Source organism: Sorangiineae bacterium MSr11367 (assembly GCA_037157805.1).
GTDB lineage: Bacteria > Myxococcota_A > Polyangia > Polyangiales > Polyangiaceae > Pendulispora > Pendulispora rubella.
Genome location: CP089983.1, coordinates 4,554,006 through 5,015,378, shown reverse-complemented (window position 1 = coordinate 5,015,378; position 461,373 = coordinate 4,554,006). Strand labels below are relative to the sequence as shown.

Here is a 461,373-nt window from a genome sequence, read left to right as displayed (position 1 = left end):
CCTGCAGCTCCTCGCTCGTGGCCATTCACCTCGCCGCCCAAGCGTTGCGCAACGGCGAGTGCTCGCTGACCCTCGCCGGCGGTGTCGCGGTCATGGCGACGCCCTCACCGTTCATCGTGTTCAGCCCGCAGCGGGGCATGGCGCCCGATGGGCGTTGCAAGGCGTTTTCCGCGGATGCGAACGGCGCAGGCTGGGCGGAGGGCGCCGGGATGCTCCTGCTCGAGCGGCTCGAAGACGCCACGCGAAATGGCCACCCCGTCCTCGCCGTCCTTCGCGGGTCGGCCATCAACCAAGATGGCAGGAGCCAGGGCATCACCGCACCGAGCGGCCCCGCCCAGGAGCGCGTCATCCGCGAGGCACTCCAAAACGCGCATCTCGCTCCCCGCGATGTCGATGCCGTCGAGGCTCACGGTACAGGCACCACACTCGGCGATCCCATCGAAGCTCACGCCATCCTCGCCACCTACGGCCAGGACCATTCTTCCGAGCAGCCCCTCTGGCTCGGCAGCCTCAAGTCCAATATCGGGCATGCCCAGGCGGCCGCCGGTGTCGGCGGCGTCATCAAGATGGTCCTCGCCCTCCAGCATGGCCTCTTGCCCAAGACGCTCCACGTCAAAGAGCCTTCTCCCCACATCGATTGGTCTCCTGGTACCGTCCGCCTTTTGACCGAGGCCCTCCCTTGGCCTTCCCATGGGCGTCCTCGACGCGCCGCCGTCTCCTCGTTCGGCATCTCGGGCACCAACGCCCACGTCATCCTCGAGCAAGCTCCTGCTTCGGCTGGGGAGTCCCGTGCCGCAGCCGCGAGTCCTTCCGCCCTGCCGCTGCTCCTGTCGGCCAAATCCGACACCGCACTTCGCGCCCAGGCCACCCGACTGCGCGAGCACCTCGCCGCACACCCCGAGACCGAGATCCTCGATCTGGCCTTTTCTCTTGCGACTTCCCGCGCCCATTTCGATCACCGCGCCGCCATCGTTTCGACAGAGCGCCATGAGCTCCTCGATACCCTCGATGCGCTCGCTCGCGATGAGGGCGCGGCCAACGCCGTCTCGGGGACACGCGCCATCGACGGCAAGGTCGTCTTCGTCTTTCCAGGTCAGGGCTCGCAGTGGGTCGGCATGGCCCTGCCCCTGCTCGAGACCTCCCACGTCTTCCGCGACCAGATCGACGCGTGCGAGCGCGCCTTCGCTCCCTACGTCGATTGGTCGCTCCTCGCGGTTCTTCGTGGCGAGGGGCCGTCCCTCGACCGCATCGACGTCGTCCAGCCCACGCTCTTCGCGGTCATGGTCTCCCTTGCGGCGCTCTGGCGTTCCCTCGGCGTCGTGCCCAGCGCCGTCGTCGGGCATAGTCAGGGCGAGATTGCCGCCGCCCATGTCGCCGGTGCGCTGTCGCTCGACGATGCGGCCAAGATTGTCACCTTGAGGAGCCGCGCGTTCGCGCGACTCGCCGGCCTCGGCGCCATGGCCGCCATCGAGCTCGGGGAGAGCCACGTCCAACGTTACCTCGAACCCTTTGGGGACAGGCTCGCCATCGCCGCGGTCAACAGCCCGCACGCGACCACCGTGGCGGGTGAGCCCGAGGCCATCGACGCCCTCCTTCGTCAGCTCGAACACGAGCAGGTCTTCGCCCTCAAGCTGCGCGTCGATGTGGCCTCCCACTGCAAAGAGGTGGCCCAGATGCGCGATGAGCTTCTGGCCGATCTCGCTGGGATCCAGCCCAGAGCCGAACGCGTCGCCTTCTACTCCACCGTGATGGGGAAGAAGATCGACGGGACCGCGCTCACGCCCGATTACTGGTTCGACAATCTTCGCAAGACCGTTCACTTCGCCGACGCGACCCGGGCACTTCTCGCGGATTCGCACCGCTTCTTCGTCGAGATCAGTCCCCATCCGGTGCTGACGTTGCCTTTGACGGAGACGCTCGAAGCCGAGGAGCAACCTTCGGCCGTCGTCGGCTCGCTCTGGCAGGACGAAGGCGGGATCGATCGCATCCTGCTTTCTCTCGGCGAACTTTACACGCACGGGCTCCCGCTCGACTGGAAAGCCTTCTTCGAGCCGTTCGGGGCTCGCCGGGTCGAGCTTCCTACGTACGCGTTTCAAGGCCAGCGGTTCTGGCTGGACGAGTCCACCTCCGCGAGGGCGGATGTCGCCTCCGCGGGGCTCGCCTCGGCCAACCATCCGCTGCTCGGTGCGACCGTTGCGTTGGCCGATCAGGACGGCTTCCTTTTCACGGGGCGCTTGTCGCTCGGCGAGCACCCGTGGCTCGCGGGCCACGCCGTTTTCGACACCGTCCTTTTGCCTGGCACGGCGTTCGTCGAACTTGCCTTTGCCGCGGCCCATCGCGTGGGCCTCGATCGCGTCGACGAGCTCACGCTCGAGAGCGCGCTCACGCTGCCTGCCCAAGGGGCCGTCCTTCTGCAGCTCTCCGTCGGTACGCCCGACGAGACCGGCCGGCGACCGATCACGTTCTACAGCCGCCCCGAAGACGCTCCGAGCGACGCAGCCTGGGCCACCCACGCCACGGGCGTTCTCGGCCCCGCAGGCCCGGGTACGGCGGCTGTCGACATGCGCACCTGGCCACCGCCGGGCGCCACGCCGCTCGCGCTCGACGGTTTCTACGAGCGCCTCGCGGACGCAAGACTCGCCTATGGCCCGGATTTCCGTGGGCTCGCCGCAGCGTGGAAGCGCGGCGACGCGGTCTTCGCGGAGGTTCGGCTGCCCGAGGGTGCGGCGAGCGATGCGGCCCGGTTCGGCCTCCATCCGGCGCTGTTCGATGCCGCGCTCCATACGATGGGCCTCGACGACGCGCACCGGGCAACCGAGATCAGGCTGCCGTTCTCGTGGACCGGCATCGCACTGCGGGCCGTCGGCGCCTCGAACCTGAGGGTGCGTCTGGAACGCAAGGACGAGAGCACCGTTTCGTTGGTGGTCGCCGACGTCACGGGCGAGCCCGTGGCTTCGGTGGAAGCGCTCGTCACGCGCTCCGTGTCCCCGGAGCAGCTGCGCGGCGCAGGGGCTCACCAAGACGATGCGCTCCTGCGCGTCGATTGGACGGAGCTGCCCCTCGATGCATCGCCGAGCGCGCCATCACGCTGGGTCCAGGTCGAAGCCGTCGCCGATCTCGCGAACCTCGGAGACGGCGCGCCGGACGTCGTCGTCTTCGCGCAGACGACACGCCCGAACGGCGCCCGAACGACCGAGCAGCGCATCGCCGACGCCCACGAAGCCACGGCCAACGCGCTCGCCTTCCTGCAAGCCTGGCTCGCCGAGGAGCGCTTGGGCGCCTGCCGCCTCGTCGTCCTCACCAAGCGCGCCATGGCCACGCACGTCGATGAAGACGTCCTCGATCTCTCCCACGCTCCGATCTGGGGGCTCGTGCGCTCCGCGCAGGCTGAAAATTCCGACCGCAGCATCACTCTGGTCGACATCGACGACACCACCGCCTCGCACGATGCGATCCGTTCGGCACTCGCGATCGACGAGCCTCAACTTGCACTTCGCGAGGGCCGTCGGTTCGTTCCGAGGCTCGCACGCTCCCTTCCGGACGGAGCGCGCATCGTCCCGGCCGAGACGGCCTGGCGCCTCCACATTGCGAACAAGGGGGACCTCGAAAGCCTCACGTTCGCTCCGCATCCCGACGCCACGGCCCCTCTCCCTCCGGGCCACGTGCGCATCGCCATTCACGCCGCCGGTCTCAACTTCCGCGACGTCCTCGACGCGCTCGGGATGCTCCCGCGGGACGTGGGGCCGCTCGGTACCGAGGGCGCCGGCGTCATCACGGAAGTCGGGCCGGGCGTGAACGATCTCGCCCCCGGCGACCGGGTGATGGGCGGCTTCGCCGCTTCGTTTGGACCGCTCGCCGTGGCGGACCAACGGTGGGTCATTCGGATCCCCGCGGGCTGGTCGTTCCTCCAAGCCGCCTCCGTTCCCGTCGCCTACCTGACGGCCTACTACGGCCTCGTCGAGCAGGCGAAGCTCCAGCCCGGAGAGCGGGTGCTCGTGCATGCCGCCGCCGGTGGCGTGGGAACGGCGGCCGTCCAACTTGCGCGGTGCCTCGGCGCCGAGATCTTTGCGACGGCCAGTCCGGCCAAGTGGGCAAGCCTGCGCGAGGTTGGCATCGAGGCGGACCACATCGCGTCTTCGCGCTCACTCGACTTCGAAGAGCACTTCCTCCGTGGGACCCAGGGCCGCGGCGTCGATGTGGTCCTCAATTGCCTCAAAGACGATTTCATCGATGCGTCGCTGCGCCTCCTGCCGCGCGGTGGTCGCTTCGTCGAGATGGGCAAGATCGATATCCGCGATCCCAAGGCGGTCGCTGCGGCGCATCCGGGTGTCGTCTACGAGGCCTTCGATCTCGTTTATATGGATCCCGACCAGATCCAGCGAATGCTCCGGGAGCTCGTCGCCCTGTTCGAGCGTGGCGTCCTCCGTCTACCGCCGGTGACCGCGTGGGACATTCGCCGTGCGCCGCAGGCCTTCCGCGCCTTCGGGCAGCCTCGTCAAATCGGCAAATTCGTTCTTACAATGCCGAGGCCTCTCGGTGGCGAAGGGACGGTGCTCATCACCGGCGGCACCGGCACCCTGGGCAAACGCCTCGCGCATCATTTGGTCGATACGCATCGCGTCTCCCACCTGCTTCTCACCTCGCGCCAAGGCGCTCTCGCTCCGGGCGCCCTCGACCTGAAACGCGATCTCGAGGCCAAGGGCGCACGCGTCACCCTCACCGCCTGCGACGTCGCCGACCGGGTTGCGCTCGAAGCACTCTTCGCGTCCATCCCCGCCGAGCACCCCCTCACGGCCGTGGTGCATGCCGCGGGTGCCCTCGACGATGGTCTGCTCACCGCACTGACCCCCGAGCGCTTGCACTCGGTCTTGCGCTCCAAGCTCGACGCCGCGCTCCACCTGCACGAGCTCACCCAGCACCTCGATCTCTCCGCCTTCGTCCTCTTCTCCTCCATCTCCGGCGTCCTCGGCGGCGCGGGCCAGGCCAACTACGCCGCCGCCAACGCCTTCCTCGACGCACTCGCTCACCATCGCCGTGCGCGTGGCCTCCCCGCCATCGCGCTCGATTGGGGGTATTGGGCCGAGAAGAGCAGTCTGACCGCTCATCTTTCGGCCGCCGACCTTTCCCGCATCGCGCGCACCGGCTTCCGCGCCATGTCCACGGAGGACGGCCTCGCACGCTTCGATGCCGCCCTCGCTCGCCCCGACGCCGCGCTCGTCGCCGCCCGTTTCGACGCCGCCGCACTCCGCGCTCGTCCCGATGTACCGGCGTTGCTTCGAGGCCTCGTCCGAGCTCGCGCCGCCAAGCCTCTCGCCACCAACACGGTCTCTTCCTCGCTCGCGCAGCGGCTTCGCGCACTCCCGGCCGACGATCGCGCTCGCATCCTGCTCGACCTCGTCCGGGCAGAAGTCGCCACCGTCCTCGGAGTTGCGTCCCCCAGCAGCATCGAGCCTCAGCGCCCCCTCAAGGAGCTCGGCCTCGACTCGCTCATGGCCGTCGAGCTTCGCAACCGCCTCGCGGTCATGGCGGGATTGCGGCTTCAGGCGACGCTGCTCTTCAATCATCCGACGCTCGATGCGCTCGTGCGCTTTCTCTCCGCCCAGCTCCTTGGCACGGATGCCGAGGCGCCCACCACGCGGGCCATCGTGCCGGCCGCCGCGTCGGAGGATGCCTCCATTGCCATCGTCGCGTTGGGTTGCCGCTTTCCGGGTGGCGTACGTTCCCCCGACGAGTTCTGGCAGCTTCTGGTCCACGGCCGCGATGTCGTCGTCTCGTTCCCCGACAACCGGGGATGGAACATCGATGCGCTCTACGATCCCGATCCCGAGGCCGTCGGTAAGAGCTACGCCCGCGAAGGAGGCTTCCTCGACGACGCCGACCGGTTCGATCACGACTTCTTCGGCATCAGTCCTCGCGAAGCTCTCGCCACCGATCCGCAGCAGCGCGTTCTCCTCGAGGTCGCATGGGAGACCCTCGAACGCGCCGGCATCGATCCCACCACGTTGCATGGCTCGCCCACGGGCGTCTTCGTAGGCATCGTCGACAACGACTACGGCATTCGCAACGTGCCGGACGATCTCGAGGCCTACGTCGGCATCGACAACCTCGCCAGCCTCGCCTCCGGCCGCATCGCCTACACCCTTGGCCTCGAAGGCCCCGCGATCAGCATCGACACCGCCTGCAGCTCCTCGCTCGTGGCCATTCACCTCGCCGCCCAAGCGCTGCGCCATGGGGAGTGCTCGCTCGCGCTCGCGGGCGGAGCCACCATCATGGCGACGCCCATGCCGTTCGTCGTGTTCAGCCGGCAGCGCGGCATGGCGACCAATGGCCGTTGCAAGTCCTTCTCGTCCGACGCCGATGGAGCCGGTTGGGCGGAGGGCGTCGGGCTGCTCCTGCTCGAACGGCTCGACGATGCCACGCGAAATGGCCACCCCGTCCTCGCCGTACTCCGCGGCTCGGCCATCAACCAGGACGGCAGGAGCCAGGGCATCACCGCGCCGAGCGGCCCCGCCCAGGAGCGCGTCATCCGGCAGGCCCTCCAAAGCGCGCATCTCGCTCCCCGCGATGTCGATGCCGTCGAGGCCCACGGTACTGGCACCACACTCGGCGATCCCATCGAAGCTCACGCCATCCTCGCCACCTACGGCCAGGACCATTCTCCCGAGCAGCCCCTCTGGCTCGGCAGCCTCAAGTCCAATATCGGGCATGCCCAGGCGGCCGCCGGTGTCGGCGGCGTCATCAAGATGGTCCTCGCCCTCCAGCACGGCCTCTTGCCCAAGACGCTCCATGTCAAGGAGCCTTCTCCCCACATCGATTGGTCTCCGGGCACCGTCCGCCTTTTGACCGAGGCCCTCCCTTGGCCTTCCAATGGGCGACCTCGCCGCGCCGCCGTCTCTTCGTTCGGCATCTCCGGCACCAACGCCCACGTCATCCTCGAGCAAGCCCCTTCGCCGGCCGGCGAGTCCCGTTCCGCAGAGGCGAGCCCTTCCGCCCTGCCGCTGCTCCTGTCGGCCAAGTCCGACTTCGCACTTCGCGCCCAGGCCACCCGACTGCGCGAGCACCTCGCCGCGCACCCCGAGACCGAGATCCTCGATCTGGCGTTTTCTCTTGCGACTTCCCGCGCCCATTTCGATCACCGCGCCGCCATCGTTTCCACGGACCGCGAGCAGCTCCTCGATGCCCTCGACGCGCTCGCTCGGGATGAAAGCGCGGCCAACGCCGTCTCGGGGACACGCGCCATCGACGGCAAGGTCGTCTTCGTCTTTCCAGGTCAGGGCTCGCAGTGGGTCGGCATGGCCCTGCCCCTGCTCGAGACCTCCCACGTCTTCCGCGACCAGATCGACGCGTGCGAGCGCGCCTTCGCTCCCTACGTCGATTGGTCGCTCCGCGCGGTTCTCCGCGGCGAGGGTCCCGCCCTCGACCGCGTCGACGTCGTCCAGCCCACGCTCTTTGCGGTCATGGTCGCCCTCGCGGCGCTCTGGCGTTCCCTCGGCGTCGTGCCCAGCGCCGTCGTCGGGCATAGTCAGGGCGAGATTGCCGCCGCCCATGTCGCCGGTGCGCTGTCGCTCGACGATGCGGCCAAGATCGTCACCTTGAGGAGCCGCGCGCTCACGCGCCTTGCCGGCAAGGGCGCCATGGCGGCCGTCGAACTCGGCGAAAACGACCTGCGGAAGTACCTCGAACCCTTCGGGCCAAGGCTGGCCGTCGCCGTCGCGAACAGCCCCAGGTCCACCGTCGTTGCCGGAGATCCCGACGCCATCGATCAGGTGTTGCGCGATCTCGAGGCCGCCAAGGTCTTCGCGCGAAAGGTGCGGGTCGATTACGCCTCGCATTGCGACGCCATCGACGCCGTCCACGATGAGCTCTTGGCCCAGCTCGAGGGCCTCACTCCGCGCGCGGCGAACCTCGCACTGTTCTCCACCGTAACGGCTTCACGGCTCGAGGGCACCGAGCTCGATGCCGCGTATTGGTACCGGAATCTCCGTCAGCCCGTCCGCTTTCATGACACGACCCTTGCCCTCCTCGATGGCGATCATCGCTTCTTCGTCGAGGTCAGCCCGCATCCCGTTCTCGCGGTCCCGCTGAACGAGACGCTCGAACAGCATGAACGAGGCGGCGCCGTCGTAGGCTCCCTTCGACGCGACGAAGGCGGGTTCGCACGCCTCCTTCTCTCGCTCGCCGAGCTGCATACCCGAGGGCACCAACTCGACTGGAACGCGTTCTTTCAGCCCTTCGAACCTCGTCGCACGGATCTCCCCACGTATCCCTTCCAGGGCGAGCGCCTCTGGCTCGACGCATCGGAGGCCAACGACGCCGTCGGTTCTCCCGTCGATGCCGAGGACGCGGAGTTCTGGAGCGCCGTCGAGCGAGGCGATCTCGACGCGCTCACGGACACGCTCGACGTCGAGGGCGATCGCCAGGCCCTCGCCTCCCTTTTGCCCGCGCTCTCGGCGTGGCGCACGCGACGTCAGGAACGGAGTACCGTCGACGGCTGGCGGTACCGCGTCGTCTTCAAGCCCCTCCCGCCGCTGGCGATTGGCAGCTCCAAACCGGATCTCACGGGCAGGTGGCTCTTCATCGTCCCCGAGGCGTCGCAAGACGCCTTGCCCGACGTCCTGGCCCGGGGCTTCGCCGAGCATGGGGCCGGCGTGCAGTGGCTGCGCACCACGTCCGGCGACATGGACCGCAACGTCCTCGCACAACGGGTGCGCGAAGTCTGCCCGGAAGGCACGTCCCTGCGCGGTGTCCTCTCGCTTTCGGCCCTCGACGAAGGGCTCCTGCCGGAGCATCCCGGCGTGCCCGCGGGACTCGCGCTCACGCTCGCCGTGGTGCAGGCCCTCGGCGACGCGGGCGTCGATGCGCCGCTATGGCTCCTGACCCGCGGTGCCGTCTCGATCGGGCGCTCCGATCCGCTCACGAGTCCCGTCCAGGCCATGACGTGGGGCATGGGACGCATCGTCGGCCTCGAGCATCCGGAGCGCTGGGGTGGTCTCGTCGATCTTCCCAGCGACGCGCTCGAGTCCAGTGGGCTGGCTCGCTTGTTCGCGGCGGTCGCCGAGCGCAAGGGTGAAGATCAGCTCGCGCTGCGCCCCGCGGGCCTCTATGCCCGGCGCCTCGTGCGCGCTCCGAGGAGCGCGGCATCGGCGAAGCCCGGGTACGCGCCGCAAGGTACGGTCCTCGTCACCGGTGGCACCGGCACGCTCGGCGGACATGCTGCGCGCTGGCTCGCGCAAAACGGCGCCGAGCACGTCGTGCTCGCGAGCCGCCGAGGCCCAGACGCGCCAGGCGCATCCGCCCTTTCTGCCGAGCTCACGGCGCTGGGCGCTCGGGTCACCCTCGCAGCCTGCGATGTGACCGATCGGGACGCGCTCGAGGCGCTGCTTGTGCAGCTCGAAGCGCAAGGCTCGGCGGTGAATGCCGTTGTGCACGCGAGCGGCATCAGCCAACAGACGCCGCTCGACGGGATGACGGTCACCGAGGTCGCCGAGGTCCTCTCGGCCAAGGTGCTCGGTGCGCAGAACCTGCATGCACTGCTCGGGGACAGGCCCCTCGACGCGTTCGTCCTCTTCTCCTCGATCGCGGCCGTCTGGGGCAGCGGTCAGCAAGGCGCGTACGGCGCAGCGGATACGTTCCTCGCTGCGCTCGCCGAACAGCGACGGCATCACGGCCTTTGCGCGACGTCCATCGCATGGGGCGCATGGGCCGACGGGCGAGACGGTGACGCCGGGCTGCGCAAGCGAGGTGTCCTGCCGATCCGTCCGGAACTCGCCCTCGCCGCACTCGGGCAGACGCTCGCGGACGACGAGACGAACCTCGCCGTGGCCCAAATGGATTGGGCTCGTTTCGCTCCGACTTTTGCGGCGGCCCGGCCGCGTCCTCTGTTCCACGAGCTACCGGAGGTGCAGCGCGCGCTCGAAGCCTCGACGGAGACCTCGGGCCGGCAAGGGACCGAGCTTACCGAGAAGCTTCGGCATCTGTCCGAAGGCGATCGCCTGCGGCATCTGGTTTCCCTCGTGCTCACCGAAACGGCGGCGGTCCTCGGCCACACCGATCCGTCTCGAATCGAGAACCACAAAGGGTTCTTCGACCTGGGCCTCGATTCGTTGATGGCCGTCGACCTTCGCAATCGACTGCAGAAGGTCACGGGGCTCAAGGTGCCGTCGACGGTGACGTTCGACTACCCCTCGCCGCAGCGGATCGCGAGCTTCTTGCGTGAGTCTCTCGCGCCCATGCTGGGCACGGCTGAAGGCGCCGCCGCCAAGGGAATATCGCTCGAGCACGTCGCCAGCGACGAACCCGTCGCGATCGTCGGCCTGTCGCTCCGCCTTCCGAAAGATGCGAGCGACGCGGACCACTTCTGGGAATTTCTGCTGCGAGGTGGTGATGCCGTCGGCCCGGTGCCCGACAGCCGGTGGAACACCAACGCGCTCTACGATCCCGATCCGAGCGCCACGGGCAAGACGTACGTCCGGGACGCGGCGTTGCTCCCGGAGATCGATCTCTTCGACGCGGCGTTCTTCGCCATCAGCCCCCGTGAGGCCAAGCACGTCGACCCGCAGCATCGCCTGTTGCTCGAGACGAGCTGGCAAGCCCTCGAGAACGCGGGGATCGTCCCTGCGTCGCTCAAGGATTCGTCCACGGGCATCTTCGTCGGCGTCGGGGCGAGCGACTACACGTCGCGACGCGACAGCGCGGAAGAAACCGAGACCTACGCGCTCCAGGGGACGCACTCGTCCTTCGCGGCGGGGCGACTCGCCTTCACGCTCGGCGTGCAGGGCCCCGCGCTCTCGGTGGATACCGCTTGCTCCTCGTCCCTCGTTGCGCTGCACCTGGCTTGCCAAGCGTTGCGCCGTGGCGAATGCGATCTGGCCCTGGCTGCAAGTGCCAATGTCCTGATTTCGGCCGAGGCGTTCATCGTGATGTCGCGCTCGCGCGCGCTCTCGCCGGATGGGCGCTGCAAGGCCTTCTCGGACAATGCCGACGGCTACGGGCGCGGAGAAGGTGTCGTCGTGCTCGCGCTCGAGCGGCTCCAGGATGCGAGGGCGCGCGAGCATGAGGTGCTCGCCCTCATCCGCGGAAGTGCCATCAACCACGACGGTGCGTCGAGCGGGATCACCGCGCCGAACGGAAGCTCGCAGCAGAAGGTTCTTCGTGCGGCGCTTCACGACGCAGGTCTCGCAGCATCCGACGTCGACTTCGTCGAGTGCCACGGGACGGGGACGTCGCTGGGCGATCCCATCGAGGTTCAAGCGCTGGCCGCCGTGTATGGCGAGGGAAGAAGCCCCGAGCAGCCGCTGCTCATCGGGACGGTGAAGACCAACATCGGGCACCTCGAGCCGGCCGCCGGGCTCGCCGGCGTTGCCAAAATGGTTCTTTCGCTGCAGCACGAGACGTTGACCGCGTCGCTTCATACGACGCCGCGCAACGCGTTCATCGAATGGGACGCGCTGCCGCTGCATGTCGTCGACACGATGCGGCCCTGGCCGCGGCACGAAGACGGAAGTCCGCGGCGCGCGGGTGTGTCGTCGTTCGGGTTCTCGGGCACCAACGCGCACGTCATCCTCGAGGAGGCGCCGGCGACGGCGCCCGACGATGCCGAGGAAAGGGCGGCGCTTCCGTTTGAGGCGCTGCCGGTGCTCCTTTCGGCCAAGACCGAGGCTGCGCTGCGCGATCAGGCGGCGCGATTGCGTGAGCACCTCGAGAGCCATCTCGACCTGGAGCTTCTCGATGTCGCCTCGTCGCTCGCCACCACGCGCTCGCATTTCGAGCACCGCGCTGCGCTCGTCGCCCACGATCGCGACCAACTGGCGGCGGCGCTCGACGCGCTGGCTCGAGGAAACCCGACCTCGGAAACGGTCGTTGGACACTATGCCGGCGGGGGCAAGCTCGCGGTCCTCTTCACTGGACAGGGTAGCCAGCGGCTCGCGATGGGAAGGCCGCTCTATGACGCCTTCCCGGTATTCCGAACGGCCCTCGATGCTGTAGCGGCGCATTTCGATGCGCTCCTCGAGCGCCCTTTGCTCGCCGTCCTCTTTGCCTCCCAAGGCTCCGACGACGCCGCACTCCTCGATCAGACGGCCTTTGCACAGCCCGCCCTCTTCGCCCTCGAGGTCGCGCTTTATCGGCTCCTCGAGTCGTGGGGTGTCCACGCTCAGCTCCTGCTCGGGCACTCCATCGGTGAGCTCGTCGCGGCCCATGTCGCAGGCGTCCTCTCGCTTGCCGATGCGTGCGCCCTCGTCGCAGCCCGCGCGCGGCTCATGCAAGCGTTGCCCCAGGGTGGCGCCATGCTCACCGTCCAGGCTTCCGAGGATGACGTGCTCCCCTTGCTCGCGTCTCGGCAAGGACTCTCCATCGCCGCCGTCAATGGCCCAGCGTCCACCGTCATCAGTGGCGACCTCGACGCCGTCCTCGACGTCGAGTCCCACTTCCAGGCCCTCGGCCGCAAGACCTCGCGCCTACGCGTCAGCCACGCCTTCCACTCCCACCACATGGACGGCATGCTCGACGCCTTCGAGAAGACGGCCAAGAGCATCTCGTTCCATCCGCCCACCATCCCCATCGTCTCCAACGTCACCGGCCGCATCGCCGAATACTCCGAGCTTGCCTCGCCCGACTATTGGGTACGCCACGTCCGGCAGGCCGTCCGCTTCCTCGATGGCCTGCAGACCCTTCACGCCGAGGGCGCACGCACCTTCCTCGAGCTTGGACCCCATGGTGTCCTCACCGCCCTCGCACACGACACCCTCTCGACCGATCCCGGCGCCACCTTCGTCGCCGCTCTCCGAAAAGACCGACCCGACGTCGACGCCTTCATCTCCGCCCTCGGCGCTCTGCACACCGCGTCGGAGTCCCTCGATTGGAAGGCGTTCTTCGCGCCCCTTCGGCCTCGACGCGTCCAGCTGCCCACGTATGCCTTCCAGCGTGAGCGGTTCTGGATCGATGCCGCCGAGACGTCGAGCGGGGATGCGTCGGTCCTCACGACGCAGGAGAACGTCTTCTGGCAGGCCATCGAGCGCGCCGATGTGGATTCGCTCGGTCATACGCTGGGGGTCGCGGGCGACGAGGACCGGGCCGTTCTGGCGAAGTTGCTTCCCGTGCTCTCGGGCTTCCGGCGAACGCAGAAGGAGCAAAGCGCGCTCGAGCGCGTCCGCTACCGCGTCCTCTGGAAGCCCGTCGCCAGCGGTGCTCCGCTCGCCGACCTGTCGGGCACCTGGCTGCTCGTCCTCCCCGAAAGCCACGCCGAAGACGCGTACGTCGACCCCCTGATCCGAGCGCTCCACGCACATGGAGCCAACGTCGTCACGCTCGGCGTGACCACGGCCGATGCCGAGCGAGCGCACCTCGAGGGCCGGCTTCGGGACCTGGCTCAGGGATCGTTGCGAGGCGTGCTCTCGCTCGTCGCGCTCGACGAGGCCAAGCTCGCGGCGCATCCGAGCGTGCCGTCCGGGCTCGCGCTTTTGCTCTCGCTCGTGCAGGCCTTGGGTGACGCACGCATCGACGCGCCCCTGTGGCTGCTGACCCGCGGCGCCGTCTCGATCGGACGCTCTGATCGGCTCACGAGTCCCGTCCAGGCCATGACATGGGGCATGGGGCGCATCGTCGGCCTCGAGCATCCGGAGCGCTGGGGTGGTCTCGTCGATCTTCCCAGCGACGCGCTCGAATCGCATGCGTTGGGCCGCTTGTTCGCGGCGCTCGCGACGCGAAAGGGCGAAGACCAGCTCGCGATCCGTGCCTCGGGCCTTTACGTCCGACGCCTGGTCCGCGCTTCGCGGGGCCAAGCTCCGGCGAAGCCTGCGTACACGCCGCGAGGTACGGTCCTCGTCACGGGCGGCACCGGCGCCCTCGGGGGGCACGTCGCTCGGTGGCTCGCGCAGAACGGCGCCGAACACGTGGTGCTCACGAGCCGCCGAGGCCCTGATGCGCCAGGGGCTTCCGCCCTGTCCGCAGAGCTCACGACGCTGGGCGCTCGGGTCACCGTGGCCGCCTGCGACGTGGCCGACCGCAACGCGCTCCAGCAGCTACTGCAGCGACTCGAAGCGCAAGGTTCGGCGGTGAATGCCGTCGTGCATGCCAGCGGCCAGAACCAGCACACACCCCTCGCCGTGATGACGCTCGCCGAGGTCGCCGAGGTCCTCTCCGTCAAGGCGGACAGCGCAGAGAACCTGCATGCGCTCCTCGGAAACCAGGACCTTGATGCCTTCGTGCTCTTTTCGTCGAACTCCGGCGTCTGGGGCAGCGGAGGACAGGGTGGCTACGGCGCCGCCAATGCTTTCCTGGATGCCCTCGCCGAGCAGCGGCGGGACGGCAGACTTCACGCGACGTCCATCGCATGGGGCGGATGGGCGGGCGGCGGCATGCTCACCGCCGAGGGCGACATCGAGCTGCGAAAACGCGGCGTGTTGCCGCTGGCTCCGACGCTTGGCATCGCCGCCCTCGCGCAAGCGCTCGAGGACGACGAGACGAATCTCACCGTCGCCGAGGTCGATTGGGCTCGCTTCGCGCCCACCTTTGCCGCCGCTCGCCCCCGGCCCTTGCTCGATGAGCTCGTGGAGGCAAAGGCTGCTCTCGAAGCCATCCCGGAGGCCGCCCGCACCCAAGGGGGCGCGCTCGCGGAGACGCTCCGGCATCTCTCCGAGGCCGACCGCTTGCGGCAGCTGACCTCCCTCGTGCTCACCGAGACGGCGGCGGTTCTGGGCCACGCCCACGCTTCTCGGATCGAGGCCCACAAGGGGTTCTTCGACCTGGGCCTCGACTCCCTCATGGCGGTCGATCTTCGCAATCGACTCCAGAAGGTCACGGGCGTCCGTGTGCCGTCGACGGTGGCCTTCGATTATCCGTCGCCCGAACACGTTGGCATCTTCCTGCGCGAATCCCTCTCCGCCGCCCTCGGCAAACCCGGCGCCGAGGCGGGCGGCGCATCGCACGCTCCCGTGCGCGTCGCCAACGACGAGCCGATCGCGATCGTGGGCCTTTCGCTGCGCCTGCCCGCGGCGGGCGAGGACGCGGAACGCTTCTGGGAATTCCTCGCGCAAGGCGGCGACGCCGTCCGCCCGGTGCCGGAGAACCGATGGAGCGTCGACGCGTTCTACGATCCCGATCCCGATGCCACGGGCAAGACCTACGTCCGGGAAGCGGCCATGCTCCCCGAGGTCGACCGTTTCGACGCGGCCTTCTTCGGCATCAGCCCGCGTGAAGCCAAGCACGTCGACCCTCTGCACCGCCTCTTGCTCGAGACGAGCTGGCACGCCCTGGAGAATGCCGGGATCGTCCCGGCGGCGCTCAAAGATTCGCTGACGGGGGTCTTCGTCGGCGTCGGCGCGAGCGATTATCTGTCGCAACACAGCAGCGCCAAAGAGGCCGACGCCTACACGGTTCAGGGGACGCTCTCCGCGTTCGCCGCCGGACGACTCGCCTTCACGCTCGGGGTGCAGGGGCCTGCGCTCTCGCTCGATACGGCCTGCTCCTCGTCGCTCGTGGCGCTGCACCTCGCTTGCCAGTCGCTGCGCCGTGGCGAGTGCGATCTGGCCCTGGCCGGAAGTGCCAACGTCCTGGTTTCGCCCGAGGCCTTCGTCGTCATGTCGCGCACGCACGCGCTCTCCGCCGACGGCCGTTGCAAGGTTTTTTCGGCCAAGGCCGACGGCTATGGACGCGGCGAAGGCGTCGTCGTCGTCGCGCTCGAGCGCCTCGCCGACGCACGCGCCCGCAAGCACCGGGTCCTCGCCATCGTGCGCGGAAGTGCCATCAACCACGATGGCGCATCGAGCGGCATCACGGCACCGAATGGGACGTCGCAACAGAAGGTCCTTCGTGCGGCGCTTCACGATGCAAACCTCGAGGCATCCGACGTCGACGTCGTCGAGTGCCACGGAACGGGGACCTCACTGGGCGATCCCATCGAGGTCCAGGCCCTCGCGGCGGTGTACGGCGAAGGACGGCATCCCGAGTGTCCTCTGCTCATCGGGGCCGTGAAGACCAACATCGGCCATCTCGAGGCGGCCGCGGGACTCGCCGGCGTTGCCAAGATGGTCCTTGCGCTGCAGCACGAGACCCTGCCGCCGACGCTTCACACGACACCGCGCAACCCGTTCGTCGAGTGGGAGTCGCTTCCTCTGCGCGTCGTCGACACGGTGCGGCCTTGGCCGCGGCACGATGACGGAAGTCCGCGGCGGGCGGGCGTGTCGGCCTTCGGTTTCTCGGGCACGAATGCCCACGTCATCCTGGAGGAAGCGCCGCAACCGGCCCTCGACGCGTTCGAGGAGAACGCGGTGAGCATGCCTCGGCCCGTGGCGCTGCCGCTGCTCCTCTCGGGCAAGACCGAGGCAGCCCTCTTCGCGCAAGCGGGACGGCTCCGCGAGAACCTGGCCTCCCATCCGGAGCTCGATCTCGTCGACGTGGCCTCTTCGCTCGCCACGACGCGCTCTCATTTCGACCACCGCGCCGCACTCGTGGTCCGCGACCGCGCCGAGCTTCTGGACGGCCTCGAAGCGCTTGCCCAAGGCCAGGGTTCGGATGGTGCCAGCGTGGGACTTCGTCACGGTGGCGGCAAGCTCGCCTTCGTCTTTCCGGGGCAAGGCTCGCAGTGGACCGAAATGGCTCGCTCGCTCCTCGAGAGCTCCGACGTCTTCCGAGACTCCATCGAGGCCTGCGAGCGCGCCTTCGCGCCCTATGTCGACTGGTCTCTCCGCGACGTCCTCGATGGCGCGCTCGATCAGGTCGATGTGGTGCAGCCCGCGCTCTTTGCCGTCATGGTGTCGCTCGCCGCGCTCTGGCGCTCCCTCGGCGTCGAGCCCGATGCCGTCGTCGGCCATAGCCAAGGCGAGATTGCCGCCGCCTACGTCGCCGGCGCGCTCTCCCTCGACGATGCCGCCAAGGTCGTCACACTCCGAAGCCGCGCCCTCAAGCTCCTCGCCGGCAAGGGCGCCATGGCCGCCGTCGAGCTCGGACAAGGCGATCTCGCTCCCTATCTCGACCCCTTCGGACAACGCCTCTCCATCGCCGCCACCAACAGCCCTCGCTCCACGCTCGTTTCCGGCGATCCCGAGGCCATCGACTTGCTCGTCGACTCCCTCGCCAACGCGAAGCTCTTCGCTCGAAAGGTCCGCGTCGACTACGCCTCCCATGGCCCTCAGGTCGAGGCCATCGAGCGAGCCCTGTTGACCGATCTTGGCTCCATCTCACCCCAGCCTTCCCGCATCCCCCTCTACTCCACCGTCTCCACCGTGACCATGAGCCCCCTCGTGGGCACGGAGCTCGACGCCGCCTATTGGTACGAAAACCTTCGTCACACCGTCCGCTTCGCCGAGACCACCCAGGCCCTCTTCGACGCCGGCCATCGCTTCTTCGTCGAGGTCAGTCCTCACCCCGTCCTCGGCCTCGCCCTTCGCGAAACACTCCACGGCTCCGACGATGCCACCGTCGTCGGCACCCTCCGCCGCAACGAGGGCGACGTCTCGCGCTTCCTTCGCTCCTTCGCCGAGCTGTACTCCGGCGGATTCAATCCCGACTTCGCGACCTTCTTCGCCCCCTTGCAACCGCGTCGCGTCGACCTGCCCACCTACGCCTTTCAGCGCGAGCGCTTCTGGCTCGATGTCCCCAAGTCCCATCGCGCCGACGTCGCCACCGCCGGCCTCACCGCTGCCGACCATCCCCTGCTCGGTGCCGCCGTTTCCCTCTCCGACCAAGGGGGCTTTCTCTTCACCACCCGCCTGTCGCTCGCCGACCAGCCCTGGCTCGCCGGCCATGAAGTCTTCGGCTCCGTCTTCTTGCCCGGTACCGCCTTCGTCGAATGCGCGCTCTTCGCCGCCCACCACGCCGGCCTCGATCGCATCGAGGAGCTCACCTTGGAGGCGCCTCTCGTCCTGCCTTCCCATGGCGCCATCGTCGCCCAGATGTGGGTCTCGGCCGCCGACGACACCGGGCAACGGTCCCTCTCCCTCTACGCCCGCCACGAGAATGCTTCCGACGATGCTCCGTGGACACGGCACGTCACCGGGGTTCTTGCACGGAACGCGGAGATCCCGTCGTTCGAGCTCCACGCGTGGCCGCCGCCCGGGGCCACCGCGCTCTCTCTGGATGGACTCTACGAGCGCCTCGCGACCGCGGGGGTCCGTTATGGAGACGATTTCCGCGGTGTCCTCGCCGTGTACGAGCGCGACAACGTCCTCTTCGCCGAGGTGAAGTTGCCCGAAAGCGCCATCGACGATGCCGGCCGATTTGCTCTGCATCCGGCGCTTTTCGATGCTGCCCTGCATGCGCTTGCCGTCAAGAGCACCGGCGAGGCGTCCGGCGTCGTGATGCCGTTCTCGTGGACCGGCGTCTCGCTGCAGAGTGTGGCCGCTTCCACATTGCGCGTACGGCTGGAGGCCAGCGAGGAAGGTAGCGTCTCGCTGTTCATCGCCGATGCCGTCGGAGATCCCGTCGGCTTCGTCGAGGCGCTCACCACAGTCTCCGCGTCCATGGAGCAACTCGGCACGGCGGCCGAGAAGGCCGTCCTCGTCCGAAATCCCGCCCGCACGAGACCGTCGCTGCCGCTTGCCAAGAGAGCCGCCGAGACGACGGCGCTCAAGGAGCGACTCCTCGCACTCGGCGCTGCGGACCTTCCGCAAGCCCTGTCCGACCTCGTCGGCCGGGAGATCTCGTCCGTGCTCGGTATCTCCTCCCCGAGCGCCCTCGCACCGAATCGTGCGCTGCAGGAGCTGGGGCTCGATTCCCTCATGGCCCTCGAGCTCCGCAACCGGCTTGCCGTCGCCACCGGCCTGCGGCTCCAGCCCACGTTGCTCTTCAACCATCCGACGCCTTCCGCGCTCACGAGCTTCCTCGCGACCGAGCTCTCCGGAAACATCGAGGGGCGCGTCGCCCCGAAACTCCCGGCTTCGACCAGCACGCCCGGCAAGCACGATCCCATTGCGATCGTGGCCATCGGTTGTCGTCTGCCCGGCGGTGTGCAGTCGCCCGATGACCTCTGGCGATTGCTGGAAAGCGGCCAGGACGCCATCACGAGCTTCCCCGTGAACCGTGGGTGGGACAACGAAGGACTCTACGATCCCGACCCCGAAGCACCGGGCAAGACGTACGTGCGTGGCGGCGGCTTCCTCCACGATGCCGACCACTTCGACCCTGCGTTCTTCGGCATCAGCCCCAGCGAAGCCCTCGCGATGGATCCGCAGCAGCGCCTTCTGCTCGAGACGTCGTGGGAAGCCATCGAACGGGCCGGCATGGATCCCACCACGCTCCATGGATCGCCGACCGGCGTCTTCGTCGGCGTGATTTACAACAACTACGGCGGCGGCGGAGAGCAGACGGCCGAGGGCCTCGAGACCTATGCCGCGTTGGGCACCTTGCCCAGCGTCGCGTCGGGACGCATCGCTTACCTGTTTGGCCTGGAGGGACCTGCGTTGACCGTGGACACGGCGTGCAGCTCCTCGCTCGTAGCCATCCACCTTGCCTGCCAGGCACTGCGTGGCGGCGAATGCTCACTGGCGCTCGCCGGCGGCGTCGCGGTCATGGCGACCGCGGTCCACTTCCCCTGGTTGAGCCGCCAGCGTGGGCTTTCGGCCGATGGTCGATGCCGCTCCTTCGCCACGGAGGCCGATGGCACGAGCTGGGGCGAAGGCGCCGGGATGCTCCTTCTCGAGCGCCTCTCGGATGCGAAGCGAAACGGCCATCCTGTCCTCGCCGTGATCCGCGGCTCGGCGCTCAATCAGGACGGCAAGAGCCAAGGACTCACAGCCCCCAACGGGTTGGCCCAGGAGCGCGTCATTCGGCAGGCGCTCGAGGATGCGCAGCTCGAGGCGGCGGGCATCGATGCCGTCGAGGGTCATGGCACGGGGACCAAGCTCGGTGATCCCATCGAAGCCCAGGCCCTTCTTGCCACCTATGGGAAGGCCCACACGGGTGCGACGCCCCTGTGGCTCGGAAGCCTCAAGTCGAACCTCGGTCATACCCAGGCCGCGGCCGGCGTGAGTGGTGTCATCAAGATGGTCCTTGCCATGCAGCACGGGGTTTTGCCCAAGACGCTGCACGCCGAGAACCCATCGCCTCACGTGGACTGGTCCTCGGGCACCGTTCGTCTCTTGAACGAGCCAGTCGCGTGGCCCCGCAACGGGCGTCCGCGCCGCGCCGGCGTCTCCTCGTTCGGCGTCAGCGGGACCAATGCGCACGTCATCCTGGAAGAAGCGCCGCCCCTAGATGCCGCTGTTGCGGCCGAGATCGCGGGCAGCCCCTCCGCGGGGCTGCCGCTGCAGGCCCTGCCGGTGCTGCTCTCCGCGAAGAGCGAGATGGCGCTCCGCGGGCAGGCCGAGCGGCTCCGCGAGCACCTCGAGGGACACCCCGAGCTCGCTCTCGTCGACGTGGCCTCGTCGCTCGCCACGACGCGCGCCCACTTCGAACAGCGCGCCGCACTCGTGGTCCGCGACCGCACCGAGCTTCTGGATGGCCTCGAAGCGCTTGCCCAAGGCCAGGGTTCGGACTGCGCCTGCGTGGGACTTCGCCACGGTGGCGGCAAGGTCGCCTTCGTCTTTCCGGGGCAAGGTTCACAGTGGACCGAAATGGCTCGCCCGCTTCTCGAGAGCTCGAGCGTCTTCCGAGACTCCATCGAGGCCTGCGAGCGCGCCTTCGCGCCCTATGTCGACTGGTCTCTCCGCGATGTCCTCAACGGCGCGCTCGATCAGGTCGATGTGGTGCAGCCCGCGCTCTTTGCCGTCATGGTGTCGCTCGCCGCGCTCTGGCGCTCCCTCGGCGTCGAGCCCGATGCCGTCGTCGGCCATAGCCAAGGCGAGATTGCCGCCGCCTACGTCGCCGGCGCGCTCTCCCTCGACGATGCCGCCAAGGTCGTCACACTCCGAAGCCGCGCCCTCAAGCTTCTCGCCGGCAAGGGCGCCATGGCCGCCGTCGAGCTCGGGCAAAGCGACCTTGTCCCTTACCTCGAGCCCTTCGGACAGCGCCTCTCCATTGCCGCCACCAACAGCCCTCGCTCCACGCTCGTTTCCGGCGACCCCGAGGCCATCGACTTGCTCGTCGACTCCCTCGCCAACGCGCAGCTCTTCGCTCGAAAGGTCCGCGTCGACTACGCCTCCCATGGCCCTCAGGTCGAGGCCATCGAGCGAGCCCTGTTGACCGATCTTGGCTCCATCTCACCCCAGCCTTCCCGCATCCCCCTCTACTCCACCGTCTCCACCGTGACCAAGAGCCCCCTCGTGGGCACGGAGCTCGACGCCGCCTATTGGTACGAAAACCTTCGTCACACCGTCCGCTTCGCCGAGACCACCCAGGCCCTCTTCGACGCCGGCCATCGCTTCTTCGTCGAGGTCAGTCCTCACCCCGTCCTCGGCCTCGCCCTTCGCGAAACACTCCACGGCTCCGACGATGCCACCGTCGTCGGCACCCTCCGCCGCAACGAGGGCGACGTCTCGCGCTTCCTTCGCTCCTTCGCCGAGCTGTACTCCGGCGGATTCAATCCCGACTTCGCGACCTTCTTCGCCCCCTTGCAACCGCGTCGCGTCGACCTGCCCACCTACGCCTTTCAGCGCGAGCGCTTCTGGCTCGATGTCCCCAAGTCCCATCGCGCCGACGTCGCCACCGCCGGCCTCACCGCCGCCGACCATCCCCTGCTCGGTGCCGCCGTTTCCCTCTCCGACCAAGGGGGCTTTCTCTTCACCACCCGCCTGTCGCTCGCCGACCAGCCCTGGCTCGCCGGCCATGAAGTCTTCGGCTCCGTCTTCTTGCCCGGTACCGCCTTCGTCGAATGCGCGCTCTTCGCCGCCCACCACGCCGGCCTCGATCGCATCGAGGAGCTCACCTTGGAGGCGCCTCTCGTCCTGCCTTCCCATGGCGCCATCGTCGCCCAGATGTGGGTCTCGGCCGCCGACGACACCGGGCAACGGTCCCTCTCCCTCTACGCCCGCCACGAGAATGCTTCCGATGACGCGCCGTGGACACGGCACATCAGCGGCACGCTCGGCATGGCGACGTCCCGTGATGCCGAAGCCCACGCCTTCACGCGTTCCGCTTGGCCGCCGCCGGGGGCTACGCGGGTCGACGTGAGTGGTCTGTACGAGCGCCTGGCGCAGGCGGGGCTCGGCTATGGTGACGCGTTTCAGGGCGCGCGTGCCCTGTACGTGCGGGGCGACGAGCTTTTCGTCGAGGTGGAGCTGCCCGAGGCGGTCGCCAAGGATGCGCCTCTCTTCGGCCTTCATCCGGCGTTGTTCGACGCGACGATGCACGCCATCCCTGCAGAGACGGCGGAGGTCGCGCTGCCCTTCTCGTACCGCGGCATCTCGCTGTATGCGGCAGGAGCTTCCAGCTTGCGCGTCCGCATCAAGGTCGATGCGGCGGAAAACCTCATCTCGCTCGCGCTCGCCGACGGCGCTGGGGAGCCGGTGGGGCTCGTCGAAAGCCTGATGAGCCGCCCGGTATCCCGAGGGCAGATCCGCTCTGCCCAGCGTCAGGATGCGCTCCTCCGGATCGATTGGGTCGAAGCCCCCAAGGCGACGCCCCGTCACCTGCCGCCCTCCGAGCGGTGGGCGCTTCTCGGCGAGGCGGACGGAGCGCTCGCGTCGGCACTCGAATCGAGCACGCCGCGTCTCGACCGGCACACGGATCTCGACGCGCTCGACCAGGACGCCGCGCCCCCGAACACCATCGTTCTGTCGTTCCTTCCTCGCACGGGCTCGACGGGCGTCCTCGCGGCGGCCCACGAATCCACGGGGAAGGCGCTCACGCTCCTTCAACGCTTGCTCGCCGACCAGCGTTTCGCCGGCAGCCGGATCGTGGTGCTCACGCAGGGTGCCATAGCCACGGGTGACGAGCATCGCGTCGGCGATCTCGCCCACGCGCCGCTTTGGGGCTTGGTTCGCTCTGCGCAAGCGGAGAATCCGCTTCACCCCATTGTCCTCGTGGACATCGACGACACCGAAGCCTCGCGGCGCGGACTCGCCTCGGCGCTCGACACGCCGGAGAATCAGCTCGCACTCCGTGATGGGCGGATCCTCGTTCCGCGTCTCGCCCGGGTCGCGCCGATGCCCGCGGATTCACGGAACCGCGCGCGCGCACTCGACCCCGACGGCACGGTCCTCATCACGGGCGGCACCGGTGTCCTGGGGGCGCTGCTGGCCCGCCATCTGGTGCATGCCCACGGCGCAAAGCACCTCCTTCTCGTGTCGCGACGGGGACCTGACGCGGAGGGCGCCGAAGGCCTGAAACGCGATCTCGAAGTGGCGGGAGCCTCGGTCACCCTCACCGCGTGCGACGTCGCCGATCGGCCCGCGCTCGAGGCGCTGCTGAAGACCGTTCCGAGCGAACGCCCACTCACTGCCGTCCTTCACATGGCCGGATTCCTCGACGATGGCGTCCTCGCGTCGCTCACCCCGGAGCGGATCTCGTCCATCTTGCGCGCCAAGCTCGACGCCGCTCACCACCTCGACGAGCTCACGCGGCCGCTCGATCTCGCAGCGTTCGTCCTCTTTTCGTCGACCTCGGGCCTGATTGGAAGCCCGGGCCAGGCGAACTACGCAGCCGCCAGCGTCTCGCTCGATGCGCTCGCCCATCGGCGAAGGTCGGACGGGCTCCCCGCGCTCTCCATCGATTGGGGCTTCTGGGCCGACAAGAGCGGCATGACCGAACAGCTCACGGACGCCGATGTGTCGCGCATGACGCGCGCGGGCATCTACCCCATGTCGTCCGACGAGGGCCTCGCGCTGTTCGACGCGGTCCTCGCACGGCCCGAGCCCGTGCTCGTCGCCGCCCGCTTCGACGGGGCGGCGCTCGGGAAGCGGGTCGCATCCACCGACGAGATTTTGCCCATCCTGCGCGGGCTCGTTCGAGCCCCGCGCCCCGCGGCCAAGAGCCCCGTGGGGGGCTCGTCGCTCAAACAGCGGTTGCTCGCGCTATCTCCCTCGGATCGAGAGCGCGCCGTTTTCGATCTCGTCCGGGGCGAGGCGGGTGTCGTTCTGGGCGTCGCATCCTCGACCCTCAAGGCCCAAGTCCCGCTGCAGGAGCTGGGACTCGATTCCCTCATGGCCGTCGAGTTGAAGAATCGGCTCTCGGCCGCCACCGGGCTCCGGCTTCACGCTACCCTGCTCTTCGACCACCCGACGCCCGCGGCCCTCGCGAGCTGGCTCGGCCCGCAGGTGATCCCCGAGGCGGCGAACGGCGAAGGCGCCGTGCCCAAGACGAACGGCCACGCCCTCGCGGAGCTCGACAAGCTCGACGCCATCGTCTCCGAGATGGGACCCGACGACGGCCGGCGGGAGGCGCTCACCGCGCGGCTCAAGGTGCTGCTGTCAAAGTTGACGGCCAAGCCCGCGGCCGCCCACGCGGAGGTCGCGCTTCAACTCGAAGCTGCGACGGACGACGAGCTCTTCGCATTCTACGAACAGGCCCGAGGAGGCCGGAATCAGACCGATGACGCATGACGAAAAGCTTCGCGACTATCTGAAGCGCGCACTGTTCGATCTTCACCAAGCGAACGAGCGGCTGCGCGAGGTCGAGCAAAAGAACGTCGAGCCGATTGCCATCGTGGCCATGAGCTGCCGCTTTCCGGGCCATGTGCGCACGCCCGAGGATCTCTGGGACCTCGTTCGCGAGGGTCGAGATGCCGTCTCCGGGTTTCCCGAGCGCCCGGGGTGGAACCTCGAAGCGATTTACGATCCGGATCCGGACGCCCCCGGCAAGACGTACACGCGCGAAGGAGGCTTTCTCTACGACGCGGACTCCTTCGATCCCGCGTTCTTCGGCATCAGTCCGCGCGAAGCCCTGGCGGTCGATCCGCAGCAGCGCCTCTTGCTCGAGACGTCGTGGGAGGTCTTCGAGCGGGCCGGCATCGATCCGGAAGCGCAAAAGGGTTCGCAGACCGGCATCTTCGTCGGCGTCATGTACAACGATTACAGCCTGCTGGACGCGCCCGAGGGGCTCGAAGCGTACACGGGGCTGGGGAGCACGCCGAGCATCGCCTCGGGACGCATCGCGTACACGTTCGGCTTTCATGGTCCCACGGTCACCGTGGACACGGCGTGCAGCTCGTCGCTCGTGGCCATCCACCTCGCGTGCCAGTCGCTGCGCCAAAACGAGTGCTCGCTCGCGCTCGCCGGCGGCGTCACCATCATGTCCACGACGCGCGTGTTCATCGCGCTCAGCCGCCAGCGCGCGCTCTCGCCCGAGGGGCGTTGCAAGTCGTTCTCGGCCGATGCGAACGGCACCGGCTGGGGCGAAGGCGTCGGGATGCTCCTGCTCGAGCGCCTCTCTGATGCACGGCGCAACGGGCATCCCATTGTCGCGGTCGTGCGTGGCTCGGCGGTCAATCAGGACGGCAAGAGCCAGGGTCTGACGGCCCCCAACGGGCCCGCGCAGGAACGGGTCATCCGAAAAGCGCTGGAGAATGCGCAGCTCGAAGCGCACGAGGTCGACGCGATCGAAGCCCACGGCACGGGCACTACGTTGGGCGATCCGATCGAGGGACGTGCGCTCCTCGCCACCTACGGTCAGGCTCGCGAGAGAAGCGCGCCGCTTTGGCTCGGGAGTCTCAAGTCCAACATCGGACATGCCCAGGCGGCCGCGGGGGTCGGCGGGATCATCAAGATGGTGCTCGCCATGCACCACGGTCTCTTGCCGAAGACCCTGCACGCCGAGAATCCGTCCCCGCACATCGATTGGTCGTCGGGCACGATGCGCCTCCTGAACGAGGCCGTCGCGTGGCCGGAGACCGGGCGGCCACGGCGTGCGGGCGTCTCGTCCTTCGGCATCAGCGGGACGAATGCCCATGCCATCCTCGAGCAAGCGCCCAAGGACAGCGAGACCCTGGAGGAGCGCGAGTCGGTGCCGGCGTTGCCGGTCGTGCCGGTCCTGATTTCGGGCAAGAGCGAGGCCGCGCTGCGCGGTCAGGCGGTGCGGCTGCGCGAGCACCTCGAGGCCCATCCGGGGCTGGGGCTCGCCGACGTGGCCGCGTCGCTCGCCACGACGCGCTCGCATTTCGAGCACCGTGCTGCGTTCGTCGCGCGTCATCGGGACGAACTCCTCACCGCGCTCGATGCGCTCGCCCGAGGAAATCCCGCGCCGGGAACCGTCGTTGGTCACGGTGCGGGCGGAGAAAAGCTCGCGGTCCTCTTCACCGGACAGGGTAGCCAGCGGCTCGCGATGGGAAGGCCGCTCTATGACGCCTTCCCGGTGTTCCGAACAGCCCTCGATGCCGTCGCGGCGCATTTCGATGCGCTCCTCGAGCGCCCTTTGCTCGCCGTCCTCTTTGCCTCCCAAGGCTCCGACGACGCCGCACTCCTCGATCAGACGGCCTTTGCGCAGCCCGCCCTTTTCGCCCTCGAGGTCGCGCTCTTCCGCCTTTTCGAAAGCTGCGGGCTCCAAGCGCATCTCCTGCTCGGGCACTCGATCGGGGAGCTCGTCGCGGCCCACCTCGCCGGTGTCTTCTCGCTCACCGATGCGTGCACCCTCGTCGCGGCCCGCGCCCGGCTCATGCAAGCGTTGCCTCAGGGCGGCGCCATGCTCACCGTCCAGGCTTCCGAGGACGACGTCCTCCCCTTGCTCGCCTCTCGGCAAGGCCTCTCCATCGCCGCCATCAATGGCCCAGCGTCCACCGTCGTCAGCGGCGACCTCGACGCCGTCCTCGACGTCGAGTCCCACTTCCAGGCCCTCGGCCGCAAGACCTCGCGCCTACGCGTCAGCCACGCCTTCCACTCCCACCACATGGACGGCATGCTCGACGCCTTCGAGAAGGCGGCCAAGAGCATCTCGTTCCATCCGCCCACCATCCCCATCGTCTCCAACGTCACCGGCCGCATCGCCGAATACTCCGAGCTTGCCTCGCCCGACTATTGGGTACGCCACGTCCGGCAGGCCGTCCGCTTCCTCGATGGCCTGCAGACCCTTCACGCCGAGGGCGCACGCACCTTCCTCGAGCTTGGACCCCATGGTGTCCTCACCGCCCTCGCACACGACACCCTCTCGACCGATCCCGGCGCCACCTTCGTCGCCGCTCTCCGAAAAGACCGACCCGACGTCGACGCCTTCCTCTCCGCCCTCGGCGCTCTGCACACCGCGTCGGAGTTCCTCGATTGGAAGGCGTTCTTCGCGCCCCTTCGGCCTCGACGCGTCCAGCTGCCCACGTATGCCTTTCAGCGCGAGCGCTTCTGGTTGGACGATGCGAAGGTCCGAAAGGCTGATTTCGCTTCGGCGGGCCTCGCATCGATCGACCACCCGCTGCTGAGCGCTGCGGCGGCGCTGGCCGACACGGAGGGGTTCGTCTTCACGGGGCGCTTGTCGCTCTCCGAACAGGCGTGGCTTGCGGACCATGCCGTCTACGGCACCGTCGTCGTGCCAGGCACCGCGCTCGTGGAGTGTGCCCTCGTGGCGGCCCAGCACCTGGGCCTCGCCGCGATCGAAGAGCTTACGCTGGAGGCTCCGCTCACGCTCGCGTCTGCAGAGGCGACGATCCTCCAGGTGTCGGTCGGCGCCCCGGACGAGAAGGGGCGGCGTTCGTTGACCGTTCACGCGCGCACGGATGGAGATCGCGATGCGCCGTGGAAGCGGCATGCCAGCGGCACCCTCGCCGACGCGGAATCGTTCGATTTCGAGCTCCACGCATGGCCGCCGGACGGAGCCACGGCGATGGCGCTGGATGGCCTGTACGAGCGGCTCGCCGAGGCGGGACTCGTCTATGGGGACGCCTTCCAGGGATTGCGTGCAGTCTACAAGCGTGAGCACGAGCTTTTCGCCGAGGTCGAGCTCCCCGCGGCGGTCCTTGGGGATGCGAGCCTCTTCACGATGCATCCGGCCCTGCTCGATGCGGCGCTGCATGCGCTGGCGGTGCATCACGACGGCGATCTCGCGCTGCCGTTCTCGTGGGGTGGCGTGGCGCTGCGTGCGCGCGGGGCCACGAGCCTGCGCGTGAGGCTGCGCAAGGACGGGGCCGGAACCGTATCGGTGGACCTCGCCGATGCCACCGGAGAGGCTGTCGCCCGCATCGAGGCGTTCACCGCACGGTCCGTGTCGCGTGAGCAGATCGGCTCGGACGCCCGGAGGGATGCCCTCTTTCAGGTTCATTGGAGCAAGCTGCCCGAGGACTCGTTGCCATCGCCGGTAGCGGGCGAGCGCTGGGCGCTACTCGATCTGGGGCTTCACTCCCCGGAGCTCGGGCTTGCGCCGGCGCTCGAGGCGAGCGTCCCACATCTCGAGCGGTACGCCGACATCGCCGCGCTGAAGTTCGCACTCGAGCAGGGCGCCGCCCTGCCCGAGGTCGTCGTGGTTCCCTTCGTCACGCCGGCCGATGTCTCGATCGTCGACGCGGCCCACTCCATCGCCGCGCAGGGCCTGGCCCTCGTTCAGACTTGGCTCGCGGACGAACGCTTGGCCTCTTCGCGCCTCGTCGTATTGACCCGAAACGCGGTCGCCACGCAGACGGGCCACGACGTCCGGGACCTCGGATGCGCCCCGCTCTGGGGCATCGTTCGCTCCGCACAAACCGAGAACCCCGACCACTCCATCGTGCTCGTCGACATCGACGACTCCGAGGCGTCGCGTCGCGCCTTCCATACCGCGTTGGTGCGGGCCACGGCCGGCGCGGCGGAGACGCAGCTCGCGCTGCGCGAGGGGCATGGGCTCGTCCCTCGGCTCGCGCGTCTCGGTCAGGATGCCCCGGCGGCCGCGTCGATGGATCCCGATGGGACCGTGCTGCTCACGGGGGGCACCGGAACGCTCGGTTCTCTGCTGGCCCGCCATCTGGTCCACACGCACGGCATCAAGCACCTGCTCCTCGCATCGCGCCAAGGACCCGACGCGACTGGGGTTGGGAACCTGAAGGCCGAGCTGGAGGCAGCCGGCGCCCAGGTCACCGTGGCGGCGTGCGATGCGGCCGATCGCGGGGCGCTCGAAGCGCTTCTTCGATCCATTCCGCGAGAGCACCCGCTCACCGCGGTGGTGCACGCCGCCGGCGTGATCGACGATGGTGTGGTCGGCTCGCTCACCCCCGAGCGGCTGCAGGCGGTCTTGCGCGCCAAGCTGGATGCCGCCCTTCACCTGGACGAGCTCACGCGAGCGCTCGATCTCTCGGCGTTCGTCCTCTACTCCTCGCTCTCCGGCATCATGGGGGGCGCTGGGCAGGCAAACTATGCGGCCGCCAACGTCTTTCTCGACGCGCTCGCGCATCGCCGGAAGGCGCACGGGCTGCCGGCGATGGCCCTTGGCTGGAGCCTCTGGGCGGACAGGAGCGGCCTGACGGCGGGCCTCACGGACGCCGATCGGCAGCGCATGGACCGGGGAGGCATCTACCCGCTCTCTTCCGAGGAGGGGCTCGCGCTCTTCGACGCCGCGCTCGCGCGACCCGAGGCTGCCCTCGCGGCGGTGCGGTTCGACACCGCGGCGCTCGCAAAAGAAGCCACACGTGCCGAGGCCGTCCATCCGCTCCTCCGAGGGCTCGTCCGGGTCCGCGCGGCGCGGAACCTCGCGAAGACCGGTGCGTCCTCCGTCTCCCTCTTGAACCAGCGCCTTGCCGCGCTTCCCGCGGCGGAGCGTCAGCGCGCGATGTTCGACCTGGTGCGCCCCGAGGCTGCCGCCGTCCTGGGCATCGCGCCCCCGAGCACGCTGCAGCCCGAGCAGCCGCTGCAGGAGCTCGGCCTCGATTCGCTCATGGCCGTCGAGCTGCGAAACCGACTCGCGACCGTCACGGGGTTGCGGCTCAAATCGACGTTGCTCTTCGAGCACGCGACCATCGCGGCGCTCGCTCGCTTTCTCACGATGGAGCTGGTCGGCGACGCAGAGCCATCGCCCACCGTGCAACGGACGTCTCCGACGCCCCAAGGCGAAGACGATCCGATTGCCATCATCGCCATGGCCTGTCGCTTTCCCGGCGGGGTGCGCACGCCCGAGGATCTGTGGCAGCTCTTGCACGGTGCGCGGGACGGCATTTCCGGCTTGCCGGAGAACCGCGGGTGGAAGCTCGAGTCGCTTTACGATCCCGATCCCGAGGCCACGGGGAAGACCTACGCGCGCGAGGGCGGGTTCCTCTACGATGCGGACCACTTCGACCCGGCGTTCTTCGGCATCAGCCCGCGTGAGGCGCTCGCGGTCGATCCGCAGCAGCGCCTCTTGCTCGAGACGTCGTGGGAGGCCTTCGAGCGCGCCGGGTTGGATCCCGCGTCGCTTCAGGGATCGCAGACCGGCGTCTTCGTCGGCGTCATGTACAACGACTATGCGCTGCTGGCCCCCGAGGAGCTCGAAGCGCACTCGGGGCTGGGAAGCTCGGCGAGCGTGGCCTCGGGGCGCATTGCTTACACCTTTGGATTCCACGGTCCCACCGTTACCGTCGACACGGCGTGCAGCTCCTCGCTCGTCAGCACACACCTCGCGTGCCAGGCGCTGCGCCAAGGCGAGTGCTCGCTCGCGCTCGCCGGTGGCGTCACCGTCATGGCCACACCGGCGCCCTTCATCGCGCTGAGCCGCCAGCGAGCGCTGGCCCCCGATGGTCGCTCCAAGTCGTTTGCGGCCGAGGCGGATGGCGCCGGCTGGGGAGAAGGCGTCGGCGTGATCCTGCTCGAGCGCCTCTCCGATGCGACGCGAAATGGGCATCCCGTCCTTGCGCTCATTCGAGGTTCGGCGGTCAATCAGGACGGCAAGAGCCAGGGACTGACGGCCCCGAACGGCACCGCGCAAGAGCACGTCATTCGGCAGGCGCTCGAAAGCGCTCGGCTGAAGCCGCAGGACGTCGACGCGGTCGAAGCCCACGGCACCGGCACGACGTTGGGCGATCCGATCGAGGCCCATGCGCTGTTTGCCACCTACGGAAAGGCGCGCACCGAAGAGTCGCCGCTTTGGCTCGGGAGCCTCAAGTCGAACCTCGGTCATACGCAAGCCGCAGCCGGCGCGGGCGGCATCATCAAGATGGTCCTCGCCATCCAGCACGGCATGTTGCCGGCGACTCTCCACGCCGAGAATCCTTCGCCCCACATCGACTGGTCCTCCGGCACGGTGCGGCTCTTGAACGAGCCCATGCCCTGGCTTCCCAATGGACACCCCCGCCGTGCGGGGATCTCGTCGTTCGGCATCAGCGGCACCAATGCTCACCTCATCGTCGAAGAAGCGCCGGTACGGGCCACAGTGGAGGCCCAGCCCGAGGCTTCGACGGTGCCCGGTCTGCCGATCCTGCTGTCGGCCAAGAGTGAGATCGCGATGCGCGCGCAAGCCGCGAGGCTCCGCGCGCACCTCGATGCGCAGCCGGATGTCGCGCTCGTCGACCTCGCGTATTCGCTCGCCACCACGCGATCGCACTTCGCCCAGCGCGCCGCGATCGTGGCCCGCGACAGGAGCGAGCTCCTCGCCGACCTCGATGCCGTCGCCGGAGGAACCCCCGCCGAGAGCGCCGTCCTCGGACAGAGCGATGTCTCGGGCAAGCTCGTGTTCGTCTTTCCCGGGCATGGCTCGCACTGGGAAGGCATGGCGCGTCCCCTGCTCGAGACCTCGCCCATTTTCCGCGAGACCCTCGAAGCCTGCGAGCGCGCCTTCTCGCCTTACGTCGACTGGTCCCTGCTCGGCGTCCTGAAGGGGACCGAGACGGCGCCCTCGCTCGATCGCATCGATGTCGCGCAGCCCACGTTGTTTGCCGTCATGGTCTCGCTGGCCGCTGTCTGGCGATCCATGGGTGTGACGCCCGACGCGGTCGTGGGACATAGCCAGGGCGAGGTCGCCGCGGCGTACGTCGCGGGCGCGCTCTCGCTCGAAGATGCCGCCAAGATCGTCACCCTGCGAAGCCGCGCACTCGCCACGGTCGCCGGCCTTGGCCGCATGGCCGCGGTCGAGTTGCCCCGCGCGCAGCTCGAGCCCTACCTCGCACCCTACGGTGAGCGCATCGTCGTCGCCGCCGTCAACAGCCCGCACGCGACAACCTTGGCCGGTGAGCCCGAGGCGGTGGACGCGCTCCTTCGCGAGCTCGAAGCCAAGCAGGTCTTCGCGCTCCGGCTCCGCGTCGATGTCGCCTCTCATTCGCCGCAGATTCGCGACATGCGTGAGAAGCTCTTGCTCGAGCTTGCCGATATCGCGCCTCGCCACGGCAAGATCCCATTTTTCTCCGCGGTGACCGCCGAAAAGAGCGAGGGCTCCGACCTCGGGCCCGAGTACTGGTACCAGAACCTCCGGCGTCCCGTGCGCTTCGCGGATGCCACGAACGCGCTCGTGCTCGATGGGCACCGCTTCTTCGTCGAGGTGAGCCCTCACCCCGTGCTCATGCTGGCCCTCGAGGAGACGCTCGAGGCCTCCGAGAGCCCTGCGGCCATCGTGGGCTCGCTGTGGCAAGGCGAAGGAACCTTCGAACGCCTCCATCTCTCGCTCGGCGAGCTCCATACGCGCGGGCTCTCTCTCGACTGGAACGCGTTCTTCCGGCCTTTCGGACCGCAGCGCGTCGAGCTGCCCACGTACGCCTTCCAGCGTGAGCGCTATTGGCCCGACGCCGCCAACGGTGGGGGCGCCGACGTGGCCTCCGCCGGCCTTTCCTCGACCGACCACCCGCTGCTCAGCGCCGCGGTCGCCCTGGCGGACACCGATGGATTCGTGTTCACCGGCCTCTTGTCGCTGGCCGACCAACCCTGGCTCGCGGGCCATGCCGTGTTCGGGACGGTGCTCTTGCCCGCCACGGCGTTCGTGGAATTTGCACTCGTCGCCGGCCACCACGTCGGGCTCGAGCACCTCGAGGAGCTCGCGTTGGAAGCGCCCCTGACGTTGCCCGCCCGAGGCGCGGTGCGGGTCCAGCTCGCGCTGGGCGCCCTCGATCGAACCGGCCGGCGCCCGCTCACGCTGTTTGCACGATCCGCCGAGGCCAACGACGACGCGGCGTGGACACGGCACGCGAGCGGCATGCTCGCGCCGGCTGCGCCCCCCGTCGCGTTCCGGCTCGATGCATGGCCGCCTCCGGGGGCCACGGAGATCGCGCTCGATGGGCTCTACGAGCGGCTCAACGACGTGGGGCTCGGCTACCGGGGGGCCTTTCAGGGACTGCGCGCCGTCTACAAGCGTGGCGAGGAGCTCTTCGCCGAGGTGGCGCTTCCGGAGGCGAGCGCCAAGGAAGGCGGACGCTTCGCGCTTCACCCGGCGCTGCTCGACGCGGCGTTTCACGCCCTTGCCCTGGACGGCCGTCAGGAAGCGGCGAACGTGGCGCTGCCCTTCACGCTTCACGGTGTTTCGCTGCGCTCGATTGGAGCGTCCACCCTGCGGGTCCGCTTCGAGCGAAACCGCGAGGACAACACCACGATGCTCGCACTCGCCGACGGCAGCGGCGAGCCTGTGGCTCACGTCGAGGCGCTCGCGACGCGGCCCGTGTCGGCGGGCCAGCTCCGCGGAGGCCAGCGCCTCGATGGGCTCTTCCGCGTCGAATGGATCGCGCGGCCCGAGGAGACGCCGTCCGAGGAACTCCGTTGGGCGCTCCTCGGTTCGGACGAGCTCGGCCTCGGGCCGGCGCTCGAGGCGAGCGCCGCGCAGTTCGAGATCCATGCCGACCTCGATGCCTTGAAGACCGCCCTCGATGCGGGTGCCACGCCGCCGGAGGTCGTGATCGCGGCGTTCGTGTCGCGCGGCGTGAGCACGGACGTCATCTCGACGGCGCACGCGACCACCGCGCGGGGGCTGGCGTTGCTGCAGGCGTGGCTCTCCGACGAGCGCTTCGCCGCAACCCGTCTCGTGATGCTCACGCAGGGCGCCATCGCCGCGCGCACCGAGGACGGCGCTCCGGATCTCGGAAGCGCGCCCTTGTGGGGGCTCGTTCGCTCGGCACGCGCTGAAAACCCGGACTACTCCATCGTCCTGGTCGACGTGGATGGCACCGTGGCCTCGCGACGCGCGCTCGCGGCGGTCGTCGACGCTTCTTCGAGCGAGCTTGCCGTGCGCGATGGGCAAGCTTTCGTGCCGCGGCTGGCGCGCCTTCTTTCGACGTCGGCGGATCCTTCGCCGGCCGCGCGGGCGCTCGATCCCGACAGGACGGTGCTCATCACCGGCGGTACGGGCACGCTCGGCCGTCTGCTTTCCCTCCATCTGGTCCGGGCGCACGGCGTCCGGCACCTCCTTCTTACGTCACGGCAAGGCGCGAACGCGGCCGGCGCGGACGATCTGAAGCGCGAGCTCGAAGCAGCCGGTGCCCACGTCTCGATCATGGCGTGCGACGCGGCCGATCGCCCTGCGCTCGAGGCGGTTCTGGGATCCATTCCGGCCGAACGCCCGCTCACCGCCGTCATCCACGCCGCCGGCGTGCTCGACGACGGCGTGCTCGGATCCCTCACCGCCGCGAAACTCCATCCCGTTTTGCGCGCGAAGCTCGATGCGGCGCAGCACCTTCACGAGCTCACGCAATCGCTCGATCTGTCCGCCTTCGTTCTCTTTTCCTCGCTGTCGGGCGTCATGGGCGCCGGAGGACAAGCCAACTACGCCGCCGCCAACACGTTCTTGGACGCGCTCGCGCACCACCGCAAAGCCCGAGGGCTCGCGGCGCTGTCGATCGACTGGGGCTTCTGGGCCGACAAGAGCAGCATGACCGCGCACCTGACCGACGCCGACGTGCGGCGCATGGGCCGCGGTGGGCTGCGCGCTCTCTCCTCCGAGGAGGGGCTCGCGCTGTTCGATGCAGCCTTCGCCCGGCCCGATGCCAGCATCGTGGCCGCGCGCTTCGATTCCATGGCGCTCGGCAGGCAGTCGGCCGATGCGCTGCACCCCTTGCTGCGCGGCATCGTCCGGGCTTCGCGGCGCGTCGCCATGAACACGGCGGCGCCCTCGTCGCTGGCTCAACGCCTGCTCGCCCTGCCCGCTCCCGAGCGTGAGCAAGCGGTGCTCGACATCGTACGCGGCGAGGTCGCCACCGTCCTGGGCATCGCGTCGCCGAGCGCCGTCGAAGCACATCGCGCTCTCCAAGAGCTCGGGCTCGACTCGCTCATGGCCGTCGAGCTGCGAAACCGGCTCTCCGCCGCGACGGCGATGCGGCTGCGGGTGACCCTGCTCTTCGATTATCCCACGCCAGGGGCCCTCGCGCGGCACCTGACGGCCGAGCTCCTCGGACGCCGCGCGGAGACTCCCGCGCGCGAGCTCCTGCCGCGGAAGCGACTCCCCGTGGGGGAGGATCCGATCGCGATCGTCGCGATGGCCTGCCGTTTTCCGGGCGCCGTGCGCACCCCCGAGGATCTCTGGCAACTGTTGCTGCGCGGCCAGGACGGTATCTCCACGGCGCCGCAGGACCGCGGGTGGAGTCTCGAGGCCCTCTACGATCCGGATCCCGACGCGGTGGGCAAGACCTACGCGCGGGAGGGTGGCTTCGTGGACGGCGCCGACCTCTTCGATCCCGCGTTCTTCGGGATCAGTCCGCGTGAGGCGCTCGCCATGGATCCGCAGCAGCGGATGCTCCTCGAGTTGTCGTGGGAGGTCCTCGAACGCGGCGGCATCGATCCCAGCGCGCAAGGCGGGCAAAGCGGGCAAGACGGGCGCGACACCGGCGTGTTCGTCGGGATCATGCACAACGGCTACAGCGATCTCGGGACGTCCGAGCAACTCGAGACATACGGCATGGGAAGCCTCGCGAGCGTCGCCTCTGGGCGCATCGCGTACACCTTCGGGCTCACCGGCCCGGCCGTGACGGTGGATACGGCGTGCAGTTCGTCGCTCGTGGCGGTCCACCTTGCGTGCCAGGCCCTCCGGCAGGGAGAATGCACACTCGCACTCGCCGGCGGGGCCACCATCATGGCCACACCGGGCGTGTTCCTCGCGTTCAGCCGGCAGAGAGGCATGGCTCCGGACGGGCGCTGCAAGTCATTCTCCGCCGAGGCCAACGGCGCGGGTTGGGGCGAGGGCGCGGGCGTTCTGCTGCTCGAGCGGCTCTCCGATGCGACACGCAACGGGCACCCCATTCTCGCCGTACTGCGCGGATCGGCCGTCAATCAAGATGGCAAGAGCCAGGGGCTTACGGCGCCCAACGGACCGGCCCAGGAGCAGGTCATTCGAAGAGCCCTCGAGAGCGCCGGATTGGGCGCCGAGGACGTCGACGCCGTCGAGGCCCATGGCACGGGCACGACCTTGGGGGATCCCATCGAGGCGCAAGCCCTTCTCGCCACGTACGGAAAGGCGCACGCCGAGGCCGCGCCGCTCTGGCTCGGAAGCCTGAAGTCGAACTTCGGTCACACGCAGGCCGCCGCGGGCGTGGGCGGCATCATCAAGATGGTCCTCGCCATGCAGCACGGCGTCCTGCCGAAGACGCTGCATGCCGAAAATCCCTCCCCGCACGTCGACTGGTCCTCCGGCACCGTGCGGCTCTTGAAGGATGCCCTCGCGTGGCCGCAGAGCGGTCGGGCGCGCCGCGCGGGCGTCTCCTCGTTCGGCATCAGCGGCACGAACGCGCACGTCATCCTGGAGCAGGCGCCGGGGGCTTCGGTCGATGAGGCTTCCTCGCGTCCGCGTCCGCCCGCGCTACCGGTACTTCTCTCGGGGAAGACCGACGAGGCGCTGCGGGCCCAGGCCGAGCGCCTCCGGGAGCACCTCGTCGCTCGGCCGGAGCTCGAGCTCGTCGACCTTGCCTTTTCGCTTGCCGAGACCCGCACGCACTTCGACCATCGCGCCTCGTTCGTGGCCCACGATCACGCCGATCTGGTGAGCGCGCTCGAGGCCTTTGCCGCGCGAGGCCCCGCCAAGGGCGAACGCCCGGCGCCGGGCAAGCTCGCGGTGCTCTTCACCGGACAGGGAAGCCAGCGGCCGCTCATGGGCCGCGCGCTCTATGAGGCGTTCCCCGTCTTCCGCGATGCGCTCGACGCCGTCTGCACCCGGATCGATCCGGAGCTCGAAGGGATCTACCCCACGGCCGCGCGCCCCCGGCTGCGCGATGTTCTCTTCGCCGCCGAGGGATCCGAAGAGGCCGCGCTCCTCGACCAGACGGCCTTCACGCAGACGGCGCTCTTCGCGTTCGAGGTCGCGCTCTTCCGCCTCCTGCAATCCTGGGGCGTCATGCCCGATCTGCTGCTCGGGCACTCCATCGGGGAGCTCGTCGCCGCACACGTCGCCGGCGTTCTCTCGCTTCCCGATGCCTGCACCCTCGTCGGTGCGCGCGCGCGCCTGATGCAGGCGTTGCCGCAGGGAGGGCTCATGCTCACCGTGCAGGCTTCCGAGGACGAGGTCCTCGCGGTCCTGCCGCCCGGCGGGGCCCTTGCCGCCATCAATGGGTCATCGTCCGTCGTCGTCAGCGGTGACTCCGAGGCGGTGCTCGGGGTGGAGCGTCACTTCCAGGCGCTCGGGCGGAAGACCTCCCGCCTCCGCGTCAGTCACGCGTTTCATTCGCATCACATGGACGGCATGCTCGACGCCTTCGGACGGGTCGCCAGCAGCCTCACGTACCTGCCACCGCGCATTCCCATCGTCTCCAACGTTACGGGGAAGCTCGCCGAGGGCCGTGAGCTTCAATCGGCCGGGTACTGGGTCGAGCACGTGCGTCGCGCGGTCCGCTTCCTCGACGGTGCGCGGGCGCTCCATACCGAAGGCGCCCGCACCTTCCTCGAGCTCGGGCCTCACGGCGTGCTCTCGGCGCTTGCGCAGGAAGCCCTGATCGATGCGGCGCCTTCCGCGTTCGTGCCCGCATTGCGCAAGGGGCGTCCGGATCTCGACGCGTTCACCGGCGCGGTGGGAGAGCTCTTCGTCCGCGGACTCGTGGTCGACTGGAGGGCCTTCTTCGAGCCTTGGAAACCGCGTCGCGCCGACCTGCCCACGTATGCCTTTCAAAGGCAGCGATTCTGGCCCGGCGCCAAGGGACGTAACGCCGAAGTGGTCTCCGCCGGGTGGAACGCGGCCTCCCACCCGCTGCTCGGTGCCGCCGTCGCGTTGGCCGATACCGACGGGTTTCTCTTCACCAGCGTTCTGTCGCTCGGCGACCAGCCGTGGCTCTCGGGCCATGCCGTCTTCGGCGCGGTCCTCCTGCCGGGCACGGCGTTCGTGGAGCTGGCGCTCGCCGTCGCCCACCACGTCGGACTCGATCACGTCGAAGAGCTCACCTTGGAGGCCCCCCTTGCGCTGCCGGAGCGCGGTGCGATCCAGCTCCAACTATGGGTCGGTGGCGCGGACGACGCAGGTCGACGAGCCCTCACGGTCTACGCGCGGCCCGAGGAGACGAACGAGGACGCGCCGTGGACGAAGCACGCCAGCGCCACGCTCGCCCCTGCGACGGAGATGCCCGCGGTCGACCTCTCCGTGTGGCCGCCGCCGCGGGCCACAGCGCTCGATGTGGATGGACTCTACGAGCGCCTCGCCGATACCGGACTCGCGTACGGCGGAGAGTTCCGGGCGCTGCGTGCCGCCTACGCACGCGACGGAGAGATCTTCGCCGAGGTGCAGCTCACGGATGCCAAGGAGGCCGAGCGGTTTGCGCTCCACCCTGCGTTGCTCGAGGGAGCGCTCCACGCGCTCATGATCGAAGCGATCCGCGATGCCGCCGATATCGCGCTGCCGTTCTCGTTTCGCGGCGTCTCGTTGCGCGCGGTCGGCGCTTCGACCTTGCGGGTGCGTTTCGCGCGCCGTGCGGGGAGCGATACCCTCTCGCTCGACCTCGCGGATGCCGCGGGTAGTCCCGTCGCACACGTCGAGGCGTTCACCAGCCGGCCCGTGTCAGCCGACCAGCTGCGCTCTGCCGCCTCGTCGCGCCAGCGTGCGCTCTTGCGCCTCGATTGGACCGAGATGCCCAGTAGCACGGCGCCCGCGTCCGGTCATTGGGCCCTGCTCGGGTCCGAAATGCTCGACGCCGCGTTCAAACAGTACACCGATCTCGCTGCGCTGAAGGATGCGCTCGATCAGGGCGTGGCACCTCCGGACGTCGTCCTCGTTCCTTTTATCGCACGGGCCGAGTTCGCGGACGTCGTCTCCGCGGCCCACGAGGCCACCGCACGGGCGCTCGCGTTGCTCCAGGACTGGCTCGCCGACGAACGACTCGCCGCCTGCCGCCTCGTGCTTCTCACCAAGGGCGCCGTGGCCGCACGTGCCGCTGACGAGGTCGCTGATCTCGTCCACGCGGCGCTCTGGGGTCTCGTCCGCTCCGCGCAAGCAGAGAACCCCGATAGGTCCATCGTCCTCGTCGACGTCGACGAGACCGTCCTGTCCCGACAGGCCCTCCCCACCGTCTTCGATGCACCGGAGCTCCAGTTCGCCCTGCGCGAGGGTCGTTGTCTCGTTCCACGGCTCACCCGATTGCCTGGCGGCGCCGAGGAAGCGGCGCGACCGCTCGATCCGAAGGGCACGGTGCTCATCACCGGTGGCACCGGGACGCTGGGCACCCTCGTGGCGCGCCATCTCGTTCACACGCACCGGGTCGAGCGCGTCCTGCTCGTGTCGCGACAGGGAGAGCGCGCGAAGGGCGCCGACGCCGTTCGGCGCGAGCTCGAGGACGCCGGTGCGCGCGTCACCATCGCGGCGTGCGACGCCGCCGATCGCTCCGCGCTCGAGGCGCTTCTCACCGCAATCCCCGACGAGCACCCGCTCACCGCGGTCGTCCATGCGGCGGGCGCCGTCGACGATGGCATCCTTGGCTCGCTCACGCCCGAGCGCCTACGCTCGGTGCTGCGCTCGAAGCTCGATGCGGCGCTCCATCTGCACGACCTCACGCGAACGCGCGACCTGACCGCGTTCGTTCTCTTCTCGTCCTTCTCCGGCGTGGTCGGAAGCCCCGGCCAGGCCAACTACGCGGCCGCGAACACGTTCCTCGACGCGCTCGCCCATCATCGCCGAGCACGCGGCCTCCCGGGCCTGTCCCTCGACTGGGGCCATTGGGCGAACGAGAGCGGGTTGACCGCGCACCTCACCGACACCGACCGCAAGCGCATGGAGCGCGGCGGCCTCCGTTCCCTCTCGGCGGAGGAAGGCCTCGCCCTCTTCGACACGGCGCTCGCGCGAACCGATGCTGCCGTCGTCGCCGCGCACTTCGACCTGGACACGCTGGCCAAGGCCGCGGGGGGCTTGCACCCGCTCCTGCGAGGTCTCGTTCGAGCCAAGGCTTCGCGCCGCACAGCGACCAACACCGCCGATGCGACCTCGCTCAGGCAGCGCCTGCTCGCGCTACCGCCTTCCGACCGTGAGCCCGCCCTGCTCGATCTCGTCCGCACCGAAGCCGCCGCCGTGCTCGGCCTCGCGTCCTTCGGGGCCCTCGAGCCGCAGCGTCCCTTGCAGGAACTGGGACTCGATTCGCTCACGAGCCTCGAGCTGCGAAATCGACTCTCCGCCGCCACAGGGCTGCGACTTCACGCAACCTTGCTCTTCGATCACCCCACGCCTGCCGCGGTGAGCCATCTGTTGCTCGGGCAGCTCCTCGAGGACGAGAGCACCTCGCCCATGGCCATCTTCGCGGAGCTCGACAAGGTCGAGAACTCTCTCTCGCTGCTCGGCGCAAACGACTCGGTGCGTGAGACCCTCACGCTCCGCTTGCAGGGTCTGCTCTCGAAGTGGATGTCCATTCAAGCAACTTCGGGCGAGTCTGCACTCGTCGAAAAACTGGATTCGGCCGCCGACGATGACGAGCTCTTTCGGCTGATTGATCGTGTGAGGACCGAGGCAGCCCTATGACGGCCCACCCGAAATTCGAATATCCACTCAGGCCACTTCGCCCAATTGATTGCGTGAGAACCGAGGAAAACCTAGTCCTATGACCGTCATCGAGGAAAAGCTTCGTGAGTATGCCAAGCAATTGACGCTCGATCTTCAGCAGAGCCATCAGCGGCTGCGGAAGATCGAAGACAAATGGCATGATCCGATTGCCATCGTCGGAATGGCGTGTCGCTTTCCGGGCGGTGTGCAGACTCCCGAAGATCTCTGGGAGCTTTTGCTCGAGGGCCGAGATGCGATATCGGCATTTCCCGATAGCCGAGGCTGGAACGTCGAGGCCATTTACGACCCCGATCCCGAAGCCTCGGGAAAGTGCTACGTGCGCGAAGGCGGCTTCCTCGACGGCGCCGATCGGTTCGACCCCGCATTTTTCGGGATCACACCGCGCGAGGCTCTCGCGATCGACCCACAGCATCGTCTCTTGCTCGAGACGTCCTGGGAGGCCATCGAGTGCGCGGGCATAGATCCCATGGCGCTTCATGGCTCGCAGACCGGCGTCTTCGTCGGCGTAATGTTCAATGGCTACAGCCTGCTTCATGCTCCCGGCGAGATCGAAGGCTTCCTCGGGATGGGCAACTACGCGAGCGTCGCGTCCGGCCGCATCGCTTACACCTTGGGGGTCCACGGTCCGACGGTCACGGTCGATACCGCCTGCAGCTCGTCGCTCGTTTCCATCCACCTCGCCGCGCAGGCCTTGCGCCAGGGGGAATGTTCCCTGGCGCTCGCGGGCGGCGTCGCCGTCATCGCGAGTCCAGATGTGTTCATCGAATTGAGCCGCCAACGTGCGCTCTCGCCCCATGGTCGGTCGAGGTCCTTCTCCGCCGAGGCCAATGGCACCGGCTGGGCGGAAGGCGCCGGGATGCTGCTCCTCGAGCGCCTCTCCGATGCCAAGCGAAACGGGCATCCGGTCCTCGCCGTCGTGCGTGGCTCCGCCGTCAACCAGGACGGCAAGAGTCAAGGCCTCACCGCCCCGAATGGGCCGGCGCAGGAGCGCGTCATTCTCCAGGCGCTGGAGAGTGCGCGGCTCGCGCCCCAGGACATCGACGCGGTCGAAGCCCACGGAACCGGCACCTCGTTGGGCGATCCGATCGAGGCCCGCGCCCTGTTCGCGACCTATGGCCGGGCGCGCGCGAAGGACAAGCCGCTCTGGCTCGGTAGCCTCAAATCGAATCTGGGCCACACCCAGGCCGCGGCGGGTGTCGGCGGTATCATCAAGATGGTCCTCGCCATGCGGCACGGGAGCTTGCCCAAAACGCTGCACGCCGAGAATCCTTCCCCGCACATCGATTGGTCCTCGGGCACCATTCACCTTTTGGACGAGGCCGTGCCATGGCCGGTTCATGATGGCAAGCCGCGGCGGGCCGGCGTGTCGTCGTTCGGCATCAGTGGCACCAATGCGCACGTCATCGTGGAGGGCTTCGAGGCCTCGACCCAACGGGCCACGGAGGTGAACCCCCCACCGGGCGGAGTGCCGGTGGTGCTTTCGGCGAAATCCGAGGCGGCGTTGCAGGCGCAGGCCGTGCGGCTGCGGGAGCACCTCGAGGCGCACCCGGAGCAGACGCTTGCCGATGTGGCGTATTCGCTCGCGACGACGCGATCGCACTTCCAGCATCGCGCCGCAGTGGTGGCCCAAGGCCGGGCGGACGCGCTCGCGGCGCTCGATGGGCTGGCGCGGGCAGAGCCCGACGCGAACACGGTCGTCGGGGAAAGCCTCGGGCACGGCAAAGTCGTCTTCGTGTTCCCCGGGCAAGGATCGCAATGGCTGGGCATGGCGGCTTCGCTCCTCGAGAGCTCGCCGGTGTTCCGCGCGGAGGTCGAGGCGTGCGCCCGCGCCTTTGAGCCGCTTCTGGACTGGTCGCTGCTCGACGTGCTCCATGCGCGCGACGGCGCGCCCTCCCTCGCGCGGGTCGACGTCGTCCAGCCCGCGCTCTTTGCCGTAATGGTCTCCCTGGCCGCGCTCTGGCGCTCGCTCGGGGTACACCCCGACGCCGTCGTGGGCCATAGCCAAGGCGAGATTGCCGCGGCGTACGTTGCCGGCGCGCTGTCACTGGGCGATGCCGCCCGCATCGTGGCGTTGCGCAGTCGGGCGCTCGTCCCCTTCGTGGGCCTTGGCGCCATGGCCGCCGTCGAGCTGCCGCGTGACCAGCTCGAGCCCCTGCTGAGCAGCCACGTGTCCATCGCGGCCGTCAACAGCCCGCGCGCCACCACCGTGGCGGGCGAGCCGGAGGCCATCGAGGCGTTGCTGCGCGAGCTCGAGTCCAAACAGGTCTTCGCCCTGAAGCTGCGCGCGGACGTCGCCTCCCACTGCGGTCAGATCGATTCGTTGCGCGAGCAACTTTTGACCGACTTGGCCAACCTGGATCCCAAGGTCGCGCAGGTGCCGTTCCACTCCACGGTCACGGCGGGCAAGCTCGAAGGCACCGAGCTCGGTGCGGCCTATTGGTTCGACAACATCCGATGCCCGGTTCTCTTCGGCGACACCGTGCAATCGCTCGTCGCCGAGGGGCATCGCTTCTTCGTCGAAGTCAGCCCGCACCCCGTCCTTCTCTTGCCCTTGCAGGAGACCCTGGAGGCCAGCGAGCTCCCACACGCGGTCGTCGGCTCGCTCTGGCAGGACGAAGGGCAGCTCGAGCGCATGCTTCTGTCCCTCGGCGAGCTGCACACGCGTGGGCTGGCGCTCGATTGGAATGCCGTCCTCGCGCCGCTCGGCGCGCGCCGCGTTTCGCTGCCGACCTACGCCTTTCAGCGCGAGCGATACTGGCTCGATGCCTCTCGGGCCAGGGCCGATGTGGCCTCCGCCGGGCTCTCGGCCACGGACCATCCGCTCCTCGGGGCCGCCACCGCGCTGGCCGACACCGATGGGTTTCTCTTCACCGCGCGGCTGTCGCTCGCCGAGCACCCGTGGCTTGCGGACCATGCGGCGTTCGGCACGGTTCTTCTGCCCGGCACGGCGTTCGCGGAGCTGGCGCTCGTGGCGGCCCAGCACGCCGGCCTCGAGGGGATCGACGAGCTCACGCTGGAGACGCCCCTCGTGCTACCGGCCCGCGGCGCCATCGTGCTCCAGCTCTCCGTGGGAGCACCGGACGACTCGGGGCGAAGGCCGCTCGCCATCCATGCGCGATCCGAGGAAGCGTCCGCGTGGAGCCGCCATGCGAGCGGCACGCTGGGCGGCACCAAGGGCGCGCTCGATTTCGACCTGAAGGCGTGGCCTCCGCCGGGTGCGACTGCGGTGGCGATCGATGGGATCTACCCGCGGCTCGCCGCCGCGGGCCTTCAGTACGGCACGGAGTTTCAAGGCCTGCGCGCCGTTTGGCAACGAGGCGACGAGCTCTTCGCGCAGGTCGAGCTTTCCGAGTCGGCGGCCAAGGAGGCCGGGCGCTTCGTGCTGCACCCCGCCCTCTTCGATGCCGCGTTGCACGCGCTCGCGGATGGGGCCACGCGCGGTCATTCGGGCACGGCGGCGGCACTTCCATTTGCGTGGCAGGGCATTTCGCTGCGCGCCGTGGGAGCGTCCACCCTGCGGGTTCGCTTCACCGGCGCGCGCGGCGAGAGCAGCGTCGCGCTCGATCTCGCCGATGCCACCGGCGAGCCGGTGGCCCGCATCGAGGGCTTTTCCACGCGCCCCTTCTCAGCGGAGTTGCTGCGCGGCACGCGGTCGCTCGAGCACGAGGGCCTCTTGCGCATCGAGTGGGCCGATGTCACCGACTCGCTTCGCGAACCTCCCACGAGCGGTCAGGCGCCGCCCCAGAGCGTCGTCGTTCCCTTCCTCGAGGAGGGCTCCGCGGACGGCCTCATCGCCTCCGCCCACGACGCCTCCGAGCGCGCACTCGCGCAGCTCCAGCAATGGCTCGCCGACGAGGGCCTCGCGTCCACGCGCCTCCTCTTCCTCACCAAGGGCCTTGCCAACTCGCCCATCTCCGGCCTCGTACGCTCGGCCCAGATCGAGCACCCCGACCGCGCCATCCTCCTCGTCGACACCGACGACTCCGAGCCATCCAGGAGCGCGCTCTCTTCCTTGTTGCAGCATACACCCATCGAGTCGCAGTTCTCCCTCCGCGAGGGGCGCTGCTTCGTGGCCCGTCTGACCCCGGCACGCGCCAAGGACGTGTTGCTACCTCCCACCGCGGCCACCTGGCGGCTGGACATCCCCACGCGAGGCACACTCGAAAGCCTCGCCCTCGTCCCCCATCCCGAACTGCAAGAGCCTCTTCGTGAGGGCCAAGTCCGCGTCGCCGTCCGTGCCGCGGGCCTCAACTTCCGCGACGTCATCAACGCACTCGGGATGTACCCGGGCGATCCGGGACCTCTCGGCGGTGAGGCCGCAGGGGTCGTCCTCGAGGTCGCACCCGGCGTCTCCTCCGTCGCCCCGGGCGATCGCGTGATGGGGCTCTTTTCCGGCGCCTTCGGCCCCATCGCCATCACCGATCATCGCGCCCTCGCGCGCATTCCCGAGGGCCTCTCCTTCCTCGAGGCGGCCAGCATCCCCGTCGTCTTTCTCACTGCCTACTACGGCTTGGTCCACCTCGCTCGCCTTCAGCCCGGCGAACGCATCCTCATCCATGCCGCCGCGGGCGGCGTTGGAATGGCCGCCACCCAGATCGCCCGCCACCTCGGTGCGGACGTCTTTGCCACCGCCAGCCCCGCCAAGTGGGACACCTTGCGGGCTCTCGGGTTCGACGACCAACGCATCGCCTCCTCACGCTCCCTCGACTTCGAGCCCCACTTCCTGCGCTCCACCCAAGGACAGGGCTTCGACGTCGTCCTCAATTGCCTCACGCGCGATTTCGTCGACGCTTCCCTTCGGCTCCTCCCCCGCGGCGGTCGCTTCCTCGAGATGGGAAAGATCGACATCCGCAAGGACTCCCCGCCCAACGTCCACTACCAGCCCTTCGACATCTTCGAGGCCGGTCCCGAGCTCCTTCAGCGGATGCTCGCCGACGTGATGGAGCTCTTTGCGAAGGGCGTCCTTCGGCCGCCGCCCATCACGCCGTACGACATCCACCACGCCCCTAGTGCCTTCCGCGCCCTGGGCCAAGCGCGATTCGTCGGCAAGGTCGTCTTCACGTTTCCCAAGCCCTTCGAGGCCGACAAGGCGGTCCTCATCACCGGCGGAACCGGCACACTCGGCGGCCTTCTCGCACGGCATCTCGTGCGCAAACATGGGGTCAAGCACCTGCTTCTCACCTCCCGCCAAGGCCCCAACGCCCCGGGCGCAACCGAGCTCCAACGCGAGCTCGAAGGCGCAGGCGCGCGCGTCACCATTGCGGCCTGCGATGCCGCCGATCGCTCCGCCCTGCGCGATCTGCTGGCAAAGCATCCGCTCACCGCCGTCATTCACGCCGCCGGGGCACTCGACGACGGCCTGCTCACCGCTCTCACCCCCGAGCGTCTCCACCGCGTCCTGCGCGCCAAGCTCGATGCCGCCCTGCATCTGCACGAGCTCACACGCTCGCTCGATCTGTCCGCCTTCGTCCTCTTCTCCTCCATCGCCGGCGTCCTCGGCAACCCGGGCCAGGCCAATTACGCGGCCGCCAACGTCTTCCTCGATGCCCTGGCGCGGCATCGTGCGTCGGTGGGGCTGCCGGCGCTCGCGATCGACTGGGGTCATTGGGCCGACACGTCGGGCATGACCGCGCACCTCACGGGCGCCGACCTCACGCGCATGGCCCGTGGCGGTTTGCTTTCCCTCTCGGCGGAGCAGGGCCTCGCGCTCTTCGATGCCGCACTCGCCGAGCACGATCCCATCTTCGTCGCGGCCCGTTTCGACACGGCCATCCTCGGCAAACAAGGTGATGCCCTCCATCCGCTCTTTCGCGGCTTCGTCCGGCCCCGCGCATCCCACCGCGTGGCCACGAACGTGGTCGACGCGTCGCTCGAGCAGCGCTTGCGCGCGCTGTCCGCCGAGGACCGAGAGGCGGCCGTGCTCGATCTCGTTCGCGCGGAGGTGGCCACGGTGATGGGCCTGGCGTCGCCCCGGGGCATCGATTCGCATCGCCCGCTGCAGGAGTTGGGGCTCGATTCGCTCATGGCCATCGAGCTGCGCAATCGCCTTTCGACGCGCACCGGGTTGCGGCTCTACGTCGCCTTGCTGTTCGACCACCCTACCCCGTCCGCGCTCTGTCGGTACCTGCTGTCGCAGCTTCTTGCCGACGCGACCACGGCGACACCAAGGAGCGAGCTACCGCGTCGCGCCCTCGACGGCGATCCCATCGCCATCGTGGCCATGGGCTGCCGCTTTCCCGGTGGGGTGCGATCTCCAGACGATCTCTGGCAACTGGTGCAAGCCGGTCGAGACGTCATTTCCGGGTTGCCCGAGACACGCGGCTGGCGGGTCGATGCCTTCTACGATCCCGATCCCGAGGTCAAGGGCAAGTCGTATGCGCGGGAGGGCGGGTTCCTCCACGATGCGGACGAATTCGACCCAGCCTTCTTCGGCATCAGCCCGCGCGAGGCCCTTGCCATCGATCCCCAACAGCGCCTCTTGCTCGAGGCATGCTGGGAAACCATCGAACGCGCCGGCATCGACCCGAAGACGCTTCATGGCACGCAGACCGGGATCTTCGTGGGTCTCATCTACAACGATTACGGCACCCGGCTAACCCACGTCCCCGACGACCTTCAGGGCTACGTCGGACTGGGGAGCTCGGCGAGCGTGGCGTCCGGGCGCGTGGCGTACACCTTCGGCTTCCACGGTCCCGCGGTGACCGTCGACACGGCGTGCAGTGCATCGCTCGTGTCCATTCACCTCGCCGCGCAGGCGTTGCGCAGCGGGGAGTGCTCGCTCGCGCTCGCCGGTGGTGTCACGGTCATGTCGTCGCTGGGCTCCTTCATCGAGCACAGTCGCCAACGTGTCCTTGCCCGCGATGGGCGCTGCAAGGCCTTCTCCGCCGAGGCCGACGGCGCCAGTTTGGCCGAGGGCGTTGGCCTGGTGCTGCTCGAGCGTCTCTCCGATGCGCACCGGAACGGGCACCCGGTGCTCGCCATCGTGCGCGGTTCCGCCGTCAACCAGGACGGCAAAAGCCAGGGCCTCACCGCTCCCAACGGGCCGGCCCAGGAACGCGTCATTCTGCAAGCGCTCGAGAGCGCCGGCCTCGAGCCGGCCGACGTCGACGCCATCGATGCACATGGTACGGGCACGACGTTGGGCGACTCCATCGAGGCCCGTGCCTTGTTCGCCACGTACGGTCGCGCGCATTCGCCGGAGAAGCCGCTTTGGCTGGGAAGCCTCAAGTCCAACGTGGGCCACACGCAAGCCACGGCCGGCGTCGGCAGCGTCATGAAGATGGTGCTCGCCATGCAGCACGGTGTGCTGCCCAAGACACTGCACGCGCAGAATCCATCGCCGCACCTCGATTGGTCCGCGGTGCGACTCTTGAACGAGGCCGTCCCGTGGCCCCGGCAAGGGAGCCCGCGTCGTGCGGGGATTTCCTCGTTCGGCGTCAGCGGCACCAATGCACACGTCATCGTGGAGGAGCCGCCGGCCGCCCCGGTTGCCCCTCTCGCCGACCGGACGCCGCCGCCGGCCTTGCCGTTCGTCGTGTCGGCGAAGAGCGAGGCGTCGCTGCGAGCCCAGGCCGAGCGGCTGCGCGAACATCTCGCCGCGCACCCGGAAATCGAGCCCGTCGATGTCGCCTATTCCCTGGCCACGACGCGCTCGCACTTCGACCAGCGCGCCACCGTCGTGGCCACGAACCGGCTCGAGTTGATGGATGCCCTCGAGGCACTCGCGCAAGGACAACCCGGGCCGAATACGGCGGTGGGCCGAAGCACCGGGGATGGGAAGCTCGTCTTCGTCTTTCCGGGCAACGGATCGCACTGGCAAGGCATGGCCCGCGCACTGCTCGAGAGCTCCGCGGTCTTTCGCGAGCAGCTCGAAGCTTGCGACCGCGCCTTTGGCCCGTACCTCGAAGGATCGCTCTTCGAGGCGCTGGACGGAGATCTCGACCGCATCGACATGCTGCAGCCAGCCCTGTTCGCCGTCATGGTCTCGCTGGCAGCCCTCTGGCGCTCGGCAGGTGTCGAGCCCGATGCCGTCGTCGGCCATAGCCAAGGCGAGATCGCCGCGGCCTACGTCGCGGGCGCACTTTCGCTCGAGGACGCCGCCAAGGTCGTCGCGTTGCGCAGCCGCATGCTCGCGCGTTTCGCCGGTCAGGGAAGCATGGCCGCCATCGAGCTGCCCCGCGGCGAGGTCGAGCGCTACCTCGCGCCCTTTGGCCATCGGATCTCCGTGGCCGCCGTCAACAGCCCGCGCGCGACCACGGTGGCCGGTGAACCCGAGGCGATCGATGCGTTGCTTCGCGAGCTCGAGTCGAACCAGGTCTTCGCGCTCAAGCTTCGCGTCGACGTGGCCTCCCACAGCGTCCAGATCGAGCAGATGCGCGAGCAGCTCCTGACGGATCTCGCCGGGGTGCAGCCACGCAACGCAGCAGTCCCATTCTATTCCACGGTCACGGGGGGCGAGCTCGATGGCTCGAAGCTCGACGCAGCCTATTGGTTCGACAACCTGCGGCACGTCGTGTCGTTCGCCGACGCGGCGCAGAGGCTGCTCGCAGCTGGGCATCGCTTCTTCGTGGAGGTGAGCCCCCACCCGGTGCTCATGTTGCCCTTGGAGGAGACCTTCGACGCCGCCGATGCGCAGATGGCGGCGGGGCTCGATCCGGAGGTTCGCACCGTCGTCGGATCGCTCTGGCAGGACGAAGGGGAATTCCAACGGTTCCTTCTATCGCTCGGCGAGCTGCACACGCGCGGGCTGGCCATCGACTGGCCGGCGCTCTTCCAGGCGTGGGCTCCCCGTCGGGTCGAGCTGCCCACGTATGCCTTCGAACGCGAGCGCTTCTGGCTCGACAACGATGCGCGGGCCACCGCCGACGTGGCCTCCGCGGGATTGACCTCCGCGGAACACCCGATGCTCGGTGCCGTCGTACCGTTGGCGGATTCCGACGGCTTCCTGTTTACCGGACGCGTCTCCCTGGCCGATCATCCATGGCTTGGCGGCCATGCGGTGTTGGGCACGGTGCTTTTGCCCGCGACGGCCTTCGTCGAATTCGGTCTCGCGGCCGCGCACCACGTCGGGCTCGATCGGATCGAGGAGCTCACCCTCGAGCAGCCGCTCGTTCTGCCTCCCCGTGGCGCCGTGCGGCTGCAGCTTTCGCTCGAGGGCGCCGACGAATCGGGCAGCCGCTCCTTCCTCATTTTCGGCCGTGCCGAAGATGCGGCCGAGGATACGCCCTGGACGCGGCACGTCAGCGGCACGCTCGCGCGCGATCTCGCGGACGCCGAGCCTTCGGTGGATTTGCGGATCTGGCCCCCGCCGGGCGCAACACCGGTCGCCATCGAGGGCATGTACGAGCGGCTGGCCGAGGCCGGCCTTGGCTACGGTCCCGACTTCCAGGGGCTGCGGGCTCTCTACACGCGGGAGCAGGAGATCTTTGCGGAGGTTTCCCTCTCGGAGGCGACCGTCGAGCAGGCGTCGCTCTTTGCCTTGCATCCGGCGCTGCTTGATGCGGCATTTCATGCGATCGCGGCCAACATTTCCGAGGCTTCGCAACTGGCGCTGCCGTTCTCTTGGAGCGGCGTCACCCTGCGGGCCGTCCACGCGACCTCGTTGCGGGTTCGGGTGGTTCCGTCCTCCGGTTCACCGAACGCGTTCTCGCTCGATCTTGCCGATGCGGCCGGTGCGGCGGTCGCTCGGGTGGAGGCATTCTCCACGCGGCCCTTCTCGGCGGAGCTGCTACGCGGCACGCGGTCGCTCGAGCGCGAGGGGCTCTTGTGCATCGAGTGGACCGATGTCACCGACTCGCTTCGCGAGCCTCCCACGAGCGGCCAGGCCCCATCCGAGAACATCGTCGTTTCCTTCCTCGAGGAGGGCCCCGAGGACGGCGTCATCGCCTCCGCCCACGACGCCTCCGAGCGCGCACTCGCGCGGCTCCAGCAATGGCTCGCCGACGAGAGCCTCGCGTCCTCTCGCCTCGTCTTCCTCACCAAGGGCCTTGCCAACGCGCCCATCGCCGGCCTCGTGCGCTCGGCTCAGATCGAGCACCCCGACCGAGCCATCCTGCTCGTCGACACCGACGACTCCGAGCTCTCCAGGAGCGCGCTCTCTACCTTGTTGCAGCGTGCATCCCTCGAGCCCCACATCGCGCTTCGCGAGGGGCGATACCGCGTTCCTCGTCTGACCCGCACGCGCGGGAAGGACGTGTTGCTCCCTCCCACCGAGGCCACCTGGCGGCTGGACATCCCCACGCGAGGCACACTCGAAAGCCTCGCCCTCGTCCCCCATCCCGAACTGCAAGAGCCTCTCCGTGAAGGTCAAGTCCGCGTCGCCGTCCGTGCCGCGGGCCTCAACTTCCGCGACGTCATCAACGCACTCGGGATGTACCCGGGCGATCCGGGACCTCTCGGCGGTGAGGCCGCAGGGGTCGTCCTCGAGGTCGCCCCCGGCGTCTCCTCCGTCGCCCCGGGCGATCGCGTCATGGGGCTCTTTTCCGGCGCCTTCGGCCCCATCGCCATCACCGATCATCGCGCCCTCGCGCGCATTCCCGAGGGCCTCTCCTTCCTCGAGGCGGCCAGCATCCCCGTCGTCTTTCTCACTGCCTACTACGGCTTGGTCCACCTCGCTCGCCTTCAGCCCGGCGAACGCATCCTCATCCATGCCGCCGCGGGTGGCGTTGGAATGGCCGCCACCCAGATCGCCCGCCACCTCGGTGCGGACGTCTTTGCCACCGCCAGCCCCGCCAAGTGGGACACCTTGCGGGCTCTCGGGTTCGACGACCAACGCATCGCCTCCTCACGCTCCCTCGACTTCGAGCCCCACTTCCTGCGCTCCACCCAAGGACAGGGCTTCGACGTCGTCCTCAATTGCCTCACGCGCGACTTCGTCGATGCCTCCCTTCGACTCCTGCCCCGCGGTGGTCGCTTTCTCGAGATGGGAAAGATCGACGTCCGCGAGGACTCCCCGCCCAACGTCCGCTACCAGGCCTTCGACCTCTTCGAGGCCGGTCCCGAGCTCCTTCAGCGGATGCTCGCCGACGTGATGGACCTCTTTGCGAAGGGCGTCCTTCGACCCCTGCCCATCACGCCCTACGACATCCGCCACGCCCCCGGCGCCTTCCGCGCCCTGGGCCAAGGGCGCCTCGTTGGCAAAGCGGTTTTCTCGTTCCCCAAGCCCTTCGACGCCGACAAGGCCGTCCTCATCACCGGGGGAACCGGCACACTCGGCGGCCTTCTTGCGCGGCACCTCGTGCGCAAACACGGCGTCAAGCATCTGCTTCTCACCTCCCGCCAAGGCCCCAACGCCCCGGGCGCAACCGAGCTCCAACGCGAGCTCGAAGGCGCAGGCGCGCGCGTCACCATTGCGGCCTGCGATGCCGCCGATCGCTCCGCCCTGCGCGATCTGCTGGCAAAGCATCCGCTCACCGCCGTCATTCACGCCGCCGGGGCGCTCGACGACGGCCTGCTCACCGCTCTCACCCCCGAGCGCCTCCACCCCGTCCTGCGCGCCAAGCTCGACGCCGCCCTGCATCTGCACGAGCTCACACGCTCGCTCGATCTCTCGGCCTTCGTCCTCTTCTCGTCCGTCGCGGGTGTCCTCGGTAGTCCGGGCCAGGCCAACTACGCCGCCGCCAATGCCTCCCTCGACGCCATCGCCCGGCACCGTCGCGCGCAAGGCCTACCGGCACTTGCGATCGACTGGGGCCATTGGGCGGATACCTCGGGCATGACCGCACATCTCAGCAGTGCAGACCTCGCCCGCATGGCCCGTGGCGGTTCGCTTTCCCTCTCGGCGGAGCAGGGCCTCGCGCTCTTCGATGCCGCACTGGCCGAAGCCGATCCCGTCCTCGTCGCGGCGCGCTTCGACACCGCCATCCTCGGCAAACAAGGCGAGGCCCTCCATCCGCTCTTTCGCGGCTTCGTCCGGGCCCGCGCCTCCCGCCGCGTGGCTGCCCGACGCGGCGATGGGTTCTCGCTCAAGCAGCGCCTCGTCGCACTGCCGCCGGAAGGACGCGAAGGAGCTCTGCTCGATGTCGTGCGCGCGGAGATCGCGACCGTGCTCGGCATTCCGTCGCCGAGTGCGCTCGAAGCGCATCGCCCGCTGCAGGAGCTGGGGCTCGATTCGCTCATGGCCATCGAGCTGCGCAACCGGCTCGCGGCGGCCACCAGTTTGCGGCTCCAAGCCACGTTGCTCTTCGATCATCCAACGCCCGCGGCGCTGACGCGGACCCTGCTCGGGCGGCTCTTGGAGCAGGAGGTGACCGCTCCGCGGGCCATCGCCACCGAGTTGGACGCCATCGAAAACACGCTCTCGGCGCTGCATGCGCGCGAGGACATGCGGGAAGCACTCACCGCTCGTTTGCAAACGCTGTTGAGGTCCTGGGCCGGGGCTCGCGAAGCCCCCGACGAACCGTCGTTCACCGAGCAGGTCCACACCGCCAACGTCGACGAGCTACTTCGCATCATCGACCAGAAGTTCGGAGGTAACGTTAATGTCAGCCGTTAGTGAAGCCAAGCTCACCGAGTACTTGAGGACCTTGACCCTCGAACTGCACGCCGCCGAAGCGCGCGCGCGCAAGCTCGAGGAGAAGTCCCGCGAACCGATCGCCATCGTGGCCGTCGCGTGCCGGTACCCGGGCGGCGTTCGCACCCCCGACGATCTCTGGCAGCTCCTGCGCGACGGCCGCGATGCCACTTCCAGCTTTCCCGATGACCGCGGGTGGAACGTCGACGCGCTGTACGATCCCAATCCCGACGCCAAAGGCAAAAGCTACGCACGCGACGGAGGCTTTCTCGAGGAGGCCGCCCACTTCGATCCGACCTTCTTCGGCATCAGCCCGCGCGAGACCATCGTCGTCGATCCCCAGCAACGGCTGCTGCTCGAAACGTCGTGGGAGACCTTCGAGCGCGCGGGCATCGATCCCACGACCCTCGCGGGCTCGCAAACCGGAGTGTTCTTCGGGGTCATTTACAACGACTACGGCGCGCGCCCCGTGAACGTGCCCGAGGGTCTCGAGGGGTACCTGGGCCTCGGCAGTTCCGGCAGCATGGCCTCGGGGCGCGTGGCGTACACCTTCGGACTGCACGGCCCCACCCTGACGATCGACACGGCCTGCAGCTCCTCGCTCGTCGCCATCCACCTCGCCTGCCAGGCGTTGCGCCATGGCGAATGTTCCCTCGCCCTCGCCGGCGGTGTGTCGGTGATGTCCACGCCTTTTGCCTTCGTGTCGTTCAGCCGCCAGCGCGGCATGGCATCCGATGGCCGCTGCAAATCCTTCGCCGCGGAGGCCGATGGCGTCGGCCTGGCCGAGGGCGCCGGTCTGGTGCTGCTCGAGCGCCTCTCCGACGCGCAGCAACATGGCCATCCCATTCTGGCCGTGGTGCGCGGTTCCGCGGTCAACCAGGACGGCAAGAGCCAGGGCGTCACCGCCCCCAACGGGCCGGCCCAGGAGCGCGTCATCCTCCAGGCGCTCGACAGCGCGCGCCTCGGCCCGCAGGACATCGATGCCGTCGAGGCGCACGGCTCGGGAACGACGTTGGGCGATCCCATCGAGGCCCAGGCGCTCATCGCGACGTATGGGCCGGCGCACTCTCCGGAGAAGCCGCTCTGGCTCGGAAGCCTCAAATCCAATGTCGGGCATAGCCAGGCGGCAGCCGGCGTGGGCGGCGTCATCAAGATGGTGCTCGCCATGCAGAATGGGCTCCTGCCCAAGTCTTTGCACGCCGCGAATCCTTCGCCGCACATCGATTGGTCCGCCGGCACCGTTCGGCTCTTGAGTGAGCCCGTTCCCTGGACGGCCAATGGAAAGCCACGCCGTGCGGGCGTCTCTTCGTTCGGCGTCAGCGGCACCAATGCACACATCATCCTGGAGGAAGCGCCGGCTGCTCCCGCGGCCGTCTCGGGGTACGCGCTCACAAAAGTCCCCGTCCGGCTTTCGGCCAAGACGGAGCAGGCTCTTCGCGCGCAGGCCGAGCGACTGCGCGCCCACCTCGTCGACCATCCGGAGCTCGAGCTCGTCGATGTCGCGTATTCGCTCGCCACGACCCGCGCGCAATTCAAGCATCGCGCCGTGTTCGTGACGGACGATCGAAGCGAACTGCTGCGCGCCCTCGAGGCACTCGCCCAAGGCCAGCCCGCGGCGGCGCCCGAGGAAGCGCTCGACGGCTTCGACTGGCAACCCTTGGCGCCGCGCCGCGTGGCATTGCCGACGTACGCCTTTCAGCGTCAGCGCTATTGGCTCGAGAGCGCCGCGGTCGCGTCCCCCGTCGCCGAGGCCCCCGCGGCATTGGGGCTCGATGCGATCGATGCCGATTCCGAGCTGTCACCGACCGAACAAGTCGTGTCCAGCGTCTGGGCGCAAATCCTGGGAACCACCCCGAGCCTTCACCAGAACTTTTTCGAGCTGGGAGGTCAGTCGCTGATGGCCACCCAAATCGTGTTGCGCCTGGCCGACGCCTTCGATGTCGATCTCCCACTGGCCGACATGCTGGCCCTTCCGACGGTGGCCCACTCGGCCGCGCGGATCGATGCCCTCCTCTTCGAGCGGGTCGCCGCTCTCTCCGATTTCGAAGCCGAGCAAATGCTCGAAGCCCCCTCACAGGAGACCAGCTTGCATGAGTAGCCCCACGCTTACCCCCGCCCAGCAAAAACTCTTCGAACGACTGCGGCAAGGAAAACGCCCGGGGGCGGCCGCACGGACTGCGGGCAACGAGGTCCCGGCCACCGCGCCGCTCTCGTTTGCCCAGCAAAGGCTCTGGTTTCTCGAAGAGCTGCTGCCCCGCACGGGTGTGTACACCATGCCACTCGCGTGCATCCTGCGCGGGTCCCTCGATCCTGCCGTGCTCGAACGCTGCGTCCTGCAACTCGTCCAGCGGCACGAGTCGCTGCGCACGACGTTCCCGATGGTCGATGGAAAGCCCGTGCAACGTGTTGGCCCGGTCCCCCGCGGCCCCGTGCTCGAGATCGAAGACGTCTCCCACACGGATCAAGCCGTGCGACAGGCCCGCGCCGTGGCATGGCTCCACGAGGAGGCGCGGCGCTCGTTCGATCTGGTCCAGGGACCACTCTTTCATGCGCGGCTCCTGAAGCTCGCCGACACCGAGCACCTGTTCGTGCTCAACGCGCACCACATTGTCTCGGACACCTGGTCTGCAGGCGTTCTCATTCGCGAGCTCGGCGAGCTGTATCCGGCCTTGGCGCACAACCGCCCGTCGCCACTTCGGCCGCTCCGTATGAACTATGCCGAGTACACACGCGCGCAGCACGAGAGGATTCAGGGGCCCGCGTACCGGCGCCACCTGGCGTATTGGAAAAACAAGCTGGGGAAGGCCCCTCCGGTGCTCGACATTCTGGGCGATCGACCGCGCCCGCCGCGCCAGTCGTATGCCGGCGGCCTGGTGCGACGCCGGCTCGATGGCGACCTGGCCAAGGCCCTCATCGCCTTGAGCCAGAAGGAGGGCATCACCCTCGTCACGACGGTCCTCGCAGCGTTCAAGTTGCTCCTTAAACGCTACACGGGACAGTCCGATATCCTGCTCGGCTCCACACACGCGGCCCGGTTGCACCCGGAGGTGGAACCGCTGGTCGGCTTCTTTGCGAACACGCTCGTGTTTCGTACCGACCTGGGGAGCGACCTCACCTTTCGCGAGCTGCTCGGGCGCGTGCGCACGACCGTGCTCGAAGCGTTCGACCATCAAGAGGTCCCCTTCGAGCTCTTGGTGAATGAATACCAACTCGCGCGCGACTTGAGCCACAACCCACTCTTTCAGGTCATGTTCACGTTTTTGAACACGCCCTTCACCGCGATCTCGCATCTCGACGAGGACCTGGTGCAGACGGTCGTCCACCCGCACGCCATCGAGCCGTACGTGCTGCCCCAATCGGGCGTGGTGTTCGACCCCACCGAATTCTTCAACCGCACCGCGAAGTTCGATCTGTGGATGTCCATGATGGGCGGCGAACAGGGGCTGTACGTGGCCCTCGAGTACAACTCGGACCTCTTCGATGCATCCACCATCGAGCGGCTGGCCGGGCATTTCGAGGTGTTGTTGCGGGGCATCGTGGCCGACCCCGACGCAAAAATCGCGAGCCTTCCGCTTTTGACCGACGCGGAACGGCAGCAGTGCCTCGTCGAATGGAATCAAGCGCCGTACACGAAGCCCGATCCCGCGGAGGGCACAACGGTGCATGCGCGCTTCGAGTCGCAGGTGAGGCGCTCGCCCCATGCGATTGCACTTGCCTTCGAAGACCAAGAGCTTACGTACGCCGAGCTCAATGCGCGCGCCAATCGGATCGCTCATCACCTTCGCAAGCAGGGAGTCGGGCCCGACGTGTTCGTCGGCCTCTGCCTGGAGCGCTCACTCGACATGGTGGTCGCGGTGCTCGCCGTGCTCAAAGCAGGCGGCGCCTACGTTCCGCTCGACCCGCGCTACCCGAAAGACCGCCTCGCCTTCATGCTGGAGGACACGCGGTGCCCGGTCCTGCTCACACAACGGCACGTGGCACCGGACCTGCCGCCGTGCGCTGGCCGCGTCGTGTGCATCGACGATGCGTCCCTTTTCGTCGGTGAAAGCACCGACAACCCGCCGCACACCGCCTCGAGCGCGTCGCTGGCCTACGTCATCTACACCTCCGGCTCCACGGGCAAGCCCAAGGGCGTCCTCGTCACGCACGCCGACGTGGTGCGGCTCTTCACGTCCACGGAGGCGACGTTCTCGTTCGGGCCCGATGACGTCTCGACGCTGTTCTGCTCGTACACCTTCGACGTTTCCGTCTGGGAAATCTGGGGCGCGCTGCTCTACGGCGGAAAGCTGGTCGTGGTTCCCTTCCTGACCTGCCGCTCCCCCGAGGCGTTCCACGATTTGCTCTCGAAGCGCGGCGTCACGGTCTTGAACCAGACACCCTCGGCCTTCCGCCTGCTCATGAGCGCCAGTCCCCAACGCGAGCAGCCGCTGTCGCTGCGCATGGTCATCTTCGCGGGCGAGGCGCTCGACATTCCCAGCTTGCGTCCCTGGTTCGAAAAATACGGCGACCAAAAACCCGTGTTGGTCAACGCCTACGGAATCACGGAGACAACCGTCCTTTCGACCTTCCGCCCCCTGAGCGCCGCCGATGTCACCTTGAACGGAAGCTCCATCGGCCGCCCCTTCCCCGATGTACGGATCTACCTGCTCGACCCGAACCAGCAACCGGTGCCGATCGGCGTCCCGGGCGAGATCTACCTTGGCGGCGCGGGGGTGGCGCGCGGATATCTGAATCGCCCGGAGCTGACCGCCGAGCGATTCCTTCGCGATCCGTTCTCCAACGAGCCGGACGCGCGCATGTACCGGAGCGGCGACCTCGCACGGTATTGGACCGATGGTCAAATCGAATACCTCGGTCGCATCGATCATCAGGTCAAGGTCCGCGGATTCCGGATCGAACTCGGAGAGATCGAAGCAGCCTTACGCCAGCAGCCTACGGTCAAGGACGCCGTCGTGCTCGCGCGCGAAGATGCGGATCGCAATTCGCTCGTCGCCTACGTGGTGCCCGATCGCGACGCGGCAACGCCGGAGGCGCTCGGGAAAGGCGAGCACGTGCGCAGTTGGGAGGATGTGTTCGACAACGCGTACCGCGGGACGGACGCCACCAACACCGAGGAGGACTTCAGCGGATGGACCAGCAGCTACAACGGACGCGCCCTCGGCGACGACGTCATGCAAGAGTGGGTGGACTCGACCGTCGCGCGGATCCGGCCGATCCTCATGCCCGGCCAATCGTCACGCGTGTTGGAGCTGGGCTGCGGCACGGGCTTACTCCTGCTTCGCCTTGCGCCCGACTGCGAATCCTACCACGCGACCGATCTGTCCAAGGTGAGCATCGAGGCGCTCGAGCAGAAGATCGCCAAGCGGGGGCTCTCCCACGTGCAGCTCGCGCACCAGGAGGCCAGTGACTTCGAGGCGACGCCGTCGACCTACGACGTCATCATCCTCAACTCCGTCGTTCAGTATTTTCCAAATATCGATTACCTGTGCGCCGTTCTGGAGAAGGCCAGCCGCGCCCTCCGGCCGGGCGGGTCGATCTTCGTGGGCGACGTGCGCAGTTTGCCCCTTCTCGAGGTGTTTCACACCGCGGTGGAATTCGAGAAAGCGCCCGATTCGTGCTCGGTCACGCAGCTTCGACAGCGCATTCGCCGCGCGGTCGCGGCGGAGGACGAGTTGGTCATCGACCCAGCCTTCTTCGGCGCCTTGGGCCGGTTCAAGCTCGAGTGCGCGCGCGTGCTGACCAAACGCGGACGACATCGCAGCGAGATGACCCAGTTCCGCTACGACGTCGTCCTGCGGGCGGGGGGAAGCGCACGTCCCACCGAGCTGCCCGCCGCCGGCGTGCAGAGCTACACGCTGGCCGGCATTCGACAGCACCTCGTCTCGGAGCAGCCGGCCAAGCTCGATCTCGCAGTGATTCGCGATGCGCGCCTCGATACGGAGCTCCGCGCGCTCGACCTTCTGGCGGCCGCCGAAGAGTGCACGACCGCCGGCGAATTGCGCCAAGCGCTGAACGATGGCGCCCTGTCCGCGCGGGCGATCGATCCGGAAGGTGTGTTCGCGCTGGCGGACGAGCTGGGCTACCACGTGGACATCATCCCGCGAAGGGACACGCCAGGCCATTTCGATGCGCGCTTTCGAAGGCCCGACGTTCCTCCGGCGGAGATCACGCCGCAGGAGGATGGCCCGCTGGCTCCGTACGCGACGCTCCCCCTTCGGGAGCGGATCGCCGCGACGCTCGTTCCGCTCTGGCAAAAGGCCATTCAGCAGCTTTTGCCCGACTTCATGATGCCGTCGGCGTTCGTCCTGCTGGATACCATTCCCATCACGCCACACGGCAAAGTCGATCGCTCCGCCTTGCCGGAACCCACGGCGGCGAACGCGGAGCTCGATGCCGATTACGTCCCGCCGAGCACGGCGATGGAAACACTGCTGGCCAAGGTGTGGGCCGACGTCCTGGGGCTCGAGTCGGTGGGGACGCAGAACAGCTTCTTCAAGCTCGGTGGCGATTCCGTGCGCAGCATTCAGGTGGTCGTGGGCGCGCGCAAACTGGGCGTCGACGTGACGATCGAGCAAATCTTCAGGAATCAAACGATCGCAGAACTCGGGGCCGCGCTCGCATCCGCGCCATCGAGCAAGGGCACCTCGCACGAAATATCGAAACGGAACTACGACTTCGACCCGCCCACCGGCGTCGACGTGGAAGACGTCTACCCGGTCACGCCCGTGCAGGAATACGTCATTCGTCAACTGGTGGAGCGTCCGGAGCCCGGACTGTACTCGATTGCAGCCGCCGTCCCGCTGCGCGGCGTGCAAATGGACGCCTACCGGCGCGCATGGCAAACGGTCGTCGATCGCTATCCGGCGCTTCGAACATCGTTTGCGAAGGCGCGCACCGGGGAATATCTGCAGGTCGTGCACAGGCAGGTGCCCATGCCGATCGACGAGCACGATTGGCGCGACGTCCCGCGCAACGAAGTCGAGGCCAAGGTGCATGCGTACGTCGAGGCCATGCGAACGCGGGCCTACAAACTCGACGACTGTCCGCACATGCGCCTGGGAATGCTCCGGACCGAGGACGACTTCCACTGGGGCATCTTTGGATTCAACTATGCCCAGCGCGACGGATGGAGCACCATGCTCGTCCTGAAGGAGCTCCTCGGCGTGTACGCGGCCTACATGGCGGGCCGCGAAGCTCCGCCTGCCGAGAAGGCGCCCTCGCCGCGGGCGTACATCGATTGGCTGGAAAACCACGACAACGGCGCCCTAGAGGCGTTCTGGCGGGGCAAATTGCGGGGTTTTCATCGCCCGACGAGCCTCGTCGAGCGCATTGGAAATCGCACGGGGTCGGCCCCGGCGGGTCAACCCGGCTTTGCCAAACAGCATATCCATTTGGACCGCTCCACCACGGAGCGACTCGCCGCGTTGTCACGTCAGGAGCACATTACGCTCAGTACATTCGTGGAGGGAGCGTGGGCTCTCTTGTTGGCGAAATACACGGGAACCGAGGACGTCGTTTATGGCACCACCGTTTCGGGTCGCGCGGGCGCAGTTCCGGACATCGAGAGGACGGCCGGACAGCTGAGCAACTTCGTGCCCGCACGACCACCGATGCCCTCCCGATTCGGCACTTTGCGGGAGTGGCTGCGCGCCATTCAAGACGAGGCCGTCGAGACCCGTCGCTACGAGCATGCTTCTTTGTCCGACGTGCACGGGTGGAGCGATCTCCGTGAAGGAAATCGACTCTTCGATAGCTACATCGTATTCGAGGAGGTTCCCACGGATGACGCCATTGCGCAAAACCAGGATCCCATATCGCCATTCTTCCTCGCCCAATTCGATTTCCCACTTCGAATCGAGGTTTGGCCGACCCGGGGATCGCAGTTCCTGTTCGTTCTCTACTATTACCGCCGCTGCTTCGACGACGACACCATTGCCAAAGTGCTGCGCGACATCGAGCGCACCATCGTCTTCATGTTGAACGGCTTGGACCAACCTCCGCCCTTGGAGGGCCGCGGAGACGGCCCAACCCACATGCTGGCGCTTCTCGCAGCGCCCGACGCGGCCGAACTCAGCACCGGTCTCGACGCCGCTCGAAGCCAGCTCGCGCACTCCGCCGAGACGGATCCGCCGATTCGCCTTCATGCTGCAGCAGCGCGAGACAAGGGCCACCGCGGAGCCGTCCTCTTCGATCGGACCACGGGAACCGTCGTCGCGAGCGAATCGTCCCCCGTCCCGACGACAGCGGGCTCGGTCTCGTTCATGTTTCCCGGCCTCGGTGACCATTACCTGGGCATGGGGCTCGACTTGTATCGCGCGCTGCCCGTCTTCCGCGAGCACGTCGATCGCTGCTCCGCGCTCCTCGAGCCCGAACTCGGTGTCGATCTTCGCAAGGTGATGCATGCGGATCGGCCGCAGAACTCGGGCGGCAAAGGGCTCGATCTGCGGCGAATGCTCGCACGCGACGGCCAAGCACCGACCCAAGACGAGAGCAAACTCAATGAAACACGGCATGCGCACCCCGCGCTTTTCGTGATCGAATATGCGCTCGCCCAGCAGTGGCAGGCCTGGGGTGTCCGCCCCGAGGCGATGATCGGTTATAGCATCAGCGAATACGTGACGGCGTGCCTCGCCGGTGTGCTCTCGCTCGAGGATTCGCTGACCTTGGTGGCTCGCCGCGCGCAAATGGTGGAGTCGCTTCCGGCCGGGGCGATGCTCGCGGTTATGCTCTCCGAAAAGGAGATCACGCCGCTGCTCGGCAAGCACCTTTCGCTCTCGGCGATCAACGGTCCGGAGTTCTGCGTGGTGGGCGGGCCTCCCGAGGCCGTCGACGATCTTCAAAAGCAGCTTCGCCAACGCGCCGTCGCCTCCCGACGCGTGCAGTCGTCGTACGCCTTCCACACCAAGATGATGGAACCCATCGCCGAGGGGATCACGCGGCTGGTGGCGAGCTTCACCCGCCGTCCGCCCCAGATCCCCTATGTCTCGAACGTCACCGGTGCCCTGATCACGGACATCGAAGCGACCGATCCGGCCTATTGGGGCAAGCACCTCTGCCGCCCAGTGCGGTTCGCGGACGGTCTCGGTGCGCTCGCGTCACGTACCCTGCTCGAAGTCGGCCCCGGACAGACTTTGTGCAGCCTCGTCCGACCAAACTCCGGGCGCACCGTCATCCCGTCGATGCGCCACGCGTTCGATGCGAAGCCGGATATGTCGGTCCTTTTGAAGGCCGTCAGCCGCCTCTGGCTCGGTGGCGCCGCCGTCGCGTGGGATTGCCTCCCCGAGGCGCCGCTCACCCCAAGTTCACATTCGCGAGAAGAGGATCGATGAAAAAAGATGCATGGATGGGTCGTGTGGGGCTGTCGCTCTTGGTCTCGTATGGGACGCTCGCCGGATGTGAAAGCAGCGAGGACACTCGGCGCCCGGCGCCGGATGCGGCATTGACCGATGGCTCGTTGACCGATGCCTCGTTGACGGATGCTTCCTTGGCCGACGTCACCGATGCCGGCGGGACGGAGGAGACGATCGCGACGGACAAGGGCCCCGTCACGGGAACCGTGGCGAACGGCATTCGCTCCTTCTTGGGAATTCCCTACGCAGCCGCACCGGTCGATGCACTCCGCTGGAAAGCGCCCACCGAGGTCCGCTGGACGAGCCCGCGGGCCGCAAAGGCCTTTGGTCCTCGCTGCTTCGGCGTGTCGCTCCTCGATCCGAATACACTGCGAAGCGGGGCGTCGGAGGATTGCCTCTCGCTCAACATCGCCTCGCCCGTCGGCGCGTCGGCAAAACCCGTCCTCGTTTGGCTTCATGGCGGTGGGTTCATCGATGGCCGTGGCGATGATTACCCGGGTGCGGCCCTGGCGAGCGCCGGTGACATCGTCGTGGTCACGCTCAATTATCGCCTTGGCGTTTTGGGAACGCTCGGCATTCCCTCGGCGGATGGCGGCGGCAACCTCGGGCTCCTCGATCAACGGTTTGCGCTGGAATGGATTCATCGAAACATCGCGGCGTTCGGAGGCGACCCGGCGAAGATCACGCTCGCAGGCCAGTCCGCCGGCGCGCAGGCGGCGTGCACCCATGCCGCCATGCCGGGTTCTCGAGGTTTGCTGAGCGCCATTCTCATGGAAAGTGGAAGCTGCGATTGGGTGCAGACCGCCGATCAGGCTGCCGCGTCCGCGAACACGGTCGCGAAGAAGCTGGGGTGCGCGGGCACCGGCGATGCTGGAACGATCGACGAAGCGTGCCTTCGGGCGCTGCCCGCGGAAACCTTGCTGCGCGGCGATAGGACCGTCGTCTACCCGATCGTGGATGGCAAGCTGCTTCCCGTTGCACCGCGCGCGGCGCTGGCCGCGGGAACCTTCGCCAAGGTGCCCATCTTGGCGGGGTTCAACGCCAACGAGGGCTACTTCATGGTGGACGGACTGTATGGCGCTCTGCCGCTCACCTCCGCCACCGATTACGAGAACGCGCTCAATCTTCTGTTTGGCCAGCTGGGGCCCATCCTTCGGGACCAGTACCCGTTGGCGTCGTACGGAAACGATCCACGGGTTGCGCTCGCGGCAGTCCTCGGCGATGGGCTCTTCGAGTGTTCCACGCGCCATCTCGTCGCCTCGAGCACTTCGCCGGCCTTCACCTACGTCTTCCGTCACGCGCCGTCGTTGGCGACGCCAAAGCCAGTGTCGGCCATGCACAGCGTCGAGCTTCCCTTCATTTGGGGAACTCCGTTGCCCTGGACGTGGTGGGCGCAGGAAAATGCCGGCGTTCCGAGCACGTCGCGCGAGCTCGAACTCGCGGGGCAAATGAAAGGCTACTGGCGGAATTTCGTTCGCACGGGAAACCCGAGCCCGGAGCCGACGCGCGAGCCTCTGTGGTCCGCGTGGTCTCCGTCGACGAATGACGCGATGAACTTCGCGGGCGATGCGACCGCGATCGCCCCGCTCGCTGCGAACCCGCATTGCCAACTATGGGACGTCGTATACGGACCACATTGACGACCGCCCGCAAGGGAGCAACGGAACCAAACATGCATCCACCTTCGCCCGCCAAGTACCGATTGCCCAATGGTATGGATGTATTTCATATCAATCAGTGCGATTCGATGGGGACGATGGGGGGGGAACGCGAATGCTTACGGTCCAAATGCTACAGACGCGATCCCCCCGGCGGTTCGTGAGGTGTGAATACCTGCGTCCAGCCAGGTTCGCGGCGATGGCGTCACGCATAGGAGGAAGGTCACGAATGATGCGGCAGTTCGTGAACGTGCCTTCCTTCGTAAATATGCATTTTGCAAGAAAGAGCCCGTGGACGCCCGCGGCCTGCGCCTCGGGCGTCGGCTCGACGTCGTTCGTTCCCGCGAGAAGCTTTGGCCGCGGCGGGGTGTTGCCAAAGTGGACCGGCGCCTTCGGGTCCGGCACCGGGCAAAGGGGCTGCCCAACAAAGCCGCACGCAACGGAATCCATGCTCGGCTCCGGGCACGTCACCTCCGAGGGAAGGAGCACGTCGGGCGCGCCTGCATCGGTGACGGGCCCCGCATCTGTAACCGGTCCCGCTTCCGCCTCGACCGATGCATCCACGGCCGCGTCCTGGCGCAACTCCGCGGGCGGAGGTCGCACGGGCGGCTCGGGCGTGCACGCCGCCATCGCGAGAACCAGCGGCACCGCACAGCGCATCACGGCGCCCCCTCGGGAAATTGCTCGAGGCCGTCGTTCAATTGGAGCCAAGGAATTCACCGGCCCCCCACGTGCGACGTAACGCACGCCTCCACAAAGACAGCCTCCCATGTACGCCGGTTCCACGTGCACAAGCTTACTACGCCCGCATCGACGTAAAGCTCCGCTCGTGTCAGCGGCACCTACCGTGTCGGTGAGGCGGGCAAAAAAGGTTCACACCGCGCGAAGTCGCAACGACCAACAGGTCGTCGCTCAGCGGGTCCATTTCAAGAAGTCCCCGCTACCCGATTGGACGGTCGCCAAACTTTTGATGCGCATATATTTCAAGCCGGTATTGACCGGCCGACTCGACGATCGATCGAAACAAACATTTCAAGGCGATGGGCATGGATTCGCTGCTCTCGATCGATTTGCTGACGACGCTGGAGGGGTTCTTCGGGCCGATCTCCGAGACGGCCATCGAGCAGTATCCGACCATTGCCAAGCTGGCGAATCACCTATGTGAGACGCGAGCGCAAAAATCTTCCTGACGCCCAGCGCGGCGGATGGTCACCACCAGGTTACGTGATAAACGCAGCTCTCGGCGCCTTCCCTGCGACAAGGGCCGGGCGCATGCTCCACCACCGCGCGCGCTTCGAAGCGCCGCGCGAAGCCGAGCAAGATGCCCTGGTCCAAATCGCAGGGATATGGGTTCTCGCACTCCATGACGATGGAGTTCTCCGTGTCGAGCCGACCTCGATAGGTGTAATGACCAATGATATCCACCATGCGGCCGGACCGGATATCGAGCATTGCCTCGCCATTCTGGCGATGGTTCAAATGGTATGCGGCATCGATGGCGCGCATCATCCCGTGAATCTCGTGCACGTCGAGATCGGGCGGAAGAGGCACGTGCTGCGCTTTCTGCTTGCCGGTGTCGACCGCTTTGATGGGGCCGACCGCCGCCATGAGGGCGTGAATCACGAGAATGTAAGGCTCCATCGGCCACCACGGGCGCGTGTCGGGAATGAACCATCCCGTGTCCGCGAATTCGCCAAGGCCGTGGTCCGCGAGGATGCGGTTCGCGGTGGCCGTCATGGCGCCGAAAAATTTCGGCAGGTAGGCCTTCACCTCGATGTCCGGATGCACGAATCGCATCCATGGGCGAGGGGGACTCTTCGAGCGCGATTTCAATTCCTGCCGTGGCTGTTTGGCGTGGATGGGTTCCGTCCGCTGCGCCAGATCCATCGCAAACTTCGCACGCACGCGCGCGGTGATGGCCTCCATCGGCTCGTTCACGGCGCCCTCGAGACTCGCATGCAGCGCGGCACGCATCGCACGCGCCGAAGGCCATCGATCTTTGGGGTCCGACGAGAGTGCCTTGTCGACGAACCGCACGATGGACGGCGCCAAGTCCGACGCCACGTCGCCGAGTGAACGGGCCTGGCGGGTTGCCGCCGCCGCGAGCTGTCCGGCGCCGCTCTCGCTCTCGTGCACGAATTGACCCGACAAGAGCGTGAACATCGTGGCACCGGCCGACCAAATGTCGCTCGCAGGCCCGACGGCGTGGCGATCCCCGAGAGCCTGCTCGGGCGACATGAAGGCAGGCGAGCCAATCGTGTGGCCCGTCAAGGTCGCACTGCCGTCGCGCCCCGTACGCCGGGCAATTCCAAAATCGAGCACTCGAACTTCGCCATCCGCGACGATGAAGAGATTGTCCGGTTTGATATCGCGATGAACGATGCCGATGGCGTGTGCGCTCTCCAGCACGTCGAGTGTATCCGACACGATCACCCCGACGTCGGCGAGCGGCATGCGGTGGCCCCCGTACTCCCACCGCGAGCGAACCGTTTCGCCCTCGAGCAGCGGCATGATCAGAAAGGCGCAACCACTCTCGTCGACGCTGCAGTCGAGCACCGGCACGGCCGCGCGATGCGGCACCTGATTGGCCACATTGGCCTCCTGGCTAAAGAGCCGGACCATATGGGCGTCATCATGAAAGCGCTCCAGAAGAAACTTGATCGCCACGCGCTGACCATCGTCTCGGGTCGCCGCATAGACAACGGCCGTACCGCCGATTCCGATCAAGCGATCGATCCGGCATTGGTGGACCACCGTTCCGATGCGTGCGAACGCACGCTGCGAAGTCGACGAACGCGAAGACAACGGCACCACCCCTTCCGACCCGCCAAGCATGGGGCAAGCGCCGGCAGGCCGTCAAGGCTGTTTGCGACGGTGCAGCGCCAGAGTCGCCCTGGTCAGACGCACCTCCCCGCCGACAAGCGAGTAGGAGTCGTCAATACGAAATAGCATATTCGGCGAGCCGGCGCCGCGCTCCTCCACGCGCAAGGGAAGAGCGCAGCTGACAAGTTGTCTTGACAACTTCGTGGAACCTGGCATCCTCGGGGTGTGCTCGACCACGGATCTGCGTTGCCCCTCTACCATCAGCTCGCCGAAGAGCTCTTGGCCCAGATCACGGCGGGGGCCTACACGCCGGGTGCGCGCATTCCTTCCGAGCACGAGCTCGCGTCGACGTACGGCATTGGCCGGCCAACGGTGCGACAGGCGACCGATTCACTGATTCAGCGCGGCGTGCTCGTGCGCCGGCGCGGGAGCGGCACCTTCGTGAGGAGCGTCCCGGCTCGGGTCGAGCTGTTCTCGCTTGGTGGCACGCTTGCGTCGTTCCGTGAGGGCGGCGTCGTTCTCGCTCCGACTCTCCCCGAAAAGCCCGTGCGCCGGCGCGTCGAGGAGGAGGCGCATCCACTTTTCGACCGGGAGGTGGTTCGCATCGTCCGTGTGTCGAGCGTCCGGCGCGAGCCCGTGCTCCTGGAAGAGATGGACTTCGACGCAGAATACTTCGTCGACCTCGAGAAAGTTCCGTTGCGCGGCCAGTCCCTTTCCGAGGTCGTCGAGCAGCGCTATCGCATGCGTCCGGTCGCCGCGGACCAGACCTTTGGCGTCGAGCAGCTCGATCGCGTGCGCGCGCAGAGGCTCGGTCTCGAGGAGGGCACGGCCGTGCTTCGTGTGGAGCGCACACTTCACTTTGCCACGGCAGAGAGCGCAATCTTCTGCCGTCTCTTTTGCCCCGAGGGGCGTTTCGTGTTCACGCAGCGTATCGGAGGACGAACCCAATGATTGAGCGCGGCCATTACGGCCAATTCGGTGGCGCGTACATTCCCGAGATCCTCGTCGCCACGTTCGACCAACTCGAGGAGGCCTTTCGCGAAGCGAAGAGCGATCCCTCCTTTTACCGCGAGTACGAGACCCTCATGTCGAGGTATTCGTGCCGCCCAACACCGATCACCTTCGCCGAGAACCTCACGCGCCATTTCGGAGGCGCGCGCATCTTCATCAAGCGCGAGGATTTCAACCATACCGGCGCGCACAAAGCGAACAACGCCCTGGGCCAGGGCCTGCTGGTCAAGCGGATGGGAAAGAAGCGGGTCATCGCCGAGACGGGGGCCGGTCAGCATGGCATCGCCACGGCCACCATGGCGGCGAAGTTCGGCTTCGAGTGCACCATCTACATGGGCGAGGTCGACGTGGCCCGCCAAAGGCCGAATGTCTTCTGGATGGAGCGGCTCGGCGCGACCGTCGTTCCGGTGAAAGACGGCAGCCGCACCCTCAAGGAAGCCATCAACGAAGCCTTCCGCGACTGGCTGGCCAACATGGATACGACGCACTACGTGCTCGGCACCGCGTGCGGGCCTCACCCGTTTCCCGAAATGGTGACGTACTTCCAATCGATTGTCGGGCGCGAGGCGCGTGAGCAGATGCTCCGTCTGGAGGGCGTGCTGCCGAAGCGCGTGTATGCGTGCGTGGGCGGCGGTTCGAATGCGCTGGGCATCTTTTCCGGATTCCTCGAGGACCAGGGCATCGAGTTGGTGGGCGTGGAGGCGGGTGGCCACGGTCTCGACTCGGGGCAGCACGCGACGCGTCTCTCGTCCAAAGATGCGAGCATCGGCGTCGCCCAGGGCTACAAGACGTACTTCCTCCAAGGCCCCGACGGGCAGATGAACGAAACGCACAGTGTCGCGGCCGGGCTGGACTACGTGGGGGTCTCGCCCATCCTCGCCCACTACCGCGAGACGGGCCGCGTGCGGTTCGAGGCGGCCACCGATCGCGAAGCCGTGGATGCCCTCGCCCTCACCATCAAGAAAGAGGGAATCATTCCTGCGCTGGAGTCATCGCACGCGTTTGCACAGGCCTTCAAAGAGGCCAGCTCGCTCGATGCGAACGACGCCATTCTGATCAATCAATCCGGTCGCGGCGACAAGGACATCTTCACGATCGCCGACGCCTTCGACGATCCGTCGTGGCGGCAATTCATCATCGACAAGGCGGAGGTTTACCGTGCTCGAAGCTGAGATTCGTCGTAAACAAGCGGAGAAGGGCCTTCTGCTCATGACGCACGTCGTACTCGGCTACCCGAGCTTCGACGATACGCGGCGCCTCGTGGGCTCGATGGTCGAGGCAGGCGCCGACTTGATCGAGCTGCAGATTCCATTTTCGGAACCTCTCGCCGACGGCCCGGTGATCGCGCACGCCAATCAAAGGGCGCTCGCCGCAGGGTCCACGGTCGACCGCTGTTTCGAGCTGGCATCCGAACTCGCCCGTGAATATCCCATTCCGTTTCTCTTCATGACCTATTTCAACATCCCGTTCCGGCGCGGTGTCGAGCGCTTCGTGGGGGATGTGAAGGCGGCGGGCCTTCGCGGGGTCATCGTGGCGGACTTGCCGCCCGAAGAGGGAGACGCATTCTACGGCACGATGAACCGCGCAGGACTCTCCCCCGTATTCTTCTTTTCTCCGCGCTCGACCGACGCACGATTGGCCGAAGTTGCACCCCATGCTCGCGGGTTCGTCTATTGCGTCGCCCGCACGGGCGTGACCGGCGCGGTCACCGAATTTGCGTCCCTCGACGGCTACCTCGCCCGCTGCCGTCGTGCAACCTCGTTGCCGCTCGCGCTCGGATTCGGCGTGAAGTCCAAGGCCGACCTCGAGTCGCTGCGCGGCAAAATCGATATCGCCGTCGTCGGCTCGCAGGTGATTCGGTTGGTGGACGAGCAGGGGGTGGCGGCCGTGGGGCCGTTCATCCGATCGCTCCAGCCGTGATCTTCGCGCCCCGGGCGTCCGCATAGCACATTTCATCGCGTGCCCCGCTCATGCGCAGGCACCGCCACTCGTGGGATCGATCGCGCCGTCGTGGCGCACCGTCTCATCGCGATGGCGCTGGCGTGATCGTCATGAGACGCTGTCGTTGTTCGCCTAACGTCACCGTGAGAATTGAAAGTTCTTCGCGGCGGGAAACACTTTCTGGGGGGGCGGCGCGTAGACTGACAACTATCCATGAATCGCTTTCTTGCAACGACCTCACTCATCACCTTCATCGCTTCCTTTGCCTGCTCCAACAAAGAGAAGGCCACCCCGCAGATCTCGGTCGGTGAACTGCGCCCGGGACAGTCTTACGAACTCACGGCCACCGACCCGATTCGATGCGGGCAAATCCGCCCCGCCCCATTGAGCGACACGAAAATCGAGGCCAATGTCGTGGGGAAAGATCTTCGGATCAAACTCGACGCCTTCCGCGCAACGTGCGGCGCGGCACCGGCGTTTACCGCAGGTGGTGGAACCACGCTCCTGAACGAGCTTTTCGTCGGGTACTACCCAGAAGGTTCGCCCAATCTCGATTGTGTTTGCTCGGGTACGCTGCTCGTGAAGGGCCTTCCGGCCGGATCGCACATGCTGATGGTGCACGCGCCGGATCGTCAGGGCAAACGGACGGAGTTCAGCCAGTCCATCGAGATTCCCTGAAATCCTTGCTTACGCGGTCGATCTCCTTTACAGGGGGTGCGGACGTAGGAGACCAAAGCCGTGGCCGCCAAATTCGATGGTAAACACGCCCGCGCCAACCTGTGGGTGACCCACCAGAACCTGGCGCGCGCCAAGGGAGGCCGGCCGCAGTATCAGCCTCCGGTCCGCAAGGGCCCAAAGCCGCCGAAAGACACCGCCGCGCATACGGCGAATGCGGAGCCCGCCACAGCGGCCGCGCCCGCAATCGCCGAGGTGCCGGCCGGCGATGAGACCGGCGCTTAGGCCTTAGCCCTTAGCGGCCCTCCAGCATCGCGAGCAATTCGTCCTCCGAGAGCACCTTCAGCGGTGCCCCCTGCCCGATCAGCTTTTCGGCCGCCTTTTCCTTGGTGGACTTCGGACCGCTTTTGTCGGCGCCAACCACCAGATACGTCAGTTGCTTCGTCACGCTGCTGAGCACTGCACCACCCAGCGTGCGCACGCGCTTTTCAGCCTCGCTCCGAGAAAACGCGACCATCTTCCCGGTGAAGACGAACGAGAGGTTCGCGAGGGGCCCTTCGCCATCTCCTTCGTGGTGCGCCGGCGCCACGATGGTGACGTGCGCCCGCAAGGCGTCGATGAGCGGGCGTGCTTCGGCCAAGCCTGCAACGACGCTCTTGGCGATGGACGCGCCGATGCTGTGCGTCTCCAGGAGCCCCTCTTCGGTCACCTCGAGCACGGCGTCGAGCGTGCGGTAGCGGTCGGCCAGGATGGCCGAGACATGCTTCCCGAGCTCCGAGATGCCGAGGGCGCGCAGGAACGTCGCGAGCTCGAGGGAGCGTTTTTTATCGACCTCCGCGACTAGCTTTTTGGCGATTTTCTCGCCACTTCGCTCGAACTTGGCAATGTCCTCCCAGCGCAGCGCGTAGAAATCGACCGGGGAGCGAAGAATCGCCGCCTTGTAGCCGTGCTCCAAAATTGCATCGCCGAAGCCGAGCATGCCGATGGTGGCCGCATAATGGGCCAGCTGCCCGATGACCGCGCTCTTGCAGGTGCTCGGCGTGGTGCAAAAGATGAAATCGCGATCGCGTCGAACGGGGGAACCGCAACTCGGGCACTGCTCGGGAATCACGACGGGATCGGTCCCGGGGGTCGTCACGTTTTCCAAGTTGGGAATGACGCCGCCGCGGCGCACGAGCGTGACGTGCGCCCCCAATGTCAGACCCAGATTGCCAATGAATGCGACATTGTGAAGCGAGGCGCGGGTGACGGTGACCCCCGACAGGTTCACCGGATCGACGATGGCGACCGGCGTGATCGCCCCCGTGCGTGCCACCGACCATTCCACCTGGCGCAAAACGGAAATACCTGAATCGCCCTGGAATTTGTAAGCAATGGCAAATCGCGGATGGTGCGACGTCTGCCCGAGACGGCGCTGCTCTTTGATCGCATCGACCTTGTAAACGACGCCGTCGATCTCGTAATCCAATGTCGGGCGCCACTCGGTGAACTTCTCGAAGCCCTCCATCACGCGGTTGCGCTCGAGCACGAGGTAATCCACCTTGGCAAACCCGAATCGCGCGAGCTCCTCCAGCTCGGCGACTTGCGAATCGGCGCGCGTGCCGATGAGATCGTAGGCGGCGAAGGACAGTTCGTACGCGGCCGATTTCGCTTTGTCTTTCTGCTTGATGGCCCCCGCCGTCAGGTTGCGCGGGTTGGCCATCCCGGCCGCCTTGAACTTCGCAAAGACGGAGAGGCGCATGTAAATCTCACCGCGCACCTCGATGGTCTCTTTGGTCGGGATTTTCGCGGGAACGTCTTTGATTTCGAGCACGTTCACGGTGATGTCGTCGCCCACCGAGCCATCGCCGCGCGTGGCCGCGACCCGCAGGCGGCCGCCTTCGTAGTGGAGCGCGCAGGCGATGCCGTCGAATTTGGGCATGGCCACCACCCGGCCTTCGAAGGACGCGGCCCACTGTTCGAGCTCCGCCGGTTCGTAACACTTGTCGAGGGAGAGCATCGGTTCCTTGTGGCGGAACTCTTCCCCGAGAACGCGCTTACTGGGCCCCATTTCGGAGAGCACGGGGGAATCGGGCGCCAAATCCTTCAGGCGCCGAACGAGCTTGTCGTATTCGACGTCCGAGATTTCAGGGGCCGCCTGATCCCAATACAAGTGATTGTGGTGGCGGATCGCCCCTTCGAGGGATTCGATCTCGGGCTTTTCCTTGGTGCTCTTGCTCACGGGTTCTCCGGATCGTCTTCGGGTTCTGCAGATACGTCGCGCCGTTGCGCGCCAAACGGGTCGAGGTCGGCCTCGGTGGAGGGCTCGTCCGCGCCATGCTTCGTACGATGAAGTGCCTGCGCCAACCTGTCGAGCGCGGCGCTTTTTTCCACGCGCGCAATCCAGCTTGGATCGATCCCGGCCGTTCCAACCAGCGCGCCGGCGATGGATCCTGCAATGGTGGCGATCGAGTCGCTGTCGCCCGAGGAGTTTGCGCCGCGGAGCACGGCGTCGCGAAAATCGCCGCGTGCCCGTAGGACGCACCACAAGGCGGTCGCCACCGCTTCCTCGCCGATCCACGCGCCGCCGAGGAGCTTGCAAACGTCGTCGCTCTCTTGGTGCTGCGCCGCTTCGACGGCATCGAGCGCGGCGAGCATCTCGTGCGCGCCGATGGTTTCGGCCAGGGCCGGCGTGCATCCCATGTCCACGAGAAACGCCGCATCGAGCCGGGCCACGCACGCGCGGGTGAACGCGAGCATTCCCTCCGTCGTCCGCTCGCGGATCGCAAAGGCAACCGGCGCGGCCGCCGCCACCGAGCTGGCGATACCCGTGGGATGCCGATGCGTGAGCGAGCTCTGGGCCGCGGCCACGCGAACGAGCGCGTCGGTGTCCTCGGCGAAGTAGAGCCCGACCGGCGCAGCACGCATGGCGGCGCCGCACCCCTTCGAGTTGGCCACGCCGGCCTCGCGCCACGGGGCGCCTCGTTCCAGGTTGCTGCAGCCGCGCAAGCACGTGCCGCCCGGGGCTCGGTTGTTCTCGCGCGAGCGCGCCCACGCGACGAATTCCTCCCCGAGAACGCGCATCGTCGCGTCCAGATCGCCGTGACCGTTGCGGACCAGGGCGCGGGCCACCGCGATGCTCATCTGCGTATCGTCGGTGAAGGTTCCCGCCGGATGACCGCCGCTCGGTTCGAAATCGGTCACACCGCGTTCGCCCCAGCGGGCGCGGATGCCGGCGACGGAGCTCACGAACTCGGTCGGATGGCCGAGGGCATCCCCGATGGCCAGGCCGAGGATGCTGCCGCGAAAGCGTTCGAGTTCACCGACGTCGTTCATCGCGCCTCATTCCTGATTATTCCTGGTTCGCGCGCGCGAGGGCGCGTTCGAGCGCGGCGGAGAGCATCGGCCCTTTGGAGGGATCGACCATGCGCACGAAGGCCACGCGGCCGCGGAGATACGCGGCGAAGTTCGGATGGTTCTCTCGGTTCTGGGACATGAGGCCGTGCTTGCCCGCATTATGCAGGATCGCGCGGAGTTTGCGGAGCTCGTCGCGCGCCACGCCCATGCGATCGTTGACCACGATCGCGGTGACCTCCTGCCGCCGACCTCGCCGCATGATGCGCGTCTTCTTCGGGTGCTCGACGAACCCCTCGTCCGTGAGAATGCTCCGCACGCTGCGCAGAAGCCGGCCCACGGCGGCTCCGTTGTCGCCGGAGAAGGTGAGATCGTCGGCGTAGCGCGTGTATTGGAAGCCATGCCGCTGCGCGAGCCCGCGCAGCCTCCGATCGAGCTTGCGGCAGACCAGGTTGGTGATGGACGGACTCGTCGGGGCCCCTTGCGGAAGCACGCGCGCACCAATGGCCACATAACACCGGGCCCCATCGAGCATCACGGGAACACGCGGCGGCTCGGTGCAGAGGAGCGCCAGGCACGTCGCCACCTGCTCGCTGTATCCAAAGGAGGAGAACAGCCCCTTGGTTCGCCGATAGGTGATCGTGGGGAAGAAGTCGACGAGGTCCAAGTTGATGACCACGCGCTTTCCCACATGGGTTCGCGCGTTCGTCACGATCGATCGCTCGGGAACGAATCCGTGGGCCTCGGCCTCGACGGACGGCGCCGCCAAAAGCCGCGTATGGATCCAATCCTGCGCGTCCTTGAGGTCGCGCTTGGGCGCGCTGATGCTTCGAATGCCGCCGCTCTTCTTGGGAATTCCGTAGCGATGGTAGTGGACGAGGGCCGTGCCCGCGCGATGGTAGGTGAGAAAACGCAGGCGCGACAGGGTGATGCCGATGGCCGCCACCAGATCGTTGGCCGTGTGCAGCACCGGCAAGGAAAGCGCGCGCAGCTTCTCCTCGTCGCTGCGTGTATCCTGCAACCCCGCGCTGACGCCTTCGCCAGCATGGACGAGGTTCTTTCGCTTCGTTTCGCCCCATGCCGCGCGCCGCTCGGCCGCCGCGACCTCTCGCTGCTTCTTCTTCAGCGCGCGCCGCTTCTTGCTCTCTTCCCAGCGGCGCATTCGCTCTTCGTGCAGCGCCTTGTCCGTGGCGTGCGGACCTCCCGCGAGGCCCTTGGCGGCGAGCTCCGCGATCTCGCGATCGATGCGGCCGCGCTCGTCGACCTCCTCCTTTGGATCGGGCGGAAGCCCCTCCCCTTGGGGCCAAAAGCCGTGCACGCGCATCCGCTCGACCACGAGGTGGACGTTTGCCCCCGCGATGCGGCGAAACAGTTTGGCCTTTTCGTCGTCGTTCGCCATGAAACCCCGCGGAGACCGAGGGCACGAACCGAGAAGATGGAGGATGGGACGGATCTGGCTCTACGAACGCCCAGGGGACGTGCTCGTTCCACTAAAGGCGCCAACGTACCTGTCGAGACCGCGGGGCGCGGAGCGACCCATTCAGCAGCGGTCTGACAGGTGCGTTGGCGCCGAGTGATGAACGGGCGGGTGATGAATGACCGGCACGGAAGCCTGCACGGCGTAACGCCGCACGGTGGCTAGAACGCCCGATCCGTCCCATCCTGCATCCACTCTCATTCGGCTCCTCAGTTTCCTCCTTTCGCTTCATTGCCGTTATTGCCACCGTCCTCGTCGGTGAGGCGGGCCATGTGCGCAAGGCGCAGCGCGAGAAGGTGCTCGCACGGCCCCGTGGTGAGCCCGTGGCTCTTCCAATGGGCGCACGTGCACGTTCCCTCGACGATGCGCCCCTCGTGATCGACCGTGAGCAGCGGGCGCACGCGACCGCCACTCTCGCCGCGCGCACTCCCACTCAGTTTGAATCCGCCGGAGAACGGGCGCCGCATGATGATGCGCACGTCGTCGCCCGCGAAGATGGCTTGCGCCGCCTTGGCCTCCGGGGTCGATTGGCTCGCATGAGGAGCGGCCGGAGCGACCGCCTTCACTGCCTCCTTCAATGTAAATGGGTCCGCGAAAAGATCGCGGTGGCGGTAACGGCGGACGCTGAGATCGTACATGGCGCGTCCCACTTGGCAGAGATGCGATAGCACGCTGCGCGTTTTCTCGATACCCAATTTGGTACTCAGTGCAATCTGCGCTTCGTCGGCATGGCGCACGTGGCGAAGCGACTCGTAGACGAGCATCAACTCTTCGGGCGACGCCGAGACACGCCGCGTGAGAAGGTCGAACTTGGCCCCGCCGCTCCAATCGTTTTCCGTCCAGCCGGAGAGCGCCAAGGTGAAACTCACCTCGCCGAGATCCAACACGTAAATGGATGGGAGCCCGAACCCCGCAAGGTACACGTCCACGTGCTGAACGACCGGCAACAGCCGCGAGAGCACGCGCAATCGATCGCGGCCCCACGTGCGAATCGATTGCGGCTTGTCCCCCGAGTAAACCGCGGTCGCCGAAAGCTCGATGGCGTGCTCCCACGGTTCGAACACGACGCGGATGCGCTTTCCGGGAACGAGCTCGAAGCGCAGCGCACGCGGGGATTTCTTGGCCTTGTGAAGCCGCAAATAGCGGCACACGTTGAAGAGATCGATGGGGGCGATGCGCAGATGCGTTAGCCCCATGGTCATGGTGCTCTGCACCTGAAGGAACCCTTCGACCCAGGTCTCGGGCAGGGCGACTTTCTTTTCTTTGTGGGCCTCGCCGCCGCCGACGGTCACGGCCAGACCGGCCGGCGCAATGTCGAATTCCGTCTTTCGATAGGTGCGAATCCGGTCCAACTCGCGTGCCAGGCGCGCGCTGAAATCGATGTTCGTGGTGCCGCATTCGAAGGCCTCGATGCGCTCGAAAAGATCGTAGCGGGCCCCTACCCGTGCGTACGAACTTTCGTCCTGGCTGAAGGCCTCGAAAAAGACTTCGTCCGGGTGAACGGTGATGACCGGATCGAGGATGTAATTGAGCTCGTACTCGTGGTGAAAGACGTATTCGAAATAGTGTTTTCGTGCTTGGTAAAAGGGCTCGAGTCGCTTTTGCTTGCGGGCATCGAGCTCGCTCCTTCGCGCCTCCAGCTCCTCGATGCGAACGCGGGCCTTTTCCGTGCGCGCGCCCAGCTTCTCGAGAAAGAGGCGGTTCTGCTCGGCCAGCCATGCTTCGAACGCGAAGCGGTCGCGCGGACGAAACTTGAAGTCGCTGGTGACGACCGTGTAGAGCGCCGAGAGCGCCTCCCGAAGCAACAGCGGGCGCCCCAAGGTTCCCTTGAAATAGGCGGCCTCGCGCAGTGCGTTGGTGGCAAAGGCCATTTTGGCCGACGTGAGCCCCTGCACCACGGCACTCTGGCCTTTGTATTTGAAGTCGACGATCACGGGGCGTGGCCTTCCGCAGCGAGTTCGATGCCTCCGTCGACCCGAGGAAACGCTATCTTGATGTGGGTCATGGCGACGACCGTGCGTTCGAAATCGTCGCGGGTACGGCTGCGCGCGAGCTCACCGAGAAGGCGCAGCGCAATCTCCGCCTGATGCTCGTCGGCGAGGCCGCGTGCTGCGAGAAAGGCGATCGCCGCGCGCTTCGTCGGGCGATCGGGCATGACGTCGAGCAACACGGTGCGGAAGAACTCCTCGAGGGCGGCCAGGCGGATGAATCCCGGTTTGAGCTTTTCCGTGACCAGCCGCAAGGTGAATTTGCGCATGTTGCGGTGCGGATGCTGGGCGAGGCGCTCGATCAAATCATCGGCGGAGAGCGTGTCCATCCGGCGCTCGACGAGCTCCGTCCCCAAACGTTGCACGTCGACGTGGTGCGCGTCGCACAGGCCGACCAGCGCGTCGAGCGAGAGGCTCTCCACGTCGAGGGTGGTGCGCAGAAGGCCGGCGGCGAAGGAGCGCGCATCGAGCCACTCCGAATCGAGCAGGGCGTAAAGGGGCGATGGGTCCGCGGTGAGCGCGTCCGTGTTCCGGCCAAGGATCGCGTGCGCCGCCCGGCGAACGGCCGCGTGGGCGTCGACGGCCATGAGGGTGAGCCTCTCGCGACCAAGCACGGCCTCGGCATCCGCACGCGAAGCCAGCGCGAGTGCCGCGACCCCTTGGGCCGCGGGGGCGCCATCGGCGAGGAGTCCGAGGAGCAGGTCGATGGGCGCCATGGCCGCGATGTCGTCGACCAAGACGTGGGCGATCTGCGCGTGGGCATCGTGCGCGCCGCTCTCGGCTTCGGGCTGGGCGAGCACGTGAAGGAGCCCCTCCGCCAGCGCGCGACGCGTTTCCGGCGTCGCGCCGGCGGGTGCTGCCAGTGCTGCGAGCACGTGCGCCACCACGGCCGCCCGCACGGCGGCATCCGCGCTCTCGAGAAACGAGAGAACGACACGAGCGCTCGCGGTCCAGTGGCTCGTCGTGGTGCTGAGCCATTCGAGGCCCAGCTCGCGAGCCTGCGGCCGCGCATGGCCAAGAAGCGCGCGAAGCAAATCGACGTCGGGGTGCGCCGGATCGAAGCGGCGACGAAGCTCGGTGAGCGCCAGGTCGACCGTTGGCTCGTAGGGAGCGGCCAGCATGGCGGCGACGTCGGCATGCGATGCGCGCTCCAGCGCCTCGCGATGGGCGCGTTGGATCGCCGCGACGGCAAACGCATGCACGAGGGGAAGACGCGCCGCGCTCAGGAGGCGCACGTACCCTTCCGGGTGCAAATCCCACAGCGTTGGATGGGCCTCTTCGCGGATGCCCGCCTTGGCGTTGACCAAGTTGGCCTTCTTGATGCGCGTGCGAAGCGTGCGCCCGTCCACCGTGTGGCGGGCACTCGCGCCGAACAAAATTCGATTCAATAAGTATGAAGCCGAATAACCCCCATAAAGGCCGACCGGCACCTCTTGATCCTGTGGCGAATACGGAATGAGCGCCTCGGCCGCCGCAACGACGTAGAGCTCCGGGCGATGCTGCGCGAGTCTGCGCAGGTACCGCCATCCCGCACGCCGCACGTACTGGGTCGTGCTGGCGCCGAAGATGCGCATCTCTTTCATTTCGCCGTCGAACCCCGACTTGACCGTGGCCACGGTTCCCCCGGCGCCGCGCGCGGCGATCTCGATGCGGTGCATCAACGCGCCGAAGGTCTCGAAGTCGTGGCGGAGCATGGCCCGCTTGAGGACACTCTTGGCATAACGCCAAAGATGCGGGGCCCCGATGGCTTCACCCTCCAACAAGGTGCGCACGGCCGCCACCGTGGACGGGGTGTCCAATTCGTACAGCGTGTCGATGGCCACACCGCGCTGCTTGAGCGGAACGCCGCGAACGGCGTCCACCAGCGACCCGGCGGTGGCATCTGCGGCCGCGAGCGCAACCTGCACCGAGGATGGAAGGCGCTCGAGGGCGCGATTCTTCGCGTCCGCGAGCGCGCTTGGATCGCCCAGCTTGCGCAGCGCCTCGACACCGGACCGCCTTCGCGAAAGGAGCTTCTTTTCGGCGGCCGCGCGCACGACGGACAGGGCACGCACGTCGCCGATCTCGCCGAGGGCATCGATCACGACGGGGAGCTCTTCGTTCGCCTTGGCGGCCAGCGCGAGCAGCGGTTCGACCGCCGAGGGCTCGCGAAGCCATCCGAGGCGCACCACCGCCAGCGCCCGCACGCGGCGTCGTTTGCTCTCGAGCGCCGTGAGCAAATCGAAAAGGCCACTCTTGCGAAACCCCTGGGCGCGAAGCGCTTCGAGCTCCCGTTCGACGACGGCGGGGATCTCCGCGCGGGACAAAGGGCCGTACACGCGCGTGTCGAGCAACGCGGCGCGATTCGGCCCTTTGGCGACCTGCACGAGCATCCCCGTGCCGGACGACGCCGGCAACACGGAGACGAAGGCCAGGCGCTCGGGCCCCTTGGCGCGATAGAGACGGACGTTCATGTCGACTTACTCTTGGTCGTCGAAGTCCTCGTCCTCGTCCTCGTTCCCATCGTCGTCGTCGTCGTCCTCTTCCTCGTCGTCGAAGTCGCTCGTCGGCGCGGCCTTGATGCCGGGCGCCTTGACCACGTGCTTCTGCGGCTTGCCGACCACCGGCCCCAGATCGCCACCGAGCTCCTCCTCGAGGGCTTTCCGCAGATCGCCGAAGTCTTCGAATTCTTTGCGGCGGAACAAATCGTAGGCCGTCCACATCAAATCGGCGCAGATCTCGACGGGCACCTGGCCCGTGTTGGCGCCGAGGCCAGGAAGAGCAATGCTCCGAATGCTCCCGGGCAGACGAGCATTTTGCATATGCACGGCCTGAAAGGCCGCGGCGCATGCGAGAACGACGTTCATCGTGTCGCTGATATCTTCCGAGGACCGCGTCATGGTCGGCGTCGAGATGAGGTAACGCGGCATCGGGGAGCCTGTTTCCACGCACGTGGCATGGCCCACGGGCATACTGCCTTGATGGATGCGCCCAATCTCCTTTTGGACGGCGCTCTCGATCTTGGCCCCGAAGTGCTTTTTGAGGACGGCATCGAGCCCGCCATCCATACTACCCTTCGAGTTGGTGGGGCTCACGTAAGCCGATACCTGTTGATCCAGCATGGATCCTGCGACGACGTCCACCTCGAGGTTTTCTTCGAAGGTCGCTTTCCAGGCTGCGACCATCTTTGGATTGACGTCGACCAAAATAACGCGAACGAGCATCGATGGCTCCCAAGGTTACGCTGCGAACTCGACGAGGGCTTCGAGCCTTTGTTGATTGCTGCGATAAATCACGTATTCGTCGTCGGCAAATTGCGAGGGACTCGTCGGCGTATGGCGAACGCCATGGCAACTGTCGTACCCCGCCGGCGCTTCGTTGATGCCGTACGTAATCCTGTTGAACGTCTTCGACTTGCCAAGTGCCACCCGCGCAATGGCCATGAGCCGCGTTCCCTTGCGGCCGGGCGTCGTATAGAACGCGCTGGTGCAGGCTGCGTCCCCGAAATAGAGCCCATTGCCCAGCCACCCGGCGTCGGTGCGATGGATGCCCATGCTCGTGACGATTTTCGGCATCAAGATGCCGCGCGACAAGAGGCCGACCCAATTTTTGATGCGCGAGCCGTGAAAAAACTGACGCTCGTTGCCCACCTGGGTGTCGTAGACGTCCCATTCGTCGGGGCGCTTGAGGGTATAGATATTGTGGACTTTGATGGTCTTCGACTTGACCTGGCTCTCGAGCACGAAACGCTCGATCTCGCGGAAGGCGACGCTCCCCGCCTCCATCGCGAGGACATTGCATCGGAGCGCCTCGTATTGAGCATCGACCTTGGAGTCGAAAAGGACGCCGGCATCGCCGTTGACGGCAAGCATGTCCTTCATCAGTTGCAAGGTTTCCTGCTTTTGGTCGAAATCGGCCATCGAGTCGATGATCGCCTCCTCCACCGCCGCGCGCGTTCGACCAATGCGGTGCGGGATGCACGTGTAGAACTCACCGGAAAGTCGTTCCATCTCGCGCCGCGATTTGCGACCGCTCTGGAATAGCTGGTAAAGCTCCTGCAAATACGCTTCGCCGCGCTCGATCTGTCCGAGCGTCAACACGCCAAGCGGGGTTTCGATGCCCTGTGCTGTGATCTTGGCGGCCACGGTGGACGTCAGCGCGTTCGTGGCCTCGGCATAGATATACGAGATGAGGCCCTGCACCAGCGGATGTAGGTCGCTGACCTTTGGCTTGGGAGCATTTTTCTGCTGCTCGGCGACCTTCGCGATGGTCTTCGCGTCGATTTCGCCGGCGCTCGTCCCCCGGGCTTTGGACGAGCCGATTCGGCTGGAGGCCAGGGAGATCTCCTTGTAGCCCTTCTTGGCCGACGTCTTTTCCCGGTAGATCTGCTGGTAACACGCCATCGCGGGCGCCGTCTCGTCGAAGAACCGACACTCCTTGGCCCCCGCATCGGGATTGGTTTCGAGATCGTCGGTGCGCCCGTAATGGGTAAAGACCCGGAACGCCTCCTTGCCGCCGCCCCCCGCCCCTTTGTGGAGCTCGATGGCATAATACTTGTTTCGATTGGTCTTGATGTCCGTTACCTGCAAGACGGCTTTCTGCAGAACCTCGAAGTCCTCGGAAAAAGCCGGTGCCCCTGCCTCGCCAAGCCGGTACGCCTTCACGGTCGCCATGCCACGATCTCCCGGCAGAACCTACGGCTGAAGCTTCAGAAAGCTTCCCGCGGCGCTGAGCTGCCGTCGGCGGCGGAAGACCGGGATGTCTCCGATGACGCCACTTAGCGCGACGGGCATGGCGACCTCCCGTCGCGCGAAGATGATCCGCAGCACGATCGTGGCGCGCGTAGCAAGTCCTCGAGGTACACGATTCACTGGCAACTTCGCCCCGGGCGGTCGGTACGCGCGGGCAACGAAATCGCTCGGCCGCGGTGTACGGCGTCAAGTACTCCCCTCAAAAACGGCATTGCATAATCCGGAATTCGAAATAACTCGATGACCAAGATGTGAGCCAACGATCGAATAGAACGCACTGCGCCCATTCGGCGTCATACGGAGGGCAGGTACTTTTGGCCGACGCCGGACGTCGCAACGGATGGCTTTTCCTTTTTCACGAGCAAGCGGATCACCCCATGAGCACCACCGTCCAACTTCGTCGAATCGTTGCTATGGCAACCAGAAGCGACGGCGCGTGCCCGTGAACGAAGCAAGCTGATCATCGAGAGGGTTTCCGCGAACTGGATTGGAGCAGGCGTAACTCGATCACGAGTCATCACGGGGGGGACATGAGATTCGATAGAGCTGCCACTGGGCTGGCCTTGGTCGTGTTCGCTGCAGGCTGTAGCGCAGCGCTGAGCGAAGAAGCCGACGAGCAATCTGCCGCCGCTGCAAAGCTGTACGAGGATGTGACGCTCGATGCGATCGGCCGATCGTCGACCGTCTCACCGACTAAAATCGATCTCAGCTTCAGGAATCCGTTCTTTCGCGATTTCGGAACCAACGAACGCACCTGCGGCACGTGCCATCAAGAAGACCAGGGGTGGACTATCACACCCGACTTCGCGAAGAGCCTGCCAGCGGACGATGCGCTGTTCGTCTTCGATGGATCGGATTGTCTGCCTCCGGGTGCGCCGAACCCCGATCCCGAGGTGAACTCCACGGCCATGCTTTCGAAAGCCCTCGTCCGCGTCGATATTGGCATTCCGGCAACGGCCGACTTCACGCTCGAGGCGTACACCGATCCTTTCCATTGCCCCACGCCGCCGAGCGCCGCCGGTCTCCGCATGTATCGGCGCCCGCTGCCGTCGGCGAACACCGCGTTCCTGTCGACCGTCATGTGGGACGGGCGCGAAAACGTCAATCCGCCCAACAACACGGTTGGCCTGATCGAAGCCAACCTTAGCAACCAGTCGAACGACGCCACACGGGGTCACGCGCAAGCCACATCCGATCTGGATTCGTCCGCACGACAGCGCATCGTGGGGTTCGAGACGAACACCTTCAATGCTCAACGATCGGTCAACGGGTTGCAGCTAAATTCCCGACACGCCAACGGTGGCGCCGCATACCTCTACACCAACACGCTGCCGAACTTCTTCATCGGCATCAACGACGTGCTCAATTGTGCGGTCCCGAATTCGTGCGAGTCGGGTCGCAGTGCGACGTTCACCAACGTGGTCTTTACGTTGTTCGAGGAGTGGGAGAAGCACCCTCCGCAGGACCGTCGGGCCGCGGCGATCGCTCGCGGTGAGGCCATCTTCAACAACAAGTCATTCCCGATCGACAACGTGGCCGGCCTCAACGGTCCCAACGACGCACTCGGGGTGCCCTCGCCGCTCACCGGTTTCTGTGGCTCCTGCCATGATTCGCCGAACGTTGGAAATCATTCGACGTCGCTACCGATCGACATCGGCGTCGCGGCACCGTTCCCCGCGAGGGGGCTCGACGTACGAAACCTGCCCACGTACACGTTCAAGCATACGGCCAGCGGCCGGACGATCACCGTCACCGATCCCGGGCGCGCACTGATCAGTGGAAAATTCAACGACATTGGGAAGACGAAAGGCCCGATTCTTCGAGGCCTTGCAACGCGAGCGCCGTATTTCCACAACGGCTCGGCCAGGGACTTGCAGGCTGTCGTCGAGTTCTACGATAGGCGGTTTCACATCCACTTCACCGCCCAAGAGGTGGACGATCTCGTGGAATTTCTGCAAGCGCTTTGAGTGTGAAGCGGATTCGCGCACCCCTCTGGGTGTAGACGACGATTGCACACCGACAGGGTCATCGATCCCATTCATGGACTCCTAGATTTTTACGAATTGGATTCATCGGGTGCGCGGCGGTACGAAACTCATTGTCCGCGATGGACGAGAGGAGCCCGCCCCATGACCAGCGACGTGAAACGCCCCATCGACTTCAACAGGATCACGGCCAACGTCGACGCGGCGGATTACGAACGATTGTTCCCCGCCGAGCGCTACATCTCCAAGGAATGGCTCGCCCGCGAATACGAAGTGTTGTGGTCACGCGTCTGGCAATGGGCCTGCCGCGAGGAAGAGATTCCCAACCCGGGCGACTTCTACGAGTACCGCATCGGTGATCAATCCGTCTTGGTCGTCCGCGGCAACGAGGGGCATATCCACGCCTATCACAACAGCTGCATGCACCGGGGGACCCGGCTCGCGGAGGGCGGCACCCCGTTCGGCGGGCCCGGATCGTTCCGCACGCGCAGCCCGTTCGGTGGGCCCGGCTCGCTGCAGAAGAACAAGCACCTGTTCAAGGGCAAGATTCAGTGCGTCTTCCACGGCTGGGCGTGGGATCTCGAAGGCCAGATTGCGCACATGCCCGGCGCCAAAGACTTCGCCCCCGCGTGCATCCGCCGTGAAGAGGTCGCGCTGCGCAAGGTGCAGGTCGACACCTGGGCGGGATTCGTCTTCATCAACCTCGACCCGGATGCAGGGCCGCTGCACGAGTACCTCGACCCGGTGCCCCAGCGCCTCGCCAAGTTCGAAATCGGCCAAATGCGCATTTTGCGGCACTACACCACGATTTTGCCCTGCAATTGGAAGTATGGCGTCGACCAATTCCAAGAGGGTTACCACGTGTGGGCGACGCACGTGATGGACATGAACGAGGTCGGCGCGGTTTCCACGGGGCCGGGCGGACGCCGGGTCGGAGAGATGACCAAGGGGCCTCCGCCGGCGGACATCGTCGGCGCCATGACGGAATACGAGCAGCTCGGCCGCCACACGAATTTCTGGGAGCCCGATTGGGAATTGGGCACTGGTTTGCCCAAGGGCGTCAAGCTGCGCGATCTGGGCAACGATCCGCGCTCCTGGGTGCACCAGGCGATCGAGACCATGGTTCTCCAGGGGCGCGCCGCGCAGTACGAGCTCGACTACTTCGACGGTCTGGAAGCACTCCCCCTCGACATGGAGGGACCGCACTTCATGGCCCTGAACCGCCGCGATGCCTGCGCGGCGAAGGGGATCGACCTCTCGGCCCTCACCGACGAAGAGCTGTACGGCTTTCCCTGCGAACATCGCATTTTTCCCAACATGCTCGGCCCCGTTGCCGGAAACAGCTTTGGTCTGTTCCGCTCACGCCCCAATGGCAACGATCCCGACAGCTGCATTTGGGACATGTATTTCATGTTTCGCTATGCCGAAGGCGAAGCGCCGGAGCGGGACGTGCTCTACATTCCCGATTGGCGCAACCCGCCGCCGGGACGCATCACCCCATCGTTCATGCAGGATTGGCGTACGACCCCCTTGTTCCAGGCCGGAATGCACCAACGGAGCTTTCCCGGACACCGATTCAATCGGCAGGAGCAAAACATCATTCATACGCACAAGCTGCTCGATCGAATCATTGGCAAATAGGTACACCGATGCCTTCGCGCATTAAAGAGTCCGAAATATTGGACGGAATGGTCTGGGTTCATGGCGAACGGAGCATCGTTCGCTTCGACCGCCGCTACACGGTAACGCCCGAGCGTCTTTGGGAGGCCATCACGCAGCCCGAGCTGGTCGCGGGATGGCTCGGGGTCGTTGACAGGTACGATCTCCAGGTTGGCGGGGAAATCGCGCTTCTCCTTCATCCTGACAAGGGCGCATGGCTGCGGGGAACCATCCTCGACATCGAGGCGCCGCGCCTCGTCGAGTTCACCTGGACGGTGCCGGCCCATGGCACGGTGCCCGAGTTCACCGGCTCGAGCGTGCGGCTCGAGGTGTACCCCGACGCGTTGGGGTCGCGGTTGTCGTTCGTGCATTTCCTTCCCGATTCCCGACGCGTATTCGACATTCTCGCGGCATCGCATCTGAGGCTGAATCAATTGCCGCCCGCCAAGGGGCAACGGGCCCTGGTCGACCGCGAGCGGTTCTTGACCATGCGCGCACGCTACGAGGAGAAGACAGTATGCAAGCCATCGTAATTCGAGAAACGGGCGACCCTTCGGTGCTGAGACTCGAAGACGTCGCACGCCCCGAGCCGGGGCCTGGCGAGGTGCTGCTCCGGGTGGGGGCCGTATCGGTGAATCGCTCCTACGATCTCGCGGTGCGCGCCGGAACGTCGCCGTTTCAGCCGACGTTGCCCGTCACGCCGGGCGTCGATCCATCGGGCGAAATCGTGGAGACGGGCGCGGGGGTCGATCGTGCACGCATCGGCACGCGTGTGGCGGTCCTCGGCATGGTCCGATGTGGCGCGTGCCAGCCGTGTGCCTCGGGAAAGCGATGCACCTACAACAAGCCCATCGGCCTGCAGGCACCGGGCGGATGCGCCGAATACGTGGCCGTGCACGAGCTGCAAGTCCGGCCGATCCCCGATGCGCTCGGGTTTGCCGAGGCCACGGTGCTCTGCCGACATGGCGCGGCGGCCACCGCCGAAATCGCCACCGCGGCCCTGCGCGCCGGCGAGTGGGCCCTGGTGATGGGCGCAGCAGGTGGTCTCGGCAACGTGCTCGTGCAGCTCGCGAAGCTTGCAGGCGCAAAGGTCATCGCCGCCGCGGGAAGTGCCCCGCGCGTGAAGGCCGCACTCGAAAGCGGCGCCGACGCCGGCATCGACTACCGCGCGCAGGACCTCGCAGCCGAGGTGCACCGCATCACCGGCGGGCACGGTGCCGACGTGGTCTTCGAGAACATCGGCGACCCTTCGCTATGGACCGCGGCCTTCCAGAGCCTCACCACCGGCGGACGCCTGGTCACCATGGGATACCACGGTGGCGGCGTCGTCCCGCTCGACGTCAAGCAGCTTCACTTGAAGCGCCTGCGTGTGCTCTCGAGCGCTCCCGCCAAGGGCGACACAGATCTGATGCGCTGTTTCACGCTCGGCGCCGAAGGCAAACTGAAGGCGCTCATCGGCCGTCGTTTCCCCCTCGAGCAAACCGCGCTCGCACACGAGCTGGCCGAGAGCGGCAGCGTCATCGGCAAGATCATCATCGAGCCGGGACGCACCTCGGTTGAGTGATCCGCGTGCCGAAGCTCGTCGTTCGCGCGATGACTCGCTGCGCCCTCGGGATCAAGCGCTTCGAGCTGGTCCACCCCGAGGGCGCCGCGTTACCGGCATTCACCGCCGGCGCCCATGTCGATGTCACGACCCCGATTGGATTGGTTCGTCCCTTTTCATTGTGCAACGATCCCGCCGAGCGCCATCGTTACGTCTTGGCCGTATTGCGCGAATCGCAGGGCCGCGGCGGATCCAAGGCCATGCACGACAAGATTGCGCCCGGGCATACGCTGAGCGTGTCGGAGCCCAAAAACGATTTCCCCCTCGAGGAGGAAGGCGAACATTGGACATTGGTGGCGGGCGGAATCGGGGCTACGCCACTGGTGGCGATGGCCTATCGTCTGCACGCGCTCCGCCGCTGCTTCGATTTTCATTATTGCGCCCGCAGCAGGGAACATCTCCCCTTTCGCGCGGAGCTCGAGGCCCTCGTCGCGCCCGATCGGCTGCACATCCACGCCAACGAACGGGCGCCTCTGGCGCGCCTCCTCGCGAAGCCTTCGAAGAACGCGTTCGTCTATTGTTGCGGACCGCCGAGCCTCATGGGCGCCGTCCGGAGCGCCACGGCCGACTGGTCCGCGGATCGCGTCCGATTCGAAGCCTTCAAGGTCGACGTTCCGGAAGATGCCACCGCCTTCGAGGTGGAGCTGGCGCGGAGCGGGCAAATCGTTCCCGTCCGGGAGACCGAGAGCATCCTGGTCGCATTGTGGCGTGCCGGAATCACCCGGCCATTGTCCTGCGAAGTTGGCATTTGCGGCACGTGCCGCACCCCTTACCTCGAGGGCGAACCGGAGCACAAAGATACGCTGCTCACGCCCGAGGAACGCCAACGCGAACTCCTCGTGTGCATCTCCCGATGCAGAGGCCGCAAGCTCGTGCTCGATATCTAGCTGGTTAGCCCCCGGCGAGCGCCGCCTTGATCTGCGCTTGCAACCACCGCAAGGGTGGCTCGTTGGCGCGGGCGACGCTCATCAACATGTCCAGCGTCGTTGGCGGCGGTAGAATGGGCGGCTCGAACAGCGTCAGCGCGTGATGCGCCGCGAACAAGCGCGCCAGCCGCCGATCGACGATGGCCACGAGATCCGTCCGAGCCACGATGAGCGGTGCGGCCAGATAATGCGGCTCGACGACCACGATGCGCCGTTTCAACCCTCGCTCGGCCAGCTGCTCGTCGATGGGCTCGGCGCCGTCGGGCTGCGGAGAAATGACCAGGTGTTCGAGCGCGGCGAACCGCTCGACGGTGAGCTTCTTCGCGCCGATGGCCGGATGCCCGCGCCGGGCAATGCCCACGAAGTCCATCTTCATGACCGGAATGCGCGTCACCCGCGCAATGGGCGCGGAGAAGACCGATAATGCCATATCGATCTCCATCCGATCGAGCGCCGAAAGCAGGCTATCCCGGCTCGTCGCGCGAACGCGCACGTCGATGGCCGGCGCCTCGGCGCGTACGCGCTCCATGAGCGGCACCAGCACCGCGTTGATGGCGCCGTCCGTCCCGCCGATGGAAAACGTGTGCGGCCTCCCCGGCTCGAACGAGGGCGCACTGCTCAACACGGCCTGCGCGCTGTCGAGGATCGGCGAGATCTTCACGGCCAACTCCAGCGCACGCGGCGTCGGCTCGACCCCCTTGGGATGCCGCACGAAAAGCGGATCGCCGAGCGCCTCGCGCAACCGCACCAGCGAGTGGCTGACCGCGGACTGCGTCAAACCCAGGCGGCTGGCCGCGCGCCCCACGTGGCGCTCGGTCATGAGCACGTCGAAAACGAGTAGCAAGTTGAGATTCGTGCGCCGCAGATCGATTCGTTTCATCCAAGTCCTGTGTCGAGCATAACCGATGCAGCATTTTCATCGTCCATGTGATGACAATTCATTGGCTGCGGGCCCCGCGGACCTCTAGCATCGACACCAAGTCCCGCGAGGAGGAAGCCATGAGGGCGCAACACGAGGGCGTTCCATTCACGAGCGCGCGATCGGCTGGCATCGTCGCCGCGATCATCGCAGCAAGCTTGACGACCAGCCTCACGGTCCCCCCTATCCTGCCGCGGATGCTCGCGCACTTTGCCGGTGTGCCGGGCGTCACCCTGCTCGTGCCGCTGGTCGTGTCGCTTCCCTTGATGATCAGCACGGTCGCGGCGCCGATCACCGGCATTCTCAGTGATCGTTTCGGGCGGCGGCCGATCGTCCTCGGCGCGTCCGCGCTCAGCGCAATCCTCGGCATCTTGCCCTATTGGCTCGATTCGTTGATGGCCATTTTGGTCGCGCGCGCCCTCATGGGCCTGACCACCGGCGCTCTCCTCGCGTGCACCTCGGCGCTGATCGGCGATTTTTTCGCCGGACCTCGCCGTCGGGGCGTACTTGGCGCCAAATACGCCGCACTCGGCATCGCGCACATCGTCACGTTCATCGTCATCGGCCATCTGGCGGCCACCAACTGGCGCAACGCATTCTGGATCTTTCTATGGGGCTTGGTGGCGGCAGCGCTGGTCGCGGCGTTCATCCCGCGCCAAACCGAGTTCCGCGCGCGCCACGATGCGCCCTCCGCCATCGTCCCGTGGAGGAAGCTTGCCGCGGTCTTCCTCGGCGTCTACCTCGGCCACGCGACGTTCGACGTGGTGCTGAGCGGCGTTCCCTTCCTGCTCGAGCAACGCGGATTCGGCGGGACACGGGCGGCCAGCTACTTCTCCGCGGTCGCCGCCACGGGAATGCTCATCGGGGCGTCGTCGTATCCATTCCTCGGCCGCCGCATCTCGGGTCCCGTCCTCTGGTGCGTCACGTTTGGCTTCGCATCCGTCGGCTACGCGACGCTCGCGTCGGCGACGAGCCGCCCCGGGATCGTCCTCGGCACCCTGATCGCCACCATGGGTTGCGGCCTCGTTTCGCCCAACAGCCTGCACATGCTGTTCGACGCCGTCCCCCTTCATGCGCGCGGCCGCGTCTCCGGCGTGCACACGGTCTTCTTCTTTCTGGGCCTGGCCACCGGCCCGCTGGTCGGCATCGGCGGCGCCAAGCTGCTTGGCTCGTCCTCGCGGCTCTACACGTGCCTTTCCGCGGCCCTGTTGGCCATCCTCACCGTATACGCCGTACTAGCTCGGCGAGCCGCAAATCAGAGCGGGAGGAACAGCTGCACGAAAAAACGGTCGCCCTCCGCGCGATTCTCCGCCAAGACTTCGTGAATCCATTTCACATTGATGTTTCCAAAGCTGAATTCGCGCCGGAGCTGGGCGCCCAAACCGAGCACACGCCCTTGATTCCCGACGTCGCCAGGCACGGCGGGATCGGGGTTCACGTCGTCGGTCATCTGCTCGTAGAAGTACCCGCACGCGCCGCCCCAGAACGCGTCGAACCACTTGTGCTCGGCCACGTAGTCGATTTGGAACTCTTGCCCATTCACGTAGTGCGTTGCAGGATTCTTCGTATTGAACACGTACCCGATGGTGGTTCCCACGTTGAGCGTGGCGCTGAAATAGGTCAGCGCCACACTGGGCGCAAACGCCCAATGGTTCGTTCCCGGGCTAGCAATCGCGTTGGGCTCCGTGCGGTAGAGGCCCGTTGGAGTCACCACCTTCGAGAACGCCGCATAGGCAAAGCTGCCCGAGCCAACCTCGAAACGATTCGAGAGCCGAAGAGGAACGAATTGAATGTCCCCCATCCCCACCTGGTTGTCCGATCGCCCCGCCACGCGAATGTCCGCCCACGAGACGGGAATCAACATATCCGTCGAGATCGAATGCCCAAAGAGTTGCGGCTTCCAAACATGTTGAAGCCGGCCCCCTTGCACGAACAAGACGAGCCGAAAGCCGGGAACATCCACCCCATGGCGCTCACTGTGGCCCGCCAAGTAAAGCTGGGTAAAGCTACTAAAATACCATCCCGGCGGCGGCGTCCGCGCATGGACCATCGTATCCACGCCGAGAATGACGGAGTTTTCTCCATTTTCGGCCGCCTCCGCGGACTGACTCAACCCCGTGAGAAACACGATCGTTGCCACTCGAAACGACATGGACATAGTGATGGGCTCCTTTCGAAGATGAAGAATGAAACCGCCAGGACGCCAGGGTCGCCAGGGGTTCCGAGTGAAACGGCCATAAACCAAATAAGGGTTTATGGTTGGTTCACCTGGCGTCCCTGGCGTCCTGGCGGTTTCTTCTTCTCTTCGTGATTAGTCCCCGCGAAACAATGGTTTTCGCTTTTCGAAATGGGCGGCGACCGCCTCGGCGTGGCCGCCCGAGTGGTGGGCGAGGCCTTGGAAACGCCCCGCGAGGTCCAGCGCTTCGTCGAGGGTCGCGTTCTGGCCATGGTGCAGGAGCCGTTTGGCCCAACGCAGGGCCTGCGGAGGATTTTCGGCCATGCGATGCGCGAGGGACAGCGCCTCGTCCATCAGCGCCTCGGGCTCGACCACGCGCGAGACCAGCCCGATGTGGAAGGCCTCGTCCGCGTCGATCGTGGCGCCGGTGAAGATCAGTTCGGCCGCACGGGAGAGGCCGACGATCCGCGGCAGAAACCAGGCCCCGCCATCGCCAGGCACGATACCCAGCTTGACGAAGCTCTCGGCGAAGCGCGCGCTTCGTGAGGCGATGCGCACGTCGCACATGCACGCGAGATCGCAACCGGCGCCGATCGCAGGCCCGTTCACCGCGGCGACGATGGGCACCTCGAGCGAGGCGAAGGCCCGCGGGATCCGCTGGATGCCATGCCGATACCGTTCGGAGATTTCATCCGGAGAGCCGGCGAACATACCTTTTCGCTCGCGCATCTCGGCGATGTTCCCTCCCGAGCAAAACGCGGTGCCGGCGCCGGTCAGCACCGCGGCACGCACGCTTCGAGTGCCATTGAGCACCGCGAAAATGTCTTCGAAGGCCGCAAACATCTCCTCGCCGCTCAACGCATTGCGCGTTTTCGGTCGGTTGAGGGTCAACACCGCCACGTGTCCGTCTTGCTTCACCACGATGGGTTCATGCATCGTTTCCCGTCCTTTTCACACGCGCTCCAGCGCCATGGCCATGCCCTGCCCCACGCCAATGCACATGGCACACAGGGCACGGCGCGTCTTCGTCCGGTGGAGCTGATGGACCGCCGTCAGGGCCAGACGCACCCCGGACATGCCCAGCGGGTGGCCCAGGGCAATCGCTCCGCCATTTGGGTTGATCGATTCCCCATCATCGGGCAGCCCGAGCATGCGAAGTACCGCCAATGCCTGCGATGCAAATGCCTCATTGAGTTCGATGACATCGAAATCGTCGAGCCCCAGGCCCGTCCGGTCCAGCAACTTGCGCACGGCCGGAACCGGCCCCACGCCCATGATCCGCGGCAACACACCCGCCGTCGCCGTCGCCACCACCCGCGCGAGTGGCTCCAGGTTGCACCGCCGGACCGCATCGTCGCTCGCCACGAGCAGCGCCGCGGCCCCATCGTTGATGCCCGACGAATTGCCCGCCGTCACCGTGCCATCCGGCCGAAACGCCGGCGTGAGCCGTGCCAGGACCTCCGCGGTGGCGTCGGGTCGCGGGTGCTCGTCCTGGGTCACCGGCGCGGTTACGCCTCCTCCCTTTTTGCTCGTCGGAACGGCGACGATTTCGCGCTCGAAGAGCCCATCGCGCAGGGCACGCGCGGCGCGCTGCTGGCTGCGCAGGGCGAACGCGTCCTGATCCGCGCGGGAAATACCGTGTTCACGCGCCACGTTCTCGGCGGTCTCGCCCATGCTATCCACTCCGTACGACGAGACCATCCGCGGATTGACGAAGCGCCACCCCATGGTCGAATCGTGGATTTCCGCGTGCCGCGAGAACGCCGTCGCCGGTTTGGGCATGACCAGGGGCGCGCGGCTCATACTTTCCACGCCGCCCGCCATGGCCAAATCGATTTCCCCCGCGACGATGCCGCGCGCCGCACACGCAATGGCCTCCAGTCCCGATGCGCAAAGTCGATTCACGGTGGCGGCGGCCACGCTGGGTGGCAATCCGGCCAGCAACGCGGCCATGCGCGCGACATTGCGGTTGTCCTCCCCGGCCTGGTTGACGCAGCCGCAATACACTTCGTCGAGCCGCTCCCAATCGACGGCCGGTGAGCAATCCATCAGCGCGCGCAGAGGAATCGCCATGAGATCGTCGGTGCGCACCCCAGACAAGGCTCCCCCATAGCGACCGATGGGCGTGCGGACGCCGCTGCAAAGATAGGCGACCCCCATGATCACAAGCCCAGCACGCGCTCGGCGTTGCCGTGGAAGACCTTTTCCATCACGGTGTCGGAGTAGCCGAGCTCCGACCATTCGCGAAGAATGCGCTCGTACGGCAAACTCGGATAGTCGCTGCCGAACATGATTTTATCCTGCAAGCGACCACGGATATCCACCTTGAGGTTGCCCGGAAAGTGTTTTGGAGCCCAGCCCGACATTTCCCAGTACACATTGCCTTTGTGCAGGGCCACCGCGGTGGTTTCATCGACCCACGGCCACCCCGGGTGGGCCATGAGGATGTTCAACGTCGGGAAGTCGGCGGCCAGCGCATCGATCGCCGAAGGATGCGCATGGCGAAGCCGCGCGCCCATTCCGCCCGGCATCCCCGCGCCCATGCCCGTGGTGCCAACGTCGATCATCACGGCCGCGCCCAAGCTTTGAATTTCCTCGAACAGCGGATAGTACCGACGATCGTCCACGGAGAAGTGCTGCATGATGGGATGGAAGTGAAATCCCATGAACCCAAGCTCGGAAACGGCTCTTCTTGCCTGCCGTATGGCGATTTCCCCTTTTGCGGGCTCCACCGAGCCCCAACATTGAAGGATGCGATCCGGGTGGCGTTTCCAGATGCCGTGAACGTACTCGTTCGTGCAGGGCGGCGTCGCCACGGTGGTCTCCAGATCGAGCGCCACCAAACACGCCTCCACCCCCGCCCCGGCGAATTCGGCCATTACGTCGTCCTCGGCCTTGCCGACCCAACTTCGCTTCCAGTACGTCGCAAGCGCATCGACGTAAGGCCCCTGGGCGCGAATCCACTCGGGGGTACCGGGGTAACAATGCAGATCGATCATACGCATGAGGAGTCTCCCGTCATCCGTGCCACGACCATGGCACCGAGCTCTTTCTTCGAAATTTTGCCGAATGTAGACAGGGGGAATTCGCGGAACACTTCCAGCCGTTCCGGTAATTTGAACTTCGCAATCTCATGCCCCCGCAGAAACGCCGACAACCCCTCGAATGTCAGCGCTTCCCCCGGCTTCAACAGGACACACGCGCACATCTTTTCCCCGAGGGCTTCGTCGGGGATCGGCACGCAGGCCACGTTTTGCACGGCCGGGTGCATGAGAATCAGATTTTCTACCTCTTCGGCGCTAATCTTTTCGCCGCCGCGGTTGATGAGGTCCTTCTTCCGTCCTTCGACGATGTAATTCCCCGAGCGGTGCAAACGCAGTAGATCGCCGGAGAGATAATATCCATCCGCCGTGAAGCGTTGCGCATTGTACTCCGGCACACCGTAATAGCCGCGCAGGGTGTACGGCCCGCGGCACGCAAGCTCCCCCACCTCGCCTCGAGAAACCTCCCTTCCCTCGTCGTCGAGCAGCTTGACCTCGTCGTCCTCGCACACGGGACGCCCGCACGTTTCCAAGAGCACGTCCTCGGGGTCGTCCTTTCGCACGAACATCAGGAGTCCCTCGGACATTCCAAAGTTCTCCTGAACGAAGGCTTGGGGGAACGTTCGCCGCGCGCGCGCGCGCACCTCGGGCTGCATGCGCTGTCCGCCGCTCTGCACCAGCCGGACGGAGGATAGATCGAAGTTGCCGGCGGCCGGGTGATTCACCAGGCGTATCAGCAGCGCCGGAACCACCTTCAGGTGCGTGACCCGATGCTTCTCCACCAAGGCCAGAATCTCGTCCGGGCGCGTATTCCCATGCAGCACCACGCGCGCGCCGTGGAACATGAAGCCCTGAATGCCCGGGCAGGCCAGGGGCAAATTGTGGGCAATGGGAAGCACCAGCAGAAGAACCGAGTCTTCGTCGACCAACGTCACCTCGGCCGCCACCCGCGAGTTGTACGCGTAGTCCTCGTTGGTGCGTGGGATCAACTTTGGAATGCCGGTGGTGCCCCCCGATAGCTGGAAAATGCATGGATCGGTGGAATCGATGGAGAGCGCCTCCAGGACCGAGGGGCTCGTGGCCGCCGGCTCCTCGATGAGGCGGGTCAGCGAATGCTCCCCAGGACCGGGCTCGCCGAGGGCGATGCGCCACGAAAGGCTCGGCGCTTCGCGCGCAATCCGCTCCGCCACGGGGCCAAAGTGAAAGTCGCCGTGCGCGGCCGGGTACACACACGCGCGCGCCTGGGAAAGAACGACGAATTGGCGCAATTCCGCGTACCGATGCGTCACCAGCGCCGCAATGGGAATGCACCCTATCTTTTGCAGTGCCAAATACAGAATGACGAATTCGGCGGTGTTCGGCAGAGAAAGCACCACGCGATCCAGCGGCCGCAGCCCGAGGCCGAGCAAGTTGAGCGCGAGGTTGTCACTCAGCCGGTCGAGGTCCGCGTAGCGGTAGTGGCGCGCCCCGTCGATGAGCGCGGTGCGGTCGGAAAAGCGCTCGAGCGCCAGGGCGAACTCCTGGGCGAGTGTACGTCCGCGCCAGTAGCCGCGGTCGCGGTAGCGAGCGACCAACTCCGGAGGAAACGGAACGAAGCCTTCCAACATGCATGCCTCTCTTTCTCAGGTCCCGCTTAGGTCGAGCTGGAAAAACCGCCGTCGATGACCACGACCTCGCCGGTGACGAATCGATTCGACGTAAGGAGATTCACGATGGTCTCGGCCACGTCGTCGGGCACGAGGCATCGCCGGAGCGGCGTCATTTTCGCGCGCCGGCCCATGGCCTCGGTGTACTTGTCCCCGAGCATGCGCTGCATCCAATCGCCCTCCATCCAACCCGGCGCCACGGCATTGACGCGTATTTTCGGCCCCAAGTTCCAGGCCAACGTCCGCGTGAGGTTCACCACGGCGGCTTTGCTGGCCGCATAGGGCGGAGGTTGCTGCCCCGGCCGCAAGCCGACGATGCTGGCCATGTTGACGACGGAGGGATCGCAGCCTTTGGCCAGGAGCGGCACCGCCGCGCGGGTCACTTGGAACGTACCGCGGACATTGACCGCGAACGTGCGATCCCATTCCCCGAGGTCGAGCGTCTCGAGATCGCCTATTTTCCAGGATGCCGTCGTCCCTGCATTGTTCACCAGAGCGTCGAGCGATCCGAACTCCGCGCCGACGGCGGTGAGCATCTCGCGAACCCGGCGTTCGTCGCTCACGTCGCCCTGCAAAAGCAGGGTGCGCGCGTCGAGCGCCCGAGCCTGTTCGGCCGTAGCTTGCGCGTCCTCCTCGCTGGAGTTGTAGTTGAGGGCCACGTCATAGCCGGCGCGCGCCAAAGCGAGCACGGTGCTGCGGCCAATGCCCGTGGCGCCGCCGGTCACCAGCGCCTTCTTCCTGTCTGCCATGCCCATCAACGTAGGCAGGCGATGAGATACGGAAAAGATGGCAAAATTGTCCAAGTGATACCAAATATGAATCACACGGATGAAACTCGAACAGCTTCGCGAAATGCTGGCCATCGTCGAACACGGCAGCCTTCGGGCCGCCGCACGGAGACTCGGCATTCCGCAACCCGCGCTCACCCGCACCGTACACGCATTGGAGAGTGAATTGGGTGTGGCCCTCTTCGAGCGCGAAACCCGAGGAATGACGCTCACGGCGCGGGGCCGCCTCTTTCATCGACGCGCAACCGCGATGGTGAACGAGCTGCAGAAAGCCCGCGACGAGCTCTCGCAATCGGCCGGGCTCGACGAAGGCACGGTGGTGGTCGCGCTGTCGATCATGCCCCACCTCGCCATGCTGCCCCGGGCGCTCCCGTACTTTCGCAAGCGCTATCCAAAGGTGCGGCTGCACGTCATCGAGGGCCTTTTTCCCGACGTGGAAGGCCGCGTCCGCAGCGGCACCATCGATTTTTACGTCGGTGCCGCCCCGCGCGATCCGCCGGCCCCGGGCCTGGTCACGCGCATCCTCGTCGAGAACACGCGCGCGGTGGTCGGGAGAAAAGGCCATCCGCTGTCCACCACGGCGGGCCGCCCGCGGTCTCTCCGCGAGCTCGCGGGCACGCCGTGGGCGGTGACGGCACTCGACTACGACGCCGAAAGCGACTTTCGGCACTTGTTCGCGGCACACGGTCTTCCCGATCCCGTGATTGCCCTTCGGGTGCACTCGGCCATGTCCCTCATGGTCGCATTGGCCTCTACGGATCATCTGGCGATGCTTCCGGTCCAGTGGAAGGAATTTCCATTGACCCGAGACGCGCTGCAAATCATCCCCGTCAAGGAGCGCCTGCCCGCCCCGGCCATCATCCTCACGCGCCGGCCGGATCTTCCCCTGACCCCCGCCGCCGAGTTCTTTTGCGATGCGCTGCTGCGCTACCTCCCCGCGCAGCCTCGGTGAGGGTCGTCGCCTCCTCGACAAAGTAAACTGCACAGTGTAGTTTACTCCATCGAGGGACCAGCGTGAGCACGACCTTGTTGGGGTTCATCGGATTGGGCAACGTCGGCGAACCCATGGCGGCGAATCTGCTGGCCAAGGATTTCGACGTACTGGGTTACGACATTCGGGCAAATGCCAACTTCGTGGCCCGCGGCGGGCGCGCCGTGGCGCAGGTGGCGCATGTCGCCGCAGCCCCGGTCATCATCCAGAGCCTACCGACGGTGGCCGCACTGGAAGCGACCATCGAGGCTCTGCTGCCGGTTCTTCGCCCTCGGCAGGTCATCATCGAGATCAGCAGCTACCCCTTGGCCGCCAAGCGGGCGGCGGCCGAACGCGTCGCCGAACGCGGTGCGATCCTGCTCGATTGCGAGATCAGCGGGTTGCCCCCGCAGGTGGCCGAACGCAAAGCCGTCATCTTCAAATCGGGCGATGCCCGCGCCGTCGACGAATTGCACGGCGTCTTCGAGGCCATGGCCGAGCAGCACTTCTATCTCGGTGAGTTCGGTGCGGCCACCAAGATGAAACTCATCGCCAACACCATGGTCTGCGTCCACAACCTGATGGCGGCCGAAGCGCTCACCCTGGGCGCGCGTGCGGGGCTCGATCCACGGCGCATGGTCGAGGTCCTCGTCCCCAGCGCCGCGGGCTCGGCCACCTTTGCCAACAAGGCGCCCTTGATGCTCGCGCGAAGCTTCCGTCCCGGCCGCGGTCCATTCCGCCACATGTTCGGATACCTGGCACGAGCCCGCGAAATGGCCCGAGAATGCGGCGCATCGACGCCACTGCTGCACGCCGCATCGGAGGTATACCGTCGCGCGGAATCCGAAGGACGCCACGAGGAAGATATCGCGGCCGTCCTCGAGATCGTCGAAGCGTACGACTCGGAAAGGAGACGAGGCGATGATTGAGCGAAAGTCGTATTTCATCCTGCTGCGCAGCATCATCGATGCCACGTCGCTCCCGGCCGTGGTGGCCGAGCACCTCCAATGGGTGGCCGAGCACGCACGGGAAGGTCGCATCGTCGCCTCCGGTCCGTCGTTTCGCCCGGATGGAACGGGCGACGTCGGGCTGACGGTGTTCGACGTGGAGAGCTTCGAGGCCGCCGAAACGCTGGCGAAGGGCGATCCCTTTTTCCAAAAGAAGATTGCCACGTTCGAAATTCGTCGGTGGGACGTGCGCGACGGGATCGCGACGCGATGAAGCTGGTCACCATCGACAGCGTTCGCGGGGGTGCCCCCGGCGCGCTGCTCGCATCGGGCGAGGTGCTGCACCTGGGCAAGGCCGCGCGCGCGGAGGGGCTCGAAGCATGGCTTCCCTCCACGATGCGCGCCCTACTCGCCGGCGGCGTGGAAGGCGCCAACGTCGTTCGAAGGATTCTCTCGCGCGTGGACTCGGCGAGCGAGGACGAGAAGTGCGCCCTGCGCGCGCGTGGGATCATCACCGATGCACGAACGCCCTGCCTCGCCCCCGTGCCCGATCCGTCGTTGATCCTGGCCGCGGGGCTCTCCTATCGCTCGCACCTCCGCGAGATGCACGGTACGCCGGCGCCGCCGCATCCCACCGCGTTTCTCAAAGCGCCGTCCTCCGTGGCCGCGCCGGAATCCTCGTTGCGCCTGCCGCCGCAAGCGCCCAATTGCGTCGATTTCGAAGGCGAACTCGCCTGCATATTCGACCGCCCGTGCCACCACGTCTCACGCGAAGACGCCTTGTCGTACGTGGCCGGCTACACCGCCGCCAACGACATCTCGGCGCGCGATTGGGTGGGGGGCGTTTGGTCCGCCACGGAGCCTTGGCCGGCACGCCTCTCCTGGGAGGTGAACATCATGGGCAAGCAGATGCCCGGCTTCACACCGCTGGGGCCCGTGTTGACGACGGCCGACGAGATCCCCGACCCGCGAGACCTGCAGCTGGTCACACGGGTCAATGGAGTGATCATGCAATCCGCCCCCGTCTCGGACTTGCTTTTCGAGCTGGCCGAGATGATCGCTCACTTTTCCCATTGGTACACCTTCCAACCCGGCGATGTGCTCCTCACGGGAACGCCCGCGGGCGTCGGCGTGGGCCGAACCCCGCGCGCGTTTCTGCGGGCGGGCGACATCGTCGAGGTGGAAATCAGCCAAATTGGCATTCTGCGGACGCACATCGCTGCGTAGCGAACACTAGAATCAGCGGAGTGGCCAAGAAGGGTATTTCGAGACGCTCAACGCGATGGGCGGGTTAACGGCACCCCTGAACGAAACGTGCGATCCACCCATGGTCCACGTTCGGTCCAGGGGCCCTTCGTTCGTCTGACGTAACGATGGCGTCCGGATGGTTCCGCATCCGCCAAGTTGGGGCGCGATCTGCGGGCCCAAGGTACCTTTGCGCAAATAGGCAATACGTAGCGTTCGCCGTATGAACGTCCCCTCGGGTGATCCGATGTCTTTCAGCGCGCGTAAAATGTGGCGCTCGCGGAAATTACCGAACTCCAGCGCCGTGTTTTGGATTTTGGGCGTGCAAGGTAGGGGACGCACTTGCGCCTTCCGTATCTATCTAAACAGACAGCAGGTCATCACCGTGCAGCAGCAGTCACACGTAGTTCGAGAAGATAAATTAAATTTCCTCTCGAGATCGAAATGCTCGGAGCGAAGGTCGTTTGCATATCGACTCGAAGTCTTTGGAACGTTGGGCGCCGTTGCGTTCGCACGAGCGGCCGGAACGAAGCAACGGCAATTGCGAGCCACGACGTAATGCGTGGGGATGGCCAGGTCGAACAAGGACGATGGCCGTGTCGGGGTGCGGGCTCGAACCATGTCGAGCGACGCAAGTCAATTACAGAGGATACGACAAGGAATGGACATCAAACGGGCGTCTTTCGATTCGAGTTCTCCGTCGACACGAACGATGGACGAAGTCCGGCAATGGCTCGTCGCGCGCATCGCGGAAATCACCGGCGTCGAAGCCAGTCAAATCGATACGAGTGAACAGTTCGTCCTATACGGACTCGAGTCGAAACACGCGATCGGGCTCACCACGGAACTGGGGAGGTTCGTCGGCCGCCCTCTGAGTGCCACCGCCATGTGGGAGCATCCCACGGCCGATTCGCTCGCTCGCTACGCCGCGCTCGCCGGGACGAAGGGCCGCGGCGAGAAAGCGCCCAGGCCCGAGGGCCAACACACATCGAATGCGAGCGACGAGCCTCTGGCCATCGTGGGAATGTCCTGCCGCTTTCCCAAGGCGCCAAATCTTGGCGCCTTCTGGCAATTGCTCTCGAATGGAGTCGATGCTACCGACGAAATACCGGCCGCTCGATGGAACGCCGACGCGTATTATCACGCAGACCGGGAAATGCCCGGCAAAGCGGTCTCGCGGCGCGCCGCGCTCCTGGAGCACGTCGATACCTTCGACCCAATGGCCTTCGGCATTTCACCGCGCGAAGCCCACGAGCTCGATCCGAGTCAGCGGCTTGCGTTGGAATTGTCGTGGGAGGCCCTCGAGCACGCCGGCATTCCGCTGCACTCATTGAAGGATAGTGCCACCGGGGTCTTCTTCGGCTCCATGTGGCACGATTGGGCAGACCTCACGCACGAAGACGTCGAGGGAATGAGCGCCCACCGTGCAACGGGCCAGGCGCCCAACATGATTGCCAATCGCGTATCCTACGTATTCGGGCTGCGCGGTCCCAGCCTGGTCATCGATACCGCGTGCTCTTCCGCGCTCGTGGCCCTCCATTACGCGGGGCATAGCCTCCGGAGCGGAGAGGCCGCCACCGCCCTCGTCGGCGGGGTCAACATGCTCCTTTCCCCCGACAGCATGGTCTTCGTCTCCAAGTTCGGTGGCCTGGCGCCGGACGGACGCTGCAAGGCCTTTGGCGCCCACGCCGACGGGTTTGGCCGTGGCGAAGGTGGCGGCGTGCTCGTCGTCAAACTTCTCTCCCGGGCCCAGCAGGACGGAGATCGCATCCACGCCGTGATTCGGGCGACGGCCGTCAACAACGACGGGCCCAGCAACGGCCTGACGGCCCCCAACCCGAAGGCGCAAGAAGCCGTCCTGCGCGACGCGTATTCACGGGCTCGAGTCGAGGGCCATGAGGTCCACTACGTGGAGGCGCACGGCACGGGCACCATTCTCGGAGATCCCATCGAGGTAAAGGCCCTGGGTGAGGTTCTCGGCCACGAGCGAGCTCCGAGCAAGCCGCTGCTCGTTGGGTCCGTCAAAACGAACATTGCCCACACTGAGGGGGCCGCGGGAATCGCAGGCCTCATCAAAGTGGTGCTGGCCATGCAGCACCGGCAGGTTCCCCCAAGCCTCCACGCGGTGCCGGCAAACCCCTACATTCCGTTCGACGAGCTCGCGGTTCGCATCCCCACGGTCCTCGAGCCCTGGCCCGCGGACGAGGGCGAGCGCGCGCTCGCGGGGGTCAGCGCCTTCGGCTGGGGCGGGACCAATGCCCACGCCGTTCTCGAAGGGCCCCCAGCCGATGTGCGGCTGCTGCAGATTTCGGCCCCGACGGTTTCGGAACTCCGGGAGCGCGTGCGCGCGCTTCGCGATGGGTACCTGACCGGCGGTGGCGAAAAAGGCATTTCAACGACCTCGACGGAGACGGACTCGCATCGACTCGCCGCGGTCATCCGATCACCGAAGGAAGCGGCGCAGACCCTCGACACATGGCTGGACGCGGCTGCGGCGAATGCCGTTTACGTTTCGAGTGAACTTGTTTCGCAAAAGCGTGTCTTCGTGTTCTCGCCGCTGGGGTCCCAGTGGGTGGGCATGGGGCGACGGCTCATGGAGAGCGAGTCGGTATTCCGCGCTTCGCTGGAACGAAGTGACGCCGCGCTCGCGCCCCTTCTGAACCGGTCCATCCTCGCCGATCTCGTGCGTCCGGCCCCGTCGACCCGCTTCGACGACGTGGTTTTCGCGCAGCCGCTGCTTTTTGCCGTCCAAGCCGCCTTGGCGGAGACCTTGCGCGCGCACGGGGTCGAGCCCGACGCCATCGTCGGTCACAGCGCCGGAGAGGTCGCTGCGGCCTATGTCGCGGGCGCGCTCGATCTCGAGGATGCCGCGCGGGTCATTCATCATTACAGCCGTGTGCAGACTCCGACGTCGGGGCTCGGCGCCATGGGGGTGATCGATCTGCCGGCCGCCGAGGTGGAGCCGATGCTGGCCTCCCTTGCTGGCCGCGTCGAGATCGGTGCGACGAATGCGCCGAGGTCCACGGTCATCACGGGCGAGGCCGCGGCGGTGCATGCGCTGCTGGCCAAGTGCAAGGCGCGCGGGCTTACGACGAACGCGATCCGAGTGGACGTGGCGGGGCACAGCCCGCTGATGGCGCCCGCGCTGCTCGACGACCTGACGCGGTCCCTGGACGGGATCCGGCCGCGGCGTGCCACCGTGGCGTTCTATTCGACGGTGTCGGGCGGGTATGTGGACGGTACCGAACTGGATGGCGCCTATTGGGCGCGCAACCTGCGTAACCGCGTGCAGCTCGGGCCGGTCGTGGCGCGACTGCTCGACGAGCATCGCCTCCTCGTGGAAATCGGGCCGCATCCGGTGCTCGGCCCGGCGCTCGCCGAGAGTATCGCGGCGCGTGGCGTGCAGGCGAACGTGGTGGCGACGCTGCGGCGCTCCGAGGATGAACGCGTCTCCTTTTTGGAGGCGCGCGCGAAGCTTTTCGCGCTCGGTGCCACGCTCCCGCGGCCCCGCCCCACGCAGGGCACCGTGCTGGTGCCGCTTTCGGCGAAGGGGGATGCGGCGCTTCGGGCCCAGGCCGAGCGGCTGCACGCGCATCTGATCGCGCACCCCGAGCTCGCACTCGACGATGTGGCCCACTCGCTAACCACGACACGCTCGGAGTTCGAGCAGCGCGCGGTGTTCCTGGCAGGCGATCGGGCCGATCTCGTGAGCAGCTTGGCGGCGTTCGCCCAGGGCTCGCCCACGGCCCACACCGTGGTGGGCAACGCGGGGCCGTCCGGGAAGGTAGCATTCGTCTTTCCCGGACAAGGTTCCCAGTGGCGGGGCATGGCCTCGTCCCTTCTCGAAAGCTCGCCGGTCTTCCGCGCACAGATCGAAGCGTGCGAGCGCGCGTTCACGCCGCACGTGGACTGGTCGTTGCTCGACGTGCTGCGCGGTCCCGAAGAGTCGCTGGCCCGGGTCGACGTCGTGCAGCCCGTGCTGTTTGCCGTCATGGTCTCCCTGGCGGCCGTGTGGCGTTCGCTCGGAATCGAGCCCGACGCCGTGGTGGGTCACAGCCAGGGCGAAATGGCTGCGGCCTACGTCGCAGGCGTCTTGTCGCTCGAGGACGCGGCCAAGGTCGTCACTTTGCGCAGCGCCGCGCTCACCCAGCTCGCGGGCAAGGGCGCCATGGCGGCCGTGGACCTCGACGAGAACGAGCTAAAAGGCTACCTCGAGCCCTTCGGAGAGCGCCTCGCGATGGCAGCGGTCAATAGCCCGCGCGCCACGCTGGTTTCGGGTGATCCGGACGCCGTCGAGGCCTTGCTGGCGAAGCTCGCCGAGGAGCACCGTTTCGCGCGCAAGATCCGCGTGGATTACGCCTCGCACTGCGCGCACGTCGAGGCCGTCGAGCAGGAACTCCATCGCAAGCTTTCGGGCATCACGCCCCGGGCGTCGGCCGTCCCCCTCTACTCCACCGTGACCGGCGCGCGGATCGACGGCACCGAGCTCGATGCCGGCTATTGGTACCGAAACCTCCGGCAGACCGTGCGCTTCCGCGACGCGGCCGAGTGCCTTGCCTCCCAGGGCCATCGATTCTTCATCGAGATGAGCCCACACCCCGTCCTCTCGCTCGCGCTGAACGAGACGGTCCAAGGAGTCGTCGTCGGATCGCTTCGCCGCGACGAGGGGACCTACGAGCGGCTTCTTCTCGCGTTGGGCGAGCTCCATGTGCGCGGGCTGGGCCTCGACGGGTCTGCGCTCTTCGCCGGGCGCACGCCGCGCCGGGTCGAGCTTCCGACCTACACGTTCCAGCGCGAGCGCTTTTGGTTCGAGCCTCCCAAGACGCGCCACTCCAATGTGACCTCGGCAGGGCTTGGCTCGGCCGACCATCCGCTGCTCGGCGCCACCGTGGCACTTGCCGACTCGGACGCGTACCTGTTCACGGGACGCCTTTCCCTTTCGGACCATCCGTGGCTCGCGGACCACGCCGTCTTCGGCACGGTCATCCTGCCCGGAACCGCGTTCCTCGAATTGGCGATGGCCGCCGCGCAGCGTGTGAACCTCGCGCGCATCGAGGAGCTCACCTTGGAAGCGCCGCTCGCGCTGCCGTCGAGAGACGGTGTGCGGCTGCAGCTCGCGGTGGGGGTGCCGGACGAGGCGGGGCGTCGGACGCTCACCGTCCACGCGCGTCCTGCACACCCGGAGGATGCACAGTGGACGAGGCACGCCACCGGCACCCTCGCGCCGGAGGCGCCGTCCGCCGACGTGGCCGTCGATCTGCGAACCTGGCCCCCCACGGGAGCCCGTGCGCTCGATTTGGAGGGCCTGTACGAGCGGCTCGCGCGGGCAGGGCTCGGCTACGGTCCGCATTTCCAGGGGCTCGCGGCCGCCTGGAAACGCGGGAACGAGCTGTTCGCCGAGGTTCAGCTCCCCGATGCGGGTGACGCCGAGCGGTTCCTACTGCATCCGGCGCTGCTCGACGCGGCGCTCCATACGATCACGGTGGAGAGTATCCACGGGGCCTCCGACATCGAGCTGCCATTCGCGTGGAGCAACGTTTCGTTGCGCGCAACCGGTGCGTCGGTCCTGAGGGCACACTTTCGGTACTCTGAGGAGACGGGCAGCATCGCGCTGGCCATCGCGGACGGAGCTGGGGAAGCCGTGGCCTTCGCGGACGCCCTCGCGCTGCGGCCCGTGTCGCCCGAGCAGCTCCGGGGCATCTTCGCGCCCAAGGTCCATGACGCCCTGCTTCGCCTGGACTGGGCCCCCGTCGAAGTCCGTCCGATCGAGACGCGGCGACATTGGGTCGTCCTCGGCGCGCCCTCGCGCGATCTGGGCGGCGACGTGCCGCACTATGCCGATTTCCGTGCGCTGCAGGAGACGCTCGCGCAAGGCGTCCCCGGCGCGGTCGTCGTTTCATGCCGCGCCACCTCGCCGGACGTCGCGTCGGCGCATGAAGGCACGGAGCGCGCGCTGGCGTTGGTGAAGGCGTGGCTCGCCGACGATCGATTGGCCTCGTCGCGGCTGGTTCTGATCACGCACCGCGCGGTGGGCACGCACCCCGAGGAGGGCGTGGTCGATCTCGCGTGCGCCCCGCTTTGGGGCCTCGTTCGTGCCGCGCAGGCGGAGAACCCCGACCGGCCGATGGTGCTGCTCGACGTCGACGACCGCGAGGCTTCGCGCGATGCCCTGGCCGCGGCTCTGAATGCGGAAATCGCCGAACTGCAGCTCGCGCTTCGTGATGGGAAGCTCTTGGCACCGCGCTTGGTGCGCGCCAAAATCGACGCGCTGGTGGCGCCGCCCTCGAGCGATTGGCGCCTCGACATCCCCGTGAAGGGCACGCTGGAGAGCCTCGCGCTCGTCGCGCACCCCGAGATCGGAGCGCCTCTGTCCGAGGGGCAGGTTCGCATCGCCGTTCGCGCCGCGGGCCTCAACTTCCGCGACGTGCTCGATGCCCTCGGGATGCTGCCGCGCGACGTTGGGCCGCTGGGCGGCGAAGGCGCCGGTGTGGTGACCGAGATCGGTCCCGGGGTGCGAGACCTCGCGGTCGGCGATCGCGTGATGGGGCTCTTCTCCGGGGCGTTCGGCCCCGTGGTCGTGGCCGACGCTCGGATGGTCGCCCGCATGCCCGTGGGGTGGTCTTTCGCACAGGGAGCCTCGGTTCCCGTGGCGTTCCTCACCGCCTACCATGGCTTGGTCGACCTCGCCGGCCTGCGAAGCGGCGAGCGCGTGCTGATCCACGCGGCGGCCGGCGGCGTGGGCATGGCCGCCGTGCAGATCGCGCGGCACCTCGGGGCGGAGGTCTTCGGCACGGCCAGCCCCGGCAAGTGGGATACCCTGCGCGAGCTCGGGTTCGACGGCGAGCACCTGGCCTCGTCGCGCACCCTCGACTTCGAGGCAGCGTTTCTGCGCGTGACGCACGGCCGCGGCGTCGACGTGGTTCTCGACAGCCTCTCGCGCGAGTTCGTGGACGCGTCGCTTCGGCTGTTGCCGCACGGCGGTCGCTTCATCGAAATGGGGAAGATCGATGTACGGGATGCCGGCGCCGTGGCAGCGGCCCATCCCGGCGTCGCCTACCGGGCCTTCGACCTCATCGACGCCGCGGGACCCGAGCGAATTCGAGAGATGCTCGGCGAGCTGGTCGCGCTGTTCGAACGCGGCGTGCTACGCACTTCGCCGATCACCACGCGGGACGTACGGCGCGCCCCCCAGGCGTTCCGCGACTTTGCGCAGGCTCGCCACGTCGGCAAAGTCGTCCTGACCATTCCGCGCGCGCTCGATCGCGCGGGCACGGTCCTCATCACCGGTGGCACGGGCACCTTGGGTGCGCTCGTCGCCCGACACCTCGTGCAGGTCCACGGCGTGAAGCATCTCGTGCTCGCCTCGCGGCGCGGCGACGAAGCTCCGGGGGTCGACGCCTTGAAGCGCGACCTCGCGACGGCCGGCGCGCACGTGGCCATCGCCGCGTGCGATACGGCCGATCGCGCGGCACTGGAAGCGCTTCTCGCGTCGATTCCGGCCGAGCATCCGCTCACTGCAGTCGTCCATGCCGCCGGCGCCCTGGACGATGGACTCATCGGCGAGCTCACGCCGGAGCGGTTGCACGGCGTGCTGCACACCAAGCTCGACGCCGCGCTGCACCTGCACGAGCTCACGCAGGAGGCGGATCTTTCGGCCTTCGTGCTCTTCTCCTCGCTGGCCGGCGTCGTCGGTACTCCGGGGCAATCGAACTACGCAGCGGCGAACGCCTTCCTCGATGCGCTCGCGCACCACCGCAAGGCGTGTGGCCTCGAGGCTGTCTCCCTTGCCTGGGGCTACTGGGCGCGGCGAACCGGGCTGACCGCCCACCTCACCGACGTCGATCTGCAGCGCATGGCACGCGGCGGGCTGCTCGCCCTCTCCGACGAGGAGGGGCTCGCCCTCTTCGACGAGGCCCTGAACCGCATCGACGCGGCGCTGGTGCCAGCGCGCTTCGAACCGCGCACACCGCGGGCGGCGCTGCGCAAGGTCCAGACCGCGGCAGCTGCGATGTCGGGCTCCTCGCTGCAGCAACGGCTCTCCGCCATGGGCCGCGAGGACCGCGACCGTGCCCTGCTCGATCTCGTCCGCGGCGAGGTGGCCGTGGTGCTCGGGATGGCCTCGCCCGGTGCGCTGGACAACCTGCGCCCACTCCGTGAAATCGGGCTCGATTCGCTCATGGCGGTCGAACTTCGCAACCGACTCGCAACGGCAACCGGGTTGCGACTGCGTGCCACGTTGCTGTTCGACCACCCCGCGCCGGGTGCACTCGCTCGCTTTCTCGCGACGCAGCTCTTCGACGACGCGGCCGCTCCCGAGCCGCGGCGGGAAGAGCCGCCTGCCCCCTCGGCCAACGACGAGGCCATTGCCATCGTCGCCATGGGTTGCCGCTTTCCCGGCGGGGTTCGCACGCCGGAGGAGCTCTGGCAAATGCTCGCCGAGGGTCGCGATGCCATCGCCGCTTTCCCCGAAAACCGCGGATGGAAACTCGATGCGCTCTTCGATCCGGACCCCGATGTCCGCGGAAAGACGTATGCGCGTGAGGGCGGATTTCTCTACGATGCCGATCAGTTCGATCCGGCGTTCTTCGGCATCAGCCCGCGCGAGACGCTGGCCATCGACCCGCAGCAGCGCCTGCTCCTGGAGGTCTCCTGGGAGACCCTGGAGCGTGCAGGCATCGATGCGGCGACGTTGCACGGCACCTCGACGGGCGTCTTCGTCGGTGTGATCGACAACGGACACGGCGCGCGGATGCTCCACGCCCCCGAGGATCTCGAGGGCTACGTCGGCATGGACAACTTCGCCAGCCTAGCCTCCGGGCGCATCGCCTACACCTTCGGCTTCGAAGGGCCCGCCATCAGCATCGACACGGCGTGCAGCTCGTCACTGGTGGCCCTACACCTCGCCGCCCAAGCACTGCGCCAGGGCGAGTGCGAGCTCGCACTCGCCGGTGGCGTGTCCATCATGGCGACACCGGCCCCGTTCATCGTGTTCAGCCGCCAGCGCGGCATGGCACCCGACGGTCGATGCAAGGCCTTCTCCGCGGACGCCAATGGCGCCGGCTGGGGCGAGGGCGCGGGGATGCTGCTTCTCGAGAAGCTGTCGGACGCCCAGAAGAACGGGCACCCGGTGCTCGCCCTCCTTCGCAGTTCGGCCGTCAACCAGGATGGTAAGAGCCAGGGCCTCACCGCCCCGAGCGGGCCGGCCCAGGAGCGGGTCATTCGCCAGGCGCTCGAAAGCGGCGGCATCACCGCGCGCGACGTCGATGCCGTCGAGGCGCACGGGACCGGCACCACGTTGGGCGATCCCATCGAAGCCCACGCTCTGTTGGCAACGTACGGCGAAGCCCACTCGCCCGAGGAGCCGCTCTGGCTCGGGAGCTTCAAGTCCAACGTCGGCCACACCCAGGCGGCCGCCGGCGTGGGCGGCGTCATCAAGATGGTGCTCGCCATGCAGCACGGGCTCCTGCCCAAGACGCTGCATGCGACGAGCCGCTCACGGCACATCGATTGGTCGTCGGAGAGCGTCCAGCTCTTGAACGAGACCATCCCGTGGCCGGAAAATGGCCGTCCGCGGCGCGCCGCCGTCTCATCGTTCGGCGTGGCGGGCACCAACGCGCACGTCATTCTCGAGCAGGTCGTACCCCCGCCGTCGCCCGCGGCGCGGGCATCGTCCGGGTCACCGGCTCCCCTCCCCGTGGTCCTCTCCGGGAAGTCCGAAGAGGCGCTTTACGCACAAGCCGAACGGCTGCGCGAACACCTCGAGGCGCACCCGGAGCTGGCGATCGTCGACGTGGCGCATTCGCTGGCGACGACGCGATCGCACTTCGAGCACCGGGCGGCCGTGGTGGCCCACGATCGCGCGCAGCTCCTGGAAGATCTCGCAGCCCTCGGCCAGGGCGCGCCGGGTCCGAACGTCGCGCTGGGTCAGCGTGGCGACGAGGGCAAGGTGACGTTCGTCTTCCCCGGACAGGGATCTCAGTGGGCGGGAATGGCACAATCGCTGCTCGAGACCTCGGCGGTTTTCCGCGCGCAGATGGAAGCGTGCGATCGCGCGTTCGCCGCGCACGTCGATTGGTCGCTGCTCGAGGCGCTTCGCGGCGATCCGCTGGATCGCATCGATGTCGTGCAGCCCGTGCTTTTCTCGGTGATGGTCGCGCTGGCCGCTTCGTGGCGCGCATTGGGGGTCGAGCCCGAGGCCGTGGTGGGGCATAGCCAGGGCGAAATCGCGGCCGCCTTCGTCGCGGGCATTCTATCGCTGGAAGACGCCGCGCGCATCGTGGCGCTCCGCAGCCGAGCGCTCCGCCAGCTTGTTGGCAAAGGTGCGATGGCGGCGGTGGAGCTTCCGCGCGCGGAGTTGGAGGAGATCCTCGCCGGCTTCGGGCGTCGGGTGTCGGTGGCCGCGGTGAACAGCCCCTCGGCCACCACGGTGGCGGGCGAGCCCGATGCCATCGAGGCACTCCTTCGGGAGCTCGGGTCGCGGCAGATCTTCGCCCTCAGGTTGGGTGCGGACGTCGCCTCGCATTGCGCCCTCGTCGAGTCGTTGCGCGAGGGCTTGCTCGAGGATTTGAAGAGCATCCAGCCCGGTCCGGGTCACGTCCCGTTCTACTCGACGGTCACGGGGAAGCGGATCGACGGCACGGAGCTGGTCGCGAACTACTGGTACGAGAACCTGCTGCACACGGTGCGCTTCGCCGATGCCACGCAGGCGCTGCTCGCGGATGGGCATCGTTTCTTCGTCGAGGTGAGCCCGCATCCGGTGCTGATGCTTCCCTTGGAGGCGACGCTCGAGGCTTCGGGGCACGCGGCGGCGGCGGTGGGTTCGCTGTGGCAGGACGAGGGGGACCTTGGCCGTCTGACGCTTTCGTTGGGTGAGCTTCACGTCCGCGGGGGTCGCATCGATTGGTCCAAACCATTCGCAACACTCGAGCCTCGGCGTGTCGATTTGCCAACGTATGCCTTTCAGCGACAACGTTTCTGGCTCGCCAGCGTCGAAATGCAAAGTGCGGACGTCGCATCGATGGGCCTCGCGTCGGCGGATCACCCGCTGCTGGGCGCGGCGGTCGCATTGGCGGATACCGACGGTTACCTTTTCACCGCGCGGGTGTCGCTTTCGGAGCAACCGTGGCTCGCGGGCCACGAGGTGTTCGGCACGGCCATCGTGCCCGCCACGGCCTTCGTGGAGTGGGCCCTCGCCGCCGCGCACCGCGTGGGGCTCGAGGGCATCGAGGAGCTCACGCTGCACGCACCGCTGGCGCTCACGCGCGACGCGGCGACGGTGGTGCAGCTCTGGGTGGGTGGCCCCGAGGGCGAACGTCGTTCCGTAACGTTCTACGCGCGGCGCGAGGACGCGGAGCACGACGCACCTTGGACGCGGCATGCAGCAGGAACCCTTTGTGCGGACGCCGGTGCGCACGGGACGCCGTCCGCCGATCTGCGAGCCTGGCCGCCTGCGGGGGCCACCGAGCTTCCGGTGGACGATTTCTACGAGCGGCTGGCCGAGACCGGGATCGTCTACGGCCAGGAGTTCCAAGGGCTCCGCGCGGTGTGGAGCCGCGGTGACGAGCTGTTCGCCCACGTCGAGTTGCCCGAGACGGCGGCCACGGAGGCGGGGCGATTCGCGATGCACCCGGCGCTGCTCGATGCTGCGCTGCAGGCGAGCCATGTGTTCTCGACGGCGGGCGACGTGGCGCAGCCCTTCGCGTGGAGCAACGTCGCACTGCATGCCGTCGGCGCGTCCAAGTTGCGCGTTCGGCTCGCGCGGACGGTGGAAGCGAACACGCTGTCCCTCGTCCTGGCCGATGCGACCGGCGAGCCGGTGGCAAGCATCGGCGCGCTCACCACGCGAAGCGTGTCGCCCGAGCGGCTGCGTGACACGGTGGCCAAGCACGACGACGCGCTGCTGCGCGTCGAGTGGACCGCGGCCGCATTCGAGATGGAAGCGCCGGCCAAGACGCGGCACTGGGTTGCCCTCGGTGAGGACACGCTCGGGTTGCCAAACACCACGGGCTACAACGATCTCGGAGCACTGCAGCGCGCCCTCGACGAGGGGGCGCCCTTGCCCGAGGCCGTCCTGGTCGTTCGAACGGGCTCCACGCAGGACGGGCTCGCCGCGATCCACCGGGCCGCGGCGGATGGCCTGGCGCTGCTTCGGGCATGGCTTGCCGACGAACGTCTCGTGTCGTGTCCCCTTGCGTGGGTGACCCAAGGCGCCGTGGCGGCGCGGGCCGGCGACGATGTTCCGGACCTCGTTCATGCGCCGCTCTGGGGCCTGGTCCGCGGCGTTCAAGCGGAGAACCCGGACCTCCCGCTGTTCCTCGTCGACCTCGACGGGGGCGAGGCTTCACGGCGTCAGCTCGCATCACTTGCGTTCGACGCGCAGGCCTCCGACGAGACGCAGTTCGCGCTGCGCGAGGGTCAGGTGCTGGTGCCGCGGCTCGTGCGCGCGGCACCGGCGGCCAGCCAGGCCAACGTTCGCGCATTCGGATCCACCGTGCTGGTAACCGGCGGCACGGGGACGCTCGGTGCATTGGCCGCCCGGCACCTGGTGCGGCGCCATGGTGTGGAGCACCTCGTGCTCGCCTCGCGGCAAGGAGGCGATGCTCCGGGGGCCGCGGCTCTACGCAGGGAACTCGAGGACGCGGGCGCCCACGTTACCGTGGCGGCGTGCGACATCGCCGATCGCGGTGCCTTGGAGGCGCTGCTGGCGTCCGTCCCGAACCTCACGGGCATCGTTCACGCCGCCGGTGTGCTCGATGACGGCGTCGTGGCTTCGCTCACCGAGGAGCGGTTGCACGCGGTGCTGCGACCGAAGATCGATGCGGCGGTGCACCTGCACGAGCTGACCCGAGACCGCGCGCTGTCCGCGTTCGTCCTGTTCTCGTCGCTGTCCGGGATCATCGGCAGCCCGGGTCAGGCGAACTACACGGCGGCCAACGTCTTCCTCGACGCGCTCGCGCATCATCGCCGGGCACGGGGGCTCGCGGCGGTGTCCCTCGATTGGGGCTTCTGGGATCAAACGACGGGCTTCGCCGCGCACGTCACCGAGGCGGGCATGCGCCGGATGGCCCGGCTCGGCCTGCGCGCACTGGCCGCGGATGAGGGACTCGCGCTCCTGGATGCGGCCGTGGGCCACACCGAAGCATCGCTCGTCCCCGCGCGTTTCGACGTGTCGGCACTCGCCCGGCAGACCGGCCGCGGAAGCGCCATGCTGCGCGGCCTCGTTCGCACGAAGAAAGCTCGGCTCACGGCGTCCAACACGACGACCGCCTCGTCGCTGGAGCAGCGGCTGCTCGCCCTGCCCGAAGAGAACCGCGGCGCGGCGCTTCTGGAGGTGGTCCGCACCGAAGTGGCCCCCGTTTTGGGCCTCGCGCCGGCCGCGCTCGAGCCACGGCGTCCGCTGCAGGAGCTCGGGCTCGATTCGTTGATGGCGCTCGAGGTGCGAAATCGCCTCGCGGCCGCGACCGGCCGTAGGCTTCCGGCGACGCTGCTCTTCAACTACCCCACCCCGGCAGCCCTCACCGATCTATTGCTCGAGCAACTCGTTGGCGGCAAGGTGCAGGCCACCGCGGCACCTGCACCGCGCACGCATGCCGAGCGCGAAGGCATCGCCATCGTGGGGATGGCGTGCCGGTTCCCCGGTGCGGTTCACAACCCGGACGATCTGTGGAGGCTCCTGCGCGACGGCCAGGATGCCATCTCCCCCCTCCCGACGAACCGCGGTTGGAACCTCGATCCCGAGCACGAGCGCACGCTCGCCACCGATGGCAAAGCGCACCCGCGCGAGGGCGGCTTCCTCGAGGACGTCGATCTCTTCGACCCAGCGTTCTTTGGCATCAGCCCGCGCGAGACGGTGGCCATCGATCCGCAGCAACGGCTGCTCCTCGAAACGTCGTGGGAGGCCTTGGAGCATGCCGGCGTCGATCCGCATTCGCTGCATGGCTCGTCGACCGGGGTGTTCGTCGGCATCATTTACAATCAGTACGGCGCGCGCGCCCGGGCGGAGGAGCTGCGGAGCTACGTCGGCCTCGGGAGCATCCCGAGCGTGGCATCGGGCCGCATCGCGTACACCCTCGGACTGCAGGGACCGGCGATCAGTATCGATACGGCGTGCAGCTCGTCGCTGGTGGCCATTCACCTCGCATCCCAGGCGCTGCGCCATGGCGAGTGCGAGCTGGCGCTCGCGGGAGGCGTCAACGTCATGCCGTCCCGCGCCGTCTTCGATGGGCACAACTTCCTCGGTGCGGGTGCGCCCGATGGGCGGTGCAAGTCGTTCTCGGCCGAAGCCGATGGCTCCGCATGGTCGGAGGGCGCGGGCATGCTCCTCTTGGAGCGCGTGTCCGATGCGAAGCGGAATGGGCACACCATCCTGGCCGTGTTGCGCGGCTCGGCGGTCAACCAAGACGGAAAGAGCCAAGGCCTGACCGCCCCCAACGGCCCCGCGCAGGAGCGCGTGATCCGGCAAGCGCTCGAAAGCGCCGGCCTCGCACCGAGCGACATCGACGCGGTGGAAGCGCATGGGACCGGCACTTCGCTGGGCGATCCCATCGAGGCGCAAGCGCTGCTCGCGACGTATGGCCAGGCTCACTCGGAGGCTGCGCCTCTGTGGCTCGGCAGCCTCAAGTCGAACCTGGGCCACGCGCAGGCCGCGGCCGGTGTCGGTGGCGTCATCAAGATGGTGCTCGCCCTGCGGCACGGGCTTCTGCCGAAGACGCTCCACGCCGGACAGCCGTCGGCGCACGTCGATTGGTCGTCGGGGGCCATCCGGCTCTTGAACGAGGCCGTGCCGTGGCCTGCAACGGATCGTCCGCGACGCGCCGCCGTGTCTTCGTTCGGCGTATCCGGCACCAATGCACATGTCATTCTGGAGGAGATCGGGCCGATCGAGCCCGTGCCCGTGCCCGTGCCCCTGCCCGTGCCCGTGCCCGTGCCGGTGGTGCTCTCGGGGAAGTCGGATGCGGCGCTGCACGCGCAGGCCGCGCGGCTGCGGGAGCATTTGGAAAGCCGTCCCCACCTCCGACTCGAGGACGTGGCGTACTCTCTGGCGACCTCGCGGGCACACCTCGAGCATCGCGCCGCGTTCGTGGCGCGAGATCGCAATGAGTGGCTCGAGGCCCTCGAGGCTCTGGCCGAGGGAAGTCCGCTCCCGCGCGGCACCACCGCGCAGCAGAGCGGCGGTGGCAAGGTCGTCTTCGTCTTTCCGGGGCAAGGTTCGCAGTGGGCCGGGATGGCGCGCGCACTGCTCGAGAGCTCACCCGTCTTCCGTGACGAGATTTTCGCGTGCGCTCGCGCCTTTGCCCCCTTCGTCGATTGGAGCCTCCTCGACGTCTTGCGCGACGGCGACGAGGCGGCCCTCCAGCGCGTCGACGTCGTGCAGCCTGCACTCTTTGCCGTCATGGTCGCTCTTGCCGCTCTCTGGCGCTCGCTCGGCGTCCACCCCGACGCCGTCGTCGGGCATAGCCAGGGCGAAATTGCCGCCGCCTACGTCGCTGGCGCACTCTCCCTCCACGATGCCGCTCGCGTCGTCACACTCCGCAGCAAGACCCTCACACTCCTCGCAGGAAAGGGCGCCATGGCCGCCGTCCAGCTCGGAGAGCTCGACCTCCGACCTCACCTCGAGGCCTCCCAGCACATCGCGCTCGCCGCCGTCAACAGCCCCAACGCCTCCCTCCTCTCCGGCGACCCCGATGACATCGACGCTCTCTTGGCCTCCCTCGCCCACCACAAGGTCTTCGCCCGCAAGGTCCGCGTCGACTATGCCTCCCATTGCTCTCACGTCGATGCCGTCCGCGATTCGTTGCTCGAGCAACTGAGATCCATCTCCCCTCGCCCATCCACCATTCCACTCTATTCCACCGTCACGGGCGCTCCCATCGACGGCCAACTCCTCGACGCCGCGTATTGGTTCCAGAACCTCCGCCAAACCGTCCGCTTCGCCGACGCCTCCGAAAAACTCCGTCAAGACGGCCATCACTTCTTCGTCGAGATCAGCCCTCACCCCGTCCTCACCCTCGCACTCGCCGAAACCCTCCCAGCCGCCGCCGTCGTCGGCTCGTTGCGCCGCGACGACGGTGACCTCGATCGCTTCTTGCTCTCCTTCGCCGAGCTCCATACACGCGGTCTTTCCCTCGACTGGGAAGCCGTCTTCCAGCCCTCCCTCCCTCGCCGCGTCGACCTCCCCACCTACGCGTTCCAGCGCCAGCGCTTTTGGCTCGACGACGATGCGGCGGCGACGGCCGACGTCACCTCGGCTGGACTGGTGGCGGCCGATCATCCCCTGCTCGGCGCGGCTGTCCCGCTTGCGCATGCCGATGGGTTCTTGTTCACCGCCCGGTTGTCCCTCGCCGACCATCCCTGGCTCGCCGATCATCGTGTGCTCGATACGGTGATCCTGCCGGGCACCGGGTTCGTCGAGCTCGCGCTCGCGGCCGCGCACCGTGCGGGTTGCGAGCGGATCGAGGAGCTGACCTTGGAAGCCCCGCTCGTGCTGCCCGCGCGGGGTGCCGTGCTCCTGCAAATCTCCATCGAGGCACCGGACGGTGCCGGGCGCCGGACCTTCGCCGTTCACGCGCGTCCCGAATCGAGCGATGGCGCTTGGACGCGCCATGCAAGCGGCACCGTCGGAGCCGCGGCGGCCGAACTGGACTTCGACCTGCACAGCTGGCCCCCCCGCGGAGCCTCTCCCCTCGTTCTCGAGGATCCGTACCCGCGCCTCGCCGAGGCAGGCCTCTCCTATGGCCCGGCCTTCCGCGGCCTCCACGCCGTGTGGAGCCGCGGTGATGAGCTGTTTGCCGAGGTGCACCTCCCCGAGGCTCTGGCGCGTGACGCTTCTCGGTTTGCGCTGCATCCGGCACTGCTCGACGCGGCGCTGCAGGCGCTCACCTTCGAGTCGATTCACTCGACCGCCGATCTCGCGCTGCCCTTTGCCTGGAGCGACGTTTCTCTGCGCGCCGTCGGTGCGTCCACGTTGCGTGTGCGCTTCGTGCGCGCCAAGGGCCGCCCCGTTTCGCTCGACATCGCCGACGCGGCGGGCGAGCCGCTGGCACGCGTCCGCGGCCTCACGACCCGCGCCGTCGCGGCGGACCAACTCCGGCATACGCTGGCGTCGCGGTCGGAGGATCTGCTCCGGGTCGAGTGGAACCCGTTGCCGACGTCCACACGGGCACCCGCCGTCGAGCATTGGGTCGTCGTCGGTGCCGGCGATGTGTCGAACGTGTTGCCCCACGGCGTAAAGCTCGATGCGTACGGCGACCTCGCTTCGCTGCAGGCCGCGCTGGACCAAGGGGCACGCCGGCCCGACGTCGTGCTGGCCCCGTTCGTTGCCGAGGCCATGGACGACCTGATCGCGACCGCACACGGCGTGTGCGACCGCGTCCTCGCGCTGCTCCAGGGGTGGATGGCCGACGAGCGGCTCGCGCCCTCGCGCCTCGTCGTGCTCACCCGGCGCGCCATCGCAGCGGGCTCCGAGGACGTCGAGGACCTCGCCCACGCGGCCGTCTGGGGGCTCGTGCGCTCGGCCCAGTCCGAGTCGCCGCTCCACACCTTCGTGCTGCTCGACATCGACCGCGCCGAGTCATCGCGGCTGGCCCTCGTTCAGGCCTTTGCACCTGGGGAAAACCAGCTCGCACTCCGCGACGGGCAGTTCCTCGTCCCGCGCCTCGTGCCCCTCGCGCAGGCTTCGGCCACGACAACGCCGGCACTCGACCCGCGAGGTACGGTGCTCGTCACCGGCGGAACGGGCACGCTCGGCCAGCTCGTGGTCCGTCACCTGGTTGCAAACCATGGCGTTCGGAATCTGCTTTTGGCGTCCCGTCAGGGTGCGGCGGCGACGGGTGCGGAGGCGCTCGCCGCCGAGTTGCGCGCAACCGGTGCGGCCGTCACCTTCGCGGCATGCGACGTCTCCGATCGGGAGGCGTTGCGCGAACTCGTGACGAGCATTTCCCCCGAGCATCCCCTCACGGCCGTCGTGCACGTGGCGGGCCTGCTCGACGATGGCGTGGTCGGTTCCCTTACGCCAGAGCGGCTCCACCCCGTCTTGCGCGTGAAGCTCGACGCCGCACTCCACCTGCACGAGCTGACCGCATCGCTCGATGTCTCGGCGTTTATCCTCTTTTCGTCGCTGTCGGGCGTGCTGGGGAACGTGGGCCAGGCGAATTATGCCGCCGCCAACGCCTTCCTCGATGCACTCGCGCACCACCGCCGCGCGCAGGGCCTGCCCGCGCTTTCGCTCGATTGGGGGCATTGGGCGGACAAGAGCAGTCTCACGGCGCGCCTCACCGAGGCCGACCTCCAGCGCATGGCCCGCAGCGGCGTGCTTCCGTTCTCGTCGGAGGAAGGTCTCGCCCTGTTCGATGCGGCGCTCGCCCGGCAGGATGCCGCGCTCGTTCCCGCGCGCTTCGATCGGGCGACGCTCGCGAGGACGGAGACCGTGCCCGCGATGCTCCGCGGCCTGGTGCGCGTCACGTCGGCGCGCCCCGTCGCCACCAACGCGCTCACCGCATCTTCCATCGAAGAGCGGCTCGGGGGGTTGTCCTCCGCCGAGCGGGAAAGTGCATTGCTCGATCTCGTGCGCGGACATATCGCCACGGTGCTGGGCGTTACGTCACCGAGCACCCTCGAGCCGAATCGGCCCTTGCAGGAACTCGGTCTCGATTCGCTCATGGCACTCGAGCTCCGCAACCGGCTTTCGGCCGCCACGGGCCTGCGCCTCCACGCAACCCTGCTGTTCGACCACCCCACGCCGTACGCACTGGCGGAGCTGCTCGCGCAGAAGCTCGTTCCAAACGACGCCGAGCCCCGCCTCCCGGTTCTCGAGAAGCTCGATCGGCTTCTCGAGGGCGAGTTCGACGATGGCGCACGCGCCAAGGTCGTCGAGCATCTGCGCTCGCTGATCGCGCGGCTCGGTGCGGCCACGCGCGACGACGAAGCCCACCACGAACCACTGGAAAATTTCGAATCCGCGAGCGACGAGGAGCTCTTCGCATCCTTCGACAAGCGCCTCGCCGAGGTCAATCCATGAGTCAGAGGAACGAGACGGAGGAGAAGCTCCGCGCCTATCTCAAACAGGCGATGTCCGAGCTTCGTGAAACCGATCAGCGGCTCCGCGCCGCCGAAGAAAAGTCGCGCGAGCCGATTGCCATCGTGGCCATGGGCTGCCGCTACCCCGGCGGGGTGGACTCGCCGGAGTCGCTGTGGGAACTGCTCCTCGAGGGGCGCGACGTCATCTCCACGTTCCCCGAGAACCGCGGATGGGATCTCGACGGGCTCTACGATCCCGATCCCGACGTCACCGGCAAGACCTATGCGCGCCACGGCGGCTTTCTTTACGACGCCGATCGCTTCGATCCCGTATTTTTCGGTATCAGCCCGCGCGAGGCGCTGGCCATCGATCCGCAGCAGCGGCTGCTCCTCGAGACGTCGTGGGAAGCCTTCGAGCGCGCGGGCATCGATCCCGCGGCCCTCCAAGGCTCGCAGACCGGCGTCTTCGTGAGCGTCATCTACGACGACTACGCCGCGCGGTTGCTTCACGCGCCCGACGGCTACCCGAGCGATCTCGAAGGGTACGTGGGCATGGGCAGCTCGCCCAGCGTGGCCTCGGGCCGCATCGCGTACACCTTCGGGCTGCGCGGTCCCACGCTCACCGTCGACACGGCGTGCAGTTCGTCGCTCGTCGCCATCCACCTTGCCTGCCAGGCCTTGCGGGCCGGCGAGTGTTCCCTCGCCCTCGCCGGCGGGGCCACCGTCATGGCGTCACCCGCGGCGTTCGTAGCCTTCAGCCGGCAGCGGGGGCTTGCCCGCGATGGTCGCTGCAAGTCGTTCTCCGCCGACGCCGATGGTGCCGCGTGGTCCGAAGGCGCCGGCGTGCTCCTTCTCGAGCGCCTCTCCGATGCCCACCGCAACGGGCACACGATCCTCGCGGTCGTCCGCGGCTCCGCCGTCAATCAAGACGGCAAGAGCCAGGGCCTCACCGCCCCCAATGGGCCCGCCCAGGAGCGTGTCATTCTTCAGGCCCTCGACGCCGCGCGTCTTTCCCCCAAGGACATCGACGCCGTCGAGGCTCATGGTACCGGCACCTCCCTGGGTGATCCCATCGAGGCCCACGCGCTGCTCGCCACGTACGGCAAGGCCCACGCCGAAGACGCGCCCCTCTGGCTCGGGAGCCTCAAGTCCAACCTCGGGCACACGCAGGCGGCCGCCGGCATCGCGGGCGTCATCAAGATGGTTCTCGCGCTCCAGCATGGTCTGCTGCCGAAGACGCTGCATGCGGAGAGGCCATCGTCGCACATCGATTGGTCCTCGGGGACCGTGCGGCTGTTGAATGAGGCCGTACCGTGGCCGATGGCCGATCGGGCGCGGCGTGCAGGGGTTTCGTCGTTTGGGGCCAGTGGGACCAATGCGCACGTCGTTTTGGAGGAGAGGCCCGCGCCCATGCCCGTGCCCGTGCCCGAACACGAGCACGGGTATGTGCCGGTGGTGTTGTCGGCGAAGTCCGAGACGGCGTTGCGGGCGCAGGCCGGGAGGTTGCGGGAGCATCTGGAGAACCATCCCGAGCTGCGGCTCGAGGATGTTGGGTACTCGTTGGCGACGTCGCGCACGCATTTCGAGCATCGTGCCGGCGTCGTGGCCCAGGACCGCGAGGCGCTGGTCGCGTCCCTGAGGTTGCTCGCCGATGGGGAGGATGCGCCGGGTGCGGTCGTTCAGCAGCGGTCCGGATCCGGAAAGGTCGTTTTCGTCTTTCCGGGGCAAGGCTCGCAGTGGCCCGAGATGGCGCGTGCACTGCTCGAGACGTCTCCCGTTTTCCGCAAGCAGATCGATGCGTGTGCGCATGCGTTCGCGGCGCACCTCGACTGGTCGCTGCTCGGAGCTCTCCGCGATGGGACGCCGTCGCTCGATCGCATCGACGTGGTGCAACCGGTGCTCTTCGCGGTCATGGTCTCGCTCGCGGCCGTCTGGCGCGCGATGGGCGTCGAACCCGACGCGGTCGTCGGCCATAGCCAGGGTGAAATCGCGGCGGCCCACGTCGCGGGCGCGCTCTCCCTGGACGATGCGGCGACGATCGTGGCGTTGCGCAGCCGTGAGCTGACCCGCTTCGTGGGCCTCGGGAGCATGGCCGCCGTCGAGCTGCCGCGGGCCGATCTCGAAAGCGTCCTTGCGACCATCCCTGCCCTGGGCGAGCGCGTGTCCGTGGCCGCGGTCAACAGCCCCAACGCCACCACCATCGCCGGCGCGCCCGAAGACGTCGATGCGCTGCTGGGTGAGTTCGCGTCGCGGCAGATTTTCGCGCTCAAGCTCCGTGCGGACGTGGCCTCGCACTGCGTGCAGATCGACTCGATGCGCGACGGGCTTCTCGCCGCGCTCTCCCATGTGAAGCCGCAGAGCGCGAACGTCGCCTTCTACTCCACCGTGCGCGGTCGGAAGATCGACGGCCGCGAGCTCGATGCCGCGTACTGGTTCGACAACATCCGCCACGCGGTGCTCTTCATGGAGACGACGCACGCGCTGCTGGCCGATGGGCACCAGTTCTTCGTCGAGGTGAGTCCGCATCCCGTGTTGATGCTTCCCCTGCACGAGACGCTCGAGACGGCCGGTGTGCCGTCGTGCGTCGTGGGCTCGCTCTGGCAAGACGAGGGCGGTCTCGAGCGCATGCACCTGTCCCTCGCCGAGCTTCATGCCCATGGCTTCGCCGTCGATTGGGCGACGTTCTTCGAACCGTACGCCCCCCGACGCGTGGACGTGCCGACCTACGCCTTTCAGCGCGAACGCTTTTGGCTCGAGACCGCAAAAGGGCAGCGTGCCGATGTCGCCTCCGCGGGACTGAGCTCGGCGGAGCACCCGCTGCTCGGAGCCGCCGTGCGCCTGGCCGACTCCGACGGCGCCTTGTTCACGGGCCGGCTGTCGCGCGCCGAGCATCCCTGGCTCGAGGGACACCAAGTGTTCGACACGGTCATCGTGCCCGGCACGGCCTTCATCGAGCTCGCACTCGTGGCCGCGCACCACACGGGCCTCGAGCGCGTCGAGGAGCTCACGGTCGAGAATCCGCTGGAAATCCCCGCGCGCGGGGCCGTGCGCGTGCAGGTGTCCGTCGGAGCACCCGACGAAGCGGGGCGTCGACCGTTCACCGTGTACGGGCAACCCGAAGCGCCTGACGCAGGCTGGACGCGGCATGCCGGCGGAACGCTGGCGGCGGAACCTGCAGTCTTCGATTTCGACCTGCGTGCATGGCCGCCGCCGGGCGCGACGGAGGTGGAGATCGAGGGGCTCTACGAGCGACTGGCTGCGATGGGCGTGGCCTATGGTCCCGACTTCCAGGGACTGCGCGCCGCGTACCAACGTGGGAACGAGTGGTTCGCGGAGGCCGAGCTTCCCGCGGGCCTTGCGGAAGAGGCCGGGCGCTTCGGCGTGCACCCCGCGCTGCTCGATGCGGCCTTGCACGTACTCACCCTCGACGGCCCCGCGCACGACGGCGTCGTCCTGCCGTTCTCGTGGGGTGACCTTTCGCTGCGGGCCGTGGGAGCCTCCGCCCTGCGGGTGCGCGTTCGACGCCCCGATGGCGGGGACGTGGTCGCGCTGGACATCGCCGATGCGGCGGGGGAGCCCGTCGCACGCATCGAGGCGCTCGCCACCCGCCCCGTGGCACCCGAGCAACTGCGCCGCGCGCTGGGATCGGGTCAGAAGGATCTCCTGCGCGTCGAATGGATCCCGCTGCCCGGCGGCACGCCGGCGCGCCCGCCGTCGTCCGAGCACTGGGTTCTTCTCGGGGGCGACACTTCGGAGATCTTGCCCGAGGGCCTGCGGCTCGATGCGTACGCGGACCTCGCGGCGCTGCAAGCTGCGCTGCCGCAAGGAGCCCGCGGCCCCGATGTCGTGCTGGTGCCCTTCCTCGCGGCCAGCGAAGGACCTTCGAACCTCGCCGCGGCGGCGCACGATGCCACGGAACGCGCCCTGTTGCTGCTTCAGTCCTGGCTCGCCGACGAGCGCCTTGCGTCGTGCCGACTGGTGTTCGTCACCCGCGGAGCGGTGGCCGCCTCCGATGGGATCGATTTGGTGCACGCCCCGCTCTGGGGGCTGGTGCGCTCCGCGCAGTCGGAGTCGCCCTTGCACGCCATCGTGCTGCTCGACGTCGACGGTACGGCCGCCTCGCGCGCCGCACTCGTCCACGCGCTGGATCCCGCGGAGAATCAGCTCGCCCTTCGCGAGGGCCGCGTTCTCGTGCCGCGGCTTGCGCCCATTGCCGAGGCGGGCGCGGCCCTGACGTTTGCCCCGCACGGCACGGTCCTCATCACCGGCGGAACGGGAACCTTGGGCGGCCTCGTGGCACGCCATCTCGTGCAGAAGCATGGGGTCACACACCTCGTGCTCGCCTCCCGCCAGGGCCCGCGCGCGGCAGGCGCCGAGGTCCTCGCCACCGAGCTACGAGCCGCGGGCGCACACGTCCGACTCGCGGCGTGCGATGCCTCCGATCGCGAGGCGCTTCGCCAGCTCCTGGAGAGCATTCCCGGCGAGCAGCCGCTCACCGGCATCGTCCACGCCGCGGGTTTGCTGGACGACGGCGTTCTGGGTTCGCTGAGCCCGGAGCGGCTTCACCCCGTGTTGCAGGTCAAGCTCGATGCGGCGCTCCATTTGCACGAGCTCACGGCGTCCGTCGAAGGGTGCATCTTCGTCCTTTTCTCGTCGCTGTCCGGGGTTCTCGGTGGGCCGGGGCAGGCCAACTACGCCGCGGCCAATGCCTTCCTCGATGCCTTGGCGCACGACCGCCGGGCGCGCGGCCTTCACGCGCTTTCGCTCGACTGGGGGCACTGGGCGACGAAGAGCGCCCTGACGGCGCACCTCACCGACGCCGATCTGCAGCGCATGGCCCGAGGCGGGGCGCGCTCGCTCTCGGCCGAGGAGTCGCTCGCCCTTCTGGACGCGGCACTGGCGCAGCCAGACGCCGCGATCGCACCGGTGCGCTTCGATCTCGCGGCCATCGGCAGGTCCAGTGCGGTGCCGTCGTTGTTTCGCGGCCTCGTTCGGACCAAGGCGGCGCGGCTTCGTGCGAACAACGGCACCAGCGCCTCCTCCCTTCAACAGCGTCTCGGAGCACTGGGCGTCGAGGAGCGCGAGGGCGCGTTGCTCGAGATGGTGCGGACGGAGGTCACGACGGTGCTGGGGCTCGGCTCGCGCGAGGCGCTCGAGCCGAATCGCCCCCTCCAGGAACTAGGCCTCGACTCGCTCATGGCCCTCGAGCTGCGCAATCGGCTCTCGGCCGCAACGAGCCTGCGCCTGCACGCGACCTTGCTCTTCAACTACCCAACCTCGCTGGCCGTGGCGCGGCACCTTGCGAAGGAGCTGTTTCCCGAGGCGGCGGAGCCCTCTCCGGCCGAGGTTCCGGCGAGCGAGGCGGCACTGGAAGGGGATCCGGTCGCCATCGTGGCCATGAGCTGCCGCCTGCCCGGTGGTGTGCGCTCGCCGGAGGATCTCTGGGAGCTGCTGCTCGAAGGCCGCGACGTCATTTCCACCTTCCCCGAGAACCGTGGCTGGGATCTCGATGGGCTCTACGATCCCGATCCCGACGCCCGCGGCAAGACGTACACGAACCAGGGCGGTTTTCTCTACGACGCCGATCACTTCGACCCCGCGTTTTTCGGCATCAGCCCCCGCGAGGCGCTGGCCATCGATCCTCAGCAGCGTCTGCTCCTCGAAACGTCGTGGGAAGCCTTCGAGCGCGCGGGCATCGATCCCACGTCCCTTCAAGGGTCGCAGACCGGCGTCTTCGCCGGCATCATGTACAACGATTACGGTACGCGGCTGCTGCAGGCCCCCGACGATCTGGAGGGCTATGTAAGCATGGGCAGCTCGGCGAGCGTGGCCTCCGGGCGCATTGCGTACACCTTCGGGTTGCACGGGCCTACGCTCACCGTCGATACGGCGTGCAGCTCCTCGCTCGTGGCCATTCACCTCGCCTGCCAGGCTTTGCGGGCCGGCGAATGCTCCCTCGCCCTCGCGGGCGGGGTCACCGTCATGGCCACGCCGGGACCGTTCACCACCTTCAGCCGGCAGCGGGGGCTTGCCCGCGATGGTCGCTGCAAGTCGTTCTCCGCCGATGCCGATGGCGCCGCGTGGTCCGAAGGCGCCGGCATGCTCCTTCTCGAGCGCCTCTCCGATGCCCGCCGCAACGAGCGCACCGTTCTCGCGGTGATCCGCGGCTCCGCGGTCAATCAGGACGGCAAGAGCCAAGGCCTCACCGCCCCCAACGGGCCGGCCCAGGAGCGCGTCATCCTTCAAGCGCTCCACTCCGCCCGCCTTTCCCCCAAGGACATCGACGCCGTCGAGGCCCATGGCACCGGCACCTCCCTCGGCGATCCCATCGAGGCCCACGCGCTGCTCGCCACGTACGGCAAGGCCCGCGCCGAAGACGCGCCCCTCTGGCTCGGGAGCCTCAAATCCAACCTCGGGCACACGCAGGCGGCGGCGGGCGTCGCAGGGATCATCAAGATGGTCCTCGCGCTCCAGCATGGCGTGCTGCCGAAAACGCTGCATGCGGGGAATCCGTCGCCTCACATCGATTGGTCCTCGGGAACCGTGCGGCTCTTGAATGAGGCCGTGCCGTGGCCGACGGCCGATCGGGCGCGGCGGGCGGCGATTTCCTCGTTCGGTGCGAGCGGGACCAATGCTCACGTGATTTTGGAGAGCGTCGCGCCCGTCCTCGTGAACGAACGCGAGACAGAGAACGGGTACGTGCCGGTGGTGCTCTCGGGGAAATCCGCGGCCGCTCTGCGCGAGCAGGCCTCCCGCCTTCGCGATCATCTCGAATCGCGTCCGGAGCTGCGACTCGAGGACGTTGGGTACTCGCTGGCCACGTCGCGCACGCACTTCGAGCATCGTGCGGCCGTCGTGGCCCAAGACCGCGAGACGCTGTTCGCGGCGCTGGCCTCGCTGGCCGAAGGGGCGGTCGCGCCGAACGCCGTTGCCGCCAAGACCACGCCGCGCGGCAAGGTCGTCTTCGTCTTTCCGGGGCAAGGGTCTCAGTGGCCCGAGATGGCGCGCGCACTCCTCGAGAGCTCCCCCGTCTTCCGTGACGAAATTTTCGCGTGCGCTCACGCCTTCGCCCCCTTCGTCGATTGGAACCTCCTCGACGTCTTGCGCGACGGCGACAGCGACGCACTCCAACGCGTCGACGTCGTGCAGCCTGCACTCTTTGCCGTCATGGTCGCTCTTGCCGCTCTCTGGCGCTCGCTCGGCGTCCACCCCGACGCCGTCGTCGGGCATAGCCAGGGCGAAATTGCCGCCGCCTACGTTGCTGGCGCACTCTCCCTCCACGATGCCGCTCGCGTCGTCACACTCCGCAGCAAGACCCTCACACTCCTCGCCGGAAACGGCGCCATGGCCGCCGTCCAGCTCGGAGAGCTCGACCTCCGACCCCACCTCGAGGCCTCCCACCGCATCGCACTCGCCGCCGTCAACAGCCCCAACGCCTCCCTCCTCTCCGGCGATCCCGATGACATCGACGCTCTCTTGGCCTCCCTCGCCCACCACAAGGTCTTCGCCCGCAAGGTCCGCGTCGACTATGCCTCCCATTGCTCTCACGTCGATGCCGTCCGCGATTCGTTGCTCGAGCAACTGAGATCCATCTCCCCTCGCCCGTCCACCATTCCACTCTATTCCACCGTCACGGGCGCTCCCATCGACGGCCAACTCCTCGACGCCGCGTATTGGTTCCAGAACCTCCGACAAACCGTCCGCTTCGCCGACGCTGCCGAAAAGCTCCGACTGGACAGCCATCACTTCTTCGTCGAGATCAGCCCTCACCCCGTCCTCACACTCGCACTCGCCGAGACCCTCCCAGGATCCGCCGTCGTTGGCTCTTTGCGCCGCGACGAGGGAGACCTCGATCGCTTCCTCCTCTCCTTCGCCGAGCTCCACACGCGCGGTCTTTCCCTCGACTGGGAAGCCTTCTTCCGGCACTCCCTCCCTCGCCGCGTCGACCTCCCCACTTACGCGTTCCAGCGCCAGCGCTTTTGGCTCGACGGCGATGCCCCCCGAGCGGTGGCCACGCCGCTCGGGCCCGAGCCCGAGGTTGCCGAGGAACGGCCGCCCGTCGGGCCGCGCATCGCCGCGCTGCCCGCGAACGAGCGCGAAGCTGCGGTCCTCGAGATGGTGCGCGAAGAGATTGCCGCGGTGCTGCGCATCGCGTCGCCGAAGAGCATCGAACCCGATCAGCCGGTGCGCGACCTCGGTCTCGACTCGCTCATGGGGCTACAGCTTCGCAATCGCCTCGCGGCGGTCAGTGGCTTGTCGCTCGAGTCGACGCTGCTCTTCGACCATCCGACCCCCGCGGGGCTGACGTCCGTGCTCCTCACGAGGCTCGTGCCCGACGAAGCCGCAGCTCGGGGCTCCGTCGTCGCGGAGCTTGGCAAGGTCGAAAGCGCACTGGCAGCGCTTCATGCCAACGAGGACGCGCGGGGGGCCCTCACCGCCCTGCTGCAGAGGCTCTTGGGCACGTGGACGCAAGCCGGCACCGCCGAAAGCGACACGGCGTTCACGGCCACGGTCGATGCCGCCAATGTCGACGAGCTGCTTCACATCCTCGACCAGAAGTTCGGAGAAAACGTCCATGTCATCGACCCGTGAAGAGAAGCTCGCCGACTACCTGAAACGACTCACCCACGAGCTCCACGCCAGCGAAACGCGGGTGCGCAAGCTCGAGGGCAAGTCGCGCGAGCCCATCGCCATCGTGGCCATCGGCTGCCGCTACCCGGGCGGCGTGCGATCGCCGGAGGACCTCTGGGAACTGCTGCGCGAGGGGCGCGACGTCATCTCCACCTTTCCCGAGAACCGCGGCTGGAACGTGGACGCACTCTACGATCCGGACCCCGACACGCGCGGCAAAAGCTACACGCGGCAAGGCGGCTTCCTGCACGATGCGGATCTCTTCGATGCCGGCTTCTTCGGCATCAGCCCGCGCGAGGCGCTCACCACCGATCCGCAGCAGCGACTCCTGCTCGAGACGTCCTGGGAGGCCTTCGAGCGCGCGGGCATCGACCCGGTGTCGCTCCGCGCCTCGCAGACCGGTGTCTTCGTCGGTGCCATGTACAACGAGTACGGCGCGCGCGTGCTGCAGGCGGCCGACGATCTGGAAGGGCACATCGTCATCGGCACCTCGCCCAGCGTCGCATCAGGGCGCATCGCCTACACCTTCGGGTTGCACGGCCCGACGGTAACCGTCGATACGGCCTGCAGCTCCTCGATGGTGGCCATCCACCTCGCTTGCCAAGCATTGCGGCAAGACGAGTGCGCGCTCGCGCTCGCCGGCGGCGTCACCGTCATGGCCACACCAGGTGGGTTCGTCGCGTTCAGTCGGCAGCGCGCCCTCGCCCCCGATGGCCGTTGCAAGTCGTTCGCCGCGGAGGCCGACGGTGCCGCATGGTCCGAGGGCGCCGGCATGCTTCTCCTCGAGCGCCTCTCCGATGCCCAGCGCCAGGGACATCCGGTGCTCGCGGTGATCCGCGGCTCGGCGGTCAATCAAGATGGCAAGAGCCAGGGCCTCACCGCCCCCAACGGCCCCGCGCAAGAACGGGTCATCCTGCAGGCGCTCCAAAACGCGGGCCTCTCGGCCAAGGACGTGGGCGCCGTCGAGGCTCATGGAACGGGGACCACCTTGGGCGATCCCATCGAGGCCCACGCGCTCTTGGCGACCTACGGCAAGGCGCACTCCGACGATGCCCCGCTCTGGCTGGGGAGCCTCAAGTCCAACCTCGGGCATCCGCAAGCGGCGGCCGGGGTCGGCGGCGTCATCAAGATGGTGCTCGCCTTGCAACATGGCCTATTGCCCAAAACGCTGCACGCCGGGAATGCCTCGCCCCACATCGACTGGTCGCGCGGTGCCGTCCGGCTCTTGACCGAGGCCAGGCCCTGGGAGCCCATGGGCCAGAGCCGGCGCGCGGGCATCTCGTCGTTCGGCATGTCCGGGACGAACGTCCACGTCATCGTGGAGGAGGCGCCGCGCGTTTCCTCGCCCGCCGACCCCGAGCTCGCCAGCGTGCCGGCGCTGGTGCCGGTGTTGCTCTCGGCCAAGAGCGAGCGAGCGCTGCTCGCGCAGGCGGTGCGTCTTCGCGAACACCTCGTGGCGCATTCCGAGCTCGCGTTGGTCGACGTGGCCTACTCGCTGGCCACGACGCGCGCGCATTTCGAACATCGCGCCGTCGTGCTCGTTCGCGACCGCGCGGAGCTCCTCGCAGCGCTCGAGTCGGTGACGGACCATCCGAACACCGTCGTCGGCCGAAGCCGTACGGGACGCAAGCTCGGGGTGCTCTTCACCGGCCAGGGCAGCCAGCAGGCTGGCATGGGGCGGGCGCTCTACGAGGCATTCCCCAGCTTCCGCGACGCGCTCGATGCGGTCTTCGCGCACATCGATCCGCATCTCGAGCGGCCGCTCCGCGAGATCCTGTTCGCCGCGCAAGGCTCCCGCGATGCGGCGCTGATCGACGAGACCCGCTATACGCAGCCGGCGCTGTTTGCCTTGGAGGTGGCGCTGTTTCGGTTGCTCGAAGCGTGGGGCGTCGAGCCCAAGCTGCTCCTCGGGCATTCCATCGGCGAGCTCGCGGCAGCGCACGTCTCCGGGGTGCTGAACCTCCCCGACGCGTGCACCCTCGTGGCCGCACGCGCGCGGCTGATGCAGGCGCTGCCGGGAAACGGCGCCATGGTCGTCGTGCAGGCCACGGAAAGCGAGGTCGAGGAAGTGCTCGCCCGTCTCGGGGAGGGCACCGCGGTCATCGCCGCGCTCAATGCGCCGTCCGCCACGGTCCTCTCCGGCGACGAGGACGCCGTTCTGGAAGTTGCCGCGGAGTTTTCCGCGCTCGGGCGCATGACCCGCCGCTTGCGCGTGAGCCACGCGTTTCACTCGCCGCACATGGACGGCATGCTCGAGCCCTTCGAGCGCATGGCCCAGGGGCTCGACTTTCAGCCCGCGCGCATCCCCGTCGTGTCGAACCTCACGGGTGCGCGCGCGACGGACGAGGAGCTCGGCTCGCCCGCGTACTGGGTGCGGCACGTGCGGCATGCGGTGCGCTTCGTCGATGGCCTGCGCACCCTGCTGGCCGAAGACATCTCCGTCTTTCTCGAGCTCGGCCCGCACGGCGTGCTCTCGGCCCTCGGGCAAGATGCCGTCGCCAAAGACGATCTCGGCCGCGTGTTTCTTCCGGCGCTGCGCCGAGGCCGCGACGACGCCGCCTCGTGGCTCGGGGCGCTGGGCGGACTGCACGCGAACGGCATTCACGTCGATTGGAATGCCTTCTTCGCCCCATACGCACCGCGGCGCGTTTCGTTGCCGACGTACGCCTTTCAGCGCGAGCACTTTTGGCTCCACATGCCCGCCACGCCGGACGAGGCACCGCCCGTGCGCGACTTCTGGACGGCCATCGAGGACGCGAACCTCGATGCGGTCGCCCGCGCCTTGAACCTCGACGACGCCGCCGCACGCGCTTCGCTGGAGGCGCTTCTTCCGGCGCTCGCCACCTTCTCGCGCGCCGCGCGCCCGCGTCCTGCGGCCATCGTGACCGACGTCGCCAGCCCCGCCGCGGAGGTGGAGCAACCCACCTTGCAGCTCCATGCTCGCCCGCCTCTGGCGACGCCGTACGTGGCACCGGCCGGCGAGATCGAGTGCGTGCTCGCCGAAGCGTGGGGGCAGATTCTCGGCATCCGCGAGGTCGGCGTCGAGGACGACTTCTTCGACCTGGGCGGCAATTCGCTCATCGCGGGGCAAGTGCTCGCGAGGCTCAAGGAAGCCTTCCCCGTGCAGATTCGTTTCGACCTCTTTTTCGCCAACCGCACCATCGCCGCACTGGCTCCCCGGGTCGAGGAGCTCCTCATCGCGGCACTCGACGAGCTCCCGGACGCCGAAGTGGAACGGCTCCTGGCGTCCTGAACCACTTGCCACGGAAGACATCGAAGGAACCCATGTCCAATCAAGATCCCACCGCGACGCGTCTCAACGAAATGTCCCCCGCGAAACGCGCGCTTCTCGAACGATGGAAGCGCGGTGGAACGGAGCCCTCGGCCCGCGCGACCATCGCGCGCACGGACGCTGCGGTCACGGGTGCGCCGCGGGAGGCCCCGGTCTCTTCGACGCAACTCCGCTCCTGGTACCTCGACCAAGTCGTCCCAGGCAGCCCCGCGTACAACGCCTCGTTCGCCTTCCGCTTCGTGGGAAGCTTGGACCGCACGGCACTCGCGCGCGCGCTGACGGAGATCGTCCGAAGGCACGAGACGTTGCGGACGACGTTTCCGTCGGTGGGCGGGCGCACCAAGCAGGTGATCGGCGTGCCCTTCCAGGTGGACGTTCCGTTCGAAGATTTGGCCGCGATCGATGCGCCCCAACGGGCCGCCCGCATGGCGCAAGCCAAAGAGGCGGAGGCGCGTCGGATCCTCTCACTCGAGCGGGGCCCGTTGTTCGCCACCCGCCTCTTGCGCCTGGCGCAGGACGAGCACGTCTTTCTTTTCACCATCCACCACATCATGTTCGATGGCTGGTCCTTCGGTGTCTTGAACCGCGAGCTCGTCGCGCTGTATGGCGCCTATGCGGAGGGCAAGCCGAGCGCCCTGCCCGAGCTGCCCATCCAGTACGCCGACTTCGCCACCTGGCAGCAGAAGAAAATCGCCGACCGTGGTTACCAGGCCGATCTCGATTTCTGGAAGCGGGAACTCGAGGGACTCCCGACGCTGTCGCTCCCCACCGATCGCCCGCGTCCCGCGGTGCAGACCTTCCGCGGCGCCCGCATGGAAATCGCCGTGCCCAAGCTCCTGGTCGTCGCCGTTCGCGAGGCGTGCCAGCGCGAGGACGTCACCCCGTACATGTTCTTCCTGGGCGCCTTCACCGCGCTGCTATCGCGCTACTCGGGGCAGGACGACGTCGTGGTGGGCTCGCCCATCGCCAACCGCTCGCCGGTCGAAACGGAAGGCCTCATCGGCTTCTTCGCCAACACCGTCGCATCCCGAACGGATCTCTCCGGCGATCCCTCGTTCCGCGCGCTCCTGGGGCGCATTCGCCCGCGCACCCTTGAGGCACTGCAACATCAGGGCCTTCCCTTCGAGCAGCTCGTCAACGAGCTGTCGCCCGAACGGGACTTGAGCCGCAATCCGCTCTTTCAGGTCATGATGGTGCTGCAGCACGCGGGCCTGGGGCTGCTCCCGCTGCGGGGGCTCGCGTGCTCGGTGGAAGAACTCCACTCGCGCACGGCGAAGTTCGACATCTGGCTGCAGCTGCTCCTGCTCGGCGACACCTGGACCGCCACCTTCGAGTACAGCACCGATCTCTTCGACGAGGTGACCATCGCACGCATGGCGCGGCACCTGCTCAAGGTGCTCGAGTCGGTGACGGAGAATCCCGAGCTGTGCTTGTCGGCCATCCCGCTCCTCGACGAGGAAGAGCGCCGCCGCGTCGTCGTCGAATTCAACGACACCGCGAAAGACTACGGGCCCGATCGGCTCCTCCACGAGCACATCGAGGCGCAGGTCGCGCGAACGCCAGACGCCGTGGCCGTGTCGTTCGAGGGTCAGACGCTGACGTACGCCCAGCTCGATGCGCGCGCCAATCAGCTCGCGCACTTGCTCGTCGCGGCGGGGGTGACGCCCGACACGCTCGTCGGGGTCTACGCCGAGCGCTCGGCGAATCTGGTGGTGGCGCTGCTGGCCGTGCTGAAGAGCGGTGGGGCCTACGTTCCCGTCGACCCCACCTACCCGGCCGACCGGGTCGAGCACATGCTCCGCGATGCCAACCCCGCGGTGCTGCTCACCGATCGCGGGTTGCCGTTGGAGCTCGGCGCGCGCTTCGAGGGGCTGCGTCAGGTCCGCGTGGACGACGCGCTGGAGGGTTACCCGACCCATCGCCCCGACGTGGCCATGCCGCCTTCGCGATTGGCCTACATGATTTACACATCGGGTTCGACCGGCTTGCCCAAAGGTGCCATGAACTCGCACCGGGGCATTTGCAATCGACTCCTCTGGATGCAAGACGCCTACGGATTGACGCCGAACGACCGCGTCCTGCAGAAGACGCCTTTCAGCTTCGACGTCTCCGTGTGGGAGTTCTTCTGGCCTCTGATGACGGGCGCGCGCCTGGTCATGGCCCGCCCCGAGGGCCACAAGGATCCGGCCTACCTCACCGAGACGATCGTGCGGGAAGGCATCACCACGATCCACTTCGTGCCGTCGATGCTCCAGGCCATCCTGGACCATCCAGACATGACGGAGTGCACGTCGCTCGTGCGCGTCATCTGCAGCGGCGAGGCGCTGCCCGCGGAGTACCGCGATCGATTCTTCGGCAAGCTGCCCTCCGCCGAGCTGCACAATCTGTACGGCCCCACCGAGGCGGCGGTCGACGTCACGTTCTGGCAGTGCAAACGAGAGGACACCTCGCCGACGGTTCCCATCGGCAGGCCCATCGCCAACACGCAGATCTACATCCTCGATACGCACGGCCAGCCGACGCCGGTCGGGGTTCCCGGGGAGCTCACCATCGGCGGTACGAACGTGGGGCGCGGGTATCTCAATCGACCCGAGCTCGATGCCGAGCGGTTCGTGCGCGATCCCTTCCGCGCGGACGCGGCGAAGATGTACCGGACCGGCGATCGCGCGCGCTTCCGAGGTGACGGCGTCATCGAGTTTCTCGGGCGCCTGGACGACCAAGTCAAGATTCGCGGCTTCCGCATCGAGCTCGGCGAGATCGAGTCGGCCCTGCGGCGCCAGCCCACGATCAAGGATGCCGTCGTCACGGGGCGCGAGGAAGACGGCGGTCGCAAGCGGCTCGTGGCGTACGTCGTGCCCGAGGACGATGCCGCCGCGTCGGCCGGCGTGCAGCTCGAACACGTGAGCACGTGGGAGACCGTCTACGACGACACGTACCGCCCGCCGGGCGCCGGGCGCGCCGCGAACATCGACGAAGACTTCAGCGGCTGGAACAGCAGCTTCACGGGCAAGCAACTGCCCGCAGAGGCCATGCAGGAATGGGTCGACACCACCGTCGCCCGGATCCGGGCGCTGAACCCCGCGCGCATCCTCGAGCTGGGCGCAGGAACGGGGTTGTTTCTCTTCCGCCTCGCCCCCCACTGCGAGGCGTACCACGCGACCGACATCTCGAAGGTCGCCATCGAGGAGCTCCGCCAGGAGGTCTCGGCCCGCGGGCTGTCGCACGTAGCGCTCGAGCAGAAGGAGGCCATCGAGCTCGATGGGCCGCCGGGCGCCTACGATGTCATCGTGCTGAACTCCGTCGTTCAGTATTTCCCGAGCCTCCAGTACCTCTCCGGCGTGCTGGAACGCGCCCAGCGCCTGCTCCGACCGGGCGGCGCGATCTTCATCGGCGACGTGCGCAGCCTACCGCTTCTCGAGCTGTTCCACACGTCGCTCGAGCTCACCAAGGCTCCGGCAAAGCGGCCATGCGACCAGCTGCGACGCCGCGTTCGGCACGCGATGTTGACGGAGAACGAGCTCGTGATCCATCCGGCGTTCTTCCGGACCTCGAACGCGGACGGCCCGCTGGTGTGCGAGCGCATCCTGTCCAAGCGCGGGCGCTACCAGAACGAGTTGAACCAGTTCCGTTACGACGTCATCCTGCGCCACGCCCCCGCCGGCGCCGATCCGCTGGCCTGGCAAAAGGACGCCGCGCCGGACACCGTGCCGACCTTGGAGGACGTGCGCCGCCACCTCACGTCGGAGCGCCCGTCCGAGCTCGTGCTGCGCCATCTGCGGGACGCTCGCCTCGTGCGCGAAGTACGCGCCCTGGAGCTCGTCGCGGATGCCAGCGAGGGCACCACGGCGGGACAGCTGCGCAAGGCGCTCGCGGAGGACGGCCCGGGGCACACCGGCGTGGCCCCCGAGTCGGTCTTCGCGCTCGGTGACGAGTTGGGCTACGACGTCGACGTCACGCCGTGCGACGAGGCGCCGGGCTTCTTCGACGCGCGATTCCTTCGGCCGGACGAGCCCCGAACGACCCGCACGAACGCGGCGGAGACGCGGCGGCCGGGCGAGGAGCTGTCGACGCAGCCCCTTCGCCAGCGGCTCTCGGCGGCGTTGGTCCCCGTGTGGCGCCAAGCCCTCAAACAGGGCTTGCCCGACTTCATGATCCCGTCGGCCTTCGTTCTGCTGGACGCCATTCCCATAGGCGCCCACGGAAAGGTCCATCGTGCCGTGCTGCCGGCCCCGGCCCCGACGCTCTCCGAGATCGAAGTTCCCTACGTCGCGCCCCGCACCAAGGTGGAGGAAACGCTGGCGGGCATCTGGGCCGAGGTCCTGGGGCTGGAGTCCGTGGGCATGAACAACAACTTCTTCGCCCTGGGAGGCGACTCCATTCACAGCATCCAGGCGATCGCTCGGGCGCGCAAACACGGCTTGAACCTCACGGTGGAGCAACTTTTTCGGAACCAAACCATCACCGAACTCGCGGCCGTGCTGAATGCCGACCTCGACGCGGAGCCGCCCAAGTCGATCCCCGTGCCCGAGTCGCGCAGGGCGCCAAAAGATCTCGCGGAGAGCGTCGACCTGCCGGACACCACCGACGCGGTCGATGTCTACCCCGTCGCGCCCATGCAGGCGTACATGATCGACCAGCTCGTGAACCATCCCCAGGTGGGTCTCTACGTACTCTTCACCATCTTCCCGATGCGCGGAACGCTCGACGTTCCCGCGCTGGGGCGCGCGTGGCAATCGGTCATCGATCGCCATCCTGGACTGCGCACGTCGTTCTCCAAGTCGCACTCCGGACGGTACGTACAGGTCGTCCACGAGCAGGCGCGGCTCGAGATGGAGGCGCACGATTGGCGCCAGATCCCCGAGGGCGAGCTCGAATCCAGCCTCCGCAGCTACATTCAGGCGACGCGCGCGCGCGGCTTCGCCCTGGACGAATGCCCGCAGATGCGCGCCGCCGTCTTCCGCACCGACGACGAGCACCACTGGTGCGTCTTCGCCTTCAATTATCTCCAGCGCGACGGCTGGAGCACGGTGGTCGTCTTCCGCGAGCTCATGGCCTTCTACCACGCGTATTCCACCGGCAGCGCGGTGCCGGTGCTGGAGAATCCCCCTCCCCCGCGCGCGCACATCGAGCGGGTACGCGCGCACGATGCGCGCGCAACGGAGGCCTTTTGGCGAAGCAAGCTTTCGGGTATCGTCCGCCCGACACCCCTCGTCGAATCGATCGGCGGCGTCGAACCCGGGACCGAGCCCGAACCGGCCTTCTCGCGGCAGCATGTGGTGTTCGGCCGTGCCATCACCGAACGTCTCGACGCCCTGTCGCGCGAGGAGAGGCTCACGCTCAGTACGTTCATCCACGGCGCCTGGTCCCTTTTGCTGGCCCACTACACGAAGACGCAAGACGTCCTTTACGGCGCCATCGTTTCGGCCCGCTCCGCGGAAATCTCCGGGGTCGAAGACATGGTCGGCTTGTTCAACAACGTCCTCGCGATCCGCCCGCCGTCGGCCGCACGATTCGAGACGTTGCGCGATTGGCTGCACACCGCGCAGGAAGATTTTCTCGAGCTCCGACGCTATGAGCACACCTGCCTCTCCGATACGAAACAGTGGAGTGAGCTTCCCAAAGAAGAGGCACGCCTGTTCCAGAGCTACATTGCCATCGAGAACATTCCGGGTTTCGCCGCCATGGTCGCCGAGATGGATCTGCGTCCCTCGCCGACGACCGAGATGCTGGCTCGAATCGCGGCCATCCAGCTCGATTTTCCGCTCCGCGTGGAGGTGTTCCCGGGCCAGCAGCTCGTGATCGTGCTCCACTACTATCGCCGCTACTTCCGCGATGACGTCATCACGGGAATCCTGCGCGATCTCGAACGCGCCATCGCATTCATGCTGGACGGGTTGGACCAACCACCGCGTTTCCCGCACCACTGACCCGCTCACCTGGCGAGGATTCCCATGAAGCAGTCACGTCTCATTTTCGATTGGAACGAGCTGGAGACGAAGGACCGGCGCGCTCCGGCGGGGCTGTCGATCTTCGACGAAACGCTCCGGGACGGGATGCAAAACCCATCGGTGACGTCGCCGAGCATCGAGGAGAAGCTGAAGATTCTCCATGCGATGAACGATATCGGCGTCGACGAAGCCGATATCGGATTACCGGCAAGCTCGCCGCGCGCATTCGACGATTGCCTGCGCATATGCCAAGAAGTGGCCCACTGCCGATTGCCCATCAAGGTTGCCTGCGCGGGCCGCACGGTGGTCGGCGACATCACGCCGATGATCGAGCTTTCGCAGCGCGCAGGCATTCCCGTGGAGGTTTACGCCTTCATCGGCTCGAGCCCCATTCGACAATACGCGGAAGATTGGGACGTCGCGCTGATTGCCAAACGCAGCGTCGAGGCCATCGACGCGGCCGTCGCGGCGGGCCTTCCCGTGGCGTACGTGACCGAGGATACGACACGGTCGCGCCCCGAGACGCTGACGACGTTGTTTCGCGCGGCCATCGACCACGGCGCCTCCCGCATCTGCCTCGCGGACACCGTGGGTCACTCGACCCCCGACGGCGTGAGGAATCTGCTTCGATTCACCCGCGCGCTACTTTCCGAAATGGGAGCCACGCACGTGGGCATCGATTGGCACGGCCACAACGATCGTGGTCTGGCCTTGGAAAATGCCATTCGGGCCATCGAGTGCGGCGCCGACCGCATTCACGCCACCGCGCTCGGCGTGGGCGAGCGCGCAGGAAATGTGCCGATGGAGCTTTTGCTGATGAACATGAAGCTGCTCGGCCTGCTCGACCGGGACGTGGCCCAATTGGTCGACTACGTAGAGACCGTGGCCTCGGCCATCGGGTGGATCATTCCGCCTAGCTATCCACTGGTGGGGCGCGACGCATTCCGCACGGCGACGGGGGTTCACGCCGCCGCGATCATCAAGGCCATGTCCCGCGGGGATTCGTGGCTGGCCGACCGCATTTACAGCGGGGTTCCGGCTGGCTCGTTCGGGCTCGCCCAGGAGATTTGCATTGGATTCATGAGTGGCGCATCCAATGTCGTTCATTGGCTGCGCCAGCGCGGAATTCCTGCTTCCGAATTTCTGGTGGGCGAAATTCTAAAGGCCGCCAAATCGCAAGATCACATCATGACCGACGACGAGGTGCTCCGCGTCGTGGCTCGCGTCGACGCGCAAGCCCACACCCTTTCGATGGGGCACGAGGAAAGAGAAACAGCATGACGACGACATCCGAAACGATCCACTCGAAAACTCGTGCGAACCAGGCCCAAACGACGGCGGCCTCCCTTTCGTTCATGTTCCCCGGGCTGGGCGACCACTACGTCGGTATGGGGCTCGAGCTCTATCGCACGCTGCCCGTCTTTCGCGAGCAGGTGGACCGTTGCGCGGCGCTGCTCCAGCCCGAGCTCGGCCTGGACATTCGCACGGTCATGCACCCGGAGGACGCGTCGGCTCCGGCGGCGCCTCCCGCGGAAAAGCTCGACTTGCGCAGAATGCTCGGCCGCGATGGCCGCACGGCCACGCCGAACGAGAGCCGGCTCAACCGAACGCGCCATGCGCAACCGGCCCTTTTCGTCATCGAGTATGCGCTCGCCAAGCAATGGCAGGCGTGGGGCGTGCACCCGCAGACGATGATTGGCTACAGCCTCGGCGAGTACGTCGCCGCGTGCTTGGCCGGCGTGCTCTCGATCGAAGATTCGCTCACCCTGGTCGCCCGCCGCGCGCAGCTGATCGAGACGCTCCCTGCGGGGGCGATGCTCGCGGTGACGCTGCCCGAACGCGAAATCGCACCTCTCCTCGGCGAGCATCTGTCGCTGTGCGCGGTGAACGGTCCGGAGTTTTGCGTCATCGGCGGCCCCCCCGACGAGGTGACCGCGTTCGAGCGGCACCTTCGCGAACGGGGTGTGGCCTTCCGGCGCGTGCAATCGACGCATGCGTTCCACTCCAAGATGATGGATCCGATTGCCGAGCGCGTGACGCAGCTGGCTCGAGGTTTCACCCTTCGCGCACCGCAGATCCCCTACGTGTCGAACGTCACCGGCGCGCTCATCACCGCCGCGGAGGCCACCGATCCCAGCTATTGGGCCAAGCACCTTTGCCGGCCGGTGCGGTTCGCCGACGGCCTCGCGGCGCTGTCCTCGCGTGCCCCGCATGCGTTCCTCGAGGTGGGTCCGGGGCAGACCTTGAGCAGCCTGGTCACACCGGCACACGACCGCGTCGTGGTGCCGTCGATGCGCCATGGCCTCGATCCGGAGTCCGATACGTCGGTGCTATCGAGGGCCGCGGGCCAGCTCCGGCTCACCGGTACCCGCGTGGAATGGGATCTCGCGGCATCGAACGAAGCGGCCGCCGCGCCGGCACGGCCTCTTGGCAAAACGGAGCAGGAGCTGGCCGCGATGTGGCAGGCGCTCTTGAAGTGCGATGCCCCCGCCGCCGATGCGAACTTTTTCCGGCTCGGGGGCAATTCACTCATCGCCACGCGCCTCATCGACCGCGTCGCCCGCTCGCTCCGCGTGAAGCTGCCGCTCCGGCGCGTGTACGAATCGCCGACGCTCGAAGCCATGGCCAGCGTCCTCGACGAACTGCGCCCCGGCGGCAGCCGGCCGAAATCCGCACCGGCGAAGCCCGTGACGCCCCCCAAGCCGCAGGCCGCGCAGAAGCCGCTCTTCCGCCTACCCAACGGCATTTCGGTGGCGCACCAAAACGAAGCCGAAACGAAGCACTTCTATGACGATATCTTCGCGCATCGCTCGTACGTCAAACACGGCATCGTCATTCCGGACGGTGGTTGCGTGCTCGACGTCGGCGGCAACATCGGACTGTTCACGGTGTTCGCGCACACCGAAGCCAAGAATGTCCGCATCTTCACCTTCGAACCGGCCCCTCCCCTGTTCGAGATCATCCAGCGCAACGTCGGTCTGCATGGCATTCGGGCCACCGTCCTCAACGTCGGTCTGTCGAACGCCGAGCGTCAGGCGCCGTTCACGTTTTACCCTCACAGCGCGGGCATGTCGTCGTTTCACCCGGACGAGGCGGAGGAGAGGCACAACCTCAAGACCATCATCGAGAACCAGCGCCGCGGGGGAGACGAGCACGCCGGTCAGATGGATCCGTACGCCGAAGAGCTCCTCGACGTGCGCTTCGAAGCGGTCCACTTCACCGCAAAACTGCGCCGCCTGAGCGACGTCATTCGCGAGCAGAAGATCGAGCGCATCGATCTGATGAAGGTGGACGTGCAGAAGTGCGAGCTGGAGGTCATCGAAGGCATCGACGACGCGGACTGGCCCAAATTCTCGCAGATCGTCTTGGAGGCGCACGACGTCGACGGAAGGGTCCAAGCGCTCACCGACGTGTTCGAGCGCCATGGCTTCTCGGTCATTGCGCAACAGGACGAGCTGTACGTCGGAACGAACATTTTCAACATCTACGCCATTCGTAAAGGACAGTGATGGACTCGACACGCAAGTTGGAATTCACCTCCGTCGGCGTCGTGGGCGCTGGCGTCATGGGGGTCGGCGTCGCGCAAGACCTCGCACAGACTGGACACCACGTGGTGCTGGTCGACATTTCCGAGCAGGTGCTCGATCGCGCCCGCAAGGAAATACGCAATGGGGTGCGTGCGTTCGCGCTCTTTGGCAAGTCGGCGCAAAAGGTCGACGTGAAGGAAGTGCTGGAGCGCATCACCTTCACCACCGATTATGCGCGATTGTCGAATGTCGACTTCGTCATCGAAAACGTGACGGAAAAGTGGCCCATCAAAAAAGAGGTCTACGAGCGCATCGACCCCATCTGCCGGCCGGAGGTGGTCTTTGCGGTCGATACGTCGGCCATCTCCATCACGCGGGTCGGTTCGGTCACCAAGCGCCCGTCGCAGGTGCTGGGCATGCACTTCATGAATCCGGTGCCGCTCAAGCCCATGGTGGAGGTCATTCGTGGCTTTCACACGACCCCACAGACCATCGACACGGGCAAGCGGCTGCTCGCCGAGATGAACAAAGCCGCCGTGGTCGTGGAAGACGTCCCCGGGTTCGTGTCCAATCGCGTGCTGATGCTGACCATCAACGAGGCCGTTTTCCTCGTGCAGGACCAAGTGGCCAGCGCGGCCGACGTCGACAAGATCTTCAAGGGCTGCTTCGAGCACAAAATGGGGCCCTTGGAGACGGCCGATCTCATCGGGCTCGATACGATTCTCTATTCGATCGAGGTTCTCTACGAGAGCTTCAACGACGACAAATACCGTCCTTGTCCGCTTCTCAAGAAGATGGTGGACGCCGGCCTTCACGGCCGAAAATCGGGGCGCGGCTTTTACGATTACTCCTGAGGAAAACCATGACGTCGGAAGATAGCAACAAGACGATTCGCAATTATTTGACCAAATTCTTCCCCGGCCACGAGCTCTCGGACGAAGACGACATCTTCAGTTTGGGATTCGTCAATTCGATGTTCGCCATTCAGCTGGTCAACTTCGTCGAGCACCAGTTCGGCCTCGAAATCGAAAACGAGGACATGGAACTCGACAATTTCCGTTCGGTTCGTGCCCTGGTCGAGCTCGTACGGCGAAAGACGCAAAAATCATGACGAGCGTCGTGGCGGAGAAGGCAGAAGGCGCGCAGCCGCGCAAAGACGAGAAGAAAAACATCAAGTGCGTCGTATGGGACCTCGACAACACCGTCTGGGACGGCATCCTGCTCGAGGATCCCCAAGTTCGGCTGCGCGAGGAGGTGGTGGCCACCCTCCGCACGCTCGACGAGCGCGGTATTCTTCACTCCATCGCGAGCCGGAACGAGCCTGAGCTCGCAATGGCCAAACTTCGCGAATTTGGAATCGACGAATACTTCCTTTACCCTCAGATCCACTGGGGCAACAAATCGGCCTCCATCGAGGCCGTCGCCAAGTCACTGAACTTCGGTATCGATGCGATTGCCTTCGTGGACGATCAGCCCTTCGAGCGGGACGAGGTTCGGTTTGCGCACCCGAAGGTGCTCTGCATCGATGCCGCCGAGGCACACCGCATGGTGGAGCTCCCCGAGCTGAATCCGCGATTCATCACCGACGACTCGCGGGTGCGGCGCAGGATGTACCAGGCGGACATCGAGCGAAAAACCGTGGAGGATGCTCACCAGGGCAGCCCGGACGAATTCCTCGCGTCGCTGGGCATGCAATTCGTCATCTCCCGCGCCCAGGAGGAGGACTTGAAGCGCGCGGAGGAGCTCACCGTACGCACGAACCAGCTCAATGCCACCGGCTACACGTACTCGTACGACGAGCTGGCCGCGTTCCGGCAATCACCGAATCACGATTTGCTCATCGCTGGATTGAACGACAAATACGGCACATATGGAAAGATCGGACTCGCTCTCGTGGAGCGCACGGCCGACGTGTGGACGCTGAAGCTACTCTTGATGTCCTGCCGGGTGATGTCACGCGGCGTGGGCACGGTTCTATTGAACTACATTCTGCAGCGCGCCCGCGATGCCGGCGCCCGCTTTCGCGCGGAATTCGTGTCGACGGATCGGAACCGCCAGATGTACATCACGTACAAATTCGCAGGCTTCCGCGAGGTGGAACGGCTCGGGGCAACGTCCGTCCTGGAGAACGACTATTCGAACGTCCAGAACTTCCCGCCGTACATCGACGTGCAAATCGACGTTTGAGCGCATTTCCGTGAGTTCGGCGGCTCACGGCTCACGATTTGGAAAGAGTGCAAACATCAGCAACGTCCCCACGGGTGCCAACAGCCCCGCCGCCGTCAGAATGGGGGTGTATCCGAAGTGATCGACGACCCAGCCCGTGAGAAGCAAGAACATCATGCTGCCAATGCCTGCGCCGGTTCCCCCGAGGCCCGCGACCGAGGCCACCGTTTTGCTCGAGAACCAGTCACTCGGCAGCGTCTGCACGTTGTTGATCCACACTTGAAATCCGAACAGCACCAGGCCGATCAAGGCGAGCGCGGAGAACGGGCTCTCGCTCCTCGCGGCGAGAATGCCCGCCGGCATGAGAAGTGCGCCAAAAGCGATGGTCGCCCGACGCGCGTTCTGGACGCGCCAGCCGCGCTTCACCAGATAACCGGACGCGAGCCCTCCGACCAAGCTCCCGGCATCGGCGGCGAGGTACGGGACCCAGGCAAACAGCCCGATCTTCTTCAGATCGAACCCGTGGACTTTGTAAAGGAACAGCGGGAGCCAGCTAATGTAGAGCCACCATACGGGGTCGACCAAAACGCGACCCAACACGATGGCCCAAACTTCCTTCTTCCGAAGGAGCGCGAGCCATTTTGGCGCCTCTTCGTCGGATTTCGACGGCACAACCCCCGCCTTCACCGGCGCGGCCACCGGCGACTCGTTCGGGCGGTACAACGCCCACCAGGCCATGAGCCAGCAGAAGCCGAGGCCTCCGGTAACCAAGAACGCGCCCTGCCAACCGTAGGTCAATTGCAACCATACGATGAGCGGCGGCGCGACAATCGAGCCGATCGCGGCGCCGCTATTGAAGATGGCCATGGCAAACGCCCGCTCGCGAACGGGGAACCACTCGGCGACGACCTTTGCTGCGCCCGGCCAGTTACCTGCCTCGCCCAGGCCAAGGCAGAATCGCAGAACACTCAGGCCACCGAGCCCTCGAACGAACGCGTGGGCCATGGCGGAGAGTGACCAAACGACGACCGACAACGTGAAGCCACGGCGAATCCCCATTCGATCGTAAATGCGCCCCGACAGGCTCTGGCTGAGGGTGTACGCCAGCAGAAACCAGGTAGCGAGGCTGGCATATTGTAGATTCGAAAGCTTCATGGCTTCCGTGATGACCGGAGCGAGCACCGAAACGGTCAACCGGTCGAGGTAGTTGATCAGCGTCACCACGAAGATCAGGCCGATGACCAACCAGCGCCTGCGAGACGGCCTGGCCATCGCCTCGCGCGCAACAGTGCCCGGCATGGCTGGCGTGCCCGGCGACACGTCGATCTCCATTTTTTCGGATTGAATGGCCATGTGATAACGTTATCATTCACTACGTCGGACACATCTGCGCTTCACTCCCGGGCTTCGATCTTGAGCCTGGTCACCAGGCGCACGTGCGCTTTCTTGGTCGCGGAGGAAATTTCCAATCGTTCGCCCCGCGGTTCTTTGGGGCCTTGATCGATGCGCCCGGGCGGACCGGGCGAGGCCACGATGTTCGGAACGATGGCCGCCTTGAATGGCTCCGCGCCCGGCATGGTGATGCTCAATTGGGCGGAGGGTGCCTTGATGAGGAATCCGGTCGTGCCGGTCGTCTCCACCTTTTCATCGGCATGAACCAGGGCCGTGAACTCCGCCTCGTGGTTCGCGGCCACGTCGTCGGTCACCACGAATTCCTCCGGTGCCGAATCGGAGATTTCGAACTCTCGAATGAACTTGGTCAGCCCCAGCTCCGGCTCGTAGGCGGATGCCGCGTTGCCGCGCACGTAGGCTCGACCGGACTCGATCTTCACTTCCTCGATGCGGATGCCATCGAGCCGCTCGTTCGGCACCCCCTCGAACGCCTCATGACCGTTCCCCTCGCGGGCTTGTCCCTTGCCATCGACGAGCAAGGTGTTGTTGTGCGCGGTCAGAGGAATGCCGGCATACCCCGAGGCGCCGGTGAGATACGCCTTGCCCCCGTAGAGGATGAAGCTGTTGGCATCCGGATGGGCATGGCCGTTCGAGGAGACCCAGTCGCGGAATGCTTCGTATTGCCCCTTGGCGTGATGACCTTCCGGCGGACCGCACTTGAAGGCGAAGGCCTTTGCGTTGGGCGTCCAGTCGCTTCGCCAGTACACCACGTCATGATCGGGAAAGTAGTGCCACCGTGGCTGCTGCTCGATCGGAACCACTGGAACCGTTGGATCGTACCAGAAAAGGGACCAATAGTTCTCGGCGTTGAAATGATTCAGACTCTCCATCCAAGCGGCCACCCCCTGCGCCTCGCCACTGCGGAAGCGGGAGGCCAAGCGGTACAGGATGTTGTAATTCGTATGAAATCGACCCCCTGGGTGGGAGCGCTCGTACTCGGGCCCCGTTTTCAATCGCGTTGCCGGCCCGTCCATGATGTCGCCAAAATCGAAGACCCATTGCCCGTCGGGCAACACGGAATGCGCAATGTATTCGTGCGACCGCCGAAATCCCGGCTGATCGTACAAATCTTCGCCGGTCGCGTGCAGGTGCGCGTCGAGATAATGAACGAGCCACGGCGTGGAGAAGACCCAGTACTCGTGCCCCTCGTAGTAATAGCCATCTTGAGAATACGTCTGCAGCACGCGTTCGTAGATCGCGCGCGCGAGCTTGGCCCACTCCGGCGCGTCGGCCACTTCGTCGTACAGTGCGTAGGCGGCGACGCCTAGCCCGGCGATCGGAATGAACGTGTGATTCTGGCTGTAGGGATACTGTTTCCCTGGCGTGGGCTTGTAATAATCGAAGAGCAACCGAGCCTGGAGGGTCAGCTTGTCGCGATACCGCGTGCGCTCGGCGTCCGTGAGGTCGTCGTAGAGAAGATCGTAGCCCCACCCCATTCCATACAGCAGGTGGCCCGCGGCCAGGTCGACGTTGGGTTTGTTGTTGTAATACCCCCACACGTCGTAACTGGCGGCCGCGTCGAGGTATTGTTTGGCTGCGACCAAGTATTTCGGGTCGCCTTCGATTTTGTACGCCAGCGCGGCTTCGGCGATGCCGAGCCCCACTTCATTCTGGGAGCGCCGTTCCTGCGAAGGTGGCGGCGGCGGGGGCACCCTCACCGCGCGAACTTGATCGAGCGCATACTGCCAGACCTTTTGATGCGAGCCGTGCGCGCGTTCGCGCAGCTGCGATAGTTCGGCGACGGTGGCATAGACGCGTGGATGCTTTCCCATCAGCTCTGGGCGCAGCGACGACCGGAGTTGACCCATGAAGCGGGAGATGGGGTGACCATCCGTATTGAGGGCCGGCGCGTTCGCCGCGTCGTCGCTGCACGATACGGCCACCGGCAATAGGGCGACCAAAATGAGCCTAGCGATGGAACATTTCGTTGCGGCTCTTCGTGCGTGCAGCTCCATGAGTGCCTCCCTCTCTGCGTCGCGCCCCGGGCGATATGTTAACGTTCCCATACTGACATGACGAGGGTGCTTGTCCAGGACCTTGTAGGTCACTCGGCGAGGTATCGCGTAAGCCTCAGGGAACCGTCGTACGTCAATGCGACGACCGCTTTTCCGTCGGACTGCACGGCCACACTGCGCGACCCGGAGGATCCCTGTGGACCCAAGATCACGAAGCCCTTGCGGCCGAAGTGCGGATCGAGCCCCTCGGGGCCGACCCGCGTGAGGACGTCGACGGGTGGACCGGACAATCGGTGCGCGACACCGAGGGCCAGAATCGATCCATTCGGCTGGGCTCCGAGTGCCCGGATGGAGGTGAGGTACGGGTCTTCGTTCGAGACGATGACGGTGGGAAACGCAAAGATCCCCTGGTCCCAACGGGATGAATCCAGGTGACCGTCGCGTGTGATGCGTGCCAGCACGGCGCGGCTCACGCCTCGCACGCCACCCATGACGTAGCCCCCATCGTCCTCGAGAAGCACCGTGGGGGAAAGCTCGCTGGACGATCCCATTCCGCCGTCGACGCCAAAGTTGGTGTCTGCATGGCCGTCCGCACGGAATCCTAGCCACACCGTAGGGGACGTCTGGCCGGAAGCCAGGACGACGATGCCGCCGTTGTCGCGCGCGCTGGCCCCCACCACGATGGGCTCCCAGGAATAGGTACTCGCGACCGTCCCATTCGTGCCGAACCGCGGATCGGGCCCACCGTCCAGAAGCATCGCGCGTTGACGAAGCTCGCCACCACCATCCGGGAGATCGCTGCTGCGCACGAGAAGGATGCGCAACGGTCGTTCGATGGGGACCAACTCGCCGGAGGAAGAGTTCGGGGAGGATTGCTCACGCATGAGCGTCTCGACCCCGCCGTCGCGTGCGACGCGGAGCAGGTACCTCACGACTTGGTAATTGGGGGCGTCGGCGCTCGCATGGACGAGGATGGCATTTCCGCCTGGCTCCCTCACGGCAAAGCCGCCAATGCCCGCTCCCTTCATGACCACCGTCGGGGGCGAAGCATGGCACACTCCGTCGCGGGAACAGCGCACGAGCATCAGGTCGCCGTCCCCGGCGGCGAAGAGGACCACGAGCTCGTCGCCATCGGAGAGCACCGACGCGCCGCCGACGGACAGCGGTACCCGTATCTCCACGACGCCGCCGTCTCCGAACGAAAGGTCCAGCGACCCGGCCGCCGCGTCGGGGCCAGGAGAATCCGCATGCGCATCGCCGGCATCCAACCCGCGGGTGAGCCCGGGGAGGTCGTCCACCCCCAACAGCGTGGTGCACGCCACGCCGAAGCTGGCCGCGAAAAGTGCAAATAGGCTTGCGCGCAGCGCCTTCATTGGACCCAAAAGCGCGCGAGTTTCACCACGTGCTCGGCCGAAAGCCACGTCACCACGGCTTTTCCATCGGGCTGAATGACCATGCTGGCCCGTCCGCCGATCTCCCCTTCCTCGATGTACGCATATCCATTTTGCGCAAATGAGGTATCGAGCCCGCTCCGAGAAACCCGTGAGAGGGTGACGACGCCGGTCTCCGTCGCCGAGGTGCTCCCGAATGCAAGCACGCTGCCGCCGGCTCCGAGCGCCATCGCCCCCACGAGCGCCAACGGCGGTCTCAGACCGTCCGCGCTGATCTCGAATCGATACATTCCGCCGTTCCAGTACGACGGGTCGATGCGGCCGTCGCGGTCCAGCCGGAGCAAGACTCCACGGGGCGTGTCCGAATGCGAGCCGCCTGCGATGTAGCCACCATCGTCCAGGACGATCTCTCGTATTTCCGAGGCGAGGTTCGAGGTGCCCACGCCATCCTTCGTTCCAAACGAGGTATCCACGGCGCCATTCTTCTCGAACCGCATCCACATGACCGCTTCGGCCATTCCCGCAACCACGATCCGACCATCGTCGTGAAGGAGGACATCGTTCGGAACGAAGTACGGCACCGGCAAGGCTCTGGCCACGAGTCCTCCCTGGCCAAAGAGCATATCGGGGCTGCCGTCCTGCAGAAATGCGCGGACGTTCACCCGCCCTGCCCCTCTCGGTCCCCCATTGTTGACCCCCACGCTTCGAAGGGGGCTCGTCGCAAAGGCAATTTCGAGCTGGGTGGTCGGTGCGGTCAGCGTTTCCTGGGCGAGGTGTTCGGCACCGCCATCGCGCGTCGAACGCCACAGGTGCGCGATGTTCTCGTATTCGCGCTCAGGGTCGGCGGACTGCAATCCGTAGAAGAGCCCCACACCACCGCCCAGATCGCGAACGGGAACGACGCGGCTGACCGAAGATGGCTCGGGCTTCATCGGATGCGACGTATCGCAGACGCCCGATTTGGAACATCGAACGATCGCCAGACCGGGCTTGCTTGCGGTCAGCACGAGCAGAATGTCTTCGCCGTCCAGCATCAGCGACGGAGGCACGGTCAGGGTGGGCCACTCCAGCGTGGTGAATCCCTGATCGCCAAAGGTCCGATCCAAGGTTCCCGCGGGATGGATCGCATCGAGCGATCCATCCACGCCGCGTGGGGGCGCGCCGTCGGCTCCTCCATCGGGCCCGTGTGACCGTTCGGGAAGGTCCTCGTGGCCGATGAGTACGCCGCATGCGCTGGCGGAAAGCACGGCAAGGGCGCCGAGGACGAGGGGGAGCATCGCGACGAAACCGACCGGGATTCGTCGATGGAAATGGCCACGGCCCTCGTTCAGACGCACGGGGCGACGAGTCTAGTGGGGCGTCCACCCCGTGGCAATCGACGCCACCTCATGGCGCGCCACTGCCCGGCGCACCTGATTTTGTTGAACCTCGAAGGGCGGGTTCGGTCACTCTACAGGTGCGGTGCGCACCTCGTACGCAGATCCCCAAGACTCCAAGTCGGCCCGGACACCGCCCACCTCCGGCTTCGGACCGCGGATCGTGTCGAACGACGAGCGCATGATCGCGGGCCTCTGCGCCGGCGACGTGGATGCCCGCGCGCGATTCTTCGATCTGTACGCGGGGGACGTGCGGCGAATCCTGCTGCGTGTCCTCGGGTCGGATGTCGAGCTCGCCGATCTGGTGCAGGAGGTCTTTCTGCGCGCGATGACCGGCATCGAGCGGCTGGACGATCCGTCGACCCTGCGATCGTGGCTCACGGGGATCGCCGTCTTTACGGCGCGCGAGTGCATTCGCCGGCGGCAACGAAGGCGCTGGCTCGTGTTCCTGCCCAACGAGAGCCTTCCCGAGCCGGAACCTGGACCGGCCGGGGACGCGGACGCCAGTGAAGCGCTCACGGCCACTTACCGCATTCTCGCGCGGATGGGGGTCGACGAACGCATCGCGTTCACGTTGCGCTTCATCGACGGCATGGAGCTCACGCAGGTGGCCGAGGCGTGCGACACGTCGGTGAGCACCATCAAGCGACGGCTCGCTGCAGCCGAAAAGCGTTTTCTGGCGCATGCCCGGCAGCACCCCGCGCTCGCAGAGTGGATCCGCCGTGGCCGATGGAGCGACGAATGAAGCGGTCCTCTTCATCGGCTTCGCTCAAGCGCCTCGGGGCGAAACTGGCCGAGGTGCAAGACGAGCGCGTGCTCGACGACGACACGCTGGAACGTGCGCGTGAAGCGTTCCTCGCACCGGAGGCGGCGCTCCGCCGGAAAAAGCGTGGCGTGGAGGCCCTTTCGCGATGGGCGATGGTGGCCGCGCTGATGGTGTCGGCGTTGGTGGGCGTAGGCGCCCATGCGCTGGTGGTGTCGACGAGAACGGCGCCGGCCCCTGCCACCCAGGCCGTGCCGCCACTTGCCTTCGAGGTCCAAGGCGAAGCCCACGTGCCGAGCCACGCGCTGCAGGTGGGCGATTGGATCGCGGCACCGAAGACGGGCTCGTTGCCCATTCATTTTTCGGACGGGACGGAGTTGCTGCTCGCGGCGTCTTCCCGCGCGCGGGTGGTGGATGTGGGAAGCCTCGGCGCCCGCGTGGTCCTGGAGCGGGGCGAGACCCACGCCCGCGTCGTTCATGGCGAGAGCAGCAGCTGGTACTTTGCCGCGGGCCCCTTCGAGGTGCACGTCACGGGAACACAGTTCCAAGTGGGGTGGCAGCCTGCGGAGGGCACGTTCACGTTGCAGCTCGAGGAGGGTTCCGTCGTGGTGACCGGCTGCGGGCTGGCGCGCGAGCGGGCTGTCCGCAGCGGGCAGTCGCTGCGCCTGATCTGCGATGAAGAGCACATGGTCGCCACCGAGGAGCCCGTTCCGGCCCGCGCGCCTTCGCCCGCACCTTCGCCCGCTCCATCCGCACCGACGAACGCGGTGAGGCCGAGCGCCCCGGCCACCCCGCCCCGCCGCGTGTCCTCGCTCCCCGAGATGCCCAAGCCGGAAGCGACGGTGGAGCCCCCTGCCCCCGTTGCCGCGCAGCCTTCGCCGCCGCCGGCACCGGAATGGCGGATCATGTTCGGCGCCGACCGCTTCCACGAGGCGTACGCTGCGGCCCATCGTGCGGGGTGGGCGCGACTCTGTGAAGAGGGCGACGTTTCGGATCTCGCGGCCCTGGCCGACATGGCGCGCTTCACCGGGCACTTCGACGAGGCCGAGCAGGCGCTTCTCGCCATCCGGCGTCGCTTTCCTGCCGACGAACGGGCCCCTTGGGCGGCGTTTCAGCTCGGTCGATTGTGCTTCGATCAACGCAGCCTGCCGCGCGACGCGGCCAACTGGTTCGGGACGGCCTTTCGCGAGCGTCCCTCGGGTCCGCTCGCCCGGGAGGTCTTGGGCCGCTTGATGGAGGCACGCGAACGCGCCGGCGAGATGGACGCCGCACGCGAGGCCGCACGCCGGTACATGGCGAAGTACCCGTCCGGGCCGCACGCGGATCGGGCCCTCGAGCTCCTCGAGCACCGATGACGGGGCGAGGCCTTCGCCACGCACTCGTCCTGGGGATCGCCATTCTCGTCGCCTGCGCATCGAACGCGGCCGCGGAGGAACCGCCGGCGGCGCCGGTGCGGGTCGTGCTCTTGGGTCGCCCGAACGCGAGCGCGCTCACCCGCATGCGGGCCGAACTCGAGACGCTCGGGTGGCAAGTGTTCGCGCCGCGTCCACGGGCCCCCGCCCCGCGCCCGGGTGGAAGCACCGATGCGCTCGCCCCGTCGCGCGAAGAGCTCGAGGGCACCGCGCGTGAGTTCCACGCGACCGCCCTCGTGGAAGTCGACGACGAGGGCGCTCTTCATGTGTGGGTCGTCGACGCCGCGGGCCACGTGCAACCCGTCGAAGTGGTGCACATGGCCACCGAGGACGTCACCACCCTCCGCTCCGCCGAGGTCGTCCGCGTGGCCGTCGAATACCGACTTCGCTCCCGCGAGGCCGCCGCGTCGAACCGCCCGGAGCAAGCCGCCGACCACCCGGAGGAATCGCGGGAGCCCTCGGAGGCCGGGCCATCCGCGCCCCCGAAATTCAGGGTGTCCGCGGGCCTCTCCGCCATGACGATGCCGTACGGCGGCATGAGGCCGGGGTGGAACCTTCGGCTGGGCGCGAGCTACCACTTCCAGCGGCACGTGGGCATTGCCCTCTTTGCAGGGGTGCCGCTCGTGCCCAACACGTGGGAGCCAAAAGGATCCTCGACCGACATTCGCGCCTGGCTCCTCGGAATCGGTCCCGTGTTCACGTGGGAGTCCAAACAGCGGCTCTGGGCGGTCACGGCCGGTGGAGGCATCGCGGGCGCCGCCATGGAATACTCCGGCGGTGCGTTGAACGCGCACGCCCACGAGATCGATCGCAAGGGACCGATGGCCATTCCGTTTCTGGAGTTCGGCGTGGGCGTGCGCATCTTTTCGGAGTCGCGCCTCACGTTCGCCGCATTGGTCGGGCAGGCCCTGCCACGCACCACCGTGTCGCTCGTCCAACATGACAATAGCGCGGTATGGGGACAGCCGTTGACCATGCTTTCGCTGACCCTCGACGCGGGCTTTTAGAAGCGCACGCCCGCGCGCCGAGCTGAAGCTCGCGGGATGAAAAAGACACCGCAGCCGGCGAATCCTGAACCGCAGCGCCAGCGGGAGGACACTGTCTCGTAGGCCTCGTACACGTCATATACGAATAGTGCCCATCTGGATTGGATCCCTTTGGGGCCTTATTACATCGAAACGAAGTGCGAACATGGATAAACCCGTGAGCACCGCCACGCGTCGAAGTCTCTTGCTGGGGATGTTGGGCTCCGTTTCGGCCTGCGCGGCCGCACCGACGGCGAAGTCGCGTCCGGCAGTCGCCGTGTCAGGTACGTCGGCCTCGGCCACCTCCGCCGCGCAGGCACCGAAGCCCGTACGGGTGCCGGCCCCCGGTGCGAGACGGTCGGTCGTCTGCATCTGCGCGCACCCCGACGACGCCGAATCGGGCTGCGGCGGCACCTTGATCCGCCTCGCCAAGGAAGGCTACCGGGTACAGATCATCTACACCTTTTCAGGTGCGGTCCCCGGAAAGAGCCTCGAAGAAGCGCTGCCCACTCGGCGTGAGGAAGCGCGGCGCGCATGCCGCATCCTCGGCGCCGATCCCTATTTTACCTACGACAACCGCGGGGTTTCCGTGCTCGATCCCGCGGGCCTCGTCAAGGTCACGGCGATGCTCAACCAATTCGCCCCCGACATGGTCTTTGCCCACTGGCCGCTCGATGCGCACGAGGACCATCAAATCGCAGCGCTCCTGGGCCTGCGCGCCGTGGCCGCATTGGATCCCGCGCCGGAGCTCTATTTCTTCGAGGTGGAACGCGGCAGCCAAACCATGGCCTTTTCGCCCTCGGTGTACGTGGACATTACCGCGGTGCGCGAACAGAAGGTCCGCGCATTGACGGAGCACGAGAGCCAAGATCCCTGGCGACTCTACGAGCGTGACCACGAGCCCATGGAGCTCTTTCGCGGGCGCGAGGCCGGCGTCAAAGCCGCCGAAGCCTTCGTCCCATTGAAGGGGGGCTCCGGACGGCTCCTGCACGTACTCGCATGAGCCGAGCGCAAAGGCCCGAGTGAACGGCTGAGTACGAATACGTATTGCTTCGCCCGAGAAGAAGTGCTCGTATGACGGCGTTGTTTGCATGCGTCGAGCCCCGGTGAACGTGTGTTTCAAAAACGCATGAGCTGAGGTGGTGAGGGCAGCAACGGTGGTTTGCAGTGGGAGTCCGACCGCGAGCCTGCGCTCCTGATCGCGTTCCTGTGCCCACGGGTTTCCCTCCGTCGCACGCGGCAAAGGCCAATCGGTCGAAATGCCCATGAGGGGTTCTTCGATATCGATTTCGCCGCGCTCCCCTTCTCTGGAGGTTTCCGCCATGAAGCTCAGAGCTCAGCTGAAGCAACGTTGCAATTTAGTTGCATACGCATCCCTCTTGCTGTTGGCCTGTTCGCCCCTCGCGTGCGTGAGCAGCGCCGACGAGATCACCGAACCCGACACCGACTCGACCAGCGATCCGATCATCGGCGGGCGCAATGCCACGGAGGTGTACCCGTTCATGGTGGCCCTCTCCAACGGCTGCGGGGGCAGCCTGGTGGCCCCGCAATGGATCGTCACCGCGACGCATTGCGGCTCCGCGTCATCGGGCCGCATTGGATCGACGCAGAAAAGCTCGGGGGGCGAGGTCATTTCCATCGACCGCCGCATCAACCGCCGGGGGACGGATCTCACGTTGATGCATCTTTCGCGTGCGTCGACCAAGACGCCCATCGCGATGGCCGAAACGGCGCCCACCCCGGGCATTCGGGCCAGGCTCATTGGCTTCGGTTGTATGAGCTGGCCCTCCTGCCGCAATGCCACGACGCTGCAAGAGATCGATCTCACCGTACTTCGTCCGAGCTCCTGCTACGCGGGAGGAGGCACCGCCAACGACGTCTGCATCTCCGGCGACGCCACGCACTCCGCCTGCCATGGCGACTCCGGCGGCCCGGCCATCACCGGCTCCAGCGGCAACTGGACCCTCGTGGGTGAGACCCACGGTCCGGGCGACAACAACGGCGAATGCGCCACGAGCACGCTCTATACGGGCATCGCGGCGAATGTCACCTGGATCAAGCAGCAGATTGGTTCGCCCTGACATTTGACGATTCATGGCAGACGGTCGGGCGCTGGCGCGAATGATGCGGTTTCCAGCGCCGGAACCGTCTTCGAATGCGAGACGTGCGACACCTTTGGCCCTGCGACGCAATCGTCGCACGCTGAAGAGCGAAAAATCGGCGCTTCCGTTTTGGCGCGAGGCTTGCGATAAACGCCGCGCCCACGCCGCAGCAAACCATTCGTCGAGGTGATCCTCTGGAATAGGAGCCAACATGCGCACCAAGGTCGTGGCAGTCTTTGCAGCGTCGTTTTTCGTCGTAGCTTGTGGGCAGGCATCGGATTCGGATTCCGATTCGGACCAAACAATCGGTGTATCCAACTCGGAATTGACCGCGGCCGACGAGAACTCCGCGGCGCGGGACGCGAGCGAAACCTACGAAAACGCGGCGCGCCGGCACGACGAGCGCTACCGCCGCAATCACCCCGAGGTCAAAAGCACATTCGCGCTCTCCGCGAAGGACAGCCAAGTTCCCGTGGAGCAAGCCGACATGTCGCAGGTCCCCACGTGGTCGGATGCCGATATCACAGCGCACTTCGAGCGATCCCGCGACCTGCGCTTCATGACCACGTCCAATCGCCCCAACTTCCAGCGGCGCATCTCGTGGCTCTACCCCGACGACGCGTGCTTCGCGCGCGCCGAGTTGGTGAACGCCAAGGCCGAGGAATGGGGCAAGGGCCGGCCTTACCATCTCTTTTCGTTCGGCAACCTGACGGTCCGCACGAACAACCACCCCAATGGGAGCGTAAGCTGGTGGTACCACACGGTGCCCATCGTGAAGAGCGCGTCGAGCGGCGAGGTACTGGTCCTCGATGCGGCCCTCGATGCAAGCAAGCCCATTCCCTGGAAGCAATGGCTGCTCATGCAAGTGTCGAACTTGAACAACGTGAAGGTCTCGGTCTGCGATGGCAAGGCCTATGGTCCGAGCAACGCATGCTTTGGCTCGTCGACGGCAACATCGTCGGCGCTGAGCGCGGAGCAGGGCACCTACCTGCAAAAGGAGTGGGATCGCCAGACCTCGCTCGGCCGCGATCCGAACGCCGTGCTGGGAGATAGCCCTCCGTGGGGCGGCGGCGGCTCGGACTGCACGGGCACCGCCTTCACCGGCAGCCTGGCCGCCGGTGCGCAGGCCTTCCAACCCGGCGACACCGGCTACGAGAGCTCCATCTCGGGCACGCACGGCGCAAAGTTGCTCGGCCCGAGCAACTCCGACTTCGATCTCTACTTGGAAAAGTGGAGCGGCTCCTCCTGGGCCCAAGTGAGCAAATCCGACAGCCCCGCCGCCAGCGAATCCGTCTCCTATCCTGGCTCCGCCGGCAAGTACCGCTGGCGCATCCAGGCCTACGCGGGAAGCGGGAATTACTCGCTCTGCACCCAGCGTCCTTGAATCGATGAAAACGTGATTGGGGCCTCCGCCGCCGTCGAACGCCTCGGCGGCAAGGCCCCATGGTCGCGGTTTCAAAGGATCGAGCCCGTGCCCATGCCCGACGACGAGCACGAGCACGGGGGACGTGCACGCCATCGGAAGCAGCGAAACGCTCTGGGCCGATATGAAGCGACAGCTACGAACGCTCGCTCTCAACATCGAATCCGAGCCCCTTCAAGCCGTCCGTCGACTCCGAGCCTCAACTCCGGTCGCTAAAATCGCGGGCTGGTTTCGCCATTCCATTGCTGAGGCTCAGAACAACTGATCACGGTGTTAGCCCTCGTGCCGCCCGCCCCGGCGGGGCGCGATGCACATGCCTGTTCGGGACGGCTTCCCTACTCGTCGAGCATTTCACTGTTGCCTTTGACGCCAATATCCGTCTCGGCCGCCGCGATGAAAAAAGGATCCTGGATCTCGATGTTGGGCAGTAAAGAAAGTTTCAGTCCTTCGACATGCCCTTTCTCCAGGTTTGGCCTGGCGCACTATTGGCCCTTTTCAAGATTCTTGCGATGCCGACTTACGCCGAACTCGCGGCACCGGGGGGCGATCCACGTCGTGACGGGCTCCCGCTTCTCGTGCCTGAATGAGGATGCCGTGCGCGTTGACGAAGCGTCCGCGTCTTCGATTCTCGGCTGATTTGGCGGCGACGAATTGCGGCGATGAATTGCGGTAACGAATCTTGCAAATGGCTTGTTTCGTCATTCAAAAGACTTAGCTTCCTTCAAGATGAAGCACGCAGTGAAGCCGCTGCAGCTCGAGTTGCCGCCCGGCCGCTCGTGGGGCGGACGGAGAAAGGGAGCGGGCAGAAAGCGCAATCCAAAGTCCGGGGTGCCTCATCGCGCACGCCCCGTTCACAACGCCGCGCATCCTGTTCACGCGACATTGCGAACCAGGGACGACGTGCACGGCCTCCGAGCGGCCCGCGTATTCGAGTTGCTCGTACGAAGTATCAAGGAGGCATCTCGCACGGAGTTCCGTATCGTGCAGTTCTCGGTCCAGCATGATCACATCCACCTCATCGTGGAAGCGTGCGACAAAGTAAGCTTGTCACGCGGGATGCGCGGACTCTCGATTCGGCTGGCGCGCGCCATCAATCGAGCGCTCGTTCGCCGCGGCTCGGTCTGGAAAGAGCGCTATCACGCCCATGCCCTCAAACAACCCCGGGAGGTTCGGAACGCGCTTCTCTACGTACTCATGAACCACAGAAAGCACGGAGCATCCCCGGCCTGGCTCGACCCACGTTCGTCCGCCGCATGGTTCGACGGATGGCGCAAGGACGCTCTTTTCGAGCACGCCCTTCGCGACCTTGCCCGACTCACGGACCTCGCCCCGCCCGTCCAGCCCGCGCGAACCTGGCTCGCTCGAGAAGGTTGGCGCCGCCACCGCTTGCTTGGCATCGACGAAGGCCCCGGGCTTCCGCATCCATCTTCGACGCCCGCTCCTCCCGGACGAACGCGAACATCACGTCGACTCCTTCACGAAGGTGAGTAGCAGGCGGGAATCCTTGTGGATAACCGTCGCGACGTCGCGACAATCGCGGTCCCCGCTGGTTCGTGGTGGCCCCCCATTCCGGCCATCGGCTAATTCCACGTGCTCACCGGAGCAATCGACTTGTAACGATGAAAAGCGTTGCAGTCCCCTAACAATCAGCGCAGATGCGCAGACAGTATTCTAGGTATCCGTCATATCCGTCGTTCGCGTTCAACGACGAGGTCAAGGGAGAGACAGAACACGTGGCTGAAGCGAATTGGGTAAGTAAAATGCGCTCTCTTCTCGGCGTTGATCGCATGGTGCCCGCCGCAATCTTGGTCTCAGTTCTGCTTGCGTGCTCGAACGATTCAACAGGGGCCGGTGCCAATCTCCCGGGGATCGTTCAAATCCCGGGAGAGAACCTCGCCGTCGGGCAGCGTGTCTTGCTGGATCCACACGGGGATGCCCTAAGCGGGTGCAACGAGCGGAGCCTCACCAACGTATTGGCTCACGCGTCTGCCGTGAGTCCAGGGTCGGTCCAATGTCGGAGAAAATCCTTTCTGGCTCCGCAGATTTGGTAATCGGTTAGCGCAATCGCCATTACCCTTGGACGACCTTCAACGGATCCTCCGGATACGGCTCCAGTGAATCCGCGGGTTGCGCGGTTTGGACCAGTTGGAGGGCGGCGTCGGTCTTGGTCGATGGGTCGAGCCACGTGGCCAAATGGGGGGCGGTGACCAAGACCGGCATGCGATCGTGGATCTCCACCAAGGGGCCCGCGGCGGGCTGTGTGACGATGGTGCAGCTCTCGCGCACCTCGCCGTCGGAGGTGACGGTGCGCTTGCAGAGGGCGGCGAGGGCGAGGATGCGACCGTCCTTGGGGCGAACGGCGTAGGGCTTGCGCTTCGTTCCCTTCTCGCCCTGCCACTCGTAGAACTTCGTGAACATCACCAGCCCGCGGGTGCGGCTCGCCAGCGAACCCCGGGCGACCGTCTCCGCGCGGACGAGCAAGATGGGTCGCTTCGACGCTGCGCGCTCGTCGCGCGTGCCCCACACCATGCCGTCAAGCCTCAAATGGCCGTCTTCGCAGTGCACCACGGGCACCGGATCGGTCGGCGACACGTTGTGGCGGGGGGAGGACAGATCGAAGTGCACGTCGAGCTCGCCCAGGTCCGCGAACGCTTCGCGTATCTTTTTTTCGCTGTAGTCCACATCTCCTCGACCGCACATGCGCGATTGTTTTGCCATTCCTGATTTGGCGCGCAACCGCGGAATACTTTTTCAATGTCGATACATGGATCCCCCGCAGATGGATCGCATTTGTTCCATTGTGTTCCGCTGCCTCCCGGCTAGCGTGAGGTCAATAAGCTCGGGAAGGGAGCACCTCATGAGACGAATCGGCGTGTCGATGGCCGCGATTGGGATCACCGTGGGCTTGCTAGGCTGTTCCGGCAGTCCGGAGGCGCCGGATGAAGCCGGAACGCCCGTTTTGGAGCGAAAAATCGATCCGGCGCTTCGTATCGAGCGGGACAAAACTCAGGTGCAGGGGCAGCTGACCGACAACGGCATCGACGTGCAATTCTCCAGCGTCGAGTCCGCCCAGGAAACCTTGGTGAAGGTCAGCCTCGACGGCATGGTCCTCACGGCCCGCTACACGGGCGACCAAGAGATCCTCGACGGCGTCAGCGCCGACGGCTCCCCCACCCTGCTCACCGAGATCGATCGCGCGGCCATCCGGCGGCTGCTCGCGGCGCTGGAGGCCACGTTCTACCCGCCCGTCGACCACGTGGAGAGCAAGGAAGACTACGATCGCGCGCGCCAGGTCACCAAGGCCGAGGAGCGGCTGTTCCGCGTGGTGGATGCGCAGTGGTCGCGGTGGCCGTCGGCGCTTCCCCTGGGCAAAACCATCACCGGCGAGGCCGCACGCAGCTGGACGAGCTGGCGCCGCTACGCCGCCACCAACACCACGGTGACGGGCTGCCACGACTGCAACAAATGCTCGTGGTCCGGTGACTGCTGCGACACCGGCAAAAAACTGGGCGAAAACTTCAACGGCTCCAACTACGGCAACTGCGGCACCAGCAGCACGGGCACGCAGTTCACCAAGGACTGCACGAACCACGATCAGTGCGTGCGCACGACCAAGCACGGTGGCCACGCGCTGGCCAGCGCTTACTGCGACGACCAATTTGCCTCGTGCGTCGACGACGAGGCGAGCGCCCCCTCGTGCGCCTACGACTGGCGCGGGACCAGCCGCAAGGGCAACTGCCCCACGTCGTGGAAGGGCGACGGCAAATGCGATTGCTTTTGCCAATTCCAAGATACCGACTGCTAATCCTCTTATGTCCTCTGGCGTGCACCAATGGCGGGATTGGCAGCGAGCCGGCCGGCCGGTGTGCGACGGAGGAGACGACGACGGATCGAAGCGCTCAGGCCATTGTTAACGGGCAAGACGACGAGGAGGATGCAGCAGTGGTGGCCGTCAACACGTTGAATGTCGAGTGCATGCGCGCGGGGGCACCCATGTGCACCGGCGCGCTCGTGCGCCCGCAGGTCGTGTTGACCGCCGCCCATTGCGTCCACGATGCCGCCCCGTCGTCGTTGGCCGTCGTGTTCGGCCCGCAGGCTGATTTGGGGGGACGCGGAGAGCCCGGCGCAGGACTGGAAGGCCGTTTTTTCCGCGTCGCGGGCATCCGCATCCACCCCGACTATCGTGCGGCCGGTTTGGACAACGATGTCGCAGTGCTCGATCTGGAGCAACCCGCCACGACCGCGCCGCTCCCCATCGCGGGCTCCCAAGGCGAGAACACCGAGACGGCGCTTCTTGGGACGTCGCGTGCCGTCGGCTATGGCATGGCGCGCAAGCGGACCGGCAACGTCAACGTGTCCGAGGTTCGCGCGCGCGAATTCACGTATGTCCCGCAGCCCGCGATGACATGTGCCGGCGATTCGGGCGGTCCCATGCTTCGCATGCGCAGCGACGGCCGCGGCGAAGAGATCATCGGCGTCACCAGCCGCGGCGACACCGCCTGCCGCGACTACGGCATCGCCATGCGCACCGACGCGCTCCCCACCGACTTCATCGAGCGAAAGGGCGCACCGGCACCATGATCGCGCGCCGCTTCGTCCTTGCAACGGCTGTCGCCTTGGTCGCGTTTCCCGCGCTGGCCGGATGCCGCAAGCCGCCCGCTCCCCAGGACGAGGCGACGCCGCAACCCGCGGTGGCGGACGCGCGCCTCGCGGCCGCCGTCATCACCATCGCCCACGGCGGGGTCGAGCACTACGCCTCCGCGCGCCCCAAGCCCACGCGCACCAAGCCCGAGGCCCTCGCCCTGGCCACGGAGCTCGCCGCCACCGCCAAGAAATCCCCCGCGCAATTCCGAGACCTCGCCGCGCAGCGCTCGGAAGATCCCTTCGCCGCCGAGGGCGGCGAGCTTCGCGCGTGGACGAAGGGCGAAAACGCGGAACTCGACGCCGTCGTCGCGCCCCTCGCCGTGGGCGCCATCTCGGATCCCGTCGACACCGAGTACGGCTACCGCATCTTCGTGCGCCTGCAGCCCTTGCCCGTCGAGCGCATCGCCGCCCGCCACCTCGTCGTCGCGTGGTCCGGCGCCACGCGCGCGCCGCGAAGCATCACCCGCAGCAAGACCGAGGCCCTCGAGCGCGCCCGCGAGCTCTCCGCCCGCGCACGCCGCGACCCCAACGCCCTCGAGGCCCTCGTCCAAGCGGAATCGGACGGATGGGACAAAGCCCAAGGCGGCGGCATGGGTCAATGGAACATGGATGGCGGCCGCTACCCCGTCTCGTTCGATCGAGCCATCGCAGCCCTCTCGCTTTCCCAAGGGGCGGCCATCTCGGAGCCCATCGAGTCGGAGTTCGGCTACCAAATCTTCCAGCGCCTCCCGCTCACCGCCGAAGCGGACACCCTCGCCGGTGCCCACATCGTGATCAGCTTCCGCGGCGCCAAAAAAGCGGCCGCCACCGTCGAGCGCTCCCGCGCCGAGGCCGAGGAAAAGGCCCAGGGCATCGCCCGCGAGGCCCGGGCCAACCCCGAGCGGTTCGGCCAACTCGCCGTGGCCAACTCCGACGACCCGAGCGGACGTGCCGGCGGAGATCTCGGCGTTTGGAAGAAGGGAGCCATGCCGGTTGTTATCGACGACAAGCTGGCCAGCCTGAAAGCGGGCGAGATCTCCGACCCCGTGTTGACGCCCTTTGGCTATCACGTCCTTTTGCGCCGCGAGGCACCCACCGACAAAGCTTACGTGGTGAAATGATGTTGCGCACAGCCACATGGATCGGAGTCGTCTGCGCCGTGGCCACGGCATCGTGGCTATGGCTCCCATCCCGCTCGGAGTCCGCGGCCGTGCGCAGCGTCGTCCGAGAGCCCCGTTCGGAGTTCCACTCCACCGATTCGAGGCTCGCCTCCCGCTCACCGCTTTCGCAGGCATCTCCCGCCACACAAACGACGGATCCCGCCATCGTGGCGGAGGAACCGACCATCGACATCCCCGCCGAGCCCGCGCCCGCGCTCTTCGGGGACGAACGAAGCCGCTCGGGCCTTCCGCCCGCGCTCTACGACAAGCGCGCCGAGTTCCAATCCCGCGGCCCCACCTCCGAGCGGCTCGCCGCCGTGGCCAGCCACGCGCAAAATGCCCCCACCGAGGCCGCCCTCGAGCGCGTGCGGGCGTCGTTCCGAAAGCGTGACGAAGAGGCCGCCCTCGCCGTAGGCCGGTACCGTATGGGAACGATATCAGAAACGGAGGCGCTGGCCCTCGTCGCACGCGCCCAAGACGATTACCGCCGCGAGACCATCACGGCACTGGACATCTCGCCCCGCGAATACAGCGCCATCTTCGAGCACGATTGAGCCCCGCCGTTCGAGCCTTCCTCCTCCTGCCGGCGCTCTTCTCCGCGGCCGACTACTACATGGAGGCTTCGCGCGTGGTTCGTCCTCTAGGGTTCGACGAGTGCACCTTGATTGGCACCGTGCGCGGTTTCGGCATCGACATCGATGCAGCCTTCGCGTCGACGATCCGCTCGGGCACCATCGTCGCCTGCTGGCGAGGCACGTGCCGCACGGCCCCGCTGGACTTCATGTTGGACCGCCGATTCGCCATCGTCGAGATGCTCGATCTCCCCGCCGAACCCGTGCAGGTGGCACTTCATTTCACCGACAACGACGGCTCCCCCCTGCCCGCGCGCACCATCACGGTCGTCCCCAGAATGGTCTACCCCAATGGCCCTCGCTGCGGCGCCGACGGTCCCCAACAGAACCTTCGCATCGATGCGGAGGGCCATCTCCTCCCTGCCCGCTTTGCGCGCTGATCAGGCTCCCTCGAACTCGAGGTGCTTCGGCGACAGTGCACGCAGGAAATCCGCCGCGTCGAAGATCGCACCGGCGGCCACGACGCCGCTCGTGCGCGTGCGCCCGTCGAGCACGCGCTCCATCGCTTCGACGAGGATCGGCGCCGAGACGGCATAGATATCCCTTCCGCGCACCACCGCCCGTCGCTCCTCCCCGCCTCGGCGCACGACGGCCTCGACGACGAACGTTTGCGACGATCGCCCTCGATCGTCCGTCGCAACAGGGGCTGGCGTCGCTGGATTGCGAAGATCGACCAGGGGCGCAAGGTTCATGAACGTGCGGATCTCCCGCGCCCGCAGATGGCGCGACATGGTCACGACGTCCACCGTGGAGAGCGGCACCACGTCTTGCGGGCCAATCGGCGCAGGAAAATTCCAGGTCGATTTCTCCTGCGGATCGGAGCCAACTTCCAGCCGGTTGTTCGAAAAGAAGACCCGACGTCCGGCCGTGCGTTGCCCCGTGATGCGCGTACCGTTCGTTGGGTGCCATCCGTCGAGCGCAAAGCCCACCCGGATTTCATCCGCGGGCGCGTCATCGTCCCCCATGGCTACGGTCGCCAAAAGATCGCCCAGCCCGCCATAAAAGCCCATGGCAGGAAGAATGACCGTGCCCCGCGCGCGGGCCGCATATTGCTCGAACGTCGTCATGGTCACGACGCCCTCCGCCGACGGGTCGAGGTAAGGGATCCCCGCCCGCAGCGCAGCCTCTACGACGGGCGCCGACGTGTCGGCAAATGGCCCCGCACAAAGAATCACCGCCGCGGAGCCCGCAAGCGCGCGATCGAGCGAGGCCGCATCGTCCACCGACGCAGGCCGCACATCGAGGCGCCGATCCAATGACTTCAATTTGTCCGCATCGCGCCCTGATACAATGGGGTTCCACCCGCGCGCGAGCAATTCCGCCACGACGAAGCGCCCCGTATGGCCATAGGCTCCGTACACTGTCACATTCCGATTCGACGTCATGCGCAACAAGGTAGGGAGCGCACGCGGAGCGGACTTGGAGAAAATTGATCTTGCGCAAAGCTACATCCAGCGCCCCCCTTGGTCGTCGGAGCTTGCGTCCCCCCACGGAGTTCTCTAAGGGATTTTCGCAACCAAGACCAAGAATGGGGATGGCGACGTGATGCACCGTTTGAAGCTCTTCTGGAAGTTCGCGCTTCTCGCGTCGATGATCCCTGTCACCGTGGCCACCATGGCGGCCGTAGCGCGCCGCGGCACCAGCGACTTGAAATACCAAGTCGACAATATGTACGCCTTCATGCTCATCCCCATCATGGGCATTGAAGAAGGAAATCTCCGGCGCGACCAACTCGCCACCGAATTGGCCTTCCTCAAGAGATTGGATCTCTCGGCGGAGGAGCGTGGGGACCACATCGCGCGCGTGCGCAAGTACGACACGGACATGGCGCAGGTGATGGCCAAATACCGCGCCGAATGGTGGACCGCGGTGAGCCCCGAGTTCACGCACACGCTGGAAGCGGCGGGGCAAAAGCAGCTTCAAATCGACGAGACCGATCGGCTCCTTCAATACGAAAAAGCGTACGCAACCTATGCGACGCACCGCGAGATGTTCCTCGCCGGCAAGAGCGGGGAGTTCGACGCGATCGTGCCGCAGCTGGAGGTGATGAACCAAGCTCTCACCGATCTCGTGCACATCAATGCGACCTTCGCCGAACTTTCCAACAAGGACGCGCAGGTCACCGTCGAGCGCACGCGGTCGCGGCTATGGGTCGCCGGCGCGGCCTTGGCGTTGGCCGCACTCGCGGTGGCGTGGTGGCTCTCGCGCTTGGTCGTCGTGTCGGTGACGGTGTTGCGCAATGCCACCATGCGGCTCGCCAAAGGCGATCTCGACGTCGACCTGGGCAACGAGGACGACATGCGCGCGAACTCCGACGAGGTCGCGCAGATGACCCTGCAGTTCAAACGGTTCGTCGGTGTCTTGCGCACGCTCATCGGCAGCGTCCAAGCGGGGGCCGATGCCCTGGCCGTCGCGGCCGCGCAGGTCTCCTCGTCGTCGCTGCTCTTGTCCCAAGGCACGAGCACGCAGGCCGTGAGCGTGCGCGAGACGAGCGCTGTGCTCGAGCGCATGGGCACGTCGATCGCGCAGACCGCCCGGAGCAGCCGCAAGGTCGAAGAGATCGCGCGTCACGGCGTGGTCGCCGCCGAAGAAGGGTGCAAGTCGGTGCAGGAGAGCGTCACCTCGATCGAGGCCATCGCCTCCAAGATGTACATCGTGCAGGACATTGCCTACCAAACGAACCTCTTGGCCCTCAACGCGGCCCTCGAGGCCGCGCGCGCCGGCGAGCATGGCCGCGGCTTCGCCGTCATTGCGGACGAAGTTCGCAAGCTCGCCGAGCGCACGCAGAGCGCCGCCAACGACATCCGAGAGCTCGCCTCGAGCAACACGCGCATCGTCACCCGCTCCGAACAGCGCATCGCGGAACTCGTCCCCTCCATCCGCCGCACGGCCGAATTGGTGCAGGGAATGGCCGGCGCGGCCAACGAGCAAGCGGCCGGCGTCTCGCGCATCAACGTCGCCATCGCCCAGACCGATCGGGTCACCCAGCAAAACGTCCACGCGGCCCAGGAGCTCGCCTCCACCGCCGAGGAGGTCTCCGCGCAGGCCGATGCACTGCGCGATCTAGCCTCCTTTTTCCGCCTCCCGGCCTGGTCCTCGACGGCCAACGTCACTACGAAAAAGACGGACCCCGAGCCCACCTCCCCCTCCGAGTTTCCCACCGCCCGCGATTCGAAGCCGCCCTCCTACGACGGTGACAACGCGGCCTGAAGGTCGATCATGCGCTTCAACACGACGCGTATCTCGTGCGCGGCCATCGCAACCATCGCGCTTGGCTTCGCAGGATGCGGCGCCGTCTCCGATACGCCCGCCGCCGCCACCGGCGAGCTGCGACCTTCCGCCTCGGCGCTGTACGTGGTCGCAGGCCTGCAGCGCCCCGTGGAGCTCCTCGAAGATCGATGGGGCGTCCCGCACATCTACGCCCGCAGCACCGAAGACGTCTTCTTGGCGCAAGGCTTCAATGCCGCACGCGAGCGCCTGTTTCAAATCGACCTCTGGCGGCGCCGCGGCCTCGGGTCCTTGTCGGGAGTGTTCGGCGCCTCCTACGTGCCGCAAGACACCGCCGCCCGCCTTTTCCTGTACCGCGGGGACATGCGTCGCGAGTGGGAAAGCTATGGGCCCGAGGCTCGAATGGCGGCCACTCGGTTCGCGGCGGGCGTGAATGCGTACGTCGATTGGCTCGGCCAGCACCCGGAATACCTTCCAGAGGAATTTCGCATGCTGGGATATGCCCCTTCGCATTGGCAACCGGAAGACGTGGTGCGCATCCGAAGCCACGGCCTGACCCGCAATGTCACCAGCGAGGTGGCACGCTCGAAGGTGGCATGTGCGGCCGGGGTCGAAGCCGACCAAGTTCGCGTGCATTTGGAACCCGAATGGCACACCACCGTGCCGGCGGGTTTCGATCCTTGCTCGCTCCCGCCCGATGTCCTTCGCGTGTTCGAACTCGCCACGCAGCCCGTGACCTTCGATCGCGCGACCCTCAAGCCGATCGCGTGGCGCGCAACGCAGGACGAGGCGCCCGAGGGCAGCAACAATTGGGCGATCGCTCCCGCACGAACCGCAACGGGCCGGCCCATCCTGGCCAACGATCCGCATCGAAAATACGCGATGCCTTCGCAACGCTACATCGCACATCTGTCAGCACCGGGCCTGGACGCCATCGGTGCCGGCGAGCCTTCCCAGCCCGGACTTTCGATGGGTCACAACGGGACCATCGCCTTCGGGCTCACCGTGTTTTACCTCGACCAGGAAGATCTCTACTTCTACGAGCTCGACCCGAACGACCATGGCCGCTACCGGTACGGCCAAGGCTGGGAGCCGCTCCGCACCGTCAAAGAAAGCGTCCCCGTCGCCGGGGAGGCACCGCGCGACATCGAGCTCCGTTTCACGCGGCATGGGCCCGTGGTGAAAATCGACGAAGCGCGACACCGGGCCTACGCGGTGCGCACGGCGTGGCAGGAACCGGGCATGTCGCCCTACTACGGCAGCCTTCGTCTGCTGCGGGCTCGCAACTTCGCCGAGTTCAAAAGCGCGATGCGCAACTGGGGTGCGCCCACGGAAAATCAGGCGTACGCCGACGTGCACGGCAACATCGGGTGGGTTCCTGGCGGCCTGGCGCCCAAGCGCCGCGGCTACGATGGCCTCGTCCCCGTGCCTGGCGACGGTCGCTACGAGTGGGATGGCTTCTACGACGGGGACGACTTTCCGAGCGCATACAATCCGCCCGAGGGATTCATTGCCACGGCCAATCAAATGAATCTGCCACCCGATTATCCGTATCGGGAAAAGAAAATCGGATTCGAATGGGTCAATCCAGCGCGCTATCAGCGCATTCACGAGGTGCTATCCGCGTCCCCGCACGCCTCGGTCGAGGATTCGATTCGCCTGCAAAGCGACCAGCTCTCGCGCCCCGCCTTGCAGCTCATCGCGCTCCTTCCCCATTCCGGGGCCGCGTCCGCCATGCTGCACGCATGGGACGGGATCGAACGCGCGGACTCCGCGCCGGCCGCGCTCTTCGAAGTGTGGCGAAAGCGCCACCTCGGCCCCGCCTTCGTCAAGGCCATGCTCCCGCCCGCCGCGGCCAGCGTCGTGGCGCAGCCCGATCTGGCGACGTTGCTCGATGCGCTCGAGCACCCGCAACGGTGGTTCGGCGAGGACGCGCCCGCCAAACGCGACCGCTTGCTCTCCGACACGCTCGATGCTGCCTACGCCGACACCGCCCGTCTCCTGGGCGCGCAAGCCACGGAGTGGAAGTGGGGCCGTCTCTTGCACTCGGTTTTCCAGCATCCGCTCTCCGCGGGCGTCGATGAAGCCACCCGTGCACGCTTGAACGTCGGGCCACTCCCGCGCGGTGGCTCCGAGTACACGGTCAACGCCTCCACCTACGAGAAAGACTTCACGCACACGGCCGGGGCCTCCTTCCGCATGGTCCTCGACGTGGGCCACTGGGACGCGTCCCGCGCCATCAATACCCCGGGCCAATCCGGCGATGCGCGCGCCGCGCACTACCGCGATCTGGCCGAATCCTGGAGCGCCGGGGGCACGTTTCCCTTGCTCTACAGCCGCCCCGCCGTCGAACGCAATACCGAGCGCCGCATCCTCCTACAGCCCGGCCGCGCTCCCTAGAAACTCGCGAATGCTGCGCGCGTACTCGTGCGGCGTTTCGATATGGGCGAGGTGGGCCGTCTCCGGGAAGACGACCAAGCGGGAACCGTCGATGCCGCGATGGATCACCTCGGCCATCTTGGCGGAGCAAATGAAGTCTTTGGCGCCCACTTGGACGAGTGTGGGCACCTTGATTTCGCCCAGCCGCGGACGAACATCGTAGGGCGTACTCGGCACCGAGGGGCCGCCGACCTTTCGGCGGTAGGACCGTTCGACGTGAAGCTCCATGCGGGACATGCGGCCCTCGAGCTCGTTGCGCCGCTGCGGCCAATGGGCAATGTACAGCGGGATGACGCGGGCAAACGTCGCCGTGAGCTCTTCATCGCTCTGGGACTTGCTCAATTGCTGGAAGGCCGCGGTGGCCTCGCCGAACCACGGCTCGTCCTTGAACCATTGCAGGTTGGAGGCGACGTCCTTGTCGAAATCCGGTCCGTTGGTGGGGGACGTGTCATACAGGACGAGCGCCGCCAGATGATCCGGATGCGCGAGGGCATACGTCAACGCCACGAAGCCGCCGTACGAGTGACCGAGGAGCGCAATCTTGTCGATTCCCAAGTGCGCGCGCAGTCCCTCGACGTTGGACGCATCGAGCTGCAGGCTGTAATCGGCCGGATTCTCGAATCGCCCGGAGGCGCCCGTACCAATGGGCTCGACGTAGACGACGGTCGCGAATTTTTCGACCTCCGGCATCCGTAGGTAGCGCCACCCGCCACCAGGACCGCCCGGATGGGCCACCACGACCGGCCCGCTTCCATGTACGTGATAAACCATCGACGTTCCGCCGATCACGACTTCGTGCTGCCCGGTCGGAAGTCCGACCCGCTGGGTCTCATTGGACATGCACTGTGCAGGTAGATGCCGGCTGCAAATCCGGCAAGGCCGTACCTTTTCTTCCGCAGCTTACGAATTCGTACGCTGCCAAGGCGACCTCAGCTCGCCCCTCCCGGCGTACGCCACAAATTTCCACGGGCGCACGCGAATACCGAATATCGATTCCGAAAAGACGAACGGACCGACACTTGGCCATGTAATGGTATTATTGATTACCAAACAAATCCGGCCAACAGTTAACTCGCTGCGTGAAGTTATGCTCCGAATCGAAACTCGCCTAGTAAGGCAAAGTGATTCGAAAACGTAATTTCTGGCAGTAAAGCTAGGGTAGAAAAATCGAAATGCAGAACAGCGCACGATTGCCGAGCGACATCGTTCCGCTCGTGGGTTCCCGGGCTGCCGTGGAGTTTCCTCGACTCGCCGCGGAATTGGAAGGCCACTCGGAGCCGCCAGCCGCGTGGCGGCTCAATGAATTCCTTTCATTCATGTTCGTCGTCCCCACGAATGCAGGCGTGGAACCAGCCCGCACTTTTTCATTCGAGAGCGATCCCGTGGAGATGGCCGTCGCCGCGGCCACGGCCTCGGTGCGCCCGGCGTTCCAGCGAATCGGGAATGGTACATTCCAAAGCGCGACGAAAGATGGATTCGACTCGTCACGTATTTTCCTGACGGACGCAATTTCCAATTTGGCAGTTCGGGGTGAGCCAGTTGCCCTGGTCGCCCACAGCGATCTGCTCGTGGTCACCGGCTCCGACGATGTCGATGGGCTACGCCAACTGGGCGCGATCGGATGGAGCACGTTCGATCATCCGAAGCCCACGAGCGCCAGGCCCGTGGTGCTGCAAAATGGGCGCTGGGAACCCCTCCGCTTGCCGGAGGATCATCCGCTTCACGCGCAATTTGCCACCGTGGAGTACCGCGAGCTGCACGTGCTCTACGGGAAGCAGCGCAATCTTCTGCGCGAGCTCTTTGCGCGGACCGGCTCCCGATCCATCGTGGCGCCCTACGAGGTGACCACGGACAGCTCCGGCGCGCTGGTGAGCTATTGCACGTGGACGGGGGTCGTCGATTCCGACGGCATTTCCTCGGATCTGCTCCTTCCGGCCATCGCCGACGAGATGCAGCTGGTCCTGGTGAACGAAGGCGCCGCGGAGCAGCTCGTCGGGCGAACGGACAGGGGCCGCTTCGAGCGCGAGTGTGGCGAGATTCTCGAGGACACCGACTACTGGCCACCGCTGCGGCGCGTGCGCAAATTTCCGACCCCGGAGATGGTCACGGGGCTGGGAGGCATGTGGACGTCCAACGAGCCCGTCCCGGAGGGCTGGCTTCACCGGCTGCACCGAGACTTCTTTCAATTCGACGTCCCCGCGCACGAGCGTGAGGGTGGCCTCGAGCAACTGCTTCAGGACGCATTTCCCATTTATTTGGGCTCGCATCAGAATGCGCGTTACGAACTGACGTACCGGGAATTCACCGTCGTCGAAAAAGATTCTTTTCCGGCCATCCACCTGGATCTCATGCTCGTGAGTTACGAGGGAGACCGAATCGACGATGTGATTCAGCAACAGGTTTGCTGGCTCGATCTCGCACGCGAAGGGCATCTTCCCGACGCCTTCTCGCTCGATGTGGATTCCGAGGAATTGGCCACCAAGATGCAAGAACGCGTCGACGTGCTGGCGGAGATGGCCTGCCGGCGTTTCGCCGAGCTCGCGCCGAAGATCACCCCGCTCGAGCCGCACGATCTCGTGTACCGCGCGGGTTGACCGTTACGTTCAGCGGCGGCGCGCGAAGGACGGGATCATGAATCCCAACTTGGGCTCGAGCACCTTGCGCGCCGACTCGGGGTAGACGAGCTGGAATCCCACGAAGCGGTCGGCCTCGCTCACCGTGCGCTCGAAAAATGCTTTCCCGCGCAAGGTGCCCGCAAAGGAGAACGAGTCGGGGCTCTTCTCGATGGAGCCGCTCCGCACCGAGCCGCCATCTTTGGCATCCTCCGCGGTGATCCGCGCGAACACGCTGTCGAGCGTGACCTCGGGCGGACGCAGGGTGCCGCCACGAAGCTTCAACTCGATGTCGCCTTGGCGCAGGGATCCATCGACGATGGGCGCGTTTTGCAGCTCGCTGGGGATGCAAAGCGCGCCCTCGATGGCGTCGTCCGAAAAGGGAACCAGGCCGTTCGGGCAGGTCATCGCGCCAGCGCCCGCCGATTCCAAGGCCAGCGACGATCCATGCGGGCCGCGGCCCGCGCCGCGGTACGAGAGGGCGCGGTAGTGACTTTCCTCGCGCGTCCACTCGGAGTACGCCCATGCACCGCCCACGGCCACGACGGCCGCAAGCCCGATCCAGGGCAGCATGGTGCGCGCCGACGAAGATGACGGTGCCGGCGCGTCGTCGTCGGGCACGGCGCCCGAGATGGCTTGCACGGTGGGCACCGCCCGCTCGAGACTTCCCCGTTGCCCCGACCAGCTCGGAAGCGAGCCCCGGCCCGAGCGACCCCGCTCGGACGACGAGCGCGCCATGGCCACGGGCGTGCGCCCGCTCGGCACCGGCGAGATCGGCCCCTCGGTGAGAACATCGCGCGCCGAGGGAACGGTTTGCGCGAGCGGATCCACCTGCGGGCGTGGCGAGACGGCGGCGGCCTCGCCGTCGTTCATCGCGGCGGTGAGCGCGTCCCAGAAGGCGTTGGCATGGGCATAGCGATCCGTCGGATGCACCGCCAAGGCGCGCGCCAGCACGCGCTCGACGGCGCCGCCTTCGTCGACGCCGAAGGTCCGAAGCGTGGGGCGCTCGTGCAGGTTGCTCGCCATGAGGAAAAGCTCCACGCCCTCCCCTTGCATCGCCGACTTGCCGACGACCACCTCGACGAGGATGAGCGCCAGCGCGAACACGTCCGTCCACGCCCCCGTCGCACCGAAGCGGCGATCGAACTGCTCCGGCGCGCCGTAGCGCGGCGTAAAAGCCTGCAGCGAGGTTCCCGTCGCCTCATGGGCGCGCCGCAGATCCGTGGACTCGGCAATGACCTTGGCGATGCCGAAATCGAGGACCTTGAGGGTGCGCTTTCCATCCACCGTGCAGAGAAAGAGATTCGCCGGCTTGATGTCGCGGTGCGCGACACCTTGGGCGTGCGCGGTCCCCAACGCGCGCGCCGCCGGCTCGAGCAGCGCACGCGCTTCCGCCAAGGTGCGCGTGAGGCCTTTGCGGCGCTGCAGGTTCAAATCGTCTTCGAGGGTGCGCCCCTCGAGCCACTCGAGCACGAGGTACGGCGTCCACGTACCGTTCGGCGAGGTGGCCACGCCGACGTCGAGCGATCGGACGATGCTCGCGTTGCCGCGCGACAGCCGATAGAGGAGCTTTCCCTCGTCGAGGAACGACCGCAAGAAGCGGTCGCGCTCTTCGCCGGCCATCTTGCGCGGGATCTTGAGGCACTTGATGGCCACCGATTCATCGAGCCCGGCGTGATGCCCTCGGTAGACGACGGCAAAGCCGCCTTCGCCCACCAAGGCCTCCACGGCGTAACGCCCTTCCAGGACGTGGCCAACCCATTGAAAAGGATCACCGTTGGGGGATGCTTCCGTAGCCGGACAATTCTCGATTTCGACTGCCATGTCTCACGTGCTCGTCGAGGGCGTGGGCTCGCGCTGACTTGCCCATCATACATGGCCGGAGGGCGCATTCATCGATGTGACGTATTCGATGTCCTTCCGTCCGATGCGCGCCAGACATCGTAGACCTCGCCCTCGCACATCTTCTCGAGGAGTATGTCGACGTACTCTAAATCGATATTATCCGAGACATATTCGATCTACAGGCGAGCTTGCCTTAGACGCAGCGCATTCGCGATGACCGACACGGAACTGAGGGTCATGGCCGCGCTCGCGAGCATCGGCGAGAGCAACAGGCCGAAAGCCGGGTACAGCACGCCAGCGGCGATGGGAATGCCGAGTACGTTGTAGAGGAAGGCGAAGAAGAGGTTCTGGCGGATGTTGCGCATGGTCACCTCGCTGAGGCGCCGTGCCTGCGCGATGCCGCGCAGATCGCCGCGCACCAAGGTGATGCCGGCGCTCTCCATGGCCACGTCGGTGCCCGTCCCCATGGCGATGCCCACGTGGGCGCGGGCCAGCGCCGGGGCGTCGTTGATGCCATCGCCCGCCATGGCCACGGTGCGGCCGCCTTCCTGGAAGCGCCGCACGGCCGCTTCCTTTTGCTCCGGGAGCACCTCGGCCTCGACGCGCTCGATGCCGACCGCACGCGCCACGGCCTCGGCCGCGACCTTCGCGTCGCCGGTCAGCATGACCACGGTGAGGCCCTCCTCGCGCAGCGCACGCACGGCCTCGCGCGCGGACTCCTTGATCGGATCGGCGATGGCCACGAACCCCGCGAGCTCCGTGCCGATGGCCACGAACACGGTCGTCTCGCCCGCCTCACCCACCGCGTGCCCTGCGTCGATCCCGCGATCGGCCAGCAGCGCGCGATTGCCCACCGCCACCTCGCGTCCGTCCACGGTGCCGACGACGCCGCGGCCGGTCTTCGATTGGAAATCCGTCGCCTTGGAGATCGCGAGGCCGCGCTCGCGGGCGGCGCGCACGATGGCGTCGGCCAGGGGATGCTCGCTCGCGGTTTCCAGCGCCGCAGCCACCGAGAGCACCGTCTCTTCGTCGCCCGAAAGCGCCACCACGCGCGTCACGCGCGGTTTGCCCTCGGTCAGTGTGCCCGTCTTGTCGACCACCACGGTGTCGACCTTGCTGAGCAACTCCAGCGCCTCGGCGTTCTTGAACAGAATGCCTGCATGGGCGCCGCGGCCCGTGCCCACCATGATGGACATCGGCGTGGCCAAGCCGAGTGCGCACGGGCACGCGATGATCAGCACGGCCACGGCCGCGAGCAGCGCGTGCGAGAACCGAGGCTCGGGCCCCACGAACATCCAGACCGTGAAGGCCAGCGCCGCCACCGCGATGACCGCGGGCACGAAGTACGCGGCGGTGGCATCGGCCACGCGCTGAATCCGGGTGCGCGTGCGTTGCGCCTCGCCCACCATCTGCACGATGCGCGCGAGCAATGTGTCGCGCCCCACGTGCTCGGCCTCGATGACCAAGCTGCCCGTCGTGTTCACCGTGCCGCCGACGACGCGGTCGCCCGGCTTTTTCTCGACCGGAATGGGCTCGCCGGTGACCATCGATTCATCGACGTTGCTGCTTCCCTCGAGACATTTGCCGTCGACGGGGATCTTCTCCCCCGGCCTCACCCGCAACCGGTCGCCCACGTGCACGTTCTCCAACGGCACGTCGTGCTCGCCGCAGGACTTGATCTTTCGCGCGGTCTTCGGCGCCAGGTCGAGCAACGCGCGCATCGCTTGGCCGGTGCGGCTGCGCGCACGAAGCTCCAGCACCTGGCCGAGCAGCACCAGCGCCACGATGACCGACGCGGCCTCGAAGTACACGGGCACCATCCCGTGCATGCGAATCGACTCGGGAAAGATGCCCGGCACGAGCATCGCGAGCAGGCTGTAGACGAAGGCCGTCCCCGTCCCCAGCGCAATCAACGTGAACATGTTCGGGCTGCGATGGATCACCGACGCCCACGCGCGCTGGAAGAAGGGCCAGCCGCCCCAAAGCACCACCGGCGTCGCCAGGCCGAGCTGCACCCAGGGCAGCGTTTCGGCCATGCCCAAGACCAGCACCGGCACGGAAAGCACCGCGGCGACGAGGAAGCGACGCCGCATGTCGCGCAGCTCCGAGTCGTCCTCCACCGTGGTGGCCGAGACGATCTTCGGCTCCAGGGCCATTCCGCATTTGGGGCACGAGCCCGGCCCCATCTGCACCACCTCGGGGTGCATCGGACAGGTGTATTCTACATCGGCCCCGGAGGTGGCCGCCGCCGGAACGGGCGGCTTGGCGGCCGTCACGGCCGGCGCGACTGGAGCGACCGGCGCGTGGGCCGCCTTGCCGTGGCAGCACGGCTTCTTGATGGGCTCGGAGTGTTCCATGGTCATGACCCTGCAGACGCAGTCAGGTGGCGGCTCTTACACGTCTCTCGTCCGATTTTCTGCATCCACAGTCGAGGCAGCCGTGTTCCGCGCAGGCGCCGCACGTCACGCGCAGCCGCTGCCCCAAGGCCTGCCGGGCGCGATGCAGACGAACGGCGGCATTTCCCGCGCTGATTCCATTGGCCCGTGCCAGGTCGGCCACGGTGCCCCCGCCGAGGTCAACCGTGCGAATGGCGCTTTCGTATTCTGGTTTGAGCGTGTCGACGAGACCCGACATGCAAGTACATATTTCGCCGCGCTCGCGCTCGTCGGGTTCGTTCGCCTCGGCCAGCGCCTCCCACTCGCGCGCGAGCTCCGATTGAACGCGCTCGGTCGCCACATGGCGCCGCCGCCGATCGATGATGGCATTGCGAAGCAGCCGATAGAACCAGGCCACCACGGATTCGTCGTCGCGCACGGCCGCGATCTTTTCGACACCGCGCACGAACGCTTCTTGAAGGATCTCCTCGGCCATCTCCCGCGAACCTACCCGCCGTTCGACGAACGCGAGAAGGCGTGCCCGCTCTTGGAGCAAAACGCGAAGCCGCTCGTCCGAATTGTCGACTTCAGACATGTGCGAAGATCTAGCACGTTGCGCGAAGCGAACCTGCTCACTACAGTGCAGGCGTGGTCATCGTGAAGCGAGGTATGCGTGCATTGGCGACGTTGCTCGCCTGCGCCCTCGTGCTCGCGATGACGCTCGCGATGCTCCGGGCCGGCGAAACGTACTTCGCCTGCATGCAGATGGGCAGCATGAGCAGCATGGGAAGGGGCGCCGAACACGCGTGCTGCGCGGCCCGGACCAAGAAAGAGGCACCGCGCGACGCGCAGTGCCACACGCGAACCCCCGGGTGTTGCGAACGGCTCGCGGCCGACGGGTTGCGGATGGTTCACGCAGCCCCCGCCCCGCATGTCGAGACGGCGCCGCTCCTCGGTGTTCTGCCGCCCGCCCCCATCGTGCCGTACGAGCCGAGCGAACTTCGCACCGCGTCGCGTATGGCGCGCGCGGGCCCACCGCCACGAGCGCCCACGCCTTCGTTCCTCAGCGTTTACCTGATCTGATCGCGCGCACCGCTGCGTTGGCAGTTGGTCGCCGTCATTCATTTTGGTTTTTACGCTAGAGGTTTTCCATGTTTCGGCTTTCACCAAACGCGGCGATCGATAGATCGTCGTGGTCCGCCAATTTCTTCGCAGTCGAGCAGCGGCAGCGGGACAAGCCCGGCGGGACCGGCGCCCTCGCCCGTCTCTTGTGCAAGTATCGCCCAACGTCTTGGCGATCCCTTCTTTCTGAGCGGAACATCGCGCCGGTCCCGCCGGTTTCGTCTCGCTGCCGCGGTTCTCGCACGAGGACGTCTCGAGGACCGACACGTTTCGTCGAAAGTCACCTTCGGACATGGGCGTGTCTGGCCCTATTTCCGAATCTCGTTGCCTGCGCATCGACTTCGGCCAAACCCGCCTTCAACGAAGTATCGCAGGTCATCGAACAGCGCACCGGCGGACGGCGTCTCCATTGGAACAATGGCACCGTCGAAGATGGCCAGGTCGCCAAGGCCATCGGCCGCATGCTCGAACACGAATTGACCGAGGACGCGGCCGTGCAGATTGCACTGCTCAACAATCGGAAGCTCCTCGGCGTGTACGAGGAGCTGGGCATCGCGCAGGCCGACGTCGTGCAGGCGGGCCTGCTCCAAAACCCCGTCTTGAGCGGCAGCGTGAGGCTTGGCGATCGGCAAGGCCCCCTGCCCACCGAGACCTTGGGCATCACGCAGGACTTCCTCGGTCTGCTCACCATGCCGCTGCGAAAGAAGATCGCGAACCGCAAAATGGACGCGGCCAAGGCGCGCGTGGGCGACGCTGTGCTGGAAACCGCACGCATGGCCCGAGTGGCGTATGTCCACGCGCAGTCGACGGAGCAGATGGTGGCCATGCGGCGCACCATCGCCGATGCCGCCGAGGCCAGCGTCGAGCTCGCGCGCGCCCAGCACCAGGCCGGCAACCTGAACGATCTCGATCTGGCGAACCAGGAGGGCCAATACCAAGCGGTGCGCCTCGAGCTCACACGCGCCGAGACGGAGGCCATCGAGGCGCGTGAGGAGCTCAATCGCGTGCTGGGCTTGTGGGGCCGGCAAATCCGCTGGCGCATCTCGGGGCGCATGGCAGAAATCCCCGCCGCCGAACCCCCGCTCGACGACCTCGAGACCGTGGCCATCGACCAGAGGCTCGACCTCAAGGCCGCGAAGTCCGAGAGCTCCGCGCTCGAAAAGGCGCTCACCCTGGCCAAGGACTTCCGCTTCCTCGGCGGCATCGAGGGTGGGCTCACCGCCGACCGCCACGGCGGCGAAGGCGGCTCGTGGGACTTCGAACCGGGCGGTGCCATCGAGCTGCCCATTTTCGATCAGCGGCAGGCGGTCATCGCGCGGCTCGAGGCCGAGTACCGGCAGAGTCGCTTCCATGTGAGCGAAGTCGCCGTGGACATCCGCTCCGAGGTGCGCGCCGTGCGGGCCCGCCTCACGTTGAACCGCGACGTCGTCGAACGCTACCGCACCACGCTCGTCCCGTTGAACGAGCGCATCGTCACCCTCGCGCAGGAGCAGTACGACGCCATGCTGATCGGCGTTTTCCAGCTTCTCCAGGCGAAGCAAAACGAGATCAACGCCTACAGCTCCTTCATCGAGTCGGTGCGCGCCTATTGGGTCGCCCGCGCGGATCTCGAACGCGCCGTGGGAGGCCGCCTCCCCGCAGCCCCCGCCTCGCCTGGCTCGCCTGGCTCGCCTGGCAAGCCTTCGAAACCTTCGCAGGCCCCCCAGCCTTCTCCGCCTTCCCCCTCTTCGCAGCCCTCCCACCAACATCACCACGGTGCCCCATGATCACCCGACGCGACATGCTCTCTCGCGCTGCTCTGCTCGGCGGCGCCGCGTTTCTCGAAGCCACGGCCGACGCCAAGAACGCCCAGGCGCAATCAGCGCCAGCCACGACGCCTTCGTCGCCCCCGCCCGGACCCCTGCCCTATACGCCCTACACCAGCGTGGTGACACCGAACGGGTCCACCCTTCCGTGGACCATGGACGGCAACGTGAAGGTGTTCCAGCTCGTGGCCGAAGAAGTGAAGCGCGAGTTCGCGCCCGGAATGACCGTCCATTGTTGGGGGTACAACGGGCAAACCCCCGGACCGACCATCGAGATGGTCGAGGGCGATCGCGTCCGTTTCTATGTCACCAACAAGTTGCCCGAGCGCACGAGCGTGCACTGGCATGGCATCATTTTGCCCTGCGGCATGGATGGCGTCGCCGGCCTCGTGCAACCGCACATCGAACCGGGCGAGACCTACGTCTACGAGTTCACCGTGCGCAAGCCGGGGACGTTCATGTATCACCCCCACTCCGACGAGATGGTGCAGATGGCCCTGGGCATGATGGGATTTTTCATCGTCCACCCCCGCGTGCGCGAGCGAATCGACCGCGATTTTGCCATCATGCTCATGGAATGGGCCATCCCCCCCGGCACCGCTCGGCCGAATCCCGTGGTCATGACCGACTTCAACATCTTCACCTTCAACAGCCGCGTGTGGCCGGGTACCGACCCGTTGATCGTGAAAAAAAACGACCGTGTGCGCATCCGACTGGGAAATCTCAGCATGGATAACCACCCCATTCACATCCACGGCCACAATTTCGAAGTGACGGGGACCGACGGCGGGCGCATTCGGGAGAGCGCGCGATGGCCGGAGACCACGGTGGACGTTCCCGTGGGCACCACCCGGGACATCGAGTTCACCGCCGACAATCCTGGCGATTGGGCCTTTCATTGTCACAAAACGCACCACACCATGAATGCGATGAGCCACGACGTTCCCAACTTGATCGGCGTCAAGCAAGGGAGCGTCGAGCAGCGGGTCCGGAAAATCCTCCCCGGCTACATGGCCATGGGGGAAAAGGGCATGGGCAACATGATGGACATGGGCCGGCCCAAGAACACGCTCCCCATGATGGCGGGCGAAGGACCGTTCGGACCCGTGGAAATGGGTGGAATGTTCACCATCATCAAGATCCGAGAGGGTTTAACCGACTACAACACCGATCCGGGCTGGTACCGCCACCCCGCCGGAACCGTCGCTCACAAAGTTTCCGGACCGCCGCCCAAGAATCCTGGAGGACCACCCTCTCCTAAATGAGATCTTCCGAGTACACTGTCCGTGTGCGCGCGCTCGGGGCGGCCCAGCTCTTTGCCGATCGATTCGCCATCGAGCTCGAAGCAGGTGTCGGCAACATGGGCGTGGTCTATCGCGCGACCGACCGAATCACGTCGGCGCGCGTGGCGCTCAAGGTGCTTCACCCGCACCGCGCCCCCGAAATCGGGCGGTTTGTCTCCGAACTGAGTGTGCTCGCGGCGATCCGCCACCCGGCGGTCATCGCCTACCTGTCCCACGGCATCTCCATCGATGACGAGCGCTTCCTCGTCACCGAGTGGCTCGATGGCGAAACCCTGGCCGCCCGGCTCTCGCGCGAGCCGCTCTCGATGGTGAGCGCGCTCGCGCTGGGCCACCGCTTGGCCGACGGCCTCGATGCCCTGCACACGGCGGGCGTCGTCCACGGCGACCTGAAGCCATCCAACGTCTTTCTGCCGCGCACCACCGACGGAAGCGGTGCACGCCTGGCGAAGCTCATCGACTTTGGGCTGCCCCATCCATTCGCTCACGCGGGTGAACCTGCGGACGGCCAGGACCTGGACACGGCCAGCGACTTGTTCTCCCTCGGCGGCGTCATTCTGCAGTCCCTCACCGCGGAGGCTTCGCTGACACCGCAGACGCGGGAGCCGCGCTGGCTGCGCGCGTACTCCGCGGACGCGCCGCTGGAGCTGGAAGAATTGCTCGACGCGCTGCTGACGAAGAGCCCCACCACTCGCCCTGCCGCAGCCGGGGAGGTGCGCGAGGTGCTGGCCGAGATCCTCATGGGCATCTCGAAGAACGGCAACCACGAATCGGAGCTCGGTGTCTCGTTGCCGAAGACACTGTCGTCGGCGCCGAGCATGCTGCCGCGCAACCTCCGCACCCGGTTCCACGGCGATCCGCCCGCGGCCGTCGACGAGAAGGTGCCCTCGCCGGCGTTGCCTCCTTCGCCCGCCCCCGAAGAGCCAAACCCGGAGATGACCGTGCCCTCGCGGCCGGCGCACGATTCGGATCGCGGACTGCACTCGGGCATGACCTTCGCGAGCCGTTACTTGCTCGAGGCGCGCGTCGGCGTCGGAGGCATGGGGGAGCTCTTTCGCGCCTTCGATACGCGGCTGCGACGCACCGTCGCCCTGAAGGTCCTGCATCGGGATCGCGCGCTCCACGCCCCGACGGAATCGTCCGCGCGCATCCTGCGCGAAGCACGTGCGGCCGCGGCGCTCAGCCACGCCAACGTGGTGGCCATCCACGACGTGGGCGAGCACGATGGCGTGCCGTTCATCGCCATGGAGTACGTCGAGGGCCAGTCGCTCCGCGCGTTCGTCGGGTCCACGTATCCGCCTTTGGAGACGCGTCTCGGTTGGATGGTCGACGTGGCGCGCGCTCTGGCGGCCGCGCACGAAAAGGGCCTCGTCCATCGCGACATCAAGCCGGACAACGTGATGATCCGCGAAGACGGCACAGTGAAGGTGCTGGACTTCGGCATTGCGCGTTACAAAGAAGGATTGCCCGACATTCAATCGTCGAGCGATGGCGCCGACGACGAATCGAGCGACTTGGCCATCTCCGCCACCAATACGCGCGTGGTGGGCACGCCGGGCTACATGGCGCCGGAGCAAACGCGCGGAGATCGCATCGACGGCCGCGCGGACCAATTTTCCTGGGGCGTGGTCGCGTTCGAAGTCTTCGCGGGGAGCCTTCCCTGGCCGCTCAAGCGCGGTGGATTGAGCATCGCGGCGGCCGCCCTTTCCGAGCAGGCGAAGCCCCTCGGCGGTGCGGTCCCGGCGCGCGTGGCCCAGGTCATCCAACGGACGCTCTTGAAGGGTGCCGGCGATCGTTACCCCTCGATGCGCGACGTCGTCTCCGCACTGGGCGCCTCGCCGGACATCTCGGTGAACATCCCGGCTGCGCGCATCAGCGCGGCCAAGCTGATCATTGCCTCGTCGGATTCGTCACGCGACATCAGCCCCCTGCTGCCGGACACCAAGACGGAGACCAGCGAGGACGACGTCGCCCCCGAGTCGCGCTCGTGGCTCTCGGGACGGCGTTCCACCGTGCTCGTAGCCGTCTTGTTTACGCTGATGGTGGCCACCGTCTTCGCCGGCCGCGCCGTCTGGCGCAACAAAGGGCCCGCGAGCGCCACACTCCGCGTGCAACACGTGCCGCCGCCGGAAGGCACCTCCATCGTGTCCCTGCCCGCGTCGCCCAAGTGCAACGCGGCGGCGACGGCGCACTACCGCGACGGCCTCTCGGCGCTGCGCGAAGCCAATTGGGAGCTGGCCTACAACGCGTTCACCGAGGCGGCCCAGGCCGATCCCACGTGCCCCGAGGCGCAATTGCGCTGGGTGATGACCGCCACCTGGTACGAGCCGATCATCAAACAGCGCGAGCAATTTCGCCGGGCCGCGGAGCTGCGCGACGCCTTGAGCGAACGCGATCGGGTGCTGTTCGATTCGCTGCTGCCGCTGGTCATCTTGGATCCGCCCGATCGCGAAGTGTCGGGGCGCGTGGTCGATGCGGGGCTTACCCGCTTTCCGCACGATGCGGAGCTTCTGCTGTGGGCGGCCACCGTGCGGATGAATCTGCCCCTCGATGCGGCGGCGCTCGAACACGCCTTGGACCTGGCCACGCGCGCGACGGACATCGATCCGAAGTACGCCGATGCATGGCAATTCCAAGGCCGCGTGCTCGCGCGCCTCGGACGCCTCGACGACGAACTCTCCGCGCTCGATGCGTGCCTGCGCGCCTCGCCCGGCGCATCCGATTGCATGCACGACCGCGTGCTCATTCTGCGGTGGCGCGGCCACTGTTCGGAAATCGCCTCCGAGGCGCGCCGTTGGATCGCGCGCTCGCCGACGAGCGGCTCGGCGTACTGGCAATTGGCCCTGGCGCTGGCCGAAGAAGGCGCCCCCGACGAGACCATCGAGGAAGCCGTCCGCCAGCAACTGGCCCACCAGCCCGAAGAGCACCACGAGGCCAAGTGGTTGCACGCCATGTCGCGCCTCGCCGTTTACCGAGGCGACTTCGCCAAGGCCGAGCGGCTCGCCACACAGCTCGCGAAGCAAACGACGACCGATCCCGTGCTGACCTGGCATTTGCGGCCCACCGCGATGTTGATGTCCACGGCCGAAGAAACGGGGCAGCTGGCCAAAGCCAGCGCCATCGTCGAGCCGTTTTTGCGCCTTCACGCCGTATGGACGGTGGGCGATCCCACGCCGGAACTCATGTCGTACGAGCCCAACATGCTGGGCATCCTTCTGCGAACCGGCCGCGTCTCCACCGACGAGTGGCGCACGCGCACGCACCTCTGGGAAGAGCGCCTGGGGACGCGGCTGAACAAAGTCGATTCGTGGGGATTCGTGTGGGGGCCGGTGGCCGACGTGCGCGAGCTCGCCATCGAAGGATGGAGCCAGGCCCCGAACATGATGTCCGAGCGCGCGCCGACCTTCATCGGGTTCAACACGTTCGACCTGCGCGTGGCCGAGATCCAGCGCGGGCGCCTGGCGCTGGCCGCCGGCGAGTATGCGCGCGCGGTGGAGATCCTGGACCCGGCGTCGAAGAGCTGTCTCAGCTTCGAGCAACCCTTCGTCAATACACAAGCGCACCTTTGGCTAGGCGAAGCCAAAGAGCGCACGGGCGACAAGGCCGGCGCGTGCGAGGCCTACCGCTTCGTTCTGCAGCGCTGGGGCGCGGCGAAACCCGCGTCGAAAAGCGCCGACGAAGCGCGGAAGCACGCGCGAGCCCTCGGCTGCGCCCTTCCCTGAGCCGTTGTCAGGGGGCGAAGCTACTATGGGGGGGTATGCGACCTTCTTCGGTGCGTCCATTGCGCACGCGAAATAGTCCTGAGCAGGACGCGCCCGAGCGCAGCGACGCCGAGCTCGTGCTCCTCGCGCAGGCCCGCGATCCGCGGGCCGCGGCAGGGCTGTGGGATCGCTACGCTCCGGCCGTCCGGGCGCTGCTCTTTCGTACGCTCGGTCCGGGCTGGGACCTCGACGACCTCGTGCAGGAAGTGTTCGTCGGCTTCTTCCGCAACATCGCCAGCCTGCGCGATCCCTCGGCGGTGCGCGCGTTCCTCTTCGGCATCGGACTGCGCGTGGCCCGCACGGCCCTGCGCAAGAAGCGCGTGCGACGCTGGTTCCATCTGAGCGACAGCGGCCAAGTGCCCGACGTCGCCTCCAGCGCGCACGATCCTTCTTCGCGCGCGGCACTGTTTCGCCTCTACGCGCTGCTCGAAGAGCTGTCCGATCGCGATCGCCTCGCCTTCGTGCTGCGCCACGCGGAAGGCTACGAGCTCACCGAGGTCTCGAGCGCACTCGGCTGCTCCCTCGCGACGACGAAACGGTGCATCGCACGCGCAGACGAACACGTGACCCGTCGCGCGCTCGAGGAGCCACTGTTGCAATCCTACGTGTCCCGGCAAGACAAAGGGGAAAGCTTGCCATGAGCCATCGGCTGGGAGAACTTCTGCAAGACGCCACGCCGCCCGTCACACGGCAGCAGCACCTCGAGGGCCGGGCGCGCTTGATTGCGTCCGTGGAGAAGATGCGCCGGCCGTCGAGGGCGCGCTTCTATGCGCTGGCTGCGGCCGCAGGTGCCATCATGGTGGCCCTGGTGGCCGTCGCGGCAACGAATCGCTGGCATGCGCCCGCGGTCTTGCCGACGGCGGCCCCTACACCGAGCGCAACGCCAAGCGAGCCGCCTGCCGCGGTTCCCGCACCCGAGCTCGCGCCGGCGTTGGAGCCGGAGATCATCGAGCTCGAACCGCAAGACAAACCGGCGGTGCGGGCGGTGGTGCCGCCGACACCTGCTCCGACGTGGCGCGAACTCGTGGCACGCGGGGAGTTCAAACGCGTGCTGCGCGAAGCGAAGGCCGCCGGCTTCGGGCAAGTGCTGCGAACGCGGCCCGCGACGGATCTGCGCGCGCTGGGCGACGCCGTGCGCTACTCGGGCGACGAGGACCTTCAGGCGCGCGCCGTGTACGAGTCGATTCGCGATCGCTTCCCCGGGACGGACGATGCGCATGTCTCGGCCTTCGTGCTGGGCCGGCTTTGTGAGGAGCATGCGAATCGACCCGATGACGCCATCGGCTGGTACGGCACGTACCTGCGCGAGGCGGGCAGCGGTCCCTTCGCCGGCGACGCGCGAGGGCGAACGATGGTGCTCGTGGCGCGCCGATCCGGACGACAGGCAGCACGGCCGCTCGCGATGGAGTATTTAAGACTCTATCCACATGGTCCTTACGAGAAGCCCGCGCTCGATCTCACTCGATGACCAAATCGCATAGCCGCCGGCGCGCACATGGCCGCGCCGCGGCGGTGCTTGCGGGCTTCGCGCTCATGGCGCACCCGGCGCGTGCACGCGAGCCATCCCGCGTGATCATCGTGCAGGAGCGCCGCGAGCGCCGCGAAAACCAGAAGAAGGACGACGCCTTCCTCGCCGAGGCCTATTTGCGCGTCGCTTCCGAGCTGCGCAGCATCGGCTTCGAGGTGCGCGAGCGCCCCCCACGAAAAGACGACGGCCCCCGCGCCGAGGTCGAAGCCGACGACGACGCCATTGCGACGATCCTCGTCCGCCGCACCGCCGCCCCTGGTCAAAGCAGCACGGCCGACATTTGGATCGCAGATCACCTGACCCGCAAAACGGTGCTGCGCAAAATCGATCCGCACGACGATCCCGCCACCTTGGCGATGCTCGTTCTCGAATTGATGCGCGCCAGCCTGATCGAGCCCTTCGCCGCACCCTCGAAAATCGAGCCGCCTCCCCCGGAACCTGTAACTCGCTTGGTCGAGACGTTTCGGCCCCCTCCCCCCCCGGGGGAGGGTCGGGGTGGGGGGGCTGATAGAAATATCACCCTCGACGCCGGGGCCTCACTGCTCTGGGGCGATCTCGGCCTCGCCGTTGCGCCCACCCTCGCCCTCTCGTACCGACTCACCGGCCCCCTCAAAGTGGGCGCGCTCGCCATGGCGCCCGCCTTCGGCGCCGTGGTGCGCGCAGACCAAGGCGTTGCACGCGTGCGGCAAGAACTGGCGCTCGTGGAACTCGGCTACTACCCGTCCTTTCCAAGATGGATTCATCCACGCGCGGCCATTGGGCTCGGTGTGTACCATCTCGCCGCCGAGGGCGACGCACGCGCTCCCTATCGCGATGGGAACGACGGCACGTGGGCCTTTCTCACATCGGCATCGGCGGGTGGCGCCATCCCGCTTTCGCGCACGGCGCGCATCGTGCTCGATGCGCGGATCCTCGTTGGTTTCCCGCGCCCGGTCGTTCGTTTTGCCTCGCAAGAAGTCTCCTCGGCCTTGCGCCCGAGCGTCGCCTTCACGTCGGCGTTGGAAGTGGATCTCTAAAGATCCGAATGCGTGAGCCGTTTGGGATCCGGGCCGCGACTACCCACTAAAAAGGAGTCCTCCCCATGCGTATGTCGCCCATCGCGGGAATCATCGCGACCTTCTTTCTCACGGCCCTCTGGGGCGCCGGCTGTGGCAGTTCCTCCGCCGATCCCATCGACGGCCCCGGTGGCCCCGGCGGTGGTGGCTTTGGCACGGACGCCGGCAACGGCGGCGGCTTTGGCGATGGCAGCGCGGGAGACGGCTCCCGCGGCGATGGCGGTGGAGGCGGCGGCGGCGGTGATTTCTGCAAGGGCTCCGGCGCCGCGATCCCCATTCCCGGCGGCGACATCTGCACCGGCGATCTCGGGCGCAAGCTCTTCAAGTTCGCCGCCTGTTCGTGCACGACCACCACGTTCAGCGGCACGCTCACCACGGACTCCTTCAACTCGAACCTCGACGGCGGCGGCGCACGCACCGGCGGATCCATCGGTGCCAATGGAAAGTTGACCAGCACCGGCGCGTACAAGATCGGCGGCTCGGCGTACTCCGGCGGCGAGGGCGTGGCCTCCGACGCGAACACCGTGGATTTCACCTCCTCGAGCGGCAGCAAGATCGCAACGGATCTCTGGTCACGAGGCAACATCAACATCATCGACTCGGGAACGACCAACATCGGCCGCGACGTTCGCGCCACTGGCAAGGTCGGCAGCATCGGCGTCAAGGTCGCGGGCAAAGTCTACGTTCCGCAGAAGAGCAACGTCGGCGCCGGCGTCTCGAGCGGCGGCGTCGTCGAAGGCCCCGTCGCGGTCCCGCTCCCCTGCGACTGCGCGAACAAGGTCGACATCGCGGGCATCGTCCCGAAGATGAAGACGGACAACAACAACGCGTCCATCAACCTGTCCCCGAATGCGTTGGCCAACGGCACCAGCCCCGCCGGCATCGACCTCCCGTGCGGCCGCTACTACCTCACGGCCATCGGCGGCCCCGGTGTCACCTTGAACATCAAGGGCCGCGTCGCGCTGTTCGTCGAGCAAAACCTGAACGTCGCCGGCGCCTTCAACGTCAACCTCGACCCCGGCACCGAGATCGACATCTTCGTCGCCGGCAACTTCTCGATGGCCGGTGGAACGCAATTCGGCTCGCCCAAGTTCCCGTCCAAGGTGCGCATCTACATCGGCGGGCCGACGTTCACGCTCACCGGCCGCTCCGAGGTCGGCGGCAATTTCTACGCGCCAAATGCGACCATCGCCGCCCCGCAGGCGGGCTTCGAGATGTCCGGATCGATCTACGGCAACCGGCTCGAGTTCCCCGGCTTCTTCACCGTCCACTACGACGAAGCCATCCTCGATCTCGAGGGGTGCCGCCCGCCGGGGCAGACCTGCAACTCGTGCAACGATTGCCAGGATGCCTGCAAGGGCGGGCAGTGCGGGGGCTGCACCAGCGATGCCGATTGCTGCGCCCCCCTCGTGTGCAACACCGCCAGCGGTAAGTGCATCAGCGACGTGCATTGACGATCTGGACGACCTGCTGAAACGTCGGCCGGTTCGTCCAGTGGATGGGAGCCACGGTGAGGAAGCTTATCGCCGTGTGCTCCACCGAGTCGTAGTCCTCGACCACCGCGCCAGACTTGCCCTTCGCATTCGCGAGGGTGCTCCCATCCCAGCTGGCGCGGTTGGCGAACCCGCCCAGGTCGTTCACCGCCGCCCCGAGCGCATCGAGCGCCGCCTGGCGACAGCCCGCGGCGGTGCCATCGCCCGCGCACTTCAATTGCCGGTAGTCGTGATGGCCCGGCGTACTCAACGCCATCTGCAGGACGCGCTTCATGTGCTGGAACCATCCCTGCTGGTACGCCGAGCCCTGCGCGCGCGGCGCATCGTAGCGGTCCTGGAGCACCGGGGCGTGCGCCTTGTCGAGCGCATCGAGCTGCGGGAGCAGCTTTTCCATGAGATGCGGATACCACGCGTCCATGAGCACCACCTGGGCGCGGGCATCGTAGCGGCCGTCGTGATCGCGATCGCGCCGCAGCGCCCCTTCGTCGGACCAGGCCTGCAGCAGATCGACCAGCGCCCGTTGCTCGTCGCTCAAGGGACCCGAGCGAAGAAGCGGCAACAAGAGCGGCAAGAGCTCCTGGCCCCGCAGGTCGGTGTACGCGGCATCGGCCATGACTTCGATCATGCTCGCGATGTCGTGTTTCTTCCCCGAGGCTTGAAACGCGTCCAGCCGCCGTTGAAGCATGTCCGCGCGGTGGGTCGGGCCGTAGGTGCCATTGGCGTCGGCCGCCCACCAGCCGGCCGCGGGGCTGTTGTTCCAGCTCGAAATCGTCCCGCGTGCCGGGTTGATGGCCGACGGGTGCGCGGAGAGCGGCAAGAAGTCCTTCCACTCGAAGGACCCCTCGAGCGGATCGCCCTGGGCAATCGGTGTGGACGTATTGGTCACGAACACCTTGTTCCCGCCGAACTGCGAGAAGTACCCCTCCGGCAGCGCGCGCATGTTGCCCCATTCGAAGCGGCCGTCACCCCACACGGGCAGCTCGGGGTGTTGCCCGATGTCGCGCTGCGGGTAAAGCCCACTGTGGATGTACCCCACGTCGTTCTTGTCCACGTACAGCCAATTGAAGGTACCGGTGATGCCGTTGAACAGGCGCTGGAAGCTCGAGGCATCCTTCACCACGCGCGTCGACGTGAGCGCGAACGGGGCCGCCGTATCCAGCTCACCGAAGAACGTCGCGCGCTGGATGGACACCGCCACGGGCTCACCGCCGACCACCGCGGTCGCGAAGACCGGCCCGTAATGCGTGCGCAAAATGTACCGTGACGCCACCTGCGGCAGCTGCGGAACCGGCCCATTGAGCCCATTGAGCGAGAGGCTCGCCGGCGTGGGGATCACGTTCCAGCGGTCCGTCCGCTTGTAAAAAGCACGGCACACCGGCCCGCGCCCATCGCCCTCGTCGAAGAGGTAGCCGTCCGCATCGGGGAAGCCGTCGTGGTTCCGGTCCTCGCGCGACGGCGCCGAGCCGGAAAGGTTGCACAACTTGGAAACGCGAATATCCACTTGGTCGGAGCCGCCCGACGTGGCACTCCACGCGAAGTCGACGCCGCGCCCGATATTGATGTACGGCAAATCGCCAAAGACGACCCCTCGCCCGTCGAAGTCCTGCGGCGTCCCGCCATGCGAGCGGATCGCCACCTCCCAGAGCATCTGCGGCAAGAAATACGACGACTGCGGCCCCATCACCGCGATGGGATGCCCCGCCTTGGTCTGGTTGGCCGTCACGCCGATGAAGTTCGACATGGTGTTGGGCAGCGGAAAGCCCGCCCGGCCCAACGCATCTTTGCTGCCCTGAAACGGATCCAGCGGCGCATTCAAATGCCGAAGATCGCGGCCGCGCGGCAGCGTATCCGCCGGCCCCGCCGGTGCGGCAGGCTTGGCCGCCTTCTGCGCATTCGCGCCAAGGATGATGCCCAGGTTGGTCTGGAAAATCTGCCGCGTTTGAAAGCTCCCCGGGTCCCAGATGGCCGCCCCCGGTGGCAACGCCGCGGGACATGCCTCGCTGACCTGGGGCGGCGACTGCGAGGCAAAGGTATCGAGGATCGTGTGCGGTGTATCCGCATCGACGGCGTGCCGCAGGTCGCGCCAGAGATCGCACGCGCCCTGGGCCACGGTTCCGGCGCCCGGCTTCAGCGATCCGTCCAGTTGCTGAAGCAACAGTTCGTTCAGGTGCTCCCCGCCCCCGCCCGTGGCAAACAGCGATTGAATCAGAATGGCCGAGGCCACGATGTCGTTGCGCGTCCACTTCGCCGGGGGGAACCCCAGCGGCCGCAAAAACGTGTACTCCGGCGGAATCTTCAGCAAATTGGGACCGGCCAGCGACGTGATGTACGCGTTGATGCCGGCCACCATCCCATCGAGATCGCGCACCACGAGCTCACCCAGCGAGCCGGCTTTTTGCCGCGTATTTTCCACCATCGCGGTGAGCTCGTCCTCGCTGTATCCGGCAATCGAGGCAAAGTTGGAATCGAACTCGTAAAAGTACTGCGCCGGCCCGAGGTACTGCGAAAGCCGCCCGCGGCCGATGTGGCGAAGCACGTCGTGAAGCCACAGCCGATCCTCGGCCGAGGCATACCCAAATGCGTACATCGCCGAGGCGCGATCGGGGGCGTCGATGAAGGGCACGCCCCAGCCATCGCGCTTGACGCTCACCCACTTCCAGTCGGGCGTGAGAAGCCACTTGGTGGACTTGACCACGTCCGGCTCGAGCCCCTCGTTCTTGAAGTAGTTGCACGCGAGATCCGACGCCGCGACATGCTCCGAGGCATCCCGCGGCGGCGCACAGGGCGCGGCCGTCAGGCCCTTTTTCGCGTAGGCCAAATCGCCATACAGCGCCAACGAATCGGTAAAATTGGGCGGATAAAGGCTGGTACCGCGCAACCCGCCGGCGGAATTGCCATTCGAGCCGGGAGGCATGGCATTGAGGTAAATATCGCTTTCGCTCTGCGCGTTTTGCGCTTTCGGGTCCTGCAGCGATTCATTGTCTGCCGCCGCGCGAAGAACGTCATCGCTGCTTTGCCCGCATGCCGCCAGAGACATGGCAGCCGTCGCAAACGTGGCAATCCCCATTGCCCATGCTCGATTCGACATGGCACCCCCGTTCCAGCCCCTTGGCTTCGTATGGCTGGACGCGCAGGATACTGTCGAATTCGCGCCATCTGACGAGTGAATATTTCGGTAGGGCTTCAACTTTAATGAAGCGCACGTAGGTCGATGTAGCCTTTCACTTTTTGCATCACCGTCGTGATCAACTTGGATGGGAGGACCCATTAAGCGGCAAATAGGAGGACGTTATGACTTTGCGCACTTGCTTCGGTTCCCTTGCCTGGGCCTCGTGTTTGCTCTTCAGTTGGTGCTGCGGCTGCAGCAACGACGATGTCGATCTCGGGGGAGGCCCCGGCGGGCCAAAGCCCGCCACCTACCCTCGCTTGGTGGTCGCCGCGTCGGACGGCGTGCACATTTGGGACAACGCGACGTCCATCTCCGCCAATGGTCCGTCCAACGTTCACTTCGCGAAGTTCAGCAACGCCGTGGGGCTCGGGCTCGATGGGGATACGCTGGCGGTGGCCACGGGATTCGGCAGCGACACACTGCTCTCGGGGCTTCATCTCTTCGCGAACGCCTCCAGATTGGGCAGCGACGCCCAGCCGTCGAGGAGCGTGCCCGGTGCGGGATTCACCGGCGATTACCATGGAGGGTTCTTCGACTACGGGCGCCCGGTGCACATCCAGGCCGACGGCCGCCACAATTTCTGGGTGCGGAGCGGCATCGACAGTGGAAGCGTTCACTTCGTGCCGCCCAGCGCCACCGCCCCCACCGCGCACTTCGGCAGTTTGCTTGGCCACGCAACCTACGACGAGGCGCACGACAAGTTGCTCGGGAGCAATCTGGAAATGGTGCAGTCCCCGCTGTGGGACCAAGCGGCGACCAAAACGGGCACCATTCGCACTACCGAGCAGCAATTTACGCAATACAGGCCGCGGCAATTGGTGGTTTCGGGCGGGCGGCTCTTTTCGAATCTCCTAGGTTCCACCACCAATTCGGATGTCGCCATTTGGAACGATCTGGCGACCATCAGCGCGTCGCGCGAGCCCGACGTCATCTTGCACGACGTGTGCGGCGACAAGAGCAACATCGAAACGATTTCCGTGCACCATGACGTGTTGATCGTAGAGGCCCGGGTGCAAGACAAGGTCAACGTTTGCCTCTACAAGAATGCGAGCGCCCTCACGACGGAGCGCCAGCCCGATGCCATCGCGACCGATCCTTCGCTTTCCTTCACGCAAAACGGTGGCGACGAAACGTGGCTCACCCACGATGGGCACCTGTTCGTCTTGGATGCGGGCGGCGTCGCCATCTTCAAGGATGCGACGACCACGCCGGCGTTCGTGACCCGCCTCGCGATGAGCGCGAACATCCCCGGCATCGACTTCCTCGTTCTCGAATAGCCGACTCGAGTATGCTGCGCGCATGCGCATCGCTCCTCTCTCGCTGCTCCTGGTAGGACTCGGTCTCGTGTCGTTCGGCGCGACCGCGTGCCGCTCGTCGAACGAGGCACGACCCGATCCGGCTCCGCCGCCGCCGTCGTCGCTACCGCGCGCGCCCATGCCTCCCTCCGAGCAAGGCAGCCCTACGCCACCTCCGGCCACGGCGTCCGCGGCGCCCAGCGCCTCCAGCGCAAGCGGCACAGGGTCGGCGGCGCCTGCGCCGTCGACGTCGGGCGCGCGCACGGCGCCCGCGGGATCCGGGGCCTCGGGCCTCGTCGCAGGCCATGGGCGCGACGGCGGAGCCACCGCGCCGGGCCGCGGCGAATGCACCGCCGACAGCGATTGCCGCGCCTGGTCCGACACCTGCGGCGACTGCACCTGCCGCCCGCTCGCGAAGACCGCGACCGCACCGAAGTGCACGCGCAGTCAGGTGCAGTGCTTCGTCGATCCCTGCCGTGCCAAGCGCGGCGTGTGCAAGGCAGGGACCTGCGCCCTCAACGACGACGGCGCGATGTAATCCGGCGCAGGAACATCAGCAAACCGCCTCCGAGCAGCACCGCGAGGCCCTGCGTGCCGGGCGCGCGCACGGGCGACGTGGCGCATCCGCCGTCATCGTCCCCTCCGTCGCCGGGATCGGTGGGGTTCGTCGGCGAGCCCGCATCGGGCCCGGGGAAGCTGGGAACGCCGCCGCCCCCGCCGCCACCACCACCGCCTCCGCCGCCGGCGTCGGCCGCACCGCCTCCGCCGCCACCGTCGTTGCCACCGCCGCCCCCCGCATCGGGCGGCGTCGTGACGACGCAGGCGCGCCGATCGTCGACGACCGTGGGGAATGGCAAATTGGTAATCCCGCTGAAGGTGAGGTTATCGATGTCCCACCCGGGAGCCCCCACCGAGAGATCGCATCCGACGCGGAAGCGCACCTTGATGCTCTTGCCCGCGAGCGCCTTTCCGAACTTCAGCACGACGGGAACGTACTCGGGGTACTTGTCGGACTGCCCCGCCCACGCCTTGCGCCCGGTGAGCGGGTTCTGGCCCTCTTGGGACGCGTAAATCGTCAAAGGATACTTCGGATCGATGTACTCCGAGACATCCTTCCAGGTGGTGCCGCCATCCTCGGACAACTCGAAGACGCCGCCGTCGAAGAAGACCTCCGGACCACCCGGCACCGCGGCCCCGCTCTCGAACGAGAAGCGGTGGTCGAAGGTGATGGCGAAATCGCCGCTGCCCACGACCAACTCGGGCGACACGAGGCTCTCGTCGGACGCCACGCCGACGTCGGATCCGTGCCACACGTGGTTCTGCGTGTTGCCCGTGCGGAACCACGACTCGATCGGCTTCGCCCCGTGCAGGAACGTCCACGCCGTGCCCGCGCTCTCCGCGTTGTCGCTCACCGACGACTTGGGCACGTCGTCGAAGTTGTAGAGCACGTTCGCCGTGGCCTCCACCGTCTTGGACGCCGCCGCGTCGTTGGTCAAGGTGATCTGGACCGGAACCGACGTGCGCGCGAGCCGCGTGCGATCGGCGGTGACGTTGATGGACGCTTGCATCACCTCGAATGGCCCCATCGACTCAATGGTGGCCGCCGCGGGCTCGCCCGGGGAGCCGAAGAAAATGCTCGGCTCCGTCGAGGTGACCGTGATCTTCGTCCCGGCGAGCGCAGCCCAGCCCGAGTTGCGCACCCGCACCACGAGCTTGCCCGTCTCGCCCGAGTCGAGGACACCGTCGCGATCGCACGAGCTGCCCGAATCGTCCATCGTCGCGTCGACGAAGGCGAAGTCACCGCCGGTGGAGAAGCTCTCCACGGTCTCGTCCAATGTGTACGAGTCCGTGGGCGGCGCCACCGCCCCCACGCCGAGACCGCGCTTGGCAAAGCCTTGCGCGAGGGCGTCGAAGTCGTCGCGCCGGCCGGTGGCCCAAACGGCCCCCAGGATGGCATCGCGCTGCTCGACGAACGTTGGCTCCACCGGCGTCGCCTTCATGCCCGCCACGACGTAGTCGGCCATGCGCCGCTTGTTCTCTTCGAACGACCGCGGTGGCGTGGCCGCCTGCCCGGCCTTCTGCAAGTTGGCATAAGCCTCGAACAACGTCTCCGCCCAAATTTCGCCCACGTTGTGCACCTCGCTCATGTCCGGCGAGGCCGCCTGCAGCGGTGCGGTGGTGGGAAGCTCCGAGCGCCAGCGAACATGCTGGAACGTAAACGGATTCTTCGCCATATCCGTCGAATACGGCGCACGGCGGATCCCGAAGTAGCTGGCATCGGGGAAGAGCCCCGCCGCCGCATACTGCGCGAGCGCAAACGCGCGCCCGTCGAACGTGTCGCCGGGCCGAATCGACATGAGCAACGCGTTGAAGTCGGCCCAGCCTTCGCTCATGCCACCGCAGGAAAGCGAACCGCACACGACGAGCCGGTGGTGCAGGTAGTGGCCCCACTCGTGGGCAATGATCGTGTTGTCGATCGTGCCGTCGTGCAGCACCTCCGGTCCGCGGAAGAGGCTTCCTTGCACGGCCCCTTGCGCGAGCGCGTCTTTGAGCTTCTGCCCGTCCTCCTTGCTGAGCGAGACCAGCGGAATCTTGATGCTCGGATCGGCGAGGCCCGGGCTGGGCGCAAAATGCCCCTCCACGTTGTTGAGAAGGATGATGCCGATGGCACCGCCCGCCTGCGCATTCTTTCCTTTGGAGATGAAGTCGCACGTTCCGCGTTCGATGACGGCAATCTTTCCCGCTGTGTTCGTGGGCTTCTGGCAGCCATCCGTCACGGTGCCGATGCCATCGTCCGAGAGCACGATCGTCCCGGCTTTCTCGAATTGCTGCGGCCCGTAGGCGGCCGCGCCGTAGCCGTCGTTGAAGGTCAGCGCCGGCGTCGTCTCCAGCTTGCGGTTGGCCACGCCGGACCACACGAACATCTGCATGCGCGGCGACGTGCCCTCGGCAAAGGTCGCCATGTTCGCGTTGTTCATGAAGCCGTTGTCGGCGCCGTCCTGCGCCTGCGCGAGGAAGGGATCCCCTTCCACGCCGCCGCGGCCGAAGTTGGAGAGCTGCGCATTGCCCGCAGCCTCGTTGAAACCGGAGTCGTAGAAGTAGTCGTGCAGCCAATTGACGACGTAGAACATCTGCGTCACCGCGGCCTTGACCTGCTCCGGGTTGGCACTCGGCTCCTGCGCGACGTCGTAGGTTCGATCGAAGGTCAGCGGTCCCGTGGTCTCACCGCGAAGGTCGACGCCCTCGTCGTAACCGTCCCCGACGGTCCGGCCATCCGTGCCCTGCTCGTGCGTATCGTTGCGATCCGAGTAGGCCCGCACGTTGTTGCCGAAGGTCACCGTGTCGGTGGCGGCGAGCCATGGGTCGGCCCGCCCGTCGGGATTCTTGTTGAATCCTTCCATGGAAACGAGATTCGGCGCCCGATAACCCGGCATGGACTTGTCCGGCGCACCCGCCGGATGCGGGGAGTAGTCGACCAGCGGCCCATCCATCGGAACGTGATTCCCATCGGCATCTGCCCAAACCCTGTACTGAAACGCCTCGTTTTGCGTGAGCGATTGCCGATGGAGCACCCGCCCATCCGCAGCCCCCACCACGTACCCATAGGCTTTGTTCTCTTGGTCGCCCGGCTCGCGCGCGAGAAACTCGATGTAATATGCAGGCAAAAGCGCCGGCCCCTCGGGGAACCACACGCGCTTGGACGTGGCATCCGCCACCCGCGCATCCCCAGAGGGCGTGAGCACGCTGTAGCCGCGCATGGATCCATTTCGCGCACCCGCATCGCGCACCGCGCTGGGCTCCCGCCGGTACTTGTCGGCGTACGCTTTGGCCATCGCCTTCTCGGGGCTCAGCTCGAACGTCTTCACCCGAAGCGCACGCGCCGCGAGCGCATCCGGCACCATGGTCGCATGCAACGTCGAACCGATGGAGACCAGGTTCTTGTTCCCATCGAGCACCACGCTGGCGCGCGAGCGAAACACAGGCATGCCGTCGACGTTCTGCTCGAACTGCACCACACTGGCCCCGCCCGCCATCGTATGTACCGTGCTCACGGGGACCTGCCGCAACTCGGCCTCACTCACCCCGAGCAACGCCGAATGACGCAACAGATGAACCCGCGCCGCCGTCTCGCCGTTCGCCTGAATCGCAGGCCCCACCCGATCGACCTGCGACCCCGCGCGAATGAACCGCGCCTTCCGCGTCGCCGCATCCCACGAGACCACCTGCCCAAGTGGCACGTCGCGCAGCGCCGCCTTCACGCCAGCTTCATCCTTGGGGGCCGCCGGCTGCGATGAGGCCGGCGCCGTCCGCTTCTCATGCGCACATTGCGTAGCCCCCAACAAAAACGTCCCGATCGCCCCAAGCGCGCCGACACGCCTCAAATAGGTCCGCATCTTCGTCCCCCCAAGGTGTCCGATGATGTAACCAAGGCGGCCAGCGCGCGATGATGTTGTTCTTCAACAGCGCAACCCTTGACGGGCGAAATTGTGGCGGAGCTGGGCCCGAGCTCAGCTACGCGATGGTACGCACAAAAACGCGAAGCGCGGCCACCCGGTCCGGGTAGCCGCGCCGTCGTGCGTTGGCTCGTTCTCGTTACCGATTGCGGCGGCGGCGCAGCAGCATCATGAGCCCCGCGAACAGCCCGAGGCCCGAGAGGCTGCGCGTCGTGTCGCCAACGGCGGTGACGGAGCACGCGCTGTCGGTGTTCGTGAAGCGCGCGGGGATGCCTTGTAGGCCACCGTCGCCGGCGCCGGGACCGCCGTCGGGGCCGCCGGGGGCTTTGCACACGCCGGAGTTGGTGCCTTGGGTGGTGAACGGCTTGTTGGTGATGCCGGCAAAGGCAATGTCGTCGATGTCCCAGCCGCCCGCGCCGGCGCCCGAATCGGTGCCGATACGAAATCGTACCTTGACGGTCTTGCCGGCGAGCTTCTTGCCGAAATTCAGCGATATCGTGGCGAAGTCGGGGAAGCTATCGCGCGCAACCCATGCCATCCGACCCGCCAGCGGGTTCTCGTCCGAGGCGACGATGGGCGCGAGGTACTTCGGGTCGACGCCGTAGGTGGTGACGTCCTTCCACGTGGCACCATTGTCCTCGGTGAGCTCCATCACGGCGCCGTCGAAGAAGACCGGACTGCTCGGATCGTCGACATTGTACTCGAAGACGTAGCGGTGCTTGAACGAGACGGTGAAATCGCCATCGCCCACGGTGAGCTCCGGCGAAACGAGGCTCTCGTCGCCCGAAGTCCCCGTGTCGTTCCCGTGCCACATGTGGTTTAGACCATCGGCTTGGCGCGACCAGGCCTTCAGATCCGCCGAGCCGTGGGTCATCGTCCACACCGACTCGCCAATGCTTTCCACATCGTCGACCGTCGCGGTCTTCGGCGCATCGTCGAAGTTGACGGTCGTCTGGATCGTCTCCGACAGGGTTGGATGGACGGCGGCCGCGCTGCTCAAGGTCACTTGAATGGGCTGCAACCCGCGGAACGTCGCTTCCTTTGGGATGGTCACCGGAATCTTCACGGTCACATCGCCGTAAGGATTGAGGGACGCCACGGTTTTCTGCCCTCCGTCACCAAAGACGAGGCTCGAATTGCCCGAGGTCACCTTCACCGTCGTGTCTTTGAGCTCCACCCAACCGATGTTGCGCAGCTTGATGGTCACCTGCCCCGTCTCGCCGGCATCGAGAACGCCGTCGTGATCGCACGAGGTCGCGTCGACCTCTTCGACCTTGGCCTCCATCACGACTTCGCCCTTGTCGGCCACGAAGCTCTCCACGACGCCCTCGAGGCCGTCCTGGTTCGTATCCGGTGCAATGCCCGGCGACACCGCCCCGACGCCCATGCCGCGGTCGGCGAACCCTTGCGCCAGCGCCAGGAAGTCGTCGCGGCGATCCTGCATGGCCCAAACCGCCGACAGCAGGGCATCGCGCTGCTCCAGGAACGTGGGCTCCACCGGCGTCGCCTTCATCCCGGCCACGATGTAGTCGGCCATGCGGCGCTTGATGGTCTTGAAGTCGCGCCCGGCGGCCTTTCCAACGGTCTGCATATTGACGTACCCCGTGAAAAGGGTGTTCGCCCAAATCTCGCCAACGTTGTGCACCTCGCTCATCTCCACCCCGCCCGGAGCGAGTGGAATGTTGGGGGGCAGTGTGGCACTCGATTGAACGTGCTGGAACGTAAACGGATTCTTCGTCTTGTCGGTCGTATACGGTGCACGCCGGATTCCGAAGTACGGGGACTTCTGCAACAAGCCCGCCCCCGCGTACTGCGAAAGTGGGAATATCTTGTCTTTCAGCGGGAGATCCGCCTCCCGCACGACCATCAACAGCGCATTGAAATCCGCCCAGCCTTCGCTCATACCGCCGCAGGACTTCGATCCACAATCGACGAGACGGTGGTGCAAATAGTGCCCCCACTCGTGCGCGACCACGGTGTTGTCGATGGTGCCGTCGTGTTTCGGAGCCTCCGCGCCACGGTGGAGGGCCGCGGAGACGGCGACGGGGGCAACATTCAACTTCGCACCGTCCTCGAGACTCAAGCCAAGCACCGGAATCGTGACCAGCGGAGACGTCGCCGGATCCGCGCCCAAGCTCGGCGCGGCGTTTCCGGCGGAGTTGTTGATGATGATGACCCCGATGGCTCCCTTGTCTTGGACGAGTTTGGCCTTTTGCCCAAAGGTGCACGCGCCACGCTGCACGACGGCGATTTTGCCGGTCAGATCTCCCACTGGGGTACACGCGTTGGCGGGGTTGGCCACGGCGAGGGTCCCCGTCACGTCGTAGGTCTGGGGTCCCCACGTGGCCGCCCCGATCCAATCGGTGAACTGCTTCGCCGGCGTCGTGGTGATGCTGCGATTCAACGGCAGGGCCGACCATACGAACATCTGCATCCGCGGATGCGCGCCGTCCGACGGCGTGGACATGTTCGCGTTGTTGCTCTGGCCGAAATCGGCGCCATCCTGCGCCTCGGCGTGAAGCTCGTCCTTATCCGCCCCGCCGCGGCCGTAGTTGTTTGCCTGGGCAACCTTCGAGACCTCGTCGAAACCGGAGTCGTACCAGTAGTCGTGCATCCAGTTCACGTCGTAGAAGATCTGGGTCACGGCCGCTTTGATCTGGTCCGGACTCGCGCCAGGCTCCAAGGTTGGGTTGAACGTGCGATCGAACGTCTTGTCGGCCGTCGTGTTGGCGCGAAGATCGCCCTCCCCGAATCCGTCACCGACAATCGCGGTGCCCGCGTCGTTGGCCTTGTGCGTATCCGTCCGGTCGCTGTACGCGTCGACGTTGTTGCCCTTGGTCTCCGTTTGGCCGTCGGGCAGCCACGGGTCCTTGTTCTTGTTGAACCCATCGATCTCGATCACGTTCGTCCCGCGCGAGGCCGTCGTATCGAACTCCAGCGGCGTCGCCCTCGGAGGCACTCCCACCGGGTGGGGCGAGAAATCCTTGTAAGGACCATCCTTGGGAATATTGTCCTGATCCGTTTCGGCCCAAACACGGTATTTGTACTTCTCGTACTGCGTCAGCGACGTCTTGTAGAGCACCCGCCCGTCCTTCGCGCTCACCGCGTAACCGAAGGCCTCGTTCTCGTTGGACTTGGGGGCGCGGGCGAAGAACTCCATGTAGTACGCAGGCGTTAGCCCGTACTGCTCGGGGTACAAGATTCGCTTGGACGTCACTTGAAACACGCTCGGTGCACCGTCGGCGGAGGCCACGGCGAGGCCGCGCAGCTCCCCACCGCTCACGGATCCCTTGTCGCGGACGGCGCCCTCTGGGAGCTGCTGCCCGAAGTGCTCGTTGTAGAGGCGGTTCATGGCCATCTCGGGCGAGAGTCGGAAGTTCCACTTCGTCGCCTTGCTCGCCGAGCCGGCGATGTTCAAATTCGACCCGAGCGACACCAGGTTCTTGGTCGCGTCGACAACCACCGTCGCGCGCGAGCGGAACACCTCGAGCCCGTCGATGCGCTGCTCGAATTGCACGATGCTGGCGCCACCGCCGATGGCATGCGAGGCCGTCACCGCGGCCCCGCGCACGGCGTTCTCGTTCAAGCCGAGAGGCTCGGCATGACGCAGCAAGTGAACGCGCGCCGCCGTCTCGGCATTGACGCCGAGCGTTGGGCGGTCCTCGGCAAGACCACCGAGAATGACGCGAGCCTTGCCATTCGCGTTGCGCGAAATGACTTGCCCCAGAGGAGTCCCGGTCAGCGCGGCGCGTGCGCTTTCTTCGTCAGCATCGGATGAAGCCACCGACGAATCGGTCGGCGATTCCTTCGCACACATGGGTAGGGCCGTAAGCAGAACGCCGGCCGCGGTAAGGGCGCCAAATCGGGTCAAGTAATGTCGCATCGTACTCCCTCGAAAAATGAACCTGTGGCGAAACGCCAATTGGTATCACGACTTTGCTTTGCCGGTAAGTAACGTGCGGGCCGGCTCCCCTTACATTTGACTCAACAGAGGAAGGGACGAAGCGCGGCCGCGTCATCCGATGACGCCCAACACCTACCATCTAGGGCAAGCCGCGCTTCGTCTTTCGTATTGTTGCAACTACGGCCTAACGATTCCGGCGCCGGCGGAGCAGCGTCATGAGGCCTGCAAATAGGCCACCGACCCCCGCAAAACCGCGCGTCGTATCGCCGACGGCCCCCGATACCGCGCACGAGCTATCGGAGTTGGTATAGCGCGCAGGAATTCCCTGAGGCCCGGCATCCGCACCCGGCCCGCCCGGGCCACCTGGCCCACCCGGGCCACCGCTATCGCCCGCGCCGGCATCGGGCGGTGCCACTGTGCACTCGCCTTGATCGGCAATCTGCGTGGCAAACGGCTTGTTCGTAATGCCACTAAACGCGATGTCGTCGAGGTCCCAGCCCCCGGCCCCTGCGCCACCATCGGTACCGATGCGGAATCGCACTTTGACGGTCTTGCCGCTCAACGCCTTGGCGAGGTTCAAGGTGACGGGCTTGTAGGCCGGATATTCGGCCGACATACCGCCCCAGCCCTTCCGCAGCGAAAGCGGGTTGATCGTCGACTTCAGAATCGTCGCGGGGTACTGCGGATCGACGTACGTGCTGACGTCCTTCCACGTCGTGCCGCCATCTTCGGACACCTCGAGCACCGCACCGTCCCAGTACGTGACGGGAGCGCCGGGTTGCGACGCCGGCGTGTACTCGAAGGCGTAACGATGCTTGAACGAAATCGTGAAGTCGTCCGTGCCCACGGTCAACTCGGGTGACACGAGGCTTTCATCGCCACCCGACCCCGTATCGTTGCCGTGCCAGACATGGTTTGCACCATCGGCACGCCGCGACCAGGCCTTCAAATCCGACGGATCGTGCGTCAGCGTCCACACCGACGCTCCCCGGCTCTCGACGTCGTCCGTAGCCGACGTTTTCGGCGCATCGTCGAAGTTGATCACCGCATTGAGCGTACTGGCCACGCTCGGCTTCACGGCCGTCGCATTGGTCGCCGTGATCTGAAGAGGAACCACCCCTTTGAGCGTCGCCCCCTTGGCGATGGTGACCGGAATCGTGACCGTTACCTCCTGGTACGGGTCGAGCGAGGCCACCGTCCCTTCACCGGCATTGCCAAAGGTGATGCTGGGATCGGCCGCGGTGACCTTCACCTTCGAGTCCTTGAGGGCCACCCAGCCCACGTTCCGCACCTTGATGCTCACCGTGCCCGCCTCGCCGGCATCGAGCACGCCATCGTGATCGCACGAGGCGCTCGCCACTTCTTGAACCGCAGCGTCGGACACGACGAGATCGCCCTTGTCGTAAACGAAGCTCTCGACGACGCCCTCGAGCGTATCCTGATTCGGATCCGCCGGCGTGACCGGAGACACGGCCCCCACGCCCATGCCGCGGGTGGCGAAGCCCTGCGCCAGGGCGAGGAAGTCGTCTTTCTGCCCGCTCGCCCAGGTGGCGGCGAGGATCCCATCACGCTGTTCGGTGAAGCTCGGCTCGACCACCGTAGCCTTCATACCGGCAACGAGGTGATCGGCCATTCGCCGCTTCTTCTCCTGGAAGGTGCCCGTGCCCTTTTGCAAGTTGGCATATCCCTGGAAGAGCGTTTGCGCCCAAATCTCACCGACGTTGTGCTCCTCGCTCATGTTGCCGCCGGCTTGCAGCGGCGCGGTGGTCGGCAGTTCCGAGCTGCCCTGAACGTGCTTGAACGTGAACGGGTTCTTGGTCAAATCCGTAGAATACGGCGCCCGGCGGATACCGAAATAGGCCGAATACGCATCGGAGGCGGTCGCATATTGCGAAAGGGCGTACACGCCCCCATCGATGGCATCACCTTCTCGAACGACCATGAAGATCGCATTGAAATCGGCCCACCCTTCGCTCATACCGCCGCACGCTTTGCTGCCACACGTGACGAGGCGGTGGTGCCAGTAGTGGCCCCACTCGTGGGCGACAATCGTGTTGTCGATGGTCCCATCGTGCAACGTCTCGGGGCCGCGGAACATCCGCCCGGTCACCGAGCCGGGGGCGGCCTTGATCTTGTCGGTAAGGAGCTTGCCGTCATTCGAGCTCATGGTGAGCACCGGAATACGGATGTCCGTGCCGCCGCCCGCGGGCGGCGACGGATTCACGACCTGGCCCGCGGGGCCATTGTAGACGATGATGACGCCGATGGCCCCCGCCGCCTGGCCTCGTTGGGCGCGCGCGTAGAACGTACAACCCGCCACGTCGCTGCGCTCGATCACCACGATCTTGCCGCTGATCTCGGCCTTGTTCGTGATCTCCTCGCAGGCGTCGGTGTTCGAAGGCGCGGTGCCATCATTGGCCATCACGAACGCAACCTGCGGCGATGCGGCCGCGGGCACGGTGTACGTTTGCGGACCGTAGGCCGGCGCCCCATAGCCATCGGTAAACGCCGTCGCGGGGGTCGCATCCAACCGACGATCCGCGATGCCCGTCCACACGTACATCTGCATCTTCGGCGACTTTCCGTCGGCCGGCGTGGACATGTTCGCATTGTTCGACACGCCGAAATTGGCGCCGTCCTGCGCCTCGACGAGCAGCGGATCGTTGCCCGCGCCTCCGCGGCCGAGGTTGTCGCGTTGGCCATTGCCCGACGCCTCGTTGAAGCCCGAGTCGTACCAATAGTCGTGCATCCAGTTGTTCACGTAGAACAACTGCGTCACGGCCGCCTTGATCTGGTCGTCGTTCGCATTCGGCGCCGCGGCCGTGTTGTAGAGTCGATCGAACGTGCGCGGTGTGCTCGTATTGGTGTCGGCGCGCAGGTCGCCCGGGCCGAAGCCGTCGCCCTCGCCGGTCGGATTTCCATCGGCATCCTCGGCGTGGGTATCGGTCCGATCGCTGTAGGCATCAACGTTGTTTCCCGACGTGGTCGTCGCATCCGCCGGCAGCCACGGATCCTTCGTGGCATTGAGCCCGTCGACCTCGATGAGCGGCGGCGCATTGTTGAATGCAGGGCGGAAGTTCTTCTGCGGCACCTTGACCGGGTTCGGCGAGTAGTCCTGGTACGGACTGTCCATCGGAATGTTGCCTTGGTTGGCCTCCGCCCAGACCCGGTATTTGAACTTCTCGTTCTGCGTGAGCGACGTCTTGTACAAGACGCGTCCATCCTTCGCGCTCACCACGTAGCCGAAGGCCTCGTTGTCGCGCGACTTGGGCGCGCGCGCGAAAAATTCCACGTAGTACGCGGGCGTGAGGCCGTACGCGTCCGGGAACAAAACCCGCCGCGCGGTCGCATCCGACACACGCGGTGCGCCCTTTGGATGGGTCACGGCCAGACCGCGCAATTCGCCGCCGTTCACCGGCCCCGTATCGTGCACGGAGCCACTGGCGAGCGGCACGCCGAAGTGCTCACCGTAAAGGCTCCCCATCACGGCTTCTGCCGGAAGGGCGAATTCCCACTTGGCCGCGTTGCTCGCCGAGCCGGCCATGCTCAAGTTCGACCCCAGGGACACGAGGTTCTTCGTCGCGTCGACGACCACCGTCGCGCGCGAGCGGAACACCTCGAGCCCGTCGATGCGCTGCTCGAATTGCACGATGCTCGCGCCGCCGCCGATGGAATGCGACACCGTCACCCCCGCCCCGCGCACGGCGCTCTCGTTCAAGCCGAGAGGCTCGGCATGACGCAGCAAGTGAACGCGCGCCGCCGTCTCGGCATTGACGCTCAGCGTTGGCCGCCCCTCACTGAGGCCTCCCAAAATGACGCGCGCATGGCCATTCGCGTTGCGCGAAACGACGTTGCCCAGGGGAGTTCCCGCCAGCTCGGCGCGTGCGCTTTCCTCATCGCCATGCTCGGAGTGTGCCGCCGACGAATCGGTTGGCGACTCCTTCGCGCACATCGGTAGGGCCGTCAGCAGGGCGCCGGCCGCAGTCAGAGCGCCAAATCGGGTCAGGTAATGTCGCATCGTACTCCCCTCGAAAATGAGACGTATGGCGAAATGCCAAGTGGTAACACACCTTTGCGTCGCGGTTAAGTGACGCGGAGGGGGAGTTTTTATGAGCGTTATGTGCAGCTTCTGCTCGAAGGGCGCCGCTTTCTTTTTTCAGTTTGGAAAAGAAGGCGCATCGCTTTCAGGTCCTTCCGCCTTCTTTTCTTCTTTTGCAAGGTTTCGCCGATATTTCTAGTGATGGCGGCGCCGGCGAAGGAGCATCGTGAGCCCGGCCAACAGGCCCCCGAGTCCCGCGGCCGCCCCTGGCTTTTGCGTCCCTGCACCGCCGCTCCCCACGGCGGCCGCCGAAACGGAACACGCACTATCCGAATTGGTATAGCGCACCGGGATCCCCTGCCCCGCGTCCGCGCCGAGGGTGCAGACCGTTGGCTCGGCGACCTGGGTCGAGAACGGCTTGTTCGTGACGCCGGTGAACGCCACGTCGTCGATATCCCAGCCGCCTGCGCCGGTGGCGTCATCGGTCCCGATGCGGAATCGTACTTTGACCGTCTTCGCGTTCAGCAATGGTTTTGCAAAATTCAGCGACACGGTCTGGTAGGCCGGGTACCCTTCCGACACAGCGCCCCAGGCCTTTCGCTGCGAAAGCGGGTTGCTCGTCGACTTGTGAAGCGTCGTGGGGTACTTCGGGTCCACGCCGTACGTGCTCACGTCTTTCCACGTCGTGCCGCCGTCCTCGGACAACTCCAGCACACCACCGTCCCAGTAGACGATGTCCGGCCCCACCTGGCCCGCCGGCGAATACTCGAACGCGTACCGGTGCTTGAACGAAATGGTGAAGTCCTCCCCGCCCACCGTCAAATCGGGCGACACCAGGCTCTCATCCCCCGAATAGCCGCTGTTGTTCCCGTGCCAGACGTGGTTCGTTCCATCCGCGCGCCGCGACCACGACTTCAAATCCGCCGGCGCGTGGGTCAACCCCCATGCCGGCGTCGTCGCCAGGCTTTCGACATCGTCGGTGGCCGACGTATTCGGCGCCTCGTCGAAATTGACCACCGCGTCGAGCATTCGGTCCGCACTCGTCTTCACGCTCGCCGCGTTGCTCAGGGTAATCTTCAGTGCAACCAGGCCTTTCACCTTTGCATCTTTGGCCACGCTGACCGGAATCTTGACGGTTGCATCCTGGTACGGATCGAGGGACGCCACCGTCGCCTCCCCACCGCTGCCGCCGCTGCCGAAGGTCAGGCTCGGCTCGCCCGAGGAGACCGTCACCTTCGAATCCTTGAGGGCAACCCAACCCACGTTGCGCAGCTTGATCGTCACCGCGCCCGTTTCGCCGGCATCGAGAACGCCATCGTGATCGCACGAACCGCTGTCCGTTTCCGTCACCGACGCATCGGCCACGGTGAGATCCCCCTTCGCGAAGTCGAAACTCTCCACGACGCCTTCGAACGAGTCCTCGTTGGGATCGGCCGGCGCGACCGGCGACACGGCGCCCACGCCCATGCCGCGCTTGGCGAACCCCTTGGCGAGGGCCAAAAAATCGTCCTTTTGTCCGCTGGCCCACGCCGCCGCGAGGATCGCGTCACGCTGCTCGGTAAAACTCGGCTCCACGACCGTGGCCTTCATGCCGGCGACGATATGATTGGCCATTCGGCGCTTCTTTTCCTGAAACGTGCCGGCGCCCTTCTGCAAGTTGGCATAGCCGTCGAAAAGGGTCTGCGCCCAAATCTCGCCGACGTTGTGGACCTCGCTCATGTCGCCACCGGATAGGATCGTGGCCGTCGTCGGAGGCTCCGCGCTTCCCTGCATATGCTTGAACGTGAACGGATTTTTGGTCAAATCCGTCGAATAGGGCGCGCGCCGGATACCGAAATAGCTCCCATACGCGTCGGACGCGGTCGCGTATTGTGAAAGCGGGTACGCCGCTCCATCGATGGTGTCACCCTCGCGCACCACCATGAGCAGAGCGTTGAAATCCGCCCAGCCCTCACTCATGCCGTCGCACGCTTTGCGCCCGCACGTGACGAGGCGGTTGTGCAGGTAGTGCCCCCACTCGTGCGCCACGACGGTGTTGTCGATGGTCCCATCGTGCAGCGTCTCGACGCCGCGGACCATCCGTCCCGTCACCGTACCGGGGGCGGCCTCGATCTTGTCGGTGAGAAGCTTGCCGTCCTCCGAGCTCACGGTGAGCAGGGGGATCTCGATGTCGCCCCCGCCACCGTCGGGTGTCGAAGGATTCACGACTTCGTGCGTATCGGGAGGATTGTTGTTGATGATGATGGCCCCGATCGCGCCCGCGGCCTGCGCCCGTTGGGTTCGCGCGTAGAGCGTACAACCCGCGGTGGCACTACGGCGGATCACCGCGATCTTGCCGTTGACCTGGGCTCCGTTGATGATGGCCTCGCACGCGTCGCTGGTGGGCGCAGTACCATCATTGACAATCACGAATGCCGCTTGGGGCGACGCGGCGGCAGGCAGCGTATATGTTTGCGGACCGTACGCAGGGGCTCCATACCCATCGGAGAATTCCGTCGCAGGGGCCGCGTCCAATCGACGATTGGCAATGCCCGACCATACGTACATCTGCATTTTCGGCGACGTTCCGTCGGCCGGCGTGGACATGTTCGCATTGTTCGCCTGTCCGAAATCGGCGCCGTCCTGTGCTTCGACGAGGAGCGGATCGCCCGCCACGCCCCCGCGCCCCAAGTTGTCGCGCTGCGCGTTTCCCGACATCTCGTCGAAGCCCGAGTCGTACCAGTAATCGTGCATCCAGTTGGTCACGTAGAACAGCTGCGTGATGGCGGCTTTGATCTGATCCTGGTTCGCATTCGGAGCCGCCGCCGTATCGTAGAGGCGATCGAACGTCCGCGGCGTGCTCGTGTTGGTATCGGCCCGAACATCGCCCTCCCCGAAACCGTCGCCCTCGCCCGTGGGGACGCCATCGGCATCCTCGCCGTGGGTATCCGTCCGGTCGCTGTACGCATCGACGTTGTTTCCCGAGGTCGTGGTCGCATTCGCGGGAAGCCACGGATCCTTCGGGGCATTGAACCCGTCCATCTCGATGATCGGGGGCGTATCGTTGAACTCGGGGCGGACGTTCTTCTGCGGCGCCCCCGCCGGGTTCGGCGTGTAGTCCTTGTAGGGACCGTCCGTGGGAATGTTGCCCTGGTCGGCCTCCGCCCAGACGCGGTATCGGAACTTCTCGCTGTGCGTGAGGGACCTCTTGTAAAAAATGCGACCGTCCTTCGCGCTCACCACATAGCCAAATGCCTCGTTCTCGCGAGACTGCGAGCCGCGCGCGAAGAATTCCACGTAGTACGCGGGCGTGAGGCCGTACGCGTCCGGAAAGAGCACCCGCCTCACCGTCGCATGGGATACGCGCGGCGCGCCCTTCGGATGGGTCACGGCCAGGCCGCGCAATTCACCGCCATGAACCGGGCCCGTATCGCGCACGGAACCGCTCGCGAGCGGCACGCCGAAATGTTCGCCGTAGAGACTCTCCATCACGGCTTCCGCCGGAAGGCTGAAATCCCATTTGGTTGCGCGGGTCGCCGAACCGGCGATGCTCAAATTCGATGCGAGCGAAACGAGGTTCTTCGTCGCATCGACCACCACGGCGGCGCGCGATTGGAAGACCTCGATGCCGTCGATTCGCTGCTCGAACTGGATGACGCTCGCGCCGCCGCCAATGGAATGCGTCGCCGCGATTGTCGCACCCTGCACGGCACTTTCGTTCAAACCGAGCGGCTCGGCATGACGCAGCAAGTGAACGCGCGCCGCCGTCTCGGCATTGACGCTCAGCGTCGGGCGATCCTCGCCGAGCCCGCCCAGAATGACACGCGCTTTGCCATGTGCATCGCGCGAAATGATTTGGCCGAGGGGAGTGCCCATCAACGCGGTTCGGGCGCCTTCCTCGTCGGCCGCGCCGCTCGGAGGAGCTGGCGAATCGGTCCGCGATTCCTTCGCGCACATGGGAAGGGCGGTCAGCAGAACACTGGCCGCGGCAAAAACGCCAAATCGGGTCAGGTAGTGTCGCATCATACTCCCCCTGGAAAATGGAACGTCTGGCGAAGACACCTGACGATATCGCATCTCCGGTTCAACGGAAATTCGCGACGATGCGCTCTCCGTTTCATGGAACAAAGAGTGGCCAGCGGTCTTGACCGCATGGCCACTCTTTCGTTCGCTTCTCGGACGTTTCTCGCCGTGCCGACTAAGCCTTCACGCGGCGGCGAAGCCCCAGCAGCATGAGGAGCCCCGCGAAGACGCCCACGCCTGCGCCTCTCGGCAACGCGCCCTGGCCCAAAGCGGGCGAGACCGCGCACGAGCTATCGTTGTTCGTGTAGCGAGGCGGCACGCCCTGCGGACCGGCGTCCGTGCTGCCGCCGGCATCCGAGCTGCCGCCAGCATCGGTGCCGCCACCGGCGTCCGCGCTGGTCCCCGAGTCCGTGCCCGCGTCGGTGCCGGAGTCCGTGCCCGCATCCGTTCCGGAATCGGTACCGGCGTCGGTGCCAGAATCGGTGCCCGCATCCGTCCCCGGGTCGACGCCACCGTCACCGGTTCCGCCGTCGCTGGTCCCGCCATCGCCAGGACCACCGCCACCATCGACGCCGCACGCGACTTTGTTGTCCGTCACGGCAGGGAACGGAAGATTCGTAATCCCCGTTACTTTGATATCGTCGATGTCCCAGCCCGCCGCCCCCGCCGCGCCGTCGGTCCCGATTCGGAATCGAATCTTGATCGTCTTGCCCGCGAGCAGCTTTTTGAAGTTCAGCGTCTTCGTCTCGTAATTCGGGTACCCGGTCGACGTTCCGGTGAACGCCTTGCGGCCGTGGAGCGCATTCCCGAACGTCGGCTCGTCCAGAATCGTGTGCGGGTAACCCGGATCGACGTAGTGCTCCACGTCCTCCCAGGTCGCGCCGCCATCCTTCGAAACCTCGAGAACGCTGCCGTCGTAGAACGTCGGCGTCGTATCCTCTTCGAACTTGTAGCGATGACTGAACGTCAGCACCAAATCGTCCTGGCCCACGACCAGATCCGGTGAAACGAGGCGCTCGTCGCTCTCCAGGCCGAGGTCGTCGCCGTGCCAGACGTGCGCCGATACGGTGCCCTGGCGCGACCACGCCTTGAGCCGGGGTGTATCGTCGGCCGACGACCAAGCCTCTTTGTTGCTCTCGGCATCGTCGGTCGTCGACGCCTTCTCCACGTCGTCGTAGTTGTCATTGATATCCGCCGTCGCAGTGACCGTCTTGTTCACCGCGGCCGCATCGTTCTTCACCGTAATGGTGAGCGGAATGTGTCCGCGCGCCGTTCGACCCGGCGCCGCACTGATCGGAATCGACACCGAGACATCGCCCAGCGCATCGATCGCGTCGACGGTGCCCTCGGCCCCGAGGGTGATCCCTTCCGCGGTCGTCGTCGCACTCACCTTCGTTCCCGCCGCCAGAGCCGAGAAGCCGGTGTTGCGCACGGTCACCTTGAGTGAACCGTTCTCGCCCGAGTCGAGGATGCCGTCGTGGTCGCACGACGTGCCCGAGTCGTCGATCGTCGCGGCGACGAAGCCGAGATCACCGCCGGTCGCCGTGCTCTCCTTGACCTCGTTGAGCGTCAACGACGCCGTCGGCGGGGCCACGGCGCCCACGCCGAATCCGCGCTTGGCAAAGCCGCGCGCGAGCGCATCCAAGTCGTCCTTGCGGCCCGTCGCCGCAACCGCCGACAGAATCGCGTCGCGCTGCTCCACGAAGGTCGGCTCGATCGGCGTGATCTGCATCCCGGCCACGATGTAGTCGGCCATACGGCGCTTCGTCTCCTGGAAGGTGCGCCCCGCCACCTTTCCGGCCGCGTGCAAATTCACGTAGCCCTCGAACAGCGCTTGCGTCCAAATCTCGCCGACGTTGTGGACCTCGTTCATCGGGCCGCCGCTACCCAGCGGCGCTTCCGTCGGAGCCGTCGAGTTGGCCGCGATATGCTTGAACGTAAACGCATTCTGCGTGAACAGCGTCGAATACGGCGCACGGCGGATACCGAAGTAGCCCGCATTCGCCCCGAGCCCCGCCGCCGCGTACTGCGCCATCGGGAACGCCTTGCCCTCCAGCGTGTCCGCCTCGCGAATGACCATCATGAGCGCATTGAAGTCCGCCCACCCCTCGCTCATGCCACGGCACGACGTCGAGCCGCAGATGACCAGGCGGTGGTGCAAGTAATGCCCCCACTCGTGCGCGATCACCGTGTTGTCGATGGTGCCGTCGTGAAGCACCTCCGCCCCGCGGAAAAGCTGCAGCTTGACGGTGCCGGCCGCGAGCGCGTCCTTCACCTTCTTCCCATCTTCGAGGCTCACGGAAAGGACCGGTATGGTGATCGTCGCATCGGTTCCTGCCGGGTTGATCACCTGGTGGCCGGCCGCATTGTTGACCACCAGAACGGCTTTCGCGCCTGCGGCCTGGGCATTCTTGACCTTGTCCACGAAGGAGCACGTCCCGCGGTCGATCACCACGATCTTGCCATCGAGGCCCGTCAACGCCTGGCAGGCGTCGCCCGTCGGAGCCGTGCCGTCGTTCGCCACCACGGCGTCGGCGCTCACGTCGAACGTCTGCGCGCCGAACTGCGCCGCCCCAAAGGCGTCGTCGAAGGTGAGCGCCGGCGTGGTCGTGATCTTTCGATTGATCACGCCGTTCCACACGAACATCTGCATCCGCGGCGACGTTCCCTCGGCGAACGTCGTCATGTTCGCGTTGTTCTGCTGCCCGAAGTCGGCACCGTCTTGCCCTTCGGCGCGCAGCGCATCGCCCTCTTTCCCGCCGCGCCCGAAATTCAACGCCTGCGCATTGCCGGCCGCCTCGTTGAAGCCCGAGTCGTACCAGTAATCGTGCATCCAGTTGTTGACGTAAAACAGATCGGTGACCGCTGCCTTGATCTGCTCGTTGTTCTCGTTCGGCTTCTTGTCGACGTCGAACGTGCGCAAAAATTCGCGCGTCCCCGGCGTCGTCACGTCCGGCACGACGTCCACGCCCTCGTCGTAGCCATCGCCCTTGCCCGTCGGCACGCCCGCGTCTTCCTCGTGGGTGTCGCTTCGGTCGCTGTACGCGCGCACGTTGTTGCCGAAGGTCCTCGTGGCATCGGCGGGCAGCCACGGATCCGACTTGCCCTCCGGGTTCTTGTTGAACCCTTCCATGGAGATGTCGTTGGGCAGCCGATAGCCCGGCAACTTGCCGTCCGGCTTCCCTTCGGGATGCGGCGAGTAATCCTGGTACGGGCCGTCCATCGGAATGTTGTTCTGATCGGCTTCCGCCCACACGCGGTACTTGAACGCCTCGTGGTCCGTAAGCGAAGCCTTGTAGAGCACGCGGCCATCATTCGCGGAGACCGCATAGGCATAGCCCTCGTTCACCTGCGTATCCACCGGGCGGGCGAGGAACTCGATGTAATACGCCGGCGTGAGGGAGTCACCCTCGGGCACCAACACCCGCTTGGCCGTCGATTGCATGATGCGCACGGCGCCCGACGCGAACGCCTGGCCAAAGTGGGCGACATGCACGTTCGACTGCGACTGCTCCGGCGAAATGGAGAACTTCATCGCCTTGACCGCGTGCGTCGCCCCGCCCTCGGGATGCAACGTGGACGACGCCGAGACGAGGTTCTTCGCCGCGTCGACCACCACGGTCGCACGCGAATGGAACACTTCGATGCCGTTCACCGATTGCGCGAACTGCACCATCGAAGCGCCGCCGGGCAGCGGCCGCGATACGCTCACCGACGCATCGCGCACGGCTGCCTCGTGCAGGCCGAAGAGCGACGCATGCCTCGATAGATGAATGCGCGCCGCCGTTTCGGCGTTCACCTCGAGCTTGAGCGGCGCGCTCGGTGCGGCCCCGAGCACCATGCGCGCGCGCCCGGTCCCATCCCGCGAAACGACGGTACCCAGGGGGGTATTCTTGAGCGCCTCACGCGCCCCTTCCTCGCCCGTGCCGACGGTGGGCGCCGCCTGCGGTGCAGGCGAATCGTTGATGCTGGCACACATCGGGAGAGCAATGAGCAATGCTCCCGCTGCCGTTACTAAGCCTGCTCGCGTCAGATAGGACCGCATGTTTCGTTTTTCTCCGCTCTGTCTCTTATTGGGGTCTCGAAGCGTTCAATCCGTCATCACACCGCGCCCGTACGCCGACGGCGGCGCACGAGCATGAGCAAACCTGCGAAGAATCCTCCACCGATCGCCCCGCCGGTACTGCCCGTGCCCACCGCGCCAATCGCGCTAACCGCGCACGATGAATCGTCGTTCGTGTGGCGCGGCGGGGTTCCGTTCCCCGCATCGCCGCCCGACCCGCTGTCCACTGTGCCGGCATCCGACGTTCCGCTGTCGGCGTCCGTTCCGCTGTCGGCCGTCGTGCCCGAGTCTCCGGTGCCCGAATCACCGCCGGTGCCGCCTTCGGCCCCCGCATCACCGCCGCCGAGATGGCAATCCGTGCCATCGTCGACGACCGTCGCGAATGGCTTGTTCGTAATGCCGCCGAACGCAATATCGTCGATATCCCATCCCGGCGCGCCGACGCCCGGATCGGTCACCGTGCGGAATCGCACTTTGACCGTCTTGCCCGCAAACGCCGATCCCAGATTGAGCGACACCGGCACGTAACTCGGATACCCGGCCGACTCGGCAACCCAGGCTTTCTGCCCCACCAGCGGATTGCCCGTGGTCAACACGCCCCCATAACCGGGCTCGGCGAGCGCCGAAATATCTTTCCACGTCACGCCGCCGTCGTCCGAAAGCTCCAGCACACCGCCGTCGTAATACACGGGCGGCGTCGTTCCGGACTGCGCTGCATATTCGAACGAGTAACGGTGTTTGAAATCGATCTTGAATTCACCGCTGGCCGCGACGACCAAATCCGGTGAAACGAGCCGCTCGTCCGTGGTGGTGCCGATATCCTGCCCGTGCCACGCGTGCTCCGTCGCCGTTCCGCCGCGTGCCCACCCGTGCAGGTCGCCGGCGGCGGTCCACGCCACCTTCTCGCTTTCCACGTCGTCCGTGGCCGACGTGTTGGGCGCGTCGTCGTAATTGTAGCGCGTCTCGAAAAGCGTATCTTTGGTCTTCACGAACGACGCATCGTTGGCCACCGTCACGGTGATGGGCAGCGTCCCGCGCGCCGGCGCATTCGCGCCCACCCGCACCGTGAACTTCACCGTCGCCGTCTGGAGCAGCGGCGAAATCGATGGCACCGTGTCCGAATCGCGCTCGAACGTGATGTTCGGATCGGACGACTTCAGCGACACGCGCGTGTCCGCCAGCGTGAGCCACCCGATGTTCTTCAAGGTCACGGTGAACGTGCCCTTTTCGCCGGCATCGAGGTGCCCGTCCTGGTCGCACGACTCCGTCTCCTCGAGCTTCGTCGTTTGCAGGGCCACGTTCCCCACGAAGCTGAAGTCCTCGGTCATCTCGTCCAGCGACTCCGACGACGTGGGAGGCGACGCCGCACCCGCCCCGAGGCCGCGCTTCTGAAAGCCCTTCGCAATGGCCTCGAAATCGGCCTGGTTTCCGGTGCTCAGCACCGCGGCGAGGATCGCATCGCGCTGCTCGGTAAACGTCGGCTCCACCGGCGCACCGCGCATGCCTGCCACCAGGTACGTGGCAAAGCGGCGCTTCTTCTCCGCGAAGGTTCCTTCGTTCTTCAACACGTTCACGTAGGCCTCGAAGAGCGTCTCCGCCCAAATCTCGCCCACGTTGTGCACCTCGCTGGGATCGACGGAGGCCACCGCCAGCGGCGCCGTCGTCGGCAACACGGCGCTGCGGCGCACGTGCTGGAACGTGAACGGATTCACCTTCGTGCTCGTCGAATAGGGCGCGCGGCGGATGCCGTAATAGACCGAGCCTTCGGGCGCGATGCCCGCGCTCGCATACTGCGCGGCCGGCCACACCGTGTCGTTCAGGTCATCGTTCTCACGCACCGTCATGAAGAGCGCGTTGAAGTCGCCCCACCCTTCGCTCATGCCGCCGCACGACTGCGAGCCGCAATTGACCAAGCGATGGTGGATGTAGTGCCCCCACTCGTGCGCCACCACGGAGTTGTCGATGGTGCCATCGTGCTTCGGCGCCTCCGCAGCGCGTGACATCACCGACGCGGTCACCGCGCCGGCCGTAAGCTTCGCCTTCAGCGCGTCGCCATTGCGCTTGCTCACGGTGAGGATCGGCAGGTCTTTTAGCTCGTTCTTGACGTCGTCGGCCACCACACCGCCAAGCCCCGGCGCGCCCACGGCGTTGTTCACGAAGATGACGCCAATGGCTCCGCCCTTCTTCGCGTTCTGCATCTTCAGCGGGATGGTGCACGCCGCCGGACCACCGCGGTCGATGACCGCAATCTTGCCCGAAACGTTGACCGGCTGCGCGCACGCGAGGGTCGGCGTGGCCGAGCCATCGCTCGACAGCACGATCTCCTTGCCCGCCGGCACGTCGAACGTCTGCGCCGCATACGTCGTGACCGCGCCCCACCCGTCGTCGAACGTCACCGCGGGATTCGTTTCCAGTTTGCGCTTCATCGCCGGCGCCCACACGAACATCTGCATGCGCGGCGAGCGTCCATCGGACGGCGTCGACATGTTGGCGTTGTTCGCTTGCCCGAACAGCGCGCCGTCCTGCGCCTCGGCGCGGATGGGATCGTTCGCCACACCACCGCGCCCGAAGTTGTCGCTCTGCGCGACGCCGGCGGTCTCGTCGAAGCCCGAGTCGTACCAGTAATCGTGCAGCCAGTTGTTCACGTAGAAGAGCTGCGTGACGGCCGCCCGGATCTGCCCCTCGTTCACCTCGGGCTCGGCGTTGACGTCGTACACGTCGCCGAACACGTTGCCCGTGGCCGTTCCCTGCACGTCCACACCCGGGTCGAATCCGTCGCCGATGCTCGTGCCGGCGTCGCCCGTCTTGTGCTGGTCGTTGCGATCGCTGTACGCGTGCACGTTGTTGCCCTTGGTGACCGTTGCCCCTGCCGGCAGCCAAGGATCGCCGTGCTTGTTGAAGCCATCGATCTCGACGTCGACCGGCGTGGCGAACGCCGGCTCCACATTGCTGGGCACCGGCGCGCCCTTGTAGGGCACGGAGCGCACGTACGGACCATCCGCCGGTGTATGGCTCCCGGTGGCGTCAGCCCAAACCTTGTACTTGAACTTCTCGTTGGCCGTGATCGATGCCTTGTAGAGAAGCTTTCCGCCGACGGCGCTGACGACGTACTCGTAGCCGTCATCCTCCGCGGAGCCGGCCGCGCGACCAATGAACTCGACGTGGTACGCCGGGACGAGCGCGTTCGCATCGGGGAAGAGCACGCGCTTCGCCGTCACGTCGAGCAGCCGCGGAGCATCCGCCGCCGTCGTCACCGCGTAGCTGCTGGCCCCGAGATCCCGCACCGCGCTCGAAGAAAGCGAGCGCCCGAAGTGCGCCGCGTACACGTTGGCCAATGCCGACTCGGCCGTCGTCGGGAACGCGACCGCCTTCGTGCCCGCCGCACCCGGATGCAGGCTCGATGTCAGCGACACCAGATTTTTCCCGGCATCGAGGAGCACACTCGCCCGAGCACGAAAGACGGGCACCCCATCGACCTGCTGCGTGTACTGCACCAAGCTCGCACCACCCGGGAGCTCCTGGGTGGCTGTGAGCACGGCGTCACGCACAGCGGCGTCGCTCAATCCGAGCAGCGCACCGTGACGGTAAAGATGCACCCGGGATGCGACCGCCGAGCCCACGCCCGCACCGAGTGTGGGCCCCGCCGTCTCCCCCATCACGAAGCGCGCCCGCCCCTGCGCATCGCGGGTCACCACATGACCAAGCGGCGCATTCGCCAACGCCGCGCGTGCGGCATCTTCATCACCGAGATTCCCCGCCGGGCCAGGAATAGACCCCGAGGACGATGTGTCTTTCGCGCACATCGGAAACGCAAAGAGCATCGCGCCCGTCGCAGCCAGTGCACCAATTCGGGTCAAGTAGGAACGCATCGTCAAACCCCTCCAAAGTAGTCGCGTGTAGGAACGCCAAAAGCGCGCACACGTACGCTCGCGCGGCGCACTCGTAGACCGAGCGGCCGCCGATTCTCATTTCGGGTGTCTCGCGAGGGCTTCGTCCGGAGCACCCGGACGGGCCGCCCTAATGCGGATGTGGGCGCAAGCCGCATTGGGCCCATACTGAACCGTAGGGCTCGTAGCACATGTGACGTCCGCCGTTAAGCCTTCATGTTCACGCCGGTAAAAAATGATGGCGTCATGCAGGACCAGACCGCCCGGCCTGCATCGTTAGGAAAGGGGAGCGGCTTGGGGTCGTGCGAAAGAAGTGGTCTAATGGGCGTCCCAGTCGCCACACGGCGACCGGAAGAGCGAATCGGACGCAAGAGATGCAAGGCCCGGACTTCGAGGATCCCTTTGATTTGGTTGGGGATGTGCTCGACGGTCAGTTTCGTGTGGATCGCTTCGCCGGCGAGGGCGACTTCACGGTGGTCTACAAGGGACACCATCTGGGGGTCGACGCTCCGGTTGCCATCAAGTGCCTGAACGTCCCGCCCACCCTCGACCTCGCGCTCTTGGAACCGTTCCTGGAGAGCTTTCGTGACGGGGCACGGCTGCATTACCGACTTGCGCTGGGCAACTTGCATATTGCTCGGAGTATCGCCTTCGGTACGACCATGGCACCGCGCACGGGCCAATCGGTCCCGTACCTGGTGCGGGAGTGGCTGGAAGGGTGTTCCCTCGCCACCGACTTCGAGGAGCGCGCCAAGGAAGGGCTGCGTCCGCGGTCGTTGCGCGAGGTCATCGCCTTGCTCGATTCGGCCGCGGAGGCGCTCTCGTATGCGCACCTCCAGGGCGTCGTCCATCATTCGATCAACCCGCGAAACCTGTTCGTGGTGCCGACGGTCGAAGGGCGCATCGTCAAGGTGCTCGACTTCGGCGTGGCCAAGCTGCTCAACGAGCACTCCGTCTCGTCGGTTTCGTCGATGGGCACGAATGGTCTGCGGGTCATGTTTCCGAGCTATTCGGCCCCCGAGCAGCTCGATCGCCATTTCGGCACGCCGGGTGCGGCCACCGACGTCTACGCCATGGCGCTGGTGATCTACGAGGCGCTCTCCGGCTCACCGGTGGTGCCGCACAACATGCCCGTGGCCGACGTGCTGCACTCGTTCCAGCCGGGTTTTCGGCCGACGGCGAAAAACCTCGATGTGCCCATCTCGAGCCACGTCGAGGCCGTGCTCACGCGTGCCCTCGCGCTGGAGCCGGCGGTGCGCCACGGCAACGTGGGCGAGTTCTGGCGCGACCTGCGCGGCGCCGCCCGCGAGGACTCCAGCGTCAAGATCCGTCCGCGTACCGCCTCGTTGAGTGGGCTGACCAGCGGGCGGGCGGCGAGCCACGCGGGCAAGGTTACCCGGCCGCCGCAGTCGTCGCGCCGGAGCGGGCCAGCGTCCGTGCGCACGCCCTCGCGGCTGGACGACACGGATCCCGCGCTCTCGCGGGCGCCCCAGTCGACGCCCTCGGGCATGTCGACCGCGCTGAAGCAGGCCCCCCTGCCCGAGCGCCGCCTCTGGCTCCTGCCCGCGATTGCAGGCGCCGCCCTCGCCGCCTCCGCGCTTCTCTGGGGCGCGGTGCTCTTCTGGCGGGCAAATCCGTCCCCGTACGGCCGACCACGCGCCACCGTGGCCGCGCTGCCCTCCGCCGCCTCCGCGACCTCCGCAGCTCCTTCCGCCGAGCCGACGGCGCCAACCCCAGTCCCAGTCCCCTCGCCCGTGGTGAGCGCGGCGCCCGTCATCGAGCCCACGGTGGACGCGAGCGCGGTCGCGACGAGCTCCGACGCGGGTGCGGCACCGGCCACGCGCCCCGCGCGCAAACGCGAAAGCTTCTCGCGCGAAGAAGCCACCCGCACCTTCGACGGCATCGCGGCGGATCTTCCGACGTGCGCCATCCCCGGAGGCCCGCGCGGCCCCGGGAGCATCCGCGCCCGCTTCGACACGGATGGCACCATCCTGCACGTCACCCTGAGCCCCCCGTACGCCGGCACCGCCGTGGGCAACTGCATCGCGCAGCGCTTTCAGAACGTCACGGTCACGCCCTTCACCTCCCCCTCGGTGGCGTTCAACTACGTCTTCAACACGATCCAGCCATAAAGTAGGACCGTCGGCTCGCTACTCGTGAATGACGACCGTCGTCCCCTCGCGGTCGCCCGACGAGAAGACGCCATGCCACCCCGTCGGCAACTGCGGCTCGACCCAATGGAACAGCGTGCGCGCGTCCACCGGCGCGAGGTTGATGCAGCCGTGGCTATGCTGATGCCCGAATTGCCCGTGCCAGAAGGCGCCGTGCAGCGCATAGCTCCCCTGGTAATACATGACCCACGGCACGTCCTCGATCGAGTACGGGCCCACGCCGGCAACGTCGCCGTCCATCGTCGCGGTCACGTGCTTTTCGCGGATGCGGAAGCTCCCTGCGGGGGTCGCGTAGTCGTGCTCCTTGTCGTACGCATTGTGCCGTCCCGACGAGACGTACGTTGCAAACACCGGCACGTCGCCTTCCAGCGCCACCAAGGTCTGGTTCGTCAGGTTCACGTCGATCCACTTCTCGTTCGGTCCGACCTCGGCCGGCCGCGGTGACGGCTTCACCTCGGTCACGTCGGCGCCGCGAACCCAGGAGCCCTCCGTCGTCTCGCGGAAGGTCACCCCGCCGTTCACGAACGTCGCGCCGGTGAGGCCGACCGCACGCCGCCGCGAAAGCGCCTCACCCCAGGTCACCTTCTTTTTCTCCATGTCGATGACGTACTTGTGCGCGCCGTCGAACCGAACGAACCCCACGCTGTACTTCGACCCCTCGGAGCCCGCATCCGCGCCCACGCCCGGCTGCGCGGCCTGCGCGGGAGCCCCCGCCCCTGCATCCGGCGCCCCACCCGGTTCGGGCGTCGAACCGAACCACGTCCCATGAAAGTCGGTCATGGGGGCCTGCAGCATGATGCGATCGAACGGCACCGCGAGCCCGCCGGTGGTCCTCCACCAATGCGCATTCGCAGCTTTGAAGTCTTTGTCCAGCGCCAGGTAGAACCCGCGCACCATCCGCCGCACGAGCACACCGCGACCGCGCAGCTCACCGAGCGCCACCTGCGGCTTTCCGCCGTCGGTCTCCTTCATGAACCACGGCGTGGCCGTCGCCGACGCGGCGGCCGATGCTCGCTTGTTGCGCGACGGCGGCGGGGGCGGCGGCGGTGCCGCCTCGTCCGATTCCTCCGAGGCCGCCGCTTCGCCGTTCGAGCCGCTCGACTCGTCGGCCGCAGGTGCCGCAGGCGCGGGCACGAGCCATGGTTCGTACTTCTTGCGATCTTCCAGCGAAAGAACGCGCCGGTAAAGCGGCGTTCCATTGGTCAGGTTGTAGCCATACCGGTACGGAAGGCCCGAGCTCAAATCGGGGCCGTTCGGGGCAAGCCTCACGCGCGGGTTCTTCAAGTCGAGCGTTGCCGCACGCCCGCACACGTAGCCGCCCTGAACGAGCTCGTACCAGCCTTCGCTGCAGCCCTCGTTCATGACCGGCGGCAGGGTGAACACCGGCACCTTCGCCCCGTGCCGCAGGTACCCAACGCGCACACTCGGCTTCTCGCCGCGTGGTGCGCCCGCATCCGACTCGGGCCATGCCGGTGCGCTCAGCACCGACGTGACCATGTTCATGGCGCCGATGCGTGGACCGTCGTACGCGCCCGCGGCCCACGCCGTGCGCGCTCCCTCGCGGATCTTCTCGCGCTGCTCGGCCGAGAGGCCGGCGTCCACCACGGCGGGCGCGGACTCCACACTCGCCTCCGCGCTCGTCTCCACCGCGGACGGTGCAGACTTTTGCGCGCATGCCACCAGCAAACCTGCAAAGGCGACAGAGGTTGCCGCAGCAACTCCAACGGAAAATCGTACGCTCGCCCGTCTCGGTGGCCTCTTCGCCATGCTGGGGCGGATGCATAGCAAATGGCGCGCAGAAACCAAGGGCGCTGGGCTCGCATCGGATTTTGGATGGTGGGAACGCCGATCGATCTCGGAAGAGGTCGCCTCATCCTTCACGTCGACGACGACCGTGACACGAACATGCTCTACGCGAGCTTTTTGCGTCGCGCAGGCTTTCGCGTCGCCGATGCACGCACCGGTGTGCAAGGAGTCGAGAGGGCCCTCGAGCTTTCGCCGGCCCTCATCTTGATGGACCTGGTGATGCCGATCACCGACGGCTTCGAAGCGACACGTCGTCTCAAACACCACCGCCGAACGCTCCACATTCCGATTCTCATCCTGACGGCACATGCCTATCAGGGCCCGATTCGGATGGCCGAGCAAGCGGGCGCGAACGGCTTTCTCCTCAAGCCGGTGGTCCGCGAGACGCTCATCGACAAGATCGACGAGCTGCTCGCCGCCTAACCGCCGCCCTCGCGCCCATCGCTCGCGTCGTGCGCGTCGGCCCCTGCGTCGTCGCCGCCGCTACCGACGGCGTCGAACGGCGCATCGCGCGTGGTCGCATCCGCCGCGCCGACGACGCCGCCGGTGCCCGGATCGTCGGGGTCGTCGTACTGCGTGTCGCTGCGAGGCGCCTTCAGTGCATCGTCGCTGCAGCCGGCCATGCTCGCACCGGCGCCCGCGCCCGCTCCCACGAGAAGAAGTGGAATCCAGGCGAGAAGCGCCCGTGCGGCGGTCTTCGAGCGGTACACGCGGCGTTGCACGCGTCGAGTTTACTACGGAGTCTCGGCTCCGGACACCCGTTCGCGGACACGGTTCGGATACATCGACGGTGAGAAGCGCTTGGCGATCTCCGCGTAACGTTCCGCGGCGGCCGTCTTGTCGCCCGACTCCCAGAGAACGTCCGCGAGCCCGAGGAGCGCCGGATAGAACGACTGATTCTCCGCGAGGGCCCGCCGGTACGCGAGGATGGCCTCCTGCTTTTCGCCCATGGCGCGCGCCACGTCCCCGAGGCCGGTTTGCGCTTCGAAGTTGTGCGGCTCCTTTTCGGCAACCTGACGAAACAGCGTACGCGCCCGCGCCAAGTCCCCCGCACGCTGTGCGTTGACGGCCTTGTCGTAGGCCGACTTGCCCTCCAGCTTGACCGGGGTCGCCCCCGGATCACCCGCCGCCTCCGCGGTGGCCTCCGCCGGCTTGTCCGACTTCTCGGTCTTTTCGGTCTTCTCGGGAGCTTTCTCGGTCTTCTCGGTTTTCTCGACCTTGTTGTCCGCCTTGGACGGGCCCAACTCGATCACCTTCGCGGGGGTCACCGCGGGCGCCTCCGTGCGTCGATCGAACGCGCTCGTTCCCACCGACGGCGGCTCCGCAGGTCGATCGTTCACGGCCATGGGCGTCGGTGCGATCGGCGCCGGCGCGACGGGCGTCGGTTCCACGGGCGCGGGTGCCGCCGTGGCCGAGGCCACCACCGGCGGCGGCGCCGCGGGCTTCGTCTCTTGCGCGGCACTCGCCGAAGCCTTCGGCGCGACCTCCACCGCGGCGGTGCGCGAAGGCGGCGGCTCGCGCCCGACCACGATGAGCACACCGACCCCGAAGCCTGCAGCTGCAATCAGCGGGAACCACCACCGCGGAAAGCGGCGCTCCTGCTCGTGCATAAGCGGCATGCTCGCGGAGCTCGACGAATCGCGATCGTCCAGCGACGGTACCGAATAGCGCGGCGCCTCGTCGGACGGAACCTGCGAGCGCATCGCCTCCGAAAGATCCGGACCATCACTGAGCGATCGCGAACGCACCGGAAGGCTCGGCGGCGGCATCGGGAGCGCGTTCAAGTCGAGCTCCGATTCCGCCACGACATTGCGGTAGTCCCCGAAATTGCCACTCGGCTCCGGGTAGCTCCCTTGGTCGGGGTAGGCGCCCGGTTCTTCTTGCCAGCCGCCGCCACCTCCCCCTTGCTCCTGCCAGCCTTGCGGGCGGAAGCCTCCCTGATCGCGCTGGAAGCCGCCCTGCCCTTCGTAGGCATAGCCAGGCGGCAATGGCGGCGGCGCCGGCATGGGCGGCGGCGCCCAACCTTGCGCCACCCGTGCGGCATGCACCGCGTGGGGTGGCGTTTGGCCCGCGGGGTACGCGTCGAGCAGCGCCCTCTCGCTGCCCTTCATGAACGGATTCCCCGGTTCGTTCAGCGGCACCTGCGGCATCGGCTGGATCGGTTGAACGGGTTGATAAGGCTGCAGCTGCTGCACGGGCATCTGTTGCACCGGCGGCATCTGCTGCGGCGTCTGCCGTGGCAGCGCGGGAATGTTCGCCACGCTCGCCCAGCCATCGTCCACGTTTTGCGCCTCTTGCTCCGACGCCACGTCCATCGCCGGCTGCGGCGACGCGGCGCGCGGGGGCATGGGAAACGGGACGAACTTCGAGGTCGACTGCAGCATCGCCGCCCAGATGGCATCGACCGAGTCGAGGCTCGGCTCGCCCGACGGCGACGGTGTTGCGCGCGGGCGCATGGGCGCCTCGGGAACGGGCGGCAGCGGCTCCAAGCGCCCAACCGGCATGGGGTCGACCCGCGCCGGCAGCGCGGCCGGTGTCCTTCCCGGATGAATGCCCGGGGAGGTTCGGTTCTTGGACAGCGGGTAGAGCCCCGGGCACGTCGGCGACGCCGACGCAAAACGCGGGCGCCGCGGATCGTCGAGCACGGGCGGCGCAACCACACGCGGGAGCGGCGTCCCGCTCGTCAGGGCCGGAGGCGGCGCCGAAGGCGCGACCAACCCGGGTTTCGTCCCCGAGGGTCCCCGCCCGCCGCGCGGCCAATCGGGATGGAGATCGTTCGCGGCCATCGGCGCAGGCAGCCGCGGATTGGCCGGCGGTGCAAAAACCCCCGCTGGCGTCGTCCGCCGCAGCCGCACACGCCCCCGCGGGCCCGAAGACGGAACCGGCGTATTCCGCAGAAGCGCCGCCCCGCTCGGCGCGTCCCCGCTGGCCGCCACCGACTTGGCCCTCATCTCATGCGCGGCCTGACCGGCGGGAGAAAAGCCCCCCACGTTCGTCGTCCGCACCCCGGCCGCCGCCATCACATGCTGCGGGAGCGGAATCCCGGCCAGCGTGTTTTGGTACGGAGAGGGCGTCCCCCTTCCCGCGACGCCCATTCCGCCGCCCATCTTGACGCCCGCGCGTCCGGCGACCACGTGCCTTTGCGCGGCGGCGAACGCCTGGCTCGGCTCGAGATCGCACGTGGACACGCGCATGTGCTCCTGGTCGTCCTCGGCCTGCTCGTTGCCCATGAGGGCCTCTTGCAGCTCGCTCAACGAGCGAAAGACGAGTTCATCCCCAGTCGGCGTGACGATCACCCAGCGGCTCTTGCGTTCTCCCATGTTCGATGCATTGCGAGAGTTCACTTCACGACGATGTCCTTGCAGCCCTGCAGAATGTCGATCGCTGCTCCCGTATCGGTCTTGATCGCGTCGCAGGTTGCCGGGCACAGTTTCACCTTGCTGGGCGTGGCCCCGCTGTTCGGATCGACGTCGTAGAACCAACCGGGCGCGGTCGCGCACGCGGCCTCGTTGGCGACGTTGGGCACGATTTGTTCGGCACCGGAGCCGGACGTCGACTTCACGTTCACCTTGGTGTAGTCGGCCACGCCTGCCTCCGGTGTCGGCAAGACGAATTCGCACGGAAGCGAATTGCCGCGAATCGTACTCAGCGCTTGGAGCAGCGCCTGAGAGGCATTCGACTGATCGGTATTGATGATGAATGCCGTTTCCGACCCGCCCGCTTTGGCAATCAGGTCGAGGTTCGGTTTCGCCTGCGCTTCCTCGACTTGAGCGAACACGCCAATGACGTACGTCTTGATCCCCGCCTCGAGCGACGCCGCAGCAATGGCAGAGATGTTGGTCACGTTTTGGTCGCACCGCGTCGGTAGACCGTCGGTCACGAAGACCGAGACGATTTTGTGTTCCGGATGCGCATCGTGCTGCGCCTTGGCCATGTTTTCCAGGCCTTGGAGCGCCGCCGACGTGGGCGTGTATCCATTCGGGAAACGCCCGCTCAGCGATTGCTGAACCGCGGCCGCGGCACCAGGCAATTCCGCGAAATCGATCGCGGGCTTGGTGTAGTCGGGAACGTTGCAGCTATCTTCCGTGCGGTAGCAATAGCTTGCGACCATGGGATCGCAGGCGCCGTAATCGTATGTGGACGTCTTGCAATCCGCGTCGGTCCGACACTTGAATTCGCCTTCTTCGTGGCATTGTCCGAGCGGAACGCTGCAGGTGACCCCTTGCGGGCAATCGGCATCGCTCGAGCAATAGTCGCCCTTGGCATCGCTGCAGGCTTTGAGGACGCAAGGTCCCGCCGCTCCGCATTGCGCACTATCGGTACATCGATTGGGCGCCTCGTTCAGAAAGAGCGGGAAATATTGGAGCCCGATGCTCATCCCCACCGACTTGGCGTCGCCGACGAATGCGCCGAGCGCCCTTTTCGCCGCATCCCATTTGAATTCGCCCGCCTGCGTGCGAAGCCACATGGATCCCGACGAGTCGAGCATGACGGCCATGCTGAGCGGAACGGGTTTGGCGCGTTGCGAATCGGCAGCACATGCGGTGAAGCCGGAGTCGTATCCTTGGCTCGCATCGCTCCCGCCGTTCCAACCTCCGCCTGGGTTGATCCCTCCGCCTCCGCCACCTCCGCCGCCGCTATCCACGGCACCCGGCCCTTGCCCGCCCGGACCGTTGCCCGAAGAGTCATCGCTCGATGACCCGCACGACGCAACGATGCCGCCTACCGCGAGCATGGCGACGATCGCGATTTTCCCCTTCTCCGCGCTCTCTGCCATCTTATTCCCCCGCCCCGGAAGGACGCGTTGCTTCGCGCCGCTCCGCTGGGCCCCTATGTGGCCTCTTCGCCGGGCCGACCTCGCCCCCTGTCAACAACCGCGTAGTGACGCGTAACGAATGGGTGGCTCGAAGAGCGAGTGCACCCACTCCTCCGTCCGATGCTGCGTCCCCAATGTAGGACGCAGCAGGAAACGGAATACGTTATCGCGGGGTGATTGGAGACCCTAGGAGACGGCGACGCCGAGCAACTGCGCGAGCTCGTGAAGCACGATATCCAGGCGCCTCTCGGGTCTCTTCAGTTCCGCGTCGAATTCATGGAGCGCTTTGCTCAGCATGAAAACATCCAGTAGGAGCGCGACCTCCGCAATATCGGCGCGCAAGAACGACGATGCCGCCGTGTGCTCGAGATACGCGCGCATGAACGAGGCGGAGACCCACGTGTACCATTGAATCGCCCACGGAAAGACCGTCGCGCGATCGGCTTCACGCACGACACTGGTGTCATGCAATGTGGTGAATGCGGCGTGGTGGAACGAGTGAACCATACTGGCGACGTCGCGCAGAGGTGTGCGCTTGCGGCGTCGTTCGGACAGCGCGCGCGTGCGGTCGCCCTCGAAATCGACGATGACCACGTCCTTGCCCGTGTTGAGCACTTGCGCGAGGTGGTAGTCGCCGTGGCACCGGATGCGCATGCTGGTGAGCTTGCGCGAGAGCACCGGCTCGAAGCGCTTTAGCAAATCGCCTTCGCGCGCCAGAATCGCGGCGGCGGTCTGCGCTTGGTAGGGCGTGAAGTTGGAGAGTTCCGCCCGCATCGTGCGCAGAACCGTGCCCGAGAGGTTGCGCAAGCTCTGGTAAACCGAGCGCCGATCGAAGGAGGAAAACGGCTCCGGTGCAAACGCGGGATCCTCGGGCGCCGACGCGAGCGCGAGATGCAACTCCGCCGTGCGTTTGCCGAGATGGGCGCCGACGTCTTTGTACGCGCCAATGAGCTCACCGACGTCCTGCGGCATGCTCTCGAATGCAATCTCCAGCAGCGGGCGCGTGGGCGCCTGCAGGGTGTCGATATCGCGTCCCACGGTGAGCGCTCGCTCGTAGAAGCGGCGCAGCTCCTCACGCGCGTGCGACCACATCGTGCCTTCGTGCTGCACGAAATATTGCAGCACGGCCAAGGTGGTGCGATCGCTCCGGCCGGTGCGGTACTCGACATCGCCGGCAACGCGCGGCACGAGCTCGTTCGTGTGCGCGCCGAGGAAGCGTCCCACCTCGATCTCGGGGCTCACCCCCTCCTCGAGGCGGCGGAAGAACTTGAGCACGAAGCGATCGTCGAAGCGCCAAGTGGCATTCACGCTGTCGACGCTCACCGGACGCGGCTCGCCGGCGTCGCTCCCCTGCTCGGAGAACGACGTGACCAGCTCGCCGAGCCGTCCGCGCTTTCTCTCGCCGCGAACGATGGCCTCCGCGAGCGCCTGCGCCGGAATGGGCAACTCCAGGGCATCGACCAAGAGCGTGCGCGAATTCTCCGTTGCCGACGCGCGCAAGGTCGCGACGATCGCATTGTGCGGCACCCGCGTCGCATCGCCGGTGAGCACCTCGGTCCACACCGAAAGCGGCACGACGTACGTCTCCGGATCGCCCTCGGCGTACTCGAGTTTGACGAAGACGATGCCCACGCGCCCGCCCTGCAGCACGACGCGTTCGGTGATGCGGCACGACGACATGACGCGACCGCGCCCCTCGTACCAGCGCCGCGTTTCGAGGAAGCCGAGAAGCACTTCCTCCAGCGCCTCGGTCTCGCGCTCGAACATCTCCTCGAGCGTGACGCTCTCGAGCTGCGGGATCTCGTAGAGCGACATGCGCACTTCGTGCACGTCCGTCTTGGCGCGCTCGAGCGAGAACCAATAGAAGGCGTAGCCTCCGAGGCTCAGCATGTACGGACCATCGCCCACCACGGGGAACTTGGTGCGCCCGAAAAGCTCCACCGGCACCATGCCGCGGTAGCGCGACAGGTCCAATTCCACGTACTGCACGAAGCGCGACAGGTTGGCCACCACCAAGATGGTCTCGTCCCCGTACTCGCGGAAGAAGGCGAGCACACGCGGGTTCGAGGGGCTCAAAAAGTCGATGGTGCCGCGCCCGAACGCGGCGAAACGCTTTCGCAGCGCAATGATGCGCTTCGTCCACCAGAGCAGCGAATTCGGGTTGTTCTGCTGGTTTTCGACGTTGAGCGATTCGTAATGGTAATCCGGATCGATGATAATCGGCAAAATGAGCTTCTGCGGATTGGCCCGCGAGAAGCCCGCATTGCGATCCATGCTCCATTGCATGGGCGTGCGAACGCCGTTGCGATCGCCCAGGTACACGTTGTCGCCCATGCCCATTTCGTCGCCGTAATAGAGGACGGGCGTCCCCGGCATGGAAAAGAGGAGCCCATTGAGCAGCTCCATCTTGCGGCGATCGTTGCCGACGAGCGGAGCGAGCCTGCGGCGAATGCCCAGGTTGATGCGCATGGCTGCATCGTGCGCATAGGCGCGATACATGTAATCGCGCTCTTCGTCGGTGACCATTTCCAGGGTCAGCTCGTCGTGGTTGCGCAAAAACATGGCCCACTGGCACGTGGGGTGCAGCTGCGGCGTCTGCGCGAGAATGTCGATGATGGGGAATCGATCCTCCATGTGAATCGACATGAACAGTCGCGGCATGATCGGAAAGTGGAAGTTCATATGGCACTCGTCGCCATCGCCGAAGTACAACGCGGCGTCTTCGGGCCACTGGTTGGCCTCGGCGAGGATCATGCGCGCGGAGAACTTCGAATCGATGTGACGGCGCAGCTTCTTCAGGAATGCGTGCGTCTGCGGGAGGTTTTCGCAGTTGGTGCCCTCGTCCTCGAACAGATACGGCACCGCATCGAGCCGCACGCCATCGACGCCCATGCCCAGCCAGAAATCGACGACTTCGAAGAGCGCCTCCTGGACGGCGGGGTTTTCGAAGTTGAGGTCCGGCTGGTGCGCGAAAAAGCGGTGCCAAAAATACGCTTTGGCCACCGGATCCCACGTCCAGTTCGACGGCTCGAAGTCTTTGAAGATGATGCGCGCATCCGTGTACCGATGCGGCGTCTCGCTCCACACGTAGAAATCGCGCTCCGGCGAGCCCGGGGGCGCGCGGCGCGCGCGCTGGAACCATGGGTGCTGGTCCGAGGTGTGGTTGAGAACCAGCTCGGTGATGATCTTCAGATCGCGGCGGTGCGCTTCCTGAACGAAGTGCTGGAAGTCCGCCATGGTGCCCACGTCGGGGTGCACATCCATGTAGTCGGCAATGTCGTATCCGTCGTCGCGCCCCGGCGACGGGCAGAGCGGAAGAAGCCAGAGACAGGTGACACCCAGGTCCTGGAGGTAATCCAGCTTCTCCGTGAGGCCGGCGAGGTCACCAATGCCGTCGCCGTTGCTGTCGTAAAACGACCGCGTGCGCACCTCGTAGATGACGGCGTCCTTGTACCAAAGCTGATCGGATGGATCGGCGGCGCCCGCCTCTTCTGGACGATGGGTGCCGTTTTTCGGCTTGATCTTCGCGCTCATGCGCTCGACTCCCGAGCCGAAATGGCTCGTGTGAATTTTGGACTAAAATACAGAATTACGGACTGCGCCCATACGTACGCGTGATGCTGCCCAATCGGTCGGCGAGCTCGTGTGTGAGGTCGGACTTGCGGAATCGCCATTCCCAATTGCCCGTTGCAAGGCCTGGGCGATTCATTCGCGCCTCGGAGCCGAGGCCAAGCAGGTCCTGCATGGTCACGATGGCGGTGTTGGGCACGGACGCCTGGATCGTGCGGATCATGTCCCAGTGAATATTTTTTCCATCGGAGACGCCGAGATAAGCGAGCGCGGCGCGCCGCTCCTTCTCCGTGTCCTCCGACGTGCGAGTGCTCTGGCTGCCCCCTTCTTCCTGGAACCAGCCCACCGTCGTGTCGTTGTCGTGCGTACCGGTGTACACGACGGCGCGGCGCGGGTACGCATGCGGAAGGAACGTGGACGCCTGCGGATCGGTCCCAAAGGCGAATTGCAGAAGGCGGATGCCCGGAAGGTCGAAGCGCTGGCGCAGGGCGGTGACCGCCGGCGTGACGCAGCCCAGATCTTCGGCGATGAGCGGCAAGGTGCCGTGCACACCGAGGCCCTTCTTCACGTGCTCGAAGAAGCGAGCGCCCGGTCCCTTCATCCAACGGCCGCGCACGGCGGTAGGCTCGTGCGCCGGGATTTCCCAATAGCGCTGAAAGCCGATGAAGTGATCGAGCCGCACGGCATCGAAGCGCGCCAAAGTGGTGCGGAATCGCTCGGTCCACCAGGCGTACACGCCGCGCCGGCGCGAATGCCACAGGTACAGAGGATTGCCCCATCGCTGCCCCGTCGCACTGAAGTAGTCCGGTGGAACGCCCGAGATGACCTTGGGCATACCGCCCTCGTCCAAGGCGAACAGATCGCGCCGTTGCCAAACATCCGCACTGTCGTGCGAAACGAAGATGGGCAAATCGCCAATCAGGCCGATGCCGCGCTCGTGCGCGTAAGCCCGAAGCTGATCCCACTCTTCGTTGAATTGATATTGCAAAAATCGATGAAACTCGACGTCCTCGTCGAGCTCGCGCCGCACGCCCTCGAGGGCGGCCGGATCGCGCAAGCGCACGCCCTCCGGCCATACGGCCCATGCCGTTTCACGATGGGCGGACTTGATGGCCGCATACAACGCAAAGTCGTCGAGCCAATGCCGCTCACGCGCGCAGAACGCGTCGTAGCTTCGCCGCCCCGCCCCGCTCAGACCCGCGCGAAACGCCGCGAACGCCGCGCGCAAATGCTCCATGCGGAAGCGTGCGGCGCGCGCGTAATCGACGCGCTCGTGGGGAAGGTCCGTGGGGCCGGCCAAGGCACTGCGCGAGAGGAGGCCTTCCTCGGCGAGCCGATCGAGGCAGATGAGCAGCGGATTTCCGGCGAAGGCCGACAGCGCGCTGTACGGCGAGTTGCCATACCCCACCGGGCCGATGGGCAACATCTGCCACCATCGCTGCTGGGCCGCGGCGAGGAAGTCGATGAAGTGCCGCGCTGCGGCACCCAGATCTCCCACGCCGTACGGGCCCGGGAGGCTCGTCGGGTGCAAAAGAACGCCGCTCGCACGCTGGCTTAGTCTTGGCACGTTTCCGTGATTGGGCTGATTCGCCTGGTCAGGCTGGCCGGGTTGGCCGACGTGATTTTCGTCCAAGTTGGTTGTTCCTGCTAGGTGCTCCAACGAGCATGCCGAGTCAATAAGGAATCCCAAAATGATGCTTGTCGCCTGCGGACGGCGGCGGCAATGTCGCCGCGCATGAAGCGTCGGTTGAATTTGTCACGTTCCCCTCTCTCCGTATCCGGCCTCGCCATGCTGGCCATGTTCGCATCCGCCTGCGGCGGTGGCGAAGAAACGGGCGCCACGCCCCCGCCGGCCGCACCAGCACCGCCTGCGCCCGTGGCGACCGCGCCAGCAGCGCCCCCGAAGGCGACCATCGACTACGGCGCGCTCGAGCGCGACGAGGTCAATCGGCGTGCGCTGCACCACAACCTGCCGCTCTACTGGGTGGCGGACAAGAACGACAACAAGAGCGTCGATCCCGACGAAGTGGTCTCGCTCCTATTTTATAGCGGCAACGGCACCCGAAACGCGCCGCGCTGGGTCGAGAATGGCAAGTTCACACCGGCGTTCGAGGCTGCGTTCTCGAAGCTCCTTCAAGGCGAGCCCGCACCCAAGGCTGACCTTTCCGCGGCGGAGGGAGAGCGCCGCAAGCTCATCGCGCAAGATCTGGATCAGGGCTTCCCCACCTTGGTGCGCAGCGACCTCACGGCCCTTTCGGCCGACGAGAAGAACTTCGTGCGGCACGTCTTCGCCGCCGCCGATCTCGTCGACACGCTGTACCTGACGCAGAAGGGCGTGCTCGGCTTGGAGAAGAACTTGCCCGCGGACGATCCGGCGAGCGCCGCGCTCTTCTTCCGCAACCGCGGCCCCAAGTGCGCAGCGCCCAAGACGGAGAAGAACCCCGCGTGCAACGCGATTCCGGGCACGACCAAGGTTCCCGTGGACGTGTACCCGCGTCCGTTGCAGACCCAGGCCAAGTTCTGCGAGACGCTGGAGAAGGCACCCAACGCGAAGAAGCTGCTCGAGCCGTTCAGCGCGGTGCGTGAGATCGGTGGAAAGCTCGAACCCGTGCCGTACGGGCAGGCCTACAAAGAGCTCACCTCGGCCATTGCCAACGAGCTTCGCGCCGCCGCCGGTGCGCTCACGGATGCGAAGGAGTCGGCGCTCAAGGCGTACGTCACCGCCGCCGCACAGGCCTTCACCGACGACAACTGGCTGCCGGCGGACGAGGCATGGTCCAAGATGAATGCGCAAAATTCGAAGTTTTACCTGCGCATCGGCCCGGACGAGACGTACTGGGAGCCGTGCGCGCACAAGGCGGGCTTCCACGTGGCCTTCGCGCTCATCAACCGCGACTCGTTGATCTGGCAGGAGAAGCTCACGCCGGTGCAGCAAGAGATGGAGCAGAACCTCGCCACGCGCATCGGTGCACCGTACAAGGCGCGCAAGGTCACCTTCCACCTGCCGGACTTCATCGACATCATCATCAACACGGGCGACGACCGGCAGCCCATCGGCGGCACCGCCGGCCAAAGCTTGCCCAACTGGGGCCCGGTGGCGAACGAAGGCCGAGGCCGCACGATGGTGATGAGCAACCTGTTCGCGGATCCGGACAGCTTGCGCTTCCGGCGCCGGGCCTCCGAGTCGCTCCTCACCAAGTCGACGATGGGTTTGTACGACGACGATCCCAAGGCGAGCCTGCTCTCGGTCATTTTGCACGAGGCGACGCACAACCTCGGGCCGCACGCCGATTACGTCTACCAGGGAAAGACGGGACCGCAGGCCTTCGGTGGCAGCATCGCCGCCATGATGGAGGAGCTCAAGGCGCAAACGGGCGCGCTCTACTTCACGGACTTCTTGAAGAAGAAGAACATCATCTCCGCGGAGGTGGCGATGCGCTCGTACGTGAGCACCCTCGGTTGGACCTTCGGCCAGATCTCGCGCGGTATGTACACGTCGACGGGGGAGCGCAAGCCGTACAGCCAGCTGGCGGCCATTCAGCTCGGCATCCTCATGGACGAGGGCGCCGTCACCTTCGATCCGAATGCCCCCGCGGCCAACGGCAAAGACCAGGGCGCCTTCACCGTGCACCCGGAAAAGATGGTGGCGGCGGTCGAGAAGATGGCGAAGACGGTGGGCGCCATCAAAGCCGCCGGGAACAAGGACGCGGCGCTGGCGCTGACGAAGAAGTACGTCGATGGGAAGCTCGTTCCCATCGAGCTGATCATCACCCGCGTGCTGCGCGAGCCCAAGGCGGCCTTGGTGTACGCGGTGGACCTGTAGTCCGAGCTACTTCGGCGGAGCCTCTCCCAGGAGAGGCTTCAGGAAGCCGAGTGCATACGCACCGTAAGCGGCGGCGACGAGAACGAGGAGAAGCACGACCCACTTGAGAGCGCCGCCGCCGCCCTCTTTGGGCTGGCGCAGGTTGCTCAAGAAGGCGGGCTGGTTCTCCACCTCGCGCGGCACCACCATGGCACGGGGGCTCGCCGGATCCGAAAGCGGCGGCACGTCCGGGCGGGACGCGGGGTACGCATCGAAAGGAATCGTCGCCGGGCGCGGCTTGGCCACGTCCGTCGCCGGCGCGACCGCCGCCGCCGCCGATGTAGGGAGCGGGAGCGGGAGCGGCTCGGCAAGCTGCTGCGCGGCCTTCGGCGGGGCGGTGCGCGGCGGATGCATGAGGGGCTTGGTCGGCTCCTCGCCGTCCTCTGTGTAGACGTCTTTCGGGGGCTGCCCCACGTCGAACTTGGGCGTCGAGTGCGGGAACACCGCGTCGACCTCCACCGATTCCTCGGCGGACACGTTGGACGTCGACTTGGCCACCGCCGCGCTCGTGGCGCTCGCCGCCGCGAGGTTCGCGGCCTGGCGTGCGTCGATGGGGAACGCATCGGGGAAGGTTGGAACCTTGTTCATCCGCGCGGCGGCGGCGGCGACTTCTTCCGCCGAAACGGGGGCGGTCATCTCCGGGTTCACGCGAACCAGAGGCTTCTCCGAGAACGCTTGCGGCGCGATGACGGCGGCCGCCGGCGTGGGGAACGCCTCACGCGGCACACCGAAGCTCGGCAAGGCTGCGGTCGCAGCCACCGGCAACGGCGACGGCTCGGCATCCGGAATGGTGACCGTGGCCGCAGCGAGCGGCTCGATGGCCTCGGGCACCGGCTCGATGGGGAACGCACGCGGCGAGACCGGCGCCGAGACCGGCGAGGCAATCGGCGTGCGGCGCGACGACGAGGCGGGGACGCTCGGAACGATCGCGGGCGCGGGGCGGGGCGGCAGGGTACTCGCACTGATACCTGACGAGGCCCGCTGGGGCGCAAGCTCCACCACCGGCGCACGTCTCCGCGTCGTGACCTGTCCCGATTCATGCGCACGCGGGAGCGATGCGCGCTGCTGTACGCGCTCGAGCAATGCCTCGAGCTTTGCCACTTTTTCCGCCCGACCCATAGGGCCCCAAGGTACGGGCCATACGACAACGCTGTCAAACGTCGTGAGCGGAATTACCGGGGCGCCACCCCGCCCCAGCCTAACGCGACGCCAGGCCCGGCGTTTTCTCGGGGGGTGCGTGTACGACGAAGGCGACGAGATCTCCCACCTCGATGCGGTCGTAGCGGGCTCCGGAGAGCGCGAGGCGCTCGGCGACGGTGGCCTCCGGCTCCTCGGACCGCCACCGATCGACCAGGTAGGCGTACTCCCGCTCCCGCGCGAAGACGTCGCGGTAAGGCCGGTACCGATCCTGCGCGAGGTGCGACGGCACCACGATCGGGCTCTCGCGAAAGAGAAACGTCTCGCGGTAGGCGACCCAATAGTCGGCCATGGCCACGCGCACCCCGAGCGCACGCAGCTTCTCGCCCATCGCCTCGTCGTCGCGTGAGAGGCCTGTGCGAACCGCCAAGCCCGAGACGGCGGGTGCGTAGGCCACCCACCCGCCAATGGCCGCCGACGCCAAGTAAGGCGCCGCATACATCCCAAAGCGCCACCCCTTCGCGCGATGGGCCACGGGCGCGAAGGCCCAAGGCAAAAAGAGCAGCATGGCCACGAGGTAGCGCGCCGAAAATTGGTCCATGACCATGGGCGAGACCAAAAATGCGCTCACCGTGAGCGGCACCGAGAGAAGTCCCACGGCGCCGATGCGCCGCACGCCCCACGGCGTCCCCGGCGCCACGACGAGGAACACCGACGCGAGAAGCAACCCCGCGAGTGAGAGCAGGCCAAGCCACTGAATCGCCACGATGGCCGGGGGCGCCGTCCAAGGCACGTAATCCATTTCGTGCAGCGGCGCATACACCTTGGTGCCGAGCACCCACGGCAGGCACGCCTCGCGAAGCACGGCCCAATTGTGCTCCACCACGTCGAGCGTCATCTTCGTCTCGCCGTGCCGCGACTCCGGACTCCCGAGGAGCAGCACCAACGGCACCACCCCCATCGCCGCCCCCACCGCGCCGGCACCAAGCCGCTTCAACCAGCGCCCCTTGGAAGGATCCCGGGCCACCAGCAGCAGGTGCAACCCCACCAGCGGCAGAAAGAGCAGCGCATACGGGTCCGCGAAGCATGCCAGCAGCGCCATTGCGCCCCCTGCCCCGGCCCAAAGGGCATCGCGCGACGACTTATCGATGCACTCGATGAAGTACATCGCCAAGAAGACCAACGTGAGCGCGGCCTGCCTCGGCGGGTAGAGCGCGTTTCCGTGCACGGGCGCCGAGCAGAACACGAGCGCCAGCACCAGCACGGCGGCTGCCACCTTCGGAAGGTGGCGCGTCAACACCGCGTAGGAGAGCAACGTCAGGAGCACATGCCCGACGAGCGACGACAGCATCAGTGCAAACGGCGTCGCCCCCAACGGGAGAAACCAGAGCGCCGCCACCGCCGAGTCGACCGACGTCTGGTAGGTGCTTCCGAACAGATGCCAGGAGAATTCGCCCCGCAGGATATGCATCGCCTGCAGGCCGACGATGGCCGCGTCGGAATTCGTATCGCCCGCGTTGAGCAGCGGCGGGAGCCGATACAGAAACGACAACGCGACCACCACGGCCGCGGCGCGATGCTCTTTCCAAATTGCCTGTAGTCCTACCCTTGGCACGGCAACGGCGTGCCAGAAAACCGGACGACAATCAATCGGCCCGGAGCCCGAGCGCGTTTTTCCTGGACCGCTTACCGAGCGCTTACTGGGCGCCGGTCGACGGAATTTCCTTGGTGATGCAGTGGATCGAGCCACCCTCGACGATGGTCGCCTCGCTGTTGACCCCGACGACGTTGTAGTCGGGCAGCGCGGATTTGTAGGCCTGAACCGCGGCCTGGTTCTCGGTGTTCGAGTTGTAGAACGGGATGATCACCGTCTTGTTGACGATGAGCGAGTTCGTATACGTGTACCAAGTTCCGCTGCTCGACCAGCCTTTGACGCGGGTCACCTGGTAGCGGCCGGAGCCGCAGGCCAGGTTGGCAAAGTAGTTCGCGGCCTTGTCGGTGGCGGCCTTGTACGGCGCGTTCGTGGTCTCCGCCACGACGACCTTACAATCGCCGATCAGCTTCGCGAACATGTCGATGTGGCCGGTGCCATCCGCCGGCGCACCGCCCGACGTCGCCGCGTAATCCAGAATGTGGATCGTCGAGGCGCCGAGGTAGCTCTTGAGCAGCGAATCCACCTGCGCACGCGACAGCGACGAGTTCCAATTGTAGACGCGGCTGCTCAGGAAGGCGTTCCCCTTGCCGTCGGTCATGTAGTTGCCACCATCGAGAATGAGGCTCGTGGTGTGGCACTCGGCGTTGAACTGCGTCGCGAGCTTGCACGACATGGCATCGTCGGCGATGCGCGAGGAGTAGTGGCGGTACTTGGTGTCGACGATGCCGAGGGACTTCGTCGGTTCGAAGATCCCCACCGGACCGTAGTCGCGCGACCAAATGCTGTCGTAGTCGATGTTGAGCGCGCGGTATTTCGCCGCCGGCACGCCGGAAATCGACGACGGGCCCCCGACCATCCACACGTTTGCGCCGGCCCCCGCCGCGGCCACGGAGATGCCGCGCAACACGTCGGTGTGGGCCGCCCACGTCATGACCACGGTGCTCACGGGCTCGTACTCGGCGGGCACGCGGTATCCGCTCCCTGGTGCCGCCTCGGCCTCCTCGGCGAGTGCGCGCTCCGACGGAGGAGCGACGCTGCTCCGACGCTGGATCGCGAGCTCCTCCTCCGTCGCCCAGTTGGGAAGATTCTTCGTGCGCAGGCTGGCGCTCACCGCGCCTTCTTCGCGCACGTCCTCCGCGCTATCCGCACCATCTGCAGAGGCGCAACCGGCGCCCGCCAAAATGCCCAGTGCTACGAGTGGAACGATTCGAAGCCGTCCTCGATGCATGAGAGTCACCTTTCTCGATGTGGGCTCGCCATGCGGTTTTCACCCCGCGCGCCCATCACCGTCAAGGAAACTCGCTTTCACGAATCGAAATAGAATCGGTCGATGCCGTACGCAATCTCGTAAACGGTCTTCGCATAGTCGACGCGCTTTTCACGCGCGCGCCGCGGCAACGGCGGCGGTACGCGACGCAGTCCCCCACGCAGAATGTGGCGCGCAATCGCACCGAGTCGAAACGACACCCCGATGCAACGCCCTCGATCGTTCGCGCGGCGGCCTTCGAGAATGCGCGCCACGCGGCCCGACGTCGCAAAGAGAAGTCCGAAGTCGGTCGCGCGAAAGGACACCATGAGCTCATCGCCGATGTTCACATCGGCTTCCGACGGCATGAGCAAACCTTCGGTCGATAGGTCGAGCGACCGGCGGCCGATCAACTTCATGTCCTGCTCGCGCACGATCTGACACGACACTTCCACAGCGTGCCGCATGACGGAACGTTGCTGGAGCAGCACCTGCGGCATCACGGGGCGCATTAGGCCGTCCCCATCATGATGCGCGCGACCGATTCCGCATAATCGACGCGCGGCTCGCGACCCGGCAAGGTCGGTGGGTAGCGGTACAGGCCCGCCTTGACATAGCTCGCGCTCACACGGCCCAGGCGCGAGAATTGGAGGCCCAGGCCCCGCCCGCGATCGTTCGGCCGGCGGCCATGGACCACGCGCGCGACGGTGGCCTCGGCGTCGAACCACGCGCGCAACGTCGGGACGCGAAAGCTGACGAGCACCTCTTCGCCCGTCAGCACGGCTTCGTCGGTCAGCACCAGCATGCCCTCGGCAGACAGGTCCACCGCCTGCTCGCTCAGCAGCTTGAAATCGCGCTCGCGCACCACTTGGCACTCGAGCCGCACCGCATGCCTCGGAGTCTTACGCTCTCGCACCGGCACCAAGAGACCGTCCATGCTTTGGACCTCCACGGACCCACATTATCCCCTCGTCCGTGGGCGGCCCAATTTGCGGATCTCTATCGCCGGACGCGCCTCGCTATCGCCGGAAGCCCCCGCCCCCGCGGCTGCTGGTGGGAGACGATTTCTCCACCATCGTAAAGACGGCGGTTTGATCTTCCTCATCCTCACCGAGCTTGCGCACTTCTTTGCCGAAGGGATTGCCGATCGTGGGCAACGGAGGGCTCGAGAGCGAGCCGCCCGAGGCCAACGTTCCGGCGGCCGCGATGCCCGGCGCCGATGGCTCTTCGTCCGAGGCCGGATCGTCGTCGATGATCACGACCATGCCGTCGTCGTTGAGCGCGGCCACCTCGGTCTCGCCCACGGAAACCTCGGGGGCGTCGGTTTGCCCGCGCACGCGGGCGGGCGCGGAGCTCGCGGGCTTGGACGCCTCGGCGTCTCCCCCGTTGCTGCCACTCAATGGCTCGAGCGAGAGGCCCGAGAGGCTTTTCTCGATTTCCGACTCGGCGATCTGCACCAGACCGACCTTGAGCGCGAGCGCATCGAGCGCGCCAATGAGCACGTCGTTCGGCGTCTGCGAGACCAACTTGTCCCAGCCCACGGCGGCCAAGATGCCGCGCGGCGAGCCATCACCGGATTGATGGATCTTCTTGATCCACTCGGTCAAATCCGCCTTGGTCAGCCCCTCGGCAATGACGTCGGTTCCGCGAAGCTTGCCGCCGCGGCCCTCGACGGTGTCGAGGAACCATCGTGCATCGAACAGCCCGAGGTCGTACGCCTCCTCCAGGGCTTTGTGGATGGCCTTCTTCGACAGCTTGCCGCCGCGCCAGAACGTCCACCACGACGACAGCGGCACCCAGCGCACCACCACGTCGGGCGGAAGGCCCAACTCGAAGGCCGCGTGATCGACGTCGCCTGCAACCAGTGCGTCGTGCACCACCGCTTCGACCTTGTCGTCGGTATCGCGCACGGCGGCTTTGAGACCGCGGATTCCCCAGTGCGCGAGGATCGGCCCGCGCACGTCGTTGGGAATGTAGCGAAAGAGCTGATCCTTGGCCTTCGCGTCGTCGTACGCGAAAAAGTGATTCAGGAACTCCTGGCTCGTACGGACTCGCCCCTCGGGCGTTCGTCGATGTTCTTCCACCGCAAGACAGAATTTCGGAACGGCGGCGTTGAGATCATTTTTCGTCGTGGGCTTGTCCAAGAGAGACCTCCGGAGCACGCGGGGTGCGAACTCCATGATGCTAACTCTAGCGACGTGCCTTTGTCTCTACGCGCTTAACACCGACGTCTCGTACTTCGTAGGGGTTGGGCGTAAACCCTAACCCCTACCGTTCCGAAGGGCGTGCTCAGGGAAGACGGCTAATCAGCGCATCGCCGAGCGACGGCTGGTCGATCTTGCCGAACCAGATACGCCACGTCGCCTTCATGAAATCGACGCCGTCGGCCGTGGCGCTCGCGCCCCCACCTTGGACTTGCAGCGTGGTGGTTTTTTTATCGGCATCGTACGTGATGGTGACGATCTGATTTTCCTTCAGCTCCTTGTTGAAGACGGCAAGGAACTTCCCGATCTTCGCCTTGTCGGTGTAGCCGTTCATGGCGTACGCCTCGGAGAGCGCGTTCTGAATCTTCTCGCTGTCGACATCGCGCTTCATCTTCCAGATGAACCGCTTGCTGATGTCCGCATCGATGACGGCCTGCTTCGACTTCGCCGGCGGCAGCTCCTTCATCTCGTGGCCGATGGCATACACATCGACGCTGGCGAACAGGATCTTCTTCTGCCGAACGCCATCGCCCGTGTGGTAGTAGCCGTTCGGAAGACGCTCGAGCGCGAACGCATTTGCGACGAGCGCGACAAGACAGAGCACAACGAGAACGGGCGTGAGCCAGGGGCGACGTTTGGCGTTTTTCATGGTTCTCCTCTAAACAGGGCGTGAGCGGCCCACATTACAGCACGCTGAGCAGAACAGGTGCTCGTCCCCAGCCGTACCGCATGCAAATAGACGACTCTTCCCCGAATCGCTTCACTGTAAAGTAAGGCGCGCATGGGCGTTCGAACCGCGTCGGTTCTGGTCGTGGACGACGACGTCGATATCCGCGAGACCATCAGCATGATCCTCGAGGACGAAGGCTACGCGGTGGCGTGCGCTTCGAACGGGCGAGAAGCCCTCGAGTATTTGCGCGAACACCAGGCGCCGAACCTGATTTTACTCGACCTGATGATGCCCGTGATGGACGGAGTGGAATTCTGCAACCGTCAGCGGCAAGATCCGCGCATTGCAGAGATTCCCGTGGTCATCGTCACGGCCTCGGGCCAAGCCAAAGAGCAGTGCGCGGCCCTGAACGTCAAAGCGTTCATCTACAAGCCGCTCGCACTCGATACGCTGCTGGAAAAAGTGGAGCAGTGGAGCTCGAGGGGCGAGACGAGCTAGCCCTCGAGCTTTCCACTTCCAACGGTCATTACTTGGCGGCTGCTTCGGGAGCCTGCGCGGCCTTCTTGGCGCGCCACTCGGCGAGCTGCTTCGTACGACGGGCCTTCTGCTTCCTACGACGGGGCGAATCTTGGGGGGTAGACATGGCGCTGCCCTATAGCACTGCTACCGGGCCCAGGTCGACCACGTCGCGGATTCGGAGCCCAAGCGGCTTTCCCGGGTCATGGAATCCATCCAGGTGTCCACCGTGGTGCGCGCCGGCTCCTCCCATTTAAGGCGGGCAAAGCGCGCGAGAAGCTGCGGCGCGTGGTCCCCCGTACGGGTGCGCTCGCCATAGGCGGTGCGGGCCAGTTCCAGCTCTTGCGCGGCCTCTTCCCAGCGCGCCTCCTTTTGGAAGAGCCAGGCGCGCGTGAGGTGACGGTGTTGTCGAGGCTCGGCCTCGTCGAGCACGATGGCGTCGCAGGCGGCCAGCAGCGCAGGCGCGCCCTTCTCGCCCGCATCGCCGCGCGCCAGCGCGACCTGCGCGAGCAGCAGCTTGGCCTCCACCTCGCCCCAGGGATCCTTGAGCGTGTCGTACAAGCGACCCGCGACCTTCGCGTGGGACGCGGCGGCGTTGTAGTCCTCGGTGTCGATCGCGATCATCGCGAGCAGGCGCTCGCACGCCGCCTCACCGCGCGGGTTTTGCAACTCGCGGAACGACGAGCGCGCGGACAGAGCCCGCGTGCGCGCCCGCTCGAAGTCGAAGGCGCGGTGGTCGGCGTGGCCGAGCACCACGTCGCATTGGGCCAGGCCGAGGCGATAGCCCATGGCGTCGAACTCCGCGCGCGCCTCGATGAGGAGCTCGCGGGACAGATCGTAGCCGCCCACGGCCGTGGAGATCATGGCCATCAGAATGAGGCACTGCGCGCGCCCGAGGGCGTCGCCCACGGCACTGCAGCGCACACTCGCTTGATTGAGCACGTCGCGCGCGCGGGCGTGCTCGCCGAGGAGGTAGTCGATCTCGCCGAGAACGACCTGCGCCTGCGCGTAGCCCGCTTCATCCCCTTCCTTCTCGAAGTGCGAGAGCGCTTGCACGACCTGCAGCCGCCCGTGCGCGGGGTGACCCAAGTCCGATGCAATGTGACCGAGCAACCGCAACGTGTGCGCTTCGCGACCGAGATCGCCCGCCTCGGCAAAGGCTTTGCGGGCCGCTTCGGCCTGGTCGCGCGCTTCGTCCAACTTGCCCGTGTGCCGCAGTGCCTCGGCGCGCCAGTACGCGTACTCGGCGGCCGTCGATCCGCTCACGTGGCCGGCGAGCAGCTCGAGATCACGCAAGGTCGCCGCCGTGTCGCGACCGCGGCGCCACGAGCCCTGGATGAACTTGAACATCAAGTTGGCCGCGACGTCGTCGTCGCCGGCCTTGAGCAAGTTCGCCACGCGGTGCTTCATGATGCGGCGCGATCCCACGGCAGGATGCTTCGCCAGGGCGTTCGCCGCCAAGCGGAAGATGGCCGGCGCGTCTTTGCGCTCGTGCAGGCGCACCAAAAGGTGCTCGAGCAACAAAGCGTGCGGCCAGCGGAATTGGTCGTTGCCCGACGCGAGCAGGATCTGCGCGCGCGTGAGGCCCACGAGCGCATCACGCGGGTCCATGCCCAGCGATGCGACCAAGGTCTTGAGCACCTCGCCGCGGATGTCTTCGCCCAAGGCCGCGGCCGCGTACGCAGAGAGGCGCAGCTCCGTCGGCACGGCGCGCAGGCGCTCGTCCCACAGTTCCGCGGTGGTGATGGCGCGGCCGAGCAGCGCGCTGTCGGGCACGCGGTACTTGCCCTTCTCCAATTTGAGGTAACCGCCGCCCGCCCACGCGTGGAGCAGCTGCAACGCGAACAGCGGGTTGCCGCGGCTCTGTTGGCGCGCACGCTCCACCGCCGAATCGTCCAGCGGCAAGGTGGACCGAAGCAACGCGTCGGTCTCGTCGCTGGCCAGCGGCTTCAATTCGATGACCCGCCCGTTCCACTCGGCGCGCGCGGACTCCATGCGAAGTGCGGCATCGAGATCGCTCGCCAGCGTTTCGCTGCGCGCGGTGGCGATGGCCATCAGCTTCACTTCGCGACCGCCGGGGCGCCCGATGGACTGGTGCATGCGACGCAGCACCTCGAACGTGTTGGGCGACGCCTGGTGCAAGTCGTCCGACCAGAGGAGGATCGGCCGATCGCGCCCGATGCGCTCGAACACCTTGCGGATGACCACCCAGCGGAGCTCGGGGGTGTCCAGCACGAAGCGCTTGCCCGACGGGCCGAGCGGCGTGACAGTGCCGGGCGGCGTCGGTCGGAGCCACTCCGCGGTGGCGGCCACCCAGGTGAGCTCTTCGTCGTTGTCGGCGGCGACCTCCCACCGGTTGATGAGCGTTTGCTCCACCAGCGCGCGATCGGCCCCTTCCAGGCCGAAGTGCGCGTTCACCGCGCCCGTGACGCCGTCGAGCGGCGTGGGGATGCGGCCATACCGCGCGCGCAGCGGCACCATCATGCCGTGCTCGTGCACCGTTTCGCAGAGCCACGAGGCCAGGCGGCTCTTGCCCACGCCGGCCTCACCGAGAAGCGCGATCAGCGCCCGTGCCGGGCCCTGCGGCGCGGCCATCTGCTCGACGAGATCCCAGAGCAGCCGCCGCTCGTCCTCACGCGCCACCAGCGGCGACGGACGCAGCCCGAGAAGGCCGGGCGCCAGCGAGCGCGCGGCCGCTACCGCACGCCCCAACGCGGGACGCGACGAGGGAGCCACCGGCGGAGCGGGCCCCGCGGCCACCACTTCTTCCAGCGTGGCCGATTCGTTCGGCTTGAAGCGAGCCCACGCACGTCGCGCATCGGCCGCGTATTCGTAGCGATGCCACGGACGCTTCGCGAGAAGCTTCTGCACGTACGGGCTCACGCCCGACGGCACGCCCGTGGCGAGCGTCAGCGGCGGCACCGGCGTGCGCTTGTGCGCGCGCAGCACTTCTTGCGCGGTGCCCTCGAAGACTTCCTTGCCGACGAGGATGCGGTACAGGATGCACCCGAGCGCATAGAGATCCGTCGGCGGCCCCACCAACGTGGCGGCCTTGCGAATTTGCTCCGGGGCCACCCAGCCCACGGTACCTGCCCCCGCGTGCGTGGCCAACTCGGGCTGCGGGGCGCCATCGAGGCGAGGATCGTGGCGCTGCTGGCGCAGCCACGCGAGCCCCAAGTCCAAGATGTACGCACGCGGTCCGCGGCCCGACGTCGCCAGATCGAGCATCACGTTCGACGGCTTCAAATCGCCATGGATGACGCCGCGTGCATGCGCATGCGCGAGCCCCGCGAGAACCTGATCGACCAGCGCCCAGATGACCGGCCACGGCAGCGTGGTCGTGTGCATCCATTCGTGCACGCTGCGGCCGGGCAGTGCCTCCATCACGAGGTACGGCGAGCCGTCGGCCAAGGTGCCGAAGTCGCGCGCGCGCACGAGCGTGGGATGCTCGAGGGCGGCAACGGCACGCGCTTCCTGGTGGAACCACCAGGTCTCCTCGGGGCGTGTTTGCCCCTTGGCTTCATCCGGCGTGCGAAGCCGTTTGAGCGCGACGCGTTCTCCGCTCACGAGATCGCGACAGAGGTAAACGACCCCCATCCCGCCGCGACCGAGTTCGCGAATTACCTCGTACCGCTGCGCGAGGAGAGTCCCAGACTCAGGAGGAATCGATGCGGGTTTGTCGCCCTGCGACATGGTGGGACTTTATCTTAAGTTCTCGCGCCGGTCCGGAACATCAAATCGACGCGCAAAAAGAGACAAAAACGGAGACGGGGAAAATAGGCCAAGTCGACGTTGGTACCCCCCACGAGCGCGCGCTCGTGTCCTCCCCAACGCTCCATACGAAAAAAGCTTCCAGTCTTGCCGGCAAAAAACAGCGAAGCCTGCTGGAAACGCCGCCAAGGTAGGCCCAGTCCCCAAGGGCTGCGACAAATTTGCGCGGACGATGTTGTATTCGCTGCCCACCCCGGTAAGGTGATGCTGCTTCGTTTGCTTTTTTTGACGCGCAGCATTGCCGCGGATCCCCAACGGCGCGTCCCCCCGGCCCACGTGAAAGGGTCGCCGGGCGCAGTCGATACCAAGGAGGCATTCGAATGTCCGAATCGAGGTTGCGCAGGTCGCTCGGTAGAGCGCTTGCCATCGGGTCTTTTGGGATCATCGCTTCCGCAGTCGCTTTTTCGGTCGGTGCACGGCTGGCGACGAGCCTGGAACACCACACCAAGTCGGTGTCCGTGGCCAAAGTCCCCGTGCAAACCATGCAACCGGTCGCCCAGAGGTAGCCCGCACACGTAGTCGACAGGCGTAGTTGGGCAGGACCCGGGGGGGTTCTTCTCTTCTAGCCTTGCGACTGCTGCCGCTTCGCCTTCGGCATCGTGTTGAACACGAGGTCCCAAAGGGGGGACGAAACGCCAAAGCCGCCGGAGTGGTCGGCGTGGTGGTGCAGCATGTGATGGCGGCGCAACCACTTGCCGATGCGCGTGGTCTGCTTGAAGTGGTGCACGGCGTAGTGCGTACCGTCGTACGCGAGGTAGCCGATCACGAAGCCGGCAAAGAACGGCTCGCCAACGCGCAGGCCCATCGTGAAGTAGTAGAACGCGTAGAAGAGCACCCCGAGCGGGATGCTGAAGCCCAGAGGCATCACCAGACGATCCTTGTCGTTCGGAAAGTCGTGGTGGACGCCGTGCATGAGGAAGTGGATGCGGCGCCCGATGGGCGTGTCCTTCGTCCAGTGAAAGACGTAACGGTGCAGGACGTACTCGGCGAACGTCCACGCGAAGACGCCGAGGAAAAACAGCCCGGCGACGCCCAGAACGGGCAGATCGTGACGGGAGACGCTCCGGTAGACGATGTACGAAGACACCGGGATCCACGCGATGAACGGCGTGGCGGGGTGGATCCGCGAGAACCATTCGAGAAAGTCACTCTCGAACATCCGCGTCGTCTGAGGACGGCTCAAGTTAGGCTTCACGACATTCATTTGGAGAGGACCTCGACGCACGAAGCCATGGGATTTGTCGCTAAGCTAGAGAACCATAGGTCGCGCGGCAAGCCGAAAAAAGCCCAGCGGCCGGCTTCGGCCGGTCATTTTTCGGCGATGGGGCACCGCCGTTCACTGCGCAAACTAGTTCACGGCTTTGGTGCGGAACTTCGACTTGTACGAGTCCTTGTACTTGTCGTGGCATGCCTTGCACGAGGCCTTGGCGCCCGCGACATCACCCTTCCGCGCGGCGTCGGCCCCGGCCTTGGCGATGGTGCCCCACTCCCACGACGGGTCGGGCGAAAACGTTGCGGACTTGTCCAGCGCCTTTGCGAGCGCGGGCAGATCGTTCCCGGCGAGCGCGGCCCCCAAGGTGCCTTTCATCCATTTCTGCAACGGGCACGGGTTGTCTTTGCTCCCGCACGTGGGGTGGGCTTCCTCCGCCATAACGGATGACGGCCATGCACCCCACGCCGCCATGCCCAACACGCCCGCCAGCAACAGCCCAAACCACGTCTTGTTCTTCATCGTCTCGCGTCGCTCCTGCGTTGAGGGACCTTCACCTTAGTCGGCCCCAACGACCCTGCCCACCCACCTGACAGCGTGACGAGCCAAGCCGCGGTCCGATTCACTCGGACGGCCTCGCGCACGTCACCTGCAGCCGCGTGCGCCGTGCACGCGCGTTCACTTCGGAGGCCGGTCGGGAGCGTCCATTCGCGCACAAATCCGCCGAGGGGGCCTACGAATTTTCCCGAAGGATTTCCGAAGAGCGCATGATGGTTGCCCTCGCGCCGCTTGACGTCGCCACCAAACTTGTAGGATGCAGGTCCCCCCCATGGCCGACCAGGAGAGGTTCGTGCACGCCGTTCATATCGTTGCCCGCGCTCTCGGCCGTATCAGCAGGGAGCGCGCGCGGGCGGTGGATGTCACCCCCCAGCAGGCCGAGACATTGCAGCTCATTTTCGAGCGCGGCGCCGTCTCCACGTCGTCGTTGGCCGAGCAGCTCGGTATCGATCCTTCGACAGCCAGCCGCAACCTGTCCGGTCTCGAGCGAAGCGGCCTCATTTCGCGCAAAAAGGGCACGGATGACGCACGTCAAACGGATGTGCGACTTACACCACGCGGCAAGCGTGTGGCGGAGTCCGTAGCGGCGGGATCGAGCACGTCCTTTACTGCCGTCCTCGACCAATTGCCCCGGGCCGATCGCCAGCGGGTGACCGATGCCTTGGAGTTGCTCGCGCGTGCGCTCGACTCGAACGGCGACGCCCAACGCTGACGAGGCTGACGAGCGCGGACACGTCGCAGGCAGCCGCTAATTCAGAAAGCGAGCCGAGATGTATCGGACGGCCTCCGCAGAAGCCGCTGCGATCTGGGACTGAACATCCGATGGTGAGGCGTCTCCGTCGACGAGGATGCCGTATTGCCCCGCCTCGTCACTGAAGAAGCCGCCCGGCGGAATGGACGAACGGTCGCGGTCGAACTTCACCGCTTGGACGGGCAGAGCAAAAATACGAGCGCCAACGTGGACCTGGACGAACCCGATCAACTTTGCGCCTTGTCCTATTTCCTTCATCGCTAGCTCCTAGTCCCCGCACCCTGGTGTGCATCGACCTCGAACGCAGAGGAACCTAAGCATCACGCGGGCCAGCGCAACGCAGCGCTTTTGCTGTGCAGACGTCGCGCGCATCCGATGCGCAATCCTGTACACTCGTGCGGCTTCACGGATGCGCTCGCGCCTGGCTCGTGTTGGATTTCAGCAGCAGGCATGCGGAATGAGTGCAGCGGACGAGATGCTCGAAAGAGCACGGAGGACGACGATGCAGATTGCAATCATTGGCCTGGGCAAGATGGGCGGAAACATGGTCAGGCGGCTCTTGCGCGGCGGTCATCAGGTCGTTGCCTACGATCGCGACACCGCTGCGGTCGACCGCTTGGCCAGTGAGGGCGCCACCGGTGCAAAGTCTCTCGAAGATCTCGTCGCGAAGTTGAATGCGCCCCGCGCGGTCTGGGTGATGGTGCCCTCGGGCGCGCCCACGGAGAAGACCATCGAGGACGTGGCGAAGCTCCTCTCGCCGAACGACATCGTCATCGATGGAGGCAACTCGAACTTCCACGATTCGGTCCGCCGCGCGAACGCGCTCGCGGACAAGAAGCTGCGCTTTCTCGACTCGGGTACGTCCGGCGGCGTGTGGGGATTGGAGAACGGCTATTGTCTGATGGTCGGCGGAGACCCTACCGCTTACCAACACGTCGAGCCGGCGCTCATCACGTTGGCTCCCAAAGATGGCGTCGCCTACTTCGGAAAGGCCGGCGCGGGTCACTTCGCCAAGATGGTTCACAACGGGATCGAGTACGCGATGATGCAGGCCTACGCCGAGGGCTTCGAGCTCCTGCGCGCGAGCGAGTTCGGCTACAACCTCGCGGACCTGTCCAACGTGTGGAACCAAGGCAGCGTGGTGCGATCGTGGCTTCTGGAGCTAGCCGCAAGCGCCTTCAAGAAGGATCCGGATCTTACGGGCCTCAAGGCGTACGTCGAAGACTCGGGCGAAGGGCGCTGGACGGTGAACGAAGCCGTGGCGCGTGCGGTGCCCGTGCCGACGATTGCAGCCTCGCTGTTCGCGCGCTTCGCGTCGCGCCAGGACGAATCTTTTGCACTGCGTGTGCTCGCGGCACTTCGTAACGAGTTCGGCGGCCACGCAGTCAAGAAGGCGTAATAACCTACGTTCCTTCATGCGGCAGGTCCACGCGGTCAACCCCGTCCCATCAAAGCGAGAGCTCCCAACATGACGAACCCGCTTCGCGACACCACCATGTTCGATCGCCACGCCGATGCGTGCGCCGTGGTCATCTTCGGCGCCTCGGGGGACCTGACGCGGCGCAAGCTCGTGCCTGCGCTCTACAACCTTGCCCTGGGCCGCTACCTCACGGGTTCGTTCGCCGTGGTGGGCGTGGCCCGGCGCCCGAAGACGAACGAGCAGTTCCGCGAGGAGATGAAAGAGGGCGTGAGCAAGTTCTCGCGCCGCAAGCCCGTCGACAGCGCGGTGTGGAGCGACTTCGAGAAAGGTGTCAGCTACGTGGCCGGCACCTTCGAGGATAAGGGCACGTACGAGAAATTGCGCGCGCACTTGGAGCAGCTCGACCAAGAGCGCGGCACGCGGAAAAATCGGTTGTTCTACCTGGCCGTGCCCCCGGCGGACTTCGGCACCATCGCGCGCGGGTTGAAGGAGGCGGGCTTGGTGGCGCCGCCGCCGAACGGCGATCGCAGCGCACCGTGGACGCGCGTGGTCATCGAGAAGCCGTTCGGGCACGACCTGGCGAGTGCCCGCGCGCTCAATGCGACGATCTCGAAGGTCTTCGAGGAAGAGCAGGTGTTCCGCATCGACCACTACCTCGGCAAGGAGACGGTGCAGAACCTGCTCGTCTTCCGCTTCGCCAACAGCCTCTTCGAGCCGGTGTGGACGCGCGAGCACGTCGACCACGTGCAGATCACCGTGGCCGAGGAGATTGGCGTCGAAGGGCGCGGCAAGTTCTACGAGAAGACGGGTGTGACCCGCGACATCGTGGAAAACCACCTGATGCAGCTGCTGTGCCTCACGGCGATGGAGCCGCCCATTTCGCTCGAGGCCGATGCGGTGCGCGACGAAAAGGTGAAGGTGCTTCGGTCGCTCCGGCCCATCGAGCATTCGCTGGTGACCGAGAACGTGGTGCGCGGGCAGTACGGGCGCGGGCACGTGCGCGCCGAAGAAGTGCCGGCCTACCGCGAGGAGCCGGACGTCGCCACGGACAGCGCCGTCGAGACCTATGTGGCCGCGCGCGTCTTCGTGGACAATTGGCGCTGGGGCGGTGTCCCCTTCTACGTGCGCGCCGGCAAACGCATGCTGCGCCGGGTGACCGAGATTGCGCTGCAGTTCAAGAAGGTGCCGCACAGCCTTTTCCGGCCGACCGACGGAGGCATCACGCCCAACGTCCTTTCGCTCCGCATCCAGCCGGACGAGGGCATTGCGGTTCGCTTCATCAGCAAGGAGCCGGGGCAGGCCACGATCCTGCGGGACGTGTCGATGGACTTCCGCTACGGCACGGCATTCGGCTCGAACACGCCGGAGGCGTACGAGCGGCTCCTGCTCGATGCCATCCGCGGCGATGCGACGCTGTTCACGCGTTCGGACGAAGTGGAGCACCAGTGGGCGTTCATCGACCCCGTCTTCGAGGCATGGAACGCGGGCGCGGCACCGCCGCCGCAGTATCCGGCCGGCTCGTGGGGCCCGGAGCAGGCTGACGATCTCCTCGCGCGTGACGGGCGGCGATGGAGGAAGCCATGACGCAAGAGCAGGTGCAGGCTCAGCATCCGCGCCCGAGCGAGGTGCTCTCACGCCTCGAGCGCGAGCTGCGCGACCTCTGGGTGCCGCAACCCGGTGAACCGGTGAAGTCGCGCGTGTGCGCGATGAACCTCATCGTCGTGGCGGGCTCGCACAAGCTGGCCGACAAGTACACGCACATCGTGGACGAGGTGACGCGCGGCATTCCGGCGCGCGCCATCATCGTGACCATCGATCCCGAGGCAGAGAGCGGGCTCGAGGGCGACGTGACCGCGGTGTGCACGGTGAACGAGGGGGCGCAGATCACGTGCTCCGAGCGGCTCCGGCTCACGGCGGCGGGCGCGCTGGCCTCGCGCGCGGGAAGCGCGGTGGAAGCGCTGCTCCTCCCCGAGCTTCCCACGGTGCTGGTGTGGCTCGGGCGCGTGCACGTGGAGGATCCCGTGTTCCTCTCGATGACCCGCGAAGCCGATCGCGTGGTGCTCGACACGGAGTACACGTCGCTCACGAGCCTCCTGGCGCTGGCGCGCTGGGCGCGGGAAAAACCGGGGCGGCCCTCGGTCGCCGACATGGCGTGGACGCGCGTCGGGCCGTGGCAGGAGATGTTCGCGCGCTTCTTCGACGAGCCAAAGTTGTGCGGGCACGCGAAGCGCATCACCAGCGTGACCATTTCGCAGGCGTCCGAGGCGGGTGCGCGGCTTGGGTCGGAGGGCGCGCTCATCCTGGGGTGGTTGGCCACGCGCCTCGGGTGGAAGGTTCAGCGCGTGGGCGGTCGTTCGCGCTTCGTCCGCGAAGACGGCGAGCAAGTGACCCTCAAGCTGAACGCGGTGCCTCGGCCCGAGGGCGTGGCGCCGGCGGCCCTCGCGGGGTTGGCCTTCGAGGCGGAGGCCGACGGCTTCGTGGCCGCAGGGTCCATCGCGCGCACCCTGCGGAGCGGTCTCGAAGGGGCCACGCCCGATGCGGACGTCCTCACCTGGAAGCTCGACGTGGATCTGCCCAGCGCCACGGAGCAGACGGTGCGCCTCAGCACGAACCGCGGTGCGCGCGTGCTCGAACGCACGCTGCAGCGTGCCGCGGTCGATTTGACGTTGGACGAGTCGGCGCAGTTTTCGGAGAAAATCGAAGAGGAAGGACTGAGTTGCACATGACGACCAAAGTCGTACCGGGAAGCCTGGTCGCGCTACCGGATGGGGAGGCCGTCGCCCGCGAGGCGGCGAATCGACTCGGCAATTGCATTCGCAACGCGATCGACACGCATGGTTACGCCACGGTGGCCCTCTCGGGCGGAAGCACGCCGGGCCCCGCGTACGCGGCCCTGGCCGAGAACTCGCGCATCGATTGGACGAAGGTGGAGTTCTTCTTCGTCGACGAGCGCGCCGTGCCGCCCGATAGCCCGCGCAGCAATTACCGCATGGCGAAGGAGGCCCTCTTCGACCGCGCCCCCATCCCGGCCGAGCGCATTCACCGCATGCAGGGCGAGGCGCTCGATCTGGCCGCGGCCGCGCGCGAATACGATCTGGAGATCCGTTCGCGCCTTCGCTGGAGCGAGACCGGCATGGCCGAGTTCGACGTGGGCATCTTCGGCATCGGCGACGACGGGCACACGGCGTCGCTCTTTCCGGGCGAGCCCACCGTCGACGTGACGGATCGCCTCGTGGTCGAGGTGCCCGCCGCCGGCAACCGCGAGGCGCGGCTGTCCCTCACGGCGCCCGTCATCGAGCAAATGCGCGCGGCGCTGGTGCTCGCCGTCGGCAAGGGCAAGCAAGAGGCGCTGGAACGCGTTTGGGCCACCAGCGGCGACGTCCACGTCACCCCCGCGCGTTACCTTCGTGAGGTGCGCTCGGTGACGTGGCTCATCGACAAGGCCGCTGGCGGCCTCGGTTAATCGGCTATCTCAGGCTACTTCAGCCAGCCTTCGACGGACTTGGTCACGGCGTCGACGGTCAGACCGAACTTCTCCGCGAGCACCTTGTCCGGGGCGCTCGCGCCGAAGCGGTCGATGCCCAAGTTGAGGCTGTCGTCGCCGAGGATCGCGCGCCACGGCTCGCTGCGGCCCGCCTCGATGGAGACCTTCTTCACGCCGTGCGGAAGCAGCGCCTCGCGGTAGGCCGCATCCTGCGCGTGGAACGCCTCGAGACAGAATGCGCTCACCACGCGCACCTTGCGCCCCGCCTTCTCGAGGCGCTCGCGTGCGCCCGTGGCAAGGTGCAATTCGCTGCCGCTGGCCACGAGAATGACGTCCGGCTTGCCGCCGGTCGCCTCTTGCGCCGTGTACAAGCCGCGCAGCACGTTCTTCGGGTCGAAGTTCGCGTCGCGCGCGATCTTCGGCAGCTTCTGCCGGCTGAGCGCGAACGCCGTCGGCCCCTTGCGACGCTGCAAGGCGAGCGCCCACGCCGCCGCCGTCTCGAGCGCGTCGGCGGGACGCACCAAGAACAGGTTCGGAATGAGGCGCAGCGCGAAGTTCTGCTCGATGGGCTGATGGGTCGGCCCGTCCTCGCCGAGCATCACCGAGTCATGGGTGTAGATCCAGAGCGCCTGCTGCTCCATCAGCGCCGACAAGCGCACGCTCGGGCGCATGTAATCGCTGAAGATGAGGAACGTCGCGCCGTACGGGATGATGCCCCCGAAGAGCGCCATGCCGTTGCACACCGCGCCCATGCCGTGCTCGCGGATGCCGAAGTGCATGTTGCGCCCTTCGAACTGCCCCTTGGCCACGCCGGCGCTGCCCTTGATGAGCGTCTTCGTCGACGGCGCCAGGTCCGCCGAGCCACCGATCAGCGAGGGCACCAACTTGGCCACCGTCTGCTGGATCGCGTTGGAGATGTTGCGGGTCGCGTCCTCCTTCTCGGGCAGCGCCTTCTGGAGCTGCTCGTACAGATCCGCGGGCACCTCTTTGGCGAGGAAGCTATCGAGCTGCTTGGCCTGCGCCTCGTTCGCCTTGCGCCAGGCGTCGTAACGCGTGTTCCACGCTTGGTGCTCGGCGGTGTTGTCGGCCGCGCGCTGCGCGAAGAGCGCACGCACTTCGTCCGGCACGGTGAACTTCGGGTAGTCCCAGCCGAGGGCTTTCTTGGTGGCCGCAATCTCTTCTTCACCCAGCGGTGCGCCATGCGCCTCCGCGGTGTCGTGCGCGTTGGGCGCGCCATTCGCGATGTGCGTGCGCGCCACGATGAACGAGGGCTTTCCCTTCTCAGCGCGCGCCCGATCGATGGCCGCGCGAATCTGCGCGCGATCGTGACCGTCGATGTGCTGCACGAACCACCCGTACGCCTCGTAGCGCTTGCCAGCGTCTTCCGAGTACGCGAGCGACGTCTCACCCTCGATGGTGATCTTGTTGTCGTCGTAGAAGACGATCAAATTGTCCAGCCCGAGGTGACCAGCGATGCTCGAAGCCTCGCCGCTCACGCCCTCCATCAGGTCGCCGTCGCCACAGATGGCGTAGACATGCACGTCCTTGAACGGCTCGCCAAAGCGAGCCTGGTGCAGCTTGGCCGCGAGCGCAAAGCCCACGGCATTGCCCACGCCCTGCCCCAGCGGACCGGTCGTCGTCTCGACGCCCACGGTCATGTGGCTTTCCGGATGGCCCGGCGTCTTCGAGTCCCACTGGCGGAAGTTCTCGAGCTCCTTGAGCGGCAGGTCGAACCCTGCGAGGTGCAGCATCGAGTACAGAAGCATCGACGCATGACCGTTCGACAGAACGAAACGGTCGCGTCCAATCCAGTGCGGGTCCTTCGGATCGTAGCGGAGGTAGCCGGTCCAGATCTCGAACGCGATCTCCGCGAGCCCCATCGGGGTCCCGGGGTGGCCGCTGTTCGCCTTCTGCACGGCGTCCATCGCCAACGTTTTGATGGTGTTGATCGAAAGGAGCGCGGCCTTCGGATCGTATTCGCGGGGCATCGTTCTTCCCTTCCTACAGGGCTGTTGTCGGGGGCTTGCCGTAAAGGAGAGCGGCGTAACGGGCACTGCCCGAAAGGCCGATGGTGGAGTCGGTGACCAAGGCGATGGGCACCTTCTCGAGAAGGGATCGCATGCGCCCCTTGTCGAGGAAGGACTCGACGAATCCCTTCGACACGAGCTGCGGCGTGAGGGTCACCGCAATCTTGCCCATGACGAAGATGCCGCCGAGGGCCAGCGACTTCAGGACCAGATTGCCGGCTTCGGCGCCATACAGGCTGATGAACAGCTTCATGGCGCGGGCGGCCGCCGTGCTCTCGCCGGTGGTGCCAAACTTCGTAATGGCCGAGTTGCGATCCTCCGCCGACGCGATGGCCTGGGCAATCGCATCGTCCTCGGGGATGTTTTTGGCGTCGCGGAAAAAGTCGTACAGGTTGCCGATGCCCGGCCCGGAAAGGATGCGCTCGTAGCTGACCCGTCCCTTCACCCGGGAAATCAGGTAGCGCAAGAGCTCGATCTCGATCTCGTTGCGCGGGGCGAAGTCGACGTGACCGCCCTCGGTGGCGCATACGGCGTGTTTCTCACCGTCCCACACGAGCACGGCCTCGCCGAGGCCCGTGCCGGCCGCGAGGATGGCCAGGTTGGCCCCCTTGGTGCGGGGCAAGGCGCTGCCGTGAAGCAGCACCAGGTCTTCCGGGCGAGCGTGCGATGCGCCCATCGAAAGGGCGACCAGATCGTTGATCAGCGCCACGCGCGGAATGCCCAACGACTGCGCGATGATCCGCTCGTCGAGCACCCAAGGGAGGTTCGTCGCGACCACGCGCCCGTCGACGACCGGACCGGCCACGCCAATGCAGGCGGCCAGCGGCTTCTCGTCGGGCTTTAGAAATGCGCGCGCGACATCCTCGAAGCTTTTATATTCCGTACTGGCGAACCTCTCCCGACGGACGAGCTGCTCCCCGTCCGCGGTGTAGATCGCCAGCCTTGCATTCGTTCCCCCAACATCGGCCGCGAGAATCACGGCACGGATGTATCAGGTCTAGGGTTTAGGGGCTAGGGTTTAGGGGTTAGGGATTCCTTGTTCGTGGCGGCGGAATGGCTCGCGTAGGTTTCGGAGAAGTGATGCCGGCCTCCGCCCTTGGCCACGAAGTAGAAGTAATGGGTGCTGCTCGCATTCATGACCGCCTCGAGCGACTTCGTTCCGGGATTGGAGATGGGGCCGGGCGGTAGGCCCTCGTGTTTGTACGTGTTGTACGGATTCGTTGGGTCGGCCACGACGTCATGCGTGATCTTCCCGGTGTAGGCCGCACACGCCGGAGAGCGCGCGGGGTCGAGCAGGCAACCGTAGCCGGCCGTGGGATCGCACTGCAGGAGCTTCGGCGTGAATTTCGGGTCGCGCAGTCGGTTGAGAAAGACGCTGGCAATGATGGGACGCTCGTCGTCGACGACCGCTTCTTTTTCGATCATCGACGCCAAGGTCACGATTTGGCGCGTGCTCCAATGCAGCGTTTGATCCAAATCGAGGATGCTGGACGCGTGTCGCTCCTCCAAAGTGGCGTAGCGGCGCTCGAACTCGAGCTTCATGCGCCGCACGACGTCCTCGGCCAGGCTGTCTTGCGGGAGCTCGTAGGTCAGGGGAAAGAGAAAGCCTTCCGCGGAGTCGCCGTCGATGCGGAGCTCGGCGAGAAGGCGCCGGTCGCGCGTGGCCTCGAGAAACGCCGTTTTGGAACAAACGCGCTGCGCGTGAAGCCGCTTGCCGATGTCGAACGAGGTAAAGCCCTCCGGGACGGCCACCTTGACTTTGGCGGCAGCCCCGCGCTTCTCCACGCGCGTGAGGAGCTCGTGGGGCGACAGATCGTCGGTGAGGAAGTGCGACCCCTTGGCGACTTTCCCGCTGGCCCCGCTCGCGCGAATGTACCAGGCAAAGAGCCGCGCGTCGGCCACGACGCCGGCCCCCGCGAGCTTGCCGGCGAGGGCCTCGGGGGTTTCGTCGCCCATGAGCGCGAGATCGACCTCGCGGCCGGGGCCCGGACCAGGGCGCGCCGGATAGAGCACGACCAGGGCGCCAAAGAGGCCCGCCGCCGCGATGAGCATGGCCACCGCGAGCCACTTGGTCACCGTGATGGTGCGCGTCGTCGGCGCCTTTTTTCTCGCCCCGGAAGGCGCCGGCGGCCGGCGCGACGTTCGCTTTCGCGGCGGCTTCGGCGACGGCTTTTTCTTTTCCGTCATTCGCGCCTCGCGTCGAGCCACGCTTGCAGCAGGGTCGCCGCGGAAACCTCGTCGATGCGCGCGCGGGCCTTTTTCCCGTGCACCTCGCTGGCGGCGAGCGCACGCCGCGCTTGCACGGTGCTGAGGCGCTCGTCGATCAACTCGACCTCGACGCCCGTTGCATCGGCGATGCGTTGCGCGAGCAGGCGTGCCTTGCGGGCGGCGTCCCCTTCCCCGCCCTTCATATCGAGCGGCAGGCCCACGAGGAAACGGCCCACACCGTCCTCTTCGACCATGTCGGCCAGATGGCGCAAAAGCGCTTTGGTATCGCGACCATCGAGCACCCCGCGCCCATGCGCATAGAGGCCGAGCTCGTCGTCGATGGCCACGCCCACGCGCGCAGCGCCTAGATCGAGGGCACAGACCCGTTTGCGCACTTTGCCGCCTTTGCCCCCGCGTCCAGAACGTTCCACGACAGAACGTCTACTTTCAACGCACAGCCTGGACAAGGACAGTGTAAGGTCCCCGCGCTGGATGACCTCCCCGCCCTCCCGGACCACGCAACTTCGCGCTGTTAAAGGCATGAATGATGTCCTGCCGGACGAAATTTGCCGGTGGCAGCATCTCGAGCGCCTCTTCGCGGAAACCGCGCGCTGCTACGGATTCTCGGAGGTGCGCACGCCCTGCGTGGAGCCCACCGGCCTGTTCGTTCGCACCATCGGCGAGGCGACCGACGTCGTGGAGAAGGAGATGTACTCTTTCACGCACCACGACGAGGGTCTCACCCTGCGGCCCGAGAGCACCGCGGGCCTGGCGCGCGCCTACGTCGAGCACCGGATCCACACGCGTGAGCCCGTCACCAAGTGGTTCTCGTACGGCCCCATGTTTCGGGCCGAGCGGCCGCAGCGCGGGCGCTACCGGCAGTTTTCCCAGCTCGATTGCGAAATTTATGGCGATCCCGGCCCGGGCTGCGACGCGGAATTGATCGACCTCGTCGTTGGCTTCATGGCCAAGTTGCAGATCCCCGACGTCCGCGTGCTCGTGAACTCCATTGGCGGCCCCGAGGCCCGCGTCCGTTACCGCGAGGGCCTGCTGGCCTTTCTCGAGCCGCGGCGCGCGGAGCTCAGTGCCGAGTCGCAACGCCGCATGGGGACCAACCCGCTGCGCATCCTCGATTCGAAGAACGAAGGCGACAAGGCCATCGTGGCCGAGGCCCCGAGCCTGGCCGAGTTCCTCTCCGACGACGACAAGGCCCACTTCGACGGGTTGCAGCGCGCACTCACCGCGCTCGGTGTCCCCTTCACGGTCGACCCGCGCCTCGTTCGCGGGCTCGACTATTACACGCGCACCTTGTTCGAGATCAAAGGCGCCACCGACAAGCTGGGCGCCGGCGACACCCTCGCGGGCGGCGGGCGTTACGACAATATGATTGAAGAGCTCGGTGGCCCGAGCGTCCCGGCCATCGGCTTCGCGGCCGGCGTCGAGCGGCTGGTCATCGCCAGCGAGGCGACCATCGAGCCGTCGCGCATCGATGCCTATGTCTCTCCGCTGGGCGCGGGGGCCATCGAACAGGCCATGATCCTGGGGCGCGATTTGCGAAAGCACGGGATCGCCACCGAGGTCGACACGCGTGGGGGCTCGCTGAAAAGCCAATTGCGCCGGGCCAACGCCCTGGGCTGCAGTGTGGCGCTCATCCTCGGCGAGAATGAAATCGCGGCGGGCACCGCGCAGGTGAAGGACCTGCTGGGCCACACGCAAGACTCCATCGCCTTGAGCGACGTCGTTCGCATCGTGGCCGATCGATTGAAGTCGAGGAGCCGGTGAGGAATTTCCGTACTTTTACCTTATTTACGCTTTTCACGTCCTTGCTTTCGCTGTCCGCCCAGGCGCAGCGCGGTGGCAATCCGTCCGTGCCCGTGGGTGGCAGCAGGCCGCCTCCCTCCTCGAGCGACACGTCGAAGGACGATGACAAGCAGGCGCCCGGTGCGGGCGACGACGATCAACCACGCCAGCAGGTGGCCCCCGCGCGCAACGAACCGCAGGTGCAGGCCCCGGCCGATCCCTTGGCGATCAGCCCCGAGACCCGCGGGCGCATTGGAACCGATGCGGATCCGGAGCCCCCGGCGGCGACCGGGGAAATGCATCGCAAGTATTTTCCGTATTACGAAGAGCGCAAAGGCGATTACCGATTTCGCCTTTTGCCGCCGCTCTATCTCGAGCACACGCGCGGCCTTCCGGATCCGTCGAAGCCCACGACCGGGGAAAGCAAAGTCGATCGCGAATCGCTGATTGGCTTGCTGTATTACCAGCGCCGTTCGCCGCGCATCGATGCCGACGTGCTTTTCCCGTTGGCCTGGCGGGTGCGCGAAAATCAAAATAGAGTTTACGTCTTCGGCCCCATCGCCCACCGCGAGGCACCCGGGGAGCACGACAACTGGCTCGCGCCCTTGTTCTTCGAAGGGTCGCGCCCCAAGGCGGGCTACTTCCACGCCCCGCTGCTCCTCACCACGTCGCACTACAACGAAGACGGAGCCTTCACGCTGGTGGGCCCCTTCTTCCGCGACCGCACGAAGCTCGACGTGGACATGGGCCTCGTCCCCTTCTTCTTCCACGGAAACAACGGCTCCATCGACGGCACGCGCAAGACGTACACGTTGATTCCGCCGCTGCTCTTCTATCATCGCTATCGGGAAGTCGAGAATAGCTCCTTCACCGTGGCCGGCCCGCTCATCATGGCCTCGGATCCGAAGCGCAGCGTGTTCGACATCGCGCCGCTCTTCTTTCACATTCAGGGCAAGCCGGAGACGGGCGGCATCCGCGAGCACCACACCACGCTGCTGCCGCTCTTCCACTATGGCCGGAGCGAGACGGAATCGCTGTTCGTCATTCCCGGTTACTTGCGCCGCGTGACGATGACCAGCGACACGATGCTCACGCCGCTCTTCAGCGTGGCCACCACGCGCAACAATGCGACGCGCTTCACCGCGGCTGGGCCGATTCTTCCGCTCTTTTACGATTACCGCGACAAGGACATCGGCCTTCACGCGTGGGCCATGGCGCCCTTCTATTATCAATCGGATTCGCCGCGCGGGCACGACTTCCTCACCCCGCTGTTTGGCAAGTTCGAAACCTACGGCCAATCGCGCACCTGGTGGGCATTCCCCACCATCACCGTGTCGACCGACCAGCACGGGTGGGAAGCCGATCTTCACCCTATTCTGTATTTCGGACGCAACGACCGCAACACGCACTCGGTCGTAGCCCCCTTCTTCTGGGATTTCGCCAGCCCCAAGGGCCGCACCACCGTCGGGTTCCCGCTCTATTGGCGTTTTGCCGACACATCGGACGACTCCGTTCTGCAGGTTGCCGGCAATACCCTGTACATGCAAAAGAGGGTGGTGGGCGGAACCGATTGGCAATTCCACCTCCTTCCGATCTTTTCCTACGGAGAAGATCCGACGGGGTATTTCTGGAACGTGCTTTTCGGCCTCGCCGGCTATCAACGATCGGGCAGTTTTGCCCGCATTCGCGCCTTCTGGATCCCCATCCAGGTCGCCGGTCCCGACGCAAACGCGGTCGCCGGCCAGCCCGCACGCGTGAATTTCTGACGGCCTTCGAGCGAAGGGCACGGTCGATTGAAGGTTCCAGGTCAGGGCGACCTGATGCTGGAACCGCGGCAGCGAGAAGAGACCGGCGGGGCCGGCGCGACGTGTTACCAGCAAGCGAAGGGCGCAGACCTTCTGGCGATCCAGCGCTGGGGGCCGGACTTGGGTGCCGGGCTCGCCGGATTTTCCCGCTGCCGCTGCTCGATTGTCAACAACTGGCGAATCTGTAAAAGCGTATCCGCTTTTGCGCCATTGTCTAGAAGCTGCTATCGCAATAGCAACTCGGCAATCGTCGCATAACGAAGGAGTACGCATGCGCCTACATATTTGGCCGCTGGTGATCGTGCAGTTCACCATGCAGACCGTGGCTTGCAGCAGCACGGACTCGCCGGGTACCGGCCGGCCCGACGACCATGGGAATGATGGGATCACGGGGGATTCGCCGAAAAATCCGCCGGGAGACGGCACGGGCGATCCTGGCACGACGGCGGATGGTGGAACCACGACCGATGCGGGGACGGTAACGGCGAATGGGTTTTACGTCGATCCGGATTCCAATTCCGCGAATTGGGCAAAGAACCATGGTGGCGATTCGCGTGCGGCGGCGATCAAGTCGAATATTGCAAACAAGCCCGGCGCGCGCTGGTTCGGCAATTGGAACAACGACATTGCCAAGGACGTCTCCAGCTTCGTGGGTGCGGCGGCCGCGGCGAAAAAGTGGCCTATCCTGGTCGCGTACAACATTCCGGGCCGCGATTGCGGTGGCGCATCCAGCGGCGGCGCGGGCAGCGCGGAGGCGTTTCGCACGTGGATTGCTTCGTTCGCACGCGCCGTCGGCAACCGCGAGGCCATCGTGGTCGTGGAGCCCGATGCATTGGCTCAGCTCGATTGCCTTCCCAACGACGGCGAACGGCAAACCCGTCTCGACTTGATGAAGTATGCAACCGATCAATTCCGCACATTGGCCCCCAAGGCCCGCGCCTACGTGGACGGAGGCAATGCCAAATGGATTACCCCCGCGACCATGGCCAAGCGTCTCGATTCCGCCGGCGTGCGCAGCGTTCGAGGGTTTGCCATCAACGTATCGAACTTCTACACCACCGGTGAATCGACGACGTACGGCAACGACGTCAGCGCGGCCCTGTCGAGCCAGTTCGGGTACACGACCAAGTTCGTCATCGACACCAGCCGCAATGGCAATGGCTCCCTGAATGGCGAGTGGTGCAACCCGGCCGGCCGCAAACTGGGCGAGGCTTCGAAATTCGGGAGCGGTAACACAGATGCGCTTTTGTGGGTCAAGGTCCCCGGCGATTCCGACGGGCCCTGCGGCAGCGCACCCGACACGCCTGCAGGCACATTCAGCCCGGATATCGCGACGCGATTGATCAATGGCACGTGAGGTAACTTTCGACTGAATGCAACCAGTTCTCGAGCCAGCGCCGTGCGAGGAGCGCGGCAGCGGGACGAAGCCGGCGGGACCGGCGCGCCGTGTGGTTCAACAAGTAAGGATCGCCACGCCCCACGGCGATCCTCGCACGAGAAACGGGCGAGGGCGCCGGCCTCGCCGGGGTTGTCTCGCTGCCGCTCCTTGACTGTAACGACGTCTCCAGCTCGGCCCCTCGCAATCGAACGTTGCGTTAGCCAAGTGTGAACTCGCGGTTCGCGCTATTTTGATATCGTGCGCCGGCCCGAAAACTGCACTTACAATCATGGATACGAAAGATCCTCGCAAGAAGGAGTGATAATGCGCATACACGGACTATCCATGGTCGCTACATTGTTCACCATGTTCGGCGTCGGTTGCAGCGGCACGGACGCTGACGTAGCCGGCAGCGAGAACGATGAGATCACCCGCGACTCGGCGGACGACCAAGCCGAGGACGGTTCCAATGCCGAATTGGAACTGAGCGCGGCCGATGGCTTCTACGTCGATCCCAACTCGAATGCTGCCAACTGGGTCAAGAGCCATGGCGGCGATTCCCGCGCGGCGACGATCAAGTCGAAATTGTCGAGCAAGGCCGGCGCGCGCTGGTTCGGCAATTGGAACAACGACATTGCCAAGGACGTTTCCAACTACGTGGGCGCAGCGGCCACCGCCAAGAAGTGGCCGATCCTAGTGGCGTACAACATTCCGGGACGCGACTGCGGCGGCGCATCCAGCGGTGGCGCGGGAAGCCCGGCCGGCTTTCGCACGTGGATCTCGAAATTCGCCGGCGCCATCGGCAACCGCGAGGCCATCGTGGTCATCGAGCCCGACGCGCTGGCTCAAATCGATTGCCTCCCGAACGACGGCGAGCGAAAGACCCGCCTCGACTTGATCAAGTACGCCACCGAGCAATTCCGCGACAAGGCGCCCAAGGCCCGCGCGTACGTCGATGGCGGCAACGCCAAGTGGATTGCGCCCGCGACCATGGCCGAGCGGCTCAATTCCGCGGGCCTGCGCAACGTCCGCGGGTTCGCCATCAACGTGTCGAACTTCTACAAGACATCCGAATCGACGACGTATGGCAACGACGTCAATTCGGCTCTCTCGGGCAACTTCGGTTACACGAAGAAGTTCGTCATCGACACCAGCCGCAACGGCAACGGGTCGAAGGACAACGAATGGTGCAACCCCGCCGGCCGCAAACTGGGCGCCGTATCCAAGTTCGGAAGCGGCAACACCGACGCGGTCCTCTGGATCAAGGTCCCGGGCGACTCCGACGGCCCCTGCGGCACCGCTCCGAACACCCCCGCGGGCACCTTCAGCCCGGATCTCGCGACACGGCTCATTAACGGGACGTAATCCGTGGCACATTGACCGCCTCCCCCGTCCTCGGCCGGCGTAAAGTCGGCCGATGAACGAGATCCAACGTTACCTCCAAGACGAAGTCGTTCTGGATTGCGCGGACGGAATCATCTCGCGGCGGGAGGCGCTCAAGCGTCTCGGGTTGATGGGGCTGACGGCGGCGGCAGCCTCGAACCTGATCGCCGGGTGCGCCGACACCAAGGAACCCAACGTGCCCGCCGGCGCGAACGCGAACGCCGCGGCCGGCGGCGGCGCCGAGAGCATCACCTTTGCCGGCCCCGAAGGTCGCACGCTTCAAGGGGCGTGGGCGCGGGCGGATTCGCCGCGCGGCGGGGTGCTCGTGATTCACGAGAACAAAGGTCTCTTGGAGCACTTTCGCGTGGTCGCGCAGCGGTTTGCCAAGGCCGGCTACTCGGCGCTCGCCATCGATCTTCTCTCCGAAGAGGGCGGCACCGCAGCACTTGGCGAGCCGGCGAATGCGACGGCGGCGCTGTCGAAGGTGCCACCGGAGCGCTTCGTGGCCGACATGAAGGCGGGGCTCGACGAGCTGGCGAAGCGAACCCCCGGCGTCAAACTCGCGGCCATCGGCTTTTGCTTCGGCGGCGGCATGACATGGCGCCTCGTCGGAACCAAAGACGCGAGGCTCGCCGCCGCCGCCCCGTTCTACGGCCCCCTGCCCGAGGGCACCGACTTCACCGGCGCCAAGACTGCCGTTTTCGGCGTCTACGCGGAGCTCGACGGACGCGTCAACGCCTCGCAACCCGCGGCCAAAGCGGCCCTGGAGAAGGCCGGCCTCACGCACGAAATCGTGACCTACCCGGGCGCGGACCACGCCTTCTTCAACGACACCGGGCCGCGCTACAACGCCCCCGCGGCCACGCAGGCCTGGACCAAGGTGCTCGACTGGTTCGGCCGGTACGTGGGCTGAGCCGCCGCGCTCATCGCTCCTTGAAGCCGCCGCCGGCTTTGCGCAAGAGCGCCATCAATGTCTGCCGCTCGGCGCGCGTAAGCTTGGCGAACGGCTCGCGCAGGACGGCAAAGTACTCGTCGGCGCACGCCGTGAGCCTCTCCAGACCGAGCGGCGTGACGTGAAGGCGAAAGCTGCGCCGGTCCGTGGGATCCACCTGGCGCCGCAAAAGGCCGGCGCGCTCCAATAGATTGAGACGGTGCGTGACGGTGCCGCTCGGGCAGTCCATGCAGTCCATGAGAACCCCGGGCGTGACCCCCTCGCCCTCCGGGGTCGAGGCGAGGAGCGCCAAGGTGAGAAAGCCCGAGGAGCCCATCTCGTAGCGATCGGTGATCTCGTCGCAGCGGGCCAGCTGCGTCCGCCCGATGTGGCCCAGGCGCATCGACAGCGTCAGCGCCTCGATGTCCCACTCGGGAAACCGCGTCGCGTAGACCCCGGTCAGCTCCTCCACCAAGTCCCGCTTCGCCTTCGCCATGGCGATCTTTTCTATATCATCTTGACGTCGAGATAAACCGGCCCAAGTTATCTCGGCGTCGAGATAATTCTCCTGGAGGACCTCACGTGAAAAGAATCCGAGTGGGCATCATCGGGGCGAATCCCGAACGAGGATGGGCCAAGGTCGCACACGTTCCGGCGCTGAAGGCGCTTGCGCAGCAGTACGAGATCACGGCGGTCAGCACGACGCGCCGGGCGAGCGCGGAGGAGGCGGCGCGGCAATTCGGCGCGGCACACGCCTTCGACCGCGCCGAGGCGCTGGTCGCGCACCCCGAGGTCGACCTGGTGACGGTGTCCGTCAAGACGCCCGATCACGGGCGCGCCGTGCGGGCCGCGCTCGATGCGGGCAAGCACGTCTTCTGCGAGTGGCCGCTGGGCGCCAACACCGCCGAGGCGGAAGAATTGAGCGCGCGGGCCGATGCGAAAGGCGTGCGCACGGCCATCGGGTTGCAGCGACGCTTCTGGCCCAGCGTTCTCTACGTGCGCGATCTCGTGCGCGAGGGCGCCATCGGGCGGCTCCGCTCGTGCAACCTCAGCTACCCGGTGCCGTACATGGGCGCGAGAATGCCCGCGTACGGCGCCTACGCCTCCGACGCCGCCAATGGGGCCACGCTTCTCAGCATCATGGGGGGCCACTTCCTCGACATCGTGAGCTTCGCGTTGGGGGACATCCGCGAATTGTCGGCGGTGGTGACGCAGCAGTTCGACACGATGACGATTCTCGAAACCCAGGAGGTCATCCCCGTCACCTCCCCGCACCAGGTTCTCGTGAGCGGCACCTTCGACGGCAACGCGGTCCTCGCGGCACACTTCGAAGCCGGCAAGGAGCGCGGCGGCACCGATCTGCTGATCCGCATCACCGGCACCGAAGGCGCACTCGAACTACGCAGCGAGCCTGCGGAGCTCGACCCTTCCGATCTCGCGCTGTTCGGAGCCCGCGGCGATGCGACGGCGCTGGAGAAGTACACGGTGCCATCCCAGTATTACGGACCGCACGGCACCGAGCTTCGCGGCTCCTCCTATGCGCTCGCCCAAGTGTACGCAGCGCTCGCGCACGACATCGCCGAGGGCACTTCGCTCGCCCCGAGCTTCCGCGACGCCGTCTCCCGCCACCGGTTGCTCGACGTCATTGCCACCGCGTCGTCGACAGGGCAACGGCAGCGCGTCGCCGCGTAACGCTCACGCGTGCCAGGCGAGCCACGCCGCGCCGATGAGCAAGCTGATCACCCCCGAAGGGAGGCCCACCTTCAGAAAGTCGACGAACGAGATCTCCGCGCGGCTCCGGGCGCGCTCCACCACGATGATGGTCGCGAGCGATCCCGGAAGCGTCAGATTCCCCGCCAACGTCGACGCCATGGCCAAGGTGAGCCACGCCGACTCGGCGTTGGGCAGATGCGGAACGAGGGACTTGAGCACCATGACGGCGGGCACGTTGCTCACCACGTTGGACAGGATCGCCGAGATCAAGGTGAGGCCCCACACGCTCTCCGGGTGCAGCGGCTGCAGTGCCGCGAGCAGCCGCTCGGCGAGCCCCGCTTTTTCGACGCCCGCCACGACCACGAACAACCCCGTGAACAGCGCCAACAAGGTCCAATCGATGCGCACGTAGAGGCGCTTCGGATTGACCGCGCGCGTGAAAAGCATGGCCGAGGCTCCCAGCAACGCCACGACGGCGGGTGGAATGCCCAGCACGAACGCGAGCAGCACGCCCGCCGTCACGATGCTGCTCTTGCGGATCCAGCGCCGGTACACGTGGGGCTTGTTCGACGCCGACCGCGCGACGAACGCGCCCCCGAGCTCGCGCCGGTAAAGCCACCAAATGACGATGCCGTTCGCGATCAGCGCGAGCACCGCCACCGGCGCGAGAAAGAGCGCGAACCGCCCGTACGAAATGCCCGACAGCGACCCAATGAGAATGTTCTGCGGGTTGCCCGTGATGGTGGCCACGCTGCCGATGTTCGACGATGTGGCCAGCGCCAAAAGATAAGGCCGCGGATCGCGCTCCAGGGCCTCGGCGATCTGCAGGACCAGCGGCGTAAACGCGATGCACACGACGTCGTTGATGAGGAACGCCGACAGCAACGCCGACGACACCGACACCGCGATGAACAAGGCCACCGGGCTGCGGGCACGCCGGGTGACCCAGAAGCCAATCATCGAGAAGGCGCCGGAGACCTCCAGCGCCGCCGAGAGGACCATCATGCCGAACAGAAGCCCGAGGGTCGCACCGTCGACCGAAGCCTGCGCCTCGGACACCGACAGCACCCGAAACGCAACCAGGAGCACCGCCCCGATGATGGAGGCGGCCACCCGATCCGAGCGCAAACCGGGCACGCGCCCCACGGAGAACGCCACGTAGGTGAACGCGAAGATGATGGCGGCAATCATGCGGCCCCTCACGTGCGTGCGAAGACGCGACCGAGCGCCGAAAGCGCCATCTCGAGGGACTCCTCGGTCGTGGCCTCCCCCAGCGAAAACCGCACGGACCTTCGTGCGTGCGCCTCGTCCTGCATGGCGGTGATGACCGGCGAAGGCTCGATGGTCCCAGCACTGCACGCGCTGCCGCTGGAGATGCTCACCCCTTCCAGATCGAGTGCCGCCACCAGCTCGGGGCCGTTCCACGTCGAGAAGGCCACGTTGGTCACGTGCGGCGCGCGCGGCGCCTTTGCGCCGTTCACCTCGCAGCGCGGATCGAGGCGCGCGAGGCCCGCCTCCAGGCGATCGCGCAACACGGCCACCCGAGCGTAGCGCTCGGGCCCCGAGCGCGCATGCTTCGCCGCCACCGCGAACCCCGCCGCCGCCACCGGATCGAGCGTCCCGGGTCGAATTCCCCGCTCTTGCGCGCCGCCGCGGAGCAGCGGCTCCAGCAGAATATCGGCGCGCGTCACCAGCGCACCAATGCCCTTGGGCCCGCGCATCTTGTGGGCGGCGAGGCTTCGCGTCACCTTGATGCCATCACCGCAGGCGGGGTTGATCCCCGCGACGTCGATGCGCCCGAAAGCCTGCACGGCATCGACGTGCACCCACACACCACGCGCCGAGGCCATGCCGATGGCCTCCGCGGTCGGCTGAACGACCCCCGTCTCGTGGTTCACCGCCTGCAGCGCCACGATCCGCACGTCGCCCTCCCCGAGCGCGCGCTCCAGATCGTCCAGGTCGATGCAACCCGATGCGCCGACCCGCAACCACCGCACGCGCGCCTTGCCCTCGGCCTCGAGCGCCTCCGCCACCCGCGCGATCGACGGGTGCTCCAGCCGGCTCGTCACCAGCGTCCCCGGCCCTCGCGCGAAGGCCGAGCGCAGCGCGAGGTTGTTCGCCTCCGTCCCGCCCGAGGTGAGCACGATGTCGCGCGGATCGATCCCCGCGAGCTCGGCCACCGCCGCCCGCGCATTCTCGACGTACGCGCGCGCACCGCGCCCTTCGGCGTGGATGCTCGAGGGATTCGCCCAAGCGCCGCGCAACGCCGCCCCCATCGCCTCGACGACCTCGGGCAGCGGCGGCGTGGTCGCGTTCCAATCCAGATAAACGCGGTTTTCGATCATCAAATTCGCGCGTCAGCTACCACAGTCGGCGCGTGCCGGGCCACCGAGAGCACGAAGACCGCGCCCTGAAAGACGGTGTGACCGAGCTGGGCACCGGCCTGGATGCGCACGTCGCCCCCGAGGCCGCGTGCCACCCGGCGCACGATGGCGAGGCCAACACCGACGCCGCCGTGCGCGCGCGTCGGCGAGCCGTCGACCTGGAAAAAAGGCTCGAAGATGCGCTCGGTGCGATCCTGCGGGATGCCCGGCCCGGTGTCGGCCACGAGCACCTCGCAGGTCGATTCCGTCTCCCATACGGCGATGCCGAGGGTGCCGCCCTCCGGGCTGAACTTCACCGCATTGTCGAGCAGCTGCAGAATCGCGCGCTGGAGCCGATCCGAATCGCCGTAGGCGGGGATGGGCCCGTGCGGCAACTCCTCGACCAGCGCAAGGCGCCGCTCGGCCATGGCATCGGCCTGCTGCGCGATGGCCCTTCGCACCGTGTCGAGGAAGTCGTACTCGCGGTTGAAAAACCGCATCTTGCCGGTCTCGAGACCGGTCACGTCGACCAAGTTGTCGAGGCTCGCGCGAAGCCGCCGCACGCAGTCGTCCATCGCGCGCAGCGCCTTCTTCTGCGGCGTGGCCACCTCGCCCAGCTCTTCATCGATGAGCATGCGCAAGTAGCCGACGATGGGCGTCAGCGGCGTTGCCAGCTCGTGCGAGACGTTGCGGTAGAACGCCGTTCGCAACCGATCCATGTCGCGCAGCCGCTCGTTGGCCGCGGATAGTTCCGCCACCTTCGTCTCGAGGTGCGCCACGATTCGCCCGCTCTGCATCCGCAATCGTTCCCCTGTATCCGAAAGCCCCGCCGGCAGCTCACGCCGTCCCTCGAGGTAATCGCGGATCTGGCGGGCGAAGCTTCGGGCATCGATGGGCTTCTGCAGAAAGCCGTCGCATCCGACGGCAAAACTCGTTTCCCGTTCGCCTTCGGCGGTGATGGCCACGATGGGCACGCCGCGGAGACCCGCTTCGTTGCGCAAGCGCAGCGTCACCTCGTATCCGTCGAGACCGGGAATGTTTATGTCCACGAGAACGAGGTCGGGACGCTGAGCCAGCGCCAAACGCACGCCTTCGAGGCCATCGGGAGCGTCGATCACCTCGAGACCGTCGGCGGTCAGCAGCTTGCGGACCAGAAGGCGGTTTCGCGGATCGTCTTCGATATGGAGAACACGCGGCATAACTCTTTACTTCCAGTGTAGCCCGACTAGGTTTTCGCCGCGCATGAAGCCGTCTTGCCTCTCCCAAGCTAAAGCCGTGAGCATCCTACCAGCCTCGCTCGCTTTCTTCCTCTGTCTTGTGGGGCTATTGCCAGCCTGCTCGAAGCTGACAGAACCACCCAGCCCGGAACCGATCTCGACCGACACCACGACGACAGCGGCCCAGGCACGTCCGACGGCTTCGATCCGCGAACCTTCCCCGCCCCCGTCGGCGTCCGCCGCAAACGCGCCGCCGCCTGCCCCGCCCGGGAAGCTCGAGATCAAGGATCTCACCGTGGGCAAAGGCAAAGAGGCGAAGGCCGGCGACCGCGTGTCGGTGCACTACCTGGGCACCCTCACCGACGGGAAGAAGTTCGACGCCTCGCGCGATCACGGCAAGCCGTTCGAGTTCCAGCTCGGCCAGGGCATGGTCATCAAGGGCTGGGACCAGGGCGTGGCCGGCATGAAGATTGGTGGCAAGCGCAAACTCACCATTCCTTACGATCTGGCCTACGGGGAGCGCGGCATGCCGCCGGCGATTCCGCCCCGTTCGACCCTCGTTTTTGAGGTCGAGCTGCTCGAGATCAAGTGATGTAATCTCATGCTGTGACCGCAACAGGCGGCGTCCGGCGCAAAACCATCCTGGTGGTCGAAGACGACGAGGCGGTGCGTACGCTGCTGGCTCGTGCGCTCGGGGTGCAATACGAGGTCGTCACCGCCTGCGACGGCCAGGAGGCGCTCGACATCCTGCAGAGCTCTCACGCGCCTGCGCTGATCATCACGGACGTGATGATGCCCAAGATGAACGGATATGCCTTGAGCCGCCTGCTCAAAGCCGATAGACGCTGGAACAACGTTCCCATCGTGTTTCTCACCGCGCGCGCATCGGCCAAGGACGTCGTTTTGGGCATCAGCGCGGGCGCACGCCATTACATTTCCAAGCCGTTCAGCGTGCGCGACGTCCTAGAGAAGGTGGGCCGCATCCTCAACGCATGAAGCTACGCCTTCCGTCCGAACTCCCCTTGCCCGTGTGGCCTGCCCTCGGCATGGCCGCGCTCTCCGGCTTTCTGTACTTCCTCGCGTTCGCGGGGATGGACATCTGGCCGCTCGCCTTCGTGGCCTTCGTGCCGCTGTGGATCGCCATCCGCGGGCAGCGGCCGCGCTTGGCGCTGTGGCTCGGCCTCGTGACCGGCGCGACGATGAACGTGTTCGGCTTCTACTGGCTGCTCACGATGCTGAAGACGTTCAGCGGCTTCCCCACGGTGCTGTGCGCGCTGTTCGTGCTGATCATCTGCACGTACCAAGGCGGCCGCCTCGGGCTCATGGGCTGGCTCTACGCGCGCGCCTCCATTCGGGGTTGGCCCGCGGCCCTCGTCTTCGTCGCCGCCTTCGTGGCGAGCGAGCTCGTGTTCCCGCTGCTTTTCCCCTGGTATTACGCGGCCACGGTGCACGGCCAGCCCGCGCTCACGCAGGTGGCCGATCTGGGCGGGCCCATTTTGATTGGCGTCGTCCTCCTGCTCGCGAACCTGGCCATCGCGGAGCCGATCCTGTCGCGCATCGAGAAGCGGCCACTGGATCGCCGCTTGGTTCAGATTGGCGCGGGTGCCTTGGCAGCCACGTTGCTCTACGGGTACGTGCGCATTCGCATGGTCGATGCGCAGGCCGCGGCGAGCGAGGCCTTCAACGTGGGGCTCGTGCAGGGCAACATGGGCCTGATGCAAAAGCGCACGGACCCCGCCGAGGGCCTGCGCCGTCATCAGAAGCTCACGCGCGAGCTGAAGGAGCGCGGCACCGATCTGGTCGTGTGGAGCGAATCGTCGGTCACCTTCGCCGTGCCGGAGGCCAAGGCCGATCGCTTCATGTTCAACAACGTGAGCTCGCAGCTGGGGATGCCGGCCATCTTTGGCGCGGTGTTGTTCCGCGTCGACGCGGATCGCGAGCGCTGGTTCAACACGGCGCTTTCGACGGACACGCAGGGCAAGATCACCGCGCGCTACGACAAGGAGTTCCTCCTGGCCTTCGGGGAGTACCTGCCCTTCGGCGATACGTTCCCCATTCTGTACCATTGGTCGCCGAACAGCGGGAAGTTCAGCCCCGGCGACAAGCTCGACCCGCTGCGGATCCGGACGGCCAGCGGAGAGCACAAGGTGACGACGCTCATCTGCTACGAGGACATCCTTCCGAGCTTCACCAACAAGGCCGTCAACCACGCCGATCCGGAGCTCTTGGTGAACATCACCAACGATGCATGGTTCGGTGACACCAGCGAGCCGTGGGAGCACCTCGGCCTTGCGCAGTTTCGTGCCATCGAACATCACCGTTACCTCGTCCGCAGCACCAACAGCGGCGTGAGCGCGGTGATCGATCCGGTCGGGCGGGTCATTGCCCACACGGGGACGTTCCGCGTCGAAGCTCTTCAGGCAAGCGTGCGCTGGATGCGCGGGAAGACCGCGTACGAAGTCATCGGCGACATTCCCTGGTATCTTCTGACCTTGGCCGTGGCGTACGCGGCCTTTCGCAAACGCAACCTGCAGCCGACAACGTGACAGCCTGGTCGGGGACGACTAGTCTTTTTCGCGTTGGACTGTCTTTGTCGTACCGCACCTGAATGACGACCTACCCGTCGCCGTCAAAGAGGTTACCCATGTCTCGCACTTATCGATGGAAGCTGGCTCTGAGCGCGGTCCTTTTCGGTGGAATCGCTGTCCTCTCCACCCAGGGCTGTACGATCACCACGAGCGACGACCCGATTGACGGGGGTGGCAGCAACTGGGAGCCCTGGGACGGCAAAGACGCCGGCAACGGCAACTGGCGCGCGACGTGTGAGGGTTGCAACTTCGACTGGTGCCGCTCGCAGTGGTCCACGTGCCAAGAGGACAGCGAGTGCCACAAGATTTACAGCTGCTCCATCGGTTGCGACAAGGTCGCCCCCGCCGATTACAACCAGTGCACCAAGAACTGCTACGACCAGTATCCGGCGGGTAAGACGAACTACCGCAACCTGGCCGTGTGCAATCAGTTTTACTCGTGCAGCAGGAACGCCTGCCAGTCCATCTGCCAGGACACGGCCGACTATTGCAACGCCCCGGCGCCCGAAGTCGATGCCGGCAGCAGCACACCCCCGCCGGCCCCTGCCCCGCAGAGCTGCTTCGACTGCACCACGGCGCGTTGCAGGGCCGAAAAGACCCGCTGCTCCCCGGGCTCCAGTTGCGAAGCGTATTCGAAGTGCACCGACGCGTGCGGCGCCCCCAACGTGACCGATCCTTTCCAGTGCGTCGACGATTGCGGCTTGGCACGCCCGGATGGCAAGGCCGACTCCGAGGCGCAGTCGAACTGCACCACGAATCAGTGCCGCAGCGAGTGCGGGCTCTAGCCTGAACGAAGCACGTAGAAGATGTCGAACGCGCGGACCAGCGCGCGTTCGGCATCGCTTTCCATCTGTGTGAAGCGCGCCGCGATCACGCCGTCGGGGCGCACCAGCACGGCCCCCTCCTCCTTCACGCCGTAGGCCGATTGCCAGCCGGAAAGCACGTGGGTGCGCAGCGGAAGCCCGAGCGCATCGGCGGCGTTTTTCCATGCGGTGTCCCCGGCGAACAAGACGAACGTGCGGCCGAGGAGATCGATCGTCGACGTAGGCACGCCGTCGATGTCGAGCCCGGCGTGCGGGGCGCGGCTCCCGGGTGTGCCGTCCAGGACGAGGGTCCGCGGCAGCGGCGAGTCCCCAACGCCGTAGCGATAGCCGAACACCACGCAGTCGGAGTCCACCGGCTCCTGCGCGGCGAGTGGATGCGCGGGTCGTCCGCCTTGCGCGGCCATGCGGTATGCGAGGATGGTCGCCTGCTCGGCGGTCGCCGTGGCCACGGGCCGTCGCTCCGTGTCGAAGCTGTCGAGAAGCGCTGGGCGTGCGCGCCCTTGGAGAACCAACGCGAGCTTCCAGGCCAAGTTGGCTGCGTCTTGGATGCCGGTGTTGGCGCCGAAGCCGCCCGCAGGGGTCATTTGATGGGCCGCATCGCCCGCGAGAAAGACGCGCCCGTGTGAGAAGCGCTCGGCCACGCGCTCGCCCGTTTCCCAGGCGAAGGCACCGAGCACGTTCACCGCGAGCGTCGGAAGCCCTGCCGCCTGGCGGATGCGTTGCACGAAGTCCTTCGTCGACAAGGCGCCGCCGTCCGGAGGCATCTCGGTTCCATAGAGCCAGCGATCCTTCGAACCGGCGCTGACGAAGATGCCTGCGGCCTCTGGGTGCGTGACGATGGCGAAACCGAAGGGCCGCTCACGCCGCACCTCCGTGAGATCCGCCTCGAACACCGCCGAGACATTGTGCCCGAGGGTCCCGCGTCCGCGTTGCCTAATACCGAGTGCCTCACGCACGGAGCTTCGTACGCCGTCGGCGGCAACCATGTAACGTGCCCGAACCGTCTCGTGTCGCTGCGCGGTGCGGTCCACGATGTTCGCGGTGACGCCGTCGCCGTCCTGCTCGAAATGCGTCATCTCCGTGGAGAAGCGCACCACCACCCCCTCCTCGGTGACGGCGTGCAGAAGGATGCGCTCCAGGCGATCTTGCCCCATGAACACGGGCGGACATGGCGATAGGCCGGTGGTCCGCGCCTGCGGCACGCGCGGCTGCCATGCGAGCGGCGCATCGGCCAAGGTAACGGCGGTCAGGATACCGCCAATGGGAACCTCCTCGGGGATCCCTCCTTCCCGCTCGATGACCGTCCCCGCGCGGGTGGCCCGAAAGTGCTCGATGGTGCGCTCGTTGAAGCCGCGCGCGCGGGGATGAATCGATGTACCTGCATGCTTCTCGACGACCAGCACGCGGCCCCCTTGCTCGAGGTGCTCCGCCAGGAAGAGCGCTGCCGAGAGGCCAACGAGGCCTCCGCCCACGATCAACACGTCCACGTCCATCATGCGCCCATCGGTAACAGTCCCACTCCGATGCGTCTCGGTGAAATCCGCAGATGAAGCGCGAAGCGCCAGGATTAGCGCGAAGCACGCCTTCGCGCCCGTCGCGCGGGCGGAAGCGCACTTTCACGCGTGTCGGGCGCTTTCGCGATGGGCGCGATGGGCCGCTGGAGCGAATCCGGCGGTGCATCGAGCAACTCGCGCATGTCGTGCGTCGCGCCACGTGCCATGCGCGCGAGTGCGCTCTTGGTCACGGCAATCTGCCCGCGCACGTCATCCAACGTCTCAATCTGCGTTTCCGTCGGCCCCTCCCCACGCCACGCACGACGCAACACTTCCTCGGTCTCGCCGAGAAGCCGGTGCGCTTCTCGGATGATCTCTTCGAACGTCGGAACGCTCATCGACACCTCCCCCGCATCGTCCGGTACTCGAACGTCGGTCGCGATGAATTTTGCACGACCGACGTCGGGAGCCCAGTTTATAAGGGGTCGTCGTCGTCACGACACGCGCGCGCGATCTACTTCAAGCGATGCATCCACCCGTGCGGATCGGGAAGCGTGCCACGTTGAATGCTCGTGAGCTGCTCACGCAAATGCATCGAGACTTCACCGGTTTTCCCGCCGTTGATCTCGAATTCGCCGCGTGCGTGCTTCACTTTGCCGACCGGTGTGATGACCGCGGCGGTGCCGCAGGCGAAGGTCTCGGTAAGCTCGCCCGACGTCGCCTTTTTCTCCCATTCTTCCGTGGAGATGCGGCGCTCTTCGACGCGGTAGCCGAGATCCGATGCGAGCTGCAAAAGTGATTTGCGCGTAACGCCGGGAAGCAGTGCTCCGTTGAGCTCGGGCGTGACGATGGTGGCGTTCTTCCCAGAGCCGAACACGAAGAAGAGATTCATGCCGCCCATCTCTTCGATCCATTTGTGCTCGACGGCGTCGAGCCACACGACTTGGTCGCAACCTTTCTCCGCGGCCTGCGCCTGCGCCTGCAGCGAGGCGGCGTAGTTGCCCGCGCACTTGGCGAAGCCCGTACCGCCGGGCGCCGCGCGCACGAACTCGGTGCAGAGCCACACGCTCACCGGCTTGATGCCGCCACTGAAGTACGAGCCCGCGGGCGATGCGATGAGCACGTAGAGGTACTCCTTCGCGGGGCGCACGCCGAAGCTGGCTTCCGTGGCGATCATCAAAGGACGGAAGTAGAGCGCGGCCTCACCACCGGAGGCGGGAACCCAGCGCTCGTCGGCAGCAACGAGCTCGCGCAGGGAGCCGAGGAAATACTCGTCGGGCAACTCCGGCATGGCCAGGCGGCGCGCCGAGGTGCGGAAGCGTTCCGCGTTGGCCTCGGGCCGGAAGGTGGAAATGGATCCATCGGGTCGGCGATAAGCCTTCAGGCCTTCGAAAATGGCTTGGCCATAGTGCAGCACCATCGCGGAGGGCTGAAGCTCCAGGGCGCGGTAGGGTTCGACGCGGCCGTTGTGCCACCCCTGCTCCGCGGTCCATCGAACCGTCACGATGTGATCGGTGAAGTGCTTGCCGAATCCCGGGTTCGCCAGGATTTCTGCCAGCCGTTCCGCGCTCGCCGGCTCCGGGTGCGCGACCTTCGAAAACAAAGTCGTGGACGTCATCGTTGTACATTACTCATAAAACGGGACGGACTCCCAGGCCCGTAACAATCGCGAGATACGATTCGGTCTCAGCTGCAACGATGACGGACGCCCCCAAAGGCTGCCTCGCTCGCGAGCCGTTCCTGAGTCAGCTAGGCGAGCTTGAGCGCTTTCTTGAGACGCTTTGCGTCGGCGAACATGTCCACGTTGGTGAACACGTAGGTCGCGTCATCGTGCTCGGCGGAGCGCGCGAGATCGGCAAGCCGCTCGATGGCCGGATCCTCGTAACGGCTCTTGTGGCCAGCCGGTCCCGGAAGTCGGTAGTAGGCCACGGCGCCTTCGCCGATGCCTTGCGTCAGCGGATCGCGCGCCGCGATGGCGCCCGCATCTTCGGCGAGGGACGCGGCATCGTCGGGATCCCACGACGTCGGGGCCTCCCAGACGATGCGATCGAACTTGCGCTGGATGCTGCCGAGGAACTCTTTGACCATCGCCTTGTTCGCTCGGCTCGACGAAAAATCGGGCGGGGCGACGAAGACGGCGGTGCTGGCCACGAGCTCTTTGCTCACCTCGCGGAGCGACTTCAACGCGCTCTCGATGACTTTGCCGCTGCGGAAGCCCTCTTGGCCGATGTCGCGCGGGGCGACCACGCTGAAGTCGAAGCCCTCCGGGGCCTCACGGCGCCAGCGGCGGATGGTGCCCGTGCCGGGCGATACGTGCACTTCTTGGATCTCGACGAAGAGGAACTCTTTGAAGTAGCGCGTCGCCGGTACCGGAAAGCCCGCGCACCCCAGAGTAATCGTCTTTTCCATGGGTGCGCACGAAGGCTACCACAGTTCCTCCGCCGACTCGTCCCGTGCGACCGGGTGCCCCAGAACGCGCAATGCCAGACGTTGCCCTACACGTCGTGCGACCGCGCGAAGGGCGTCGTCGTGACGCATGCCCTCGGCCACGAGGCCGGTGGCGCCAGAGCTCTCCACCACGTTGAACGCGCGCACGTCCCCGGTGTCCGCCTCGTGCGCGCCGTTTTGGGCCCGCACGATCCACGCGCGCGCCAGCACGCCGACCTGCGTCGCACGCGCCTGCGGAACGCGCGCGCCCGTCGCATCCGTACCCGAGGCGATGCCCTCGCTGGCTTCGTCGGCGCGCAGCACCTCCACCTCGACGCGCGGGTAGCCCGTTCCCGCAGCAAGCGACCCCTCGCGTGCCAAGGTGGTGCGCATGCCCGAGAGCACCTCGTCGTTGGCCACGGCATCGGCCACACGCGCACGCACCAGCACCACCGAAAGCCGCACCTCGCCGGGCTGCGCGTAGAGCGCCCGGTAGCCGCAACCGGCCACCGAGCACACCATCGCCATGCCCATCACCAGGGCGGACGGGAGCTTCTTCATCAACCCACGATCAGATTGATGATCTTCCCGGGCACGTAAACCATCTTGCGCAAGGTCTTCCCTTCGACGTGCGCCGCCACCTTCGGCGCCGAAAACGCCGCCGCGCGCGCCGTTGCCTCGTCCGCATCCACGGCCAATTGCACGGTGCCGCGCATTTTTCCGTTCACCTGAACGCCGATCTCGACGACGTCGTCGCGGACCAGATCCTCGTCGAACGACGGCCACGGCTCGTAGGCCAGCGACTCCGTGCCGCCGAGCCGCTTCCATAGCTCCTCGCCCAGGTGCGGCGCAAACGGCGACACCAGGAGCACGAGCTGCTTCACCCCTTCGTACGGCGTCTTGGGCAGCCCGCCGAGGTGGCGCACCAGCACCATCATCGCGCTGATGGCCGTGTTGAAGCGCAGCGACTCGATGTCCTGCGACACCTTTTTGATCGTCTTGTGGACGAGCCGCTTCGTCTCCACATCGTAGTCCGCGTCGTCGCGCGAGAGCTTCGCGCTGTCGTGCCCCACGTTCCACGTGCGCTCCAGAAAGCGCCGCACGCCGTCGATGCCGCTGGTCTGCCACGGCTTCATGTGCTCGAGCGGCCCCATGAACATCTCGTACAAACGAAGCGCGTCGGCGCCGTGGTTGCGCACGATGTCGTCCGGGTTGACGACGTTGCCACGCGCCTTGCTCATCTTCTCGGCGACCAGCACGACCTCGATGCCCAGCGTCTTGTGCACGTACGCCCCGGCGGCATGACCGGGCTGCACCTCCTCTTCCTTCGCCCAGGCCTCCTCGACGACTTCGCCGGACAGATCGCCCAGGTGAATCTCCCCCTTGTCGGTGTCCTTCACCACCGTGGCGGTGCCGGGGTAAATCTGCTCGGGGTTCGCCGTGCTCCGGTAATAGCGGAACGACGTTCCCAAGATGATGCCCTGGTGCACCAAGCGCGCGAAGGGCTCCGGATGCTTCACGATGCCAAGATCGTAGAAGGCCTTGTGCCAAAAGCGCGCGTAGAGCAGGTGCAGCACGCTGTGTTCCGCGCCGCCGACGTACAGGTCGACCGGCATCCACGCGTCGTACGCTTCGTCGCTGCAGAGCTTCTCGCGGTTGGTCGGATCGAGGAAGCGCAGGTAGTACCAACAGGAGCCCGCCCACTGCGGCATCGTGTTGGTCTCGCGCGCGTACCACTTTCCTTCCTTCTGAAAGAAGCGCCACTCGGGAACACGGGCCAGCGGGCCCAAGGGATCAGCGCCGGGTCGATAATCCTCGAGCTCGGGCAGCAGCAGGGGTAGCTCGCTCTCGTCGACCGCGATCGGCTGGTCGTAGCGAATCGTGTAAACCGCATCTTTCTGCCGGGGATCAACGTCCGTCTCCACCGGAAAATAAATGGGAATCGGCTCGCCCCAATAGCGCTGGCGAGAAAACACCCAGTCGCGCAGCCGGTACGTCACGCGCGGGCCGCCTTTGCCTTGCGACTTCAACCAATCGGTGATGCGGCGGCGCACCTCGGCGCTGGGCACGCCGTTGGGGATCTCCACGAAGGAGCGGAGCAGATGGGATACGCCATCTTCGGTGTACGCGGCCTTCTGCACGTCGACCGTGTCCTTGCTACCCGGGGCGGGATCCACCACCTGCACGATGGGCAGGCCGTAGGCCAGGGCAAACGCATGATCGCGCTCGTCGTGCCCCGGCACGGCCATGATGGCCCCCGTGCCGTAGGTTCCAATGACGTAGTCGCCAATCCAAATAGGCACTTTGTCGCCGTTGATGGGATTGACGGCATACGCCCCGAGCGCGACGCCCGTCTTCTTCTTGGTCACGTCGGAACGCTCGATGTCGCTCTTCTTTTTCGCGGCCTGCACGTACGCGTTGACCGACTCGCGCTGCGCCGGCGCCGTCAGCTCCTCCACCAGCGGATGCTCGGGGGCGAGAACGACGTACGTCGCGCCCGGGAGCGTGTCGACGCGCGTGGTGAAGATCGTGATTTTCGCGCTCGAGTGACCCTCGACCGCGAAATCGGCGAGTGCACCTTCGCTGCGCCCGATCCAATGGTGCTGCTTGGCCTTCGTCGATTCGGGCCAGTCGATGGTGTCCAGGCCTTCGGCCAACTGGTCCGCGTAGGCCGTGATCTTCAGGAGCCACTGGCGCAGGGGCAGGCGCTCGACGGGGTGATTTCCGCGTTCGCTGCGGCCGTCGATGACCTCTTCGTTCGCCAGCACGGTGCCGAGCGCGGCGCACCAATTGACCGGGATCTTCTCCTGCGACGCCAGACCGCGTTTGAAAAGCTGCAAGAAGAGCCACTGCGTCCAGCGGACGTACTCGGGCGCGGTGCTATCGATCTCGCGCTCCCAGTCGAAGGAGAAGCCGAGGCTCTTGAGCTGCCGCTTGAAGGTCTGGATGTTCTTCAGCGTGGTCACGCGCGGATGCGTGCCCGTGGCGATGGCGTGCTGCTCGGCGGGCAGGCCGAACGCGTCCCAGCCCATGGGGTGAAGGACATCGAAGCCCTGCATGCGCTTGTAGCGCGCGGTGATGTCCGTCGCCGTGTAACCCTCGGGATGACCGACATGAAGGCCGGCCCCGGACGGGTACGGGAACATATCGAGAATGTAGATTTTCGGTTTTCCGGGGTGGCGTTCCGCCCGGAAGGTGGCGTGCTCGTCCCAGTAGCGCTGCCACACGGGCTCGATGCTCGCCGGATCGTACGTATCGGTCATACCGGTGGATTTATCATAGGGGTCAGGGGTTAGGGATTAGGGGTTAGGGACGATCGCGAAAAAGGCTCGCCGTTCCTCTTCCTTTATCCCTAACCCCTAACCCCTGATCCCTCGCCTTGCGCGTGAGACGTGCGGCACGGTGCCGTCGCGAGGGCTCCGACTCGCCGGTCCCCTGTTCGACCAGGGCGAGTGCCCGTGCCGGCTCCTTGACGTAGTGCTCGTACAACTTGGCCAACTCCAGCCGGACCCGGTCGCAATCGATTTTCTCGGCCAGCGCGCTGTAATCGAGGAGCGCCCGTGCCCGGTCGCCGCGGGCCTTGGCGATCTCCGCGCGCACCCGGATGGATTCGTGCCCGGCCCCGCGCCGAATGGCCGTCTCCGCCGCCGCGGCCGCACCATCCATGGCCCCCGCACGCTTCAGGGTGCGGGCCACGCCGACCAGATCCTCCGGATCGAGCTGCGAGCCCTCGAGCGGTTCCCCGTAGAGACCGACCAGCGCCGCCATCGAAACGACGTCCCACGAGTTGTGCTCGACCACCCGGCGCAAGGCGCTGCCGTCGCCGGTGCGGAGGAAGTGGAAATAACAAGCGCTCACGTCGGCCGAGTCGACGTCGTTGTCGCGCTCGAATCCGAGGATCTCGCGCTCGATGTTGGTCAATCGGCAGGTGATGCCCCGCGGCCTGTGGAGCCTCCGCGCCACGTGCAGCAAATCGAGGTGCGGGAGATTCTCCGGGGGCGCGATGCGGTTCATGACGAAGCGCGTGCGCAAAAGCGGCATGTCGAAGGCTTTGCCGTTGAAGGTGACAATCATGGTCGCCTTCTGCAGCCGCATGGCCACGCGCTCGAGCATGGGCGCCTCTTCCCCGAGCTCGCGCACGAGGAGCTGCTCCACGACGAAGTCGCCACCCTCCCAGAAGGCCAATCCCACGAGAAACGCCACCGTGCCGGTGCCCCCGCTGAGGCCCGTGGTCTCGGTGTCCAGGTACAGCGCGCCGCCCAGCTGGCAAGCCTGGAGCGATGGATCGAGGGCGAGCAAGGCCAGGAGCTCCGTGCTGGCATCCCGCGCCGGAAGCAATGGCGCCCGGCCCGTGCGGTGCGCTGGCGAGAGCCGGAAGTTGCGCACGTGCAAAAGGCCCGAATCGGTCTCGATGCTCGCGAAGGGAAGATCGTCGGTGTCCACCGCCCGCGGCGCTGGCCGTTTCTCCATGCCGCTTCGCTCGAGGATGGCGTTCATCTTCGCGCGCAGCTGGTCGAGCGTATTCGAGGCCGGCGGCGCGATCGGTGCGACTTCCGGCTCCGCCTCGGGCTCTGGCACACTCAGCCGACTCAGCTTGGAACGCAGTGACACGCGTTCACTGTATATCCGTCCAGGCCGTTCGCTCAAGTTTGCTGCGCATCGCGCGCGGCACTCCAGGTAAATCGGTCGATTAGCACCGGTTTTTCGTCGGCGAGCGGGTCGACCAAGCCCAAGGCGAACACCTCGACATGCCCCGTGCGGTCGATGCGCAGCCGGAGAAAGTGCCGGTATGCCGGGCTTCCCAGCGCCGCGAACGGCTGCGAGTGGTTCAACCCGAGCCGGTGGATCATGGACAGCATGCCGCCAAAGGCAAAGCCGCTCGCCCAGGTGGCCACGACCCAGCCGAGCACCATCCAGGCCGTGCGTGGCAATGTCCCGGGCCCCATGAGGTAGACCCCCAATCGATCGATCACGACGGCGACGTCCACCGGCAAGAGCCCCGTGAGCAGGCCAAACCCCATGGCAAAGGGCACCGAACGCCACGCGCGGTGTCGCCGCCAGCCGATGAGAAGCGCCGTCCCCACCGCCACGCACGCGCTCATGATGCAGGCCACGCCGAGCGCCGCGCGCGGACTCTTGTCGATGTACGCCGACAAGGCCAGCGCGTGCCCGATGGCGAAAACGCTGGTGATGAGCCAGCCCGCACCGCCCCAGGCCACGTGCCACGGCAGACCGCGCAGCATCCGCTTGGAGGCCACGGGACCGGGGAATTCCGCGTCGATTGCGTAGGCACCCCGCCGCGCGGTGCGTGCACCATGCAAGAATGCGCCTCCGCCCCCTGCCACAACGTGCAGGCTCTGACCTTCGGCCGAGCGCTCGTAGTGGTGGATGTCGCCGGCGATGAAGAGCGTCGGATCGAGCGACGCCTCGATGCCAATGGACTTGAGCATCGAGGCGCCCGACTCGCGCACCTCGCCGCTCGCACGTGCGGGATCCGGCATCATGACGACGCGCGCAGGAGCCCCCGGCACGCGGAAGTACGATTGCTGCCTCGGATCGATGTGCCTCAATTGGCGATCCACGGCGAAGAGCTCGAGCGTCGGCGCGAGCGGCAGCCGGAAATAGCTCGCACGCTGGATGGGCACGTACCCGAAGAGGGCCATCGTGTCGGGCTTTTCCACGGCCACGCCCCGGCGAAAGGCGTCCGCCCATGCGAGGACGGGAAACTCGTTGGTAACCGGGTGGAGCGCCCGCTGGCTCAAAGGCGAATCGGTTTGCTCGAAGGCGCACGGCGCCTGGCAGAGACGCGCGAATCCATCGAGCCCGTCGTACCAATCGTGGTTGCCCGGGATGGCCAACAGCACGCGCGGTGTCTCGTCGCCGATCTCCTCGAGCACGTGGTTCCAGGGCACGACCAGCCGCCGCGAGACCTCGCGCACCGTGGCCACCGGATAGGCCAGATCGCCGCCGAGGATGAGCACATCGCCGCGTGGAAGTCGGGTGCCGTCTTCCAGCTCGAAGGTGCCGAACACGAGACGCGCCACCGCCTCGCTCACCGAAACGTCGTCCCCGGTGTCGGCGACGAAATCGATCCAGAGATCGCGCCCCAAGGACTCCACCAACGTGGGAGCATTCGTGGCCCCGCGATCCGACAAGACGCCCACCGCACGCTCGACCAAGCGCGGGGGTGCATCCGGGATCATCCACTGGCGCGAGTCGATGTTCTCGGTCGCGATGGCCGAGGCCACCAAGTGACGAAGGTGGCCCCAAAAGGCGGTAAACCCGAACCACGCAATCGCGCGGGGCCGCCGCTCCCCACGCCGGTAGTGCGCGCGGGGCACGTCGCCCTGCAGGGTGGCGATGCGCATCGGTTCGGCGTTGCGAGAACCCGCTGCGCCCGCGGGGGAATCGGATGGCAGGGCGGTCGCGGCACCGGACGTGGGGGGCACCGCCGAGAATATACCGCTCTGCCCCGGCTTTACTCCAGAATGGCGTCCTTCGATTCGGCTCGACGCGCCAGGTCGAACAAATCATCCAGGCCCATCGCCAGAGGCCGCGGCACCTCGTCCTCGCGGAAAAGCCGCACCTCGCGGATCTCCAGAGGGTTCACCTCGCTGCTCGCTCTGGTTTCGCTGGTCTCGGGCGGCTCGATCTCGCAACGGACCAGCACGTTCACCGCATGAAAGCGGATATCGCGATCGGGACGCGAGAAGACGCCCACGAGCCGCTCGAACACCGGCCCGCGCACCCCCGTCTCCTCGAGCAACTCACGCACCATGGTGCTGCGCAAGGTCTCGCCCCACTCCAACGTACCACCCGGCATCGCCCACGTTCCCGTGTCCGCGCGACGGATGAGCAACCACCGCCCATCGCGCGTGTGCGCCGCAATGACGATGCCCACCACCGGGCGCCGCAGCAGATGCCGCGCCACCTCGTAGAGGACCTTCAACGCGCCTTTGGGCAGCGCTCCCAAATAAGAGAAGTTCATTTCGGCTTTCGAATGCAGGTACGCATGGCCTCGGGCGGGATGGCGCAATCGAGCGATGGATCGTTGGGCGCGCAGGCCACCAAGCCGCCATCGGCCCAACGCTGGATGCCGCCGCGGTATTCGACGAGCACCTCGAACACCACGGCGGCGCGAGGCAGCCCCGGTGGCAGCTCGCCTTTCACGGCATGGGACTCGACCCGGTTGCTCGGCACGCCGCGCGCGAGGAGCTCGCCCAATACGGCATTCGCACGACCTTGGCTCAACACACGATCTTCGCCCGTCGTGGAATAACCGAGGACGGCCAGACGCACGACCTTCGGGTGCGGATCGTTGAGCTGCGCCGCAATCCGATCCAAGGTCGCCTTGGCATCGGCCGGTACCGCGGCACTGCCGAGGGCGAAGGGCACATGATCCGAAATGCGGTGCGGCGCCTCGTCCGTGAAGACGTACCCATATTGCGCGCACCCGGCGTCGTCGTCGCTGCGCCCCTGGTAGGCCTCCGAAGCGGAGATGTTCCACGTCGGCCGTGCGCTCCCGGACGACGCGACAGCCCGACTGGCCTCATGGGCCGGAGGTGCCTTCGAACCACATGCGATGCCGGCCGTGACGAGCATCGTCACCGCGGCGAAGATCAACCCGCGTCGTTTCTTTCGGCCGTTTTTCTTGATCGAATTTTCTTCCCTCGCCGCGGTGCCCACAGAAAGAACCTCGCTTTGTGCGCCAAATTCCGCAAGCACTTCTGCTGCAAGGTTTTCCGTTAAACCAGGACGTGCTTAATATCGCCGCCATGCCGACGCTTCGTCGATACACAGTCCTTCCGCGCCTCCCCGCACCTCTCGAGCGATTGCGCGACATCGCGTACAACCTCTGGTGGTCGTGGTCGCCCGTCGCACGTTCTCTCTTCGTACGAATCGATCCAGACCTTTATGACGAAGTTTACGGCAACCCGATTGAACTTTTGTCGCGCGCCTCGCAACAGAGGCTCGACGAACTCGCCACGGACGATGCGTTTCTAAGCCACCTCGAGACCGCGTGGACCACGTTCAACGCGTACATGTCGCGCGAGGGTTGGTTCAAGAAGACGTACCCCAACGCGAAGGATGCGCGCATCGCCTACTTCTCCATGGAGTACGGCCTCCATCAGAGCCTGCCCATCTACTCGGGAGGCCTGGGTGTGCTCGCGGGCGATCACCTCAAGACGGCCAGCGATCTCGGGCTCCCGCTCGTCGGCGTCGGCCTCGCGTACGCCGAGGGCTACTTCCGCCAGGTGCTCAACGACGACGGATGGCAGGGCGAACGCTACCCGATCAACGACTGGACGCGCCTTCCCGTGCTCCCGGTCCACAGCGCTGACGGCAAGCGCCTCATCATCCGCGTCGCCTACCCCGATCGCACCGTGCTCGCGCAACTCTGGCGCGTGCAGGTCGGCCGCGTTCCCCTCTTTTTGCTCGACGCCAACCTCGAGGAGAACGCCAAGGTCGACCGCGCCATCACCGGCCCGCTCTACGGCGGCGACCAGGAGTTCCGCGTGCGGCAGGAGATCATGCTCGGCATCGGCGGCGTGCACGCCCTCGAGGCGATGGGCATGAGTCCGACGGCCTGCCACATGAACGAGGGGCACTCCGCGTTTCTCGCCCTCGAACGCATCGGCCGCTTGATGCGCGAGCGCGGCGCCAGCTTCGCCGTCGCCTGCGAGGCGAATTCCGCGGCCAGCATTTTCACCACGCACACGCCCGTCCCCGCGGGCAACGACGTCTTCCAACCCGAGCTGGTGCGCCGCTACCTCGAGCCGTACCGCGCAGCGCTCAACATCAGCGAGGAGCAGTTGATCGGCCTCGGCCGGGTCGATACGCGCGATGCCAAGAGCCCCTTCTCCATGCCGGTGCTCGCGATCCGCTCGGCCGACCATTACAACGGCGTGAGCGCGCTGCACGGTGAGGTGTCGCGCAAGATGTACAAGACGCTCTGGCCGGAGCTGCCCGAGCACGAGGTGCCCATCGGATCGGTCACCAACGGCGTGCACATCGCGTCGTGGATCAGCGCCGAGCACGGCGAGCTTTACACGCGCTACCTCGGCCCGCGCTGGGCCGACGAGGTGGACGACCCTGCCCTCTGGGCGCGGGCGCAGAACATCCCCGACGCGGAGCTGTGGCAGGTGCACGAGCACCGCCGCCATCGCCTGGTGCAACTTTGCCGGCATTGGCGCCGGGTCGCGGCCGAGCGCCGGCAGCTCACGCCGGAGGACGTCGAGCGTGCCGAACAGGTGCTCGACCCGCGCGCGCTGACCATCGGCTTCGCGCGCCGCTTCGCCACGTACAAGCGCGCCACCTTGCTCTTCAGCGACATGGCCCGCGTGAAGCGACTGCTGGGCGATCCCGATCGGCCCGTGCAGCTCGTCTTCGCCGGCAAGGCGCACCCGCAGGACAAGGGCGGCAAGGAGCTGATTCGCTCCATCGTCCACGCGAGCCGTGATCCGGAGCTCGCCCGGCGCGTCGTGTTCATCGAGGACTACGACATGCGCATCGCCCGCGCGATGGTCGCCGGCGTCGACGTGTGGCTCAACACCCCGCGGCGCCCGCACGAGGCCAGCGGCACGAGCGGCATGAAGGCCGCCGCCAACGGCGCGCTCAATTGCAGCGTGCTCGATGGCTGGTGGGCCGAAGCCTGGGCGCGCCACGGCAGCGAGGTGGGCTGGGCCGTCGGCCGCGGCGAGGAATACGAGGACGGCGCCGGCGATGCCCTCGAGGCCGAGGTGCTCTACGACCTGCTCGAGCGCGACGTGGTGCCGCTCTTTTTCGACCGCACCCCGCACGACCAACTGCCGCGCGCCTGGATCCGGCGGATGAAGAACTCCATCTCCAAGCTGATCCCGGAGTTCAACACCGCGCGCATGGTGCGCGAGTACACGGACGCCTTCTACGTGCCGGCCATCACCCTGTCCAAGCGGCTGCGCGAAGGCAACCTGGCCGAAGCCGAGCGGCTCACCACGTGGAAGGAGAAGGTGCGCGCCGCGTGGCCGCAGGTGGCCATTCAGTCCGTGAACGTGCGCTCCAAAGAGCAGCTCTACTCCGGCGAGCCCCTCGATGTCGAGGCGCTGGTCCACCTCGGCGGCCTCACGCCCGACGACGTGGTGGTGGAGCTGTACCACGGGCAAGTCGCCGCCGGCCAAGACCTCTCGCGCGGCGATGTCGTGCCGATGAAGCTGGTGTCGCGCACGGAGCACGGCCATCTCTACCGCGGCGCCATCCCGACCAAGGACAGCGGTTCGCACGCCTTCGCGGCGCGCGTGATGCCGCACAATCCGATTTTGACGCACCCGTACGAAACCAACCTCGTTCGCTGGGGCTGACGCGCTATCGTAGACCTCCACGCGGAGGTGGATCGATGGGCGCAGTCGCATTCGAGCAACGCGAGCAAGGTGCGGTTGGACAAGGGAACGGCGGGCCCCAATCGGGTGGCACCATTCGAAGCTACGCGCCGGGCAGCGGGGAGCTGCTCGGCGAGGTGCCCGTCATGTCTCCAAGCGAGGTGGTCGCCGTCGTCGAACGCGCGCGCAAAGCGCAGGCCGCGTGGGGCGTGCTCCCCGTGGCCGAGCGCTGTGAGCGGCTGCTGCGCCTGCGCGATGCCATCGTCGACCACGCCGAGGACATCGTCGAGACCATCACGCGCGAGTGCGGCAAGCCCCGCCACGAGGCCTTGGCCCACGAGGTCACCCTCATCGCCGATTTTCTCACGCACTACTGCCGCCACGCCCCGCAGCTGCTCGCACCGCGCCCGCTCGATCTGCACCTGCTGAAGCACCGCAAGAGTTACGTGCACTATGCACCCCGCGGGATCATCGGCATCATCTCGCCCTGGAATTACCCCTTCTCGATCCCCATGGGCGACGTCGTGGCCGCACTCATCACCGGCAGCGCGGCGGTGGTGAAGCCCAGCGAGGTCACGCCGCTCACGATGCTCAAAGCGAAGGCCATCTACAATGGCACGGGCCTCCCCGAGGATCTCTTCGGCGTGGTCACCGGCTACGGCCCCACGGGGCAGGCGCTCATCGAGTCGGGCGTGCAGAAGGTCGTCTTCACCGGCGGCGTCGAGACCGGCCGGCGCGTGGCCGCGGCCTGCGGTGCGCGTCTCGTGCCGTGCGTGATGGAGCTCGGGGGGAAGGCGCCGCTCATCGCCTGCGCCGACGCGGATCTCGAGCGGACCGCGCACGCCATCGTCTATGGCGGCTTCTCCAACGCCGGCCAAGCGTGCATCTCCGTGGAGCGCGTGTACGCGCACAAGGACATCTACGCGAAGCTTCTGCACCGCGTGAAGGAGCTCACCGCGTCGCTGCGCATCGGCGATCCGTCGAAGGACTACGTCGACGTGGGCGCGATCATCTTCCCCAAGCAGATCGAGATCGCCGAACGCCACATCGAGGACGCGCTGCAGAAGGGGGCGGAGCTGGTGCTGGGCGGCCAGAAGCGCCCGGGCCCGGGGCAATTCTTCGAGCCGACCCTCCTGGCCAACTGCACGCACGAAATGACGGTCATGACGCAGGAGATCTTCGGCCCCATCGTGCCCTTTGCGCGCGTCTCCTCGGAGGAGGAGGCCCTAGCGCTGGCCAACAGCTCGCACCTGGGGCTCAATGCCTACGTCTTCACCAAGGATCGCGATCGCGGCCGCGCCCTCGCCGAGCGCATCGAGGCGGGCAGCGTCGTCATCAACGATGTGCTCATCAACTACGGGGCTGTCGACACCCCCTTCGGCGGCATCAAGCAATCGGGCTTCGGCCGCGTCCACGGCGACGATGCTCTGCGCGACATGGCCGAGACCCGCCACGTGAACTACGACCGATTCTCACCGCCCGAGCGCGATCCGCTCTGGTTCCCCTACTCCGCCAAGAGCCTCGGCTGGTTGATGCGCGGCTTCCGCCTGCTCTTCTCCGGAAAGGGCCTCGTGCAGCGGATCGGCCAAATCTTCTAGAGTTTGTCGCTCACAGAACGCTGGCCGCGAGCCCTGTGGCGTTGCGGCGCGCTTCGACGACGAAGGTGAAGCACTCGAGGGCTTCTCGGTAGATCACTTCGTCGCTCTGGCGCGCCGCGCGCACCAAGGCGCGGAACTTCACGTAGCGCCGGCCGTCCAGGCCGATCAAGAGGCACACGAGCGCGGGATCGCGCGGGGCATCCGCCGAGCCACAGAGCCCCGCGGCAAAGGCGAGCACGCGCGAAAGCAGCACGTCGCACGCCATGATCGCGCCCAGCGTGTCATGCGCGGCCAAGAGGTGCTCGCACTTGCGGACGGCATCGCGGTCCACCTCGGGCCAGAGCTCGGCCATGCTGAACGACGTCCCGCCCTGCGAGGACGGCGACACCGTCGGCACCAGGTACGAACCGCTTTGCGCGCCGTCGGACCGCGCACGCGCGCCCCCGGTCGAATCTGGCGCGCGCGCCAGCGCATGCGCGGCCTGCCCCGTCGTGGCAGCCTGCGGCGGTTGCTGCTGCGCTTGCTGCGCCGAAGCCGCGGCCATGGCGGCCACCAACGGCGACTTCTCTCGGCGCACCGGCGGCGCCTCCACGGGCTTCGGTCGCGGGGACTCGGCGAGCCCGCGGATCGCGTCCGCGATGCCCGACGTCTCCTCGTCGAGCAGCATGATGACCTCGCGCCGGTTCGGCAGCTCGGCGCGGTACGTCTCCATCGTCAGCTTGGTGATCTGCTCGAGCCCCTCGAAGACCCCATCCCCGCGCGTCGCACTCGTCCCAATCGACGGGGCGCTGAACAAATTGAAGCGCCGATCCAGCTCGTCCTCGGACACGACCTCGGACAGATCGCGCTTGTTCCACTGGAACGTGTGCGGCAGCTGCGAGAGCGCCCGCCCGTGGTCGGCGAGGTTCGCGTTCAGATCCTCGAGCGACTCCTGGTTCGCATCGAGCCGCGCGGTCTGCGAGTCCGCCACGAACACGATGCCATCGGCGCCGGTGAGCACCAGCTTGCGGGTCGCGCTGTAATAGACCTGGCCCGGCACCGTGAAAAGTTGAAGCCGCACCGTCATGTTGCGGATCTTCTGGAGACGGAGCGGCAGAAAATCGAAGTACAGCGTCCGATCCGTCGGCGTCGCCAGCGACACCAGCTTGCCACGTTTGTCGGGCGCGGACGCCGAATGGATATGCTGGAGCGTTGTCGTCTTTCCGCCGAGCCCGGGGCCGTAGAAGACGATCTTGAAGACGAGCTCCTGAGTTAGCGGATTGAGCGAGGCCATTCGCAGCAGATCGGGTGCTGACCGTACATCGTAGTAGCAATCTCAGGCCGAATTGGTCCAATTCCATTCGAGGAATGCGCGATTTTATCGATCTCCATAGCCACTGGATCGCCCACATCGACGACGGTGCACGCAGTCCGGCCGCCAGCGTCGCCATGCTTTCGCGCTTGTTCCAAGCGGGATTTTCCACGGTGATCGCCACGCCGCATATGCGCCCGGGTATGTTCGACAACGACCGCCCCGCACTCGAGCGCGCGTACGCCGCAATGGGCCCGCACCTGGAAGAAGCCAGCGTGCCGCTCCCCAAGGTCGGTCTAGCCAGCGAACATTTTTTCGATGACGTCGTTTTTCAACGTCTCGTGTCCGGCGAGGGCGTGCCCTATCCCAGTGTGCCCAACGCGCCCAACGCCCCCCACCCGCCCGGCGTCCGTCGCGCCGTCCTCGTCGAGCTTCCCTCGAGCGCCTTCCCGAGGAACCTGCAAGCGCGCTTCTTCGACCTGCGCCGCGCCGGCCTGGCCCCGGTCCTCGCGCACCCGGAGCGGTACCAACCCGTCTGGAAAGACATCGGCGCGCTGACGCCACTGCTCGATGCCGGCACCCACCTGCAGCTCGACCTTTGCTCGCTCGTGGGAAAATACGGCCGGGCCGCGCAGCGAGCCGCGGAAGAGCTGCTCGAGGAAGAGGCGTACGAGATCGCCAGTTCCGATGCGCACAAGCCTGAGGACGTCGACGCCGTGGTTTCGAGCATCGAAAGGCTCGAAGCGCTCGTCGGCCGGGCCGAACGCTCGCGGCTCCTCATCGAAGGACCCCGCTCCCTCCTTTCCCTCTAGCCCGGCTTGGACGGACATCTCCATGAGCCAGCCTAAGAAGGAAGAGCGAATCGCTGTCATCGGTCTCGGTTACGTCGGCCTGCCCGTCGCGCTCGCCTTTGCCCGTCATTTTCCCGGTACGATCGGTTTCGACATCGACACGAAGAAAGTCGAAGAACTTCAGAGTGGTTACGACCGAAATGGTGAACATAAACGTGAAGAGCTCACAGCCTCCACGTTGCGCATGACGAGTGATTCGAAAGAGCTCGAGAATGCGACGTTTTTCGTCGTGGCCGTCCCCACGCCCGTGGACGAGCACAACGTGCCCAACCTGACCCCGGTGATCCGCGCCAGCGAGACCGTCGGCAAGGTCCTCTCGAAGGGCGCATGCATCGTCTACGAGTCGACGGTCTACCCCGGCGTGACCGAAGATGTATGCGGGCCCATCCTCGCGCGTGTGTCGGGGCTCGAGCGCAAAGACTTTCGCTTGGGCTACTCCCCCGAGCGCATCAACCCGGGCGACACCGAGCACACCCTGGAGCGCATCGTGAAGGTCGTCTCCGGGGAAGACAGCGCGACATTGGAGCGGGTTGCGGAGGTCTACGGCACGGTGGTGACCGCCGGCGTGCACCGCGCGCCCTCGATCAAGGTGGCCGAGGCGGCCAAGGTCATCGAGAACACGCAGCGCGATTTGAACATCGCGCTGATGAACGAACTGGCCATCATCTTCGACCGCATGAACATCCGCACCAGCGACGTGCTGGCGGCGGCGGCCACGAAGTGGAACTTCCTCAAGTTCAAGCCCGGCCTGGTGGGCGGCCATTGCATCGGCGTCGACCCGTACTATCTCACGACCAAGGCCGAGCAACTCGGCTACCAGCCGCAGGTGATCCTCGCGGGCCGTCGCATCAACAACAACGTCGGCCCCTTCGTGGCGCAGCGCACGGTGAAGCTGCTCATCGACGCGGACATCCCCGTGAAGCACGCCAAGGTCGGTGTGATGGGCCTCACCTTCAAAGAGAACGTGAGCGATCTGCGCAACAGCAAGGTCCCCGACATCCTCGCCGAGCTCCGGCAATTCGGCATTCAGGCCCTGCTTCACGATCCGCTCGCCAGCGCCCCCGAGTGCGTTCACGAATATGGCTTGCAGCTCGCCGCATTGGAGGAGTTCCACGATCTGGACGCCCTCGTTTTCGCGGTCTCGCACGATGCGTACCTCAAACTGGGCCAGGCGAAGATCCAATCGTTCGTGCGACCCGGCGGCATCTTCGTCGACGTGAAGAGCGCGTTCGATCCGCGAAAGATCGATCGACAGATCCGCTATTGGAGCCTTTGACGCGCCATCGATAATGATCCCCTGAGGACGGAAACCCGACGAAGTGCGGTCGCGTCCGCCGTAAATGGCTGGAATCTTCGTCGGGTGTGGTACGCCGGTACACTCCGCGCTATAGGAGCGTGCCGAAGTGACCGCCGAATCAAGCTCCCCCGCCCCGTCCGAATCGCGCTCGTCTGAGTCTTCCACGGCCTTGGAGCCACCCCACGGATTCTTCCGACGCCATACGGCCAAGTTGGTGGCATCGGCGGTCATCACGGCGAGCCTGCTCTTTACGTTGCAGAAAGGCGGGCTGAAGCTGCTGCCGGACAGCGGGAACTTCGCGCACGTGCGCTGGTGGACGCTCGGGGGGTACTTCCTGACGCTCGTCGTCATGACGTACTTCCGCGCGGTCCGCTGGCGTTTTCTGCTGCGGTCGATCGCCACCGTCCCGCGCAGGCGGGTGCTCGCCGTGTCGTGGATTGGCTTTGCCGCCATTTTGCTGATGCCGTTCCGGCTCGGTGAGTTCGTGCGGCCCTTCCTCATTCGTGAGAAAGGCAAGCTGTCGATGACCGCGGCCACGGGCACGGTCGTCGCCGAACGCGTGGTGGACGGGCTCTATCTGAGCATCATCCTGGCCATCGCCCTCATCACGGTGCCGCACGTGGTGCCGTTGCCGGCCACGGTCGTCGGGCTTCCGGTGTCGGTGGCCGCCGTGCGCCGTTCCGGCTTCGTGATGCTCGGCGTGTTCACGACCGCGTTCATCGTGATTGGCGTTTACTACTTCGCGCGTGAGTGGGCGCGCCGGCTGACGTTGGCCGTGTTCGGGCTGGTGTCGAAAAAGCTGGGCGAGAAGCTCGCCGACTTTGCAGGGCGCCTCGCCGATGGTCTCCATGCCTTCGGGCGCGGCCGCGATGCGCTCGGTTTCCTGTGGGAGAGCACGATCTACTGGTTCGCCAACGTGGGCGGCATGTGGCTTCTGGCCTGGGGCTGCGGCATCGTCCACGGCGACGGGTCGGCCATCACGTTCGGCGAAGCGTGCGCGCTGATGGGCATGCTGGGCGTCACCGTCCTCATCCCGGGCCCGCCCGGCCTTCTCGGCGTCTTCCAGGCCGGCATCTACGCGGGCATGACCATGTACTTCCCCACCAACGTGGTCACCGAGCAGGGCGCCGCCTACGTCTTCCTCCTCTACATGGTCCAACTCGTGTGGACGGTGGTCGCCGCCCTCATCTTCCTCGTGGGCCAGCCCGGCGCCCTGAAGCAACTGAGCGCCTCCGCCGAAGAAACCGTCCCCGCCGGCTAAGCCGCACGACGCAAATGTCGCCGTTCGACGACATTTTGAAATGTCGCCGTTCGCTGACATAAGGGAACATCGCCGTTCGACGACATTTGCGATCGGCCGGGCTCACGATGCACCTTCGCACCGCCAAGGATCTCGGCGCCGCCATCCGCCAACGCCGGCGCGAACTGAAGCTCGGTCAGCGTACCCTCGCCGAACGTGTCGGAGTAAGCCGCCAATGGATCAGCGAATGCGAGCACGGTAAGCCTCGCGCCGAGCTTGGGTTGATTCTGCGCACGCTGCGCGCTCTAGGCTTGAAGCTTCGAATCGGCACCGACGCTGGCGCCCTCACGCCCATCGATGCACCGGACATCGACGCCGTCGTCCGCAACGCCCGAAAGCCGCCAGCATGAACGGCGAGCTGCTCGCATGGCTGGACCAACGCCTCGTTGGCCACCTCCGTCGTGATCGCCGCGGCAAGCTGACGTTCGTCTATGCCGATGAATGGGCTGGCTCGCCAGACGCGTATCCGATCTCGCTTTCGATGCCGCTGACCATGTCGGAGCACAGACATGCCGTTGTCGACGCGTACATCTGGGGCTTGCTCCCCGACAACGAGCTCATTCTGGAGCGATGGGCGCGACGGTTTCAGGTCTCGCCGCGAAACGCCTTCGCCTTGCTGCTCCACGTCGGCGAAGATTGCGCGGGCGCCATCCGCTTCGCCACGGCGGAGCGAAGTGCGTATCTGGCCGACGAGCCAGGCACCATCGATTGGGATATTGGCCCTTATCAATGGGACAAGCTCGGCGCCGAGCTGAAGTTCGACCCCGACGACTTGCGCGCGCGCCTCCGTCGCATGGCGGACGCGCTGCCCGACCTGGTGCAAATGCACCTTCGGCGAGCTCACGACGAAGGGCTTTCTCACCCTGTCGTCGCGGCGCTCGCCGAAGCCATTGCCAAGCGCTGTGTAGAGGTCAGGTTCCCGCGAGGAACGTAGCGGCGGCCACGACGGGGGCGGCTTTGGGGGCCGCGGCAGCTGCGGCGGGCGCCTTCTCGGGGGCGGCCTTGGGGGTCGCGGCGGCCGTGGCGTCGGCCTTGGGGGCGTCCGCGCAGCAGCGGAAGCCGATTTGGTAGAAGATGAACGTCTCGTTGTGCGCGGTCGTCATGGGACGGCAGCGGGTGCGCACGGGGCCCCAATAGCCGCCTTTGAGACCGCTCTTGTACGGGCGGCCGCTCTCGTTCACGACCCACTCGTCGACGTTGCCGGTCATGTCGTGCACGCCGTAGGAACTGACGCAGGCTTCGCGGAAGCCCGACGGATCGCGTTGATCGAGACGCGCCACCTCGGCGTCGCGCGTGCGCGGGTCGGCAATCAGCTTTTCGTCCGGCTCCGGGTGCGGCTTGTCGATGTTGCAGGCTTCGGCGTCGCGCGTCAGGCCGTAGGGATACGGCATGCGCTCCTCGCCTTCGCAGGCCAAGGTCCACTCGGTCTCGCCGCATAGACGCTTGCCAATGGATTCGCACGTCGCCTTCGCTTCCACCCAGGTCTTCATGACCACCGGGCGTTCCCCCGCGACGTTGGGGTATTCGAACTTGTCGATGCAGAACTTTTTGTGCGACGTCCCCGATTGGCACGGGCCGGTGGGGGCGAACTCAGCGCAACGCATCTTCGTCTCGGGGTCGACCCAGCGAAGACACTTCTGCTCGAGCCAAGGACAATAGTCGCCTTCGACCATCACCATGTCCGACGGGCAGACGCCCGATTCGGGAACGCTCGAACCAGGACCCAGTGTGGGGGTCGTAGCGCTCCCCGCATTCGCATTGGAGGCGCTAGCGGGGGCGAGGATGGCCGTCGGCACGCCGTCGTGCTTCGGCGACTCCGCGCCGACGGTTTTAGGTGGAGCCGGCAACTCGGAAGGCGCAGCAGTGGCCACGCCACCTTCCGGTGAGCTGGCACCGAAGATGACCGCTGCAATCGAAACACCGATGAAAATACCAATCTGGCGCATTGCGTGCCCCCCCGCGCGGGAGGTGAATTTCTTTCGGCTTTTTGCGGTTACGGCGAATCTTCCGGAGCCGAAGTCCGGAGTAATCGTTTCGCGTTTTGCGAAGTCGCTAATCTGTATAAGCAAGTGTCTCGCCAAGGTTGACTCGCTTCCTTGGCCCCCCAATCACGTCGTCGTCACATGCAGGTGTGCGGGTTCGTTCGACATACGAATCCCCTCACGCGATCTTCCCGCGCTCGAGAAATCCCTCGATTTCGAAGCCTAATGGAGACGATGTAGGTCCGTCACCTTTTCGGCTTGACAGTCACACGAGAACTGGGCGCGGACCCGGGTTGCCACGCGGCGCGCTCACTGCGACAGCCCCGTCAGGGTCGTGCGGTTCAATAAGCAAACAGCGTAGGACTGCGTAGATATCGACGCGCGAAAGGTACGCGCGAGCTACGCGTACACGCGCCGACTTTGCGCGCGTGCGTATCCCGCTCAGCGCACGCAGAGCAGGGCCGTGGCTGCCTCGACCGAGATTTCCTCGACGATGAGGGCCTCCCCCTGGATGCACCCGGACTGGCACTGGACCACCGGTTTGGCCTGCCCCGAATCGCATTGGTACACGGTGCTGCGGGCGCAGTGGTAGCGCTCCACCTCGCAATAGGCCTCCAGCACCTCGGGATCGGTGGGGCCGCCGTCGGGCACGAATCCTGGCAGCGCCGGGCGCGCGACGGCGGGGCCGATATCCCCCGCGCAAAGTTGCTTTTCCGCGTTTTCGCGCGGCATCTCCATTTCCATGCCGTCGACGACGCAGCCGCGTTTGCACGCAGCCAGCCGATCCCACGGACAGCGGCAACCTTCGGGCGAGCAGGCACCGGGCGGGGTATAGGCGCGCGAGACCTCCACGACATTGTCACGGCATCGTGCCAATCCCTCGGGGCACGCGGCCTCGCTTCCCTTGGGAATGGTGGGCGCGGTGGGGACTTCACCCAGACCGTGACTCCGCAACCACGTGGACAAACAACCACGCTCGCACGCCGAGAGCGTGACGAGAAGCAACAGACCCGTAAGGCCGCGAAGGCGGAAGGCGCGTGACATCGTCGCCAGCGTATCAGCGCGTCAACGCGGCCGGCGGCGGCTGCGGCGCCCGCGGCGCAAGAATGGCGCCCAGCAGATCCGGCTTGGCCGGATCGCGGTCCAGATGCGGATACCGTGCACCGGTCCCCCCGGCGACGCGGTACGTCCGGAAGAAGCCATCCCGCTCGGCCAACAGCTCGACGGGCCCTTTGGCGGCATCCGCCAGGGCGCGCCGCAGCACGTCGGGCGAGTACTTGCGGCCGTTGACCGCGACGACGACGCCGCCCGGCGGGAGCCCCGCCTTGCCGGCCGGTCCATCGAGGTGCACGTCCTTCACGACGCCCTTGTCGTCCAGCACGACGCCCAGGGTGGAGCGCTCGTTCAGGAGGTGGGTCGAGCGTTCCCACACGGACTGAAAGTCCGACGGCTTGTCGTGGTACCCGAGTTTGTAGCCGCCGGCCTCGACACCGCCGAGCGGCACGTGCGGCGTGATGGCGGTGATGCGCTGCTCGAAGAAGGATTTCCAGTCGTACGCCACGACATCGCCCAAGGCCTTCAGCACGTCAGCGAGCTCGTACGGTTTCACCTCCGCCCCGGTGTTGGCACCGCCGAAGAAGGCGCGCAGGAAATCGTCGAGCGAGCGCTTTCCATCCGTCTTTTGCCGGATGAGCGTGTCGGCCTCCAGCCAGACCAGCAGGCTCTCCGGGTAATAGTCGAAGGCGCGCTGGGCCGAATACCAGGGGCGATTCGAGTCGGCCCCGAAGGCCGCCGTAAACGTGGTGTCGCCGAGCGGGCGCCACTTGCGTCCGGGAATGGCGTCGAGCTCCGCGGCCATCCGCGCCAAGTCGTCCAACGCATCCTGGGTCGAGACGACCCCACTGCGTGCGCTGAGGAGCCAGCCGAGGTAGTGCGTGAGCCCCTCGTAGACCCAGAGGAGGTCGTTGCGCATCGGTTGCTGGTAGTCCGGCGTGGCCAGCCCTTTGGGCCGGCGGTATTTTCCGCACCAGGAGTGGGCGAACTCGTGCGGCAGGAGCCAGCGGACGTAGCGGCCTGCATCGTCGCTCGTGAAGAAGTTCGCGATGGCGACGTTTTGGCTCGAGGCGTGGTGCTCGGTGCCGTTGAAGTCCTCCCCCGCCGAGCTGCTCAACGTCAATAAGAAGGTATATCGGTCGTAGTGGCGGGCGCCAAACAAGGCCGCCGCCTCCGCCACCAGCCTGCGGTAGGTCGCGAGGCGGGCCTCCGTCGCTTGAAGCGCGTCCTTGCTCTCCGCGACGACTTCGAGCGAGTGCGCGGCCCCCAAGGCCGTTCCAAGATCGATCGAGCGGCCGTAGCGACCGAGGATCACCGGCGAATCGACGAGCATTTCTAGGGTCGTCGGCCTGAAATTCACCGCGCCCGCCGTGTCGGACGCGATCTGCAGCGACGTGGCGTAGCGCCATCCCGAGGGCATCTGGGCACTGGGCTCGACCCGGACATCGCGAACGCGGGCGCCCTTTGGATAGAGCACCACTTGTTCCCAGCCGATGGACGATACGCCGTCGGTGGGAAACCACCGTGGATCGGCAACGACATCGAGCTCCACGTCGACGGCTGCCGCCCCTGCGGGCACGATCACGGAGAACTCGGACGTCTCCACCGGATCGCGGCGCCAGGCGAGGGTCTGCCCGCCGGCCGAGAACCGCAGCCCGCTGATGTCCGCCACCCGGCCCGCCGGACCGTGATGGCCGGGGATCCACTTCGGGTACACCAACGTCAGCGGCCCTGGGCGTGCGGGCACGCGAACCTTGGCGTGCAGCACCATCTGCGCCGCATCGCGCGCATCGACCCGCACGGTCATCGGTCCGGCGAGCGGCGGCGGCGCGGGGGCTGCCAAAGCTTGGGGCGGCGTGCACCCGGCCAAGAGAAAGAGCGGAATCAGCCGAAAGGGCATTCGCATGGACAATGTCGCGCCTCCTAGCAGCATTCGCGCGTCCACGCAGCGAAATTTCAGCGATTTCGAGGTGCGAGCAAGGTCGCCAACGTATCGGGCTTCGAGGCCACGCGTTCCAAATACGGATAGCGGCCGCCCTCGTTCCACGTCACGCGGTGCGTGCGGTAAAAGCCATCGCGCTCGGTGAGTAGCTCGATGGGCGATGCCGAGCCTTTGTTGTCCGCGATGGTGCGCCGCAGGAGCTCCGCGCTGTATTTGCGGCCATTGACGGCGACGAGGACGGAGCCCTCGGCGACACCCGCACGCCCCGCGGGGCCGTCGAAGTGCACGTCGGTCAGGACGGCCTTGTCGTTGATCAAGATGCCCAAGGTGAAACGCTCGTTGATCGTCTTGTTGATGCGTTCGACGAGGCCTTGGCGATCGCTGGGCTTGTCGCGGTACGACAGGCGGTAGCCGGCGCCCTCGATGCCGCCGAGCGGTGCGTGCGCGGCCACCTCGGTGATGCGCTGCTCGAAGAAGGCTTTCCAGTCGTGCGCCGCGACGCGATTCAAGGCGGTGACGACGTCGCCCAGCTCGTAGGGCTTCACTTCGGCGCCGCCGCTCGTGCCCCCGAAGAAGGCGCGCAAAAAGTCGTCCAGCGAGCGGGCTCCCCCCGTTTTCTCGCGGATGAGCATATCCGCCTCGAGCCAGATGAGCAGGCTCTCGGGGTAGTAATCCCGGGCGCGCTGGGCCGAATACCACGGCCGGTTCGACTCCTGGCCGAACGCCGGGGTGTACGTCGTATCGCCCAGCGAGCGCCATTTGCGCGCCGGGATCGCATCGAGCGTGGCCGCGATGAGCGCGAGGGCATCCTTCGAGTCCTGCGGCTGCGCGAGACCGCTGCGCCCCGCGAGAAGCCACCCCAGGTACTCCGTGAGGCCCTCGTAGACCCAGAGCAAGTCGTTCCGCGTCGGCTCCTGGTAATTCGGCGTGGCCAGGCCCTTCGGGCGGCGGTACTTGCCGCACCACGAGTGCGCGTATTCGTGCGGAAGCAGCGTGCTCGCCAGGCGGAACTCGTCGTCCTTGGAGAAGAGGGCCGGCACGCCGAGGTTCTGGCTCGACGCGTGGTGTTCCAGGCCGTTGCCTCGATCGCCCTCGCTGCTCAAGATGTACAAGAACGAATACGCATCGTAATGGCGCGCCCCGAAGAGCGTCGTCGCCTCGCCCACCAAGCGCCGGTAGGTGGCAATCTGCTTTTCGTTCGCATTGACCGCGCCCTCCGTATCGCTCACGAGCTCCAAGCTGTGCGGCGCCCCCAGCGCGGTGCCCAGATCGATCGTGCGCCCGTAGCGCCCCATCACCACGGGCGAATCGACGAGCGTCTCCAGCGACACGCGCTGAAACGTCACCGACTCCCCTGCCTGCGAAACACGACGCAAGGCCGTGGCGAAGTGCCAGCCCGCAGGCACCTGCACACTGGGCTCGAGCTGCACGTCGCTGGAGCGAGCGCCCTTGGGATAGAGCACCACACGGTTCCAATTCAGATCGGACACGTCCGGCGTCTCGCCCCAGCGCTTGTCCACGACGACGTCGAGCTCCACCTCGATGGAGGACGCGGCCGCGGGCACGCTGAGGGCGAACTCCGACGTCTCCTCGGGATCGCGCTTCCACGCGAGCGGCTTTCCACCCGCGGAAAAGCGCAAGCCGCTGATGTCGGCGACCTTCCCCGTCGGCCCGTGCGTTCCCGGGATCCACTTGGGGTACACCAACGTGAGCGCCCCCGGCCGCGCCGGCACGGTGAGCTTCGCGTGGAGGACCATCTGGGGTGCATCGCGCGCATCGACCTGCACGCGAATGGGCCCGGTCAACGCGGCACGCGGGGTTGCAGGCGCCGCCGCAGCCTCCGGCGCGCATCCGCCCAATGCCAACACGCCCAAGATGAGCCCAAACCCTGCTGCCGTTCGCATTGACCGCACTCCCAACGTTTTTAACGACAGAGGGCGGTCACCCGACGGGTGCCGCCCCCCATGCTGTCGTACGCTAGGGTAGACCGAGCGAAACGGTCAGCTCTCGATGAACGATTTAAGCTGCTTCGAGCGCGACGGGTGACGCAGCTTGCGCAGGGCCTTCGCCTCGATTTGGCGAATGCGCTCGCGGGTGACTTCGAAGTCTTGGCCGACTTCTTCCAAGGTGTGGTCGCTCTTCTCGCCGATGCCGAAACGCATGCGCAGGACCTTCTCCTCGCGCGGCGTGAGGGACTTGAGGACTTTGCGGGTCTGCTCGGCGAGGTTCATGTTGATGACCGCTTCGGCCGGCGACACGACGCTCTTGTCCTCGATGAAGTCTCCGAGATGCGAATCTTCCTCCTCGCCGATGGGCGTTTCGAGGCTGATCGGCTCTTTGGCGATCTTCAGAACCTTGCGCACCTTGTCGAGCGGGAGCTCCATCTTCTCGGCGATTTCTTCCGGCGTGGGCTCGCGTCCGTATTCCTGCACCAGGTAGCGGCTGGTGCGGATCAACTTGTTGATCGTCTCGATCATGTGGACCGGGATACGAATCGTGCGCGCCTGGTCGGCGATGGCGCGGGTAATCGCTTGCCGGATCCACCACGTGGCGTACGTGGAGAACTTGTAGCCGCGCTTGTACTCGAACTTGTCGACGGCCTTCATCAGGCCGATGTTCCCTTCCTGGATCAGGTCGAGGAACTGCAAGCCGCGGTTCGTGTACTTCTTCGCGATGGAGACGACGAGACGCAGGTTGGCTTCCACCAACTCCGCCTTGGCCCGCTCGGCCACGCGCTCGCCCTCGCGGATCTCGTTGTAGGTCGCGCGCAGCGACTTGATGTCGAGCTGCAGCTCCTCTTCGACCTTCTTCAGGTTCTTCATCGCCGCGGCGTGGTTCGAGAGAACCTCCTCGGGCGTCACGCCGTGGCGGCGCTTGAAGCGGCGCTCCCCGTTGGCATCGCCCTTGGCCGTGCGCGCCTCTTTGCGCAGCTGGTCCATGTCGACGCCGGTGCGCTTTTCGATCTCCGTCGAGCCGCTCTCCGCGCGTTCGATCTTCTGGATCAACGTGCGCAGCTTCATGACGACGCGATCGATCGTCTTCTTGTTGAGACGCATGTCCTCGAGCGTCTCGACCATCTTGGCGCGGTTGCCGTCGATCTCCGCGTCGATGCTCTTCTTGCGCGCGGCGGTGGCGCCCTGAAGCTGCACGCGCAGCTCCTGCGTCGCCTTGTCGAGGTGACGGACTTTTTCGATGAGGCGCAAAATGCGGCGATCCGCCTCCTCCTCGTCGAACTCGCGATCCTCGTCCTCCGCGTCGCGGATGATGTCCTTCACCCGGATCTTGTGTTTGCGAAGCTTGTCACCCAGATCGATGATCTCGCGAACGGCCACCGGGCTATTCAGAATGGCGCCCAGAATCGTGTGCTCACCGGTCTCGATGCGCTTCGCGATCTCCACTTCGCCTTCGCGCGTGAGAAGCGAGACGCTTCCCATCTTGCGCAAGTACATGCGAACCGGATCGTTGGACTTCGAGTAATAGCTTCCGTCGTCCGCCTCTTCCTTCTCGGAGCGCGGGACCTGCTTGGTCTTCTCCGCGGCTTCCTCGGCGGCGATGCGCGTGGGGGCGATCTTGACCTGCGTCGCAGCGTCGACGATCTCGATGTCCTCGTCGCCGAGGACGCCCATCACGTCGTCCATCTGATCGGCAACGACATCGGCCGGCAAAGCGTCATTCACCTCTTCGTAGGTGAGAAAACCCTTGGTTTTGCCAGCCTCGATGAGCTGCTGAACTTCTTTCCGGTCGCGGTTCTTCGTCGCCATCGCGTCTTATACCTCGTGAGGTTTCATGGGAAGGTCACGTGAAGGAAGGGACTATGTGAAGTGAAGGGAGAAGGCGAAAAGTCTGAAAGTCTCTGAAAGGACTACGTCGAATCTTCTTGGTGAAGCACGAATCCGTCGATTTCTTTGTAAGCGACCCGTCCTAATACTCGGGTTCGGCTTTGGGTCCAGGGTCTACACGAAAGATTTTTGAAGAATTCAACCCCTCCGGCTCAGGGCGGTGCATGGTCGCTCCAGTTACCGGAGCGTACGGTCGGTTCTTCGGAGCATCGCCACGGGCCGCCAAAACCTGCCGGTGGTGCTCGGCGGCCAGGGCAACTTGCGATTCGAAATCGCCTTCATTTCTCTGGTTGTCGGCGGATTCTCGGGTCGTCTCCTCGAGGCGGATCGAGCGCAAAACCTCCGCCGCTCGGAACGCTTGCATCTTGGCCATCTCGACGTTGTCGTGTGTTGGGGCGGCTAGCCGCTCTGCAGCGAAAGCGCGGATGGCAGGATCGATACCCGCAAGACGCGTTTGAAACAGGTCCGTATCGAGACGACCATCTCCGGAGAGATTGCACGATTGCGCCAGCGCGGCCACCGTTCGCGCCGAAGGCCCCTCGAGCAACGAGAGCCACGGTTCGACCTCCGGATCGCGCAGCAGCTCCGGGTACTCGATGAGCGCCCCCACGAGGGCCGCGCGCGCACGCGCATCGGGCGCCCGGTTCGGAAGGCGCGCACGCTTGGGCGCGTCCTGCGTCTCGCCGCGGCGCAGGGTGGGCGGCGGGCCAGCTTTGGCCACGGCGCGCTTCACCGCATCGACCAACGCCCGAAAAGGTTCCTCGGGAACGTGACGCGCCACGCGATCGACGAGGCGCAAATCGATGCGTCCCGCAACTTGATCGGCGTGGGTTTTGGCCATCATCTTAATGAGAGGGTCGTCCTCCTCGGCGAGAAGTTGCGACACTTCCGTCACGCGGGCGGCACGCTCGTGGGCATCGGCAGCGGTGAAGCCGGCATCGAGCGAGCTATCGATCAGGTATTCGAGCATGCCCCGCGCATGTGCCAAGACTTCGTTGAGCGCCTGTACCCCGCGCGTGCGCAGAAATTCGTCCGGATCGACGCCGGCGGGCAAGTTCCCGACTTTCGCGCCGAGGCCTGCGTCGCGCAACGGTCCGCGTGAGGCCCGCGTGGCTTTGCGCCCTGCGTTGTCGGCATCGAAGAGAAGGACGACGCGGGACGCGTAGCGCTTGAGCAACTTGGCTTGGTCGCCGGTGAACGCGGTGCCGAGGGGCGCGACGACGTTCTTGATGCCCCGCGCCTGCAGGGAGACGCAATCGAAGTTGCCCTCGACGACGACGGCGCATTGTTCTTCGCGGATGGCATGGCGAGCCTGGTAGATGCCGAAGAGCATCTGCCCTTTGCTGTAAATCGGGCTCTCGGGCGAATTAATGTACTTTGCAGGTTTCTCGCCGCCGCGGCTTCCCGGGTCCTCGGAGTCCGGCAGGGCGCGCAAGCTTCGGCCGCTGAAGGCCACCACGCGTCCTTGCGGGTCCACCACGGCGAACATGAGCCGGTGGCGGAACCGGTCGTAGTGCCCCGCGCCCGAAGAGCGCGGAACGAGCAGGCCGACTTGCTCGGCGTACATGGGCGAGATGCCCTGCTGCTTGAGAAAGCTCGCGAGGCCGTCCCACGCGGCGGGGGCGTAGCCGATGCGGAAGGCCTGCAGGGCCTCGTCGATGGCCGCGGAGGATTTGCTCGCGCCCCCGGGAACGGCGGGGGCATGTTCTGCCCACCACGTGGGCACCAGCTCGCGACGGGCCAGCTCCTCCAAGGCGTAGCCCGCGTGCGGGTGCTCGCGCAGTTGCCGCTCGAAGAAGGTCGCCGCGAGGTTGTTGACCGAATAGAGATCGTCGCGTTGCTTGCGCTGACGGTCGACTTCGGTCCGCTCGCGAACGTCTTCCTCGATGGCGATGCCTGCACGCTCCGCCAGGACGCGGACGGCCTCGGGGAAGGACAATCCGTCCAGCTTCATCACGAAGTCGAGCGCGCTGCCGCCTTCCTTGCAGCCGAAACAATGGAAGAAGCCGCGGTCTGGATTGACGTGAAAACTCGGAGATTTCTCTTTGTGGAACGGACAGAGCCCGGTGAACGACCGCCCGCGGCGCTTGAGGGTCGGCACGCTCTCCAAAATGAGGGCAACGATGTCCGTGCGCTCGCGTACGAGCGCGATGGTCTGCGGCGATATCAACTGACCGTCCCGAACTCCCCGTGCCTTCGTAAACGCGCGAGCTTCAAGCCATGTGACAGAGCGACACGTTCAGGTCAAGTGCTGGTGCTGACTGGAAAAAACCGTTCCTGAACTCGTACGATGTCACACTTACATCGTGAGATATTTACTCCCGGTCAACGGGCCGGACGAGTGAATAGCGCAGAAGAAGGAAACCGCCAGGGGCGCCAAAATTTCGCCAGGATCGCCAGATGAACCATCACTCACCCAAATGAGGGAGGTTTGGTTTCCCCGCGGGCGGCTCTTTGGGGTCCTCGCGGTTTCCTTCTTCCCTGAGTGCGTGCGAGTGCAGGGGGAACAGGCCTTTCCAGTGGGGGGTACTGAACACGTGCGCAAACGGGGGTGGACGTCAAAGGGCCAACCATGATATGCGCGGCCCCGGAAAAACATGACTTCTCCCTCCATCCCCACTGGCACCGGCAACGCAAACAAAGGCAAGATCGTCCAGGTCATCGGACCGGTCGTTGACGTGGAGTTCCCCGAGGGGCACCTACCGAAGATTCTCAGTGCGTTGAAGGTTACGAACCCTGGTATTTCCAAGGCGAAAGAGAACCTCACGCTCGAGGTCGCCCAGCACCTCGGCGAGAACACGGTGCGCACCATCGCGATGGACACGTCCGACGGTCTCGTGCGCGGCATGGAAGCCCGCGACACCGGCGGTCCGATTGCGATGCCGGTCGGGCCGGAGTGCCTGGGCCGCATTTTGAACGTCATCGGCGAGCCGGTGGACGAGGCCGGGCCGGTCAACGTCAAGAAGACCGCCCCCATCCACAAGGCGCCCCCCACCTTCCAAGAGCAGTCGACCAAGGTCGAGGTCTTCGAGACGGGTATCAAGGTCATCGACCTCCTCGCGCCATATCGTAAGGGTGGAAAGATCGGTCTGTTCGGCGGCGCCGGCGTCGGCAAGACCGTCCTCATCCTGGAGCTCATCAACAACGTCGCCAAGGCGCACGGCGGCGTGTCGTGCTTCGCCGGCGTCGGCGAGCGCACCCGCGAGGGCAACGACTTGTTCCTCGAAATGCGCGAGTCGAAGCTCGAGTCGGGCGAGCCGGTCATCTCGAAGACGGCCCTCGTGTTCGGCCAGATGAACGAGCCGCCGGGAGCCCGCGCCCGCGTCGCGCTCTCCGCCCTCACGGTCGCCGAGTACTTCCGCGACGACGAGGGTCAGGACGTCATGCTCTTCGTCGACAACATCTTCCGCTTCACCCAGGCCGGGTCGGAAGTGTCCGCGCTCCTCGGCCGTATCCCCAGCGCCGTCGGTTACCAGCCGACCTTGTCGACGGAAATGGGCGCCCTTCAGGAGCGCATCACGTCGACGACCAAGGGATCCATCACCAGCGTGCAGGCCATCTACGTGCCCGCCGACGACTTGACCGACCCCGCGCCGGCCACGACGTTCGCCCACTTGGACGCCACCACCGTTCTTTCGCGCCAGATCGCGGAGCTCGGCATCTACCCGGCCGTCGACCCGCTCGCGTCCACGTCGACCTTGCTCGACCCGCAGGTCGTCGGACAGAAGCACTACGACATCGCCCGTAAGGTGCAGTCGACCCTGCAGAAGTACAACGACCTGCAGGACATCATCGCCATCCTCGGTATGGACGAGTTGAGCGAGGAAGACCGCCTCGTCGTGTCGCGCGCCCGCAAGATCCAGCGCTTCTTGTCGCAGCCGTTCTTCGTCGCCGCCCAGTTCACCGGCACGCCCGGCAAGCTGGTGAAGCTCGACAAGACCATCGAGTCGTTCGAGCAGATCCTCGACGGCAAGTTCGACGACGACTTGAAGTACCCCGAGCAGGCCTTCTACATGGTGGGCGACATCGAAGAGATGAAGGTCAAGGCCGCCGAGCTCACGAAGACCAAGAAGTAAGAGCTCCGAAAGAACTCGAACCATGGCCGAAAATAAGATCGAGTTGGAGATCGTGACGCCGCGCGGGCGTGCCCTCACCGCATCGGTGGACGAGGTGACTGCGCCCAGCGTCAACGGCGAGCTCGGTGTCCTTCCCGGACACTTGCCGCTGCTGGCGGCGCTGCAGAGCGGCGTCGTGTCGTACCGCGTCTCGGGCGAGCAGAAAAAGTGCGCGGTGGGTCCGGGCTTTGCCGAAATCGGCCCGGAGAAACTTCTCATCCTCACCGACGAATTCTGCGAGCGCGAAGGCCTCGACCCGGTGCCGCTCCGCAAGGAGCTCGCCGAGATCGACGCGCAGTTGGACAAGCTGATCGCCGATTCGACGGTGGAAGCACCGGCGGCCGCCCAGCGCCGCGAGCTCGCCGCCCGCGAGAACTGGATCGCCGCCCAGCTCGAGCTCTATGGCGATCCGCCGGCTCCCACGCTCCGCACCGAAGAATTCGGCCCGACGCCCCCGCCCCCGGATGAAAGCGGCGACGACGAGTCCAACGGCTCGAAATGAGTGAATCGCAAGGGTCCGCCCGCACGGCGGCAATCGGCCTGGGGGTCGTGGTCGCCGTTCTCGCGTTGGTTCTTGCCTTCAAAGGTGGCGGCTCGAAAACGGCCGCTGTCGTCGATGCGGGTGTGGACGCTGCGGTAGCGGACGCGGCATTGGATGGTGCGGGAACGACGTCCGCCGAGGTGGATGCGGGGGATCCCTTTGGCCTGGACGGTGTCGGATCCGCACCGACGGAGCGCGAGGACCGCCTCGACTCGGGCGTGGGCGCCGTACTGCCGGATGGAACGCCGGTGCCTCCCCTGCCCAGCACCGCGCCGCGCCAAGTGCGCCTCGGTGTCATCCTCGTGACCTACGAGGGCGCGCAGGGTGCACCTGCCAAGGCGCGCTCGAAGGCCGAGGCCAAGGAACTCGCCGCGAAACTTGCAGCCGAGGCGAAAACCGATTTCCACGCGGCCGTGTCCCACGGCGACAGTGGGTCTGCCGACGATCTCGGCCGGATCCCCCGCGGGACACTGGAACTTGCCCCGGAATACGTGCTTTTTACGATGCCGTCGGGCCAAACGAGCGAGCCTATCGATACCCCGCGCGGGTTTTGGATCGTGAAACGCCTCGATTAACGTAACGTTTAGCAACCGACACCCGAGAAGCCTGGCACTCCACTCAGGAAACCAGGAAAGCTACAGGAGAGAGGCAACGCTCATGGCCACCATCGATATCGCCCGCCCCCACGCACTCACCAAGGAAGAAGCCAAAAACCGCGCCGAGCAGCTTGCAAAAGGCATGCAGGAGAAGCTCGGTATCGTGTGGAACTGGGTCGGCGACGCCATCGAGTTCAACGTCCCGAGCGGGGCGGCCAAAGGTGCCAAGGGCAAGGTTGGCGTCACGGACCGCGAAGTCCGCGTCGAGGTGGATCTGCCGTTCATGCTCAAAATGATGAAGGGCACCGTCGAAGAGAAGATCCAAGAGAAGCTCAAGGCCCTGCTGTAATGGCGGCCCGGATGGCTCCCTGATCGGCCGCTCCCTGATCGGCTTCGCGGCGAGTCCGGGGCGGGCTTCATTATTGTATCGCGTGCGGGGGATAGCCTGCGCTACCTTTTGGCTCCAAACAGGGCATGGCGCATATGTCCAACACGATAAGCCTGCCGCCCGATCGCGGACCATCCGCAGCTGCAGGGTCTCAGGAGTCGCCGAAGGGGGGAGAAATTGTCCGTTACCTGCGTGCGGAGGTCTCCGCCACGGAGGATCGCGCGAGGCAGGCAAGGCTCCTCGGCGAGATAGGCGACCTTCTCGAACGCGCAGGGGATGAACCGGGGGCGGCGCGCGATTACCTCGCCGCCTTCAACGCGGACCCGATGTTCCGCGAGCCGCTCGAGGCGTTGGTGCGCCTCATGGAGCGAAGGCGCTCGCTGAAGAACCTCGGGCGCGTGATCGATGCCCTGGTGCGCGCCTCGGTGACGCCGGAGGAGAAAACTCGCGCGCTGATCATGCGTGCTGCGTTCCTCGAGGATGTCGCGGGCGATCTGAAGGGCGCCAAAGATGCCCTGCGCGAGGCGACGGAGCTGGCGGCGACGGACGTGGAATCGGTCGCGGCATGGCTTGCGCAGGAGCTGGTCGCGGCCAAGAGCGGCGATCCGGCGACGCGACGGCGTGCGCTGAACGAGCGGGCGCACCGCCCGAGCGATCCCACGTGGCAGGCGCTGCTCCTGATCGACCTGGCCAAGATGCTCGCGGAGGCGAGCGACATCGCGGGCGCGTTGGCCGTGCTCGACGAGGCACGCGGGAAAAAGGCCGGGGCCACCTATTTGGCCACCGTCGCCGCGGAACGCCTGGCCCGCGGTGAGGGCGAGTCGCTCCTTGGCAGCGCCGAGGAGGCGAAGACGCGCGCCGAGTCCTATGCCGCAGCGCTCGATGCGCAGGCGGAGCTGATCGTCACCGGGATGAACGAGGCCGCGCGGGGCGATGCGCTGGGTGTGCCGCACGCGGTACGCACCGTTCCGCACTTGGTCGACGCGTGCTTGCGCGCAGGCGAAGTACGTCGCCACCTGGGCGATTTGCCCGGGGCCGCCGCATCGCTGGACCGGGCGCTCGCGTGGACGGAGGCCGACGAAGGGCCGGCGCTGAGCGATACGATGGCCGGGCCGCGCACCAAGGTGCAAGTGCCCGCTGGGGCGATGCTCTCGTCGCTGCTGTTGGGCGCACGCATGCGCGTGGCCGAGCAGCAAGGCGACATGGAGCTCGCGTCGAAGCTGTCCCTGAAGCTTCTTGCCCAGGAGAAGGACGGCAGCGTCAAGGCGTCGCTGGCCATGCGGCTGGCCGAGCGTGCGGTGGGCACGCGCGATCGGCGCGGGGCGTTGGAAGCGCTGTCGAAGGCGGTGGCAAACGATCCGGTGTGCCTGCCGGCGCGGGCACTGCAGCTCGATTTGCTGGCCGACTCGGGCGATCCGGCGGCGTTTGCCTCGCAGCTCGAAGCCTTTGCCGATTGCCTGCCGAGCGAGGAGGCCCGCGCGCGGGCGTTCGTGCTCGCCGCGTACGTGTGGGGCGTGCAGGCCGACGATGCCACCGCCTCCAAGGCGGCGTTGGCCGAGGCGCGGATGCTCGGCACGGCGGACGACGTCATCTGGCGCGTGGGCCGGACGATCGCCCTGGTGCGCGGCGACACGCAGTGGGCCGACGACGTCACGCGAAGGCTGATGGTCGGCGGCGGTGCGACGGCGCGCGATCGGGATCGCAAGTCGGACGCGGTGCCCAACGACGCGGAGCTCGCGCATTTGTGGCTCGGCGCCGTTCGCAATCGGCTGGCGCGCGGCGATGAAGAGGGACTGCGCAAAGCCATCGCCGAGTTGACCGACACCGGTGAAGGCGCCTGGCTCGCGCACATGCTGCAAGCCTTCCTCCCGGCGCCGAAGGGCGAGGGGCCGGATGCCTCCCAAGTGCTCTCGGTGGAGACGCGCGAGGCGCAGCGGGCCGCTCTCGAGAAGCTGGCCGATCTGGAGCACAAGCCCAAGCTGTCGCGCAGCCTGGCCCTGCTGTCCGCGTGGCGTGCACACGATGCCGGTGACACCAGTGCGGCGCGCGTGCGGCTCCGCGGCCTGGCCGGCAAAGATCCCAGCGATCCGCTGGTGGCCACGTACCTGGCGGAGCTCGAACGGGAAGATGGCTCCCCTGCCCTCGCCGCCTCGGCGCTCACCGCCTGCGCCATGGCGACGGACGACGACGATCTCGCGGCGGCGATGCACATCGAGGCGGGACTGTCGCGATGGCGCGCCGGGGAAAAAGAGGCGGCGCTCGATTCGTTCGAGCGGGCCGCGCAAAAGGCGCCGATCGCCGCGCGGGCGGTGCTCGCGTGGGCGGCGCGCGGAACGGCGGGCGAGTCGCTCGAGCGACGGCGCAGGGCCATCCGCTTCGCCAAGCCGGTGGACGAGGATGCCGCGATCCTCGAGCTCGAGCATTTCGCCACGGAGGTCTTCGCCGGCGACACCGAGGAAGCGCAGAAGGCGCTGTCGCGGCTCGAAGATACGAGCGAGGGAGACTTGGCGCTGGCGGCGGCGCTCGCGCGGCTCGCATGGCAGGACTCGGCGGCCACGCGCGATCGCGTGGAGATCGCGCTTGCGCGCATCGCACCGGCGGGACCGATTGCGAACCAACTCGCAGCGGCAGAGCAACTGCGGCGGGTGCGCGGCATCGATCCGGAGGCTGCAACGGAGGCCGCGCAGCGTTGGTTCGACACGGGTGGAGGGCTCGCGGCTGCGTTCGAATGGCTCACGGCCGCCATCGCGGGACGCGCACCGGCACGCGAATCGGAAGCGCGCCGCGCCATCGCACGAACGCTGCGCGGCGAGCAGCGTGAGGCGATGCTCGCCAGCGCGGCGGTGCTGGACGCGCTGCAAGGCCGCGCGGACGAGACACCGCTGCTCGGCGGACAATCGGCGGCGGTGCGGCTCGCCAACCTGGAGATCTCCCTTCCGGGCTCCGATCCGCGGCGGCGCGCACGGGCGCTGCAAGGCCTCGGCGATGCGCTCGGTGAAGAGGCTTCGGCCGATGCGATGTCGCTCTCGGGTTGGTCACTGCTCGCGATGGGCGATGCCGCGGGGGCGCATGCCGCGTTCGACGCGGCGACGAAGGCACGCGGCGACGATGTCGCGGCGTGGGAGGGCTTGCGCGCAGCCGCGGAGGCCCTCGGCGATCGGATCGCGCAGGCCCACGCGACGATGGGCCTCGGCCTGCGCATCAGCAGCGGCCTGCGCGCGGGGGAGATCCTCGAGCATGCCGGACGCATTTGGTTGCAGCTCGGCGACGAGGCGGCGGCCGAGCGCGCGTTCGATGCGGCGTTCGACCGGGATGCCTCGCGGGCGTTCGCCTTCGACAAAGTGTTCCGCGCGGTGCGGGCGCGGAAGGACTCGGACAAGCTGCTCTCGCTGATTTCGCGGCGCGTGGAGATCTCCGAGGACCCGGAGGAGCTCGGGAAGCTCTTTTGGGAGCAGGCGCGCGTGCTGCGCGAAAAGGGTGACATCGACGGCGCCTTCAAGGCGCTGGAAAGCGTCACCATGTTCGAGCCGGAGCATGTGGGGGCCCTCGCCCTGACCGGCGAGATCTTCATCCGGCGCGGCATGTACGAAGAGGCCGCGGAGAGCCTGGCCAAGTTGGCCACGGTGCCGGAGGCGCCGCCGAAGAATCGGGTCACTGCAGGCATCGCCGCGGTGGACCTTTACGAGAACAAGCTGGATCGCTTCGATCTGGCGCTCGCCGTGCTGATCAAGCTGCACGCGGCGGGGCTGTCCACCCTGCCCGTCCGCGAACGCCTCGCACGCGCCGCGGCCCGCACGGGAAGCTGGAACGAAGCGACGGCCATCCTGCACGAATTGATGCACGAGCGCGAAACGGCGCAGGGTCGGGTCGCGGCCGCGCGGCTCGCGATGGCCATTCACCGCGATCGCCTGGGCAACCCGCAGGGCGCGGCGCCGGCGGTGGTCAAGTTGCTCGAGGAGGCTCCGGGCGACGGCGAGGCCATCGATCTGCTGCTGCGCATCGAGGTCGAGCCGCAAACGCGGCGGGCGCTGTTTGCCAACGTGAAGGAAGCCTTGGTCGGCGTTCTTCGGGAAAATCCGGTCGATGCGGCGACGATCCGGAGGCTCGCGCGGATTGCGCGTGGCGCCGGCGATACCGAAATCGAGCATGCCGCGCTATCGACCTCGCAGCTGGTCATCGGAACGGACGGCAACGACGAAGCGATCTTGCAGAGCTTCGTGCAGCGCAAGGCGCGCGTACCGCAAATGGCCATCGACGCCGGCTTGCGCGCGGCCATGGTGGCGCCGGGCGACGCCGGCCCCATGGCGGACTTCTTCCAAGTCATGGCCCCCACCCTGGCCGAGGCATTGGGTCCCTCGCTGACCGCGCTGGGATTGACCAAGCGCGATCGCGTCGATCCGCGCGGCGGCATGACCTTGCGCAACGAGATTGCCGCGTGGGCGGGCGCCTTCGGGATCGACTCGTTCGATCTGTACGTCGGCGGACGCGATCCGTTGGGGGTTTACGGCATTCCAGGTGAGATCCCCTCGATGGTCATCGGCTCGGGCATCACCTCCCCGTTGCCACCGCCGCTGCGGGCGCGCGTGGCGAGCGAGCTCTATGCGATGGCCCGCGGCAGCACCATCGTGCGGAGCCGCGACGCCACCTCGGTGGCGGCGATCTTCGTGGCCGGGTGCCGCTTGGCCGAGTTGCCCATCGAGGCGCCGCCTTACGCGGTGCTGCCGGAGATCGAAAAGAGCATCGGCAAAGTGATTGCTCGGCGAACGAAAAAGCTGCTGCCCGAGCTTTGTCGGGCGGTGCTGCAGTCGGGACAGGATGCGCGAACGTGGTACCTGCGGGCCCATTTGACGCTGGCGCGGTGCGCGCTCATCGCCTCGGCGGACGTGTCGTTCGTCGTGTGCGACGCCATTGGTGAGCCTCCGGAACGGGTGCGGGCGGTGCTCAAGAGCGAAGATTACGCGGTGGAACTGTTGCGCTTTGCTTTCTCGCCGACGTACCTGCAGGTGCGGCGGGCCTTGGGTCTCGAGGGGTTGTCATGAGCGACGGCAAGCCGCCCAGCGGTTTCCTCGACGGCGACGACGATTTCGATTGGGACGCCGCCCTCGACGAGTGGGAGGTCAAGAGCTTCGAAAACGACCCGAAGGCGAAGTCCGCGGAACCGCAGGCCGAGGCGCAGCAAGCCGGTGAACAAGGCGAGCAAGGCACCACGCCGACGATGAAGCCGGGTCCCGGTGTCGAGGTGGAGTCGGCGGACGTCGAGATCCCCACCCGAGCCCGGGCGGAGACGCCACAAGGACTGATCGACTTGAGCGGCGGTGACGATGACCGCGAGGGCATCGCCACCAGCGTCTCGTCGATGGCCACCATCGAGTCGCTGCGCAATGCCAAGACGCCGGGGGCGCTCAGTCGCTCCAAGGCAGGGCTCGGGCAGCTCTTCGGACGGAACCTCGAGCCCACGGCGATGCTGGGCGATGGCTCCGTGGTGACGAGCGCGAAGGAGCTCGAGCAAACGGCACAGGCGGACAAGGACGAGCGCGCGGAGACCTTGGAGTCGCTGCGAACGACGGCGCGCATGGATCGGGAAGAGCCCGAGACGGCCATGGGGCCCCTCGCCGAGGGCGCGATGTACGATCCGTTCGCGGAGACGTTCAATCTGACGACGAACGACGTCCCGACGGCACCGCCACCCGCACGGCCCACACCGCTCGCGCCGGCGCCGGAAAGCACACCGACGCCCGAGGCCGCGCCGACGTCAGCGACCTCGTCGACCAAGGACAAGCCGCAATTCTTGGTGCCGGAGTTCGAGTTCGATCGCATCGAGGACAGCGCCGAAGACCCCATCGAGACGACGGGTCTTCGGACGAGGGGGGCCACGACCCTTCCCGGCGCGGCGGCCTCGGGGCCCGTGCCGGTGGTGCGAGACAGCGGACACCGCGCGTTCGGCGACGAAGAGGAGATGGAGACCGCGATTTACGCGATCCATAGCCCCGACGGTGCGCCGCCTTCGCTGCGGCGCTCCTTTCTGCCGCCGCCGGTGCCTCCGGTCATCCCGCCGTTCCAGGAGCGGCCTGCCAGCGGGCCTGGAACGGAGCCTCCGCCGCCCGGCAAGGAAGGCGAAGCCGAGAAGCCTCCGGTCAGCCGGAGCGACGTGCCGCCGTCGATTCCCCCGCCCATGTCGGCCGTTCCCACCTTCGAGGGACAGAAGCCCGCCTCCGAATGGCTGAGCGACGAGGCCCGCAACACGATGGACGCGCGGTGCGCGTGGCTCGAGGAGGAGGCGCGTGCGGCCGAGGATCCCGCGGCCCGTGCCCGCGGGCTGCTCGCCGTGAGCGAGATGCGCGCGATCCTCGGACAGCGCCACGAGGCGGAGAAGCTCGCGGCCGAGGCGCGCGATGCGGAACCGAAGCTCGCGCTTTCGCATCGCCAGGCACGCGCCCTGGCCGGTGACGACACGGACCGATTGCAACGCATCGACGCCACCGCCGTGGCCACGACGACGGAAGCCGGGCGGCTGCACGAGCGGCTGCTGGCGGTGGAGGCCGTGCGGCTTCGAGGCGAAGGCGAGGAGCTGCTCTGGGATCGCTGGGAGCAGACGTGGTTGCACGCGCCGGACGACGTTCGCGTGGTCGTCGGACGCGCGGCGCTGGCGCTCTCGCACGAGCAGATGGCCAGCGGCGCGCTGCGCGTTCCGGAGGGGCCCGAGCTCGCGCTCGTGGCGCAAGCCATGGAGAGCGCGCTGCGCCTGCGCGGCGTCGAGGTGGGGCTCGAGGCCACGGGCGAGCGGCCTGCGCTCTCCGAAAAGGGCGCGGCGTCGGACAAAGGCGACAAGAAGCGCACGCCGGATGCCGCGTCGATCCTGCGGCGCGCGCGCACGGCCCTGACCATCGGGCAGCCGGTGCTCGCCGCGCGCATCCTGGCCGAGTTTTCCGATGTGCCCGAGCTGTCCGGGGCCGCGGCGTGGCTCTCGGCCGCGCTGTCGGTCACCGATCCGGACGCGCGCGCGTCGTCGCTGGCCTCGCTCAAAGGCCTGGAAGATCGGGCGGCGGTGCGGGCGCGGGCGGCACGCGGGCTCGAGCTCGGCGACACGGCGGTGGTGGCGTCGGCGCTCGAGGTGCCCAACATTTTTGCGCCGGAAGAAGAGCTCGTGCTGCGCCTCTTCGCCGGGGCGTCCGAGGATCTGACGCGGCCGCTGGTGCGTCGCATCGAGGGCGAGGAAGGGCTCGCGCCCTTTGCGGCCGCGGCGGCGGCGCTGGTGCGTGGTGATGCATCCCAGGCCAAAAAGGCGGCCGGCGACGACGTGAAAAAGCGTGCCGTGGTGCTGGGGCGACTCCTCGCGCAGCGCGCACCGCTAACGGACATCGAGGAAGCGGCCCTGGCCCGCCGCGACGATGCCCCCGAGGAATCGCGGGCGTTGCGGCTGGAGGTCGCCTTCCGCAGCTCCCGCTGGGAGTCGCTGGTCGAGACGCTTTCGTCGTGGGAGGGCGGCTCGCGCCCGAGCGATCGCTGGATGGCCGCGGCGCTCATTGCCGAGCGCGCCGGGGATCGCGAGCGCGCGCTGTCGGCATACCGCCACGCGCGCGAGCAGGAGCCGGAGAACGAGGTCGCACTTCGCGCAGCGGTCGAACTGGATCCGTCGATCGATCTGGCATCGGAGCTTCGCGCGATGGCGCTAAAGCTCGAACACGGTTCGCGGGCGGCGCTTACGGCCATCGAAGCGGTCGCCCGCAAGGGGCAGCTCGACAACGAGGCCAAGCTGGAGCTGCTCGAGGTTGCGCACCGGGCTGCGCCGTCGTTGCCGTTCGCGTCGTTCTTGGCCGAGCGCATCGCCCGCAAAGAGGGGGACGTCTCCAAGGTGCTCGGCTGGGTCCAGAAGCGAAAGGAAACGGCCAGCGATCCGCTTGAAAAAGCCCTCGACTCCGTGCGCGAAGCCTTGCTCGTCGCGGATCAGGATCGCGCCTTCGCCACCGAGCGGCTCGTCCAAGCGCAGAGCGCGCGGCCCGATGACGTGGCCCTGCGCGACCTGTACGAGCGCATCGCCGTCGATGCGCCGACCGACGGCGCGTCGTGGCGCGAGGAGCGCGCGGCCACGGCCGCGGGCGAGACGCGCCAGCGCTGGCTCCTGGAAGCTGCGCATGCCTACGAGCAGCGCGGAGACCGCGAGGGGGCCCTGCGCGCGGCGTTGGCCGCGGCCGCGGCCCACGAGGATCCGTTGCCCTCGCTGGAGCGGGTCGTGCTGGAGCGCGCGGAGCTCGCGTCGGGGCAAGTGGCCCGCCTGGCCGAAGAGCTCCTGAACACGGCACGGCAAACGGAAGACGTGGTGGTGCGGCGCGAAGCCTACGAGCGGCTGGCCGATCTGGATGCCAAGGCGCGGCAGGATGCGGCGAGCGCCCTTCTCTGGCATCGCACGATCCTCGAGGAGACGCTGGACCACAAGCCTAGCCTGCGGCACGTCGAACACGCGCTTCTTTCCGAGGCGCGCGACGACGAGCTGGAACCGGTGGCCACCTTGATTGCGCGCGTGCTGGCGGGCACCGCCGGCGGCGAAGCGGCCGCACATGCCGGGATCGCAGCACGCTTGCGCATGCGGCGCGGCGACTGGGGCACGACGTACGATCTCGCCGCGCTGGGCAAGGCCGAGAACGATCCGCCCATCTGGGCACTGCGCTTGTACAACGCGCACGCGCGCACCCGGCGCGATCTCGGCGCCGAGCTGGAGGCCACGCGGGCGCTGCTGCAGCGCGCGTCGCGCAGTGCGGAAGTGTCCGGCCTTTTGCTGCGTGCCGGGCAAGCCGCGGTGATGCTCGGACGCACCGCCGAGGGCAAAGAGCTGCTCGAGCGGGCCATCACGGAAGATCCTGCAGACATCGTGGCGTGGGAGAAGCTCGCCGAGGCGCGCCGGGCCTGCGGCGAGACGCGGGATGCCGCCAGCGCCTACGAGATGGTCGCGAAAGGCTCGCAGGTGCCCGCCCATCGCGTGGCGGCCTGGTCCAAGGCGGCGCAGATCTGGCTGGACGATCTGCACGACGACGACCGAGGCATGCTCGCCTTGAAGGAGGCCGCGCAGCTCGACGTGAGCGATGCCAACGTGTTCACGCGCCTCTGCGCGCTGTACACGAAGCGCAACCTGTTCGCCGAGCTGGGGGCGCTGCTGGAAATGCGCGCGGCCACCGTGACGGAGCCGGCGGAACGGCTCTCGCTCGAGGTGGAGCGCGGGCGCGTGCTGCTGGGCGTGGGCGATTCCGCGGGGGCCAAGCGGGCACTCGAGGCTGCGCTGGCGCTGGATCCGGACCATGTGGAGGCGCTCAAGACGTACGGCGAAGTCTCGGCCGGCGTGGCCGATTGGAACGCCGCCGAGCAGGCCTGGGTGCGGCTCTCGCGCCTGGCGGCGACGCCGGAAGAGCAGTGCGCCATCTACGAGCGGCTCGGCGACTTGTACGCGAACCACGAGGTGAACCTGGAGCGCGCGGAGCTGGCCTTCGAAGAGCTGCTCAAGCGCAAGCCGGGCGATCTGACCACGCTCTCGCGGCTGGTCGACGTGTACCGACGGCGCGGCGACGTGGACAAGGCGCTGGATCTGCAAAACCAGCTTTTCCTCTCGACGCGCGATCCGGTGGAGCGCCGCCAGCGGTACATCGAACGGGCGTCCATCTACGAAGAAGTGGCCAACGAACCGCGCAAGGCCGAGCAGACCTTGGAGGCCGCTCGGCGCGAGTTCCCCACCGACGTGGTGGTGCTGCGGGCGCTGGCCGAGTTTTACATGCGCCACCGGCAGCTTCCCGCGGTGCACATCCTGCTCGATCGAGCGGCCGCGGATGCGCGTCGCGCGTTTGCGGCGGGCCGGTTCGCACCGACGTCGTTCGAAACGATGGCCACGGTCTACGAGCTGCGCAGCAAGAAGGACGCGGCCAACGTGGTCAGCGCGAGCCTCGCGGCGTTCAGCGGCAAGCCTGCGAACATCCAGGGTGCGCAAGCACGCGCCGGCGACGCGCGCCTCGACGAGGTGCTCGCGCCCGACGTGGTGATCCCTGCCCTGCGCGCGCTGTTGGCACGCACGGGCGACGCGCTCGATGCCATCGTTCCGCTCGATCCGCGATCGGTGCGAGCGGCGCCGCTTCCAGCGTCCGCCGCACACGTGCAGACGCTCGCGACGACGCTCGCCACCGGCATGGGCATCACGGGCTGCCAAGTGCTCGTCTCGCCGCAGGTTGGCCTCACGTGCGTGCCGGTGAGCTCCACGCCGCCCATGATCATCTTGGGCGAGGCGCTCCTGTTGCCGTCGACGAACGAATTGAGCCGCACCTTCCTCCTGATGCGCGCACTGAAGCTCGTGCAGGCGCGCGCGTCGGCGCTGCTGCGCATCGTCGCGAAAGACCTGCCCGTGCTCGTGGCGGCGTGGCTTCACGTCTTCAATCCGAGCTGGAAGCCGCAGGGAATCAACCCGACCGCGCTCGCCGAGGCCGCGCGACGGCTGCAGGCCGCGCTGCCGCGAAAGCTCGATCAGGACGTCGGCCTGATGGCGCTCGAGGTGGCCGGCTCCGTGGGGACGCAGGCCGCCGTGCTCGGCCCGGCGGTGGTGTCCTGGGCGGATCGCACCGGATTGCTCGCGGTGGGCGATCCGAATGCCGCGCTCGAGGCCATCGCGTGGACCTTGGGTCTCTCGTCGGTGCCAAGCGATCCCGACGAACGCGCGGACTGGATCTCGAAGACGCCGCAGGCACGCGAGATCATCGGCTACAGCGTGAGCGACGGCTACGCCGAGGCGCGGGCGCGCTCGGGGATGAAATAGCTCGGGTCTAATCCACCTCGACGCGCACCGGGGGGCTCGAGGTGCCGTTGGCCTCCGCGACGAACGTGTGCGTCCCTTGCTCGAGCGGCCAGCGCACGACGAAGGGTGATCCGGTGCGGGCGACGAGCTGGCCGTCGATGCGGAGGGCCGCCTGTTCCACGCCGCGCGGTGCCTCGATGCGAACGGAGATGGACTGCAAGCCGCGCGGCCGCTCGGGATCGATGGCGAAGCGGGCGCCGTCGTGGGGGTACGCGAGGTGCAACTTGCCCTCCCCGCGCGCGCCTTCGCGCCCCGCAGCGTGCGCCCATGCGGTGAAGGCCGCAGGATAACGCTCGACCACGCGCCCCGAAACCGATTCATGCATGGTACATGGATCGAGGGACCGGTCGCGCGGTACGTAGTCGCGGATGGCGTGAGGGCAGGCGGATGTGGGGGCTCCACCGGAGAGCGGGCAGACATCCACCGCGCGAAGCGAGACGGCGTCCGGATCGGGTGCGAGCGAGCCCTTGGGGCGGCCGCGCATGGCTGCGTCCATGACCGAGCGAAAGAGCGGGCCTGCCCCGGTGATGCCGCTGATGCCGCTCATCGCACTGCCATCGAAGTTGCCGGCCCAGACACCGACGGTCACCTCGCGGGTGAAGCCCACCGTCCAATTGTCGCGAAAGCCCTTCGACGTACCGGTTTTGACGGCAACGTCGAACGGCAGATCGAGCACGGAGCGCTCGCCGAAGGACGCGATGCGCGCCCCCTTGTCGCGAAGAATGTCGGTGAGCACCGCGGCCATCTCCACGGGCATCACGCGCGTGCCCTCGCTCGCAGCGGAGGGTGCCCCGCGCACGAAGCGAACCGGCTTCACCACCCCGCCACGCGCGATCGCGGCGTACGCGTTGGTGAGCTCCAGCAAGGTAACCTCACCGTCGCCCAGGGCGAGCGCCGGGCCGTAGTAGTCCGACGCTTGATCGAGCGAGTGAAACCCGAGCGCGTGCAAGCGCTCGAGCAGACGCCCCGCGCCCACCTGCTGGCCGACCCACACCGCGGGGACGTTGTACGAATTGGCCAAGGCCTCGCGCAGGCGCACCGGCCCGTGAAAGCGCTCGTCGTAGTTCTTCGGCGCGTAGACGCCATCGGGCAGCTCGATGTGCATCTCCAGATCGGGCAGCAGCGACACGCTCGTCAGCTCGCGCTCCTCCATGCCGAGGCCGTAGACGAACGGCTTGAGCGTCGAGCCTGGCTGGCGCCGCGCCAGCACGCCGTCGTTCTGGCCTCCGTGCTCGGCGTCGCCGAAACCGTGCGAGCCGACGTAGGCCAGAACCTCGCCGGTGGCGTTGTCGAGCACGAGAACACTCGCCGCCGTCACGTGCTTCTTCTGCAGCGACCCGACGGCCCGCAAGGTTTCCGTCTCCGCCTCGGACTGCAAATCGCGATCGAGGGTGGTCACCACGGGCGAGCCGTCGGAAGGCGGCGGCCCCTCGAATCGACCCGACATGAGCGCTTGCACGAGGTGCGGTGCACCAAAGGTCCCTTTCGCCTTTCGAACGACCAGGGGCTCGTCGCTGGCGCGGCGGTGCTGTTCCTCGGAGATCACGCCGGCGGCCAGCATGCGATCCAGGATGCGGTTGCGCCGGCGCAAGACGCGCACCTCGTCGCGGGTCGGCGCGTAGAGCGAGGGGCCACGCGGAATGGCGGCGAGCGTGGCCGCCTCGGCGAGCGAAAGCGCGCGCGGTGGCTTGTCGAAGTAGTAGCGGCTCGCCGCATCGAGGCCGCGCAGGTTGGGCCCGAAGGGGGCGCGGTTCATGTACTCCTCGAGGATGCGGTCCTTGGGGAGCGCTCGCTCGATGCGCACGGCGAAGGCGGCCTCCGTCACCTTGCCCCAAAGATTGCGCGGGTGCGGGCGCACCAGGCGCGCGAGCTGCATCGTCAACGTGGACGCGCCCGAGACGATGCGGCGCTGCCACACATCCGACGCGAACGCGCGCAGGACGGCCACGGGATCCACACCGGCGTGGACGTAAAAGCGCCGATCCTCGGCCGCGAGCATGCTCATGCGCGCGTACGTGCCCATCTCCTCCAAGGGGATCCAGCGCGCGCGCGACGCGTCGTCGGCGCGCACCTCGCGAAGCAGCCCGCCCTCGCGATCGACGTAGCGCACCGACTGTGAATAGCTGCCTGCGCGATCCCGCAGCTCCGCGGGCTGCCGGGTGAACGCCACCACGATGGCCACAAGCCAGATGGGGGCGACCGGAATCACCAGGAGCCACGCGAATCGCTTCCAGCGGCTCATCGCGCTTTTACCTCGAAGGACGTAGCCCCCGTGCGACCGAACACCTCCGGCTCGTACATGCATTCTGCACGGGTCGGCGGCACCACGAAGCGGCCGAACGTCGTCGCCCGCGCCAGGTAACGGTAGTGCGCGAGACCGGCGGGCATGTGCTCCACGAAGGTGAGCACGCGATCGTCGTGGTATTCGCGGTGGTAGTAGTACGCGCTGCTTGCACGGCTGGCGCGCTCACCATCCCCGTCGTCCGTGTCCACGGCCGGCTCGGGAAGCGTCAACGAGCGCGCCGTCGTCGCCAAATCGCTCTGCACGGGCTCGAGCCCGGCCGGCAGCGGATCGTCGATGACCACGTTCTCGCGTGGATCCGGCGTCACGACGACGAGATCGACCAGCACGAGGGAGCTGGCCGGCACCGCCCTCGTGCTCTCGTTGGGAAGCACCTTGAGCGCCTCGGGGATCTGCGCAGGGTCCACCTTGCGGATCCATTTGCGCACGAAGAAGCCGCGATCGAGCCCTTCGCGCGGGAGCTCGCGCTTGGCGTAGCGCAGGCGCGCCTCGTAAAAGAGCTTGCCCGCGCCCTGCGTTTGGAACGCCAACACCGAGCCCCCTGCCCCGCCCTTGAACAGCTTGTCCGCGGGCAGGTTCATGCTCTTCTCCCGCACCGAACGTCCGTGGAACTCGGCCGAGAAAACCTCGTTGTCGCCGAGGAAGGCGCGCGCGTCGAAGTTCGGCACGGTCGCCTCCTCCTGGCGGCGGTACTCGTCGAGGGCCACCAGCGACCACGCCGTCTCCTGCGTCGTTCGCCAGGTGCCGCCATGGCGCATCCCGAGCAGCCCGCGCGCGAGGCGGGCGGCCAGGGCATTGCCCTTCTCCTTGGCCACCAGCGCGCGCAGCACCATCGCCGTGGTGCGCGCCTCCGAGTCGAGGAGCACCGCGTACGCATCGCCGACGTTGTCCACGACCGTCGCGCCGGTCGTCGTGACGCGCAGATGGTTGTCCAGATCGCGAAGCAACTCGGCGATCGACTTGGACTGTCCCGTCCCCCCCTCCCCGTCCCTCCCCCCAAGGGGGGAGGGTGACGTCTTGGCCACGATCATCGCGTGCGCCAAAAGGGCGCGCGCGAAGAGCGGCAGCTTGGCGCGGCTTTCGTAGAGCAAACTCGTGAGGCCCGGATCGGCCTGCCCGCCCTCCGCGAGGACATCGGCCACGAACGCCGCCTCCGCACCGCGCAGGCCGCCCTTCGACAGATCGCCGTTCACCGTCGCACGCACGCTTCGCGCCGCCTCGGTGAGCACGGCCTCCGGAATGCGGTGGCCGTGCTTTTTCGCCTGCGTGAGACCCCAGAGCGCGTAGGCGGTGATCCAGGTGCTGCCCGCCGGTGAGTCGTTCCAATACCCGAAACTTCCGTCACCCTGTTGGTTGCGCACGATCTTCTGGATGGTCTCGCCCGCAAGGCCGTCCACGTTCTTCGGGAGCGGCAACCCGTAGTCCTGCGCCATCCCGCGCACCGACACCAGCGGCACCAAGCGGCTCACCATCTGCTCGGTGCATCCGTACGGGTACTCGAGAAGCTGCTCCACACCGCCGGCCAGCCCCACCAACGCCGTCGAGGCCAGGCGCACGTCGAGACCGCCCACGTCATCGCGCATCGCGCGCAAGTCGCCCAAGCGCTCGCCCGCCGCGGCCGTCGTCTCACCGGCCAGGGCCACCGACTCCATCGAAAGCGGCACCGAGACATCGCGCGCGATCTCCACCGCGTCGGTCTCGCCGGCCCCCCGCGCCACGAAGGTCCACTTGGCCTTGCCCGCGCGCGAGGCCACCATGGGCCAGCGGACCTCAACGTTGCCATTCGCCGGAAGCGTCACCGTACGCTTCGCCTCGCCCGACAGGGAAAGGCCACCCTCGACCTTGGCCGTCACCTCGACGTTGGTCTGCGGCAGCCCTTTCGAGGACAGCACCACGCCGGCCTCCAGCGAATCCCCCGCGCGGAGGAAGCGCGGAAGCGCAGGCCGGGCCATGAGACGGCGGCTCGAGACGATCTGCGCCTCGCTCCAGCCGAATCGGTCGCTCTCGGAGGCGACCACCGCCATGAGGCGGTACGTGGTGACGCTGTCGGGCAGCTTGAAGCTCACGTGCGCCTTGCCCGCCGCCGCGAGCACTTGGGGCATGAACGCGGCGGTGGCGCGAAAATCCTGACGGAGCTCGCCGCCGCCGCCACCTTCGTCGCCCTTGTCGACCGAGCCATTGCCGGCGGCCGCGAGAAACACCTTGGCCAGCGCATCGCGCGTCTCCAAGGAGAACACCGACAGAGGCCGCGGTGCGGTGAACGTCGGCAGGGGATCCGGCGTCTTGTAGCCCGTCAGCATGAGGACCCCTTCGTCGACGGCGTAGAACGTGACGTCGCTGCGCACCGGCTTTCCCTCGCGATCCGTCACGGAGACGTCCACGTCGACCGAGTCGCCGGGGTGAAATTCGCGGCGCGAAGGCGTAAGGCTCACCTTGAGGCGGCGCGCCTCGGGGTTGATGACCAGTTCGTGGTAGCCGAGACGAAATGCGGGCGCGCCCACGTCGGCACCGCGTTTCGACGTCTTCACGGGCGCGTCTTTGGTGCGGCCGCGCACGAGGTGCACCGAGACGTACGCGTTGGGGCGCATGTCCTCCGTGATGGGGATCTTCAACGTGGGCATGCTCCCCGAGAGCACGCGCCGCTCGCGCCGGTAGACGCCGGCGCGTTCCACGGTGATGAGGGCCTCCGCCTCACGGAACGGATTTTTCACGAGCAACGTCGCGGTGTCGCCCACCTCGTACGACTTTTTGTCGGCCACGATCTCGAGCTTCGACGTGTCGCCCATGGACCAGCCCACGTCGACCGCATCGCCGTCACCGGCGGTGAGAACGTAGACCGCGGTGCTGGTGCGCACGGGGTTCTTGCGCTCGTCGACGGCGAACGCATGCACGATGTAGTAGCCCGCCTCGGTGAGCGGCACGTTGCAGGACGAAAGGCCCTGCGCCACCGCATTGGCCGCGCACGTGGCCACGACCTTGTCGACGGCGCGGCTGTCGTAGTGCATGCCCATCTCGCCCGACTCGGCGGCCACGGAATGCCAGGTGCGCTTCACCAACTCGACGGTGATGGGCACGCCGGCGCGGCGACGGCCGGACGGCTCGATGGCCGCGAGCTCCACCTTGAGCGAGCTTCCCTTGGCCTGGAACATCGCACTCGGTGGCTTCATGGCCACGTAGAACTGCCCCGGATGCACCAAGGTGCTCGCGCGGCCCGCGATCGTCTGCCGGCTCACGTCCTCGATTTCGGCTTCGAAGGTCACCAGCTCCGTGCCGCTTTGGTTCGGCATGGCGAGCGATGCCGATGCCGCGAGATCGCCGCGCGACCCCAGTTTTCCCGTGGCCTGCGCGATCTCACTGGCACGCGGGTTCGCCTCCAGGCGATCACGCTCGTAGGGGCCATCGTCGTAGACCAGCCCATCGGCCCCCGGCAGCAGGAACGACGCAGGACCGCGTGTGACCGTGTAGCGAACGTCACCCGCGCTCATGGGTGCGCCGAACAGGTAGTCCCCACGCATCACGAAGCCCGCGGTCTCGCCGCGGACGTACTCCGCCTTGCCCGGCTCGACGGACACCTTGAACTCGGCGGGCCGGTACGCCGACACCTGCACCACCGCGCTCGCCGTGCCCTCGCGGAACGAGTCGCGGGTCGCCGCCGTGGCCGGTGCATCCAGCTCGGCGCGCAGCTGCAGCGACCCGAGGTGCGTGGTCGGTGGAATGGGCACGTCGACGGCAAAGTCGCCGAAGCTCCCCAGCTTCGCGCGGTGCTCGAAGACTTTCTCGTCGTTCACGTCGAAGGCCAGCAAGGTCACCTCGCGTCCGACCGGCGTATCCGTACCCCGCGCCGTCGGTACGCGGAAAAGGCCCTTGGCGCGCACCGTTTCGCCGGCCTTGTAGATACCGCGGTCCGTGAAGAGCATGCCCATCGGCACCAAGGTGCCCGAGGGATCGCTCGACGGCTGGTAGCGCCACGTATCGAGCATGTCGGCCACGCGGCGGTAGGACCAGTCGTCCCCAAGCCGGGCGATCACGATGGCGCCTTCGTCGATGCGCCCCTCGGCGAGCACCGGCGAGTAGCGCTCCTTCGGGATCACCGCCACGCCGCCCGCGTCCGTCTTCGTGGCAAAGATCTCCGCGCCATCGCGCCCGCGCACCGAGACGACCGCTCCGGGGACGGCCTTGCCATCCGAGAGGTGCGTCACCCAGGCCAGGCTGCCAAAGCGGCTCATTTTCGCCGTGATGGCCAAGTCCGTCACCGAAAGCACGTGAATCCGAGCATCGCCCCCGCGCCGCACGGTGGGGGCGCGCACGCTGAACACCACGGGGCCGCGACCCGCCGCCGGAGGTCCGCCGCTTGCGGCGGCCGACTTTCCACGCAGCGTACGCTTGATGACGCCCTCCAGGTCGAGGCGCTTGACCCACTGGATGTTCGACGCGGCGGTCGCACGCACCGACTCCACCTTGCCGCTGGGGATCTGCTGCTTGGCCCGCTCGAAGGCGTCACGCTCGCGCGCCGGCGTTTCCGACGTGGCCACGAGGCGCGCCAGCTCCGTTTCGTCCGGGGCGGCGGTGAACAGCTCGTACGAGGGCACGTTCACGGCGCCGATGGGAACGCTCTTGCCTTTGCCGGCTTCGAACACGTCGCCGGAGACGCCCACCTCGACCTCGGGCCATTCGTCGTCGGTCTCGAACGGCAGCACCACGTCCTGCTTCAGGGTCTGCCCGTATTCGTCCTTCATGCCGGCGGTGACCGTGACCTGGTAGCGGCTCGCCGCGCGCAGGCGCGCCCAAAGCGTCTCGCTTTGCGAGCGACTCGTTTCCGCCTCGAGGGCGCGCCACTCGATCTTCGGGGCCGCGCCGCCGCCGATGGCGTCGATGCGCACGTGCGCCTTCCACTCGGTGTACGCGACGCGGTTGTTCAAATCGAGGCGCACCGAGCTGCGGGCCGCGCACTTCTTGTTCGGCGTTTCGCGGTAGCAATCGAGCCCGCGCACGCGCAGCGGCCCGTAAGTGCGCATCGCAATGGCGCGGTCCTCGCCCAGCGGGCGCACGCCCTCGAGCCCGCGCAGGCTCTTGTCCAAGGTGAGCGCAACGGCGGTGTCCAGCGGCAGATTCGCCACCGGCGTCACCTCGAGAAGCGCGGGCGCATCCGCCTTGGGCCGCGTCGCGCGAAGGGCCACGCTCTTTCCCTTGCCGACCTTCAAGGTAAACTTGGCACCGCGCTCCACCTCCTTGGGATCGATGGGCTGGTTGAAGCGAAGCTCGATCTTCGGTTTGGAGGCCAGCCCCTCGAAGCCTTCGCCGGGCAGCGCGCGCACCAGATCGGGGCGCGGGGTCGAAAAGGCAAAGGTGTACGCCTTCGCCAGCACCGAGCCGTCGAGGGCACGCGTCCCCGCGGCCACGGTGACCTTGAAGGAGGTCGCCCGCGGCAGAGGCTCCTCGGGCGCGAAGAGCAAGGTGCTCGTGCCCAGCCAGCGCCAGCTTCCCTTCAGCGTGGACCCGGCGGGCCGGCCTTCCACCTCCAGCGCCACGACCCCATCCGCCACGGAGGCGCCCTCGGCCAACTCCAGAGGGCGCATGGGGCGGTTGAACACGACGGTGATCTCGCTCGGGGCCTCCACCTCGCCTTTGGGCCCGGCGAACACCACGCCGAACGCCTTCGGGCTCTTCGCCTCGCCCGCGTCGCCCTCCAGGTCCAAGGTGCGGGCCGGGTTCACCGAAGGGGCCTTGGCCCCGGGAAAGCAGCTCGCCAGCAGCACCAGCAGGACGAGGGCGATCGGTGAAAGGCGGCCCGAGGTCAAGAAACCATTGAATTTCATTGAGGAAGTAACCCCTTGTAGCGGGGCGAACAGCTCCCCCGCGTCTGCCGTCATACGGCAAAATCACAAATGCCGGAGCGGCCCTCATCACTTCCCGAGAAAAGGAGCTGACGCAAAGCTCATCACCTCGCTTGCTGAAAGAGCGGCGGCAGCGTAAAGATGCGCGCCCCCATCGCGTCAAAACACGCTGTCACGCGTCAAACGAGGGCCCCGCTCTCCGCAGGGATTCTTTTCAAAAATGGCACAATCGCTCCGCAACATCGCCATCGTCGCCCACGTCGACCACGGCAAGACCACGCTCGTTGACCATATGCTCCGCCAAGCCGGCACGTTCCGTGAGAACGAAGCCGTGGTGGACAGGGTCATGGACAACAATGACCTCGAACGCGAACGTGGAATCACGATTCTGGCGAAGAACACCAGCGTGCGCTGGAAAGAGCCCGGCGACACGGCGCTGACCAAGATCAACGTCGTCGACACCCCCGGCCACGCCGACTTCGGCGGCGAGGTCGAGCGCACCTTGCTCATGGCCGACGCCGCGATCCTCTTGGTGGACGCCGCCGAGGGCCCGCTGCCGCAGACGCGCTTCGTTCTGCGCAAGTGTCTCTCGCTGGGCTTCCCCATCATCGTGGTCATCAACAAGATCGACCGCTCCGACGCCCGTCCCAACGAGGTGCTGAGCGAGGTCTTCGATCTGTTCTGCGATCTGGACGCCACCGAGGCGCAGCTCGATTTCCCCGTGGTTTACGCCATCGGCAAGCTGGGCATCGCCAAGCGCCACCTGGACGACGAATCGAAGGATCTCTCGCCGCTCTTCTCGCTCATTCTGCAGAAGGTTCCGCCTGCACCGGGCGACTCCGAGGCGCCGCTGCAGATCCTGGTGAACAACCTGGACCACGACGAGTACACGGGCCGCTTGGCCATCGGGCGCGTGGTCGCAGGTACGGTGAAGGCCAACCAGCCGATTGCGGTGCTCAAAGAGGGCGGCGCCATCAGCAAGGGCAGCATCAAGGTGCTCTCGACGTTCGAAGGCCTCAAGCGCGTCTCCTCCCCCGAGGCCGGCGCCGGTGAGCTCGTGTCGATCGCCGGTCTGGACGACGTCTTTGTCGGTGACACCATCGTCGACGTGTCGCCCGGCTTCGAGCAGCGCGCACTGCCGCGCATTCTGGTCGAGCAGCCCACCATCAAGATGCGCATCGGCGTCAACACGTCGCCGTTCGCGGGCAAGTGCAAGGCTTCCAAGTTCCTTACCAGCCGCCACCTGCGCGAGCGGCTGACCCGCGAGACGCGCCGCAACCTGGCCATCCGCCTCGAAGAGACGGAGTCGCCGGACACGTTCATGGTGCTCGGACGCGGTGAGCTTCAATTGGCCATCTTGGTCGAGACGATGCGCCGCGAAGGTTACGAGATGCAGCTCGGCAACCCCGAGGTCGTGACCCAGGAGATCGACGGCCAGCCCTGCGAGCCGATGGAGCTCGTGGTGATCGACGTGCCGGACAGCTTCATCGGTGTGGTCACCGAACGGCTCGGCGAGCGCCGTGGCCGCATGGTCAAAATGGCCAACCACGGCTACGGACGCGCGCGCCTCGAGTACCGCATCCCCAGCCGCGGCCTCATCGGATTCCGCGGCGAGTTCCTCACCGCGACGCGCGGCACGGGCCTTCTCAACACCGTGTTCGACGGCTGGGAGCCCTGGGGCGGCGCGATGATGAAGCGCAAGTCCGGCGCCATCGTGGCCGACCGCGCAGGCGTCTCCACGCCGTACGCCCTCTTCCACTTGCAACCGCGCGGGACGTTCTTTCTGACCCCGGGTGTCGACGTCTACGAGGGGATGATCATCGGCGAGCACAATCGGCCGAACGACACCGACGTGAACGCCATCAAGGAGAAGAAGCTCTCCAACGTGCGCAACCACGGCAAGGACGAGAACGTGCTTCTCGCCCCGCCGCGCGTGCTCCAAATCGAGACCGCGATGGAATGGATCGACGCAGACGAGCTGGTGGAGGTCACCCCGGACGCGGTGCGCGTGCGCAAGCAGATCCTCAAGGTGAACCTGCGCCCCCGCCGCGCCGACGCCATCGAGGACGCACAGTCGGTGTAGTTGCGATTACGCCTCCGCCCCCCGTCGCATGGGTTGGAGGCGTCCGTACGTGAGGCTGCGCCAGGCCCATTCGAAGGGGCCGAAGCGAAAATGGCGCAGCCAGATCGCGCTCGCGAAACCTTGCAGCGTGTAGAACACGATGCCCATGAGTGCCGCGGGCGCGTTGCCGACCTTTCCAACCAGGCCGAACCCGTAGCTGTAGAACACCGTCGAGAAGACGATGGACTGCGTCAGGTAATTGGTGAACGCCATCCGCCCCAGCGGAGCGAAGACGCCAAGCCGCCGGCGCCAATTCGCGCGGCGTAGAAGCAGGAGCAGTCCCGCCCCGTAGCCGAGGGCGCAGGATAGGATGCATCCGAGAAAGAGCACCCGTCGCCACGGACCACGTGCCTGCGGCGAATGGTAAATCTCGAACTGGATCCACCGAAAGAGCATGTAGCCGATGCCCAAGGCCATACCGGTGAACGCGATCCAGCGCAGCGTGCGAAGGAGCGTCTCGCGCGCCGTCAGCTCGAGGACCTTCGAACGCCAGATGGCCATGCCCACGAGCATGTTCGTCAGCACGCCGGGCACGTTCAGGACGTACGAGAATGGCTCGAAGCGAAGGAGCTCGTACGCACGAAAGCGAAGGATCTCGAGGTAGGTTCCCGTCCCATAGACGCGAAGGGCCTCGGAGTAATGGCCAGGGCCGGGCTCCCGTATCGCGAAGGCCCACACCGCCGGCCAATTCGGGCCCACGACGGCGTACCACCCCCAGCACGCGCAGGCCGCGGTGAGAAGCACCCAGGTGGGAGCGCGCAGGAAGAGCAAGCCGACGAGGCCCGTGAGCGCGTACAGAAAGAGGATATCGCCGTTCCAGATGAGGAACCCGTGTGCGAGGCCGAAGAGCGCCAGAAAGCCCAAGCGCCGGCTCAAGAGCCACGTTGCCCCGGTTCCCCGAGCGTTGGCGCGCTCCCAGAAAATGGCCAGCCCCGTACCGAACAAAATGGAGAAGAGCGTCATCGCTTTCCCCGCGAGGAAGATCATCTGGACCCGCACGACGATCCGCTCGAGCAGCGGGAGATCGAGCGGCGGACCTTTTTGGCCGTAATAGGGTACGCGGAACACTTCGGCGAGGTTCATCAACAGCACGCCGAACAGCGCCATGCCGCGAACGATATCCATGTCGTCGATGCGCGACGCCTTCGCAACCGGGGCCGCACGCGCGCCCTCATCGGCGGCGACGGACGTTGCCTGCATAGGAAGCTCGAGAGGCGATGACTCCATGGTTCAAACCTCCACCGCCGCGCGACGCAACGGCTGCAATTGCCCGTACGTGAGGCTGCGCCATGCCCATTCGAACGGCCCGAAACGAAAATGGCGGAGCCACACGGTGCTGACGATGCCCTGCAAAATGTAGAACGCGATGCCGACGAGCGCCGTGAAGGCCAGCCCGAACTTCCCGAGCAGGCCGAAGCCATACCCATAGAAGACCGTCGTGAAGACGATCGATTGCGTCAGGTAATTCGTAAAGGCCATCCGCCCCAGAGGCGCGAAGATGCCGAGACGCCTGCGCCAAGCCGTATGGCGCAGGAGCAACAACAACACCGCGCCGTAGCCGAGCGCGCACGCGATGTTCATTGCATTCCAATGCAGAGCGATCTGCATGAACGTGCTCGGTGGGGTCCGGGGCGGATGGTAAAGCTCGAAATGGATCCAGCGATAAATGTAGAACGCCGTCCCGTAGAGGATGCCGAGGATCGCCGTCCAGCGCAGCGCCCTCTGGTGCTTGTCGCGCACCTCGAGCCGCAGGACGCCCGACTTCCAGATGGCCACGCCCAGGAGCATCTTCGCGAGCTCGTCGGGCACCAAAAATACGTACCCGGGCATCTCCATGCTCGTGACCTCGTTCGCGCGAAAGCGGACGATATCCCAATAGCTGCTGGTCCCGTAAACGCGGAGAGCCTCCTCGAAGTGCCCGGGAACCTTGCGGTCCGTGAGCTCACGAATCCACGGCCAATAGTGGCCGAACACATGCCACAGGAAGAACACGCCCGCGGCCGCGAACACCACCCACGTACGCCGCCGGATGAACGGAAGTGCGATGAGCCCCGCCAAGGAATACGAGACCAGAATGTCGCCGTTCCAAATGAGGAACGCGTGCACCAGGCCAAACGCGGTCAGAAAGAGGAGGCGCCGGGCGAGAAGCCACATGGCGCCCGGCCCGCGGGCGCTTGCCCGCTCGAGAAAGATGGCCAGCCCCACGCCGAACAAGATGGAGAAGAGGGTCATGGCCCTCCCCGCGACGAAGATGAGCTCGAGGCGAAACACGATGCGCTCGAGAAGCGCCTTGGGCATCTCCCATGGGTTCCCGAAAAATGGGATGCGAAACGCCATGGCCAGGTTCATCGTCAGCACGCCGAACAGGGCGATGCCGCGGACGATGTCCATATCCTCGATGCGCGAGCCCTTCGCCACGGGAGCAGCACGCGTCTCACGCGCCGCAGAGTCTCCGTCACTCGACTCGATCGTCCAATTTTCCGGCACGGGCGTCGTCGTCAATTCTAAGCCTCCGAGATGACGGTGGGGGGATGACGGCTTTGGACCCTTCGCCGGGAGGCGCCGTGAAATTTCACCGCCTCGGGCGAAAAGTTCATCGCGTCGATCGCGAACCGAATCGGACGTACCTAAGCCAATCCGATCAACATGTTGCCTAAGCAACGTGGCGGGTACACAGTCTGGTGATGCCTCCATGCCCAGACCGCTTCGTGGCGCGCAGCTGAACGACGCGGCGCCGGAGGCGCGTTGCGTGGGAGTTCGCAACGTCGCAGCGTGTCGCAATACGCGACATCATCGTTGCAACGTGCAACGCCGCGCCCCCTGCCCGGCCCAGCGTCTGCCGCGAACGGACATCCATGGTTTCCCCGTGCGCGGCACCCGAGCTGCCATGGCGGGATGCAGCGCCAGCACTACGAGGATGTGCCAGGAGAGGAATATTTCATGCGGAGGGAAAACTAGATCCTTGACAGGGTAAAAACGAGCCCCCCATGATGCGAGCTGGCCCAGAATCCTTGCGGGGAAGAAAAGCAAATGCCAGCGCCGTTTACGCGCCAATCCGTTTCCGAACGTGCGTTGGCGCGTGTCGGAACCACCGTCCAGGGAAAGTATCGCATTGACCGGCTGCTAGGAATCGGCGGCACCGCCGCGGTCTATGCAGCGACCCACCGAAATGGCCACCGGGTGGCGATCAAGTTCCTTCTTGATCACCTGCTGGACGATTCGGACATGTATCACCTATTCAGCCGCGAAGCGTACGTCGCCAATCGCGTCGGCCACCCGGGTGCCGTCCAAGTTTTGGACGATGACGAAGATATCGACGGGTGCGTCTTCCTCATCATGCCGCTCATCGAGGGCGAGACACTGCGGGCGCGCTGGGAGCGTTCCAATAAAAAGCTGCCCCTGGCCGAAGTCGGCGTGCTCATTGCAGACCTCCTCGACGTGCTCGCAACCGCACATGCCAAAGGTGTCGTTCATCGCGACATCAAGCCAGAGAACCTGTTCGTCAATACGGCGGCGCAGGTGCGTGTGCTCGACTTTGGAATCGCGCGCCGCGCAGGCACCGAGTCCACGTTGACGATGACGGGGCGCTTCATTGGCACCCCCGCCTTCATGCCGCCCGAGCAAGCCTTGGGCAACCGTGCCGGCATTGGCCCGCACAGCGACTTGTGGGCCGTCGGCGCAACCATGTTCGCCCTGTTGTCGGGCGAAACCGTCCACCTCGCAGAGCACAGCGGCGCGCAACTCGCCGCCGCCGCCACGCAACACGCGCGATCCATCGCCAAGGTCCTGCCAGACCTGCCGCCGTCCATCGTGCAATTCATCGACAAGGCCCTTCAATTCGAAGCCCTCGATCGATGGCCCTCCGCATTGTGCATGCGCGAAGCCTTGTGCCTCGCCCTGGAGGAATCCCTCGGCGAAAAGTGCGACCCCATCGCCTCCCGCGTCCGCGAGCGCATCATCGCCGAATTCACCGCCAAAGCCGCCGCCGAAGCCGCAAGCGGCGACGTGACCGAGCTGGAGCCCGCGCCGGACCTGCGCTCGGGCCCCGCCCGAAGGACGCCACGCGCCGAGACGCCTCGGACGCCGCGTGCGGAAACGCCCCGAGGAGGCCCCTCACCGGACCTGCCGCCCGATTCCGTGGGGGTGACCGCGCTCGAGGGGTCGGATCCACGGGCGCGCGAGGTGGGATCGGGGCGAAGAAACGTCACGAACGGCGCCACGCTCGATACGGGCGACAACGGTTCCGGCCCGCATGCCGCCGACGGCGACGTGCACCCGGTGGTCCATGACACGGGGTCGGGTCGCTCGAACCGAGGCATCGTCTCGCCACGCGTTGAACCGTTGAACGCGGAGGACGCCGTCGTCGGCCGCCGCCGCGGTTGGCTCGTGACGGCTGCGACCTGGGCGGTGCTGATCGGGCTTGCCGGACTGACAGGCGCAGGTGCGATGCGCAAGTGCGGCGGCATCGGCGACGGGACGGGGCTTACGGCGTCGCTCGGAGGTGCCATCGCTTCGACGGACCCAGCCGCCCAGGCGGCACTCGAGGCGGGCCTTCAGCTCTGGAAAAACGCATCGAGCAAGGCCGCTCGAAAGAAATTCGCCGAAGCTGCCCAGCGGGACCCCGGTCTCGCGGCGGCGCATTTGTACTTCGTTGCCGCCTCCGACTGGTTCGACCATGACGCGCGCAGTCACTTCGCGGACGCGCAGCCACTGCGTGGCCGGCTTTCCGCGGCGCAAGTAGGCCTTCTCGATGCGCTCGAACCCTCGATGGCGGAACCTCCGGATTACGATCTCACGGCGCGCCGACTCGACGAGCTCACGAAGCAGTTCCCCAAGGAGTGGACGCTTTGGACCCTCCGAGGCAGCCACGATGTTCACACGAGGAATCCGGATCACCTTTTGACGATCGCAGACCGGATCCCTGGCGCCATCGGCTTCTTGTTTCGCGCCCGTGCCGAATTGCACCGCGGAAATTTGGCCGCCGCGCGAACCGCTTTGGATTCGTGCACTCGTGAAGCACCGTACGGCGCCGTCGATTGCCTCATTTCACGAGCTCGACTCGAAAGCAACGAGGGTGCTTGCGAACAATCAGCGCTCTCCGCGAAAAAGCTCATCACCGTCGATCATGAATCGCCGGACGGTTATACGTCGCTCGCGCGCGCAGAATTCGGGCTGACGCACCGTACGAGCGCTGTGCGCGCGGTGCTGGAGGAGAAGTGGGCGCGCGTCTCGGAAGCTTCCCGCGAATTGGAACGACAACGCGATGAGTTCTTTCTCGCAGTCCTCGACGGCAATTTCCAAGGCGCCTATGTTGCGCTCGACGGATGGGAAAAAGCGGCGTTCAAATCCGTCGATTCCTCGCAACGAGCGCGGCCCTTTCTGACTCGACTAGACCTCGACTTGGAACTTGGCCGCACGGAGGTCGCCCAGCAGGTCGCGCGCAGCTTCATCGAAGCGTCGCCAACTTGGCTGCGACACGACTATTACGACCAAGCGATGGAAACGACTCGAGCAATGTACCGCACGGGGCTGATCGATCACGCAGCGTTCCTTCAGAGGCGCACTGCCGACGAAGCTTCGGAAATCGCCCGCGGGGGTGTGTTCGCGAGCGCTGGGATAAGGTGGCTCGCCCTGTACGTGGAAACCATCGTGACCCCGGAAGATGCGGAGCTCGCCGTCGCCAATCGACCGCAAGGAGCTCCAGTCCTCGACGCGGAATCACGTGAAGTCAATGTCGACGCACAGATCGGGCGGGCTTATTTGCTCGCGGGCCAGGTGGATACCGCCATCGCCGAACTCACTCGCGCAACGAAGACATGCCAATTCTGGAAGTCCATCGATGGCGTCCAAGCGCATGCGTTTTATGGAGACGCCCTCGCCAAGAAGGGGCAAAAGGCAGAAGCCTGCAACGAGTACGCCTTCGTGCTCGAACGGTGGGGCAAGGAACCGCGGAGCCGCTCCGCGAATGCTGCCCGCGAATCTGCAATCCGGCTCGGTTGTCCGGGGGTCTCGAACATTCGACCAGGACATGAAGGAACAGGAGTAATCAAGTGAGCAACCAACCGAAGCACCACACCGACGAACTAACGAGCTCGCCGAGCGAACGAGGCACGCTGGCTGGGAACGGCTCGAGGACACTCAAACTCGTGTCGGTCAAGACCTACGCCACCGATCCAAACCGGGTGAAACAGCTCGTCGTCAACAACGCCGACCGCCGCGAGGAAGGCCCAGAGGACAATGACGAGGGTGAGGAAGACGCCTCCCACGACGAGTGAGAACCCTCGCTCCTCATCGAAGGTCCAATTCTCGTATCGATAGGTTTGCGCACTCTTCTTTTGCGCACTGCTACGTCGTTTGAATTCGACGCAATCCCAAGTGAAGTTTCGGGAGTGCTTCCCACTCCTATATGAACAATTTCGAGAAGGATAGCCATGGGTTCACAGCTTCTAGGCCTCGAGGAGTGGTTCGCCCCCCTAGACTTGGCCGAGTTCCGCCGCAAAGTCTTGGGGCAGCAACTCGTTGTGTTGCCGCCGCGGCCGGAACTCGCCGACCGTCTCGTCAAGGATCTCGCGCTTGGATCGATCGACGACCTACTTAGGCTCCGTGGCGCGAAAGTTTATGCGTGGTTTCAAAAGCTCGATGGCAGCCAAACGGCTGCCATCGTTCCAGCGGTTGCGGGTCGACGGCTCTACGAGGCCGGCACGACACTCTACTTCCGCGGCATCCTCGAGTTTGGAGCACAGGAGCGCGAAGTCGCGAAACACTTCGGCGTTCCACCGAGCTCGGTCGAGTGCACGCTATTTTGCAATCGCCCGAGTGCTAGGACCCGTGCCCACTTCGACACGGCAGACATCTTTTCGATCCAACTTCGAGGCCGGAAAACCTGGCGAATCGCTCCAAACGAGTTCGCCCCCGCCCCACTTCGCAACTGGGCAACCCTCCATCCATTGGCGCCCGAATTGCGGCAATACGCCGACGGGCTACCACCGACCGAAATGCCCGAGAATGCCACCTCGTACACGCTTGAAAAGGGCGGTATTCTCCATATGCCTCGCGGCTACTGGCACGACACGTTCTCCGACGAGGATTCGCTGTCCCTTCATATTCAAATTGCGTCACCCAGTCGGGCAGAAATTCTATTGTCGATGCTGAAGAACGAGCTCGCCCGCGAGCAGTGGTGGCGAGAGCCAGCTTACGATCTGAAGCCCGAAGATCCCGGTGCCATCGAGCGCGCGATGGTCGCCTGCAGCCGTTTGCGCGAGGCTACGTCGCGACTCGATGCGCACGATCTCGTGCAACGAGCTACCGAATCACGAAACGTCGATGCGACAACGCGTTTCGTACGGTCTGGCCAGGCTGGTTTCGGAATCGGCTCGCTCGATCCCCAAACCGACACGGCACAAATCGAGATTACGTCGTACGAGTACCATCGCTCGACGGTCAGCCGCCTCGATATGAGCATGGTCTTCGTCCGTGGTTGCCAGTGGATCAACGCACTCGCAACAGGCGGCGCCTTCGACGCTCGGCAGGTCCAAAAAGCAGCCTCGGGTCTCGAGCTCCACGAAGCGCAGGATCTCCTGGGACTCCTGGAACAGACTCGGTTCATCCGTCGCCAGGACTGAGACGCCGTCGCCGATGAGGTAGCCCTTGACACGCCTCATCGGCCTGGCATCGTCCGCGTCCGGTCATGTCCGAGCCGCAGAACAATCCTGGCGCGGCACGCGCGTTGCGGCGCATCGGGGTATTCTTTTGCGAGCGCTATCGGCTCACTCGCCTCATCGGTATGGGTGGGACGTCGGCGGTCTACGCGGGAGTTCATCGCAACGGCAGTAGCGTTGCCATCAAGGTGCTGCACGAACGACTCTGCGACCTACCTGACGTCGAACGTCGCTTTCGCCGGGAAGCGCTCATCGCCAACCGCATCCAGCACCCGGCTGCAGTCCCGATTCTCGACGACGACGTGGCCTGCCCGTTGCCTTCGTCCGTCCGACGCCCATGTCGACCAGGACTTCGCCACGACGATCCGGAGCGCGCCGCAGGTCGAAGCCAAGGCCGCGCTCGAGAGTGGTCTTCAACTCTGGATGGATGCTTCCACGGGCCCTGCACGCGAGAAATTCGCCACTGCGATTCAGCTCGACCCCGGCCTCGCCGAAGCGCACCTCTATTTTGCCGCAGCGTTGGACCGGTTCGACCCTGAGGTGCGCACGCACCTCGCTCAAGCATCCCCGAGCCGCGCCGTGAAATCGAACACCAGGGGGACGAGTTCGATTTGGCCATCGAAGACGGTGCTTTCCCGCAGGCCTATGCGGCCCTCGACGCCTGGGAGAAAGCGGCTACGGTCTCCGCCAACGCGTGGGTTCGAGCGTACCCTTTCACGAGCCGGCTCGACCTCGACCTCGAGCTCGGTGAGCTCGAGGCTGCACGACACACAGCACGCGCTTTCATCGCCGCTTCGCAGACGTGGTTGCCCGAAGACACCTGGGATATGCCCACCGAGAGATCGCGTGCTCTGTACTTCACGGCGCAGATCGGTCGTGACGAATTCCGCCGCCTCCAGGCTCGGGACGCAGAGGGCATTGCCGCGCGAGGTGGATTCTATGCCCCGGCGGGGGTGCGATGGATCGAATCTTATGCGCTGAGCATTCGAGACGTCGAAGACGCCCGTTTCGCGCTCTCCAAGTTACCCGACGAGCGCCCACTCCTCGATGCGGCATTCCGCGACTTCTTCGTCGATGCCGAGATCGGCCGGATCCACCTTTACGCGGGCCGTCTCGACAGAGCTTTGGAGTGGTTACATCGCGCCGCGAACTCGTGCTTGTACGTGCGCGCCCTCCATAGCGTGCAAGCCCACGCATGGTATGGCCATGCACTCGCCAAGAATGGCCAGAGGCTCGAAGCCTGCCATGAATACGCGTACGTTCTCCAGCGGTGGGGACGTGAACCTCGGAGTCGCTCGGCGAATGCCGCGCGGGAAGGTGCGCTTCGACTTGGCTGTGCCGAAGTCTCGCCGCGCAGCATCGGTACGACGAAGTGAACGCGTCACGGGGCGAGCTTGACAGGGCGCCCCATCCTGGCATCGTCCAGCGTCGGACATGCCCGAGCCGCAGAACAACCCTGCCGCCACCCGCGCGCTGCGGCGGATCGGGGCGTTCTTCTGCGAGCGCTACCGCATCTCTCATCTGATCGGCATTGGTGGCACTTCTGCGGTGTATGCGGGAGTCCACCGCAATGGCCATACCGTTGCCATCAAGGTGCTGCACGAGCGGCTCTCCGATGTGCCCGATGTGGAGCGTCGATTCCGGCGTGAGGCGCTCATTGCCAATCGGATCCAGCACCCGGGGGTGGTGCCCATCATCGACGATGACGTTGCGGACGATGGCGCGACGTTCCTCGTCATGCCGCTTCTCCTCGGTGAAACGGTACGCGCGCGCGCCGCACGCCAAGCGGACAAGCGGCTCCCGGTCGAAGAGGTCATCGCCATCGCGCACGCGTTGCTCGATACGCTTCAGGCAGCGCACGCGCTGAAGATCGTTCATCGGGACATCAAGCCCGACAACCTCTTCATCACCGCGAGCGGCGATGTTCGCGTGTTCGACTTCGGAATCGCACGGTTCTTCGAAAACGACGATTCGGCGTCCATCACGCGCTCCGAACAGGCGATGGGAACTCCTGCCTTCATGGCGCCAGAGCAAGCGCTGGGGCGCGTTCGTCACGTGGACGGACAAACGGATCTATGGGCCGTCGGCGCGACCATGTTCACGTTGCTGAGCGGCCAACATGTGCACGAGGCCGAATCCTCGGGTGAAGTTCTCGTGCGGGCTGCCACGGTACCCGCTCGTGCGCTGGCCTCGGTCGCGCCGGGCGTTCCACCTGTCATCCGTGAGGTCGTCGATCGCGCGCTCGCATTCGAAAAACGAGAGCGCTGGCCAGATGCCTCGACGATGCAGCAGCAGCTCGCCCTCGCCTGCCAAACGGTGTTCGGCACATCCCCCTCCGGCCTGCCGGGTCTCGCCGTACCGGATGTCGAATCGCCCCCTCAGGTCCATGACGCGACGACTCTCCCGCCGGCCCCCCTCAAGGCGCGGACCGCGGTCGCCGATTCGGCGCAGCCGCACCCTCGCCTCGGGGCGAGAACTCCTTCCGTGCGGTCTACGAGACGCGCGCGGCTGCCGTGGGTCGGCGCGGCTCTCGCCGCGTCGGCCCTCCTCCTTGGAGGCACGGCGGCTCGGTTTCTCGCAGCGCCGGCGACACCAGCCGCCACCCCCAGCGCGACGGCTGAGGGCGGCCCGCCCAGGCAGCGGGAGGCGGCCATCGCTCTGGAAGCAGGTTTGCAACTTTGGCGAGACGCCTCCACCGACAATGCGCGCAGCAAGTTCGCCGAGGCGGCGCGACTCGATCCGGGCCTCGCGGAAGCGCACCTGTACTTTGCGGCCGTGTCGGAATGGGTCGATCCGGAGGTGCGGACGCATTTCACCGAGGCCCAATCGCTCCGTCGTCGATTGTCCGCCGTGCAGGCAGGGCTGCTCGAGGCCCTGGAGCCGGTCATGCTGGAGCCACCGGACATGCCGTCGGCGACCAAGAAACTCGCCGCGCTGACCACGCAATTCCCCTCCGAGGAGCTCCCGTGGCTGGTGCGCGGCGCCCATGCGGTGCGTACCCGGGATGCCACCGATCTTCTCTCCTTCGTCGATCGCGTCCCGGGGGCGATCGCGCTCTCGTATCGCTCGCGGGCCTCGATCGTCCAAGATGACGTCGACGGCGCCCGCCAATCGCTCCAGGAATGCATCGCAAGCCAACCGCAAGGCGGCGTGGATTGCCTCATTCGCCTGGCACAACTCGAAGCCAACGAAGGAAATTGCGACAACTCCGCCGCGGCCGCGCGACGGCTGATCGCAGTCGATCACGCCTCACCGGAAGGCTATCGATATTTGGCGCGGGCGGAGTTTGGACGCAGCCATCGCACGGCCGCCGTTCGGGCCATCCTCGAAGAACGATGGTCCCGCCTCGTTTCCCCGCGCGACGACGTCGCTCGCTGCTGGGATGAATACAACCTCGCGATCCAAGATGGGCAGTTCGACGTTGCCTATCGGGTTCTCGACACGTGGGACAAGGCGGCCTTGACGACGGCCGACGGCGCCCTTCGCTGGCTCCCATTCGCCTATCGAATCGATCTGGACCTGGAATTGGGACGCATCGACGCGGCCAAGGCGGCCGCACGTGCTGCGGTCGACGCGTCGCAAACCTGGTTACCCAACGAGAGCTGGTACATGCCGGCCGAGAGGACGCGGGCGCTCTACTTCACGGGCCTCATCAGCCGCGACGAGGCGCATCGCCAACAGGTCCCGAACGAGCAAGGGTTCGCGCGCGGGGGCTTCTACTCGCCCGATTTGCGATGGATCGATGCCTACGTGCAGACCGTCCGAGATGCGGAGGACGCCCAGTTCGCCATTTCCCATCGCCCTTCGGCGAGCCCGATTCTCGACGCCGAACACGTGGATCTCTTTGCCACGAGCGACGTCGGGCACATGTACCTTCTTGCCGGTGATGTCGACAAGGCACTCGTCTCCCTTCATCGCGCCTCGAACTCCTGCCTCTTCGCCAAGGCGCTCTACAGTGTCCACGCGCACGCGTGGTACGGCGATGCCCTCGCCAAAGCGGCTCGCAAACGCGAGGCGTGCGAGCAGTACGGCTACGTATTCCAGCGCTGGGGGCACGAGCCACGGAGCCGCACGGTGCGGGCGGTGAGCGAAGGGGCTGCTCGCCTCGAATGCCCGCCGCCGTCAGTCGGCGGGACGGTGCAGGGCGCGGTGAATCAGCCAGAGGCCCGTGAGAAGGACGAGCACGGCCCCGAAGGCCACCGATAGGATCGCGATGACCCGGATCCACGGAGCGCCGTCCGATGTGGCGATGTGCGTCTCCAGGAGCATCGCCCCTCCACCGACGGCGCCTCCCAGTATCCCACCGATAAAGGCCAGGCCGAAATACGGCAGCCGCAAGGGCGTCGCGGTGGGTTCGGCCTGCGGGGCACGCTCGTCTTGTCGCGACTCCGCAGCAGGTGGCACAGACTGACGCGCCTCCGGCGGTGCGCTGTCCCGCGAGGCGGTACGTTGCCGAACTTGCGACGTCAGCGCCGGGCGCTCCTCGCCCGGTTGTTTCGACGTTGTCGGTCGAGACTCCTGCCCTGATGTGTTCACGGTTGCCAATCCAGCAAGTCGGATGCCTCCCCAGTGAAGCGTGGATCTGCAAAATATAAGGCCTCGAAACGCGAGTTTCGAGGCCTTCTTTCGACCTTACAGAACGCACGGGGCATGTCACGTGTGACATGCCACGTCTTCGTTTGTTCCGTTTCTAGAAGCTGCCGCGGATGCCGAAGCGGAACTGCCGCGGTTCTTGGTACAGGTTCGTGTTCCCGAAGTTCGGGTTGACTCCATTCGCCGGCAGCGCACCGCCGGTGACCTGCTTCACGTTGCCGTTCGTAAGGTCGGCCTTCGAGCCACCGGGTACGGCGTAGACCTCGTTGCGGGTGTAGCGCTCGTCCGTGCTGAGGCCGCCCTGGAGATTCAACAGATTGAAGATGTCGCAGGTAAACTGCAGCGACATCCCGTTTTCGAAGCGCCAGCCGTAGCCCACGTGCGTGCCGAAGTTCCCGTTCCACGGCAGGCGATCGCCGGTGCCGCGCGGCAGGATGTACACCTCGTCGGCGCCGTAGAGCGGGTGGGCACCGAGGACGTTCGTCGGGCCGCCCGAACGCACCTGGATCGAACCGCCGATGTCGAGATGAGACTCCTTGGTGATGCTGAAGTCCTTGGCCGCGTACAGCTTGATCGAGTGGCGACGGTCGCCGGGAAGGTCGCCGGTCTGATTGACCAGGATCGACTTCAAGTCGAACGTCGAGTTCGCATTCGGATCGAGCTGGCCGGTGTCCGGCTTGTAGAGGCCGGCGATGTTTCCGCGCAGCCAGGACAGGGTGTAGCTCACTTGCGCGAGCCAGCTGTCGGCGAACGTCTTCATGAAGTAGACGGTGCCGGCGTCGTAGTTACGCTCGGCCTCGGGGAAGCCCTTCGCAATCCCCTTCCCCGGATTGCCGATGAAGAACGTCGCCGACTCGTCGTTGCTCATGTCCTCGATGACGTTGTTCATCCAGCGGCGCACGTACGACATACCGATGCGGCCGTTCTTGACGATTTCGTACTCGCCACCGCCGCTCAACTCGCTCATCGACTGCGGAATGAGATCCGGATCGACGACGGTCTTGCCGCCGCCATACGGGGCGAACGAGCGATCCGGCGTATTGGTACCACCCTGACGGCCGCCAACGGCGGGCCACACCTTGGTGTTGTTCATGCAACCCGTCGTGGCTTGCGACGGGTTGAGCGCATTGCACTGCGGCGTATCGATGGACTTCTCCGCGCGCGGCTCGACGCCGCGGTCCATCAGGTTGAGCGGCACGCTCTGATAGAACTTGGCGTAGCTGACGAAGATCTTCGAGCGCCCATTCTGGAAGGGGTCGTAGATGAGGCCCACGCGCGGCGAGATCTGATTCGGCAAGCTCATGAAGAGCTTCCCGTCGGTGCTGAACAAGAACTGATTGTCGTAACGAAGACCGACGTTCAGCGTCACCTTGTCCATGATCGACCAGCTATCTTGAATGAAGCCGCCGACGCTGAACGAGTGCGAGCGCGTGGTCAGCCGGTCGAACAGAACCGGGGTGTCCGGCGCCGTCAGATAGCCGTAGCTACCGCCCGTATCGAAGCGACGCCCGTTGGTCGATTCGGTGAAGGTGCGTCCCCCCGTGCTGCCGCGGCTCGCCCAGGACGTCGCCAATTCGAGCTCCACGCCCGCCTTGATGACGTGGTGGCCAGCGCCTTGCGCGAGCACGGTGAGCACGCTCTTGAGGGCATAGCTGTCGAGGACCTGCTGATCGATGAAGCCGGGACCACCGCCGCGGTACTGGACGACGGGGCAGTTGGCTTGCTGCTTCTTGCCATCGGCGAGCGTGGTGTATCCGCATGCGCCTGCCGGCACACGTTCGAACTCCGAGACGTCGTGATAATTCGGATTGTTCCGCCGCATCGTGGCGGAGGGCAGCGCCGAGTAGCCATAACCACTCGCCACGCCGAAACCGTCGGCCGGCAGCGTGCCACCCAGCTCGTGGTGCCATCCGATGATGGTCTCGATGTTCTTCGACTTGTTGTCGAACTCCGACGTCCACTTCAAAATCGTGTCGTACGCGCCCGAGCGCCGCACGTGCGCGAGCCGGCTGTACGTTCCGTCGAGATTGAGCTCTTGCAACGCGCCCTCGACCTGACCCGAGCTCGGGCTGACCGAGAAATCCCCTCCGCCACCCGATGTCGTCGGCGTTGCCGCAAAGCTCAATGCAAGTTTGTTGTCTTGATTGATCCGATAATCGAGTTTCGCGAAGATCTGATACGACGTCGCCGTCGCCTTGTACTGCTGCGTCGTTCCGGGGATCTCTACGCCTGCATACGGATCAACGGCGCCAGTATCCGGATTGATGCCGGCTTTGTATTGATACAGGCTGCGATCCAAATTGTAGATCGCACGCGAGACGCCGAAGCCCACGTAGTACCAGAGCTTGTCCTTGACGATCGGACCGCTCTGGTCGAAGCCCACGTCGTACACGTTGCCCAACGAGCGGCGCGTCTGGAACGTCGTACCCTGGAAGAGCGGATACTTGCGCGCTCCCTCGAGGGAACCCGGGGTCCAGTTCGCCCAGACGTTGCCGTGGTACTCGTTCGAACCCGACTTGGTGACGACGTTGAGGATACCGCCCGTCGCCTTTCCGTACTCCGGCATGTAACCGCCCGAGAGGACGTTCACTTCCTTCACGAACTCGATCGACAGCGGCGAGCCGTTCAAGCCATAGCGCGAGCTGTTCGTGCGCATGCCGTCGATGACGTACGAGTTCTCGGGCGATGTCGTGCCCATGATCGACGTACCGTAACGATCCGCCGTGGCGCCGGGGGCGGCCTCCGCGACCGATTCGAACGTACGCTGCGCACCGCCGCGGGCGCCCGGGTTGGTCACAGGGACGCGTGATGCGAATTCGGCGTCGATGTTGGAACCCGTCGTGGTCGACCCAACGTCGACCGTCGGCGTGTGCGCGGTGATGACGACGACGTCGGCCTGGAGGCCTTCCGGCAGAAGATCCGCGTCGAGACGGATCGTCGCGTCGGCGCGGAGCTGAATCTCTTTGCGCTCGTAGGCGCGGAATCCTTCTTTATCGAGGTGCAGCGTGTAGACGCCGGGCGGAAGCGACGGGATGCGGTACGTACCCGTTTTGTCCGTGGTGACGATTTGCTCGCCTTGAAGGGCCGGCGACGTCACCGTCACGACGACGTCCACGACGCCCTTCTTGCTGGAGGCGTCGACGACCTTGCCCGTAAGGACGGCTGCGCCTTGCTGCGCTCGTGCGGGAGCCACCACCACGACGGTGGCAGTCAACGCGGCGAGGGCGGTGAACTGAGGAAGATGACGTCGGAAAGATCGCAGTTTCATCGTGCTCCCTTACGCGTTCAAAAGAAAGACACCCGCACCCCTCCAGAAAGGACGGGTGCGGGCCTGGTCAACTACAGCGCCGCGTGGTGGCGTACGGCGCTATCGTCAAAAGCTGCCTCGAATACCAAAACGGAACTGACGGGGCTCTTGGTAACGGGTCGCGTTTCCGAAGTTCGGATTCACTTCCGAGGCTTCGATCGGCGTGCCCGTCGGCGACGTGACCTTGCTGGGAAGATCCGCCTTGGTACCGCCCGGAATCGGAGCAACCTCGGAGGCGGTGTAACGCTCGCTCCGGAACAGCTCACCCTGGAAGTTGAGCAAGTTGAAGATGTCCATCGTGAACCCGAGCGACATCCCGTTCTCGAAGCGCCAGTTGTACCCGAGGTGGGTACCCACGTTGGCGTTCCAGGGAAGGCGATCGCCGGATCCACGCGGCAGGATGTAGACTTCGTCCGCGCCGTACAGAAGGTGCGAGCCAAGAACGTTGGTCGGACCGCCGGACTTCGCGGAGAACGACGCACCGATCTGGAGCTGCGACTGCTTGTTGACGTTGATGTCTTTCGCTCCGTAGACCTTGATCTGGTGGCGGCTGTCGCCGGGCAGGTCACCCGTCTGGTTGGCGAGCAGGGAGCGCAAGTCGAACGACGAGTTGGAGTTCGGATCGAGCTGGCCGCTCTCGGGCTTGTACAGACCCGCGATGTTGCCGCGCAGCCAGGAGAGCGTGTAGCTGACTTGGGCGAGCCACTGATCGGCAAACGTCTTCATGAAGTAGACGGTGCCGGCGTCGTAGTTACGCTCGGCCTCGGGGAAGCCTTTGGCAATGCCCTTCCCGGGGTTTCCGACGAAGTACGTTGCGCCCTCGTCGTTGCTCATGTCCTCGACGATGTTGTTCATCCAGCGGCGCACGTACGACATACCGAAGCGGCCGTTCTTGATGACCTCGTACTCACCGCCGGCGCTGAATTCGCTCATCGACTGCGGGCTGAGATCGGGATCGATGAGCGTCTTGCCGGCACCGGCCGGGAGGTACCTGCGATCGGGGACATTGCCGCCGAATGCACCGCCGACGGCATTGTACGATCGCGGGTTGCGGCAACCGACACCCACGCTCGCTTGCTGCGCGTCGAGCGGATTGCACGCGTTATTTCGCACGTTGTAATTCAGCTGCGATTCACCCGTTCCGCGGTCGCCGATGTTGAGCGGCACGCTCTGGTAGAACTTCGAGTAGCTCGCAAACAGCTTGGAGCGGCCGTTCTGCGTCGGATCGAAGATGACACCAATGCGCGGCGAGAACATGCCCGGGAAAGCCATGAAGAGCTTTCCGTCGGTGCCGTACAGGAACTGGTTGTCGAAGCGGAAGCCCGCGTTCAACGTGACCTTATCCATGATCTGCCAGCTATCCTGGATAAACCCACCGATATTGATGTTGTTCGACCGCGTGACGAGCCTATCGACGGTCACGGCCTGATCGGGCTGCGTCAGGTAGGCGTAACCGCGATTCGACGTGAAGTTCGTTCCAAGGGTGGACTCACGCAACGTACGCGAGCCGGTGTAGCCGCGGCTGCTCCAGGACGACGCCCACTCGAACTCGACGCCTCCCTTGATGACGTGGTGACCGAGGCCGTTGGCGAGGATGGTCAAAATGCTCTTCGCCGCCAAGCTGTCGAGCACCTGCTGGTCGATGAAGCCGTAGCTGCCGCTGTTGTACTGGGTCACCGGGCAATTCGAACGCGTGGAGCTAGCCCCGAAACCGCCGCCCGTGCACCCGGGCACGTTCTCGAATTGATTGAGCCCGTGGAAGAACGGGCTATTTTGCCGGAACGTGACGCCCGGCTGCGCGGCGAGTCCGAGGCCACTTCCCACGTTGAATCCGTCGGCAGGCAGGGTGCCACCGAGCTCGTGGTGCCAGCCGATGGTCGTCTCGAGGTTCTTCGACTTGTTGTCGAACTCGGACGTCCACTTCAGAATCGTATCGTACGCACCCGAGCGACGGCTGCTCGCCATGGCGCCGTAGGTACCGGATAGATTGTATTCGGAGGCGATGCTGCTCTCGACCGTGCCCGTCTGGGGATTGACCGCGAAATCGCCGCCGCCGCCGGACATCGTCGGCGTCCCGGCAAACGTCAATGCCAGTTTGTTGTCCTGATTGATGCGGTAATCGAGTTTTCCGAAAAGCTGATACGACGTCGATACCGCCTTGAACTCTTGGAGCGTACCGGGAATGTACGCCGTGCCGGTGCGGTTGCCGTCCGCGTCGTAGAAGCTTTGCTCGATGGTGCGCTCGAGCTTGTACTCACCACGGGAAACACCGAAGCCGACGTAGTACCAAAGCTTGTCCTTCATGATCGGACCGCTCTGATCGAAACCCACGTCCCAGATGTTGCCGAGCTTGCGGCGCGTCTGAATGGCCGTGCCCTGGAAGTAGGGATACTTGCGTCCGCCCTCGAGCGCGCCGGGCGTCCAATTCGCCCACACGCTGCCGTGGTACTCGTTCGAACCCGACTTGGTGACGACGTTGAGGATACCGCCCGTCGAACGCCCGTACTCCGGCATGTAGCCGCTGGTGAGGACGTTGACCTCTTTCACGAATTCGACCGACAGCGGCGAACCGTTGGTTCCGTACTTGGAGCTGTTCGAACGCAGACCGTCGATGACGTACGAGTTCTCCGGTGACGTCGTTCCGTTGATCGACGTACCGTAAAGGTCCGCGCTCGCGCCGGGGGCGGCTTCGGCAATGGACTCGAAGCTGCGCTGCGCACCGCCGCGTGCACCGGGGTTCGTAATCGGGATACGCGAGGTGAAGTCGTTATTGAGGTTCGCGCCACCTGCCGTCGAACCGACGTCGACCGTCGGTGCGTGAGCGACGATGACCACCTCTTCGGCCTTCAAGCCTTCCGGCAGCAGATCGGCATCGAGACGAATGGTTGCGTCTGCACGAAGCTGGATCTGATCGCGCTGATAGGCGCGGAAGCCTTCTTTATCGAGATGTAAGGTGTAAACACCTGGCGCGAGAGACGGAATCCGGTAAGTTCCAGTCTTGTCGGTGGTGACGATCTGCTCGCCCTGGAGCGCGGGCGACGTCACAGTGACGACGACATCCACGACTCCTTTCTTCGAAGCAGCATCAACGACCTTGCCGGTAAGTACCGCCGCACCCTGCTGCGCTTGCGCAGGCGCGACCACGACGATTGTCGCGGCCATCGCGGCGACGGAAAGAGCCAAATTGGGTCGAAAAGCTCGCAGTCTCATCGTGCTCCCTTAGATCCCGTGCCCCCGCCCGGGCCTCTGGGCCGGTTGGGTGCGTCTCGTGAAATGAGTCCAGCCCGCAATCACCACGTTACGGGTGCGTTCGGCAAGAAAAACTAGCGGGGCGCGGAATAAATCTGGGAGCTTCGACGCATGATGCGGTGCGCAGGTGGGGCGTTAGGTAACTAACCCCCCTCATAACCTACGAAAATCGCTCTACGATGTAATTTTGCATCGATAAGCGCTAAGGTTCTGACGCACTCGTGGAGCTTAGGTGGGCAACTGCCCCACCAGTACCTGACCGCCCTTGGCGCGTTGGGAGATGTCGGGTTGGTGCACCGCACACCCGAAGCTCTCGGAAACACGACGAAAGAAATGCCAAAAGTCCGATGCGGTCGACGCACCGGACTTTTGCGGCCACTCCTGCCCCGTCCCCTAGGAACTCGGGGCGCGCCTCACACTTGCGCAGAACGCGCCGGTGTGAGGCGCATATCGAACTAGAAGCTACCGCGAATCCCAAACCGGAATTGGCGGGGCTCCTGATACAGATTCGGATTCCCGAAGTTGGGATTCTTCTGGTCCGAGCTGTACGCGGGGAAACCAGGCGCAGCCTGCAGTTTGCTCAGGTCCGCGGTGCTGCCGCCTTCAATCGGCGAAACGCGGCTGCGCGTGTAACGCTGATCGGTGCTCAGGGCGCCTTGGAAGTTGAGCAGGTTGAAGATGTCCATGGTCACGCCGAGCGACATGCCATTTTCGAACTTCCATCCGTACCCGACGTGGGTGCCGACGTTCGCGTTCCACGGCAGGCGCTCTCCGCTCCCTCGCGGCAGGATGTAAACCTCGTCCGCACCGTAGAGGTTGTGCGCACCCAAGTAGTTGGTGGGGCCACCCGACTGTGCGTTGAACGATGCGCCGAGTTGCGCCGTCGACTGCTTGGTGATGGTGACGTCCTTCGCCACGTAGACCTTGAACGAGTGGCGGTGGTCACCCGGCAGGTCGCCGTTCTGGTTGACGAGCAGCGACTTGAGGTCGAACGTCGAGTTGGAGTTCGGATCGAGCTGCCCCGTCTCCGACTTGTACAGACCGGCGATGTTTCCGCGCAGCCACGAGAGCGTGTAGCTCACTTGCGCGAGCCACTGATCGGCGAAGTTCTTCATGAAGTAGAACGTGCCGGCGTCGTAGTTGCGCTTGGCCTCGGGGAAGCCGCTGGCGATGCCCTTGCCGGGGTTGCCGATGAAGAAGGTCGCGCCCTCGTCGTTGCTCATGTCCTCGACGATGTTGTTCATCCATCGCCGCACGTACCCGAACCCGAAGCGACCGTTCTTGATGACTTCGTACTCGCCACCGGCCGAGAACTCGCTCATCGACTGCGGGCTGAGATCCGGATCGATGACCGTCTTGCCACCGGCATACGGGGAGTATTGCCGATCGGGAATCCCCTGCCCCGTGGCGCCATTGTTGATCGGCGTGCGGCACACTCCGGTGTTGGCCTGAGACGTATCGCGCGGATTGCACCCTCCCGCCCTGCCGTTGATGGCCCCGAGAACCGACGACTCACCGGTTCCGCGGTCCAGGATGTTCAGCGGCATGCTTTCGTAGAACCGCGCGTAGCTCGCGTAGAGCTTCGAGCGGCCGTTCTGCGTCGGGTCGAAGATCAAACCGACACGCGGCGAAAGCTGGTTCGGGAAGGACATGAACAGCTTCCCGTCGGTGCCGAACATGAACTGGTTGTCGTAACGAAGACCCACGTTGAGTGTGATCTTGTCCATGATCGACCAGCTATCTTGGATGAACCCGCCGATGTTGACCGAGTTCGAGCGGGTAACCAATCGATCGAGGAGCACCGGATTGTCCGGCCCCTGCAGATAACCGTACCCCGAGGTGATGCTGAACGAATTGCCGCTCGACGACTCTTGCAGGAAGCGGCCGCCCGATTGGGCACGGCTATTCCATGACGAGGAGAGCTCGAACTCCGCACCGGCCTTGATGACGTGGTGACCGGCCGCCTGCGCCAAAATCGTGAGCACGCTCTTGGCCGAATACGAATCGAGCACCTGATCGTCGATGAAGCCGGGACCGCCGGCGCGGTACGTCTGCAACGGGCACGTGGGACGCGTTCCCGTTCCAAACGGTACGCGCGTGCAGCTGGCCGGCGCGCTTCCGAAGTCCTCCAAACCGTGCAGCGAGGGGCTTCGCGTGTACGAGATGCCCGTGAGCGAGCCGTACCCGTAGCCGCTGCCGACCCCGAATCCGTCACCGGGGAGGCTTCCACCGTTTTCGTGGTGCCAGCCCACCGTGGTCTCCACAGTCTTCGACTTGTTGTCGAACTGCGACGTCCACTTCAAAATGGTGTCGTACGCTCCGGAATTGCGGGTATGCGCAAGGGCACCGTATTCACCCGCGAGGTTCAATTCGGTGACCGCACCCTCGACGTGCCCCGTCTGCGGATCGACCGAGTAGTCCCCTCCGCCGCCCGAGAACGTCGGCGTGGCCGCAAAGCTGAGGGCCAATTTGTTGTTCTGATTGATGGCGTAATCGAGCTTGGCAAAAAGCTGGTACGAGGTCGACGTCGCCTTGAATCGTTGCGTCGTGCCCGGGATCTCTACCGGATTGGTGGGCGTGCCCGTCGTCGCGTCGGGGGTGTACTGGAAATAGCTACGATCCAAGTTGTAGACCGCGCGCGAGATACCGAATCCCACGTAGTACCAAAGCTTGTCCTTGATGATCGGACCGCTCTGGTCGAAGCCCACGTCGTAGACGTCGCCCAGCGAGCGGCGCGTCTGGATCGAGGTACCCGAGAAGAAGGGATACTTGCGCGCGCCCTCGAGCGAGCCCGGCGTCCAGTTCGCCCAGACAGAGCCGTGGTACTCGTTGGAGCCCGACTTGGTGACGACGTTGAGGATACCGCCCGTGGAGCGGCCGTACTCCGGCATGTAGCCGCCGGAGAGCACGTTCACCTCTTTGACGAACTCGATGGACAACGGAGAACCGTTGACGCCGTACTTGGAGCTGTTCGTGCGCAAGCCGTCGATGACGTACGAGTTCTCGGGCGAGGTCGTTCCGTTGATCGACGTGCCGTAAAGGTCGGCACTCGCGCCCGGCGTGGCCTCGGCCACGGACTCGAAGCTGCGCTGCGCACCGCCGCGTGCGCCCGGGTTGGTGACCGGGATGCGGGAGGTGAAGTCGCTGTTGATGTTGGCACCGCTGGTCGTCGAGCCGATGTCGACGGTGGGCGAATGCGCGACGATGACCACCTCTTCGGCCTTCAGGCCTTCGGGGAGCAGGTCCGCGTCGAGACGGATGGTCGCGTCCGCACGAAGCTGAATGTCGGCGCGCTGGTATGCGCGGAATCCCTCTTTGTCGAGGTTCAGCGTGTACACGCCCGGCGGCAGCGACGGGATGCGGTAGGTGCCGGTGTTGTCCGTCGTGACGATCTGCTCGCCCTGGAGGGCGGGAGACGTCACGGTGACGACCGCGTCCTTGACCCCTTTCTTCGTCGAAGCATCGACGACCTTTCCGGTAAGAACCGCCGCGCCTTGCTGGGCATACGCGGGCGCCTCATACAAGATGGGCGCGGCCGCAGCCGAGAATGCTCCGACGGAAAGAACCCAACGCGGGATGCGCGTACGGGCATGAATGGCTCCGAGTATCCTGATGGCTGATCGCGATCTCATGTATCCAGTTCGCACTAGCCACGCCGCTGTAGGCCGAGACAACATAACTCCGTGAAAGGTTGGGAATACGGAGAGCGGCGCTACACTGTCCGCGTGAGCATCGTGAAACAGGTGCACCGCGTTACGCGATTGACGATGGCCATGTGCATCGCGTTGGCCTGCTCCATGAGCGCCACGATGGCGCGGGTCGCGCACGCGGATCATGGAGCGGGGATCACGTCGGCCGCTGAAGAGCTCGTGCGCGAAGCGCAGGCCCAAGAGGCTGCTGCCGAAGAGCAAAAAGCGCTGCGGCTCTACACGGAGGCCCTGGCCATCGATCCGACGTGTCGCGATGCGTACCTCGGCCTTGCCGCATTGCGCCTGCGTCTCGGCGACGCGCGCGAAGCAGAACGCGTCTACTCGATGAGTCTGGAACACGTGCCCGACTTGCACGCGGCGTTGCTCGGGCGCGCGCGGGCGCGTCGCAGCATCGGCAGGAGCCCGGAGGCTGCGGTCGATCTGGAAGCGTACGCGAGCAAAGAGGACAACCCGCGCGCACTGCGCGAGCTCGCACGCTGGTATGGCGAGGACGGTCGCCTGTTGGCGCAGCTGGCCGTATGGCGACGCCTTTACGTGCTCGCCTCCGCCCGCGAAGACAACGCGCTCGCCACCGAAGCGAAGACCATGATCCGAGCCCTACAGATCATGGTCCACCCCATCGATCCCGTCACCGCACCACCGGCACCGGCGCAAACGCGCACGACCATTGCGCGCGTCGCGCGTCGCGGCGGTTAGCTATTTGACATTGGCCGCGGTCTGGCCAAAGAGGACCTTTCGCTCGGCCTCGCTCATCGCCGGCGGGCCGTCGGGGCGCACGCTCTTGCCCTTCTCATAGGCGCGCACGGTGGCGGGGCGCTGCTTGATGGCGTGGAACCAGCGCTTCAAATGCGGGAACTCGTCGAGATTCTGCTGCTGCTTCTCGTGGGGCACGATCCATGGGTAGCTCGCCATGTCCGCGATGGAGTAGTCGCCCGCGACGAACTCGCGATCGGCGAGGCGCTTGTTCAACACGCCATAGAGTCGGTTCGTCTCGTTGACGTAACGGTCCATGGCGTACTTCAGCTTTTCCGGTGCGTACTGCACGAAGTGATGGTTCTGCCCCGCCATGGGACCGAGCCCGCCCACCTGCCAGAAGAGCCACTGCAGGGCGTCCACGCGCGCGCGCACGTCCGCCGGGAGGAAGCGCCCAGTCTTCTCCGCCAAGTACACCAGGATGGCCCCCGACTCGAAGACGCTGACGGGCGCGCCCCCACGCGCAGGTCCGGCCGGCTCGTGATCGACGATGGCGGGCATGCGGTTGTTCGGCGCGATCTTGAGGAACTCGGGCTTGAACTGGTCGCCGGTGCCGATGTTCACCCCGATGAGGCGGTAAGGGACACCGGTTTCCTCGAGGAACATCGTGATCTTGTGGCCATTGGGGGTTGGCCAATAGTGAAGGTCGATCATGGTGCGCTATGCCGTAGGGTCGACGAACGCGGCATGCAATGCGCGCTGCGCGGGGCCGAGGGCGCCGCCCGGAATGGTCGCACTGATGCGGAGCGGTGAGGCCACGAGCGTGTACGGCGTGGTCTTCATCGATTCCAAGGCGTCCATGAAGCGCGGCAGCGCGGCCGTACCCAGATCGGCGCCCACGATGCTGACCAACGCGTGGCCCGAATCGATTTCGACCCCGGACGCGACCAGCTTTTTCCGGGCGCGATCCCAATCGGGCACGTTGAGCAGCGGGATGACCGCCGTTGCGCCCTTCTTGCTCCATGTCAAATCGACGGCCGGCAGAAGCATCTTGCCCACCAGGTCGGCGAAGTTCCGCAAGGTGTCGTCGGAGCGCGCAAGCACCACGCGATCGAGCCCCACCACGGCGCGCACGCGCGAGGTGCCCTCTTCGTGCGCCACCGTTTCGCGCACGCCCTGGGCGAGCGCGCGCATCGTCCAAAAATGCGGATCGGTGGTCTTTCTTGCGTAAATGGCGATCTTCGCACGGCGTGCCCACTCGACGGCTTGCGCGTTGAGCACCTTGGCGCCGCTCTCGGCCATCTGCTGCAACGTCGCCAGATCGATCTCCGGCAAATGCTTCGGCTCCGTCACGACCCGCGGGTCGGCCGAGTAGACACCATCCACGTCGCTGTAGATCTCACAGCGCTCCGCCCCCAGCGCGGCGGCCAGCGCCACCGCCGTGGTGTCCGAACCACCGCGGCCCAACGTGGTGATCTCGCGCTTGTAGCTCATGCCCTGGTAGCCGGCCACGATGACGACCCGGCCGCGCGCCAGTTCGTCCTCGATGCGGTGCGGGCGCACTTCGATGATGCGCGCGTCGAAGTGCCGGTCGTTGGTCATGATGCCGCATTGGCTGCCGGTGAAGCTCACCGCATCCATGCCGCGGGCGTGGATCGCGATCGAGAGCAGCGCCATGGAGACGCGCTCGCCGGTGGAGACGAGCATGTCGAGCTCGCGCCGCGGGGGATCGAACACCGAGTCGTCCGGCGGGCGGACGGTTCGGGCCAGCGCCAGAAGCTCGTCCGTCGTCTTGCCCATGGCGCTGACGACGACCACCACGTCGTGCCCTGCCGATCTGGCGGCAACGACCTTGTCCGCAACCTGTCCGATTTTCGCGACGTCCGCGACGGAAGACCCGCCGTACTTCTGAACGATGATCGCCATGTGTCCCGCTTACTTTACGTCAGGTGGCGCTCGGCGGGTTGAAACGCGAGCAGGCCAAAGGGGCCGCTCACCCAGGCCACGCCGCGGGCCTCGTCCCAGGAGATGGCGAGGATCTCCGGCTCGTCCCCGAACGCCGCGCCGCCGACCTCGGCCACGATGCGCGGGCCGGTAGACGTCACCCGCACGAGCCATGCGCGGCCTGCAATGCGCGAGAGCAGTGCCACCAACCGGTCGCCGTTCGCCGCGGCCTCGGCGGTCACACGCAAATCCGCGGCTTTCTTGGTCAGCCCCAGGGCCGCAAGCGTCTTTTCGTGCTTTTCCTGCACGTCGAGGTCTTGCTCCGCCGCCACCAACGAGGGCTGCTCGTGATCGACGGGCACGCGCTCCCAGGGGCTCGGGTCCCAGGGAAGCGGCGCATCGTCGTCCAGCGCCACGTCGTCGAGCAGGGCATCGTCGAGATCGCCTTCTTCGTCGGCATCGAGCGCGGGCAAGTCGGCCTCGCGCAGCTCTTCATCGGGCCCGCTGGGCCCCTCTTCGCCGCCGTCGAGCAGCACCGGTGCGCCGCCGCTGTCCTCGATGCCGAAATCCTCGCCGTCCACGCCCGGTTCCTCGTCGTCACCGATGGCGCTGCCGCCGCCGTCCTGGATGCTGGGCAGGTCGGCCTCGAAGTCGAAGGCCCCCAGCTCGACGCCCTCGGCCGGCTCGGCGTCGGCGAGCCACGATCGCTCTTCCTCCACCAGCTCCTCGACCGGCTCCGCCTCCCCCGTCGAGTCGTCGAACGGATCCAGGGCATCCTGCGCTTCCGATGCGAGCTCGTCGGCATCGTCCAAGCTCTCGATCTCCGGCTCGGAAGGGTCGTCGGAGTCGCCGTCCATCGGCGGCAGCTCGTCCAACTCTTCGTCCGTCGTCGTTCGTTCCATCTGCATCTGCATCGGCTTCGTGGGCTGCGGCTGCACCTGACGCATGTCACGAATGTCCTACGGCCTTGTGCGAAGGCCAGCAAGGCGAAGGTGACGGAACGGCGACTTGACGGCCCCAACGGGCCTCCAAAAAGGGACGATCCCGGCCGCGGAGGATGGCGCCATTCGGCCGCCACCAACGGAAGCGTCCCACGCAAATGTGTCCCGCCGTCACAGGGGGCTGTGTGGCACGAGCCGCACGGCTGCCGTGTCGTCCCTGACCCGGTTGTCAGGAGCGCCTACACGACGACCGGGAAAACGACAGCCCGCGACCCCGGCAGGGGGGAATTTCACCGGTCGCGAGGGTGAATCTCACGAAGGCATGCGTAGTGCATTGCACTTGGACATGAGCCACCGACAACACGTCGTCATTCGAGTGGTGGCGCTCGCAGTGATCGCCTTCCTCCAGTTCTACTCGCAACCTCGAGACCGGAGTGGCGACCGCGCCGCGTCTGCCCCTCATCAAGCCGAGACCGTTGCCATCAGCCGCTGAAGGCTGCCCTTCTTTTTCGCGGTGACCTTCCCCGTTTAACCCCGCTTTTTGCCCTGGTTTTTTCCGGGGAGGTCGCAACCGTCTCCAAGTTTGAGCATCGGCATTGCGCGACCCGCGCGACCTACGTACCTTCCGGGTCGCCGATGCGCTTTCTCGTGCTCTCCCGCAATGCCACGCTGTACTCGACGAGCCGGCTGGTTCTCGCAGCCCGCTCCCGCGGGCACGAAGTCACCGTCGCCGATCCACTGGATTTTCACATCGTGGTGTCGCGCCGCCGGCCGTCGATGTTTCTCGGGGATCGCCCAGTTCCCCGTGCCGATCTGGTGATTCCGCGCATTGGCGCGTCGATCACAAACTATGGGCTCGCCGTGGTCCGGCAGTTCGACATGATGGGCGTACCCGTGCTCAACACGGCCGTGGCCATCGCCCGCTCGCGCGACAAGCTCCGCGCGATGCAGCTCCTCACGCGCAAGGATATCGACGTCCCCCGCACCGTTTGCGCGAAAACGCCGGACTCGGTCGACCTCGCATTGAAGTTCATCGGCGGCGCTCCAGCCATCGTGAAACTGCAGCAGGGCGCCCAAGGCATCGGCACCATGATCGCGGAGACGCCCCAGGCGGTCACGTCGCTGCTGGAAACGCTCTGGGCGATGGGCCAAGACATCATTTTGCAGGAGTACATCGCCGAGTCGAAAGGCCGCGATTACCGCGCCATCGTCGTGGGCCAGCGTGTCGTCGCAGCCATGCGGCGCCAGGCCAAACAGGGCGAATTTCGCTCGAACCTGCACCGTGGCGGGCTCGGCGTGCGCGTCAACCTCGACAAGCGCTACTGCCAGGCGGCCATTTCTGCGGTTCGCGTCATGGGCCTCGAGGTCGCCGGCGTCGACATGCTCGAGGGGCGCGACGGGCCGAAAATCCTGGAGATCAACAGCTCCCCCGGTCTGGAAGGCATCGAGCGCACGAGCGGCGTCGACGTCGCGGGCGCGATCATCTTGCACGCCGAGCGCTTCGTGATGCGGAAGAGCAAGCGCACCGCGAAGAAGGACCTGGTGCTAGAGCAAGAGCGGCGCAACCGCCGCATCCGGCAGCCCGTTCACTTTGCGAACGGCGGGTGACGGACCCGCGACGATGCTGAAAATCGAGCGCCACGGTAGCGCCGTCCTCTGGACCATTGCCCGCCCCGAGTCGCGCAATTCCGTCAATCGGGCCACCCTGCAGCAGCTCTCCGACGCCATCGATGAGGCGGGCCGCGACGAGACCCTCCGCGCCGCCATCCTCACCGGCGAGGGCGACGCATTTTGCTCCGGTGGCGATCTGCGCGAGGTGCGGGGCATCACGACACCCGAGGACACCGAGCGGTTCGCGCGCCTGGGCGAGGATCTGTGCGCCCGCATGGCGGGCTTGCCCATTCCCGTGCTCGCGGCCATCCCGGGCGTCGCGTTCGGCGGCGGCGCGGAAATCGCGCTCGCATGCGACATCCGCATCGCCGAGCAACGCGCCCTCCTTTCGTTCAAGCAGGTGCGCATGGCCGTCACGAGCGCATGGGGCACCGTCCCGCGCGTGCTCGCGGCCGTCGGCTCCGGCAATGCTGCGCGCGCGCTCTTCACGGGCCAGGAATTCGGCGCCGAGGAGGCACGCGCCCTCGGCCTGGTAGATACGGTCTGCGACAACGGCACCTCCGTGGCCGTGGCCCTCGCCTGGGCACGCGACATCGCCCAAGGCTCACGCCAAGCCGTCGCCGCGATGAAGGCGCTGCTCCTCACCGCCCGCACGAACCCGAGCGCGGTCCGCGACGAAGAGCGCAACCGCTTCGTGGCCACGTGGACGTCCGCGGAACACGCCGACGCGGTGGAGGCCTACTTCGAACGGCGCCCGCCCAAGTTCAGTGTTCGCTAAGGCAACGGTCGATTGAATTACGTCGAGGGCGTGACCACCATCCCGGTGCACACCGAGACGGCGTCGTGCTCGAAGCGGCCCTCGAAGGTGCGGCCCGCGGTGAGCGATGGCGTGAGCGTGGAGAGGAGGCGCGCGGAGAAGCGTTCGCCGTCGAGGATCTCGATCCACGCATCGGAAAAGTCGAAGTAGCGCTGCACCTGCGGGTACAGGCACTTGAAGACCGACTCTTTCGCGGAGAAGGTCACCGTGAGGGCGACGCCGGTGCCCCACCCGGTCTTTCGCTTCATCTGGGCGATTTCCTGGGGCGAGGCGATCTTGTCGAGCAGACGCTCCGCATTGTCGTCGGTCATCACGCGCTCGGCGTCGAGACCGATGCCGTGAGCATCGCGCGCCCGGGCGATGGCCACCGAGGCGAAGTCCAATGTATGCGTGATGGCCCCCACGAACCCGTCGGGCCAGAGCGGTTCGCGGTTCTTGCCGGTTCCGACGGGGATCTCGGCATGCTCGGGCGCCAGGCGGCGCAGCACCTCGCGCACGCAAAAGCGGCCAGCGAGAAACTCCGCCTTTCGCTTGGGCACGGCGCGCCCGAGCGACTCGGGGAGCGCGATGCCGGGAAATTGCGCCCCGAGATCGGGCGCATCTTTGTCGAAGTTGACGCTGTGCTGCGAGACGAAGGCGGGAAAGAGCGGTGGATTGCGCACGTTGGTCAGAACTTACCGGAAATGGTCGCCCCACCGAAGCTCGGACCCACGAAGGGCACGACGGACATCTCCACGGGCTCCAGGGGGTTCGCCGGCCGGGGCTTGCGCTCTTGCTCGGGGCGGAGGCGAGGCGCCATGACCGTGGGCCGGTCGAAGGCGTAAAACACGAGCCCGGTAGCGAGCGCGGCCCCACCAAGGGAGAACGCCAGAATGGCCCCCGTCCGCCAGCGATCGCGCGCGTCGCGGGCATCGCGGTAGTCTTCCTGGTCGCTCAACGTGGCCGGGCGGCGCGTTTGCGCCTCCGAGACGTCCTGCGCCGCCTGCTCCCGGTTCAAGGCGAGGAACGAAAATACGCCGCCCGCCACCACCAAGGCCCCACCACTGATGAGAAGCGAGCGCGCCACGACGCGCTGCCCCGTGGCCTCCAGGTGCACGTCGACGCTCCGGCGCTCGTCATGGCGAAAGTCGATCTCCTGCGAGTACGCCTTGTAGCCGTTCTTCGTGACCGCGATGAGGTGCGATCCCGAGGGCAGCTCGATCGACTCCGGCAAGGGCGCCGTGCCGATGACCCGCCCATCGAGCCACACGTCGCAACCCGACGGCGCGCGGATGACCAGGTGCGCCGGCCGCGGCCGCAACTCGACGGGGACGGGCACCAAGGTGCGATCGACGGCGAGCACCTCGCGCTCCTCGTCGAAGTACCCGTCCAAGGTCACGCGCACGCGGTGCCGGCCCGGGGTCACTTCCGCCGCGTACGGCGCCTGCCGGCGCTCACGGCCATCAATGGTGAACGTGGCGCCGCTCGGCTGCGTGGTGATCATGAGGCGCGGCGGCTCTTTGGGCGGCTCTTGCGCCTCCTTCGGCCCCGCCGGCGACGGCTCCGGGGTGAGGTGCGCCAGCATCGGCTCCAGCTCCGAAAGCGCTTGCGCGGCGTCGGCGCGCCGGCCGCCGTCGGGAACCTGCTCGATGTACGCGCGGAAGCTGGCCACCGCCGCGCGCAGGTTCTCCGGCTTTCGCGCGATGAAGTATTGCCGTCGGTGCGCTTGCGCCAGCGAGTAGACGATCGCCGGCCGCGGCAAAATGCGGTTCGCCTCCGTGAAGGCCTGGATGGCGGCCGAGAATTGCCCCGACGCGTAGGCCTGTGCCCCGGACGAAAAGAGCATCTTCGCGCGCTCCGACTCCTCCGCACTGGCCTCCGCGGCCCGCGCGTCATGGGCGAGCAGGCCGCCGGCCCCGAGGGCGAGGAAAAGGCACGCCGCGAGAAACCGACGCTTCATCGCGGCCTCCCGCGGAACAGGGTCACGGCGTTGGCGGCGGACACCACGATGTCGTCCACGCCATCGGCGGTCACGTCGCCGGCGGCGATGCTCGCGCGAAACTCGCGATTCGCCTCGGCGCGAATCCCCAAATCGGCCACGGACTTCGCGGGCAAGAACCCTCGTTTGGCCTTGTCACTCTTGACGAGGAACAGCCCGTAGCGACGCTGGTCGTCGATCGTCAGCACCACCAGGTCCTTCTTGTTCTCGTCGGTGGAGAGCTCGTCGGCCCGCATCCATGCGCAGTCGACGATGCGTTGCCCCGGCACGTCGATGGTGAGCGGCTCGCCAAGGTTGCCGGTGCGGTCGTTGAAGAAGACTTGCAGCTTGGGCGCCCCGTCCTGGAAGTACAGGGCCACCAGGTCCTTCACCTTGTCGTCGTCGACATCGGTCACCCGAAGCTTCCACTTGAACCGGGTCTTCGCCGTCCCCTTGCCTCCCCCGAGCACCGCCATCGATTGCGTGGCCCACGTGCCATTCCCCAGCCGGCCCACGATCAGGGCGCCACCGCGCGTAATGTCCTCTTGCTCCGAATCGAGTTCGGGCTTGGGCGGTACGGCGATGATCAGCTCGTCCAGGGCGTCGGCCCCCGCGGGCGCGTCGAGATCCATGGCGGCGGTGGCCGCACTGGCCCAATCGACGTCGGTCGCGACGGCCCCACCCAGCGCACTCAAGTTGAATCCGCGCTGGGACACGCTGTTGGTGATCACGCGGGCATCTCCCGTGAGGGGAATGTTCCAAAGCGTAAACACATCGCCCTGCGCGAGCGGCTCGCCGATGGCGGCCATGTCGAGGCCGCGGCTCGTGGTGTCGAAAACGCCGGCCGCGGCCATCAACGAATCCACGACGGTGGCGGGTGTGCCCTCCACGTGAAGCCGCAAGGGAGCGACCAGCTTTCGCGAGATCGACCCCGTGAGGAGCGCGAGGAAGGGCGCGTTCGATTCGCCCGTGTCCGTTCCGATGACGGCGAGATCGGCCAGCCCATCGGGGACCTGACCAGGCACGGCCAACTTTCCCGCCTCCACGTGCTCGATCGACGGAAACCGTCCCATGCTCGTGGGTGCGTTCGGCCCGCTTTGGGTGCCGAAGGCCACGAACAATTCGTTCGAGCTGGAGAACGCGACATCGTTGGTCCGATCGCCGTCGAAGTCCCCCACAGCGAAGTTCTGGGCGCCGTTCGGCACCGAGAACGGGAACGGCGTCATCACGCTGGGGTCTTGCGTGCCGGAGTAGAAGTCGAACCCATTCTCCGAACCGGCGAGGATGTCGAAGAACCCATCCGTGTTGAAATTCCCAACCAGAGCCTCCCGCCAGATGATGCCCCCGGGCGCGGGGATCTTTACGTTCCTCACCGAGCCGCCGTCTTGAAAGCCCTTCGTGCGCAGCAAAATTTGCTCCGGGAACACGAAATCCGCGAGCTTGTCCGGATTCGACCCGCGGTTGGTGAGCTGCTCCGCGGCCAACGGAAAGATGACGGCACCACGCGCCTTGGGAAAGTCGAGAGGGCCGCCGTCCAGAATGGCCGCCATACCGTCGCCGGTGACGCTGTCGTGGGGCGGCGTCGATTGAAAGCGACCGTCGCCGACGCCATAGGCTAGAAGGATGGCGGCGAACGATGCCCGGTCCGAGGCATTGTCCGTGTCCATCTCGGCATGAACGAGAACGTCGAGTTTGTCGTCGCCGTCGAAGTCGGCCAAGAGCACGCCCCGTTCCCCGACGACATAACGCGCCGACGGCCGCCCGGGCACGCTGGGAAAGCGGATGGCCGGCTCCGTGGCGGGAAGCGGCGCCGACGGAAGGACGCCCCCCGGAATGGCCTTGCACGGGAAAAAGAGGTCGACCCCGGGCGTGCCGCTGCCGATGGACCTTCGCAGAAAGCCATAGACCGCATCGGGGCAATTGTCGCCGTCGATGTCCCCAACCTGCACCTCACCGGCCACCTGATCGGCGGGGCCGCGCAGCGTCTGCACGGGTGTCAGATTGAGCCCGCGTTCGAGCTCGATGTCCGAACCTCCGCCGGGCTTCGGGCGAAAGAGGTACGTCTCGTCCCCCGGCGACGGGTCGGTACCGAAGGTCGCGTGGGTATCGGCGACGAAGCTTTGAGCATCTCGCGCGCCGGCCCCCGACAAGACGAGGCTCGGATACTGAATCGGCTCCAAGGTGCGGTCCGAAAGCCCTTGCCAGACGGAAATCTGTTGCGACGGAAAAAGCAAATCCGTGCGCGCATCGCCCGTGAGGGGCGCGACGATGGGCGCTGTCGAGCCCTTGTTGGGGATGAGCGTGACCTCGCTGAACTTGCCGCCGCTGAAGAAGTGGACGCGGGTAAAGCCGGTGGACGTGGCAATCAGGTCGAGCGAACCGTCATCGTCCACATCGGCCACGTCGATCCGGTCGGCGTCGGAGGCCATCGACGCATTGTCGTCGCGCGCGAATTGGCCCGAGGGTGCGCGGCAGACGGAATCGGCGCCACAGTAATAGCCGCCCGGGCACTTCCCCACCCCGTCCGAGGCATCGGCCCCGCGCACGCACGCGTACTGGCATGCCGCGTTGCACACCGTTCCGGCCAGGGTCGAGGTACCGTCGCAGACCTCCCCCAGCTGGACCTCGACGACGCCATTGCCGCAGGCACCGGTATCGGGAAGCGTTTGGCACGACGCAAGGCACACCGTTCCCAGAACGAGCAACGCGCCGAGTCGTTGAAGAATCTTCATTTCCTATTTCTCGTTGATATCGGTCGGTATCTCGCTGCGTGCCCCCGTGGCCGACGCTTTCGCGGGCACGTGCGTCGAACGTACGATCTTCGTGAGCGCGACGACGAACGTCGCATCCTTCGTCGTATCGACGGAAATCTCAGAGGGTTTGTGCCCCTCGGCCTTGATCGTCAACTTGACGGTGCCCTGCGCGCGCGGAAGCGAAATGGGGCCGGGTGCGTCGCCGATCTTCGCACCATCTTTCCAGATGGTTGCATTCGCAGGCGTGGCCTCGACGGAGATCGCGACATCCGTTGCCCACTCGGGCAGCGCCGCCTTCGAAGCAGGGGCAACCTCCACCTTGGACTCGGGCGCGACAACCGGGGGGGATGCGGGGGCGGAGACTTGCGTGATCTCCGCCAGCGGAGTTTTGGCCCGCCCCACCACCCCCGTGGCCACCATGCCAATACCGATCAGCGCGATGACGATGACGCCGGCAAATCCAATCAGCGCACGCCGATTGGGCCGCCGTGGTGCGCTCGTGCGCACGTCGGCGGCCGCCGCGCCAAAGGTGTGCGGGCCGGGACTCCGCCTCGCCATCGTCGGCGTTCGCGCGTCGTCCAGCGTTTCCGCCGACTCGAGGGTCGCGTTCCTCGGCGTCAGCCTCGGCCCGCTCACGACGGAGACCCCGGATAGCGCCAGCGGAGGCAACACCGGTCCGCTCGCCAACGGCGTCACACGGAAGCCCGCGTCCTTGGCGGCCACCGCCAAGGCCTCGACCGCGGCGCCCGCGGACGGGGGTCTCGCCGCAGGATCTTTGGCCAGCATCTTCAACACGGGCACGTCGAGCACCCGAGGAACCGCCGGGCACACCGAGGACATCGGCGGGGGTTCCGCGGTGGTTTGCTTCATCAAGAGCTCGACCACGTCCTCGCCGCGAAAGGGGATGTCGCCGGTGAGCAGCTCGTGCGCCAGCACACCAAAGGAATAGATATCGGTACGATGATCGACATCCTTTCCGCGGCATTGCTCCGGTGACATGTAATAGGGAGTCCCCATGGGCGTGCCGGTGCGCGTCTTTGCCGCCGCAGACATCACCCCGGGACGTGCCAATCCATCTGAAGGATCGGAGCCTTTGCCCCCTCCCACCAATTTCGCTATTCCGAAATCGAGCAATTTCGGAAAAGGCTCTCCGTCTTCATCGAACGATAGGAAAATATTTTCTGGCTTCAAGTCGCGATGCAAAATGCCCGAGGCGTGCGCAGCATCGAGCGCGCGGGCAATTCCACGCAAAATGGGAATGGCCTCTTCCGGCGTGAGCCTGCCTTTGTCTTCCTGCAGATAGCGATCCAGCGGCTTCCCCTCCAAGAGCTCCATGACGAGGTACTGCCGTCCATCGTCGAGCGCGCCGAAGGAGAAGATGTCGATGATGTTGCGATGCCGAATTTGATTGACCGCGCGGGCCTCGGCGATGAAGCGGGCCACGACCACCGGGTTGGACGAGTATTGGCGACTGAGGATCTTGATCGCCGCCGCTTTGCCAATGAGTGGATGCACGGCACGGTAAACCGAACCGAACCCTCCCTCGCCGATCTTTCCTTCGATGCGGTATTCACCGACCAAAAAGCCGGGAGGGAGCTCTCGATCGAGCCCTAAAAATGCAGCGTCTGGCAGGAGCGTGTCACCGTCCTTCGCGCAGGTGATCGATCCCTCCGGATACTGCGTACGACAGGTAGGACATGTCGCCATGCAATACTATGGCGAATACTACGCCCGAAATGCCGATCGGGTTCATGACAAAACGAAGAAAACGAAGGAATCGTCCGCGCACTTGCGCGCTCACCTGCGCGCTCGGTCGAGCATGACGGACACGCTATTTCAGTTGGAACCCGCTCTGGAAGACATCGCGTAGCGTGAATCCTTTCAACACGAGAAAAGGCGGAGCCTGCTCATTCGTACGTTCGCCGTCTCTCGCGCTTGCCGAAGCGAAGCGTGCGTTGCGACCGCCACCGCAGGCGGGCGCTTCGATCTTCCGTGGTGACGGCTCCAATGCCATCGGATTGTTCCGCGGCTTCATGAAGCTCGCGACGGCATCGCCTCGAGCACCCCCCATGGCAACGTTGAAAAGGCGTGGCCGTGCTTCACGGTTCGAAGAGCTACGTGCGCTGTGACGACGATGGGGTGTGGCCCACTCGCTCCGCGGAGCTCCACGATCTCGGTTACGTTTCCGTGACGGACAAGGCGCAGCTTGAAACGAGGCTCGAGCGCACCATGCTCGTGGTGCAGTCGCGCGGGGCACTTGTGCGTCGCGTCGAGGAAGGCGCCACCGCGGGCCCCTCTGCGATGGCGCTCGACGCACCTCTCAGCTCATAGCACGTCATAGCACGACGGGTGTGAGCTAGGATCACCTCGCGAAATGGCATCGCGCCGACTAAGCTTGTTGAGAGCACGATGATTCTCCTCTGCATCTCGGACATCCAGGGTCACGTCGACGCCCTCGCCGCCGTATTGGCGACCGCGGAGCGCCGTTCCTTTCACAAGTTGCTCGTCGCGGGCGACGTCGTTTTCCCAGGGCCTGCGCCGCTCGAAACGTGGCGCCGTCTCACCAGCGCAGGCGCCGTCTTGGTGCAAGGGGTAACCGACCGCGCGATCGCCACGCTGGATCCGAAAGATCTCCGCCCCAGCAACGATCACGAGCGCCGCATGATCGAACGCATGCGCTCGTCGCGCGCGGAGCTGGGCGATCTCATTCTGGAACGCATCAAGCGCCTGCCCTCCCACGTGCGCCTTCCCTTGGAGGACGGCGGCGAGCTTCTCCTCGTCCACGGCTCCCCGGTCGACGCGTCGGAAGCGCTCTCGCACGACATGAGCGACGAGGAAATCGACGCCCTGCTCGGCGACGACCCGGCCGACGTCGTGGTCTGCGGCATGAGCCACGTCCCGTTCGACCGAACCATCTCCGGTGTTCGTGTCATCAACGTTGGAAGCGTGGGGGAGGCTCCCCGGAGCGCGGGAGGCGCGTTTGCCAATGCCACCTGGATCGAATCGACCCCGTCGGGAATCACGGTGGAATCCATCGTCGTTCCCCTGGACCGGGAGCCCGTGGAAGAAAAGTTGTCGGCGATGCCGTAACCCGGCACGATCCGCATCGTGACATCCCGACCGGGGCCTTCACTGGCCAAGACGCGTGGAGAACGGCTTCTCCGAACGCGGCAGACTTCTTTTGTTCGCGCTTCCGATGGACGATTTCGCGATTTGTTGACCTCGGCCGACGTCATCAGCGAGGGCGCGGCGCGGGTGGAGAACGACGGGGCCGTTTGGTACGGCTCCACCAGCTTGATCGTGACGGTTCCCTTCGAAAAATCCGAAGAGCGGGACCTTTTTGCCGAAGTGGCGGCGCGCGACCCCCATGTTCGCGTCCGTGCGCTGCGAATTGCCAAGCGGGAAGCGGCCATTCGCGCCGCTGCACCGCTCGGTCGTGCTTCGTGCGAGCTGAGGATCGAGCCGGATGAGCGGGGCCTACGAATCGACGTCGACATTCAGGCACCGTTGATCGAAGAGCGCCGTCGGGGCAGGATGCGCGGCGACGTTCCGTTATGAGCGTCGATAGCGGTCCCATGACGGATTCGACGAACGAAAGCACCACGCGAGACAAGGCCGACAAGGCCGAACGGCGGAAAAAGCGAAAGCGCGATGCGTTCGCCAACGTCATTCGCGTGAACTTCGGCGCCGGCGGCGGTCGGGTCGATCCCGCGAACCTCGAGGCATCCCGAACGGGAGGGGCCGCCCCAGCCCATGGCAGCCCGCTCAAACGGCGGGAAACCGACGCGTCCCCCGTCGAGCCGGTCACCGATCTTTTTTCGGCCAAAGAGGTGGCGCGCCTGCTCAATCTGAGCGAGGGCCGGCTGCGCACGCTCGACCGCACGCAGATCGTGTCGCCCTCGGGCACGCGCAACGGTCGCCGGGCGTACACGTTCCAGGACTTGATCGCCCTGCGGGCCACGTTGCTCCTCTCGAAAGAGGTGAAGCCGCGGGAGATGGCCAAGGCCATCGGCGCGCTGAAGCAGACGCTTCCCAAGGTCACGCGGCCGCTTCAAGAGCTGCGCATCGTGAGCGACGGCCGCAAAGTGGTGGTGCGCGCGCAAGATGGCGCCTTCGAGCCGGTCACCGGGCAGATGGTGCTCGATTTCCAGGTTGGCGGGCTGCGCGATGATGTCGTGCGTGTGCTTCGACCGGAATCGGCGGCGACCCGAGCGCGGACCGCCTACGATCTCTACGTCAAGGCGAGCACCCTCGATGAGGATCCGGCGACGTACGACGAGGCCGAGGGCTTGTACAGCCGGGCCATCGAGCTCGATCCGGAGCTATCCATCGCGTACACGAACCTGGGCAACATCCGGTTTCGCCGCGGGGACGATCAAGGCGCGGAGGCGCTCTACCAACACGCGTTGACCATCGATCCGTCGCAGCCGGAAGCGCACTACAATTTGGGCTACGTGATGCTCGAGCGCGGCCAGGCGGAGAACGCGGTGGCCTCGTTCGAGAAAGCGCTGCTGCGCGACACGCGCTTCAGCGACGCGCATTTCAACCTGGCCATGGCGCTCGAGCAACTCGGCGAGCGGGCCAGGGCCCGGGTGCACTGGAAGCGATACCTCGAGCTCGAGCCTCAAGGCACGTGGGCGGACATCGCCCGGCAGCATCTTTAGATCGAACCAGGCGGCTACAGGTCGTTCGTGCAGATGAGGGCCATGCCGCGATGCACGCGGACAGCGCGCTCGGTGAGCGTCTCGCGCGTGGAGCCCTCTTCGCTGGCCGCTATTTTCGCGTCCAGGTCCGCCGCGGCGACGGTGGCCGCACCGCAATCGCGGCGCTGGAGCGCGCCGAGCAGGGCATATGCGGCAACGGCGACGGGAGCGGCTTTGCGTGACGACGCCTCGCGCGCAAGGGTCTGCAGCGCGGCCCCCGTTTCCACGGGCGCTGCACGCGCGGCTTCGCGGGCCTCGTCCTCCGCGAGGCGCGCCCGAAGCTCGTCGGCGGTCATGCCGTGCTCCTGCGCGACTTGCTCGAGGTGCGCCTGCGACTGCTCCCGGATCTGCTCCGTGCGCCGCTCCTGCGACAGCGCTCCGAGGTCGAAATTTCGAACCACGAAGAGCCCCACGGCGCGGTACACGCCGAAGAGAAAGAACGGCGAGGCGATGTACCACGCAACGAGGGTCCGACGGCGTCGCGGCATACGAGCCCGATTTACGTGAGGCGGCACGATGTTCTCCCCCTCATAGCGCGCGGCGCAGCGCGTCCGCCACCTCCTGCTGCGACGCCTCGCTCAGGTTGGCGCATAGGGGCAGCGCCAGAACGTCGCGTGAGCGCTTTTCGGCCTCCGGCATGGCGGCCCGGTGGTGCGGCGTCGAGGCGAAGGCCGGCTCGTCCGGAATGGGTCGATCGTAATACGCCCGTGCGTCGATGCCCTGGGCGCGCAGTGCGGCGAGGACGCGATCGCGCCCCTCGAGGACGCGCACGACGTACGGGTTGTGCGTACCATCGTCGTCGAGCGCGTCGAAGAACGAGAGGCCCGGCACGCCGTCCAAGAGCTCGCGGTAGCGGTGTGCCCGCTGCCTTCGCGCGGCGATCCATGGGTCGAGGTGGCGCAGCTTGACGTCGAGCACCGCCGCGTGGAGTGCATCGAGCCGGCTATTTTCGCCAATCTCCATCACGCGCCCGCCCTCGACACCGTGCTGGCGCAGACGCCGGACGCGGGCGGCGATGGCGTCGTCCGCGGTGACGAGAGCGCCCCCATCGCCCCAGGCCCCCAGTGTCTTCGCCGGAAAAAAACTGAACGCCGATGCATGCCCCACCGCCCCCGCCGACGCGCCATCGCGCACCGCCCCCAGGGCTTGCGCGGCATCCTCCACGAGAACCAAGCCGTGCGCGCGCGCGAGCTCGAACAGCGCCTTCGTGTCCGCGCACGCGCCGAACAGGTGCACGACCAAGATGGCTCGCAGCCGCTCGGGGCCGCGCCATGTGCGGATGCACTCGGCCACGCGCTCCGGCGAGAGGTGCACCGAATCGGCATCGACGTCGACGAACACCGGCGTCGCGCCTGCCCGCACAATGGCCTCGGCACTCGCCACGAAGGTGAACGGCGTGGTGATGACCGCGTCGCCGGGACCGATGCCCGACGCGACCAGCGCCAGGCGCAGGGCATCGGTGCACGAGGCCACCCCGACCGCGTGCCGCACGCCCACGTACTCGGCGAGGTGCTGCTCGAAGGCGGCCACCCGCGCGCCCAAGATGAATGACTGCTCGCCGATGACCTTCCCCACGGCGGCCATCAGCTCGTCGGCGATGGCCGCATGCTGCGCGCGCAAATCGATGAGCGGTATTCTCATCACAAGAGACGCACGTGATCGAGGCACGGGAGCGCCGAGCGCACGCGATCCTGGTACGCGAAGTCCAGCCGCGCGACGGCGATGCCCTCCCCTTCCCCAGCTTGCGCGAGCACGTCGCCCCACGGGTCGACGATGAGGCTCTTGCCGTAGCTTTGACGCCCGAGAGGGTGCTTTCCCGTCTGCGCCGGCGCGAGCACGAAAATCTGGTCCTCGATCGCGCGTGCGCGAAGCAGCGCATGCCAATGGTCCTTGCCCGTGGGAACGGTGAACGCGGCCGGCACGGTGACGATGCGCGCGCCGCGGCGTGTGAGGGCGCGGAAAAGCTCGGGAAAGCGTAAGTCGTAGCAAACCGTCATCCCGAGCATGGCGGGGCCGATGGACGCGACCACGCGCTCCTCGCCCGCCGACGTGGCGGCGCTTTCCTGCAGGCGCGTGCCGTCGGGAAGGTCCACGTCGAACAAATGGATCTTGCGGTACGCCGCGAGGATGTCGCCCTCGGGACCGGCGAGCAGCGACGTGTTGAACGGGCGCTTCGCATCCTCGCTGCGCTCGGGAAAGCCCCCGGCCACGAGGTGGATGCCGAGGCGTTTGGCCGTGGCGCGCACGAAGTTCAGGATCGGGCCCGTGCCTTCCACCGGTTCGGCGATGGCGCGTTTCTGATCTTGATCGCCCATGAAGGCAAAGTTCTCGGGCAGGGCGACGAGCTTGGCACCCGCAGCACTCGCTTCCTCGATGAGCTTTTCGGCCCGTTGGAGATTTTGACTTACGTCGGCCTGGCTGGAGAGCTGTACGACTGCAGCAACGAGGGATTGGCTCATGGGCGTTGGAGAAACGTAAGCGTAGCGCGCGACGAGTCAAACGCGTACCGCGATGATCGATGTACCCTCATCGGGTGGCTCCTCGGTGGTTCATGTTCGGATGCGCGCTCGGCCTCGCCGTCACGGGATGCGTCGAAAATGGCGGCGGCCCACGAAAATCCGTTGCCATGGCAACAAATGGACGCCCGAGCGGTCCAACCCCGTGCCGCGATGCGGTGGGGAGGCTCGATTCGGTGGGGATCCGCGGTGAAGGCCGCCCCCACGCGGTCTACGGTTTCGACCTGCGCGTGACGAACCCGGCCGGCAGTCCACGGTGGCTCGTCTTTCCGGAGACGTTTCCGCGCGAGGGTCGGCAGCTGCCGGCGCCGGGGCGCGGCACCGTCGAGCGCCTCGAGGCCGTTCGCCTGGCGGGGCGCGGGCGGGTCGTCGCCGTGCATGCGTGGGGCGCCGGCGGCTTTCGTGCGATTTACCTTCCGCCGGGGGCCAAGGCGGTGCTGAACGAGCTGCCCATTTTGGCCGATTGGACGATGCCCTACGCCACCGCGAAGATCGAGATCATCGTCGCCCACGAGATCCTCGTCGACGACGTGCCCCTCGCCTCGTGGGTGCAAGGTTCGCTCCTCGCCGGCCCCGACAGCGATGTCAGCTTGGGTAGCGATCCGAGTGCGCACCTCGAGCTGGTGAAGCCGCTCCCCGCCGGCGGACACACGGTCACCATCCAGGACGACTGCCGGACGACGGCGCAGGCGATCCTGAAGCACGAGGATTTCTAGCGGATCAGGTGCAAGCGTCGTCCAGAGAGCCCTGGGCGCTCTCGGGATACGGGAGCTCCGTCGACCAGCGACGCGTCTTGCCCGGCGTGCCCGCGCGAACCGCCCAGCGCACACCGCTGACGGCTCCCACCCGCATCGAGCCAGCGAACTTTGCATACGCGCGGTCCGCGCCCCAAGGCTGGAACTGGACCTTTACGTGGACGGCGGCGCGTGCCTCGTCGGCTTGGCCGAGCGCGTGGAACGTAGCCACCTTCACCTGCGTGGCGGAAGCCAGGCCGAAGCCGGTCACCACGCCGAGTCCGAGAAGTGAAACGAGGATCAATCTGGCCATGGCAGCCTTCACGCTAGCCGGGCATGCCGCGCTGCGCCTTCCAACTGCAGCGAGCGGTCTTGGCCGTGCAGCGACCGGCAGGTGGGCCGGCGATGGCCTACCGCGGACGGCCGATCCGCCGCTCGAGCTCTGCGCGCTTGCGCCGGCTCACCGGGATCTGGATCCCCGTGTGGAGCACCACCAGGGCTTCCCCACCCGCCGTGCCATGGACCTCGCGGATGCGCCGCACGTTCACGATGGCCGAGCGATGGATCCGCACGAATTCCAGCGGGTTGAGGCGGCCCTCCAGGGCGCGCAAGCTCTCGCGCATGACGTGAGTCTCGGCGCCGACGTGGATGCTGCAGCAGTAGTCGTCGGCCTCGATCCAATCGATGTCGCGCACCTCGACGATGGAGGAACGGTTGCCCAAGCGAATCGCGAAGCGCTCCGCAAAGGCCGTTTCCGCGGGAACGGCGCTGGAGCGCACGGGCTCCCCCGCCCCGGGCTTCGCCTCCAAGTCTTGCAGCAGATGCGCAAGCCGCTGGCCGATCGCGGCGAGCTCGCTCTGTCGAATGCGCTGGCGTGCGCGGGCCAGGGCTTCGTCGAAGCGCTCCTGGCTGCACGGCTTGAGCACGTAGTCGACGGCGTGGATCTCGAAGGCCTTCAGCGCGAATTGGTCGAAGGCCGTGAGGAACAGGACGGGCGGCATCAACGACGGCCCCACCTGCCGCACCACTTCGAAGCCGTCGTACTCGGGCATCTGCACGTCGAGCACGACCAACCCGGGCGGATCGCGGCGGATGGCCTCGATGGCCTCGGCACCGTTGCGGCACTCGCCGCAGATCTCCACGTCGGGATGGCGCGCCAAGAGGTGCCGCAGCCCCGCGCGCGCGGGCGGTTCGTCGTCGACGATCAGCACGCGGAGCTCGGGGCCAACGGAGGGAGCGTTCGTCATCGAGCGCGATTACGCCGCCACGTGCTCGGCCGAGACGGGGCCAGCCGGCTGCGCCACGCGCTTGGTCCCCGAATCGTGCTCGGTGTGGAAGGGCAAGGAGATGCTCGCCAAGGTGCCGCCAGACTCGACGCGCTCGAGGCGGAACTCCGCTTGGCCGCCATAGTGCTGCTCCAAGCGCTCGCGGATGTTGCGCAGGCCGAGCCCCGGGCAAGCGCACAGCACGAAGCCCTCGGGCGGGCCGGGGCCGTCGTCGCGCACGTCGAGCACGAGTTGGTCGCCCTCGCGACGGGCGCGGATCTCGAGCATGCCCGCCGATGCGCGGCGCGCGATGCCGTGGCGAACGGCGTTCTCCACCACGGGCTGGAGCAGGAGCAACGGCACCCGGGCCTCGAGCACCTGCGGGTCGATGGTCCAGGTGACGCGCAGGCGATCGGCGAAGCGGAGCTCCTGGATCTCCAGGTACCGCTTCAACATTTGCACCTCTTCGCGCACCGTCACGTCCGTCGAGTCCACCTGGCGGAGCACGTCGCGCAGCATGTCGCTCAGCAGGAGCAACGTGCGCTCGGCGGTCTTCACGTCCCCCTGCCGCACGAAGGCGACCGCCGTGTTCAGCGTATTGAAGAGAAAGTGCGGCTGCAGCTGCGACTTCAGCGCGGAAAGCTGCGCCCGCACCAGCTCCGTCGCCAGGGCCGCCTCGCGCCGCTCGCTCTCGCGCTTGCGTTGGTTCGCGCTCATCGTCGCACCGGCGAAGAGCACGATGCCGTAGGCAAAGACGAAGGCGGACACCCACCCGATGAGCGAACGCAAGACGCGCTGCCCGTAGGTGAGGGTCCCGCCCATCGCGAGCTTCATCCACACGTCCACCACGGGATAGAACAACGAGAACGCGAGGCACGTGCCGAAGAAGAGCAGCGTATGCGCCAGCACCAGCCGCCACTTCGGCCACGAGGCCGTGCGCTCCCCCGCGGTGAGCCGCAAGATGAGCGGCGTGGCCAGCGCCCACACGTACCAGGGCAGCACGCGCCCCACGAAGCATGCGGCGAGCGAGACCCGCATGCCCTTGAACTCGTTGCAGTAGAAGTAGGTCTCGACCGCGGACACGATCCCCGCGGCCGTCCATGCCGCGAAGACGATCCAGCCCGAACGCGCCCGGCTATGGCTTTGCATGCTTCCGCTCATTCATAGCCCGGCGAACGCCCGGGCGCTACGCGTCCATGGTCGCAGGAGATTGAGAGATTCACAGGAAGACGGGAAGACAGGAAGGATTTGAGATTGGATTTTCAGTTGGCTCACGCCGCCGCGCGGAAATCCTAAAACCTTCCCGTCTTCCCGTCTTCCTGTAAATCCTCTCCTCTTACGGGCGCAGCGGACTCTCCGTGGCCTTAGACCGCGGCGCGGGGGCGCTGGGCCTTGGACTCGGCCTTTTTCTTGTAGAGCGCGTCGAGAAGTGGCGCGTATTTCTCGAGCACGCTGCGGCGTTTGAGCTTCAGGCTCGGCGTGAGCATGCCGTTTTCGGTCGTGAAATCGCTGTCGATGATCGCGAAGTCCTGCACCGACTCGAAGCCTTTGAACTTCTCCGAGTACTTCTCGATTTCCTTCCCGAGAAGCTCCCGCACCTTGGGATCCTCGAGCAAGGCCGGGCCGCTCGACAACGAGTGCCCTTCCTTCTCGGCCCACGCTTTGACCGCGTCCACGTTGGCCACCACCAGCGCGACGTTGTGCGGGCGATTGTCTCCGTAGACCATCACGTTGGTCACGTACGGAGAAAGCTTGATCTCTTCCTCGAGCGGCGTCGGAACCACGTACTTGCCGTTCTCCAGCTTGTACTGCTCCTTGATGCGACCCGTGATGTACACGAAGCCGTCGGGATCGATGTAGCCCATGTCGCCCGTGCGGAAGCCGCCGTCGGAGGTGAACACCGCCGCGTTTTCCTCGGGCCGATTGTGGTAGCCCTGCATCACATTGGGCCCGTAGACGATGATTTCGCCTTCGTCGCGCCCGCTCTCCGTCTTCTTCCCGCTCGAAGGATCGATGACCACGCGAACGTCCGGGAACGGCTTGCCCACGGAGCCGATTTTGCGGCCCAGGAAGGGGCAGTTCGCCGTGGCGATGGGGCTCGTCTCGGTGAGGCCGTAGCCCTCGTAGACCATGACGCCGATGCCGTCGATGAACTCCGCCACCTCGCGCGAGATGGCCGCGCCGCCCGAGAATGCGTACTTCAGACGCCCGCCGAACTTGGCGCGCACCTTGGAGAAGACCACCTTGTTCGCCAGGCTGAGCATGATGCCCTCGCCGAACGACGGCTTCTCGCCCACGCGCAGCTTGGCCGCCGCGCGAAGTGCGCCTTTGACCATCGCCTGCACCACGGCGGGCTTCTCGGAAATCTGCTTTTGTACGGCCATGTAAAGCCGATTGAAAATGCGCGGCACGCTAAAGAGCAAGGTGGGCTGAACCTCGGCCAAATTGTCGAGGATCTTGCTGATCGACTCGGCGAGCCCCATCGATGCGCCATTGGAAAACAGCGCGTGCAATTCCACGGTCTGCCCGAACGAGTGCGCCCACGGCAAGAACGAGAGCGAGCGATCCTCCGAGGCCATGGGGAAGGCTTTGTGCGCGCCCTCCACGTTGGAGGCGATGTTGTTGTGGCTCAGAATGACGCCCTTGGGGACCCCCGTGGTGCCACTCGTATAGATGTAACAGGCGACGTCTTTCTTCTCGGGCTTGATGACCGGCACCGGCTTTTTCTCGCCGGCCTCGATCAACGCGGCAAACGAATGAATCGTGTGGCCGTCGCTTTCGCCTTCCATGACGATGATGTGCTGGAGCGTCGGAATCAGCTCCAAAAGCTTCTTCGCCTTTTGCAGAATGTCTTTTTTGGAGACGACGAGCGCTTTGGCGCCGCAATCGCGGACGATGAACTCCCAGTCCTTTTCGAGCTGCGCCTCGTACATGGGCACGAGCGCGATCCCCAGGCCGAAACAGGCGTAGGCGGACACGGCCCACTCCACGCGGTTGTCCGCGATGATGGCCACGGCGTCGCCCCGCGTCAGGCCGAGGCCGGCGAGCCCGCCGCGAAAGCCGTCGACCTGCTTGCCGAACTCACGGTACGTAATCCAGTGCCAAACCCCCTCTTTCTTCGTTCCGAAGAGCTCGCGATCGGCGAACTTCTCGATGCTGCGGTTATAGATATCGACCAGGGTGTCAAAATGTGCCGGCTCGCCCATATCCCTACGAAGAGTATGCTAAACGGCCTGGCTTTCAAATGATGGCTCGTCGCTATTGCCTCAAGACGTTCGGCTGCCAGATGAACGTCCACGATTCGGAGCGGATGGAGGAATCCCTCCAGGCCTTCGGCTGGGAGCCGGGCGCGCTCGAAGAGGCGGATCTGGTCATTTTCAACACGTGCAGCGTCCGCGACAAGGCCGAACAGAAGGTCCGCAGTGAGGTGGGCAAGCTTTTGCCGCTGAAGCGCGAAAAGCCTCACGTCGTGCTTTGCGTGGCCGGATGCGTGGCCCAGCAGGAGGGTGAGAAGCTTCTTTCGCGCATCCGCCACCTCGATCTGGTCATCGGCCCGGACAACCTGCACGAGCTTCCGGCCCTGGTGGAGGCACAATTCTCGGGCTCTCCGCCCATGGCGCGCACCGTCTTCGACATCGATGCGCCGCAGTTTTTGTCGGCTGCTCCACGCGCCGGGGAGGCTCTGGTCAGCGGCTACGTCACCACGATGAAGGGCTGCGACGAGCGCTGCTCCTTCTGCATCGTGCCGTACACGCGCGGGCCGGAGCGCTACCGCCCTGCGCGCCAGATCGTCGACGAGATTGCGCGGCTGGTCGATGCGGGGACGCGGGAAGTGATCCTTCTCGGTCAGACGGTCGACAGCTTCCGCGATCCGGAGCTGCCGCCGCCCGAGAGCGACGATCCGGACGAGTCGCAGTTTCCTTGGCTCTTGCGCAAGATTGCGAGCGAGGTGCCCGGCCTCCTTCGCCTGCGCTACACGAGCCCGCACCCGCGCCACGCCACCGAGTCGCTGGCCCGCGCGCATGCCGAGCTGGATGTGCTCGCTCACCACGTGCACTTGCCCGTGCAATCGGGAAGCGACCGCATGTTGAAGCGGATGATCCGCCGCTACAAGCGTGCAGAGTACATCGAGCGGGCGGAGCGGCTTCGCCGCGCACGGCCGGACATGACGCTGTCGACGGACATCATCGTCGGCTTCCCGGGTGAGACGGACGAGGACTTCGAGAGCACCCTCTCGCTGGTGCGCGAGGTGGGGTTCGTGGCGGCGTTCGCGTTCAAGTTTTCACCGCGTCCAAACACCCCTGCGTTGAAGCTCATCGACGATGTGCCGGAAGAGCTGAAGAAAGAGCGACTTGCTCGGCTGTTCGAGGTCGTCGAAGCCCAAGGGCAAGCGCACCTGATGAAGCTCGCGGGAACGCAGGCCAAGGTCCTCGTCGAGGGCATGAGCAAGACGGACAAGCAAGCAAGTGGCTCGCTTCTGCAGGGTCGAACCGAACGCAACGAAATCGTGCACCTCGAAGGCGGCTCGCCGTCGTGGATCGGGCACGTGATTCCCGTGGAGATCGTGCGCGCGAACAAGCATTCGCTTTCGGGCCGCCCGCAGGATGGAGCGCTCGCCGCACTCGGTCTTTCCGACGAACGCGCGCGACCTGCCGTCGTGCGACAAGTGCGGTCTTTGCCGGTGATTTCGCAATAAATAATCGCGCCCACCCGCATCGTCCCTCCTTACGATGCGGGTGAGCGCGCGAGGATAATCTTCGCTCGAGCACCTTTTCGCGGCGGCCTCCCTTCTCTCCCGGCCTCCCGTGCCCTTGCTACTTCGTACGATGCGACATCGTGCGCGAGTGATTCGGCGTACAAAACTCAAGCAGGACGAAAAGAGAAAATGCCCCTGTATGAATACGAAGGGACGCGCCCCATCCTCCGGGAAGGCGCGTACGTGAGTCCCCAAGCTACGGTCATCGGCGACATCCATCTGGAGGCGCAGTCCAGCGTGTGGTTCGGCGCCGTTTTGCGGGGAGACGTGGGCGCGATCCGCATCGGCGCGCGCAGCAATGTGCAGGACAACGCGGTGATCCACGTGACGGGAGGTCTCAACAACACCGTCGTCGGCGACGATGTCACGATCGGCCATTTGGCTCTGCTGCACGGTTGCACCATCGGCCACCGCGTCCTGGTGGGCATGGGAAGCATCGTGCTCGATGACGCGAAGATCGGGGACGATTGCTTCATCGGGGCAGGCTCGCTCGTCACGCCGGGCACGGTGATCCCTGCGCGCTCCTTCGTCCTGGGGCGGCCGGCGAAGGTCGTGCGGGAGGTCACCGAGAAAGATCTCCTATGGATCGCGGCCTCGGCCCAGCACTACGTGGAGTATGCACGCACGTTCGCCACGAGCCTGAAGCTCGTCGAGGGATAATCGCGAGAGGGCCGCGTTTATTCCGGTCCGCGCACGACGCGCAGTTCGACGCGCGTCGCTCCAATTTGCACCAAGCCGATCTTCTCCGCCGCGGCGCGCGACAGGTCGATGATCTTGTGCGAATCGTCGAAAGGTCCGCGATCGGTGATGCGCACGCGCACGGTCGATCCCGTGTCGACCCGACGCACCTCGACCCACGTTCCAAAGGGCAGCTTGCGGTGCGCGGCGGTCATGGCTCGCGCGTCGTACCGCTCGCCGCTCGCGGTCTTCCTGCCTTGGAACTTTTTCCCGTACCAGCTCGCGATTCCGATTTCGTCGGGCTTGCCGGGCTGCTGGCGGCTGCGATCGACGAAGGAGTAGTCGTTGCTGGCGGTCTCGATCTGCGTGTTGCCTGGCGCGTTGAAGCTGCGCTCCGAGCCATGACCACCACCGCAACCGGAGGTGGCACCGAGGGATGTCGCGAGCGCAAAGAGGTAAGCGACCTGGGCGAGCAAAGGGGGCGGGGGCATGACGCTACTTCAAGAGGTAGTACGGCTTGCGCTTCGAGCCAAGCACGAGCACATTCGGGGTCTTGGAGCGGATCCACGCCATCTGGCTCTTGGCCACGTGCCTACTCGCCACGCTTTTCGAGTCGTTCTTCGCGCCGCTGACGCGCAAGCGACGCGGGCTTCGCGCATTTCAACGAAGCTACGCGCTCGATCGGCTCCCCCCGCTCACGCCGGAGGAACGTCGCACGTTGCCCACGTTGAGCGGATGCATCGCGTGCGGGCTGTGCGATCTCGGCGAGGGCCTTCGCGTGGCGCGTTCGTCGGGCGTCTACGCCGGCACGATGGATCTCATGCTCGCATCGTCACGCAGCATGCCGGACTTCGACGCCGCCATGCGCTCCTTCGCGACCGTTCCCGAGGCGCGGCTCGCCGAGCTGGAACGGCGCTGCCCCGCGCGGATTCCCATGCAAAAGGTGGCCGCGTTCGTGCGCGCCAAAGGCTTGCTCGAGGAAGAAGAGGTACGCGCTTCCCAAGGCGCGATTGCGACTAAGGCGCCGCGAGCTCGAGGTCGGCGGGCGAACGCGGAACGACGTGGTAATTGAAGAACCACGTGACGATGCCGGTGACCGACGCGAACTTCGTATCCTTCGCGATGTCTGCGGCCTGCACATCGTAAAACTCGTTGGTGATCGTCACGGCGTCACGGGTCGTGTTCGACGTGATGTGCACGCTGAGGCGCTTTCCGCTGGGGAACGGGGTGTCGGACACCGTCACGTTCTTGATGGTGACGAGCATGTTCAACCACTTCCGCCCCGTATCGTAGTCGTTCAAATCGGTCGCGTTGATTTCGACCGGTGCGGGCGGCGGCGTCTCGTAGCGAAAGGTGCCGATGGGCGTGGACAGCTGCGGCAGCTTGTGGCCGGTCGGAAAGTGCGCCGTGCCGATGTCCTGCATCTCCACGTACGGCCCGCGCAAATCGAGCACGTCGCCCGGGGAAACCCGCAGGCTGGACGGAATGAACGACGGCGAATACAGCGAAATGCCCGAGTATGGGGCCTGCGAACCGACGTCCTGCACGTAGATCGTGCCGCGGCTCTTGCCGTCTTGGGTCTCGTCGAAGGTGTCGATGTAAATGACTTCGGCCCCCGTCACGTCCACGTCGCCCTGAGTCTTCAGCGATGGATTCACCACCTCGCGAATGCGTTTTCCCGCACCCAGCGGATCGGGCTCTCGATGGCTCGGAGCGTCTCCGTCTTCAGAGGAGCAAGCCACGCTGCCGAAGACGCAAACGATGGCGGTGCCGAGTACCAACAGGCCAGTGCGGGATGAAGAGGACGCCACGGTGCCAGGCTTATACCACCGAGCGCGCCCCCCTCAAGCGGCGTGTTCGACCGCCGTGGAAAGCGCCGATTCGAGGCGGGACTGAATTTTATGCTTCTTCGAGTAAACGGTTTTGACGCTGATGTTCATGCGCGCGGCAATCTCGTTCGGCTCCAGCTCCTCATCGAAGTACAGCGTGGCGAACGCGCGGTCCTTCTCGCTGAAACCATCGAGCATGTCGGCGGCCATCGCCGCGCGCTGACGCTCGGCCACGCACTCGAACGGATCGGGGAGTTGGCACGCCAAATCGGTGGCCTCGGCCAGCGACGCCTTGTTCGGCTCCCGGCGCAGGCTGCGCAAGTGATCGTAAGCACAGTGAATGGCAAGCAAGCCAAGCCAGCTGGAAAAGCGATTGCCGCGCTCCGGGTCGAAGGTCCGGAGCTTGTGCATCTCGTTGGAAAGAAGGGATAAGAAAAGCTGGGCCTGAATCTCGAAAACGTCGTCGCCCGAGACCATCGACGGAAAGCGGCGGGTAACCTTCGTGATGCAGCGGTGGATCAAGCGATCGTAACGGCTCTGAAACTCACTCCACGCCTGCGTCTCGTTGCGCAGCATCCCGTCGACCAACTCGCGGTCGCAGGACATTCGGCACGCGCTCGCATCTTCCCGATAAGCATCTCGCCCTTGCATCATCTCTCGACAGCCCTCCAAGGACCGGCGCGCCGTGCGACCGGTCGGCGTCGTGCAATGCAGCGCGCGTGCCAGCCTCGGAAAGAGCTACAATCGTCGAGAAATACGGGGAATTCGTGCCCCGCCGGGCCCGTCCAGGGCAAGTGTTACGCGTAACAGTCGGCCTGGGGCGTAACACTTTGGGGGAACGTTACGGAAGTTGTTACGCTCGCAGCCCGGTGTTTCACCCCTCGATGGATATCCTTTTTTGGCCAGGCGCCAGCAAGTTGAGGGGTGGGCCGATTTTGATGATAACGGTTCCGCTGTGGATGGAGTTTCTCGTCGTCTCATCCCGTCGATTGTCTGTCTGACGCTGGCCACTGCATGCGGCGGCGCGGCCGAGCCGCCTCCCGCGGTTCCCAAGCAGGTACGTGGCGTGGTCGGGGATCGTCCGCCCGTCGCCGCGATCGTTCGTGACGGGGATCCCGGTGCGGGCCTGGCGGTGGCCGTGTGGACGTACGGCGTGGCCCCCGAACGGGGCGCGCAACCGGCGGTGGCGCTCGCGGCGCTCACGCAGGTGCGGCTCGCCGCGCGTTGGCCTGCGGCGGTGGTGACGCCGGCATGGGAGGGCTACCGCGTGCGAGGGCTTCTCGGTGAGCAGCCGTCGGATCAAGTCACGGCGGTGCAACGCGCGCTGCTCGCGCCGGTGACCGCGGCGGAGATGCCCGCGGTCGTGAAGAAGCTTCGCGCGCTGGCCAGCAAGCCGCTCCACGATCCCGGGCTGGCCGAGGTGGCGCGGTGCCGGGGCGAGGCGTTCGGCGCGATCCCCGCACCGCCCGAGCCGGTGCTCGCGGATGTGGAGGCATGGCGGCGCGCCGCGCATGGACTGGGCCGCGTGGCGCTGTCGGTGGCCGGCGTGACGCGCGCCACGCACGACGTGGTGACCGCCCTCAATGGCTTGCCCGCGTGGCCTCGGGCCGCGCAGCTGCCGGGCTTCGGTTGGCCGGAGGACGCCCCGCCCCCGGTGGTGTACGACGCACGCAGCGAAGGCGTCGCCGAAGCGCGCGCGATTCTCGCCTTTCGCACGGGCGATGCGACCCGCGCGGCCGCCATCGCGCCCAGCTTGGGCGATCCGCGCGGTCCCCTCGCCTCGCGCCTCGAGGCCACGGAGTCGGGCGCGACGGTGCGCGAGGTCACCGCCACGGCGCACGCGCAGGGGGGCTGCCTCACGGTGACCCTGGATGCGCGCGATCTCGGCGCCAACCCGACGGCGCGCATCGCCACGGCCATCGCGCTGGTCCGGCAAGAGGTGCTCGCGGAACTGGCCGACACCGACGACGCAGGAGGCGCGTTGGATCTCGCACGTCGCGCCGGCGATCCGCGCGACGCGGCCGAACGCGGTGCGTGGTGGACGCTCTATCCGCGGGCCGCGAGCGCGGCCGCCAAAGAGCCGCGGATGCTCCTTGCCGTTGGCTTCGCAGGCTCACGCGATGCGACGGCGATGCCCAGCGCGGAGGCCGTGCGCACGGAGGTCGATCGCGCGCTCGCGGCGTGGAAGGAGCCCGTGGTGGAGCCTCGCCTGCGGGTGGAGCGCGGTCAGTCGGACCTCTGGCTGCTCCTGGCATCGCCCTGCGGCACGGTCCCCGAGGTCGAGTCGGACTCGGGCCTCGGCGCTGGCTTCGCGATGCTCGCGGCGGAAAGGGCACGCGATCATGCGGGACCTTCGCTCGAGATCGTGCCCTGGGCCTCCGCGGACGCCATTGGGCTTTTGGCCCACGGGCCGGCGCTCCCGGGCGAGACGCCGCTGGCGCAGGCTCGGCGCATCGCCGACACGGCGGCGCGTGCCTTTGCCGAAGGCCCCGAACGGGGCGCGGTGTCCCATGTGCGGGCGTCGCTTCTTTCCGTCGGGGACAACGTCGGCGCGCGGGCGCTGGTCGCGCTTTCGAACGGCATCGTTCCGGGGCGGCCTTCGTGGTTCTCGCCCTCGGGAAGCCTCGAGGCGCTCGCGCGCGCGTCGGACGGTGCACTCGGGACGCGTGCCAGCGGCCTTCGCGCAGGGCCGATGCGCGTCGCGGTTCTCGCCAACGAGAGCCCCGCGCAAGGCGCCGCCGCCGCACGCGCCGTGGATCGATGGGTGCCGCGACGAGCCTCGGGCGACGCACGCGCGTGCCCCACCCCGAGCGAGCCGCCCCCGCCGCGGCCGGGCACCTATTGGCTCGATCCCACGGGTTCGCCCGAGCAAGCCGGCCAGGCGTGGTTGGCCCTGCCCCTTCCGCGCGGCGACGAGAAATCCGTGCAGCTTGCACGCTTCTTCGCCCTGGCCCTGGACGGAGAGGATGGCCTCCTCGCGCGCGGCCTGGGGCGACCCGGTCTGGCGCGCTCGTGGAGCGCAACCGTCGTCGGCCCCGCGCGGGGCTCGGCGCTGGTCGTCCGCATCGCATCGGCCGATGGGGCGCTGGACGGGGCGGTCGCGCAGACGCGCGTCCTGCTGGATCGGTTGCGCCAGCGCGGCCTCGACGAGGCTGACCGGCAGCGGGCCGCCGCCGCCCGTACGCGCGCCGAGCAACGGGCTCTCCTCGAACCACATGGGCGCCTGCTCGCGCTGTTCCGGGACGCACTTGGTCACGATCGAGATGCGCCGCCCCCACTCGACGCGCTACGCTCCTTTGCTGCAACCGTACTTCGCGATGACGCACTCGTCATCGTGGCCGCCCGCCCTCCCCGCGCACCGAAAGCGACTCCGTGAGCCCCCCGCCTTCGTATGACTCCGATGCCGAGCCCGAAGACGGCGAGGAGCATTCCCTCACGGAGGCCGAGCAGCCCTGGTTCGACGTGGGCGGCGACCGCGTGCGGCTCCTGCGCGATGGAGCGCAAACGTTTCCGGCGATGCTGGAGGCCATCCGCCACGCGCAGAACGAAGTGCTTCTCGAGATGTACTGGGTCGGCGCCGACTCCTGCGGCGAGCGTTTCCGCGATGCCCTGGTGAGCCGCGCCCGCGCCGGCGTCAAGGTCAAGGTCATCTACGACGCCGTCGGAAGCCTCGGCATCACCGAATCGTGGTGGCAGCCGCTGCGCAGCGCGGGCGGCGACGTTCACGAGTACCATTCGCTCTTTCCGCTGGCCCAAAGCTTTCAGCTCGATCGGGTCGAGCAGCGCGATCACCGCAAGCTCCTCGTCGCCGACGACACCATCGCCTTCACGGGCGGCATCAACCTGAGCGATCCCTGGCTCCCCCTCGAGCAAGGCGGCGAGGGCTGGCGCGACGATGCCGTCGCCGTGGAAGGCCCGTGCGTCGAAGAGTTTCGCTCGCTCTTCTACGAGACGTGGCGCCGCATCACCCGCACCCTGCGCCCGCGCGACGTTCCGCCCTTTCCGCGACGTCGATCGCGCCCCGTCTGGGTGCTCGCCAACAATTGGCGGCGCCGGCGCAGCATCCGCCGCGAGTACGTCGTGCGCATCGCCAATGCGCGGCAGTCGGTGGACATCGCCAATTCGTACTTCGTGCCCGACGGCGGCGTGCGCCGCGCCATGTTCCGCGCAGCCTCGCGCGGCGTGCGCATTCGCGTGTTGGTGCCCGCCCGCGGTGACGTCCCCATCGTGCAATTCGCCGTGGAGGCCATGTTCGAGCAGCTGCTGAAGCACGGCGTCGAGGTGTACGCGCTACCTGGCCCCATCCTGCACTCCAAGGTGGCCATCGTAGACGAGAGCTTCGCCACCATCGGCAGCTACAACCTCGACGAACGCTCTTGGCGCAAGAACCTCGAGGTCAACCTCGCCGTGGAGGACGGGCCCTTCGCGCGGCACGTTCGCCATTGGTTCGAACACGATCTCGCCCGGGCGCTCCCCATCGATCTGGCGACGTGGCGCCAGCGCGGTACGCTGCGTCGGGGCATGGAGTGGGTAGCTTTCGCGATGCGGAAACTCTGGTGACCATGAAACTGAACTTCGTACGAAAACCGATTCGCGTGGCCGGCTTGGGTCTCATCACGGCGACGTACCTTCCCCTTTACGTGGCCCGCGACGCGATGCTCGGCGTCGGCGTGGGAAAGACCGAGCTCCGTCAACGCTTGCACCTGCGCGATCTCTGGACGGGACGCTGGTCGCGCGCCTTGTTGAAGCTCTTTGCCGTGCACCCGAACATCGTGGGGGACGTCCCCACGCGCCAGGGCGGCTACCTCGTGGTGGCCAACCACCGCTCCACCATCGACATTGCGCTCGTGCTGGCGACCTTCGGCGGCTGCGTGGTCTCGCGGGCGGACCTCTCGCGGTGGCCCATCATCGGCCCCGCCGCCCGCAAAGTGGGCACCTTGTTCGTGGAGCGCACGAACAAGCAAAGCGGCGCGCGCGTGATCCGCGCCATGGCCGGGCGCTTGGCCGAGGGGGACATCGTGTCCGTGTTCCCGGAGGGGACCACGTTTCCGGACGACGAAGTGCGGCCATTTTTACGGGGAGGCTTCGTCGCCGCCATCCGCGCCGGCGTGCCCGTGTTGCCCGTGGGCATCGCCTACGAAGCGGGCTCGGAGGCGGCCTTCGTGGGCGAGAGCTTCGGAGCCCACCTCGATAGGATGTCCGGCGCACCGCCGACCCGGGTCACGGTGTGCATTGGAAAGCCCCTCCCCAGCGACGACGGGGGAGCGGCCACCCTCCCCGCCCGCGCCCACGAGGCCGTCCAGGCCCTCGTTCACAAGGCGCGAAGCTTGGTATAAGGCCACGGGCGAATAAACGTAACGAGTCCGAACCGACTTGGTGCTGGAACGGCGGCAGCGAGAACGAACCGGCGGGACCGGTGCGGTGTGTGCTCCAGAAAGCATGGCTCGCCAAGCCGTCCAGCGATCCGTTCGTCGCGGGACGGGCTAAGGCGCCGGCCTCGCCGGGGTTGTCCCGCTGCCGCTGCTCGACTGCAAAGGACTCGCAAGGCGGTCAACAACCGTCGACTTTTGCGGGAGATCGCGGTTTTCCGTCACCCGCCACCGACGAAGTGCACGATTTCAATCGCGTCGCCCGGGGACACCGGATGGTGGTCGTGGTCCGCCCGGGGCACGATTTCTCGGTTGATTTCTACCGCGACGGGGCCGCCGGCCAGTTCCAGGTAGGCCAGCAGCCCCCGCACGGTGAGACCTTCCGGAATGTCGCGCCCTTCTCCATTGATGATAACGTGCATGGGTGACCTTTTTCCGACGAGTGGACCGACAGCGCAAGCTGCGCTCACCGAGGACACGCCCGCATGGCTGACGAATCGAAGGTCGAGGCCCGCGAAAATCCGATTCCGGCTCCCCTCGCCGATGATCATGAAGATGTATCGTGGGCACTTTCGACCGCGAAAACCACGTGGGACCGCGGCGAGCACACGGACGCACTCAAGTGGCTCCGTCGCGCGGCCGAAGCTGCGAGCGAGGCCGAGGCCGACGATCGCGCGCTCACCTTGGCGAAGGCCGCCGCGGACCTGACGACCCGCATCGACGAACTCGGCTGGGAGATCGGTTCGTCCGTGCGCCCGCCGCCCACGCCCCAAGGAGGAGGAGGCACCTTCCCCAAGGCCACGGTGCGTCTGAGCCCGCTCGTTCCACCGGCTCCGCCGCCTTCGCAGCAGCATTCCGCGCGGACGTCCGTTCCGCTTCCGCCGCCAGCCCCCTCCCCCCGCGCGATGCGCCCATCGGTACCGCAAGAGCGGCCCGCGCCCGGTGCACCGTCGTCGGGATCGGCGCGCGCGTCGACCCCATCGGGTGCTTCGCCGGCTCCGCCGAAGACGATGCCCACGCCACCGCGCTCGGCCACCGGGGCTGCGCTCTTGAACAATGCGGCGGGCAAGGCTGCGCGTCCGAAGCACCCGAGCCTGGGTCTTCTCGGACCCCGTCCCCGCATCTCGGATGCAACCCCGCCGCCGCTCCCGCCGCGTGCATCGACCGCGCCGCGCGTTCCCTCGAAGCCGCCGCCGCCCCCGGCCACGCGTGCGCCCACGCCGCCGCCTCCGCCGCCGCGCGTCGAGGCACCGGCGGTCATCGAGGCCATTTCGTCGAAGAACCTGGTCTCCGTGTCGGCGATCCCCGGCTCGGCGCCGCGGCAGCAAAGCCTGCCCGAGCGCCCCTCCTCCGGAACGACCAGCACGACGCAGCCGATCAGCGCCGAGCCATTTCCGCTCAACACGCCGGCGAGCGCGCACACCACGCCAGCCGCTCCGCCGCCCGCGGTCGAGAGCAGCTCGGAAATCTCCCAAGTGATCGTGTCGCAAAACCTGGCCGCTCGCGAAGGCCAGCGAACCACGCGCCCCGCCGGCGCCTGGGACGACTCGAGCCCGGACGACAGCTTTGCGTCCACGCAAGTGTACCGGTCGGGCCCCGAAAGCATCACCTTCGTGGCGCCCGGGGCTAGGCCCGATACCAGCCAGGTGATGGAGACGCCCACCGCGGCCCCGCCGGCCGTCGAGAGCGACAGCCACCTGACGTCGCCGCCGGCATCGTCGCAAGCCATGGAGAACATTCTCCGAAATACGAACTTCGGCTCGTCGGAGGAGATCGAGTCGTGGCCGACGGAGGCACTCCCGGGCAACGAACTACCGAACTTCTCATTTGACGACGCGACGAAAACCCGTATTGGTACGCCGGCTTACAGCGAAGAGGTTCTCGCGGCGTCGCCGGATGAAACGGTCGCTGCCGCCGATACGCAGCCGCGCGGTTCCCGCCCCAATTTGGAGCAGGAAATGCGCGCCTCGCGCCCGTCGTACACCAATGAAAGCCGCATTGCGGCACGAGGCCCGGTCCAAAAGCCTTCTCAGGCGGTGCGGGTCGTCGTGTGGCGTGATCCCGACGGCGTTCACGTCGCTCCCCATGGTACGACCGTAACGGCGATTTCCGTCGATGCCCTTCTCGTCGCGCTCGACCCGTCCGCGGATCTGTTCGCCTGGCTGACGAACAAGTAACCGGTTTTTTACGGTCAGTCTTTAGCGGCACACCCGCGAAGATGGAGTATCGTAGCCGCCGAATGTTCGACGAGTTCGGAATCAATGCAGGTCTTGTTGAGGAGCTTCACGCAAAATTCCAACAGAACCCGCAGGCTGTAGATGTCAAATGGCGCAAGTTCTTCGAGTCTCTGAATGGGGCTCCGAATGGGAATGGCGCGCCCATTGCGACGGTCTCGCCTGCTGCGGTGTCCGGTGCTTTCAGTGCTGGCGGAGGCGCGCCCAGCGCCGCGCCGCCCACGGTCGCCGCGGCTCTCAGGAATGGTAACGGTAACGGTGCAGTATCCCCGACCGTAAATGGTAGCGCGCGTGCTTCGTACGCGCCGCCGGCGCTGACGATCAGCCGCGCCGAGGAACAACTCGTCAACGCGGTCGCCGTTCAAGGTCGCGTCTATCAGCTCGTGAACATGTACCGCTCGCGCGGCCATTTGTTCGCGCGCGTCGATCCGCTGGTGAAGGATCCCAGCATCGATCCCACGGTCGCCGGAGCGCCGCCCGAGGCATCGCCCGAGCTCGATCTGGAGAACTTCGATCTCGCGCCGCAAGATCTGGAGAACACGTTCGCCACCGGCGGCATCTCCGGTTTGCCCGAGCGCACGACCCTCCGCCAGATCGTCGCGCACATGAGCGAGACGTACTGCGGCTCGATTGGCGTCGAGTACACGCACATCGAAGAACCGGAGATGCGCGACTGGCTCGAGCACCGCATGGAGTCGACGCGCAACCGCGCCGCGCTCGATCACAAGCAGGTCGTGCGCATCCTCACCAAGCTGACGGACGCAGAGGTCTTCGAGAATTTCATCGCGAAGAACTACCTCGGCGCGCGCCGCTTCTCGGTGGAGGGCGCCGAAAGCGTCATTGCCCTTTTGGCGATGTTGGTCGACGAAGCGGGAACGCACGGCGTCGGCGAGATCGTTCTCGGCATGGCCCACCGCGGCCGCCTCAACGTGCTCGCGAACATCATGGAGAAGGACGTGCGCGAGCTCTTCGCCGCGTTCGACGACAAGAAGCCCGAGCGCTTCCTCGGCGGCGGAGACGTGAAGTACCACCTCGGTTACTCCACGGATCGCGTCACCTCGTCGGGTGCCTCGGTGCACCTCTCGCTCGCCTTCAACCCGAGCCACCTCGAGTTCGTGAACCCGGTCGTCGAAGGCCGCGTGCGCGCCAAGCAGGATCGCGCGAAGCGCAAGCACGTCTTGCCGCTCCTCATCCACGGCGACGCCTCCTTCATGGGCCAAGGCGTGGTGCCCGAGACGTTGAACCTCGCGGGCCTCGAAGGCTACTCCACCGAGGGCACCGTCCACGTCGTGGTGAACAACCAAATCGGCTTCACGACGTTGCCGAAGGACTCGCGCTCCACGCGGTACTGCACGGACATCACGCGCATGATGAAGACCCCGGTCTTCCACGTGAACGGCGAGGATCCCGAGGCGGTCATCCAGGTTACGCGCTTGGCAATGGAATACCGCCAGCGCTTTCAGAAGGACGTCGTGATCGACGTCTACTGTTACCGCAAACTGGGCCACAACGAAGGCGACGAGCCGCGTTTCACGCAGCCCATCATGTACGCGCTGATCGACAAGAAGCCGACGGTCCGCGAGGTGTACGTACAGCGGCTGTTGGAGACCCACCGCATCACGCGCCAGCAGGCCGACGACATCGAGCGCGCCAGCAAGCAGCGCCTCGACGACGCGTTGGTCGAAGCACGCAAAGGCGACTACCACACGCTGCCGAGCGCGATGGAAGGCCTCTGGACGCCGTACTACGGCGGCCCCGACGTCCTCGTTCCCGAGGTGCCCACGCACGTCGACAAGACGCACATTCTCGACACGTTGGATCGGCTCACCAAGGTGCCGCACGACTTCACCCCCAACGCGAAGGCGCACGCCCTCATCAAGGCCCGCCGCGATCGCGCGCGCACCCAGAACACGATTCAGTGGGAGACGGCGGAGACGCTCGCCTACGCGACCTTGCTCGAGCAGGGACATCGCGTTCGCTTGAGCGGCCAGGACTGCCGCCGCGGCACCTTCAGCCACCGCCACGCGGTGCTCTACGATACCCAGACGGGCGCGCCGTTCGTGCCGCTCGCCAACGCGGGCCCGGGCCGGTTCGAAGTGCTCGACAGCCCGCTGTCCGAGGCCGCGGTGCTCGGCTTCGAGTACGGCTACAGCCTCGACTGGCCCGACGGCCTGGTGATCTGGGAGGCGCAGTTCGGCGACTTCATGAACGGTGCGCAGGTCATCATCGACCAGTTCATCGTCTCGGCCGAAGACAAATGGAATCGATTGTCCGGCCTCGTGCTCTTCCTCCCCCACGGCTACGAAGGCCAGGGTCCGGAGCACTCCAGCGGCCGCATCGAGCGCTTCCTCCAGGCCGCGGCCGAGGACAACATCCAGGTTTGCAACCTGACCACGCCGGCGCAGGTCTTCCACGTGCTGCGCCGCCAGGTGCTCCGTCCGTGGCGCAAGCCGCTGGTGGTCTTCACCCCCAAGAGCCTCTTGCGTCACCCCGAGGCCATTTCCACGGTCGACGATCTGGCAACGGGTTCGTTCCAGCGCGTCATCCCGGATGCCTCGGTGGACCCGAAGCAGACGAAGCGCGTGCTGCTCTGCACGGGCAAGGTCTATTACGACTTGGTCAAGACGCGCCGCGATCTGAAGCGGGACGACGTGGCCATCGTGCGCCTCGAGCAGCTTTACCCGCTCAACGTCACGCTGAAGGAAGCCCTCGCCCCCTACCCCGACGGCACGCCGCTCGTTTGGGTGCAGGAGGAGCCTCGCAACATGGGGGCGTGGTACTTCCTGAATGCGCGGCTGCGCGAGTTCATCACCGACCGGCTTCCGCTCTCGTTGGTGTCGCGCGTGGAGAGCGCAAGCCCGGCCACCGGCAGCAAGGCAAGCCACGACCTCGAGCAGCGCATGCTCATGGACGCGGCCTTCGGCTGATCGCCGCGCCACGTAGGAATGGGCGAGCGGGAATCGTGAGGCATGGGCGGGCTCCCTGAGCTGCTCGAGGGCTGGTCGTTCGTGCCGATTGGCGCGGTCGTCGTCCTCGTTGCCTACCTCGTCAACCGGTTTGCGCCGCAGTCGCGAAGACTCATGCGGCGCACCTTGGCGCTGTACGGCGTCTTCGTCCTTCTCTACGGCATCGCCATCCTGCTGACCAAAGCGGGCTTCACCGCGTGGGGCCCGCGTTTTCAAATCGGCGCGGACCTCTTCGAAGCGTTCACGATGGTGGCGCTGGCCGGGTTCGTCGTCTTCGACTTCCTCCTGCCTCGGATGAAGGTCGACCTGGTCAGCATCACGTCGGACATCATCCTGGGCATCGCCTACGTGGTCACGACCATCGGCGTGGCGCACGAGGCCGGGATGGATCCCTCCTCGGTGCTCGGCGCATCGGCGCTGGTGAGCGCCGTGGTCGCGCTCTCGCTGCAGGCCACCCTGGGCAACATTTTGGGCGGCGTCGCCTTGCAGCTCGATGGCTCGATCCACGTGGGCGACGCGATCACGCTCGAGAATGGGCGCTCGGGGCAGGTCAAAGAGATCCGCTGGCGACACACCGTGCTGGAGACCAAGGAGTGGGACACGATCATCGTGCCCAATGCGTCGCTGCTCGCGCAGAACATCACCATCCTCGGCAAGCGCGAGAACGAGCCGCTCCAGCGGCGCGTGTCGGTGTTCTTTCACGTCGATTTTCGGTTTCCGCCCCAGCGGGTGATCCGCGTCGTGGAGGAGGCCATCACCGCGACCCCCATCCCCGAAGTGGCGGCGAGCCCGAAGCCGTCGGTCGTCTGCGTCGATCTGGCGCGCCCTGGGGGCGATAGCTTCGCATACTACTCGGCGCGCTACTGGCTCACGGACCTGGGCGCCGACGAGAGCACCGCCTCGCAGGTGCGGGCGCGCATCCATGCGGCGCTGCGCCGAGCCAGCATCCCTCTCGCGCGGCCGGCGCAGACTGTGTTTCTCACGACCGAGGACAACGCCGTGGAGAAGACGGCCCGCGCCCGCTCACGCCGGCTCGATGCCGTTCGGGCAATGGAGCTCTTTCACGGACTCACCGACGAAGAGAAGTCGGCCGTCGCGGATCGCTTGCATTTTACACCTTATGCCGCGGGCGAGACGATCACGCGGCAGGGCAACACGGCCCACTGGCTTTACCTGGTGACGCAGGGGCGCGTGGAGGTTCGCACGCACGCCGATGGCCTTTCGCACGCGGTGGCCACGGTCGACGGGCCCGACTTCTTCGGGGAGATGGCCCTCATGACCGGCGAAATGCGCACGGCCGACGTGGTCGCCGTCACCGACGTGGAGTGCTACCGACTCGATCGGGGCGCCTTCGAGGAAATTTTGCAGAAGCGACCCGAGGTCGCCGACGACATGAGCCAAACGATCGCCCGGCGCCGCGTGGCCCTCACCGCCTCCCGCGACGGGCTCGATCACGCGAGCAAACGCGAGCGCGAAGCCCGCGAGCAACAGCGCATTCTGAGCAAGATCCGCGACTTTTTCGGCCTCTCCGAGTGACCCCTAGTGGGCCTTTTTCTCCGCCGGCGTGGCGTCTTCTGCTTCATTCGGCGCCGGGGGAACGGTGGCGGCGATCCGCGGCCGCGCCCAGGGTTCGCCCTTCCGCGCAAGAATGGAGATGACCCAGACGGCAAGCGCCGTTATGACGAACGCTGCCACGTAGAGAAGCGGGCGGGGATCGGCTGACATGAATCACGCACCCTACCGCTGGTTACTTTGGCTTTCCACTGCGTGGACGCTTTGTCTTTTTTGTGTCGGCTGCGGGGAGCTTCAGCTCGCACAGACGCACGACGTGGAGCTCGTTTACCGAGCGACCGCGCCCGCTGCGAAGGACACCGCAGCGCGGGTGCGGGCCCGGCTTGGTGCGGCGCGGGTGCCGGCCGATGTTCGTGAAAAGGACGGCGAGATCCACGTCACCGTGGACCACGACCTCGCCGAGTCGGCCGACACGTATCTGCGGTGGCGCGGCGGCGTGACCCTGCATCGCGTGGACGAGGTGGGAAGGCCCCTCGAGCCACCGCTGGTGGACTTCGCCGACCGAATCGCCCGCGTGGAAGCTTCGCGGCATGGGCACGATCTGACGATTTTCACCACGGTGACGATGCGCACCCCGCCGAAGGAGCCGCTGGCCATCGTGCTCGCGGGCAAAGTCCTCGCGACGCAGCGGATCGAGAACGCCCCTTCCCTGACGGTCTCCTTCGGCGACGATCTCGATTCCTACGCGCGCGCGGACCGTGCGCGCATGCTCATCGGCAGCCCCTCCCTGCCCGCGCTCACGCAGGTCGCGACCCAAGCGGTCCCGCCGCGCTGGGGCATTGGCATCCTGGGCCTCCTTTTGCCGATCCTGCTCTCCGTCGGGTGGCTCTCGTTCGTGCGCCGCTTCGATCGCGCGCGCCCCGAGCCCGGGTGGCTCGTCGGCGTGACCTTCGCGCTGGGCGGTGTGAGCGCGCTGCTGGCGGGGGTGGTTCAATATGGACTTATTCATCTAAGTCCGTATCTGCACCCGACGACGATGACCTTCGGTGGCCAGCTCGTGGCCGCCCCGCTCGCCCTGCTCGTCTTCACCGTGGTGGTGGGGCTCACGGAGGAAGGCTCCAAGTGGCTCGGCGTATGGTCGTTCGCGCGCCACCGGCGCGAGTTCGACGAGCCCGTCGATGGCATCGTCTACGGCGTGGCGTCCTCGCTGGGGTTCGCGGCCGTGGAGAACATCCGCTACTTTGCCCTGGGGCGCCTCGCCACGGGGCTGGTGGTGTTGCGTACGTTCACCAGCCTCCCGGCGCACATGTTCTTCGGCGCCATCTGGGGATACGCCCTCGGGCGCAAGCTCGTGGCGCCCCGCACCAGCAACCTCAAATTCGTGCTCCTCGCCGCCCTTTGCCATGGCGCGTACGACACGTTCCTCTCGGTGCACCGCCTCGAGTACGCCACCTTGCTCCTGCACTTCGCACTCACGACGCTCTTCGTCGCGCTTTTGCGGCGTGCACTCCGCCGCGGGGTGGTCGCGCCGGGCGGCTCGGTGCCCGAATCGTCCCGGCGGCTCTCGTTCGCGCTGGGCTCGTCCAAGATTTTCGCGCTCTGGGCGATTTCGCTCCACCTCGTCGCGGTGGCCATCGTCGCCTTGGGCCTCTACTTCGACGCGCGAAGCCAGAGCGTGAACCTCGCGTTCCTGACCGCCGGCACCGGCCTTCTCGTCTTGTTTGCCGTGGCCGCGCACGGCCTCGTGGCCACCCTGCCGCTCGAGGCCGTGGTCGACGAAAACGGCGTCACCTTCGGCGGGGCGAGCCGCTCGTGGGACGAGATTCGCAGCTTCGACCGCTACCGCGCCCCCGTCTCCTTGGGTGTGGTCGGCGAGGCGTACGAGATCGTCGTGCACTCGTCCAAGGGGCCGCTGCGCATCGGGCCCGGGAGCGACGATGCCACGACGACCCTCGCCGCCTGCCTATCGTCCTTTATTCGACCGCAATGAGCTCGACATCGAACTTCAACGCCGCCTTCGCCGGAATGTCGGGCGGGTGCCCGGCCTCTCCGTAGGCCAAGTCGTACGGGATGGTGAGCTTGCGCTTGCCGCCGACCTTCATCCCGGCGACCCCTTGATCCCAGCCCTTGATGACCTGGCCGGCGCCGAGCTTGAAGTCGAAAGGATCGCCGCGATCGCGCGAGCTGTCGAACTTCTTCCCATTCATCAACGTGCCCGTGTAGTGCACCTTGACCTTGTCACCGGACTTCGCCTCGCGGCCGGTCCCGACGACCTCGTCGACGATTTCCAACTTGGTGGGGCCGGGTAGTTCGGGCGGAGCGGCCGACGGTTTGAAGCTCGATTTCTCGGGCTCGTCGACCTTCTTCGAACACGCGGGCAACGACATCGAAACCGCGGCGGCCAAAGCCGCCGGCAACACGCATCGCAGGAGTTTCATAGCGATGAAGGCTTCTAGCACCAGCCTTGACTTTACTGTGGGAAGTTGCGTCCCGGATCGCGGCTCCGTCAGATGTCGAACCGCGGCAGCGCGACATCCGCGGCGGGGCCGCCACCATGCCGCTTCGGCAGGCGGGAGCCGCCGCAACGTTTGGCGATCCTGATAGGAGCCAGGGGCAAGGGCGCCGGCCTCGCCGGGCTTATTTCGCTGCCGCGGTTCGGCCTAAATGAAATCTCGATTCGAAACGAAGCTTCTGGCTGAAACGTCAACCGCTTGAACCATGCTTCAAGTGCGCCTCGATCTGCCGCAGGCGCTGCTCGACGGCGGCCGGCTCGAGGTAAATGGCCATGCGGGCGCGAAGCTCGGGCAATGCACGCAAATAGTCGTGCGTCTGCGCGTGCTCGGGCGACGATACCCCCACGGCGTGCAAGGCTCGCTGGACGGTGCCAGGGCCAATCATCGGCGCGAGCCCGGTGCGGGTCACTATTTCCTCGAACAGCCTTCGACTCATCGTTCCGCGTACGCCGCTCCGAACATCGGATGTCAGTGATAACGGTATTTTCGACTGCCATAATATGGCTTGAGTCGCAGGCTCTGCAAGCGCGGGGGCGGAAATCCTTGGCCCTTACACGCAACCGCATGGGCGCCGATGGTAGGGATTAGAAGAAATAGTAGGCGCTCAGCATCCAGCGGTGATTGCGGGCCGTCGCGTCGTCGACGAATCGCTGGTGCGTGAAATGGTACGAGACGCCGACGCGCAATGCAGGCGTTACGTCGAAGAAGACGTTGGCATCGAAGTAGCGCGCAAGCTTGTACACGCGCGTTGCTTGGCTTGGATCGGTCAAGCTGGCGACGTTGCTCGACTGCGCCTGCGTGTAGTTCGTCGCGACGAAGAGCCGGCCGGTTGGCGGTAGGTAATACTGCAAGGTGACCACGAACGTGCGCCAATCGATGGTGCGCAAGGTGCCCGTGGCATCGTAGGTCACCAGACCGTTGTCGACATTGGGCGTGTAGCCCGGCAACGGGGGAAAGGTCGCGCCGGCCTGCGTGCGCGTTTGATCGGCAATGCCGCGGCCGTGCACGAACGATCCGGTGAAGGTCAGCGCGTTGCCGCGGTTCTCCACGCTCTTCACCGGAATGATCGGCACCAGTGCATCGATGGACGCGCCCCACCCCGTGGCTTCGCGGGTCGCGGTGGGCTTGGCCGAGGGCTCGTCCACACTGAAAGCGCGCACCAGCCCCGAAAAGCCAATGGTGAGCGCATCGGTGGGAGACCCATCGGTGCCCGCATCGCAGGAAGGAAGGCCGCGAATGCGATTGAAGCGCACCCGCACGGCCGCCTGCCCCTCCGGCAACGCCGCATCCCGCTGCGGAGGACGCACCGCGGCGGCGGCCACCTCCACGTCGACGAGCTTCGACTTGAACGCGTGCGAAATACGCACTTGCATGGTGCGCACGAGTACCGCATTCGGAATGGGCAAATAGAAAAGCGACTGCGACGAGCTGGGAAAGAAAAAGGGCTGGTCCCGAAAAGCCCCCACGTCTGGCCGGCCAGGATATCGATGGGGTCGGAGAGAAGCTTGATGTACGCGTGCCGCAAACGAAACGTCGCATTGCCATAGAGCGATGCTTCGGAGACGTCCGACGGCTGATTCCCCTCGAAATCGCCCTCGATCAGCGCCAAAGGACGGATCCCGTGGTACGTGGGCGCCTCCATCTTGAAGCCAAGGCGGCTTCCGCGCGCGCTGAATTGCATGCGCCCGCGTTTGCTCCCGAGGCTATCGTCGTGCACGAGGACCACGCCGCCGATGGAGTCCGCGTAGCTGCGCGTGGAGTCGTGGTGGAGGCGGAGTTCCACTTGGCCATACGGCGTGATTCGCCAATTGGAATCGGGATTTCCAATCGTCACCGTGTACGGCGAGCGCACGAACTCGGGCGCGCGCCCCGGAGGCTGTGCCAAGCTCGTTCCTGCAGTGAGCATGACTGCACACAAGATGTACATCATGACGCACGACTTCATGGCGTGACCCCGACTTTGTCGACGAACTCGGTCGTGTACGTCTTGGCCAGATCGATGTAGTTCCTCTTGCCTTTGACGGAGGGAGAACAGTGGCTCAACACCTCGAGCACGTTCTGTGCGCCCTCTTTGGACATGCGCCCATCGGCGTTGAACATCGACTTGCTATCGTGAATCGCCTTGACGTAAATCGCCGGGTTCCCGCCGCCGAAGTCGGCGGGCATCTTCGCCGCGATGTCCTCCGCCGCGTGGTCGCGGATGAAGCGCAACCCCTTCACCAGCGCATTGACGAGCTTTTGGACCACCGGCTTGTGGAGGGCCACGTAGTCGCAGTTCATGTACAGCGCGCTCGCAGGATAGAGCCCGCCCAACGCGGCCTTGGTGCCATCCTCGGTGCGCATGTCCAGCATCACCTTGGCCTTGCCGGTGCTCAGGAGCTGCGCCACCGTCGGATCCGTGGTCATGCCCGCGTCGATGCTGCCCTGGTCGAGCGCAGCGATGAAGGTCGACCCCGCGCCCGCCTTCACCCCCGTGTACTGCGACGTCGGGATACCGTGCCGCAAGGCCAAGTACTGGGTGAGAAAATCGGTGGAGGAGCCGGGGCTGGTGAAGCCAAGCTTCTTTCCTTTGAAGTCAGCGGGGCTCTTGATGGTCTCCGCCTTCGCCGTCGAAACGACTTCGACCTCGCCGGGGATGTTGGCCATCTGCACCACGCTGGTGATGCATTTGCCCTTGGTTTGCAGGTCGATCGTGTGGTCGTAAAAGCCCACCACCCCCTGCGCATCACCGGCGATGAGCGAGATTTCCGCCGTCGCGCCGGCCTGTTCGGAAAGAAGCCGGACCTCCAGGCCCTCCTCTTTGAAATAGCCCAATTGCTCACTGAGTTTCGCCGGCAGGTAAATCACCTTGTCGATGCCGCCGACGATGATGGTGAGCGGCCCCTTGTCCCCGCCGCGCCGTGAGTCGCGGCAGCCGGCGGCCGAAGCCGCGAGAAGAACCAGGGCGAACAACGCCGATCGACGAATGCTCATGGCTCACACCTGCGTGTCCGTGCTCGCCGACGGCGGGCGCCATTTCAAGAGACGCTTTTCCAGCGCCGTGAGAACCCATTCGGCCACCAATGCGAGCACGGTGACCACGATCATGCCGGCATAGATGCCCGCCGAATCGAAATTGCCCTGCGAGCGATTGATCAACAGGCCCAAGCCCTTGTCGGCGCCGACGACCTCGCCGACCACCGCACCGATCAGCGCAAAGCCAAAGGCCGAGTGCAGCGAGGCGAGGATCCACGACGTGGCGCTGGGAACGACGATCGTCGTCAAAATCTGAAACGGACTCGCCCCGAGAATCCGTGCATTGTTCACCAGGTTCTTGTCCACCTCGCGCGCGCCTTGGAAGGCATTGAAGAAGACGGCGAAGAACACCAAGACGAACGCCGTCGCAATCTTCGAGGTCTGCCCGATGAGGCCGAACCAAATCACGAACAACGACGCCAGGACGATGCGCGGAACCGCATTCGCGGCTTTGATGAACGGCGAAAAGATGTCCGCGAGCACCGGCTTTTGTCCGAGCAAAATGCCCAACATGACGCCGGCGACCGAGCCTAGCACGAAGCCAAAAACGGCTTCCTCCAAGGTGACCTCGATCTGCTCCCAAATGGTGCCCTGGCTCGTGCCCAGCACGAACCACTCGACCAGCTTTTGCCAGACGAGCGACGGCTTGGAATAAAAGAATGGGTCGATCCAATACGTCGCCGTGAGCTCCCAGCTCGCGAGCCATGCGACCACCAGCGCCAGGCGAAGCGCCCAGATTTTCAGCGTTCGACCATCAAGCGACACGGCGGGCACCTCGCGCTCGGGTCTTGTCGACTTCCTGACGCAGCGATTCCCAGATCTCTTTGTAGATCTCCAGGAACTCGGTGGTGAGGCGGATGTCCTCCACGTGGCGCGGGCGCGCCAGCGGCACGGCAAAAGAGCCTTTCACGGTCGCGGGACCACAGGTCATCACCACCACGCGATCGGCCAGCACGATGGCCTCCTCGAGATCGTGCGTGACGAAGATCACCGCCGCGCCGGTGCCCGACCAAAGTCGCAACAGTTCGTCCTGCATGAGCGCGCGTGTCTGCACGTCGAGCGCGCTGAAGGGCTCGTCCATCAGGAGGATCGACGGCTCGTTCACCAGCGTCTGCGCCAGGGCGACGCGCTTGCGCATGCCGCCGGAGAGCTGGTGCGGGTAGTAATCCTCGAAGCCCGCGAGGCCCACCTTTTCGACCCACGCGCGGGCCAGCTCGCGCGCGTGGACTTTGGACGCCCCGCGGTAGCGCGGGCCGATGGCCACGTTGTCGAGCACCGTTCGCCAGGGCAGGATGGCGTCGTTCTGGAACATGTAGCCCACGCCGCTGGGAATGCCGTTCACGAGTTGCCCGCGCACACGCGTCTCGCCCTCGGTGGCGAGCTCCAGGCCCGACACCAACGACAGGGTCGTGGATTTTCCGCAGCCGGTGGGACCCGCCACCGCGACGAACTCCCCGCGTCCCACCGTCATGGTGAGATCGCGCACCGCCGTATGCACACCGCCGGCACTTCGGAACCGCTTGGTGGCACCGCGGATTTCAATCAAGGGATCTGCAGGCTTGTCGGTCATCGGAAAAGCTCCTACATGTCGACGCCGTTTCCGCACGGTGGCGTGTCCGTAACGTGTAACCGGCATCGCCTGCGGCGCGAACCCTTGTCGAGATTGCTCGCGTATTGGCCGTTGTTCGTGTTTTGCGCGTTTTGCTCGCGCACAGCGCAAGGGGTACATTCGAGGCCATGGCGCCGGTGCGCATGCCCTTCACCCGGCAGATGCTGCTGCTTCAGATCGGGCTCGTCACCTTGATGGTGGCGGTGGGCTTCGTGCTCACGGCGTGGATCCTCAGTGACAGCTTGATCGAGCAATACCAACGGCGCGCGCTCGCCGTCGCGGAGAGCGTGTCGACGGATACGGTCGTCGGCGATGCCGTGGCCAACGGAGACCCCGAGCACGTCGTGCAAGCGCGCGCCGAGGCCGTACGCACGGCCACCGGCGCCGCGTTCGTCGTCGTCACGAACCGCGATGGCATCCGTTACGCGCACCCCATGCCGGAGCGACTCGGGCAGCGCGTCAGCACGGACCACACCGAGGTGGTCGCGGGCAAGAAGGTGAGCAATCTGCAACACGGCACCTTGGGCCTCTCGGCACGCGGCAAGGTGCCGCTCCTGGATCACACGGGCGCGATCGTCGGAGAGGTCAGCGTGGGCTTCAACGCCGACGGCATCTACGATCGACTTTGGTCGCTGCTGCGTGTGGCGGCGCCGCTGGCCGTGGCCGCCCTGCTGCTCGGCGTCGCGGGCTCGGCGCTGCTCGCGCGGCTGCTGAAGCAGCGCACCTTCGGCCTCGAACCGCACGAGCTCGCGGAGCTGGTGCAACAGCGCGAGGCGCGGCGCGAGCTGGACTCGATCCATCGCCTCGACGGTGCGCTCCGGGCGCAGCGGCACGAGTTCGCCAACCGACTGCACGCGCTCTCGGGCCTCTTGCAGTTGCAGCACCACCAAGAGGCCATGGAGTACGTGCAGGCGCTCTCGGGCACGCCCGTGTTGACGCCGGGCACCTTGTCCATTCCGGAGGAGGCGCTGCGCGATCCCTACCTGCACGCGTTTCTCTCGGCGAAAACGCTGGCGGCGCAGGAAAAGGGCGTTTCGCTGGAGCTCGCCGAGACGACGTGGATCACGACCAAAGTGATCGCGCCGGTGGCGGTGACCACGGTGGTGGGCAACCTCGTCGACAACGCGCTGGAGGCGGCCAAGCTGGGCGGCCGGCGACCTGCCCGCGTCGAGGTCGATCTCATCGCCGACGGCGCGACGTTGCACGTCTCGGTGACCGACACCGGTGACGGCGTGCCCGAACGGCTGCGCGAGTCCATCTTTCTCGAGGGCGTGTCCACCCGGGATGGCGACGGCCGCGGCCTTGGCCTCGCGCTCACGCGGCAGGCGGCGCGGAGCCTCGGCGGGGACGTGCGGCTGACCGATCCTGGCGGCGGGGATCACGGCGCGGTGTTCGTGGCGCGTTTGCCCGAGGTGCTCGCATGATCCGCGTGCTCGTCGTCGAGGACGACTTTCGCGTGGCCCAGGTGAATGCCGCTTTTGCGGAACGTGTGCCGGGGTTCAAGGTCGTGGGAACCGCCCGCACCGCGGCCGAGGCACGTCAGCTCGCGCGCGAGCTTTCGCCCGATCTGGTGCTGCTCGATTCCTACTTGCCCGATGGTTCCGGCATCGAGCTTTTGCGCGAGCTCGACGCGGACGCCATTCTGCTCACCGCGGCCTCGGACGCCGAGTCGGTGCGTGCGGCGTTTGCCGCGGGCGCGTTGAACTACGTCATCAAGCCGTTCACGGCGGAGCAGCTGCACGACCGCCTCACCGCGTACGCGCAGTACCGCGCGCACCTCGGGGTGCCCACCAAGACGCTGTCGCAGGAGGACATCGACCGCGCCTTCCGCCTGCTTCACGAAGGCGACCGCCCGCCCGCCGCCAAAGGCCAATCCCCCGTCACGGCGAAGCTCGTGGGCGATGCCCTTCGCGCGGCCGAGGGCCCGCGCTCCGCCGCCCAACTGGCCACGGACCTCGGCATCGCCCGCGCGACGGTGCAACGCTACCTCGCCGCCCTGGCGCAAGAGGGCACGGTGCGCATGACCCTGCGCTACGGCGCCACCGGCCGACCCGAGCACCAATACGAGTGGGACCGGCGCTGAATCGGCGGCGCAATATCGCTAGTGCTTGCTCTGGGTGCGCGGCGGGGACGTGGGGGGCGGACGCGCGGGATCGGAGGGCAAGGTCACGCCGAGTTGACCGGCCACGAGGCCGAGCAGCGCATCGAGCTGCTCGCGCGTCACCGGGCCGTGGAGGCGCACCATCGAGCCCTGGTCGATGATGTCGACGGTGCCGAGCAGGTTCTGCGTGATGAGGCGCACGGCAATCGAGTTTTGCGAGCGCACCACCTTGCGCAAGGCATCGGCGGCCGCGGAAGCGGAGGCCGGATCGGGCGTGTCCCCTTCCCCGTAAACCTCGGCGCCGCCGTCGGCGCGTGGCACGACCCAGAGGCGCATCTCCGAGATGGACTGCGGAATGAACGGCATGGGCCGATGCGGCGTCTGCAAGGTCAAACGCATCGCCTCGCCCGGACGGGCGTGCGTGGAGACCTTGGCCTTGACCAGGGTCTTTGCCGCCGTGTTCGCGTAATCCGGCGGCACCACGGCGAGCACACGCGACTGCGGCCGCAAGAACACGCGCTGCGCGCGATCGGCATGGCCCAGCGCGGCCTTCACACCGGGCACGCCCGCGTCGTACACCCCGCCGCTCGCGTACTTCTTCGACACCACGTCGATCGCGCGGTCGACGAGTTTGTCGCTCGCCGAATAGTGCACCAAGATGACATCCCGCTCCGTGCGCATGAGCGACGGCCCGGTGATGTAGACCCAATCCGTATCGCGCACCGGATCCACCTGGGTGCCGGACATGAAGTCATCCCACTGCGGAATGGCCGACAAGAGCGGCCCCATTTGCACCCCCACGGGGTTCTTGCGGATCTCCTCCATGTTGACGAACAGCCGCACCAACGGCGGCCCCGCCTGCACGTCGCTCGCGGCGGCCACCAGCGACGACGGATCGCGGGACTTGTTCTCCCCGCCCGCATCGCCGCGATCGGCCACCGCCGCATCGGCAAGCGCGCCCGCATCCGCGGCCGCCACGGCACCTGCGTCTTCTTTGCCGCCATCTTCCGGAGTCTCGGCATCCGTGCCCGCGTCGGTCCCCGCGTCCTCGGCCGCGTCGGCCCCCGCGTCCCGCGCGCCCGCGTCCTCCTTGCTCGTGGCCGAAGTTGGCTTGGCCGTGACACCACCGCCAGGGGTTTCCTCGGGCGGGGGCGGAGGCTCCGGTGCGGGGGGCTCGGGCGGCTGGTCCTCGATCAGGTCGATGGGAATGGAGAGCTCGCCTTCGGTATCGACGAAATCGAGCTTTTGCTCGGGCAGGAGCGACCAGGGCCCCAAGGCGTAGTGCAGGGCAATCGACGCGACGAACGCGACCGCGAAGGCATTGCGAATGCCACGGCGGTCCCAGAATTTCTCCGGACCGGTCCGCTTTTTGGAGTGCCGGTGCGGATGCCGGCGCATCGTAGCGTGCGGCGCAGTGGGTGCGCCGTCTGCCGCGCCCGCCACGATGGACCGCTCCGCCTGCGGGGAACGTGTCTCCTCACCCACGCCTATTTCCTCTTTTTCCCACAGGACTCTCGCCAAGACTCGCTTTTTTCACGAGCCACACGCGGCATAGTTCTTGTTGCCCATCTTGAGGCCCGTTGCAAGCAGCAGCCCAAGCCCAAGAAGTGGATCGACAGGGCCCCGCGGCGGTACTAGAGGCAGCAGCGCCGTAGCAACACCCCAGCATTTTTCCACGCATTCGTTCATGCATTTTTCTCGCCGAACCTTATCGAGAGCCGCCGTTCTAACCGTCTCCGCGGTCAGCGCGGCCATCGCATCGGGCAGTCTCTCTGCAGTTTCTCTGTCGGGCTGCAGCCAAGATTCGTCCCCGTCGTCGAGCCCGTCCCAGGCCGAGGCCGGCGCGACGCCCTCTCCCGCGCCGCCGGCGAGTAACAAGCCGGTGAACGAAGAGAAGCAGGCTTCGCAGCCTACGACGAAAGAGGTCGCCGATGCGGCCTGGGATGGCCCGCTCATCGGCGCGCTCTTCATGCAGACGCCGATCATGAGCGACATGGAATGGCCGCTCCCCGAAGGTTCGCGCATCAAGGATCCGGCCCGCGAGAAGGTGGTTCGCATCGGATACCTGCGGAAGGGTTCCAAAGTCCCGGTCATTCCCGAGGCCCATCGGAAATCGAACTGCACCGACGGCTGGTACGAGCTCGTGCAAGGCGGGTTCGTCTGCGGACGCTACGCCACGTTGGAGCTGAATCATCCGACGATCCGGCTGCAGGCCCCGCACATGCCGTACATGAATGCGCCGCTTCCCTACGAGTACGGCTACAACCTGACGCACGGGATGCCGCTTTACCGCAACATCCCCTCGCGCGAAGAGCGCCTCGAGTACGAGCCGTGGCTCTCCGGAAGAAAGCCTGCACCGCGCCCGCTCCAGGAAACGGCGACCGTGGACCTCGACGCCGGGGTCGCGCGCAGCATCTTTGCGACGGCCGCGCCGCCGGGGGTCAACCCCAACGACCCGCTGGGCATGGGCGCGGGCCCGGCCAGCGACGTGGACGCCTCGACGCCGTGGTACATGCAAAGCTTCGACGGCGGGAAGCCGCAGATCACGCTCGATGAGCTTCGCGGTGAAGAAGGCGGGCCCGTGGTGCGGCGCATGGTGCGCGGCTTCTTCCTGGCGCTGGACAAGCAGGAAGAGCATCCGGAAAACCACTCCAAGTGGTGGAAGACCACCGGCGGCAACGTCGTGCCGTTCGAGCGCGTGGTCGTGCAGCGCCTGTTGACCGATTTTCACGGGGTTTGGCTGCAGGATATGCCTCCGGGCATCCCGACCATCTCGGGCAATCCCCCCAACGGCGACGCCGGTGCGGGCGAGGCGGGTGCGCCGCAGATCGTCCCGCTCCCGACGAAGCTTCCCGTCGGGTTCATGCTCTGGCGCGGCCACAAGTGGACCTTGGCCGAGGGGAACAAGCGCGCCGTCCGCGGCGAAGCCCTCCCCCGCTTCACCGCGGTGGGGCTGACCGGCAAGAGCGTGAGCCTCGGTGGTTTCGGCTACTGGGAGACCGAGGAGGGCTGGTGGATGCGCAACGCCGATGGGCAGATTGCCCGCGCCACCACCCCGCCGAAGGACCTGGCCCCGAACGAGAAGTGGATCGACGTCAACCTGAAGACGCAGACCGTGGTCCTCTACCAGGGCGCCCAGCCGGTTTATGTCACGGTCGCTTCGACCGGGAAAAAAGATCCCATCAAAGAAAAGAACCACGAGACCAAGCCGGGCTCGTTCCGGATCCGCGAAAAGCACATTGCGTCGACCATGGATGGCGATGTCGCGAGCGACGGGCCCTACTCGATCGAGGACGTGCCCTGGATCATGTACTTCAACGGCAGCATCGCCCTGCACGGAGCCTTCTGGCACTCGAATTTCGGCCGGGAGCGCAGCCATGGCTGCGTGAACCTTTCTCCTTTGGACGCGCGCGCCATCTTCCAGTGGACGGATCCGCCCCTCCCGGAAGGCTGGCACGGGGTCATGAGCACGCAGGAACGGCCGGGTACGCGGGTGGTGGTCCGCGAGGAGTAAAGGCCGGAGAAGCGCGACCTTTCGCGCTGGCGATGGCGAAAGCCGGTCGCCAAGGGAGCCAAAGGATACCGGACGGGGGCTCCGCCGAGGGCGACCGGACGCGTCGCGATGTGCCGGCCCGAGCGGGTTCGCGCATCAGTCGACTTGACGGCCCTTCGCGAGTGAGAAAAGTTGCGTGTTGTGAATCAACTCTCGGCCCACCTCGATCGCGGATGGGATTTGGCTCAAAAGGGGGATGCTACCGGCGCCATTGCGTGCGCACGTCGCGCCTTGGAGCTCGACCCGCAGTCACCTGAAGTCCACAACCTTCTGGGCTTCAGCGCGGCGTTGGCAGGTGACTGCGACGACGCGCTCGACCACTACAAGCAGGCCATTGCACTGGACGAAACCTACCTGGAGGCGATGCTCAACGCTGCAGAGATTCTCACCTATCCCATGGGCGAGTGGGACGAGGCGATCGCCATGTGCGAAGACGCGCTCGAATACGCGGAAACGCCCGAGGAGATTGCCGACTGCGTGCTCCTGAAGGTGGATGCACTCATGGGCAAAGGAAAGACCGAGGAGGCAGCCAAAGCCATGGCCATCATTCCCGAAGGACCGTTCGAACACCCCAGCTACGTTTTCCTGATCGGGCGGGCGTATTACGAGATTGGCCAGATTGACAAGGCCGCGCCCCTGATCGAGGAAGCCGTTCGCCGCGATCCTTCGTCGCCCGATGCGCAGTATTACTTGGGCCTCGTTCGGGACGAGCGGGGCGATCAACGCGGGGCCACCGAGTCGTTCCTTCGCGCGCGCATGCTCGATGCGGTGCGGGCTGCCCCGCCCTGGTCGCCGTCACCGGAGGCCTTCGGGCGCATGGTGCGGTCGGTCATCGAGAAGCTGGACGCCCTCCTCGGCCGTTACGTGCGCGAGGCCGAGGTGTACGTGGTGGACGTTCCGGGCGCGGAGCTCGTGGTCGACGGCGTCGATCCTCGGGCCATCATGATCCTGGACCGCCTCCCGCCCGCGAGCAGCCCCGATGGCGCCAACGGCGTTGACACCGGGCGCTCCGTCCGCATTTTCGTGTACCAGCGCAACGTCGAGCGGGCCGCCGGCTCCCTCGACGCCATCGAGGACGAGCTTTCGCGCGCCCTCGAACGCGAAATCACTTCGGTTTTCCTGGAGTCGGACGAACCCCCGCCGAAGCATCAATTGAACTAGACTGACAGGCGTGACACGCCTGAGCAGCGCGACGGCTCGAGTCTCGGCACGCGCCTCGTGGGGCGCCCTCGGTTCTTCCGCGGGCGCCCTCGTCCTTTTTGTCGTTTTGGCCAGCTCGTCGTGTTCCCTCGCCTTCGATGCCGGCGCGCTCTCCCAAGGAAGATCCGGCAACGCGCCGCAGGACGGCGGCGGGGACGCGCCAGGGCCCGACGGAGGCAACGACGGGGCTCCCGCAACATCGTGCCCCGGAACCTCGGGCCCCGCGTCGGTTCGCGTGGGGAACGGGGCGGGCGTCTCCTTTTGCATCGACACGACCGAGGTGACGATCGACCAGTACCGTCTCTTCGTGAACGCGAAGAACGGCGACACCAGCGGCCAGCGGCCCGAGTGCGCCTTCAATACGAATTACGAGCCACAGCTCGAGGATGGCACCCCCGTCTCCGATGGCAGCAGCGGCGACACGCCCGTGACCTACGTCGATTGGTGCGATGCCTTCGCGTACTGCGCATGGGCGAACAAGCGCCTCTGCGGCCGGGTGGGCGGCGGCCCCGCCCCGATGGCCACGCCCGGCGATCCGGCGCAGAGCCAGTGGATGTTCGCCTGCTCGCGCGGCGGCACCCGCGCCTACGCGTACGGCACCGCGTTCGACACCCGCGCATGCAACGACGGCGCAGAGGGCGTGGCCCAGGTTGCCCCGGTGAAGACCTTTCCCAAGTGCATCGGAGGGTTCGAGGGCATCTTCGACATGAGCGGCAACGCCGGCGAGTGGGAGGACGCATGCAACGCGGCCGGCAACTGCCTCACGCGCGGAGGCTCTTCGTGGGACTTCCGCCAGCCCCAACGCGACCGCTTCGCCTGCGCCATTCCCTACGCCCCCGAGGGCGATCCGCGCTCGAGCCGCTACCCCGACCTCGGCTTCCGCTGCTGCGCGGATTGAAGCGGTGCCAGGTAGCTAGTGCCAGGCGCCGATGCCGACGCCCCAGTTGGCGTAGCGGGGTGCGAGGTCGACGGCGAAGCTGATTCGCCAGGTGGTGGCGCCGATGAGGCCCCAGGCGTCGAAGGGAAAAAGCTTGATGTCCGCGCCGCACGTCAGATGTTGCCGCACGCTCCCGTTGGGGAAACGCGAAGGCTCGACGTAGCTGCCGATGCGCGCACGCACGCGGTCGTGGACGGGCTCGGCCTCGATGCCGAAGCGGGGCATCACCGTGACGGAACGTCCAAAGGGCTCCAGCTTTTGATCGAGAAAGCTCGCCACGTCGATCGTGTTCTCCGAGGCGCCGGTGAAGAGAAAACTCGCGACGATGAGGATTTTCTCGCGCGGCCAGTTTGCATAGCGTGCGCGGCGTTGCGCGAGGAGCCTGTCGGACTCGGCCTGCAGGCGCATGTCCTCGATCATCCGGAGGGAGCGCTCTTGCTCGGCGAATGCGAGCTCCAGCGCCGTTCGGCGCTCGTGCGGCGCGGCGGCCAGCTTGGCCTCGTGTTCGCGATCGCGCGCGGCGCGGGCGCGCTCGATGCGGGCACGCACGGGTGCCTCTTCGATGTGCGGATTGAGCCAGCGCGGATTCAGCGGACGCGGGCCCGCTTGCAACGACACGCCGATTTCGGCCTCCCACGGTTGCACGATCTTCTCGGGCACGATGAACTTGCCCGCGCGCTCCACGCCGGAGGACGGGTCGATGCTCGTGGACGACTCCCCGAGCGACCGCGCGATGACCGGCGCGCGCAACGTGGCCCCGAACCGCCACACGGCGCCGTCGGGCTTGTACAGCATGCCGGCCTCGGGCGACGCGCCCACCATGTTGAACAGCGTGCGACCGGGCACGAACTGCCCCGTCTGCGCGATCTGCAAGGCCACGATGCGCGCGCCGGCGCCGAGCACCAATTGGTTGCCGAGGAAACCGTAGGCCGCGACCGCATGCCAGCGACTCGTTTGCAGGGTGAGGCCGGGATTGTCGGCCGTGGCCGGCGTCAGATTGAACTGCTGCAGATCGTCCGTGATGGCGATCCCGAACTCGCCGAATTGCAGCTGCAGACCGAGGTTGAGGTAGAGGAAGTCCCCGAAGGTCGACGTGCCGGAGATGTTCCGGCGCCCTCGGTTGTCGAAGTCGGTCCCGGAAAAGGTGCCCGGGAAGGAAAAGCTCGCCGAGAGATCGTAGTCGAACCACTTGTAGCTGAACGGCTCACGCACAGCGGGCGCGGCCGCATTGGAGGCCGTGCCCTCGACGCCTTCCGCGTACCCGGTGTAAGCGCCTGCGAGCCCCGTCACGCGGATGGGCGCAATGAGCGGTCCCTGGTGAAACTCGATCGCGTAGTCGTTTTTCTGCAGGGGCGACGGCTCGGCCGCGGCCGCCCGACCCGCGAAAAGCGCGTGCAGCAGCGCGGTGAAGGCTACGAGCGCGGCGCGTCGTTGCGGGTGCCGAGGAGAAAGCGCACGAGCGGCTCGGCGTCGATCTTCGCCGTCGAGAGGAAGACGTCGAGCAGGCGTTGGCCGAGGCGGGCCAGTTCGAGAAGCTGTCCGATGCGCGAGCGCTGCAGCTCCACGCGGGCCCGCGTCTTCGCGTCCGTGTCGCGCCCCACCTGAATCGTGTCCAGCATGGCGAGCGCCTCCTCGAAGGCGTCGATGGCCATCGTGATCTCCCCCTTTTCGCGTTCGTTGAACACGCGGGAGATCATCCGCCAAAGCTGCACCTCCGCCGCATAGAAGTCTCTTCGCTCACCCTGCACCCAGACCTTGCGGACCACGCCCCATCGCGAAAGCTCACTCAGGGTCATGCTGACCGCCCCGCTCGAGAGCTTGAGGAGTTGACGCAGGTCCTCGGCACTGAGCGGGTCAGGCGATAGATACAACACTGCCCAGACGCGGCCCATGTTCCGTTTGAAGCCCCAGAACTCGATGAGGCGCCCGACCACGTTGCTCACGGCGATTTCATTCGCCCACAACGCGCGTGTCTCTTTGCTCAGCCCCCGTGTTTCCATCTTGATTCCCGGCGTCACTTGGTGCGGCCCGTCAACTCCCGTGCGACGGCCGCCAAAAGCTCGCGCGACGTGCCCTCGGGCGAGGCACCGTGCAAGGCGGACAGGGCGCGGTTCGTATGGTCTCGCGCGATTTCCCGCACGGCGTCGCACGCCCCGCTGCTGCGCACGGCCTGGGCCAGGCGCAGGCACGCGGCGTCATCGCCGGTCTTCGCCCGCTCCACGTCTTCCGCCCGGCCAAAGCCACCGGCCACGGCGCGGATGAGGGGAAGGGTGACCTTGCCCTCGTGCAGGTCGATGAGCAGCGTCTTGCCCGTGACCTCGGGATCGCCCGCGTAGTCGAGGCAGTCGTCGACCAATTGAAACGCAATCCCAACGTGTTCGCCAAAAACGCCGAACGACTGCGCCGCCGCCTCGGACGCGCCGCCCGAGCGGGCGCCCACCCGCGCTGCCCATCCAAAAAGGGACGCCGTCTTGTCGCGCACCACGCGGAAATACGTAGCCTCCTCCAGATCGAGGCGCGAGCGCGAGCGGAGCTGCACGACCTCGCCGTCGACCAACCGGCGCAAGGTGGTGATCAAATCGGTGAGCGCGGAGGCGTCGCCGCCATGACGAACGGCCGCGCTGGTCCGCTCGAGCGCGTGCGTGAGCAAAAGGTCACCGGCGAGAACGCTGACGGCGTTGCCCCAGACGCGACGGGCGGCGGGATGTCCGCGCCGCTCCATCCCGTCGTCGATCACGTCGTCGTGGAGCAACGTGGCCAAGTGCACCAATTCCGCGACGACGGCCAGCTCGCGAACGGCTTGCGTCATGGTGGCGCCGAAGCACGAGGCCGCGAGAAGCACGGTGAGCGGCCGCACCCGCTTGCCGCCCGCGTCCAACAGATGTGCGGCCGAGTCCGTGGCCGGGTTGAGGCCGGTGCGAACGGCGCGCGACAGTTCGTCCTCGACGAACGTCATGTCCTCGGCAAAAAGTGATGCGACATCGGCAATCCGCTGGGCCGCGCGGGTGCCCACACGCTCGGGGATGGCCGTCTCCTGCAACAGCGTGACGGAGTTCATTGGGGATGAGTCCCTCTAAAGTTTCAAAACATTTTGAAAGTAGTGGTAGCCGAAGCGGAGGTCAAGCCATCGGCGAGCTTCTTCGCCCTCGCTTCGACATCCACCTCGTCCGTGCCGCCGCGTAGAAAGGCGGCTTCGCAGGCGATGGACCGGGACGCCAGGACCGTTCCCAAAACGCGCATCACCTCGGCGTTGGCCTCGCCGGCGCAGGCCACGACCAGGTCGAGGCGTCCGAAGACGCTTCGAGCTTTCTCGATGGCGGCGTCGAGGGCTTCGGCCGCGCGCGGATCGCCCACGGAGTGCCGGCCGCGGCCGCCGCTGTAGACGATTTCACCGACGGACTCGCCGAGGGCGCGTTCTTCCTTGCCCATCACGACGATGGCGACGCCATGCGCCGACAAAGTGAGGGCCATCGTGCGGGAAAAGCCTCCGCTCGACCAAGTGCCCTCTTCGGTTCCCAACACCAACGCGACGGGGACAACTCCTGTGACTGGCGCGATCGTTGACACGAGGTTCGCTTTACAACAGGCGCGCGTGGGAAGACTGGTAAAGTGCCGCGCGTGAGCGACGAACCGAGCGAACTGCCCCCGCGAACGCCGCGCCAAAAGCTCGCCTCGCGCCTCGTTTACGGCAGCTTTCTCGGGCTTGCGACGGCCTTCATTCTTTCGAGCACCTACCAGCTCGTCGTCGGCGTCTTCGGCCTTGGGAGCGAGCCGCTTCCCGGCAGCGCACCACCGGCGAGCGCGGTGGAGGCGCAGGCCTGCTCCGACGGGATCGCCCTGCTTTCCGCGGCCCTGGAGCGAAGCTTCGCGCACTCGGTCGGGCCCGACGGCGCATCGGCCCGCACAGAAGAGGCGGTGGTGGCCGCCTTCCGCAAAAATCTGGAGCCCGAGTGGACCGGCGAGCCGGCCATCGAGCGCACGTGCGGGAGCCACCCGCACGGCCACGAGGCGTTTGCGGCGCTCCTGCGCCTCAAATTGGCCCAGGAAGGCCTCGTGCGCCGCCAGATGGTCGAGATCGACCCTCTGAGGCGCAGCGTCAACGCCTATTTACCGCACTGACCGCTGGAAAAAGCGATACAAGGTCCCCGTGTCCGAAGAAGCTCAAACGCCTCCCCCGCCGCCCACATTCGACGTCCTGCCCCTGAGCGCCGACGTGCGGCGTGCGGTCGATGCCCTCGGTTACGTGCATCCCACGCCCGTGCAGCGCGCCGTGTTCGAGCCGGCCTCGCGCGGCCGCAGCCTGGTGGTGCAGGCGCGGACCGGCACCGGCAAGACGGCAGCCTTCGGCCTGCCCATCGTCGATCAGCTGGTGCGACGCGGCCATCCGCACGTGCAAGCGCTCATCCTCACGCCGACGCGCGAGCTGGCCCTGCAGGTCTCCCGCGAGATCACGCACCTCGGCCAATTCCGTGGCACCAAGGTCACCGCCATCTACGGCGGCGCTCCCATGGGCAAGCAGATCGACGAGCTAGCCTCCGGGGCGCAAGTCGTGGCCGGCACCCCGGGCCGCGTGCTCGATCACCTGCGGCGGGGAACGCTCGACCCGAGCCATATCCGCATCTTCGTGCTCGACGAGGCCGACGAGATGCTCTCCATGGGCTTCGCCAAGGAGCTGCACGCCATCGTCGAGCTTCTGCCCCGCGAACGGCAGGGCCTGTTCTTCAGCGCGACCATCCCGCCGGACATCGAGCGCCTCGCGGTCAACCAACTGCGCGATCCCGAGTTCGTCACGCTCTCGAGCGACCAGGTCGGCGCCCTCGAGATCAACCATTTCGTGTACCTGGTCGGGCAGAGCGACAAGCGCAAGGAGCTCGTGCGCATCCTCGAGGTGGAAAACCCCGAGAGCGCGATCATCTTCTGCAACACGCGCGACGAGACGGAACGCGTGGCCGAGACGCTGAAGAACCAGGGCTACGACGCCGAGTGGCTCAATGGAGACCTCGAGCAGCGCGAGCGCGAGCGTATCATGCAGAATACACGCGAGGGGAAGCTGCGCTTCCTCGTCGCGACGGACGTGGCCGCGCGCGGTATCGACATTTCGCACCTCACGCACGTCATCAATGCCGACTTCCCCGAGAGCGCCGAGTACTACGTGCACCGCACGGGCCGCACCGGGCGCGCGGGGAAGACGGGCACGGCCATCTCGCTGGTCGGGCCGAAGAACATCGGTGCACTGTACATCCTTCGGCTGACGTACAAGATTCGCCCCATCGAGAAGCAGCTCCCCTCGGCGGCGGAGCTCAAGACCCGCTCCGAGCACGATCTCATCACGATGTTCGTCGAGGCCTTCAAGGCCCAGGCGCACCCGGACGATCTCGCGCTCGCGCGAAGGCTCCTCACCCACGCGGACGTCGAGCCCATCGTCGCGGGGCTGCTCCGTGCGCACCTCGGCGCGCGTGAAGAGGCCGGTGAGAATCCCCGGCAAGATGCGGCGGAAGCGCGGCGCGCGAAAAATCCTACGAAGATCGAATCGGCACCGGCGGCAGCACCGGCAGCGGGCGCGCGCCGCGGTGGCGCTCGCACGGGTCGCTCCGAATTGCGCCGGCACGGCACATCTTCGCCCGTGCGCGACGATGTCGAGGTCGCGCGATACACGGTGACCGATCCGCGTGTCGACCTCGCGCCGGTCACGCTGGCCACCCCCTCGGAACCGCCGCCCTCACCTTCGGCGGAGCCCAGCGAAAATGGTGCGAACGAGGAGTTCGCGCGCATCTTCGTGAACGTGGGGCGGCGCGATGGCGTCGGACCGCTCGACTTCCACCGCATGCTCTTCGAGGGCGCCGGGCTATCGCAGAAAGACGTCGGCCCCATCCATGTGCGCGATCGCATTAGTTTCGTGAGCGTGCGGCGCGAGTGGCTCGACAAGTCGGTCGCAGCGCTCGCCGGTCAGGTCGTCGGCGGTCGCAGCATCGTGGCAGAGCCTGCGCGCGAACGCGGCGCCTGACTTCTCTTCATTGCAGCACATGCAACAACGACGTAAGCGCGGGCGTTGCGGCACCTGAATAGCGACGAAATACGCCGGCTGCCGTTGAGCGATCACCTAACCTTGCCGTAATCTTTATGACTATGTCTGCCTCGCCCGCGTCGTTTCATCAGGGCGCGTACCCATCTCCATCCGCACTACGACCCGGACAAACGCTCCGAGGTCTTCTCGAGTCCCGCCGCGCACAAGGGCAGGTCCTCTCGCTCGAAGAGGCAATCGCCATCGCGGTTCCCCTCGCCCTCGATTTGAAACAACGCCACGAGCGTGGGGAGCGATGGCTCGTCCATCCCTCGTGCATCGTCGCCGGGCACGATGGCCTTGCGCGCCTCGAGCCACAACTCGCCGGCGTTCCAGCCGATCCGCGCGATCGCGCATGCCTCGCGCCGGAGCAGCAGGCGAGCCTGCACCCGGGCGATGCGCGCGCGAGCGTCTTTTCCATCGGAGCGATCCTGTACGAGGCGGTGGTGGGGCACTCCGTGGGGCCGGCCATGCGGCGGCCCGCTTCGGTGATTGCGAACATCCCCGACGCGTTCGAGATCCTGCTCGCCAAGGCGCTGGTCGGCGATCCCTCGCACCGCCCCGAGGACTTGGGCGCGCTCGCAAGCGCGATGCACCATTTGGCACCGATGCGCAGCCTGCATCCGCCGGACGCCGACGAGTCGCGGCTCGATCATGCCGACGGCTTCGACGTCGACGTGCGTCTTTCGATGCTGCCGCCCTCGGAGATTGCCTCCCCCATGCCGCCCGACGCGGCCCCGGCGCCATACAACACGGCCGATCTGGATCCGACGACGCGCCTGGCCATGCTGAAGCAGCAGCTCGAGTCCGATCCGCGTCCACGCTACGTGGTGAGCAAGGACCGAATGGACCACGGTCCTTTCTCGGCCGTGGAGTTGCTGCAGCAGATTGCCAGCAACACGTTCATCAACTCGCACATCCTGCGTGACGAGATCAGCGGGCAAGAACACCCCATCGGAGAGTGGCCCGAGTTTGCATTGTTCGCCGAGCAAGCGGGGTTGAAGCGGGAAATCGTGGCGGAGAAGCACGCCGTCGCGCAGGTCGAGCTCAAAGAGAAGAATGCCGGCGCGGCGAAGATCATCATCAGCGTCAGCGCGGTGTTGGCCGTGGCCATCGTCGTGGGCATCTTCCTGTATCAAAAGGTCGGGTCGCGAAAAGACGACGTGGTGCTCAGCGACGATCCGAATGCCATCGACTACAACCTGCAGGGCGGCGTAAAGGGCCAAAAGCGGCCGCCGGCCCCGGGATCGGCGGGCGGTGGTGGCGGCGGTGGTGGCGGCGGCGGGCACTCGGGCGGTATGAGCTACGAGGCAGCCATCGCGAGCAATGTGCAAGAAGTCGCCATCGGCGCGGCCAAGGGGGGCGAGCCCGATTTGACGGACGCCCAACTCTCCGGCCCCTTGAAGAATGCGAAATTCGTGAGTGGGTGCGGGGCCTCATCGGACATGACGGTCACCGTCAAAGTGGCCATCAAGAACGGGCGCGCCGTGGGCGTCAGCGTCTACCCCAACCCGTCGAACGCATCGGTCGCATCGTGCGTCGAGCGCGCCGTCCGCGGCCTCTCCTGGCCGTCCAATCCAAAGATGGATAGCCTGACGACGACGTACTAGCCCTTGAGAATCGATTCGATCGGAATCACCACATCGGGGAATTGCTCGATGGCGAGCGATTCCCCGCGACGCGCGACGGTGACACTGGCGTACTTCCCGCCCTGAGGCTGACGGTGAACCTCGACGACGTGGTCGATCAAATTGACGATCCAATATTCGGGAACACCGGTTTCGGCGTAGAGCCGTGCCTTGACGGTGCGGTCGTCCTTGAGCGAGCTTTCCGCGACTTCGATGATGAGGTACGCCCGATCGGGGTGATCCTTGGAATAGTCACCGCGCGGGTAGATCGCCACGTCAGGTTCCGGCTCGGAGTCGTCACTCGCCGCAAAGGATCCCTGAATGCGCACGCGGGCGCGGCCGCTGAGGGCGAGAACGAGCCGTTCGTTTAGCTCATCCACGGCTTCGTTGTGCGGCGCACCGATCGGGCTCGTCTTGACGACGACACCGTAGAGCAATTCCACGCGCTCATCGTTGAAAACGCCGAGGAGGACGAGTTGGTCGTACTCCGAGCGCCGCAGCCGGCGCTGTCGTTCCAACGGAATGTCACGAAGATCGATCGCCGCGTTGGCCATGGCATTTACCCTGTCACATGGTAGCTGCCATCTCGGCAGTCGTCACGCCATGAGCTTCACCCGGTGCGGGCGAACAGACGCGCGTAATGATCGGCGATGGATTCGCCGCCCAGTTGGCTGAAGAACGTCGAGTAGGCCATCCAGATGGCCAGGCCATTGAGATCGCGGAACATCGAAGGCAGATAACGCGGCGGCTTGATGACGCCGTCGGCCACGCGGCGCGCGAGAACGGGGACGTCTTCGTGCGCGACTTTGCCGACGAAGAGGAACGGGATCAAATCGGCGCGATTGTGCTGAATCGCGCTGCGGATGAAGGCGTAGTTCAGAACGATGCCCTTGCAGTAGCAGGCATCCTTGGTGAACGGGGCGCCGCCCTCCAGCACGCCGCCGCGGAAGATGCGGCGCGTGTTGTTGAAGCATTCCTCTTCCTCGTAGCCCTCGGTGCGAAACCACTCGAAGACCTCGATGAAGTTCGCGCCATCCTCCGCCTTGTCGACGGCGAGAACGCGGTCGTTCAAGCGGCGCGCCCGCCGCGGGTACGCGCGGAAGGTGAAGATCTCCAGGATGGCCGCCAACCCCTCCTGCACCGACGTGGTCCGCGGCGGCCCCTTCGACAGCCAGCGCGCCACCGGCTGCTGCTGGCCGTTCAACGAAGTTGCAACATGCACCCATCCCTCGTGCACCTCGAGGATGTCGATGTCGCGCGGCGAGAACAGCGCGCCGGTGCGAACCTTCACGTAGTCGTTGCCCGCGGCCGCATCCGCCAAAATCGTGTCGTCCGCCTGCACGCGCACTTCCGTGTCGGCAAAGTAGCGCGCGAAGCGCTCGTTCAACTCCGCCGCGCACTCCGCCGACGTGAGCGTGCGCTCCGCGGTGGCGCCGAGAAACGTCTCGTCCGACTTGGTGAGGATCGAGTAGAGCACGTGCCCGAGATCGCGCACGGTCGACTTTCCGTCGGGGAATCGTTCCTTCGGCGAGCCGTAAAGCTTGCGCGAGTACGCGTAAAAGTGCGGCGTCCCGCGCGCCGCGAGCATGCGCACCACATCGCGGTACTCGAGCGCGGTGGCCGACATGATCTGGCCGATGGCGTCGGCTTCACCGAGCTCTCCATCGATGTCGCGCACGATGGACTCGAACTCTTCGGCCTTTTGGCGCGGGTCGAAGCCGAGCTCCACGCCCGCGTAGTACGCCGCATCGACCTTGGGCAGCTCCTTGCCCCGGTTCTTGAGGAATTGCTCCTCGACCCCATTGTCCCAGCGCACCGCCTGCAGCACGCGGATGGGCTTTTGCGCCTCCACGATACGCCCCGCCAGCTGCGCCACGATTTCCTTGTAGCTCCGCCAGGGCCCCGACGGCGGCGGCGGCGGAATCGAAGGATACTGCGGCTCGACCGGCGGCGGCGGCTCGCTGGGCTCCTCATCGACCGCTTTACCGCGGCGCGACTTCGGTTCCATGCCTCCTCGCCACGTGCGCGGCCACGCGCTCCAGCACATCGACGTCGCGGACGCCGTCGGCCTCGGCGCGGTAGCTCAGGACCAGCCGATGGCGCAGCACCGGCACGATGAGCGCCCGCACATCGTCCACGTCGGCCGCCGCCTCCCCGCGAAGCGCCGCGCGCGCCTTGGCGGCGAGCACCAGCGCCTGCGAGCCGCGCGGCCCGGCGCCGAAGCGCACGAACTCGCCCACCTCGGGCACTCCCCCGCCCCCTTTCAGTTTGCTCCCGTCGGACTTCACCGGACGCGTCGCCCGGCCCAACGCCACGGCCAACTCCACCGCTTCATCGGTCACCGGAATGCGCGGCACCAGCGACTGCAGCGCGCGCACGTCGTCGGCCAGCAGCACACGCGGCACCGAGCCAATTTCGGCGCTGGTCGTCTTGCGGGCAATCTCCCGCTCCTCGACCTCGGACGGATAATCGATGTGAATCTCGAGCAGGAACCGATCGAGCTGCGCCTCGGGCAACGGGTACGTGCCCTCCTGCTCGATGGGGTTGCGCGTCGCGAACACCTGAAACGGATCCGGCAGGACGTGCGTCTTCGTACCCACGGTCACCCGACGCTCCTGCATCGCCTGAAGAAGCGCGGCCTGCGTCTTCGGCGGGGTGCGGTTGATCTCGTCGGCCAGCACCAAATGGCAGAAGATGGGGCCCGGAAGAAAGCGCACGCGCCTTCGAAGTTGCCCCGCGCCGTCTTCTTCTTCCTGCAGCACGTCGGTGCCGGTGATGTCGGCGGGGAGCAAATCCGGTGTAAACTGCACGCGTCCGAAGCTCAGATCGAGCGCCTCGGCGAGCGACGCCACCAAGAGCGTCTTGGCCAGACCCGGCACACCGACCAGCAGCGCATGCCCGCGCGCCAGCAGCGCGACGAGCATCAGGTCGATGACCTCCTCTTGCCCGACCACCCGTTCGCCGACTGCACGCTTGAGGTGGGCGCTCGCTTGAGCTGCTTTTTCCAGAAGCGCCACGTCGTCCAGCGAACCGGGCGACACGCTCACCCGACCTGCCGATGTCCTCGCCCCATTTTGGCCGTTTGCCGAACCGGCCGAACCGGAAGAGCTCGCTCTGTCCGTCGATTCTTCGTCAACCTCTCTCACGATTGACATGACGCTACCATTTGCTCGTCCCCTTCGGGACGTGTACATCGGCCCCGTGGTCGCGCTTTCCACGTTTTTCCAATCCCCCTCGGCAGAGGCCGGCGCTGGCCACACCCCCGAGACCCCCACCGCCATCGTACGCAGGCCCGACCCCGGGCTTGCACGCGGAGTTTGGGAGGCCTCACCTTCTTTCTTTTATGCCGGCGGGGGAATCATCGTGGCGGTTGCCGTCGTCTACGCGCTCTGGCGCAGAGGCATCGTGCGCTTCCGCCGCACTCGGAGCACATCGACGTGATGCCTTTGGATTCCGCCGCCCCCATCGAATCGCGCCCGGGTGTACCGGTTCGGCGCATCCTCTTGGTCGTTCTGCTTGGCGTGGCCGCCTACGGGGCCTTCGCCGTCTACACGGGCGTCGGCAAGATCGCCGGCTCGCTTCAGACATATGCCTATTCCACCTTCTTCGCGGCATGCCTGCTTGCGTTCGCGAACTACGTAACCCGTTTTCTCAAGTGGGAATTTTACCTCGCGCGCCTCGAGATCCGGGGCGTCTCCAAGCTGGAGAGCTTTCTCACCTTTCTGTCGGGCTTCATCCTGACCATCTCGCCCGGCAAAGTCGGCGAGGTGTTCAAGTCGCTGGTCCTCCACGAGACGCACGGTGTGCCCGTCGCACGAACGGCCCCCATCGTCGTCGCCGAGCGCGTGACGGATCTCATCGGCATCATCGTGCTCATCACCCTCGGGTCCATCGGATTTTCCGGCGGGATGCTCTGGGCGGCCATCGGCGCCGTGCTGGTGCTCGCGCTGCTCATCGTGGTCGGCTCGCGCCGCACGTCGCTGGGCATCATCGGCATGGTCGAGCGCATGCCCGGAAAAATGGGCAAGATTGGCCCCAAGCTGCGCGACGCGTACGAAAGCCTGGCGACGTTGGTGGCCCCACGCAACCTCGTCGTGCCCACGTTGATGTCCATCGTCGCGTGGGCCTTCGAGTGCCTCTCGCTGTGGGTGGTGCTGCAGGGCTTCGGCCAGTCGACCAGCGTGCTGCTCTGCACCTTTTTCTACGCAACGAGCACCCTCGCCGGCGCCATCATCCCCGTCCCGGGCGGCCTTGGCGTCACCGAGGGCGCGCTGCAGCGGCAGATGATGGAACTCGGCAACGTCAGCGAGGGCACCAGCACCGCGGCGATGCTCCTCGTGCGCTTCGCCACGCTTTGGTTCGCGGTGCTCGTGGGCTTCGTCGCGCTGAGCGCCCTCAAGCGGCGCCACCCGGGACTATTCGCGAAAGGTTAGTCGCAGGGCTGGTTGCCCATCGGGCTGACGGCGGCGTAAGCCATCCAGCCGGTGCGCCTCTCGCCCGATGACGTGAGGACGTAGCCGTAGACGAAGGGCAAGGCCTGCCGATCGTGCAAGGTGCGGTAGCGCCCTTCGGCGTCCTTGATCCACAGCGGCGCATCGACGTGCTGCGTGCCGAAGGTGCTCACGATGTTGAGCCGCTGAAAGCGGGTGCCCGACGGGAAATGGTCGATGACGCTGCCGCGCATCACCGACCCGGGCACGTTGAACGCGAGGCTCGCGGAGCGCTTGCCGTTCGCGCGCAGGGCGGGCAGGTAGTCCACACCCGAGGGGTCCTTGTCGGTCGCGTCGTAGACGAATTTCGCCGCCTCGAGATCGGGCTCGGTGCGGTCGAGGATCCGGTAGCACGCCATCCGGGCAAGCCCATCGCTCTGCGCGACCAACACGGGCCCCATGCGGTCCTTGAAGCTGTTGAACCCGAGGATATCGCTCAGCGCGATCCACCCCGGGCTGTCGTTGGAGGTCTTCACGGCGAAGGCGTGCATCCCTGCATCGGGAAGGTCGCGCCGCTGCCCGTATTGAAAGGGCACGCGCGGGACGCCACCGTCGGCCGCGGGGAGCCGCCCCAGGACGTCGCCGTTGCCATCGCGGATCACGGCGCCCGCGTCGATGCCCCAATCGTCGTCGCGCCCCGCCGTGCGGACGATGTCCTCGCCGGCGTCCGCGCGCAACTGACAATTGTACGCGCTGTAGATGCACATCGAGCCGTTCGTACCGGCGAAGATGCCCGAATCGGTTCCTGCGTCCTCGAGGAAGGTCCCCACATCGCGATCGGGCGCGGCATCGGCGGCGACGTACGTGGCCTCGCCGTTGTCGAGCAAGGCGTTGCAGGCCGCGGCGGCAAAGGCGGCCGAAGCGCATCCCACGACCAGGCGACCTCGAGAGCGCAAGGGCCGTACGATACCTCCGCTTTTTTTCGAACCCAAGCTGTCGATCCGCCGCCGCCTCGTTCGACGTCCGAGAAGAAGGAGATTTCCCATGCGATTCATGGCGATGGTCAAAGGCTGCGAAACGAACCGAATGCCCCCACCCGAGCTGATGGCAGCTATCGACCGGCTGACCGAGGAGGGCGCCAAGGCGGGCTTCGTGATGCTCGAATCGGGAGGTCTCTTTCCCACCGCCAAGGGCGGCGTGCGCGTGCGGCTCGCCAACGGCAACGTCGATGTCATCGACGGGCCCTTCAGCGAGGCCAAAGAGGTGGTCGGCGGCTACGCGATCTACGAGGTGCCCACCCGCGAAGAGGCGGTCATGTGGACGCGGCGCTTCATGGATCTGCACCGCCAGTACTGGCCCGGCTGGCAGGGCGAGACGGAGCTCCGCCAGATCTTCGGCCCAGAGGACTTCGCGGAAATCATGGGGTGCAAAGGGGGTTAGGGTCGATTGAGTGCGTCAGGTATTGAATGACCTGGTGCTGGAACCGCGGCAGCGGGACGAAACCGGCGGGACCGGAGCTGGGCTAAGGCGCCGGCCTCGCCGGGATTGTCCCGCTGCCGCTGCTCGCCTGCAACGTCTCGCGAGTCCGCCACGATCCATCGACTTTTACGTTAGCGAAGCGACTGCAGCGCCGCGAGGAAATCGGGCGGCGGGGGCGACTCGAAGCGCATCGTGTCGCCCGTCGTCGGATGCACGAAGCCCAACGTGCGCGCGTGCAGCGCTTGGTGCCCGAGCCGCGCCGCCGCATCGCGCAGATCGGGATCGCGCGGGGTACGGCCGTAGACCGGATCGCCCACGATGGGGTGCCCCGATTCGGACAGGTGCACGCGGATCTGGTGCGTGCGCCCCGTCTCGAGCGAGCACACCACATGGGTTGCTCGCCCATCGCGCAGCCGCTCCAGCGCGCGCACGTGCGTCACGGCGTGCTTTCCTTGCCGGACCTTGCTCGTGTAACGCATGCGATCCGTCGGATGCCGGCCATGCAAGGTCGCAAAGGTCTGCGAGCGCACGTCGCCCACCGCGATGGCTTCGTATTCGCGCAAGATGCTGTGCGCTTGAAACTGCAGCTTGAGCGCCTCGCGCGCCCGCGGATGACGCGCCACCACGAGGATGCCGCTCGTGCCCTTGTCGATGCGGTGCACGATGCCCGGGCGCGCGTAGCGTGGGTCGTCGTTCTCGTCGTGCTCGTCCTGGATGCGCTCCACGAGCCCGCGTGCGAGCAGACCGTTCACCAGCGTGCCCGTGTCATGACCTCGCGCCGGATGCACCACCAGCCCGGCGGGCTTGTCGATCACCACCAGGTCATCGTCCTGGTAGAGCACCTCGAACACTACGCCCGCGTCCGGCTGCGCGGCACTCGGTTCCGGTGGCGCAGGCTTCACCTGCACCGTCTGCCCTGGGCGCAGCTTCGCCGCCGCCCGCGCGGGGGCGCCGTCCACCGTCACGTGCCCCGCCTCGATCCAGCGCTGCAACTCCGCGCGGGAAGGCGCGGCCGGATGCGACGCCAGCGCGCCTGCGAGAAACCGGTCGAGCCGCACACCGGACGCCTCGCGCGGCGCGACGAGCGTGATCTCTTCGTGCGATGCCGCCGCCGCTACCAAACCTTGGATTTGATGTGCCCCTTTGCCTTCACCAAAATGTCAACGAGGGCGCGGTCGTAGAAATTGCGCGGGTAAAGCTCGGGCGAAACGCGGCGCTTGAAGAGCGCACGCCCCTCTTCGATCTCCTCCGAGAGGGCATCGAACAGGTTGTCGTTGGTGATGCCGTTGACAATCTTGTCTTCGTTGTAGAGCGATAAATCGCTGGCAATGGCGCGCGCCAGGCGTCGGGCGGCTTCCTCGGTCTCGATGAGCGGCATGGGGCAAATTATCGCGGGACCTTTCGGTCTTTGTCAAAGCCTCTGCGTGGAAAGTCGGTCGTTGCAAGCAACGAACCTCCGGACCCTCCGACACCTTTTCGTGGTAAGCACCGAGGAAGATATGGCAAACGCTCGCACGATCGCCCAGGCCATCGAAGATGCCGCGAAAACCGCACCGACGCGCGGGTTTCGCTTCGTCCCCGAGAGCGGCGTCCCCGGCACACGGGGCGTCACCGAGACGAGTGAGGCGTCCTTCTCGTTCACCGCCATCGAGCGCGCCTCGGCCCGTTACGGCGGGGCCCTGCAGGCCCTCGGGCTGCGCAAAGGCGACCGCGTTGCCTTGATTTTGCCGGCCAACGAGGACTTCGTCCTCTGCTTTTTCGGCGCCATCGTGGCCGGCATCATCCCCGTCCCCATCTACCCGCCGCTGGGCCCGGGGCAGCTGCAGACCTACCTCGACAACACGCGTCACATCGTGGAAAAAAGCGGTGCACGTGCACTCATCACGCCCGCGAAGATCAAGCGGCTGCTCGGCACGGTGCAGTCGGCTTGCCCTGCGCTCGAGCAAGTGGTGGCCGTGGAGGCCATCCGCGAGTCCATGGAAGCACTGCGTCCCGAGAAAATTACGCTGGACGACATTGCCTTTCTTCAGTTCACCAGCGGCTCCACGTCCCGCCCCAAGGGCGTGAGCCTCACCCACGCGAACCTGGCCGCGAACCTCGCGTGCATCATGCAAGACGGCCTGGCCGCGCGCGAGGGTGACGTCGGCGTGTCGTGGCTGCCGCTTTACCATGACATGGGCCTCATCGGCTTCGTCATCGCGCCGCTCTACTACCGCGTGCCGACGGTGTACCTGTCGCCCCTGCTCTTCCTGAAGCGGCCCATCACCTGGTTCCAGACCATCTCGCGGCACAAGGGCACCATCTCCTACGCGCCCAACTTCGCCTACGCGCTGTGCCTCAAACGCATCCGCGAGAAAGACCTGGAGGGCATCGACCTGTCGAGCTGGCGGGTCGCCGGCTGCGGCGCCGAGCCGATCCGGCCGGAAACGCTGGAAACGTTTGCCTCGACGTACGCGGGCGTGGGCTTCAAAAAAAGCGCCTTCGTGCCCTCGTACGGCATGGCCGAATCGTCGCTGGCCATCGCCTTCAGCCCGATCGATCAGGGGCCGAAGGTCCTCGCCCTCGACGGCCCCACGCTCTGGTCCGAGGGCGTGGTCAAGCTGCAGGACGACATCCCGCCGCGCTCCGGACTGGACAATCCCGACGCGGTGGTGCGCCTCGTCTCGTGCGGCCGCGCCTTCCCCGAGCATCAGATTCGCATTTTCGATCCCGACGATCTCACGAGCGAGCACCCGTTCGAGGAACGCAAGGTGGGGGAAATCCGCATCTCGGGCCCCAGCGTGATGCACGGCTACTGGGAAGACGTGGAGCGCACGCGTGAAGCCTTCGCCGGTCCCTTTTTGCGCACGGGCGATCTCGGCTTCGTGCACGAGGACGAGATCTACATCTGCGGGCGCATCAAGGAGGTCGTCATCGTCAACGGCCGCAACTACTACCCGCAGGACATGGAGTGGGAGGCGAGCCAGGTGCCGGGCGTGCGCAAGGGCAGCGTGATCGCATTCGGCTCGAGGCATCCGAGCGGCATCGAGGCCGATCGCGAGCGCGTGGTCATCGCGTTCGAGATGCAGGATGCGCACGACATGTCCCTCGCACAAAAGGTCTCCAAAGAGATCCGCAAGTCCGTGCAAGATGGTCTGGGCCTCACCCTGGACGACGTGGTGGCCCTTCCCCCGGGCTCCTTGCCCAAGACCTCCAGCGGCAAGCTGCAACGCGCCAAGACGCGCACGCTGTACGAAGCGGGCGAACTGGCCGAGCAGGGCGCGAACAAGCGCGAAGGCGGTCGTCTCGAGCTGGCGAAACATGCCGCGCGGAGTCAGCTGAGCTACTTCAAGCTGGCCGTGCTGGGCGGGCGCCGCAAGCGCGAAGAATAGACGCAACTTTTTCGAATCGCGGTTTCGCGGATCGCGCGTGACGGATCCGTGAGGGCCGGACCAATCCCTCGAAGAACCTTCTCGTTCTCGAGGTGAATGGTCATGAGAGCGCGCTTCGCATCGTGGTTCGTCTGCAGTGCCCTGATCGCGTGTTCGTCGGCCGCAGAAGATCCTCGGCCTGACGAGTGGCTTGCATCGTCGGCCACCGCGTGCAAGCCCCCCCGGCTCACGCCTTCGAACTTGCCGGCCAACATTTGCGACATCGCCGGGACGAAAGAGTTGAACGTCGCATCGGGGACGAGCCTTCGCATCGATCCCGGTGGAACCTGCGACGCACTCGTCCCGCAAGGCGATGGCCTGCCCCCCATCTGCGTCCTCAAGTACGCCAACGTGAGCATCGACGGGTTGTTGCAACTGCAGCCACCCCTGGACGCGCCGCGCTCCCCCGCCGTCGCCATCGTCGCCACCCACGCGTTCTCGGTAACCGGTACGGTGGACGCAAGCGGGCAATACATGGATAGCCCCTTGCGGGGAAGCGTCGGACCGGGCGGGTCGGATTCGCGGGGCGAAGCTCCGGCCGATACCGGAAAGGGCGCCGGCCATGTCACCGTCGGAGGCGGAACACCGGGCAGCGACGTCGGAGGAGCCGCCTTCGGTCCCACCACGGGCGCGCAGCTCGTCGCCGGTTCGTCGGGGGCGCAGGGTGTCGGGCTCGGCGTGGCCTGGCCGGGATTTCCCGGTATGGCAGGAGGTGCCGTCCAACTCGTGGCGTGTGGCGATCTCACGCTCTCGGGAAACGTATCTGCACAAGGCTCGAACGGCTTCGAGGGTGGCATGTCGATCAACGCGCCCGCGTCGGGTGGCGGCGGTGGAAGCGGGGGCACCATCGTCATCGAAGCTCGCCACATCGTGTCGTCGAATGCCAACCTTCTGGCCATCGGCGGGACCGGAGGCGCGGGCGGCGCGCTCTACATGGAAGCGCCCCCCGTCTATGTCGGTGGTGGTCGCGGAGGCGCCGCAGGCACGGGCTCGAATCCGCCGGAGGCAGGGCAAAGTAGTGGGGGCCTCCAGCAGTGCGGCCCCGACGGTTGCACCACGATCTACGGCGCCTATGGCGGTGGGGGCGGCTCCGTGGGTCGCATCGTGATCAACGTGCCCCGAGGCGAGTCGGTTCCCACCATCGGCTCCGACCCGCCGGCCTCGATCGGCGTCGTCGGCACCCATTGATGGGCACCACGGATCGAAAGGAATCGTCATGCACGCGCGGTTTTCTTGGTTGGGACTTTTGGGGCTTTGTGGGTTCTTGGCTTGCGCTTCCGAGGGGAGCTCGGTGGGCAATACGGGCGGTGATGTTCGCAACGACGAGCACCACGACACGGGCGCCCACGGAGGTGATGCGGCCCCGGGCGAGACGGATGCCGGCGACGCGGGTAACGCCGACGCGGAGGGCGCCGATGGCGGTGGGGTCGATGCGGGCGACACGGATTCTGGTGAGACGGACGCGGGTCCTTCCGGGCCATGGGTTCCTGCAAACCTTCCGGCGAACATTTGCGACACGCCCAGCACCGCGGAGCTGAATGTGCCGGCCGGCGGAGAACGCTCTCTCACGTCGGACGGCACGTGCGATGCGCTCGTCCCGCAAGACGAAACCCCGCCTAACATCTGCGTGCGCAAGTTCGCCAGTGCGACGATCGCGGGATCGCTCCGGGTGGAAACGAATGAACGCGCGCTTGCCATCGTCGTCACGGGCAGCTTCACCATTCCGACCGGTGGCGTGGTTCAAGCTATATCCATGGGGGACTTCCGAGGACGACCCTCGTTCGAATATCCCGATGTTTTTGTAGGGCTGCCCGGCGCTGGACACATCGGAGCCGGCGAGTCCACCGGGCTTGCCGGCGGCCCCGCCTACGGCCCCACCAGCGGAACGCAGCTGGTTGCGGGAGCGTTCGCCGGGAGCGGCTCATTGTGGCACGGTGTGGGAGGCACCGCCGGCGGCGCGCTTCAACTGGTCGCATGCAGCGAGCTTGCCCTCACGGGAACGGTTTCCGTCCGCGGCGGCGATGGCTCACCCGGCAACAGCCACTACGTACCGCACGCTGAGTATCCCGGGGGCGGGGGCGGCGGCGGAAGCGGGGGCACCCTCGTGCTCGACGCGAAACGCATCGTCGGCAATGGCGGTGCGCTGCTGGCTGTCGGCGGCCAAGGAGGTGCAGCAGGCTTCGATCCGGAAGCACCAGGGATCATGACATCTCCCGGCGGTGCCGGAGCCCCCGGCCGCACCGTGATTCACGTCCCCCAGGGCACGTCCCTTCCGGCGATCACGTCGACGCCACCTGCAGAGGTCCTTCACTGACGGAAGCGAGGAACCCTCCGTGCCGTGGGCGGGGCAGGAGCCAAGGGAGGCGACAAGGAGGTTCGCCGGTTCCCTTGGGGCGCCCTCGGCGCACCGGGCGGCGCAGGTGGGGACGGCTCGACCTCTCCCATGCCCGGTGCGGGGAGAGGAACGCACTCGGCCGGCGGTGGCGGAGGCGGCGCCGTCGGTCACATCGCGGTCAACGTCCGGGCGAGCGAATCGGTGCCGGACATCGCTTCCGATCCTCCGGCGACGGTTGGCGTCATCGGCACGCATTGACGCGACAGATCCACTTTCGCTGCGCGATGACGGACCCTCGGGCGTGCTCTCAATCCTCCAAGGAAACGACGTGCCCAAAGGCGTCTCCCTCCCCGCCATCGCGGCCGATCCGCCGGCCGCCATCGGCGTCGTCGGCACGCACTGATCCCACCATCCACCACGGCCCACGGCCGCCAATCTCTCGGAGACTGGCGGCTTTTTCGTTCTTCAGCTCTGAAAAGCCGTTGACAGGATCTCCGTCCTGGGGCATTCATGATTTGAAAATGAAAGTTGATTTCATTTTCACCTCACACGCGGACGATGCCTCGATGCCGTATGTGGTCCGGCGTAGCCGGAGGCCGATTCGACAGCTCCCGTTTGGGTCGCTCCTCGTCGGGAAAGAGCCCCATGATCGCCTACTCGATTCGACCTCCGACTTCGCTCGACCGCTTCCCTTTCTTCACAAGCCACAGCACGCCGACACCGTTCGGGCCGGCCTCGGCGTGTTCTCCATTGCGGTCTTTCCCGGTGCCGGGGTGCTGTACCTCTCCCGGCACCTCTCGACGGAGGTCTATGCAGGCGCGGTGCTCATCGCTCTGAGCTCGCTCATTTTCGCATTGTTTTGGCGCACTTAGCTGAACCGTTGCCTGGGCTACCGACCCACAGGATACGTGCGTCCATCGTTTGCAATTTAGAATCTTTCTCATTACGCTTCCGGGCTGGCGAATGAAGTCCAAGGAAGCAGGCGAACAGACCTCTTCCAGCGGCGAGACGCCGCGGGAAGAACGCATCGCCCAGATGATGAGCGACTTGCGGACCCTCGGCTTGAAGCTCACGCCGCAGCGGCGCGCCATCGTCGAACAATTCGCCTGCGATCCCAGCCACCCCACGGCGCAGGAACTCTTCGATCGGCTCCATCGTGAGTTTCCGACGATGAGTTTCGCGACCGTCTACAACACGCTGGACGCGCTCACGTCGGCCAACCTCGCCGGCACCTTGCGACTCGACGGGCACGCCGCCCGGTTCGATCCGAACCGCATGCCGCACCACCACGCCGTGTGCGACACGTGCGGGGTCATCGTCGACGTGCCGGCCGAAACGCTGACCCCGAGCGATGCGGCTGCGCAATCGGTCCGCGAGCGGGCGGACGGCTTTCACGTTCGCGCGGTGGAGCAGGTCTACCGCGGAATTTGTGGCACGTGCGCCCGAAAAGCACGCGCCTGAGCAGCAGCGAGAAAAAGGAGAAAGGGAGCCATGGGCAAGACACTTGCAGGAACCAAGACGCTCGGCAATTTGAAGGAAGCCTTCGCCGGCGAGTCACAGGCCAACCGCCGCTACCTTTATTTCGCAAAGGTCGCGGACGTCGAGGGTTACCCGGAGATCGCGGGCAACTTCAAGGAGACTGCCGACGGCGAGACCGGCCACGCGCACGGCCACCTCGACTACCTCAAGTCGGTGGGTGACCCCGCGACGGGCCTCCCCTTCGGCAACACGGAGAAGAACCTCAAGAGCGCCATCGCGGGCGAGACGCACGAGTACGAGACCATGTACCCGGGCATGGCCAAGACCGCGCGCGAAGAGGGCTTCGACGACATCGCCGAGTGGTTCGAGACGCTCGCCAAGGCCGAGAAGAGCCACGCGGGCCGCTTCACGAAGATGCTCGAAGTTCTCGGATAAATCCGATCCGTCAACGTGCCCATGCCCATGCCCGTATCCGTCCCCGGTCGGACGTACACGGGCACGGGCAGGCGCACGGGTACGAGCACGTCACGAAGCACCGTTGTCGACTATGGTGGCGCACGCGCATGAGCAAGATCGACCCTCGCCCGACCGAGAAACCCGAGTTCAACCCGAACGAGGAGCGCTACTGGGACGCGCGCGACCTCGAAGTCGAACTTCGTCGCGTCATCGAGATTTGCCACAACTGCCGCATGTGCGTGAACTACTGCGGCTCCTTCCCCGACATGTTCGCGCGCGTGGACCGCGACATCGAGGCAGGCGCGATCGGGGCCGAGCGGCTCGGAGCCGATGACTTCACCAGCGTGACCGACCACTGCTGGCAATGTAAGATTTGCTACATCAAGTGCCCGTACACGCCGGACGAGGGGCACGAGTGGCTGGTGGACGTTCCGCGGCTGCTGATGCGCGAGAAGGCGCAGCGTTCGCGCCGCAAGGGCATGTCGCTGCAGGAGACCGCGCTGGGCGAGCCCGGTGTGATCGGGAGCATGGTGAGCGGCTTCGCGGCGCCGCTGGTGAACTTCGTCAATGCCAACCGCCTCGTTCGAAAGTCCATCGAGCGCGTAGCGGGCATCTCCAGCGAGTTCCCCGTTCCCGAATATGCGAGTGAGCCCTTCGCACGATGGCTGCAGCACCACGAGCCGCTGCCCGACGCAGGAAAGGCCGGCAAGGTCGCGCTCTTTTCGACCTGCCTCGGCGATTACTACTTCCCGACCGTCCCCGCGAACGCGGTCCGCGCACTCGAGAAGAACGGGTACTCGGTGTTTCGCCCCGAGCAACAGTGCTGCGGCATGCCCAGCCTCGACGGCGGCGATTTCGAGAGCGCGAAGGCCAAGGCGCGCTTCAACGTGGCCTCGCTCCACCGCGCGTTGAAAGAGGGCTACGCCATCGTGGGCGCGCAACCGACGTGCACGATGACGGTCAAGAACGAGTACCCCGAGCTGCTCGGCACCCCCGAGGCTCGTGAGGTCGCCGACAACGTCTTCGACTTGATGGGCTTCTTCGACAAGCTGCGGCGCGAGAAAAAACTGAACAAGGAGTTCACCAAGCCGCTGGGCAAAATCGCCTACCACGCGCCCTGCCATTTGCGCGCGCAGAAGATCGGCTACCCCGCGATGCGCGTGCTCAATCTGGTGCAGGACACGGAGGTCGAGCTGGTGGAGCAATGCTCCGCCGTCGATGGTACCTGGGGCATGAAGGCCCAGAACTACGAGGAAGGACGCAAGTACGCGCAGAAGCTCGTCCGCGGCATCGAATCGGCCGAGGCCGAATTGGTCGTGTCGGATTGCCAGCTCGCCGCGCGCCGCATCCAGAAGGAAAACGGCGTGCAAGCGATCCACCCCGTCGAAGCGCTCGCCAGCGCGTATGGCGTCGCGATTTCGCGTGCATCCGAGGCATCTTCGCGTACGACGGAGGCAGGTCGATGAAACCCATTGTTCGTAGCGAGATCTTGAGCCTCGGCGATTACGAGGCCATCCGTCCTCACTTCCGCGCGCGCGTCATCGCCGAGAAGAAGCTCCGCCGCCTCAACCTCGGTTCGTACGCGAGCGCCGTGTTCGAGAACCGCGACACCGTGCTCCTGCAGATTCAAGAGATGCTGCGCACCGAGCGCATCACCCGGGAAGCCGCCGTCGAGCACGAAATTGCCACGTACAACCAGCTCGTGCCCGGCGACAACGAGTTGTCCGCGACGGTGATGATCGAGATCGACGACCGCACCACACGCGAGACCTTCTTGCCCGAAGCAAAGGGCATCGAGGAGCACGTGGCGCTGGTGGTCGCGGGCGAGCGTTTCAACGCAACGTGGGATCCCGAGCGCATCTTGCCCGATCGCGCATCCGCCGTGCTGTATCTGAAGTTCCCGCTGTCCGAGAAGGCCGTCGCGGCATTTCGGTCAGGTGCCGCGGTCGAGTTGATCGTCGATCATGCAAGCTACCGCGCGCGCGTCGAGCTGCCGGAGCCCACGAAAAAGAGCTTGGCCGAGGACCTCGAGTCGCATGCTCACGTATGACCGGCCCGTGCGCTTCGAGGAAGTCGACGCAGCAGGCATCGTCTTTTTCCCCGTCTTTCTGAACTACTGCCACGACGCCATGGCCGCGCTGTTCGATCCGCTCGAGGGCGGCTACGTGCGCTTGGTCATGGAGCGGCGCATCGGCCTGCCCACCGTGCACGTGGAAGCCGACTACCGCGCCCCGCTGCGCTACGGCGACGTGGCGCGCGTCGAAGTGAAGCTGCTGCACATGGGCAGCCGGTCGTTCTCACTCGGGTACACCATCACCCGCGCGGCCGACGGCCTCCCCGTCGCCGAGGTGAAACACGTCGTGGCCACGACCGATCTCCACGCGATGCGCGCCGTACCCATCCCCAGCGACATGCGCGCGCTGTTGGTACGGCTCTCGTCGAGTGCGCCCTAACGCAACGGTCGATCGAAGGTGTCGGGAATCAAAGGACCTGGTGCGTGCACCGCGGCAGCGGAACGAAACCGGCGGGGCCGGAGCGATGTGTGGTCCAGAAAGTTAGGATCGCCATATCCTCTGGCGATCCTGCCGCGAGGAACGGGCCAAGGCGCCGGCCTCGCCGGGATTGTCCCGCTGCCGCTGCTCGCCTGCAAACAACTCGCGAATCTGCCACGATCAATTCGACTTTTGCGTTACCCCTAACGCAATTGGCTCGTCGCCATCGCCGACAGGAAGCCGACGAGAAGCAAGAGCACCACGGTGGCGATGATCCAGATGACGGAGCGCTTGCGGCGTCCGCCGTCCAACTCCAGGGGCACGTCGACGGGACCGCCCGGGCTGGGGACGAAGTCGACGTTTGGCGCACGGGAAGCCGGCGCACTCACCGGTAGGAACGGATCGTGGAAGGACTCGCGGTCCACGACGATGGGCGCCGCAGCCGAGGACGAGCCCCCGTTGTAGGGCGCGTTGCCCGAGGACGGCGGCGTGCCCGGGGCCGGCGCACGCGAGAGGCGCGTCTCGACGTCTTTTTGCCAGCGCACGAGCGGCGCCATCGACTCCTCGACGACCTCGCGAACGATGACCCGGATGCGTTCACGCACCTCGATGGGAATGTGCGTCTGCGAGTAGCGATCGAGCGGCGTCGAGCTGGGCGCCGGCGTGGCAATGATGCGCCCTCGCCCGGTGTCGTCGGGGTTCGACGGCGACGACGTCGCGGCTTGCGCAGCCATTCCAACCTGCGGAGCCAGCGGCGCAGTCGGCGCGCTCGGTGCGCTCGGTGCCGTCGCGTTGCGCTGGGGAACCGTATCGTCGGGCGTCGGAGTCACGCCCCTGGAGATGACGCCGGTGACGGCCAGATTGGCCTTGTTCGCCGCAGTCGTCACGTCGGGAGGAGGGGCCGAGCCCGCAGGCGGCGGCGTCGGTGTTGCGCTCGTCGCACCGGCCACACCTGCCGCCGGGGGCGGCGGCGGACGTGAGACCAACGTGGTGGCACGGCGGGCCAAAGGACCTGACGCCGAGGGGCTATGCGCACCGCTTGCACGGTCAGCATTCACGGGGGGCGTGACGGGCTTCGCGGGGGCCCGCGGAGCGTTCGCCGCTTTTACAGGCGCCGGTCGCGGAGGCGGAGAGCTCGCGGGACGAGGCGATCGACCTTGATCATTCACCCTACCGAGGGTGCCGTATCAGCAGGAAATGCGCCAGAGTTGTGAGACGATTTCCAGCGTCGCGCGCATGGCATGAAACGCCGCACATTCACCCGGACCAACCGAGCCCAACTGTTATTCTTCGGTGATTTGCGCCTAAGCCGGCTGTTTCTCCGGCAAAGGTGCGTCCTGCTCGGGCGCCGCAAGCACGCGGTCCATCGGATCGACACCGTTCGCATGCATCGCGCGCACACGGGTGAGCAGCCATGCGCCAAACAGGAAGAGCCCAATGCAGGACCACTGGGCCGGCGTAAGCCCGCCGTAACGCGGATCCGCGCCGCGCTCGTCGGAGATGCGCAGATAATCCATCGCGAAGCGCACCGGCGCATAGGCGAAGGCCGCCGCCACCGCGTACGTTCCCGTGGGAAGCTTCCGGCGCCAGGTGAGGGCGAACGCCAAGGCCAGCACCACGGTGAACAGCCACTCGAGCAGCCCCAAGTCGTAGCGCGGATACGCGCCGTGAATGAACTTGATGAACTCGTCCACCCGCGGATGCAGATTCGCATCGGGAAACGGATACCCCACGGCAAACAACGCATCCGCCGTGGCGCGCGCGCCCGGGTGATCGTGCACCACGCTGCAACCGCCGCGGCCGAAGATCCACGCCACGGGAAACACCGAGAGGATCAAGTCGCAGAACGGCAGCACGGGCTGCACTTCGGGGCGCCGCGTGAACCACACGATGGAGATCGGTCCGACGTTCAACTTCGGTTTCAGCTCGTAATACTTCCAGAGCATGATGCCGATGAGGCCACCGATGAAGCCACCGAACGAGCTCAATCCCTCCCAGAGCAAGAGGAGCGACCAGGGACGCACCCATTCGAAATGGCCATTTTCGAATTTGGCAATCTCCGTCGGGTGATAAAAAATCTCGTCCAGCATGTGGCCGCCCATGAAGCCGGCGACGAGCATCCACGTGATGAACGAATTGAGCTTGTCCAAGTCGAGCCCGCGCTGACGCGCACGCCGCGTGGCCAGTGCCGTGCCGATGAGAACCCCCGTCGCAACCAGAAGCCCGAATGGATGCAACGGGATGGTCAGGTTGACGATGGGGATCGGGATCGTGATGTCCGAAACGTTGATGTAAGGGAGCATGAAGGGGACCTAGGCCTCAACTAACGAGGCGTATCTTTCGTTTCGCACCCGCGAGGGCGAGCTGTCCGCAGGCCGCACTGACGTCGTCTCCGCGCCGGCGACGAATGAAGCACGAGTAACCGTCGTCGCAGAGCACCTGTTGAAAAGCGAGCACGCTCGACAGGTCCGGCGGCCCGAGCGCCGAATCGGCAATCGGGTTCATCGGGATCAAATTGACTTTGACCGGCAGCCCGCGAAGCAGCTTGCTGAGCTTCTTGGCTTCCTCGGCGTTGTCGTTGCGCCCGGCCACCAAGGTGTACTCGATGGTGATGCGCCGCCGGCTCGGCAGCGGGTACGCGCGCAGGGCGCCCATCAATTTGGCGAGCGGGTACTTCTTGTTGATCGGCAGAAGCCGCGACCGCGTCTCGTCGTCCGCGGCGTGGAGGCTCACCGCGAGGCCGATGTTGCCGGCGAAGTCTTGCCCGAGGCGCTCGATCTCGGGGACCAGTCCGCTGGTGGAGACGGTCACCCGCCGCGACGACAGCGAGATGCCATCGGGGTGCGTGAGCAGCTTCAGCGTGCGCGCCGTGGCTTCGTAATTGTGCAGCGGCTCGCCCATGCCCATGAAGACGACGTTGCGGAGTTGCTCGCCCGGGTCGAGCCGGCTCTTGCCGAGCAGCACCTGCCCGACGATTTCGTCCGGCCCCAGGTGGCGTTTGAGCCCCGCCTGCCCGCTCGCGCAGAAGACGCAGCCCATCGCGCAGCCGACCTGCGTCGAGATGCACTGGGTCACGCGTGCGACGTTGCTCCCCTCGCCCGCGTCGTCCTCGTCTTCCACCGCGGCCGCGGCGTCCGCGTCTTCCAGCACCTCACCGGTCCCGGGTACGGACGGCCGCGTGGGGTCGGGCAGCGAACTCTTTCCCGCGGTCACGTTGGGAATGAGCACCGTTTCGACGGTGGCGCCGTCGCGCAGCTTCACGAGCATCTTTCGCGTGTTGTCGGCCGAGCGGCGCTCCTCGGCAATCGACACCACCGGGCCGACACCGCCCTCGGCCAGGGCCTGGCGCATGCTGCCTGGCAGATCGCTCATCTGGCTCGGGTCGAGCACGCCGCGGGCCTGGATCCAGCGGAAGATCTGCTTCCCGTGGTAGGCGCGCCCTCCCATCTTGCGCACGGCCTCGCCCCATTCTTCGGGGGTGCGCGCGACAGGCGGGACTTCGGTGGACTTCGTGCTCATTCTTCGGCCTTCGTTTCCGCGGCTTTCGCCTCTTCCCAATAGACGTCGAGGGTGGCGAGCGGCAGGTTGGCGCTCTTGCCGTCGGCGCTCGCGCGCGGATTGCCCCAGCCGCCGTGCTGCTCTTGAACGCGCCGCTCCACGTGGCCGAAACGACGCGTGAACTTGTCGATGGTCACGCGGAGTGCCGATTCGGCGTCGACGTCGATGTGCCGCGCCAGGTTCACCAGCGCGAAGAGCACGTCGCCGAACTCCTCCTCGATGGCCGCCTTCTCCCCGCTCGCGATGGCGCGCTCCAGCTCACCGATCTCCTCGGTCACCTTCGCGCGGGAGCCGCTCGCATCGTCCCAATCGAAGCCCACGCGCGAGACCTTCTCGCCAATGCGCTGCGCCCGCGTCAGCGCCGGCAGACTTCGCGGCACGCCCGCCAGCATGGGGCGGCCCTTCTTTTCCTCGGCTTTGATCTTTTCCCAGTTGGCCAAAACCTCTTTGGCATCGTCGGCCTTCACGTCGCCGAACACGTGCGGGTGGCGGTGCACCAGCTTGTCGACGATGGCCGCAATCACGTCGTCGATGGCAAAGGCGCCCTCGCTCCGCGCGAGCTCCGCCTGAAAGACGATTTGAAGCGCCAGATCGCCCAGCTCCTCGCGCAGCTGATGGCGATCTTTTCCGTCGATGGCATCGATGACCTCGCACGCCTCTTCCAAGACGTAGCGGCGCAGCGTTTCGAACGACTGCTCGCGATCCCATGGGCAACCATCCGGTCCAAGGAGGCGCTGCATGACCGCGACGAGGCGCGGGAGCGTACCTCCGTCTTGCTCCGGAAGCGGGGGGACGGGCCTGGGTGCGTTTTCGTCGAATCGGGGGGGCATCGGGTCGCGGCGGTTGCTCTAGCACACGCGCGAAGGATACGGTCTTTTGGACCGATGGAATCGCGGGCTCATCGATACCTCACCTGGCGTCGGACCTGGATCATCGTGGGCGTGCTCCTGGCTGCCGGGGTGGCCTACCTTCTTCGCGGGGTCATCGTCCCGCTGTTTTTGGCCTTTCTCCTGGCCTACGCGCTGGATCCCTTCGTCGACCGGCTCGAGGCGCTCAAGGTGCCGCGCACGCTGGGCGCCATGCTGGTGATGATTGGCATCTTTGCGCTGATCATCACCATCCTCGTGTACGCGATCCCGCTTTTTCTCGACGAATTGCGCGCCGCCGCACGGGATTTGCCCTCCCAGGTGGAAAACCTGGAGGACCGGCTCGAGCCCTGGTTGTGGAACACCTTCAAGCTGAAGGTGCCGCACTCGCTGGGGGAGCTCGGGCACTCCCTGGGCGAACGGCTCGAAAAACAGGGTCCAGGCCTGCTGAGCGCGCTCGCGCTCGCCCTCTTTGGCACCCTCAGCTACGTCGCGGTCGTTCTCAGCGCGCTCATCGTGCCGGTGTTCGCGCTGTACTTGCTCATCGACTTCGACCGCATCGTCGCCCACACGGGGCAGCTCGTTCCGCGCCGCTGGATTGCCCCCGTCACCGACGTGGCCAATCAAATCCACCGCACGCTCGGCGGCTACGTGCGCGGGCAACTCACCGCCAACTTCGTCCTGGCCGCGCTCTACGCCACCGGCCTTCGCATCGTCGACATTCGCCTGGCCGTGGCCATCGGCGTCGCGACCGGCATGATGGCCTTCGTCCCGTACATTGGATTTTTCACGGGCCTCTTCATCGCCCTCGCCATGGCCACACTCGACTGGCACGGCCCCGGACGCCTGCTCGGGGTGCTCGCGGTGATGGGCGGCGTGCAGCTGCTCGATGGCTTGCTCATCACGCCGCGCATCGTCGGCCGATCCGTAGGCCTTGCCCCCATCGAGGTGCTCATCACGATGATGGCCGCCGCCTCGTTGTTCGGCTTCCTGGGGGTCCTGCTCGCCGTTCCGCTCGGTGCGGTGGTGAAGATCCTCATCCAGCGAGTGGTGCGCGTTTACCTTACGTCGGACTTCTACTCGCAAGCCTGACCCTAGGGCTGTAAGTCCTCAGCTAATCCTTTTGCGTAGAAATCGTTCGTGTACTAAATATTTAGTCCATGAGCAGCGAAGTCACGGTCGAACGCATCGGTCGCACGAGTCTCGTCACCATCAACCGGCCCGAGGCGCGCAACGCACTCACACGCGAAGTGATTCGCGGCGTGCGCGATGCCTTCATCAAAGCCAATCGCGATCCGGAGCTTCGCTGCGTCGTGCTCACGGGCGCAGGCCAGCACTTTTGCGCGGGGGCCGATCTGCGCAAGAACCTGATGGCCGACCCGAACCTGATGGACAACCTCGAGACGTACCTTGACGAGTACCACTCGGTCATCAAGGCCATCGTCGAGTGCGAGAAGCCGTCGATCGCGATGCTCGATGGGTGCGCCGTCGGCTTCGGAGCGGATCTCGCGCTCGTGTGCGATTTGCGCGTGGCGACGCCGGAGGCGTACGTTCAGGAAAAGTTCGTCAAAATCGGATTGATGCCCGACGGCGGCGGCACCTTCTTCCTGCCGCGCCTCGTGGGGACGGCGCGCGCGATGCAGATGATTCTCCTGGCGGAGAAGATCATGGGGCCCGAGTTGCTTTCGCTCGGCGTGGTGGCCCGCGTCGTGGCCAGCGCCGAGCTACGCGAGACGACGTTCGCGGTCGCGCGGCAGCTCGAGCAGGGACCTCCCCTCGCCTACCGCGAGATCCGTCGCGCGCTCTACGCGAGCCTCGGATCCATCGAGGATGCATTGCGCCGCGAACGCGAAGGGCAGTTGCGCCTCCTGCGCAGCGCCGATGCCATGGAGGGCATCATGTCTTTCGTGCAGAAGCGCGAGCCGGCTTTCCAGGGGAAGTGATCTCGCCCACGACGTCCATGGCCAGATAGCGCTGCAAGCGCTCCCCTGGCCCGAAGCGCCCGAGGCCGATCATCAGCTTGGCCAGGGCGCATTCCACGGTCATGTCGCCGCCGGAAAGGGCGCCGGCACCCGACGCCTGCGCCCCGCCCGCATAGCGCGCGATGTCGACCGCGCCGCGCGGGCACTGGCTCACCACGACGACGGGCGCCTTGCGCGCACGCGCCTCTTCCAGCGCGGGAATGAGCGATGCGCCTCGATGCGGCAGGTTGCCCGTGCCGTAAGCCTCGAGCACCAGCCCGCGCACGCCGGCGCGCAGAGCGCCTTGGAGCAAACCTGGATCGAGTCCGGGAAAGACGCGCACGGCCAGCACGCGCGACTCGATGCGTGGATCGAAGGCCGCCGCGGTGCGTCCCTTCTTCCGTACGTGCCCGAGGACGTCGACCCCCACCCCCATGGTCGCCAGCGGCGGGCAATTCGGCGAGTCGAACGCCTCCAGCGCCCACGCATCGCGTTTGATGCTCCGCGCCCCGCGCAGCACGCGCGAGGCAAATGCGATGGCCACCTCGGGCACCGGCAAAGTGGCCGCGAGTGTCGCGTTGATCAGGTTCTCGCGCGCGTCGGTGCGCAGCTCGGCGAGCGGCCGCTGCGAGCCGGTGAGGATCACGGGCCGATCGATGGGGCCGAGGAGCAACGCCAGCGCGCTCGCGGTGTAGGCCATCGTGTCGGTGCCGTGCACCACCACGATGCCCGCGTACTTGTCCGAGCGCAGCGCCTCGTGCACCGCGCGGGCGATGGCCACCCAGTTTTCCGGCTGGAAATCGCCTGAATCCATGAGAAAGAGCACTCGCGTATCGATGCGCGCGATGCGCCCCAGCGCCGGCACCTCCGCGACGAGATCGCGCGCCGCGGCCTTGTCGGGCTCCAGCACGGGCCGGCCGCGCATCAAAATGGTTCCCCCGGTGATGAGGAGAAGGACCCGCGGCAATGCCTTTCGTGCAGTCACGTGCGTGCCTTCACGTTCGCGGGGTCACGGCCTCAGAAGATCCGCTGGTCGACTTTGATGGTGTCGCCGGCCTGCAGAAGGATGTCTTGCTGCGCCCCCTCGGAGATGGCGTCCGCGCTGATGACGAACGTCTGGCTCTTGTCGCGCCCCACCTGCCGCGTGAGCAGCACGTGGTTGCTATCGGCAATCGACGTGAAGCCGCCCACCTGCGAGACGGCGTCGTGAACCAGCTGCATCCCCGGAATCCACACGATGCTCCCGGGCTTCTGCACTTGACCGATGATGCTCACCCTCTTGGACGCATAGTCCTTCACGGTGACAATCACCTGTGGCTCGCTGAGGATCTTTCCTTGCGCGAGCTTTTCCCGGAGAACGACCGTCACCTCTTGGGGCTCCAACCCGGCCACCTTCACATTCCCCACGTAGGGAAAATCCAAGGTTCCATCCGGGTTGACCATGTAGTCCTTGGGCAGATCCTTCTCGCCCACGACGAAGATTTCCATCCTGTCGCCCGGCCCGAGCTGGGAGTTCTGCACCGGCGCCGGAATCTTCGGCCTCGGGGGATAACCGCCTCCGCATCCCGTGGATGCCAACAGGAGAGCGGTCGCGAGCATCAATGATACGAATCGAATTTTCACGTGGGTGCTGCCTGGCCGAGGCCCGCTTGGGGACCGTGTCTGCCCAAAGTCCGCGCGCGGGCCCTACCTAAAAGGTTTACAGGAACCAGCGTACGCCGAGGAAGGCCTGGAAGCGCCGGTAATTCAAATCGTAGAGATCACCACCCGCGGTACCGGACTGAGGAACCGAGTTAATCGGCAGCCGCGTATCGCTAATGTTGGTGGTGTAAATGAACGTCGTATTCACGCCGAACGAGTTGCTAAATCGATATTCAGCAAACAAGGTCGCATCGGCACGGATATCGGTCCACGCCGATTGGGCGAGCGAATTCGCCTGGGGCGCCGGGGCGAAGTCCGGATAGTACAAGTCCGGGTACGTGAGCGCGGCCACGCCGCCCTCGAGGGAGAGGAGCACGCGACCGGCGAACATGTATTGCATCTTGGCGTAGCCACGATCGCTTCCGTAGTGCGAGCCCAGGTAGCTCGATTGGAAATCACGCGTGTAGCCGATGGCGATCGAGGAGAGCAGCAGCGAGGTGCCCGCGTCCGCATCCCCCGGTGCCGGGGTCAAAAAGAACTTGAACTCGGCTTGGCCGATGACGCTGTTGTACTGCTTCACCTGCGGAAGGCTGGCCGGTCGACTGAAGCTCGCGCCCCAACCCACCATGCCGAGGAATGCAAAACGCGAGGTGATCAGGCCGTTGATACCGAGTCGCGCGCGGACGGGTGTGGAGTCGAACAAGCGAACCGTCGCACGGTCCGCGTCGCTCAGGTAATTCCGGAACCTCGCGCTTCCGTCGTAGAGGAACGCGGTGCGCGGACGGAACTTCCAGCGACCCTTGGTGTATGCTTCGTGCGTGATGTTGTTGTACGGAACCGCGGCGCTGTTCTCGAACAGCGTGGCGTGGAGTCCGTAACCAAATCGCCAATCGAGCGTGCCACCACCCGGTACGGTGATGAGCTCCACCTTGCCATCGATGTCGTTGCGGTTGAACGACTGGTCGGGGTCACCGGTGGTATTCGGCTGGATCGTGCGCGTGTAGAGCCCCTCGATGCCGAAGCCAATCGGCCGATCGGGGAGGATGTCCAGGCGCAGATTCGCCGTCGCACTCACGTTGCGCTGATCGCGCAGACGCTGCGGTCCGAAGAACTCGCGGTACGTTGCGGAAAGGCCACCGCGGAACGTGACGGTCGGCTTTGCGGCCGCATCCGTGTCCCCCGCCCTGCGCTGAGGACCCAACGTCGAAAAGTTGATCGACGGGGTAATGCGGAGAAGGGCGCCCTCTTGAACCGGGACGTTCGGCTCACCGTTGGCGATGCGGGTACCGTCGACTTTGTGCGACCGAAGAAACCAGTTGGAGTCGTAACCGACTTCCGCCGCAATGCCGGGGTGGAGCTCGAAATCGCCCGTGCGGACGCCGATTCCTTCTTGGTAGCGACGATCCTTTAGCCACTCTTGCGCATTGGCCTTCTGCGCAACGCACAACGGTGCAACAAGCCCCACCAGAGCAGCGATACACGAAAGGGTGCGTCGTCGTGACGAGCGTGCCGGGTATGCTGTGGTCATTAGGAAATCGCGCGAAGAAAAGAGAGGAGGGATAGCGGCCGACTCGAATAAACGAGTCGGTACCAGATTTGGAGTGAGGGAGCGAGAATCTGCTTATTCGCCTATCGCCACGAAATCAGGAAAAATCCTGGCGATGACGTCGTCCGACGGCACTTGCGATGCCTACCTACTGCATGAAGTGCACTTGGGCGGTTCGGAAATCGCGATCGGATCGAGCGGTGGGAAGGCCGTTGTGTCTTCCACGGGGAGGTTCGGATCGACGAGCATCGTCGTCTGCGTGTCGCCAATGAATGCCGACTCCTCGCCGATGCACTGATTGGCCTCGGCGGTGAGCTGCTCGGTGCGTTGACGAAGCACCGTCAAAATCGTGAATTCGTGGTTGGCCAACTCCACGTCGTTGCGCTGCGCCGCCATCTTGAGGGCGGTCGCCCGATCCCGCGCGGAGCGAATGGCCACGTCGGTCTGGGAAAGCTTGTCGTTCAAGCAAAGGGTCTTGACGACGTCCCTCTGCTGACGGGCCTGTTCGAGCTGCTTGCGGATGCCCATGGCCGCGCCTTCCATCCGCGAAAGCGACCGGTCCGCCTCCTGCACTTCTTCTTGGGGGCTCAGCTGAACGCGACGACCGAAGCCGACCTGAGCGTCTGCCTGAACACCTGCCTGCGCACTCGCGCCGGGCTGAATCGCGTCCGAAGGGCGCGGGTTCGTGGCTGCGGCCGGTGTTCCGGAGGGGGGCGGCAGCTGCGGGGGGGGTGCCCCGGTCTGCGCACCGGCCGGTCCTGCGACCAGCGCGATCAAAGCAAAGCCCGCGAGGGTTTTGAGCACGGTGCCCTTCGTACTGGATGCTGAAGTGGATGCTGAACGTGACGGCGAGCGGACTAGCATTCCAACCCTCATGGTCTGGAAGTGATGCCAGGGGGGGTACCGCAAAGCTCTCGCACGCTAACGCTAAACTTCAGTGCTGCTTCATGCCGCAGTGTGCTGGAGCGAGTTATTCGCGGACTCTATCGACGGCCCCTAGGGGTGTCAACCACCCGGCGTGACTCATCCGGGCAAAAACTAAACCTGGCGATGAACCTGTATCTCCCCTGTATCAAGCGGGATTTGCGTGACGGGAGGTTCGGTGCACCCCGGCAGCTAGCCATTCATAGCCCCACAAGATACTGAACGGGGTTTCTCTACGGCTGCGTCACGAGGGAGAAGCCGGCTGGCGCTATTTGCCCTGTTGGACGAATTTGACCGGAATGTTGATCGTCGAGCCACTTCCGCCTGGGGCGTCGAACTGCGCGTTGCGCACCGCGCGTTGGATGCACGACACGACGTCGGACGAGAGACCCGAGACGTTGGACGCGTCGGCGGCGCTCACCTCGCCGTTGGGGGCGACCTTGGTGACGATGGTGACGGCGCCCGCCATGCCGGGATCGGTTGCGAGCCCCTTGTTGTAGCAAGCGCGGAACTTGGGACGGAGGCCCGCCACCACGCGTTCGGCGTTGGAGACGGGGACCGATGCCGTGGTCGAGCCGATCTGCGCGTCGCCCGTCGGCCCTTTGACCGCCGTCTCTTTGCCAGCGCCCGAACCGGTGCCGCCACCGCCCGTGTTGCCGATGCCCGCGAGGCCGCCGCCGGCTTTGCCGGGTTGAACCACGCCGCCACCGCCCGAGCCGAGTCGGAGATCGCCGCCGGTGTTGGAGACGCCCGCGCCGGATTTGGCCACGCCGCTCAAGTCCTGCGGGGGAATGTCGCTTCGATTGAGCGCACCCTGCACCGCGGAATTGCCACCGAAGGCTGCGAGCATTTGCATCTGCATCGCCTCGGCCTGTTGCGAAAGCGCGGCGGCCTTCGCATCGCTTACCGAGCCACCGGCCTTGCCTCCGGCCGACGCCTTCTTTCCTTCCGACGCCTGGCTCGCCGTGGACGTGGCCGAGGGGCTCGGGGTGGCATCGGTGGGCGTTTCGGTCTGCACCGGCGGGAGGTTCTTCGATAGGTCGACCAGGCCCTGAATGTTGAAGTCCTCGTTGACCGGCGGATCCATCCAGTCCGAGTACATGGCGCCGATCAAGCCGAAGTGCAGCAGAAAGCTGAAGGCCGCGATGATGGTCAGATCCCAATCGATCTGGCTGGCCAAGCCACCTTTGACCGACAGCGGAAGCTGCGGGCGCGGCTGGGGCGGCGGCGGAGCGACGAATTGGAAGAGGAACGTGGTCTCGCCGACCACGATTTTGCCGCGCGCTTCTTCCGTGAGGCGAACTTGGTAGGCGTTGCCCACGCGGCGTGCTTGGCCACGAAGGCCCTCGATGTCGCTGATGCCGGTTTGAAGCGCGACGCGGCCCTTCATGCCGTCGAGGAAATTCAGGTGGTACTCGCTGCCGATCAGCTCGAACAGCTTGAACTGCGCGGGGACGCTCTGCGAGGGGATGACGAACATCGACTTCTCGCTGGTGCCGATGGTCACGCTGGTGCGCTGCTTGATAATGCGCTCCTCGATGACCCGCCCACCTTGTACGAGACCGATGCGCAGAACCTTCGGCCCAGCCTGCTGCGCGACCGCCCGCATGACAGCGGTCATCTGCCCGGGGCGATTCTGTCCCGGTTGCTGCCCTGCGCCCGATCCTTGGTGCGTCTGCGACATTCGCTCGCCTCTTCTCCCGTGGCTGTTGGACGGCTGGTCTAGGCCAAAAGTTTCATCCGCTGGAACGGTAGCCGAATTCCACCGTTCGGAAAAGGACCGCGATCAAGCTTGGCTCGGCTGCAGCGCTTCGAGGCGCTCGATCCATTTGTCGGTCAGCTGGAGGCGCGCCTTCACCGCGCGGCGAGCCTGCATTTGAATCGAGATGCATGTCACCGTTCCCCACATGCCAAGGGCAGCGATACCCAGCGCATCGAGCGCCGCCGCGTTGAGGCGATCGCCCACGTCGACGTCGGCCAGATTTTCGATGCCCGAGAGGCCGATGCGCAAGGCCATCGCCGCGAGGAGAAAGCCGGTGCTGCTGGAGATGCTCGCGCACACGCGCGGGACACGAATCCAGCGCTGGAGCCGGTAATCGAGCTCGCTCAGCTGCTCGTTGATCATCGCCGCGCGCAGGCCCGTAGGCTGCGCCAACGCCTCCACGACGTCGCGCTCCCAGTCGGCTTCGGGCGTCGCGACGATGGCCGCGCACACCTGCTCGTAGGCCGCCCTTCCCTTCGGGCCCGTGAGGGCCTTCACCAACGGCGCGGGATCCAGCGCCGTCGGTGTCGTTGCAAAGTACAACCTTCGAACGCTGGCCCCGATGCACGTCAGCACCACGGCCAGGCTGGCCAGTACGACGAAAATCAAAGCGAGACTTAAAAGGGCTCTTTGAGCGTCGCCTGCTCGATGCGATCCAAAAAGGGCTGACGGAGCTCGGCCAAGGTCAGTTTCGCCTGGATTTTGCTCACGTCGACCGAGGCGATGGGCTTCTGGACGCGGCCGACGATGGTGACCTCACCGATGGTGATCACCTTGCCGCCGCCACCGGCAGCTCCCTTTGCCCCGCCGGCCTGCTGGGCCGACGCCAACCCCGCGGTGAGGAGGGCTACCGCGAAACAAAGTCCCGAGACGATTCGCTTGGTCATCGCATACCTCACTTCTTCGGCACGGGCTGAGGGCCCGCCTTGGGAGCACTGCCCGATCCTGCGGGTGCCCCTCCGCCACCCGTTCCGGCTGCGGCCGCATTCTTCATTTCGGCCTGCTTGGCCTTGGCGCGGCTCAGAAGCTCGTCCACGTCGTCGCTCTGGCCCGGGGGGGCCTTGGCGCCGCGCATCGAGCGGTACGTTTCGAATTCCTTGATGGCCGTGGCCACCTGCGAGTCCGCCGTGGCTCCGGGGACGTTGGGCGTGAAGAGATAGAGCAGGCCGAGATCGTAGTGCGCCACCGCCAAGCTCGAGTCTTGCGAGAGCGCCGTGTCGAACTCCTTCTTCGCGTCCTGCGGCCGGCCCGAGAGCCGGTACGCATCGCCCAAGTTCAAGTGGGCGAGCGGGTTGTTCGGTCCGAAACGAACCGCGCCCTCGAGAAGCGGAAGGGCCTCGCCCACGTTACCCGCCTCGAGCTTCATCGCCCCGAGCTGGATGAGCGCCTCCACCATGTCGGGACGCTTGTTCACCGCGGCCTGGAAATCCGCCATGGCTTGCTGGCGATTGCCCTGCTCGCGCAAGATCAACCCGCGAATCAGGTGCGCCTCGGCGTTGTCCTTGTCACGCGGCGGGCTGGAGTCGCCGAAGCCGTCGAGAATGGCCTGCAGCGCGTACTTCGCCAGCTCGGTGCGGTGCGCTTTGTAGTGATCGCGCGCGATCGCCACCATCGCGTCTTTGTAGTCGGGGTCGATGCGCAGCGCGTCCTGGGCTGCTTGTTGGGCGCCCGCACTGTCGTTGGCCAGCGACTTCACGTCGGCGGCGCACGTGAGGATGCGCGGCGACTTCCCCATCTTCACCTGCTTGTCGGAGATGAAGGTGTTCGCCTCGCCTGCGTGCCCGGTGCGCGCCAGCGAGAGCGCGTACGCGCAAATACCCGGCTCGTAGTCGGCTTTCGCACTGAAGGCCGCGCGGAATTCCTGCTGCGCGCCGGAGTTGTCGCCGAGGCGATCGAGCACCGTGCCGAGCGAGTAGTGCGCGGCCGGCGAGGTCGGCGCCTTGTCGAGCGCCTCCTTGAAGGCGGACTTGGCGCCGGGCAGATCGCCCGAGAGCCATGCTTTCCAGCCGCGATCGTAGGCATCCTTCGCTGCGCCCGTGAGGCCGCTCGATTCGCCGGGCGGCCCCGGATCAGCGACGCCGACCTGCGCGCCGCTACCGGTTTGTACGGGCCCGCCGGCGTCGGTCTGCGGGTATTCGACCTTCGGGTCCGAACCACCGCAACCCGTCACCACACCAAGCGGCGCGCCAGCAAGGAGAACAAAGAGCCCAAGTGAGAATCGCGTCGCGTTCATGGCGCCACCGGGAGGGGCGACGCCGCGCCCGAGGGCGCCGGGACCGACGTGATGCCGGGTCGCGATTGCACGTACTGGCCGTCTTTGTAGTCGAGATTGCGCGTCTTCGACGGGTCGTTCGGATCTTTGGTCTTGGTCACGTATTCGCGCATTTTCGCATCGCCGAGGATGTCCGTGAAGTACGCGAGCCGCTCGATCGCATGCGTCACCGCGGGGTTGCGTACGTTGTACTGCCGCGCCAACGCCACCGCGGAAGCGTAGCGGCGGACCATGACTTCGTCCGCGGCCGCAAGCTCCTTGTCACGCTTGGTGCGCCAGCCTTCTTTGACGGTGGAGCGAATCTCGTCCGCCTGTTCGATCAGGTTGTCGCGACCGCTCGCCTCGAGCTTCTTCAGCATCGCTTCCTGCTGCGGAGTGAACAGCTTGAGCGGCGGCGAGGTCGCGTTGTAAAGGCCCGAGCGGAGCGTGTCGTAGATGGCGCCCTGGCGAGCCTGCGCCGCCGGCACCCACTCGAGCGACGGGTACGTGCTGACGACGTGCTGCAGCTGCTGATCGTAGGTCTCGGCCGCCTTCGCGTTCGACTGGTACTTGCCGGTCTTGATGACCCGGCCCGTCTTCGGATCCACCGCGCCGATGACGTCCTCCGTCGCCCCCGTGTACTTGTGGCGATCGGTGTCGTACTTGGCCTTGATCTCGTCCTCCGCCAAGGTGTACTCGGCCTCCGCGGGGTAGTCCGCGAACGGCGGCGTGAGCGCCTCCGGCTTGCCGTCCTTGGTGGCGAATCCCGCGTTGCGGAAGGTCTCCCACGACTGGATCGTGTTCTTGAACCAGGTGCGGTAGCCCTTGTCGTCGGCGGTCTTCTGCATCTTCGCGTGGAAGTACGCAGCCTGGAGCACGTAGCGCGAGGCGTCCCGCTTGCCCTTGTTGGTGTTGTAGAACGCCGCGAGGGACTGCTGCGCCGCGAGGCGCGTCTGCCGATTCGCGCCCGTGTCGGGGCCGGACGGGTTCCACTGCTTGTGGTCGTAGTCCGCCACCAGGAAGTCCGCATTCGCCTTCTCTTCGGCGGTCGGATTCAGCTTGGTGAAGGTGGTGTACTCTGCACGCATCTTGTCGCGCTGACCCATGTTCGCGTACAGGATCATCGCGTTCTTGGCGGCTTCCTTGCGCTTCTTCTCGTCGAAGCGCGGGTTGCCGGCGACCTTCTCGTACGTCTCGGCGGCCTTCTGGTAGTTGAAGAAGCCGTAGTACGTGGTCCCGAGTTCGTCGTACGCCGTGCCCAAGTACTGCAGGCGCTCCTGGTACTGCTTCGGATTCGGCGCGACCTTCGCCTTCGGATCCCCCTTCTGCAGGGCATCCAAGCGCGCTTCGCTGCCGTATTCGGCGATGAATTTGTTGTAAAGCTCGATGGCCTTGTTGAACTCACCGACCTGCTTGTACGCGTAGGCGGCGTTCATCGCGGCCTCCGGTGCCTCGTCGCGGCCGGGGGCGGCCGAGAGTGCGGCTTCGTACATGCCGGCGGCCTCGCGCCAGAGCTTCTGCTTCTCCGGCCCGGGCGGTGCGTCCTTCGCCTGCTTGAACTTCTTGCGCGCGTCGATGTACGCGGCCTCTTGCAAGGTCGGGTTGACCAGGATGCCGGCCGAAGCCTTGTTCTCCTCGGTCACCGCGCACGAATGCGCCTTTTCCGCCTCGGCCAATTGGCGCGAGCGATCGACATCGCGCTCGAGGTTGCTCATCGTGATGAGCTTTTCCCAAGCCTTGTAGCCGTATTCCGACTTGCCGCACTCCGTCTTGTACATCTGCTCGTAGCGCGGGCGGGCTTGGTCGAATTGGCCGTACACGAAGTACATGTCGGCCGCGTAGAACTGGTACTCGAGCGAGCGCTTCTCCGCGTCGAGCGACGGAGGCACGCGCTGCACGTACTCGTCGCGGGCTTGGATGCTCGCGAGCACGCTCGGCGGAACCGGATCGCGCTGCACCTTCTTGTCCGGCCCGTCGTTGTCGAACCGAACCTCGGTGCGCTTGGCGAAGCCGATGGTGCCCTTGGAGTCGTCGAAGCGCTGGTACTCGAGGTCGCGGTACACGTCGCTCTCCTCGACGACGAAGAACGCCGCGTTGGAGAGGTACTTGTCGTCCTCGTTCGAGTCGCGCACGTCGATGGCCGCGATCTTCGCGCCCTCGATCTGATCCTGCGTCGGCTCCGGCGACCTTTGCGGCTGCAGCTTGTGCAAGAGCACCGCGATGCGAAGCTCCTTGTGCCGCGCGTCCGCCAGCCAGTACCGGCTCTCGTACGCGTCCGGTGCGTTCTCGTCCTGCTTCACGAAGCCGTACCATCCCAGCGCTGCGAGCTTGTACTCCGCCTGCGCGCGGCCGAGGAGCTCGAGCTGCTGCTTCGGATCGCCCGTTTCGCTGGCCGCGACGAGGAGCTGCTTGCCGTTGTTCGTGTGCTGCGCGGCCGCCTGGCGCAGACCGCCTTTGACGAGGCGCTCGGCGTTTTGAATCGCCGCCGGGTTTTCCTTGTTGGCGTCGACCCACGGCGTGTTGCCGATGTAGTTCGCCAACTTGGTGCGCGCCTCGAGCGCCTTCGCCGCGATCGCGTCGTGCTCCGGCGTGTTCGGGCGCTTCGTCATGTTCATCTGGTCGTACGTCTCGGCGATGGCGTTCTGCACGTCCGGCGCCGTGGGGTCCATCGGCCACTTCTTGAGGATGGACTCGTACACCTCGATGGCGTTGTTGAACTGGTTGAGGCTACGGAACTCCTGCGCGAGCGCCTTGTAGATCTCGATGGTCCACGGCTTGTCTTGCGGAATGAGCTGTGGATCCCGAACCCGATCGACCGCAATGTGAAGCTTGGCCTCGGCCACCTCGGGCTTCGGCTCGGTGTCGACGATGTCGGGCCGCTGGATGAACGGCTCCTCGGGCTCGGGGCCCTTGAAGTCGAGGTTCGTCAGCGAGCCGGCGATGTACGTGTACGCCTCGCTTCGGAAGTCCGCGCCGGGATCGCCGGTGAGCTTCTGTTGCTCGTCGGTGTAGAGCAGGAGGTGGACGAACTCTTTGGTCGCCGACTCGTAGCGCTGCTGCTTGAAGAGCGTCCACGCGTACTTGTAGAGCGCGACGCCGTAGAGCGGCGGCTTCTTGAACTGCATGGAGTGCTGGTAGGCACTCGCCGCGCGGTTGTAGTCCCACACCGCCGCGATCTCTTCGCGCACGACGCCGCCGCGCATGTCGAGGTTGTCGAACTCCCAGTTGCCGATCTGCCACCAGACCTCGGCCACGTACTTGGGATCTTCACCCGGGCGCAGGCCCGGTTGGGGGATCGGCTCGCAGGAGTTCGGGTACGGGTCGACGTAGCGGTTTTCCGGCTTGTTGACCTTCGCGCTCTTGTAGTCCTGATGCCGCGAACGCCAGGCGCGCCAATACTCTTCCGTGTTGTCCTGAGGCAGCTGCACGATGCTGTCGGCCTCGGGGTTCTTCGGATCGGGCGGCGTCGGGTACGCGAATTTGTTGTGGCAGACGAGCGAGCGCCACACCTGCTGCGCTTCTTCGGTGCGGCTCGAGTCGTTGTAGGCGTGGCCGAGGAAGTAGTAGATGCCCGCCAGCTCGCGGTACTTCGGGAACTCGACGATGACGCGCTTGTACAGGCCGATGGCCGGCTTGAGACCGACGGAGAGGTCGTCCTTCGCCTCGTCCGAGCGCGCACGCTCCTCGTAGAGGGCCGCGAGGCGGTACATGGCGTCGGGCGTCGCCTCGGGATGGGCGCGCGGGCCGGAGTACTTCGCGATGAACTCCTCGAGGCGCAAAATGGCGGTGTCGCGCGCCTTGCGCAGTTCCTCTTTCTCGGTCGCAATTTCGCGATCGAGGCCGGAGAGGATCGTGCGCTTCTTCGTCTCGTAGTGGAGCTTGATGATCGTGGTGACGGTGTCGCGGTACTCCTTCGCGCCCTGCTCGTAGATGTCGGCCTCGGTCTTCAGCTCACCGAGGGCCTGCACCTGCGCGGGCGAAGGCGGCGGGGGCGGCGGGACGGTCTTGCGCGTGATCGGCGGCGCCAAGGTGGGTACCTGGGAAACGCCGCCGTCGGGGGTCGCAAGCAAGCCGCGAAGTGCACCGGCATCGCCGGTCGCCGCCGCGTTGACACCGGCATCGCCTGCGCTAGCCGATGCTCCGGCCTGAAAGCCGGGGGTGGGCGGGGAACTAGGGGAGTTCGGAGGCGGGGCGCCGCCATCTTTTGCGGCGCCCCCTGCCGGCTGCCGACCGGGGGCTGCCGTCTGCGCGAAGCTGGAGACCGAGAGGACCGCCATCAAGAGGCCCGCGGTACCTGCTGCGAACACGTGGCTACGCCGGAACCGCTTTCTCGAAAAGCTCTGGTTGGTCATAAGCTGTCTCACTTGGTCTCTACTTCGCGGGGGCCGGCGGTGCCGACGAAGGCGACTCGCCAGCGTCGTCGAGCACTTCACGCAGCTCTTCGTCGAGGAGTTGCTCCTCGCGCGCGCGCTCGTGTTGGAGGTTACGAACCCGTTCGAGTTCTTCCTCGCGCACCTCCCAGGCTTGCTCGGTGATGCCGACGTCCGCCCGGAGAACGATCCCCCGAATCTTGTCTCGCACCAAGGTGAAGTTCCGCTCCGCGACGTGACCCACGAGGTCGTGAGCCTCTCCGTCGAGGGCGCCGAGCTGCACCTTGTAGCCCTCGATCTTCTTCGCCTCGACGTCGATTTTGCCGCGCAGTTCGGCCACCCGCTGGGCGACCTGCACTTCGAGCTGGTTGAACGCCGCGGTGACGCGCTCCTCGGTCTGGCGCGCTTGCGACAAGATGGGCGAGATGCGCTGGGCGTACGCCTGCGCATTCGACCCCGCCTGCCCGCCCGAGGCTAGCTGCGCCTCGCGCTCGACCAGGTCGCGGAATTGCTGCCGCGCCAGCGCATCGTTCTGGTAGCGCGCGTCGCCCAGGCCGATTTGCGCGCGGCCAATCTCGATCTGCCGGCGCAGCTCCGTGGCGGACTCCTGGTACGTCTTGAGCTGGCGCTCGTTGTCGTCGAGTTCTCCCTGGATGCGCTGCACGCTCGCCGGATCGCGTGCGACGCCGCGTTGGGCGTCCTCCCGCAGCATGCGCCGCAGGCCGTTGACCACGGCGTGGAGGTAGTCGACCTCCCTCACGCGGCGTGAGAGCTCCTGCGACACCTTGTTCCACTGCAGGCTGCCGACGTAATCACGCTCGTCGAAGTCTTCCTGCGTGACCGGCGTTTGCTGGACGACGCTCATCAGACTGCGCCGCTGTGCGCGCACGCTCGCGATTTCACCGGAGAGCTCCGACGGCTCCTCGTCGTCCAGGCCCTGCGCCAGGCGCACGCGCGCCCGGGCAACCTTGTTGATGAGGCCCAGCGCACGCTGCTCGCCGGCGAGAAGCTCGGGAAAAGCTCGCACGCGGTTCGCCGATTGGCTCACCGTGATCAGCTTGTCGATGAGGCGCTCGGAGTCGGTGATGAGCTTTTTGCACTGGTTGATGTCGTCGATCACGCGGAACGCTGCGGGACCGTCCTCGGCCTCGCGCGCCCACCGGACGGCGAGCGGCGGAAGCTGCTCGGTCGTGTCGAGGGCATCGAGCTGCTGCTGCGAGAGCTTCTCGTAGTAAACCGCCGGGTCCTTGGTGGACTCGAGGAAGTTCTCCACCTTGACCCGCATCGGATCGTACTGCTCGCGCACGCCCAGGTAGAGCTGCAGCGCCTTGTCGAAGGCCCCCGCGCGCAGAAGCAAATCGGCCCGAAGCAAGGTGCCGTCGCCGGCGTAGCTCGAGTCGGGATCCGCGATGGAGAGCACTTCCAGCGCGCGCTCGGCGCGCTGCACGTCGCCCAGGCGGACGTAGACCCAGGCCAACTCGTAGAGCATCGTGTCGAACTCGGGGGACTCCCGGCCGACGCGCGCATACGCCTCGCTGGCTTGGTTGAACTGGTCCATCTCGTAGAACAAGCGGCCAATGGCCATCCACGCCAGGTCGATGACGTGCTGGTGTTCCGGCGTATCGGCCGGGAGCACGGTCACTTGGCGGAACGCCTCGATGGCCGGCTTGTAGTTGAGCGGCGTGGGGCGCGGCTCGTTGCTGACGACGCCCTCCACCGGCAGGGGCTTGCCCACCGGGTTGCCTGGGTTGGCGTTGGGGCGCGCCTGCTTGATGGCCACGAGGCCCGAGAAGTACCGCGCCTGGTGCGTGTACGGCGTGCCGTTCTGCACCTGGCCGAAGTGCTGCCCCGCGGTGGAGTAATCCTTGCGGAAATACGAAGCTTTTCCGCGCGCGTACTGGATGCCCGCGTTGACCTGGACCGGAGGCACCTGCTGGAGGCGCTGGTACACGTCGTCCAGCGAGGCGGTGTCGCCAAGGCGCACCGACACGTCCACGAGACGCGCCAGGGCCTTGCCGAAGTACGGCTGGAAGCGCGGCTCTCCCCCGCGATCGACCAGCTGCCGGTAATCGCGCCGGGCCGAGAGGTACTGCTGCGAGGCGTAGTACGTCTCGCCGCGCAGGAACATCGCGTCCGGATAGCTCGGGGTGTTGGGGTACCCCTCGATGATTTCGCCGAGGACGACCGCCGCACGGTCGTAGTCCTTCATGCGGTAGAGGATTTCGCCGTTGGCGACGCGCTGCTCGGCGGAAAGAAGCTGCGTGCGCGCGTTGGCGACGGAAGCGTTGACCGACGGAACGTCGCGATCGGCCTGCTGAATGTCGGCCTGCGCGTTGCGAGCTTTTTCGTCGGAGCTCTCGGCGAAGGCCGCCGAGGGAAGTAAGACCAGCGGAACGCCTATCGCGAGAAACACGCGATAGACGCGCCAGTCTTGTAGGCGCGCCCGCCCTCTCACTTTTTGCCCCCGCCGACCGAGACGCCCACGCTACCGGACGCGCTGCCAGCGGGTGCGGGGGCGGCCGCAGGCGCCGTGGCCCCGCCTGGAGCTGCACCCGCCGGAACCGGCTGTGCACCGAGCGATTGCACCTTCTCGTGCCACTCGATGGTGGGGCGCTGCTCGAGCGGCGTGGTGACGCCGCCCTTTTCCAGCGCCGTGGCGTCCACGGTCATGGTCTTGCCCTCCACGGCCGTGAAGGAGTGGCTCGACTTCACCTCGAACTTGTAGCCGCGCAAGTACGTGAAGACGCCGTACCCGTTACCCTGGAAATTCAGGACGACGGAGATCGTGTGGTCGCCGGCGGGCACCGAGCCGCTGAAGATCGGAACGTCTTTCTGATCGGCCAGTGCGCCCGTCTCGTCTTGCCGGTTGTACTGAACGGCGCCGTCGAGCGTGACGAGGGCCCGCGTCAGTTTGAAGGCGCTCGACATTTCGTTGTGGAATGTAATCTCGGAGCGCGAACCTCCCGCCCCCTGCGTCATGATCGTGTCCGACAGCAGGGCGAGACGTCGGTGGCTGCGACCAATCTGGTCTTTCAGCTCGTCGACCCGTGCCTCCAGATCGCGCAGGCGTACCGCATACGTTTGGCCATCCATCTGCCCAGACGCAGACCCTGTCGCCGTGCCGGTCGCGCCTACGGGCGCGCCGCCATCTTTGGCAGCACCCGCCGCTGCCCCTCCCGTAGCTGCTGCCTGTCCTGCGGGACTCGCGGTGGATGTTGCTCCGCCATCTTTCGCCGTGCCAGCCTTTCCATCCCCCTTCGTGGCCGTCGGTTGCTGCGCGATGACCGAGAACGAAACCGCAACCGACAGAAGAAAAGTGAGACCCATTGCCGCATGACGTCGCATTCGGAAACCCTTCCTCTTCACAAATCCAAGACACAAAACCAAGCCAGCTACTGCGTACTGCGATGGGCAGTCTAGTTGTGCCCGGCGCTGGCTTGCAACGAGAAGTCCGCTTGAGGCCTCTTGGGGTTCCCCCGTCCGCCCGGACATTCAAAGCGAGCCACTGTAGCCTGTAGCCCGTGGGGCGTAGCCTGAATTAGAGTAGCCGGCCGAAAGGTTCGCTCTTCCGCGCTCCTCCTTTCTGCCGTTTTTCTGCGGCATTTCTGGCGAGATCCTCGATACATTGTCGAAGTTGAACGTCGGAGAACGAGCACGGGGAGAGCACGCCGAACTCATGGGCGCAGTCCACGCGAGAGCCAAAAGATCTTTTGGGGGGCCTACACGTCGGATCCTCAAAGGAAATGTTTGCCCGCGTGTTAGCAGCCATCCCTTGTGCGCATCGTGCCAGTCAAATGCGACAGGTGCGGCGCTCGGCGTGCGTGAGGAGGTACAGTGAGTACTTCCGCCCGCCCCGAGGTGACCGACGAAGCCCTGATGATCCGCTACCAGCGCGGGGACGGGACGGCCTTTGCCCAACTGGTGCGACGGCACCAATCGCCGCTCTACAACTTTGCGTACCGGCAATTGGGCGGGGCGACGCAGGCCGCGGAAGACGTGGTGCAGGACGCCTTCGTGCGGGTGGTGCAAAACGCGGCCGATTTCAAGCACGAGGCGCGGTTCACCACCTGGCTCTATACGATCGCGCGCAACCTCTGCATCGACCAGATGCGAAAGCGGGCGTTGCGAAGGCACCCCTCTCTGGATGAGGCGCGCGGGGACGCACAGGGCGATGGCGACGGCAATGGCCCGACCTTGGGGGAGCAGACCGCGGACAACCGAGCCAATGTGGAGCGGGACGCCGGCGGGACGGAAATCAAGCAACGGATCGCCAAGGCGGTCGAGGGGCTTCCGGACGACCAGCGCGAGGTGTTTTTGATGCGCGAACTAGCGAATCTCCCCTTCAAGGAGATTGCCGAGATCACGGGGGTTCCCGAAAATACGGTGAAGAGCCGGATGCGCTATGCGCTGGAACGGCTGCAAGACGCACTCAGCGAGTACGAGGAGTATGCGCGGGCGCTTCGATGAACAACGTGGATCAATAAGGGAGTCGATAAGAGGAAAGGTATGGACTGCGAGAAGTTCGAGAGCACGCTCATGGATGAGCTCTACGACGAGCTCGATGAGCTGACGAGCGCCGCCAGCAAGCGACATGTCGCAGGCTGCGCGCGTTGCGCCAGCTTGCTCCATGGGCTCTCGGCCACCCGCCGCATCGCCATCCTCGAAACGGTGGAACCCCCGGCGGGCCTGGAGGAGCGCATCCTGGCCGCCACGAAGGAAGCGCAGAAGGTCGTGCCCTTGCGCGGGCGCATCTCGCGCGTGGTGTCCTGGGCCGGAAGCTGGGCCATGCGCCCGCAGACCGCGATGGCCGCCGTGTTCCTCTTGATGATCGGCTCGACCAGCGTGCTGCTCTTGCGCGCGCGGAGCAGCGTTCAACAAATGGGAAGCGCTCCCATGGTGGTGACCGAGCAGGGCGCGCCTGCAGCTTCGGCACCGGCCGAAGAGCAGGACAACCCGCTCGATACGGACCGCGCGACCGGCGCGCATGGTGCGATCGAGGTGCGCAAGCCCGCAGCCGCTCCGCCGGCGTTTGCAAGCGCCGAAGGTTGGGTGGCCAAAGACGAGCGTCGCGAACGGGCCGACGAGAAGGACAAGGAGGCGAAGGAGATGCCGGTGGCTGCGGCGACCGCACCTCCGGCTCCGCCGGCCGTGAATGCGCCCTCGTCGGGTCTCACCGAGGGAAGCGAGAGCAATGCCGCGGCCGTCGGGGGCGCTCCGATGCAGGCCGCGCCGATGGCGCAAGCGCCGAGTCCCTCCAAGGCGGGGGTGGCGGGAATCTCGAGGAGCGGGAGCGACTCGCATGCGGGAGCGGGCTCCCAAGCTGGAGGCTCGGGCGATCAGGGTTCGAGCCTCGAGGTGGCACTGGCCTCGTACCGCGCGCACAACTACGACGAGGCGACGCGCTCGTTCGATGGGTTGGCGGCGAACGGCAACGCCGGCGCATCGCTGTGGGCGGCGCGCAGTGTGCGGGAGTCGCGCGGTTGTGCGGAGGCGGTGTCGCGCTTCGATCAAGTGGCGGCACGCGCCTATGGCACCTCGGTGGGCTACGACGCCACCTTCGAGGGAGCCCTCTGTTACAAGCAGATCGGGCAGACGGACAAGGCACGGGCTCAGTTCGGGCGCCTGCTCACGGTACCGACCCACGCGGCGCGCGCACAAAGTGAGCTGGATGCGATGAGCGCAAAGGGCGGCGTTCGCAACATGCCGTCGCGCAAGGCCGCCCCCCCGGCCGCGGAAAAGAAATAGCGGTGGCATCGGTCGATGCGCTCGTCGAAGCATGGTGCACCCAGGACCATGCGCGCGCCCTCTTGCCCGCGGACCACGACGTGGTGGAAGCAACGCGCACCTTGCGGGCGCTCATCGTGGAGGGCATCGTCGGCCACCTTGCCCAGCGCGACGTGCTCCACGCGTGCTGGCGCCTCGGGCATCTGATCGCGACACGGGGAGGCTCCCCCACCCTGCTCGGGTCGACCCTGGATGGTGCCTACGCGGTCACGGCCACCGGCAGCGACTTCGCCATCGATCCGTGGGTTTCGATGCGCGCGGCGGCCGCGGAAGGCTTCGCCGCCGCCCAGGCGGATCTGGCCCGCGCCGATGCCGCAGCGGCGTGGGATTACCCATTTTGCGCCGTTCGAATCGACGAGGAATCGGTCGCCGTGACCGGCGGTTACCCTGATGATGACGCTGCAGCCATCGAAGTATGGGCAGGGCGCGTTGCGCAGTGTGTGGCGCGTGCCGGGTATCGTCGCGCCTATGTGAGCGGGCGCGTGGAGGTCTGTCGTGCGCTGGAAGATGCGCTTTCCTTCGTGGGGGTGGGTCGCATCCCCGAGGCTTCGTCGAAACCTGCGGAGAGGCGATTCCTGGGATTCTGGAAACGATCGGCGAAGTAGAAATCATGTATAAACCCACGCAGCTCATGCGCGGTGTACGACTTCTCCTCGGGCTTCTCGTGGGCCTCTCCGGCGCGGCGGCGTGTTCGTCGGAAGACGGCGGCGCGGCGCGGGCCAAGGTCGGGCCTTCCCTGTTGTTTCCGCGCGGCGTGTTCGACAACGTGCGCAAGCTCACGCTCATCGTCTACGCCACGGCGGACGGTGTGGACTGCGCGGCCGACGGCAACGTCACCGGTCCAACGGCGCGACGTCTCGCGACGAAGGAGCTCTCGTCCCAGGGCTGCGCCGACGGCGTGAAGTTCTGCGGCGATGTGTCCATCGAGCAGTCGAACGACGTGCGGGTCTTCTTCGCGGAAGGCGTGGGCAGCAGCGGCGAGCGTGTGGCCGTCGGATGCAGCAAGGCCATCGCCAACCAAGACGCGGTGCCGGTCGAGATCAGGATGCGGCGCTTCATCAAGCCCGCGTTCTGCGGCAGCGGCGTGATCGAGCCGACGGAGCAGTGCGAGAAGCCGGACCCGATATGCGACGATTCCTGTCACACCTCCGAGGTGCTCCTGTCGGGCGGACGCGGTGCCCCGAGCACCGCGAACGGCAAGCCGGGCGACAAGAGGGATCCGTTCTTCCTTTGGCCCTCGGGATCGGCTCCTGGGAGCGATGCGGGGCGCTTCGTGGCGTTCTTCGGCGATCAGACGCCGGGGCAGACCGAGGTGACGATGCGCGTGCTTTCCGACGCATTCGCGCCGTACGCGAAGCAGGGGCCGGAGATGCAGAACTTCTCGTTCTACCTGCCCAACGACAACTCGGCCGCCGCCACGTTCCCGCCCACGGCCGAAGGTGGAAATCAGTTTCGTCCTGCAGCGGTCTATGCGGCGGGCAGGTATTACGTGGTCTACGACGACGACATTGGCGGCTCGCCGGACATCAGCCTGCGCTCCATGACGCCGGCGTTCGGTGCGGAACAAGCCCGGCAGGATCCCAAGGTCATCAATGGTGCCAACGGCGAGGGCGGGCGGCAGATTCGGCCGTCGGTGGCGCTGGGCACCGATGGTCTGTTCTTCATCGCCTGGGAGGACGTCGAGGGCGGGCGGGTGCACGGGCGCACGTACAACCCGACCACGAAGGCATTGGGACCGCAGCACGATGATCTAGGCAGCGGTTCGAGCAGCCACGGCATCAAGGTCGCGACGCTCGGAGCGGGGGGCGCCGCCGCCCGCGCGATGTACGTGGCCACGTGGCAAAGCGGGACCGATATCAAAATGCGGCTCATCGGGTCCGACGGTGCCCTCGTGGGTCCGGAGCAGACGGTGAACGACGCCTCGCATACCGGCGTGCAGTCGCATCCCTCGGTGGCGACGCTGCCGGATGGGCGCTTTGCCATCGTCTGGGCCGATCAGGGCCGCAAGAACGGCGACATCTTCATCCAGCGCTACAGGTTGACCGCCGATGGGGCGCAGGCCGTCACTGGCGATCAGCGCGATGCGATCAACGACGTGGCGAGCGACGGCGAGCAAAACGCGCCGGTCATCGCCAGCTCCTCCGCCGTGGGCGGCTCGTACGTCGCCGCGTGGGTCGACTTCCCCAGCGGCCATGTGCGCGGGCGCTTTCTCGGCGGCAACGGCGGCGCACTGTTCAACCACGTCGATGGTCAGGAAACCGAATTCCAGGCCAGCATCGTCGCAGGACGCGGCCGCGCGAACCCCACGGTGGCCGTCGGCGGCGCGGGCGCCTACGTGGCCATCGGCTGGGAGGATACGACGAACGATTCGCGCTCCGGCATCTACGGCCGCCGCTTCCCTGTCGGCGAATAGGATTTTCAATCCAACATGGGCGCTAGTTTGCGCCGCGGAGATACGCGATGGTGCGAATGACCTCGACCAACCGTTCGCGTTCTTGAATTCCCAGCTCGGTGAAACGGACGCCCATTCCGGGGTTCGGATTGTCGGCTTGAAGCTTCACGCGATTTTGCCACGCCACCACGCCCCCGAGTTTGAACGGCTCGTAGCCTGGGGGCGAGAAGGAGAGCAAAAGGCGTGTGCCGATGGGCAGCGGCTCCAGCGTCTTCACGAAAATGCCCATCTCGCTGATGTTCGTGATCGACGCGTAGAGAAAAGTTTCGTCCGTTACGCAATCCACCGACCAGATCACCTCGTAGCGGTCGTTGCGCCGGCGGTCCTCCGAAGATGGGGCAGAGCTATGGGGACTGGACGCGTCGTCGCGCATTGCCATCTGACCGCCTTGGCACTCAATCGCGCCGGACGCAACCCCAAAGGAATCTATTTCACCAGGTGGTAACTCGCCGTTCCTGAGGAACGCGCTATTGAACGAGGAGCGGTCCACCGTTGATGCGATTGTCTCCGTCGCTCGGACCGCTCTTGATCTTGAGTCTGGTATCACCGACGAATAAGCCGAAATAGATCGTATACGTGCCCGGCGAGAAGTTCGGTTCGAGCGAGAACTCGTAGTCGTCCACCAAGAGATCGTCGCGCAACCAGAGGGAGAATGGATACTTGCCCTCCACCGGTTTGTGATCGCCGTTGTGGCGGCGGCGATATCCGTCGATATGAATGAAGGCTTCCCATTCGGTGGTGACTGGCGCCAGCACTTTGTAATACGTCCTCATCCGATATTTGCGACCGGGAGCGACGGATTTGACGGCGTCGCCATTCTTGTCGTTGAGGTCGAACCCGAGAACTTGGAGTTTGTCATCCATGTTCACGTCGAGCGGATGCTGCGGGGACGGCGGTGCGCCAAGCAGAATCTTGTTCAGCGGATTCTGATTCTTCTCCGAACCCTGCAACCGGGATGCGATGAGGAGAATCTGACTCGATCGCGCATCGAGCACGGGGAGGTTCTGCCGCGGGGTCACCCGCTCGCGATACGTCTGATTGAGGCGCGCGAGTTCGTCGGCCTTCATGGCGACGAAGCGGCGGCCCTCGCCCCCGCCCATCAGCCATTGGTAGGCGCCGTGCGCATCGGAGAACGAGGGCGGCTCCCCTCCTGCGTAGTACGCCGCCGTGCGCCCGCCCACGCCGAAGAGCGCGAGCGGCTCGCCGCTGTTGTGCGTGCGCTCGTAGCTCTCGAACACCTCTTTCGGCGAGAGCTGGTTCGCGAGCGCGGGGTAGTACGCGCCCGAGAGAACCACGCCGAGGGCGGTGCCGAGGGCCATGAAGCCCGCCGCGCGGCGGCCCTGGAGAAGCTCGCCCAGGAAGCCGAGGATCAAAAACGTGGCGATGCCCGAGGGCACGGCGAAGGCCAGGGCCACCAGCGGGTTGATGTGGCGCGACATCAGCACGCCGAACACCCCGAGCGGCACCGCGAGCACCATGAGCGGAACCAGAATGACGAGGTAGCCAACCTTGCGCGTGCGATCTTCTTCGCGCTTGATGGCGCCGAACAACTCTTCGAAGGGCTCGAAGCCGCGGGTGAGCGAGCCCACGCTGAGGGGCTTCGCGGAGCCGAACATCCAGAGCCACACGTCGGTCGCGAAAAAGATTCCGAAGATGGCCACCAGCGGAACGAGGGCCGTGACCCACCACGCATTGAGCGCGCCCTCACGCATCTGCATCGAGATGGAGGTGAGCATCTTCAAGTGGAAGCGCGTGGCCACCCAAATGAGGAGCCCGGCCAGCGAGGCGCCGGCCACGAGGGCGAAATAGACGAGGGCCAGAAGGCCATCCCACGCATCGCGCAGCGAGTTGGCGATGTGGAGGTAGTTGTCGACGTCGAACGGGCGGCGTTTGACATCGCGATCGGTACGCTCGCACCAGGACAGAAAGGCGATGCCCGCAAAGCCGACGAGGGCGACGGTCCAGAGCGCGAGCGCGTGCTCCTTGAAGGTCTCGGGGAAGCTCGCCCCGACGACGGCGAAGGCCTGGTAGGCCTTGTCGGGCAGCTCGTGGAAGTCGTGGTGGAAGACGCCGAGGAACACGGCGGTGCCCACGCCCAGCGCCACCGACGCGTGCGCGCCGCGCTCGAAGTCGCGGATGGCGATGCCGCAGGCCGCGGCCAAAATGGTCGGCGCGCAGAAGGCCACGAGATCCGTCTTGGCCACGATGAAGCCGTGGACGGTGAAGGCCACCGCGCCGCCGACCAAGATGGCCACGCGGAAAAGGGTCTCGCGTTGGAGGGCCTGCTTCTCCCCTGCCGTCTCATGCGCCGCCGGCGGCGCAATGAAGAGGCGCCCCAAGGCAAACGGGATGAACGCGCTCCAAGGCGCGAGCGCGTGCCCCAGGTGGCCGATCATCAGATCGAACGTGGGGTAACGGGTCGGGGTGCGGAGCATCGCACCGATGGCGGGGCTCAGGTTCTTCGTGTCGCCCTTGTCGATGGCCCGCACGGCCGCCACGACGGCGTAAATGGCCAGCGCCAATCCGAGAACGGCAATCGTGTCGGAAAGCGAATCCAGGGTCTCGCGGCGGCCGGCGGCCACCACGACGAACCATGCGATGCCCACGCCGGCGAGCGGCACGGCGAGGCCGAAGAGCGCACCGCGGCTGTAGTAGCCCACCAGCAGGCCCACCAAGCCCAGCGCCAGAAACGCGTAGCGGGCACCGGCTCCGGAATCCGGGCGCCGGTCGAAGACGGCGACCGACAGCCCCGAGAAGGCCATCGAGACGCCGCTCATCGTGACGATGTCGCCCAGCATCGACCGGGCTTGCACGAAGTAGAGCGGCATCGTCACCAGGGCGAGCACCGAATAGAGGCCCGCGCGCTGGTCCACCAAGCGCGCCACGGCGGCGTAGAGCGAAAGCGCCCCCGCGATGCCCCAGAGCGCCAGCGGCAGGCGGCCCGACCACTCGTGCAGACCGAAAAGCTTGAATCCGAGGGCAATCGACGTGAACGGCAGCTCGGGGCGCCCGAGGTCGTTCAAGTGCGGCAGCGAATTGTCCGCGCCGGAGAGCGCCAGGGCGCTGGCGTGGAACAGATTGAGCGCCAGGCGGCGGCCCAAATCCGCGATGTTGAGCTCGTACGGGTCCCAGAGGCCGCTCTTGGAAAGCGGCGGGAGGAGCAGCAACACCAGGACGGGAATGGCCACTGCGAGGGCCGTCACCGTCCAGGGCGGGAATCGGAATGGCGCCTTTTCAGGCGCAGCCTCCCGTTTCTCCTCGGGTTTTTCGGCCGTCTTCGAGTCCAAAGCAAGCTTGTCGTCGGATTCTTCGCTCATCGCAAAAACCGGCCCGGAGGGTAGTCGGGATGGGGAAGACGGTAAAGCCGTGATACGGTGCGCCGCCCTGCAATCATGTCGAAGATTCGTGTCGGGACCGTAGCCCTGGTGGGGCGGCCCAATGTTGGAAAGAGCACCCTACTCAATGCGCTCCTCGGCGAGCGCATTGCGATTGTGAGTCATCACCCGCAAACCACGCGGGACCGCATCCTTGGCGTTCTGACGCAAAAGGATGCCCAGTACGTCTTCATCGATACCCCCGGAATGCACGCCGCCAAGACGAAACTTGGCGCCCGGATGAACCACGAAGCGCGCCAAGCGGCGCGCGAAGCCAACGTGGTGGTCTTCGTCACCTCGGTGGGCGTGGAGCCGGTACCGACGGTGGGGCGCTTCGATGCGTCGCTGCTCGAGCAATTGAAGGTCGCGAACGTGCCCGTCGTGCTCGCGATCAACAAGATCGACCGGGCCACGAACAAAGAGGCGCTGTTTGCCGTGCTGGAGGCGTATTCGAAGGCCTTCGACTTCGCGGCGTTGGTGCCCATCAGTGCGAAGAAGCAGAATGGGCTCGACCGGGTGCTGCTCGAGGTGAAGGCCCACCTGCCCGAGGACGAGCTGCTCTACGAGGCGGACACCCTCACCGATCGGCCGATGCGCTTTTTGGTGGCGGAGTTCGTGCGTGAGCAGATCCTTCGCGCGACGCGCGAGGAGGTCCCGCACGGGGTCGCGGTGGTCGTGGACCGCTTCGACGAGTCGGGCAAGATTCCCAAGATCGAGCTGTCGGTGCACGTCGACCGCGAGGGGCACAAGAAGATCCTCGTGGGCAAGCAAGGCTCCGTGCTCAAGGAAATCGGTTCGAAGGCCCGGGCGCGGGTCGAGAGCTTGATGGGTAGACAGGTACACCTCGCCCTCTGGGTCCGGGTGACACCGAATTGGTACGAGTCCGATCGCGGACTGATGGAAATGGGCTACATCGGTGAAACCGACGGCTCGAAGGATTCCCGATGACGAAGCACCGAAAGTCGACCGAGGGGCCGAAGGCCACTGCGGGCGGCGGCAAAAGTAAATTACCTGCGGGCCTCTCCGGCCTGCCGATCGTGGCCGTCGTCGGCCGGCCCAACGTGGGCAAATCGACCTTGTTCAACCGGCTCGCGCGGCGGCGCATCGCCATCGTGCACGACGAGCCGGGTGTGACACGCGATCGGCACTACGCCGATACGTCGGCCTACGGGCGCGCCTACACCTTGATCGATACGGGCGGGTTCGATCCCGAGGACGAGGATCCGATGCGCGCCGGCATCGCGCACCACGTGAAGCTGGCCATCGACGAGGCGGACGTCATCATCTTCCTCACCGACGCGACCACGGCGCTCACCAGCGCGGATCGGGCGGCGATTCGGCTGCTTCGCGTGGCGAAGAAGCCGGTGTTCTTCGCGGCCAACAAGGCCGACTCGGCCAAGGTCGACGCGGAGGCCTTCGAGCTGTACCGCGAAGGCGTCGAGACGGTGTATCCGGTGAGCTCCCTTCACGGACGTGGCATCGGCGATTTGGAAGCGGCCGTCGTGGACGCGTTTCCGCCCGAAGAAGAGGCGAAGACCCCGGAGGACGACGGCGTCACCCGCGTGGCCATCGTGGGGCGGCCCAACGCCGGGAAATCGAGCTTGGTGAACCGCGTGCTGGGCGAGGACCGCATGCTGGTCAGCGAGGAGCCGGGCACGACGCGCGATGCCATCGACGCGCTGGTCGAGCGCGGCGACAAGCGCTACGTGCTCATCGACACCGCCGGCATCCGCCGCAAGGGCAAGGTCGCCAAGGCGGAGAGCACGGTCGAGGCCGTGAGCGTGCTCCACGCGATCCGGAGCATCGAGCGGGCGCAGGTCGCCGTTCTCTTGTGCGATGCCGCCGAGGGCGTGGCCGAGCAGGATGCGAAGATCCTGGGCCTGGCCGAGGAACGCGCGCGCGCCGTCATCATCGCGCTGAACAAGAGCGACTTGGTGTCGTCGAAGAAGGACATGGACGCCATCGAAACGCGGGCGCGCGAGAAGCTCTCCTTCGCGCCCTACGCGCCCGTGGTGCGCATGAGCGCGATGAAAGGCCGCGGGCTCAACGAGCTGTTTGCGACCATCGATCGCGTGAAGGAAGGGTTCACCAAGCGCGTCAGCACGGGCGAGTTGAATCGCTTCTTCGCCCAGGTGCTCGAGACGCGCCCGCCGCCGACCAGCGGGGGCAAGGCGCCGCGCCTCTACTACATCACGCAAGCGGAAACGGCGCCGCCCACGTTCGTCTGCATCACGAATGCACCGGACGCGGTGCACTTCTCGTATCGGCGCTTCGTGATCAACCAGCTGCGGAAACACTTCGGATTCGAAGGTGTTCCGATACGTGTATTCTACAAGGCAAAGCGCCGCCGCGAACGGGGCGAAGAAGCCACCGAGTAACGGCAGCATCGACATTTGCGTGGGATCAACGCACACTGGCTCGATCCCATGGCGTCGAGGAAGCCCGACATGAGCCGTCTGACCCGTGCGGTTCAGCCGATGCCGGCGTTCGTGAAGGCGCAGATCGTGGGCCGCGGGCTGATGGGCACCTACCGAAGCCGGCCGGCGTACCAGCAGAATGACTACCTCGGCTGGATCATGCGGGCGAAGCTCGACGTTACGCGGCAAAAGCGGCTCGCGCAGATGCTCGACGAGCTCGATGCGGGCAACGTTTACATGAACATGGCGTGGAAAGGAAAACGCGGAGCAGCTTGACCGCGACGGGGGAGCGCGCATGCAAGCCGTCGAGACCGAAGCCCTTCACACGCACAAGAAAGCTTCGCTGGCGACGCTCACGATGGGCGCGCTCGGGGTCGTGTTCGGCGACATTGGCACGAGCCCGCTCTACACGCTGAGGGAGTGCCTGCGCGCCACCGGCGGCGGGCATCCCGTGCCGGAGGACGTGCTCGGCCTGCTCTCGCTCATCTTTTGGTCGCTCAGCATGGTGGTGACGGTGAAGTACCTCACCTTCATCATGCGGGCGGACAACCGCGGCGAGGGTGGCATCTTCGCGCTGCTGGCCATCGTCCCGGAAAGGCTGCGCGCCTCGCGCGGCATGATGCGCATCTCCTTGGTGGCCTTCATCGTCGTGGTGGGGGCCGCGCTGCTCTACGGGGACGGTGCGATCACGCCGGCGATCTCCGTGCTCAGCGCCATCGAGGGACTCACGGTGGTGCGCCCTTCCCTCGCCTGGGCCGTCGTGCCGGCAACCTGCGTGATCCTGCTCGGGCTCTTCTCCGTGCAGCACCGCGGGACGGGCGCCGTGGGCGCGTTTTTCGGGCCCGTCATGGCGGCGTGGTTCGTCACCATCGGGGCGCTCGGGGCTTACCACATCGCGCACATGCCCAGTGTGCTCAGGGCCATTTCCCCGCACCATGCCATCGCGTACTTCGCCGACAACGGGATGCCCGGCTTCCTCGTACTCGGCTCCGTCGTGCTGGCGGTGACGGGCGGCGAGGCGCTCTACGCCGACATGGGGCACTTCGGCGTTCGGCCCATTCGCATCGCGTGGCTCGCGCTGGTCATGCCGGCCCTGGTGCTCTGCTACTTCGGACAGGGCGCGTTGGTGCTCGCGCACCCGGAGGCGCTGGAGAATCCCTTCTTCGCGATGGTTCCCACGGGGCCGGCCACGTTCCTCCTGGTCGGGCTATCCAGCGCGGCGACCATCATCGCGTCGCAGGCGCTCATCTCGGGCGCGTTTTCGCTGACGCGGCAGGCGCAGCAGCTCGGGTACTTCCCGCGGGTCAACATCCTGCACACGGCGGCCCATACCGAGGGGCAAATTTACATTCCGCAGATCAACTGGATTCTCGCGACGGCGTGTTTGCTTTTGGTGCTCGGTTTTCAGAAGTCCGAGAGGCTGGCCTCCGCATACGGCATCGCGGTGACAGGGACGATGATGCTCACGTCCATCGTCTTCGC

At 66.3% G+C, this 461,373-nt stretch carries 276 protein-coding genes and 5 pseudogenes (2 of these 281 running past the window's edge); 143 read left to right on the top strand and 138 right to left on the bottom strand.

Translation table 11 applies throughout. The annotated features are described in order from the left end of the window. The 6 genes from LVJ94_19615 to LVJ94_19590 all read left to right on the top strand — a co-directional run. On the top strand, positions 1-24,410 hold the 3' portion of the coding sequence (locus LVJ94_19615; GenBank protein WXB09427.1) for an SDR family NAD(P)-dependent oxidoreductase. Its footprint begins 9,217 nt before the window's first position; only the last 24,410 of its 33,627 coding nucleotides appear in the window; the start codon falls outside the window, past its left edge; its stop codon occupies positions 24,408-24,410. Beyond that, positions 24,400-40,545 carry an SDR family NAD(P)-dependent oxidoreductase gene (locus LVJ94_19610; protein ID WXB09426.1) on the top strand — a complete coding sequence of 5,382 codons (16,146 nt, stop codon included), beginning with the start codon at positions 24,400-24,402 and terminating at the stop codon, positions 40,543-40,545. The genes LVJ94_19615 and LVJ94_19610 overlap by 11 nt, the downstream gene beginning before the upstream one ends. 79 nt (positions 40,546-40,624) lie before the next feature. Continuing rightward, a complete protein-coding gene (locus tag LVJ94_19605; GenBank protein WXB09425.1) occupies positions 40,625-53,080 on the top strand; it encodes an SDR family NAD(P)-dependent oxidoreductase in 12,456 nt (4,151 codons plus the stop codon). Then, on the top strand, positions 53,067-55,196 hold the full coding sequence (locus tag LVJ94_19600; protein WXB09424.1) for a phosphopantetheine-binding protein: 2,130 nt from the start codon (positions 53,067-53,069) through the stop codon (positions 55,194-55,196). The genes LVJ94_19605 and LVJ94_19600 overlap by 14 nt, the downstream gene beginning before the upstream one ends. Continuing rightward, positions 55,189-62,427 carry an amino acid adenylation domain-containing protein gene (locus tag LVJ94_19595; protein WXB09423.1) on the top strand — a complete coding sequence of 2,413 codons (7,239 nt, stop codon included), beginning with the start codon at positions 55,189-55,191 and terminating at the stop codon, positions 62,425-62,427. The genes LVJ94_19600 and LVJ94_19595 overlap by 8 nt, the downstream gene beginning before the upstream one ends. Continuing rightward, complete coding sequence (locus tag LVJ94_19590; protein ID WXB09422.1) at positions 62,424-64,088, top strand: carboxylesterase family protein; 1,665 nt, start codon at positions 62,424-62,426, stop codon at positions 64,086-64,088. Before LVJ94_19595 ends, LVJ94_19590 begins: the two co-directional genes overlap by 4 nt. A 90-nt stretch (positions 64,089-64,178) precedes the next feature. On the opposite strand, the gene LVJ94_19585 is transcribed toward LVJ94_19590, so the two are convergent. Beyond that, positions 64,179-64,769, bottom strand: coding sequence for a hypothetical protein (locus tag LVJ94_19585; GenBank protein WXB09421.1), 591 nt, complete (start codon positions 64,767-64,769; stop codon positions 64,179-64,181). A gap of 383 nt (positions 64,770-65,152) precedes the next feature. On the opposite strand from LVJ94_19585, the gene LVJ94_19580 reads away from it, so the two are divergent. Next, on the top strand, positions 65,153-65,296 hold the full coding sequence (locus LVJ94_19580; GenBank protein ID WXB09420.1) for an acyl carrier protein: 144 nt from the start codon (positions 65,153-65,155) through the stop codon (positions 65,294-65,296). Positions 65,297-65,315: 19 nt separating this feature from the next. Here the strand turns inward: LVJ94_19580 and LVJ94_19575 are convergent, their stop codons facing one another. Continuing rightward, on the bottom strand, positions 65,316-66,911 hold the full coding sequence (locus LVJ94_19575; GenBank protein WXB09419.1) for a protein kinase: 1,596 nt from the start codon (positions 66,909-66,911) through the stop codon (positions 65,316-65,318). Between the two features lie 264 nt (positions 66,912-67,175). Between LVJ94_19575 and LVJ94_19570 the strand changes: the two genes are divergently transcribed. The 5 genes from LVJ94_19570 to LVJ94_19550 all read left to right on the top strand — a co-directional run bounded on the left by LVJ94_19570 (position 67,176) and on the right by LVJ94_19550 (position 70,841). After that, positions 67,176-67,880 carry a GntR family transcriptional regulator gene (locus tag LVJ94_19570; protein ID WXB09418.1) on the top strand — a complete coding sequence of 235 codons (705 nt, stop codon included), beginning with the start codon at positions 67,176-67,178 and terminating at the stop codon, positions 67,878-67,880. Further along, entirely contained in the window at positions 67,877-69,112 is a 1,236-nt protein-coding gene (trpB, locus tag LVJ94_19565) for a tryptophan synthase subunit beta (protein WXB09417.1), read from the top strand. The genes LVJ94_19570 and trpB overlap by 4 nt, the downstream gene beginning before the upstream one ends. Continuing rightward, positions 69,099-69,860: a tryptophan synthase subunit alpha gene (gene trpA / locus LVJ94_19560; protein ID WXB09416.1), complete on the top strand. Its 762-nt coding sequence runs from the start codon at positions 69,099-69,101 to the stop codon at positions 69,858-69,860. Before trpB ends, trpA begins: the two co-directional genes overlap by 14 nt. Positions 69,861-70,094: 234 nt before the next feature. Then, positions 70,095-70,559 carry a hypothetical protein gene (locus LVJ94_19555; protein ID WXB09415.1) on the top strand — a complete coding sequence of 155 codons (465 nt, stop codon included), beginning with the start codon at positions 70,095-70,097 and terminating at the stop codon, positions 70,557-70,559. 60 nt (positions 70,560-70,619) lie between these two features. Beyond that, positions 70,620-70,841 (top strand): hypothetical protein, encoded by a 222-nt coding sequence (locus LVJ94_19550; protein ID WXB09414.1) that lies wholly within the window; start codon positions 70,620-70,622, stop codon positions 70,839-70,841. Positions 70,842-70,851: 10 nt separating this feature from the next. Here LVJ94_19550 and ligA read toward each other — a convergent pair whose 3' ends face one another. From ligA to LVJ94_19515, 7 genes are all read right to left on the bottom strand, one after another. Beyond that, entirely contained in the window at positions 70,852-72,777 is a 1,926-nt protein-coding gene (gene ligA / locus LVJ94_19545) for an NAD-dependent DNA ligase LigA (GenBank protein WXB09413.1), read from the bottom strand. Further along, positions 72,774-73,871 (bottom strand): ADP-ribosylglycohydrolase family protein, encoded by a 1,098-nt coding sequence (locus tag LVJ94_19540; GenBank protein WXB09412.1) that lies wholly within the window; start codon positions 73,869-73,871, stop codon positions 72,774-72,776. The genes ligA and LVJ94_19540 overlap by 4 nt, the downstream gene beginning before the upstream one ends. A 16-nt stretch (positions 73,872-73,887) precedes the next feature. Beyond that, positions 73,888-75,288 (bottom strand): reverse transcriptase family protein, encoded by a 1,401-nt coding sequence (locus LVJ94_19535; protein ID WXB09411.1) that lies wholly within the window; start codon positions 75,286-75,288, stop codon positions 73,888-73,890. 287 nt (positions 75,289-75,575) lie between these two features. Beyond that, on the bottom strand, positions 75,576-77,300 hold the full coding sequence (locus LVJ94_19530) for an SWIM zinc finger domain-containing protein (protein ID WXB09410.1): 1,725 nt from the start codon (positions 77,298-77,300) through the stop codon (positions 75,576-75,578). Next, complete coding sequence (locus LVJ94_19525; protein WXB09409.1) at positions 77,297-79,807, bottom strand: hypothetical protein; 2,511 nt, start codon at positions 79,805-79,807, stop codon at positions 77,297-77,299. The genes LVJ94_19530 and LVJ94_19525 overlap by 4 nt, the downstream gene beginning before the upstream one ends. 6 nt (positions 79,808-79,813) lie before the next feature. Then, on the bottom strand, positions 79,814-80,557 hold the full coding sequence (locus LVJ94_19520; GenBank protein WXB09408.1) for a macro domain-containing protein: 744 nt from the start codon (positions 80,555-80,557) through the stop codon (positions 79,814-79,816). Between the two features lie 15 nt (positions 80,558-80,572). Continuing rightward, a complete protein-coding gene (locus tag LVJ94_19515) occupies positions 80,573-82,006 on the bottom strand; it encodes a WGR domain-containing protein (GenBank protein ID WXB09407.1) in 1,434 nt (477 codons plus the stop codon). 608 nt (positions 82,007-82,614) lie between these two features. On the opposite strand from LVJ94_19515, the gene LVJ94_19510 reads away from it, so the two are divergent. From LVJ94_19510 to LVJ94_19490, 5 genes are all read left to right on the top strand, one after another. Next, positions 82,615-84,051, top strand: coding sequence for a hypothetical protein (locus tag LVJ94_19510; GenBank protein WXB09406.1), 1,437 nt, complete (start codon positions 82,615-82,617; stop codon positions 84,049-84,051). A 162-nt stretch (positions 84,052-84,213) separates the two neighbouring features. Then, complete coding sequence (locus LVJ94_19505) at positions 84,214-85,710, top strand: aromatic ring-hydroxylating dioxygenase subunit alpha (GenBank protein WXB09405.1); 1,497 nt, start codon at positions 84,214-84,216, stop codon at positions 85,708-85,710. A gap of 8 nt (positions 85,711-85,718) precedes the next feature. Beyond that, positions 85,719-86,261: an SRPBCC domain-containing protein gene (locus tag LVJ94_19500; protein WXB09404.1), complete on the top strand. Its 543-nt coding sequence runs from the start codon at positions 85,719-85,721 to the stop codon at positions 86,259-86,261. Next, positions 86,246-87,292 (top strand): zinc-binding dehydrogenase, encoded by a 1,047-nt coding sequence (locus LVJ94_19495; protein ID WXB09403.1) that lies wholly within the window; start codon positions 86,246-86,248, stop codon positions 87,290-87,292. Before LVJ94_19500 ends, LVJ94_19495 begins: the two co-directional genes overlap by 16 nt. Positions 87,293-87,297: 5 nt before the next feature. Then, entirely contained in the window at positions 87,298-88,218 is a 921-nt protein-coding gene (locus LVJ94_19490) for a PDR/VanB family oxidoreductase (GenBank protein ID WXB09402.1), read from the top strand. 4 nt (positions 88,219-88,222) lie between these two features. Here the strand turns inward: LVJ94_19490 and LVJ94_19485 are convergent, their stop codons facing one another. Continuing rightward, a complete protein-coding gene (locus LVJ94_19485) occupies positions 88,223-89,137 on the bottom strand; it encodes a LysR family transcriptional regulator (GenBank protein ID WXB09401.1) in 915 nt (304 codons plus the stop codon). A gap of 119 nt (positions 89,138-89,256) precedes the next feature. Between LVJ94_19485 and LVJ94_19480 the strand changes: the two genes are divergently transcribed. Beyond that, positions 89,257-90,501 carry an MFS transporter gene (locus LVJ94_19480; GenBank protein WXB09400.1) on the top strand — a complete coding sequence of 415 codons (1,245 nt, stop codon included), beginning with the start codon at positions 89,257-89,259 and terminating at the stop codon, positions 90,499-90,501. On the opposite strand, the gene LVJ94_19475 is transcribed toward LVJ94_19480, so the two are convergent. The 6 genes from LVJ94_19475 to LVJ94_19450 form a co-directional block, all read right to left on the bottom strand. Continuing rightward, positions 90,432-91,334, bottom strand: a complete 903-nt coding sequence (locus LVJ94_19475; GenBank protein WXB09399.1) for a transporter — start codon at positions 91,332-91,334, stop codon at positions 90,432-90,434. The genes LVJ94_19480 and LVJ94_19475 overlap by 70 nt on opposite strands. Positions 91,335-91,487: 153 nt before the next feature. Then, positions 91,488-92,288, bottom strand: a complete 801-nt coding sequence (locus tag LVJ94_19470; GenBank protein WXB09398.1) for a crotonase/enoyl-CoA hydratase family protein — start codon at positions 92,286-92,288, stop codon at positions 91,488-91,490. 15 nt (positions 92,289-92,303) lie between these two features. Continuing rightward, complete coding sequence (gene pcaF, locus LVJ94_19465; GenBank protein WXB09397.1) at positions 92,304-93,512, bottom strand: 3-oxoadipyl-CoA thiolase; 1,209 nt, start codon at positions 93,510-93,512, stop codon at positions 92,304-92,306. A 2-nt stretch (positions 93,513-93,514) separates the two neighbouring features. Then, positions 93,515-94,357 carry an amidohydrolase family protein gene (locus LVJ94_19460; GenBank protein WXB09396.1) on the bottom strand — a complete coding sequence of 281 codons (843 nt, stop codon included), beginning with the start codon at positions 94,355-94,357 and terminating at the stop codon, positions 93,515-93,517. Then, positions 94,348-96,000 carry an AMP-binding protein gene (locus LVJ94_19455; GenBank protein WXB09395.1) on the bottom strand — a complete coding sequence of 551 codons (1,653 nt, stop codon included), beginning with the start codon at positions 95,998-96,000 and terminating at the stop codon, positions 94,348-94,350. Before LVJ94_19455 ends, LVJ94_19460 begins: the two co-directional genes overlap by 10 nt. 26 nt (positions 96,001-96,026) lie before the next feature. Continuing rightward, positions 96,027-96,788: an SDR family oxidoreductase gene (locus LVJ94_19450; protein ID WXB09394.1), complete on the bottom strand. Its 762-nt coding sequence runs from the start codon at positions 96,786-96,788 to the stop codon at positions 96,027-96,029. A gap of 79 nt (positions 96,789-96,867) precedes the next feature. Between LVJ94_19450 and LVJ94_19445 the strand changes: the two genes are divergently transcribed. From LVJ94_19445 to LVJ94_19385, 13 genes are all read left to right on the top strand, one after another. Next, a complete protein-coding gene (locus tag LVJ94_19445) occupies positions 96,868-97,779 on the top strand; it encodes a LysR substrate-binding domain-containing protein (protein WXB09393.1) in 912 nt (303 codons plus the stop codon). 62 nt (positions 97,780-97,841) lie between these two features. Further along, positions 97,842-98,726 carry an NAD(P)-dependent oxidoreductase gene (locus LVJ94_19440; protein WXB09392.1) on the top strand — a complete coding sequence of 295 codons (885 nt, stop codon included), beginning with the start codon at positions 97,842-97,844 and terminating at the stop codon, positions 98,724-98,726. After that, positions 98,719-99,018 (top strand): YciI family protein, encoded by a 300-nt coding sequence (locus LVJ94_19435; GenBank protein WXB09391.1) that lies wholly within the window; start codon positions 98,719-98,721, stop codon positions 99,016-99,018. The genes LVJ94_19440 and LVJ94_19435 overlap by 8 nt, the downstream gene beginning before the upstream one ends. Next, a complete protein-coding gene (locus tag LVJ94_19430; protein WXB09390.1) occupies positions 99,015-99,971 on the top strand; it encodes a fumarylacetoacetate hydrolase family protein in 957 nt (318 codons plus the stop codon). Before LVJ94_19435 ends, LVJ94_19430 begins: the two co-directional genes overlap by 4 nt. A gap of 730 nt (positions 99,972-100,701) precedes the next feature. After that, positions 100,702-119,004: an SDR family NAD(P)-dependent oxidoreductase gene (locus LVJ94_19425; protein ID WXB09389.1), complete on the top strand. Its 18,303-nt coding sequence runs from the start codon at positions 100,702-100,704 to the stop codon at positions 119,002-119,004. Continuing rightward, a complete protein-coding gene (locus tag LVJ94_19420) occupies positions 119,001-127,595 on the top strand; it encodes an SDR family NAD(P)-dependent oxidoreductase (protein WXB09388.1) in 8,595 nt (2,864 codons plus the stop codon). The genes LVJ94_19425 and LVJ94_19420 overlap by 4 nt, the downstream gene beginning before the upstream one ends. Beyond that, positions 127,579-130,887, top strand: coding sequence for an acyltransferase domain-containing protein (locus LVJ94_19415; protein ID WXB09387.1), 3,309 nt, complete (start codon positions 127,579-127,581; stop codon positions 130,885-130,887). The genes LVJ94_19420 and LVJ94_19415 overlap by 17 nt, the downstream gene beginning before the upstream one ends. A gap of 32 nt (positions 130,888-130,919) precedes the next feature. Beyond that, positions 130,920-136,853 (top strand): amino acid adenylation domain-containing protein, encoded by a 5,934-nt coding sequence (locus tag LVJ94_19410; protein WXB09386.1) that lies wholly within the window; start codon positions 130,920-130,922, stop codon positions 136,851-136,853. Positions 136,854-136,877: 24 nt separating this feature from the next. Then, positions 136,878-138,155 carry a LeuA family protein gene (locus LVJ94_19405; protein ID WXB09385.1) on the top strand — a complete coding sequence of 426 codons (1,278 nt, stop codon included), beginning with the start codon at positions 136,878-136,880 and terminating at the stop codon, positions 138,153-138,155. Beyond that, positions 138,152-140,383: an FkbM family methyltransferase gene (locus tag LVJ94_19400; protein WXB09384.1), complete on the top strand. Its 2,232-nt coding sequence runs from the start codon at positions 138,152-138,154 to the stop codon at positions 140,381-140,383. The genes LVJ94_19405 and LVJ94_19400 overlap by 4 nt, the downstream gene beginning before the upstream one ends. Then, the gene (locus LVJ94_19395) at positions 140,383-141,255 is read left to right on the top strand and encodes a 3-hydroxyacyl-CoA dehydrogenase NAD-binding domain-containing protein (GenBank protein ID WXB09383.1); all 873 of its coding nucleotides are present in this window, start codon (positions 140,383-140,385) and stop codon (positions 141,253-141,255) included. Before LVJ94_19400 ends, LVJ94_19395 begins: the two co-directional genes overlap by 1 nt. A gap of 8 nt (positions 141,256-141,263) precedes the next feature. Next, complete coding sequence (locus LVJ94_19390; GenBank protein ID WXB09382.1) at positions 141,264-141,512, top strand: phosphopantetheine-binding protein; 249 nt, start codon at positions 141,264-141,266, stop codon at positions 141,510-141,512. After that, on the top strand, positions 141,509-142,588 hold the full coding sequence (locus LVJ94_19385) for an HAD-IIIC family phosphatase (GenBank protein ID WXB09381.1): 1,080 nt from the start codon (positions 141,509-141,511) through the stop codon (positions 142,586-142,588). Before LVJ94_19390 ends, LVJ94_19385 begins: the two co-directional genes overlap by 4 nt. A gap of 24 nt (positions 142,589-142,612) precedes the next feature. Here the strand turns inward: LVJ94_19385 and LVJ94_19380 are convergent, their stop codons facing one another. The 4 genes from LVJ94_19380 to LVJ94_19365 all read right to left on the bottom strand — a co-directional run bounded on the left by LVJ94_19380 (position 142,613) and on the right by LVJ94_19365 (position 148,642). After that, positions 142,613-143,920 carry an MFS transporter gene (locus tag LVJ94_19380; protein WXB09380.1) on the bottom strand — a complete coding sequence of 436 codons (1,308 nt, stop codon included), beginning with the start codon at positions 143,918-143,920 and terminating at the stop codon, positions 142,613-142,615. 41 nt (positions 143,921-143,961) lie between these two features. Further along, a complete protein-coding gene (locus tag LVJ94_19375; GenBank protein WXB09379.1) occupies positions 143,962-145,974 on the bottom strand; it encodes a DUF4962 domain-containing protein in 2,013 nt (670 codons plus the stop codon). A gap of 89 nt (positions 145,975-146,063) precedes the next feature. Continuing rightward, complete coding sequence (locus tag LVJ94_19370; protein ID WXB09378.1) at positions 146,064-147,347, bottom strand: hypothetical protein; 1,284 nt, start codon at positions 147,345-147,347, stop codon at positions 146,064-146,066. Further along, the gene (locus LVJ94_19365; GenBank protein ID WXB09377.1) at positions 147,344-148,642 is read right to left on the bottom strand and encodes a hypothetical protein; all 1,299 of its coding nucleotides are present in this window, start codon (positions 148,640-148,642) and stop codon (positions 147,344-147,346) included. The genes LVJ94_19370 and LVJ94_19365 overlap by 4 nt, the downstream gene beginning before the upstream one ends. 184 nt (positions 148,643-148,826) lie before the next feature. On the opposite strand from LVJ94_19365, the gene LVJ94_19360 reads away from it, so the two are divergent. The 7 genes from LVJ94_19360 to LVJ94_19330 all read left to right on the top strand — a co-directional run bounded on the left by LVJ94_19360 (position 148,827) and on the right by LVJ94_19330 (position 156,957). Beyond that, positions 148,827-149,486, top strand: a complete 660-nt coding sequence (locus LVJ94_19360) for a sigma-70 family RNA polymerase sigma factor (protein ID WXB09376.1) — start codon at positions 148,827-148,829, stop codon at positions 149,484-149,486. Then, positions 149,483-150,859 (top strand): FecR domain-containing protein, encoded by a 1,377-nt coding sequence (locus tag LVJ94_19355; GenBank protein WXB09375.1) that lies wholly within the window; start codon positions 149,483-149,485, stop codon positions 150,857-150,859. The genes LVJ94_19360 and LVJ94_19355 overlap by 4 nt, the downstream gene beginning before the upstream one ends. After that, positions 150,856-151,923, top strand: coding sequence for a hypothetical protein (locus LVJ94_19350; protein WXB09374.1), 1,068 nt, complete (start codon positions 150,856-150,858; stop codon positions 151,921-151,923). The genes LVJ94_19355 and LVJ94_19350 overlap by 4 nt, the downstream gene beginning before the upstream one ends. 196 nt (positions 151,924-152,119) lie before the next feature. Continuing rightward, entirely contained in the window at positions 152,120-152,944 is an 825-nt protein-coding gene (locus LVJ94_19345) for a PIG-L family deacetylase (GenBank protein ID WXB09373.1), read from the top strand. A 319-nt stretch (positions 152,945-153,263) separates the two neighbouring features. Then, the gene (locus tag LVJ94_19340) at positions 153,264-154,022 is read left to right on the top strand and encodes a trypsin-like serine protease (protein WXB09372.1); all 759 of its coding nucleotides are present in this window, start codon (positions 153,264-153,266) and stop codon (positions 154,020-154,022) included. A gap of 232 nt (positions 154,023-154,254) precedes the next feature. Then, a complete protein-coding gene (locus LVJ94_19335) occupies positions 154,255-155,427 on the top strand; it encodes a hypothetical protein (protein ID WXB09371.1) in 1,173 nt (390 codons plus the stop codon). 765 nt (positions 155,428-156,192) lie between these two features. Beyond that, the gene (locus tag LVJ94_19330) at positions 156,193-156,957 is read left to right on the top strand and encodes a transposase (protein WXB09370.1); all 765 of its coding nucleotides are present in this window, start codon (positions 156,193-156,195) and stop codon (positions 156,955-156,957) included. A gap of 579 nt (positions 156,958-157,536) precedes the next feature. On the opposite strand, the gene LVJ94_19325 is transcribed toward LVJ94_19330, so the two are convergent. Beyond that, positions 157,537-158,148 carry an SOS response-associated peptidase gene (locus tag LVJ94_19325; GenBank protein ID WXB09369.1) on the bottom strand — a complete coding sequence of 204 codons (612 nt, stop codon included), beginning with the start codon at positions 158,146-158,148 and terminating at the stop codon, positions 157,537-157,539. A 175-nt stretch (positions 158,149-158,323) separates the two neighbouring features. Between LVJ94_19325 and LVJ94_19320 the strand changes: the two genes are divergently transcribed. The 5 genes from LVJ94_19320 (at position 158,324) to LVJ94_19300 (ending at position 162,261) form a co-directional block, all read left to right on the top strand. Beyond that, positions 158,324-159,271, top strand: a complete 948-nt coding sequence (locus LVJ94_19320) for a hypothetical protein (protein WXB09368.1) — start codon at positions 158,324-158,326, stop codon at positions 159,269-159,271. Positions 159,272-159,408: 137 nt separating this feature from the next. Beyond that, positions 159,409-160,047 carry a trypsin-like serine protease gene (locus LVJ94_19315; protein WXB09367.1) on the top strand — a complete coding sequence of 213 codons (639 nt, stop codon included), beginning with the start codon at positions 159,409-159,411 and terminating at the stop codon, positions 160,045-160,047. Continuing rightward, on the top strand, positions 160,044-161,210 hold the full coding sequence (locus tag LVJ94_19310) for a peptidylprolyl isomerase (GenBank protein ID WXB09366.1): 1,167 nt from the start codon (positions 160,044-160,046) through the stop codon (positions 161,208-161,210). Before LVJ94_19315 ends, LVJ94_19310 begins: the two co-directional genes overlap by 4 nt. Beyond that, positions 161,207-161,803: a hypothetical protein gene (locus tag LVJ94_19305; GenBank protein WXB09365.1), complete on the top strand. Its 597-nt coding sequence runs from the start codon at positions 161,207-161,209 to the stop codon at positions 161,801-161,803. Before LVJ94_19310 ends, LVJ94_19305 begins: the two co-directional genes overlap by 4 nt. Continuing rightward, a complete protein-coding gene (locus LVJ94_19300; protein WXB09364.1) occupies positions 161,800-162,261 on the top strand; it encodes a hypothetical protein in 462 nt (153 codons plus the stop codon). The genes LVJ94_19305 and LVJ94_19300 overlap by 4 nt, the downstream gene beginning before the upstream one ends. On the opposite strand, the gene LVJ94_19295 is transcribed toward LVJ94_19300, so the two are convergent. Continuing rightward, the gene (locus tag LVJ94_19295) at positions 162,262-163,266 is read right to left on the bottom strand and encodes an NAD(P)H-binding protein (GenBank protein ID WXB09363.1); all 1,005 of its coding nucleotides are present in this window, start codon (positions 163,264-163,266) and stop codon (positions 162,262-162,264) included. Between the two features lie 160 nt (positions 163,267-163,426). On the opposite strand from LVJ94_19295, the gene LVJ94_19290 reads away from it, so the two are divergent. Both LVJ94_19290 and LVJ94_19285 read left to right on the top strand, forming a co-directional pair. After that, the gene (locus LVJ94_19290; protein WXB10736.1) at positions 163,427-165,091 is read left to right on the top strand and encodes a methyl-accepting chemotaxis protein; all 1,665 of its coding nucleotides are present in this window, start codon (positions 163,427-163,429) and stop codon (positions 165,089-165,091) included. Between the two features lie 9 nt (positions 165,092-165,100). Continuing rightward, entirely contained in the window at positions 165,101-167,509 is a 2,409-nt protein-coding gene (locus LVJ94_19285) for a penicillin acylase family protein (protein WXB09362.1), read from the top strand. Here LVJ94_19285 and LVJ94_19280 read toward each other — a convergent pair. Next, entirely contained in the window at positions 167,486-168,388 is a 903-nt protein-coding gene (locus LVJ94_19280; protein WXB09361.1) for an alpha/beta hydrolase, read from the bottom strand. The genes LVJ94_19285 and LVJ94_19280 overlap by 24 nt on opposite strands. Before the next feature lie 332 nt (positions 168,389-168,720). Here LVJ94_19280 and LVJ94_19275 point away from each other — a divergent pair, with 332 nt between their 5' ends. Beyond that, the gene (locus LVJ94_19275) at positions 168,721-170,142 is read left to right on the top strand and encodes a hypothetical protein (GenBank protein ID WXB09360.1); all 1,422 of its coding nucleotides are present in this window, start codon (positions 168,721-168,723) and stop codon (positions 170,140-170,142) included. A 9-nt stretch (positions 170,143-170,151) separates the two neighbouring features. Here LVJ94_19275 and LVJ94_19270 read toward each other — a convergent pair whose 3' ends face one another. From LVJ94_19270 to LVJ94_19260, 3 genes are all read right to left on the bottom strand, one after another. Beyond that, entirely contained in the window at positions 170,152-171,984 is a 1,833-nt protein-coding gene (locus LVJ94_19270; GenBank protein WXB09359.1) for a serine/threonine protein kinase, read from the bottom strand. A gap of 197 nt (positions 171,985-172,181) precedes the next feature. After that, positions 172,182-174,362, bottom strand: a complete 2,181-nt coding sequence (gene cadA, locus LVJ94_19265; GenBank protein ID WXB09358.1) for a cadmium-translocating P-type ATPase — start codon at positions 174,360-174,362, stop codon at positions 172,182-172,184. A gap of 22 nt (positions 174,363-174,384) precedes the next feature. Next, positions 174,385-174,975, bottom strand: a complete 591-nt coding sequence (locus LVJ94_19260) for a sigma-70 family RNA polymerase sigma factor (GenBank protein WXB09357.1) — start codon at positions 174,973-174,975, stop codon at positions 174,385-174,387. 62 nt (positions 174,976-175,037) lie between these two features. Here LVJ94_19260 and LVJ94_19255 point away from each other — a divergent pair, with 62 nt between their 5' ends. From LVJ94_19255 to LVJ94_19220, 8 genes are all read left to right on the top strand, one after another. Then, the gene (locus tag LVJ94_19255; GenBank protein WXB09356.1) at positions 175,038-175,463 is read left to right on the top strand and encodes a hypothetical protein; all 426 of its coding nucleotides are present in this window, start codon (positions 175,038-175,040) and stop codon (positions 175,461-175,463) included. 500 nt (positions 175,464-175,963) lie between these two features. After that, positions 175,964-177,268: a TolC family protein gene (locus tag LVJ94_19250; GenBank protein WXB09355.1), complete on the top strand. Its 1,305-nt coding sequence runs from the start codon at positions 175,964-175,966 to the stop codon at positions 177,266-177,268. Continuing rightward, positions 177,265-178,572, top strand: a complete 1,308-nt coding sequence (locus tag LVJ94_19245) for a copper oxidase (GenBank protein WXB09354.1) — start codon at positions 177,265-177,267, stop codon at positions 178,570-178,572. Before LVJ94_19250 ends, LVJ94_19245 begins: the two co-directional genes overlap by 4 nt. Beyond that, on the top strand, positions 178,569-182,330 hold the full coding sequence (locus LVJ94_19240; GenBank protein ID WXB09353.1) for a protein kinase: 3,762 nt from the start codon (positions 178,569-178,571) through the stop codon (positions 182,328-182,330). The genes LVJ94_19245 and LVJ94_19240 overlap by 4 nt, the downstream gene beginning before the upstream one ends. A gap of 35 nt (positions 182,331-182,365) precedes the next feature. Then, positions 182,366-183,010: an RNA polymerase sigma factor gene (locus tag LVJ94_19235; GenBank protein ID WXB09352.1), complete on the top strand. Its 645-nt coding sequence runs from the start codon at positions 182,366-182,368 to the stop codon at positions 183,008-183,010. Next, complete coding sequence (locus LVJ94_19230; protein ID WXB09351.1) at positions 183,007-183,837, top strand: hypothetical protein; 831 nt, start codon at positions 183,007-183,009, stop codon at positions 183,835-183,837. Before LVJ94_19235 ends, LVJ94_19230 begins: the two co-directional genes overlap by 4 nt. Continuing rightward, positions 183,834-184,913 (top strand): hypothetical protein, encoded by a 1,080-nt coding sequence (locus LVJ94_19225; GenBank protein WXB09350.1) that lies wholly within the window; start codon positions 183,834-183,836, stop codon positions 184,911-184,913. Before LVJ94_19230 ends, LVJ94_19225 begins: the two co-directional genes overlap by 4 nt. A gap of 65 nt (positions 184,914-184,978) precedes the next feature. Next, the gene (locus tag LVJ94_19220) at positions 184,979-186,406 is read left to right on the top strand and encodes a hypothetical protein (GenBank protein WXB09349.1); all 1,428 of its coding nucleotides are present in this window, start codon (positions 184,979-184,981) and stop codon (positions 186,404-186,406) included. Here LVJ94_19220 and LVJ94_19215 read toward each other — a convergent pair. Then, complete coding sequence (locus LVJ94_19215) at positions 186,390-189,533, bottom strand: penicillin acylase family protein (GenBank protein ID WXB09348.1); 3,144 nt, start codon at positions 189,531-189,533, stop codon at positions 186,390-186,392. The genes LVJ94_19220 and LVJ94_19215 overlap by 17 nt on opposite strands. Before the next feature lie 203 nt (positions 189,534-189,736). On the opposite strand from LVJ94_19215, the gene LVJ94_19210 reads away from it, so the two are divergent. Next, positions 189,737-190,891: a hypothetical protein gene (locus LVJ94_19210; GenBank protein ID WXB09347.1), complete on the top strand. Its 1,155-nt coding sequence runs from the start codon at positions 189,737-189,739 to the stop codon at positions 190,889-190,891. 22 nt (positions 190,892-190,913) lie between these two features. After that, positions 190,914-191,447, top strand: coding sequence for a hypothetical protein (locus LVJ94_19205; protein ID WXB09346.1), 534 nt, complete (start codon positions 190,914-190,916; stop codon positions 191,445-191,447). Between the two features lie 1,384 nt (positions 191,448-192,831). On the opposite strand, the pseudogene LVJ94_19200 reads toward LVJ94_19205, so the two are convergent. The 6 genes and pseudogenes from LVJ94_19200 to LVJ94_19175 all read right to left on the bottom strand — a co-directional run bounded on the left by LVJ94_19200 (position 192,832) and on the right by LVJ94_19175 (position 215,240). Beyond that, positions 192,832-194,310: pseudogene (locus tag LVJ94_19200) on the bottom strand (M36 family metallopeptidase). 1,192 nt (positions 194,311-195,502) lie between these two features. Then, entirely contained in the window at positions 195,503-199,147 is a 3,645-nt protein-coding gene (locus tag LVJ94_19195; protein WXB09345.1) for a M36 family metallopeptidase, read from the bottom strand. 304 nt (positions 199,148-199,451) lie between these two features. Then, on the bottom strand, positions 199,452-203,285 hold the full coding sequence (locus tag LVJ94_19190; protein ID WXB09344.1) for a M36 family metallopeptidase: 3,834 nt from the start codon (positions 203,283-203,285) through the stop codon (positions 199,452-199,454). 216 nt (positions 203,286-203,501) lie between these two features. Next, the gene (locus tag LVJ94_19185) at positions 203,502-207,311 is read right to left on the bottom strand and encodes a M36 family metallopeptidase (protein WXB09343.1); all 3,810 of its coding nucleotides are present in this window, start codon (positions 207,309-207,311) and stop codon (positions 203,502-203,504) included. 172 nt (positions 207,312-207,483) lie between these two features. Then, positions 207,484-211,287, bottom strand: coding sequence for a M36 family metallopeptidase (locus LVJ94_19180; GenBank protein ID WXB09342.1), 3,804 nt, complete (start codon positions 211,285-211,287; stop codon positions 207,484-207,486). Between the two features lie 122 nt (positions 211,288-211,409). After that, on the bottom strand, positions 211,410-215,240 hold the full coding sequence (locus LVJ94_19175; protein WXB09341.1) for a M36 family metallopeptidase: 3,831 nt from the start codon (positions 215,238-215,240) through the stop codon (positions 211,410-211,412). A gap of 392 nt (positions 215,241-215,632) precedes the next feature. Between LVJ94_19175 and LVJ94_19170 the strand changes: the two genes are divergently transcribed. Then, positions 215,633-217,390, top strand: a complete 1,758-nt coding sequence (locus LVJ94_19170) for a serine/threonine protein kinase (protein ID WXB09340.1) — start codon at positions 215,633-215,635, stop codon at positions 217,388-217,390. Positions 217,391-217,408: 18 nt separating this feature from the next. Here LVJ94_19170 and LVJ94_19165 read toward each other — a convergent pair whose 3' ends face one another. Next, entirely contained in the window at positions 217,409-219,109 is a 1,701-nt protein-coding gene (locus LVJ94_19165; GenBank protein WXB09339.1) for a L,D-transpeptidase, read from the bottom strand. Between the two features lie 108 nt (positions 219,110-219,217). Here LVJ94_19165 and LVJ94_19160 point away from each other — a divergent pair, with 108 nt between their 5' ends. Then, on the top strand, positions 219,218-219,658 hold the full coding sequence (locus LVJ94_19160; GenBank protein ID WXB09338.1) for a response regulator: 441 nt from the start codon (positions 219,218-219,220) through the stop codon (positions 219,656-219,658). On the opposite strand, the gene LVJ94_19155 is transcribed toward LVJ94_19160, so the two are convergent. From LVJ94_19155 to malQ, 6 genes and pseudogenes are all read right to left on the bottom strand, one after another. Then, on the bottom strand, positions 219,655-219,957 hold the full coding sequence (locus LVJ94_19155; protein ID WXB09337.1) for a hypothetical protein: 303 nt from the start codon (positions 219,955-219,957) through the stop codon (positions 219,655-219,657). The genes LVJ94_19160 and LVJ94_19155 overlap by 4 nt on opposite strands. Before the next feature lie 12 nt (positions 219,958-219,969). Next, positions 219,970-222,555, bottom strand: a complete 2,586-nt coding sequence (locus LVJ94_19150; protein WXB09336.1) for a tetratricopeptide repeat protein — start codon at positions 222,553-222,555, stop codon at positions 219,970-219,972. Positions 222,556-222,575: 20 nt separating this feature from the next. Beyond that, a complete protein-coding gene (locus tag LVJ94_19145) occupies positions 222,576-224,012 on the bottom strand; it encodes a VWA domain-containing protein (protein WXB09335.1) in 1,437 nt (478 codons plus the stop codon). 225 nt (positions 224,013-224,237) lie between these two features. Continuing rightward, the gene (locus tag LVJ94_19140) at positions 224,238-225,731 is read right to left on the bottom strand and encodes a hypothetical protein (protein WXB10735.1); all 1,494 of its coding nucleotides are present in this window, start codon (positions 225,729-225,731) and stop codon (positions 224,238-224,240) included. 162 nt (positions 225,732-225,893) lie between these two features. Further along, positions 225,894-227,573, bottom strand: a pseudogene (treS, locus tag LVJ94_19135) (maltose alpha-D-glucosyltransferase). Between the two features lie 67 nt (positions 227,574-227,640). Continuing rightward, entirely contained in the window at positions 227,641-229,188 is a 1,548-nt protein-coding gene (malQ, locus tag LVJ94_19130; GenBank protein ID WXB09334.1) for a 4-alpha-glucanotransferase, read from the bottom strand. Between the two features lie 180 nt (positions 229,189-229,368). Between malQ and LVJ94_19125 the strand changes: the two genes are divergently transcribed. Beyond that, the gene (locus LVJ94_19125; protein ID WXB09333.1) at positions 229,369-231,444 is read left to right on the top strand and encodes a hypothetical protein; all 2,076 of its coding nucleotides are present in this window, start codon (positions 229,369-229,371) and stop codon (positions 231,442-231,444) included. A gap of 6 nt (positions 231,445-231,450) precedes the next feature. Here LVJ94_19125 and LVJ94_19120 read toward each other — a convergent pair whose 3' ends face one another. The 7 genes from LVJ94_19120 to LVJ94_19090 form a co-directional block, all read right to left on the bottom strand. After that, on the bottom strand, positions 231,451-232,602 hold the full coding sequence (locus LVJ94_19120) for a hypothetical protein (protein ID WXB09332.1): 1,152 nt from the start codon (positions 232,600-232,602) through the stop codon (positions 231,451-231,453). 79 nt (positions 232,603-232,681) lie between these two features. Next, entirely contained in the window at positions 232,682-234,184 is a 1,503-nt protein-coding gene (locus LVJ94_19115) for a hypothetical protein (protein WXB09331.1), read from the bottom strand. 133 nt (positions 234,185-234,317) lie between these two features. Beyond that, complete coding sequence (locus LVJ94_19110) at positions 234,318-235,502, bottom strand: agmatine deiminase family protein (GenBank protein WXB09330.1); 1,185 nt, start codon at positions 235,500-235,502, stop codon at positions 234,318-234,320. A 77-nt stretch (positions 235,503-235,579) separates the two neighbouring features. Next, positions 235,580-236,032, bottom strand: coding sequence for a PilZ domain-containing protein (locus LVJ94_19105; GenBank protein ID WXB09329.1), 453 nt, complete (start codon positions 236,030-236,032; stop codon positions 235,580-235,582). Further along, positions 236,032-236,457 (bottom strand): PilZ domain-containing protein, encoded by a 426-nt coding sequence (locus LVJ94_19100; GenBank protein ID WXB09328.1) that lies wholly within the window; start codon positions 236,455-236,457, stop codon positions 236,032-236,034. Before LVJ94_19100 ends, LVJ94_19105 begins: the two co-directional genes overlap by 1 nt. Positions 236,458-236,539: 82 nt before the next feature. Next, the gene (locus LVJ94_19095) at positions 236,540-237,700 is read right to left on the bottom strand and encodes a hypothetical protein (GenBank protein ID WXB09327.1); all 1,161 of its coding nucleotides are present in this window, start codon (positions 237,698-237,700) and stop codon (positions 236,540-236,542) included. 109 nt (positions 237,701-237,809) lie between these two features. Then, on the bottom strand, positions 237,810-238,373 hold the full coding sequence (locus LVJ94_19090; GenBank protein WXB09326.1) for a chalcone isomerase family protein: 564 nt from the start codon (positions 238,371-238,373) through the stop codon (positions 237,810-237,812). Positions 238,374-238,505: 132 nt separating this feature from the next. On the opposite strand from LVJ94_19090, the gene LVJ94_19085 reads away from it, so the two are divergent. Next, positions 238,506-238,892, top strand: coding sequence for a response regulator (locus tag LVJ94_19085; protein WXB09325.1), 387 nt, complete (start codon positions 238,506-238,508; stop codon positions 238,890-238,892). A 165-nt stretch (positions 238,893-239,057) separates the two neighbouring features. Here the strand turns inward: LVJ94_19085 and LVJ94_19080 are convergent, their stop codons facing one another. From LVJ94_19080 to LVJ94_19070, 3 genes are all read right to left on the bottom strand, one after another. Next, positions 239,058-242,603 (bottom strand): protein kinase, encoded by a 3,546-nt coding sequence (locus tag LVJ94_19080; GenBank protein WXB09324.1) that lies wholly within the window; start codon positions 242,601-242,603, stop codon positions 239,058-239,060. 640 nt (positions 242,604-243,243) lie between these two features. Next, positions 243,244-243,864: a sterol desaturase family protein gene (locus LVJ94_19075; GenBank protein WXB09323.1), complete on the bottom strand. Its 621-nt coding sequence runs from the start codon at positions 243,862-243,864 to the stop codon at positions 243,244-243,246. Between the two features lie 165 nt (positions 243,865-244,029). Then, complete coding sequence (locus LVJ94_19070; protein ID WXB09322.1) at positions 244,030-244,413, bottom strand: hypothetical protein; 384 nt, start codon at positions 244,411-244,413, stop codon at positions 244,030-244,032. A gap of 307 nt (positions 244,414-244,720) precedes the next feature. Here LVJ94_19070 and LVJ94_19065 point away from each other — a divergent pair, with 307 nt between their 5' ends. Then, on the top strand, positions 244,721-245,161 hold the full coding sequence (locus LVJ94_19065; GenBank protein WXB09321.1) for a MarR family transcriptional regulator: 441 nt from the start codon (positions 244,721-244,723) through the stop codon (positions 245,159-245,161). A 36-nt stretch (positions 245,162-245,197) separates the two neighbouring features. On the opposite strand, the gene LVJ94_19060 is transcribed toward LVJ94_19065, so the two are convergent. Next, positions 245,198-245,458 (bottom strand): hypothetical protein, encoded by a 261-nt coding sequence (locus tag LVJ94_19060; GenBank protein WXB09320.1) that lies wholly within the window; start codon positions 245,456-245,458, stop codon positions 245,198-245,200. A 244-nt stretch (positions 245,459-245,702) separates the two neighbouring features. Here LVJ94_19060 and gnd point away from each other — a divergent pair, with 244 nt between their 5' ends. The 4 genes from gnd (at position 245,703) to pgl (ending at position 250,083) form a co-directional block, all read left to right on the top strand. Continuing rightward, positions 245,703-246,599 (top strand): decarboxylating 6-phosphogluconate dehydrogenase, encoded by an 897-nt coding sequence (gnd, locus tag LVJ94_19055; GenBank protein ID WXB09319.1) that lies wholly within the window; start codon positions 245,703-245,705, stop codon positions 246,597-246,599. Between the two features lie 69 nt (positions 246,600-246,668). Next, the gene (gene zwf / locus LVJ94_19050; protein WXB09318.1) at positions 246,669-248,204 is read left to right on the top strand and encodes a glucose-6-phosphate dehydrogenase; all 1,536 of its coding nucleotides are present in this window, start codon (positions 246,669-246,671) and stop codon (positions 248,202-248,204) included. Continuing rightward, on the top strand, positions 248,201-249,346 hold the full coding sequence (locus LVJ94_19045; protein ID WXB09317.1) for a glucose-6-phosphate dehydrogenase assembly protein OpcA: 1,146 nt from the start codon (positions 248,201-248,203) through the stop codon (positions 249,344-249,346). Before zwf ends, LVJ94_19045 begins: the two co-directional genes overlap by 4 nt. After that, positions 249,343-250,083 carry a 6-phosphogluconolactonase gene (gene pgl, locus LVJ94_19040; GenBank protein WXB09316.1) on the top strand — a complete coding sequence of 247 codons (741 nt, stop codon included), beginning with the start codon at positions 249,343-249,345 and terminating at the stop codon, positions 250,081-250,083. The genes LVJ94_19045 and pgl overlap by 4 nt, the downstream gene beginning before the upstream one ends. Positions 250,084-250,097: 14 nt before the next feature. Here the strand turns inward: pgl and tkt are convergent, their stop codons facing one another. The 4 genes from tkt to ruvX are packed head-to-tail and all read right to left on the bottom strand — an operon-like array spanning position 250,098 to position 254,770. Next, positions 250,098-252,092 (bottom strand): transketolase, encoded by a 1,995-nt coding sequence (gene tkt / locus LVJ94_19035; protein WXB09315.1) that lies wholly within the window; start codon positions 252,090-252,092, stop codon positions 250,098-250,100. Positions 252,093-252,105: 13 nt separating this feature from the next. Further along, a complete protein-coding gene (glk, locus tag LVJ94_19030) occupies positions 252,106-253,110 on the bottom strand; it encodes a glucokinase (GenBank protein ID WXB09314.1) in 1,005 nt (334 codons plus the stop codon). A gap of 32 nt (positions 253,111-253,142) precedes the next feature. After that, positions 253,143-254,318: an endolytic transglycosylase MltG gene (mltG, locus tag LVJ94_19025; protein WXB09313.1), complete on the bottom strand. Its 1,176-nt coding sequence runs from the start codon at positions 254,316-254,318 to the stop codon at positions 253,143-253,145. Beyond that, positions 254,315-254,770 (bottom strand): Holliday junction resolvase RuvX, encoded by a 456-nt coding sequence (ruvX, locus tag LVJ94_19020; protein WXB09312.1) that lies wholly within the window; start codon positions 254,768-254,770, stop codon positions 254,315-254,317. Before ruvX ends, mltG begins: the two co-directional genes overlap by 4 nt. A 109-nt stretch (positions 254,771-254,879) precedes the next feature. Between ruvX and hisS the strand changes: the two genes are divergently transcribed. The 5 genes and pseudogenes from hisS to LVJ94_18995 all read left to right on the top strand — a co-directional run bounded on the left by hisS (position 254,880) and on the right by LVJ94_18995 (position 261,618). Beyond that, positions 254,880-256,121 (top strand): histidine--tRNA ligase, encoded by a 1,242-nt coding sequence (hisS, locus tag LVJ94_19015; GenBank protein ID WXB09311.1) that lies wholly within the window; start codon positions 254,880-254,882, stop codon positions 256,119-256,121. 41 nt (positions 256,122-256,162) lie between these two features. Beyond that, the gene (locus LVJ94_19010; GenBank protein WXB09310.1) at positions 256,163-257,905 is read left to right on the top strand and encodes a hypothetical protein; all 1,743 of its coding nucleotides are present in this window, start codon (positions 256,163-256,165) and stop codon (positions 257,903-257,905) included. A 517-nt stretch (positions 257,906-258,422) separates the two neighbouring features. Beyond that, a pseudogene (locus LVJ94_19005) lies at positions 258,423-259,301 on the top strand (glycoside hydrolase family 6 protein). Between the two features lie 519 nt (positions 259,302-259,820). Next, positions 259,821-260,687, top strand: a pseudogene (locus LVJ94_19000) (glycoside hydrolase family 6 protein). Positions 260,688-260,739: 52 nt separating this feature from the next. After that, entirely contained in the window at positions 260,740-261,618 is an 879-nt protein-coding gene (locus LVJ94_18995; protein ID WXB09309.1) for a dienelactone hydrolase family protein, read from the top strand. A 10-nt stretch (positions 261,619-261,628) separates the two neighbouring features. Here LVJ94_18995 and LVJ94_18990 read toward each other — a convergent pair whose 3' ends face one another. Then, positions 261,629-262,132 carry a MarR family transcriptional regulator gene (locus LVJ94_18990; protein ID WXB09308.1) on the bottom strand — a complete coding sequence of 168 codons (504 nt, stop codon included), beginning with the start codon at positions 262,130-262,132 and terminating at the stop codon, positions 261,629-261,631. 86 nt (positions 262,133-262,218) lie between these two features. Between LVJ94_18990 and LVJ94_18985 the strand changes: the two genes are divergently transcribed. Beyond that, entirely contained in the window at positions 262,219-263,328 is a 1,110-nt protein-coding gene (locus LVJ94_18985; GenBank protein ID WXB09307.1) for a Gfo/Idh/MocA family oxidoreductase, read from the top strand. Between the two features lie 3 nt (positions 263,329-263,331). On the opposite strand, the gene LVJ94_18980 is transcribed toward LVJ94_18985, so the two are convergent. Genes LVJ94_18980 through LVJ94_18970 form a run of 3 tightly spaced genes read right to left on the bottom strand, consistent with a single transcriptional unit; the run spans position 263,332 to position 266,911 of the window. Beyond that, complete coding sequence (locus tag LVJ94_18980; GenBank protein WXB09306.1) at positions 263,332-264,540, bottom strand: anion transporter; 1,209 nt, start codon at positions 264,538-264,540, stop codon at positions 263,332-263,334. An 8-nt stretch (positions 264,541-264,548) separates the two neighbouring features. Beyond that, complete coding sequence (locus LVJ94_18975; protein ID WXB09305.1) at positions 264,549-265,694, bottom strand: cysteine desulfurase; 1,146 nt, start codon at positions 265,692-265,694, stop codon at positions 264,549-264,551. Continuing rightward, a complete protein-coding gene (locus LVJ94_18970; GenBank protein WXB09304.1) occupies positions 265,694-266,911 on the bottom strand; it encodes a hybrid sensor histidine kinase/response regulator in 1,218 nt (405 codons plus the stop codon). The genes LVJ94_18975 and LVJ94_18970 overlap by 1 nt, the downstream gene beginning before the upstream one ends. A 298-nt stretch (positions 266,912-267,209) precedes the next feature. Here LVJ94_18970 and LVJ94_18965 point away from each other — a divergent pair, with 298 nt between their 5' ends. The 4 genes from LVJ94_18965 to LVJ94_18950 all read left to right on the top strand — a co-directional run bounded on the left by LVJ94_18965 (position 267,210) and on the right by LVJ94_18950 (position 270,302). Next, positions 267,210-267,521 (top strand): FKBP-type peptidyl-prolyl cis-trans isomerase, encoded by a 312-nt coding sequence (locus LVJ94_18965; protein WXB10734.1) that lies wholly within the window; start codon positions 267,210-267,212, stop codon positions 267,519-267,521. Between the two features lie 14 nt (positions 267,522-267,535). Next, complete coding sequence (locus LVJ94_18960; protein WXB09303.1) at positions 267,536-267,925, top strand: response regulator; 390 nt, start codon at positions 267,536-267,538, stop codon at positions 267,923-267,925. Then, complete coding sequence (gene lnt / locus LVJ94_18955; protein ID WXB09302.1) at positions 267,922-269,475, top strand: apolipoprotein N-acyltransferase; 1,554 nt, start codon at positions 267,922-267,924, stop codon at positions 269,473-269,475. Before LVJ94_18960 ends, lnt begins: the two co-directional genes overlap by 4 nt. A gap of 98 nt (positions 269,476-269,573) precedes the next feature. Next, the gene (locus LVJ94_18950; protein WXB09301.1) at positions 269,574-270,302 is read left to right on the top strand and encodes a hypothetical protein; all 729 of its coding nucleotides are present in this window, start codon (positions 269,574-269,576) and stop codon (positions 270,300-270,302) included. Here the strand turns inward: LVJ94_18950 and LVJ94_18945 are convergent. The 10 genes from LVJ94_18945 to LVJ94_18900 all read right to left on the bottom strand — a co-directional run bounded on the left by LVJ94_18945 (position 270,299) and on the right by LVJ94_18900 (position 281,869). Next, positions 270,299-271,837, bottom strand: a complete 1,539-nt coding sequence (locus LVJ94_18945; protein WXB09300.1) for an FAD-dependent oxidoreductase — start codon at positions 271,835-271,837, stop codon at positions 270,299-270,301. The genes LVJ94_18950 and LVJ94_18945 overlap by 4 nt on opposite strands. 71 nt (positions 271,838-271,908) lie before the next feature. Then, complete coding sequence (locus tag LVJ94_18940) at positions 271,909-272,232, bottom strand: hypothetical protein (protein WXB09299.1); 324 nt, start codon at positions 272,230-272,232, stop codon at positions 271,909-271,911. Between the two features lie 116 nt (positions 272,233-272,348). After that, the gene (locus LVJ94_18935) at positions 272,349-273,452 is read right to left on the bottom strand and encodes a branched-chain amino acid aminotransferase (GenBank protein ID WXB09298.1); all 1,104 of its coding nucleotides are present in this window, start codon (positions 273,450-273,452) and stop codon (positions 272,349-272,351) included. A 131-nt stretch (positions 273,453-273,583) separates the two neighbouring features. Beyond that, positions 273,584-274,243 carry a DUF72 domain-containing protein gene (locus tag LVJ94_18930; GenBank protein ID WXB09297.1) on the bottom strand — a complete coding sequence of 220 codons (660 nt, stop codon included), beginning with the start codon at positions 274,241-274,243 and terminating at the stop codon, positions 273,584-273,586. Between the two features lie 15 nt (positions 274,244-274,258). Next, the gene (locus LVJ94_18925) at positions 274,259-274,822 is read right to left on the bottom strand and encodes a hypothetical protein (protein WXB09296.1); all 564 of its coding nucleotides are present in this window, start codon (positions 274,820-274,822) and stop codon (positions 274,259-274,261) included. Beyond that, complete coding sequence (leuS, locus tag LVJ94_18920; protein ID WXB09295.1) at positions 274,822-277,524, bottom strand: leucine--tRNA ligase; 2,703 nt, start codon at positions 277,522-277,524, stop codon at positions 274,822-274,824. Before leuS ends, LVJ94_18925 begins: the two co-directional genes overlap by 1 nt. Before the next feature lie 43 nt (positions 277,525-277,567). After that, complete coding sequence (locus LVJ94_18915; GenBank protein ID WXB09294.1) at positions 277,568-278,872, bottom strand: ribonuclease H-like domain-containing protein; 1,305 nt, start codon at positions 278,870-278,872, stop codon at positions 277,568-277,570. Positions 278,873-278,904: 32 nt separating this feature from the next. Then, positions 278,905-280,710 carry a hypothetical protein gene (locus LVJ94_18910; GenBank protein WXB09293.1) on the bottom strand — a complete coding sequence of 602 codons (1,806 nt, stop codon included), beginning with the start codon at positions 280,708-280,710 and terminating at the stop codon, positions 278,905-278,907. A gap of 29 nt (positions 280,711-280,739) precedes the next feature. Then, a complete protein-coding gene (locus tag LVJ94_18905) occupies positions 280,740-281,249 on the bottom strand; it encodes an NUDIX hydrolase (GenBank protein WXB09292.1) in 510 nt (169 codons plus the stop codon). Beyond that, complete coding sequence (locus LVJ94_18900; GenBank protein ID WXB09291.1) at positions 281,246-281,869, bottom strand: hypothetical protein; 624 nt, start codon at positions 281,867-281,869, stop codon at positions 281,246-281,248. Before LVJ94_18900 ends, LVJ94_18905 begins: the two co-directional genes overlap by 4 nt. Positions 281,870-282,036: 167 nt before the next feature. Here LVJ94_18900 and glgP point away from each other — a divergent pair, with 167 nt between their 5' ends. Both glgP and LVJ94_18890 read left to right on the top strand, forming a co-directional pair. Then, positions 282,037-284,598, top strand: a complete 2,562-nt coding sequence (gene glgP / locus LVJ94_18895) for an alpha-glucan family phosphorylase (protein ID WXB09290.1) — start codon at positions 282,037-282,039, stop codon at positions 284,596-284,598. Between the two features lie 35 nt (positions 284,599-284,633). Continuing rightward, positions 284,634-286,214, top strand: a complete 1,581-nt coding sequence (locus tag LVJ94_18890) for an aldehyde dehydrogenase family protein (protein ID WXB09289.1) — start codon at positions 284,634-284,636, stop codon at positions 286,212-286,214. 10 nt (positions 286,215-286,224) lie between these two features. On the opposite strand, the gene LVJ94_18885 is transcribed toward LVJ94_18890, so the two are convergent. Then, positions 286,225-287,487: a GTPase domain-containing protein gene (locus LVJ94_18885; protein ID WXB09288.1), complete on the bottom strand. Its 1,263-nt coding sequence runs from the start codon at positions 287,485-287,487 to the stop codon at positions 286,225-286,227. A gap of 74 nt (positions 287,488-287,561) precedes the next feature. On the opposite strand from LVJ94_18885, the gene LVJ94_18880 reads away from it, so the two are divergent. The 5 genes from LVJ94_18880 (at position 287,562) to LVJ94_18860 (ending at position 291,887) form a co-directional block, all read left to right on the top strand. Further along, complete coding sequence (locus LVJ94_18880; GenBank protein ID WXB09287.1) at positions 287,562-288,317, top strand: protein tyrosine phosphatase; 756 nt, start codon at positions 287,562-287,564, stop codon at positions 288,315-288,317. A 22-nt stretch (positions 288,318-288,339) separates the two neighbouring features. Continuing rightward, on the top strand, positions 288,340-289,632 hold the full coding sequence (locus LVJ94_18875) for a nucleotide sugar dehydrogenase (GenBank protein WXB09286.1): 1,293 nt from the start codon (positions 288,340-288,342) through the stop codon (positions 289,630-289,632). A gap of 127 nt (positions 289,633-289,759) precedes the next feature. Beyond that, the gene (locus LVJ94_18870) at positions 289,760-290,914 is read left to right on the top strand and encodes a flippase-like domain-containing protein (protein WXB09285.1); all 1,155 of its coding nucleotides are present in this window, start codon (positions 289,760-289,762) and stop codon (positions 290,912-290,914) included. A gap of 107 nt (positions 290,915-291,021) precedes the next feature. After that, positions 291,022-291,303, top strand: coding sequence for a helix-turn-helix domain-containing protein (locus tag LVJ94_18865; GenBank protein ID WXB09284.1), 282 nt, complete (start codon positions 291,022-291,024; stop codon positions 291,301-291,303). Further along, a complete protein-coding gene (locus LVJ94_18860) occupies positions 291,300-291,887 on the top strand; it encodes a HipA N-terminal domain-containing protein (protein WXB09283.1) in 588 nt (195 codons plus the stop codon). The genes LVJ94_18865 and LVJ94_18860 overlap by 4 nt, the downstream gene beginning before the upstream one ends. Here the strand turns inward: LVJ94_18860 and LVJ94_18855 are convergent. The 6 genes and pseudogenes from LVJ94_18855 to LVJ94_18830 all read right to left on the bottom strand — a co-directional run bounded on the left by LVJ94_18855 (position 291,865) and on the right by LVJ94_18830 (position 301,939). Further along, positions 291,865-292,899: a formylglycine-generating enzyme family protein gene (locus LVJ94_18855; GenBank protein WXB09282.1), complete on the bottom strand. Its 1,035-nt coding sequence runs from the start codon at positions 292,897-292,899 to the stop codon at positions 291,865-291,867. The two genes, LVJ94_18860 and LVJ94_18855, sit on opposite strands and share 23 nt — an antisense overlap. A gap of 477 nt (positions 292,900-293,376) precedes the next feature. Further along, on the bottom strand, positions 293,377-293,979 hold the full coding sequence (locus LVJ94_18850) for a hypothetical protein (protein ID WXB09281.1): 603 nt from the start codon (positions 293,977-293,979) through the stop codon (positions 293,377-293,379). Between the two features lie 13 nt (positions 293,980-293,992). Continuing rightward, positions 293,993-295,894 (bottom strand): PDZ domain-containing protein, encoded by a 1,902-nt coding sequence (locus tag LVJ94_18845; GenBank protein WXB09280.1) that lies wholly within the window; start codon positions 295,892-295,894, stop codon positions 293,993-293,995. A 50-nt stretch (positions 295,895-295,944) separates the two neighbouring features. After that, entirely contained in the window at positions 295,945-297,834 is a 1,890-nt protein-coding gene (locus LVJ94_18840) for a M61 family peptidase (protein WXB09279.1), read from the bottom strand. Between the two features lie 96 nt (positions 297,835-297,930). Next, positions 297,931-299,673 (bottom strand): annotated as a pseudogene (gene rpoD / locus LVJ94_18835) (RNA polymerase sigma factor RpoD). Positions 299,674-299,851: 178 nt separating this feature from the next. Then, entirely contained in the window at positions 299,852-301,939 is a 2,088-nt protein-coding gene (locus LVJ94_18830; GenBank protein WXB09278.1) for a CHC2 zinc finger domain-containing protein, read from the bottom strand. 427 nt (positions 301,940-302,366) lie between these two features. Here LVJ94_18830 and atpD point away from each other — a divergent pair, with 427 nt between their 5' ends. From atpD to LVJ94_18800, 6 genes are all read left to right on the top strand, one after another. After that, complete coding sequence (gene atpD, locus LVJ94_18825; protein ID WXB09277.1) at positions 302,367-303,845, top strand: F0F1 ATP synthase subunit beta; 1,479 nt, start codon at positions 302,367-302,369, stop codon at positions 303,843-303,845. Between the two features lie 22 nt (positions 303,846-303,867). Beyond that, positions 303,868-304,386 (top strand): ATP synthase F1 subunit epsilon, encoded by a 519-nt coding sequence (gene atpC / locus LVJ94_18820; GenBank protein ID WXB09276.1) that lies wholly within the window; start codon positions 303,868-303,870, stop codon positions 304,384-304,386. Further along, a complete protein-coding gene (locus tag LVJ94_18815) occupies positions 304,383-305,000 on the top strand; it encodes a peptidyl-prolyl cis-trans isomerase (protein ID WXB09275.1) in 618 nt (205 codons plus the stop codon). Before atpC ends, LVJ94_18815 begins: the two co-directional genes overlap by 4 nt. A gap of 82 nt (positions 305,001-305,082) precedes the next feature. Continuing rightward, entirely contained in the window at positions 305,083-305,370 is a 288-nt protein-coding gene (locus LVJ94_18810) for a polyhydroxyalkanoic acid system family protein (protein ID WXB09274.1), read from the top strand. A 134-nt stretch (positions 305,371-305,504) separates the two neighbouring features. Next, positions 305,505-310,448, top strand: a complete 4,944-nt coding sequence (locus LVJ94_18805; protein ID WXB09273.1) for a hypothetical protein — start codon at positions 305,505-305,507, stop codon at positions 310,446-310,448. Continuing rightward, on the top strand, positions 310,445-316,195 hold the full coding sequence (locus LVJ94_18800) for a hypothetical protein (protein ID WXB09272.1): 5,751 nt from the start codon (positions 310,445-310,447) through the stop codon (positions 316,193-316,195). The genes LVJ94_18805 and LVJ94_18800 overlap by 4 nt, the downstream gene beginning before the upstream one ends. Before the next feature lie 7 nt (positions 316,196-316,202). On the opposite strand, the gene pbpC is transcribed toward LVJ94_18800, so the two are convergent. Continuing rightward, positions 316,203-318,476 (bottom strand): penicillin-binding protein 1C, encoded by a 2,274-nt coding sequence (gene pbpC, locus LVJ94_18795; GenBank protein ID WXB09271.1) that lies wholly within the window; start codon positions 318,474-318,476, stop codon positions 316,203-316,205. Then, positions 318,473-324,352: an Ig-like domain-containing protein gene (locus tag LVJ94_18790; GenBank protein ID WXB09270.1), complete on the bottom strand. Its 5,880-nt coding sequence runs from the start codon at positions 324,350-324,352 to the stop codon at positions 318,473-318,475. Before LVJ94_18790 ends, pbpC begins: the two co-directional genes overlap by 4 nt. Positions 324,353-324,590: 238 nt before the next feature. On the opposite strand from LVJ94_18790, the gene typA reads away from it, so the two are divergent. After that, on the top strand, positions 324,591-326,453 hold the full coding sequence (gene typA / locus LVJ94_18785; GenBank protein ID WXB09269.1) for a translational GTPase TypA: 1,863 nt from the start codon (positions 324,591-324,593) through the stop codon (positions 326,451-326,453). Between the two features lie 6 nt (positions 326,454-326,459). Here the strand turns inward: typA and LVJ94_18780 are convergent, their stop codons facing one another. Beyond that, a complete protein-coding gene (locus tag LVJ94_18780; protein WXB09268.1) occupies positions 326,460-327,719 on the bottom strand; it encodes a DUF418 domain-containing protein in 1,260 nt (419 codons plus the stop codon). 3 nt (positions 327,720-327,722) lie between these two features. After that, positions 327,723-328,994, bottom strand: a complete 1,272-nt coding sequence (locus LVJ94_18775) for a DUF418 domain-containing protein (protein WXB09267.1) — start codon at positions 328,992-328,994, stop codon at positions 327,723-327,725. Positions 328,995-329,522: 528 nt separating this feature from the next. Between LVJ94_18775 and LVJ94_18770 the strand changes: the two genes are divergently transcribed. From LVJ94_18770 to LVJ94_18750, 5 genes are all read left to right on the top strand, one after another. Next, positions 329,523-332,546, top strand: a complete 3,024-nt coding sequence (locus LVJ94_18770; GenBank protein WXB09266.1) for a serine/threonine protein kinase — start codon at positions 329,523-329,525, stop codon at positions 332,544-332,546. Beyond that, positions 332,543-332,767 (top strand): hypothetical protein, encoded by a 225-nt coding sequence (locus tag LVJ94_18765; GenBank protein ID WXB09265.1) that lies wholly within the window; start codon positions 332,543-332,545, stop codon positions 332,765-332,767. Before LVJ94_18770 ends, LVJ94_18765 begins: the two co-directional genes overlap by 4 nt. Before the next feature lie 156 nt (positions 332,768-332,923). Further along, the gene (locus LVJ94_18760; protein ID WXB09264.1) at positions 332,924-334,114 is read left to right on the top strand and encodes a hypothetical protein; all 1,191 of its coding nucleotides are present in this window, start codon (positions 332,924-332,926) and stop codon (positions 334,112-334,114) included. A gap of 647 nt (positions 334,115-334,761) precedes the next feature. Further along, the gene (locus LVJ94_18755; protein ID WXB09263.1) at positions 334,762-335,526 is read left to right on the top strand and encodes a hypothetical protein; all 765 of its coding nucleotides are present in this window, start codon (positions 334,762-334,764) and stop codon (positions 335,524-335,526) included. 58 nt (positions 335,527-335,584) lie between these two features. Further along, entirely contained in the window at positions 335,585-338,356 is a 2,772-nt protein-coding gene (locus LVJ94_18750; GenBank protein ID WXB09262.1) for a serine/threonine protein kinase, read from the top strand. Here LVJ94_18750 and LVJ94_18745 read toward each other — a convergent pair. From LVJ94_18745 to LVJ94_18730, 4 genes are all read right to left on the bottom strand, one after another. Further along, the gene (locus tag LVJ94_18745; protein WXB09261.1) at positions 338,273-338,686 is read right to left on the bottom strand and encodes a hypothetical protein; all 414 of its coding nucleotides are present in this window, start codon (positions 338,684-338,686) and stop codon (positions 338,273-338,275) included. The genes LVJ94_18750 and LVJ94_18745 overlap by 84 nt on opposite strands. A gap of 154 nt (positions 338,687-338,840) precedes the next feature. Then, complete coding sequence (locus LVJ94_18740) at positions 338,841-342,011, bottom strand: TonB-dependent receptor (GenBank protein ID WXB09260.1); 3,171 nt, start codon at positions 342,009-342,011, stop codon at positions 338,841-338,843. 105 nt (positions 342,012-342,116) lie between these two features. Beyond that, positions 342,117-345,260, bottom strand: a complete 3,144-nt coding sequence (locus LVJ94_18735; protein ID WXB09259.1) for a TonB-dependent receptor — start codon at positions 345,258-345,260, stop codon at positions 342,117-342,119. 494 nt (positions 345,261-345,754) lie between these two features. Continuing rightward, complete coding sequence (locus tag LVJ94_18730; protein WXB09258.1) at positions 345,755-348,931, bottom strand: TonB-dependent receptor; 3,177 nt, start codon at positions 348,929-348,931, stop codon at positions 345,755-345,757. A 93-nt stretch (positions 348,932-349,024) separates the two neighbouring features. Between LVJ94_18730 and LVJ94_18725 the strand changes: the two genes are divergently transcribed. After that, the gene (locus LVJ94_18725) at positions 349,025-349,705 is read left to right on the top strand and encodes a tetratricopeptide repeat protein (protein WXB09257.1); all 681 of its coding nucleotides are present in this window, start codon (positions 349,025-349,027) and stop codon (positions 349,703-349,705) included. Here LVJ94_18725 and LVJ94_18720 read toward each other — a convergent pair whose 3' ends face one another. Genes LVJ94_18720 through LVJ94_18710 form a run of 3 tightly spaced genes read right to left on the bottom strand, consistent with a single transcriptional unit; the run spans position 349,706 to position 352,593 of the window. After that, on the bottom strand, positions 349,706-350,416 hold the full coding sequence (locus LVJ94_18720; protein WXB09256.1) for a glutathione binding-like protein: 711 nt from the start codon (positions 350,414-350,416) through the stop codon (positions 349,706-349,708). It lies immediately after the preceding gene. A 6-nt stretch (positions 350,417-350,422) separates the two neighbouring features. Next, positions 350,423-351,628 carry an aspartate kinase gene (locus LVJ94_18715; GenBank protein ID WXB09255.1) on the bottom strand — a complete coding sequence of 402 codons (1,206 nt, stop codon included), beginning with the start codon at positions 351,626-351,628 and terminating at the stop codon, positions 350,423-350,425. A gap of 14 nt (positions 351,629-351,642) precedes the next feature. Beyond that, positions 351,643-352,593 (bottom strand): hypothetical protein, encoded by a 951-nt coding sequence (locus LVJ94_18710; GenBank protein ID WXB09254.1) that lies wholly within the window; start codon positions 352,591-352,593, stop codon positions 351,643-351,645. Positions 352,594-353,223: 630 nt separating this feature from the next. Between LVJ94_18710 and LVJ94_18705 the strand changes: the two genes are divergently transcribed. Continuing rightward, positions 353,224-354,195 (top strand): RimK family alpha-L-glutamate ligase, encoded by a 972-nt coding sequence (locus LVJ94_18705; GenBank protein ID WXB09253.1) that lies wholly within the window; start codon positions 353,224-353,226, stop codon positions 354,193-354,195. A 13-nt stretch (positions 354,196-354,208) separates the two neighbouring features. Next, positions 354,209-354,976, top strand: a complete 768-nt coding sequence (locus tag LVJ94_18700) for an enoyl-CoA hydratase/isomerase family protein (GenBank protein ID WXB09252.1) — start codon at positions 354,209-354,211, stop codon at positions 354,974-354,976. A gap of 17 nt (positions 354,977-354,993) precedes the next feature. Here LVJ94_18700 and LVJ94_18695 read toward each other — a convergent pair whose 3' ends face one another. The 4 genes from LVJ94_18695 to LVJ94_18680 are packed head-to-tail and all read right to left on the bottom strand — an operon-like array spanning position 354,994 to position 361,432. After that, the gene (locus tag LVJ94_18695; protein ID WXB09251.1) at positions 354,994-355,677 is read right to left on the bottom strand and encodes a 4'-phosphopantetheinyl transferase superfamily protein; all 684 of its coding nucleotides are present in this window, start codon (positions 355,675-355,677) and stop codon (positions 354,994-354,996) included. Between the two features lie 5 nt (positions 355,678-355,682). Next, entirely contained in the window at positions 355,683-356,954 is a 1,272-nt protein-coding gene (locus LVJ94_18690; protein WXB09250.1) for a PEGA domain-containing protein, read from the bottom strand. Then, a complete protein-coding gene (locus tag LVJ94_18685) occupies positions 356,951-359,704 on the bottom strand; it encodes a VCBS repeat-containing protein (protein ID WXB09249.1) in 2,754 nt (917 codons plus the stop codon). The genes LVJ94_18690 and LVJ94_18685 overlap by 4 nt, the downstream gene beginning before the upstream one ends. Before the next feature lie 3 nt (positions 359,705-359,707). Beyond that, positions 359,708-361,432, bottom strand: coding sequence for a protein kinase (locus LVJ94_18680; protein WXB09248.1), 1,725 nt, complete (start codon positions 361,430-361,432; stop codon positions 359,708-359,710). A gap of 387 nt (positions 361,433-361,819) precedes the next feature. On the opposite strand from LVJ94_18680, the gene LVJ94_18675 reads away from it, so the two are divergent. The 4 genes from LVJ94_18675 (at position 361,820) to LVJ94_18660 (ending at position 364,389) form a co-directional block, all read left to right on the top strand. Continuing rightward, positions 361,820-362,056, top strand: a complete 237-nt coding sequence (locus LVJ94_18675; GenBank protein ID WXB09247.1) for a hypothetical protein — start codon at positions 361,820-361,822, stop codon at positions 362,054-362,056. Positions 362,057-362,134: 78 nt separating this feature from the next. Further along, complete coding sequence (locus tag LVJ94_18670; protein WXB09246.1) at positions 362,135-362,815, top strand: metallophosphatase family protein; 681 nt, start codon at positions 362,135-362,137, stop codon at positions 362,813-362,815. 123 nt (positions 362,816-362,938) lie between these two features. After that, positions 362,939-363,283 carry a hypothetical protein gene (locus LVJ94_18665; protein WXB09245.1) on the top strand — a complete coding sequence of 115 codons (345 nt, stop codon included), beginning with the start codon at positions 362,939-362,941 and terminating at the stop codon, positions 363,281-363,283. A 17-nt stretch (positions 363,284-363,300) separates the two neighbouring features. Then, entirely contained in the window at positions 363,301-364,389 is a 1,089-nt protein-coding gene (locus LVJ94_18660) for a tetratricopeptide repeat protein (protein WXB09244.1), read from the top strand. Positions 364,390-364,403: 14 nt separating this feature from the next. Here the strand turns inward: LVJ94_18660 and LVJ94_18655 are convergent, their stop codons facing one another. From LVJ94_18655 to LVJ94_18645, 3 genes are read right to left on the bottom strand one after another with little or no spacing between them, the layout of a single operon-like run. Next, positions 364,404-364,916 (bottom strand): hypothetical protein, encoded by a 513-nt coding sequence (locus LVJ94_18655; GenBank protein ID WXB09243.1) that lies wholly within the window; start codon positions 364,914-364,916, stop codon positions 364,404-364,406. A gap of 40 nt (positions 364,917-364,956) precedes the next feature. Continuing rightward, on the bottom strand, positions 364,957-366,069 hold the full coding sequence (locus LVJ94_18650; GenBank protein WXB09242.1) for a DegT/DnrJ/EryC1/StrS family aminotransferase: 1,113 nt from the start codon (positions 366,067-366,069) through the stop codon (positions 364,957-364,959). Then, positions 366,069-366,887, bottom strand: coding sequence for a carbon-nitrogen hydrolase family protein (locus LVJ94_18645; protein WXB09241.1), 819 nt, complete (start codon positions 366,885-366,887; stop codon positions 366,069-366,071). The genes LVJ94_18650 and LVJ94_18645 overlap by 1 nt, the downstream gene beginning before the upstream one ends. A gap of 167 nt (positions 366,888-367,054) precedes the next feature. On the opposite strand from LVJ94_18645, the gene LVJ94_18640 reads away from it, so the two are divergent. Next, positions 367,055-367,660: a hypothetical protein gene (locus LVJ94_18640; protein WXB09240.1), complete on the top strand. Its 606-nt coding sequence runs from the start codon at positions 367,055-367,057 to the stop codon at positions 367,658-367,660. A gap of 4 nt (positions 367,661-367,664) precedes the next feature. Here the strand turns inward: LVJ94_18640 and LVJ94_18635 are convergent, their stop codons facing one another. From LVJ94_18635 to LVJ94_18620, 4 genes are all read right to left on the bottom strand, one after another. Further along, positions 367,665-367,991, bottom strand: coding sequence for a hypothetical protein (locus LVJ94_18635; GenBank protein ID WXB09239.1), 327 nt, complete (start codon positions 367,989-367,991; stop codon positions 367,665-367,667). 97 nt (positions 367,992-368,088) lie between these two features. Continuing rightward, a complete protein-coding gene (locus LVJ94_18630) occupies positions 368,089-368,925 on the bottom strand; it encodes a response regulator (protein WXB09238.1) in 837 nt (278 codons plus the stop codon). A 9-nt stretch (positions 368,926-368,934) separates the two neighbouring features. Continuing rightward, positions 368,935-370,092: a histidine kinase gene (locus LVJ94_18625; GenBank protein WXB09237.1), complete on the bottom strand. Its 1,158-nt coding sequence runs from the start codon at positions 370,090-370,092 to the stop codon at positions 368,935-368,937. 215 nt (positions 370,093-370,307) lie between these two features. Continuing rightward, positions 370,308-372,149 carry a long-chain fatty acid--CoA ligase gene (locus LVJ94_18620; protein ID WXB09236.1) on the bottom strand — a complete coding sequence of 614 codons (1,842 nt, stop codon included), beginning with the start codon at positions 372,147-372,149 and terminating at the stop codon, positions 370,308-370,310. A gap of 38 nt (positions 372,150-372,187) precedes the next feature. Between LVJ94_18620 and miaB the strand changes: the two genes are divergently transcribed. Both miaB and LVJ94_18610 read left to right on the top strand, forming a co-directional pair. After that, positions 372,188-373,639, top strand: a complete 1,452-nt coding sequence (miaB, locus tag LVJ94_18615) for a tRNA (N6-isopentenyl adenosine(37)-C2)-methylthiotransferase MiaB (GenBank protein WXB09235.1) — start codon at positions 372,188-372,190, stop codon at positions 373,637-373,639. A gap of 189 nt (positions 373,640-373,828) precedes the next feature. After that, the gene (locus LVJ94_18610; GenBank protein ID WXB09234.1) at positions 373,829-374,359 is read left to right on the top strand and encodes a gamma carbonic anhydrase family protein; all 531 of its coding nucleotides are present in this window, start codon (positions 373,829-373,831) and stop codon (positions 374,357-374,359) included. Positions 374,360-374,376: 17 nt separating this feature from the next. Here the strand turns inward: LVJ94_18610 and LVJ94_18605 are convergent, their stop codons facing one another. Next, the gene (locus LVJ94_18605; GenBank protein WXB09233.1) at positions 374,377-374,868 is read right to left on the bottom strand and encodes a septal ring lytic transglycosylase RlpA family protein; all 492 of its coding nucleotides are present in this window, start codon (positions 374,866-374,868) and stop codon (positions 374,377-374,379) included. Between the two features lie 26 nt (positions 374,869-374,894). On the opposite strand from LVJ94_18605, the gene LVJ94_18600 reads away from it, so the two are divergent. After that, entirely contained in the window at positions 374,895-375,449 is a 555-nt protein-coding gene (locus LVJ94_18600; protein WXB09232.1) for a hypothetical protein, read from the top strand. On the opposite strand, the gene LVJ94_18595 is transcribed toward LVJ94_18600, so the two are convergent. Both LVJ94_18595 and LVJ94_18590 read right to left on the bottom strand, forming a co-directional pair. Then, positions 375,394-376,188 carry a hypothetical protein gene (locus LVJ94_18595; protein ID WXB09231.1) on the bottom strand — a complete coding sequence of 265 codons (795 nt, stop codon included), beginning with the start codon at positions 376,186-376,188 and terminating at the stop codon, positions 375,394-375,396. The genes LVJ94_18600 and LVJ94_18595 overlap by 56 nt on opposite strands. A 33-nt stretch (positions 376,189-376,221) precedes the next feature. Then, positions 376,222-376,812, bottom strand: coding sequence for a sigma-70 family RNA polymerase sigma factor (locus LVJ94_18590; GenBank protein WXB09230.1), 591 nt, complete (start codon positions 376,810-376,812; stop codon positions 376,222-376,224). A 349-nt stretch (positions 376,813-377,161) separates the two neighbouring features. Between LVJ94_18590 and LVJ94_18585 the strand changes: the two genes are divergently transcribed. The 3 genes from LVJ94_18585 to LVJ94_18575 are packed head-to-tail and all read left to right on the top strand — an operon-like array spanning position 377,162 to position 381,542. Beyond that, positions 377,162-379,582, top strand: a complete 2,421-nt coding sequence (locus LVJ94_18585) for a hypothetical protein (protein WXB09229.1) — start codon at positions 377,162-377,164, stop codon at positions 379,580-379,582. Further along, positions 379,579-380,766, top strand: coding sequence for a phospholipase D-like domain-containing protein (locus LVJ94_18580; GenBank protein ID WXB09228.1), 1,188 nt, complete (start codon positions 379,579-379,581; stop codon positions 380,764-380,766). Before LVJ94_18585 ends, LVJ94_18580 begins: the two co-directional genes overlap by 4 nt. 2 nt (positions 380,767-380,768) lie before the next feature. Further along, complete coding sequence (locus LVJ94_18575) at positions 380,769-381,542, top strand: 1-acyl-sn-glycerol-3-phosphate acyltransferase (GenBank protein ID WXB09227.1); 774 nt, start codon at positions 380,769-380,771, stop codon at positions 381,540-381,542. A 254-nt stretch (positions 381,543-381,796) separates the two neighbouring features. On the opposite strand, the gene thiS is transcribed toward LVJ94_18575, so the two are convergent. After that, on the bottom strand, positions 381,797-381,997 hold the full coding sequence (gene thiS / locus LVJ94_18570; protein WXB09226.1) for a sulfur carrier protein ThiS: 201 nt from the start codon (positions 381,995-381,997) through the stop codon (positions 381,797-381,799). Between the two features lie 63 nt (positions 381,998-382,060). On the opposite strand from thiS, the gene LVJ94_18565 reads away from it, so the two are divergent. The 3 genes from LVJ94_18565 to LVJ94_18555 all read left to right on the top strand — a co-directional run bounded on the left by LVJ94_18565 (position 382,061) and on the right by LVJ94_18555 (position 388,311). After that, positions 382,061-383,752 carry a hypothetical protein gene (locus LVJ94_18565; protein ID WXB09225.1) on the top strand — a complete coding sequence of 564 codons (1,692 nt, stop codon included), beginning with the start codon at positions 382,061-382,063 and terminating at the stop codon, positions 383,750-383,752. Positions 383,753-383,814: 62 nt separating this feature from the next. Further along, a complete protein-coding gene (locus tag LVJ94_18560; protein ID WXB09224.1) occupies positions 383,815-386,736 on the top strand; it encodes a 2-oxoglutarate dehydrogenase E1 component in 2,922 nt (973 codons plus the stop codon). 42 nt (positions 386,737-386,778) lie between these two features. Beyond that, the gene (locus tag LVJ94_18555) at positions 386,779-388,311 is read left to right on the top strand and encodes a mechanosensitive ion channel family protein (protein ID WXB09223.1); all 1,533 of its coding nucleotides are present in this window, start codon (positions 386,779-386,781) and stop codon (positions 388,309-388,311) included. Positions 388,312-388,314: 3 nt separating this feature from the next. On the opposite strand, the gene LVJ94_18550 is transcribed toward LVJ94_18555, so the two are convergent. After that, positions 388,315-388,500 carry a hypothetical protein gene (locus LVJ94_18550; protein ID WXB09222.1) on the bottom strand — a complete coding sequence of 62 codons (186 nt, stop codon included), beginning with the start codon at positions 388,498-388,500 and terminating at the stop codon, positions 388,315-388,317. On the opposite strand from LVJ94_18550, the gene LVJ94_18545 reads away from it, so the two are divergent. Continuing rightward, positions 388,499-390,277, top strand: coding sequence for a PrsW family intramembrane metalloprotease (locus LVJ94_18545; GenBank protein WXB09221.1), 1,779 nt, complete (start codon positions 388,499-388,501; stop codon positions 390,275-390,277). The two genes, LVJ94_18550 and LVJ94_18545, sit on opposite strands and share 2 nt — an antisense overlap. Here LVJ94_18545 and LVJ94_18540 read toward each other — a convergent pair. The 3 genes from LVJ94_18540 to LVJ94_18530 form a co-directional block, all read right to left on the bottom strand. Then, positions 390,261-390,578, bottom strand: coding sequence for an FKBP-type peptidyl-prolyl cis-trans isomerase (locus tag LVJ94_18540; GenBank protein ID WXB10733.1), 318 nt, complete (start codon positions 390,576-390,578; stop codon positions 390,261-390,263). The two genes, LVJ94_18545 and LVJ94_18540, sit on opposite strands and share 17 nt — an antisense overlap. A 412-nt stretch (positions 390,579-390,990) precedes the next feature. Further along, positions 390,991-391,236, bottom strand: coding sequence for a hypothetical protein (locus LVJ94_18535; GenBank protein WXB09220.1), 246 nt, complete (start codon positions 391,234-391,236; stop codon positions 390,991-390,993). Positions 391,237-391,384: 148 nt separating this feature from the next. Beyond that, positions 391,385-392,173, bottom strand: a complete 789-nt coding sequence (locus tag LVJ94_18530; protein WXB09219.1) for a hypothetical protein — start codon at positions 392,171-392,173, stop codon at positions 391,385-391,387. Between the two features lie 423 nt (positions 392,174-392,596). On the opposite strand from LVJ94_18530, the gene LVJ94_18525 reads away from it, so the two are divergent. Next, positions 392,597-392,752 (top strand): hypothetical protein, encoded by a 156-nt coding sequence (locus LVJ94_18525; GenBank protein ID WXB09218.1) that lies wholly within the window; start codon positions 392,597-392,599, stop codon positions 392,750-392,752. Here LVJ94_18525 and LVJ94_18520 read toward each other — a convergent pair. The 3 genes from LVJ94_18520 to LVJ94_18510 are packed head-to-tail and all read right to left on the bottom strand — an operon-like array spanning position 392,742 to position 395,385. Then, positions 392,742-393,773 carry an ABC transporter substrate-binding protein gene (locus tag LVJ94_18520; GenBank protein ID WXB09217.1) on the bottom strand — a complete coding sequence of 344 codons (1,032 nt, stop codon included), beginning with the start codon at positions 393,771-393,773 and terminating at the stop codon, positions 392,742-392,744. The genes LVJ94_18525 and LVJ94_18520 overlap by 11 nt on opposite strands. Positions 393,774-393,776: 3 nt before the next feature. After that, positions 393,777-394,580, bottom strand: a complete 804-nt coding sequence (locus tag LVJ94_18515; protein WXB09216.1) for an ABC transporter permease — start codon at positions 394,578-394,580, stop codon at positions 393,777-393,779. After that, positions 394,570-395,385, bottom strand: coding sequence for an ABC transporter ATP-binding protein (locus LVJ94_18510; GenBank protein WXB09215.1), 816 nt, complete (start codon positions 395,383-395,385; stop codon positions 394,570-394,572). The genes LVJ94_18515 and LVJ94_18510 overlap by 11 nt, the downstream gene beginning before the upstream one ends. Positions 395,386-395,552: 167 nt before the next feature. Here LVJ94_18510 and LVJ94_18505 point away from each other — a divergent pair, with 167 nt between their 5' ends. Next, positions 395,553-396,848 (top strand): ATP-binding protein, encoded by a 1,296-nt coding sequence (locus LVJ94_18505; GenBank protein WXB09214.1) that lies wholly within the window; start codon positions 395,553-395,555, stop codon positions 396,846-396,848. Next, a complete protein-coding gene (locus LVJ94_18500) occupies positions 396,845-397,507 on the top strand; it encodes a response regulator (GenBank protein WXB09213.1) in 663 nt (220 codons plus the stop codon). Before LVJ94_18505 ends, LVJ94_18500 begins: the two co-directional genes overlap by 4 nt. A gap of 18 nt (positions 397,508-397,525) precedes the next feature. On the opposite strand, the gene LVJ94_18495 is transcribed toward LVJ94_18500, so the two are convergent. Both LVJ94_18495 and LVJ94_18490 read right to left on the bottom strand, forming a co-directional pair. Then, positions 397,526-399,010, bottom strand: coding sequence for a hypothetical protein (locus tag LVJ94_18495; GenBank protein WXB09212.1), 1,485 nt, complete (start codon positions 399,008-399,010; stop codon positions 397,526-397,528). 48 nt (positions 399,011-399,058) lie between these two features. Continuing rightward, complete coding sequence (locus LVJ94_18490; protein ID WXB09211.1) at positions 399,059-399,520, bottom strand: hypothetical protein; 462 nt, start codon at positions 399,518-399,520, stop codon at positions 399,059-399,061. On the opposite strand from LVJ94_18490, the gene LVJ94_18485 reads away from it, so the two are divergent. From LVJ94_18485 to LVJ94_18475, 3 genes are all read left to right on the top strand, one after another. Next, a complete protein-coding gene (locus LVJ94_18485) occupies positions 399,510-401,039 on the top strand; it encodes a L,D-transpeptidase (protein WXB09210.1) in 1,530 nt (509 codons plus the stop codon). The two genes, LVJ94_18490 and LVJ94_18485, sit on opposite strands and share 11 nt — an antisense overlap. Positions 401,040-401,219: 180 nt before the next feature. Next, the gene (locus tag LVJ94_18480) at positions 401,220-402,239 is read left to right on the top strand and encodes a tetratricopeptide repeat protein (protein WXB09209.1); all 1,020 of its coding nucleotides are present in this window, start codon (positions 401,220-401,222) and stop codon (positions 402,237-402,239) included. Positions 402,240-402,249: 10 nt separating this feature from the next. Beyond that, the gene (locus tag LVJ94_18475) at positions 402,250-403,176 is read left to right on the top strand and encodes a formylglycine-generating enzyme family protein (protein ID WXB09208.1); all 927 of its coding nucleotides are present in this window, start codon (positions 402,250-402,252) and stop codon (positions 403,174-403,176) included. Between the two features lie 15 nt (positions 403,177-403,191). On the opposite strand, the gene LVJ94_18470 is transcribed toward LVJ94_18475, so the two are convergent. From LVJ94_18470 to LVJ94_18455, 4 genes are all read right to left on the bottom strand, one after another. Further along, positions 403,192-404,505, bottom strand: coding sequence for a hypothetical protein (locus LVJ94_18470; GenBank protein ID WXB09207.1), 1,314 nt, complete (start codon positions 404,503-404,505; stop codon positions 403,192-403,194). Positions 404,506-404,627: 122 nt separating this feature from the next. Then, positions 404,628-405,158, bottom strand: a complete 531-nt coding sequence (locus LVJ94_18465; protein ID WXB09206.1) for an ArsR family transcriptional regulator — start codon at positions 405,156-405,158, stop codon at positions 404,628-404,630. 71 nt (positions 405,159-405,229) lie between these two features. Continuing rightward, the gene (locus LVJ94_18460; protein WXB09205.1) at positions 405,230-406,273 is read right to left on the bottom strand and encodes a polyprenyl synthetase family protein; all 1,044 of its coding nucleotides are present in this window, start codon (positions 406,271-406,273) and stop codon (positions 405,230-405,232) included. Positions 406,274-406,296: 23 nt separating this feature from the next. Next, positions 406,297-406,686, bottom strand: a complete 390-nt coding sequence (locus LVJ94_18455) for a hypothetical protein (GenBank protein WXB09204.1) — start codon at positions 406,684-406,686, stop codon at positions 406,297-406,299. 147 nt (positions 406,687-406,833) lie between these two features. On the opposite strand from LVJ94_18455, the gene LVJ94_18450 reads away from it, so the two are divergent. The 3 genes from LVJ94_18450 (at position 406,834) to LVJ94_18440 (ending at position 410,886) form a co-directional block, all read left to right on the top strand. Beyond that, positions 406,834-407,334, top strand: a complete 501-nt coding sequence (locus LVJ94_18450; protein WXB09203.1) for a hypothetical protein — start codon at positions 406,834-406,836, stop codon at positions 407,332-407,334. A gap of 28 nt (positions 407,335-407,362) precedes the next feature. Further along, complete coding sequence (locus tag LVJ94_18445; GenBank protein WXB09202.1) at positions 407,363-409,219, top strand: DEAD/DEAH box helicase; 1,857 nt, start codon at positions 407,363-407,365, stop codon at positions 409,217-409,219. Positions 409,220-409,341: 122 nt separating this feature from the next. After that, positions 409,342-410,886 (top strand): hypothetical protein, encoded by a 1,545-nt coding sequence (locus tag LVJ94_18440; protein ID WXB09201.1) that lies wholly within the window; start codon positions 409,342-409,344, stop codon positions 410,884-410,886. Here the strand turns inward: LVJ94_18440 and LVJ94_18435 are convergent. Genes LVJ94_18435 through LVJ94_18425 form a run of 3 tightly spaced genes read right to left on the bottom strand, consistent with a single transcriptional unit; the run spans position 410,883 to position 413,945 of the window. After that, positions 410,883-411,458: a Uma2 family endonuclease gene (locus LVJ94_18435; protein ID WXB09200.1), complete on the bottom strand. Its 576-nt coding sequence runs from the start codon at positions 411,456-411,458 to the stop codon at positions 410,883-410,885. The two genes, LVJ94_18440 and LVJ94_18435, sit on opposite strands and share 4 nt — an antisense overlap. Before the next feature lie 56 nt (positions 411,459-411,514). Beyond that, positions 411,515-412,912 (bottom strand): flavohemoglobin expression-modulating QEGLA motif protein, encoded by a 1,398-nt coding sequence (locus LVJ94_18430; GenBank protein WXB09199.1) that lies wholly within the window; start codon positions 412,910-412,912, stop codon positions 411,515-411,517. Continuing rightward, entirely contained in the window at positions 412,887-413,945 is a 1,059-nt protein-coding gene (locus tag LVJ94_18425) for an AAA family ATPase (protein WXB09198.1), read from the bottom strand. Before LVJ94_18425 ends, LVJ94_18430 begins: the two co-directional genes overlap by 26 nt. A 112-nt stretch (positions 413,946-414,057) precedes the next feature. On the opposite strand from LVJ94_18425, the gene LVJ94_18420 reads away from it, so the two are divergent. Together LVJ94_18420 and LVJ94_18415 are read left to right on the top strand one after the other, a co-directional pair. Beyond that, on the top strand, positions 414,058-414,345 hold the full coding sequence (locus tag LVJ94_18420) for a hypothetical protein (protein ID WXB09197.1): 288 nt from the start codon (positions 414,058-414,060) through the stop codon (positions 414,343-414,345). Beyond that, positions 414,345-415,337 (top strand): flippase-like domain-containing protein, encoded by a 993-nt coding sequence (locus tag LVJ94_18415; GenBank protein WXB10732.1) that lies wholly within the window; start codon positions 414,345-414,347, stop codon positions 415,335-415,337. Before LVJ94_18420 ends, LVJ94_18415 begins: the two co-directional genes overlap by 1 nt. Here LVJ94_18415 and LVJ94_18410 read toward each other — a convergent pair. Further along, positions 415,334-416,290, bottom strand: a complete 957-nt coding sequence (locus LVJ94_18410; protein WXB09196.1) for a hypothetical protein — start codon at positions 416,288-416,290, stop codon at positions 415,334-415,336. The two genes, LVJ94_18415 and LVJ94_18410, sit on opposite strands and share 4 nt — an antisense overlap. A gap of 88 nt (positions 416,291-416,378) precedes the next feature. Between LVJ94_18410 and LVJ94_18405 the strand changes: the two genes are divergently transcribed. Beyond that, positions 416,379-416,774 carry a YciI family protein gene (locus LVJ94_18405; GenBank protein WXB09195.1) on the top strand — a complete coding sequence of 132 codons (396 nt, stop codon included), beginning with the start codon at positions 416,379-416,381 and terminating at the stop codon, positions 416,772-416,774. A 170-nt stretch (positions 416,775-416,944) separates the two neighbouring features. Here LVJ94_18405 and LVJ94_18400 read toward each other — a convergent pair whose 3' ends face one another. Continuing rightward, on the bottom strand, positions 416,945-417,934 hold the full coding sequence (locus LVJ94_18400; protein WXB09194.1) for an RluA family pseudouridine synthase: 990 nt from the start codon (positions 417,932-417,934) through the stop codon (positions 416,945-416,947). Beyond that, on the bottom strand, positions 417,928-418,191 hold the full coding sequence (locus LVJ94_18395) for a hypothetical protein (protein ID WXB09193.1): 264 nt from the start codon (positions 418,189-418,191) through the stop codon (positions 417,928-417,930). Before LVJ94_18395 ends, LVJ94_18400 begins: the two co-directional genes overlap by 7 nt. A 121-nt stretch (positions 418,192-418,312) precedes the next feature. Between LVJ94_18395 and LVJ94_18390 the strand changes: the two genes are divergently transcribed. The 9 genes from LVJ94_18390 to LVJ94_18350 all read left to right on the top strand — a co-directional run bounded on the left by LVJ94_18390 (position 418,313) and on the right by LVJ94_18350 (position 426,946). Continuing rightward, positions 418,313-420,184: a fatty acyl-AMP ligase gene (locus tag LVJ94_18390; protein ID WXB09192.1), complete on the top strand. Its 1,872-nt coding sequence runs from the start codon at positions 418,313-418,315 to the stop codon at positions 420,182-420,184. A gap of 102 nt (positions 420,185-420,286) precedes the next feature. Beyond that, entirely contained in the window at positions 420,287-421,411 is a 1,125-nt protein-coding gene (locus tag LVJ94_18385; GenBank protein ID WXB09191.1) for a hypothetical protein, read from the top strand. A gap of 103 nt (positions 421,412-421,514) precedes the next feature. Next, a complete protein-coding gene (locus LVJ94_18380) occupies positions 421,515-422,537 on the top strand; it encodes a hypothetical protein (GenBank protein ID WXB09190.1) in 1,023 nt (340 codons plus the stop codon). A 24-nt stretch (positions 422,538-422,561) separates the two neighbouring features. Continuing rightward, positions 422,562-422,816: a hypothetical protein gene (locus LVJ94_18375; GenBank protein ID WXB09189.1), complete on the top strand. Its 255-nt coding sequence runs from the start codon at positions 422,562-422,564 to the stop codon at positions 422,814-422,816. Positions 422,817-423,521: 705 nt separating this feature from the next. Then, on the top strand, positions 423,522-424,019 hold the full coding sequence (locus LVJ94_18370) for a transcriptional repressor (protein WXB09188.1): 498 nt from the start codon (positions 423,522-423,524) through the stop codon (positions 424,017-424,019). A 30-nt stretch (positions 424,020-424,049) separates the two neighbouring features. Next, positions 424,050-424,472: a rubrerythrin family protein gene (locus LVJ94_18365; GenBank protein ID WXB09187.1), complete on the top strand. Its 423-nt coding sequence runs from the start codon at positions 424,050-424,052 to the stop codon at positions 424,470-424,472. A gap of 128 nt (positions 424,473-424,600) precedes the next feature. Further along, positions 424,601-425,959, top strand: coding sequence for a hypothetical protein (locus tag LVJ94_18360; GenBank protein WXB09186.1), 1,359 nt, complete (start codon positions 424,601-424,603; stop codon positions 425,957-425,959). Continuing rightward, positions 425,956-426,543: a DUF3501 family protein gene (locus LVJ94_18355; GenBank protein ID WXB09185.1), complete on the top strand. Its 588-nt coding sequence runs from the start codon at positions 425,956-425,958 to the stop codon at positions 426,541-426,543. The genes LVJ94_18360 and LVJ94_18355 overlap by 4 nt, the downstream gene beginning before the upstream one ends. Continuing rightward, positions 426,530-426,946, top strand: coding sequence for an acyl-CoA thioesterase (locus LVJ94_18350; protein ID WXB09184.1), 417 nt, complete (start codon positions 426,530-426,532; stop codon positions 426,944-426,946). The genes LVJ94_18355 and LVJ94_18350 overlap by 14 nt, the downstream gene beginning before the upstream one ends. 242 nt (positions 426,947-427,188) lie before the next feature. Here LVJ94_18350 and LVJ94_18345 read toward each other — a convergent pair whose 3' ends face one another. The 4 genes from LVJ94_18345 to mazG all read right to left on the bottom strand — a co-directional run bounded on the left by LVJ94_18345 (position 427,189) and on the right by mazG (position 431,373). Further along, positions 427,189-428,043, bottom strand: coding sequence for a hypothetical protein (locus LVJ94_18345; GenBank protein WXB09183.1), 855 nt, complete (start codon positions 428,041-428,043; stop codon positions 427,189-427,191). Between the two features lie 246 nt (positions 428,044-428,289). Then, entirely contained in the window at positions 428,290-429,288 is a 999-nt protein-coding gene (locus LVJ94_18340; protein ID WXB09182.1) for a prolipoprotein diacylglyceryl transferase, read from the bottom strand. Positions 429,289-429,304: 16 nt separating this feature from the next. Continuing rightward, positions 429,305-430,504: a 23S rRNA (adenine(2503)-C(2))-methyltransferase RlmN gene (rlmN, locus tag LVJ94_18335; GenBank protein ID WXB09181.1), complete on the bottom strand. Its 1,200-nt coding sequence runs from the start codon at positions 430,502-430,504 to the stop codon at positions 429,305-429,307. Then, complete coding sequence (gene mazG / locus LVJ94_18330; protein WXB09180.1) at positions 430,501-431,373, bottom strand: nucleoside triphosphate pyrophosphohydrolase; 873 nt, start codon at positions 431,371-431,373, stop codon at positions 430,501-430,503. The genes rlmN and mazG overlap by 4 nt, the downstream gene beginning before the upstream one ends. A gap of 54 nt (positions 431,374-431,427) precedes the next feature. Between mazG and LVJ94_18325 the strand changes: the two genes are divergently transcribed. Next, positions 431,428-432,501 (top strand): AI-2E family transporter, encoded by a 1,074-nt coding sequence (locus LVJ94_18325; protein ID WXB09179.1) that lies wholly within the window; start codon positions 431,428-431,430, stop codon positions 432,499-432,501. A gap of 68 nt (positions 432,502-432,569) precedes the next feature. Further along, positions 432,570-433,352 carry an enoyl-CoA hydratase gene (locus LVJ94_18320; GenBank protein ID WXB09178.1) on the top strand — a complete coding sequence of 261 codons (783 nt, stop codon included), beginning with the start codon at positions 432,570-432,572 and terminating at the stop codon, positions 433,350-433,352. On the opposite strand, the gene LVJ94_18315 is transcribed toward LVJ94_18320, so the two are convergent. The 11 genes from LVJ94_18315 to LVJ94_18265 form a co-directional block, all read right to left on the bottom strand. Next, positions 433,306-434,355: an asparaginase gene (locus LVJ94_18315; GenBank protein ID WXB09177.1), complete on the bottom strand. Its 1,050-nt coding sequence runs from the start codon at positions 434,353-434,355 to the stop codon at positions 433,306-433,308. The genes LVJ94_18320 and LVJ94_18315 overlap by 47 nt on opposite strands. A 32-nt stretch (positions 434,356-434,387) precedes the next feature. Beyond that, the gene (locus LVJ94_18310; GenBank protein ID WXB09176.1) at positions 434,388-434,969 is read right to left on the bottom strand and encodes a polysaccharide export protein; all 582 of its coding nucleotides are present in this window, start codon (positions 434,967-434,969) and stop codon (positions 434,388-434,390) included. A gap of 100 nt (positions 434,970-435,069) precedes the next feature. Then, positions 435,070-436,476, bottom strand: a complete 1,407-nt coding sequence (locus LVJ94_18305; protein ID WXB09175.1) for a hypothetical protein — start codon at positions 436,474-436,476, stop codon at positions 435,070-435,072. Positions 436,477-436,701: 225 nt separating this feature from the next. Next, complete coding sequence (locus tag LVJ94_18300) at positions 436,702-437,361, bottom strand: hypothetical protein (GenBank protein WXB09174.1); 660 nt, start codon at positions 437,359-437,361, stop codon at positions 436,702-436,704. A gap of 388 nt (positions 437,362-437,749) precedes the next feature. Continuing rightward, positions 437,750-439,165 (bottom strand): AgmX/PglI C-terminal domain-containing protein, encoded by a 1,416-nt coding sequence (locus LVJ94_18295; protein ID WXB09173.1) that lies wholly within the window; start codon positions 439,163-439,165, stop codon positions 437,750-437,752. Between the two features lie 102 nt (positions 439,166-439,267). Next, positions 439,268-439,852: a hypothetical protein gene (locus LVJ94_18290; protein WXB09172.1), complete on the bottom strand. Its 585-nt coding sequence runs from the start codon at positions 439,850-439,852 to the stop codon at positions 439,268-439,270. An 8-nt stretch (positions 439,853-439,860) separates the two neighbouring features. Further along, positions 439,861-440,130 carry a hypothetical protein gene (locus LVJ94_18285; GenBank protein ID WXB09171.1) on the bottom strand — a complete coding sequence of 90 codons (270 nt, stop codon included), beginning with the start codon at positions 440,128-440,130 and terminating at the stop codon, positions 439,861-439,863. Between the two features lie 8 nt (positions 440,131-440,138). Further along, a complete protein-coding gene (locus LVJ94_18280; GenBank protein WXB09170.1) occupies positions 440,139-441,476 on the bottom strand; it encodes a tetratricopeptide repeat protein in 1,338 nt (445 codons plus the stop codon). After that, positions 441,473-445,846, bottom strand: coding sequence for a tetratricopeptide repeat protein (locus LVJ94_18275; GenBank protein WXB09169.1), 4,374 nt, complete (start codon positions 445,844-445,846; stop codon positions 441,473-441,475). Before LVJ94_18275 ends, LVJ94_18280 begins: the two co-directional genes overlap by 4 nt. 19 nt (positions 445,847-445,865) lie before the next feature. Continuing rightward, entirely contained in the window at positions 445,866-448,277 is a 2,412-nt protein-coding gene (locus LVJ94_18270) for a tetratricopeptide repeat protein (GenBank protein ID WXB09168.1), read from the bottom strand. A gap of 38 nt (positions 448,278-448,315) precedes the next feature. Further along, on the bottom strand, positions 448,316-449,191 hold the full coding sequence (locus LVJ94_18265; protein ID WXB09167.1) for a hypothetical protein: 876 nt from the start codon (positions 449,189-449,191) through the stop codon (positions 448,316-448,318). A 507-nt stretch (positions 449,192-449,698) separates the two neighbouring features. Between LVJ94_18265 and LVJ94_18260 the strand changes: the two genes are divergently transcribed. From LVJ94_18260 to LVJ94_18245, 4 genes are read left to right on the top strand one after another with little or no spacing between them, the layout of a single operon-like run. Next, on the top strand, positions 449,699-450,331 hold the full coding sequence (locus LVJ94_18260; protein WXB09166.1) for an RNA polymerase sigma factor: 633 nt from the start codon (positions 449,699-449,701) through the stop codon (positions 450,329-450,331). Between the two features lie 39 nt (positions 450,332-450,370). Next, a complete protein-coding gene (locus tag LVJ94_18255; GenBank protein WXB09165.1) occupies positions 450,371-451,609 on the top strand; it encodes a hypothetical protein in 1,239 nt (412 codons plus the stop codon). Between the two features lie 2 nt (positions 451,610-451,611). After that, complete coding sequence (locus tag LVJ94_18250; GenBank protein WXB09164.1) at positions 451,612-452,253, top strand: hypothetical protein; 642 nt, start codon at positions 451,612-451,614, stop codon at positions 452,251-452,253. A 5-nt stretch (positions 452,254-452,258) separates the two neighbouring features. Beyond that, complete coding sequence (locus LVJ94_18245) at positions 452,259-454,061, top strand: hypothetical protein (protein ID WXB09163.1); 1,803 nt, start codon at positions 452,259-452,261, stop codon at positions 454,059-454,061. A 22-nt stretch (positions 454,062-454,083) separates the two neighbouring features. Here LVJ94_18245 and LVJ94_18240 read toward each other — a convergent pair whose 3' ends face one another. Together LVJ94_18240 and LVJ94_18235 are read right to left on the bottom strand one after the other, a co-directional pair. Continuing rightward, positions 454,084-454,479, bottom strand: a complete 396-nt coding sequence (locus tag LVJ94_18240) for a TIGR02266 family protein (GenBank protein WXB09162.1) — start codon at positions 454,477-454,479, stop codon at positions 454,084-454,086. Positions 454,480-454,567: 88 nt separating this feature from the next. Next, on the bottom strand, positions 454,568-457,417 hold the full coding sequence (locus tag LVJ94_18235) for a glycosyltransferase family 39 protein (GenBank protein WXB09161.1): 2,850 nt from the start codon (positions 457,415-457,417) through the stop codon (positions 454,568-454,570). A 75-nt stretch (positions 457,418-457,492) separates the two neighbouring features. Here LVJ94_18235 and era point away from each other — a divergent pair, with 75 nt between their 5' ends. From era to LVJ94_18215, 4 genes are all read left to right on the top strand, one after another. After that, positions 457,493-458,422 (top strand): GTPase Era, encoded by a 930-nt coding sequence (gene era, locus LVJ94_18230; GenBank protein ID WXB09160.1) that lies wholly within the window; start codon positions 457,493-457,495, stop codon positions 458,420-458,422. Further along, positions 458,419-459,852 carry a ribosome biogenesis GTPase Der gene (gene der / locus LVJ94_18225; protein ID WXB09159.1) on the top strand — a complete coding sequence of 478 codons (1,434 nt, stop codon included), beginning with the start codon at positions 458,419-458,421 and terminating at the stop codon, positions 459,850-459,852. Before era ends, der begins: the two co-directional genes overlap by 4 nt. Positions 459,853-459,921: 69 nt before the next feature. Next, complete coding sequence (locus tag LVJ94_18220) at positions 459,922-460,167, top strand: YdeI/OmpD-associated family protein (protein ID WXB09158.1); 246 nt, start codon at positions 459,922-459,924, stop codon at positions 460,165-460,167. Between the two features lie 19 nt (positions 460,168-460,186). Then, positions 460,187-461,373: the 5' portion of a KUP/HAK/KT family potassium transporter gene (locus LVJ94_18215; GenBank protein WXB09157.1), read on the top strand. The gene runs 724 nt beyond the window's last position; 1,187 of the gene's 1,911 nt are visible here — the first part of the coding sequence; the start codon lies at positions 460,187-460,189; the stop codon falls past the right edge of the window.

Bases quoted from the DNA above. Each gene is read 5' to 3' on its own strand.
- LVJ94_19405 (WXB09385.1), top strand. From the start codon at position 136,878: ATGAAGCAGTCACGTCTCATTTTCGATTGGAACGAGCTGGAGACGAAG.
- LVJ94_18625 (WXB09237.1), bottom strand. From the start codon at position 370,092: ATGCAAAGCCATAGCCGGGCGCGTTCGGGCTGGATCGTCTTCGCGGCA.
- LVJ94_19505 (WXB09405.1), top strand. From the start codon at position 84,214: ATGACCAGCGACGTGAAACGCCCCATCGACTTCAACAGGATCACGGCC.
- LVJ94_19420 (WXB09388.1), top strand. From the start codon at position 119,001: ATGAGTCAGAGGAACGAGACGGAGGAGAAGCTCCGCGCCTATCTCAAA.
- LVJ94_18360 (WXB09186.1), top strand. From the start codon at position 424,601: ATGAGCAAGATCGACCCTCGCCCGACCGAGAAACCCGAGTTCAACCCG.
- LVJ94_18350 (WXB09184.1), top strand. From the start codon at position 426,530: ATGCTCACGTATGACCGGCCCGTGCGCTTCGAGGAAGTCGACGCAGCA.
- LVJ94_18690 (WXB09250.1), bottom strand. From the start codon at position 356,954: ATGAAGCGTCGGTTTCTCGCGGCGTGCCTTTTCCTCGCCCTCGGGGCC.
- LVJ94_18385 (WXB09191.1), top strand. From the start codon at position 420,287: ATGAGAGCGCGCTTCGCATCGTGGTTCGTCTGCAGTGCCCTGATCGCG.
- LVJ94_19160 (WXB09338.1), top strand. From the start codon at position 219,218: ATGGCGCGCAGAAACCAAGGGCGCTGGGCTCGCATCGGATTTTGGATG.
- LVJ94_18550 (WXB09222.1), bottom strand. From the start codon at position 388,500: ATGTCAGCCGATCCCCGCCCGCTTCTCTACGTGGCAGCGTTCGTCATA.
- LVJ94_19515 (WXB09407.1), bottom strand. From the start codon at position 82,006: ATGGCGACCGTGAAGGCGTACCGGCTTGGCGAGGCAGGGGCACCGGCT.
- LVJ94_19305 (WXB09365.1), top strand. From the start codon at position 161,207: ATGATGTTGCGCACAGCCACATGGATCGGAGTCGTCTGCGCCGTGGCC.
- leuS (WXB09295.1), bottom strand. From the start codon at position 277,524: ATGACCGATACGTACGATCCGGCGAGCATCGAGCCCGTGTGGCAGCGC.
- LVJ94_19215 (WXB09348.1), bottom strand. From the start codon at position 189,533: ATGTCGAATCGAGCATGGGCAATGGGGATTGCCACGTTTGCGACGGCT.
- LVJ94_18750 (WXB09262.1), top strand. From the start codon at position 335,585: ATGCCCGAGCCGCAGAACAACCCTGCCGCCACCCGCGCGCTGCGGCGG.
- LVJ94_18940 (WXB09299.1), bottom strand. From the start codon at position 272,232: ATGAGCGTTCCGACGTTCGAAGAGATCATCCGAGAAGCGCACCGGCTT.
- LVJ94_18575 (WXB09227.1), top strand. From the start codon at position 380,769: ATGAAACTGAACTTCGTACGAAAACCGATTCGCGTGGCCGGCTTGGGT.
- LVJ94_18420 (WXB09197.1), top strand. From the start codon at position 414,058: ATGACGCTACCATTTGCTCGTCCCCTTCGGGACGTGTACATCGGCCCC.
- LVJ94_18390 (WXB09192.1), top strand. From the start codon at position 418,313: ATGGCAAACGCTCGCACGATCGCCCAGGCCATCGAAGATGCCGCGAAA.
- LVJ94_18815 (WXB09275.1), top strand. From the start codon at position 304,383: ATGAGTGAATCGCAAGGGTCCGCCCGCACGGCGGCAATCGGCCTGGGG.
- LVJ94_18535 (WXB09220.1), bottom strand. From the start codon at position 391,236: ATGAGTCGAAGGCTGTTCGAGGAAATAGTGACCCGCACCGGGCTCGCG.
- LVJ94_19590 (WXB09422.1), top strand. From the start codon at position 62,424: ATGAAAAAAGATGCATGGATGGGTCGTGTGGGGCTGTCGCTCTTGGTC.
- LVJ94_18880 (WXB09287.1), top strand. From the start codon at position 287,562: ATGCGCGATTTTATCGATCTCCATAGCCACTGGATCGCCCACATCGAC.
- LVJ94_19525 (WXB09409.1), bottom strand. From the start codon at position 79,807: ATGAACGTCCGTCTCTATCGCGCCAAGGGGCCCGAGCGCCTGGCCTTC.
- LVJ94_19320 (WXB09368.1), top strand. From the start codon at position 158,324: ATGAGACGAATCGGCGTGTCGATGGCCGCGATTGGGATCACCGTGGGC.
- LVJ94_19380 (WXB09380.1), bottom strand. From the start codon at position 143,920: ATGGCCATTCAATCCGAAAAAATGGAGATCGACGTGTCGCCGGGCACG.
- LVJ94_19150 (WXB09336.1), bottom strand. From the start codon at position 222,555: ATGGGAGAACGCAAGAGCCGCTGGGTGATCGTCACGCCGACTGGGGAT.
- LVJ94_19520 (WXB09408.1), bottom strand. From the start codon at position 80,557: ATGCTCGTTCGCGTTATTTTGGTCGACGTCAATCCAAAGATGGTCGCA.
- LVJ94_18590 (WXB09230.1), bottom strand. From the start codon at position 376,812: ATGTCCTGCGACCGCGAGTTGGTCGACGGGATGCTGCGCAACGAGACG.
- LVJ94_18845 (WXB09280.1), bottom strand. From the start codon at position 295,894: ATGCGAATGCCCTTTCGGCTGATTCCGCTCTTTCTCTTGGCCGGGTGC.
- LVJ94_18405 (WXB09195.1), top strand. From the start codon at position 416,379: ATGCGATTCATGGCGATGGTCAAAGGCTGCGAAACGAACCGAATGCCC.
- LVJ94_18240 (WXB09162.1), bottom strand. From the start codon at position 454,479: ATGGCAATGCGCGACGACGCGTCCAGTCCCCATAGCTCTGCCCCATCT.
- LVJ94_18455 (WXB09204.1), bottom strand. From the start codon at position 406,686: ATGGCCCTCACTTTGTCGGCGCATGGCGTCGCCATCGTCGTGATGGGC.
- LVJ94_19225 (WXB09350.1), top strand. From the start codon at position 183,834: ATGACCAAATCGCATAGCCGCCGGCGCGCACATGGCCGCGCCGCGGCG.
- LVJ94_19240 (WXB09353.1), top strand. From the start codon at position 178,569: ATGAGATCTTCCGAGTACACTGTCCGTGTGCGCGCGCTCGGGGCGGCC.
- LVJ94_19600 (WXB09424.1), top strand. From the start codon at position 53,067: ATGTCAGCCGTTAGTGAAGCCAAGCTCACCGAGTACTTGAGGACCTTG.
- LVJ94_19475 (WXB09399.1), bottom strand. From the start codon at position 91,334: ATGTCCATGTCGTTTCGAGTGGCAACGATCGTGTTTCTCACGGGGTTG.
- LVJ94_18485 (WXB09210.1), top strand. From the start codon at position 399,510: ATGAGCGACATGGAATGGCCGCTCCCCGAAGGTTCGCGCATCAAGGAT.
- cadA (WXB09358.1), bottom strand. From the start codon at position 174,362: ATGGAACACTCCGAGCCCATCAAGAAGCCGTGCTGCCACGGCAAGGCG.
- LVJ94_19275 (WXB09360.1), top strand. From the start codon at position 168,721: ATGCAGAACAGCGCACGATTGCCGAGCGACATCGTTCCGCTCGTGGGT.
- trpB (WXB09417.1), top strand. From the start codon at position 67,877: ATGATTGAGCGCGGCCATTACGGCCAATTCGGTGGCGCGTACATTCCC.
- lnt (WXB09302.1), top strand. From the start codon at position 267,922: ATGAAGCTACGCCTTCCGTCCGAACTCCCCTTGCCCGTGTGGCCTGCC.
- LVJ94_19045 (WXB09317.1), top strand. From the start codon at position 248,201: ATGACGCAAGAGCAGGTGCAGGCTCAGCATCCGCGCCCGAGCGAGGTG.
- LVJ94_18490 (WXB09211.1), bottom strand. From the start codon at position 399,520: ATGTCGCTCATGATCGGCGTCTGCATGAAGAGCGCGCCGATGAGCGGG.
- LVJ94_18340 (WXB09182.1), bottom strand. From the start codon at position 429,288: ATGCTCCCTTACATCAACGTTTCGGACATCACGATCCCGATCCCCATC.
- LVJ94_19335 (WXB09371.1), top strand. From the start codon at position 154,255: ATGCGCACCAAGGTCGTGGCAGTCTTTGCAGCGTCGTTTTTCGTCGTA.
- LVJ94_18220 (WXB09158.1), top strand. From the start codon at position 459,922: ATGAGCCGTCTGACCCGTGCGGTTCAGCCGATGCCGGCGTTCGTGAAG.
- LVJ94_18865 (WXB09284.1), top strand. From the start codon at position 291,022: ATGCACCTTCGCACCGCCAAGGATCTCGGCGCCGCCATCCGCCAACGC.
- atpC (WXB09276.1), top strand. From the start codon at position 303,868: ATGGCCGAAAATAAGATCGAGTTGGAGATCGTGACGCCGCGCGGGCGT.
- LVJ94_18995 (WXB09309.1), top strand. From the start codon at position 260,740: ATGAACGAGATCCAACGTTACCTCCAAGACGAAGTCGTTCTGGATTGC.
- zwf (WXB09318.1), top strand. From the start codon at position 246,669: ATGACGAACCCGCTTCGCGACACCACCATGTTCGATCGCCACGCCGAT.
- LVJ94_18620 (WXB09236.1), bottom strand. From the start codon at position 372,149: ATGGGCGAGCCGGCACATTTTGACACCCTGGTCGATATCTATAACCGC.
- LVJ94_19375 (WXB09379.1), bottom strand. From the start codon at position 145,974: ATGGAGCTGCACGCACGAAGAGCCGCAACGAAATGTTCCATCGCTAGG.
- LVJ94_18395 (WXB09193.1), bottom strand. From the start codon at position 418,191: ATGCCGCTCATCGAGACCGAGGAAGCCGCCCGACGCCTGGCGCGCGCC.
- LVJ94_19285 (WXB09362.1), top strand. From the start codon at position 165,101: ATGCGCTTCAACACGACGCGTATCTCGTGCGCGGCCATCGCAACCATC.
- LVJ94_18950 (WXB09301.1), top strand. From the start codon at position 269,574: ATGTCTCGCACTTATCGATGGAAGCTGGCTCTGAGCGCGGTCCTTTTC.
- LVJ94_18355 (WXB09185.1), top strand. From the start codon at position 425,956: ATGAAACCCATTGTTCGTAGCGAGATCTTGAGCCTCGGCGATTACGAG.
- LVJ94_18460 (WXB09205.1), bottom strand. From the start codon at position 406,273: ATGAACTCCGTCACGCTGTTGCAGGAGACGGCCATCCCCGAGCGTGTG.
- LVJ94_18555 (WXB09223.1), top strand. From the start codon at position 386,779: ATGGGCGGGCTCCCTGAGCTGCTCGAGGGCTGGTCGTTCGTGCCGATT.
- LVJ94_19470 (WXB09398.1), bottom strand. From the start codon at position 92,288: ATGCATGAACCCATCGTGGTGAAGCAAGACGGACACGTGGCGGTGTTG.
- LVJ94_18235 (WXB09161.1), bottom strand. From the start codon at position 457,417: ATGAGCGAAGAATCCGACGACAAGCTTGCTTTGGACTCGAAGACGGCC.
- LVJ94_19400 (WXB09384.1), top strand. From the start codon at position 138,152: ATGACGACGACATCCGAAACGATCCACTCGAAAACTCGTGCGAACCAG.
- LVJ94_18520 (WXB09217.1), bottom strand. From the start codon at position 393,773: ATGAGCATTCGTCGATCGGCGTTGTTCGCCCTGGTTCTTCTCGCGGCT.
- LVJ94_18945 (WXB09300.1), bottom strand. From the start codon at position 271,837: ATGATGGACGTGGACGTGTTGATCGTGGGCGGAGGCCTCGTTGGCCTC.
- LVJ94_19455 (WXB09395.1), bottom strand. From the start codon at position 96,000: ATGTTGGAAGGCTTCGTTCCGTTTCCTCCGGAGTTGGTCGCTCGCTAC.
- LVJ94_19105 (WXB09329.1), bottom strand. From the start codon at position 236,032: ATGCGCCCCGTGATGCCGCAGGTGCTGCTCCAGCAACGTTCCGTCATG.
- LVJ94_19580 (WXB09420.1), top strand. From the start codon at position 65,153: ATGGATTCGCTGCTCTCGATCGATTTGCTGACGACGCTGGAGGGGTTC.
- era (WXB09160.1), top strand. From the start codon at position 457,493: ATGTCGAAGATTCGTGTCGGGACCGTAGCCCTGGTGGGGCGGCCCAAT.
- LVJ94_19340 (WXB09372.1), top strand. From the start codon at position 153,264: ATGAAGCTCAGAGCTCAGCTGAAGCAACGTTGCAATTTAGTTGCATAC.
- LVJ94_18930 (WXB09297.1), bottom strand. From the start codon at position 274,243: ATGGAAAAGACGATTACTCTGGGGTGCGCGGGCTTTCCGGTACCGGCG.
- LVJ94_19350 (WXB09374.1), top strand. From the start codon at position 150,856: ATGACGGGGCGAGGCCTTCGCCACGCACTCGTCCTGGGGATCGCCATT.
- LVJ94_18325 (WXB09179.1), top strand. From the start codon at position 431,428: ATGGAATCGCGGGCTCATCGATACCTCACCTGGCGTCGGACCTGGATC.
- LVJ94_18645 (WXB09241.1), bottom strand. From the start codon at position 366,887: ATGAGCCAATCCCTCGTTGCTGCAGTCGTACAGCTCTCCAGCCAGGCC.
- gnd (WXB09319.1), top strand. From the start codon at position 245,703: ATGCAGATTGCAATCATTGGCCTGGGCAAGATGGGCGGAAACATGGTC.
- LVJ94_18295 (WXB09173.1), bottom strand. From the start codon at position 439,165: ATGTCGCAGACGCACCAAGGATCGGGCGCAGGGCAGCAACCGGGACAG.
- LVJ94_19290 (WXB10736.1), top strand. From the start codon at position 163,427: ATGCACCGTTTGAAGCTCTTCTGGAAGTTCGCGCTTCTCGCGTCGATG.
- LVJ94_18650 (WXB09242.1), bottom strand. From the start codon at position 366,069: ATGAGAATACCGCTCATCGATTTGCGCGCGCAGCATGCGGCCATCGCC.
- LVJ94_19430 (WXB09390.1), top strand. From the start codon at position 99,015: ATGAAGCTGGTCACCATCGACAGCGTTCGCGGGGGTGCCCCCGGCGCG.
- LVJ94_18840 (WXB09279.1), bottom strand. From the start codon at position 297,834: ATGCGAACGGCAGCAGGGTTTGGGCTCATCTTGGGCGTGTTGGCATTG.
- LVJ94_19190 (WXB09344.1), bottom strand. From the start codon at position 203,285: ATGCGACATTACCTGACCCGATTTGGCGCTCTGACTGCGGCCGGCGCC.
- LVJ94_18890 (WXB09289.1), top strand. From the start codon at position 284,634: ATGGGCGCAGTCGCATTCGAGCAACGCGAGCAAGGTGCGGTTGGACAA.
- LVJ94_18810 (WXB09274.1), top strand. From the start codon at position 305,083: ATGGCCACCATCGATATCGCCCGCCCCCACGCACTCACCAAGGAAGAA.
- LVJ94_19485 (WXB09401.1), bottom strand. From the start codon at position 89,137: ATGAAACGAATCGATCTGCGGCGCACGAATCTCAACTTGCTACTCGTT.
- LVJ94_19250 (WXB09355.1), top strand. From the start codon at position 175,964: ATGCTCGAACACGAATTGACCGAGGACGCGGCCGTGCAGATTGCACTG.
- LVJ94_19510 (WXB09406.1), top strand. From the start codon at position 82,615: ATGAGATTCGATAGAGCTGCCACTGGGCTGGCCTTGGTCGTGTTCGCT.
- LVJ94_19355 (WXB09375.1), top strand. From the start codon at position 149,483: ATGAAGCGGTCCTCTTCATCGGCTTCGCTCAAGCGCCTCGGGGCGAAA.
- LVJ94_19060 (WXB09320.1), bottom strand. From the start codon at position 245,458: ATGAAGGAAATAGGACAAGGCGCAAAGTTGATCGGGTTCGTCCAGGTC.
- LVJ94_18605 (WXB09233.1), bottom strand. From the start codon at position 374,868: ATGCCCCCGCCCCCTTTGCTCGCCCAGGTCGCTTACCTCTTTGCGCTC.
- rlmN (WXB09181.1), bottom strand. From the start codon at position 430,504: ATGAGCACGAAGTCCACCGAAGTCCCGCCTGTCGCGCGCACCCCCGAA.
- LVJ94_19535 (WXB09411.1), bottom strand. From the start codon at position 75,288: ATGGCGAACGACGACGAAAAGGCCAAACTGTTTCGCCGCATCGCGGGG.
- LVJ94_18850 (WXB09281.1), bottom strand. From the start codon at position 293,979: ATGTCACGCGCCTTCCGCCTTCGCGGCCTTACGGGTCTGTTGCTTCTC.
- LVJ94_19205 (WXB09346.1), top strand. From the start codon at position 190,914: ATGCGCATCGCTCCTCTCTCGCTGCTCCTGGTAGGACTCGGTCTCGTG.
- LVJ94_19370 (WXB09378.1), bottom strand. From the start codon at position 147,347: ATGAAGGCGCTGCGCGCAAGCCTATTTGCACTTTTCGCGGCCAGCTTC.
- der (WXB09159.1), top strand. From the start codon at position 458,419: ATGACGAAGCACCGAAAGTCGACCGAGGGGCCGAAGGCCACTGCGGGC.
- LVJ94_18440 (WXB09201.1), top strand. From the start codon at position 409,342: ATGTCTGCCTCGCCCGCGTCGTTTCATCAGGGCGCGTACCCATCTCCA.
- glgP (WXB09290.1), top strand. From the start codon at position 282,037: ATGCCGACGCTTCGTCGATACACAGTCCTTCCGCGCCTCCCCGCACCT.
- LVJ94_18530 (WXB09219.1), bottom strand. From the start codon at position 392,173: ATGCAAGTGCGTATTTCGCACGCGTTCAAGTCGAAGCTCGTCGACGTG.
- LVJ94_18565 (WXB09225.1), top strand. From the start codon at position 382,061: ATGGCTGACGAATCGAAGGTCGAGGCCCGCGAAAATCCGATTCCGGCT.
- pgl (WXB09316.1), top strand. From the start codon at position 249,343: ATGACGACCAAAGTCGTACCGGGAAGCCTGGTCGCGCTACCGGATGGG.
- LVJ94_18640 (WXB09240.1), top strand. From the start codon at position 367,055: ATGGCAACAAATGGACGCCCGAGCGGTCCAACCCCGTGCCGCGATGCG.
- LVJ94_18935 (WXB09298.1), bottom strand. From the start codon at position 273,452: ATGACGTCCACGACTTTGTTTTCGAAGGTCGCGCACCCGGAGCCGGCG.
- LVJ94_19175 (WXB09341.1), bottom strand. From the start codon at position 215,240: ATGCGTTCCTACTTGACCCGAATTGGTGCACTGGCTGCGACGGGCGCG.
- tkt (WXB09315.1), bottom strand. From the start codon at position 252,092: ATGCCCCGCGAATACGATCCGAAGGCCGCGCTCCTTTCGATCAACACC.
- LVJ94_19145 (WXB09335.1), bottom strand. From the start codon at position 224,012: ATGGCAGAGAGCGCGGAGAAGGGGAAAATCGCGATCGTCGCCATGCTC.
- LVJ94_18415 (WXB10732.1), top strand. From the start codon at position 414,345: ATGCCTTTGGATTCCGCCGCCCCCATCGAATCGCGCCCGGGTGTACCG.
- LVJ94_19540 (WXB09412.1), bottom strand. From the start codon at position 73,871: ATGAACGACGTCGGTGAACTCGAACGCTTTCGCGGCAGCATCCTCGGC.
- LVJ94_18790 (WXB09270.1), bottom strand. From the start codon at position 324,352: ATGAAATTCAATGGTTTCTTGACCTCGGGCCGCCTTTCACCGATCGCC.
- LVJ94_19140 (WXB10735.1), bottom strand. From the start codon at position 225,731: ATGTCGTCGTGCCGCATCACCGAACGCGTCGTGCTGCAGGGCGGGCGC.
- LVJ94_18925 (WXB09296.1), bottom strand. From the start codon at position 274,822: ATGAAGAAGCTCCCGTCCGCCCTGGTGATGGGCATGGCGATGGTGTGC.
- LVJ94_18265 (WXB09167.1), bottom strand. From the start codon at position 449,191: ATGGGTCTCACTTTTCTTCTGTCGGTTGCGGTTTCGTTCTCGGTCATC.
- LVJ94_19365 (WXB09377.1), bottom strand. From the start codon at position 148,642: ATGCTCCCCCTCGTCCTCGGCGCCCTTGCCGTGCTTTCCGCCAGCGCA.
- LVJ94_19395 (WXB09383.1), top strand. From the start codon at position 140,383: ATGGACTCGACACGCAAGTTGGAATTCACCTCCGTCGGCGTCGTGGGC.
- LVJ94_19500 (WXB09404.1), top strand. From the start codon at position 85,719: ATGCCTTCGCGCATTAAAGAGTCCGAAATATTGGACGGAATGGTCTGG.
- LVJ94_19495 (WXB09403.1), top strand. From the start codon at position 86,246: ATGCAAGCCATCGTAATTCGAGAAACGGGCGACCCTTCGGTGCTGAGA.
- LVJ94_19415 (WXB09387.1), top strand. From the start codon at position 127,579: ATGTCATCGACCCGTGAAGAGAAGCTCGCCGACTACCTGAAACGACTC.
- LVJ94_18780 (WXB09268.1), bottom strand. From the start codon at position 327,719: ATGGAGTCATCGCCTCTCGAGCTTCCTATGCAGGCAACGTCCGTCGCC.
- LVJ94_19390 (WXB09382.1), top strand. From the start codon at position 141,264: ATGACGTCGGAAGATAGCAACAAGACGATTCGCAATTATTTGACCAAA.
- hisS (WXB09311.1), top strand. From the start codon at position 254,880: ATGAATGATGTCCTGCCGGACGAAATTTGCCGGTGGCAGCATCTCGAG.
- LVJ94_18370 (WXB09188.1), top strand. From the start codon at position 423,522: ATGAAGTCCAAGGAAGCAGGCGAACAGACCTCTTCCAGCGGCGAGACG.
- LVJ94_19480 (WXB09400.1), top strand. From the start codon at position 89,257: ATGAGGGCGCAACACGAGGGCGTTCCATTCACGAGCGCGCGATCGGCT.
- LVJ94_19220 (WXB09349.1), top strand. From the start codon at position 184,979: ATGCGTATGTCGCCCATCGCGGGAATCATCGCGACCTTCTTTCTCACG.
- LVJ94_18685 (WXB09249.1), bottom strand. From the start codon at position 359,704: ATGAAGATTCTTCAACGACTCGGCGCGTTGCTCGTTCTGGGAACGGTG.
- LVJ94_19295 (WXB09363.1), bottom strand. From the start codon at position 163,266: ATGACGTCGAATCGGAATGTGACAGTGTACGGAGCCTATGGCCATACG.
- LVJ94_18610 (WXB09234.1), top strand. From the start codon at position 373,829: ATGCCCCTGTATGAATACGAAGGGACGCGCCCCATCCTCCGGGAAGGC.
- LVJ94_18280 (WXB09170.1), bottom strand. From the start codon at position 441,476: ATGAACGCGACGCGATTCTCACTTGGGCTCTTTGTTCTCCTTGCTGGC.
- LVJ94_18510 (WXB09215.1), bottom strand. From the start codon at position 395,385: ATGACCGACAAGCCTGCAGATCCCTTGATTGAAATCCGCGGTGCCACC.
- LVJ94_18710 (WXB09254.1), bottom strand. From the start codon at position 352,593: ATGCGTCAGGTGCAGCCGCAGCCCACGAAGCCGATGCAGATGCAGATG.
- LVJ94_19260 (WXB09357.1), bottom strand. From the start codon at position 174,975: ATGTCTGAAGTCGACAATTCGGACGAGCGGCTTCGCGTTTTGCTCCAA.
- pbpC (WXB09271.1), bottom strand. From the start codon at position 318,476: ATGAGCCGCTGGAAGCGATTCGCGTGGCTCCTGGTGATTCCGGTCGCC.
- LVJ94_19235 (WXB09352.1), top strand. From the start codon at position 182,366: ATGCGACCTTCTTCGGTGCGTCCATTGCGCACGCGAAATAGTCCTGAG.
- LVJ94_19460 (WXB09396.1), bottom strand. From the start codon at position 94,357: ATGCGTATGATCGATCTGCATTGTTACCCCGGTACCCCCGAGTGGATT.
- LVJ94_18680 (WXB09248.1), bottom strand. From the start codon at position 361,432: ATGGCGACATGTCCTACCTGTCGTACGCAGTATCCGGAGGGATCGATC.
- LVJ94_18715 (WXB09255.1), bottom strand. From the start codon at position 351,628: ATGGCGATCATCGTTCAGAAGTACGGCGGGTCTTCCGTCGCGGACGTC.
- LVJ94_19065 (WXB09321.1), top strand. From the start codon at position 244,721: ATGGCCGACCAGGAGAGGTTCGTGCACGCCGTTCATATCGTTGCCCGC.
- LVJ94_19450 (WXB09394.1), bottom strand. From the start codon at position 96,788: ATGGCAGACAGGAAGAAGGCGCTGGTGACCGGCGGCGCCACGGGCATT.
- thiS (WXB09226.1), bottom strand. From the start codon at position 381,997: ATGCACGTTATCATCAATGGAGAAGGGCGCGACATTCCGGAAGGTCTC.
- LVJ94_18660 (WXB09244.1), top strand. From the start codon at position 363,301: ATGACGGATTCGACGAACGAAAGCACCACGCGAGACAAGGCCGACAAG.
- LVJ94_19385 (WXB09381.1), top strand. From the start codon at position 141,509: ATGACGAGCGTCGTGGCGGAGAAGGCAGAAGGCGCGCAGCCGCGCAAA.
- LVJ94_19185 (WXB09343.1), bottom strand. From the start codon at position 207,311: ATGATGCGACACTACCTGACCCGATTTGGCGTTTTTGCCGCGGCCAGT.
- LVJ94_18505 (WXB09214.1), top strand. From the start codon at position 395,553: ATGGCGCCGGTGCGCATGCCCTTCACCCGGCAGATGCTGCTGCTTCAG.
- LVJ94_18560 (WXB09224.1), top strand. From the start codon at position 383,815: ATGTTCGACGAGTTCGGAATCAATGCAGGTCTTGTTGAGGAGCTTCAC.
- LVJ94_18255 (WXB09165.1), top strand. From the start codon at position 450,371: ATGGACTGCGAGAAGTTCGAGAGCACGCTCATGGATGAGCTCTACGAC.
- mltG (WXB09313.1), bottom strand. From the start codon at position 254,318: ATGACGGAAAAGAAAAAGCCGTCGCCGAAGCCGCCGCGAAAGCGAACG.
- LVJ94_18435 (WXB09200.1), bottom strand. From the start codon at position 411,458: ATGGCCAACGCGGCGATCGATCTTCGTGACATTCCGTTGGAACGACAG.
- LVJ94_18630 (WXB09238.1), bottom strand. From the start codon at position 368,925: ATGACGAACGCTCCCTCCGTTGGCCCCGAGCTCCGCGTGCTGATCGTC.
- LVJ94_19085 (WXB09325.1), top strand. From the start codon at position 238,506: ATGGGCGTTCGAACCGCGTCGGTTCTGGTCGTGGACGACGACGTCGAT.
- LVJ94_19610 (WXB09426.1), top strand. From the start codon at position 24,400: ATGACGCATGACGAAAAGCTTCGCGACTATCTGAAGCGCGCACTGTTC.
- LVJ94_18990 (WXB09308.1), bottom strand. From the start codon at position 262,132: ATGGCGAAGGCGAAGCGGGACTTGGTGGAGGAGCTGACCGGGGTCTAC.
- LVJ94_19110 (WXB09330.1), bottom strand. From the start codon at position 235,502: ATGCATCGAGGACGGCTTCGAATCGTTCCACTCGTAGCACTGGGCATT.
- LVJ94_18975 (WXB09305.1), bottom strand. From the start codon at position 265,694: ATGATCGAAAACCGCGTTTATCTGGATTGGAACGCGACCACGCCGCCG.
- LVJ94_18805 (WXB09273.1), top strand. From the start codon at position 305,505: ATGTCCAACACGATAAGCCTGCCGCCCGATCGCGGACCATCCGCAGCT.
- LVJ94_19230 (WXB09351.1), top strand. From the start codon at position 183,007: ATGAGCCATCGGCTGGGAGAACTTCTGCAAGACGCCACGCCGCCCGTC.
- LVJ94_18320 (WXB09178.1), top strand. From the start codon at position 432,570: ATGAGCAGCGAAGTCACGGTCGAACGCATCGGTCGCACGAGTCTCGTC.
- LVJ94_18500 (WXB09213.1), top strand. From the start codon at position 396,845: ATGATCCGCGTGCTCGTCGTCGAGGACGACTTTCGCGTGGCCCAGGTG.
- LVJ94_18905 (WXB09292.1), bottom strand. From the start codon at position 281,249: ATGAACTTCTCTTATTTGGGAGCGCTGCCCAAAGGCGCGTTGAAGGTC.
- LVJ94_18730 (WXB09258.1), bottom strand. From the start codon at position 348,931: ATGAGATCGCGATCAGCCATCAGGATACTCGGAGCCATTCATGCCCGT.
- LVJ94_19095 (WXB09327.1), bottom strand. From the start codon at position 237,700: ATGGAGTTCGCACCCCGCGTGCTCCGGAGGTCTCTCTTGGACAAGCCC.
- LVJ94_18245 (WXB09163.1), top strand. From the start codon at position 452,259: ATGTATAAACCCACGCAGCTCATGCGCGGTGTACGACTTCTCCTCGGG.
- LVJ94_18860 (WXB09283.1), top strand. From the start codon at position 291,300: ATGAACGGCGAGCTGCTCGCATGGCTGGACCAACGCCTCGTTGGCCAC.
- LVJ94_19100 (WXB09328.1), bottom strand. From the start codon at position 236,457: ATGGACGGTCTCTTGGTGCCGGTGCGAGAGCGTAAGACTCCGAGGCAT.
- LVJ94_18705 (WXB09253.1), top strand. From the start codon at position 353,224: ATGCGCTTTCTCGTGCTCTCCCGCAATGCCACGCTGTACTCGACGAGC.
- LVJ94_18800 (WXB09272.1), top strand. From the start codon at position 310,445: ATGAGCGACGGCAAGCCGCCCAGCGGTTTCCTCGACGGCGACGACGAT.
- LVJ94_19180 (WXB09342.1), bottom strand. From the start codon at position 211,287: ATGTGTGCCAGCATCAACGATTCGCCTGCACCGCAGGCGGCGCCCACC.
- LVJ94_18770 (WXB09266.1), top strand. From the start codon at position 329,523: ATGCCAGCGCCGTTTACGCGCCAATCCGTTTCCGAACGTGCGTTGGCG.
- LVJ94_19425 (WXB09389.1), top strand. From the start codon at position 100,702: ATGGACGAAGTCCGGCAATGGCTCGTCGCGCGCATCGCGGAAATCACC.
- LVJ94_19330 (WXB09370.1), top strand. From the start codon at position 156,193: ATGAAGCACGCAGTGAAGCCGCTGCAGCTCGAGTTGCCGCCCGGCCGC.
- LVJ94_19595 (WXB09423.1), top strand. From the start codon at position 55,189: ATGAGTAGCCCCACGCTTACCCCCGCCCAGCAAAAACTCTTCGAACGA.
- LVJ94_19070 (WXB09322.1), bottom strand. From the start codon at position 244,413: ATGAAGAACAAGACGTGGTTTGGGCTGTTGCTGGCGGGCGTGTTGGGC.
- LVJ94_19555 (WXB09415.1), top strand. From the start codon at position 70,095: ATGAATCGCTTTCTTGCAACGACCTCACTCATCACCTTCATCGCTTCC.
- LVJ94_19170 (WXB09340.1), top strand. From the start codon at position 215,633: ATGCAAGGCCCGGACTTCGAGGATCCCTTTGATTTGGTTGGGGATGTG.
- LVJ94_18970 (WXB09304.1), bottom strand. From the start codon at position 266,911: ATGCCGCGTGTTCTCCATATCGAAGACGATCCGCGAAACCGCCTTCTG.
- LVJ94_18655 (WXB09243.1), bottom strand. From the start codon at position 364,916: ATGCCGCGACGCCGTCGGACCCTCGTTGCGTGGTACATCGCCTCGCCG.
- LVJ94_18855 (WXB09282.1), bottom strand. From the start codon at position 292,899: ATGCGCCAGATTGGTATTTTCATCGGTGTTTCGATTGCAGCGGTCATC.
- LVJ94_19605 (WXB09425.1), top strand. From the start codon at position 40,625: ATGACCGTCATCGAGGAAAAGCTTCGTGAGTATGCCAAGCAATTGACG.
- LVJ94_18275 (WXB09169.1), bottom strand. From the start codon at position 445,846: ATGACCAACCAGAGCTTTTCGAGAAAGCGGTTCCGGCGTAGCCACGTG.
- LVJ94_19080 (WXB09324.1), bottom strand. From the start codon at position 242,603: ATGTCGCAGGGCGACAAACCCGCATCGATTCCTCCTGAGTCTGGGACT.
- pcaF (WXB09397.1), bottom strand. From the start codon at position 93,512: ATGGGGGTCGCCTATCTTTGCAGCGGCGTCCGCACGCCCATCGGTCGC.
- LVJ94_19280 (WXB09361.1), bottom strand. From the start codon at position 168,388: ATGTCCAATGAGACCCAGCGGGTCGGACTTCCGACCGGGCAGCACGAA.
- mazG (WXB09180.1), bottom strand. From the start codon at position 431,373: ATGCCCCCCCGATTCGACGAAAACGCACCCAGGCCCGTCCCCCCGCTT.
- LVJ94_19410 (WXB09386.1), top strand. From the start codon at position 130,920: ATGTCCAATCAAGATCCCACCGCGACGCGTCTCAACGAAATGTCCCCC.
- LVJ94_18875 (WXB09286.1), top strand. From the start codon at position 288,340: ATGAGCCAGCCTAAGAAGGAAGAGCGAATCGCTGTCATCGGTCTCGGT.
- LVJ94_18760 (WXB09264.1), top strand. From the start codon at position 332,924: ATGGGTTCACAGCTTCTAGGCCTCGAGGAGTGGTTCGCCCCCCTAGAC.
- LVJ94_18285 (WXB09171.1), bottom strand. From the start codon at position 440,130: ATGACCAAGCGAATCGTCTCGGGACTTTGTTTCGCGGTAGCCCTCCTC.
- LVJ94_18740 (WXB09260.1), bottom strand. From the start codon at position 342,011: ATGAAACTGCGATCTTTCCGACGTCATCTTCCTCAGTTCACCGCCCTC.
- LVJ94_18545 (WXB09221.1), top strand. From the start codon at position 388,499: ATGAATCACGCACCCTACCGCTGGTTACTTTGGCTTTCCACTGCGTGG.
- LVJ94_18365 (WXB09187.1), top strand. From the start codon at position 424,050: ATGGGCAAGACACTTGCAGGAACCAAGACGCTCGGCAATTTGAAGGAA.
- LVJ94_18310 (WXB09176.1), bottom strand. From the start codon at position 434,969: ATGCTCGCGACCGCTCTCCTGTTGGCATCCACGGGATGCGGAGGCGGT.
- typA (WXB09269.1), top strand. From the start codon at position 324,591: ATGGCACAATCGCTCCGCAACATCGCCATCGTCGCCCACGTCGACCAC.
- LVJ94_18720 (WXB09256.1), bottom strand. From the start codon at position 350,416: ATGATCGACCTTCACTATTGGCCAACCCCCAATGGCCACAAGATCACG.
- LVJ94_18980 (WXB09306.1), bottom strand. From the start codon at position 264,540: ATGATTGCCGCCATCATCTTCGCGTTCACCTACGTGGCGTTCTCCGTG.
- LVJ94_19435 (WXB09391.1), top strand. From the start codon at position 98,719: ATGATTGAGCGAAAGTCGTATTTCATCCTGCTGCGCAGCATCATCGAT.
- LVJ94_19210 (WXB09347.1), top strand. From the start codon at position 189,737: ATGACTTTGCGCACTTGCTTCGGTTCCCTTGCCTGGGCCTCGTGTTTG.
- LVJ94_19445 (WXB09393.1), top strand. From the start codon at position 96,868: ATGAAACTCGAACAGCTTCGCGAAATGCTGGCCATCGTCGAACACGGC.
- LVJ94_19090 (WXB09326.1), bottom strand. From the start codon at position 238,373: ATGAAAAACGCCAAACGTCGCCCCTGGCTCACGCCCGTTCTCGTTGTG.
- atpD (WXB09277.1), top strand. From the start codon at position 302,367: ATGACTTCTCCCTCCATCCCCACTGGCACCGGCAACGCAAACAAAGGC.
- LVJ94_18430 (WXB09199.1), bottom strand. From the start codon at position 412,912: ATGGAACCGAAGTCGCGCCGCGGTAAAGCGGTCGATGAGGAGCCCAGC.
- LVJ94_18700 (WXB09252.1), top strand. From the start codon at position 354,209: ATGCTGAAAATCGAGCGCCACGGTAGCGCCGTCCTCTGGACCATTGCC.
- LVJ94_18885 (WXB09288.1), bottom strand. From the start codon at position 287,487: ATGGCCTCGCTCAATCCGCTAACTCAGGAGCTCGTCTTCAAGATCGTC.
- LVJ94_18735 (WXB09259.1), bottom strand. From the start codon at position 345,260: ATGAGACTGCGAGCTTTTCGACCCAATTTGGCTCTTTCCGTCGCCGCG.
- LVJ94_18670 (WXB09246.1), top strand. From the start codon at position 362,135: ATGATTCTCCTCTGCATCTCGGACATCCAGGGTCACGTCGACGCCCTC.
- LVJ94_19270 (WXB09359.1), bottom strand. From the start codon at position 171,984: ATGGCAGTCGAAATCGAGAATTGTCCGGCTACGGAAGCATCCCCCAAC.
- LVJ94_19120 (WXB09332.1), bottom strand. From the start codon at position 232,602: ATGGGTCGGGCGGAAAAAGTGGCAAAGCTCGAGGCATTGCTCGAGCGC.
- LVJ94_18635 (WXB09239.1), bottom strand. From the start codon at position 367,991: ATGGCCAGATTGATCCTCGTTTCACTTCTCGGACTCGGCGTGGTGACC.
- LVJ94_19310 (WXB09366.1), top strand. From the start codon at position 160,044: ATGATCGCGCGCCGCTTCGTCCTTGCAACGGCTGTCGCCTTGGTCGCG.
- miaB (WXB09235.1), top strand. From the start codon at position 372,188: ATGATGGCTCGTCGCTATTGCCTCAAGACGTTCGGCTGCCAGATGAAC.
- LVJ94_19245 (WXB09354.1), top strand. From the start codon at position 177,265: ATGATCACCCGACGCGACATGCTCTCTCGCGCTGCTCTGCTCGGCGGC.